Origin of the sequence: Paenibacillus nasutitermitis, assembly GCF_014641075.1 — a bacterium.
Lineage (GTDB): Bacteria > Bacillota > Bacilli > Paenibacillales > Paenibacillaceae > Paenibacillus_Z > Paenibacillus_Z nasutitermitis.
Genome location: NZ_BMHP01000003.1, coordinates 980414 through 1333274, shown reverse-complemented (window position 1 = coordinate 1333274; position 352861 = coordinate 980414). Strand labels below are relative to the sequence as shown.

281 protein-coding genes and 7 pseudogenes (1 of these 288 only partly in view) are annotated in these 352861 nt (G+C 49.1%); 206 read left to right on the top strand and 82 right to left on the bottom strand.

Annotated features, from left to right (window positions below; translation table 11 throughout):
• Positions 1 to 1662: LamG-like jellyroll fold domain-containing protein (locus tag IEY46_RS24605; RefSeq protein WP_188996020.1), on the top strand; the 1662-nt coding region annotated here is incomplete at its 5' end.
• A gap of 215 nt (positions 1663 to 1877) precedes the next feature.
• Here the strand turns inward: IEY46_RS24605 and IEY46_RS24600 are convergent.
• Entirely contained in the window at positions 1878 to 2759 is an 882-nt protein-coding gene (locus IEY46_RS24600; protein WP_188996017.1) for a helix-turn-helix transcriptional regulator, read from the bottom strand.
• A gap of 147 nt (positions 2760 to 2906) precedes the next feature.
• Between IEY46_RS24600 and IEY46_RS24595 the strand changes: the two genes are divergently transcribed.
• From IEY46_RS24595 to IEY46_RS24580, 4 genes are all read left to right on the top strand, one after another.
• Positions 2907 to 3755: a phytanoyl-CoA dioxygenase family protein gene (locus IEY46_RS24595; protein WP_188996015.1), complete on the top strand. Its 849-nt coding sequence runs from the start codon at positions 2907 to 2909 to the stop codon at positions 3753 to 3755.
• Between the two features lie 395 nt (positions 3756 to 4150).
• Entirely contained in the window at positions 4151 to 5446 is a 1296-nt protein-coding gene (locus IEY46_RS24590; RefSeq protein ID WP_188996013.1) for an ABC transporter substrate-binding protein, read from the top strand.
• Between the two features lie 70 nt (positions 5447 to 5516).
• Positions 5517 to 6416 (top strand): carbohydrate ABC transporter permease, encoded by a 900-nt coding sequence (locus IEY46_RS24585; protein ID WP_229750506.1) that lies wholly within the window; start codon positions 5517 to 5519, stop codon positions 6414 to 6416.
• Positions 6417 to 6440: 24 nt separating this feature from the next.
• Entirely contained in the window at positions 6441 to 7280 is an 840-nt protein-coding gene (locus IEY46_RS24580) for a carbohydrate ABC transporter permease (protein WP_229750505.1), read from the top strand.
• A 17-nt stretch (positions 7281 to 7297) separates the two neighbouring features.
• Here the strand turns inward: IEY46_RS24580 and IEY46_RS24575 are convergent, their stop codons facing one another.
• Entirely contained in the window at positions 7298 to 8149 is an 852-nt protein-coding gene (locus tag IEY46_RS24575) for an AraC family transcriptional regulator (RefSeq protein WP_188996011.1), read from the bottom strand.
• A gap of 91 nt (positions 8150 to 8240) precedes the next feature.
• On the opposite strand from IEY46_RS24575, the gene IEY46_RS24570 reads away from it, so the two are divergent.
• From IEY46_RS24570 to IEY46_RS24485, 18 genes are all read left to right on the top strand, one after another.
• Complete coding sequence (locus tag IEY46_RS24570) at positions 8241 to 9506, top strand: hypothetical protein (RefSeq protein ID WP_188996009.1); 1266 nt, start codon at positions 8241 to 8243, stop codon at positions 9504 to 9506.
• Positions 9507 to 9518: 12 nt separating this feature from the next.
• Entirely contained in the window at positions 9519 to 9710 is a 192-nt protein-coding gene (locus IEY46_RS37110) for a hypothetical protein (RefSeq protein ID WP_188996176.1), read from the top strand.
• 250 nt (positions 9711 to 9960) lie between these two features.
• Positions 9961 to 10452: a signal peptidase II gene (lspA, locus tag IEY46_RS24560; RefSeq protein ID WP_373288874.1), complete on the top strand. Its 492-nt coding sequence runs from the start codon at positions 9961 to 9963 to the stop codon at positions 10450 to 10452.
• Between the two features lie 214 nt (positions 10453 to 10666).
• On the top strand, positions 10667 to 11023 hold the full coding sequence (locus IEY46_RS24555) for a DUF3221 domain-containing protein (protein WP_188996005.1): 357 nt from the start codon (positions 10667 to 10669) through the stop codon (positions 11021 to 11023).
• A gap of 205 nt (positions 11024 to 11228) precedes the next feature.
• Positions 11229 to 13010 carry a sensor histidine kinase gene (locus tag IEY46_RS24550; protein WP_188996003.1) on the top strand — a complete coding sequence of 594 codons (1782 nt, stop codon included), beginning with the start codon at positions 11229 to 11231 and terminating at the stop codon, positions 13008 to 13010.
• Between the two features lie 4 nt (positions 13011 to 13014).
• A complete protein-coding gene (locus IEY46_RS24545) occupies positions 13015 to 14634 on the top strand; it encodes a response regulator (protein WP_188996001.1) in 1620 nt (539 codons plus the stop codon).
• Positions 14635 to 14766: 132 nt separating this feature from the next.
• On the top strand, positions 14767 to 16455 hold the full coding sequence (locus tag IEY46_RS24540; protein WP_188995999.1) for an extracellular solute-binding protein: 1689 nt from the start codon (positions 14767 to 14769) through the stop codon (positions 16453 to 16455).
• 70 nt (positions 16456 to 16525) lie between these two features.
• The gene (locus IEY46_RS24535; RefSeq protein WP_188995997.1) at positions 16526 to 17425 is read left to right on the top strand and encodes an ABC transporter permease; all 900 of its coding nucleotides are present in this window, start codon (positions 16526 to 16528) and stop codon (positions 17423 to 17425) included.
• A 1-nt stretch (position 17426) separates the two neighbouring features.
• On the top strand, positions 17427 to 18326 hold the full coding sequence (locus IEY46_RS24530; protein ID WP_229750504.1) for a carbohydrate ABC transporter permease: 900 nt from the start codon (positions 17427 to 17429) through the stop codon (positions 18324 to 18326).
• A gap of 320 nt (positions 18327 to 18646) precedes the next feature.
• On the top strand, positions 18647 to 20362 hold the full coding sequence (locus IEY46_RS24525; protein ID WP_229750522.1) for a sensor histidine kinase: 1716 nt from the start codon (positions 18647 to 18649) through the stop codon (positions 20360 to 20362).
• Between the two features lie 100 nt (positions 20363 to 20462).
• Positions 20463 to 21761 (top strand): response regulator transcription factor, encoded by a 1299-nt coding sequence (locus IEY46_RS24520; RefSeq protein ID WP_188995993.1) that lies wholly within the window; start codon positions 20463 to 20465, stop codon positions 21759 to 21761.
• Between the two features lie 106 nt (positions 21762 to 21867).
• Positions 21868 to 23577 (top strand): extracellular solute-binding protein, encoded by a 1710-nt coding sequence (locus IEY46_RS24515; RefSeq protein WP_188995991.1) that lies wholly within the window; start codon positions 21868 to 21870, stop codon positions 23575 to 23577.
• 171 nt (positions 23578 to 23748) lie between these two features.
• Complete coding sequence (locus IEY46_RS24510) at positions 23749 to 24615, top strand: ABC transporter permease (protein WP_229750521.1); 867 nt, start codon at positions 23749 to 23751, stop codon at positions 24613 to 24615.
• Between the two features lie 16 nt (positions 24616 to 24631).
• Positions 24632 to 25522, top strand: a complete 891-nt coding sequence (locus IEY46_RS24505; protein WP_188995987.1) for a carbohydrate ABC transporter permease — start codon at positions 24632 to 24634, stop codon at positions 25520 to 25522.
• Positions 25523 to 25724: 202 nt separating this feature from the next.
• Positions 25725 to 26420: a response regulator transcription factor gene (locus IEY46_RS24500; RefSeq protein WP_188995985.1), complete on the top strand. Its 696-nt coding sequence runs from the start codon at positions 25725 to 25727 to the stop codon at positions 26418 to 26420.
• Positions 26413 to 27417 (top strand): sensor histidine kinase, encoded by a 1005-nt coding sequence (locus tag IEY46_RS24495; protein WP_188995983.1) that lies wholly within the window; start codon positions 26413 to 26415, stop codon positions 27415 to 27417. The genes IEY46_RS24500 and IEY46_RS24495 overlap by 8 nt, the downstream gene beginning before the upstream one ends.
• 103 nt (positions 27418 to 27520) lie before the next feature.
• Positions 27521 to 28282 (top strand): ABC transporter ATP-binding protein, encoded by a 762-nt coding sequence (locus tag IEY46_RS24490; RefSeq protein ID WP_188995981.1) that lies wholly within the window; start codon positions 27521 to 27523, stop codon positions 28280 to 28282.
• The gene (locus IEY46_RS24485; protein ID WP_188995979.1) at positions 28272 to 30215 is read left to right on the top strand and encodes an FtsX-like permease family protein; all 1944 of its coding nucleotides are present in this window, start codon (positions 28272 to 28274) and stop codon (positions 30213 to 30215) included. Before IEY46_RS24490 ends, IEY46_RS24485 begins: the two co-directional genes overlap by 11 nt.
• 134 nt (positions 30216 to 30349) lie before the next feature.
• On the opposite strand, the gene IEY46_RS36505 is transcribed toward IEY46_RS24485, so the two are convergent.
• The 4 genes from IEY46_RS36505 to IEY46_RS24470 all read right to left on the bottom strand — a co-directional run bounded on the left by IEY46_RS36505 (position 30350) and on the right by IEY46_RS24470 (position 32785).
• Positions 30350 to 30535, bottom strand: a complete 186-nt coding sequence (locus tag IEY46_RS36505; protein ID WP_229750526.1) for a hypothetical protein — start codon at positions 30533 to 30535, stop codon at positions 30350 to 30352.
• Positions 30472 to 30699, bottom strand: coding sequence for a TMEM175 family protein (locus IEY46_RS36500; RefSeq protein ID WP_229750520.1), 228 nt, complete (start codon positions 30697 to 30699; stop codon positions 30472 to 30474). The genes IEY46_RS36505 and IEY46_RS36500 overlap by 64 nt, the downstream gene beginning before the upstream one ends.
• Positions 30700 to 30819: 120 nt before the next feature.
• Complete coding sequence (locus tag IEY46_RS24475; RefSeq protein WP_229750503.1) at positions 30820 to 31641, bottom strand: acetyltransferase; 822 nt, start codon at positions 31639 to 31641, stop codon at positions 30820 to 30822.
• 97 nt (positions 31642 to 31738) lie between these two features.
• Positions 31739 to 32785: a phosphotransferase enzyme family protein gene (locus IEY46_RS24470; RefSeq protein WP_188995977.1), complete on the bottom strand. Its 1047-nt coding sequence runs from the start codon at positions 32783 to 32785 to the stop codon at positions 31739 to 31741.
• Between the two features lie 94 nt (positions 32786 to 32879).
• Between IEY46_RS24470 and IEY46_RS24465 the strand changes: the two genes are divergently transcribed.
• Positions 32880 to 33443 carry a 5' nucleotidase, NT5C type gene (locus tag IEY46_RS24465; protein ID WP_188995975.1) on the top strand — a complete coding sequence of 188 codons (564 nt, stop codon included), beginning with the start codon at positions 32880 to 32882 and terminating at the stop codon, positions 33441 to 33443.
• A gap of 30 nt (positions 33444 to 33473) precedes the next feature.
• Positions 33474 to 33914 carry an NUDIX hydrolase gene (locus IEY46_RS24460; RefSeq protein WP_188995973.1) on the top strand — a complete coding sequence of 147 codons (441 nt, stop codon included), beginning with the start codon at positions 33474 to 33476 and terminating at the stop codon, positions 33912 to 33914.
• A 65-nt stretch (positions 33915 to 33979) separates the two neighbouring features.
• Here the strand turns inward: IEY46_RS24460 and IEY46_RS24455 are convergent, their stop codons facing one another.
• On the bottom strand, positions 33980 to 34651 hold the full coding sequence (locus IEY46_RS24455; protein ID WP_229750502.1) for an ankyrin repeat domain-containing protein: 672 nt from the start codon (positions 34649 to 34651) through the stop codon (positions 33980 to 33982).
• 322 nt (positions 34652 to 34973) lie between these two features.
• Between IEY46_RS24455 and IEY46_RS24450 the strand changes: the two genes are divergently transcribed.
• Positions 34974 to 35999 (top strand): stalk domain-containing protein, encoded by a 1026-nt coding sequence (locus IEY46_RS24450; RefSeq protein WP_188995970.1) that lies wholly within the window; start codon positions 34974 to 34976, stop codon positions 35997 to 35999.
• 84 nt (positions 36000 to 36083) lie between these two features.
• On the opposite strand, the gene IEY46_RS24445 is transcribed toward IEY46_RS24450, so the two are convergent.
• Positions 36084 to 36515, bottom strand: a complete 432-nt coding sequence (locus IEY46_RS24445; protein WP_188995967.1) for an NUDIX hydrolase — start codon at positions 36513 to 36515, stop codon at positions 36084 to 36086.
• Between the two features lie 321 nt (positions 36516 to 36836).
• On the opposite strand from IEY46_RS24445, the gene IEY46_RS24440 reads away from it, so the two are divergent.
• Entirely contained in the window at positions 36837 to 37202 is a 366-nt protein-coding gene (locus tag IEY46_RS24440; protein WP_188995966.1) for a hypothetical protein, read from the top strand.
• A 156-nt stretch (positions 37203 to 37358) separates the two neighbouring features.
• Here IEY46_RS24440 and IEY46_RS24435 read toward each other — a convergent pair whose 3' ends face one another.
• Positions 37359 to 38834: an MDR family MFS transporter gene (locus IEY46_RS24435; RefSeq protein ID WP_188995964.1), complete on the bottom strand. Its 1476-nt coding sequence runs from the start codon at positions 38832 to 38834 to the stop codon at positions 37359 to 37361.
• 65 nt (positions 38835 to 38899) lie between these two features.
• A complete protein-coding gene (locus IEY46_RS24430; protein ID WP_188995962.1) occupies positions 38900 to 39139 on the bottom strand; it encodes a hypothetical protein in 240 nt (79 codons plus the stop codon).
• A gap of 729 nt (positions 39140 to 39868) precedes the next feature.
• Here IEY46_RS24430 and IEY46_RS24425 point away from each other — a divergent pair.
• Positions 39869 to 40615 carry an ABC transporter ATP-binding protein gene (locus tag IEY46_RS24425; RefSeq protein ID WP_188995960.1) on the top strand — a complete coding sequence of 249 codons (747 nt, stop codon included), beginning with the start codon at positions 39869 to 39871 and terminating at the stop codon, positions 40613 to 40615.
• On the top strand, positions 40612 to 42576 hold the full coding sequence (locus IEY46_RS24420; protein WP_188995958.1) for an ABC transporter permease: 1965 nt from the start codon (positions 40612 to 40614) through the stop codon (positions 42574 to 42576). The genes IEY46_RS24425 and IEY46_RS24420 overlap by 4 nt, the downstream gene beginning before the upstream one ends.
• 34 nt (positions 42577 to 42610) lie before the next feature.
• Here IEY46_RS24420 and IEY46_RS24415 read toward each other — a convergent pair whose 3' ends face one another.
• Both IEY46_RS24415 and IEY46_RS24410 read right to left on the bottom strand, forming a co-directional pair.
• Positions 42611 to 43615: a sensor histidine kinase gene (locus IEY46_RS24415; protein ID WP_188995956.1), complete on the bottom strand. Its 1005-nt coding sequence runs from the start codon at positions 43613 to 43615 to the stop codon at positions 42611 to 42613.
• Positions 43612 to 44271, bottom strand: a complete 660-nt coding sequence (locus tag IEY46_RS24410; protein WP_373288879.1) for a response regulator transcription factor — start codon at positions 44269 to 44271, stop codon at positions 43612 to 43614. The genes IEY46_RS24415 and IEY46_RS24410 overlap by 4 nt, the downstream gene beginning before the upstream one ends.
• A 279-nt stretch (positions 44272 to 44550) precedes the next feature.
• Here IEY46_RS24410 and IEY46_RS24405 point away from each other — a divergent pair, with 279 nt between their 5' ends.
• The 3 genes from IEY46_RS24405 (at position 44551) to IEY46_RS24395 (ending at position 47111) form a co-directional block, all read left to right on the top strand.
• A complete protein-coding gene (locus tag IEY46_RS24405; RefSeq protein WP_188995952.1) occupies positions 44551 to 44694 on the top strand; it encodes a hypothetical protein in 144 nt (47 codons plus the stop codon).
• A gap of 504 nt (positions 44695 to 45198) precedes the next feature.
• A complete protein-coding gene (locus IEY46_RS24400; protein WP_188995950.1) occupies positions 45199 to 46035 on the top strand; it encodes a response regulator transcription factor in 837 nt (278 codons plus the stop codon).
• A gap of 80 nt (positions 46036 to 46115) precedes the next feature.
• Positions 46116 to 47111, top strand: a complete 996-nt coding sequence (locus IEY46_RS24395; RefSeq protein ID WP_229750501.1) for an alpha/beta hydrolase — start codon at positions 46116 to 46118, stop codon at positions 47109 to 47111.
• 524 nt (positions 47112 to 47635) lie between these two features.
• On the opposite strand, the gene IEY46_RS24390 is transcribed toward IEY46_RS24395, so the two are convergent.
• Positions 47636 to 50764, bottom strand: coding sequence for an ATP-binding protein (locus tag IEY46_RS24390; RefSeq protein WP_229750500.1), 3129 nt, complete (start codon positions 50762 to 50764; stop codon positions 47636 to 47638).
• 682 nt (positions 50765 to 51446) lie between these two features.
• Entirely contained in the window at positions 51447 to 52652 is a 1206-nt protein-coding gene (locus IEY46_RS24385; protein WP_229750499.1) for an MFS transporter, read from the bottom strand.
• A 118-nt stretch (positions 52653 to 52770) separates the two neighbouring features.
• On the opposite strand from IEY46_RS24385, the pseudogene IEY46_RS24380 reads away from it, so the two are divergent.
• The 4 genes and pseudogenes from IEY46_RS24380 to IEY46_RS24365 all read left to right on the top strand — a co-directional run.
• Positions 52771 to 52953: pseudogene (locus IEY46_RS24380) on the top strand (IS110 family transposase); the annotation flags it as partial.
• Between the two features lie 156 nt (positions 52954 to 53109).
• On the top strand, positions 53110 to 53742 hold the full coding sequence (locus IEY46_RS24375) for a TetR/AcrR family transcriptional regulator (protein ID WP_188995944.1): 633 nt from the start codon (positions 53110 to 53112) through the stop codon (positions 53740 to 53742).
• Positions 53743 to 53755: 13 nt separating this feature from the next.
• Positions 53756 to 54145, top strand: coding sequence for a hypothetical protein (locus IEY46_RS24370; protein ID WP_188995942.1), 390 nt, complete (start codon positions 53756 to 53758; stop codon positions 54143 to 54145).
• Between the two features lie 73 nt (positions 54146 to 54218).
• On the top strand, positions 54219 to 55475 hold the full coding sequence (locus IEY46_RS24365) for a TerD family protein (RefSeq protein WP_188995940.1): 1257 nt from the start codon (positions 54219 to 54221) through the stop codon (positions 55473 to 55475).
• Positions 55476 to 55626: 151 nt separating this feature from the next.
• Here the strand turns inward: IEY46_RS24365 and IEY46_RS24360 are convergent, their stop codons facing one another.
• The 7 genes from IEY46_RS24360 to IEY46_RS24330 all read right to left on the bottom strand — a co-directional run bounded on the left by IEY46_RS24360 (position 55627) and on the right by IEY46_RS24330 (position 64453).
• Complete coding sequence (locus IEY46_RS24360; RefSeq protein WP_188995937.1) at positions 55627 to 56652, bottom strand: DUF6528 family protein; 1026 nt, start codon at positions 56650 to 56652, stop codon at positions 55627 to 55629.
• Between the two features lie 37 nt (positions 56653 to 56689).
• Complete coding sequence (locus tag IEY46_RS24355; RefSeq protein ID WP_188995935.1) at positions 56690 to 57682, bottom strand: DUF6528 family protein; 993 nt, start codon at positions 57680 to 57682, stop codon at positions 56690 to 56692.
• A gap of 4 nt (positions 57683 to 57686) precedes the next feature.
• Positions 57687 to 58493, bottom strand: a complete 807-nt coding sequence (locus IEY46_RS24350; RefSeq protein WP_188995933.1) for a sugar phosphate isomerase/epimerase family protein — start codon at positions 58491 to 58493, stop codon at positions 57687 to 57689.
• Positions 58494 to 58515: 22 nt separating this feature from the next.
• On the bottom strand, positions 58516 to 60096 hold the full coding sequence (locus IEY46_RS24345) for a type 2 periplasmic-binding domain-containing protein (RefSeq protein WP_188995931.1): 1581 nt from the start codon (positions 60094 to 60096) through the stop codon (positions 58516 to 58518).
• Positions 60097 to 60142: 46 nt separating this feature from the next.
• On the bottom strand, positions 60143 to 61018 hold the full coding sequence (locus tag IEY46_RS24340) for a carbohydrate ABC transporter permease (protein WP_188995929.1): 876 nt from the start codon (positions 61016 to 61018) through the stop codon (positions 60143 to 60145).
• A 40-nt stretch (positions 61019 to 61058) separates the two neighbouring features.
• Positions 61059 to 61877 carry an ABC transporter permease gene (locus tag IEY46_RS24335; RefSeq protein ID WP_188995927.1) on the bottom strand — a complete coding sequence of 273 codons (819 nt, stop codon included), beginning with the start codon at positions 61875 to 61877 and terminating at the stop codon, positions 61059 to 61061.
• Between the two features lie 314 nt (positions 61878 to 62191).
• A complete protein-coding gene (locus IEY46_RS24330; protein ID WP_188995925.1) occupies positions 62192 to 64453 on the bottom strand; it encodes a helix-turn-helix domain-containing protein in 2262 nt (753 codons plus the stop codon).
• Positions 64454 to 65016: 563 nt separating this feature from the next.
• Here IEY46_RS24330 and IEY46_RS24325 point away from each other — a divergent pair.
• From IEY46_RS24325 to IEY46_RS24245, 17 genes are all read left to right on the top strand, one after another.
• Entirely contained in the window at positions 65017 to 68358 is a 3342-nt protein-coding gene (locus IEY46_RS24325) for an S-layer homology domain-containing protein (protein WP_229750498.1), read from the top strand.
• A gap of 64 nt (positions 68359 to 68422) precedes the next feature.
• Positions 68423 to 69196 (top strand): carbohydrate ABC transporter permease, encoded by a 774-nt coding sequence (locus IEY46_RS24320; RefSeq protein ID WP_188995921.1) that lies wholly within the window; start codon positions 68423 to 68425, stop codon positions 69194 to 69196.
• A 329-nt stretch (positions 69197 to 69525) separates the two neighbouring features.
• Entirely contained in the window at positions 69526 to 71307 is a 1782-nt protein-coding gene (locus IEY46_RS24315) for an extracellular solute-binding protein (protein WP_188995919.1), read from the top strand.
• A 73-nt stretch (positions 71308 to 71380) separates the two neighbouring features.
• Positions 71381 to 72304 (top strand): ABC transporter permease, encoded by a 924-nt coding sequence (locus IEY46_RS24310; RefSeq protein WP_188995917.1) that lies wholly within the window; start codon positions 71381 to 71383, stop codon positions 72302 to 72304.
• Positions 72305 to 72315: 11 nt separating this feature from the next.
• The gene (locus IEY46_RS24305; RefSeq protein ID WP_229750497.1) at positions 72316 to 73209 is read left to right on the top strand and encodes a carbohydrate ABC transporter permease; all 894 of its coding nucleotides are present in this window, start codon (positions 72316 to 72318) and stop codon (positions 73207 to 73209) included.
• Positions 73210 to 73216: 7 nt separating this feature from the next.
• The gene (locus tag IEY46_RS24300) at positions 73217 to 75175 is read left to right on the top strand and encodes a glycoside hydrolase family 36 protein (RefSeq protein ID WP_188995915.1); all 1959 of its coding nucleotides are present in this window, start codon (positions 73217 to 73219) and stop codon (positions 75173 to 75175) included.
• Positions 75176 to 75206: 31 nt separating this feature from the next.
• Positions 75207 to 77546: an apiosidase-like domain-containing protein gene (locus tag IEY46_RS24295; RefSeq protein ID WP_188995913.1), complete on the top strand. Its 2340-nt coding sequence runs from the start codon at positions 75207 to 75209 to the stop codon at positions 77544 to 77546.
• 230 nt (positions 77547 to 77776) lie between these two features.
• Positions 77777 to 80212 carry a GH116 family glycosyl hydrolase gene (locus IEY46_RS24290; RefSeq protein ID WP_188995910.1) on the top strand — a complete coding sequence of 812 codons (2436 nt, stop codon included), beginning with the start codon at positions 77777 to 77779 and terminating at the stop codon, positions 80210 to 80212.
• 146 nt (positions 80213 to 80358) lie between these two features.
• Positions 80359 to 82152, top strand: coding sequence for a sensor histidine kinase (locus tag IEY46_RS24285; protein WP_188995908.1), 1794 nt, complete (start codon positions 80359 to 80361; stop codon positions 82150 to 82152).
• Between the two features lie 36 nt (positions 82153 to 82188).
• Positions 82189 to 83859, top strand: coding sequence for a response regulator (locus IEY46_RS24280; RefSeq protein WP_229750519.1), 1671 nt, complete (start codon positions 82189 to 82191; stop codon positions 83857 to 83859).
• A gap of 120 nt (positions 83860 to 83979) precedes the next feature.
• Positions 83980 to 85866, top strand: coding sequence for a hypothetical protein (locus tag IEY46_RS24275; protein ID WP_188995904.1), 1887 nt, complete (start codon positions 83980 to 83982; stop codon positions 85864 to 85866).
• A gap of 325 nt (positions 85867 to 86191) precedes the next feature.
• Positions 86192 to 87106 carry an ABC transporter permease gene (locus IEY46_RS24270; protein ID WP_188995902.1) on the top strand — a complete coding sequence of 305 codons (915 nt, stop codon included), beginning with the start codon at positions 86192 to 86194 and terminating at the stop codon, positions 87104 to 87106.
• A gap of 26 nt (positions 87107 to 87132) precedes the next feature.
• Positions 87133 to 88011 (top strand): carbohydrate ABC transporter permease, encoded by an 879-nt coding sequence (locus tag IEY46_RS24265; protein WP_188995900.1) that lies wholly within the window; start codon positions 87133 to 87135, stop codon positions 88009 to 88011.
• Between the two features lie 66 nt (positions 88012 to 88077).
• On the top strand, positions 88078 to 89640 hold the full coding sequence (locus tag IEY46_RS24260; RefSeq protein ID WP_188995898.1) for an extracellular solute-binding protein: 1563 nt from the start codon (positions 88078 to 88080) through the stop codon (positions 89638 to 89640).
• A 61-nt stretch (positions 89641 to 89701) separates the two neighbouring features.
• Positions 89702 to 95320: a discoidin domain-containing protein gene (locus IEY46_RS24255; RefSeq protein WP_188995896.1), complete on the top strand. Its 5619-nt coding sequence runs from the start codon at positions 89702 to 89704 to the stop codon at positions 95318 to 95320.
• 154 nt (positions 95321 to 95474) lie between these two features.
• Entirely contained in the window at positions 95475 to 97790 is a 2316-nt protein-coding gene (locus tag IEY46_RS24250; protein WP_188995894.1) for a helix-turn-helix domain-containing protein, read from the top strand.
• Between the two features lie 279 nt (positions 97791 to 98069).
• On the top strand, positions 98070 to 101828 hold the full coding sequence (locus tag IEY46_RS24245) for an S-layer homology domain-containing protein (protein ID WP_188995892.1): 3759 nt from the start codon (positions 98070 to 98072) through the stop codon (positions 101826 to 101828).
• Between the two features lie 98 nt (positions 101829 to 101926).
• Here IEY46_RS24245 and IEY46_RS24240 read toward each other — a convergent pair whose 3' ends face one another.
• Positions 101927 to 102805: a LysR family transcriptional regulator gene (locus IEY46_RS24240; protein WP_188995890.1), complete on the bottom strand. Its 879-nt coding sequence runs from the start codon at positions 102803 to 102805 to the stop codon at positions 101927 to 101929.
• 131 nt (positions 102806 to 102936) lie between these two features.
• Here IEY46_RS24240 and IEY46_RS24235 point away from each other — a divergent pair, with 131 nt between their 5' ends.
• The gene (locus IEY46_RS24235) at positions 102937 to 104517 is read left to right on the top strand and encodes an MFS transporter (RefSeq protein WP_188995888.1); all 1581 of its coding nucleotides are present in this window, start codon (positions 102937 to 102939) and stop codon (positions 104515 to 104517) included.
• Between the two features lie 83 nt (positions 104518 to 104600).
• On the opposite strand, the gene IEY46_RS24230 is transcribed toward IEY46_RS24235, so the two are convergent.
• Together IEY46_RS24230 and aac(2')-IIb are read right to left on the bottom strand one after the other, a co-directional pair.
• The gene (locus IEY46_RS24230; RefSeq protein WP_229750496.1) at positions 104601 to 105623 is read right to left on the bottom strand and encodes a hypothetical protein; all 1023 of its coding nucleotides are present in this window, start codon (positions 105621 to 105623) and stop codon (positions 104601 to 104603) included.
• 54 nt (positions 105624 to 105677) lie between these two features.
• Entirely contained in the window at positions 105678 to 106397 is a 720-nt protein-coding gene (aac(2')-IIb, locus tag IEY46_RS24225) for a kasugamycin N-acetyltransferase AAC(2')-IIb (protein ID WP_188995883.1), read from the bottom strand.
• A gap of 239 nt (positions 106398 to 106636) precedes the next feature.
• Between aac(2')-IIb and IEY46_RS24220 the strand changes: the two genes are divergently transcribed.
• Positions 106637 to 106987 carry a VOC family protein gene (locus IEY46_RS24220; protein WP_188995881.1) on the top strand — a complete coding sequence of 117 codons (351 nt, stop codon included), beginning with the start codon at positions 106637 to 106639 and terminating at the stop codon, positions 106985 to 106987.
• 38 nt (positions 106988 to 107025) lie between these two features.
• Positions 107026 to 107562 carry a GNAT family N-acetyltransferase gene (locus tag IEY46_RS24215; protein WP_188995879.1) on the top strand — a complete coding sequence of 179 codons (537 nt, stop codon included), beginning with the start codon at positions 107026 to 107028 and terminating at the stop codon, positions 107560 to 107562.
• 146 nt (positions 107563 to 107708) lie between these two features.
• Here IEY46_RS24215 and IEY46_RS24210 read toward each other — a convergent pair whose 3' ends face one another.
• Positions 107709 to 108569, bottom strand: a complete 861-nt coding sequence (locus tag IEY46_RS24210; protein ID WP_188995877.1) for an aldo/keto reductase — start codon at positions 108567 to 108569, stop codon at positions 107709 to 107711.
• A gap of 167 nt (positions 108570 to 108736) precedes the next feature.
• Between IEY46_RS24210 and IEY46_RS24205 the strand changes: the two genes are divergently transcribed.
• The gene (locus IEY46_RS24205) at positions 108737 to 110032 is read left to right on the top strand and encodes an ATP-binding protein (protein ID WP_188995875.1); all 1296 of its coding nucleotides are present in this window, start codon (positions 108737 to 108739) and stop codon (positions 110030 to 110032) included.
• Positions 110033 to 110048: 16 nt separating this feature from the next.
• On the opposite strand, the gene IEY46_RS24200 is transcribed toward IEY46_RS24205, so the two are convergent.
• Entirely contained in the window at positions 110049 to 110930 is an 882-nt protein-coding gene (locus IEY46_RS24200) for an AraC family transcriptional regulator (RefSeq protein WP_188995873.1), read from the bottom strand.
• A 199-nt stretch (positions 110931 to 111129) separates the two neighbouring features.
• On the opposite strand from IEY46_RS24200, the gene IEY46_RS24195 reads away from it, so the two are divergent.
• Positions 111130 to 112524: a sialate O-acetylesterase gene (locus IEY46_RS24195; RefSeq protein ID WP_188995871.1), complete on the top strand. Its 1395-nt coding sequence runs from the start codon at positions 111130 to 111132 to the stop codon at positions 112522 to 112524.
• A gap of 396 nt (positions 112525 to 112920) precedes the next feature.
• Here the strand turns inward: IEY46_RS24195 and IEY46_RS24190 are convergent, their stop codons facing one another.
• Complete coding sequence (locus tag IEY46_RS24190; RefSeq protein WP_229750495.1) at positions 112921 to 113562, bottom strand: hypothetical protein; 642 nt, start codon at positions 113560 to 113562, stop codon at positions 112921 to 112923.
• Positions 113563 to 114041: 479 nt separating this feature from the next.
• Here IEY46_RS24190 and IEY46_RS24185 point away from each other — a divergent pair, with 479 nt between their 5' ends.
• The 5 genes and pseudogenes from IEY46_RS24185 to IEY46_RS24165 all read left to right on the top strand — a co-directional run bounded on the left by IEY46_RS24185 (position 114042) and on the right by IEY46_RS24165 (position 118399).
• The gene (locus tag IEY46_RS24185) at positions 114042 to 115094 is read left to right on the top strand and encodes an SPFH domain-containing protein (RefSeq protein ID WP_188995867.1); all 1053 of its coding nucleotides are present in this window, start codon (positions 114042 to 114044) and stop codon (positions 115092 to 115094) included.
• Positions 115091 to 116037 (top strand): annotated as a pseudogene (locus tag IEY46_RS24180) (NAD(+)/NADH kinase). Before IEY46_RS24185 ends, IEY46_RS24180 begins: the two are co-directional and overlap by 4 nt.
• Positions 116038 to 116259: 222 nt before the next feature.
• Entirely contained in the window at positions 116260 to 117111 is an 852-nt protein-coding gene (locus IEY46_RS24175) for an NAD-dependent epimerase/dehydratase family protein (protein ID WP_188995865.1), read from the top strand.
• 52 nt (positions 117112 to 117163) lie between these two features.
• The gene (locus IEY46_RS24170) at positions 117164 to 117571 is read left to right on the top strand and encodes a VOC family protein (protein WP_229750494.1); all 408 of its coding nucleotides are present in this window, start codon (positions 117164 to 117166) and stop codon (positions 117569 to 117571) included.
• Between the two features lie 57 nt (positions 117572 to 117628).
• On the top strand, positions 117629 to 118399 hold the full coding sequence (locus IEY46_RS24165) for an aminoglycoside adenylyltransferase domain-containing protein (protein ID WP_229750518.1): 771 nt from the start codon (positions 117629 to 117631) through the stop codon (positions 118397 to 118399).
• A gap of 50 nt (positions 118400 to 118449) precedes the next feature.
• On the opposite strand, the gene IEY46_RS24160 is transcribed toward IEY46_RS24165, so the two are convergent.
• Positions 118450 to 119064: a M15 family metallopeptidase gene (locus tag IEY46_RS24160; RefSeq protein WP_373288878.1), complete on the bottom strand. Its 615-nt coding sequence runs from the start codon at positions 119062 to 119064 to the stop codon at positions 118450 to 118452.
• A gap of 128 nt (positions 119065 to 119192) precedes the next feature.
• Between IEY46_RS24160 and IEY46_RS24155 the strand changes: the two genes are divergently transcribed.
• From IEY46_RS24155 to IEY46_RS24130, 6 genes are all read left to right on the top strand, one after another.
• Positions 119193 to 119624, top strand: coding sequence for a universal stress protein (locus tag IEY46_RS24155; RefSeq protein WP_188995858.1), 432 nt, complete (start codon positions 119193 to 119195; stop codon positions 119622 to 119624).
• Positions 119625 to 120133: 509 nt separating this feature from the next.
• Entirely contained in the window at positions 120134 to 121525 is a 1392-nt protein-coding gene (locus IEY46_RS24150; protein ID WP_188995856.1) for a cytochrome ubiquinol oxidase subunit I, read from the top strand.
• 36 nt (positions 121526 to 121561) lie between these two features.
• Positions 121562 to 122572 carry a cytochrome d ubiquinol oxidase subunit II gene (gene cydB, locus IEY46_RS24145; RefSeq protein WP_229750492.1) on the top strand — a complete coding sequence of 337 codons (1011 nt, stop codon included), beginning with the start codon at positions 121562 to 121564 and terminating at the stop codon, positions 122570 to 122572.
• 1 nt (position 122573) lies between these two features.
• Positions 122574 to 126428 (top strand): thiol reductant ABC exporter subunit CydD, encoded by a 3855-nt coding sequence (gene cydD / locus IEY46_RS24140; protein ID WP_188995854.1) that lies wholly within the window; start codon positions 122574 to 122576, stop codon positions 126426 to 126428.
• A gap of 251 nt (positions 126429 to 126679) precedes the next feature.
• Positions 126680 to 127171, top strand: a complete 492-nt coding sequence (locus IEY46_RS24135; RefSeq protein ID WP_188995852.1) for an NUDIX hydrolase — start codon at positions 126680 to 126682, stop codon at positions 127169 to 127171.
• 154 nt (positions 127172 to 127325) lie between these two features.
• Positions 127326 to 128426 carry an AbrB family transcriptional regulator gene (locus IEY46_RS24130; RefSeq protein WP_188995850.1) on the top strand — a complete coding sequence of 367 codons (1101 nt, stop codon included), beginning with the start codon at positions 127326 to 127328 and terminating at the stop codon, positions 128424 to 128426.
• Between the two features lie 151 nt (positions 128427 to 128577).
• Here IEY46_RS24130 and IEY46_RS24125 read toward each other — a convergent pair whose 3' ends face one another.
• Complete coding sequence (locus IEY46_RS24125) at positions 128578 to 129459, bottom strand: tetratricopeptide repeat protein (protein ID WP_188995848.1); 882 nt, start codon at positions 129457 to 129459, stop codon at positions 128578 to 128580.
• A gap of 17 nt (positions 129460 to 129476) precedes the next feature.
• Positions 129477 to 130427: an ATP-binding protein gene (locus IEY46_RS24120; RefSeq protein WP_188995846.1), complete on the bottom strand. Its 951-nt coding sequence runs from the start codon at positions 130425 to 130427 to the stop codon at positions 129477 to 129479.
• A gap of 249 nt (positions 130428 to 130676) precedes the next feature.
• On the opposite strand from IEY46_RS24120, the gene IEY46_RS36930 reads away from it, so the two are divergent.
• Positions 130677 to 131303 (top strand): DUF1801 domain-containing protein, encoded by a 627-nt coding sequence (locus IEY46_RS36930; protein ID WP_308422833.1) that lies wholly within the window; start codon positions 130677 to 130679, stop codon positions 131301 to 131303.
• Between the two features lie 63 nt (positions 131304 to 131366).
• Here IEY46_RS36930 and IEY46_RS24105 read toward each other — a convergent pair whose 3' ends face one another.
• Genes IEY46_RS24105 through IEY46_RS24090 form a run of 4 tightly spaced genes read right to left on the bottom strand, consistent with a single transcriptional unit; the run spans position 131367 to position 133844 of the window.
• Entirely contained in the window at positions 131367 to 132158 is a 792-nt protein-coding gene (locus IEY46_RS24105) for an ABC transporter permease (protein ID WP_188995844.1), read from the bottom strand.
• 3 nt (positions 132159 to 132161) lie between these two features.
• On the bottom strand, positions 132162 to 133061 hold the full coding sequence (locus tag IEY46_RS24100; protein WP_188995842.1) for an ABC transporter ATP-binding protein: 900 nt from the start codon (positions 133059 to 133061) through the stop codon (positions 132162 to 132164).
• 1 nt (position 133062) lies between these two features.
• Entirely contained in the window at positions 133063 to 133284 is a 222-nt protein-coding gene (locus IEY46_RS24095) for a PLD nuclease N-terminal domain-containing protein (RefSeq protein WP_188995840.1), read from the bottom strand.
• Positions 133285 to 133316: 32 nt separating this feature from the next.
• Positions 133317 to 133844, bottom strand: coding sequence for a helix-turn-helix domain-containing protein (locus IEY46_RS24090; RefSeq protein WP_229750491.1), 528 nt, complete (start codon positions 133842 to 133844; stop codon positions 133317 to 133319).
• Positions 133845 to 134019: 175 nt separating this feature from the next.
• On the opposite strand from IEY46_RS24090, the gene IEY46_RS24085 reads away from it, so the two are divergent.
• The 8 genes from IEY46_RS24085 to IEY46_RS24050 all read left to right on the top strand — a co-directional run bounded on the left by IEY46_RS24085 (position 134020) and on the right by IEY46_RS24050 (position 142876).
• Complete coding sequence (locus tag IEY46_RS24085) at positions 134020 to 134448, top strand: VOC family protein (RefSeq protein ID WP_188995836.1); 429 nt, start codon at positions 134020 to 134022, stop codon at positions 134446 to 134448.
• A gap of 256 nt (positions 134449 to 134704) precedes the next feature.
• Positions 134705 to 136912, top strand: a complete 2208-nt coding sequence (locus tag IEY46_RS24080) for a helix-turn-helix domain-containing protein (RefSeq protein ID WP_188995834.1) — start codon at positions 134705 to 134707, stop codon at positions 136910 to 136912.
• Between the two features lie 227 nt (positions 136913 to 137139).
• Positions 137140 to 138513: an ABC transporter substrate-binding protein gene (locus tag IEY46_RS24075; protein ID WP_188995832.1), complete on the top strand. Its 1374-nt coding sequence runs from the start codon at positions 137140 to 137142 to the stop codon at positions 138511 to 138513.
• A 64-nt stretch (positions 138514 to 138577) separates the two neighbouring features.
• Entirely contained in the window at positions 138578 to 139525 is a 948-nt protein-coding gene (locus IEY46_RS24070; protein ID WP_188995830.1) for a carbohydrate ABC transporter permease, read from the top strand.
• On the top strand, positions 139522 to 140358 hold the full coding sequence (locus IEY46_RS24065; RefSeq protein ID WP_188995828.1) for a carbohydrate ABC transporter permease: 837 nt from the start codon (positions 139522 to 139524) through the stop codon (positions 140356 to 140358). Before IEY46_RS24070 ends, IEY46_RS24065 begins: the two co-directional genes overlap by 4 nt.
• A gap of 128 nt (positions 140359 to 140486) precedes the next feature.
• Positions 140487 to 140756 (top strand): hypothetical protein, encoded by a 270-nt coding sequence (locus IEY46_RS24060; RefSeq protein WP_188995825.1) that lies wholly within the window; start codon positions 140487 to 140489, stop codon positions 140754 to 140756.
• Positions 140753 to 141754 (top strand): Gfo/Idh/MocA family protein, encoded by a 1002-nt coding sequence (locus IEY46_RS24055; RefSeq protein WP_188995823.1) that lies wholly within the window; start codon positions 140753 to 140755, stop codon positions 141752 to 141754. Before IEY46_RS24060 ends, IEY46_RS24055 begins: the two co-directional genes overlap by 4 nt.
• Positions 141755 to 141877: 123 nt before the next feature.
• Positions 141878 to 142876, top strand: coding sequence for an aldose 1-epimerase (locus IEY46_RS24050; protein ID WP_188995821.1), 999 nt, complete (start codon positions 141878 to 141880; stop codon positions 142874 to 142876).
• A 254-nt stretch (positions 142877 to 143130) separates the two neighbouring features.
• On the opposite strand, the gene IEY46_RS24045 is transcribed toward IEY46_RS24050, so the two are convergent.
• Positions 143131 to 143964, bottom strand: coding sequence for an AraC family transcriptional regulator (locus tag IEY46_RS24045; RefSeq protein ID WP_188995819.1), 834 nt, complete (start codon positions 143962 to 143964; stop codon positions 143131 to 143133).
• A gap of 136 nt (positions 143965 to 144100) precedes the next feature.
• Here IEY46_RS24045 and IEY46_RS24040 point away from each other — a divergent pair, with 136 nt between their 5' ends.
• Together IEY46_RS24040 and IEY46_RS24035 are read left to right on the top strand one after the other, a co-directional pair.
• Positions 144101 to 144388 carry a hypothetical protein gene (locus IEY46_RS24040; protein WP_188995817.1) on the top strand — a complete coding sequence of 96 codons (288 nt, stop codon included), beginning with the start codon at positions 144101 to 144103 and terminating at the stop codon, positions 144386 to 144388.
• Entirely contained in the window at positions 144385 to 145179 is a 795-nt protein-coding gene (locus tag IEY46_RS24035) for a phytanoyl-CoA dioxygenase family protein (RefSeq protein ID WP_188995815.1), read from the top strand. The genes IEY46_RS24040 and IEY46_RS24035 overlap by 4 nt, the downstream gene beginning before the upstream one ends.
• Positions 145180 to 145375: 196 nt before the next feature.
• On the opposite strand, the gene IEY46_RS24030 is transcribed toward IEY46_RS24035, so the two are convergent.
• Together IEY46_RS24030 and IEY46_RS24025 are read right to left on the bottom strand one after the other, a co-directional pair.
• Complete coding sequence (locus tag IEY46_RS24030; RefSeq protein ID WP_188995813.1) at positions 145376 to 147781, bottom strand: putative bifunctional diguanylate cyclase/phosphodiesterase; 2406 nt, start codon at positions 147779 to 147781, stop codon at positions 145376 to 145378.
• Positions 147782 to 148037: 256 nt separating this feature from the next.
• Positions 148038 to 148937 carry a helix-turn-helix domain-containing protein gene (locus IEY46_RS24025; RefSeq protein ID WP_188995811.1) on the bottom strand — a complete coding sequence of 300 codons (900 nt, stop codon included), beginning with the start codon at positions 148935 to 148937 and terminating at the stop codon, positions 148038 to 148040.
• A gap of 209 nt (positions 148938 to 149146) precedes the next feature.
• Here IEY46_RS24025 and IEY46_RS24020 point away from each other — a divergent pair, with 209 nt between their 5' ends.
• From IEY46_RS24020 to IEY46_RS23950, 15 genes are all read left to right on the top strand, one after another.
• Positions 149147 to 150754 carry an alpha-amylase family protein gene (locus tag IEY46_RS24020; protein WP_188995809.1) on the top strand — a complete coding sequence of 536 codons (1608 nt, stop codon included), beginning with the start codon at positions 149147 to 149149 and terminating at the stop codon, positions 150752 to 150754.
• 74 nt (positions 150755 to 150828) lie between these two features.
• Positions 150829 to 152313, top strand: coding sequence for an amidase family protein (locus IEY46_RS24015; RefSeq protein ID WP_188995807.1), 1485 nt, complete (start codon positions 150829 to 150831; stop codon positions 152311 to 152313).
• Between the two features lie 124 nt (positions 152314 to 152437).
• A complete protein-coding gene (locus IEY46_RS36495; protein ID WP_268239539.1) occupies positions 152438 to 152905 on the top strand; it encodes a substrate-binding domain-containing protein in 468 nt (155 codons plus the stop codon).
• The gene (locus tag IEY46_RS36820) at positions 152896 to 153045 is read left to right on the top strand and encodes a hypothetical protein (protein WP_268239538.1); all 150 of its coding nucleotides are present in this window, start codon (positions 152896 to 152898) and stop codon (positions 153043 to 153045) included. The genes IEY46_RS36495 and IEY46_RS36820 overlap by 10 nt, the downstream gene beginning before the upstream one ends.
• A gap of 240 nt (positions 153046 to 153285) precedes the next feature.
• Positions 153286 to 154740 (top strand): MDR family MFS transporter, encoded by a 1455-nt coding sequence (locus tag IEY46_RS24000; protein ID WP_188996159.1) that lies wholly within the window; start codon positions 153286 to 153288, stop codon positions 154738 to 154740.
• Between the two features lie 373 nt (positions 154741 to 155113).
• Positions 155114 to 156238 (top strand): GntR family transcriptional regulator, encoded by a 1125-nt coding sequence (locus IEY46_RS23995; RefSeq protein WP_188995802.1) that lies wholly within the window; start codon positions 155114 to 155116, stop codon positions 156236 to 156238.
• A gap of 318 nt (positions 156239 to 156556) precedes the next feature.
• The gene (locus tag IEY46_RS23990; RefSeq protein WP_188995800.1) at positions 156557 to 158206 is read left to right on the top strand and encodes an ABC transporter substrate-binding protein; all 1650 of its coding nucleotides are present in this window, start codon (positions 156557 to 156559) and stop codon (positions 158204 to 158206) included.
• A 76-nt stretch (positions 158207 to 158282) separates the two neighbouring features.
• A complete protein-coding gene (locus tag IEY46_RS23985) occupies positions 158283 to 160256 on the top strand; it encodes an ABC transporter permease subunit (RefSeq protein ID WP_188995798.1) in 1974 nt (657 codons plus the stop codon).
• Positions 160257 to 160272: 16 nt separating this feature from the next.
• Positions 160273 to 161103 carry a carbohydrate ABC transporter permease gene (locus tag IEY46_RS23980; protein ID WP_188995796.1) on the top strand — a complete coding sequence of 277 codons (831 nt, stop codon included), beginning with the start codon at positions 160273 to 160275 and terminating at the stop codon, positions 161101 to 161103.
• 103 nt (positions 161104 to 161206) lie between these two features.
• Entirely contained in the window at positions 161207 to 163300 is a 2094-nt protein-coding gene (locus IEY46_RS23975; RefSeq protein WP_229750490.1) for a hypothetical protein, read from the top strand.
• Between the two features lie 276 nt (positions 163301 to 163576).
• Entirely contained in the window at positions 163577 to 165910 is a 2334-nt protein-coding gene (locus IEY46_RS23970) for an alpha-L-rhamnosidase-related protein (protein ID WP_188995791.1), read from the top strand.
• A 361-nt stretch (positions 165911 to 166271) separates the two neighbouring features.
• Entirely contained in the window at positions 166272 to 168452 is a 2181-nt protein-coding gene (locus IEY46_RS23965; RefSeq protein WP_188995789.1) for a DUF1430 domain-containing protein, read from the top strand.
• Positions 168449 to 169066 (top strand): ABC transporter ATP-binding protein, encoded by a 618-nt coding sequence (locus IEY46_RS23960; protein ID WP_188995787.1) that lies wholly within the window; start codon positions 168449 to 168451, stop codon positions 169064 to 169066. The genes IEY46_RS23965 and IEY46_RS23960 overlap by 4 nt, the downstream gene beginning before the upstream one ends.
• Positions 169067 to 169105: 39 nt before the next feature.
• Positions 169106 to 169297, top strand: a complete 192-nt coding sequence (locus tag IEY46_RS37105) for a bacteriocin-like WGxF protein (protein ID WP_188995785.1) — start codon at positions 169106 to 169108, stop codon at positions 169295 to 169297.
• A gap of 274 nt (positions 169298 to 169571) precedes the next feature.
• The gene (locus IEY46_RS23950) at positions 169572 to 170450 is read left to right on the top strand and encodes an ROK family protein (protein WP_188996157.1); all 879 of its coding nucleotides are present in this window, start codon (positions 169572 to 169574) and stop codon (positions 170448 to 170450) included.
• Between the two features lie 151 nt (positions 170451 to 170601).
• On the opposite strand, the gene IEY46_RS23945 is transcribed toward IEY46_RS23950, so the two are convergent.
• Complete coding sequence (locus IEY46_RS23945; RefSeq protein ID WP_188995783.1) at positions 170602 to 171147, bottom strand: superoxide dismutase family protein; 546 nt, start codon at positions 171145 to 171147, stop codon at positions 170602 to 170604.
• Positions 171148 to 171339: 192 nt separating this feature from the next.
• Here IEY46_RS23945 and IEY46_RS23940 point away from each other — a divergent pair, with 192 nt between their 5' ends.
• The 5 genes from IEY46_RS23940 (at position 171340) to IEY46_RS23920 (ending at position 175587) form a co-directional block, all read left to right on the top strand.
• Positions 171340 to 172170, top strand: a complete 831-nt coding sequence (locus IEY46_RS23940) for a sugar phosphate isomerase/epimerase family protein (RefSeq protein WP_188995781.1) — start codon at positions 171340 to 171342, stop codon at positions 172168 to 172170.
• The gene (locus IEY46_RS23935; RefSeq protein WP_188995779.1) at positions 172171 to 172875 is read left to right on the top strand and encodes a response regulator transcription factor; all 705 of its coding nucleotides are present in this window, start codon (positions 172171 to 172173) and stop codon (positions 172873 to 172875) included.
• Between the two features lie 104 nt (positions 172876 to 172979).
• Complete coding sequence (locus IEY46_RS23930) at positions 172980 to 173897, top strand: ABC transporter ATP-binding protein (RefSeq protein ID WP_188995777.1); 918 nt, start codon at positions 172980 to 172982, stop codon at positions 173895 to 173897.
• Positions 173897 to 174658, top strand: a complete 762-nt coding sequence (locus IEY46_RS23925; protein WP_188995774.1) for an ABC transporter permease — start codon at positions 173897 to 173899, stop codon at positions 174656 to 174658. The genes IEY46_RS23930 and IEY46_RS23925 overlap by 1 nt, the downstream gene beginning before the upstream one ends.
• Before the next feature lie 26 nt (positions 174659 to 174684).
• Complete coding sequence (locus IEY46_RS23920; protein ID WP_188995772.1) at positions 174685 to 175587, top strand: sensor histidine kinase; 903 nt, start codon at positions 174685 to 174687, stop codon at positions 175585 to 175587.
• 109 nt (positions 175588 to 175696) lie between these two features.
• On the opposite strand, the gene IEY46_RS23915 is transcribed toward IEY46_RS23920, so the two are convergent.
• From IEY46_RS23915 to IEY46_RS23905, 3 genes are all read right to left on the bottom strand, one after another.
• Complete coding sequence (locus IEY46_RS23915) at positions 175697 to 176077, bottom strand: ArsR/SmtB family transcription factor (RefSeq protein WP_188995770.1); 381 nt, start codon at positions 176075 to 176077, stop codon at positions 175697 to 175699.
• Positions 176064 to 176489 (bottom strand): SRPBCC family protein, encoded by a 426-nt coding sequence (locus IEY46_RS23910; RefSeq protein WP_188995768.1) that lies wholly within the window; start codon positions 176487 to 176489, stop codon positions 176064 to 176066. Before IEY46_RS23910 ends, IEY46_RS23915 begins: the two co-directional genes overlap by 14 nt.
• A gap of 288 nt (positions 176490 to 176777) precedes the next feature.
• The gene (locus tag IEY46_RS23905) at positions 176778 to 178091 is read right to left on the bottom strand and encodes a hemolysin family protein (RefSeq protein WP_188995766.1); all 1314 of its coding nucleotides are present in this window, start codon (positions 178089 to 178091) and stop codon (positions 176778 to 176780) included.
• A 226-nt stretch (positions 178092 to 178317) separates the two neighbouring features.
• Between IEY46_RS23905 and IEY46_RS23900 the strand changes: the two genes are divergently transcribed.
• The 3 genes from IEY46_RS23900 to dgoD all read left to right on the top strand — a co-directional run bounded on the left by IEY46_RS23900 (position 178318) and on the right by dgoD (position 181079).
• A complete protein-coding gene (locus tag IEY46_RS23900) occupies positions 178318 to 179079 on the top strand; it encodes a DUF1836 domain-containing protein (RefSeq protein WP_188995764.1) in 762 nt (253 codons plus the stop codon).
• A gap of 53 nt (positions 179080 to 179132) precedes the next feature.
• Complete coding sequence (locus tag IEY46_RS23895; RefSeq protein WP_188995762.1) at positions 179133 to 179798, top strand: FadR/GntR family transcriptional regulator; 666 nt, start codon at positions 179133 to 179135, stop codon at positions 179796 to 179798.
• Between the two features lie 132 nt (positions 179799 to 179930).
• Positions 179931 to 181079 (top strand): galactonate dehydratase, encoded by a 1149-nt coding sequence (dgoD, locus tag IEY46_RS23890; protein ID WP_188995759.1) that lies wholly within the window; start codon positions 179931 to 179933, stop codon positions 181077 to 181079.
• A gap of 88 nt (positions 181080 to 181167) precedes the next feature.
• Here the strand turns inward: dgoD and IEY46_RS23885 are convergent, their stop codons facing one another.
• The 3 genes from IEY46_RS23885 to IEY46_RS23875 all read right to left on the bottom strand — a co-directional run bounded on the left by IEY46_RS23885 (position 181168) and on the right by IEY46_RS23875 (position 184609).
• Positions 181168 to 182355, bottom strand: coding sequence for an MFS transporter (locus IEY46_RS23885; protein WP_188995757.1), 1188 nt, complete (start codon positions 182353 to 182355; stop codon positions 181168 to 181170).
• Between the two features lie 266 nt (positions 182356 to 182621).
• Positions 182622 to 184004: an S-layer homology domain-containing protein gene (locus IEY46_RS23880; protein WP_188995755.1), complete on the bottom strand. Its 1383-nt coding sequence runs from the start codon at positions 184002 to 184004 to the stop codon at positions 182622 to 182624.
• A 182-nt stretch (positions 184005 to 184186) separates the two neighbouring features.
• A complete protein-coding gene (locus IEY46_RS23875; protein ID WP_188995753.1) occupies positions 184187 to 184609 on the bottom strand; it encodes an Rrf2 family transcriptional regulator in 423 nt (140 codons plus the stop codon).
• Positions 184610 to 184775: 166 nt separating this feature from the next.
• Here IEY46_RS23875 and IEY46_RS23870 point away from each other — a divergent pair, with 166 nt between their 5' ends.
• The 4 genes from IEY46_RS23870 (at position 184776) to IEY46_RS23855 (ending at position 187529) form a co-directional block, all read left to right on the top strand.
• Entirely contained in the window at positions 184776 to 185414 is a 639-nt protein-coding gene (locus tag IEY46_RS23870; RefSeq protein ID WP_188995751.1) for an NAD(P)-dependent oxidoreductase, read from the top strand.
• 37 nt (positions 185415 to 185451) lie between these two features.
• Positions 185452 to 186318: a VOC family protein gene (locus IEY46_RS23865; protein ID WP_188995748.1), complete on the top strand. Its 867-nt coding sequence runs from the start codon at positions 185452 to 185454 to the stop codon at positions 186316 to 186318.
• 209 nt (positions 186319 to 186527) lie between these two features.
• Positions 186528 to 186941 (top strand): hypothetical protein, encoded by a 414-nt coding sequence (locus IEY46_RS23860; protein ID WP_188995746.1) that lies wholly within the window; start codon positions 186528 to 186530, stop codon positions 186939 to 186941.
• A 114-nt stretch (positions 186942 to 187055) separates the two neighbouring features.
• A complete protein-coding gene (locus IEY46_RS23855) occupies positions 187056 to 187529 on the top strand; it encodes a hypothetical protein (RefSeq protein WP_188995744.1) in 474 nt (157 codons plus the stop codon).
• Between the two features lie 71 nt (positions 187530 to 187600).
• On the opposite strand, the gene IEY46_RS23850 is transcribed toward IEY46_RS23855, so the two are convergent.
• The 3 genes from IEY46_RS23850 to IEY46_RS23840 all read right to left on the bottom strand — a co-directional run bounded on the left by IEY46_RS23850 (position 187601) and on the right by IEY46_RS23840 (position 190419).
• Positions 187601 to 188365 (bottom strand): MerR family transcriptional regulator, encoded by a 765-nt coding sequence (locus IEY46_RS23850; RefSeq protein ID WP_188995742.1) that lies wholly within the window; start codon positions 188363 to 188365, stop codon positions 187601 to 187603.
• A gap of 95 nt (positions 188366 to 188460) precedes the next feature.
• Positions 188461 to 189576, bottom strand: a complete 1116-nt coding sequence (locus IEY46_RS23845) for a nucleotidyltransferase domain-containing protein (RefSeq protein ID WP_188995740.1) — start codon at positions 189574 to 189576, stop codon at positions 188461 to 188463.
• Positions 189577 to 189618: 42 nt separating this feature from the next.
• On the bottom strand, positions 189619 to 190419 hold the full coding sequence (locus IEY46_RS23840; RefSeq protein ID WP_188995738.1) for a class I SAM-dependent methyltransferase: 801 nt from the start codon (positions 190417 to 190419) through the stop codon (positions 189619 to 189621).
• 178 nt (positions 190420 to 190597) lie between these two features.
• Between IEY46_RS23840 and IEY46_RS23835 the strand changes: the two genes are divergently transcribed.
• The 8 genes from IEY46_RS23835 (at position 190598) to abc-f (ending at position 200452) form a co-directional block, all read left to right on the top strand.
• Positions 190598 to 191071: a GNAT family N-acetyltransferase gene (locus tag IEY46_RS23835; RefSeq protein WP_188995736.1), complete on the top strand. Its 474-nt coding sequence runs from the start codon at positions 190598 to 190600 to the stop codon at positions 191069 to 191071.
• 40 nt (positions 191072 to 191111) lie between these two features.
• Positions 191112 to 191504 (top strand): ribosomal maturation YjgA family protein, encoded by a 393-nt coding sequence (locus IEY46_RS23830; protein ID WP_188996155.1) that lies wholly within the window; start codon positions 191112 to 191114, stop codon positions 191502 to 191504.
• Complete coding sequence (locus IEY46_RS23825; protein ID WP_188995734.1) at positions 191501 to 192760, top strand: serine hydrolase domain-containing protein; 1260 nt, start codon at positions 191501 to 191503, stop codon at positions 192758 to 192760. Before IEY46_RS23830 ends, IEY46_RS23825 begins: the two co-directional genes overlap by 4 nt.
• 65 nt (positions 192761 to 192825) lie before the next feature.
• Entirely contained in the window at positions 192826 to 193296 is a 471-nt protein-coding gene (gene lspA / locus IEY46_RS23820) for a signal peptidase II (RefSeq protein ID WP_229750489.1), read from the top strand.
• Between the two features lie 44 nt (positions 193297 to 193340).
• Complete coding sequence (locus IEY46_RS23815) at positions 193341 to 194159, top strand: MBL fold metallo-hydrolase (RefSeq protein WP_188995731.1); 819 nt, start codon at positions 193341 to 193343, stop codon at positions 194157 to 194159.
• A 200-nt stretch (positions 194160 to 194359) separates the two neighbouring features.
• A complete protein-coding gene (locus tag IEY46_RS23810) occupies positions 194360 to 196645 on the top strand; it encodes a glycoside hydrolase family protein (protein WP_188995729.1) in 2286 nt (761 codons plus the stop codon).
• Between the two features lie 127 nt (positions 196646 to 196772).
• Entirely contained in the window at positions 196773 to 198059 is a 1287-nt protein-coding gene (locus tag IEY46_RS23805; RefSeq protein ID WP_188995727.1) for a diguanylate cyclase domain-containing protein, read from the top strand.
• Between the two features lie 530 nt (positions 198060 to 198589).
• A complete protein-coding gene (gene abc-f / locus IEY46_RS23800) occupies positions 198590 to 200452 on the top strand; it encodes a ribosomal protection-like ABC-F family protein (RefSeq protein ID WP_188995720.1) in 1863 nt (620 codons plus the stop codon).
• 136 nt (positions 200453 to 200588) lie between these two features.
• On the opposite strand, the gene IEY46_RS23795 is transcribed toward abc-f, so the two are convergent.
• The gene (locus tag IEY46_RS23795; RefSeq protein ID WP_188995719.1) at positions 200589 to 202577 is read right to left on the bottom strand and encodes an alpha-amylase family protein; all 1989 of its coding nucleotides are present in this window, start codon (positions 202575 to 202577) and stop codon (positions 200589 to 200591) included.
• 169 nt (positions 202578 to 202746) lie between these two features.
• On the opposite strand from IEY46_RS23795, the gene IEY46_RS23790 reads away from it, so the two are divergent.
• The gene (locus IEY46_RS23790) at positions 202747 to 203622 is read left to right on the top strand and encodes a helix-turn-helix domain-containing protein (protein ID WP_188995716.1); all 876 of its coding nucleotides are present in this window, start codon (positions 202747 to 202749) and stop codon (positions 203620 to 203622) included.
• Here IEY46_RS23790 and IEY46_RS23785 read toward each other — a convergent pair.
• Complete coding sequence (locus IEY46_RS23785; RefSeq protein ID WP_229750488.1) at positions 203619 to 204455, bottom strand: helix-turn-helix domain-containing protein; 837 nt, start codon at positions 204453 to 204455, stop codon at positions 203619 to 203621. The two genes, IEY46_RS23790 and IEY46_RS23785, sit on opposite strands and share 4 nt — an antisense overlap.
• 215 nt (positions 204456 to 204670) lie before the next feature.
• On the opposite strand from IEY46_RS23785, the gene IEY46_RS23780 reads away from it, so the two are divergent.
• The 5 genes from IEY46_RS23780 to IEY46_RS23760 all read left to right on the top strand — a co-directional run bounded on the left by IEY46_RS23780 (position 204671) and on the right by IEY46_RS23760 (position 211315).
• Positions 204671 to 205960, top strand: coding sequence for a Gfo/Idh/MocA family oxidoreductase (locus tag IEY46_RS23780; RefSeq protein WP_188995711.1), 1290 nt, complete (start codon positions 204671 to 204673; stop codon positions 205958 to 205960).
• 25 nt (positions 205961 to 205985) lie between these two features.
• The gene (gene uxaC, locus IEY46_RS23775; RefSeq protein ID WP_188995709.1) at positions 205986 to 207410 is read left to right on the top strand and encodes a glucuronate isomerase; all 1425 of its coding nucleotides are present in this window, start codon (positions 205986 to 205988) and stop codon (positions 207408 to 207410) included.
• Between the two features lie 75 nt (positions 207411 to 207485).
• Complete coding sequence (locus tag IEY46_RS23770) at positions 207486 to 208112, top strand: SGNH/GDSL hydrolase family protein (RefSeq protein ID WP_188995707.1); 627 nt, start codon at positions 207486 to 207488, stop codon at positions 208110 to 208112.
• A gap of 400 nt (positions 208113 to 208512) precedes the next feature.
• Positions 208513 to 210273, top strand: coding sequence for a sensor histidine kinase (locus tag IEY46_RS23765; RefSeq protein WP_188995705.1), 1761 nt, complete (start codon positions 208513 to 208515; stop codon positions 210271 to 210273).
• On the top strand, positions 210266 to 211315 hold the full coding sequence (locus IEY46_RS23760) for a response regulator transcription factor (RefSeq protein WP_188995703.1): 1050 nt from the start codon (positions 210266 to 210268) through the stop codon (positions 211313 to 211315). Before IEY46_RS23765 ends, IEY46_RS23760 begins: the two co-directional genes overlap by 8 nt.
• Positions 211316 to 211891: 576 nt before the next feature.
• On the opposite strand, the pseudogene IEY46_RS23755 reads toward IEY46_RS23760, so the two are convergent.
• Positions 211892 to 212394 (bottom strand): annotated as a pseudogene (locus IEY46_RS23755) (IS1595 family transposase); the annotation flags it as partial.
• 373 nt (positions 212395 to 212767) lie between these two features.
• Between IEY46_RS23755 and IEY46_RS23750 the strand changes: the two are divergent.
• From IEY46_RS23750 to IEY46_RS23695, 11 genes are all read left to right on the top strand, one after another.
• A complete protein-coding gene (locus tag IEY46_RS23750; RefSeq protein WP_188995701.1) occupies positions 212768 to 213052 on the top strand; it encodes a hypothetical protein in 285 nt (94 codons plus the stop codon).
• 671 nt (positions 213053 to 213723) lie between these two features.
• Positions 213724 to 214671 carry an ABC transporter permease gene (locus IEY46_RS23740; protein ID WP_188995698.1) on the top strand — a complete coding sequence of 316 codons (948 nt, stop codon included), beginning with the start codon at positions 213724 to 213726 and terminating at the stop codon, positions 214669 to 214671.
• 13 nt (positions 214672 to 214684) lie between these two features.
• Complete coding sequence (locus tag IEY46_RS23735; protein WP_188995696.1) at positions 214685 to 215554, top strand: carbohydrate ABC transporter permease; 870 nt, start codon at positions 214685 to 214687, stop codon at positions 215552 to 215554.
• 66 nt (positions 215555 to 215620) lie between these two features.
• Positions 215621 to 217207 carry an extracellular solute-binding protein gene (locus IEY46_RS23730; RefSeq protein WP_188995694.1) on the top strand — a complete coding sequence of 529 codons (1587 nt, stop codon included), beginning with the start codon at positions 215621 to 215623 and terminating at the stop codon, positions 217205 to 217207.
• Between the two features lie 76 nt (positions 217208 to 217283).
• Positions 217284 to 219023 (top strand): sensor histidine kinase, encoded by a 1740-nt coding sequence (locus IEY46_RS23725; protein ID WP_188995692.1) that lies wholly within the window; start codon positions 217284 to 217286, stop codon positions 219021 to 219023.
• 2 nt (positions 219024 to 219025) lie between these two features.
• Positions 219026 to 220645, top strand: coding sequence for a response regulator transcription factor (locus IEY46_RS23720; protein ID WP_188995690.1), 1620 nt, complete (start codon positions 219026 to 219028; stop codon positions 220643 to 220645).
• Between the two features lie 98 nt (positions 220646 to 220743).
• A complete protein-coding gene (locus IEY46_RS23715) occupies positions 220744 to 222969 on the top strand; it encodes an FAD-dependent oxidoreductase (RefSeq protein ID WP_188995688.1) in 2226 nt (741 codons plus the stop codon).
• A 7-nt stretch (positions 222970 to 222976) separates the two neighbouring features.
• On the top strand, positions 222977 to 224185 hold the full coding sequence (locus IEY46_RS23710) for an SGNH/GDSL hydrolase family protein (RefSeq protein ID WP_188995685.1): 1209 nt from the start codon (positions 222977 to 222979) through the stop codon (positions 224183 to 224185).
• 187 nt (positions 224186 to 224372) lie between these two features.
• Positions 224373 to 224816: a cell wall hydrolase gene (locus IEY46_RS23705; protein ID WP_188995683.1), complete on the top strand. Its 444-nt coding sequence runs from the start codon at positions 224373 to 224375 to the stop codon at positions 224814 to 224816.
• A gap of 440 nt (positions 224817 to 225256) precedes the next feature.
• Entirely contained in the window at positions 225257 to 225583 is a 327-nt protein-coding gene (locus IEY46_RS23700) for a hypothetical protein (protein WP_188995681.1), read from the top strand.
• Between the two features lie 546 nt (positions 225584 to 226129).
• A complete protein-coding gene (locus tag IEY46_RS23695) occupies positions 226130 to 227608 on the top strand; it encodes a DHA2 family efflux MFS transporter permease subunit (protein ID WP_188995679.1) in 1479 nt (492 codons plus the stop codon).
• 170 nt (positions 227609 to 227778) lie between these two features.
• Here IEY46_RS23695 and IEY46_RS23690 read toward each other — a convergent pair whose 3' ends face one another.
• The 3 genes from IEY46_RS23690 to IEY46_RS23680 form a co-directional block, all read right to left on the bottom strand.
• Positions 227779 to 228165, bottom strand: coding sequence for a hypothetical protein (locus IEY46_RS23690; RefSeq protein WP_188995677.1), 387 nt, complete (start codon positions 228163 to 228165; stop codon positions 227779 to 227781).
• Positions 228166 to 228549: 384 nt separating this feature from the next.
• Positions 228550 to 228936 carry a RidA family protein gene (locus tag IEY46_RS23685; RefSeq protein WP_188995675.1) on the bottom strand — a complete coding sequence of 129 codons (387 nt, stop codon included), beginning with the start codon at positions 228934 to 228936 and terminating at the stop codon, positions 228550 to 228552.
• A 39-nt stretch (positions 228937 to 228975) separates the two neighbouring features.
• Positions 228976 to 230067 (bottom strand): oxidoreductase, encoded by a 1092-nt coding sequence (locus tag IEY46_RS23680; RefSeq protein WP_188995673.1) that lies wholly within the window; start codon positions 230065 to 230067, stop codon positions 228976 to 228978.
• 145 nt (positions 230068 to 230212) lie between these two features.
• Between IEY46_RS23680 and IEY46_RS23675 the strand changes: the two genes are divergently transcribed.
• The 4 genes from IEY46_RS23675 (at position 230213) to IEY46_RS23660 (ending at position 235909) form a co-directional block, all read left to right on the top strand.
• Positions 230213 to 231079: a LysR family transcriptional regulator gene (locus IEY46_RS23675; RefSeq protein WP_188995671.1), complete on the top strand. Its 867-nt coding sequence runs from the start codon at positions 230213 to 230215 to the stop codon at positions 231077 to 231079.
• Between the two features lie 274 nt (positions 231080 to 231353).
• Positions 231354 to 233819 carry an O-antigen ligase family protein gene (locus IEY46_RS23670; protein WP_188995669.1) on the top strand — a complete coding sequence of 822 codons (2466 nt, stop codon included), beginning with the start codon at positions 231354 to 231356 and terminating at the stop codon, positions 233817 to 233819.
• A gap of 248 nt (positions 233820 to 234067) precedes the next feature.
• Positions 234068 to 235291 (top strand): copper amine oxidase N-terminal domain-containing protein, encoded by a 1224-nt coding sequence (locus IEY46_RS23665; RefSeq protein ID WP_188995667.1) that lies wholly within the window; start codon positions 234068 to 234070, stop codon positions 235289 to 235291.
• Positions 235292 to 235543: 252 nt separating this feature from the next.
• Complete coding sequence (locus IEY46_RS23660) at positions 235544 to 235909, top strand: MerR family transcriptional regulator (protein ID WP_188995665.1); 366 nt, start codon at positions 235544 to 235546, stop codon at positions 235907 to 235909.
• Positions 235910 to 235959: 50 nt separating this feature from the next.
• On the opposite strand, the gene IEY46_RS37100 is transcribed toward IEY46_RS23660, so the two are convergent.
• Positions 235960 to 236112 (bottom strand): imine reductase family protein, encoded by a 153-nt coding sequence (locus IEY46_RS37100; protein WP_373288868.1) that lies wholly within the window; start codon positions 236110 to 236112, stop codon positions 235960 to 235962.
• A 35-nt stretch (positions 236113 to 236147) separates the two neighbouring features.
• Here IEY46_RS37100 and IEY46_RS23655 point away from each other — a divergent pair, with 35 nt between their 5' ends.
• From IEY46_RS23655 to IEY46_RS23645, 3 genes are all read left to right on the top strand, one after another.
• Complete coding sequence (locus IEY46_RS23655) at positions 236148 to 237005, top strand: alpha/beta fold hydrolase (RefSeq protein WP_373288867.1); 858 nt, start codon at positions 236148 to 236150, stop codon at positions 237003 to 237005.
• A 516-nt stretch (positions 237006 to 237521) separates the two neighbouring features.
• Positions 237522 to 238769 (top strand): DUF4153 domain-containing protein, encoded by a 1248-nt coding sequence (locus IEY46_RS23650; RefSeq protein ID WP_188995663.1) that lies wholly within the window; start codon positions 237522 to 237524, stop codon positions 238767 to 238769.
• A gap of 1056 nt (positions 238770 to 239825) precedes the next feature.
• Positions 239826 to 240362 carry a dihydrofolate reductase family protein gene (locus tag IEY46_RS23645; protein ID WP_188995661.1) on the top strand — a complete coding sequence of 179 codons (537 nt, stop codon included), beginning with the start codon at positions 239826 to 239828 and terminating at the stop codon, positions 240360 to 240362.
• A 267-nt stretch (positions 240363 to 240629) separates the two neighbouring features.
• Here IEY46_RS23645 and IEY46_RS37235 read toward each other — a convergent pair.
• A pseudogene (locus IEY46_RS37235) lies at positions 240630 to 241635 on the bottom strand (IS110 family RNA-guided transposase); the annotation flags it as partial.
• Between the two features lie 339 nt (positions 241636 to 241974).
• Between IEY46_RS37235 and IEY46_RS23635 the strand changes: the two are divergent.
• The 3 genes from IEY46_RS23635 (at position 241975) to IEY46_RS23625 (ending at position 243319) form a co-directional block, all read left to right on the top strand.
• The gene (locus IEY46_RS23635; protein ID WP_188995659.1) at positions 241975 to 242295 is read left to right on the top strand and encodes an ArsR/SmtB family transcription factor; all 321 of its coding nucleotides are present in this window, start codon (positions 241975 to 241977) and stop codon (positions 242293 to 242295) included.
• A complete protein-coding gene (locus tag IEY46_RS23630) occupies positions 242288 to 242704 on the top strand; it encodes an SRPBCC family protein (protein ID WP_091177033.1) in 417 nt (138 codons plus the stop codon). Before IEY46_RS23635 ends, IEY46_RS23630 begins: the two co-directional genes overlap by 8 nt.
• A 162-nt stretch (positions 242705 to 242866) precedes the next feature.
• Positions 242867 to 243319 carry a cupin domain-containing protein gene (locus tag IEY46_RS23625; RefSeq protein WP_373288866.1) on the top strand — a complete coding sequence of 151 codons (453 nt, stop codon included), beginning with the start codon at positions 242867 to 242869 and terminating at the stop codon, positions 243317 to 243319.
• Between the two features lie 286 nt (positions 243320 to 243605).
• On the opposite strand, the gene IEY46_RS23620 is transcribed toward IEY46_RS23625, so the two are convergent.
• The 3 genes from IEY46_RS23620 to IEY46_RS23605 all read right to left on the bottom strand — a co-directional run bounded on the left by IEY46_RS23620 (position 243606) and on the right by IEY46_RS23605 (position 246063).
• Positions 243606 to 244271, bottom strand: a complete 666-nt coding sequence (locus tag IEY46_RS23620) for a DUF998 domain-containing protein (protein WP_188996147.1) — start codon at positions 244269 to 244271, stop codon at positions 243606 to 243608.
• Positions 244264 to 245622 (bottom strand): alpha/beta fold hydrolase, encoded by a 1359-nt coding sequence (locus tag IEY46_RS36485; protein ID WP_229750486.1) that lies wholly within the window; start codon positions 245620 to 245622, stop codon positions 244264 to 244266. Before IEY46_RS36485 ends, IEY46_RS23620 begins: the two co-directional genes overlap by 8 nt.
• 105 nt (positions 245623 to 245727) lie before the next feature.
• Entirely contained in the window at positions 245728 to 246063 is a 336-nt protein-coding gene (locus IEY46_RS23605; protein WP_188995657.1) for an ArsR/SmtB family transcription factor, read from the bottom strand.
• A 227-nt stretch (positions 246064 to 246290) separates the two neighbouring features.
• On the opposite strand from IEY46_RS23605, the gene IEY46_RS23600 reads away from it, so the two are divergent.
• On the top strand, positions 246291 to 246974 hold the full coding sequence (locus IEY46_RS23600) for a hypothetical protein (RefSeq protein WP_188995655.1): 684 nt from the start codon (positions 246291 to 246293) through the stop codon (positions 246972 to 246974).
• 272 nt (positions 246975 to 247246) lie between these two features.
• Here IEY46_RS23600 and IEY46_RS23595 read toward each other — a convergent pair whose 3' ends face one another.
• Together IEY46_RS23595 and IEY46_RS23590 are read right to left on the bottom strand one after the other, a co-directional pair.
• On the bottom strand, positions 247247 to 247906 hold the full coding sequence (locus IEY46_RS23595; RefSeq protein WP_229750485.1) for a peroxiredoxin-like family protein: 660 nt from the start codon (positions 247904 to 247906) through the stop codon (positions 247247 to 247249).
• A gap of 130 nt (positions 247907 to 248036) precedes the next feature.
• On the bottom strand, positions 248037 to 249002 hold the full coding sequence (locus tag IEY46_RS23590; RefSeq protein ID WP_188995650.1) for a helix-turn-helix transcriptional regulator: 966 nt from the start codon (positions 249000 to 249002) through the stop codon (positions 248037 to 248039).
• A gap of 251 nt (positions 249003 to 249253) precedes the next feature.
• Here IEY46_RS23590 and IEY46_RS23585 point away from each other — a divergent pair, with 251 nt between their 5' ends.
• From IEY46_RS23585 to IEY46_RS23560, 6 genes are all read left to right on the top strand, one after another.
• Entirely contained in the window at positions 249254 to 250186 is a 933-nt protein-coding gene (locus tag IEY46_RS23585; protein WP_188995648.1) for an ABC transporter permease, read from the top strand.
• A gap of 19 nt (positions 250187 to 250205) precedes the next feature.
• Positions 250206 to 251087, top strand: coding sequence for a carbohydrate ABC transporter permease (locus tag IEY46_RS23580; RefSeq protein ID WP_188995646.1), 882 nt, complete (start codon positions 250206 to 250208; stop codon positions 251085 to 251087).
• Positions 251088 to 251147: 60 nt separating this feature from the next.
• Positions 251148 to 252878 carry a DUF3502 domain-containing protein gene (locus IEY46_RS23575; RefSeq protein ID WP_188995644.1) on the top strand — a complete coding sequence of 577 codons (1731 nt, stop codon included), beginning with the start codon at positions 251148 to 251150 and terminating at the stop codon, positions 252876 to 252878.
• A 145-nt stretch (positions 252879 to 253023) separates the two neighbouring features.
• Positions 253024 to 253458 (top strand): hypothetical protein, encoded by a 435-nt coding sequence (locus IEY46_RS23570; RefSeq protein WP_188995634.1) that lies wholly within the window; start codon positions 253024 to 253026, stop codon positions 253456 to 253458.
• 27 nt (positions 253459 to 253485) lie between these two features.
• Positions 253486 to 254436 carry a DUF1861 family protein gene (locus IEY46_RS23565; protein WP_188995632.1) on the top strand — a complete coding sequence of 317 codons (951 nt, stop codon included), beginning with the start codon at positions 253486 to 253488 and terminating at the stop codon, positions 254434 to 254436.
• Between the two features lie 149 nt (positions 254437 to 254585).
• A complete protein-coding gene (locus IEY46_RS23560) occupies positions 254586 to 255488 on the top strand; it encodes an aldo/keto reductase (protein ID WP_188995630.1) in 903 nt (300 codons plus the stop codon).
• Between the two features lie 319 nt (positions 255489 to 255807).
• Here IEY46_RS23560 and IEY46_RS23555 read toward each other — a convergent pair whose 3' ends face one another.
• The 6 genes from IEY46_RS23555 to IEY46_RS23530 all read right to left on the bottom strand — a co-directional run bounded on the left by IEY46_RS23555 (position 255808) and on the right by IEY46_RS23530 (position 261911).
• Entirely contained in the window at positions 255808 to 256374 is a 567-nt protein-coding gene (locus tag IEY46_RS23555) for a nitroreductase family protein (RefSeq protein WP_188995627.1), read from the bottom strand.
• Between the two features lie 18 nt (positions 256375 to 256392).
• A complete protein-coding gene (locus IEY46_RS23550; RefSeq protein WP_188995625.1) occupies positions 256393 to 257415 on the bottom strand; it encodes a siderophore ABC transporter substrate-binding protein in 1023 nt (340 codons plus the stop codon).
• A 105-nt stretch (positions 257416 to 257520) separates the two neighbouring features.
• Positions 257521 to 258279 (bottom strand): iron ABC transporter ATP-binding protein, encoded by a 759-nt coding sequence (locus IEY46_RS23545; protein ID WP_188995623.1) that lies wholly within the window; start codon positions 258277 to 258279, stop codon positions 257521 to 257523.
• Complete coding sequence (locus tag IEY46_RS23540) at positions 258276 to 259223, bottom strand: iron chelate uptake ABC transporter family permease subunit (RefSeq protein ID WP_188995621.1); 948 nt, start codon at positions 259221 to 259223, stop codon at positions 258276 to 258278. Before IEY46_RS23540 ends, IEY46_RS23545 begins: the two co-directional genes overlap by 4 nt.
• A complete protein-coding gene (locus tag IEY46_RS23535) occupies positions 259213 to 260166 on the bottom strand; it encodes an ABC transporter permease (RefSeq protein WP_188995619.1) in 954 nt (317 codons plus the stop codon). Before IEY46_RS23535 ends, IEY46_RS23540 begins: the two co-directional genes overlap by 11 nt.
• A 173-nt stretch (positions 260167 to 260339) precedes the next feature.
• Positions 260340 to 261911, bottom strand: coding sequence for a helix-turn-helix domain-containing protein (locus IEY46_RS23530; RefSeq protein WP_188995617.1), 1572 nt, complete (start codon positions 261909 to 261911; stop codon positions 260340 to 260342).
• Positions 261912 to 262113: 202 nt separating this feature from the next.
• On the opposite strand from IEY46_RS23530, the gene IEY46_RS23525 reads away from it, so the two are divergent.
• Positions 262114 to 262788 carry a PadR family transcriptional regulator gene (locus IEY46_RS23525; RefSeq protein WP_188995615.1) on the top strand — a complete coding sequence of 225 codons (675 nt, stop codon included), beginning with the start codon at positions 262114 to 262116 and terminating at the stop codon, positions 262786 to 262788.
• 3 nt (positions 262789 to 262791) lie between these two features.
• The gene (locus IEY46_RS23520; protein WP_229750484.1) at positions 262792 to 264633 is read left to right on the top strand and encodes an ABC transporter ATP-binding protein; all 1842 of its coding nucleotides are present in this window, start codon (positions 262792 to 262794) and stop codon (positions 264631 to 264633) included.
• A gap of 199 nt (positions 264634 to 264832) precedes the next feature.
• Here IEY46_RS23520 and IEY46_RS23515 read toward each other — a convergent pair whose 3' ends face one another.
• Positions 264833 to 265696 (bottom strand): AraC family transcriptional regulator, encoded by an 864-nt coding sequence (locus IEY46_RS23515; RefSeq protein ID WP_188995611.1) that lies wholly within the window; start codon positions 265694 to 265696, stop codon positions 264833 to 264835.
• A 138-nt stretch (positions 265697 to 265834) separates the two neighbouring features.
• Here IEY46_RS23515 and IEY46_RS23510 point away from each other — a divergent pair, with 138 nt between their 5' ends.
• From IEY46_RS23510 to IEY46_RS23430, 16 genes and pseudogenes are all read left to right on the top strand, one after another.
• Positions 265835 to 266659, top strand: coding sequence for a phytanoyl-CoA dioxygenase family protein (locus IEY46_RS23510; RefSeq protein ID WP_188995609.1), 825 nt, complete (start codon positions 265835 to 265837; stop codon positions 266657 to 266659).
• Between the two features lie 808 nt (positions 266660 to 267467).
• Positions 267468 to 267710 (top strand): CAP domain-containing protein, encoded by a 243-nt coding sequence (locus IEY46_RS36480; protein ID WP_308422836.1) that lies wholly within the window; start codon positions 267468 to 267470, stop codon positions 267708 to 267710.
• A 134-nt stretch (positions 267711 to 267844) separates the two neighbouring features.
• Positions 267845 to 269593: a sensor histidine kinase gene (locus IEY46_RS23500; RefSeq protein ID WP_188995607.1), complete on the top strand. Its 1749-nt coding sequence runs from the start codon at positions 267845 to 267847 to the stop codon at positions 269591 to 269593.
• A gap of 2 nt (positions 269594 to 269595) precedes the next feature.
• Positions 269596 to 271278, top strand: a complete 1683-nt coding sequence (locus IEY46_RS23495) for a response regulator (RefSeq protein WP_188995605.1) — start codon at positions 269596 to 269598, stop codon at positions 271276 to 271278.
• 103 nt (positions 271279 to 271381) lie between these two features.
• The gene (locus tag IEY46_RS23490) at positions 271382 to 273070 is read left to right on the top strand and encodes an extracellular solute-binding protein (protein ID WP_188995603.1); all 1689 of its coding nucleotides are present in this window, start codon (positions 271382 to 271384) and stop codon (positions 273068 to 273070) included.
• Between the two features lie 95 nt (positions 273071 to 273165).
• On the top strand, positions 273166 to 274212 hold the full coding sequence (locus tag IEY46_RS23485) for a phosphotriesterase family protein (protein ID WP_188995601.1): 1047 nt from the start codon (positions 273166 to 273168) through the stop codon (positions 274210 to 274212).
• Between the two features lie 89 nt (positions 274213 to 274301).
• Positions 274302 to 275498: a M24 family metallopeptidase gene (locus tag IEY46_RS23480; protein ID WP_188995599.1), complete on the top strand. Its 1197-nt coding sequence runs from the start codon at positions 274302 to 274304 to the stop codon at positions 275496 to 275498.
• 12 nt (positions 275499 to 275510) lie between these two features.
• Positions 275511 to 275888 carry a sensory rhodopsin transducer gene (locus tag IEY46_RS23475; protein WP_188995597.1) on the top strand — a complete coding sequence of 126 codons (378 nt, stop codon included), beginning with the start codon at positions 275511 to 275513 and terminating at the stop codon, positions 275886 to 275888.
• 13 nt (positions 275889 to 275901) lie between these two features.
• On the top strand, positions 275902 to 276801 hold the full coding sequence (locus tag IEY46_RS23470; protein WP_188995595.1) for an ABC transporter permease: 900 nt from the start codon (positions 275902 to 275904) through the stop codon (positions 276799 to 276801).
• Positions 276802 to 276818: 17 nt separating this feature from the next.
• On the top strand, positions 276819 to 277703 hold the full coding sequence (locus IEY46_RS23465; RefSeq protein WP_188995593.1) for a carbohydrate ABC transporter permease: 885 nt from the start codon (positions 276819 to 276821) through the stop codon (positions 277701 to 277703).
• Between the two features lie 27 nt (positions 277704 to 277730).
• The gene (locus IEY46_RS23460) at positions 277731 to 279770 is read left to right on the top strand and encodes a hypothetical protein (RefSeq protein WP_188995591.1); all 2040 of its coding nucleotides are present in this window, start codon (positions 277731 to 277733) and stop codon (positions 279768 to 279770) included.
• A gap of 387 nt (positions 279771 to 280157) precedes the next feature.
• Positions 280158 to 285155 (top strand): DUF4838 domain-containing protein, encoded by a 4998-nt coding sequence (locus tag IEY46_RS23455; RefSeq protein WP_229750483.1) that lies wholly within the window; start codon positions 280158 to 280160, stop codon positions 285153 to 285155.
• Positions 285156 to 285692: 537 nt separating this feature from the next.
• Positions 285693 to 286082, top strand: a complete 390-nt coding sequence (locus IEY46_RS23450; RefSeq protein ID WP_188995587.1) for a hypothetical protein — start codon at positions 285693 to 285695, stop codon at positions 286080 to 286082.
• A 295-nt stretch (positions 286083 to 286377) separates the two neighbouring features.
• Positions 286378 to 286761: pseudogene (locus IEY46_RS23440) on the top strand (DUF1572 family protein); the annotation flags it as partial.
• Positions 286762 to 286950: 189 nt separating this feature from the next.
• Positions 286951 to 287433 (top strand): DUF2975 domain-containing protein, encoded by a 483-nt coding sequence (locus IEY46_RS23435; RefSeq protein ID WP_188995573.1) that lies wholly within the window; start codon positions 286951 to 286953, stop codon positions 287431 to 287433.
• Between the two features lie 10 nt (positions 287434 to 287443).
• Positions 287444 to 287662 carry a helix-turn-helix domain-containing protein gene (locus IEY46_RS23430; RefSeq protein WP_188995571.1) on the top strand — a complete coding sequence of 73 codons (219 nt, stop codon included), beginning with the start codon at positions 287444 to 287446 and terminating at the stop codon, positions 287660 to 287662.
• Positions 287663 to 287820: 158 nt separating this feature from the next.
• Here the strand turns inward: IEY46_RS23430 and IEY46_RS23425 are convergent, their stop codons facing one another.
• The 4 genes from IEY46_RS23425 to IEY46_RS23410 are packed head-to-tail and all read right to left on the bottom strand — an operon-like array spanning position 287821 to position 290468.
• On the bottom strand, positions 287821 to 288477 hold the full coding sequence (locus IEY46_RS23425; protein WP_188995569.1) for a thioredoxin family protein: 657 nt from the start codon (positions 288475 to 288477) through the stop codon (positions 287821 to 287823).
• Between the two features lie 23 nt (positions 288478 to 288500).
• Positions 288501 to 289058, bottom strand: a complete 558-nt coding sequence (locus tag IEY46_RS23420; protein ID WP_188995567.1) for a TlpA family protein disulfide reductase — start codon at positions 289056 to 289058, stop codon at positions 288501 to 288503.
• Between the two features lie 13 nt (positions 289059 to 289071).
• Complete coding sequence (locus IEY46_RS23415; protein ID WP_188995566.1) at positions 289072 to 289788, bottom strand: cytochrome c biogenesis CcdA family protein; 717 nt, start codon at positions 289786 to 289788, stop codon at positions 289072 to 289074.
• Positions 289788 to 290468, bottom strand: a complete 681-nt coding sequence (locus IEY46_RS23410) for a hypothetical protein (protein ID WP_188995564.1) — start codon at positions 290466 to 290468, stop codon at positions 289788 to 289790. The genes IEY46_RS23415 and IEY46_RS23410 overlap by 1 nt, the downstream gene beginning before the upstream one ends.
• Before the next feature lie 217 nt (positions 290469 to 290685).
• On the opposite strand from IEY46_RS23410, the gene IEY46_RS23405 reads away from it, so the two are divergent.
• Complete coding sequence (locus IEY46_RS23405; protein WP_188995562.1) at positions 290686 to 291621, top strand: bifunctional metallophosphatase/5'-nucleotidase; 936 nt, start codon at positions 290686 to 290688, stop codon at positions 291619 to 291621.
• Positions 291622 to 291647: 26 nt separating this feature from the next.
• Here the strand turns inward: IEY46_RS23405 and IEY46_RS23400 are convergent, their stop codons facing one another.
• From IEY46_RS23400 to IEY46_RS23390, 3 genes are read right to left on the bottom strand one after another with little or no spacing between them, the layout of a single operon-like run.
• Positions 291648 to 292745, bottom strand: a complete 1098-nt coding sequence (locus IEY46_RS23400) for a sensor histidine kinase (RefSeq protein WP_188995560.1) — start codon at positions 292743 to 292745, stop codon at positions 291648 to 291650.
• Complete coding sequence (locus IEY46_RS23395; RefSeq protein ID WP_188995558.1) at positions 292732 to 293424, bottom strand: response regulator transcription factor; 693 nt, start codon at positions 293422 to 293424, stop codon at positions 292732 to 292734. Before IEY46_RS23395 ends, IEY46_RS23400 begins: the two co-directional genes overlap by 14 nt.
• Positions 293425 to 293449: 25 nt before the next feature.
• Positions 293450 to 294022 carry a peroxiredoxin family protein gene (locus IEY46_RS23390; RefSeq protein ID WP_188995556.1) on the bottom strand — a complete coding sequence of 191 codons (573 nt, stop codon included), beginning with the start codon at positions 294020 to 294022 and terminating at the stop codon, positions 293450 to 293452.
• A 607-nt stretch (positions 294023 to 294629) separates the two neighbouring features.
• Between IEY46_RS23390 and IEY46_RS23385 the strand changes: the two genes are divergently transcribed.
• The 4 genes and pseudogenes from IEY46_RS23385 to IEY46_RS23370 all read left to right on the top strand — a co-directional run bounded on the left by IEY46_RS23385 (position 294630) and on the right by IEY46_RS23370 (position 301167).
• Positions 294630 to 296894, top strand: a complete 2265-nt coding sequence (locus IEY46_RS23385) for an Ig-like domain-containing protein (protein WP_229750482.1) — start codon at positions 294630 to 294632, stop codon at positions 296892 to 296894.
• A gap of 14 nt (positions 296895 to 296908) precedes the next feature.
• Positions 296909 to 298444 (top strand): CBM96 family carbohydrate-binding protein, encoded by a 1536-nt coding sequence (locus IEY46_RS23380; protein ID WP_188995554.1) that lies wholly within the window; start codon positions 296909 to 296911, stop codon positions 298442 to 298444.
• A gap of 478 nt (positions 298445 to 298922) precedes the next feature.
• Positions 298923 to 299174 (top strand): annotated as a pseudogene (locus IEY46_RS37230) (IS110 family RNA-guided transposase); the annotation flags it as partial.
• A gap of 799 nt (positions 299175 to 299973) precedes the next feature.
• Complete coding sequence (locus tag IEY46_RS23370; RefSeq protein WP_188995550.1) at positions 299974 to 301167, top strand: epoxide hydrolase family protein; 1194 nt, start codon at positions 299974 to 299976, stop codon at positions 301165 to 301167.
• A 487-nt stretch (positions 301168 to 301654) separates the two neighbouring features.
• On the opposite strand, the pseudogene IEY46_RS23365 reads toward IEY46_RS23370, so the two are convergent.
• A pseudogene (locus tag IEY46_RS23365) lies at positions 301655 to 302903 on the bottom strand (IS110 family RNA-guided transposase).
• Between the two features lie 415 nt (positions 302904 to 303318).
• Between IEY46_RS23365 and IEY46_RS37095 the strand changes: the two are divergent.
• From IEY46_RS37095 to IEY46_RS23350, 3 genes are all read left to right on the top strand, one after another.
• On the top strand, positions 303319 to 303903 hold the full coding sequence (locus tag IEY46_RS37095) for a helix-turn-helix domain-containing protein (protein WP_188995548.1): 585 nt from the start codon (positions 303319 to 303321) through the stop codon (positions 303901 to 303903).
• A 24-nt stretch (positions 303904 to 303927) separates the two neighbouring features.
• On the top strand, positions 303928 to 304230 hold the full coding sequence (locus tag IEY46_RS37090; protein ID WP_188995545.1) for a VOC family protein: 303 nt from the start codon (positions 303928 to 303930) through the stop codon (positions 304228 to 304230).
• A gap of 241 nt (positions 304231 to 304471) precedes the next feature.
• Complete coding sequence (locus IEY46_RS23350; protein ID WP_188995543.1) at positions 304472 to 304696, top strand: hypothetical protein; 225 nt, start codon at positions 304472 to 304474, stop codon at positions 304694 to 304696.
• Between the two features lie 470 nt (positions 304697 to 305166).
• Here the strand turns inward: IEY46_RS23350 and IEY46_RS23345 are convergent, their stop codons facing one another.
• Both IEY46_RS23345 and IEY46_RS23340 read right to left on the bottom strand, forming a co-directional pair.
• Complete coding sequence (locus tag IEY46_RS23345) at positions 305167 to 306198, bottom strand: SGNH/GDSL hydrolase family protein (protein WP_188995541.1); 1032 nt, start codon at positions 306196 to 306198, stop codon at positions 305167 to 305169.
• A 46-nt stretch (positions 306199 to 306244) separates the two neighbouring features.
• Entirely contained in the window at positions 306245 to 307357 is a 1113-nt protein-coding gene (locus IEY46_RS23340; protein ID WP_188995538.1) for a sialidase family protein, read from the bottom strand.
• Positions 307358 to 307530: 173 nt separating this feature from the next.
• On the opposite strand from IEY46_RS23340, the gene IEY46_RS23335 reads away from it, so the two are divergent.
• The 4 genes from IEY46_RS23335 to IEY46_RS23320 all read left to right on the top strand — a co-directional run bounded on the left by IEY46_RS23335 (position 307531) and on the right by IEY46_RS23320 (position 310825).
• Complete coding sequence (locus tag IEY46_RS23335) at positions 307531 to 308490, top strand: AraC family transcriptional regulator (RefSeq protein WP_188995536.1); 960 nt, start codon at positions 307531 to 307533, stop codon at positions 308488 to 308490.
• 467 nt (positions 308491 to 308957) lie between these two features.
• Positions 308958 to 309416 carry an NUDIX domain-containing protein gene (locus IEY46_RS23330; RefSeq protein ID WP_188995534.1) on the top strand — a complete coding sequence of 153 codons (459 nt, stop codon included), beginning with the start codon at positions 308958 to 308960 and terminating at the stop codon, positions 309414 to 309416.
• Positions 309417 to 309643: 227 nt separating this feature from the next.
• On the top strand, positions 309644 to 310477 hold the full coding sequence (locus IEY46_RS23325; RefSeq protein WP_188995532.1) for a nucleotidyltransferase domain-containing protein: 834 nt from the start codon (positions 309644 to 309646) through the stop codon (positions 310475 to 310477).
• A gap of 39 nt (positions 310478 to 310516) precedes the next feature.
• The gene (locus tag IEY46_RS23320; RefSeq protein ID WP_188995530.1) at positions 310517 to 310825 is read left to right on the top strand and encodes a hypothetical protein; all 309 of its coding nucleotides are present in this window, start codon (positions 310517 to 310519) and stop codon (positions 310823 to 310825) included.
• Positions 310826 to 310967: 142 nt separating this feature from the next.
• Here the strand turns inward: IEY46_RS23320 and IEY46_RS23315 are convergent, their stop codons facing one another.
• Together IEY46_RS23315 and IEY46_RS23310 are read right to left on the bottom strand one after the other, a co-directional pair.
• A complete protein-coding gene (locus IEY46_RS23315; RefSeq protein WP_188995528.1) occupies positions 310968 to 311384 on the bottom strand; it encodes an organic hydroperoxide resistance protein in 417 nt (138 codons plus the stop codon).
• A 90-nt stretch (positions 311385 to 311474) separates the two neighbouring features.
• Entirely contained in the window at positions 311475 to 312152 is a 678-nt protein-coding gene (locus IEY46_RS23310; protein ID WP_188996142.1) for a fumarylacetoacetate hydrolase family protein, read from the bottom strand.
• 199 nt (positions 312153 to 312351) lie between these two features.
• Between IEY46_RS23310 and IEY46_RS23305 the strand changes: the two genes are divergently transcribed.
• The 7 genes from IEY46_RS23305 (at position 312352) to IEY46_RS23275 (ending at position 321807) form a co-directional block, all read left to right on the top strand.
• Positions 312352 to 313938 carry an FAD-dependent oxidoreductase gene (locus IEY46_RS23305; RefSeq protein ID WP_188995526.1) on the top strand — a complete coding sequence of 529 codons (1587 nt, stop codon included), beginning with the start codon at positions 312352 to 312354 and terminating at the stop codon, positions 313936 to 313938.
• A gap of 249 nt (positions 313939 to 314187) precedes the next feature.
• On the top strand, positions 314188 to 315138 hold the full coding sequence (locus tag IEY46_RS23300; RefSeq protein ID WP_188995524.1) for an ABC transporter permease: 951 nt from the start codon (positions 314188 to 314190) through the stop codon (positions 315136 to 315138).
• An 11-nt stretch (positions 315139 to 315149) separates the two neighbouring features.
• The gene (locus IEY46_RS23295; RefSeq protein ID WP_188995522.1) at positions 315150 to 316076 is read left to right on the top strand and encodes a carbohydrate ABC transporter permease; all 927 of its coding nucleotides are present in this window, start codon (positions 315150 to 315152) and stop codon (positions 316074 to 316076) included.
• Positions 316077 to 316166: 90 nt separating this feature from the next.
• On the top strand, positions 316167 to 317672 hold the full coding sequence (locus tag IEY46_RS23290; protein WP_188995520.1) for an ABC transporter substrate-binding protein: 1506 nt from the start codon (positions 316167 to 316169) through the stop codon (positions 317670 to 317672).
• A gap of 190 nt (positions 317673 to 317862) precedes the next feature.
• Positions 317863 to 319518 (top strand): sensor histidine kinase, encoded by a 1656-nt coding sequence (locus IEY46_RS23285; protein ID WP_229750481.1) that lies wholly within the window; start codon positions 317863 to 317865, stop codon positions 319516 to 319518.
• Positions 319496 to 320257: a response regulator transcription factor gene (locus IEY46_RS23280; protein ID WP_188995516.1), complete on the top strand. Its 762-nt coding sequence runs from the start codon at positions 319496 to 319498 to the stop codon at positions 320255 to 320257. Before IEY46_RS23285 ends, IEY46_RS23280 begins: the two co-directional genes overlap by 23 nt.
• Positions 320258 to 320298: 41 nt before the next feature.
• Positions 320299 to 321807 (top strand): ABC transporter substrate-binding protein, encoded by a 1509-nt coding sequence (locus IEY46_RS23275; RefSeq protein WP_188995514.1) that lies wholly within the window; start codon positions 320299 to 320301, stop codon positions 321805 to 321807.
• A 10-nt stretch (positions 321808 to 321817) separates the two neighbouring features.
• Here the strand turns inward: IEY46_RS23275 and IEY46_RS23270 are convergent, their stop codons facing one another.
• Positions 321818 to 322681, bottom strand: coding sequence for an AraC family transcriptional regulator (locus IEY46_RS23270; RefSeq protein WP_188995512.1), 864 nt, complete (start codon positions 322679 to 322681; stop codon positions 321818 to 321820).
• A gap of 85 nt (positions 322682 to 322766) precedes the next feature.
• Here IEY46_RS23270 and IEY46_RS23265 point away from each other — a divergent pair, with 85 nt between their 5' ends.
• The 17 genes from IEY46_RS23265 to IEY46_RS23185 all read left to right on the top strand — a co-directional run bounded on the left by IEY46_RS23265 (position 322767) and on the right by IEY46_RS23185 (position 347103).
• A complete protein-coding gene (locus IEY46_RS23265) occupies positions 322767 to 324125 on the top strand; it encodes a sulfatase family protein (protein WP_188995510.1) in 1359 nt (452 codons plus the stop codon).
• Positions 324126 to 324233: 108 nt separating this feature from the next.
• On the top strand, positions 324234 to 325256 hold the full coding sequence (locus IEY46_RS23260) for a response regulator transcription factor (protein WP_188995508.1): 1023 nt from the start codon (positions 324234 to 324236) through the stop codon (positions 325254 to 325256).
• A 797-nt stretch (positions 325257 to 326053) separates the two neighbouring features.
• Positions 326054 to 327091: a LacI family DNA-binding transcriptional regulator gene (locus IEY46_RS23255; RefSeq protein ID WP_188995506.1), complete on the top strand. Its 1038-nt coding sequence runs from the start codon at positions 326054 to 326056 to the stop codon at positions 327089 to 327091.
• 143 nt (positions 327092 to 327234) lie between these two features.
• Positions 327235 to 329802: a glycoside hydrolase family 2 protein gene (locus IEY46_RS23250; RefSeq protein ID WP_229750480.1), complete on the top strand. Its 2568-nt coding sequence runs from the start codon at positions 327235 to 327237 to the stop codon at positions 329800 to 329802.
• Positions 329803 to 329882: 80 nt separating this feature from the next.
• Complete coding sequence (locus IEY46_RS23245) at positions 329883 to 331238, top strand: ABC transporter substrate-binding protein (RefSeq protein ID WP_188995502.1); 1356 nt, start codon at positions 329883 to 329885, stop codon at positions 331236 to 331238.
• A 59-nt stretch (positions 331239 to 331297) separates the two neighbouring features.
• The gene (locus IEY46_RS23240; protein ID WP_188995499.1) at positions 331298 to 332197 is read left to right on the top strand and encodes a carbohydrate ABC transporter permease; all 900 of its coding nucleotides are present in this window, start codon (positions 331298 to 331300) and stop codon (positions 332195 to 332197) included.
• Positions 332190 to 333026 (top strand): carbohydrate ABC transporter permease, encoded by an 837-nt coding sequence (locus IEY46_RS23235; protein ID WP_188995497.1) that lies wholly within the window; start codon positions 332190 to 332192, stop codon positions 333024 to 333026. The genes IEY46_RS23240 and IEY46_RS23235 overlap by 8 nt, the downstream gene beginning before the upstream one ends.
• 6 nt (positions 333027 to 333032) lie before the next feature.
• Positions 333033 to 333731: an SGNH/GDSL hydrolase family protein gene (locus tag IEY46_RS23230; protein ID WP_188995495.1), complete on the top strand. Its 699-nt coding sequence runs from the start codon at positions 333033 to 333035 to the stop codon at positions 333729 to 333731.
• Complete coding sequence (locus IEY46_RS23225; protein WP_188995493.1) at positions 333709 to 335289, top strand: FAD-dependent oxidoreductase; 1581 nt, start codon at positions 333709 to 333711, stop codon at positions 335287 to 335289. The genes IEY46_RS23230 and IEY46_RS23225 overlap by 23 nt, the downstream gene beginning before the upstream one ends.
• A 31-nt stretch (positions 335290 to 335320) precedes the next feature.
• Positions 335321 to 336439, top strand: a complete 1119-nt coding sequence (locus tag IEY46_RS23220) for a Gfo/Idh/MocA family protein (RefSeq protein WP_188995491.1) — start codon at positions 335321 to 335323, stop codon at positions 336437 to 336439.
• A 42-nt stretch (positions 336440 to 336481) separates the two neighbouring features.
• Positions 336482 to 341725, top strand: coding sequence for a CBM96 family carbohydrate-binding protein (locus IEY46_RS23215; protein ID WP_188995489.1), 5244 nt, complete (start codon positions 336482 to 336484; stop codon positions 341723 to 341725).
• Between the two features lie 16 nt (positions 341726 to 341741).
• A complete protein-coding gene (locus tag IEY46_RS23210; protein ID WP_188995487.1) occupies positions 341742 to 342857 on the top strand; it encodes a glycoside hydrolase family 88 protein in 1116 nt (371 codons plus the stop codon).
• Positions 342858 to 342930: 73 nt separating this feature from the next.
• Positions 342931 to 343923, top strand: a complete 993-nt coding sequence (locus IEY46_RS23205) for a Gfo/Idh/MocA family protein (protein ID WP_188995485.1) — start codon at positions 342931 to 342933, stop codon at positions 343921 to 343923.
• A gap of 96 nt (positions 343924 to 344019) precedes the next feature.
• Entirely contained in the window at positions 344020 to 344991 is a 972-nt protein-coding gene (locus tag IEY46_RS23200) for an aldo/keto reductase (protein ID WP_188995483.1), read from the top strand.
• Positions 344992 to 345694: 703 nt separating this feature from the next.
• Entirely contained in the window at positions 345695 to 345931 is a 237-nt protein-coding gene (locus tag IEY46_RS23195) for a hypothetical protein (RefSeq protein ID WP_188995481.1), read from the top strand.
• Positions 345932 to 346083: 152 nt separating this feature from the next.
• Positions 346084 to 346845: a sugar phosphate isomerase/epimerase family protein gene (locus tag IEY46_RS23190; RefSeq protein ID WP_188995478.1), complete on the top strand. Its 762-nt coding sequence runs from the start codon at positions 346084 to 346086 to the stop codon at positions 346843 to 346845.
• A 33-nt stretch (positions 346846 to 346878) separates the two neighbouring features.
• A complete protein-coding gene (locus tag IEY46_RS23185; protein WP_188995476.1) occupies positions 346879 to 347103 on the top strand; it encodes a hypothetical protein in 225 nt (74 codons plus the stop codon).
• A 318-nt stretch (positions 347104 to 347421) separates the two neighbouring features.
• On the opposite strand, the gene IEY46_RS23180 is transcribed toward IEY46_RS23185, so the two are convergent.
• On the bottom strand, positions 347422 to 347949 hold the full coding sequence (locus IEY46_RS23180) for a hypothetical protein (protein ID WP_188995474.1): 528 nt from the start codon (positions 347947 to 347949) through the stop codon (positions 347422 to 347424).
• On the opposite strand from IEY46_RS23180, the gene IEY46_RS23175 reads away from it, so the two are divergent.
• Positions 347938 to 349548 carry an extracellular solute-binding protein gene (locus IEY46_RS23175; RefSeq protein ID WP_229750479.1) on the top strand — a complete coding sequence of 537 codons (1611 nt, stop codon included), beginning with the start codon at positions 347938 to 347940 and terminating at the stop codon, positions 349546 to 349548. The genes IEY46_RS23180 and IEY46_RS23175 overlap by 12 nt on opposite strands.
• 125 nt (positions 349549 to 349673) lie before the next feature.
• Here IEY46_RS23175 and IEY46_RS23170 read toward each other — a convergent pair whose 3' ends face one another.
• Positions 349674 to 350846 (bottom strand): XylR family transcriptional regulator, encoded by a 1173-nt coding sequence (locus IEY46_RS23170; protein ID WP_188995470.1) that lies wholly within the window; start codon positions 350844 to 350846, stop codon positions 349674 to 349676.
• Between the two features lie 165 nt (positions 350847 to 351011).
• Between IEY46_RS23170 and IEY46_RS23165 the strand changes: the two genes are divergently transcribed.
• Positions 351012 to 352133, top strand: coding sequence for a Gfo/Idh/MocA family protein (locus IEY46_RS23165; RefSeq protein WP_188995468.1), 1122 nt, complete (start codon positions 351012 to 351014; stop codon positions 352131 to 352133).
• Positions 352130 to 352861 carry the 5' portion of a DUF6807 domain-containing protein gene (locus IEY46_RS23160; protein ID WP_188995466.1) on the top strand. Its footprint extends 162 nt past the window's final position, so only the first 732 of its 894 coding nucleotides appear in the window; its start codon is at positions 352130 to 352132; its stop codon lies off the right edge, out of view. Before IEY46_RS23165 ends, IEY46_RS23160 begins: the two co-directional genes overlap by 4 nt.

Here is a 352861-nt window from a genome sequence, read left to right as displayed (position 1 = left end):
ATTCAATCCGGCAGCCTGGGCTTTGGATATGGAGCACAGGGCATTTGGAACGATCTTTACACCGAGGACGATTACGGGGTGAAGTACGGCGAATGGTTAGGGTGGTATGATGGATTGAACTTGCCCGGCGGTGCGCAAATGGGCTATATGAAGCGGTTCTATACCGCTCTGGATTGGTGGAAGCTCGGCCCCAGATTCGGTGACACCGCATGGGCGGATTTTGTTAAACCGGGGAAAACATCGCTTAAATCAGACGGCAACGAGAGTTATGTTGTTTATTTCTACGACAACGACCGGAAGACTGGAAGGCTGAAGCAAATGGATGATGATTCCGTTTATCAGGCGCAATGGTTCGATCCGCTGACAGGGCTCTACTATCCGCTGAACGAACCGGTTACGTCTTCCTCCGGAGCCTGGTGTATCCCCTTAAAACCGAACGCGGCGGACTGGGTGCTGCTCGTCGAAAAGGAGAAGCCAGGCCACCGCAAAACGGAGCCAAGCAACCCTGCGGATCTCGATCCAGCCATACAACAAGCGATAACAGAATCCGCAAGCGGTAGCTGTTATGAGCTGCCGGACGACTCTGGTAACGTAGAACTGCCTTCACCCGTCGGCGAATGGAGCTTTGAGGAGAAGTCGGGCAATTCCATTATCGATTTATCGGGTAACGGCAATTCGGCAACACTTGTCCAAGGAGCAGATATAGGGAACGGCGATGTCAACGGTCATGCGCTTATTTTGGATGGCGTAGACGATTATGCCACCATTGCCGATCATCCGTTGCTGGACGGCATGGATCAATTCAGTATTTCGTTATGGGTGAATCTGTCCAGCCTTCCGATGCAAAACTATTCCATCATTGGGAAAGAAGCCATAACGGGCGCCATGAGCAGTAATTCGTACCGAATCATCGTCACGCCGAGCGGAAAAGGTCATTTTGTAATGAGTACGGCGAGCGCGGGGTGGTATAGTACGAGGGCTGATTTTACGGTGCCGCTGCAACCCGGACTATGGTACCATCTCGTAGCTGTTTACGACGGCCAAAACGCGCGCATTTACATTGACGGAAACGAAGAGGGCGTGAGCAACGACATATCCGGCTCGCTGCTGGATACGAATGAACCGATCCGAATCGGTTATAAATCGGCCAACAATGTCGATTATACGAAAGCGATGATGGATGAAATCCAAATTTACAATAAGGCGCTCACGCCGCAACAAATTTTAAAGCTACTCGTTACGTCTTCCCTGGTGAATTTCGCGAAGGGCGCGACGGCTTCAGCTTCAAACACAGACACGGCGAACGGCTATGCCGTCGAGAAAGTCAATGACGGAGCCGCGACGACGAATTGGAGCGGGTGGGCTACCGACGGTACCGCGCTGCCGCAATGGGTGCAGCTGGATTTCGGCTCGGCGAAGACGTTCAGCCGGGTTGAGCTGTACACGACGTCGGGTTATGCCATCAAGGATTACCGGGTTCAATATTGGAACGGCTCGGCCTGGGCGGATTGCCTGCCCGCGATCACGGGCAACGCGTTCAATCATCGGACTCACACGTTCCCAGCAGTCACCGGCTCGAAGGTCAGGATTCTCGGTACTAGCGGTCCCGTTATCCAGCCGCAATATATCCGAGTTAACGAGATTGAAGTGTACAGCGAATAACGATGCAGTGATTTGGACGAAATCAAAAGCAATTCAACCCTATGTATTGAATTACCTGTAATTAATGGTTATACGGTGTCCTATCAAGAATTAAGCCCCTAGGACGCGAGATGATTTATTTTTAGAGGGGTGGATAAGAACGGCAATTGGAGGAGCTTGCTACGTGGAAGCTCCTCTTTTCCATTGAAGTAATGGGCAGGATAATGGAATATTCATTAGATCAATCGATATTGACGGCGGAAGACCGTCGGAGCTACGCCTTCCATCTTTTGAAACAATTTGGTAAAGGCGTGAACCGATGAAAAACCATAACGTTCGGCGATCACCGTTACCGTATCGTTCGTACTTAGCAGGTCGTTCCTGGCTTTGTTGATGCGGCACCGATTCCAATACCATTTGGGCGTAAAGCCGGTATGCGTCCGGAAAAGCGCATGGAAGTGGCTGCGGCTCAATCCAAGCTTCTCCGCCCAACCTTCGACGTCTTCGTATTCACCGCCTGCCAGCTGTTCCATCGACGCTATCAGTTTGGTGATACGCGGATCTGTGATATCGGATTGACGCCTAGCCAACCGGTAGACTTGGTGAAGCAGCAAGTGGAAATGACCAGTGATGGCTAACGAATTCGGATAACCCTCGTGATCGAGAACCGATAAATCGGGAGATACCGCCTCGAACTCAGACGTTACCGTCTCGAACAATCCTTTCCATACGCTGATCGAATCCACGACTAGCGAGTAAGGAATCCCATAGTCGAGCTGCACGTCCAACAAACGGTCATCTGATTTCTTGGAACATTGACACAATAAATCATTTGGAATCCGTACCCCCGTCTTCAGTCGATAGGACCATTCGAAGAATACACAACGAAACGTGAGTGGACTATCCACATCCACCTCCCAAGTGTGGGATACGCCAGGCTGGATAAATAACAAAGTCCCTGGCTGCAATCGTATATTCGGACGGTCATCGTAGATGATGCTGCCACAGCCGGACTCGATGAGATACAGGGAGGGGACATAACAGATCCGAGGACCATGCCGATCGCCCGCGAGCAGAGGGACACGGATCGCAAATCGTACAAATGGACAAACGATCATAGGATTAAAAGTAACCACCAACCTTTATTATCATAATATCATACAATCGGATAAAATGAATATTTTCAGACAAAGACAGATTGTCCCGAATCAAGTCATAATGATGGTATAAGCGATAGTGAACTCGCGACGAGAGGATGAGCTGAAGTGCCAAATGCAAATGGAATACCGACGCAAGATGACGTTAAATTTTTCAAAGAAAATGGCTACTGGGTGTCTCCGAAAATTATCGACGATGAAAGGCTGTCCAGGCTGCGCGAAAGAATGGAGAGAGTTTACCGGAACGAATTCGAAACGGGAACGCCTCCCGAAGCCATCTGGAGCTACGAAAAAGGTCACCCGAAAACGCTTCGCAAAACAGATATGGCGAGCTATGCCGACTTAACGATCCGTGCACTCACCCACGATCCGGTGATCGGCGAGATTGCCGCTGCTTTGACGGAGGCGGATACAATCCGTTTCTGGGCCGATCAGCTGTTGCATAAACCTGAACAATCCGGAGGACACGCTTCAAACGTGGGTTGGCATCAGGACTATACGTATTGGAAGTGCTTTCAGAACCCAGAGACGCTGCTTACGGCATGGGTGGCTTACGATGACGTTGACGAAGAGAATGGCTGCATGATGATGGTGCCGGGCAGCAACCAATGGGGGCTTCTGAATGGTAGTGACTTTTACGAACAAAATTTAGACAATCAAAAGAATGGAATGAACGTACCTGAGGGACGAGTGTTTCGAACTATGCCGATCGTCATGAAAGCGGGTCAAGTCAGCTTCCATCACAGCTTGACAATACACGGAAGCGGGCCTAACATTTCGGACCGGGTACGCCGCTCGTCGGCGCTTCACTTAATGACCGGCGAAACGCGCTTTCGGTACGATGAGCGACACCAATACTTGTCGACCAAACAATTCATGGCTTCAGGTGGTAAAGATGGCGATATCGTTCAGGGAGACATGTACCCGGTCATATACAAAAAAGGCGTAACGGCATAATGCCGTTACGTCTTTTTTAATGACAATACTTTATTGTAAATGGCGTTCAGCGATTTTTGGCTAGTTGAAGCAATTAGAACAACACTTTATTGTAATGAATCAACTGGAGTTTGGTAATTAAGTTGTGTAATGAATGAAAAAGTTGTGCTCTATTCGGTATTATAGTTATGTTCTAAGTGTCTGTTCTATAAACGAAACCCGACAGACGATCGAATGATCGATCAGCTGTCGTTTTTTTTGTAGATGAATGAGCACCAGTGTTCGAACAAAGAACTGATAGTATAGTCCATCTAGTTTGTCAGACGATCCATGTTCTCTCCTTCATGGAGTCATTATACTTATTCATGAGCTCCGTTTGGTGGAGCCAAATAAACATTAGGGGGATCATCATCCGTATGAAAAAGCTTCTACTATCTTGCCTCATCAGCATGTTAACCATCACTTCAGCAGCATGTTCGTCAGCACCATCGGAAGGTAATGATTCGAAATCAGAGGGTTCGACGGATAGTGGCACCAAGTCCGGCACAATGGTACAACTCAAGTTTTCTAGCTACCAATCCGGCGATGTCTCGAAAGATTGGGAAACAATACAGTTTCCCGCATATAAGAAAGAAACAGGCGTTGATGTAGAGCATGTGTTCATTAAGCATGAGGATACCATTTCGACCCTTATGATGTGGAACGCGGCAAATACGATGCCCGATGCAGGTATGTTGAGTGCCGATTATGAAAACGCTCTCGCTGCCAAAGGAATGCTCGTTAATCTGTCCGAGTTGATTAAAGAAAAAGATCCAAACTATGATTTGGGACGGTTTTTCCCGAAATTACTGGATGCCTATAAATACAAAGATGAATTGTATGCGTTACCAAGCGATCTGGATTTGGGACTGTTGTGGTACAACAAAGATATGTTTGATGCAGCAGGTATTGCTTATCCGGATGAAAATTGGACGTGGGATGATTATTTAAGTGCGGCGACGAAGCTAACTTCGGGTGACGGTCCGGCCAAAATATATGGGACCAAATTGCCTTCTCCACAAACGTTTTTATGGCAGAATAATGCCGATATCATTAGTGCGGATGGCAAAAATGTGACCATTGACAGTCCGGAAGGATTAGAGGCGATTACGTTTATATCTGATCTGGTCAACAAATACAAAGTTGCTCCAAAGTCGGGAGCGAATGATGAAGATAAATTTCAGACCGGTAGAGCAGCGATGTCACTCGGCGAAGGACCATGGTACGCCCACTATGGTCTCAAAGATGTGAAGTTCAACTGGGGTATCGCACCAATGCCTAAAGGCAAACAAAAGGCGACAACCGCATATGGCTCTACGTTCGCCATTTTCTCATCCTCGAAACATCAAGATGAGGCCTGGGAATTTATTAAATGGTTCTTGTCGGATGAGCAGCAGTTTATTCGGGCGAAGCAGTTCTCGTGGTTCCCGCCATCCAGCTCCGTACTATCCATGCCTGATTTCGTCGATGAGTCTGTTCTGCAAATGAGCAAGGATCAGAAAGAATTGGTCATGAAGGAAGCGGAATATGGCAGAGCACCGGTTGTTGTCGAGAAACAAAATGAGGCCAACCAAATCATCAATCGGGAGTTAAAGCTCGTATGGTCTGGTGAGAAAAAACCGGAAGATGCTCTGAATACGATCAAGACACAAGTCCAGCCACTGTTAAAATAAATTGGCAGTCAATGCTGGGTCTGCGCTTTGCTGCAGATCCGGCCCATTGATTTCTATAGAGGTGTGTGTAATGAGGAGACTCGAAAAATCCAAGCTATTAAATATGCAATCCAGATATGCGTATTTGTTTATCGCGCCTGCCTTTATTCTGATGATCGTATTTATGATCTTTCCGATCTTCTCTGGCTTGGTCATCAGCTTTACGGATTGGGACGGCATTCATGATAAAACATTTGTCGGGTTCGGCAATTATTCTGAAATCTTTCAAGATAAATATTTTTATACATCCTTAATCAATACAATCTACTTTGTGGTTGGCTCCGTTCCTCCCATAATGCTGTTATCACTCGTATTTGCGGTCATGCTGAATGCAGGAATTCGAGGAATAGTTTTTTTTAGAGGTATTTATTTTTTACCGACGATCACTTCAGGTGTTGCGATTGCTGTCATCTGGAAATGGATCTATAACTCGGACTCTGGGCTGCTGAACAGCATTTTATATTCTCTCGGACTCCCGACACCGGATTGGCTGAACAACAGCAAATATGCAATGGTGGCTATTATTGCTATGAGTGTGTGGAAGTCGTTAGGTACGAATATTGTCATTATTTTGTCCGGGTTGCAATCGATCTCTGGAACTTTGTATGAAGCAGCAAGCATTGATGGTGCCAATGGACTGAAAAGATTTTGGTATATCACGGTTCCGATGCTTTCTCCTACACTCTTTTTTATTTCGATTATTACGATCATTGGATCGTTCCAGGTATTCGAGCAAGTGCTGGTTTTAACGCAAGGCGGTCCAGGGGACTCAACTCTTGTACTGGTGTACTATATTTACAGGCAAGCCTTTGAAAACTTCCACATCGGCTATGCATCGGCGTTAGCTTACACGATGTTTCTGGTTATTCTTGTGATCACCATTATTCAGTGGGCTGTACGCAAATATTGGGTGCATTCCGAAGTGGAGTAATGGATAAAGGAGTGAGTTGAAACGGTGGAATCGAAAGCTAGTTCGAAGGCTCAATCCGCTAAATTATTCGCATATGCTATATTGTCTGTATGCGGTGTGGTGATGATTGTTCCATTTATATGGATGATATCAACATCGCTAAAGGAAAACCATCTTGTCATGTCCTACCCTCCGGTGTGGATACCGAATCCGATAAAATGGAGTAATTATATCGAGGCGCTGACTGCGTTTCCTTTCTTTCGATATTTCTGGAATACATCTTACATTACGGTTCTAACGATTGTTGGGGTCGTCTTCACCTCATCATTGGCGGGATACGCCTTCGCAAGGATGAACTTTGCCTTTCGCAATGCATCTTTCATGATTGTGTTATCCACCATGATGATTCCAGGACAAGTTATCATGATTCCGATTTTTCTGCTCGTTCGTGATTTGGGGTGGATGGACTCACATTTATCTTTAATCGTTCCGGGCATAATGTCACCATTTGGAATTTTTCTGATGAGGCAGTTTTATCTGTCCATTCCGAAGGAACTTGAAGACGCTGCTTATATCGATGGTTGCAATCCGTTACGCACCTTTTTCTCGATATTCCTGCCATTGTCCAAACCGGCTATAGCAACTCTGACAGTATTTACATTCATGGGTACGTGGAATTCCTTCCTATGGCCGCTCATATTGATCAGTACAAAATCAAAGCAGATGTTAACGGTGGGGTTACTCCAATTTCAAAATATGTACACGACGCAGTTCAACTTGCTCATGGCAGCAACGGTCCTTGTGCTATTGCCCGTGTTTATCGTTTATATGCTGGCACAGCGATATTTTGTAGAAGGTATTGCTGCAACAGGGATTAAAGGATAAAGCCCCGGATCGGGGCTTTACATATTTTCGCGGAAGACGCTTGGTGATTTGCCGGTAATTTTCTTGAACAATCGAGAGAAGTAGAAGGTATCTTCGTAACCAAGCTTTAATGCTATTTCTTTTACCTGCTGATCGGTGCTAAGAAGAAGCTTTTTCGCTTCCAAGATTTTGGATCGATGGACGTATTCGTGCAAGGAATATCCGGTATGTTTGCTGACAAGTCGACGCAAGGTGGAAACAGCAATATGATGTTGCTCTGCAAAGACTGTGGCATCGAATGACCCGTATGGAGAATTTGTAATGTCGTCCAAGACGGAGAAAACCGATTCGGATTTATTTGTTTCCTTCTGCGGTAGGCTGAGCTGATAAAATTCGTATATTAACGTTTCAAGAAGCAATGCAGCACGGTCTGCGTTAGCAGGTAAGCCGCTGTCCATTAGTGTGAACATGGTTTCGATTTTGTTGACGAGATAGTCATGAACGCCTAATTGAAGTACTACCTCATGTTGGAACCAGTTGGAAATCCATTCTTCTACACGGGATCCTTCCATGCGAACGTAGTATTCGTCCCAAGTATTATCCAAGGTAGGCCCGTAGTTGAATTTGGCTCCTGAATATACGAAGAATAAGCTGCCTGGACTTATGGCTTGAATCGGTCCATCGTTAATTTGAAACGTTCCCTGGCCTTTAACGACGTAGCCAAACGCCCATTTAGGAAATTCGGCTTTACGCTGTTGATACGTTCTGCCAGGCAGGTGACCGATCTCTGATATCGCTAATGAAGGGATCGCCAGTTTCGATGGATCGGTTTTGAGATTGACGATGCGTATTGGAAGAGAACTGATCGTATAGTCCATGAATTTGCTCATGTGGTATATGTTACCCTCCATCAAATGTTGTTATTATAAGAATAAATTATATCGAATCGTATTCCGAAAATAAAGAGGAGTTGATCATCAGATGCATGAAAATACAAAAATCGTATCTCGAAGTGTTCTCCGGGATGTGGAATCAGCGAGTCAAATGATGAGAAGATTTTTTCGTGTGACGAAAGAAACAATGCGGGCGATGGCGGGGTATTTGCCAACGATGCGGATATGGTGGGCGAAGAAAATGTTAGCGCGTCATATTTGGCTTGATGCGATGCACGCCGATATGTTGCGTTCCCGAGCCTTGGATTTGCGTTATCCGCGCATTGATGTAGACGAAAACATTGATGTTCACTTGATCCATGTGCTGGAAAAATTGCCTGTCGTCACTTCGGATGAGCAGTTTATTATCCGGGTTTACCGTGTAATTAAACCGGCGATGCTTCAATCGTTCGAGAAGTATATGGCGACGAGTGATCCACTGGATGATGCGCCTAGCCACGTATATTTGCAGCGAATGATCAATGAGCTGAAGCAAGAGTTGGAGGAGTTCGATGAGGCGTGCACTCGAAACGGATCAAGTGGAGGATTCGACTGTGTGTCATTAGAGCAGGAATTCAAGGCAATCATGGAAAGCTGCGGGGGTACGGAAGGGCCGGATCAAGAGCCGGGCGCGGAATTCGGTGATTATTTGAATCAGCCGGAGTATGTTATCCCGCTTGAGGGTGGCCGAGATACTTCTTGGGAGCCCGCCGTTATGCAAGTGCCGCCGCGAGCACCACGGAATATCAAAGAAAAGCTCGTTTGGGTAGCTATTGACCATGCCAATGAGGTGTGGGCGGCTGAAACGCCAGCGGCGCTCATCTGGCAATATAAAAAAGCGCCGTGGCCGATGATTCTCGATGCATCCCGCTGGTGTTATGACGAGATGCGCCATGCGATGATGGGTGTCGAGCGACTGGAGGCTCTTGGATTGCAAGCCGGCATTGATACGCCGATGGTACCTGATCATTGGCGGGCGTTCAGCGAACGCGGTATAGAATCGCTGCTATTGCTGCTGCATGGGCTGGAGCAAAGTGGTCCGCGTCACAAGATGAACTTAAGAAAAACACTTTCTGAAGTGAACGATTTCGACGGTGCACAAGACTGCGATTACGATTGGGCAGATGAGTCAGGTCATATTTCGTTCGGCTTGGCCTGGATCAAACTAGTGTTCCCGAATTGGTCGAAAGAGCAGATTATGAGCGAGACGAGAAAGATTTGCGAAGAGTGGAGCGAGTGGATTCAGCGCCGTCACCGCGAAGGCACCCACGGCTACGAGAAGTTTATGGAAAGAATTGAAGACAAATGTAGCTGAAAAGTATAAAAAATCCGGCGTAATCATGACGAGAGATGGGGTTGCCCAAACGACGGCACGTACGTTTGTTCGTGGGGCGGCAAAGGATCGGAGCCAGGTCAACTGGACTGCCCGCATGGCATCTGCGTCGATTCTCATGGCGATGTTTATGTTGCGGAATGGATCAACTACGGCCGTGTTACAAAACTGATTCGCAATCGCTAGTAGATACGTAGTATAAGACGATCATATACGAAGCCTCCGAAACCGAGAGCGGGAAAGCCGCTCGGGTAACGGAGGCTTATTTATTGTAGTTGCTTGGAGAAATATATGATAGGTCTGTCAAAAAGCTATCCTGCAGGATTTCAAGAGCTTTTGGTTGTCATCGTGGTTGTAAGTCAGGAAGTACAAAAAGGGATTGGTGTATTTTATCGGGACAGTGTTATGATAGTGACAAAAATAAAGAAAGCAGGATATGAATATGATCTATTTTGGTTATTATGTAATTGCCGCTATCTTCTTTGGTATCGACCAATGGACAAAAAGGCTTGTTGTTCAAAAGATGGAGCTGGGGGAAAGCATACCGGTAATCGAAAATTTCCTCTATATTACGTCTCACCGAAACCGTGGAGCGGCATGGGGCATTTTGGAAGGGCAGATGTGGTTTTTTTATATCATCACAGCCCTTTTTGGAATAGGCGTGATTTATTATATTCAAAAGCATACGAAGGATAAAAAACTGATGGGTATTGGGCTCGGCATTCTATTAGGCGGCATGCTTGGGAATTTCTATGATCGCTTGATTCATAAAGAAGTGGTTGATTTTATCGATACCTATATATTCGGCTATGACTTCCCGATATTTAACGTAGCGGATTCTTCGCTTTGGATCGGAATTGGTTTTGTGTTTATTCATATGATGTTCTTTGAGAAGAATCAAAAGGATGAGCGGTCACAAGCTGAATAACCATCCTCATCTTCAGAATCTCTATAAAAATTATAATCCAGGCAAAATAAAAGGCGTGGGACCATTAATAATGGTCTTCCCGTCTTTTTTTGCTAAGCGGAACGTTTACGCTCTACAGAAATGCCAAGGGCAGTTCATGCAACAAATTCTACCCCGGTCCGTCTAATAAAATGGGTAAGTCTAAGACTTTTTGTTTGCGAGAGGAGTAGAAATATTGAGAAAGTCAGTTCTGGGAGCAGCCCTGGCACTTGCCATATGTATGCTTAGCGGTTGCAGTGCTTCATCCGAAGCCGAGAAGGGGAATTATATTATTTCCAAAGAAGATCAAAGAATCTTAGTGGCGAAGAATATTTCCCGGAAGGACTCTGAGAATAAGACCTTTGCTGCCCTCAAAGAAAATAACGTCGAATTAATCAATTATATTGTTGAAGATTCTAAGCTTTACAACGATCTTAAAGTAGGAGAAAAGGTTCATGTAACTCCCAAAACAAGCGACAAAGGCGAATATATTGTGATGCAATCTGATCCTCCTCAAATTATAGCCGGCGAGATAGAAAGAGATAAGGATTGACGCGTCTCTACCCCAACTCCCCGCATCCCCATGTTATCCTCAACCCTTCATAAACGGACTTTAGGGCTTGTGCAATCTTCCATTCTTCCTGTAAGATAGGTGCAAATTAAAGGGGAGATTACCCGCATCGTCATACCACACTCGGACTTCATCGTCCATTACCGTGATGATGCGGTCTCTTTCTGATGTCCGGGAGGAACGCTTCATGAAACCATTCAGCTTGTTTCGGCGCATGACCATCTACCCCAAACTCATTATCGCTTTTCTCATTGCCATCGTTCCGATCGTTGTGGTTAGCCTTCAGATGAACCAGATGGGAGCGGATACAATTCGGGAGAAGCTGCTGGCATCGATGAATTCCCATGTGTTATCCGGCATGAAGGAACTTGAAGCGGAGTTCGACCGCATTATCCGTCTTCATCAGCAATTCGTGCTGGATGGCGATGTCTCCAACCTGAGCACGCTATCGACCATCTGGTCCCAATATGATGTGTATGTGATGCAGAACCGGGTCCAGAAGAAGCTCTGGCTAACGAAAAACTTTAATCCCTATGTGAAGATAGCCCGGGCGCATATTCCGCTTATCGGGAAGACGCTCCTCCCCGAATCTGAAGAGAATGTCATGCCTGATGCCGATATCGCCGCCTTCCAAGATGCGCAAACCAAACAAACCTCGCCCGTCGTTTACTGGAACAACAAACTGCTGATCAACACGCTGTATCCGTCTCCGCCAAGTCCTGGCAAACCGCCTTTGTATATTATTCAATCCGAGATCGACCCCAGCCGGCTCACCGGTTTCCTTCGGCAGATCGAACAGAATATGTCCGGTACAAGCGCACTGCTGGTGAACGGTAAACAAACCTGGAAAGCTTCCGGCAGGCTGGAGCAACCGGATGATCAGCTGCTGGCCATGATCAGACAATTCGTCGAACAACGGAAGGATAACGATTTGAGCGGGCAAGGAACGTTGCTTTTCAACCATACCAAGTATAACGTGACCTTTGCTCATTCCACACTCCTGAATATGGAGCTGGTCATCTACAGTACGGAGCGTATGGTGCTGGGGCCGCTCAATGAATATCAAAGCTGGCTCCGGTTTTTGTTCGGCGTTTCCCTTGTCGTCGTGTTTGGATTCTCCTATTGGATTTTCCGCCAAATTCATACCCCACTGGGAAAAATGGTTCGCGCCTTCCGCAAGGTGGAAAAAGGAGACCTGACGATCGCGATCGGGCATCCCAATGACGATGAGTTTAAATTTCTCTACGGACAGTTCAACAGCATGGTGCGTCAGCTTCAACATTCTGTGCAGGAGGTTTACGAGTCGAGGATTACAACGCAGCAAGCCGAGCTGAAGCAGCTTCAGTCCCAGATTAATCCCCACTTTCTGTACAACACTTATTTCATGGTTCATCGGATGGCCGAAGCGCATGACTTGGATAATGTGGTGAAGGCAACAAAATATCTGGGTGAGTATTTTCAATACATCACACGAAATGCGGGCAAGGAAGCTACGCTTGCGGAAGAGTGGAATCATACGCTGGCGTATCTGGAGCTTCAGCAGATGAGGTTTCACAATCGGATCGAAGCGCGGATTATTGAGGAACCCTCCCCATCAATGGACATCAGACTTCCGAGGCTGATTCTGCAACCCCTGGTTGAGAATGTTTTCCAGCACGGACTTCGTTCCGTCAAGGCTGGAGGTATTATCGGAATGGCCCAGCTCGCGCTGCCTGATGGGGGGATTCTTATTCGCGTTGAAGACAATGGACAGGATTTGAGCCGTGAAGATCTGGATAATCTGATCCGCAGACTCCGGCATAAGCCTGCCCCCGAGGCGGAGAGAACCGGATTAATGAATGTGCATAGAAGGCTGCAGCTCATGCGTGGAGGGAACGAAGGGCTGCGGCTGTCGCGGAGTCCGCTCGGCGGACTGAGGATAGAGATTGAATGGCCGGGTAGTACCGGTCAATCCGGAGAGGAGAGGTAGAGATATGCGTCGATTGCTGCTTGTGGACGACGAACCTTTTATTGTGAATGGGATGGCTGCTCTGATCAAGGAGTGCGAATTTCTGCAGCTTGAGGTGTATAAATCCTATTCAGCCGATGAAGCGCTGGAGTGGCTGCAGCGGACGGCCATGGATATTGTGCTTACGGATATTTCCATGCCGGGGATGGACGGTCTTGAGCTCCAGCGGCATGTCTTGCATAATTGGCCGCGATGCAAGGTTATTTTCCTGACCGGTTATGATGAGTTCAGCTACGTGAAGGAAGCCGTTCACAACCGGGCGGCTGACTACATCCTCAAAACAGAAGGCGACCAGGCTATTCTGGCTGCGGTGGAGCGGGCAGTGATGGAGATCGACAAGGAGCTGGCAGACAGTCTTCAGCTGGCACAGACACGAGCGCGCCTGCAGGTTGCCCTGCCCTCCCTGCAGAAGGAGTGGGTTCAACAGCTGCTCCTGGAAGAAACAGCTGCTTCCTCCAGGTCTATGCAAGAGCAGCTCGATGAGCTTGATCTGGGACTGATCAGCGATCAGCCCGTATTCCTGGTAATGGCCAAGGTGGACCTGCATAACGACCTTCCGAATCCGGATAAAGCACTGCTTCTGTACGCATTGCAGAATATTGCGGATGAATATTGGCAGAGCTACGTGAGGCAGTGCTCCTTTGCTTTGGATCAATCGAGAGTAATCTGGTTGATTCAGGATGGGGATGACAGCGGTGGCCGCAGCCTTGTGAGATTTGTTCACGAGGTTGTAGAACGCATTCAACAGACGAGCCGGGAGCTGTTGAAGCTGGACGTATCCTTCGCGTTGTCAGCCGAAATGTGCGATTGGAAAATGATAGCCAGCCAATATGAAAGACTGCAGCGATTGCTCAGAAGCAGCCTGGGAATTGGCCAGGAACTGCTGCTTGAAGGATCCGAAGATTCAGCCGGTGACGGCGTACAGCACGCTGCCCTGCAGCATATGGTAAGGTTGGTAGCCCGATTGGAACGCCATCTGGAGCACAGCGAAAGGCTTGAATGGCTCGCCGGTATGGATGAACTGATAGGCGATAAGACTCTGATGCCGCTGCCCGATATTCGTCAAATCGCCTCCTATCGGCTTGTTGCCGTCCTGATGACCTATGCCATGAACGAGGATATGCAGCATGTGCTGCTTGAGGAGAGAATGGAGCAGTTGACCCATTCCGCCACATACGCGGAATGGCAGGATACGATGCGCAGTATGGCGAAGACGGGCGATATCCTGTGCAGCTACAAAGAGAATCGGGCGGATCAGCATGGCCGGAATCTGGTGCTGCGAATCCGGCAGTATATTGATGCTCATTTGGCCGGCGACTTGTCGTTGACCCGGATTGGGGAAGAAGTCGCATATAACCCCTATTATTTGTCCAAGCTTTACAAACAATTGACAGGCGAGAATCTGTCCGATGCCATCATGACGATCCGGCTGAACGAAGCGAAACGGATGCTGAAGGATACCGACGATAAGATACAGAATATCGCTGCCGGCGTGGGTTTCGATTCAGCGGCGTATTTCACGCGGTTTTTCAAAAAGACGACCGACCGTACCCCTTTGGAATATAGGGAAAGCTCACGTAAATGACAAAAAAACGTGATATATCCAAATAAGTCAAGCGAAATCTAAATTGTCTCATTTCGCGATAACGTTTCCAAGGCTAAAATCAAATCTGAAAGTGCGCGCGCACTCTCCAGAAATGAATCAGGGGGATTAGGAATGAAAACAACCAGATCAATAGCGATTGTTGTTTTATTGTCTATCATGATCATGAGCTTGCTCTCCGCTTGCAGCGGGAATGGCGACAACAAGCCCGGCTCATCTGACACTCCGCAAGCAAATGAAGGAGAATCCGGCTCTAAGGACGCTCAGGTAGCGGATCCGCTTGGCAAATTCGACCCGCCGATTGAAGTGACCGTTATCCGTCCATACGATGAGAACACCAAGTTCGTGGAGGGCGATTCGGCGGAGGATAACGAATGGACGCGGGCCTATGCTGAAAGGCTGGGCATTAACGTTAAATTCAAGTGGACGCTTCAGGGGGGCGGCTATACAGAGAAGTTGAACGTATCGATTGCCAGTGACGATCTCGCGGATATTATGGTCGTTAACAGCTCTCAATTAAATCAAATGGCCGAAGCCGGACAACTGGCTGACCTGAAAGAATCATTCGATCTGCAAGCAACGGAATTTGTAAAAGAACAGTTTAATGCAGATGGCGGTATTTCCTTAAAATCGGCTACCTTCGACGGCAAGCTGCTGGGCATCCCCCGAATCGGGTCGGACATCGACGAGGTCCCTCTCCTGTGGGTCCGCATGGACTGGCTAAAGAAGCTGAATCTTCCGGAGCCCAAGACGATTGCTGATGTATTGGCCATTTCCAAAGCCTTTACAAATAACGATCCGGACGGAAACAACAAGGCGGATACTTACGGAATGGCCCTCTCGAAGGATCTGAACGGTGGATTTCCGGGTTTTGAAGGTTTCCTGAACGGCTATCATGCCCAGTTCAATATGTGGATCAAGGATGAGTCAGGCCAGATTGTGAACAGCAACATCCAGCCGGAAATGAAGACAGCCCTGGCCGAGCTTCAGCGGATGTATAAGGACAAGGAAATTGACAGAGAATTCGGCACCAAGGATGGAAACAAGGTTGCCGAACAGGTGACAAGCGGAAAAATCGGCATGTATTATGGCTTGATGTGGACACCGCTATGGCCTTTGCAAGGAGGCAAAGACCTTGATCCCGGTATGGAATGGAAATCCTTTCCCCTTCCTTCTATTGATGGCACACAAGCCAAAGCGCAAATTCCATTCCCGGTCGGACAATATTACGTCGTTCGTAAAGATGCGGCACACCCGGAAGCCGCAGTCAAAATGCTGAATCTGTTCTTCGATACCAGCTTTGACAAAGGTACGGAATTGGATACGTATGGAACGACACCTGATGGAATTGAAGCGTTTAAGCATGCGATAATCGCCGGCGCGCCGATGACGAGCAATATGGATAAGTACAAGCAGATTTCTTATGCTTTGGACAATAATAACGACCTCTCGCAGATGAAAGATTACATCAAAACCGATTTCGCTGCGGTGAAATCCTATCTGGATGGCGATCCCAAGGGATGGGGCATGTACAATGTGTTTGGTAAAGGCAGCTCCTTCTCCGTTATCGAGAAATATGTCGCCGAGGATGTGCTGCTCAGATCGGAATTCTTCGGAGCTCCTACTCCAACTATGGTGGAGAAGAATAGCACGCTGGAATCGCTGCTTAAGGAAACATTCACCAAAATCATTATGGGCGGAGCCTCGATTGATGAATTTGATAAATTCACTAAAAATTGGAAAAAACTAGGTGGGGACCAAATTACGAAAGAAGTCAATGAATGGTACGCCAAGCAAGATTGAGCCAGCAGGGGGTGCGCATCATGCTCCCCCTTTTTCCTGAAATACTATCCTGGGGGAAAGGACGGATGAGATGAGGTTAAGACACTGGAGAAAAGAAGCACCGCTTCATCTAATGATCCTTCCGGGCCTTCTGCTCGTTGTTGTGTTCAGTTATGTTCCGCTGTTCGGGTTGACAATGGCATTTCAGAAATTTCTGCCGGGCCGGCCCTTCTTTGATAATCAATGGGTAGGGTTCGATAACTTTAAGTTTATGTGGGATATGCCAGATTCGAGAAGGGTTCTGTGGAATACGGTATACATTGCCTGCCTTAAGATTGTAGCGGGTCAAATCGTTCCGATCCTGATTGCGTTGTTGTTGAATGAGGTGCGCAAAATATGGCTGAAAAGAAGCGTTCAGACCTTGATCTACTTGCCCCATTTTCTCTCATGGATTATTCTGGGTGGCATTCTCGTCGATATCCTGTCTCCATCGCAAGGGATCGTTAACCAGGTAATGGGCGTGTTCGGCATAGACCCCATCTATTTTCTGGGCGACAACCGCTGGTTTCCGTTCACCCTTGTTACAACCGATTTGTGGAAGGAATTCGGCTTCAATACGATTGTTTATTTGGCTGCTTTGACAGGGATTAATCCCGCTCTGTACGAAGCGTCTCTCATTGATGGAGCGAACCGTTGGAAACAAACGCTGAACATCACGCTTCCCGGTATTATGCCGATCGTGATTCTGCTGGCAACGCTGAGTCTGGGCAATGTGCTTAATGCGGGGTTCGACCAGGTTTTTAATCTGTACAGTCCTTCTGTTTACGAGAGCGGAGATATTGTGGATACGCTAGTATACAGAGTCGGATTAGGTCAGGCGCAATACAGTCTGGCGACTGCGATCGGCCTGCTCAAGTCTGTCGTGTCTTTTATTATGATTTCTATCTCCTACATTCTGGCCTACCGGCTGGCTAACTACAGAATTTTCTAGAATGGGGTTGATCCGTCTCATGCGCAGCGCAGGCATAGGATATCGTGTGTTCAACGGGTTTAATATCGCCTTCCTTGTTGCACTGTCCCTTTTGTGCATCCTGCCACTTGTCCATGTTTTGGCTCTTTCCTTCAGCAGCAGCAGTGCAGCGGGAGCCGGAATGGTGAAGCTGTGGCCCGTAGGTTTTACCACAAGCTCCTATGAATTCATTCTCAAAAAACCGGAGTTTCTGAATTCGATAAGCGTTACGGTGCAGAGGGTACTGCTGGGTACGGCCATTAACATGGTCCTGACTTTATTGGTGGCCTACCCGTTGTCGAAGGAAACGCAAGCCTTTCGGCTCCGGACGGTCTATGCATGGATTTTCGTGTTTACGATTCTTTTTAATGGCGGCCTTATACCCTGGTACATGACCATTAAATGGGTGGGCCTTCTGGATTCGATGTGGGCGCTGATTCTGCCGGGTGCCGTGCCGATATTCAACGTGATTCTGCTGTTGAACTTCTTCAGAGGACTGCCCAAGGAAATGGAGGAGGCGGCATCCATCGACGGTGCCAGCCACTGGGTCATTTTATTTAAGATTTACACACCGCTTTCTCTGCCGGCTCTTGCTACCATAGGCCTGTTTGCGATGGTCAACCATTGGAATTCCTGGTTCGACGGACTGATCCTTATGCAATCCCAGGACAAATACCCATTGTCCACGTATCTGCAGAGCATGCTGGCGCATATTGACCTGACCTCCATGTCGGGAAGAGATATGAAGGATTTGGCGGAGGTATCGGACCGAACGGCCAAAGCCGCCCAGATTTTCCTTGGGGCATTGCCGATCCTGCTTGTGTATCCGTTCCTGCAGAAGTTTTTTGTCAAGGGCATTGTACTTGGCAGTGTAAAATCGTGAGGCCATGCCGGGCGATCGTAAGCGGCTTTAAAGGAAGGGGGCGATAGCCCCTTTTTCGCATTTCCCACAAATCAGAACGTAAAACGGGGCGCACCGTGCAGAAAAACGAAGGCGCTGCCCGCAGTATGTAATAGTTTTCAGTTGAAGCATGTGTATGTGCCGGTAGCACCTTAGGTGGCATTCTGCTCTGAAGGTAGAGCGGGACATCAGGGTGCTTCTTTTTTTTGTGTGAGGAGCATACAGGTGTGTTTTTCCGTGACTTATGGCTTAATAAGGGAAGGGTACATATTTCGTATAGGAAGGGGGATGCGGGTTTGAAGGTGGTCGGCTTTTGGCGCAGATCGATATTTATGCGGCTTGTTCTTACCTTTCTGATCATTATGGTGCCGCTTTATGGCATCGGGATCAGCATGTACAAGTGGGGCGTAACCGCGATCAAAAGAGAAATTCTCAATACAAAGGCAGCCCAGATGTCCTACTATCTGGATAAACTCGAGAAGGAGATTCAGGGGCTGAAGCTGGTGCAATCCGATACGCTGTACAATGACGATATTAACCGGCTCGCCAATAACGTTCCTTTTATGGACAATTACGAACGCGGCTATTATTTAAACAAACTGCAGCAGAGGCTGAGCGCGATCAAAAACGGAAGTAATTACATTGAAAATGTAATCGCCTACATTCCCTCCATCGGGCGGTTGATTCCGGCACAAGGGAGTATAGGGGAGCTGCAGGAATCGGATATGAAACGGATGGCCTTCTTCGACGACTCGACCCCTTCGCAGTTGATTTATCAAGATGAGCTGCTGCTTCTGAACGCTTATTTTCCTCCAAACTATATCAAGAAAAGCCCTCAGCCCTTATATGCCGTCCAGATCAAGCTATCCCTCTCTCGGCTCAAGGAATCTCTGAAGCAATTCAACCTGAACGAGAATAGCGGTTCCTTCCTTATGGATGCCCATAAGCGTTTACTGATTTCGGACAATACGGCATCGCCGACACAGGAAAGTATCCGCGTGCTGGTAGGCATATCTGACAGCGGCAGTGGTTCGATGAGTATGAAAGGAAAGCCTTATCTTTATATTTACCGCGCTTCTTCTTATCTGGGTCTTACTTTGGTCAGCTATATTCCGGAAAGCGCACTGTTTGCGGGGCTTGGAAAATACAAATTTTCGTTCTGGCTCCTTTCCATTGCTGTCCTGCTGATCATCATTCTTTTTTCGCTGGCGATTCTCCGCTTTATCCGGATGCCGCTGCATACGCTGATCAGAGGGTTTAAGCGGCTTGAGAACGGGGACATGGATTTCACGATCGGCCATCGGTTCGAAGATGAGTTTGGTTTTCTCTATGACCGATTCAATTCTATGCTTGGGCGGCTGCGTTCCCTGATCGACCAGAATTATAAGCAGACCATTATGGTGCAGCGGGCGGAGCTCAAACAGCTCCAAACTCAAATTAATCCCCATTTCCTCTATAACAGCTTTTTTATCCTTTACACAATGACCAAGCGGGGCGAATATGAGCATCTAATGAAATTCCAGCTTCAGCTGGGCGAGTATTTTCAATACGTAACCCGCAATGCCTCGGATGAGGTTACGTTGGAGCGGGAAGTGAATCATGCGCGAGCGTATTGCGACATCCAGTCCATGCGGTTCTCCAGCAGAATTCGGGTAGAGTTCGATGAGTTGCCGCCGGAATATGCAAACACCATTGTACCGCGTTTAATTCTGCAGCCTATTCTTGAAAATGCTTTCGAGCACGGTCTGGAGAAGCTGGAAGAGAATGGACGGCTACAGATACGGTTTCTTTCGGAGAAAGACGGATTATGCATTGAAGTCGCGAATAACGGAGCGCCGATGACAGATGAACAGCTCCGCAAGTTCGAATCCGAAATCGAATCAAACGAACATGCGGAAGTGACGGGCTTGATTAATATACACCGGCGGATCAGGCTGCTTCTCGGAAGCGGGTACGGTCTTCGCATTGCCAGCGGCAAGCTCGGTGTCACGGTAACCATCCGGCTGGCAGTTATCTGAGCATATGAAGCTCCACAAAACGTTAACAACGATGGCTGCTGAACCTGAAATCTTACGATTTCAGATTCAAACCAACCATCCCTTTAAGGAGAGGTTCCCGATGTATACGCTTTTGATTGTCGATGATGAACCGATTATCGCCGACGGATTATATGAAGATTTCAAAGATTACGGTAAAAGGGAAATGGATGTGCACCGCGTCTATTCCGGGAAGGGAGCGCTTGAACTATTGGGCCGGATGAAAGTCGATATTATCCTTTCGGACATTCGTATGCCCGGCCTGGATGGGATCGGCTTGCTCCATCATGTGAAGAGCAGTTGGCCCTCCTGCCGCGTGATTTTTTTAACCGGCTATAAGGAGTTTGACTATGCGCACCGTGCTATGGAGGACGGCGCAGTCCGGTATATTCTGAAAACAGAAGGCTATGGAAAGGTACTGGAAGCCGTCGAGCAGACCATAGACAAGATTGAAAGTTCGCTTCGCGCCGAAGCATTGATAGCCGAGGCGGAAGAAAGGCTCCAGGTGTTGAATGAGATGATGCTGCAGGATGTGCTCGCTGCCGCACTCTGCGGCGAGATGGAGGCCGGCCCCGGCATTGCGGAAGAATTGCAGCGGCTCGGCATGTCCCTCAATCCCCATGAACCGGTCTGGATGGCAATCTGCCGATTTGACACGCCATTTCCGCCGGTTCCGTCCGGATATATGGCCCGGAAAGCATCGGCAGAAACGATCAGGCTGATTGCCGAGCAGTATTTTTCTCCGCTTGTGCAAAGTATCATGACCGCTTCCGGTTCAAACCTGATGGCATGGCTTCTGCAGGCGAAACATACAAGCAGCGGGCCGGAGGTCTCCAGGCATCGGGAAGAGCAAACCGGACTGTTCATCCGTGAAACGCTGGAGACGATCCAAAGGGCAGTGAAGGAAACGATCGGGCGGACGGTTTCGTTTGCGGTTTGTACCGGGACATTGGAATGGGAAAGGATCGCAGAAGCACACCAATCGCTCGCGATCCTTCTTGATTACCGGCTTGGCACAGGTACAGAGATGCTTCGAACCGATAAGCAGGAGGCCCGATCCCAGGATATCGTGACCAAAGTCAAAGTCTATATCGACGCGCATCTTCACGAGGATATATCTCTTGTGAGGCTTGCGGATCTGGTCCATTTCAATCCAACCTATCTGTCCCGCTTCTTTAAACAACAAACCGGACTTAACCTTTCCGAATTCATCCAGAATGTCCGTTTGGACCGGGCCAAGCTGCTGCTGGCCGATACAGGGAACCGCATTCATGACATAGCCGCAGAGCTCGGATATGGTTCCGCTTCGAACTTTGCCCGTTCCTTCAAGAAGCTGACGGGCTTCGCTCCGCAAGAATTCAGAGATGCATTCTGCAGGTAAACAAATGAATGGCCCGTAAAGAAATGATGATATGAAAACGCTTTAATTCTTTCTATAATGAAAACAAACAGTGGCCACTGTAAATAATGACTAAAGGGGAACAGGCATGAAAAAGACCAAAATCCTCCTTATCGCTATGCTGACATTTGCCATTCTGGTTCTTGCGGCCTGCGGAAATAATACGGCAACGAATAGCGGCAACACGCCGCAGCCAAGCAACACTTCGGACGATAATACAGGGGACAACGACGCCGCCGCTAAAGGGGAAGATGCGAAGGGCAAATACGACCCTCCGATTACCATTACATCGGTGAAAGGCCTAAGCGATCAGGTGCAGAAAGCTGTCGCGCTCAAGCCGGATGTAGTGAATGACAACATATGGACCCGCGGCTATGAGAAGGATTTGGGTATCAAAATTAACTATCTCTGGACGGTACCAGGGGCACAAATGGAGCAAAAAATGAACGTGGCCATTTCTGCAAACGATTTGCCGGACATTATCCCTGCCACCGCGCGTCAATTTAAGATGCTGGTTGATTCTGGCGTGGCCATGGATATCACGAAGCTGTTTGATCAGTACGCCTCCGACTTCACCAAGGAGATGATGGAAGCCGACAAGAGCATCGGTTTGAATCAGGCGACTGTGGATGGCAAACTGATGGGCCTCCCTAATGTGAATGGGGCCATTGATGGCGGTTCGATGATTTGGATCCGGGCGGATTGGCTGAAAAATCTCGGTCTTGAGCCACCAAAGACCATGGACGATGTCATGAAAATCGCTGAGGCTTTCACCAAAAATGACCCGGACCAGAACGGAGTGAGCGACACTTACGGACTTGGGCTCTTGAAGGACCTATTGGGCGGTTTTGCCGTGCTTGACGGATTCTTCGAAGGCTATCACGGATACGTAAACGGGTGGATAGACGATGGCTCGGGCAATCTTGTTTTTGGAGGCATACAGCCTCAAATCAAGAGCGCGCTCGCCAAGGTGGCGGAAATGTACAAGAACGGATATATCGACAAAGAATTTTCTGTCAAAGACACCGCAAAGGTCGCCGAGTCGCTAACGGCTGGTAAAGTCGGCATGCTGTTTGGCCAGCATTGGAATCCATTCTACCCGCTGCAAGATTCGAAGAACAAGGATCCGAAAGCGGATTGGCAGGCATTCCCGATCGTCTCGGCAGACAGTGAGCCTGCCAAGCCGATGATTAATGGCTCTGCCGGTACATTCTATGTCGTCAATAAGAATATGAAAAACCCGGAAGCGGCGATCAAGCTTTACAACTATTTCTATGCCAAAGACCCGGCGATCAGCCCGGATTTCGATCCCGCTTATCATGGCAAGAACGGCGAGCAGGAAATAGCGCCGGATCAAAGCTTTGAATTGGCCGCTATGATATCGTTCTACCCGCAGCAGAACCTGTTTATCCATCAGAGTGTAAATAAGTATTTCAACGATAAGGACCAATCGGTTTTGGAGAATTATTGGGTCAAGGATAACGCGGAGCAGATCGAGAAGCACAAAGCTGGCGATAATAAGCTCTGGAGCGCCTACGCTTGGTCAGGTCCCGATAACAGCGCGTTCACCGTGATCGATTACTACGACAAGAATAATCTGTTCCTGCAAAATGGCTACATCAAAACCGATACGGAGTCGGCTACCCAAAAGGGAGCGACACTCAACCAGATGCGCGACGAGACGTTCACGAAAATCATTATGGGATCGGCGCCCATCGACGAGTTCGACGCTTACGTGGCGAAATGGAAGAAGCTTGGCGGGGACGACATTACCAAAGAAGTCAACGCAGCCAAGTAAAGAATACAGCAAGGCAGCCGGTTGGAGGGATGAAATGCATGCTCCAACCGGCTGCCCGCTATTAATAGAACAAGGAGTGTAGAGGCAATGGCGAGTAGACAAACCGTGGCGCCACCTGGCGGTTATACCAAACGTGCGCGTGCCATAGCGAAATTCAGGCAGCAGATTCCCATGCATCTTATGCTGCTCCCATGTATTCTGCTGGTTGCGGTCTTCAGCTATTATCCAATGGCGGGCATATTGATCGCCTTTCAGAACTACAATCCGACAAAAGGATTCTTCAACTCGAAGTTCGTCGGCCTTGAGAACTTTGATTATGTTTATGCCATGCCGGAAACGATGCAGGTGCTCTGGAATACGGTCTTGATCGCGCTGCTCAAGATCATTTTCGGGCTAATCGTGCCCGTCCTCTTTGCGATATTGCTTGATATGGTTCGCCGCAGCTTCGTGAAACGATCCATCCAGACGCTGATTTATATTCCGCACTTTTTATCCTGGGTCATTTTGTCGGGCATTCTGGTCGATATTTTGTCCCCGACCGACGGCATTATCAATTTCATGCTGAAAGGTATTGGAATCGAACCGATCTTTTTTCTCGCAAATGAGAAAATATTCCCATATATCCTGGTCGTTACCGATGTTTGGAAGGAGTTCGGCTACGGGACGATTATTTATCTGGCGGCGATCACCTCGATTAACATGTCGCTTTACGAGGCTGCTGTCATGGACGGAGCCAGCCGTTTCCGCCAAGTCCTGCATATTACCATCCCAGGCATTATGCCCATCGTTATACTGATGGCGACACTCAGTCTCGGCAATGTGCTGAATGCAGGCTTCGAGCAGGTTTTCAACCTGTACAGCCCTGTCGTCTACAAGACCGGCGATATCCTGGATACATTCGTTTACCGGATCGGTTTGCTGAACAGCCAATATGGCGTGGCTACCGCGGTCGGGCTGTTTAAATCAGTCGTATCGTTTGTTTTCATCGTCACGGGTTACAGGCTTGCCTCCAAATTCGCAGGCTATCGAATTTTCTGACAAAGGGGCGGGTTTCATGCATCACCAAACGTTCGGCGGCAAAGTATACGAAGGGTTAAATTATCTATTGCTATCCATCAGTGCTCTGCTGTGTATTTTCCCGATTATCCACGTGCTTGCCGTATCCTTCAGTGGCAGTACGGCTGCTTCTGCCGGGCAGGTAACGCTTTGGCCAGTCGACTTTACCCTAAGCTCCTATAAATATGCGCTGAACAATAAGCAGTTTCTCACCTCCTTTCTTGTTACGTTGGAGCGTGTAGCACTCGGCGTTGGGATCAATATGGTGTTAACCATTTTAGCGGCCTATCCGTTGTCCAAGGAACGCGGTGACTTGTATGGGCGTAATATTTATTCGTGGTACCTGTTTATCACCATCATTTTCAGCGGGGGACTTATTCCCTGGTACATGACCATTAAGCAGCTTGGCCTGCTGGACTCGGTGTGGGCGCTGGTTCTGCCGGGTGCGGTGCCGGTATTCAACGTCATCATTCTGCTTAACTTCTTCCGCCAGCTCCCGAAGGAGATCGGCGAATCGGCCTTCATCGACGGAGCGGGCCATTGGACCATTCTAAGCCGCATTTATTTGCCGCTCTCCAAGCCGGCTCTGGCGACACTCGTGCTCTTTACCTGTGTAGGGCACTGGAACTCCTGGTTCGACGGGCTGATTCTGATGAGCTCGCCGCAGAACTATCCTCTGCAAACTTATCTGCAGACCATCATCGTCAATCGCGATATGTCCCTGTTCACAACAGCCACGCAGGAAGAGCTCAAAATGTTGTCCCAGGTATCCGACCGCACATTGAAATCGGCGCAGATTTTCATTGCTGCCGCTCCGATTCTGGCCGTATACCCGTTCCTCCAGAAGTATTTTATGAAAGGAATTGTACTCGGCAGCGTGAAGGGCTGACTTCAGTTTTGCACGGAAGAATCGAACTTCGCCGCCAGAGGACGGCGTCAGCCGTTTCTTCTTAATTTAGGACGTTTATCCAATGGCTTTGCCCCTTGCGATCAGGAGGGCGAAGCCATTTTACGTTTTGGTGCAAATAGCACACAAAAAGATTTTATTATACAATGACTTCAGATGACTTGAAAAGGTATGGTGGAATCCTTTGTTTAAACTCTTGTTAATTGAAGATGACACGACGCTGTTCCATGAGATCAAGGATCGGTTGGCACAATGGTCGTATGATGTTTACGGGATTAATGACTTCAGTACAGTCCTTCAAGAGTTCACAGCGATTAAGCCTGATTTGGTCATTATTGATATTCAATTGCCCAAATTCGATGGCTTCCATTGGTGCAGAATGATTCGTGCCCACTCTAACATTCCGATTATATTCTTATCCTCTCGCGATCACCCGACGGATATGGTCATGTCCATGCAGCTTGGAGCGGATGATTATATCCAGAAACCCTTTCATTTTGATGTGCTCATTGCCAAAGTCCAAGCGATTCTCAGGCGTGTATACAATTACAGCACGAACACAATCGAGCTCAAAACATGGTGCGGCGCAACGGTGGATTATGAGCGAAATACAGTAATCAATGATAAAGGAGCGATTGAGCTTACCAAGAATGAACTGTATATATTGAAGCTGCTTATTGAGCAGAAGAATAAGATCGTAACCCGCGAGGAGCTGATCAACGGACTGTGGGATGATAAACGATTCATAAGCGATAACACGCTTACCGTCAATGTGAACCGTTTGCGAAAAAGTCTCGATGAGCTAGACTTGGGACGTTTTATTGAAACGAAGGTCGGACAAGGTTATATGGCTGTTGAAGAGGCGAATGCATATGATTAAGTCATATCTCGTTGAAAGACGCAGCTGGATCCTTCTTTTCATACTCCTGCAGCTCTTCGTATTGTTTGTTGCTTTCCTTGATGCGGCCATTCCGCTTGCGTCCCTTCTCTATCTTGTCTTCTTGTCGATGATTATTTTTTCGGTCTTCTTAATCATTCGCTACAAGAAGGAAACCAGATTTTACAAAAGCTTGGAAGAGAGTGACAACAATCTTGTCTTAACAAGTATCGCGATACCTGAGAGTCCCTTCGAACATATCATTGAGAAAAGCATGGCCAGCCAGGCCGCACTCCTGAAGCAGTCTGCATCCCAGAACCGAACGGCTTTGGAACAGGAGAAAGATGAGCTGCTGGCTTGGATTCATGAGGTGAAGACGCCACTGACAGCCATGCATCTCATGATTGACCGCGTAGAGGACGAAACAATGAAAACACATCTGACTTATGAGTGGCTGCGAATTCATCTCCTGCTCGACCAACAGCTCCATCAAAGGCGGATACTGTTTATAGAAAATGACTTGTATATCGAACAGACCGGGTTGGAAACGATCCTCTTTACTGAAATTAAAACCTTGCAATCCTGGTGTATCCAGAAGAGGATCGGCTTTGATATCCAATTAGAAGTGCCGGAAGTGCTAAGTGATGCCAAGTGGCTGGCTTTTATCCTCAGACAGCTCTTAACAAACGCAGTGAAATACAGTGATGCAGCCGATATTACGATCCGCAGCTACCGGCTGGCTGATCAAACGGTCCTTGAAGTAGCCGATTCCGGACGCGGCATCGACCCCAGGGATCTACCGCGTATATTCGATAGAGGCTTTACCTCCACCACCATCCACCAGGACAATGCCGCAACAGGCATGGGACTGTATCTGGCCAAGAAAGCTGCAGATTCATTGCTCATCCAGATCGATATCCATTCAAAGCCAGGAGCCGGAACGACGGTCACCTTAACCTTCCCGCAAAAAAATGAATTCGTTCGCATCACAAGCATGTGACAATAATGTCACATGCTTCTATGTATTGTTCGCTCAATCGAAGGATAAGAATGCCGGGCCCTTTTATAATAAGGTTATTGAGAAAAGGGAGTGTATCGATAATATGGCCATTTTAGAAGCAACTAAAATTCATAAGAGCTATGGTAATAAATTTAATAAACAAGAAGTATTGAAGGGGCTGGATATTAGCATTGAAAAGGCTGAATTCGTCAGTATCATGGGCGCATCAGGTTCAGGGAAAACGACATTGCTCAATGTTCTTTCCTCCATCGATAAGATTAGCAATGGCACGATCAAGATTGAAGGAACCGAAATCTCCGGCATGAAAGAAAAGCAATTAGCTGAATTTCGGAAGAACCACTTGGGCTTTATTTTTCAAGAGTATAACTTATTAGACACGCTGACAGTGAAGGAAAATATTCTTCTGCCGTTATCCATTACGAAGACGCCAAAAAAAGAAGCGGATCAAAGGTTTGAAGCGGTAGCGACGGAGCTTGGGATCTACGAGATGAGGAATAAATACCCCAATGAAATTTCTGGTGGCCAAAAGCAGCGCACCTCCGCGGCAAGAGCCTTTATTCATGAGCCGAGTATTATATTCGCGGACGAGCCTACGGGAGCGCTTGATTCCAAATCCGCATCGGATTTACTGAATAAAATGAGCGAATTAAACCGTAAACGAAGCTCTACGATTGTTATGGTTACGCATGATCCTGTAGCCGCCAGTTACTGCAGCCGGGTCATCTTTATTAAAGATGGTCAACTTTACACCCAATTAAATAAAGGAGAAGAAACCAGACAAGCCTTCTTCAAAGACATTATGAAAACACAGGGTGTACTAGGCGGGGTGCACAATGAGCATTAATCATCTCATGCTTCGCAATCTCAAAAAGAACCTGAAAAATTATTATCTCTATGTGTTCGCCTTAGTCTTTAGCGCTGCTCTGTATTTCGCATTCGTCACGCTGCAATATGACCCCTCTATGGATGCAACGGAAGGTTCCGTTAAAGGAGCCGCATCCATTAAGGCCGCATCCGTCTTGCTTGTCGCGATTGTTTCCATCTTTCTCTTATATGCCAATATCATCTTTATTAAGCGGCGCAGTAAAGAAATCGGGTTATTCCAATTAATCGGGATGACCAAAAACAAAATATTCCGCATCCTTACGGCGGAGAATTTTATCCTTTATTTTGGTTCATTAATGCTTGGAATCTTTGTAGGATTTGCCTTCTCGAAGTTAATCATCATGATCTTATTCAAGATTATCGGTGTCGAGGCGATCGCTTCTCTTCAATTTTCCTACCAAGCCCTCATCCAGACGCTGATTGTATTCTTCGTTATCTATCTCTGCATCATGCTAATGAATTATATCTTTATCAAGAGACAGAGTATTCTATCCTTGTTTAGGGTACGATCCAGCTCAGAAGGAAAAATAAAGAAAGTGTCCTTCATTGAAATGTTTACCGGGATTGCGGGGATGATATTGATCATTCTGGGCTATTACATTTCATCGAAGCTGTTTAGCGGTGATTTCTCAACGATAATGGAGCTTTTTCTAGCGATGTTAGTGATTCTGGCATCTGTCATTATCGGAACCTATCTCTTCTATAAAGGATCGGTCCGTTTTATTTTCAATATCATTCGAAAAAGGAAAAATGGCTACTTAACGATTAATGAGGTGCTTTCCCTCTCCTCCATCATGTTTCGTATGAAAACAAACGCTGTATTATTAACGATCATTACGACCGTGTCTGCACTTGCGATCGGTTTATTATCTTTAAGCTACATCGCTTATTATTCTTCGGAGGAATCAGCCAGGAAGTCGGTACCGGCAGATTTTGCAATGACGAGTGTTCAAGATGCAGAGAAATTTAAAGATGCCTTATCCGCGCGTAAGATCAAGTATACGCAAACCACGATTGAGGTTCTCCAGGCAAATTTCAATGTGAAGAACATTATGAGTACAAGTCTGGATGCTTTGAATGTGGATCCGGCTAGTATGACTCTTCCTGTTATTAGTGAGAAGGCAGTTGAAGGTATCGACCTTGCTCCAGGCGAAACCATTTTTGCAGGCTATAATGATATGTTACAGAAAGTTATGGCTTTCAAAAGCTCAGGACAAATCGAGCTGAAAAGTCAACATGAAGTCATTCCGCACCAATATCAAGGGCTGCAGAAAGACAGCGTCGTATCCTGGTATTTCACCTATGGCGGCTTGCCCGTTGCTATCGTAGATGAGGCGGTATTCGAGCGCTTGAAGAAGGATTTAGACCCGAAGATTCAAAAACAATACTCGTTGTATATTGGAATTGATATTGCAGATCATGCACAAGTTCAAGCAGCCAATGACATTTTTCAAAAGATGAGCTTTAAAAATCATGCCAATGACTCCCAGCTTGAAACGAGCACCACCCAGAAAGAAAATATGGGGCTTATCATGTTTATCGTTGGTTTTCTGGGACTTACCTTCCTGATCACATCGGGATGTATTCTTTACTTCAAACAAATGGATGAGAGTGAGGATGAAAAAGCGAGCTATACGATTCTACGGAAGCTTGGCTTCACGCAGGGAGATTTGATAAAAGGGATTCAAATCAAACAAGTCTTTAATTTCGGGATTCCATTAGTCGTTGGTTTATTCCACAGCTATTTTGCCGTCCAGTCGGGATGGTTTATGTTTGGCACAGAGCTTTGGACGCCCATGTTTATGGTTATGGCCCTCTACACGGCTTTGTACTCGATTTTCGGGATATTATCCGTGTTCCATTACAAAAAGGTCATTAAAGAAGCCCTTTAATAGTGGGTCACATTTCAATAGCCCAGCCAGTCTTCCACGAATATTTTTTGGTCGGCTCATGGCCGCTATGCTACATTGTTGGATCTGAGTCGACCGATCCTGCTCTCACATGTTGCAGGAACGTATAATATAACTTAGGAGGACCGGCTCCTTAATACACGCTCGATCCGCTGATCAGGCACAAACCAAATGATAGCGACGAGCACAAAGCAGAAGCATGACAACCATGAATTGAGATAGGCCACTACAATAGCAATCAGCAGCACGATACCATACAACGCCGTAGGCGTAGGAGAGAAAGCAACAACATATTCAGCCACATTAGTTTTCCATGTAAGCTGCGAACCGTTTGGAGAAGATGATAATGGTTGTTCCAATATATTACGACATAAACAAAGCTGACCGCGTAGCTGAGGAACTTGGGAACCAGGGCGCCCAAGGAACTCCAATCGTGGCCATTGGGGATTTTGAATTCAAGCACCATGATGGTAATGATGATGGCAAGCACGCCGTCGCTGAACGCTTCCATTCGAGTCACTTTCAACGCATTCCATCCTCCCGGGTTCAAATTATTTGGCCGTGCGACGTATCAACTTATTTTCAGTTAATCGCCAGGCATCTCTTTCCAAAGGGATTTGGTGTATGCGATTCGTAATCCCAAACGTTCCATATTACCCTGGCTAATTGAACCGAATCTCGCTTGACCTATAACGAAGTCACAATGGAGCTCTTCTGATTCTTTTATTCTTGCGGCCAACAAGGCTGCATGGCACCCCTTGCCTTGAAACATCGGAAGGGTCGCTGCTGCTGCAAGAGAGCCAACGCCATCTTGAACGTTTAATACGGCAATGGCAGCAGGAAGGTTTTGATAGCTGGCAAGATAAAAGTGCCAACCGGGTATATCTTTAAGAATGTAGTTGTTTCGGGTAACGGAAGGGGCTAAAAACTCAGGCATTTTAAACGCTTTTGTGTAGATTTCACCAAAAAGGCTGAACTCGCTTTCGTGCAATTTCCTGATGCTGAGCCCATCATCCATATTGCGCGGCACAGGCAGTTCTTTTTTAGGCAAGCCATACAAAGAAGAATGGAATCCATACTGATAATATCCCCGTTCGGCTAGCTTCAACATTAAATCAGCATTAACTAAGGGGGCGATATCGAATCTGCAAGGCATGTTATGGTCACGATAAAACGCGATCATGTCATCCAGTAGATCGATATCTTCACTTGTTAACCCTCTTACAGAATTGAAATACGGGTCAGGAATCCCCTTTACGATAAAAGCCGTGGCATTTCCAAAAGGTTTTATATAAACCTGCTCTGGATTGCCCTCCAGATTTTTAATGGCATTTAAACGGGAGAAAAGCGTGCTGGTTTCAGCCGACTCCACTCTTCTGGCTATTGACTGCTGGACCTCCATACTCATGACTTGCCCCCCTTATAACGATATGATCCGTTAGTTAAATGAGTTAATATTTTTGTACAGCCCAGGTTTCAACATCTCTCTTAAATAAAATCTGCTATTAGAACACAGGGTTTAATTCCAACCATTTTTTAAGCATAATAATATCTTCGTCAACATTTCTTATAACAGCAGAGTCTCCCCATGTATTAGGAAGAAAAGAAACGTATAGCGTACCCATATTAAAAATTCTTCTGAATGGAATAAAGAGGGCAATAGAATTCACTTCATTTTCGCTCATTGCTCTAACTTTGTTGTAGCCATTTAAAAATTGATTCTTACGACGCTCTCGTTTTTTCAGTTTTGTTACATCACTTCCCATGCCGAAAGGGAAAGCGTACATTGATATATCATATGCTCGCCAACCATTCCCACAGAAATCAAAATCAAATAAGATAGGGTTGTTGTTAGCATCAACCCGTATATTTCCACTATAAAGGTCACCATGACATACGCCATATTGTGGTTTTTCGATCGTTAAATAGGCTAATTTCTTTTTTACATTTTCCGCAACTTCCTCTAGGAAATTGATGTCAAAATCATAAATAGTTGAGAATTGTCTTATGGCGTTCATAGAACGATCTATAAATGAATGGGAGTCTAAATCCCATCGGTTAATTCCAAAATCGCTTGTATCCCAAGCATTATGGATGGAAGCCATATAACTCCCTAATTTTTCGTTTAATTCAGTGGTTTCCTCGACTTGATTAAACTCATATATTCCAACTGACGTGTATAATACGCCATATCTTATGCCGTTTATAGTATTAAATTCTGAAATGAATGTTCCATTCCGATTCATAACGGGAAGTGTAACTTCAATACCTGAGCATTTAAGATGATTAAGCAAATCAACTTCTGCTTGAATTTCTTCCATGCTTCTCATACCTTGACGGTATACCTTAAAGAAATATTCTTTATTGGCTGCAATAATCTTATATATGTCATGCAAACCTCTATAGTATAACCGACATTTTAAATTTCGAGAAAAATATTCTCGTGAAATATAATCACATAGTGCATCTGAAGATAATACAGATACCTCCAATGGGAAAAAATTATGCAATATAAAAAGCTCCCTTCTTCTTGATTCAACTTTAATTTCCATGTACCTTCCATGCACGAAATTCAATTTACATGGCTAGCCATGATGTGGTATGATCGCTAGAAATTTATGGGAATTGATTAAAGGGGGATAACATTTGCATATTGGAGTAGATTTAGATAACACGGTTCTTGATGCAACCTCTGCTTTCTTGCACTATTACAATATTGCCTCCGGATTTTCGTTAACACATGAGGATGTCAATGATTTTTACTTATACCGCTTGTATGGTTGGAATGAGACAGAGCGTGACGTGGTTTATCATAAATATGGATCTGATATTCATTGGAACTCATCTCCATTACCGATGGCAGTAGAAGTACTGCAACAATTATTTTCGAAGCATCAAATAACAATTATTACTGCTCGACCTTTACTCTTTCGTGATGTTACCGTTGAATGGCTTAAACACCATAAGATAAATTATCACAATATAACACTAATCGAAAACAAGCTTCAAGAATGTATGGACTCTAATATTGATGTTTTGATTGATGACGGTCCTCATTATGCAGAGGAGTTTGCTCTTATGAATAAGCCGGTTATTTTATTTGAGCAGCCCTATAATTTGTCCGTTACTAGTGACTCCGTGTATCGTGCTTCAAGCTGGATTGAGGTAAACAAACATATTGAATACTTGGAAGCAAAATTAATCGATTAAACATAATACCTTGGGAGTGGAGGTGGAAGTATGTTGACATTCATTTCAGAAATACCTACTGACCAAAACATTAGCGGTGTTCATTGCATACCTATCTTAGAAAACGGAGATATCCTTTTGACTTGGGATAGAGATGAAAAGGTATTAACAACGATTGGAGGTAGACTGGATAAAAATGAGTCCATAAATGATGGTTTGGATCGTGAATCTATGGAAGAGGCGGGTATTGTATTAACCGATGAAAGAATTCCATTTGCTTGTTGGTTTTGGGAAGAATTCGACTCGTGTAGAATTTACTTTTTAACTAAGGTCAAGAAATTTACTGAAATGCCAAAAGGATATGAAACAACAGGGTATGTAATTACTAATTTTAAAACGGCAATAGAAATGATACAGAAAATAGAAGGTCGTGAAGAACGTATTGCTGTAATAAAAAGAGCAGGAGTATTGTCTGGTTGGCTTACTGAATAGTTAGATGACCGTCAATATTAGACACTTCATCCAGCAGCGTTTCATTGATAACGTTTTGTGGGTGTTCAACCCCGCTCCGACGATTGAGCGCCCTCGCTTGTAAGCCAGGCAGCCAAGGTATCCCTCCGAGTTTCGAGACTGCGTGCCGCGTCGAGCGGTGTTTGCTCCGTGTAACCAGGAGACCCGTTGATGTCGGCTCCTTGGGAAAGGAGGTACTGTGCCACACGGCGTTGGCCTCCATGGCACGCTTGCCAGAAAGCTTCGGTAATGTCGACTGCCGTCGGAGAATGATTGACTAGAAGCTCCTCTACACGAGACATCATCCCCAGAGCCGCTGCCTGCCAAAGCCTGTCAACACGAGCGCCCCGCTGTACCAATAGGCGAGCAACGTTCCAGCATCCATAACCCACTGCATTGTCCAAGGGAGTGCCGCCACCAATTGAGCCACCCAGCACTTCAATGTCGGCACCCCCATCGATCAGTGCAACCGCAACATCCACATCGTCACTGCTGGCCGCCCAGTGCAAGGGTGTCTCCGAGTACTGCCCTCCAATCATTGTTGCGTTTGGATCTGCTCCAGCTGCAATTAGTATCTTTACAATTATGGGGGCGTTTGGGAAATATCCAGGCCAGTCGGTAACAATATGCAGTACAGTGCGAGCAATGCCTTTGCTGTCTAATCCTCTTTTTGTGGCCAGGCCGGGCATTTCCTGCAGGAGAAGGCGCAATGCGTCCACATCGCCCTCCTGAACCGCGTGCATGAACGACATGGGCATTGGATCGTTATGTTGGATAAGCTCCATTTTATCCACTCCTTAGGCATTATTTATGAGGCATTCTCCAAAGTGGCATATCCTCAGGCTAAGTTCGTACGTCTTGTTAACCATTAATCCGATCATAATCAAGTGCTTTGTTAATAGCAACAATATCATTTTGCCTCTATTCCATCCGTTATGGCGTTGACTTTCCCATCTGTTGCAATTTCCATTATTTACATCGTAACCAATTGCTGGTTAACCGCGTCCCAATAAGGATAACGGTTTACGAGAGGATGATTGGATGCGAAGATTCAGCAAAGCCGGATCAACCGCGCTGCTTGCTATTCTGGTGACAGGAGCAGTGTCTACGGACACGGCGATGGCGGCAAGCAGCGTCTACTTGGATGGCAAGCCGCTGGCGTTCACAGCGGAGCCTGTTGAGCTGGGAGGAACAACCCTGGTTCCGATGCGCTCGATAATGGAGGCACAAGGAGCCAAGGTAACCTGGGACAGCCGGAAAGAGACGGTCACGGCGACCAAGGGCGACAAGACGCTTGTCTACAAGATTGGGGAAACAACGGCCTATGATAATCAAACCCCTGTAACACTCGCCAAGCCGGGTGCGATCATAAAGGGTGTCACCATGGTCCCCTTGCGATTCATCAGCGAAACATTAGGCAATGTGGTGCAGTGGCATTCTTACGCGGACAGCATCACGATTTCCTCTGCAGCCCGCTTTGAGAATACGGTGCGTTATGGCGTTAATCTTCGTACAGCCCCAAACACCCAGCCGGATGTTCCGGTCTACCGGATGCTGCCCAAAGGGGAGAATATTCACGTCATTAAAGAAATGGACGGCAATTGGCTGGAGGTGCAGACGCAGGATAAACGGATCGGGTTTATTTCGGCCAAGCCGCTGTATACCAATTACACCAGCCCTCAGCTGGCAGAGAATCAGGCGGACCAGCTCATTGCGTACGGCTCACAATTTCTGGGCACTCCGTATGAATTTGGGGCATCTTCGGATCAAACGGCTACGTTCGACTGTTCCTCTTTTGTCCGGCGTGTGTTTAACGAGGTATTGTCCGTGGAGCTTCCGCGCGTATCTTACGATCAGGCAGAGAAGGGCCGCGAGGTCGGCATAAATGAGCTGCGCAAAGGCGATCTGCTGTTCTTCAGCGCCCGTGGGCTGGATATTGGCCATGTCGGCATTTATGCAGGCAATAATACCATTTTACATACCTTTTCAAAGGATAAGGGCGTTCATTTTATGGAGCTGGATGAAAAATGGATGAAGCGCCTTGTCAAAGCACGCAGGATATTATGATACCCTTTCACGGTTTGACCAAGCAGGCATAGATATGTAGTCATCCTCGCCCTCCAGGGCGGGGATTTTTTTAATATGGCTCTTTTATAAAAACCCTTGAACATCTAAATCGAATGAATGATATTTCAATTCTCTATTTTGAATCCAAGTTTCCAACGGTATTACCCACGGGAGAAATTTTATAAAATTGCGTAAATCCTTAATATTTACAAACTGCATCTCAATTATATCATCGTCACGTTCTTCAATTTCATTTTGTTCTGAAGGCAAGCTGCCCGTATAATAAACTTGGAGATACAGTCCATATTTTTTCGAAGTATATTCCGTAACAAAAGCAACATCTCCAGCGACTATTTTAAGCCCTGTCTCCTCGTGTGCTTCTCTTTCCGCAGCTTGGGAGAATGTTTCACCCATTTCGGTTGAGCCTTTCGGCAAACCCCAGCCATATTTATCCTTTACTAATAGAACCGCATCGTCTTTTAAGACCACTATTCCAGCCGCGAGATTATGAGCCAAAGTTTCACACCCCATCTATATGAAAGTGCTTTCTTACTAATTATCTCATGGAATTGGGTGACAATCTACAAACAAGAACCAAGCCAAATAATTATCAAGGTATTTAGGAGCAAGGCCTTTGGAAACTTATTTAAACCTCATCCTTGTAGAAAAACATTAAAGTACGTAGTCTAAACTTTATTTTAATAGATACTGCGAAATCAAAGGGATAGGATGGTCGTACCTTAGCACTTGCTTAAATGTTGTAGAATTAAATGTGACGCATGAAAGGGAGTTCTTATAAGGAGAAAAGTTCAGAAACGAAGAAAGGACATGACTACCATGGAAGACGTATCGAATGTAGATAAATTGGAATCCATAAAGTCTTTACAGTCGACAATCAGTAAACTCGAGAATGCCTTGTCCCAGATGACTCAAAATGGCGCAAATACTACCCTGGTAAAGAAACGACTCAAAGCTGTTTACATCGGCTTAGCCGTGCTGGAAAACATTTGGAATCAGAAACCCCATCCTTACACCCGGGAAGAGTTGGCAGAAGCTCGCAATGTTATTACTGGTTTATCTCCAACAATTGAAAACAGTTATGCGAAGTCAAAGACTGGTAGTCCCCAAAGAACGCTTTTAGAAAGAAGAATGAAAGCGTTGGAATTAACCATTCAAGCGATTGATGACCTTTCCACTAAATAACTCGTTCACCTTTATGAACAAGAACTAACTGAAGCCATTATTAGTTATGAGTTGCAAAGTCACCCAACTAACAAGACACGTAATTTTTTCGTCTTGACCGACTATTCGGTATAGTCGGCGAGATTCTCCTGCATGACCGGTTATGCCTTAGAGAGGCTAACGTGCCCCGTTGCTTCTGCTCTCATGGTTTTTGGGTTCTTTCTTTTGAGAAAAATCGGGACAAAGACGGCCATTTATAAACCAGCCCAGTACCAAAACAATTATTGCGAGAATAAATTCAATCCCAAACACCGTTTGCAAACCGGCAACGATACTTTGTGTTTTATTTTGAAACGCAGTGGGATCGAGCGAATGGTGAAGATAACGATTGGCTCCGGACGACATGATGCCGACGAACAAAGCGATGCCAATTCCCCCAGCAATCTGTTGGAGCGTATTGTATATGGCTGTGCCATGGGGGACCAGGTGACGCGGAAGTTGATTCATTCCTGCCGTCTGAGCCGGCATGACGACAAACGATATGCCTAAGAATAAGAGGACATGATTGAACAGAACGGAGCCTCGGGTTGTATCGCTGTCGATACCGTCAAACAGCCACAGTGATAGGGCGATCATGACCAGTCCGGGCATTATGACGAATCTCGGTCCGAATTTATCGAATAATTTTCCCGTCACAGGCATCATTATTGCGTTTAAAATGCAGCCTGGCATCAGAAGTAAGCCTGTCGCGAATGCTGTCAACTGCATCACATCCTGCATATAGATCGGCAGCAATGTCGTGGTGGCGAATAAAACCATCATCAGCACTACTATCAATACCGCTACCAAAGAAAAAGCGGGATACCGGAATACGGAAAGATCAATCAGAGGCTCTTTAATCTTGAGCTGCCGCCAAATAAGCAAGAGCAAGAAGAGGCCGCCTATGGCAAACAAACTGTAACTCCCAGGACCAGCCCAGACAGCAGTCTGGCTGAAACCGTAGGTGACACAACCAAACCCGACGGTTGACATAACAATGGATAAAAGATCGACCCTTGGCTTGGTTATTTCTGTAACATTTTTTAAATAAATGAATGCATAAATAATCGAAAACAATGCGACAGGAATCACCATGTAGAACAGCCATCGCCAGTGTAAGGTATCGATAACCAACCCCGACAAAGCTGGCCCGATGACAGGGGCGACCATGATGACAAGCCCCATGAGACCCATGGCAGCCCCCCTGCGTTCCGGAGGATAGAGGGCAAGAATCGTATTTATCATCAACGGGACCAATAATCCTGTCCCGCAAGCTTGAACGACCCTGCCCATCAGCAAAATTTCGAATCCCGGGGATCCTGCACACAAGCAGGTGCCGGCTAAAAATAGCGCCATCGAAGACATAAACATCTGGCGAGTCGTGAACCACTGCTGCAGCAATGCGGTCACCGGCACCAGTACGCCGATCACGAGCATATAACCCGTCGATAACCATTGTATAGTCGAAGCAGAAACGTTGAATTCCCGCATCAATCCAGGGAACGCATTGGTAAGTAAATTTTCGCTAAGAAAAGCAACAAATGCGCCTATGAGCAGCGCGGCTAACATCGGCCCTCTCTTCAATCCAATTGCTTCGCGAACCTGCTCGTTCATCTTCTACCTCCCGAACGCTCTTTTCGTTCTGTCCTTGACACCCAATGGCCGACCTGTCGTGCAAGTCATCCTACACCATCGCTTTCTAACAAGGAATAAAAATGATCGCGGTCTTCGTCATCGAATTTGCCAAGTGTCCGTACCCTGACGAATTCATGTCCGCCATACATGTCTATTTCCTCGCCATACCTATTGTAGAGCGCAATCATATTGCCATCCCGATTCAACTCCATGTACCCGTAGCATTCTGCTTCGGGCGCTTTACCGTAAAGGAGCATAAATCTGATTATGTCCACTCTGTTCATGCAGACCCTCCTTTTCTGTCTATCCTCTTCGATTGACCTCAAGAGAAATTTTACGTGAAACTGGATGAATTGGAAAAAACGAAATTGCTTCTCATTCTCGGAAATTCATTCCTATTTCGAAACCAGTAGTGGGGTCCCCCCGCTTTTTCGATCATTCACACATTATCTCTTGACAGGATGAAGCTTGGGGATTATGATAACGTGCCGGTTAACTCAATACGGAAAATCAATAAAAAGGCCGACTTTTTTCGCCGATAGACCCGTTAAATTATTTACTCGTGATCATAAGGTAATCCCATATAACTACAAGGTATTTACAACGGTGTTTGTTGTTAAACATATGATTAATGACAATACATATTGGTACAGACGGGTTGAGAGACTAAGAACGCATATAGATGAGTATACCGAAGTAGACAAAGCAATGATTGGATTTCCAGAGAACTGGTATTATTTATTGAAGGTGTAGAGCGCTTGCCTTTTAGGTGGCGCTCTTATTCTGTTCATGTTTAACAAAATTCGTTGTTAGAATGATACGGATAACCGTATCACAAGTAGGGGCAAGTTTTGCGGTCGGATTGAGATGAGAAGTGGTGGGTTGCTTCAGGATATTGTTATGGAATTGCTGTACTGTTAGTGACAAAAACGTCACGTTACCTTGTGTTACTTCTATGGATGTTGTTGCAAAATGTGGCTATAGTGAGTAACAGGAAGGGGAGGACAAAGAGTATGGGAAACGTCATTCAAACCAAAAATTTATCCAAAAATTATGGAACGACAGCAGTACTCAAAAATATCGATGTGGTAATTGAGACCGGAGAACTTACAGCGGTTATGGGGCCTTCGGGGTCAGGGAAATCCACGCTGATGAATGTGTTATCTACGATTGATCAATTTACCGGCGGTGAGGTGTGGCTGGAGGGGAAGCCGCTGCTGGATATGAATAGAAGCTCGCTACGGCAATTTCGGCAGGAGCGTATGGGATTTATTTTTCAAGATTATAACTTGTTGGATACATTAACGGTGAAAGAAAATATTTTGCTGCCGCTCTCGTTGCGCAAGTTCAAGTCCGAGGAGATGGAAGCAAGGTTGATGCACATTCTGCAGGCGCTCAATATTGAGGAAATCTTGCATAAGTATCCGAATGAAATTTCAGGCGGGCAAAAACAGCGGGCAGCCTCGGCACGGGCTATCATTACGAAACCGGCAATTGTATTCGCGGATGAGCCGACAGGAGCGCTTGATTCACGATCTGCGACTCAATTGCTGGAGCAGCTGGTAGGCCTAAATGAAGCTTTTGGCACGACGATTATGATGGTTACTCATGATATCTATGCCGCGAGCTATTGCAAAAGAGTCATTTTTCTGCGCGATGGGGGCATTGTAAATGAGCTGTATGCCGGTGATCAGACCCAGAAGGCATTCTACGATCGTATTTTGGAAACCCAAAGTCTTATGGGGGGCAACCCGCGATGAGTCTGCTCGATTTAACGATCCGGAACGTAAAGCGTAATTTTCGTCTCTATACCCTTTATTTATTCTCAATGATCATGGGTGTCATCATTCAATTCACGTTCTCGTCTCTCATGTATAACGAAGATATTATGGATGCGCTGCAAAACCGCAAAAACTTCCAAACGGGTGTAGCCATTGCGTCAGTAGTCGTCTTTATATTCATCATTTTCTTCATTCTGTATGCCAACTCGTTCTTTATGAGGCAGCGTAAAAAAGAGTTCGGAATGTATCTGCTGTACGGCTTAAGTGAACGTCAAATTACGGTGATGGTATTCTATGAAACGCTGTTTATAAGCTCGATTTCTCTGGTCACAGGGGTACTGCTGGGAGGTTTGCTGTCTAAGCTTTTCGGGATGCTGCTAATGAACCTCATGCAGTATGATCAGGTCATTTCGTTATCATTCCCTATACAAGCCATACTTTCCACAGTAGGATTGTTTTTCTTACTGGCCCTCGTCATCAGCGTACAAAGCTATATGATGGTGAACCGAGTGCAGCTTACGGAATTGTTTCATGCCAAGCAGAGGTCAGAGAAGCCCGTGCGGGTCTCCGCTGTTATGGCGCTGCTCTCTTTACTTCTACTCGGCGTAGCTTTCGCTTTGATCAGCAGCGGAAAGGGATCCGTTTTCTGGCAGGATTACGCAACTTCGAGTATGATTGCCGTGACTATTGGAGTTATTGGCGGAACGTACTTATTTTTCCGTCAATTCGCAGGGTGGCTGCTTCGGGCGTTAAGCCGTCGCAAGAGCTATCATGAAGGCAATACCGTATTGTGGACCTCTTCACTGCGTTTTCAAATCAGGGGCAACACCTTGAATCTAACGTTTATTTCCTTATTCAGTGCAGCAATCATGATGTTAATGTGCTTCATGACCGTCAACTATAAGGTACAGTTTGACGCGGTGGAGATGAATCTGCCGAACGATATAGCATTTCAGTCAATGGAAAAAGAAACGAATGCTAAAATCGATGACTTGATCAAAAGCTCAAAGCACAAGATTACCTTTCATCTGACGCATGAGGGTTTAGTGGCCTCACCGGTAACTGATATGAATATGGCTGTGGACAATCCAGAATATTACACATCCGATATCCTGCTTGTATCCCAGCGGACCTACAACGAACTGATCGAGAAGCGGGGCCATAAACAAAGCGTAAAGCTGCAAGGGAATGAAGCGGTATCTCTTTCGCAAGGATCGGACTTTCCAACACGGTATACACCGGGAGAGCAGCCCAGCTTCACAGTCAAGACGGATACGGAAACGACATTCAAGTTGACCGAGAAAAAAGATTATGCGTATCTCGGATGGGCTTCGGACCCAGTGCTTTCAATGATCAATAAGCCAGCAGTGTTCGTGATTTCCGATGCAGCGTATCAAGACTTGTCCGCTCATGCGGACACCCGGTCATTTGAAATCTACGGGATTGGCGACGTCAAAAACGCGGAGGAGCTCTCGAAGCAAGTACACGTCATAGTCATACAGACGTCGGGAGCTTATTACTCCTCGTTCGCGGATGTGTATTCCAAGCAGATCGAAGGCTCATCCTTGATGCTGTTCGCCAGCGGGTTCCTAGCGCTTATTGCGATCTTCGCGCTAGCCAGTGTCATTTATTTCAAGCAATTGCGCGAAGCGACCGATGAAAAGCTGCAGTACGCGATTCTGCGGAAAATGGGCGTTGATAACCGGCAAATGAAAAGCGTGATCCGCAAGCAGTTGCTGTTCGTATTTTTGCCGCCAATTGTGCTTGGCGTATTGCATAGCTGGTTTATAATCAATTATTACATTCTTGATTCCGTGCAGGATTTCCCCGGACTTACAGGCGTGGTCTGGGGCATCATGGGCGTCTACTTCTTAATTTATTTGCTGTTCTATGTCTCATCCACGAATATCTATTATAAAATCGTAAGTGATAAATATTAGCAGAAAACGAAAAAACGCAATTAACCTCTGCGGGTCATTGCGTTTTTTCGTTGTCCTTTTGCAGAATGTTCAGGTAAGGATCATGGTTCTTCGGGAAGTGGATCGTGAGTTCGGTGAAGCTGTCAACCTCGGCTTCACATGTGATGTAGTGTCCCAGCTTCTTCGACAGCTCCTGGGCCAGGTATAAACCCATGCCTGTCGATTTCATTAACGCACGCCCGTTGGTTCCCGTAAACCCCCGGTTGAATATCCTCGGCAGGTCTTTACGGTCAATGCCAATGCCATTGTCGCGGATGATGAGCAGCTTCTCTTGCTGCGTGACCTGTGTGGAGATCGAGATTTGTCCCTGATCAGGGGTATATTTCAAGCTATTCGTGATCAACTGATTGACGATAAAAAGCAACCACTTCGAATCGCTCTGCACGAAGGAGGATTGTACGTCCAATTGGATGCTTATTTTTTTGGAAATGAACGTTTTGGAGTGGTTTTTAACAACCTGCTTGGACAGCAGCTCCAAATTACAGTTCACAATCACATAATCCTGGTTGAAGCTGTCGAGCTTGGCATAATACAAGGCTTGATCCACATAGTGTTCGATTCGTGATACCTCTTCCTCCAAGCTTTTGGGATCGATTTCCGTTTGCTGCATCAACCGCAGAATGGAGATGGGCGTCTTTATTTCGTGAAACCATGAGACTATGAAGTCATAATATTCTTTTTGCTTATCCTGCACCTCATTCAGGGTGCGAATATGCTTGATCTCCAACTGCTGCGCGGCCTCGCGGTGAGCTTCCGCTTCCAGAGACAGCGGCTCGGTGTCGTCATCGCGCATATGGTGGATGGCCTGCACAGTCTTCAGGTAGCGATGGAGCAGGAAGCCGGCCAGACAGAACAAGCTCAGTACCAGCACATAAAAGAAACTGTGCCAGCGCCATGTAACTTGCGGATCCGTCGCAAACAAGGCAATTGTTAGGAAGACGCCTATGGCATACAGATAGATATACGGCCTTTCATACTTAATAAACCGCCAGAATCTCATTCGATGAGATACCCCATTCCTTTGCGTGTAACGATGAAATCCTCGATCCCTAGAAGCGCAATCTTACGTCGCAAACGGTTCACGTTGACGGTTAGCGTATTGTCGTCCACAAATTGCTCATCATTCCATAACACTTGCATCAATTCGTCCCGGGGGACGATCTTGCCAATATTTCGCATCAGGGTTTGCAGAATAATAAATTCGTTCCGCGACAGCTCTTCTGTCTGCTCCCTGTACTGAATGGAGGAATTGGACAAGTGAAAAATAAGCTGACGATGGGAGATTTGCATGCTCCCATCCTGGTAGGTGTAATTGCGCCTTAGCAATGCGCTCACTTTCGCCACGAGAATACTGAGGTCGAACGGCTTCTGCACGTAGTCATCCGCACCCATATTAATCGCCATGATGACGTCCATATTCTGACTGCGTGAGGAAAGGAAAATAATAGGCACCTTGGAGACGGAGCGAATTTGCTGACACCAGTAAAACCCGTCATACATCGGTAAATTCACATCCAGCAGCACCAAATGCGGCTGTCCCTTCACAAATTCGTCCAATATCCGTTCAAAAGAGGACACCTCAATGACCTCGTATTGCCATTTGCGCAGTGTGTCAGCTACAATTCGTCTGACTTTCTCGTCGTCTTCTACGATCATGATTTGAAACAAAGGAATTCCTCCAACTCACAATGAAATAATGTTAACTTAATTATATCATTTCCCCCTTGACGTTGATGTTCCGAAAGCAAAGTCCATCAATTTACCGGATGGACTTCTTTTCAACAGCTTCACCATCCGCAGCTAAACATCTATGGAATGCATTCATGACGCATGAGTGTTCAAGCGGAGACTTGAGGTATTGGTAAATATCAGTGATCTTTTAACGCTATTAGCACAATTTGCTATAAATTGTTGAAGAGTAAGGTGGCGAGGATATTGGATGATAAATTTGTTTGGGGAATCTTTGTAGTGGATAGTTCAAAACCATTCCCTAACTTCTCTCCGGTTGGACGAAAGTTAGTTGGCATGAATGGTATTCATCACGAACATTTTCATTTCAGAGATGAATCAAGTAGCTAATCACTAAGGTGGATGTTGATGGGGTGATTGGCCGCCGCTTATTTAGGGCGGTTTTCTTTGCATTCGACGGAGAAATCATCAATTATATTACTGAATAGGTACCAATGCCTGAAAAATCATTCCAAGTCGTAGCACCTCTAGTTAGCGAAGCTGACAACTACATTCTGCGTCTCCTATACAACAAATTTAATTTTAATTATTTATCTCGTTTTCCAATTTTAGAGTAAATACTTGCTTTTTCGACAGAGAGACTTCTTGTCTTCCACACTATCGCATGTAATACGGGATCAACGTCCCAACCAGCCTAACCATGGTTGAACAAGTAGGAGGATGAACAGAATAGCTCTCGGGATCCAAGTCTCACGGGCAGAATAGCGCAATAAGCAAACGAACAAGAACTATAGCAAAAACAGCGTAAAAAGGACACTTTTCTGATAAAATAGATTTATTGAACCATCCATATTTTTGCATCCAAAGTGTCATATCAGTGAGGTCGAATTCGCTATGAGTACTTTCAATTTCACGGTTTTACCGCCGCCGGAGTCACTAAAACGCGATATCGAATGCTTTCGCATTACGACGTATCAGGGATACGAATCGCTGGACGTAAAAGTCTGTCCAAAAGGATTTCCCGGCATTGTATACCAGATTGCTGTCGACGGTTCTTCAGCCATCGAGAGTATTTCGGTTCGCACTTCCCGGATTTCCAATATTCCCACATTTTTTCTGCATGGACAAGGCTCTGAACCAAGTATCATGCGTTTCAAGAACAAACCGTTTTCATCCATACAGGTTGTGTTAAAGCCGCACGCTCTTTATTCTTTGTTCGGCTGGGAAGCTACTTCCCTTAATCAAGGCTTCCTGCTTTCCAGTCAATTCGGTGCAAGTGAACTCGAAAAGCAGTTGAAATCAGTATTGACGGACGAAGAGCGGACTACCTATCTTTGTTCGTTCTTAACGAAAAAAATGGAAGAAACCGATAACCGGGATGAATTGATAGAACAGACGTTGGATTTTATTAGAGACCGGATTGCTTCCATATCGGTGAAAAATATCGTGGCAGCTTTTCATATCTCGGAGCGGCAGTTGCAGAAGCGATTTGCCCGTGTTGTAGGTATGTCGCCTCAACTATATATCAGGATTGTGCGCGTGAATGAGGCGCTGAAGTTCATGAAGTCGGGGTGCTATGAGCGATTTGTGGATATAGCCTGCGCGCTTAATTATTTCGACCAGTCGCATTTTATCCGTGACATCAAAGCGTTTTCCTGGGTAAGTCCCAAGAGTATCATGATGAAGGTAAGCGAATTCCATAGCGACGAAGCAGGCGCTTCTTATTTATAGCATAATGACGGTTTAATACAATGTTTTGCAGCTCTGATCGCTTATGATTGGGAAAGATCATAAGGAGAGGAGTTTTTTTATTGGAAGTTATGCAGTTCCAAGTTGATCGTCCTGTACGTCCAAAATGGACACAGAAATTCAAGATCAAGTTGTTGATTCGTATTGCGATTATCGCCGTTATTTTACTCGCCGCGATGATGAGCTTGGGCTTATGGTTTTCAAGCAATATGTTACTTTCGCCATCGTTCAAAGGAGTAACGAAAGATTTTAGTCGCTGCCTCCCGGAGACAGAACGATATTTCGGCAAATCTTGCGGCAACCTGCGCCAAACCAAGGAATATTCCTTTCAGGAAGTCAAGTTCTTTTCTGTGAATGGCTATGACCTGCCGGGTTGGTTAATAACGACTGCAGATAATGGCGGTACACCTTCAAAGCGTGCAATAATGCTTGTACATGCCGGCGGAAGTGACAGGCGTGAAGAAACGAAATATATCGGTATGTACCATAGGCTGGGGATGGATGTACTTACCTTCGATTTAAGCTGCCATGGAGAAGCGCCTTGCATAACGAGAGGTCTGTCATTCGGAGAACGCGAATCCGCTGATGTTTTGTCGGCCTACCATTATTTGAAAGATAAATATGAAAAGGTATATGCAATGGGTTCATCTGTGGGTGCAGCTTCCATTTTGATCGCTTTGCCCGGAATGCCTGATCTTGCAAGTGTGATTGCCGAAAATCCATATACCAGCTTCGAACGGCTGATAAAGGATGCACCAGAGTCCAAATCCCTTCCCGAATGGGCAGTGAACAATTTGATTCAACTTACAAAAATACGCGGCAAATTTGATGGGCACCGCAGCCCCGAAAACTCACTGAAACTCTCAAGTTCCGTTCCGATCTTCTTTATCCACAGCAAGGCAGATCAAAACACGCCCTATACACAGACAGAGTACTTAGCCGGCGTCTATACCGGACCAAAGACTTTGTGGGAGCCTGAACAAGGTGAACATGCTGCCATCTGGGATACAAATCGAACGGAATATGAAAAGCGGATCGAAGATTATTTGAAACGATAAGTTCATCTTAATGGTTTAGAAAGAATGGACGGCATTTTACAAGTATAAGCAGTGGACATAGAAGTACAATGTGCCCCTGCGCAGTTGAAGGTAGTTGCCGAAGAATTGACGCAAATGAAAAAAATCGTATTCTCCAAAAATCTAAAGGAAGCGAGATGTGACATTATCGATCAAGAATATTCGATGATAGGCGTACCAAAAATATCGAAAATGTTTGTTCCTTGATCTATAAGGGGTTTGAGTGAGTGAATAAAGGAGTGGGGACTAATTGAGGACGTAATTTAATTTTACGTCCTTCATTTCGTTGTGGAATCGATTAGGGCTTCACGCGGAATTGGTAATTGGTGCATGTAGTTTCAATCTCCCGATTCAAACTTGTCTGCTGCGGATTGATCGGCTGATCGTAGAGCGTGTCCAAAAACGTTCATCGTGGTATTAACGTCGCAATGTCCTAGTCATGGAGAAATAAGCTTTGCATGAACATCTTGGTTGATTAGGTGTTTTCACTTATGTATGAGTGAAAATTAAAACATTTGCCTGTTGTCTTTGATCTCGAGCATATGAATGATGATCGTTGTCCCTTTGCCCACTTCACTGTTCATTTGAAAACGAGCTCCTTTAATAAGCGAAAGCTTTCTAAATGGATTTGTGAAGCCCAATCGCTCATTTCGACCACGCATTAGCTCTTGCTGCTTTTCTAGAGGAATCCCGACACCGTTATCCTCTATCGTGATTTTGATATGCTGCTGTTCCCGCTCGATAGTAAGACGCAGCGTTCCACCTTTTTTACTTTTGACTATCCCGTGAGTAACAGCATTTTCCACTAGCGGCTGCAGTGTCATTGCTGGGATATAGGTTTGAATCGTTTCGTCGATATTATATTCGATATGAAGCCTTTCTTCGAAGCGCAATTGTTCTATCGCTAAGTAAGCCATCACTAATTGTATTTCTTCCTCCAAAGGGACGAGTGAGCACTGCTTCTGGTAATCCAGCTTTCCTCGGAAATAGGTAGAAAGATGTTCTAATGCAGTTCGGGTTTTCTTCTGGTCAGACCAACTTAGCGCAATAATCGAATTGAGTGTGTTGTATAAAAAATGCGGTGTAATCTGAGCGTAAAAGTAGCTGAGTTCATGCTCCACAGCATCCTGCGCTGACTTTTTCATTAATAATAAGGACTCGATTCGCATCTCTAATTCCTTTAGATTAACAGGCTTTTGCAAGTAATCATTGGTTCCTAATTGGAAGGATACAACTAAGTCAGACAATTGTCCTGCTGCTGTTAATATGATAACAGGCAAATCTACTAAGTCTTGCTTCTGTCTGATCGTTTTGCAAACCTCATATCCCGTCATATGGGGCATCATTAAATCTAAAATTAATAGATCCACCTTTTCCGTTTCAATTATGTCGAGTGCTTCCTGCCCGCTGCCTACTGCAATTACGCTATAATGAAGCGAATGAAGCATATTAATAAGCACCTTTAAGTTGGCAGGCTCGTCATCTACAACTAATATCGTATACGGTTTTGGTCCTTTCACTTTTGTTGGCAGGATAACCTGCGACTGCTTCATCTCCCGATTTTTCATTTGGGTAGACGTAACTTGTTCGTTCATTTCGTGATTGTTTATTTCATTATGCTTTAATAGCTGCTGATTAGTAGCCAGTGGGATCGTGAAGGTGAAGCATGAGCCTTTACCTATTTCAGAAGTTACCCAAATACGTCCGCCTGCACTCTCCACAATTTTCTTGGTAATGCTTAATCCCAAACCAAGTCCTTCTGATTTCCTGGTCCGGCTGCTTTCAACTTGATAAAAGGTAGTAAATATGAGGTCTTGGTAATCTGAAGCAATACCTGGACCCGTATCCTCAACCGATATGTGCATCTGTTCCTCTATGATTTGAGCTGAGATCGTGATCGTTCCCTGCTTGGTGAATTTAATCGCATTGTAGATCAGATTGAAGAAAACTTGCTTTAGCTTTTGCTCATCGGTGTAGACAAGCGGCAAATTTTCTGGGATCGTATTGATCAATTGAACAGGCAGAGTGGGCGGCATAACATAGGCAATCTCAGCGAGCACTTCCCCAATAATTCGAAGTTCGATCGGTCTGGATGTAAAAGACATCTCACCCTGCTTTATTCTAGAAATAAATAAAAGATCATTAACCAAACCTGCCAATCTTCTACTAACGGAGTGTATCAAAATAACACTTTCTTGCTGTTTTCTTTTTAAAGACCCCTCTACACCTTCCAGCAGCGATTGAGAAAGATTCATAATGCCGTGGAGCGGAGTCCCGAGCTCGTGTGATGTTTTGACTAGAAAATCATCCTTCATTCGGTCGAATTCAAGCAATTCATTAGACAGTTCCTCGACTTTATTATATGCCTGCTGTGAACGGTGACTCATTAGTAGCGCCAAGCTTATCACCATAATTAAAAACAAAAGAAGTGACGGCACTTCGATATCCACATCAAATAGCAGGACAATTGCAAGTAGAATACCATAAACAGCAAAAGCAAAAACAACGATCAGCACATAGTCGGACTCATCCGTTTTTTTCTTATAGGCTTTTAGCAGCATAATAAAAATATACACATAACTAATAGCGGTAGTCCCTGAAACAATGAGTTGAATGAGCGGAAATGGAACCTTTACCATTAGATCAATGGTTATGTTTAACACACACACTGCCAAGGCTTGAAATCCTAAGATTGCACTTAATGCAGTGACGATCCTTTTGCTGGCAGACATGTTGAAGAAATGATAAACAAATAGTAGGAAAAACAATACGAAAAGTGTAAGTGAAATGGCTTGAATTCCTAGTTGTGAGGCTGGGCTGAGCTCCGGAAATAGTAAGTAGATCCATCTTTCATTTATCGTAGATATATGTACAGCTTGCGCTAAACTGAATAGACTGAAATAGAGCTCATACCGGAATTTCCGTTTGTGTTGTAAATATGTCGTAAAGTATATAAATGAAAACAGAAAATAGCCGGAAATGAGAAAGGCTTCAATGAATTTTTCACGGCCTTGCTTTGCTAATATTTGATCGGCTAGACCGAATTGGAGTGAACTGACAATCCCGCCAACAGCATAGTCATAATTGGCAACTAGTATAACAAGTTCTATTTGTTTATTCCTACTATTTCCCAGAACGACATATTTTTTGTAATCGAAGTGATATTCTTCGGTGCTTTTTGAAGGAACACCTGCTGAGCCAAGCTCCTCCCCGTTTAAATACACTTTATTGGCATTTCGAATCGTATTCAGCTTCACACCGTAAAGGTCATCCTCCGGAACTTGAATAAGCAAGCGATATGTGCCTGTCCCATAAGGAGTAGCGCTCTCAGCTCTATAGCGATCCCACGCTGTAGGTACTAGAATGGATTGGTGTTTATAACGTTCAAAGACATCCTCATCCGGGCTTGGCACAATTAATTCATCTGGATAGAAGTCCCATTCTCCATCAAGCGCAATAGTTTTTTCATTCTGCCAATCCCAATGCTGCAATGAAAGAACACCATTTTTCGCCATGAATGTATTGGAGTCGAATACACGAAATGAGTGAAGGACAAAGTACGTTGTTAAGAGAGTGACTGCGATCATAATTAGAGTGAGCGTCTTTCTATTTTTCACATAGCCAATTCCTTTCACTATGAGAGCTTCACCCATTATGGTACTTACTTGTGACCAATCAATTAGGTGGCAGCGCATTTTGTTCTAGTATATTTTACTAGCACCATCGCGTTTAATCCTTGATATAGAGGTGATGATGGGGGGGAACTGCGGTTTGTCGAATATTTGAATAGTTTACCATAAATTTATTAGAACTGTTAACGAGGAATTAGTCGCGCTACTTCTGCGAGACAAAACAGATGGCGGGAAGAGAACTTCTAGGCTAATGTTAATTGATGTAAAAAATGCTTGCCGTTGGACGTTTAACGAATTGCTCAATGGTAGGCATGCCACACATGTGGAGTGCTGTGTGTCGGTTGTGAGAAAGTAGAATTATGGAGCCGCATTTACCCGAATGCATTCAGCGCTCGGGTTTCTATATTTATGGAAGTCTTGTGTATCGAGTGGAAGAACTGGAGGCGTTGCGTTGCAACAGCACACTTCGGAAGAAAAAAAATGGTAGAAATGATCCGTGTCCGAAAGTTTTATGGTTGTGAAAATGACCATCCTTGGTAGAGCGCATCGCTGGCAGCGACAAGGTCAGGAGTGAGGGTCCCCCTAGGCTCCACTAAAATAACCCATTTAAGTCTACGAATGATTTTGTGAACCTTTTTTATTTGGTGGATAGCCTAGGGAGGAGAACCCTTAAGGGTTGCGAAATCTAATTTTTTCTGGGAAAACCATGTATCTTCGCACTCCACGTTATAATCAACGCAATAAGCAGCAAAATCAACAGCACGCCCGGGAACGACTGGACTCCAACAAGCTCCAGTAAGGTACCACCCGCAATACCCCCACCAGCGATAGCCAGATTCCAAACAGTGGTATTAATCGGCATCACGATATCCACCCCTTCTTCACCGCTTGCTTCGGCAAGCGCTGTTTGTAATAGTGTGGCAGCACCACCGAAGGTAAGTCCCCACAACGCTATCGCCGTATAAACGAAGGCTGCCGATGTGGCGCCCGTCCATAGTGCTGCGGACACGAGTAGGAAGCCGAGCAAACTAATCAATACTAGCAGGCGTAGGTGACGGTCTATCAGCAGACCAACGATCCAGATGGATAAAAGAGCCATTATACCAAAGACCAGCAAGATAAGGCCAACATGTCCTCCGAGTCCCAAATGATCAAGAAACGGAGCAATATACGTATATAAAATATTGTGTGCCAGCATCCATGTCAGCACTACCAAGAGAATTGGACGGATACCGGGTAAAACAAAGACCTGACCGACGGTCATTCTTTGACCGGCAGGCTGCCCTGGATAATCCGGTACCTTCCACAGTACCCATGCAATTAACACAAGAGTCAGAAGAGACATAAGTCCGAAAACGAGACGCCAACCGGTCAAGTCACCGAGCACGGTTCCAATCGGCACACCGAATGTAAGTGCGATCGGAGTTCCCACCATCGCTACAGCCAAGGCTCGTCCTCTTAAGATATCTGGTACCATACGTCGCGCATAACCGGCAACCATCCCCCATGCAGCACCGGCAGCTACACCGGCGAAAAACCGGGCGATCAGAGTTAATACATAGCTGCTTGACAATGCGGTCACAGAATTGAAAATGAGAAAACCTACTATGATGGCGAGTAGAAGCGGACGACGCCTGAACCCGCCAGTAGATATGGCAAATGGAATAGCCGCCACGATGGAACCAATTGCATAAGAGGTTACGAGTTGACCAGCCATTCCTTTACTAATGTTCAACCCTTCGGCTATATGCGGTAGTAAACCAGCCGGGATGGTTTCTGTAAAGATACAAATAAAACCTGTCATCGCAAGAGCGAGCAGTGCAAGCCAGGGTAATCTGGCAGGGATGTTGTCCGATTGAGCTACACCCGTTGATGATGATAATTGAGACAACGTAATTCCTCCTTTAAGTAAATATATTTGTGGATCGATCATTCCATATGTTATATTCAATGATAATCCTTGTCAAGGACTTTTGGATCGATTAGTATATAAGTGATAAAGGAGCCATTCCTGGATGAAAGAGCTCAAGCAATCTTACAACAAGACGGATATCCTTTTTGGTATCGAGCCTACCGGACACTACTGGTTTCCCCTAGCTGCTTACTTGCAGAATGAAGGAATCAATTTGGTCCTCGTCAATCCTCACCATGTGAACAAAAGCAAGGAACTCGAGGACAACGCACAAATGAAAACGAAGAACTACACACCATAAGGGCTCGACCCCGTAAAGGAGCAAGAATCGGCATCCACCCCTTGAGAGGTAGAACGAAGGAATGTAAGGGGTTGTAATACTGAGAATAAGCGAGATAACGGGAGTAAAATTAACTTTATAGTGGGAGGTTATTTCATGCCACGTACAGGACGCCCTCGCGCTTTTAAACGTGACGAGGCAGTTGTTGCCGCGATGCTATTGTTTTGGGAACACGGCTTTGAATCCACTTCACTTGCTCAACTTCGCGTTGCGATGGGAAATATATCAGCAGCGAGTTTTTACGCGGCGTTCGAATCTAAGGAAGCACTGTTCCGAGAAGCAGTAGATTTGTATATCGCAACTTATGGACAGGTTTCAGAAAGCTTCAGGGATAGCAGTCTGACACCGAGAGCAGCCATCGAGCAGGGATTACGGAGATCAGCACGGATGCAGACAGAAAGCTCCCACCCTCTCGGCTGCCTGCTGGTTTTATCTGCTGCAACCTGTTCTCTAGAGCTAAAACACATCCAAGAGTTGCTCTCCAAGGAACGCCAAAAGGTCCGCAGCTGGCAGAAAGATTGTATAGAACGAGCCATAAAAGATGGTGAGTTGCCCGATTCTACGGATATCTCTATGCTGGTTACCATGTTTGACACCTTTCTTCGAGGGATTTCTTCACAAGCCAGAGACGGTGTTCCGATTGAGGCAATTGATGCTGCCATATCGCAGCTAATGAGCATATGGGATACGTTGTCTATAAAGACGCTGGATGGAGGCGTGACGAACTGAACTTGAAAAAGATTTGAACATACAGCGGACTAGCTTAAGGAAGCTTTTAGAGAAGCAAAAAAAGCAGGATGCTGATTATTATGCGAGCGAGATTAAAGCTTCACTTTATAGCCGTTTATCAGAAACGGTTGAAGCCGAAATTGAAGAGAGCAGTAAAGTAATTACCCATATGGAGCGAGAAATAGAAAAATTACAATCCACAGTAGTCATTAATAAGGAAGTTATTATTGAGGCTTTGAATAACTTTGACAGCTTGTTCGAAGAAGCGACCAATGAAGAAAAGAGAACTTTGCTGAGGGCGCTGGTTAAGGCAATTCATATGGAAGCTGACAACTATATTCTGCGTCTCTCGTTTGCCAATTTTAGAGAAAATACTTGCTTTTTCGACAAAGACTTCTTTTAATTCCTAATTTCGGCTGATACAATATGCGTGCTATTACTGAATTTATATTTGTTATACAAGGGGAGTGGTTTAAATGGATCAATTTCTTCAGATGGGAGCAAATACGGCATTAAGCTCCACAAAAGGTAATGTTACTGTCAGCTATGAAATTTCTACTTCGATCGATATTTCTTTAACAGCATTCCTTTTAACGGACTCGGACAAGGTACAAGGAGATAGCGGGATCATATTTTATAATCAACCAACAAGTCCTTCCGGTGTAGCTGCCCTTATACCATCTGAGAAAGTAGGCCATACAAACGTACATAGACTTAATTTTGACATGAGCAAGGTCCCTGCAGGGATTACTAAAATAGCGATCACTCTTACAGAGGATAATAGTACGGGATTTTCAAATGTAAAAAATTTAAAGGCAGAGATCTGTACCGACAAATCTATTGTCCAGTTAATTCCATCTAGTTTCACGAATGAAAATGGAATCGTCGTATTAGAATTATATCTAAGGAATGGTCAGACAAAGGTAAAATCAATCTGGCGTGGATTCGATTCTGGGCTTGAAGGGTTATGTAAAAATTACGGTGTTGAGACTGAATCTGATGAGCAACAGAAACTTTCCGAACCTAAGACGATTCAAAAGAATATACCAAAAGGTCCTGATTTGACTGTAACTGCTCCTGAAAATAAAAACAGTCAAAACACGTTATCATCGTTAAACCTCGAAAAGGTAAAGGGAAAGGTAAATCTGGATAAAGGCCAAAAGCCAGTTATCATGGATAAAACACCAGAAATTACAGCCACTGTAACTTGGGATACCGGGACAGATTATGATATATATGCTTTAGTCTATACAAAGGATGGCAGGCAGATCGATGTAGCTATGTTTGGAGCGGAAGGAACACCTCCCCTCAGTAGTTTTGGCAACGGAGCAGTGGAACATATGGGGGATGTCAGGGGAAGCAGCAGCCAATCAACGAAGACGGAAGTGATTAAAATAAGGTTCAACGATGATATTCTCGCGGTTGTTCCTGTGGTTTATTCTGCCCAGTCAAATGGAACGGGCTCATTCTACAGATACAAGGTGTCCATGAGTATAGATAATCATAATGGCACCTCCGTTACCATCGTCGCCAACAATGCAAATAATAATGATACCATTTATTCTTGTGTGCCCGGAATACTTCATAATAGGCCGGATGGAGTTATTATAAGCCCCTTGGAGCTTTACAGTACACCGGACTCCGAATCCAGACCCAAGCTTAGAATGGGGTCTTCCAATATGGTAGAAGTTATGATGGATCAAGGCCCCGAGAATGATTTCAAAAAAGTGTAAGAGAATCCAGTATCATAAGTGACAGCTGAAAATCTTGGTTTTGAAAAGGAGAAAGGACATCGCCCCAAGCTCGGAAACGGTCGCTCGGCAAGCCGGGGTTTCCCGAGAGAAGGCGATGTCCCTTTTCTGCTCCATCTGCTTCGAATAAGATTTACTGATACGCCGGATTCATGACGCGAACCTTGTAGAAGGCGGCGTCCGTGCGCGTCCGGGTGTAGGCCGGATTGAAGAAATCGGTGCTGTCCATGCACCAGCCGTTGAAGACGCAGGCACCGACCGGCGTTTTCGCATAGTCCGGTTGCGTGGAGACGATCTGGCCGGACAGCTGGTTGCTCACGCTTTTGGTCGCTTCCCGGTCGGCGCCGGCGCTGCCCGGATACGACGAGTCGAACGTGTTTGTGGACTTGACGTATTGGTACACGTGTTTGGCGGTCGTTATCCACAGCCTGTCGGAATCGCCGTAGACGGGCTGCAGCTCGTGTCCCCCGGGATTCTCAAGCGGGTCGCCGTTGCCGCGGTATTGCTGCGGCAGATCGACCTTCAGCACCTCGCGGATCGTCGGAGCGGCATCTGTACCGTTAACGCTTAGCGCAACCAAGTGGTAGTCGCCGAGCGCCCACAGCAGCGAGCGCTGAGGGTCCCACACCACGCCGTGCGCGCCGGTCAGATCGTATTGGGCGTAGACCGCCGAGTCTGGGCCCTGCGACGCCGTGTAGATCCGGACCCAATGGCCGTGGCTGGCTGCCACCGCGACGTTGCCGTTGGGCAGCAACTCGGCGGCATGCGGATTGCCTCCCACGTTCAAGCCCCATTTCCGGCTGTTGCCGGCCGGATACGGTACGACTGCGGCCAGTCCCTTGGAATCGGCGACGACGAGCCACTGGCCTCCGTATACGCAGTTGTCGCGAAGGCGGACGTCGCTCGGATCGCCGAACGCGCCGGTCAGACCGCTGAAGCCGTTGGCAGCCGTAGGGGTCCATTGCCATACGATCGAAGAAGCAGCGTTCCAGTCCGTGGCGTTCGGGTCAAAAAACACGATTTTATCGTTCTTCTGGTCGGTGCCCCCGAGCGGGAAGTCGGTGGCGACCGCGGTCGCCGGTTCGTGGCGCAGGATGACGAGTCCGAGCGTTAACGCGAGTACGATCGTCATAGATATCGTAAACCACCTGATTTTCATGAATATAGGCTCCTCTCTGGTATGCAAGCCGCTCTTGCTACTGGTACTCGGGATTCAAAAAGTGAGCCTTGTAGATCGCTCCTCCGGTGAGGGTACGGGTCGTGCCGGGTGCGAAGAAGTCGACCGTGTCAGTGCACCAGGAGGACGAACAGCCAGCCTTAGGCACCGTCTGAATGGCTTGACCGGTTTCGAGGTCGCTGCCGGTCCCCCGCACGTTGGCCCGGTTCATCTGGGCGGCTCCCGCGTACGTCGTACTGAAAGCGTTTGCCGATTTGCTGTACTGATAGACGGCCGAGTTGGTCGGCACCCACAGCTTGTCGACGTCGCCGTATACGGGTTGGACGTCGCGTCCGCCGACCGTCGGCAGGGTTACTTTCAAGTATTCGGTCAGAACCGGAGCGATCCGCGAGCCGTCGACCAGCAAGGCGACCAGATGATTGTCTCCCACGGCCCAAAGCACGTTGCCTCGGGGGTCCCACAGCACGCCCCGCGCACCCGGAAGAGCGTAAGTCGCATAGGTGCTGGATGAGGAATGCAGAGTCGACGTATATACGCGAACCCAGTTCCCTTGGCTGGCGGCGATGGCGATATTCCCGTTCGGGAGCAGCTCGGCGGATTGTGGGTTGCCGCCGACGTTCAGACCCCATTTCTTGCTGTTTCCGGCAGGATAGGGTACGATCGCGGCCAGTCCCGCCGAATCGGTGACGATCGCAAAGCGGCCTCCGAATACGCAGTTGTCGCGAATTTTCAGATCGGTGGGCAAGTCCCAGGCGGCGGTCAGATCCCCGAAACCGTTGGCGGCCGTCGGATACCAGGACCAGAGAACGGCTTGACTGCTGTTCCAATCGGTCATGTCGGCGTCCATAACCATGACGCGATGCCCGTTTTGCTCGGTAATGCCGACGCATTTCGGGTCGAACGCCAACGCATGGCTGCGGGCGTTAGCGTCCCAGACGAGCGAGAAGACGATTGCCGCAATGACGATGAGGCTGATCCACAGGCGGCGTTTCGAAGTAGCGTGGACGGACATAAGATCATTCAACCTCCTTAGAATGGAGAAGCGAGTTCCAGTTGGCACGAACCCGATCCGGCGTATGGCCACGGACTTCGTACATCGCGGGGCCGTCGTAGCAGACTTCTTCCAGCGCGCGCAGGACGTCAGGCCAATCGATGATGCCGTCTCCCGGGTACCTGTGTTCCTCGTCGATGCCGCCGTTATCAGAAAGGTGCGTCGTGGCCAGCCGGCTACCGATTGCGCGGATGAATGCGGCGGGCGATTCGCGGAACAGATGGTTGACGTCGACGCATACCCACAGCTCCGGATTGTCGTGGAGCAAGGCGAGCATCTCGGCGGCCGAATGGGCCAAGCACGTTCGGGGCAGGCATTCCGCGGCCAGCCGAACGCCCCGCCCGGCGGCATGCCGGGCGAGTGCGCCGAGGGAGCGGGAAGCAAGACGAAGTCTGGCCTCCCGCGCTTCCGGCGCGATCGGTTCAAAGCTCGGATGAATGACCGTCGTCCGAACGTTGCGATCGCAAGCGAAGTCGATCAGGCGGGTCAAGCCGGCGACGGCGGATTCCCGGACAGAATCGTCCGGCGATGAAGGATCCCATTCGTCGCCGTAGGGAAGATGCAGCGACCAGACGCGGATGCCGTGGCGTTCCGCGTCGCAGATGACGCGATCGCACTCCGCCAGCGCCGCGCCCGACAGCGTATCCGGCGCGCGCCAGGTCACCTCGATACAGTCGATGCCGTCATCGGCCAGCTGCCTCAGATTCGGGGGCATGGCCGCGTTGACGGACATGCCGAGCGGCCAACGGGAGCGAAGCGTGTTTGCTTGCATGCGTATGATCCCCTTTCCTTGCTTACGAGTTCATTTGATTGACTTCGTCGATGATTTCCTGACCGTGGTTCTTGTAGAAGTAATCGACCCACTTGTCGAAAACGTCGATCGGTTCAGCGCCGGTCAGAATCTTCATCTTCATCTCGTCGAAATACGTGATCAGATCGGGCAGATATTGCGACGCCACCGAACCGGCTATCTTCATTCCGTTGTAAACGCCGTAGTCCACTTGCGCTTTGACGTCTTCATAGAAGCCCGGTTTGACCGTATCGGACAGCTTGCTGTACTCGATCCGCTCCTGGTCCGGTAGCATGTGGGACGAGGAGAACATCAGACGGTAGCTGAACCGGTACTTGTCGGCGAGCGCCTCCGGGGTCAACTGCGAATCTGGAATCTCCTCCAGGTATTTGCCGCCGAGCAGTGTGCTGTGGACGTTCAATTCGCCCATGTTGATTAGGTCGCCCATCGTGCTGGTGTATTCGGTCTCCGGATTGGGCTCCATGAACCAGTTCAGCAGCTCCGCGATCGCTTTAGCCTGCTCGGGCGTCGTGCCTTGCGTGACCGCCCAGTACGTGTTGATGTTGTCGCCGCGAGGCAAGCCTTGCCGTCCGTCGGCACCTTTGAGCGGAGGAAGCAGGACGAGCTCCGCGTTCAGATCGGCTTTCTTGATGTTGGCGGCAATCCGGCCACGCATGGCGTTGGACAAGAAGCTGGCCGCGCCGTACTTGCCGCTCGTGATCTTCTCTTCGAGCTTGCCGTAGTCAAGAACCATCGATTCCTTGTCGTAGACGCCCGTAGCGTACATCTCGCGGAAGTAGGCCAGCGCTTGCTTGGCTCCCGGCGTAACGAAGTCGGGGAGCAGCTTGCCGTCGACCCGCTGCCACTGGATCGTGTTGGCCTGAGTATCCAGGTTGACCCCGAACGGGTAACCGAGCGTATTGTCCATGAAGACAAGGCTCTTCTGGCTGGCGAAACCGTATGTGTCCTTCTTGCCGTTTCCGTCCGGATCTTGTTCCGTAAACGCCTTCATGACGTTCATGAACTGTTCCGGCGTCTCCGGCATCGGGAGCTGCAGCTTATCCAGCCAGTCCTTGCGAATATAGGTGACACTCGGATTTTGCAAGCTGGAGACGGGCCCGGGGATCAAATATTTCTTGCCCATGTACGTAACGTTGAGCATGTCTTCCTCGCTCAGGTAACGCTTCAGGTTCGGCACGTACTGCTCGATCAGGTCGTCGACCGGAAGGATCATGCCGTTGTTGGCCCAGTTGATCATGTCGGTTTTCGTAGCGAGAACGAGGTTCGGAAAATCGCCTGCACCCATCAGCATCTGTTTCTTCTGCCCGAACTGGGCGGCGTCCCGGGGTGCGAGTATCCATTCGATATCCACGTTCGGAAACGCCTCCTTGAAGATGTCGGTCCATTTGTTGTCGTTCGGATCGACGCCGGCCGGCATATCCCACAGCCCGTTCAGAATCGAGATTTTCACTTTCTCTTCGCTCGACGGCGGAGAGGCTGCGGACGGTTTGTCGCCGGAACAGGCGGCCAGCAGCCCGGCTGCCAGGCTTAGGGTAAGGATGAGCGCGCTTGCTCTTTTTTTCATATTGACCCTCTCCTTGAATGATTGATGAGTGGATGGCGGTTACCGATCAGGCCTTTACGGCTCCAAGCGTAATGCCTTTAACGAAATGCTTCTGCAGAAAAGGGTAGACGATGACGATCGGCAGCGTCGACACGACGATGACCGCCATCTTCAGCGTTTCCGTCCCCAGCGTTCCTTGAAGGTCCAGCTCGGCCATGTTTTGCATGTCCATCGAGGTTTGCGTGGAGATTATCATCTGCACGAGCACTTGCAGCGGATACAGCGTCGGCGTCTGGATGAACATGACGCCGGGCGTGAAAGTGTTCCAGTAATGAACGGCGGCGAACAACCCGATCGTAGCCAGAATCGGCTTGGAGATCGGCAGGTACACATAAGCGAGCGTCTGAATGTCGTTGCTGCCGTCTATCGAGGCCGATTCCTCCAGCTCCGAAGGAAGCTGCTCGAAGAAGCTTTTCACGAGAATCATATAGTACACGCTCATCATGCCGGGCAGAATGAGCGCCCAGATCGTATCATACAGACCCAAATTCCGAATGTTCAAGAAGTTGGGGATGATCCCCGCATGAAAGAACATCGTGATCAGAAAGTACAGCATGACGGCTCGCCTGGCCAGAAGCCGTTTTCTGGACAGCGCGTATCCGGTCGTGACGACCGTGAACAGCGTGCAGAAGGTACCGGCCACAGTGACGAACACGGTGACTTGCATAGAGGTCAGAAACAACGGATTGCGAAACACTTCCCGGTACGCGTGAACGTTGAACTCACGAGGGAAGAAGCCGACTTCGCCGGCCATAACCATGGCGTTGCTGCTGAACGATTTGGCGATGACGTTGACGAATGGAAGCAGCATCGCCACGCCGATGATCAGCATGAAAACGATAATCAGTTTATTGAACCACTTTTCACTTGTTGTGAGCAGCACGTGCCACCTCCCGCTGGTTTGCGATGCGCGTCGGGTCTATCTACCATAAGGCGCCCCCGGCTTTCCGGCTCATTCGGTTGGCCATCACGATAAGTACGAAGCCGATGACCGACTGGAACAGTCCCACGGCGGTCGTATAGCTGTACTTGCTCTGAAAGAGCCCGAGCCGGAAGACATAGGTGGATAACACGTCGCCAACCTCGTATACGTTAGGCGAATACAGGACATAGATCTGCTCGAAATCGCTGCCCATCATGTTCCCGATTCTAAGGACGAGCAGGACGACGATCGTTGGCATAATCGCCGGCAGGGTCACGTGAATCGCTTGCTTGAAGCGGCCGGCTCCGTCGATCACCGCCGCGTCGTAATAATCGGGATTCACCCCGGTAATGGCGGCCAGGTAAATAATCGCTCCCCAGCCCATGCTTTTCCATAGCTCCGTGACGATCAGAATCGTCCGGAAGGCTTGCGGATCGGTCAGCAGAAATTCGCTGTACTTCTCACCGCCGAGCCAAGCGGTTACCGTGGCCAGCACGCCCGTATTCGGGGACAGCAGCGCCACGGTGAAGCCGCCGACGACGACCCAAGAGAGAAAATGCGGGAAATACGTGACCGTTTGCATCCAGCGCTTGAATACGACATTGCGCAGTTCGTTCAGCAATAAAGCGAAAAGGATGGGAACGGGAAAAGCAAACAGGATTTGATACGCGTTAAGCACGATCGTGTTCTTAAAGGCCCGCCAGAAGAAGGCCGTGTCGAACAGTTCTTGAAAGTTTTGCAGCCCGACCCACTTGCTGCCCCAGATCCCGTGCATCGGATTGAATTGTTTAAACGCGATCAATATTCCGTACATGGGCATGTACTGGAACGCAAACGTCGCGGCGATGCCCGGGAGCAGCAGAAGCCATAAATACTTTTGCCTGGCCAGCTCCCGAAATACGCGAGAGCCTTTCTTGGCGGAAACTGCCGTGGTACGAATACTCGTTCACCTCCTTGTTGCCGTTCGTGGATTTCGGATCGCGACGACGAAACATGTAATCGCTTCCGAAATCCACGATAGCAGAGCCCGGAGGCACCGCGACAGAGTACGTATTCGAGATGAACGTTGAGTTTTTTAGGTTTGGCGGACGATCATTTTTTTGACTTGGGCATCACTTTTTTGGATTTCGCCGTTTACCGCACGTGTCCCGCTTGCTGGCGGAATTGCCCCGGCGTGCAGCCTTCGTATTTTTTGAAGAAACGGGTGAAGCTTTGCGTATTGTTGTAGCCGACGCGTTGGGCGATTACATCCAGGGAAAGGCCGGGCTGGTCCAGCATCAGGGATTTGCCGATGCCGATCCGGATTTTGTTGACGTATTCGATGAAATTGGAGCCGGACTCGTCCTTGAACAGCTTGCTCAAATAGGCGGGATTCAGTCCGACCCGATCGGCGACGTTCTCCAAGGTGAGCTCGCTGCCATAATGCTCCTGAACGATGTGCATCACCTGACGTATTTTGTGATGTGTCTCTTTGCCTTCCGCCGTTGCGTTCAGCCGGTCGATCGTTTCCCCGAGCAGCCGGATCAACCACTCGCGGAGAGCGGGGAGATCATCCAGTGTAGAGAGTTGATGGAACGCCGCGCGTTGCATGAATTCCTGGTACGCGGCCAGATTCATTTCTTCCAGCTTGTTCGCTACGGCCGAGAGCAGCTTTAATCCGATATTGACGACCTGCGGCCAAGAAAGCGAGGAGCCCTCACCCAGCCGGTCGAATAGGCCTTGGATTGCCTCCACGGCGGCGGTTTTGTCCTTAGCGGCCAACGCGTGGCCGATTTTTTTCTCGTATAGCGATGTCGGGTCGGCCGAATATTCCGGAGAGACCGCGGCGCTGCCGGACTGGCAGGCCAATTCGTAGCGCGCTTTGCGGTACGATTCGTAGAGCCGGCCAAGCCCTTCGACCGTCTCACCGGTTCCGATCCGCAGCGAAGCGCCGGGCAGTTCCGGATACGGGGGAGCGGCGGCGCGGAGAAAGGCGGCGAGATCTTCCGGATCGCTCGAGTCCGTGTTGAGAACGATGGCGATCGATTCCATATTCAGTTCGAAAGCAACGCCCGTCATCGCATGCTCGGCCAGCCACTGCTCCGCCTTGTCCAGGAGCGTCAGCTGGGCGATCGCGCTGTTCCGGTAGGAAATCTTGTCCTGGGCAAGAGAGGGGAGGCCTTCGATCATTACGACCGTAAAAAAACGGCAGGGCAAACGGATATCCAGAAAGTTCAGCTTGTCGAGAATCCTTTCCGGGTCCATTTCCTGTCCGGTCAGAACCTGGTGCAGCAGCTTGCTGACCATTAATCTCCGGTTGCTGGCAACGAACCGCTCCAGATCGGTTTTGCTGTGCAGGACATGCTGGTAAGCCTCGTCGATGAGCAGAAATTCGTTGTCGCCGCGACTCGCGCCTTTCTCCGACTGGGAGAGGATGCGCTTGAGCAGCATGCGCAGCGGACGGTATAAGTATCGACCGTACACGATCGAGAAGGCTATGGCTACCGAGATCATGGCTAGGAGGATGAGCAGGGCCAGGTGGGTGGCGACGCTCAGCTTGCCGGTCAACCGCTCCATCGGCAGGATGCTGATGAACTGCCATTGACTGATGGAGGAATGGCTATCGGACACGGCCAGCTTCTGGCCGTTCCGTTCGATGATCGAGTAATCGGCGCTGGAGGAATTCGCCTTGTCCGAGGGGAGCTGCGTTAAGCCGCATTCGGCACCCTCGCACCATAAGCGGTTTCCGTCGGCGTCCAGGATCAAGGTCGTATCCAGTTCGGACAAGCGCAGAGGATCGAAGATCGCCCCGAACCGATGGCCGTCGATCACCACCGCGATGGAACCGATCGTCTGGTAGGCGGAGCTCTGGACCGGACGGATCATGACCAGATCGCGCCGTCCGTCCCTGTCCTGCATGAAGAAGCGGGGTTGATGCATGCGTCCTGGCTGGTTGAACAAGGCCTGTTCGGCGCCGCTCATCTGGGCGAATTTCCGGAAGAACGAGCTTTCGCTCCCGTCCGAGCCGATCATGTACTCGAATCGGTTGAAATAGAGATAGATTCCGGAGAGGTAGCGGCTCTCGCCGCGCAGATTGTCCAGCTTAATCATCAGATCGTTGAACGTCTTCGCGTCGTTCGCGTATTCGTTATGCATAAAGGTGGACAGATGGGGGTTGTTGAGCAGTGTGGCCGCCGCGTGGATCATCTCGTTGACCATCATATCGCCGTTCATCCTGGCCTGCTCCAGCAGCCTTTTGTTGGCGGCCCCGACTTCCTCCATCATGCCGTTCGCGTAATGACGGTGCAGGACGTATACAGCGGTGGTCGTTGGGAGGATCGCCACTAGCAGCATGCCGATGATCAGCTTGTAAAAAAAATTGAGATTGTCGGGTCTGAATACGAATAATTTGCGCAAGTCAATCTGCACCGCCTGTCGGGAAGGTTAGGGATATACCACAAATTCAGGGAATCGAAAGCGATTTCAAGATAAATTCCATTTTACCAAAGGATGGTTTCTTTTGGATACTTTAATTGGGATTTCCTGAAAGTATGGTGGCAATCGAACTCGAACTCTGCGTTCTCTAAATTCGGAATGATATATCTTCAATTCGGCTTCATTTGTCCAACTGACAGGCGGGATAGTTCCAATACGTGGGATTGTAAATCAGGTGATCCTGGGAAGCTCGGTTCAGTAAATGAGATTTACGATATGGCTTAAGGCCGAATTCCGTATCAACACAAAGTTTTATGAAAGTGAACAATTCATATGTCTATTAATGTAATAAAAAAATTGTTACTATGTACTAAAGTCCCGTTTTTTTGCAAGTTTCATAGTCTAACTAGTCTGGGTTGGGAGGTGTGATAGGAAGAAAGGACCCTATCGGTTATAGTTCCACAAGGCAGAAAGCCATAAGCTGCCGATCATGAGCAAGGCCATTCATACCCTGAAAGAATTAGAATAAGGAGAGAAGAGAGAAAATGTATATGAGGAGATGCAGCTCTGCTAATACTAGAGCGGTTGCCGTACTAATGAGCTTTTTGTTGGTCGTTCTTTCGCTGGTGCCATTTGTTGCGGACGGAAGCAAGGCATTTGCCAGAGGATCCTACGAACCAATTGATGAGGTAACACCCGCTTATACGGGACCTTTGAGCTGGAATCACTATTCCCCTCCGAGGAACAACAATATAGTCCCAATTCCAGATACTTACAATTATACTCTGATGGCGTTGGATATTGACGGCAATGACGACATCTATACGGTAGGTCAAAAAAATTCTATAGGTATAGTCTCTATGACCGGTGTGGTAGAGAAAATATCCGACAACGGCCAGACGGTCACCGACATTACCCACAACGCCGGTCTGATTAATCCGCGGGGGATCGCGGTAGATAAAGACGGAAACGTTTACGTTACCGATAATAGCACCCTCGGCTCAGACAATGTTGGCAGAATCCTAAAGCTGCCTCATGGAACAACTTCATGGGAGCCCATTACCGGCACACAAACGTTCAGATTTGCGCTAGGCATTGCGGCAGATAACCAAGGCAATGTATTTGTCACGGAATACAGTGGAACCAACAACCCATTATCAACTACTGGGAATGTTTTTATGCTGCCTAGCGGCGGGAGTTCATGGGTTAATATTAATGGAGAGGATACGTCGTTCTATGTTCCGTGGGACATTGCGGCCGACGGCGAAGGGAATGTATTTGTAAGTGATTCTTCGCCTGTGAATGGCTTCTCTGTCGTTCAAAAGCGTCCTCCTGGTCCTCCCGCTCCTCTTGAAGGTAACATTTGGACGAATGTCGCGCCTCCAGCAGGACAAGCCAACTCGTTCACTGCTACCGGCATCAGTGTCGATAAATTCGATAATGTATATACAATAGGCATAGTTGGCGGTGTAAACAAACTGAGATACAATGGCGGCCAGAACGATTGGACAACGATTGCGATTGCACCCGGTTCTATATTTAGCCCCGCATTTGATGTGGCCGCAGACAGCTCCGGTTACTTTTACACCACAAATCTCGTTCACGGCAACGTTACCAAGCTGATGGCGTCTGTTAGCTATAATGCCAATGGCGGAAACGGAACCGCACCAATTGACCCTGTCGGTTACGAGCCGTACGAATCGGCTATCGTAGCAGACAACTCAGGCAATCTAGTGAGATTAGGCTATCTGTTTAATGGCTGGGCCACCACTCCAAATGCGACTGTTCCTGAATATGTGCCTGGAGATACGATCACTTTGACGCAAAACGTGACCTTATATGCCGTATGGTCTCCGCCGTTAACGATCACGTACGACGGCAACGGCAATACGGGCGGAAGCGTGCCGGTTGATAGTGGAGCCTACGGACAAGGCGTAACAGCTACGGTCGGTGGCAATACCGGCAATCTCGTGAAAACCTATCACACCTTCGATGGATGGACCACAGGGTCTGGCGGCACAGAAGATACTTATGCCCCTGGAGATACATTCACTATTATGGGTAATGTCACTTTTTATGCGAAGTGGATTCAGACCCCTCAGTATCTCGTTACCTACCAGGCTGGAATTGGAGGAAGCCTGAGCGGCTCGGTCACCGAATCGGTTTACAGTGGAAGCTTCCCTGTTTCAGTGCCGACAGCAACTCCTGAGATAGGAAATACATTCCTTGGCTGGAGCAAAGATGGAGGAGCAACTCTCCTGACAAGTGACCAACTGGCATCTACTGCTGTAACCGGAGATAATACGTATGTGGCTTACTTCAAGCCACCTGTAACCTTAGCAAGCCTTACGCTGGACAGCACAGGCTATACATTGGAGCGGGGTTCTACACACCAAACCGTAACGACTGCAGTCTATTCAAACAATAGCACGTTCACGCTCTCCTCAGGCGTTACGTATTCCTCGAGCAATGCGACTGTTGCTTCGGTGAACAGCACCGGTCTGGTTACTGCCCTCGACGACGGACAGACAGTCATTACCGCCGTGTATGGAGACAAGCAGGCTCAAGCGACTGTAACGGTCGATACGCACGAATCCCCCGGCGGCGGTGACGGCGGCTCAACGCCAACTAACCCTGGTTTTCAAATCATCGTCGACGGTGTGATACAGGGACAGCTGGCGACCGCTCAACAAACGACAGTGAACGGTCGGAGCGTGACAACGATTACGCTGGACAGCAAGAGAATAATAGACAAGCTGGAGAAAGAAAACAACAAGCTGATTACCATTCCGGTAAGCGGTGACAGCGATGTTGTGGTTGGCCAATTGAACGGTAGCTTGGTTAAATCCCTGCAATCGAAGGATGCGCAAATCCAGATTGTAACCGACAAAGCGATTTACACGCTGCCGGCATCGCAAATCAATTTCGACAGCATCTCTTCTCAGATAGGATCCGACGTGAAGTTGGAAGACATCACGATCAGCATCCAAATCTCCGCAACGCCCAAAGACAAGGCGACCCAAGTAGAGGGAGCGGCTAAGCAAAATCAGTACACGCTCGTCGGAGCACCGGTTGACTTCGAGGTTACTGCTTCCTACGGTACCCAGACGGTTCTGGTGAACAACTTTAACAGCTATGTAGAACGGAAGATTATCCTTCCTGACGGAACCGATGCAAGTGATGTGACTACAGGCGTAGTATGGACGGAAGACCGCAAGCTTGGTCATGTGCCGACCGTTGTTGTTAGAGAGAACGGCAAGACATACGCCATTATCAATAGCTTGACCAACAGCACATATTCCGTCGTTTACAGCCCACGCGAAATGAATGACGTAAAGGGACACTGGGCGCAAGCCGATGTCAACGACATGAGCTCCCGCCTTATCGTAAATGGCGTGACGGCAACGAAATTCCGTCCTGACGCATCGATTACGAGAGCGGAATTTGTGGCAATCGTCACACGAGGTCTTGGCATCCAAGACGCTGCATATGACGGTTCCTTTAAAGATGTTAAGATCAATAGCTGGTATGCGCGAACGGTACAAGCCGCTATCAACTACAAGCTGATTGACGGTTACGAGGACGGCACATTCCGTCCGGATCAGAACGTCAGCCGACAAGAAGCAACGGCTGTGTTGGTACGCGCTGCAAGTATCGCAAAGCTGAAATCGGAACTGCCTGCTGCAGAGGTTACTCGCGTATTGTCAGCATTTAAGGACGGCAGCGAAATAGCGAGCTGGGCACGGACGAACGTCGCCGCTGCCATCAGCCTTAACCTTATGAACGGACGAGGCGAAAAGCTGGAAGTTGACGCTAATCTGACTCGTGCCGAAACGGCTGCTCTTGTACACCGCCTGCTGCAAGCTGCAAAACTGATAAATCCATAAAGCTTTCCCGATTCCCTGGCAGCATCTATGATCGGGTCGGTAATGGCTTAAGAAATTACGCGAAATGGGTTATATACTGGTTTTATCTTCCATCGGGGACAATTCAGATCCGGCGATGATGGTGGGTCACTCATCGCCGGACCCGCTCCGATTCACATGTATTGAAATAACCTTGGCCGTTAGTCGGCCAAGGTTATTTGTTGCTGATTATTTTAGACACTGCAGTACCAGTGTATTTTTTGTTTTTTTTGCTGTTGTCAGTCAAACCTTGCTTTCATCCATGACGGCATTCGTTCTGGCCAGAAGATCTGATCGGTGGAGCCGGCTTGTCTTATCCTTAATCCTGTTTGGCCTTATACCCGGAGGGTTTCTGATCCCGACCATCCTCGTGATGGATTGGGTTCACTTATATGGTACGCGGCTTGGATTCATTCTGCTTGGTATTGCCGGAGGGTCGCCCGTGCTGGTATTTCTCTTCTCGGGTTTTATCAAGACGGTGCCCAAAGAAATTGATGAATCGGCGATGATTGAAGGGTGCGGAGTATTTCGGCTGTTTTTCCAAGTCATTTTGTCGCAGTTAAAGCCGATTATTGCTACGGGGGCTATTCTGACCTTTATGGGAACGTGGAACGATTTCATCGGTCCGCTGATCTATTTGCCGGAGTCCTCACAGCAGACACTCCCCATGACGATTTATCATTTTAATTCCATGTACGGAACGCAATGGGAACTTCTTTTCGCGGATCTGATTATTTGCGCGCTTCCTGTCCTTATCTTCTACATGTTCGCTCAGAAGCATCTGATCGCGGGAATGACTGCAGGGGCAGTTAAAGGTTAATCTTTTTGAACTACACGATCCATTCTCCTTATGAGCGTACCGCTTATAGGGAGAGATGGATTTTTTTATAGGAAATCATGGTAAGCGCCGCTTCACGGTTCTTCGAGCATAAAGTCTGCATCTGGATATTCAGCTGCGGGCTATTTGGCATGTTGGCGGCAATTTTTTAACCGGTGTAAAAACAAGCGGTCGCAGCCTTCGAGGTAAAAAAACTATAAGCAGGTAAAAAGGTTATGCGTTTGCAGAACGCGCCGGATGAATCATAATGAAGCCATATAGAGCGCTTACAAGACAAAAGGGGGCTCTAACTACATCGATGGAGGAGAAATATGAACAAGAGAATACGGATAAAGACAGTGGGTCTGGCTGCGATGGCGTTCATGCTCGTAATGATGCTTGCGGCATGCAGCGGTTCGAATGGGGAAGGCGGCCAAGCGCCAAACAAACAGAAGAACGAAAGCGGCGTAAACGAAACGGCTGGTTCAACCAAGGAGGGAGCGGAGTCGGGGCCGCGTGACCCGCTCGCCAAGTTCGATCCGCCGATTCAGGTGACGACGGTCAAGTCGCTTGATGACGGAGCGATGAAATTTCCGGCAGGCGAGTCGATCGACAACAATCTGTGGACGCAAGGGCTTGATCAGGAATTAGGCGTCAAGCTGAAGGTGGATTGGCTCGTTCCGGACAATCAGTATGAACAGAAATTGAACGTGACGATTGCTTCGGACGATCTGCCCGATATTACGCTCGTCAATGCGGTTCAGCTCAAGCAGTTGGTCGACAACGAGATGGTCGAGGATCTGACGGACGTCTATGAGTCTTACAAGTCCGACTTAACGAATCAGATCATGACGGCGGATGGCGGCATCGGGTTGAAACAGGCAACGTTCGACGGCAAGCTGCTGGCAATCCCGGCGATGAACGGCGCACTCGACTCTGCGCCCGTGCTGTGGGTGCGTAAGGATTGGCTCGACAAGGCGGGATTGCAGCCGCCTAAGACTATGGACGATCTGATGAACGTGGCCAAGGCGTTCACAGAGAACGATCCTGACGGCAACGGACAGAAGGATACGTACGGCCTTGGTCTGCAGAAAGAGCTGTTCGGCGGCCAATACGTACTGAACGGATATTTCAACGGCTACCATGTCGTGACTGGCATGCCCGGCAATCTGCTATGGAACAAGGACAGCAGCGGGAAGCTGATTCTGGGCTACGTCCAAGCCGAAGCGAAGACCGCCCTGGGGAAACTGGCGGAGATGTACAAAGCAGGCTATATCGAGAAGGATTTTGCCGTGAAGGATGGCGGGAAAGTGAGCGAGTCGGTCGTCTCCGAGAAGATCGGCATGTTCTACGGCCAGCACTGGAACGCATTCTCGCCGCTGCCGGATGCGGTTAAGAAGAATCCGCAGGCCGACTGGAGGCCTTATGCGATCCCTTCCATCGACGATAAGATTACGGCGGAGAACGTTCTGGGCGTCAGCAACTTCTATGTCGTCCGTAAAGGCGCGAAGAATCCCGAAGCTGCGGTTAAAATCCTGAACTATTTCCTGAACAAGCAAAATCCGATGAGCGAGAATTATGACCCGAGGTATCACAATGGACCGAACTATCCGGAAGAATCTCACAGCGAATATAAGTACTCGCCGATTACGGTATTCCACCCGCAGCAAAACATATTGATCCACAACGGAATCGTTGAATTCGGCAAAACGAAGGATGCCAAAAGCTTAAGCGCCTGGAACCAGGGCAACGATAACGATCTCAAGCAGTTTACAGAAAACTTTGCCGGCGAAGGCGGCGAAGGCAAAGCCGGCGGTGTGAAAACAGAAAACTTTCCGGGGTGGGTCTGGGTCGGACCGTTCGGCGCTTACAGCGTAATCAACGAATATGTCGAGAAAGGACAAATCGTTCAACCGGCTTTCTACGGCGCGCCTACGCCGACGATGACAGCCAAGCAATCGACATTGGAGAAGTTGGTGCTGGAGAATTATACGAAATTCATTATGGGGGTTACCCCCATCGAGCAATTCGATAAGTTCGTGCAGAATTGGAACTCGCTCGGCGGTGCGGATATTACGGAAGAAGTCAATGGCTGGGCAGCCGACCAGAAGTAAGCACAGATAAGCGAGGGGGAGGCTGCACGCGTGCTTCTCCTTCGCTACTTAGAATCAAAGGGTGATGACAGTAATGATTGGAGCTTCTTCTTCCTCATCGAAACGAAAGAGACATGCGAAAGAATGGCCGCTGCACCTGATGCTGCTGCCGGCCGTTATTATCGTCCTGCTTTTCAGCTACATGCCCATGGCCGGAATATTGATTGCCTTCGAGCGGTTTAATCCGAGCAAGGGTTTCTTCGGTTCTCCGTTCGTCGGGTGGGATAACTTCCAATATGTCATGAACATGCCGGGTTTTGGGCAGGTCATGTGGAATACGGTTTATATTTCGTTAATGAAGATCGTTGCCGGTCTGGTCGCCCCCATCACGTTCGCGCTGCTGCTGAACGAAATCCTGGGGAGCAAGGTCAAACGAACGATCCAGACGCTTATTTATCTTCCGCATTTCATGTCCTGGGTGATCCTGGGGGGGATTATGATCGATATTTTGTCGCCTTCCGGGGGACTGCTGAACAGCCTGCTTGGAGTGGCCGGCATCGAACCGGTATTTTTTCTCGGCAATGAACGCTTGTTCCCTTATATGCTCGTCGCGTCGGATGTCTGGAAAGAGTTCGGCTTCGGCACCATTATCTATCTGGCCGCTATTACTTCGATTAATCCTGCCTTGTACGAGGCTGCCGTCTGCGACGGCGCGACCCGGCTAAAGCAGACGCTGCATATTACGCTGCCCGGCATGGCGCCGATCATCGTACTCATGATGACGCTCAGTCTCGGCAATGTACTGAATGCCGGCTTCGACCAGGTGTTTAATTTATACAGTCCGGTCGTCTACCGGACAGGGGACATTCTTGACACGCTTGTGTACAGACTCGGCCTTCTCGATGCGCAATATGGTGTGGCCACTGCAGTAGGGCTGTTCAAGTCGATTGTCTCGACCTGTTTTATTGTCATTTCCTACCTGTGCGCTTACCGGTTTGCTAATTATCGCATTTTTTGAAGAAGGGGGCCGTGATCGTGTTTCGGAGCAAAACGGAGTCGGTATTTAATGTTTTTAATACCTTTTTTTTGATTGCGGCAGCCCTGGTTTGCGTGGCGCCGATCGTCAATGTGCTGGCGGTGTCGCTCAGCGAGAGCGCCGATGCGGCGGCTGGCGCCGTGAAGCTGTGGCCGGTGAATTTTACGCTGCGATCCTATCAGTTTGCTTTCGAAGACAAGCTGCTGCTTTCTTCTTATTGGGTTTCTATCCAGCGGGTCGTGCTCGGCTCGCTGATCAATATGTTTCTGACGATTCTGGTCGCGTATCCGCTCTCCAAGGAAGTCAGGGAATTCCGGTTCCGTACCTGGTACGCGTGGTTTCTGTTCTTCACCATGCTGTTCAGCGGAGGGCTGATTCCATGGTACCTGACGATCCGCGAGCTTCATCTGATGGATACGATCTGGGCGCTGGTGCTGCCGGGAGCAGTACCGGTTTTCAACTGTATCCTGCTGTTGAACTTCTTCCGCCAGCTGCCGAAGGAGCTTCAGGAATCGGCCTTCGTAGACGGCGCCGGACATTGGACGATCATGTGGCGCATCCTTGTCCCTTTGTCCAAACCCGCGCTGGCCACGATCCTGTTGTTCACCTGCGTCGGCCACTGGAACTCGTGGTTCGACGGCTTGATTCTGATGAAGAGGCCGGAACATTATCCGCTGCAGACTTATTTGCAGACGAAAGTGGTCAGCTTCGACGCCAGTGCGCTATCCCACGCAAGCAAGGAGGAATTGGCCAACCTGATGGCGGTTTCCGACCGGACGCTCAAGGCGGCGCAAATTTTTCTGGCGGCGTTTCCCATTATGTGTTTGTATCCATTCTTGCAGAAATATTTCGTCAAGGGCATTGTCCTTGGCAGCGTGAAGGAATGAGGCGGCTATGGACGTAAAGGTGAAGGTTCACGATGATGGAAGTTTTGATATCTTGGCCGGGGACATGAAGCTGCTCGACTGTTACCCGGGGATAGACGGTCGGCCCTTGCGCCCGGTGCAGGTGGGGGTGACACGCGGCAAGGATTATTGCGAAGCCGTATATACGCTGGATAGCCGGGAGCTTGGGAGGTCTGGGGATCCCAGGCAGGTTGTGGTCCGGATTGCGGACCGTTCAGACGAAGCGGGTGGCTCCGGGATTGCAATTGCAACCGAATTACGGGGATTTACAGCCGCACCGCACAGCTTCTATCCTTTCTTCCAGGCCAGGGCGGAGTCGCTCCCGTCCGTATATCGTCAAGGCTTCGGCATAGGAGCAGCAACCGGACTGATTGCCGCCAGTCAGCTGGCGCAGCAGCCGCTTGGCAAGGCGGAGAGCTACGGACTCGCCGTTCTGGGCGGGGGAGGACAATATTTGAGCTGCTGGGCCGACAAGCAGGACACCTACATCCACCGGTACGATATTCAGACTCTTGGCGGAGAGGAAGGGGGGATCGTCATTTCGGCCGGTTTCCGGATGGAACGGACAGCGGCGGGGGGAGCGGCAGTCTGCTTGCCACCGATTCAATTAAGTGGGTTCACCGATTTGGAACAAGCGCTATCAGCGGCAGCAAGCTCGATCGGCGCCGCCATGGAAGCGAGGACGCACCGGGCGCCGGCCTATCACTGGTGCTCCTGGTATTATTGGTACCACCGTTTCTCCCATCAGCTGCTGCGCGAATATTTGCCTGCATTCTCCAAGCTGCAGCCTGCTGTTCCGCTCCAGTCCATTCAGATCGACGCCGGATATTTCCCTTCCGCAGGGGACTGGCTGGAGTCGAATGAGCTTTGGCCGGAAGGGCTGGGCCCGGCATTCGCCGATATCGCGGACAGCGGGTACACCCCCGGCATCTGGATCGCTCCGTTTATGGTCGGCAGCCGCAGCAGCCTTTATCGGGACCATCCGGAGTGGGTCCTGCATGATTTGTCCGGACACCCGGTTATCGAATGGCGCTGCTACAATGAGCCGAAGGCGTGGGGTTATGCCGATGACGAATATTACGTGCTCGATACGAGCCATCCGGAGGCGATGAACTACATTCGAGGCGTCTTCCGCACCTTTCGCAGCCAGGGGGCGCAATTATTCAAAACCGATTTCATGCTGTGGGGCATTCAGGACAGCACGAAGGTCAGCCGGCATACGCCCGGGCTCACTTCCGTGCAATACTTTCGCCAGCTGCTCGAAGCGATTCGCGAGGAAATCGGCGAAGAAAGCTATTGGATCGGCTGCATCGCTCCGTTCATGCCCTTCATCGGCTATGCCGATGCCATGCGGATCGGCGACGACATCGGAGCGGAGTGGAACGACAGGCAGTTTGGTCCGGAAAATATGATCCGGCAAATCTCCGGCTGCAGCTATATGAATGGGCTGTTCTGGCAGAACGATCCCGATGCGGTGCTGCTCCGCGATTTCCACATCCATATGAGCGGGGCGGAGCTGGAGTCGCTGGCTCTGCTGCAAGCTGTGTCAGGCGGAACCATCTATACGTCCGATCCGCTGCATGAGCTTCCTCCGGAGAGGATCGATCTGTTTCGGATGATCGTGCCCGGGGAGAGGGTTGTCCGGGCACGCCAGCCTTTGCTTCATGAAGGGCGCAAGGAACTGGTTCTCACGCATGTGTGGCCGGAGGAAGGCCGGGCGCTCCTGCTGTTCTTTAATCCGACCTCGGAGCCGCTTACAGAGCAGTACGATCTGGAGCAGCTTACAGGTGTGAAGGCATGGCATGTCAAGCTGTGGAAGACGAAATGGGATAGGGATGTCCGGGTCGAGCAATTGATCGTCAAACTTCCCCCTCACGGCAGCCGGTTATACCTGGCAACACTCAGTAATACCACAGTCGATGATAATAGCAACCTATGGGCTTGGTGATCACAATACACTGCAGAAGGAGTGAGTTGAGATGACAGAAAATCGGAAGGCTTCACTATTTGCAAGGATACCGGCTATGGGGCGGAAAGGGGTTCTCGCAGGCCTGCTGCTCTCCCTGGCGATATTGGCCATGCTGGGGTTTGCTCAAGAAGGTCATGCCGAGGAGCTTGCCACGGAAGAATGGAAAATGGTCGAAATTTCGTTGACGGCCGGTGGAATGTACGCCAATCCCTACAAGGATGTGGATATCGAAGCGACTTTTACAGCGCCCGATCAGACCACGATGACGATGCCCGGCTTCTGGGACGGCGGTTCGGTGTGGAAGATCCGTTTTGCCCCGAATCAGGTTGGGGAATGGACGTATTCAACGTCCGCGACGAATCCGGCCGATACGGGTCTTCACGGACAGACGGGAAGTATCACGGTAACGGCCTACAGCGGGACGCTGGAAAGCTACAAGCGCGGTTGGGCGCTTAAGCCGAGCGCCAATGGCCGCTATATCACCTATTCGGACGGAACGCCTTTCTATTGGCTTGGCTATACCCGCTGGGGAATATTCAAGGGCGAGCGTTATGACGAGTCGAACGATGCGAGATTCGACTCACAGTTCAAGGGCATAACCGACCGGAATGTGGCTAACGGTTATAACGTCATACAGACCTCGCCGTTTGCGCAAATTCCTGCGGGATGGTGTTTCTCCGGAGAAGCCTGTCCGTGGAAAGATGATTATTTCACCGACATGAATCTGGATTACTGGCGTGACGGTGACCGCAAAATGGATTATCTTGCCCAAAGCGGCCTGATCGTGTCCTTCAATAATCCCGGCTTCAGCAGCGGGTATTACGATATCGCAAAGTTGGACGACGACAAGCGGATCACGAGATATATATTAGCCCGTTACGGGGCTTATCCGGTCAATTGGCTCTCCGGCACCGAGGTATTATGGACAGGTGAATACAGCGGCAACGTTGCGGCCAAAACCATATTTCAGGAAGTCGGATCGTACTTGCATCAGCTAGACCCTTACGAGCGGCTGGACAGCAATATGGATTTTTGGACCGGCAGCCCGTATGGGGGCACGTATCCCTTCTTCACTGAAAGCTGGTTCCGTTACATTAATAACGAGATCGGCCACGGTGCTCCCGTTAATGCGGATGCCTGGGCCAACCTGTACAACAGAGCATCCAAACCTATCATCGAGACGGAAGCAAACTTCGAGAAGATCGGCGACAATCCGGACTGGTATACGCGGCATGCGGCTTGGCAGTCCCAAATGGGCGGCAGCGCAGGATTTGCAACCAGCGCCCAGGGCATCTGGTATCCTTGCTGGACGAATACCGACACGCATCCGAATTGCATTTATTCGGGGACGGAATACGCTTGGAACGAGGCGCTCGATTTTGCGGTTACCGACAAGCAGCTGTCCTATATGAAGCAATTCATGACGGCGCTGGATTGGTTTGCGCTGGAGCCTAAACCGGACGCAATCGCATGGACGGGCGCTCCGACCGGCACGGATGCTTACAAGCCCGGCCACAAATCAAACGCTGACCGGTCGCTAGTTGTCGCTTATCTGCCCAAGCGAACGGCCATGTATACGGGCATGCTCCAGCATCTTGTTCCCGGGGCCGCTTACAGCCGGCAATGGTTCAACCCGCAGAGCGGCGTCTATACCGACTTGCCCGTTATGCAGGCGGACGCAAGCGGAACGGTTCCTGTTCCGGCGCCGCCATCGCTGGAGGATTGGGTGCTGCTGGTCCGGAAAACCGCAGGGGAAGATTCCGCAGCGGCCGGAGCGCCGGGAACGCCGGTGCTGTCGGATGACAACGGGCACGACACGGGAATCAAGGACGGTTCCTACAAGGTCACCATGAATATGTGGTGGGGGAATAACGGCACGGTCTATAAGCTTTATGAGAATGATACGCTCATCGATACGCAGGTGCTGACTGCCCGTTCGCCGCAGGCTCAGACGGTCTCGACGGTGATTAGCGGCAAAAGCAATGGCAATTATCGTTATTATGCCGAATTGACCAATATGCACGGTACGACGAGAAGCCAGGTTCTTGAGGTGCCCGTTACGCAGGCGACGCCTTCCCAGCCTGTACTGTCTCACAACAATTGGGATGGCGGCGGCAATTTCCAGGTGAGCATGAATATGTGGTGGGGCACAAGCGGCACAACTTACCGCTTGTACGAGAACGGTGTACTTATTGATACGCAAACGCTAACCGTCCGCACGCCCAATGCGCAATCGGCCGTTACTGCGGTTGCCGGAAGAAAGCCTGGCGTCTATGAATACCGGTGCGAGCTGGCGAACGAGGCCGGAGGGACGACGAGCCGGACCATCAAGGTCACCGTAACGCGGTAACTGTAATGCGCTAACCATAACGTGCTTATTGTAATGCACTACTGTAAGGCACTTACAGTAACGTGCTGGCTGGCGCGAAGTTGATGAAGATAAAGTCTGCTGATCGTACGCGTTGTTTGGAATACGATAAACGGGTCAGCGAATGCTCTTCTAATGAAAACGCGCTGCCGGTTGGTATTTTCAGTCTTTACTATAACTTGGAGCCTTAAAGGCAAAATGGAGAAGAAGCTATGAAAACATTTAACGGCGTATACACGGATGGCCGACAGGATCGGATTGTCTACCCATTGGGGGGAATCGGGGCGGGCATGATCGGTCTGGAAGGGACGGGAGCGTTGTCTCATGTATCCTTGCGGGGCAAGCCGGAATTGCAGCACCTGCCCTTGTTGTTCTCCACCATGACGGTGCTTGGCGAGAACCCGGAAGCCAGAATATTGGAAGGGCCCGTACCCTCCTGGAAAGTGTTTGACACCAGAAGCGGGCCTAACGGCGGAGCTGCCGGCGGGCAAAATGGCCGTCATTACGGCCTGCCCAGGATGAAGGAATGCTCCTTCACATCGCGGTTTCCGTTTGGAGACATTCAATTAAAGGATGAGACTCTTCCAGTCAGCGTGAGCCTGACAGGCTGGAGCCCGTTCATTCCGTCCGATACCGACCATTCGAGCCTTCCGGTGGCGGGATTGGAATACACGTTCAGGAATGAGTCGGAGCAGCAGGTCGATCTTGTGTACGCGTTCCATGCGTACAATTTTATGTCACTGGGATCGGGCGGGGCCGGGGTCAGACAAACGGAGGGTGGGTTCGTCCTCTCGCAGTCCCCAGTCGAGGACCAGCCTTGGAGCGGGGGCGCCTTCAGCGCTGTTACCGACCGGCCTGGCACAACCGTTCATACGAAATGGTTCCAAGGACCGATCTGGTTCGATGCATTGACGATGCTGTGGAAGACCATTGAAAAGGGAGGCAGTCTTCCGTATTCCGAACCTGAAGCAAGCGGCGGCAGGACGGGGCCTGGCGGGAGCCTGTACGTACCGCTGCAATTGCAACCGGGTGAAGAGAAGCGGATTTGCCTTCGGCTATGCTGGCATGTCCCGGTCACGGATCAAAGGCACGGCGCCGCAAGCCCGGAAGTGGAAGGCTTCGGAGATATGACGCATCGGCCGTGGTATGCCGGCAAGTTCGCCGAAATCGGTGAAGTAGAGGCCTATTGGCGCGAGAGCTATGACGTGCTCCGCAGCCGGACGGCAGTCTTCACTGACACCTTCTACCGATCCGACGTTCCGGATGAAATACTTGAGGCCGTATCGGCTAATCTGACTATCCTGAAGTCGCCGACAGTGATGCGGCAGCCGGACGGCAAGCTGTGGGCATGGGAAGGCTCCTTCGATACGGAGGGGAGCTGCTATGGTACATGTACGCATGTCTGGAATTATGCGCAGGGACTGCCGCATTTGTTCTCCGACCTGGAGCGCGGAATGCGGGAAAGCGAGCTTGCGGAGGGGCTGGACGAGACCGGTCATCAGGCATTCCGGCTTCCGCTGCCGATCGTCCCTGCCGTGCATGACTATTATGCGGCGGCAGACGGACAGCTTGGCGGCATCATGAAGGTGTACCGCGAATGGCGGATCGCGGGCGATCTGGAGTGGCTGCGCTCACGATGGGAACCGTTGAAGAAAAGTCTTCATTATTGTATGGATACCTGGGACCCGGACCGGCTTGGCGTTCTGGTGGAGCCGCATCACAATACGTATGATATCGAGTTTTGGGGGCCGGACCCGATGTGCTCTTCCATCTACATCGGAGCCTTGAAGGCTGCCAGTCTCATGAGCGTGGCGCTCGGAGAAGACGGCTCGGTCTATGCGGATCTCTATGCGAAGGGCAAGGCGTACATGGAGTGCGAGTTATTCAACGGCGAATACTACGAGCAGCGTACGACGTGGGAAGGTTTGCGGGCGGAGCTCCCGACGCTTGGCATGGATGCGGGAAACGTTCAGTATTCCGAGGAAGCATACGAAATTTTCAAGCGGGAAGGTCCCAAATATCAATACGGCCGGGGCTGTCTCGCGGACGGTCTGCTTGGGGCGTGGCTTGCCGCGGTATGCGGGCTGGGGGACATTCTCGATCCGGCACAAGTGAAGAGCCATCTGCTCAGCGTATACAAATACAATTTCAAGGCGGATTTGTCCGGGCACGCCAATCCGCAGCGTCCCGGTTTTGCGCTCGGCCGCGAAGGCGGCTTGCTGCTCTGCACCTGGCCCCGCGGCGGGGAACCCCTGCTGCCGCTGCAATACAGTCATGAGACGTGGACCGGCATCGAATATCAGGTCGCTTCGCACTTGATGCTCGCGGGCCACCGCGATGAAGCGCTGGAGATCGTGCGCGCTTGCCGCAGCCGGTATGACGGACGCGTTCGCAACCCGTTTGCGGAATACGAGTGCGGCCTCTGGTACGGCCGGGCGATGGCCTCTTATGCCCTGATCGGCGCCTATTATGGCATCCGCTATGACGCCGTCGAACGAAAGCTGCATATGCGGCATGATGCGCCGGACAATTTCCGCTGTTTCATCGCGACTGCCACAGGCTTCGGCATAGTAGGCCGCAAGGAGGGCGTTCCATTCATTGAGGCGGCGGAGGGAGTCATCGACGCAGCATTCATGGAAAGGAGCTAGCAGCAGCCCGCTGAAAGGGGAACGCCGAACCTTCCAATAAGGAGGGTTCGACCGTTCCTTTTGCGCATTCCGGTTGATTGCACCGGAGAACCAGGCGTATAACGTTCCACAAAGGATATGCGAATTCAGGAGACGCTTTTGTTATAATGTACGGGTACCGGCAGGCGCCGGCAACTTTAGTCGGAACAAAAGGGGACAACATTTTGGAGAGCGCTCTCATCTTTTGGCGAAAGTCGATTTTCACACGGCTTATGCTTACCTTTCTGCTCATTGTATCTCCTCTCTACCTGGTCGCGTTTTTAATTTATAACTGGGGGATCGGCAGCGTTAAGGAGGAACTGGAGCGGACGATGAAATCGCAGGTGGCTTTTTTCACCAGCAACCTCAACACCGAGGTTCAGCGCATTAATTCGCTGCTGTACAACACTCTGTACGATAGCAACCTCACCGATCTGGCTGACACGGTAACCAAAATGTCGGATTACGAAATCTACCGCTCCATCAACAACCTGCAGCAGCGTCTGTTAGTGCTGAAGAACAGCAATTTATATGTCAAAGATGTAACCGCGTACATCCCTTCTGCTGAAATGTTCGTCACGTCCAATGAGGGGGTGGGGAATGTCGACCCGGATGCGTTGGCTTTTTTCAATCGCGCGTCGACCAATTCCAAATCGCAGCTGCTGCAGTACCGCGGCGACTTTTATTTGCGCGCTTTACTGCCGCTGGATATGCGCTACCGCATGGAGAAGAAAGTCCATCTGCTGACGGCTACGTTGTCCATCGACCGGATCCGCGCCTCGCTGGGGCAGTTGGATACACGCCCCGGTGGAGGGACGGCGCTGCTGCTGCCAGACCGGAGCCTGGTCGGATTGCCCGGGGCGGACGAACAGCTTGCCGCCGCGCTCGGCGCTGCGCTGCAAGCTCTCCCCGACTTGTCCGGAAGCGGGAGTCTGACGTTTGCACAGGACGGCCAGAACTACTTCGCCGTTTATGAAACGTCCTCTTATCTCGGCGCGACGCTGGCCGTTTACGTGCATCAGGAAGCGCTCACGGAAAAAGCGGACCGCTTCAAGGGGCTGTTTCTGGTTTACTCCATGGCGGCCGTCTTGATCGTATTTGTCTATATGCTGTCTGCGTTCAAGTTCGTCCAGCAGCCGATGCTCAAGCTTATTCGCGCGCTCAGGCAGATGGAGAAGGGAAATCTGAACGTGGAGATCACCCATCGGAGCGAAGACGAATATGGTTTCGTGTTCACACGGTTCAACGGCATGGTGCGCAATCTGAATCAATTGATCGACCAGGTATACAAGCAGCAAATTTTGACCCAGCAAGCCGAGCTCAAGCAGCTGCAATCGCAGATTAATCCGCACTTTTTATATAATACCTATTTTGTTCTCTATAACATGGCGATGAGCGAGGATTACGATAACGTGAAGCAATTTACCCGTCAACTGGGTACCTACTTTCAGTTTATTACCCGCAATGCGGCGGACGACGTACCCCTTAAGATGGAGGTGGAGCATGCGCGGACGTATTGCGAGATTCAGAGCCTGCGTTTCTGGAACCGCCTTGCCGTCGATTTCGGGGAGCTGCCTGCAAGCTGCTCGGATACACTTGTCCCGCGGCTTATTTTGCAGCCGATACTTGAGAATGTATTCGAGCACGGATTGGCCGACAAGAAGGCTGACGGACTGCTGACGGTCGCGTTCGATGTTTCGGCGGCCGGGCTTGAAATCGTCGTGGAGGATAACGGGCCGCTCTTGCCTGATTCCGTTATCGTGCAATTGAACGAGAAAATGCTGCCGGGAGCATCTTCTTCCGAAACGACCGCGATCGTGAACATTAACCGCAGATTGCGCTTAAAGTTTGGCGACGGAAGCGGTCTGGTATTCCGGCATGGTGCGGAAGGCGGGCTGCAGGTACGCATTGTCATCGCATAATCCAAAGCGGAAAGGAGGATTCAGAGCGTGAAACGAATGCTGATCGTGGATGATGAACCTTTTATCGTCAGCGGGTTATACGAATTCATGATGCTGGGTTCAGGGCTTGAGCTTGACGTATATAAGGCGTATTCCGCAGATGAGGCGATAGACTGGCTGCAGCGAACGAAAATGGACATCGTCATTACGGATATTCAAATGCCCGGCATGTCCGGACTGCAGCTGCTGACCCTGATCAAGGAACGGTGGCCGCATTGCAAGGTGATTTTGCTCACAGGGTATAATGCCTTCGAATACGTCTATGAAGCGATACGCCATGACGGCGTGCGCTACTTGCTGAAGACGGAAGGACATGATGCCATTCTGGAACTTGTCCGGGCGGCAATTTCCGAAATTGAAGAGGCGCGCCAGACGGCCGATTTAATCGAGACAGCCAACCGTCAAATGCAGCTCGCTCTGCCGGTGCTGCAGAAAGATATGCTGTATGGGCTCCTGAGAGGCGAGCGGCTGCCGGCCGAGCGGCGCAGCAGGCGTTTCAGACAGCTGAATTTCCCCCTGCAGGCGGAACGGGATGTCCGCTTGATGCTGGCCCGTCTGGAATATTCAGGCGAAGCGGCTGACGGGGATAACCGCGACGAGAATGCGTTCCGCGTTAATCTCGCAATCAATCGCTATATCGGGGTCAAATACGAGAAGGCTTTTTTGATAGGGGAGGACGGTACGCTGGTATGGCTGCTCCAGCGGGCTGCATCCCTGGAGGAAGACATGAATGGGGACAGCGAGAGCTACCAGTTGAAGGGCAATTTGGAGCTTGTACTTGAGATGTGCGAGGAAATGACCGGCATGTCCGTCCACTTTCTGCTTGATGACAGGCGCGTAGCCTGGGATGAAGCCGCTGACAGGCTGGCAGCGCTAAGAAAGGAGATCTTCAGCTTGCCCGCGGTTGGCGGCAAGGGGAGCATAGCCGGGTACACCAACGGGTCCTCCCCGATGCCGAAGGCTCAGGCGCATGATGCGGCGCTGCTGCAAGTGAAAAAACTCGATTTGCTGGGCAGTTATCTGGAGACGGGGCAGAAGCGCGAGTTTTCCGATCTGCTGGAGGAAATGCGGCACAGTGCGGAGCGTGCAATCGCAGCCGACCTGCCGCAGGCCGCTCTTGGCATCTATTATCCGCTGTCGCTCATGCTGTTTGCCCATGTGCATGGGTGGAAAATGGAGGAACAGCTGCATGCGCTTCAAGAGCCGGATTTGCGCATTGCGTACAATCCGGCTTTAGCTCCCGACCGTGCAGGAGAGGTTTTCAGCAGGATTGCGGAATTGTTGTTTGAATGGAGGCGGAACGAACAGGATAACCGGGTCAATTCTGTCATCCTGTCCCTGCAGTCGTATGTACGGGACCATCTGGAGCAGGACCTGTCGCTCGTTCGGCTGGCGGAGGTGAGCCGGCTGAATCCCTCATATCTGTCCCGGCTGTTCAAGAAGGTAACCGGGATCAATCTGAACGCATATATTCAGGAGACGCGGCTTGGCAAGGCGGCGGAGCTGCTGCGCGAATCGGAATACAAGATATATGAGATTTCCAAAATGTCCGGATACGATTACCCGCCGTATTTTACGAAAATATTCCGCAAGTCGCTGGGGATGAGTCCGCAGCAATACCGGGACTTTCATGCCGGGAATCTTCCCGGTACCGGCGCCAGGGCCTAAAGTGGCTCAATTCAACACTTGAACAAGGATTGCAAGGTCTATTAATCCCGTTAACCGTTAACGCGGCTGGACATCATTTGATTATAGTGGAGCTGTTGTTAAATGAGGATTTGGAACAGCATGAACAGAAACGATGAAGGAGCGATTCATTGCCTAGGCAACGGGGAGCTGGCGGTTTACGAACAAGGCCCGAATATTATCCAGGTTTTCGGGCCCCCTTACAGTTCTCCGTCCTTCATGAAGCTGATGATCGATGAGACGGAAGAGATCGAGGTTCATTCCATAAGGGAAAAGGGAACGGCGATCTGGAGGCATATCCTCTTGAGACATCATCAGCCCATAGGCGAAATGGTGGATAGCGTTGATTGCGTTAATCCTTGCCTGATAAGAAAGATCACCTTAAGCGAACCGTTGAAGTTCAAGCTGGTCACGGAAAGCATGATTAAAGTCGTTAATCATTCGTGCCGTTATTCCGAATCGGCCCCAACATTTGCGCTGTTGGCCTTCGCCAAAGCGGGGAGTTTCATCTACGGCAATTACCCCACCAGGCATGAGAGGGTGCAGCAGGTTGTGGCAACGGGCTGCCTGGACCATATGGATCAACGGGAGAGCGAAGAGGGACATGTGCATGAATTGCGGTTCAAACCGGGAGAAAGCTGCATCTATATTATCGGTGGTCCAACGTATCCGGAATGTGTGATGAATACGGACAAGGCTCTGAAGCGGGATTACGCGGAAATGCTCTCCGAAACAAGAGAATATTGGCACAATTATGGTCGCCAGCGTATCGGGCTCGAGGGAAGGTTTCCGGAGAACGATCCTTTCTATCCGCTGCTGATGCAAACCATAGACGATTACGCCATTCTTGTGAAGACGCAGCAAGGCAGGGAAGGGGGAATTCTGGCCGGCCATAATTATCATCTCGGGTACATCCGGGATCAATATGGGGCTTTCAGATGCTTATTGAAGCTGGGACATGATCAAGAGGCCAAGCAGGTGCTGGAATTCTATTGGAATATTTGGTGCAGATACGGTTATTTAAAAAATGCGCAGGGGATCGGCCAGGAAGGGATATTCCATGTTCATGAAAACGACGATGTCGAAATTACGGCCTATCTGATTATTCAATCCTTCGACTATCTGAACAGCACGGGTGACGCTGCCCTCCTGCAAGAGATTTTCCCGATGCTGGAATGGGCTTGGCACGCCCAGTGCCGGCATTTGGTTAGGCATATGCTTCCCTTTAATGGGGATGAGACCTACATTGCCTGCGGGGTTCTCCCCCGGAATGTCATCGATGACGGATCGGCGGAAGCCACCATGCTTTTCATTCAGGCCGGCAGCATGCTGCTTGAATGGATTGCCGGCCATAAGCTGTGGGAAAACCCGAAGCTGGCAGAGAACAAGGAAATATTGAGGCTAACCAGGGAAAACTACCGCAGCAATTTCTGGAAAGATGGCAAGCTGATGACCAATAACCCGGACAGGAAATCCGGCTTGGAGCTTCCAGGATTCAGGCATGGAGTATGCGAGGGCTGCACCGGATTCGGATGGACGCAGAACAATGGTAAAGACCGCTACGTCTGTCCTTCCTGTCTGGCAAGCCAACCTCTCGAGCGCAGCGCAGACACCATCCATTATTTGCAATCCGTCAGCCTGATGCATTTCTATATGAACGCTTCTATATTCTCCGAATCGGAGTTGTCCGCGATGCTGGAGGAAGTGGTTGTCCAATACAAGCAGGACGGCAAATTACCCTCAAAGCCTGATAGTACCACAACATTGGGATATGACTATGGCCTCTTCCTTTACGCATTAACGAAAATGCAGCATCCGCTGGCCAGAGAGGTTTTCGAAAAAACGCTTTCCATACTGGATCCGGTAGGGGCATGGGCGGAATATTACGTGAACGGACAGCCACAGGGTACGCGTTATCGGCCTTGGGAGGGAGGAATGAACCTCGAAGCGGCAATGGCATATATGAGCGGCACAAGGAGAAACGGCTAACGCCTTCCTTTTTCGGCGGAGCAAGTTTCTTCTCTTAGACATATAAGCCTGGTACAGGTGAAAGCTTATAAAAAAATAAGCCAGCACAGCCGGTTTCCTTTCATTAAAGGGAGCCGGTTTTCTTATTGTACAGGCATGGCAGGGCTTGCTGAGCAGCCCGAATCGAAAGATTTTGATATCAAATGAACACTTCAAACATGGGTTTCTTAATTAATTTATATCATCTTAACAAACTGAAATTTCAATTTGCGGCCGTACCCGTTATGATTTGTGAGGTGACAACGCTTACACAACAAACGTAATTTACGAGGAGCGATTCAATGGTATGAACGGCATGTTCGAAGAACTGCGAAGAAACAAATGGTATTACCTCATGGCGCTGCCGGGTCTGACATTCTTCCTGGTATTCTGCTATTTGCCGCTGCCGGGTATTCTGATTGCATTCAAAGACTACAACTTTGCCGACGGCATATTCGGGAGCAAGTGGGTCGGGCTGCAGAACTTCGCGTTCTACTTTCAAGGCGATTATGCGTGGAGGACAACGTTCAATACGTTATTCATCAACGCCAACTACATTGTATTCGGCACGATCGTAGCTGTGGCATTCGCCATTTTATTGAATGAAATCAGAAGAAGTTTTTTTCGCCGAATGTATCAAAGTCTGATGTTCCTGCCGTATTTCTTCTCGGCGATCGTTGCAGGTAATTTCGTCTACTTAATATTCAGCACAAAATATGGCCTGTTTAACCAGCTCCTGCAGACGATGAATCAAGCCGCGGTTGACTGGTATTCCGCAGCCGGCTATTGGGTGAGCATTCTCGTCGGTGTTTTTATATGGAAAAATACGGGGTATGCCGTTATTCTTTATTTGGCCACAATCGTGGGCATCGACGATGAATTATATGAAGCGGCAGCATTGGATGGCGCAAACGGATGGCAGAAAATCCGCTTCATTACGCTTCCGCTGCTTGTGCCAACCGTCATTATCGTGACCCTGCTCGCCGCCGGCAAAATATTTTACGGCGATTTCCAGACCATCTACTCGATTGTGGGCGATAATGGACTGTTGTTTGAAACGACGGACGTGATCGATACCTACGTGTTCCGCGCGGTCAAGAACGTCGGCGACATCAGCATGCCGGCAGCCGTCGGATTATACCAGTCCTTGTGCGGCTTCCTCTTCGTGCTCGGCTGTAACTGGGCGGTCAAGAAGGTCAATAACGACAACGCGCTGTTCTAATCAATTCTTTTATAGTGGAGGGTACGATGACGGCATCAAAAAAAAGATTTTCCATCTCGCAGGCGATCTTTCATACGATTTTTATCGCATTCTGCACGTTCACGACGATACCGTTTCTTCTTACTATCATGGTATCGATTTCAGGGGAGTCCTCGGTATTCAAGAATGGTTATTCACTCTTGCCCGAGACATTCTCCTTGGATGCGTACCGGCTCTTGTTCGCCGGTGACGAGATCTGGAACGGCTACCTGATTTCCATTATCGTAACGCTGTCGGGAACCGTGCTCGGGTTATTTCTGAGCGCTATGCTGGCTAATGCCATGGCGATGCCCAAAGTGAAATACCGCAACGTCATTGCCCTGATTATTTTTATCACGATGATCTTTAATGCAGGGCTGGTCCCATGGTATATCTTCGTAACCAAATACCTGCATCTGAAAGATACGATATTCGCTTTGATTTTGCCGATGCTGATTAATCCGTTCAATGTGTTTCTGATCCGGAATTACTTTAAATCCTTGCCGCCAGCCTTGCTGGAATCGGCTGAGATCGAGGGTGCGGGCCCATTCTACAGCTTCACGAGAATACTGCTCCCGCTTTCGGGGCCGATTATCGCTACCGTTGCTTTGTTCATTTCCCTTGCTTATTGGAATGAGTGGGGACTCGCCCTGTGGCTGATCGACAGCCGGGAATTGTATCCGCTGCAGTTCATGCTGTTCAAAGTCCAGTCCATGATCAACTTTATGAGCTCACAGGGGAATACGATATCCGGCAGCCAGACGCTGCCCTCGGAAACGGCGAAAATGGCGATGGTGCTCGTTACGATTGGTCCGATTATGCTGGTATATCCCTTCATTCAGAAATATTTCGTGAAGGGTATTATGATCGGCGCGGTCAAAGGATAGGTTGTCTCCGTCTTACCGGGCGGTTCAACATACAAGCTTTACCATCATAAGGGAGGTTTATGATCAGTGAAAAGAAAGACATGGATTTCGGTTCTAGTAATGGCTCTTCTATTAACCGGGCTGCTCTCGGCATGCTCAAGCAAAGAGAACAACAGCGGGGATAAGAAGAATAATACGCAGAAAGAAGAGGGCAATGGGAATTCTGCAGAAGCGAATACAGGCAATTCTGCAGAAAAAGAAAAGAAGGCTAGCGGAACCGTCAAGGTGGTTCTACCCGGCGATGCGCCAAAGGATCTGAAGAATGTAAAGAAAGCCATCGAAGACAAGATGCATGCGGATGGCCTGGATCTTACTCTTGAATTCACTTACTTTCCATGGGATCAATACAACAACAAGCTCAATCTGATCGCGGCCTCGGGAGAAAATTACGATCTGGCCTGGACGCATGTCAGCTGGCTCTCCCAAATCGTCTCGAAGCATGTGGTTGCTCCGCTGGATGAGTGGCTGGAGAAGAGCGGCCAGGATCTGAAGGAAAACATTCCGTCTGCCAACTGGCTCAGCTCCTCGATCGATAATAAAATTTATGGCATTCCGACGCTTGTTCCGACAGCCGAGAATAATAATTTCTTCGCGATACGCGGGGACCTGCGGAAGAAGTACAATCTGCCGGAGATCAAGACATTAGCTGATTTCGAAGCTTATCTGGACGCCATTAAGAAGAACGAGCAGGGCATGGTACCGGTCGCGAACGACGGGACCCGGGCGCTTCTTCGGGAATTCGGCAACGTTTACCTGCCGCTTGGCGACGTGGGAGCAGGGCCGGGATATATCGATCCGGCTGATCCGGAGCTGAAGGTTCATAATTTCTATGAATCTGACATTTTCAAAAACATCGTGAATACAAAAAGAAAATGGTATACGAACGGTTGGATGCCAAAGGATGCCCAGGAGATCAAAGATCCCGAAGCCGCATTGAACAATGGCAAGCTTGGAGCCATCTGGTCCAACGTGTTGAAGACGACTGAACGTATTGATGCCTTCAAGAAAACGCTCCCGGACGGAGAGCTCGAAGATGTGTTCCTGAATCCGGAGAAGCCGAAGTATGTTTTTGATGCGGCATCGAACCTGCTGTCCGTCTTTGCAACCAGCAAGAATCCTGAAGGCGCCGTTGCATTTGTCAACTGGTTCCGCAGCAACCAGGAGAATTATGATCTGTTCTCCTACGGAGTTAAGGACGTCAATTATGTCATGGACGACAGCGCGATCTCGATCGAGGGCATTGGCGAACAGCAATCCTATAATCAGGTTTATTGGGCATGGGACGATATCCGGTTGAAGTACTTCAGCAAACACATCAGTCCGGACTTTGCAGGGACGCTGCAGAAGTGGGATGAGGGAGCAACCGAAGCGCCGACTCTGGGATTCCGCTTCAATGCCGATCCTGTCAAAGCCGAAATTGCCCAAATCAGCGCTGTTGAGAAGGAGTATGTGGATTCGGCTTATGCGGGATTCTCGGATTACGATCAGTTCTTCCCTAAATTCCAGAGCAAGCTGAAGTCGGCAGGCATTGACAAGGTCATTACCGAGATGCAGAAGCAGCTGGATGCCTTTCTGGCAGCAAAAAAATAAACGAAGCGGGGTTATAAAACAAGAAAGTTAAAAAATTGAAACTCAGGGAGGGATCTAAAGTATGCGCAAGATCAAGTCGGTCATACTTCTCGTGGTTTGCATGGTTGTATTGATCAGCCAAATGGCGTTCATGCCCCTTAAGGTCAATACGGCATATGGCGAAGAAGGAGCGGGTACAGCGGCGACAAATGGAGCTGCAGTGCTGCCTATGGAGGAACTGCCGGAAGTGGAAGTGGCGCCGGCAGGCGAACAGGTAATCGAAGGTGAGGGACTACCGGCAAGCGGACAGGTGGCCGAAGGTGAAGGGACGCCGTCTGGCGAACCGATAACCGAAGGTAATGAGCCGGTTGCGGGCTCCGACTCGGGAGCTCTGGCTGCGGCTGATGCATCCTCGAATCTGGCACTGGGCAAGCCGGTTACGGCAAGCAGCTCGCTGCCTCAGCATCCGGCTTCGTATTTGACCGACGGTCAGCTTAACCGGATGTGGTCGACCAGCGATACCGGCTGGCAGAGCAGTCCGGTCACCAATGAATGGGCGATGGTCGATCTTGGCGCCGCCCAGACCATCAAGCGCTGGACGCTTTACCATGGGGCAACCGGAACATGGGCGACCAAGGATTTTACATTGGAATACAGCACCGGTGACGACAGCGGGCCTTGGGAAACGGCGGATACGGTCGTCGGCAACACGGAGACCATTACGGACCGCATTCTGGAAAGCGGGATCCAGGCCAGGTATGTCCGGGTGCATGTCACGAAGAAAACGGCTGAAGGGGTGGACTGGCCGGCGGTCAGGATCAGTGAATTGGAGCTGTTCCCGCAAGCTGAAATTATCCCGGTTCTGACAGCTTCGCCAGGCTCGGGAACCGTAATGCCGGGTACGCAAGTAACACTTGGCAGTTCGCCCGGGACCTCTACGATTTATTATACGAAGGATGGTTCCGATCCGGTAACGTCAACGACCCGGATCAAGTATGCCGGGCCGATCGTGATCGATTCCGATTCGGAAATCAAGGCCGTTGCAGTCGATGAACGGGGAGGCGGCGTGAGCGAAGTGGGTACATATGCGTACCGGCTGCCGCAGGAGGACTTCTCCGACTATCCGAATCTGGCTCTGGGCGCAACGGCGACAATGACCGCAGCAGCAGGCTGGGGTAATGTAGCCGGACGCGCGATCGATGGCAATGCCGGGACTTACGCGCAGCCGGAGCAGAATGTATTATGGGATTTGATCGTTGATCTGGGGTCCAGTCAGCCGGTCAACTATGCCGTCCTTCGGAAAAATCCGGATCATGTCAATTACATGACCCGGTTTACGATCGACGTCTCGGATGATAAGCAGAACTGGACTACGGTAGCCGAGGAAAATGCCAATGATGACCTGAAGGATCAGGTATACAGCTTCACGCCGGCTAAAGCCCGTTATGTGAGAATTCATCAGCTGGAGAAGGTCGGGGGAGCTACGGCTATCTGGGAGTTCGAGCTGTACAATTCCGCTGTGGCGCTTCCGGTAGACGCCAGCGTGCAGCCGGGAACGGTGCTTGATGGTACGGCTGTGGATTTATTCGGCGAACAGCCGGGAGCTGCGATCTACTACACGACCGACGGCTCCGATCCGGTTACGTCGGTGACGAAGGCTACTTATGAAGGTCCTATCGTCCTTCATAGCATCGCGATTGGAACTGAAGTGAAGCTGCAGGCCTATGCCGAACTGGAGGGCAAAGAGAATAGCGAGGTCCGGTCGTTCGTCTACAAGATTGTTCCGCTGTCGGCCACGCCTCCAGGCGGCGATGTCGAGCAGGGAACTGCCGTGACGCTAGCCAGCAGCATGCAGGGCGCTGCTATAGCCTATACGCTTGACGGAACCGATCCGCAAACATCGCCGGGCAAGCTTCCGTATACGGATCCAATTATAATTGCGGAGGACACCGAGATTCGGGCTTATGTTTCTGATGGGACAAAGGCGAGTGAAACCATGACGATCCCATACTTCATCCTTCGCGATGAGACGAATGTGGCGTTGAATAAAACGGCTGCCGCCTCTTCCTCGGAAGCTTCCAAACCGCCTGCAAATGCGGTTGACGGAGAGACATCCAGCGCATGGGTAGCAGGCAATGCAGAAGCAGGCAATTGGCTGCAGATTGACCTGGGAGGCGACTATGAACTAACCGGAACCCAGATCACCTGGAATGAAGCCAAGAATTACAAGTACAAAGTGGAAGTGTCCTCCGATGCTCTTCACTGGTATTTGGCAGCGGACCGGACCGACGCTGTAGGGCGTCAACAGGTAAGAAGAGACAGGTTTCTTGAGACGGCAAGACGTTATGTGCGCGTCACCGTTACAGGAATGGAGCCTGGCACCAAAGCAGGTATAAGCGAGCTTAACATCTGGGGGGCTCCGAACGAGCCGATGCCGGCCGTGCCGGTCGGTCCGGAAACGAACGGCTGGCCCAGACCCGTTATTGTACCGCTTCCTTCCACGGTGAAAGGCGTATCCGAACCGATCGTCAGCCTGGACGGAACGTGGAAGTTTAAACAAAGTCCGGAGCAAGGCTTCTGGAAAGAAGGCTTGAATACGAATTCCTGGTCTGACGTCATTGTCCCTGCCAATCTTGAGGTGCTCGGATTTGATATCCGCGGGCCGCAAGGGGGAGACTGGTTCCCGGACCGCAATATCGAGAATGCCTACCAGAAATCGTTTCTCGTTCCGGCAGCCTTTGACGGCAATAAAGTCATGCTCCGTTTCGAAGCGGCCTTCAGCTACACCAGAGTTTGGGTGAACGGTCATTTGGTGCGTCAGCATCGAGGAGGTTTTACCACTTTCGATGCCGATATCACGGATTATGTGGTGCCGGGCGAAACAGCCGTCATCACGGTCGGTCTGACCGCCGAGACGGGATTTGTGGAATATCAGCATGTGCGGGGCTTGGTTGGACAGGTGAAGCTGTTCGCACTGCCAAACGAGCATGTGACCCGGCTGCATACGAATACCGAGTTCGATGCGACCTATACGGATGCGACATTGAGCGTGACGGTCGGTATGGAGCTCGGCGAAGCGAATCAGGCCGATGTGGAGCTTACGCTCACCGACCCCGATGGCAAACCGGTTTCTATCCAGCCTTCCGTGATCTCCTTGTCAAAGGGAACCCCTGAAGTGGCGGTTAACATTCCGGTAATCAAGCCCGCAAAATGGGATGCCGAGCATCCGCGGCTGTATACGCTTAAGGCGACGACGAAGGTTAATGGAGCTGCCGGAGAGACCGTCGTGAGGAAGGTTGGTTTCCGCTCGATAAAGATTGAAGGGAATAAAATGCTCGTCAACGGGAAGGAAGTCAAGCTGCGCGGCGTAAACTGGCATCAATCCTCGCCGTTGATCGGGATAGCAGCCGATCCGCAGCATGACCGCGAATCGCTGATCAAGCTCAAAGAAGCCAACGTGAACTATATCCGCGCTGCCCATTGGCCGCAATATGAATATGTGCTGGATATCGCGGATGAGCTGGGCTTCTATGTCGAACAAGAGAATTCCGTCATGTTCGTAAGCGACTCCCGCGCCAGTGACCCCAAATATTTAAACAACTATATGGGGCAATTATCGGAGACGATTGAGAAGGACCGCAGTCACCCTAGCATCGCCATCTGGTCAATTGGCAACGAAAGCGCTTGGGGCAGCAATCTGACGGCCAGCCATGATTATGTCAAGGCGATTGATCCGACAAGACCGGTCAAGTTCAGCTGGGGATTCAATGCGCCGGCTGGTTATACGGATGTGTTCAGCACCCATTACACGCCATACGGCCATACATTCGGCACCCATGACAAGCCTGAGCTGTATGACGAATATGCGCATGATTACACCTATTACGGTGATTGGATGGATGTTGATCCCGCCTACAGAGATTTCTATGGCGTAGCAATCAACCGTTTATGGAATGACTTGTACGAAACGCCGGGTGTATTGGGCGGAGCCATCTGGCATTCCCGGGATTTGCGCTTCTACGGTCCGGACGGCATCTGGCAGGGCTTCGTAGTCAGCTGGGGGATCATTGACGAATGGAACCGGGAGAAACCGGAATACTGGAACGTCAAGAAAGGTTATTCCCCTGTCCGAATCTATGCCGAAGCACTGCCGAACCCGGGTTCCAACAAGCCGCTGACGATCCCGATCGAGAACCGCTACAATCACACGAATCTAAACGAAGTCACCATTGAATGGAGCGTCGGCAAAGAAAAGGGAACAATCAAAGGCCCTTCCGTCCAGCCGATGAGCAAAGGTCAATTCACGCTCCCATCGAGAAAATGGAAAGATGGGGATTCCATTCGATTGAAGATTAAACGCAATGACGGTACGGTTGCGAATCCCTTAGTGGACGAATATGTGTTGACAATCGGACAGAAAACAGTGGAAGCTTGGGAAGTTAAAGGAACAGCGCCCAAGGTGGATGACCAGGGAAATGAAATTAAAGTATCGGGCAAAGATTTCAACCTTATCTTCAACAAGACCACAGGCATGATCCGCAAAGGAGACTTTGAAGGGAAAACCGTCATCACCGGCGGGCCTTATCTGGATATGGGATACACCTCGAAGCTTGATCCATGGGTATTGTCCGCAATCAGCCATACCCGGACGGATCAAGAGGCCGTGATAACCATCTCCGGGAAATACGGTCAAACAGGCGTTACCTTCAAGGTAAGCGTAGATGGAAAAGGACTCATTACGACGACGTATACCATCACGAATCCGCCGTCCGTATACGATGCTGTTGGTGTCTCCTATGACGCTGCAGCAGGCGCGGACCGCATCACCTGGGACCGGGATGGAACCTGGTCGTATTACCCGGATAATCAGCTGGGCAGAAACACCGGAACAGCTTACAAGAATCGTGCCGGCGGCGTAGACGAGTATGGGGTGAAGCCGGCATGGTCCTGGATCGAGGATGAGCGAAGCGGCTTGGGAACGACCGATTTCCGCTCCTCCAAGACGAATTTCTACTACGCATCGCTCATTAACGGAACGACAGGCAACCGGATTACTGCACAAGGAGATGGTACAGGATCGGTCAAGGCCTCTTTGAATGCAGACGGTTCGGTACGTTTCAGCATCCGCAGCAATTGGTCCCATCCTGCAGGATTTCCGGGGTGGGTGGAAGCGAATCCCGTTCAGAAGCCGATCGTAGTCAGCTCGGGCTATACGGGTACGGTTCGTATGAAAATGACGGACCGCGATTCCTTCGATTTCAAGTACGCCGACGCCCCTGTATACGTGAGCGATCTGGAATGGTCGAGCGCAACAACAGGCTGGGGCAGGGTGAAGAAAGACTTAAGCGTGGGCGGCAATGTGCTGACCGTGTTTGACGGAAAGGGCAGTCTTTCCTATGATAAAGGAATCGGTACCCATGCCCAATCTGAAATCAGCTACGCGATAGGCGGGAAAGGGTTCAAACGGTTCACAGCGACTGTTGGCGTCGATCAGGAGAACAGCGGCGGAAGCGTCATCTTCCAAGTCTGGGCGGATGGCGTCAAGCTGTTCGACAGCGGGGTCATGAACAACCGGACACCGGCTAAGCCTGTGGAGGTCAACCTGTCGGGGAGAAGCCAGCTGAAGCTGGTCGCTCTGGATGCCGGAGATGGTCAGGATGACGATCATGCCGATTGGGCGGACGCAAAACTCCTGAAATAAGGAATAGAAATGTGTTGCAGCTTGTCATGCCCGGTCTTCTTCTTCAGAGGAGGACCGGGCCTTATTTACCGTAACCGTATCATGGCAGGGAAAGGGAATTTACGGATCGATGTCAACTTAAAAGAGACTCGATGACCAAGGAGGTGAAGGTTAGTTGAAAATATGGAAGCTGAAGCCTTCATTGCCAAGAGGCAGTTACTTGTTTCGTTTCATTGCGGCGAATACGGTTGTTTTTGTATTGTGTTTGTTCATACTGGCCGCGGTCAATTATACATTTACGAACATGATCAGCGAGAAGCAGATATCGGAAGCGCATCAGCGGCTTCTCCATCAGACCGATGCCAGTATCGATAACTTGTATGAGCGCGTATTTCAGATCGGGGAACAGCTGCTAAGCGACAAGGATGTGATCAAGGGGCTGTATTCTACAGGGCTTGACCCCGGTGATTCCCTCTCGCTGGACCGCAAGCTTCGCGATGTAATCAATGCGAATGACTTCGTTAATTCCGTCTACCTTTATAACGGTACGACCAAACGGTTCATTCATTCCCTGCAGCAGGATGTTGACATCGCCTCAATCGATCCGGAGGCCAGCGGCTTGGTACAGGCACGCAACAATTTGGGCAAAATGATCTTTCTTCCTCATAAACAAGAGTATACCTACAATGGCAAGCGTTATGAGAACCGGATTCTATCGCTTATTTTCACTGAAACCGACGCCAAATCGGATTATGCGATCTTTATCAATTTAAAATTGACATCTCTGCAGGAATTATTTGATGAAATGGGTCAATCATCGGACTCGAGCTTTATGATCGCCGATAAGAACGGGGTCGTGATTGCCCGCAGCGACCAGCCGGATGCGTTTCTGGATTCCTCGGCCAGCCAATCCTTTGTGGAGAAGGTCATTCAATCCGGGACATTATCGGACAGCTTCGTCGATGCTACGAATGGATCGAAGTCGCTGCTCACCTACATCTATAACGATAAGCTGGAATGGTATTTGGCGAATGCGACCCGTTATGCCTATTTAACCAAAGACAGCTTTATTCTTCAGCGGAATATTGTTGTAGTGTCCCTGCTTGTGCTGCTCGTTTGTTTAATTGCCACCTTTTTTATGAACAGAAAAATTTACGGACCGATCAGCAATGTCATCCGGATGGTAAAAGGGGCAGCTCCGGTTCAAAGTCCACCTGACAATGCGGACGACGCCGAATATTTGAGCGGCGTATTCAAGAGCTTAATCGGCAAAGTCAGCTCCCTTGAGGATACGTCGTCCGAAGACCGCAAGCGATTGAAGGAAGGCCTGCTGAAGGATCTGCTCATGGGGCAAGGAACAATGGAGGACCGCCATGACTTTCCGCAATTGCTCGAACGGCACGGTATCCGCTTCGGCACTCATCCTCTTCGGGTATTTGCGCTGGTGCTGGAAGGAAGCGACCGGAGTGCGGAAGAACAAGGCGAGCGGTTGAAGCTGGTCAGGGAAGCAGTGTTCGAGCTGGCTCTGCGGGTATTCCATGAATTCGAAGCCATCGAGAAGGTGGATACCGGCTACCATTCATTCGTACTCATTATGAGCGACCTGCCGGAACATGCGCCAGGCGCAATCATGAATACCTTCATGCAGCAGGTGGAACGCATGTTGGGAATCCATATGAAGATCGGAATCGGCTGCCGGGCGGAGACTCTCCAAGGGCTGCCGGGCTCAATGGCTTCAGCGAAGGAAGCTCTCTCCTATGAATTCATCTGGCCTGATCTGTGTCTCTATGACTATGACACCATCAACAACAGGAATAATCCCCAACCCTTCCGTTACCCGGCGAGACTGGAACGGACGCTCTTTGATGCCATCAAGCTCAATGACGAGACTTCGGTGCGCCGGATCCTGCGCGATTGGTTTGAGGAGCTTGCGAACAATTCGGTAGCCGATATTCGCGGTGCGCTGCTTCAATCCGCTTTTCGAATCGAGAACGAGTTCAGGGGCTTGGCCGACTTCACGACGCTTCTTGCAAGTTACGACAAGCACACGCTGGAAGATGTCGTGAGCATATTTCCGCGGCTGGATGAGGTCGAGTCGTTCTATGGTGAGCTTGTCAATCACATCATTGCAGAGCTGCGGAATGACCGTCACAGGGACGCTAGCGGATTGGTGAACCAAGCCTGCGATTATATTGGCCAGCATTACACGCAGAGTGATTTGTCCGCCGATTCGGTTGCCGCGCATCTGGGAATCACGGCCCCTTACTTCAGCAAGCTGTTTAATGAGAATTTAGGTGTATCGTTCACTCATTATGTAACAGGTCTGCGTATGAAGGAAGCGGAGAATCTCCTGCTTGCAACGAATCTCAATGTCAAGGAAATCGGTGAGCGGATCGGTTTTGTCAACAGCTCTTATTTTATAACGGTTTTCAAGAAAAACTGCGGTTCGTCTCCCAATCAATACCGGCAGATGAAGAGGAAATCATCGTAAAGGCAAGCTGGCTTTGGCTGTCCATCCGAGGGGCAAGTGGGGCATATGCGCATGAAATGCAGGACAGGGCCGCCAGCCGCTTTGAGCAGCGGTAAATAGCGGTATTGCGCGTACAATATGATCATCTTCCGGAGGGAGATGGTTTTTTTGTGTTCAACGTCCTTGTTCCCTAAAAAAATGAAGGAAATAAAGGTATTTTTACTTTTTTTGTCGAATATGCAGGACATAACTTTTGCTCGAAATGAGCGGTTGTCAATCAACTGAAGGACGGGTGCAATCATGAAGAAGATAGAATTGACAAAAAAGGTAGTCAGCCTCGCAGTAGCGGGCTCGCTATCGTTATCCATGCTGGGAGCGGTAAATGTCGCGGCCGGAACGACAGACGCGGCAACGGATATCAGCGGCCATTGGGCGGAGCAGAATATCCAGCAATGGATCTCACAAGGATTGATCGAAGGTTATGCGGACGGGAGCTTCCAGCCGAATAAATCCGTATCAAGAGCGGAATTTATGGCGCTCGTGAACCGCGCGTTTGGTTTTGCGGAGACCGGCGGCGTCTCGTTCAAGGATTTGAAAGAAACTGATTGGAGCTACAGCGACATCCAAAAAGCCGTCAAGGCGGGATACATTGCGGGATTTCAGGATGGAACGATTCATCCCAATGCGCCGATTACCCGTCAGGAGATCGCGCTGATTATCGAACGTTTGCTGGATCTTACCCCTTCGGCTGCCGATGCGGACGTCTTCAAAGATGCATCGGTGATTCCTTCCTGGAGCAAAGGGGCGATCGGAGCCGTCCAGGCTGGCGGAATCATGGAAGGTTATGCAGACAATTCATTCAAACCGGCGAACAAGGCCACCCGTGCAGAGGCAGTCGTTATTTTGGAGCATTCACTTAAAGTGAAACCCGCACCCGTCATCTTCGACAAGGCAGGCACCTTTGGCCCCGAAACAGGCAGTGAGACGATAAAAGGGGATGTGGCCATCAGCGTGCCGGGCGTGACGCTGCAGAACACCATTATTGAAGGCAACCTGACGTTTACGGATGGAATCGGCGAGGGCGATGCGGTGCTTAACCATGTGACCGTGAAAGGCACAACGTTTGTGCAAGGCGGAGGCGCGAACAGCATTCACTTCGCGGACTCTGTGCTGCTGACGATTATCGTCGATAAAGCTGCAGGAACCGTGCGGATTGTTGCTGAAGGTACGACCACCGTAACATCGGTTCTGATGAAAACCGGGGCAACGCTGGAGGAAAGCCAATTAACAGGAGCAGGATTTACCGATGTACTGGTGAGCGATCTGCTCCCCGGGGACGCGGTTGTATCGCTTCTTGGCACCTTTAACGAGGTTGGCGTTTCCAGCACCAAAGCACGCATCGATATTCTAAGCGGTGATATTAAACAAGTTAACATTCAGGAGCATGCAGGTGAAAATACAATCCATCTCGGCAATGAGGCTAAAATTGTAAATATCATCCTCAATGCTGCGATCAAAGTTATCGGCGGCGGATCCATCGAAACAGTCGAAACGAGCAAAGAAGCCTTGGCAAACTCCACTTTTGAAACACAACCGGGCAAGACGGTGGATAAGCAAGGTGCTGCTGTTACTCCACCGGTTCCCCAACAACCGACTTACAGCGGCCCCACTCAAGAGCAGGTTGACCAACAAGCGGCAGACCTTGTAACGGCAATGATAGCCGCGCTTCCTACTAAAGCAGATTTGAAAATCGCGGACGAAGCGGCTATCGGGGCTGCCAACACCGCTTTCAACGCACTGAGCGCTGCGCAGAAAGCGCTGGTATCGGCCGATAATCAGAACAAATTAACGAATGCGGCAGCCCGCATTGTCGAGCTCCAGGCCGACAAGTCTGCTGCGGACGCTGTGATGGCTCTCATAACGGCCCTGCCCGATTCAACTGCGGTGACGCTGGACGAGCAAGCATCCGTAACAGCGGCGAAGAATGCATGGGATGCACTCACCGCTTCGCAGAAGGCTTTGGTTGTGAACCAGGACAAGCTCACCCAGGCGCTTGCCAAGATCGACGCGCTCCATACAGCAGTTAACGATGTTAAAGAGCTGATTGCCGCTCTGCCAGCTCCTGCTGTAATCACGCTGGACAATCAAGCGGCGGTAACAGCAGCCAAGAACGCGCTGGACGCGCTGTCTGCTGCGCAGAAGGCGCTTGTCACCAACCAGGACAAGCTGACGCAGGCGATTGCCAAAGTCGACGCGCTGACCGCAGTGGCGAACGATGTTACAGCACTGATCGCGGCCCTGCCGGAACCATCTGCCGTGACACTCGACGATCAAGCGGCTGTAAAAGCGGCGAAGAATGCGTTGGACACACTCGCAGCTTCACAGAAAGCACTGGTGACGAACCAGGACAAGCTGACCCAGGCGATTGCCAAAGTAGAAGCGCTGATCGTAGCGGCGAACGATGTTACAGCTCTGATCGCGGCCCTGCCGGCTCCTGCTGTAATCACGCTGGACAATCAACCTGCGGTAACAGCAGCCAAGAACGCATTGGACGCGCTGTCTGCTGCGCAGAAGGCATTGGTGACGAACCAGGACAAGCTGACGCAGGCGATTGCCAAAGTCGACGCGCTGACCGCAGTGGCGAACGATGTTACAGCACTGATCGCGGCCCTGCCAGAACCGGCCAACCTCACCCTCGCCCATAAGAATACGGTAAATGACGCAAACAGCGCATACGAAGCATTGTCTGCATCCCAGAAGACGCTAGTCACAAATTGGAGCAAATTAACGAATGCTTTGGCGCGGATCGTGGGGCTGGAGAATCAGCAGGCGGCAGATGCGGTTATCGCTCTGATTGGAGGGCTTCCAGTCCCTTCGAACTTAACCTTGTCCGATGAGCCAAGCGTCACAGTGGCGAACAATGCCTTTAACGCATTAACGGCGACCCAGAAAGCACTGGTTGCCAATCAAGACAAGCTCAATGATGCAATCGCCCGGCTTGCCGAGCTGAAGGCGGGCAAAGCGGCTGCAGACATCGTTACAGCTTTAATTGCGGCGCTGCCCTCTCCACCGAGCCTGTCCGATGAACCAAGCGTTACAGCGGCGGACAATGCTTATAATGAGTTAACGACAGCCCAGCAGGCACTCGTTACAAATCATGGCAAGCTCACTGTCGCTATCGACAAGATTGCTGAGCTGAAGGCGGACAAAGCGGCTGCAGATATCGTTGCTGCTCAAATTGCAGCATTGCCGGAAGTAGAAGCAATCATATTAGCCGATGAAGCGGCCGTCACAGCGGCACGGAGTGCGTATAACAATCTCACATCCGCCCAGCAGGTACTGGTCACGAATCTGGGCAAGCTTGTTCAATCGGAAGCCAGAATCACGCAGCTTCATTTGCCGCAATCATTAACGAGCAAGGAAATCGCCGATTTGAATTTCGAGGATATTTATGCGACGCAAGCAAGAGGCGAAAGCTACACCATTGCAGATACGAATTTCCAATCCCATCCGGTCAGCTTCACTGTCAGCGATGGCAATGTTGTCATTAATGTCAATCTTAACTGGGATATTCCGTTGAACGGTTTCACAAAAGGGCAGGTTGTAGGCTCAGCGGTAGAAAGCTTTATTCAGCAATATTACAATGATCACCATCTCGATCTGGGAACACGCACGCTTGCAGCTATGGGATTTGGGGATACCTTCTATATCATGACATTCGCTACAGGAACGCAGGCAACCGTTACGCTGGGTGGCGGATATTCCGCATTGTTTGCATCCAATACGTTCTCGGGTATGAACGATGTAATCAAGTCTCGTTCCTTTACGGTCAGCGATGGCACTCAAACGGTAACTATTTATCAAGACCGAATCTATGCCACTATGGACGCTCTTGTACTAGACATCAATGGGCAGCTTGAGGATTCCTCTTTAGGGGTTGTTGCCGAGAAGGTGGACGCGAGCCATTTCAGACTCAAGCCAAGCGCTTCCAACGGTCCTGTTCTCACTATTGGTGGAGAGGATAAAGAACTGTTCTTCAGTGAATTTCAAATGAACTAATACCGAATACAATAGATACTCAAAAAGCACCGGGCCTTTGCCCGGTGCTTTTTGTAAACTTTTTCATGCAGGGACATGGGTCACCTGCAGAATAATGGTCAATTCGTTGCCTTATCCCGGGCATAGTCCAGGAACCGTTTCGTTGCCGGCGACAGATAACGTTCCCTTTTGCGCACAAGTCCAATCTCGCAGAGCACGCCTTCGTCATCAATGGGCAGCCACGCCAATCCATCAAGCATGAGTCCATTTGTTTTGGGCAAAACCGATACACCAAGCCCGGCAGCGACAAAGCCCGCCACGGTAGTCAGATCCTCTGCTTCATAGGCTGTGGCAGGTGTAAACTTGATCTGGTAGAAGCAGGCGTCAACGGTTGCATTCAACCCGCAGTTGCTTTTGAGATTTACGTAGGGCTCACCGCTCAAATCCTGCAAGCTTATGGCTTCTCTGTCTGCCAGCCGATGAGTAAGAGGCACGACTGCATATAAAGGAATAGTGCGCATGTGAATCCATTCGTATGCGGATGATTCCGGGATCGTTGACGTGATGATCAGATCACATGCACCGGCTTCCAGTTGACTGCTAATTAACAAGTGGTTGCCCTGTATGAGATCGAACCGGATCTGCGGGAAAAGCTGATGAAATCCCCGGATGAGTACCGGAACAAACTCGGCGCCCAGTATATTGAGATAAGCCATGCCTACCATGCCGCTCGTAGAATCGGACCATTCCTCGATTTCCTGTTTTCCTTTGGTTATCTCCTGCATTGCACGCTCAACGCGTTCGGCGAACATCCGGCCGTATCGATTGACTTGCACGTTGCGTCCGCTCCGATCGAACAGAGGTACGCCTAGCTCGGCTTCCAGCTTGGAAATAGAATGGCTAAGAGCAGGCTGGGTAATGGATAATTCCTCAGATGCTCTTGTGACATGTTGAAGACGTGCTACCGTAAGAAAGTATTCAAGTTGGGTTAACTCCATTCTTTCACCCCTTTTCCATAAATTTAATGCATGTATTTACTAAAAATAATAAATTAGACGCATTATATCGTCAAGAGTAGACTCTTCTTATAGAGCAGCATAGACAGTCTGCTAATCGAGGGGGGACGGATATGGCGACAGCACAGCAATCGCAGGCAACGGTTCCGGTGACGCAAACAGGTTTAAAATCTGCACCGGATGCCAAACGGAAAGGACTCGTATTTTTATTAATTTGTTTTGGAATATTTATGGTATATCTTGATTCCACAATTGTTAATGTGGCGCTGCCTCATATGGGCGAATATTTTGCCGCGAATCTTAGTGGTATGCAGTGGATCGTCAATGTCTATACGTTAACGTTCGCCTGCTTCTTACTAACGGCAGGCAGTCTGGGTGATCGATGGGGACATCATAAGCTGTTTCTTGCCGGGATGGTTGGTTTCACGATTTGTTCGATCTTGTGCGCCTTATCGCAAAATTATGAGCTGCTGTTGGCGGGCAGGGCGCTTCAGGGATTGTTCGGATCATTCCTTGTACCGATGTCATTGGCACTCATCCGGCATTTATTCCATGAACCTGCAGCAAGAGCGAAGGCGATAGGCTTGTGGTCCGCTATCGGCGGCCTTGCATTGGCGGCAGGTCCGCTGCTCGGCGGAGTTCTGGTGGAAAATTACGGCTGGCAGAGTATCTTCTGGATTAATCTTCCGGTAGGTATTATCGTTCTCATCATGTTGGCGCCAATGATTCCCCATACAGCTGTTCAGACAGGAAAAAGCATCGATTGGATCGGTCAAATATTGATGATCCTATCGCTTGCCGCTTTGACCTATGCCTTAATTGAAGGTGGCTCCAGGGGATGGGGTTCAGCAATCATTCTGTTGCTGTTCGCGGCGGCAGCCATCCTTCTGCTTGTTTTCTTGGCTTGGGAAGCGAGCAGGAGAGAATCCTTGCTGCCAATGTCACTATTTCGCATTCCCATCTTTGTCGTGACGTGCATCGTCAACTTTCTCGGATTTTTCGGCCTGTATGGCGTTATCTTTCTAATGACGCTGTACTATCAAATGGTTCATGGTTACTCTGCCACAGAAACGGGCGTACGCTTCCTGGCGTTAACGGTGAGCATCATGCTCGCATCTGTTTCTGGCAGTTTATTATCGCAACGATTCCATCCCCGCTCATTAATTCTGATCGGATTGGCTCTGGTTGCAGCCGCACTCTTCGCTTTAACGACCATCCATGCGGACAGCGGATACGGAACTTACTGGTGGTGGCTTTCGCTGCTGGGCATAGGAATTTCCATCGCAGGGGCAGCGGGAACAGTGGCGATGATGGGTTCTGTCCCGCCGGAGCTTGCGGGAACCGCTTCGGGTGTCATGAACACCTTCAGACAAATAAGCGCTGTTTTCGGAGTAGCAGTATCGGGAGTGCTCGTTACCAGCAGGCTTCGGGAAGGCGTAACGGAGGTCCTTCAGCAGGCTCCTCTGGGAGAAGAAGCCCGAAGCGGGCTTTACGTTCATCTCAGCGGCGGAGAGTTGTCGGCAGCCGCCACAGCACCTTTGTCCGCAGAATGGAAACTGCGGATAACGGAAATTGCAGGCCGGATGTTCATAGAAGGCATGCATAACACTTTTATCGCGTCGGGTGTGGCCGGGCTGGTCGCCGGGGCTTTGGCGCTTCTGCTGCTTCCTGGGCAGCGTAAAAATCTGAAGTAATAACCTAAGATGAAACACCCCCGTAAAAGAAATACGGGGGTGAGTCCGTTTAATAATAGTAATCTTGTAACCACGGCTTATTCCTAACGCTCCGCCTCAACAGGCTGAAAATAACTGATGGCAAGGCCCGTCAAGCCGGATAAAACAATCCCTCCTGTCCAGAATTCCACATTCCAGGCGACCCCCAGCCAAATTTCAAGAACGAGATAATATCCGCTGGCAAGCAGCAGTGGGATCAAGACAAAGAAGCTGCGTCGTTTCCAGCCCCGATCTGCGTATAGATTCCAGCTCCGATACAAGGCATCGGCAGCCAAACCCGTTATGAGGCCTACGGCAATCATTGAGAGGGATGGATACAGAACATACATCAAGCAGAATGGAATCAGGAAATAGAGGGCGATGGAGCCGAAGGGAAGACGCCGATAGGAGAGCAGCCACAGCAAGGGCAGCAGCAGAAGAATGATGGTTAGCAGCAGACTGCTTATTCCGTCAGTCAGCACCAGATCGCTTGAGGTGAACTGGGAGGGGGAATCCTGGCCGAAGACCCAGAAGCCCATTCCGAAAAAAGCGGCGAAGCTCACGCCGAGGGCAAGTGAGATCACGGGAATAATCATCGATCCTAAAGAAGGCGACTGCGGTAAGGTGTACTTTAACGCACGGAAAGGCGAAGTGACAATAAGTGTGCCGCCTGCAAACAGCAGCAGATGTGTGGGACTGTAGAGGGCTTCAATGCCTACCTCGATGCCGAAAATAATATGCCAGGTCATATCTCCGATTCCGCCGGCGCCGAATATCAACACACCCAGTATCCCTGATCGATAGCCGAGGGGTACGGTGTTCATCCAGCTGAGGCCCAGCTTTCTCCCCCGCGCAACCAGCCAGCCCAGCCAGACGGCACAAGCTAAATAGCCGGTATATAAAATACCATGCCAGGGGGTAAAGAAGGTTTCGAGCGAGCTGTCCAGATTGGTGTGCGCCCAGCCGTCCACAAAAACACCGATAATGAGCCAAAAACCAAAAAGCATGGTAAACAGATGTCCTTTGGTGCCGATCCCGGTATTATTGCGCGTGATATTCACGTTAGGCTGAGTAACTGGATGCCCCATCAAGAAACAGCTCCGTTTCTATTCTGATTTGGGATTGCTCAGGCCAGCATACGGTCAAATAACGGTGAAATTGACCCCATAGAAGGACAAGTCTAATTTTCCTGCCACACGCAAGGAAGCAAGGTTCTCCCTTGAGGTGCTGTATAACGGAATGCTCCCCATCTCGCGAACCGCCACAGCCCACCCGGCGACAACGGTGGCTGCATAACCTTTTCCGCGAAACATATCCAAGGTTTCAAGACCAGCTTCATGAGCGCTGGATGTAATGCGGACGCTGCGGCAAATCGAGACAAGCCGGTGTTCGTGGACGAGCGCTATACAGGGCTGCCCGTAATCGATTTCTGAAGCCAGCCATTCAAAGCCATCTAGCTGAAAATCCGTAATATTGCTGCGTGTGATGCTGACAATTTGCATGTTTGGGACGGTTCCATCAGGAATAAGATAACAAGGTCCCATCGTGGAGCGTTCACTTTGCAGGAGCTTCATATAAGTCTCGAAATGTTTCGGCATCGTCTGGAAATCACGGATGGCCGGTTCGTCAGCGCATAATCCCTCCAATTGCCCGATAAGGTTCTCCGGGACATCATACCGGAACCGGCAGAGCGTCTCTCCCTCCATCGTCCGTCCGAGGAAAAACCGCGGAGCAGGGTCCTCTCCCGGCCAGGGCTCGTTTATCGTTCGAAGCCGCATCTCCGGATCGTGGGTAAACATCGCCTCTACGTGGAGCTCCATTAGCTCACGGGTGGTTGGTGAGAGGAACTTCTGATTGCTCATAATTCCATTCCTCCAATCCGTTGGAATTTCGTTCCTTACACCTCTCTATCATAACAACGATATCCAAAGTTTACCAGATATTGTTTGTATTATAGCGGTGATTCAGATCCCTGGCGGAAGCGCCCGTGATATGCTATATATTAAGGAATGGACGCTTCCCTATTATGGAAGCGCAAAATAAGCGGCGCTCAGAAGGTGCCGCTGCTTTTTACGAAAATATGGATAAGGAGAGGGTTGCAATGAAGGTTAAACGAATCGTCGCCAACATCGATACACAGGATATTGCGGAAGCCAAACGATTTTACCAGGATGTGCTCGGTCTTGATTTAATGATGGATCATGGTTGGATCGCAACGTATGGTTCGGGGGAGGAGATGGGGGTTCAAGTCAGCTTCGCTTCACAGGGCGGCTCCAACACGCCAACGCCGGATCTGTCGATTGAAGTGGATGATGTCGATGATGCCCTGGAATGTATGAAGAAAGCCGGATTCCCGATTGAATACGGACCGGCGGATGAGCCTTGGGGCGTTAGGCGATTTTATGTCCGCGATCCTTTTGGCAAGCTGGTCAACATTTTGGCCCATGTTTAAGGGGACACCCCCTTGGGGGAATAAGGGAGGCTTATCCGATGATTCTGGAAACGCAAAGGTTAATCTTACGGGAATTTACGGTTCATGATTTGGAGGATATCCATGTCTATGCGTCAAATCCGATGGTCGTCAAGCATATGATGTGGGGGCCAAACACCAAAGAGGATACACAGGATTATATGGACCGGGTATTGAGCATGCAGAAACAGGAACCCCGTCAGGAATTTGAATTAGCGGCAGTCATAAAGGATACGAAACAATTGGTCGGCGGCTGCGGCATTTATAGGAGCAAGCCCTCCCAGGGAGAGATCGGCTATTGTTTTCATTCCGCTTTCTGGGGAAAGGGTTTTGCATCGGAGGCTGCAGACAGGCTGCTTGAATTTGGTTTCAGCGAGCTGGGACTTCACCGGATCTTTGCGACCTGCCGTCCGGGCAACCTCGGATCCGCTAAAGTGATGCAGAAAATAGGGATGAAATACGAGGGGCATATCAGGGAACATATGTGGCATAAAGGGAGCTGGCACGATTCCTTTCAATATTCAATCCTGGAGAATGAACATCGGATTAAAGCCTGAGGGAGCGCGCTGGACAGAGAGGTCCGTCGACCGTCGATTTCATAGTGTGGCTGCGGCACCTATTAACAATGCGGCGGCCGCTTGCCGGTAGAAATACCGGAAGCGGCCGCCGTATTTGGGTTGAAGGACGTGATTCCGATTTACCGTTAAACAGCGTCTGATAAGGCATTAAATTGCTCATCGGTCAGCTGGATTTCGGCGGCTGCGACATTCTCTTCCAAATGAGAGAGCGTTGAAGTTCCCGGGATCGGCAGCATAACCGGCGAACGTTTCAGCAGCCAGGCCAGAGCAAGCTGGGACGGCTTGGCGTTATGCTCTTTGGCGATCGCATCGAGCGGGCCGCCTTCTCTGGCCAATGCGCCGGTTGCCAGAGGGAACCAGGGGATGAAGGCGATGTTGTTGGCTTCCGCATATTGCAGGACCGGCTCGGCATCGCGTTTAGCCAGATTGTACAAGTTTTGCACGGAAACGATTTTGGCGATTTCATTTGCCGCTTTTAACTGATCGACCGTCACTTCGCTTAGTCCGATATGCCGGATTTTGCCTTCCTTCTGGAGCAGCGCCAGTTCCCCGATCTGTTCCTCCAGCGGAACCTTGGCGTCAATGCGGTGGAGCTGGAACAAATCAATCCGCTCCAGACCCAGATGGCGCAGGCTCAGTTCAGCTTGCTGACGCAAATATTCGGGGCGGCCGACCGGGCGCCAGTCATCAGGGCCGGAACGTGTAAGGCCCGCTTTAGTCGCGATGACAAGATCATTCTTATAAGGATGGAGAGCTTTCTTAATGAGAAGCTCCGAAACGAAAGGTCCATAGGAATCGGCCGTATCAATGAAATTCACGCCAAGCTCCACGGCTCGGCGGAGAACGCGCAGCGCTCCCTCGGGATCCTTTGGCTCGCCCCAGACGCCCGGTCCGGTAATTTGCATAGCCCCGTAGCCCAGACGGTTGATCGGCAGATCGCCACCAATCGAGAAAGTTCCAGATGCAGCAGCTGGTTGATTAGACATGATATAACCTCCTAATATTATCAAATAGATAGTACCTATACATCGTATAGCTTATACACGGCATATTGCAAATTTTTTTCAAAAAAGGCCATCCCGCGTTAAATAAGATCAGGACAGAATGGAGCCGCTTTTATGATACACTAGGGGATAGAAGGGAGTTGAAAGCTGTGGTAAAAATTCAAATCACATCCAGAGGCATTAAAAAAACGCTGAGGAAATTTGACTATTTGCAAGCAATCGCGGAGTATATCTGGAATGGTTTTGATGCGAAGGCAACGGTTGTCGCATTTAAAGTAGATTGGAATGCTTTAGGCGGTATCGAGAGAATCATCATATCCGATAATGGTTATGGCATCGATCGCAAAGTACTGGAGCGCAAATTCACTCCCTTTTATGAATCGGAGAAGCAGATCGATCCGGCGAACCGCGTGCGGATGAGCTCGGCGATGCATGGCAAGAATGGGATTGGCCGGCTGACCTTTCATAGCTTTTGCTCTCAGGCCGTATGGACCACAACGTACAAAGAAGATGGTCTTGAGAACCGGACCTATTCCATTCACATCGCTTCCGAGAGCCTGGACACCTATAACGTGTCGGACGTACCGGCAGCCCACGATAGAACCGGCACCACCGTCACCTTCGACCATATTCACGAGGACATTGATTTAGCGGAATTAAGGCAATTCCTAAGCCGAGAGTTCGGGTGGTTTCTGGAGCTTCATAGCGGCAGGAAATTTACTGTCCTCATGGAAGACGGGAAGCCGCTGGACTATTCCGGCATTATTGGAGACCGGGAAATGCGGGAGCTGGAGCATCCGGGGACCAAAACCCGGTTTGCCGTGAAGTTCATCCGTTGGCGGGAGAGAATCAACCATGAATACTCCAGGCTTTATTTTCTGGATTCCAGGATGAAGGAAAAATACAAGCAGCCCACAAGCTTCAACAATAAAGGCGATTCCTTTTACCATAGCGTCTACATCCAGAGCAGACTGTTCGACGACTTCGATTTTATGAGCGAAGAACAGTATGGGCAGCAGGAGATGGCGTTCGGTTTAAGCCGGAAAAACGAAGCCTTTCAATATTTGCTCGAGGAAGTCAACCAGCTGATCAGCGGAAAAAGAAAGCCGTTTCTCAAAAGCTACTCCGATATGGTACTTACCGATCTGGCAGCAGCCGATGCGTTTCCTTTCTTCGGGGATACGCCGGAGGGCCGCGGACGCCGGGAAGAGCTGGAGTATCTGATTCAGGAGCTGTACCGGATCGAACCCCGGATCTTCGCCCGTTTGAACCCGGAACAGAAGAAAGTTCTTGTACATCTGCTGGATTTGAGCATGCAGACCGCCGACCGCAAGCGTTTGTTTGAAGTGCTGAGCGGCGTAATCAGGCCGGAGGGCCCGGAGCGTCAGGAACTGGCCGGATTGCTGGAATCGGGGGAAGCGGCATTGTCCGCCGGATTGGACTAATCCGATCTACCCGGGATTATCCCTTCAACTTGTTCCTGTATTCCGTAGGCGACAAACCGATCATTTTTTTGAACAGGCGCGAGAAATAGTAGGGATCCTGGAAGCCGAGGGAGAGACTGATATCCTTCATGCTTCTGTCAGTCAGGTCCAGTAGCTGCCCGGCACGCTGAATTTTCATACGCAAATAATAATCGATCGGCGCAAAGCCGGTCGATTGTTTGAACAGGTGGTTCAAATGCTGCCTGGATATCCGGGTGTGGGCAGCGAGCTTTTCGAGTGTCAGATTGGATTCCAACTGCTCCTGCATGAATTGGATAGCCTGTTCGATATGCCGCTCCGATCTATCCCCGCCTGCCCCCGCATTCATCAATCCGGCAAAGCTGAGCCAGTAACGCATGATCTGCGAGACATGCACCTGATGATCCATCGAATAAGGCTTGGCTGATAAAATATCATAACACTGCTCGAATAAATCCAGCAGCTTGACGGAATGGCTGAGCGTCATACGCAGCTGCCCGGCCTCCGTATTCAGGCTGCCGAAGAAAGCGGCGGCATCTTCACCCATCAGATGAAACCAGTAGATGCTCCATGGATTGTTCTCATCTGCACCGTACGAGTGCGGCATGCCGGCCGGAATGACAGTGAGGGTCTGAGCGGTCACCCGCACGGACGGCTGCGAACCTCTGGTAATCCATCCTTCTCCGCCTGCACAGTAGATAAGAATATGCATCTCACAGCCTAAGGGCCTATCCCTGTAATGATGGCGCGCCTTCGGAAAGTATCCGATATCTGTAATGTACAGCTGCCGGATCAGGGGGTGAGCAACCATATCCTTTAGAATATAGGGAGGCAGCACGATGATTTTCTCCGCTTCAAAGCCATCCGCTTTCCTCTCCATCCTTCCGCCTCCTTGAATGAGCTTGTCTTTGCATTCTACCGAAAATAATCCATCATGTACAGCTGATTCATGCTTCTTGTTTACATTGGAAGGATTACCCGCGACGATGGGGAATATATGTCTTTAACAGCCTGAGTAATTAACACCCTAAGAGTTATTGCCAATAATCGAACATTAAAGACGGGAAGAGGAGATAAGGATGGCGTATCAGTTGGAGTTATCGGGCCCGGCTGCCCACCGGGTATATCAGCGTGACGAGCGGGACCGGGCGGATATCGCGTTCTCGGTCATTGTACCGCAGCAAGCAAGCGGCAGGGCAGAGGGCCGGATATCGGCCGGAGCTTGGAGAAATCTGGGTCTGAGCGGTGGGGGCGGGGAGTCCTTCACAGGGAGAATTGAAGGCGTGCCAGTTGGCGAGCATGAACTCCTTGTCCGCATTGTCTCTGTGGATACAGGGGAGGTCCTGGCCGAAGGCGGTATCGGCCCGGTCTATGTCGGCGACTTGTGGGTAATGGGCGGCCAATCGAATATGGAAGGCTGCGGGAAACTGATTGAAGTGGAAGAGCCGCAGCCTGGAGTCAGCTGTATGTATATGGGGGATCATTGGGGCTTGGCTGAGGAGCCGCTCTGTTGGTTGATGGAATCGCCCGATCCGGCGCATTGGCAGTTCCTCCCGGAAGGAATGGACGTGACGGAAGAGAAGCGCGGCGAATACATCCGGGCAGCCCGGAGAGATCGCGTGCAGGGAAGTGGACTTGGATTGCCCTTCGGCAAAGTGCTGCTGCGCCACACCGGCATTCCCGTCGGTCTCCTCATGGTGGCGCATGGCGGCACGTCGATGAGTCAATGGGATGCGGAACTCGCGGGCGAAGGTGGACGGTCGCTTTATGGAGCCATGCTGCGGGTTATCCGCGAAGCAGGCGGCAAAGTGAAGGGCTTCCTCTGGTATCAGGGCGAAAGTGATGCCGATGAAACGGCTTCGGAGCTCTATTACGACCGGATGATTCATTGGACGGCCAGCTTAAGACGCGATCTCGGCGACCCGGAGCTGCCCTTCATCTATGCGCAGTTGTCCGTTGTGACCAATTGGCCGTTCGAAGGCCCCTGGAATAAAGTTCAGGATGATCAGGTCCGCCTTGAAGAGGCGCTGGGCCATGCTGCCGTTGTTCCGACCATTGATGCCTCCTTGGCCGATTCCATCCATCCCGATACGGATTCCCTCCGCGATATCGGGCACCGTATGGCCTGGGCTGCGCTTCGGCTGGTGCACGGCCTGAACCTGGCCGAGCCTGGCCCCCGCTATGCTTCAGCCGAGTGGAATGCGGAGCGTACGGAGCTGGCTGTATCGTTCAGCGGAATCAACGGCCGGCTCGTACCGGTCAAACGTGTTTTTTCCTTCCAGCTGACAAGCGGCGGTGAGCGTCTGCCGCTGGAAGCGCGCCTGGATGAGTCGGGGGAGCGTGTGATCCTCCGGCTGGACCAGCCTGCGCCGGAGTCCTGCCAATTATGGCATGGGCGCGGCCTCAATCCGATTGTGAATGTACGGGATGAGCGTGGAATCCCGCTGCTAGTTTTTGGACCGCAGTCCGTTTAGTGTTAAGCCTCCCGTTTCCGGGCCTGGCGAGTACCTTCAAGTGAATTAGAAGACGTCCTGTTTCCGGGGCGTCTTTTTTTGTGTTCAACAGCGGACGTCCTTATAGGGGTACTGCCAATAAAACGCAGGGAGTTCGACGTTAAGCTGCTCTTCCTTAAAAAGAAATACGCTTGGTTAGCGAACTCCGTCTTGAAGTTTTTAAAGGTTGCCTCTGCAACGGCATTATCGTAGGGAGAGCCTTTTCGGCTAAGCGAACGTGTAACGTTAAAAATTGTCAACGCTTCAAAAAACGGGATTATTATCTAATTCTACCAGGATCGGTATGAAACATTTGAATGCGATCTAACCTCGCCGAGATGCTTGCTACGCCTTCTTCTTTGAAGGTTCCTGTTTGTTTTACTTAAAAAAATGCATAATCTCGTCTGGCAATTTGCTCTCTGAATGAGCTATACCTAAGTGCCCATCCTTTTCATATATCCCATAATTATGGCCTAACGAGTCATCCCCAATGAACAGAACTGTGTATTCGGGTCCATTTTCTGATGGAAACTTAGATCCTTCTTGGTTAAATAGAACAAGAAATGAATGTACATCTTCTCCTTTTAATTCCTGCAGTAACGTACTACCATTATAAATTTTGATCTGTTTTATTTGTTGATCGTCTATTTTTGGATAGTGGGCTCTTCCATCTTCACCGTTCAATACATAGACGAGAAAACCAGAAAAATTCGTTAGTACGCCTGAATTTTTATCGGATTTAACTGCAATCACATATTGTTCAGGGTAGCCGGCAATTTTATAAACAGGAGTGCCTTCTGGTATTACTGATCCACTTTCCACTTTACCAATTTCTGAAATTTGCGAATTGTTAGCCACTGCTAATTCCCAAGCGTGAATGTAATGTTTCCCCCCGACATTGACGTAGTCGGCGAGCTCTGTTTCTGTTTCCATTTCAGGCCCTGGTGCAGGATTCGGTTTTAATTGTGAACAACCAGTTATCAAGGTAACAAAAAGAAGGATATAAGAAATTCTCCTCATCAAATCACCTCGATTTCTAGACGATTACTCATTCTAAAGGGTTGCAGGGCAACTACACTATTCTACCCGTGGTTCTTCTTAATCATCGCTTGTCTACATAAAAGGGAAATAAGATACCCTTGTCCATTTTGGACTAGGGTATCTTATTTCATATGTCGTTTACTTCTCCATCAGGTAAATGCAACTGTTTCAATCCTTTTTCCTTGTTTTTCTTGTCAATCTCCTGTAGTTCTACTTCAACATTTTCGACAGAAAATTTCTTCCCGATCAGGGTTGTTGAATCATTGATGGCATACTTATAATCGTTTTAAAATTGTCATCTTGATAATATCAAAATGATGTGTTATTATTTTGATATTGTCGAAATGATAATATAAACTCATGAAAAAAATGAAGCCGTAATTGGAAGTTCTTGTCCTGGCTTTGCCGCTCTGGCGGTCTGCCAGAAACTCCAGCAAGAAGAAAGCGAGGTTTTCGTTATGTTCGGATTTCGTTTTGTGAAATTTCAACCCAGTGAATATGTCATGAAGATCCGGGATGGCAAGGTAGTCCGGGAGGGGATTGGCCTTTCCTTCTATTATTATGCCCCCACCACATCGGTTGTTGTGCTTCCGGTCTCGTCGATTGACGTGCCGTTTATGTTTGAAGAGATGACCAGCGATTACCAGACGGTAACGGTTCAAGGCCAGCTGACATACCGTATTGCGGATTACCACCAAACGATGGGGATTCTTAATTACACCTATAATCTCAGGAAAAGAAGCTATATCTCCGATGATCCCGCCAAGCTGGCCCAGCGTGTCATAAATATCGCGAAGGTGCTGACGAAGAAACATCTGGAACGGATGCAGCTGCGCGAAGCGATTCAATCGAGCGAACGGCTGGCTCAGAGCATTACGGGGGAAATCGACGGGAATGCGGAGATCGGAAAGCTTGGCATCGAGTTGATGGGACTGTCGGTATTGGCCATTCTCCCCAACAAGGAGACCATGCGGGCTTTGGAGGCGCAGGCGCGGGAAGACATTCTCCGTAATGCGGATGACGCGCTTTATGAACGTCGTAATGCTTCGATTGAGCAGGAGAGACGGGTCAAGGAAAACGAGCTAAGTACGGAAATCGCCGTGGAGACGAAGAAAAAGCAAATCCGCGAGACGCAGCTGGGCGCCGAACGTACCGTGAAGCAGAAGCAAAATGAAATGAAAAAAGAACAGCTCCAGTTCGATACCGCGCTGGAGGAAAGCAAGCGGGAATGGGTTGAGCTGGCCGCTGCCAATAAGCGGGCCGAAGCGGATGCCAAGGCATATGAGTTAGCCACGGTGATGAAATCGCTGCAGGGTATTGAGCCTAATGTGCTGCAGTCGCTCACCAATATGGGCATGCAGCCGGATAAGCTGATTGCGATTGCTTTTCAGGAATTGGCGGAGAATGCCGATAAGATTGGACAGCTCAATATTACGCCGGATCTGCTGCAGGGCCTGATATCGGGTTCTACTGGAGGCGGAGTGGCTGCCAGGGGGGCGAATACGCGATGAACGACCGCGCGACAGAACATAAAATCATTTTGGTGAAACGCAAAACCCGGCTGGAAGAGCTGGTCGTCCGCTACAATACCGTTCAGCAGGCGAAGTTTACCATCGAAAGGCTGGGGGCTGATTTCAGCGATTACCTGGCGGAGGATGGGCATTACCATAAGGCCGCCGGCGAGACGCTTGCCGAACTGGCGGCATTTGGCCGGGTCCAGGTGATCGAGCGGGAATATCTGCCGAACTTTATTTTCGGGGCGGACGATATCATTGTGGTGCTGGGGCAGGACGGCCTGGTGGCCAATACGTTGAAATATGTCACGGAGCAGCCGGTTATCGGCGTGAACCCGGACCCTTTGCGGTGGGACGGAATCCTGCTGCCTTTTACCGTAAAGGACCTGCGTCTGATTCTGCCGGAGGTGCTGCATCGGCGGCGCAGCATTAAGGAAGTGACATTGGCGAAGGCCGAGCTTAACGATGGTCAAACCCTTTACGGGGTGAACGATTTGTTCATAGGCCGCAAAACGCATGTCTCTGCCCGTTATCAGCTAACGCTGGACCACCGGACGGAGCAGCAATCCTCGAGCGGCGTTATTGTCTCCACCGGCATGGGCGCGACCGGCTGGTTCAAGAGCATTCTCGCGGGCGCCTCCGGCATTGTCAGCGGCGCCACGAAACAGCAGGTTGCAATAGACCCGGAGCGGAACGGGCTATGGCCTGGGACGCGCCATATTTGCATTTCACAGTCAGAGAGCCATTCCCCAGCAGAACGACCTCCGCCGGGCTTGTGTTCGGACAGATCGGGACTGACCGCCCGCTGCGCATCACATCACAGATGCCGGAGAACGGCGTTATTTTCAGCGACGGCGTGGAAAGCGACTTTCTGGAATTCAACTCCGGCGTCGAGGCGGTAATCGGTCTGGCGGCGAAAAGGGGCCATCTGGTCGTATAAACGTGGTGTCCTGGAACGTTGGGGTCAGATTCCTCTTCATCCTTCTACGATGCCAGTGAGGATTATGGCCGGTTGGCAGGCGACCTTCATCTTGTCGTCCATAAAGGGAATGGTTGCTGTTTTGTTGAATATGTCACAAAAGCATCTTGTTAATTGTCTTCTATTCTAAAGAGGAAGGCTTACGTCCCTCCAAAACTGTAAAACAAACAGGGAGGTAAATGGATGAGAATTTTCGTAGCAGGAGGATCCGGGGCAGTCGGCAGGCTGCTGCTTCCAAAGCTGCTGCAGGCCGGTCATGAGGTCGTAGCTATAACCCGCAGCGAGCAAAACGCCCATGTTATGACAAGTGTGGGCGTCCGTGTACTCGTTGCCGATATATACGACCGGGAGGCCATTATTGCGGCTGTGTCCGAAGCACGGCCAGATGTAGTTATCCATCAGCTCACTTCTTTGAGCGCCATGGATTTTGCCGAGAATTCCAGAATCCGAAAGGAAGGAACCCGGAATCTGGTCGATGCCGCTCTGGCGGCAGGGGTTAAGCGCATCGTCGCGCAAAGCATTTCGTGGGCATACGAACCGGGCGAGGGGCCTGCCTCGGAGGATGCACCTCTGGATGTGAACGCGCCCGAACCGCGGAATAGTATGGTGGGCGGAGTCGCAGCATTGGAACGAGCCGTTGCGAAAATGCCGGAGTACGTGATTCTGCGGTACGGCAAGTTCTATGGACCGGGAACTTGGTATGAGCGCAATGGGCATATAGCAAGGCAGGTGCTGGGCAAGGAAGTGCCTGCAACTGATGGGGTCAGCTCCTTCATTCATGTGGAAGATGCGGCCAACGCGGCTTTACTTGCGCTGGGTTGGCCTTCTGGCCCGGTTAATATCGTGGACGACGAGCCTGCCGCTATGGCGGAATGGCTTCCCGTCTATGCCAGTGCAATGGGCGCGCCAAAGCCCGACTATAAACCGGGCAGGGAACGAGGAGAGTGTGGCGCGAAGAATGCCAAGGCCCGAATAGAATATGGCTGGGAGCCGATTTATCCGACATGGCGTTCGGGGTTCGCACGAAGCCTGTAGCCGATTCTTCGGGTATGATAAGATAGAAATAGATAAGCGATTGGGGGGATGAATGATGGAGAAGCGGAGCTTCCGGATTGAAGGGATACACCATGTAAGTTTGATTGTAACCGATCTTGAGCGGGCCAAAAGATTCTATGAGAACATCATCGGCTTGACGGAAATACAGCGGCCTGCCTTTGATTTTCCCGGGGCGTGGTATGCGGTCGGCGGAAGCGGGCAACAGCTCCACCTCATTGTCCACGAAGGAGAAACGCTGCGGACGCGGGGCATCGATACGCGCGACGGCCATTTTGCCATTCGGGTGAATGATTACAAGGAGACCCTGGAATGGCTGAAGCACAATCAAATCGAGCATAAAGCCAATCCGGACAGCATCACGGGCTTTGCCCAGATTTTCCTGCTGGATCCGGACAGGAATATCATAGAGTTAAACGCTGAGCATCAGCCTGACGTATGATCGGGCATCCGGGCGCGATGCTTCAAATTTTTGGCCGGGGAGGGATGGAATGTGGACATGTCGCATGATCTGGATCAGATCACAGCGTTGTTCCAGGAAGAGCTGTGTGGCAACCTGATCGGGGTCTACCTGCATGGATCGCTGGCCATGGGCTGTTTTAATCCGAAGCGCAGCGATATCGATGTGCTGGTGGTTGCCAGGGAGAAACTGGGCATGGATAACAAAAAAGCCATCATCCGGAGGATTCTGTCCCTCCAGGAAGGATTGCCCTGTAAAGGCGGCATTGAGCTGAGCGTTGTTCAGGAAACGCAGCTGAAGGACTTTGTTTATCCTACGCCCGTTGAGCTTCATTATTCGAATGCCCACCGGGAGAAATATCAGGCCGATGAGAACTACTGCTGCGGCGATTACGGGGATTATGACCTGGCGTCGCAATATGCCGTTGCCTACCACAGAGGGAAGGTTCTTTACGGCCAGCCGCTTCAGGCGATGTATGAGCCGGTCGGCCGGCGGCTGTACCTGTCCTCCATTCTGCATGACAGTGCGAGCGCTTCTGAGGACATTGCGGACAATCCCGTCTATGTGGTGCTGAATCTCTGCAGAGTGCTGTATTTTCTGAAAGAAGGCGTTATATCCTCCAAAAAAGAGGGCGGAGACTGGGCAGTGAAGCTGCTGCCGGGTGCATACAGCCAGTTGGTTCAACAATGCATGTCGGTTTATGAAGGACACAAGGACAAGATCGGAGCCGATCATCCGCAATTAATGGCGTTTGCGGTATATATGGAGCATGAAATCAGACAACAGCTTGATGCAGAGGAAACGGTATGACGTATAACATGCCCAGCGGGTAACATGACCTGCCAGGGTCAAGCACAAATTTATTTCAGGGGCGGCCTTTCGCCCCTTTTTAATTGATGGATGGAATAGCCGAAATCCATTTGCAGATGAGGATAATCCGGGAAATCCTCCCAATCCCCGCCCCAAGTGAAGCCCAGCTTCTTGGCGATTGCCACAACCTCCATCCAGTCGGATTTTCCGTTTCCGTTTCCGTCGTATTCCAGATCCCAGATGACATCGTTATCGCTGGTGCGCAGGGCAAAATCAATGGCGAGGCCGTAATTGTGATAAGATCCCCCGCCCTTTACAGTGGTAACGACCTGTCCGCTATCGCCACGGCCCTGACGGTAGAGCGCATCCTGCTCAGAATGGGTACGCAGGCCGTCGGTTATGAGAATGACAATTCCTTTCTTGGCTGCCGCCGCGACCAGGTCCGCCTGCTTGGCCGCGACAACGGGATGCATCTCGGTTACATCCGGAGCGGATGGCGGCATCGCCCGCTCCAGAACTTCGGGTCCCTTCCACACGATGACGGCTATCGCCACAATCAGAAGCCACATCATTTTGCGGCTTCGTTTAGGTTTTCTTCCGGCTCTTACAGCCGTATTGCGCCGATTCGCCGGCTGGCGGTTTCGCGCCAGGTCATTATGCTGCATCATGCGATAATTCTCCTATCCCCAGGCTATCCACCTATTGTACCATATCGGATGAGTGACATTCCTCACATCCGCCCCCGCCGTTCGATGGTATAATGGGCTTATCGATAAAGGAGAGGTGAGCAAACATGCTATATAACAAAATATTGGTTGCATACGATGGTTCCGCGATATCGGAGAAAGCGCTGGATTCCGCGATCCGGATGGCGAAGCTTAACCATTACTCCAAACTGGAAGTTATTCATGTGTTTAATGTCCCGACTTATTTCGTGGGTTCGGCGTTTTATATTCCACCGGCATCGGTGCAGAGCGATTATTTTGAATACGCGGAAGAAGTGATTGCGAAGGTGAAAGAGAAAATAGCTGATTTCACCAACACCCATGTCGAGGTAAGACAAGGATCGATAGCCAAAACCATTATGGATTACGCCAATGAGACCGACACGGATCTGATTGTCATCGGCAGCCGCGGTCTTAGTAGCGTCGGCGAATTTGTACTGGGCAGCGTCAGCCACAATGTTGTGCAGCATGCCAAACAGCCCGTGCTTGTGGTGAAGTAAACAGGCAGGCAAGAGCTCGAACTGGGCAAATACAGACGGTAAAGCAAGTAGGAAGCTGGCCAGCAATCAGGGGAAGCAATCATACAAGCGGGCAAAAGTAATCAGGGAAAACGAGCATACAAGCGAGGAAATACCCAAAAGCGGCCGGATTCGGCTGCTTTCTTTTTTTTGGCTATGTTCTACCCTAATGTTGATTCTGTTTTAAAAATTTTTCTAAGAAAGTTCTTCTCTAATAGATGCCCTCCGTTTCAATACATTTTCAATTGCATTCTTTTCACCTGCAGCATACACATCGCTTACCGTCATGCCCCATTTTCCCAACACCTCACTCTTTCTGAAAAGCGGGTCGTTCTTTTGCTCCACACGCTATAAATATGCCATCTTCCATTATTGAATCGATCAAGAAAAATACCCGTTCTCTGAATTGCCATCTCGATTGTGATTTTCATCACATGCTTGCCAGGGGATTATTTTTATAATGAAGACCTCAGATGAAGGGGGGCTTTACGATGGATGTAGTGGAATGGAGCAGGTGGCAGTTTGGAATAACGACGGTGTATCACTTTTTATTCGTACCGTTGTCAATCGGTCTTTCCTATATGATTGCATTTATGCAGACGTTGTATGTGGTCAAGAAGGATGATAAATACAAGACGATGGCCAAGTTCTGGGGCAAGCTGTTTTTGCTGAATTTTGCCGTAGGCGTGGTGACGGGGATAATGCAAGAATTCCAGTTCGGTATGAACTGGGCGGATTATTCGCGTTTTGTGGGCGCTATCTTCGGCGGGCCGCTCGCGGTTGAAGCGCTGGTTTCCTTCTTCCTGGAATCGACGTTTCTGGGGCTGTGGATTTTCGGCTGGGACCGGTTGTCCAAGAAGGTGCATCTTGCTTCGATCTGGCTAGTGGCTGTCGGAGCAACGCTGTCGGCCTTTTGGATTCTGAGCGCCAACTCGTTCATGCAGGAACCGGTGGGCTATGTGATTCAAAATGGCCGGGCAGAGATGACCAGTTTCTTCGCCCTGCTTGGCAATCCCCAGCTGTGGGTGGAATTCCCGCATGTCATCTATGGGGCGCTGGCGACAGGCTCGCTGTTCGTTACCGGAATCAGCGCATATAAGCTGGTGCGCAAGCAGCAGACGGAGTTGTTCAAGCCAGCGTTCTCGATCGGTATTGTCGTCGCGCTGATCGCCAGCTTCCTGACTGCTGTCGCAGGTCACGGTCAGGCGCAGCATTTGATGGAGTCGCAGCCGATGAAGATGGCCGCCTCTGAAGGGCTGTGGGAGACGACAGGGGACAGCGCGCCCTGGACTGTTTTTGCCTGGATTGATCCCAAGACGCAGCAAAATAAATTTCAACTGGAAATTCCGTTTGCGCTGAGCATTCTCTCTTATAACAAGCTGCACGGCAGCGTGCCGGGGATGAATCAGCTGCAGGCGGAATATGTGGACAAATACGGGGAAGGAGATTATATCCCACCTGTCCGTACGACCTTCTGGAGCTTTCGAATTATGATTCTGGCCGGCGTTCTGATGATCCTGCTCAGCATGTACGGTACCTATGCGGTCATCCGCGGTCGTCTGGAAAAGTCTCTGCGTTATCTGAAATGGATGACGCCCGCACTGGCACTGCCTTTTATCGCCAACTCGGCGGGCTGGATTATGACAGAGACGGGCAGGCAGCCGTGGATCGTGTTCGGCCTGCAGAAGACGGAGGAGGGTGTGTCTCCGCTCGTTTCCAGCGGAATGGTCGCTACCTCGCTAATCGGCTTTACCCTCATCTATGGACTGTTGGCGGCGGCTTTTGTTTTCCTCGTGGTCCGTTTTGTACGCAAAGGAGCCGAAGAGGAAGCGGATGGAACGCATAACGGTGATTTGACACAAGGCACCGTTTCGCCGCTGTAACGGATGGAAACCTATTAAGAGAGGTGGGAATATATCATGCTGGAAACCATATGGTTTGTTCTGATTACGGTACTGTTCGTCGGATTTTTCTTTCTGGAAGGATTTGATTTCGGTGTGGGCATGCTGATGCCTTTCCTGGGCAAAACCGACCGGGAGCGGCGCGTGATCATTAATACGATTGGCCCTGTTTGGGATGGCAACGAGGTGTGGCTGATTACTGCAGGAGGCGCGATGTTCGCCGCATTCCCGGGCTGGTATGCTTCCTTGTTCAGCGGCTTCTACATGGCGCTGTTCCTCATGCTGGTGGCGCTGATCGGAAGAGGCGTTTCCTTCGAATTTCGCAGCAAGCTTGACAATCCCAGGTGGCGCCAGCTGTGGGATATGGTGATCCTTTTCGGAAGCCTGCTTCCCCCGCTGCTCTGGGGTGTAGCGCTGGCCAATCTGATGAGAGGGGTCCCCATCGATGCGGATACGAATTATGTCGGCTCATTCTGGGATTTGATCTCGATTTATTCCGTTACGGCGGGCGTGAGCATCGTGCTTCTGTTCCTGCTGCACGGAGCCCTTTACCTTTCCTTGAAGACGGAAGGGGAGCTGCGGGAGCGGGCCCGCACCACGGCGAGAAGACTGGGCGCCTGGGCCAGTGCGCTGCTGCTATTATTCGTCGTATTGAGCTATTTCGAGACGGATATGTTTACACGCAATGGCATTATTCCGGGCACGGTGCCGCTGATGGCGGGCATGGCGCTGCTCTCCGTATTGTTCTTCCTGCGGGCGGGACGTGACGGCTGGGGGTTCATCATGAGCGGCCTGACGATCACTCTGTCGACGATTACGGTATTCATGTCCCTGTTCCCGAGGGTGATGATTTCGTCGCTTAACCCGGAATGGACGCTGACGATTTACAATACAGCCTCCAATGCCTACACCCTTAAAGTGATGACCATCATTGCGCTTACTGCCGTTCCCATCGTAGTTGCCTATCAGGCCTGGACGTACTGGGTCTTCCGCAAACGGGTCAGCCTGAAGGATCATCTGGACTACTGATATGATGAAAAAGCTGCTTGTTCACGTGCCGGGGACGCGTAAGCTGGTTGTTCTATGTGTTGGGCTTGGTTTGGCAGGGGGGATGTGCATTATTCTGGAGGCGGCGGGTCTGGCCCGTATTGTGAACGGCGCTTTTCTGGGAGGGCTTGGCCTCTCGTCCCTGCTTCCATTGTTCGGTCTGCTGCTTGGCGTCATTGTGCTGCGTGTGGCGGTCCAGACCGTGAGCGATTATGCGTCAGGGAAAGCGGCGCTGCGGATCAAAAGCGAGCTTCGCCTGCGGCTGCTCCATAAGCTCGGGGAGCTCGGACCGAATTACGCCAAAAGCGAGCGGAGCGGAGAACTGGTCGGGACCCTGTACGAAGGGGTGGAGCAGCTTGAAGCTTATCTGGCCCGTTATTTGCCCCAGATGGCCTTGTCCATGCTGATCCCGGCTGCCGTCTTCTGCGTGGTCATGGATCTGGACGGCTTGTCGGCGGTCATTCTCGCGGTTACGTTCCCGCTCTTGATCATATTCATGATTCTTGTGGGCATGGCGGCCAAGTCGAAAGCGGAGCGGCAGTTCAAGACGCTGGGGCGGCTTGGCGGGCATTTTCTCGATGTGCTGCGTGGCTTGTCCACGCTGAAAATGTTCAACCGCAGCCGGGCTCAAATTGCCATTATTGCCCGGATCAGCGAGGATTACCGCAAGACGACGATGGGCACCTTGCGGCTGGCCTTTCTGTCCGCTTTTGTGATGGAGCTGTTCGCTACCTTGAGCACCGCCATCGTTGCCGTGTTTCTGGGACTGCGGCTGATCGAAGGGGAAATCGGATTCCAGCACGCTTTTCTGGTGCTGCTGCTCACACCTGAATTCTATCTGCCGGTGCGGGCGCTCGGTACGCAGTTTCACGCCAGCACCAATGGCATGGCGGCTGCCGCCCGTATTATGGACATATTGGAAACCGAGCCTCCGGGGTGGATGGAGCGGGAGGATGCGGTTAACCCGCCTGATGTCAGCCCGCACGGGTGCCGGATTGAATTCCAGGGGGTCAGCTTGCGCTACCCGGGGCATACGGAGCTTGCCTTGTCCGATATTAATCTGGTCCTTGAACCGGGAGAGCGCGCTGCACTCATCGGGCCGACGGGAGCAGGCAAAAGCTCCCTGCTTGACCTGCTGCAGGGCTTCGTCAAGCCGACTTCCGGGCGTATTCTCCTGGATGGCGTCGATATGGCCGACTTATCCATGAACTGGTGGAGACGGCAGTTCTCGGCCGTGACCCAGAATCCGCGGCTCTATCACGGGACGCTGCGGGAGAATGTGACCATGGGCGTTGAAGCAGCGGGGGAAGCGAAGCTGGCTGCCGCCTTGCAAACAGCGGGAGTGGACTTTCTGGATGGATTGCCGCAGGGCGTGGATACACCGATCGGGGAGTCGGTACGGCTGTCGGGCGGTCAGATCCAGCGGCTTGCGATCGCGCGTTCGCTGCTGAAGGAAACGCCGCTGCTGCTGCTGGATGAGCCGACATCCGGGCTTGATCTGATTCATGAAGCAGCGCTTATGGAGGGGCTTGATGCTCTGCTGCGCGGCCGGATGTCCATCACGGTGGCGCACCGGCTGGAAACGGTGCGCCATGCCGACCGGATTATTGTCATTGACGGCGGGCGTGTGATCGAGACGGGCAGCCATGTGGAGCTGATGCAAGCGGACGGTCTATATGCGCGCATGACCAGAGTGAACGAAGTGGCAGCCGGCGAGTTCGGAGGAACTCTGTCGTCGGGAGCTGCCGATGTTGACAGAGAAGTGGGACAACAGCAGACTGCCGTGGCCAGGGAGCAAGCTTCGGGCATGGCAGACGGCCGGGCAAATGCAGTGCAAATGGGGACCAAATGGATAGATGAGAGCCAGGCGGTTGACAATCTGAACGAAGCAGGTCAAGCGGGTAACAATCCAATGGATGCAGGCCAGATGGCAAGCGGACGGGCGGATGCTACTCAGGCGGACGGTGGCTCGCGGGGATCTATTTTCCGCAGGGTACTGGAGTTTGTCCGTCCCTACAAGGGGAGAGCCGCGCTGGCGGTTCTGCTGGGCTTCCTGACGGTTGCCGCTAATGTGGGGCTGATGGGAACGTCGGGGTATTTAATTGCGCGGGCGGCGCTGAGGCCGGATACGGTGCTGCTGCTGTGGATTCCTATCGTAGGTGTCCGGTTCTTCGGTATTGCCCGCGGCGTGATGCGTTATTTGGAGCGATTGGTGGCACATGATGTTACGTTCCGGATTTTGCAGCGGGTACGGGTCTGGCTGTATGAGCGGCTGGAGCGCAATGGAACGGCGATTCTGGAGAGCAGACGGAGCGGAGATGTGCTTCATGCCATTATGAATGATGTGGAACAGCTGCAGAATCTGTATCTTCGCGTGCTTGCACCCCCTATGGTGGCCCTACTCACCGGCGCGCTCGGTCTGGTGCTGCTGGGTGTCCATCATGCGGAGCTGGCTGTCATACTTGCCGTGATGATGGCTGTCTCGGGGATCGGTCTGCCCTGGCTGGGCCTTTATCTCGGCAGAAAGCATGGAGAAGGCATCATCGCCGCCCGGGCGGGTATTTACGAGGAAACAGTGGATCTGATTGCAGGAGTCAGAGAGCTGACCGTATTCAACCGGCTGGCGGATCGGCTGGCCCGGATTCAAAGCATTCAAGACACCTCGAACAGCTTCCAGAAGCGGCATATCCGGCTGGATGCCGGCATTAACGGCGGCATCCTGGCTTCTGCCCATCTGACGATGTGGCTGGTGCTGCTCGCTTCCGTTTATCTTGCGGCCAGCGGCCGGATCGAAGCCGTTGCGATACCGGCTCTGGCGATGATTACGCTGGCCTGCTTCGAAGCGATAATGCCGCTTCCGGCAGCATTTCAGCAGATGAATCAGACGATGGCATCGGCTGAGCGATTATTCCGGCTTGCCGATGAGAAGCCGGCAGCGGAAATGGATGGCGTGGGGCCAGGAGCGGTGAAGGCTGAACCGGGCACTGGGACCACTGCCGCAAATAGGGCTGAACCGGTTGACGATGGGGGCTGCGGTGCGGTTGGGAGGCCTCTGCCAGAGACCGGTCCATGGCGGGCCGAGATTCAGGACTTGTCCTTCCGGTACGGACCGGATGAGCCCTATGCGATCCGTGATCTGTCCATAACGCTTGCGCCAGGAAAGAGAATCGCCATTGTCGGCGAAAGCGGGGCAGGGAAAAGCAGCCTGATTCAGGTGCTGCTGAAGCTGCGGCCGTATACGGCGGGATCCGTTACCATCAGAGGCCGGGAGCTGCGCCAGCTGACCGATGAGGCGGCGCGATCTGAGTTTGCAGTCGTATCCCAAACGACGCAATTATTCAACGCATCGGCTGCGGCTAACATCCGGCTAGGCTGTCCAGACGCAACCGATGAAGAGCTCCGCACGGCGGCACGGCTTGCGCTGATCGATGATACGTTGATGAATCTCCCCGAAGGCTACAACACGGAGGTAGGCGAGTGGGGAAGCAAGCTGTCCGGAGGAGAGCGGCAGCGCCTGGCTTTGGCCCGGGCCTTGCTGGTGGATGCCCCGGCCATCCTGTTTGACGAACCGGCGACAGGTCTTGACCCGCTTACCGAGCAAGCCTTCCGAATGAGCATGGAGACACAGCTGAAGGACAAAGCGGTGCTGTGGATTACCCATAAGCTGGCAGGTCTTGCGGGCATGGATGAAATCATTGTGATGCAGGGCGGTATGGTGCGCGAGCGCGGAACACATCTGGAGCTCCTTCGCCGAAGAGGCTACTACGCGCGGCTGTGGCAGCTTGAGAGGGAGCAGGATTGGCGGGAGGCTCTAGCTCACCATCGGGAAGGCGCCTGAACAGTTAGCCTCCTGGGGAGCAAGGGCATTTTAGTAATTCAATTATGGGCTGTCCCAGAAGTATTCGTACAAATGGGAACAACCAATTATTAAGCGATAAGGACCACACGACTCACTGTTAAGTGGGAAGAGGTCCTTTTTCCTGATTCACAAAGCAATATTCAATCAAAGAAATCAATCTCCTTCGTGTTAATGGAAATGGATTGACATTGCATTTGAATACAGTACAGTTATCAATTGGGAGGGATAATATGGAAGAGATTTGGCATAGACATTTGGGTGTATATGGAATTTGTATTCATGAAGGAAAAATCTTGTTAATTAATAAAAACGGCGGTCCTTATATGAATCGGTATGATCTGCCAGGTGGGACAGTTGAACCCAATGAGTCATTGGTAAATGCACTTCGAAGGGAACTTAAAGAAGAGACAGGAATAAGTTTTAACATTATCGGAAATCTCGGTGTGCTCGATTATGTTATTCCCTATAAGTTAGAAAAACGTGGCACAACGCATATTCACCACATTGCAATATACTACGAAATTGAATATTTAAGTGGAGAACTGATATATTGTACGGATATGCAAAACAATGATTCCATTGGATCCGAGTGGGTAGATATTAACATTTTATCTCCTGAAAATAGTTCTCCTTTAGTCATGCAAGCCCTGACTTGGCTAAAAAACAAAAGCAACCCTACCCTTGAATTAGCAAGATTAGATAATTGGGAAGTTAAACAATAAGTCGAAAGGGCAGCGGTCTTCGCTGTCTTCTTTGATATGCCGACCAATATCGCGGAGATTTATCGTATACTTATTGATGATGTATCCCGCATGGATACATGAACTCATTCCGTAGATTACACGGAGCGAATATCCCAACAGAAGAGGTACATACATGAATAAAGGGAACAGCTCAAAGATTACAATCGCATTGGTCACGGCTATTGCCGGCGGGATGCTATTCGAGCTGCTGCATACGCCGATACCCTGGCTGCTTGGCCCGATGATTGCCGTCCTGATTGGTTCCAATCTGCTGAAGGACCGCTATGAGTGGCCAGGTCTGTTCCGGAATACGGGAATGGTCATTGTCGGCTATACCATCGGCTTGTCCTTGACGGCTGCCGCCCTGCGCGAAATGTCGCGGCAGCTGCCGACTATGCTGCTGATGACGGTGCTCCTGCTGGCGCTGTGCGCAGGCATTGCTTACCTCGTATGCAAGCTGTCCGGCATTGATTACCAAACAGCGCTGCTTGCTTGTATTCCAGGCGGACTGACGCAGGTCATCGCTTTGGCGGAGGAGACCAAAGGGGTCAATATCACCATTGTTACCGTCACGCAGGTCATCCGGTTAATGATGATCGTCCTGTGTATTCCTGTCATCATCTTCAGCTCCGTCATCGGTCAGACCCATACCGCTGATTCGGGGCCGCTATCTGCCGAATCGGCAAGCTGGAGCGGGGTGTTTCCGGATGTGCTTCTATTTGCAGCCGTAAGCGTGATCTGCGCGGTTGCAGGAAATAAAATCAAATTTCCGACGGCTGTTCTCCTGGGGCCAGCTATAGGAACGGCGCTCATTCAGTTGACCGGCCTGCATGGGCCGGCGCTTCCATCGCTGCTGATCAATGCCGCACAGCTGCTGATTGGAACGTATGTCGGTCTGCTGCTGAGGCCATCTCAATTGCCGCGGATGATGCGTACACTGTCTCTGGCTATCGGAGGCGGGGGCCTGCTGCTGGCCGGAACTTGCCTGCTCAGCTATCTGCTGACCTGGCTTCAGCCGGTCTCCATCTCGACAGGATTATTGAGCCTGGCTCCGGGCGGAATGGATCAGATGGGCATTATCGCCCATGAGATCAACGCCGACCTTTCGATGGTAGCCGGGTATCAATTGTTCCGTACCTTTTTTATCTTTTTCGCGGTGCCTCCGCTGATTCGGCTGCTTTTTCGTTACAGCGCAAAGAAACGAATAACGGAAAAAGTGGAAACGAATAACTGAAACGAAGCAGAATTGATCAGCCCCTTGCCCGGGAGCTGGCAGCAAAAGCGGGAAAGTCCCGGCTGTTCAATTTAAAGAGAGCAAATAAAATACCCCGTTACTCACCAGAGGATGATACCGCTGACGGGCGACGGGGTATTCGAGCGGAAGACTATTTCCCGCGCTTCGGAGGAGCCCGGTGGAAGCCAAATACTTTGATATGTACCAGCCATTTACTTGTCCAGTAGGACATCACATGAAGCAGGATGAACAGCAGCAACAGCGGCCTGAACAGAATAAAGGCGGCCACCCAAATAAGCAGCACCTGCCATCTGCGCATTCGGCTGATAAACCGCGGCAGCAGCAGAACCCGGTAGAACCAATAGGATTTCTGCAGCATTTTCAAATATTCCTCGCGCGATTGCTTGTTGGTGGGGTCAAGGCGGACAGCGGCATTCATCCGCTCCACGGCTGCTTTATACTCGCCGCGGCGGTCCGCCGCCCAGCCCGTATACAGGAGGACCTCAACATTCTCGGGTTCCTCCCGTAGCGCAGTCGCCTCCGAAGCCCGGGAGGCATCATGCTTGCCCGTTAATGCAAGCGCATAGGCATGTACGGCATAATTAATTGCCGAATAATTCAACTTTACCGCCTGCTCCGTTAAGAGACGGGCATCTTCGAACTTGCCTTGAATAAGCATATACTGCGCTTTAAGCCGGTAAATATAATCCTGCTCCGGAAACATGCGCAGCATTTCTGAACAAAGGGTTATAAATTCCTTCCAATCCTTGCGTTCATAGGCAAAGGCGAGCATAATCCGCCAGGGAAGCTCTAATTCAGGATCGCGCTTTAAGGCTTCGCCGCACCAGTAAAGCGCCTTATCCGCATCAGAAAACTGATAAACAAACGCCAGCGCGCCCAGGGCTACGGAATCGTCGGGAGAATGCCGGACCCAATCCTCGGCTTCAGCCAGTGCTTCCTTGTAGCGTTCCCATGAGACCAGCTGATAGATTTTCTGCAGGGTCCGGGATCGTATTTCTTCAGCCAGCATCATGTCCGCACCACCTCCTGTCAGCGAAGCCGGTGCTGCTTCATATAATCCAGGACAACCTGATAATCTTTATTGGAATCGCTGAAGGTGGCGTAATTTTTGGCCGTTTGGAACCACTCCAGCGTGGTCGGTTTGCGGTTTTTGAGACTTTGCGTCAAATCCTCGTTGGTAATAGGCTGTATACTGCCGGCTTTCAGAGACCGGTGCAGCGCTAGCTGCGTAGCTTCGTCGACCAGTTGGTTCAGGTCCGCCCCGGAGAAATGAGAGGTCGCGCCCGCAATCTTGCGGATGTCGAGATCCTGCTGCGGTTTACCGGCTGTCTTCAGCTGTAGAATGGTGGCGCGTTCCTCAGCGCCCGGCGGTGAAACAAAGGAGAGCTGATTGAAGCGGCCAGGGCGGCGGAGGGCCGTGTCCAAATACCAGGGCGTATTGGTCGCTCCGATAACGAACACCTGATCATTAAAGGATTCCAATCCGTCCAGCTCCAGGAGCAGCTGATTGACCAGCATCCGCTCATGATGCTGACGCATCTGGTGCCGGCTCCCGCCGAGAGCGTCAAGCTCATCGATGAACAGCACGCAAGGCTTTTCCTCCCGGGCTTTCTCAAACAGGTCATGCAGATTATGCTCGCTTTCGCCTATATACATCGATAGAATGGCTTGCAGCTCCAGATGAATGAAGTTCGCATTGATCTCGCCGGCAACCGCGCGCGCCAGGAAGGTTTTGCCGCAGCCGGGAGGTCCGTACAGCAGCAGGCTTCCTCCGGCCTGTTTGCCGAAGGCTTCGAACATCTCGGGCTGCTGCAGCGGAAGCACGAAATTCATCCGGATATTCTGCTTGACCTCTTCAAGTCCGCCTACATCGTCAAAGGTTAATTGGGGTTGTTCGGTCTCGACTAGCGATTGCTGGTCTTTATCGAAATGGATGACTTTCAGTTTGGGCCGTTCTCGACGTTTATCGTCCTCAGACATCAGTATCGCTCCTCTTTCGGTAATAAGAAATAATTATTATTTTAGCTTATTTCACCTCTTAATTACAGCCGCAGCGTTGATTGTGAAACGTTGCGCCGGAAAACCGCAGTCCGCCAAAGCGGCCCAGTCCTGTTGGCAGCCCTATTTATTTGCTGACCGTCACTGTCATTTTGCGCAATCCATAATAAACTGTCATCTATACTTCATGTTATGATGAAAGAAACTCTGCTTAGTAAAGGAGAATGTTCAATGGCAGCAGACGCTTCAATTGAAATGGAGAGCGATCTTCCAGGCGGGATCAGCAAACCGGCAAGACGAGCCCTCATAGGCGCGGGTTATGGACGGTTGGAGCTGCTCGCGAAGGCGAGCGAACAGGAGGTTTTGAAGCTGCATGGCATGGGTCCAAAAGCAATGGATCCACTGCGCAGCGCTCTAATGGCCAAAGGATTGTCGTTCGCAGCAGGTGAGGCAAAGCCAAAGAGGCAGCCGGTGCGGCCGCAGGTGGAAGAGTTTATGAATAAGCTCGAGCATCCCCTCAAGAAAGAAATAGAGGAAGTCCGTCACATTATATTGGCATCCAGTAAAGAGCTTACGGAGCATATCAAATGGAATGCTCCCAGCTACTGTATCCATAATGAGGATCGAGTGACATTTAATTTGCACGGCAAAGGATTTTTCCGGCTGATCTTTCATTGCGGGCCCAAGGTACGGGAGGGCACCGGGAAGGAGCCTTTGTTTGATGACGCCACCGGTCTGCTGGAGTGGCTGGACCGCGACAGGGCATTCATACCATTCACCGATATGCAGGATGTGAGAGCGAAGAAAGAAAAGCTTGAACAGGTCCTGGCAAAATGGATCGAAGTGACCGCATCATAATCCAGCTTCCGGCGATGAGACCGCATCTAACATTTATTAAGCCTGCGATTCATTTGCGACAACTCACATGGAAGGCAGTTCTTTTCGTGATAAATAAGAGAAGGAACAAAATAGGAGAACCAGGATGAGAACTAAAGCTGCCGCCGCGGTTATCAGCAGGTGAGGAAGCGCATCACCGGTTGTAATGATGCTGACCGCCTGATTGGTCAGATAAGCCGGATTGAACATTTGAAATTCTGTCTGGAAAGCGGTGGAGGCTCTCATAAGAATCAGAATTACAATCCCTAATACGGCCACAGCAGAGGATCTGGAAAAGACGGCGCCGAGCATAAGGGTCAACGTCAAGATAAACAGGAACCAAACATAATAAACGCCCAGTCCGGCCGCAATCCGGCCCCATGATACGAAGCCATACAGGTAAGTAGTATAGAAACAGGCTACGATGAAGCCGGAAACGATTGCCGCCGCGACTATAACGGCTTGACTGATCCATTTGCTCATCAAGTACTCGGCAAGTGTGGTGTTGCGTGTCAGAATAAACGTCAGCATCCCGTTGTTTTTATCCGATACGATGAGTCCCATCATACCGATCACCATAATGATCAAGCCCATTTGGTCAAATTGGCTGGTCAAGGTGGAAGACAATACCTCCGCTGCCGTATACGAAGGGAGGGTGAGGTTCATACCTTCAGGCAGACCGCCGGCGATTTGCAAAATCTGCGGCAAATAATAAGTGGTAAGAGGCTGCATCATGCCCAATAAGACAAATACGACCGGCAGCCACAGTAATTTATAGCTTCTATTGGCTTCCAGCCATTCCTTTTTTAATAAAACGGACCATCGCCGCATGCTCATTTCTCATTTCACCATCCTCATGAAAATGTCTTCCAGACTTTCCTGCACCAGCTCGAATTTTTGGATGGGCAGCTTCAGGCGGTGAATAGTGTCCAATAACCAGCTTCTTCCCTGATCGATATGGTTCACCCGCACTTTGACCAGATTCTCGTTTTGCGTAATCGACTCGACAACCGCAGGGTTAACAAGCTGGGGAGCCCATTCATTCGCGTGGGGAGCTTGAATAATAAAAATAGGCTGCTGATTTTGAAGCAGGATTTGATCAATAGAGCCATTAACCAGCAATTGACCCTGATTCAAAATAAATATTTTATTGCAAAGCTCTTCTGCGTCATGCAGAATGTGCGTCGAAAACAGGATCGTCGTTTGTTTTTTTATCATTTTAAGCAGTTCCAGCATATCTCTGCGGCCCAACGGGTCGAGAGCGGAAACCGGCTCATCCATAATGAGCAATTTGGGCTCATGGATAAGGGCCTGGGCGATGCCTAATCTTTGTTTCATCCCGCCGGAATAAGTAACGATCCGTTTGTCTCCATCCTTGCTGAGCCCCACCAATTCGAGCATTTCGCTCATTCGATGACTCAAGGCTGGCTTGTCTATACCTGAGAGGCCGCCCATGAAAGCAAGCAATTCCTTTCCCGTCATCCACGGATAGAAGGTGGGATGCTGCGGCAAATACCCGATAAAATGACGTATTTTATCCTGACGATGTCCCTCAAACAGAATTTCGCCGCCTGATGGTTTTGTAATGCCTAACAGCATTTTGATAATGGTTGTTTTACCCGCCCCGTTAGGACCCAGGAGCGCAGCGCATTCGTCTTGGTTTATTTGAAAATCAATGTCTTTAATGACTTCTTTGTCCGCATACTGTTTACGAAGATGATTCACTTGAAGCATGATCATATTATTGTCCCCTCCTCCCGATGACGAAATATAAAACGGGCCCGAAAAGCGATACGCAAACAATAACAAATGCCCAGATCCATTTAGTTTCCTTGCTATGATTGCTTCTTAATAAATCCCGCATAGCTACAGCTATGAGGATCAGCTGCAGGATCAGCAGTGGCAAAAGCAGCGGCAGCCAGTCCTTTAACTCGTTAAATCCGATGTTGTAACCGATATGCATAGGAAGTTTCCCCCATTTCTGTCTTGGTGCCGTTATTTTTGCGGAATAAACATGCCGGAGAACATTCTGGTGGTGCGCTCGGATGTTTTTTGGTGCTGAAAAGCTTTCTCCATCGACTCGTTAATGGATCGAACAAGTTCCTGGAATTCCTCGTCCGTCAGATGCAGCGGGGTTTGCCAGTAGGCAAAACCATCCTGCTTGTACTGCTGGGGCGATGTTTCCATGAGATACGATGTCGCCTGTTGGAGCAGATTGGTATGAAAGACCGAGAAATGCCGGACATTGTCCTCCTGTGAAGTGGCCTCCACCTCGTTCTCGGGAATCAGCAGGGATTCCTTCTTGATTGAAAATATGCGTTCCGCCGTCCCGGAAACTTTGTTGGTATCGACGACCTCCACATGATCCCCATCAAGCAGAATTTTCATATGACGGTATAAGGTGGCTTGGGGAATATCGCCAAGCGTCTCAGCAAGCTGCGCAATCGTCATTGGTTTGCCCAGCAGCAATTTCTGGATAATCCGCATTCGAATGGGATGAAAAAGCAAATCCATTTTTGTCATGATCATGATCCTCTCTAATCACCATTATCATTATATGAAATGATAATACAAGATTTTGCCCAAAGATACAAGTGATCGGCTGCCATTCATTTCAGGGATGCAGGGTTGATTGATGGCGATATGTGAAATGATGTAGAATGGAAAGAAATAAGCCTAAAACAGGGGAGTGAACCCAATGTCTGTTGATGTTTATCTGAATTTTAATGGAAATTGCCGCGAAGCCGTACAATTTTATGCACAGGTTTTTGGATTGGAAGAACCCAAAATCATGACCTTTGGAGAAACGCCGCCCAGTCCTGAATATCCTCTCCCCGAGGAAGCGAAAAACATGATCATGCATGCGCGGCTTAATATTTATGGGAGCCGGGTGATGTTTTCGGATGTTTTCCCCGGCATGCCGTTTGTTCTGGGCAACAATATAAGCCTTGCCGTAGTGATTGAGAGCAAGGAAGAATTGCAATCCGCATTTGATAAGCTGCAAGTAAGCGGCACAGTAGGAATGGAACTTCAAGAAACATTCTGGAGCAAATGTTATGGCAGCCTGACGGACAAGTTTGGCGTCCAATGGCAGTTCAACCTGGACTCCGGTGAAGGAGAGTTTTAACCCGTAATCAGAGGCAGCTATGCAGTGCGCAGAGCTGCTTTTTTTTTTGACCGTTTTCAAAGCCCGGCGTTACGGCGTTGGAGCTAAATAGGAAAGGCGGCCATTGGCCGTCTCTATTTCATGGTTTGGTTTGGTCCGCATCCAACAGTTAGTGTGATATAATGTAACACTATATAAACCTTTCATATCCTTAATAACGGGATCCTTAATCACCTAAGTTATCGCACAGCCCACGCCACAGAAATGAGGATCAGATATGAATCGATCGTGGTTCTACCGGATGTTATTCTCCTATATCCCCGTGTTTTTTATTGTCACGGCTTTTTTGTTCTTTATTTTTATTCAAACCCTCAACAGGCAGAACCGCATGGAGACGGAAAAAGCCAATGATTTCATAGCACAGCAGGCGCTCATTCTGATGGACAGCTCGCTCAAGAGCATCGACGAGAAAACGACCTTTGAAATCATGCGCAATCCGAGTTTAAAGGGGTTCTTCTCCACTTCGCCCAGCACGGACCTGTACTCGGAAGTGCAGGTCATGAATGCCATTCATGATTTATCCATTACGAATCCGCTTATTTCATCCGTCTATCTGGTTCGTTTCAACGATGAGATGGTGCTCAGCCAAAGCACCTCCTATAATCTGAAGCAATTTATGGACCACTCCTTCATCCAGAGCAACCGCAGCATACGCAACAGCGTCTGGACGGACCGGCGGGGTTTCCGCGAGTTTCCTTCCGAGAAGGAGGCAAGCGTTGTCACCCTGATTCGGAGGTACCCGGTATTCGCGCAGGATAAAGGGATGATTGTAATCAATGTCAAAATCGATGCCCTTAAGGCGATGATCAGCAGGCTGTATAACCCGAAAATCACCTTCATGATGGTGACCGACCGGCAAGGGGTCAGTCTGCTGGATGATCAGGGAGAAGCAGCCGATGGCAAAGCCGAAGTTCTGGCCCGTTACCAATCCGATTATACGGGATGGAAATATGAGACAGGCATTAACCAGGGCGGAGCCGCCGGTTTTATTATGAGTCTGTATAATATCTGGTTTACCTTGGGCATCCTCGCCGTCATTGGTGCCATTGCCTGGATGATTTACATTACGCGCAAAAACTATCGGCCGATCGAATTGATTGTTTCGCGTCTGCAGCTTGTTGCCAGTCACCGCTTAAGCACGGATAAAGGCCATCGCAATGAATTCGCTTTTATTGATTCTGCGCTGGAGAACATGATCCAGCAGTCCCATAATCTCGAACGCCAATTTGCCGAGGATCTAAGCGTGAAGAAGAAATATTTCCTTTACGAGCTGCTGGAAGGAACCCGGCAGGTCAGGCTTGACGAATGGGCGGCCCAGGTGGAGAAATTCGGGATCTCCCCTCTGTTCGGGGTGCAGGCGGTTTTTATTATCGAAATCGACAAGTATGATCAATTTGCCAAGGCTTACAGCCCGCGCGATCAAGACATTTTTAAATTCGTGCTCAGCAACGTGATCCATGAAACAGTGGGACTGGATTCAGGGAGCATCTGGAATTTGTGGACGGCTTCCAATCAATTGACGGGGATCGTGAACTTTCAGCAGGCCGAGATCGACGGGGCGTCTGTTCCTGTGTCCACCTTCGAGAAAATAAGGAGCTGGGTGGCGGAAAATCTCAATTTCACCGTTACAATCGGGGTTGGCGATGTGGTGGAACATCCGGACAACCTGCGTGACTCCTATAAGGAGGCGCTTGAGGCACTCCAGTTCAAGACCGTCCACGGCGCAAACCGGACGATCTATCATAATCAGCTGCAGTCCAAAGGCAATCTGCATGATCATATGCAGGTTGTTCAATCCATTTCGTCCTTGTATCTGTCGCAGGGCGAGTGGAGCAGTCAGCTGTCAGATCTATTCCGGGCGGTCGCCGAAAGCCATCTGCCCAAAGCGGATATTATCAATTTATTGAATTCCCTGCTGTTCTACCTGAACCGGAATATCAGCGCAATGGGAACGGAGTACCAGGATCTCTGGAAAGCGGAAGTAATGCCAGGGCTGCATGAGGGACTGCAGTCCTTCGAGACGCTGGAGGAAATTCAGACGCTCTGGTCCGGCCGGCTGGAGCAGTTCGCGCTGAGAATCGAAACATTGCGGGAATCCAGCAGCCAGCATCATCTGGTGAAAGAAGTCCGGGCCTATCTTGAGAACCATTTCCATAATCCGGATTTATCACTCGACTTCCTGAGCCATACTTTTGGGATGAACGGCAAATATTTGAGTAAACTATTCAAAGAAGAATTTGGCGTCAAATTTGTCGATTTTCTGATCGATCTGCGCATCCGGCATGCCAGGCAGTTGCTTACCGAAACCTCCCATTCGGTCCAGGAAATTGCCGAGAAGGTCGGGTATACGAGCTCGATCTCCTTCATTCGTTCCTTCAAGAAACTGACCGGCATGCCGCCGGGAGACTACCGAAAAGAGAAATAGTTTATTTGCGAAAGATGTTTATTGCCAAAAACCGGACATGAAATGCTGCTATTCCTTGCGGAAGAGGCATTGAATCCGGTTTTTTTGACTTTATGGATATCGAAAAAGACAATTCGTTTATGCGTGAAAACTGTTAATTGAACAAGGGTAAATGACTGTGCTAAAAATAGTCACATGGCCACCATACATGTGGATCACACAAAATCAAGAGGGGTAGTGAGCAGCTAATGAGCAAGAGATTCAAAAAGAGCTTTTCCGGAATTTTTGCAACGGTTATTCTCACAAGTTTGGTTTTATCGGGCTGCGGAGGCTCCAATGATGGAGATGCAAAAGGCAGTTCAGGTGAAGGACAGGTGACCTTGTCGTTTGAAACCTCATTGTATGCGGAAGCGCCGCACAAGAAAGCAATCGATGCACTCATCAGTACGTTTAATGAGAAAAACCCCAATATCAAAATCACTGTGCACGGGACCGATTATGAGAATTTCTGGGACAAATTGACGACGGAGGTCATTGCCGGTACGGAAGGCGACATCGTTCAGGTGTACCCCGAGAATATTTCCACCTATCATTCACTGATCTCCGGGGGAGCATTTGTCAACCTGGATCCTTATATCAAAGGAAAAGATTTCGAAACCCAATTGGTCGGCCAGGATCTGAGCAAGGTTGGTGATTCCTATTATGCCATCTCCAACTATGCATGGGGTACGACAGGCATTTTCTACCGCAAGTCCTTATTCGAAAAAGCGGGCATTGATCCTGCAAGCGTCAAAACGCTGGAGGATTTCAAAAATGCCGCGATCAAGCTGGGCGTGGATACGAATAATGACGGCAAGCTGGACCAATATGGTTTTGCCAGCGTAGTCGGCTCGCATCCTTTCGTTTCCTCTGAATGGGCGCGTTTGGTGGCGCGGCCGGTATCGGGCGGGATTTTCTTCCCCAATGGCGAAGCCGCGCCTTATGACGCCGATCATATCAACGTGAACTCGGCTGCTAATATCTGGGCCGCCACCTGGTGGCAGGATTTCATCAAGAACGAGAAGGCTACGCCTCCAGGAACGCGCGACAAGAAGGTCGGCCGCGAAATGTTCTGGAACGGTCAGGCCGCCATGAACATGGACGGTCCGTGGTTTATCGGAATGACAGCGGAAACCGATGCGAAGCTGATGGACGATCTGGGTCTGCTGGCGCAGCCCGTTATTACGTATGAAGGCAAGGAGTACAAGCCGAACCCGACCATGTATCCATCGGTGGCGATGATCTCCAAGGGCAGCAAACATCCGGAAGAAGCCTGGAAATTCCTTGAATTCATGACGACGCCGGAAGCGCAGAAGATTATCAGCGGATCCGGTATGATTCCGAGCAACAAGGAATTTGTGGCGACCGAGGAATACCAGAAGGAAAACCCGCTTGCCGTGAAATTCTTCGAGTTCCAGGATACCCTGTACGCTCCTGCAGTTATGGACCCGCCTATTCCGGAGCAGGGCGCATTATCGCAAATCATGGTGGATGCGGCGCAGGATATATTCCTTGGCAAGAAGGACGCCAAAGCGGCGCTGGATGTAGCGGCAGACAAGATGAAAGAGTCATTCAACAAATAATTCGATTGCCCGGCGGCCATCCCCGCCGGGCGATCACAAGTATAAACGAAATACAGGAGGGCCTATGAAACCAACCGCAGCGGAGCCGCGCTACTCGCAACCTTCCTTGCTCAAGCGGGAACTGAAAAAACTGAAAGACAACCGGATCGCTTATCTGTTTATTGCGCCGCTGATTTTGTCGGTGGCATTGGTCTTGTTATATCCCATTTTCAAGGCGGCTCTGATGAGCTTTCAATACTGGATCGTCAATAAACCGATTGCTGGAGGGGCACATCCCTTTCAGGGGCTTGATAATTATAAGCGGGTGCTGGAATCCGACAACTTCCTCAATTCGCTGGGCGTCACGTTTCTGTATATTTTCGTTACGGTCGTTCTCCGATATGCGCTCGGGCTTGCTGCAGCCGTGCTGCTCAATATCAAATTCAAAGGCAGAGCTTTTGTACGCGCTTTGATTATTATTCCATGGGCGGTGCCCGAGGTGGTTGCCTGCCTGGTCTTTATTCTGATGTATGATTACCGCTATGGTGTGATTAACGATGTTCTGCTCAAAATGAATATGATCTCCAATCCGGTTGCGTTTCTGGGAGATTCCAATACGGCCCTTGGGGCAGCAATGTTTGTGAATGTATGGAAAGGGTTTCCTTTTGCCGCCATTATGTTGCTTGCGGGACTGCAGAGCATTCCGAAGGATCTCTATGAAGCGGCCACGGTGGATGGGGCCAGCTTATTTCAGCAATTCCGCAAAATTACTGTTCCGATGCTGAAGCCGGTGTCGGTTGTCGTTTTCCTGCTTCTGGTCGTCTGGACGATCAAGGATTTCGGAATCGTGTACGTCCTGACAGGCGGCGGTCCGAGCCGGGCTACGGAATTATTGAGTATCTTTATTTACAAAACAGGCTTCAAAACGTTTGACTTCGGTATGGCGGCAGCGGGTGGCATGATTCTGCTGTTCATCTCCGTTATTTTCACGGTGCTGTACATGCGCGCCACGAAAGCGGGTGAGAACGGATGAAATCGCTCAAACAGCCAATCGTTTATCTATGTGCGATCCTGATTTCCCTATTTGCCGTATCGCCATTTCTGTGGATGATTCTCACCTCGCTGAAGACGCAGGGCGATATTTACAGCAGCCCCCTGAATTATCTGCCGACGAAGTGGAATACGGGCGGCTACAAAGCTATGCTGAATGTACATGCGGACAGCAATCTTAATTTCATGAACTGGTTCTGGAATACAACGATTGTATCGGTGCTGACGACGGTGTTCTCGATGATTATCTCCGCCTTGGGCGGCTATTCGATGTCGCGTTTCCGGTATCGCGGAAGAATGACGATCGGTTATCTGATTCTGCTAACGCAGATGCTGCCGGGATCGCTGCTTATTATTCCGCTGTACATCATCATGAAGGATTATCACTTGCTGAACACGCATATCGGCCTTGTCATCGCTTATGCGACGGTTGCGATTCCGTTCTGTACCTGGATGCTGAAAGGGTATTTCGACAGTATTTCGCTGTCGATCGATGAGGCTGCCATGATGGACGGGGCCGGACGCTGGATGACCTTCCTGCGGATTATTTTGCCGCTGACGCTTCCCGGCCTTGTCGTTACGGCGATCTTCTCGTTTCTTACGAGCTGGAACGAGTTCCTGTTCGCGCAAACGTTCCTGAGCGATTACGACAAATGGACGCTGTCCGTCGGGATCTCCAGCTTCCAGGGCCAATATGTGGTCAATTGGGATTATCTGATGGCCGGCTCGGTTATTACGACGGTTCCGATTGTCATAGCTTTCTGGCTGCTGCAGAAGTATCTGGTAAGCGGAATGACGGCGGGCGCTGTCAAATAAGGCGCTGCGCTTGCCGGATTCCAGAATGGATACCGCCCGCTTCGCTGGTTTTGGCGGGGAAAGATGCTGCGCGTGCGGATCATTCTTACGATCGCTGTTGTCCCCGGAATTCTTTGATTATGTGAAACATGAATCGGATGAATTCCAGAGACAAAGGCGACCACTGTCGTTTCTCCAGAACGATTCCGCCCGCTCCGCTGGTTTTGGTGCATCTAGGCGCTGCGCTTGCCGGATTCCAGAATGGATACCGCTCGCTTCGCTGGCTTTTGGCGGGGAAAGATGCTGCGCGTGCGGATTCCAAAACGGATTCCGCCGGCTTCGCTGGTGGCGGGGAAGGGCGCTGCGCTTATGGATTATTTATCAATTATAAATTAGCGAGAAGGAGTGCGTGGACATGATTAAATTTGGAGTTGTAGGTATGGGAATTCGGGGGAGCCTGTTCACCGATACGATCGGTCAGAACCCTTATGCGGAGCTTGCTGCAGTAGCGGATGCCTACGAAGCGACCTTGACGAAAAGCAAGGAAAAGTATGGCGTTCCCGGTTATCTGGACGTGGAGGACATGATCAATCAGGAGCAGCTTGACGCCATTGTGATCGCAACTCCGGATTTTCTGCATAAGGCACCGGTGATGCTGGCCGCCCGCAAAGGCATTCATATTATGGTGGAGAAACCTTTCTCCACGATTGTGGAAGAAGCGGAAGAGATGCTGGAGGCGGTCAAGGCTGCAGGCGTGAAATGCCTGGTTGCCTTCGAGAACCGCTGGAATTCTCCTTTCGTAGCTGTCAAAGAAGCCGTCGATAACGGAGAAATTGGAAAAATCATTACCGTTAACGCCCGGTTAAATGATACGATCTATGTACCGACCAAAATGCTTAAATGGTCCCAAGGCTCCACGCCGGGCTGGTTCCTGCTGCCGCATGCGACAGATATCGCATTGTGGCTCAAGGATAGCACGCCGGTCAAGGTTTATGCCGTGGGCACCAAGAAGAAGCTTGTCTCCATGGGCCTGGATATCTATGATTCCATTCAAGCGGTGGTTACCTTTGACGACGAGACGCACGCCACCTTCACGACAAGCTGGATTTTGCCCGAATCGATGCCGCTCATTTATGATTTCAAATATGAAATCATCGGCGAGGACGGCGCCTTGTATGTCGATCTCGCGGATCAAATGGTGCGCAAAGCGGTCACGGATTACAAGCATGTCCATACGCTTGGAACGCCGATCAACGGCCAGTTTACTTCCGCGCCGAGCTATATGCTCAATTCCTTTATCGACAATATCCGCCTGGATACGCAGCCAACCTCGGATGCCGCAGCGGGCCTGCTGAATACAAGGCTGGTCTCCGCTATCCACCGTTCCATGGAAACAGGGCATGTGGAGAATATCTAGCAGGGTTTGAAGGGAAGACCGGCATGTGTTCTCTGGAGCGGGTGACAACGGGCAGTCCCGCTTGCAGCAGCGCATGGAGGGTCGGATGCCTAGATGAGTGTACTCGCAGAAAGGGGGAAGGATATGAGCGGAGCATTAACCGGCACAATCGATTTTTTGGGCCATACCGCTTATCGCCTGGAAAATGAATTTTTGGAGCTGATCGTCGTTCCCGCTTTGGGAAGCCGCGCGGTTTCACTCCGCAGCAAGCTGGCGCAGACGGATCTTCTTCGCGTGCCGCCTTCCCTGGCGGCTTATGAGAAGAATCCGATGCTGTTCGGTATCCCGGTCCTGTTCCCGCCCAACCGTATCGAAGACGGCACATTCACTTTCGGGGGCGAGTCCTACCAGTTTGCGGTCAATGAACCCAAGCATCATAACCATCTCCATGGGCTGGTGCATAGGGAAGCCTGGCAGATGACGGGAGTGCGGGAGCATGCCGGCGGCATTTGCCTGGAAACAGTATTCGACTCATCGGATAAACCGCATGTGCTGGAGCAGTTCCCGCATCCCTTCCGTATTGTAATGCGATTTATTCTGGATGGCCATTCCTTCGTGCAGGAAGCCGATATTATCAACGACAGCGGTACCGCCATCCCTTGGGGGTTAGGCTATCATACCAGCTTTCGTTTTCCGTTTGGGGAGCAGTCAAATCCGGAATCCTGTTTGTTTAGCGCTCCTGCCGGACAGCTCTGGGAATTGAACGATCGGGTGATGCCGACCGGCCGTCTGCTTGACGATCCCCGAAGCGCTTCGCTTCAGGCCGGCATGCCGATGGCAGATGTCGCCTTTGACGATGTGTTCCTTGCAGCGGATCATGTCACCAATGAGGCTGTGCTTACGGATCGGGCAGCGGGGATCAGCGTGACCTACAGCGCAGACGAGAGCTTCCGCCAGTGGGTACTTCACACCGGAGCCGCCGGAAGTGGGTACATCTGTCCCGAGCCGTATACCTGCGTGACGAATGCTTTCAATCTGCCGCTCGACCGCAAGCTGACCGGACTGCAGGTGCTGGAGCCCGGAGAGCAGCGGACCGTTTCCTGCGCGATTAAGGTGGAGGTTGCCGCCCCTGTCAGCGGCTAATACCGGATGGACATTCTTCTTGGCTCCTGTTGTTTGAAGGGGCGCCGGAAGCGAAAGCTTATTCCTTCCGGATATCAGGGGGAACGGACTGATTTTTCTACTATCGGGAATTCAAACAGCCTCTTGACCACGGTGAAGTCTACCCTGACAAGAGGCTGTTTTTGATTTATCCGGATACTGAGACAGTGTGCCTTATTATCTCTAATCTGGTGGTGTTTGCTTCTTTCGTCTCCGATATCTCGGCTGAATCCCGTCTACAGCTCAAAGAACTGCCGGTATGCAGTCGGGGAATAGCCGGTCTGTTCCTTGAACAGCCGGGAGAAATAATAAGGGGTCATTCCGACCTCTTCGGCAATAACGGAAATGGGCTCACGCGTCAGCTGCAGTCGCTGCCGGGCGTGCTCAATCCGTTTGGCATTCAAGTATTGAATCGGGGATTGGCCCGTTAACTGTTTAAATACCTCAATAAAATAATTGGGATGATAATGCACCAGCGCCGCAAGCTCTTCTACGGTTACCTTATTGGCCAGCCGCTCTTCCATATAAGTAACGATCCGGTTGAGCTTGTCGATGTTTGAATCATTTTGCAGGATTTTCACTTCGCTGCCGGAGAGCTCGATGTAGGCGGCAAGCATTTCCGCTACAATAGCCCCGACTCTCAGGCCGGCAGCGAGATCCGGGCTGTTCCATTGCGTGATCAGACGTTGAAATAACGATCTCCAATGCTGCCGCTGCTCTTGTCCAAGCTTCAGACAGACTGGCGCCTCCAGCCAATGAAACATCGAATGCAGCGTGCCGATTTCAGCCTGAAAATGGCACCAGTATTTTCCGTAGGTCTGCTCGCTAATAACGGAATAACTTTGATTGCCTCCTGCCGGGATAAGCAGCAGATTGCCTTCGACCGGGTAATATTCCCGGTTATCGAACCGTATAAACCCTTCACCCTCTTCGATCAGGTAGAAACGGTTGAAGGAGGGAACAAGATTCATGTCGCGCCAGTTAAGCGGTACCTTGGTGTAGGCAGCCTGCGAAACCTGCACTTGAACCCTCCCCAGTAGATCTCTCCAGAAACGCGGATTTGCCGGCATTCGTTCATGCCTCCCGGGCCGCTTGCTGCGGTCATCTGAGAATAGTATAAGCGAAACTTAGTATACACCATTTTGATTGAATGTGTAGCCGCTTACAATAAAATCAGGAAAACATAAGGGAGGCTTCGCGATCAACATGTCCAATCTCCGTCAGCAAATTCTTATTCTTCATTCCTTTTTGCCCGATCTGGAATCCGAAATCGTAGCCTGGGCGCTTTATGATGCAGCCCTGCCCGAGGACCAGCAGCAGATGAATACCGGAGACCAGAATCAGCCTCCGTACCGCAGCGTGCTTGGCGCCATGCGTGATGGATGGTTTGTCATCCAGACGGCCGCTCTGCCGGTCTACCTCAGGGGACAAGAACATGAATCCGGTCATCTGCCGTATGAATATGTATTGGAGAGGAGAGTGTCCGTCTCATGACCACATGGGCCAAGGAACATCTGTTGACCGCCAAACAAATGGCGCAATTCGTTACGGACGGATATTTGCTGGTCGAGGATCTGGTACCTCGGGAGCTGAACGAGAAGGTTGAAGCCGAGCAGCGGGAGGAACGGATCGCCAGTCACCGTTATTGGCGGGATTCAAGCTATATCCAGCAGGTCTTCGAGCTGCCGAAGGTAAAGGGAATAATCCGCAGCCTGGTTGGCGACAAGCCCGGTTATGATCATTCCTTCCTCCATGTCGTGAAGCCTAAAGTAGGGAAAGCGCAGGAATGGCATGCCGATTCCATTATTGATACACGGGCCTATGCCTTCGATATCCAGGCTTTTTACTTCTCCCATGATGCACCGGAAGAAATGGGGCCGACGCTTATTCTGCCGGGATCCCATCTGCGGCGGGTCAATACGTTCAGTATCGGCCGCTACAAAAATATTACGGGACAGAAGAAAATGGCCTCCCGGGCCGGTACGATGTTCTTTGTTCACCAAGGCATCTGGCACTGCGCGCAGCCGAATCAGACGGATAATACGCGTTATGTCTTCAAGCTGCGGCTGCGTCCCGGTCAAGCGCAGCGGGGATTGTTCAATACGGATGGCTACGACGATCCGGAAGTAACGGATATTCTGGACAACGGGTACAAGAAATGGCAGGGGAATGAAGGACGGTTGGATCATGTGATGCGTGCACAGCTGTGGCGTTATGTGACGGGCGACGATACAATTGACACCTCGTTCGAACGGGCCTTGACGCGGATGCAAATTACCATGTAACGCAAGGGAAACCAAAAAAAACAAGGCGCACAGGCCGTTCCCGCGGGTGCGCCTTGTTTGATTTCAACGTGTAAAGGGAGAAAGCATCAACGGCAGCAGACGATAGATGCCGAAACTGAAATCTTACGATTTCAGATTCAATCCAGCCATCGAGGTTAAGGAAGGATATTTTAGGATTTTCAACCAAACGGCTGGATCAGGCTGTCCAAACCCCGCGGTCAAGAATGGCCTCTTCAGCGGAAACGGGCTTGCTGTAATAGAAGCCCTGAACATTGTAGCATTGCAGCTCCCGCAGGAGAGCGACCTGCTCCTTTGTTTCCACGCCTTCCGCAACAATTGTCAGTCCCAGCTGTCTGGCCATGGAGATAATCATTTCGGCGATCGCCCTGCTGTCGGTATCCGTCGTGATTTTCCGGATAAAGGAACGGTCAATCTTCAGACAGCAAATGGGCAGGCTCTGGAGATAGCTAAGCGAGCTATAGCCAGTGCCAAAATCGTCCATAGACACCGATATGCCTGCCTGTTTCAGCTTTTCCAGAATTTCGATCACATGGTCTTCCTTATGCATCATCGCGCTCTCTGTGATTTCCAGCTCCAGCAGACTTGCATCCAGCTCGAGCTCTGTAATGAGGCTGATAATGTTCTCAAATATATCCGGCTGCATCAAATGAATCTGCGAGATGTTAACGGCCACTGGAACCGCCGGGATCCCCTCTTCCTGCCACTTCTTCACCTGCAAGCAGGCATTTCGCAAAACCCAATGCTCAATAGGAACAATAATGCCTGTTTTCTCCGCCAGCGGAATAAATTTAAGCGGCTGGACAACACCCAGAATCGGGTGATGCCAGCGGACAAGCGCTTCAAATCCGATGACATCGCCTGTGCGGATATCGATCTTCGGCTGATAGACCAGTCGCAGCTGATCGTTATCGACGGCCGCTTCCAGATCATCCTCCAGAATCATTTGCTCCAGGCTGCTCTGATCCCTGACCGAGTCATAGAACTGATACTGGGAACTGCCGTTTTCTTTGGCTGTATACATAGCGCTATCCGCGTGCCTCATGAGCGTATCGGCATCGGGGCCGTCATCCGGAAACCGCGCAATGCCAACGGAAGCGGACAGCTTGACCGTTTGTTTGCCGACCTGAAAGGGAGAGGAGAACTCGGACACGACGGCGGCAGCCAGCAATTGAATCTCTTCTGCGTCACGCTCATGAGGAATGAGCACCGTAAATTCATCGCCGCCCATCCGCGCGATCGTGCAGGTATCCGGCAGGCATTGCTTGAGCTTATGAGCAGCCTGCGAGATCACCCGGTCGCCGAACGCATGGCCGAACAGATCGTTAATTCGCTTAAAGCGGTCAAGGTCAATGAACAACATAGAGAAATATGGAGTCAGGCCGCTGCTTGGAGCCGTCAGGTGCTCCAGCGAATCCTTGAAGGCGCGGCGGTTAGGCAGGCCTGTCAGCTCATCATGATAAGCCAGATGGCGAATCGTTGCCTGGTCCTGTTTGGCTTTGGATATATTCTTGGCGATGCTGTAAGCCCCGACCAGCTTTCGTTCGACGACAATAGGCAGGGAGGTGAGCAGTACCGTCATGACAGAGCCATCCACGCAGCTCAGATCAAGCTCGATGGAGTCGGAGTTTCCTTCGAGCACCTGTGCGAAATGCGCCAAGGCCTGCTGCTGCTGCTCGCCTTGCAGCAAATCCGAGAACCGGGTCCCGATCAGCTCGTAGCCAAGCTGGGCGGCCATCTGCTCCGCTTCGTGATTCATGCTGGTAATGACGCCGGTCTCGTCGAAGGCCAGCACGCCATCGGGATTATGCTTGTACAAGGACATATAATGCTGTTCGGTCTCAATCATTTTTTTGGTTTGGCGCATCTGGCGGTGCTCGCTGAAATAATCAGGAATCGCATAAAGGCCTGCGGATATGAACAGCATCACGATATAAGGAATCAGATATACATAACTCATTGCGCCAGGTGGCTCAATGGGCAGCACCGAGAAGGTGCAGAGCACCGGAATTCCGAATAAAGCCGCCCCGGACAGAAACATGCCTGGAAAGCTCAGCCAGGAATTCAGGTTCTGCTCCATATTGCGTTTCAACTGGGTCAGGATCCGCAGGACAGAGAAGCAGATGCAGAGGACCGTCGCGATCGTCAACAGTACCAGCTCAGGCTTCCACACCAGATGTTCCCGGAACAGAAATAACGTATTGGCATAATCGAAGATCAGAATCGTAAAGGCAACAATAAAGCTGGTTTTCAGGAACTGAAGCGTATTGTACCAAGGGAGGCTGGAAAACCATAAACCGAAATAGGTCGCAACATAACAGCCTGCGAGTGTAAAAAAGAGATGATAGCCGTAATAGTCCGAAGCGACCGGAAACCCGACGGACAGAGGAACCAGACAATGGGAGACGCTGAAACAAGCGGCGCCTGCGACAGCAAGCAGCATCCTTTGTTTTCTTTTATCCAGCAGACTACCCCACAAGGACGCAAACATCGCGGGGCCGTAGGATATGATGGCGCTACCCGCAAGCCCTGCCAGCAGCGCGAGAGATAAATACAATCCGTTTAATTCAAAGATAGGTGTCATAGTCAGCGTTGCGCCCCTTATATGTAGTTTATGCATGAATGAATATGGTTCAAAAGTTTTATGTGAAAAGTAATCCTTTTAACATAGATTTAAACATGAAACTAGGTCTTAAAACTCATTTTTTAGAAAAAATTTATAATAATTATTAAAAATTAGCAGATTTATATTTTCCCGTCACCTGTCGGAATGCCTGCAAGCAAAAAAGCAGTTCTGATAACCTTTGCTGCACGGTTATCAGAACTGCTTTTTTGACGATTCATTGGACCTCCAGCGGGGTCAAATAGATGGAATCATTTTTGCGTTTCCTGCGGAAATCTCCAGGGGTCAAGCCTGTCCACTTGGCGAATTGGCGGATGAAGCTCTGCGCATTATCGTACCCTACCCGCAGGGCAATCTGCTCGATCGAATCCGGCGTATTCAGCAATAGCTGCATGGCCTCCTGCTGGCGGAGAATGGAGAAATAATTACGCGGCGACATCCCGTACATCTGCTGGAATACGCGATAGCAATGCTTGCGGGTGAAGCCCAGCCTGGAGGCGATCTCCTCCAGCCAATTTGCCGACCAGGCAGGCTCCTCTTCGCGCGGAGCCGCAATCAGGGTTTCAATTTCCCTGGCGATCAGAAGAGGGAGGTTGTTTCCCCGCTTCGCCCCCTGACCGGCCGGAAGAACGGTGAAGGATTCCTCCAGCAGCTCCAGCAAGGTATAGAGCCGGTGAAAAACAGAGATTCTGGAGGCTCCGGCAAGCAGCAGCTGCAGAATGGCCTGTACTTCCGGCAGCAGACGTTTATTCAGCGCACTGCACACGGGAAGATAGATCTCGCCGGAGCTGCCGAGCTGCTGCAGAAATACAGGATCGTCCATTTGCACATGCATGACAAAATATTGCAGCGGTGCGGGTTCATCCGCGCTAAAGGCATGCAGCTGCATGGGCGGAATGATCAGCATATCCCCGCCGCGCTGCCTGTATTCCTCGTTTCCGATGCGGGCTGTCTGGCAGCCCTCCAGCACAAGATTGATCTCCACCATCCTGTGGTGGAGATGCCGCTGACAGTACCACGATTTCTGTACTTTTCCCGTGTGTGCGCCATACAGGTAAATTTCCGATTTCCGGTTGGGGAAGGCATGCGTGAAGATCTGTTCTGTCGGTTGGTTCATAACGCACCCCCATTGAAAATGTCACAATTGGTTAACTATCTGTCTTCCGAGAGGAGACTTTTCGCTATTACTTCCTTATGGAAAGAATTCTATACTATTTAGGATGACAGTTCAAAAGTCCGCAAACCACCGTTCGATTTTTGCAAAAAAACCGAACACCGGGACTGTGGCTTTCAAAGAAAAGCAGGAAAATAGGGGAGATGGATGCTATGGCATTAGCGATAGGAAATGAGCCGGATCATGTTCTGGTTGAAACGGATAACGGCTGGCAAACGGCCAGCCGAAGCGGCGAGGGAGTCTGGAGCTGCACAGGAGTTGAATTGACGCTTCTTGGCGCGGGCGGATCATGTGCGGTCATTCTTGCGGCGCCGCAGCTTGCGGTGAAGACTGTCCGGCTGTATTGGAAACAAAATGTGGACGGGAGGATATCCGTTCTGGGCGACCATTGGGAACGGGCTTACGGGGATTTGGAATGGCGCGGTATTGTGCCGGAACGGGTAATGCCGTGGTATTTTCTAACCCATGACGGCATCGTGACACGCGGTTACGGGGTCAAGACGGGGACAGCCTCCCTCTGCCACTGGCAGTTTGATCAGGATGGAATCACGTTGACTCTGGATGTCCGCTGCGGCAGTGAAGGCGTCCAATTAGGCGGACGCAAGCTTGTGGCGGCGGAGATAGTCGGCTATGAGGGGACCGCGGGAGAAAGCGCGTTTGCCGCGGCAAACCGTTTCTGCTCAGTGATGTGCGAGAACCCCGTAATGCCTTCGCAACCGGTCTATGGAGGGAATAACTGGTATTACGCTTATGGGAACAGCTCCCACGGCGAGATTCTGGAGGATTCCAAATTTATGGCTTCGCTGTCGTCTTCTACGGTCAACCGTCCCTACATGGTCATCGATGACGGCTGGCAGCTGGTAAGCGGAGGCGGTGCCTGCAACGGAGGTCCGTGGAGAGGCAATTCCCGTTTTCCTGAAATGGACCGGCTGGCAAGCGAGATGAAGGACACTGGCGTCAAGCCGGGTATCTGGTTCCGTCCGCTGCTGACTAGTAGGACGGTTCCGGATGAGTGGCTCCGATACAGCGGAAAAAAGGGGAATGTTCTGGACCCCAGCGTGCCGGATGTGCTGAACTATATTGGAGAGTCGGTTTCTGAGATGGTATCCTGGGGCTATGAGCTGATCAAGCATGATTTCTCCACCTTTGATCTACTGGGCCAGTGGGGCTTCGAAATGAAGTCGAAGACAAATGCCTTACCGCATCCTTTTAAGGACCGCTCCAAAACAACAGCCGAGATTATACTGGAGCTGTACCGCGTGCTGGCGAAAGCTTCCGGAGGCAGCGTCGTGATCGGCTGCAATACGATCAGCCATTTGTCGGCCGGTCTGTTTGAAGTGCAGCGGACGGGCGACGATACCAGCGGAAAGCTATGGGAGCGGACGCGTTATATGGGCATTAACACGCTGGCCTTCCGGATGCCGCAGCATGGAACCTTCTACAGCCATGACGCGGATTGCATTGGTATAACTGACCAGGTGCCGTGGGAGCTGAACCGGCAATGGCTGGAGCTGCTGGCGGGCAGCGGAACGCCGCTGTTCGTGTCGACAGCGCCAGCTGTCGTCACCCGGGAGCAGCAGCTTGCACTCCGCTCGGCTTTTGAATTGGCAGCAGCGCCGATTGCACCCGGGGAACCCCTGGATTGGATGGAGACGACCTGTCCGCGCCGCTGGCTGCTTAACGGTCAGGAAACCCGGTTCCGTTGGAATGAAGTATCAGCGGAGCCGCAGGCGGATGCTGATAACATCTGGTGGAAATAGAAGGATATAAAGGAATTTGCAGGGCCAGGATGGAACTCCTATAGGTAATCATAAATAATAGGGGTGTTATAGATATGGAAAATAAATGGGCGGAGTGGATTGTAGAAGCGGATATTCCCCGCATGCAGCAAGCGATGGAGAACGGTTCCCTGTCTTCGGAGGAACTGGTCCAGGCTTATATGGACCGGATCAGAAAGGTGGATGGACTTCTCCGCTCCATCCTGGAGCTGAATCCGGATGCTCCGGGAATCGCCAAAGCATTGGACAAGGAGCGGAGGGAGCAGGGAAGCCGGGGAACGCTTCACGGTATTCCGGTCTTGCTGAAGGATAATATCGGCACCGCCGACAGCCTGCATACGAGCGCAGGCTCCATTGCCCTGGCGGACCATTATGCCGTGGAGGATTCCTTCGTCGCCGCGAAGCTGCGCAGGGCAGGTGCGGTCCTGCTGGGCAAAACAAATATGACCGAATGGGCCAACGCCATGTCCTCCTCCATGTGGGCAGGCTACAGCTCAAGAGGGGGGCTAACGTTGAACCCCTACGGCCCGGGCGAATTTTTCGTCGGCGGCTCCAGCTCGGGCTCGGCTGTGGCGATTGCCGCGAACCTCGCTGCTGCGGCGGTCGGCACGGAAACCGCAGGATCGATCGTATGCCCGGCCAGCCAGAATTTCATTGTCGGCCTGAAGCCGACCGTGGGGTTGGTCAGCCGGTCCGGCATCATTCCTTTTGCCCGCAGTCAGGATACGGCAGGGCCGATGACAAGAACGGTAACCGATGCAGCCATCCTGCTCGGGGCGCTTGCAGGTGAAGACGAGCGGGATGAGGCAACAATGGCAGACGGCAGGCGGGCTCTTGCGGATTATTCGCCTTTTCTCGATCGCAGTTTTCTAAAGACAGCCCGAATCGGCGTTCCGCGGTTCTATTATCAGGAACTGGAGGGCGATGAAGAGCGGCTGGCCATCATCGAACAGGCGATTGCGACTCTGCGGGAGGCCGGAGCGACGGTTATCGATCCGGTATCTCTTCCTTGCGAGCAGCAGGAATGGGGCAATGTGATGGGGTACGAGCTGAAGAGCCATCTCAATGATTATTTGTCGGGCCTGGATGAATCGCTCCCGGTCCATTCCTTGAAGGATGTGATTGCCTTCAACGAGGCGCATGCGGAGCAGGCCTTGAAATATGGGCAGGATGGGCTGATCCGATGCGAAGCGACAAGCGGAACGCTTACCGAACAGAACTACCTGGATGCCAAAGCGCAAAATAAAGAGCATGCCCGCAGCCAAGGGATCGATTATGTGCTGAAGGAGCACTCCCTGGATGCCCTGCTGCTGCCCGGCTGCTGGGATGGATCGGATATTGCAGGCAAAGCGGGATATCCCCTCATTGCCGTTCCGGCGGGCTATTCCCGCGAGGGGGCAACCTCGCCCGGAGGGTATCCCACCAAAGGACCGTTTGGCGTTATTTTCTCAGGAGCCGCTTACAGCGAGCCGGCGCTGATTGCAATCGCCTTCGGCTTTGAACAAGCGTCGAGGCACCGGTTTCCGCCTGCTCTGGATTAAAGCAGAGTCCTCTCAGGATGCCAAATGTCGCGAACTTTTATTGCAGTTTTATTTTCTGTGCTGGAATGTACGCATACAAAGACATGCAAACAGCCGTTGGTTCTCCATCCGAGAACTCCGCAGCATGCAGGACAAGCAAATCCCATTTGTGATGATCGGCAGCAGTCTGTCCCACAGCGTTTTTTCCATTCATAATGATAATATGCGCGACAGCTACATGGCGACCAAATATATGCTGGATAACGGCTACCGGCGAATCCTCCTGCTGACGCCCAATGTGAAGCAGGATGTAATGTACGACCGGATTCACGGCTATCAGCGCGCCATCGACGAGATGGGTCTTGATCTTTCTTCTACGCATATCGTCTACTGCGGCGATGGGGAGGCGGAGATCTCTGCAGCGCTGGACAAGATAACGAGCGACGGGATTGCCTTCGATTCCATCATTACAATGGACAGCATCATGTCCCTAAGCGCTTTAAAGTACTGCCAGAGCAAGGGGATGAAGGTGCCTGGGGAAGTGGGATTCTCTGTTTTAACAACGCTGCGTATTTGGACAAAATCTCGCTGGCAATCAGCTGCGTGCATTTGAATCCGACCCTCCTGGGCGCAGAAGCCTTCAAGCTGCTGATGGATGTTATCGACCATAAGCCCCAGTTGTCCGTGAAGAAAAGCGTAACCCTCCCTGCGGAAATCATTGAACGCGAGTCAACAAAACGCCAGAACCGTTAGTAGGTTAATTGTACGCGCCACTGCACAGGATCCGATGGCATTGGGACACTAATGTTCCTTATGTCAGGGTCTTGGGCGGTGTTTTTTTATATTTCATGGCATCTGCAACCGAATTATCCAGAAAATTTTTAAGAAAATCATTCCCGGGACCAGTTGTTGAACAATAAATGGAAAGGTTATAATAAACAGGTTAAAGGAGTGTATATAGAAAGAGGAGGAACGATATTGAATTCGGCAAGTATGGACTCAAAACCCGCTTCCGTGGATTTAAGCGGAATCAAGCGGGGACCGATAATAACGGCCCTTATTATTGGTGCGTTTGTGGCGATTTTGAACGAGACGCTGCTCAGTAATGCACTTCCCGATCTGATGCGGGAATTTGGCATCGAGCTGTCAACGATCCAGTGGCTTTCTACGGCGTATATGCTGGTGATCGGGGTGCTGGTCCCCGTGACGGCACTGCTGCAGCAATGGTTTACGACAAGACAGATGTTTCTCTCGGCCATGATTTTATTTCTGGTCGGTACCCTGGTATGCGCATTATCCCCTACTTTCGGGATGCTTCTGGTCGGCCGGATTATTCAGGCGATGGGAACGGGCCTTCTGCTTCCCATTATGATGAATACGATTCTGGCTATCTATCCCCCGGAGAAAAGGGGAGGAGCTATGGGCCTTATGGGGCTGGTAATCATGTCCGCACCAGCGATCGGACCGACATTGTCAGGGGTGATTATCGACTCGCTCGATTGGCGCTGGCTGTTCTACCTTGTTCTTCCTTTGTCGGCTTTTTCCATCTATTTTGCTGCCGTATATTTGAAAAATGTATCAGACCTTACCCGGCCGAAGGTGGATATTCTGTCCATTCTCATTTCCACCATCGGCTTCGGCGGCATCGTTTACGGTTTCAGTAAAGCCGGCGGCGGATCCTGGTCCGACCCGGAGGTCTACTGGACCATTATTATCGGGAGCGTATCGCTTGTATTGTTCGTCTGGCGGCAGCTGAAGATGGAAGAGCCGCTGCTGGACCTGAGAGCATTCAAATTCCCGATGTTTACCTTAGTAGTCATCCTGCTGCTCGTGCTGATGATGACGATGTTCTCTACCCTGACGCTGCTGCCGCAGTTCCTGCAGAGCGTGCTGCTTATGACCGCCTTGAAATCGGGCCTTGTCATGATGCCGGGAAGTATCCTCAATGGTATTATGGCACCGGTCTCCGGCGTATTGTTCGATAAATTTGGACCAAGGGTCCTTGTCGTGCCGGGCCTTGTGCTTGTAGTAGGAGCGCTGGGCATGTTCATGGGCATTGATACGGATACCTCAACGAGTTATATTATTACGAGCCATATTATCATGCTGGTCGGCATATCGCTTGTCATGATGCCTGCCCAGACAACGGGGCTTAATCAGCTGCCGCGCCATCTCTATCCTCACGGAACGGCGATTCTCAACACGCTGCAGCAGGTTGCGGGCGCAGTAGGCACAGCGCTGTTCATCAGCATTATGGCATCCGGAACGAAGAAATACTTAAGCGAATCCAGCGATCCGACAGCACCGGCAGAGGCGGCCAACGGTCTGGTTGCCGGTCTGCAGAGTGCTTTCCTGGTCGGCTTTATTGTCGCCCTTATCGCATTGGTGCTCGGATTCTTCCTCAAGCGCACAAAAGCGCCCGATGAAGAAGAAAAGCAGGCGGCTTAACGAACCTGGGGCAATGCACTCCTACAGGTGTGCAAACCCCGCAGCTGTACACAATAAGAAAAAGCGCTCCTGCACTCCGGAGCGCTTTTTCTTATTGCTGGCGGAGGCTTGTCTCCCAAGGTGCCCCACCCCCCAACCTCATCAGCGGCAGGAAAAGCAGCAAATCAAGCACCCAACCCAAAAATCCGTGATCGCACCATGCTCAGCTCCCGATGGGCAGTGTGGCGTTGCATGACGGCGGTCGACCTCATGGCAATAAGCTTATAATCTCCAGGTATTCCCGCAAATCCTGACATAATATGCGATTAATCTTAAAAAAGAGTAGCCATAGCCACCTTTAGTTAGTATACTAACCACAAAAGGGGTTGATATCATGGTTACCAAACAAGCTAAATATCAGATCATCGTGGATGATATCAGAGATAGCATTACCAGTGGCAAATGGCAGCCTGACCGGCTCATACCTTCACAGAGTGAGCTCGCCAGTCTGTATCATACAAGTGAAATTACATCGCGGCGGGCGCTGGCCGAGCTTGTGAATGAAGGACTGATTTACCGCATACGCGGGAAAGGCTCTTATGTGAAAAGCAGTTCCGGAGCAGCCGAGGCTGCCGCGCTGGACTCCGCCGAGCCGCCAGCGAAGATCCTGGAAAGGATCTATTTGGTGCATAATACGGGAGGGAATATTTTTCTTCTGGAGCACCGTTTTTACGGGGAAATGTTCAGGGGTATACTGGCTGAAGCCGAGCGGAGGGGATTGGAGTTTCTCTTCTGGGATTATTCGCTGGAGAAGCAGCTGCCAAGCGATGACCGCGCCTGTTTTATCATCACATCCATGGGGAGCAACGACTTCTCCCAGGAGATGCTTCGCGAGTGGGTGGAGGAGGAGCGGCAAATTGTTACGGTTCATTCCTATTTTCCCCAGCTGTCTGTCCCCTACGTCATTATCGACAATATGACCGGTGGCTACCTCGCGACGGAGCATCTGCTTAGCTTGGGTCACACCCGGATCGGTATTCTGCTCACGGGACCTTCTGTCCTGGAATTGAATCAGGAATTTTCTTTGCGGCTGCAGGGGTATCGTCTGGCGCTCAATTTGCAGCACATCCCGTTTGATCCGCAGCTGGTGTGCGTGATCGATGTGGAATCGGAACATCAGAAACAGGGTGAGCAGGGCTTTGACTACTTCTCCGGTCTGGCAGATCCCCCTACCGCCATATTTGCGACCAGTGACATTAAAGCTTATGGTTTGATGAGGGCAGCGAGGCTGGCCGGCTGTTCAGTGCCGGGGGATCTCAGCATTGTCGGCTATGACAATATGGATTTCGGACTCTATCTGGGACTTACGACAGTTGATCAGAACTCGCACGTCATGGGCAGGAAAGCGGTGGAGATCCTGAGCTCCGATAAGCTTCCGAAGGAGCGGATGGCTTCGCTCAAGGATGAAATTGTACCTGAGCTGGTGGTGAGAAAGTCAACCGCTGCCTTAATTAAGTAACGACGGATTTTTTAAAATATCAGAATGGTTAATAGTGTGGCCGATTCTTTTCTGATATTTCTGCAGGGAGAGACTTATTGCGCCACTAAAGACAGCGTCTGCCGCTTTTATTTGATTGCATGAATAGTATACTACGTAAAATACCAACTGCATAAAACAGTTGGTATTTTATTGTTTACAACTTATAATCGATATGTTAGTATTCTAACTAGGAGAAAAGACAGCGCTTACAAACAACCAAGAATACTAAGATGATGTGACGTTGTTTTTTCGCCAAGGTTCACACGGCAGGATCAATTTTTAAAGGGGGAAGGTACATTGAAGAAGGCATCGCGGGCGGTAATCCTACTCATGGTGGTTTGCACGCTTATATTTGCAGCGGCCTGCTCGAACAATGCAGGCAGCAATACCGGCAGCAATAACGGCGGCGCCACTACGCCGGATAATGGACAAAATGCGGGATCCGGCGAAAACAACACTAATGATCCGCAGACAGAACCGGCGAAGGAATTTTCCGGTGAAATCAATATTAACGTACAGAGCGAGAACAAGGAAGGCTGGGAGGCTGTTGCCAAAGCCTACACAGAGAAACATCCCAAGGTCAAAATCAATGTGGATGTTAAACCGGGCGAAGGTTACGCAGACTGGCTGAGAGCCCAGTTGTCGGCAGGCACGCCGGCAGCGGATATCGTGAACGGCAATGTGGTAGCCGGACTCGAAAACAGCTTCATCGATTATTTGCCGCTGATGGAGAAGACCAACCCCTATACCAATGCGCCGTGGAAAGAAGGCTTCACGGATTTTAATACGCAGGTCCTTGATATGAAGGGATCACTCACCAAACTCAATCTGGAGACCGTTCAGGTTCTCTGGTTCTACAACAAGAAAGCGTTTGAGAAAGCGGGCATCGCAAGTCCTCCTGAGACTTGGGATCAATTGATTGAGATTTCACAGAAGCTTAAAGATGCCGGATATACGCCTCTGGCGATTGGGGGAGATTACAACTCCTTCTGGTCAGGCAGTACAGGCTGGCTGATGAGGATTTATGCCGATTCCTTCCTCCGCTCTTCGTTTGAGAAGGTCCGTTCGCAGGAAGGCGATTACAACTACGATCCGGAGCTCGACGGAACCTGGAAGCTTGACATCAACGATTCGCATAATGACGATGATGCACTTGTTCACAAGAACAATCTTCGTCAATGGCTGGCCATCAAGAATCATGAGCTGACCGTTAACAACGATCAATACAAAACCATGTACACCAATTTCAAGAAGCTGATCCCTGGCATGGTGGAAGATGGTTATTTCGGAACGTCGGATTTGAATGCCTATTCCCTGTTCCTTACCCAGAAAGCCGCGATGCGTCTGGATACAGCGGGACTTCTGAGCACTTTTGACAAAGATATTACCGATTCCGAGAAAACGGGCGGCGCGAATGCGGAAGCTTTCGAGCTGGGCACGTTCAACATGCCGCGAATGAGCGAAAGCGAAGCGCCGGTCAGAACGATCGAAGTTCCTATCGGATTCCTCTCGATGGTAAACAAGGACCAGGAGCATAACGACATGGTTATCGACTTCATGCAGTTCTACAGCAGCTCCACAGGCTACGGCATTTATCTGCAGGCCACGATGGATGCAGGCCGCGGCATTGCGGGTCCGCCGATTGTGAAGGATGTAACGCTCAGCGATGAGCTGAACAAGAAATTCTCCAACCTGAAGCTGATCGGCAACTCCGAGAAAGGCAACGCTATGGGCGCTCTGTCGAGGGGCGTCAGCGACTACCAGCCTAGCGTCCGCGAGTGGGTCAATCTGGCACAAGCTTATTTCCTTGGAAAATCGAATGTCGATGATTTCCTGAATAAATATCAAGCGTCCATCGACAAAAATTTCGAAGCGGCCCTGAAGTCCCAGAAGCTGGAGCTTTCCGATCTGGAAACACCTGAGAAGCAGCCGCCGGATCGTCCATAACGACGAAAGCTTTAAAATCCGAAGGGATGTCTGTACATGACATCCCTTCGCTCTATTCGCGATAAGGGAGGTCCCTATGAGTCTACAAACCTATCCGTCCCGCCGTGTTCGCAGGTTGTCGGTCGTTGTGTCTGCGTTGCTTGCCGTTCTTCTCGTCGTATCTTTTATCGCGTCGGGCTCAATCAAGGGTGGCGCTTCATCCAATCCCCAACTGTGGTCGGTATCGGGAAGCAATTATGAGAGCGTGATCGCCTTGCCTGATCAGGGCGGTATGATTATCGGAACAAAGGATAACAAAATTACCCGCCTGGATGCTTCGGGCAAAACCGTCTGGACGTTGCCTACGACAGGCACGCCCAAGGGTATCGACCTGTCTCCTGACGGCAAGCAGCTCACTGCCGTAACCGAGAGCAGGGAACTGCTCATTCTGGATACGGAAAGCGGAAAGCAGGCCGGTTCCTTTAAAATTTCGTACCCCGGCATTGCCGTGAATTGGGGGGGAGCCGGCATTGCCATTTCCCAGGGAGCTGGAACAAACCAGCGTGTCGGCCTGTTTGATTTATCAGGCAAGAAGCTGTGGGAGAATAAGCTATTCATTATTACGAGAACACTTGCCTTTGCCGCTGATGGTCAGACTCTCTTCGCTGGTAACGATTCCTCGCAGATAAGCGCATTCGATGCTTCAGGCAAGCGCCTGTGGCTCCGTGAAGGCAGCTACCCTATCTACAGTCTGGCCATCAACGGGGAACAGCTCGTCTATGCAGACAAGGGAGGATACGTCGGTGCAATCGGCGCTGCAGGCAAGCTGCTCTGGTCCAATAAACTGGCTGCTGCGATCAGTTCAGTAACGGCAATAAATGAGGAATTGTTTGCTGCCGTAAACGGAAATAAACTGTTTCTGGTAAATGAGGCAGGCAAGCTGGCAGGCTCCATCCAGCTGAAGTCGTCCTTCATGCGCCTGTCCTCCGAGCCCTCGGGAGAAAGGCTTGCTGTAGTCGGCACGCAGGCCGCTTATCTGGATGCGGGTCTGCTTGCCAGCTTCCAGAAGAACGAGAAGCTGGCGGCGAATTTACAGATCATTGCTATCATCATCGCAGTTTTGCTGGTCGCAGCTCTGATTGCCATGGCTGCCGCTTTCTCAGCCAAAGTACGAACCCGGGCGAGCTCGCTTGGCAAGCGCATCTGGAGAGGCAAAATCGCCTATCTGCTGCTGCTGCCGACGATCAGCTCGCTGGCCCTGTTCAACTATTACCCGACCCTGTCTGCATTCTTCCATTCCTTTACGAACTGGAAGCCCGGTCTGCCGCTTAAATTTGTGGGCTGGAGCAATTACAAGCAGGTTTTTCACAGTCATTTTTTCTGGACAGGAATTGAGAATCTGATCGCTTTGCTGGTTACGGGCGTCATCAAGCTCGGTGCGCCGCTGCTGGTGGCGGTCATTATCTTCCATCTGCCCTCGGAGAGGATGAAATACTGGTTCCGGACGCTGTTTGTCGCACCGATTGTGGTGCCGGGAATCGTCATTACGCTCGTCTGGAGTTTCTTCTATGATCCCAACTACGGGCTGCTGAACTCTACGCTGCGCGAGCTGGGCCTGGATAACTGGACGCATACCTGGCTCGGGGAACCGGGAATTGCAATGAAATCGATTATATTCATCGGTTTCCCCTGGATCGCACCTTTTGCGTTTCTTGTATTCTACGGGGGGTTAATCGGAATTCCGGGAGATATTTATGAAGCTGCCAAGCTTGAAGGGATCGGCCGGATCAACCGTTTCCTGAAGCTCGAGCTGCCGCTGCTGGTGGGGCAAATCCGCCTGCTGCTGGTATTGACGTTTATCGGGACGATGCAGGACTTCGCGCTCATCTATCTGACCACTCAGGGAGGACCGCTTGACAGCACGTACGTGCCGGCGCTGGAGCTTTATTACTCAGCCTCCAAGTTCGGTGATTACGGATATGCATCAGCTATCGGGGTTGTGCTGTTTGGCGTCATTCTAGTCGGGACCATCTTCCAGATGCGCTTGCGCTCATCTGTCGAATACAGTTAAAGAAGGAGAGAAACCGATGATAAAAAAGAAACTCAATTCGATTTCGCTCTCATCCTGGGTGTTTCTGATCCTGCTCGTTGTACTTGCATATATACCGATCGTCATGATGATCAATATTTCTTTTCGCAGCAACGGGCAAATTTACACGAGCTTCTGGGCATTGCCCAGCCCCTGGATCTGGGAGAATTATACCAAAGCCTTTAATGAAATCGCGATTAACATTTTTAACAGCGTGGTCGTATGCTCCATCGCCACCATCGGCGTGACCCTGCTCTCCTCGCTGAGCGGGTTCGTCTTCTCGCGGCTTATTTTTCCGGGCAAGGAAATCATTTATTATCTGATTCTTTCGCTCATGATGATTCCTGCGATCCTGACGTTGATTCCACTGTTTATCCAGGTTTCTTCCTACGGACTGCTAAACAACTGGCTGGCCCTCCTGCTGCCATGGATATCCGGCGGGCAGGTATTTGGAATCATCCTGTGCCGGACGTTTCTCAGCGCCCTGCCCAATGAGCTGTTTGAATGTGCGCGAATCGACGGGGCGTCCGAGTTCCGGATTTATCTGCGCCTCGTGCTTCCGCTCTTGATGCCGGTTCTGATCACGCTTGCCGTCGTCAATCTGGTCGGCAATTATAATGATTTTGTATGGCCGCTCCTGGCGATTAACAATCATTCCAGTCAAATGGTCACCGTGGCTCTCAGTCAGCTTGGCGTCGAGAACGGTACCACAAATTACGGTACCCGGATGGCGGGTTATGTGCTCTCGACCATACCGCTCATTCTCGTATTTATATTCGGCATGAAATACTACATCAGCGGAATCACATCGGGTGCAGTGAAAGGGTAGACAGGTAATTCGGGTAGCAATGGGGAGGAGGCGATTTAATTAAGGGATACCAGGCTGGAGTGGTATAGAAGTTTACAATCATAAAGGAGGCAAGAATAAAAACATGAAGAAAAGCCGTATGATGAGGCCTGTTTGGATGCTGACCTTAATCACTGCATGTTTTCCTCTAATGATGTATTCACCAATGAAAGTGGAGGCCATCGCCCCTGAAGGCCAACTTGATATTACCAACAAGAGCAATCTGGTTTCCATTAATTACTCGCTGTGGTTTGATCCCGTGGTGCCCCAGCAGGGCGGGACGTTCTATGACATCGGGGAGATTTTCAAAACGTCGGGATTGAACAAGACGGCTCCGGTGTGGGGCCCTCTCCACAACTTCCATTACTGGTCGAAGCCGGCGCTCGGCTATTACCGATCAGACAATACCAGCGTAATCCGGACCCATATGACCCAACTGGAGAATGCCGGCATTGATTTTATTATTTTGGACAATACCAACGCTTCCAGCACGATGGATGCCAATTATTATCAGGATTTATTTGTACAGCCGGCTACAGTGCTTCTCGACACGATGCTGCAGATGCGCAATGAGGGACTGAGCACGCCGCATGTCGTTTTCTGGAATGGCTCCGCGGCGAGCGACCCTAATCCGGCATTTGTGGGAAATGACGTGTATAACCGTTTTTATGCCAGCGGCACCTACAATTCCTTATTTGTCACCTATAGCGGCAAACCGCTTATGCTGATGACCGATACGCAGCCTTCATCGCTGGCGACCCTTTTCACGCTCCGCAAAATGTGGGGGCTGCAGGGTTCGCTTGCCGATAAGGAATGGTCGTTCCTGCAGCCGCATCCGCAAAATATCGGGATGAACGGCACGCAGAAGGAACAGTTGTCCGTATCGGTCGCGTATCAGGCGAATTATATTTCCGATCCCGATTCGGCCACGCCGCGCCGTGGCGGGATTACCTTCGCCGCGCAGTGGAAGAAAGCATTCCAGGAGAAGCCGAAGGTAGTTACGCTTACCTGGTGGAACGAGTGGATTGCCCAGCGGTTCGAGGACAGTGCCGGCAAGACGCGATTTGTCGATAATTTCACGGATGAGTACAGCCGCGACATCGAACCTCAACTGGGTGGCCACGGCGACCGGTATTATCAATATATGAAGCGTTATATCGCCGATTACAAAGCGAATAAACCTTTTCCGCTGGGACTTGTGGACGACAGCGTTAATCTGGGCAATTTTGAGACGGGTACGGAAGGCTGGAAAGCGGGCAGCAACGTCAGCAGCACCTTCTCGAATTTCTCCACGACCGGCGCCTCGGTACCAGCCGCATACGAACAGTATAAGCTGCTGCAGAATGAGAGCGCGGCCGTCAACGGTGACTTGTGGCATACCGTTTACCGCCAATTTGAGCGTCCGGTCGATTTCAGTGAATATGAGAAGCTGAGCTTCGCGTTGAATCATTGGGGAGGCGCTCCCGGAGCCACCTCCTATATGGCGAATGTTAAGCTTACGAGCACAGGCGGGCAGACGATAACCAAAGAGGTGGCAACCTCCGGAGCATGGCAGCAGATCGAGATGGACTTCCGCTCATGGCCATACCGCAATGAAGTGAAACGCATCGATATCGGATTCCGGGCGGTCGGCGGGAATCAGCCGTGGGCAGGGAAGTTCTTTATCGACAAGGTGCAGCTGACGAGTGGGAAATACAATCTGGGCGACTTTGAATACGGCACAGAAGGATGGACGGCTTCGTCCAATGTCACATCTGCCACCGCCACAGCCGGCGGAGGAACCAATACGCCTGCGGCCTATAACGGTGCACAGCTGCTTAATATTCAAGGAGCGCCCGTCAACGGCTCTCTGCTGCGAAGCGTGAAGAAGGAATTCGCTTCCCCGCAAAACTGGTCATCGTTTAAGAATTTCAAAATTGCCGTCAGCGGCTGGGGCGGCGCTCCGGGAGCAACAAGCTATACGGCCCGTGTCAAGCTTACCTCCGGTACCGGAGCTGTGAAGACCACGGACTATCCGCTTGCCAATCCTTCCGGTTGGCAAGAGCTCTCGCTTGACTTCAGCGCCTGGGCGCAGAAATACGAAGTAAAATCCATTGAAGTCGGTTATATCGCCGTCGGCGGCAATCAGGCGTGGGCCGGCAAGTTCTTCCTGGATGGCGCGCGTCTGACCAAAACGTGAAAAGTTGACTGGCTCTCCCGGGAAGAACGGCTTGAGACGGTCCGTCAGTCAAGCCGCTGTCCAACTGCAGCGCTTGTTGGCCACGCGGTTATGATGTCAAGATTTCCATCCCCATCACCCGACAACTTAAATCTGACGCTTCTGCAGAGTGATGGGCTTGGGCGGCTCCGGCGCCTTGTTCTATTCAACGGAATTTATTCTTAATGATAATAAATATACATGATGCAGCCGCTCTCTAAGAGATAGCGTTGCAAACAGCAAAAGGGGCTATAAACCATGATCAATAACAAGCCAAGCAATTGGGAAGCAAAATGGATCTGGCCGGCGGGCGATGTCAATAAGCCGGACCGCTATGCGGAATTTCGCGGAACGATTCAGGTGCCGGAGGGGATGAGCGAGCGCAGCGTCCTCCTTCATGTGTCCGCCCGTACCGAATATATGCTTTATGTGAACGGTATGTATATCGGGCGCGGTCCTTCGCCTTGCGACAGCAGATGGCAGTATTACGACACGTATGAAATTGCCGATGAGCTGCTCCAAAGCGGAGAACTGACGATTGCCGCGGTTGTGTACCATTTCGGCACCGACAGTATTGTGACTCATCAGATGCAGGGCAGCAGCGGATTTCTCCTCCAGCTGGAGGTTGAAGGCGGACTCTTGTTAGCGACGGACGAAAGCTGGAAATGCCGGATTTCCAACAGATGGGGCAAACAGGCGGCGCGTTCTCATCAGTGGGGCGGCTATAACGAGGTGTACCGGGCGGTAGAGGAAGATGATTGGCAGCTCCCCGGTTATGACGATTCGGCATGGGGGCAGGCTCAAATTGTGGCCAATGCCTGCGAAGCGGATGGACCGTGGCCGCGTCTGATAGCCAGAGAAATTCCTTTTCTGCATACGGAAACCGTATTTCCGGAATCTGTTGTACGGACCGAGCATAATTTTGGGGTCATCAAAGGGGAAGCATCGCTGCTGGGAGGTTCCTACCATAATGGCGGCCAGGCAGATGCATGGGTCGATGCTTCCGTGCCGGGCTCGATGCCGGGCATCGTGTACGACTTCGGCCGGGAGGTTGTAGGCCGGCCGAAGTTTCATCTGCAGGCTCCGGCGGGAGGTGTGCTGCGGATCGCCTATGGCGAGTCGCTGGAGCTTCAGTATCTGGATACGTATATCCTCAAGCCCGGAATAAACCGGCTGTCACCCTTTGGCAGGCGTGCAGCCCGATTTATTCAATTGACCTTCATGGCAGCGCCCGAGCCGGTTAGCATACAAGAATTTTCTTTTGAGTTGTCGCATTATCCATTTACCCAGACAGGTTATTTCCGGTCCAGCGATAAAACCTTGGACCGGATCTGGGATGTCAGCCGCTACACAACACTGATGAACAGTCACGATCATCTGGAGGACTGCCCGTGGCGGGAGAAAGCCTTATGGGTGGTCGATGCCGTTGTCATGGGCAAAATCATCTACAGCACATTCGGTGACACTGCTCTGCTTCGTAAATGTCTGCTTCAGGGCGCAAGAATTCAGAATGAGGACGGCTCGATTCCCGGAACAGGGCCTGAGAGCAATCCGTTCCTGCTGCCTGACTTCTGCGCCTACTGGCTGCTTGGCGTGCAGGATTACTGGAAATACAGCGGGGATCTGGCCCTGGTCGAGGAGCTGTGGCCGCATTTGGTGCGCCTGATCGATTGGTTCGGGGCTCAACGGGACGAAACAGGTCTGTTTGCCCGTGCCGACCGCGAAGGCTGGTGGTGCTTCATCGATTGGACAGAGGATGTCGATAAGCGCGATAAAGTGGCGGGCATTTCCATGCTGCATTACAAGTCGCTTGGTGCGATGTCCGCTATGGCGGAGGCGCTTGGCCACTCGCGTGAAGCCGAAGACTGGGCACAGCAGGCAAGTGAACTCCGCCAGGCGATCCGCTCGCAGCTGCGCGACAGCAGGACCGGGTTGTTCGCGGATTGCATCGCCGGTGATGAGCTCTCGACTAGCTTCACCCTGCAGACCAATTTCCTTGCCGCCTGGTCCGGAGTTACAGAACCGGAGGAGACGAAGCGGTTTCTGGCAGATTATTACGCGCCGGGCCGCCTGCCCGCAATCAAGGGAGCTTTCTTTCAGCATATTGTGCTGGAGGTGCTGAGCGGAGCGGGACATTCCTCGGAAGGGCTGCGCTTGATTGAGTCCTTCTGGGGGGATATGCTGAGCCGGGGGGCGACCACATGGTGGGAAACCTTCGACCAGGCAAGCCCGGTTTCCACCATCCCAAGCACGTATCAGGGCAATACCCCCACTTATTTGTGGGAAGGCGTCCCCGTCAGTCTCTGCCATGCCTGGAGCGCATCGCCGGCCTATATGCTGCCCCGCATCATGATGGGAATCGATCTCGCCGATCTGGGGAGCGGCTATATTCAGGCCCATCCTCCGCTAGCCGAAGCGGACTGGGCGGAAGCGGAGTATCCAACGCCACTTGGTCCCATTCGCGTACGCTGGGAAAAAGAAGGGGATGAGCTGTCGGGATGGCTTGAAGCTCCTGAAGGAATTGAAGTTCGTACAGCGGATTCTTACCCGCTGCAGGTGAGAGGGACTCAATCACAGCACTCGTTTGGTTAGAAAATCCCGACGAAAATGCTTTCACCGAGCAACAGGCGACACCTCCCTTATCAGGAATGGTCGCCAGCCGCTTATTTTCCGGCCAGGCACAGCAGGCGCTTATAGCTGTCTGATCACCCTGCGTATGGAGGACATACCGGTAATATCAGAACCCCCATCATCCGATTTTGCAGCGGATGATGGGGGTTCTTTGTCTGGGAACTATTCTACCAGGAGTCGGGAACAATTTACACTGTTTACACTGCCGAAAATTCGATGATATACTGGGAAAGCTAATGGTTATGGATGAAAAAGGAAAAGATTCAAATTATATGATGTTTTATTTTGGCTGTGGAGCAAATAATGGGGAAGGAGTCCATGTATGAAAACGAATTATGTTTTTTTCTCCTTTTTTGTGCTGGTCTTGACCATATTCAGCTTTCATTTCATTTTAAATCAAAAAGCAGCCAACCTTTTGACCAAAGACCATTTGATTATGAAAATCGATTTTAATAACACTAATCTACGCAATGAACTTGATCTCATCCGCCTTTTAAAGGATTTTTCTGTAAAGGAAGGCGTGAATATATCGCAGTACAATTTTCTTGATGAGCATACATTAAATATTTACTCTTCAAATATAGAAAAAGATCCTAACCTGCACTTGGAAAGTGGTTCCTGGCCCAGATCGGATGATTTCATATCTAATTACAATGATCCGACTGCTAAACAAGTTGGCCGTGTTTCCTTTCCGGTTTCCATGTGGAAAGTACGTTATTATAATTTTGACCAAATTAGTAATGTGGGAATAGGAAATACTTATTATATATCTTCCATAGAACCTCATGTAGCAAAAAATGCTTCTGAAGCCTTTTCAACTTTTGGAGAAGTGAGTTTCCAAAAAATAGTCCTTCATCCGATTGTTTTTGTGGATAGAACCTTATTTTATTTAATAGCTTTTTCTGTATTGAGCCTCTTTATCCATATCTTTTTTCAGATGTATAAGAATCGAAAACAGCTATATTTGAATAAACTATGGGGCTATTCTTTCATTCAATCGTATGTCTCTCTATTAAAGGGAATGCTCAGACCCTATCTCTTCGTTATTTCTGGTCACGGTTTGCTCATCGCAATCGCAGTTTTTCTTTTTCATCAAACTCATTTTTGGATTAATATTGTCATTACTTTTGCTGCTATAGCTTCTATTTCATTCATCTTAACTGCGGCGATGGTTTTATGCTCTGTACTATTTATTGATCGGTCATTTTTTGGCAACGTTGCTCTAAAAGGAAAACCTCCTTTTGAAAACTATCAGCTTGCATCAATCATTATTAAATGTTGTACAATCGTATCGCTTTTATTCATCATTGAATTGTCATTATCCAGTGCAACAAATTTGAAACAAAACTTGGAAAATAAATCCTACTGGAGTAAGACAAAAAACCTTTATCGTCTCAACATCCATCTTCCCGATACAAATGGAGACTTAGGTAAAGAGAAAGTTGTAAATGATAAAATTGCTGACCTCTATCAATTATTGAAAACGGAAAAGAATGCATTTGTTATCAATGCGATGTTATTTCTAAATATGGGAACACGTGCGGATAAAAGTCCGGTTTTTACCTATCAAATTAACACTCAGGGTGAAAAGCAAATTTATGGTTCTTCTGGTCGAAAAGTTGAAATAAATGAAAACTATTTACTTTTACATCCTATTGAAACTTCTAATGGCAAGAATATATTTAAAGAAATTAACCCGGATGCTAATGTGCTGAATATATTGGTGCCAGAACAATTCAGGAATTACGAAAGTTTAATCCGGTCAAATTACAAAGAATATTTTTATTTTCAAAAAGTCGAAATAGCTAATATATACAATAAGGCCATGCATAAACCTTTGGATCATTCTTCTATTGAAGAATTGGATGTGAATATCATTTATACGAAAAGGAATCAACTGTTCTTTAGTTATAACAGCAGATTAGGGTTGGCAAGAGATCATCATTACATTAAGGACCCCATAGCACTAATCATTAATAATAGCTTTGATTCCTCAACCATGATGGCGAATTCAACTTCGAGTTTGTTTTTTGAAGACCATTCACAGGGAGAAGCTTATAACAACATTATTCCATTATTAAAGCAGTCTGGTACACAGGAACTTGTGCATTCAGTAAGGTCAGTATTTCAAGAACAAGGTGAATTGATCGCAAATTTATGGCAGAGGTTTATTCAGCAGATCATCTCTATTATAGTGATGGCAATATTCTCAATGGTATTCTTAGTTATATTTATATGGAGTTACTATATGAGCAACATGGATGAGCTTAATATCAAATATTTATTTGGATATTCTTACTGGGCGAGAAACAAATTTTTGATTCTGACTACGCTGTTTATTTATATTTTTAGTGGAATCCTCACCTTTCTTTGGTTTAAAAGTGTTTCAATTATTTACATTTCCCTGGCACTTATTTTTGTCGAGACTTGTTTATTATATTTAATTTCTAGATTCTTCAATATTAAAAATACTTCTATGATTATTAAAGGGGAGCATGCATGATTCAACTTGAGAATGTCAGCAAATCGTTTGATGGAAAGATGATCTTAACGGATTTTTCCGTATCCATCTCCAATAATGAATTTGTTACCGTAATGGGGAAGAGTGGATCTGGAAAAACGACATTATTGAATCTTATGGGTTTGTTGGATGTGCCAGACAAGGGGAATATAAAAATAATGAATGTTTTAAATCCGAGGACAAAAGACATAGAGAAGTTAAGAAGATACCATTTTGGTTATATATTTCAAAATTATGTTCTTATAGAAAATAAGACGGTACAAGAAAATCTGCTTCTCTCGGCTAAGTTCCGCCCCAATATGAGTCGAAACGAATTAATAAACGCTCTAAGTCGTGTTAAGTTAGATGAAAGTTTTCTGGAGAAAAAAGTATATCAATTAAGCGGAGGGGAGCAACAGAGATTAGCTGTTGCAAGAATCATCATAAAGCCATGTGACATTATTTTTGCAGATGAACCGACGGGGAACTTAGATGAGCATAACAAAAGAATGATCCTCTCCTTATTTCAAGAGTTACGTGAAGAAGGCAAAACTATTATATGCGTGACTCATGATCGTGAGATTGCCGAGCATTCGAGTAGAACTATAAATTTATAGTTCATTCATAATCCAACTGCTGTTAGGAGGATATTTATTATGATAAGAGCTTTAGGGTTTTCGATTGTGAACTGTTTATTATTTATTGTAGCTGGTATAATTCACCGAATCATGGTTCGGTATTTCGGTCTACCCATAAAGGATGTTCTTGTTTATTGGGGAGCTTTTGCAGGGATATTTTTCCTGGTATCATTTATTGCCTTATTAATCTTCAATCCTAAACGGTCATAAAATCGAGAATCTTGGCGGTTAAATATGTTAAGCAGCCTTAATCCGGTACTGAACCGGGTTAAGGTTGTTTATTTTCTGAAACGTCTGTGATTTAATACTTCATATATATATGGACGGGCTTAATCCATTGCTCCTCTGTTTCGAAGAGGAACATCCCGCTTGAATAGGAGCCAAAAAACCTCCCTGCATTGTCAAAGGGTTACCAGTCCTTTATTATGGTAGGTGGTAATTAAACTTATGAACGAATCAATACCCTATAATGGAGGACATTGAAATGCGCATCGGAGCAATAGAAGCAGGCGGAACGAAATTTGTATGCGGAATCGGCAATGAGCATGGGGACGTTGAGGAACGGGTCAGCTTTCCGACGGAAACGCCGGAGGTAACGCTTGCTAATGTCATTAATTATTTTCGTGATAAAAAGGTTGAGGCGATTGGCATCGGCACATTCGGGCCGATCGATATTGATCCTGCGAGCGCGACTTACGGGCATGTAACGACTACGCCGAAGCCGGGCTGGGGCGGATATGATTTTCTGGGTACGCTGAAGAAGGAGTTCGATGTTCCGTTCGGCTGGGACACGGATGTGAATGCGGCAGCGCTTGGAGAAGCCACATGGGGAGCAGCCAAAGGGCTCAGCAGCTGCGTGTATTATACGATCGGCACCGGTGTCGGCGTTGGCGTATACTCGGAAGGACGGCTGGTGCACGGCCTTGTCCATCCCGAGGGCGGACATGTACTGGTGCGCCGCCATCCAGAGGATACCTATGAGGGCTTCTGCCCGTATCACGGGGATTGTCTGGAAGGGATGGCCGCAGGTCCGGCTATTGAGAAACGCTGGAAAGTGAAAGCAAGCGAGCTTCCGGTGGATCATCCCGCATGGGCGATGGAAGCTTTCTATATCGCGCAAGCGATAGCTGGCACCATTCTCCTGCTGTCGCCTAAGAAAGTCATTCTTGGCGGCGGCGTCATGCATCAATTGCAGCTGTTCCCGCTGATTCATGAGCAAGTTCAGCGCAATCTGAATGGATATGTGAATCATCCCAGCGTCAAGGAAGGCATTGCGGATTATATCGTATCGCCCGGCCTTGGCGACAATGCCGGATTATGCGGTTCCGTGGCATTGGGGCTGGAAGCGCTCAAGCGCAGCTAGATCTTACACAGCTCTCCTGGACAAAGAAGCTGTCCCCAAGTCTTATAGAGTGGGAGTAATTCCATCCATAAGCGAAAGGACCTCATTACCCACAGATGGCGGGGGTGAGGTCCTTTTTTTTACATACATATAAAACTCCATCGGCCGGGTATTACTGGATGGCACCGCAAGCAATCCGGCCGCCGGAATTACCCGACGGGTCCGTAACATAATCATCGGCTTTCTCGTGAATGACGAGCGCTGTCCCGCCGGCTTTCAGCAGGGAATTGGCCGCATTTTTAGCCAGTGTAACGTTCTTGCTTTCCATATCGGCCTTCACTGTACCATCAGGTCCCACTTGGATATTCAGCAGGTCCCCGTCATGGAACCCTTTGGGGTTGTTGAATCCATGCTGCTTGTGAGTGGGATTCAGATGGGCGCCTGCTGAGGCGAAGTCAGGGGCTTCGCATTTGCCTGTTTCATGGAAGTGGATGCCGTGAATGCCGGGCGGGAGATTCTTCGCTTCGACATGCAGCAGAACGCCGTTATCTTTCGGGGTAATCAGTGCGGTCCCGATGGCTTCTCCCTTGCTGTTTATGATTTCTACGGTCACTTTGTCTTCCTTGGAGCTGGCATCAGCTGTCGGGTTGAGGAACATGGATCCGAGCAGAAAGAAGCCAAGCGCAGCCAGGCAGACGGACACGGCGGTTTTTTTCATTTGCATATAGTCCTCCTATTGGGTGTTTGTGATGATGATAGCATTTCCTATTTTCTTACAAACAAAACATGGAGGGATGTATTTTGTCGAATCCAGTCGCTATAACCTTACCGCCCATTGAACAAGGATATCCTTTTTAGCCGTGTTTATCTTATAATAGGAAGATCAGAAATATCCGAGGAGGTAGTGAATATGTTTCCATTTAAAACATCCTTAAACGCTTCCACGCTGTTTCCCTTTAATCTGTCCCTGCCGGATCAGATTCGGACGGCTGCGGAGGCGGGATATGAAGGAGTCGAGCTGTGGGTAGGCGAGATTGAAGCTTATTTGGAAGAGGGGGGGACAACGGCTGAGCTGAAGGCGCTGCTCGTAGATTCGGGCGTTTCCTTCGTCAACGCAATTGCCTTCTTCAAATGGGCTGATCAGGATCCGGGTGTGCGGGAAGCGGCCTTTGTGCAGGCAGAGCGGGAAATTCGCATGTTGGCCGAGCTTGGCTGCCAGGCGGTAGCTGCCCCTCCTTTTGGAGATGTGAAGGATGTTTCTCTCCATGACATGGCCGGATATTATGCCAGGCTGGTGAAGCTGGGACGAAGCCTGGGAGTCGAGCCCATTCTGGAGTTCTGGGGACGGGCGGACAAGCTCTCGCAGCTTGGTGAAGCACAGTCCATCATGGAGGCGAGCGGGTACACCGACGTTAAGGTGCTGTTGGATCCATTTCATATGTATACCGGAGGAAGCAGTGTGGATGGTCTGGCGAAGCTGGAAGGCGAGCAAATCGGCATCTTCCATGCCAATGATTATCCTGCTGTTCCGCCGCGCGAGACGATTGCCGACGCAGACCGGGTCTTCCCGGGGGAAGGCATCGCGCCAAGCAAGGAAATAGCCCGTATCCTCTATGCCAGCGGTTACCGCGGTTACGTTTCCTTGGAACTTTTCATAACGGATTTCGGGGATTTGAGCGCATTGGATGTTGCCAGGAAAGGCCTCATGGCCTTGAAAGATACGTATCAGGTAGAGGATTAAATGGTGCTTACAGATAAAAAAATTCATATTCTGGTCGTGGAAGATGATAACGATATTAATCAGCTCTTATGCAATATTATTAGGAGAAACGGTTATTTGCCGCAGCCTGCCTATTCCGGAACGGAAGCCGTGCTGTATCTGGACAAGCAGGAATGGGATATGGTGCTGTTGGACATGATGCTTCCGGGCCTTGGCGGCGAGGAGCTGCTGGACCGCATCCAGATGACTGGCCCAATTCCAGTGATCGTGATTTCGGCCAAGGAGGAATCGCGGACCAAGGTTGCGATGCTGCGGCGAGGTGCGGATGACTACATTACGAAGCCCTTCGACATTGACGAAGTGTCCGCAAGGATCGATTCCCACCTGCGCAGGTACAGACGCGGAACTCCGGCTGAGGGCAAAGAGCAGCTTCTGCAATTCAAGTCAATCCGACTGGATCAAGAGGCGAAGTCCGTTTCGCTGGGCGATACGGTCTTGACTCTGACGGCCAGGGAATATGAGATATTGGCTCTCTTGATGTCCTCTCCGAAGAAAGTGTTTACCAAGGCGAACGTATATGAAAGCGTATGGGGAGAAGAGTTTTTTGGTGATGACAATACGATTAACGTCCATATAAGCAATTTGCGCAGCAAGCTTGCCAAAGCAAGTCCCGACGAGGAATTTATCGAGACCTTGTGGGGAATGGGCTATCGTCTCAAGCCATAATCGGCCCTTGGCGGCATCTTAAGCTTTTCTTAAGGATTGTCTTTAACTCCTCTTATGTTTTCGCTTCTATATTTAACTTATGACCTAAGAGGAGGCCACGAGAAATGAGTGAATATGTGCTCCAAACCCATAATTTGACCAAAAGCTTCAAGGGCAGCAAAGCGCTGGACAATGTAAACCTGACGATCAGGAAAGGATCCATATATGGCTTTATCGGCCAAAATGGAGCGGGAAAATCGACACTCATCCGTATTGCGGCAGGACTTGCTTTTCCGACTGCCGGTACGGTTGAATTGTTCGGGGAAACCGGAGGAACCGGCCTTGTTGCCGCGCGCAAACGGATCGGATCGATTATTGAAAGCCCGGCATTGTTTCCTCAAATGACGGCGTACGAGAATGTGGAGGCGAACCGGCTTCTGCGCGGGATTCCGGGAAAGGATAGCGTGCGCAAGGTGCTTGAAATCGTCGGGCTTGAGGGGACCGGCAGAAAAAAGGCGAAGAACTTCTCGCTCGGGATGAAACAGCGGCTGGGTCTGGCGATTTCGCTTCTGGGCGATCCGGAATTTCTGATTCTTGACGAACCGACCAACGGGCTGGATCCCATGGGCGTCGTTGAAATGAGAGAGCTGCTCAAACGGCTCAACAGCGAAAGAGGCATTACAATTCTCATATCCAGCCATATTCTGAGCGAGCTGTACCTGCTGGCCAGCCATTACGGGATTATTCATCATGGAGAGCTGCTGGAGCAGCTGACGGTCAAGGAACTCAATGAGAAATGCCAGCAATATGTGCACATCAAGGTGGATGAGCCGGCCAAGGCGGCCTCGGTCATCCAGAACAAGCTGGATACAACCGATTTTGAAGTAATGCCAGGCGGAGTCATCCGGTTGTATGCGCACCTCGGGCATCCCGGCAAGGTCTCGACAACGCTTGCCGCTTCGGGGCTTGAAATTCAGGAGTTTATGCCGATGGGCGAAGACCTGGAAAGCTTCTTCACGAAGCGGATCGGGGGTGCATGGTAATGAGCAATCTCATTCTGGCGGAATTGTACAAGCTCCGGAAAGACCGTTCATTCCGGATGTTGATTTACCTGGTGCTCCTGATAGCGGCAGCTTATCCGATTATTAATTATATCGATAATCAGTACGATGGAGACGCGGCCGTAAGCGGTGCGGAATTTTTCCTGAGCAGCGTGGATGCGAATGTTTATATTATTAAATTCGGATTGTCCATCCTGGCAGGGTTCTTCATCTCCAGCGAATATTCGACCGGTGTCATGAAGACCATTGCATCTTCAGGCAGCAGCAGAAGCCGGATTTTCTCGGCCAAGCTCATTGGTTTTACGGCGGGGTCCATGATCCTTTCCCTGGTCTTCCCCGTTGTCAGTACGCTGGTAGCTTCCTTGCTCTCCAGCTTCGGCGAGCTGCCTGTAGACAACGCTGCCGGTTTTCTCTTGCGCACATTGGGCTTGACGCTTCTCTATGCAGCGGGCTTTGCAGCTATAGCCGCTTTCTTCTCCACGATTTTTACAGACAGCGGCAAGACGATTGGTTTCCTCCTCATATTTTTTATTATGATTGATTCCATTCTGGTTGGCCTGGGCAGTTTTATGCCATTCTTTATGGATGTATATGACCATTCGGTGTTCAAGCTGATGCTAGATATCGTCAAACCGCAGCTGGAGGGCAGAGAGCTTGTAAACATTCTGCTGACTCCCGTGCTGACGATGATTGTGATGGGGATTCTCGGTGTTCTGGTTTACCGGAGAAAAGAAATTAAATAGTCAGGCGGAAAGGCGGATGGGGAAACATGCTATTTATAACGATACTTTCAGTTATAACGGCGGCGTTTCTTCTGATCCGCCTTTTGCTTGTGACCAGAGAGCTGAAACGGATGGCAAGCCAGCTCCGGCAATACAACAACGGCGGGACAGCGAAGAAAATAGACCTGACCTACTTTGACCGGCAGATCGAATCGCTTGCAGCAGAAGTCAACCGCCAGTCGGATCTGGTGGTGGAGGCCCAAGCACAACAAAGGCGCACCGAGAATGAGCTCAGACAGGCCGTCGCTAACATTTCCCATGATATCCGAACGCCGCTCACGTCGATTTTCGGTTATATTCAGCTCCTAGAATCCGATGAATTAACCCTTGAAGAGAAACAGACCTATGTCCTTGTCGTAAAAAACCGCACCAAGCGGCTCCAAGGGCTGCTGAATGATTTTTTTGAGCTGTCGGTCATTGAGTCACCCGATTACCCGATGAAGACAGAAAGGCTGCGATTGAATAACTTGCTTCCGGACATTGTCATGGGATTGTTCGACCGGTTTGAGGAACAGCGCATCACACCGCTGCTTCAACTGCCCGAGTCTGAGGTTGTTATCTATGCGGATGAATCGGCAGTGAGGCGGGTGGCGGAAAATTTGCTCTTGAATACAATCAAGCATACGAGCGGCGAAGTGCGGATCAGCCTTAGCAAAAGACCGGATACGGTCATGTTAACCATCGCCAATGAAGCGAAGGATTTGGCGGGGAACGATCTGAATAGGCTGTTCGACCGTTTCTATACGGCGGATCAGACAAGATCAGGCGAAGGAACGGGACTTGGGCTATCCATAGCCCGCAGTTTGATGATGAAGATGAACGGGAGCCTGAGCGCCGAGCTGCAAGGACAAGAGCTGGTCATGATCTGCAAATGGAAACTAAACAAATAGCGACATCCCTGCCACGTCTTCACCAGATGGGGGGCTGGCTGCCTGGGCGAAAAGAAGAACCTTGCCCGTTATCTGTCAAACGGAGCAAGGTTCTTTATCCTACCGGTTGTTATTTTTCTTCTGATTTCCCCAAAAGCGGAAGGTCGCCTGGCGAATGGTCTTCCTCCACATAACGCCGGAGCGCGGACATTTTGTTGTCCCAGTACCGCTCGTAATAAGCGAGCCATCGCTTCAGCTCCAGCAGCGGTTCGGGATCAAGCCGGTAGCGGGTCTCCCGGCCGACCTTGCGCTCGCGCAGCAGACCGGCATCCGTCAGAATGCGAAGATGCTTGGATACCGCTGTCCGGGTCATGGGATAATGGCCGGTGATGCTGTTGACGGGAAGCTCCTTGCCGTCCAGAAGCATCAGCATACTGCGGCGGGTGGGATCGGCTATCGCCTGGAAAACATCGTGCTTCGGTTCGGATGCGGCCGCATCACGCTTCGACATATTTGCCCAAAGCGACAGTAAGGCCGGCCCAGCCTTGAGCCATATTCTCGCGAATTTGCGTATGGGATTGGCCGAATTCGGTAACCTTGTCCGCATCCCAGCCGGAATGAATGAGCGTGATTTCCGTCTTGCCTGCCAGATCTGTTAGCTCGAAGGTCAGCGACCAGTCCTTGCCCCAGTTGAAGGACAGACGGTTTGGCGGATCGATTTCCGTCACCTTGCAGGGGGATTGGCCAAAGGGACCGGCTTCCAGATGAAATTCATAGCCTGCCTCCGGTTTGAAATTATTGGGCATAAACCAGGCGGCGATTCCTTCCGATGTGGCGACGGCGTCCCAAACCTTCTGAATAGGTGCGTTAAATACATGTGTCTGCCGGATATCCGGCAGCGTGTCTGGCGTGTTATTATCCATGATTAGCCTCCGATTATATGATTTGGGCAAGCTGCTTTGCTTATAGTGTGCTCCCTGTTTGTATTTGTTTAGGAAACCAAATGGTTTCCTAATTGATATTATAGGACACCATTTCGTTTCTTGTCAACCAAGATGTGAACTTGGAGCAAGCCGTGGACTGAAGTGATACCCGGAATAGCTTGCCTACGGCACCGGATGAAATGCGTGATCCAACGGCTGCAAGCGCAAAAAAAGACAACCGCCGCAGCGTTATCCCTGCAGGTGGTTGTCTTACGCATTTTCGTTCTTTTATAGGGATGCTCCTTCAACGAGCTGCGAACCGGCCAAGTGATGAATTTCGATTCTCAAAATCCGTTGTTTGACTTTCTCGCGGATAATAAAGCTCAGATCCTCGAATCGCCATTCTATATTTTCCTTGAGTTCAGGCTGCCTGCTGTACAGCCAGCCTCCGATGGAATCGACATCGTCATGCTCAAGATCGGTTCCCAGAAGCCGGTTGATCTCTGTTATGAGTACAACGCCCTCCACCAAATACCGGTTTTCACCAAGGGGTTCAATTTCTTTCTTCTCGTCGCTGTCGAATTCATCGCGAATTTCGCCGACAATTTCCTCAATGATATCCTCAATCGTAATTAGCCCTGAGGTACCTCCATATTCATCGACCAGAAGGGCGATATGGACGCGTTCCTTTTGCATTTTTTTAAGGAGGCTGTCTACGGGCATGACCTCGGGAATCGTCATCACCGGCTGCAGCAGCGTACTGAAGTCAAAGGAAGGATTATTGTCATACTTCAGGAAGAACTGTTTTGTATTAATAGTTCCGATAATCTGATCTTTATTATCCATAGCGACAGGGAAACGGGTATATTGTTCTTTTTTGATAATGGCAAGATTCTCGGAAAGGGATTTGTTTGCATATAAACACACCATATCGGTACGCGGAATCATAATTTCCCGGGCGAGCAGGTCATCAAAGGCGAAGATCCGGTTTACATAACCATATTCCGCTTTGTTGATTTTGCCGCTCTGATAGCTGTCCGAGAGAATAATGCGGATTTCTTCTTCTGAATGCGCCTCTTCATGCTCGCTGGCGGGTTTCATTCCGAACAGACGGACAAGTCCGTTGGCCGAGCCGTTCAACAGCCAGATGAAAGGGTACATGATTTTATAGAAAATAATAATCAGAGGAGCTACGATCACTGTAATCTGCTCTGCTTTTTGGATGGCTAACGTTTTAGGCGCCAGTTCACCGATGACTACATGAAGGTAAGTCATAACGGCAAGCGCAATAATCATGGAGAGGATATGGCTCAAGCTGTCTCCAATTGCCAATTGGCTAAATACGGGATGAAGCAGCTTCTCCACCGTTGGTTCACCGAGCCAGCCGAGACCCAGAGCGGTAATGGTAATACCAAGCTGACAAGCGGACAAGTAGGCATCCAGGTGGGTGGTAACTTTTTGTACGGCCAAAGCATTTTTCTTGCCCTCCAGCACCATCTGATCGACACGGCTTCCGCGCAGCTTGATAATGGCGAATTCGGTGGCAACGAAGAATGCCGTGAGAATAATCAGCAAAGCGATTAAAACAAAATTTAGAGCCATAACGACCTTCCCTCTTTTGAGTAATTCTTATTAGTGGTTCTTAAGAACTTATTCTACAGGGATTTTACATAAACTACAAAGTCATGAATCGCCCATTTTAGCGGATATAGGTCTGATTTCGATGGCTTATCAGGCAAAAGAAGGTCCGCACCTTGACTTTAACGCTTTGACACATCCGCAAGTCAGTTTTATGATAAGTTCATAAGAACGATTCGAGGTGTGAGGCATGCAAACATTAACGTTTACCCGCAAGGAGATGGCTGAGCTCCTTCTTTCTATAAATAAACAATCCGCGCGGTCGCCGCTTTCCATCATCCAGGAAACCTGGAGATCGCATATCCAAAGAGAAAAAGACCAGGGGATTTCCATGTCCGCTTTTGTTTCTACTGCCCTGCCCCCCGTGATGGAGCGGATGATCAAGTCCGATATGAACCCGGCATTATCCCTACATGATATCGTATCCTTGGGATCGCAAATTGAGTACACCCATTTTTCCGCAACATCGGTACAGAACTGGGTAAAACGGGATTTTAAAGATTTTATCGGCTTGGCTGAAGAAGGGAAAAAATATTCCCTGCAGCAGGCATCGCTGTTTTTTATTATTGAGGATTTGCGGTCGGCACTGGATTACGAGGCCATCCGCAAGCTGTTCGAAATCGTGTTTCCCGTCACCGGCACTGATGGCAGGCATCCGCAGCTGCTATGCCCGTTGAACTTTTATGCCGCTTATGCCGAGCTGTTTGAGGAGCTTGATGGGCATTACCGGGCTTATGAAGGAGAGCGGAACGACCTGATTTCCAAATGGGATCAAATGATCGGCAAGCTGACCGGCGAGTTCGTAGCCGGCCTGCCGGGCTTTGCAGAAGAACAAAGGGATGCGCTGCAAAATGCGCTCCATGTCGCGCTCATTTCCGTGCATACGTCTTGCTTTCATTCGCTTGCGAGGCGTTACCTGAATGGCATGGTCTTTATGAATACATTGAAATGAAATAGCGGACAGCAGTTGAAAAAAAGGAATTTTGCGGGTGGAGAGCGTGAAGCATGAAGAAGAAGCTGATCTATGAAGTAGTTTATGATGAAATCAAACGGCGGATCGAGCAGGAAATCTGGAAGCCCGGCGATCGTTTGCCGACGCTTGCGGAAATCTCGGAGGAGCTTCAGGTAGGCATCTCATCCGTCCGGGAAGCCGTAAGGATACTCGGCAAGCAGAAGATTCTGACGGTCGAGCAGGGAAGAGGCACGTTCATCAGCAATCAGATTTCGGACAATCCGAACGGTTATCTGGCCGCGATGGAGCGGGCTTCCTGGATGCAGCTGACCGAGGCGCGTCTGGTTATGGAGCCGGAGCTTGCGGCTCTGGCGGCGGAGAAAGCCTCCATGGCAGACAAGGAGGCCATCTTGAAAAGCGCCGAAGCGATGCAGCGCAAGGTGAAGGCCGGCAAGCCTTTTCTCAAGGAGGATATTGAGTTTCACGAGCTGATTGCCAAAGCCTCGAACAACGACATTCTGATTCATATGATAAATATGGTCGGCGACGTGCTGCTGGACAGCAGGCGCCATACGATGCGGATTCCGGGCATGAACGAGAAAGCCTCGTCTTACCATTATTTGATCGCGCAGGCGATTATGCAGAGCCACCCACAGCAGGCCCGGGAGCTGATGAGACTGCATCTGATCGATATGCGCGATGAATGGACGGCTGAATAACGGATCGTCACGGGCTCATTTCCCACGAGGAAATGAGTTTTTTTTAATACCCGATTATAGGTATACAACCATTATTCATATGATGTATATTATAAATATGATAATTCATCCTATGATATGGGGGCTGATCTAATGAAAATTCATTCTATGGAACTGTTCAAAGTACCGCCGCGGTGGCTGTTTCTCAAAATCACAACCGATGACGGCATTACCGGTTGGGGAGAGCCGATCGTGGAAGGGCGCGCGGAAACGGTGCGTGCGGCGGTAGAGGAATTGAGCGAATACTTGATCGGCAAGGAAGCGGGCAATATTGAAGATTTATGGCAGGTCATGTACCGCGGCGGATTCTACCGGGGCGGTCCGATTCTGACCAGCGCGATGTCGGGAATCGAGCAGGCCTTATGGGACATTAAAGGCAAGCGGCTTGGCGTGCCTGTCTACGAGCTGCTTGGCGGCGCGGTGCGCGAGAAGATGAAGGTGTATGCCTGGATCGGAGGCGACCGGCCGGCTGATACGGCGTTGGACGCTCGCGCCAAGCTGGAAGAGGGTTATACCGCCATCAAGATGAACGGAACGTCGGATATGGAATGGATCGACTCCTATGACAAGGTGGAAGAGGCGGTAGCGCGCATTGCTGCGATTCGCGATGCGGTCGGCTACAAACTGGGGGTGGGTATCGATTTTCACGGCAGGGTGCATAAGGGGATGGCCAAAATTCTGGTCAAGGAGCTTGAGCCCTTTAAGCCGATGTTTATTGAAGAGCCCGTGCTGCCGGAGAACAACGAAGCGCTGGCGGAAATCGCCAGATACAGCACCATTCCGATTGCCACGGGAGAGCGGATGTATACGCGCTGGGGCTTCAAGCAGCTGCTGTCCTCCGGCGGCGTTGATATCATTCAGCCGGATCTGAGTCACGCCGGAGGCATATGGGAGACACGCAAGATCGCAGCGATGGCAGAAGCCTACGATGTGGCGGTGGCGCCGCATTGCCCGCTTGGGCCCATTGCGCTGGCGGCCTCGCTGCAGCTGGATTTCTGCACGCCTAACGCGTTTATCCAGGAACAGAGTCTCGGCATCCATTATAACGAAGGCTCCGATCTGCTTGATTATTTGGCAGATCCGGGTGTTTTTGAATATAAGGACGGTTATGTGGCCCGGCTGGATCAGCCCGGGCTTGGCATTGAAGTCAATGAGGAGAAGGTCAGGGAAATGGCCAAGATCGGCCATAACTGGAAGAATCCCGTCTGGCGCAGCGCCGACGGCGTAATCGCGGAATGGTAAGCGGATTATCTTAAACAAGAAGAGAGCGCCCTTTGGCATTTATGCCAGGCGCTCTCTTCTTTCTTGGTACCGGTTGTTGGTCGGTGCGTCAAACCGTATTTCCAAGCGCCGATTTGGACTGCATCCGGTGATGAAGGACATAATAGACGACACCCGAGAGAATAACCAGCAAGCCGGCGATGCGGTACATCATATTATAATGGGTATGCTGGGCAATTACGCCAAGCACGTACGAGCCGATGCCGTAGCCCAGATCGAACATCAGGAAGAAGGTGCCTGTCGCAAGTCCGGTGCGGCCGACGGGAGCTGCGCGGAGCGCCAGGGTCTGGAAGCAGGGAATAATTGCGCCGTGGCCGAGTCCGATAATGGCCCCCGAGATCAGGAAGACGACTGGAGAATGAGCGCTGGCGAGAACGAGCATGCCGATAATGAACAGGGCAATCCCGGGATAAGCCAGCACATGCTCGCCGTAACGGTCGAATATTTTCCCGATAAGTGGACGGGGCAGCACAATCATAACGGCAAAGCAAATAAAGAAATAGCTGGCCACCTCGGTGAGATTGATTTCTTTGGCATAAACGGAAATAAAAGAGGTCAGCGAGCTGTATGAAAACGCGAGCACGAATCCGGCAAGAGAGACCGGGAGCGCCTTGACTTCAACGATCATGGACCAGCTTAATCCGCCAGCCGGCTTGTTATTAACTGCCGCCTCCTTGGGTGCTTCCTTTGCCAGAAAACCGAAGAGCAGGGAAAAGGCGGTCAAAACGCTGCAGACGATAAAAAGCATCGTATAGCTGGTCTGATGGATCAGAGTGAGCCCGAGGAAAGGTCCAATAACCATAGCCAGGCTCATGAACATGCTGAAGTATCCGATTCCTTCCCCTTTGCGCTCAGCGGGTATGAGCTCGGAAGCCATAGCTCCGGTCATCGTGGAGGACATTCCGTAGCTACCGCCGTGAATAGCTCGGAGCACGAGCAGCAGAAGCAGACTGTGAATGGCGGGGTACAGCAGCGTGCTGGCAAAAAATAAAGCGAGCGCCAGAACGGTTGCTTTCTTGCCATAGCGGTCAACCCATTGCCCGGCAAAGGGACGCATGATCACAGCTGCAAGGACATAGATGGTAATGACAAGTCCCATCTGCTGGCCGCTGGCGGACAAACGTTCCGACACATATTGGGGAAGCGTAGTGGCAAGCATGTAGAAATTAATAAAAATAAAAAAACTGCTGAGACAGATGGCCACGAAATCCCGTGTCCAAATTTTATGATGGTTCATGTTGTGTGACTCCCTTTCAAGCTTATTCAAGCCTATACGGCATATCCGCTCTAAGAAATCCGCAGGTGAGACTGGACCTGTCCTGGCAGCAAATCTTATAGTTGGATTTATACAATCAACCTATTATGAAAGCTTACGCTGAATATGCAATGATGAAATTGATTCAATGTTAACATAATTTCGGTTTGCGCTGGCTGCTTATGTTATACAACAAACATCCCGCCAGCTGCCAAGACAGGCAGCCGGCGGGATGGAATGAGAGGTGCTTATTTGAAATCCTCGCCGCTCAAATAGCTGAAGAACGGACGGTCCACCCAGAACGTTGACGTTGTAATGTCGATCGCCGGAGCAATCGACTTGAACCCATTGACGATCTCCCCGGATTGGCTGTTCAGCGAGAAAGACTGCGCATAATAGTAGCCGCTGCCGAAAATCTTGTTATTGGTAATGACGTCGTAATGATCGAGCTCGGTTTGGGAATAATATAGCGGCTGCCACCAGGAACCGGCAATCAGCCCGGACTGGTTCTCGCTGTCTTTCTTGGCATATGCGAGCACGATGGGCTGGAATCTTTCTTTGTCGGCGGCGGAGTTGAACTCAAAAGAAATATCATATTCCTTCGCGGAAGCGATATAGTTGCCGTTATCCAGCTTTTTGTAATGATTGTCCAGGTCCGGCTCAGGCTCGCCCCACTCCAGCAAATGAACAAAAGCGGAGGTTTTTGGCTCGAACTGTACCTTCGCCTGCAAGCCTTCGCTGCGCAGCAAGCCGGTCAGTTGGACTGCATGCTTGATATCGGAATGTCCGTAAGTGATCGTAAGCGAATCGATGAAATTCGGGTTATAACGGGCATCTTTCAGGTTATAGCCTGTAACGAGTCCTTGCTCCAGGGCTCCGTTCACAACCGACTCCAATTCCGGGGCTTCGATTACATCCGAGGCGTTATAGGCGTCAATCAGTTTCATATAAATATCCGGATCATTTACCCGTCCAATGTAGTGCTCATAGAGACCTTTCGTTGCCAACACCTGTCCGAGCAGTTCTTCAAGGAACGTCTTTGACGCGGCAGTACCCGGCTTCAACTGATTATACAGGGAAGGCGGTACAAGGCCGGAATCCACGGCAGCAGCGACTTCCTGCGCGGCGGAAAGCGACTGGAACGCATCTATTGTCAAATGAAGCTTGTCCAGAGCGGCAGCGGTCTTGGCTTCGGGGTATGTATACGCCAGTTCCTTCAAATCCGCTGCTTTCAAGGCGATAAATACGGCCTGAAAAACACTTAAGGGTTGATCAGGATGAATGTCGGAGCCGGTTAAAATCCCTCTCTGACTCAATGCAGCAGCTGCATCGTAATATGGGCTCGCTTCTTCTACGTCACTGAATGTGACGGCATCAGCAGTCGGCTGATATTGAAGAACAAGAGCAAGGTCATTAATGAATTGCCCCTTTGTGGTAGAAGCAGCAAGGGTCAGGCCGAATTTCTCCTGCAGGAACAAGGGGTAGTGGTTGGAGGAACCGATGATTACGGCTGGTTCTCCTGCTGCCGGAACCGCTTCGGCTGCTGCGGAGACGAGTGGTACGGCTGCGAATAAGGACAAGGATAATGCGGCAGCAGACAACCATTTCGGAAAAGAAACCTGTTTGAACATATAGACGCCTCCTAAAGTTTTCAATTTCATATAACTTATAATTCCGAGCGATTTATAGGGAATATTTTATCGATTCTATCATTAGAAAAAAACGATTGTCAATATAAAAACAGCATAAGCGCAGAAAAAACGGATGCACCCGTCTGGGAGCGAACCGTTTCTTCTTCGTAAAGGATAGAAATTCAGAGCTTTTGCACATTCGCGGCGATATCCGCAATGGTCACCGCCGCCAGCTCCGCTTTCATCGCATTTTGGGCTCTTGTGAAGGAATCCTCAAGCGCAGTTTGAATATTCTTGCCGACGAAGCATTGGGGATTGGTATTCTCATGAAAAGAGAACAGTCCCTCCTGATTGGAAAGCTCCACCGCGCAATAGACATCGGCCAATGTAATATCCGATGCCGGCCTTAACAGGCTTGCGCCGGGGATCCCCGGTGTTGTGGCGATAATGCCCGCTTTATTTAATAATCCCATGAGGCGCCTGACCACAACGGGATTGGTATTGACGCTGCCCGCGATGTAATCGGAAGTGATTCTTTTTCCTTCATGGGTCTCAATTAATACGAGTATGTGGACAGCTACAGCCAGCCGGCTGCTAATCGCCATGGAAAACACCTCATTTCTTCTTCCTCATCGTCTAACATCGCACTTGAATTGTCAACGGAAGATAAGCAGACAATAAAAGTAATTGACATCCTAACCTGTAACAACTATAGTTACAACTATACCAATGATTCATAAAATCATCAACCATAGATGGAGGAGATTGACCATGAAGATAGCCATAATCGGAGCTGGCGGCAAAGCCGGCAATGCGATTCTGCAGGAAGCACTGGAGCGGGGGCACGAAGTTACCGCGATCGTAAGAAATCCTTTCAAAATAACCGACGAGCGCGTATCTGTCGTACAGAAGGATCTATTTGATCTCACCCGCGGGGATTTGACTGGCCATGATGTTGTCGTCAATGCTTATGCGGCTCCGGCCGGTGAGGAGCATCTTCATGTAGATGCTGGTAATGTTCTGATTGCGGCGCTTAAAGGAGCTGCGCAGACCCGGCTGATTGTAGTCGGGGGAGCTGGCAGCCTGTATGTGGATGAAGCGAAAACGGCGCGTGTCATGGATACCCCCGGTTTCCCGCCGGAATATTTCCCTACCGCTTCAAATCAAGGGAAGAATCTAGACATTCTGAAGAAGACGGAGCAGCTTCATTGGACATTTGTCAGTCCTTCCGCTATGTTTGCTCTGGGCCGCAGAACCGGCTCTTACCAATCGGGCAAGGATCAGCTGCTTGTCAACTCCTCCGGCGAAAGCTATATCAGCTATGAAGATTACGCCGTTGCCATCTTGGACGAAATCGAACATCCACAACACCGGAACGAACGCTTTACCGTTGTGTCCGAATCCAAATAAACCATGTCGTTAACTAAATTTTGCAGGGGTGATTATAATGCCGAATGCCATTAATCGGGAAACGGGGATCGGGCTTGTCAAACTAAGAGTAAGCGATCTGAAGCGGTCAATTACGTTTTATGAGGACGTGGTCGGCCTCAAGCTGATTCAGGAAAGCAACGGATCGGCGGAGCTGTCGGTAGAGGGCGCTGGCCCCTTGCTGATATTGGAGGAAATGAAAGGGGCTGTTCTGCGCCCACGCAGGTCTGGAGCAGGTTTATACCATTTTGCCATTCTGCTGCCTGACCGCAAATCGCTGGGTTTATCTCTGCGCAATCTGGTCCGCACGGGCATTCATATCGGCCAGGCCGATCATCTTGTGAGCGAGGCGCTCTATATAGCGGACCCGGATAATAACGGTATTGAAATCTACCGCGACCGTCCGCGGGGAGAATGGCAGCGCGACGCTGAAGGCCAATATATTATGGCGGTTGATCCGATCGATTGGGACGGACTGCTTACCGAGGCTGGCGATGAACCCTGGAGCGGTTTGCCAGCAGGGACTATAATCGGGCATATTCATTTGCATGTGTCGGATTTGACGGCGACACGCCGTTTCTACCACGACGTACTGGGATTTGATATCACCTCGCGTATGGGCGATGCGGCTATGTTCGTATCGGCGGGCGGCTACCATCATCATATCGGACTGAATACATGGGCTGGCGCCGGCGCTCCGCTTACCCCCAAGGACGCGGCTGGTTTGTCTTATTATGTGATCGAGCTTCCGGATCAAGCTGCCCTTCAAGAGGTCCTGGACCGCTTGAAGGCGGAAGGATATCCAGCGGAACCGGTCGAAGCCGGCACTTTTGCTGTGCTTGATCCAAGCGGTATTGAAATTCATTTAGCAGCATTTCATAATTAGGGAAAATCAATTAAATGATGAGATGGATTCGGTTAAAAAATAAATCCTATTAAGAATGAGGAGCTACCTGCAGGCATTGCCACTGCATGGAGCTCTTTTTTATCCCTGACCGGGAATGAAATCTAGTATCATTTGGAAGTTCTTCTGGTTATCAGTTACTATAAAAGCAGAGCTGAACCGAAAGATTTATTTCTAAAGGGGGAGTGGGGATGAAGAAGATTGTTCTGACGCTGTTCATGGTTCTGGTTCTTGCAGCGGGATGCACAACCGAACCGGATATTAATCTCAATGACATCAGCACGGTTATCGCAGATAAAGGCGTAGAGCTGCTGGAAGAGAATGAGGAAATGAACCGTTTTGTCCTGGAAGGCTTGAAGGCTACCACTTACATGCTCGACAACGGCGAAGCGATCTCCATCTACCTCTTCCGCTCCGTGAAGAAACGCGAGCAGGGACTTGCGGATTTCAACAAACAAAAAGAAAAATACGATATGCAGATCCCGGCAATATTTGAAGTGAAGAATGCCCTTATTTTTTACTGGTACAAAGGTCCGTCAACGCAACCGGGGCAGTATGACGCCAATATTAAGGAAGCCGTCCAGGCTCTGTACGTTTCCGGCTAACGATCCTGCATAAATTTACATAATGCCTGATGTCCGTAAAAAGCGACCAAAAAAGATAAACAGATACGAATGATATGGACTAAAGGGCTTTAAACTGATAAGGGAAGTGGTACAATGCTGGAACGGTCTTTAGTCACATTGGAAGAAATGATTCTGGAAGCGGAGCTGTTTCAATCCGTTTACCCGGATTTAATAGGGGAAATCGACCGGGGCGAGGTAGCGCATGGCAAGTTGAATGAATTTCAGCTGATGCAGGCGGTGGCTCATGCGAAGAATGGGTTGGGTGTTCTCAGCTTTGAGCGGCGGCAGGTCATCAATGCTGTTTTTGACACGTTCATATCCATTTACCGCAAGGATGGAAGAGGAATAGCGGAGCGCTGGGCAAAACAGTCCTTCGGCTGCTACAGCAGCAGCGAGATGATGAAGTCGGAGGATATGTCGGATATTGTATCGAAAATCGATGAACTGTCCCGGATTATTCAGGGCAAGGAATCCGAGCTGCTCCAGCTTTACCGGGAGCTCAACATGCTGCAGAGATACCTGGCGCAGGAGCAGGGGCTCCAGCCGAATTCTTCGTTGGACGTTTAACCGTATAGATGGATAACCGTAAACGGGCCATACCCGCCGTCCCTTCAGGGACGGCGGGTATGGCCCGTTATTTAGGGTTTCATGCCGGTGTAGATGAGGACAGCATCTCTCAGGAATTCTGCCGTTCCCGGTTTTTCGGCATCATAATAGGCTTTGAACCGCTCATCGTCCACATACATTTGCGCAATCCCCGCATGGGCTTCCTTGCTGTACTGGCTCGAATGATAAGACAGCCACTGCTTGTGCAGGTCCGCTGCTTTCTGGGCGGATTCACTGGCCGGATCGCCATCCTTGAACGCTTCGGCGAGCGCTGCCTTTACCTCGCCTTCAAGGCGCGTCACTTCATCATACTGCTCCTGGGTCATGCCCATAAGCTTACGGTTGGATTGATCCATTGCATCGTCTCCGAATTTTTGCCGGATTTCTTCCCCGTACTGTTTTTCGTTGTCGTTCACCAACTGCTGCTTGAAGCCTTCGAATTTCTGCTGGTTGGTCATTGTTGTTCTCCCTTCTGCCGCGGCTATTGTATGCTCGACGTTCGTTATGAGCACGTCAAGCTGCTTGCGTCTGTCAAGGAGCTGCGCATAATGGGACCTCAGAGCCCGGGCGCTGTCAAAAGAAGGAGCGGTCACGATTTCTCCAATTTTATCCAGCGGGAAACCAAGCTCGCGGAAGAACAGGATTTGCTGCAGCAGGTCCACCTCCTCCTGGCCGTAGATCCGGTAGCCGGACGAGTTGATCCGCGCTGGCTTCAGGATCCCGATCTCGTCATAATAACGGAGCGTTCTCGTGCTGATGCCCGCAAGCTTTCCCAGCTTCTGTACGGTATATTCCATGGTTTCGCCTCCTGACAGTTATAACGATACAGCTTTACGCAGCGTCAATGTCAAACGTTTTTTTGTGGAGAAACCACATATAATTTAAGCAAACTCTACTCCTGCCGGTTTCTCAAATATTCCTCAAATTGAGTCAGATTTTCAAAAGAATGAATCACGACTCCCTGTTCCAGGAGGTGGCGTTTGAGAAGCGCGTCAAGTCGCTCCACGGCTTCCTGAAGCGGAATCAGATTGCCGGGGTCAAGAAGGGGAAGCAGATTCGGGAAACCCGCCTGATAATAAATGGCCTGATAGGCAAGGCTTGGATCCAACGTGACGGGCCAGCAGCCTTTTTCCGCGTAATAAAGAAAACGGGCAATTTCGTCCTGCGCGCCTGCAGCCCAAAAAAAGGCGGAGGGATAATCGTTTTTTTCACTCGCTGTTACGATTTTGTCCAGAATGCCCTTTACCTCTTCATAGAAACCTTTCATTCTGTCCGGATAGGAAGGGGCGCTGGCATACGCTTCTTTTTGCTTCATCAATAATTCAAGTGTATCCGCTGTAAGCTGCTCGCATGCTTCCCGAATTTCCTGACCTGCTTGAGCGTACATGATGGTGTTCAAAAGCGTTTCCAGACGAGCCGGCTTTAGCTGGAAATTCAAGATCTGTTCCGTATTTTTGCCCCAACCTTTTGTGAAATACGTCCGGTTGAGCAGCGCGAGGGCATAAAGCACCTTCGTCAATACGCCATGCGCTTCAGTCCGGAAGAACGTGATATCCTCCAGGTTACCGGTGCGGTTCATTTTATATAAATGGACGTAGGCCTCCCGCAGCTGCGCCTCCGACCGCTCCGCCAGTGTCAGTCCCTGCCGGGGCATGTCGGCGATGGTATCGCGCAGCTTGAGAAACCGTGCCCGGTCCTCATCCGAGCGGACATACAGAAGAATGCAATCGGCGATAATCGAGACGTTCTGCTCTTGAAATGCCGCCATCCGTTCCGCCCGTTCCCAGCTGATGGGCCAAAAATCAAAGCTGATGCCGTTTAGCACAAACTGAATGCTCGCGTTATACCCCTTGGGTGTGGCTGGAATGAAAAAGAAGTCCAGGTCCGACCGGCTTGTAGCCGTCCCTTGGGCGTATGAGCCGTAATAAGCGACTAAAGCGATATCTTCTGAGTATCGGGCTCGAACATGATCCACCAGCGAATGGGCAACATCGAGTATGTTTTTCATTTAGGATCCCCCTTGTGGAACACGACCGTGCAATTCCCCTCATTATTTAACCGCATGAATCGATAACCATTGCGGAAGAGCCGCCAGAGGGTTTGATTGCCAATTGCAAAGCTCATCAAGCTCTTGTTTGGAGAGTGAAGCTCCGTCCTCTTTGGATTCATCCACCCAAAATGAGCCATCCTCAGCGTACATTTCTTCCATATGCGATACGCATAGAGACGAGGAAGTTATTGCATTCATAATATCCTGTATACGCCATTTGAAGGTCGGTACTTCGCCGAAAGGTCCTGTTGAGTCGTAGGGCTTCACGACATTTATTTTCTCAGCTGCTTGGATTCCAAACGGCCGCATAAATGGATGAATGTCAAACATGATGTAGGATCCATTGTTTTTAAGTATCCGGTAGATATTTTGATACATGGCATGTAAATCATTAATCCATACATGAACACCGTTTGAAGTATAAACAAAATCAAATGCATCACTTTTAATGCTGTCCAACTTCATGGTGTCAGCGCATATGAACTCAATATTCCAGCCCTGCTTTTGCGCGATGACCGAGCTGTTTTCCAATTGTTTCTCTGAAATGTCGCATGAGGTCACGTTTGCGCCCATTAAATGAAAAGCGAATACGGCGTGGTTGTCGCCGCTTGAAGGAACACATACCCGTTTGCCGTGCAAATCCGGGAAGGCGTTTTTAATCATTGCAAACACAGCAGGATGAAAAGCGGATTCAGGCCGATTGATTATTTTTGAAATGGCTTCATCTGTTCTATATCTGCGGTACCATGTTTCAGACCACTGATTCCAATTGTGTTTGATGATATCGGAATAATTGTCCATTGTCTTACAGCCCCCTCTACTAAAGATCCATGGCGGACACCATAATTGTATCATTAAAGTTTATCCGCGCTGCATAATCGATTATGATAAGAATAGATATTCGTAGGAACAGGAGGCGATTAGGATCGGAAATGGGACAAAACTGGTTGCACCCTCACTGGACTACCGTGATGAGTACATGGCATTTTATGAGGACTGGCTTGCAAGCGGCGAAGATATGGTGCCTTGGGTCATAGAGAAGGAACCTTATGATTTTGAGGCGATGATCGAATTCCTGTATGCACAGGACAGCGAAGACAAGCCGATCCCTGCAGGGCGGGTGCCTCACTCGACATATTGGCTAATGAACGAGGAGCAGAAGCTTGTCGGTGCCGTCAATATCCGCCATCGGCTGAACGGGAAGCTGCTCAGCAGCGGCGGGCATATCGGTTACGGCATCCGCCCTTCGGAAAGGCGCAAAGGTTATGCGGGAGCCATCCTGACGGAAGCGCTGAACATAACGAGAGCGCTTGGCTTAAGCAAAGTGCTGGTGGTTTGCGATCAGGGCAATATCGGCTCGGAGAAAACCATCATCAAGTATGGCGGACAGCTGGAATCCGAATTTACGGAAGACAATGGCAATGTGGTCCGGCGATTCTGGATTGAGCTGTAGATTGCAAGCAAGTGATTCATGAGAATAGTTGGTGCAAGCTATGATGACAAGGATGTATTACCTGGTAACGGTTCTGATCGTGATGATACTGGGCATCAGCTCCAGATCGTTTGCCGAATCGCTGCCTGTGTTTGTCTCCAGCCATTTTGGCGATGCTTTATGGGCCGGCATGATTTATTTCGGCTTCCGTTTCCTGTGGGTGCATGCAAGCTTGCGGCGGGCTCTCGCGTTGAGTCTGATTTTCTGCTTCGCCATTGAGTTCAGCCAGCTGTATCAGGCGGGTTGGATCAATGATATCCGCAGCACGCTGCTAGGCGGCTTGATCCTGGGAAAAGGATTTCTGGCCGTGGATTTAATCCGATATAGCGCCGGCATTCTGATTTCGTACGGGGCAGACTGGTATGTTCGGATGAAGGGGAGCGATCCAATATGAATTTGTGTGCGATTGTGCAAAATTATATGAACGCTTATATGGAGTTGTGGCCGTTCTCCGGGTCCATTCTTGTCGTAAAGAACGGCGAGATTGTTGCAGATGAAGCGTACGGCCAGGCATGTATTGAATGGCAGGTGCCCAATCAGCCGGGCACGCGTTATGGTTTGGCATCGGTATCCAAGCAATTTACCGCTTTCGCGATTATGCAGCTGGCGGACCAGGGAAGGATTGACCTGGACCATGCTGTCAATCATTATCTCCCTGATGAGCTCAAGCTTGATGACCGGATTACAGCGCATCATCTCCTGTCGCATACTTCCGGACTACCCGTCTTTCATGGTCTTCACGAGACCTTCTACGGAAAAGACGACAAAACAAATTATGACCGAAGCCAATATATGCGTTTATTCCAGGACCGGCCGCTGCGGTTTGCGCCGGGGACGAGCTATGAATATAGCAATGCCGGATACAGCATGCTGGCTTATTTGGTCGAGGAGGTCAGCGGCCGCGGATTTAAGGAATACCTTGATCAAGCTATATTTCAGCCGCTCGGCATGCTGGATACGGTTCTGGATGACGGGATGGAGCTGCTGAAGAACAAAGCCTTCGGCTACTGCATGAACGGGGAGCGGATTGTGCGCGGGGAATACCACGATCTGGCTTACAGTATGGGAGCGGGCGGCCTGGTCTCTAATACTGCGGACCTTTACCGCTGGCATCAAGGATTGAAGAACCGCGCCTTGCTCGGCGGGGACATGTATGACCGCTTTTTTCAGGAAAACCGCAGCGGGTATTGCTACGGATTATTTAAAGACCACTTCCTGGGAAAATCAAGATTTCAGCATGATGGCGCTTATCTGGGAATAGGTGCTTATATGCAAAATTTTTTTGAAGAGGACAGCTGTGTAATCGTCCTTTGCAATTATGATTTTGTGAATGTTTTTCAAGTGGGCAATGCCCTGAGCAGGCTGATCCTCGGCGGAGAAGCGGATATTCCCCGCATGCCTGCGGAAATCGTTCTCGATGAAGAGCTGGCGCGGAAATACGAAGGGGTATATATTAAAGACCGGGTCGAGCTGAGAAGAGTGGAAGGCCGCTGGGAATTTGTTTATTTGGGCCGGTTTCGCAGACCGCTTTATCCTACCGGCAGCCACCAGTTCCATAGCACCTGGCTGGATCACGGCTACACGTTGACGGTATGCGAGGATGGCGGGTTCACGTTTCTGGGCTATCGGAAGGAAGAGGATAACCTGTAACGGATCTGCAGCCGCCCCGCACAGGATACTGCAGCGGGCTTCCAGCCTCACGCTAAGAAATGGAGATGAACAAATTGCTGTTCTATATGCTTGCAGCATTGGTTATTGCAGCCGATCAGCTGTCCAAAATAGTCGTTCGCGCAGTTATGGAGCTCGGTCAGACGATTCCGGTCTCACGGGGCCTTCTGCAATTCACGTATTACGAAAATAGCGGTGCAGCCTTCAGTTCCTTCCAGGGGCTTGGCCGATATTTTGTCCTTGTTGCTTTGGGGCTGGCCCTCGCTGTACTTTATTACCGCCGCAAAGGGGAGCTGCGCGGAACGGCAATGGATGTCATTACCGGTTTGCTGGTGGGCGGGGCGCTGGGAAATGCCATCGACCGTGTCATCTTCAATCAGGTAACGGATTTTATTGTACTCGGCAAAGGGGGAGGCAGCATGAATGTGGCGGATATCGCCATCACGCTAAGTGCCTTGCTCATTGCGATCCGGCTCGTTTTCCAGAAAATAACCCCACGGTCGCTGAATCGGGGATAATCTGATATTCTGTACGTGATATCAAGATATTGGAGGAGTGGCACATGAACATTCATGTATTGGGAACTGCGGCTTTCGAAGGTATTCCTGCTCTGTTCTGCGGCTGTGAAACGTGCAAGCAAGCCATCGAATCAGGCGGCCGCAATATTCGGACCCGGACATCGATTATGATTGATGGGGAGTTGAAGATTGATTTTCCGCCAGACACTTATTTGCATATGCTTCGCGATGGGCTTGATCTGGATAAAGTCAAGGATCTGCTGTTTACCCACTCCCATTCGGATCATTTGTATGCCGAGGATCTGGTTGCCAGGCTGAACGGTTATGCGCAATCGGGCGACGAACCCATCCATGTATACGGCCATGATAATGTACTTGCGAAATGTATGCAGGTTCTGGCATTAGAGGGCGGTCCGAAAAATAAATTTGAATTCCATCGCGTGCAGCCGTTCGAACGCTGTCAGATGCAGACAGCGTCCATACTGCCACTTCCGGCAGGACATGCCGCACTGGAAACCTGTCTCGTCTACGTTATCGAGAAGAATGGCAAGACGATCTTCCACGGCCATGACAGCGGCTGGTTCCCGGATTCCACCTGGGAGAAGTTGAAGGAACAGAAGCTGGATTTCGTTATTCTGGAATGTACAACGGGCCGTTCGCCTAATCGATATGGGCATATGAATGTCGACGCGGTATTGGAGACCAGACAGTGGATGGAAGAGAACGGCGTACTGAACCCCGGTGCGCAAATGATCGTTACCCATTTTTCACATAATGCCCATCTGCTGCATGAAGATTTGGTCGCCATATTCGAGCCCCACGGCATTCAGGTTGCTTATGACGGCATGATCGTTGAGTTATAGATAATGCACCGGGACGGTGGAGAAAAAGCGCGCCAAGGGGTATAACTTTGCCGATTGCGGCTGTTTTTTTGTCCCCGCAGCCATAAGCCAAAAAAACCGTCGTATCCTAATCATTCCGCATGTACCGGGATCTGGTCCTGTCCGTCTATAGTGAAGTTAAAAGCAGCTTCATTCAGACACAAGGGAGGATATCCATCAATATGCAGCAATCGGTGATGCGGCAGTATGCGGTAAAAGGCGAGCAATTCAAGATGGTTTTCGATTGGCTGGAAGACAAGGGCGGCTACGGCTATTCCCTTCACATTCTGGACCGGAACGGGGAATGGGTAGTGGTGTCCGCCATGGGCAACCCGCTGGTAAGAGGGAAGAGCTTCGATTTGTATCCAACGGAAATTATGGCGTTGGAAACGGGCGGGAGCTGGCTGCTGAAGGGCAGTTCCCAGGCGCGGAGCCGGGACGGCCTGTCGTTTGCCTACCCCTGGGAAGCGGCAATTGTGTATGACAGAAGCAATGACTGGCTTCAAGTGAAAGTGGAAATCCATAACGAACAGGACATTCAGCTTCAGATGGTGGAAGGCGTCGAGCCGGAAATTACCGTTGATATGGGGCTGCTCCCGCCATACGACCGGGGTGACCATGTGTGGTTCAAGACAAGCATCAACAACCCGACCAAATGGAATGATGAAGCCCACGGCAATGATTGCCCGGCGATGTATTATTATGATTCGTATTATCATTTTGATCTGATGATGTACTTCGACATGACGGATATGACCTGGATGTCCCGCGATAATATCGCCCGGTTCCTGAATTACCGCTGCGGCTTCCGGCGGCGTTACAAGCCGGCCCCGGCTTATGAGCTTGGCCTGTATGCGGACGGGTTCTCCGGAACGGCGTTCCCCGCGGGCACGCAGCGGTTTACCTATTATGTCAAAGCCAGACAGCGCCTGTCCGTGCCGACGGAAACGACAGCGCTGAAGGAACTGATAGATCATTGTCTGCAGCTTGTTCCGGCCGAGTCGCAATGGCCGGAGAAAGCGACGGACTGGGAGGACTTTACGCAGCGCTGCACCCAGGATCTGCTGGATCCGCAATGCTGGGGAGCAAACGACATCTACGACGATTATATACTGAACTATGTCAATGGCTACTCGCCCGCCTGGGAGGAAGCCTTCGAGTCGAAGAATCTGACCATTGATTTCAAAGCCAGCCCCTGCATCGACTCCGCGGCTTTCATCGGCTATCCGCTATCGGTCGTGAATGCGCTGAAATCCGGCGGCCCATATTCGGAGCTGCTGGAGCGGATATTGAATTTCACCCGCGTGTATATCCGTCATAAAACGGAGAAGAACCGGGCGCGAGTTGACTCCGGCAATGCCACGTTTCTAGAAGGGGTGGCCGGTACCTGGCAGTTTGTCTATATTCTCGAGCAGATCTGGCAGATCGCCCACCTGCATCATGATCAGGAGCTGCTGGATTATGTCCATCACGAAGTGGATGAGATTCTCATTCCGCTCAGCCGCAATGTGAATTATTTGTATCCGCTCAGCTTTGATCTGGCGACCCTGCGCCGGCACGGCAACGGTGATGCTTATATGGTCGCGGGGATTTATGCTTATTTTATGCTGAATGTATACAAGGCAACTGGCCAGCCCCGTTACCTGGAAGAAGCGCAGCGTTCCATCCGGCCGCTGCTGGCGCTGCCCGTTAATTCGCTCTCCCAGGAGGTATTCATGTTCGGCTTGGGGATTCAAGCTGCTTCAGAGCTGTATAAGCTGACAGGGGAAGCGGAGTACAAGGAGATTTACGATTATCTGCTTGCCCAGAACCTGCGGATGATGTATTGGTTCGATGACAACACCAAGGAGGAATACCGGGACTACAACACCTTCGCGATGTTCCAGGCCTGTACGCCGATCATTTATCCCGCTTTCTTCGAGAATATCGAATGTCTGGCGCGGATTGCCTCGACTCTGGACACGAATGAAGCGGGTGTCGGACTGCTCCGGGTTCTGAACCATGCCCGCAAAAACAATCTGTATCTGTTCCCGCAATGCCTGCCCGAGAACCGTCACAGCTCCAATCTGATGTATATCCCGTTTGAGAATCTCGGCGTCCTTGAGGATGAGAAAACCGGCTGGATCGGACAGGAAATCTATGGCTGCGGACAAGTCTATCAGGCTTATCTAATGTGGGAGGCTTTCGGCAAATCCAGCGACCGGGATGTGATGGTGCTGAACCTGGACAATTACAAGATCGCAGATCTGGAGGGGGTCAGAAATCTGGAGGTGTCCTTCATCGTCTATAATCCGGAAGCGGTGGAGAAAACCTTCGATATTACGCTGTCCGAGCATCTGAGCGCTGCACATGCTCGGATCGGCATGAATACTGAATCGCTTGACCGCACAATCCAGGCCGCCGACGGCAAGGTAACGCTGACTCTTAGGCCGGATGAATATGTGTATATGAAGATCGCCAAATCCTAGCAAACTGGGAACGGCAGACGGGCCCGTCCAACCTTTTAAGAGGAGGACGGGTTTTTTTTGTCGATTAATGGCTGGTTATGTAGTATTTTAAAGGAGGCTTTCTTATTTCCAGAAATGAGGGATTTTTTTGATACTGCAGTTATTAATACCTGCCGGACGTTTCGGGAGACAGATTTACAACACGGTGCTTATTTCGGCAGGTGTCTTTATTTTATTCGTTTGCGCCAGCTTCATCATGGTCAATCATGCCTTTGAAAAAAGCCAGTCCGCTGCAGTGCGGTTCGATACTCTGGAGGGACAGCTGAATTTGCTGCACCAGTCGCTTGTGGACCAGGAAACCGGGCAGCGCGGTTACGATTTGACGGGGAAGGAGCTGTTTCTGGAGCCTTATGAGAGTGGAACCCGTCTATATATGGAGACAGCGGAAAAGATTCGCGCCAATCCCGATTTGCATGAAAGAATGAGACAAGCTGCGGATCTCGCCATTGAAAAAGGTCTGGTCTGGCATGATCACTACGGCAGCGTGCAGGTCGTAAGCAAGAAGAGGGGAGCAACGGTGACGGAAGTGGATTTGCTGGACGGAAAAAGCTCATTCGATGCTTTCCGGTTCGCGGTCAAGGATGCGCTCAGGGTGCTCCGGCTGGAAAAGGAAGAATCGACCAGGTCGCTTTATTATGATGTTATCCAAATTTTTGCGGTGGTCAGCTCGATCATGCTGGCTTCTATTGCTGCTTATGTCATCTATTTATCCGGCAATATCCGCAAAGTCTCCAGCACGATGCATTCGCTCTCCGAAGCCGTCCAATCGTATGCCGAAAAGAAGTTTGATGTGCCTGTCCCCAATCACAGCAACAATGATGAGCTCAGACAACTGATCAACGGAATCGACGCCATGCGGATGGAGCTGAATGAGAAATTCATCCATATTGAAACGATGGCGGATACGGACGGCCTGACAGGCATCCCCAATCGGCGTTATCTGGACGAGAAGCTGCAGCAAGCGCTGGCCAAGGCGCAGGAGGAAGGGCAGCAGATGGCATTCATTTTATGCGACGTCGATAAATTCAAAATGTTTAACGATACGTACGGACATCTGGAGGGAGACCGGGTGCTCAAGCATGTAGCCCGGCTGCTGGCTTCGCATATGGGACCTGTCGGGCTCGTAGCCCGCTATGGGGGAGAAGAGTTCAGTGTCCTGCTGCCGTCCGAGGGTCTGCAATCCGCTGTACAATATGCGGAGCATCTTAAGAATGCGCTGCATCATTTTCCTCTGCCGCCCTACCAGGTTACCATGAGCTTTGGCGTCTCCGAATACCGCGATGGCGACACGGCCAGCAGTTTGATCGAGCGTGCGGACAAAGCGATGTACCAAGCGAAATCAAGCGGACGGGACTGTGTGCGGACGGAAGAATAACCCTGCCAGGACTTCAGGATTATAGAGGCAGTTAAGGCTGTAATCCGCAGTAAAGCTTGAATACGGGGCGTAAATGGGTATATAATGAAAAAGTTCCACTATACCAAAGAATGTACGGAGGACCCACGCCGATGAAGTAATCACATGCATCCCGGGATAACTTGTTAATAAGCAAGCAGCGTTCGTCTGTCATGGCGGACAGGTCTGGGATACGTGTGTCATCGCGAGGGGACTCTTTTTTATATCAGCACTGATCGTTATGCGGGGAGAAAGCGGTTCTGCCACCGGAGCATCGTTTAAGTTCTGCCAGGCTCGTTTCTTTCCCTTCTAAGCTTAAGTATGAATGCATCGCAGGCGCACGGGCACACTGTTGTACGTTATTTTCAGCGGGTCTTGCCGTCGGCCGCACAGCCCTGCTTGCATTCCCGCTGCTATATTGCTTTCCCTCACTGCACATGTTGAGACCGCTGGCTGCTGGCTGCGGTTTTTTGTGTTTTCCACCATCGGAGAGGATTAAGGGGGAATGACAGATGCATATCCTGAAGGCTTCTGGACTGAAGCATGAATACGGCGGAGAACCGCTGTTTGAAGACATTGATATGGAGATCAGAACCGGCGAGCGGGTCGCTCTGTTCGGGACTAACGGAATCGGGAAAACGACGCTGCTCCAAGGCCTGCTTGGAAGAATCCAGCTGACTCACGGCTCCATTCAACGGATGATTCCGCTCGCTGACTGGGGGTCCTTAGACCAGCAGGTTGAAGAAGGCGGCGAGCTGTCTGTTCTGGAATTTGTCAAGCATGGATCGGTTGAGCTTTATCAGCTGTCATCTAAGCTGAAGGAGCTGCAGACACGCTTAAGCACAGCGGCTGCGGAATCCGCGGGTGTTATGGAGGATTACAGCCAAGCTTATGACCGATTTATGCAGTTGGATGGCTACGGCTGGGAAGTGAGGGTGGAGAAATGTCTCCAACAGCTGAAGCTGGAACCGGCTCTATGGCCGCAGCCCTTCCGCCAGCTGAGCGGAGGGCAGAAGACGAGGGCGCAACTGGCCGCTTTAATGGTCCGGGAGCCCGAATTTATTGTGTTGGATGAGCCGACCAATCATTTGGATGCGCAGATGCTGAATTGGCTGGAGGAATGGGTATGCGCCTACCCCGGAACCGTGTTGTATGTATCCCATGACCGCACATTCATCGACCGGACGGCAACCGTTGTGATGGAACTGTCGCGCCATGATTGCCGCCGGTATCCCGGCGGCTACAAGGATTACTGTGGACAGAAGGAATTGGAGCGGCGGACGCAGGAGACGCTTTATGCCAGGCAGGAACAGGAGAAAGAGAAGCTTCTGGAGAGTATCCGACGTTATTCGCAATGGTTCCAGCAATCACATAAGGCCGCTGGGCAAAATGATTTTTACCGGTCGAAAGCAAAAAAGAATGTTTCCCGCATGCATGCCAAAGGGTCGGCGCTGGAGAAGCTGGAGCGGGAACGGGTGCAGAAGCCGCGCGATGCGGCGCGGTTGAACATGCGGCTGGAGGATGAAGGTTTTGCCGCTTCAACGCTGCTGCGTATGGAGCAAGCGGCCTTTGCCTATTCGGGCAAACCCGCTTTGCTCCGCGACTTCGGGCTGACGGTGAACCGGGGCGACCGGCTTGCGATTCTGGGTCCCAACGGTGCGGGCAAATCCACGCTGCTGAAGCTGGCAGGAGGCCTTCTTTCGCCGATCAGCGGGAGCGTGCAGCTTCATCCGCAGACGAGAATCGGTTATTTTGCCCAGGAGCTCGGCAATCTCGACGAGGAGGAAACCCTTCTGGGCAGCCTGCTTTCCCTCCCGGAAATGACGGAATCGCAAGCCAGGACTATTCTCGGCTGCTTTATGTTCAAGCGGGATGAGGTTTTCAGGAAAATCGCCGATCTGAGCATGGGCGAGAAATGCCGGGTCGCATTTCTGAAGCTGTATTTTGGCCGCTTCAATCTGTTGGTGCTTGATGAGCCGACCAACTACCTGGATATCGATACCCGGGAGCGTGTGGAAGAAGCGCTCCAGCAATATCCAGGAGCGCTTCTGCTGGTTACGCATGACCGCTATTTGATCCGCAGAACGGCCAATCGGCTTATCGTGCTGGACAAAAAGGAGCCGCCGCAGCTGTTCCCCGGAACCTATGAGGAATACGAGGCCCGGGGCCGGAGCCGTCCGCTTGACGCGGTGGAGCAGGAACAGGCCAACGAATGCGGGAAGCTTGAGCTTCGCCTCGCCCGGCTCATGCAGGAAGCCGAGCCGGAGACCGACCTGCAGAAGCAGGTGCTCCTGCAGGAAATGAAAGGACTCCAGCAGCAGATTGCGCAATTGAAAGGAAGGCAGGACCTTGTCAAACGAACCCATCCCCTCTGAACGTTACCGTCACTCCCGTCCCTTCAGGAGACGGACACATTGGGAGCTTATATTTTCCGGCTAATGGATCCCGATAGATAATAACAAGCAGGCAAGCCGCATAGCGGCTTGCCTGCTGTTGTTCATCGCTTATCTATTAGGTCTCAATAACGACCATTTGATGGCATTCCAGATAGGGAACCGTATATTCAATGACGGTTCCATTCTGCCTGTAAGGAAGTTCTGTTCCCTGCGGAGCAAGATAGACGCGTTTAGCGGCTTCCGGCAGATCTAGAGCGACCTCAATATCACGAAGCGGGACGATATCTTCGATGACTTCGATGCCATTCCCACGTTTCACCGGGGAAGCGTAGAGCAGATGATTGACATAACGTGCCTGCTGTGGCTGGCGCTGGAGCGTGACCACGCCCTGCGCCGGAAGATTGGTGCGCAGCGTGATGTCCGGAAGCAGCCGGCGCAAAGCCCACATTATCGATTCCTTGAGGATCAGGCTGCCCTTGGTGGCATAATCCTCGAACACATTCCAGGCGATATAGATACCGTTTGCGCTTTCCGTCATGCCGGGACCCGCATTGTTGCCGCTGGTCGGCGTATGCTGGTGGGAGCAGAAGGTGAATATATCACGGTTGAAATATGGGTCCTCGCGGTGTCCCAGCTCTGTGCCGCCGCTGCTGAGCCTGATTTTCTGACCCTGCGAATAGAAAATATAAGCGGCGCTTCCGAGTGCGGGAAGCTCGAAATGCGGGCGGAAATAATCCGGCCGGTATGGATTTTCGCCCAGCCATTCCGCTCCCAAATCAATCGCAAAACCTTCCTGCCCCTGTCCCCCGGTGCCTTCTGCTGCCCGCAGAGCGCTCTCGCCGGTTGCCAGAAGCTTGCCTCCCTGCGCGAGATAGTTTTCAAGCTTAACCGTCAAGGCATCGCCGTCTGTCAGACGAATATGGTCAGGAAGAATGATGACCCGGTAGGCCCCAAATTCAGCCTCCTTGTCAATGACGTCAAACAGCATCTTGCCTTCCAGGAGCATGCGCACGGCTCCAACGTCGGAGTTGTTGTTCCGGTCCTGATGCGCCGTGCCGGCGGCTTCCTCCGAAAGAAGGGCGATATCGGCAACAGCTTCAGCGTCAACGCACCAAGCTTCCTTGGCCTCTGCTTCCGAATAAGCGGCACCGATCAGAGAGTAGGTGGCCTCATCCATCAAGCCTTCGGGATGAAGCTGGTCACCGATGGAGCAGCGTGCCCCGTTGGCGAGGTTGAGCGCGACTTCATAGCGCAGTGCGTTGGGATGCTTATAGCCGCCGAACTCTCCCCAGGAGGTGTGGAATTTCCCGGTCATCCCCAGATAAGGCATGCCCAGCGTCTGGGCGTACCGTGCCGAGAGCGGGAAATGGTCGTAGCCCCATCCGCCTGTAGGCAGGGACTCCAGCTCCAGATGCGAGTTCATCTGCGCCAAATCCCGCCGGCCGCGCTGGATATGTCCGCCATTATGGAAGATCGGCATATCCGGCTTGATGGCGTGAATCGCCTCTTCGACGGACTTGGTGTAGTTTGCATAGATCTTCTCGCCTTGCGCCGCAATGACGTTCTCATCCCGGGGATCGAGTCCCTGGGCGCGGATGTCGGCGATGCAATATTGACAATAACATTTGCGCACGCCCACAATATCCAGGAAAATGCCGTCGGCATCGTACCGGCTGGTTACTTCCTCAATCTGCTTCAACAGCACCTGCAGATAAGGCGTGTTCATGCAGAACTCATGATAACCGGGCGCCATGAAGCCTTTGACCCACTGGGTCTGATCGTCCTTATTGCGGACCAGCCATTCCGGATGTCTTCGCGTAAGCTTCTCATCCAGTCCGGCCGAGATATAGACCGGAGTTTTGACGTCGATTTCGTGGGCCGCCTCAATCATGGTGCCAAGCAGATCGAAGTCCAGGCCGGGATGGATTTCATTAGCTTCGGAAGGATGGTATGCCCAGCCATGATGGCATTTGGAGAAAATGGTGATGGAATCGACATGCCCTTTCCGGAGCATATGTTGAAATTGCTGTTTGTCAAAGGATTTGCCGATGCCGTCAATCATTTCAGAAGTGTGGAAATCAAGATGGACCTGTCTGAATCGCATATTGCAAACAACCCCTTAGCGTATAATCGTGGTAAAATGGAAAGAGATGCGTGGACTGCTGGATTACAGGATATCTCCCAGCTATAATCTATCGCAACCGACCTGTTCCGTATAGGCACGTAAGCGATTTCAATAGGACGATATCGACTTTTTGGAGGAGGGTATAGGGATGGATTGCCTGCAGCTGTCAATACCGCCAATCCCGCAGTTTATGACCGTCGGGCATTCGGTCTGGAAGCCCGGGGATTGTCATTTTGAGCGGACCTTTCAGGTTTACGATATGCTGATCGTGACCAGAGGGACGATGTATATGGCGGAAGACGGGGAGCCGTATGCCATTGAAGCAGGGGGAATGCTGGTGCTGGAAGCGGGCAGGACACATGCCGGATACCGGGCCTGCGAGGAGGATACGGAGATTTACTGGCTTCATTTTGTCCATCGGGGACCGGCGCTACGGGTGAAGGCCGATCATATTCCATGGTCCTCGATCCGCAGCAGGAACACCGATATGGATACCGAGCCGGCGGAGCATTATATGTTCATTCCCAAATTCGCGAGCGGCCTGGACCTTGCGCCGCTTATTCCCACCCTCCAGGCCATGCTAGACTTGCACCGCAGCCTACAGCTTTTCGGCGCGCTTCAGCTGCATTCGTATCTGGCCAGGCTGTTCACCCAACTGCAGTCGATCGTGGCGGCCGAGCAGCAGCCGTCCAAGTCGCTGCAGATCAGCAGGGAGGCGGAGAAATTTCTGCGCCGCAGCATGGAGCAGCCTTTCTCCTCCGGTGCTCTTGAAGCGGCGCTGTCGTATCATTTCGACTATATAACCCGCTGCCTGAAGAAGCATACGGGAATGAGTCCCATGAAATACCTGCAATATATGCGGATTGAAGAGGCCAAGAAGCTGCTTGTCCAGACCCGGGATTCCGTACCGGTCATCGCCGGGAAGGTCGGCATCCCGGATTATAATTATTTTATCCGCGTTTTCCGCAGGCAGGCTGGACAGGCTCCGGGTGCGTACCGCCGCGAGCGTCAAGGTTTTGTTTAGCTTTCCTGCCCGCCGGTAAGGAGCGGCCGGTTGGCGCTGCGGTAGGCGCGCGGCGGGAGCCCGGCCATTTTCTTGAAGGCTTTGCCGAAGTGGGAGAAATTATCGAAGCCGGTTCGGAGCGCGATTTCGGTAATTTGAAGCCCGCTCTCGCGCAGCAGCCGCTGGGCTTCCTTCAGGCGTAGCAAGTTCATATACTCTGTGAATGCAAACCCTGTCGCAGATTTGAAGATGCGGCTTAAATAATAGGAGCTGATGTCAAATTGCTGCGCTACGCCCGTCAGGGACAGCGGCTCCGCGTAATGGTCGTTCAGATATTGAACGACCTTAATCATTCGTACATGCATAGGGGAATCTTCTTCGCCCGTGACCGCTGGCCCTTCGTCATTCCGGCCAGGAGCGCGCGCTGCCATCAACAGAAGCTCGACCATGGCATGACGAAGGCGGACCGCATAGCCCGCTTCCTGTTCCCGCATTTCCTTCATGATCCCGCTGATGATCCGCTTTAGCTCGGGAAACTGCCTAGCCGGAAGGGAAACAACCGGACATTCGCGCGTGAAAGGCTCCGTCAACAGCGCCGTTTCCCCAGGATAGGCCCGCTCCAGCCATTCATGCCGCAGACTGATGACGATCCGTTCATGATCGGGTATTCCGGTATCCGAGGTTTTGTGCAGCACCTGCCTGCCGATAAACACCAGATCGCCCGCTTTGACCCGGTATGAACGGTCCTTCACAAAATACATCCGCTCGCCCTCGCACAAATAATACACCTCGTAATGAGGATGGAAGTGGTTCGCCGTCATTGAGAAATGACCTTTGCGTTTCACGTAATCCATGTCCCAGTCTCCAGAAGGCTCATAATAGCTATTTCTAACCAAGGTACCCATTCGATTCCTTCACACCCCATGACATTCGCTTGTTTTATGTAGATTATAGCAATATAAGCGGGGTTTGGGGCATTTCAAGCATAATCTGCGGTGAAAAATCGTTTTATTTGCGCTAAAGTTAAGCGTAACAAACGAATTTAATTCTGGATGAAAGTGGTGGCATAATGGCACAACGCAAAAAATATGTATTGATCGGTACGGGCGGAAGGGCGGAATTTTTCTACGGGGCACTCGCCTTGCATTACCGGGAAACCTCCGAGCTGACTGCCTTCTGTGATATCAACGGGACCCGTATGGCTTATGCGAACAAGCTGCTAAAGGACAAATATAATCATCCCGAGGTGCGTACCTACCGTGCGGATCAATTTGAGGAGATGATCCGGGAGGAAAGGCCGGATGCCGTGATCATCACAACGGTGGACCGCACGCATCATCGTTATATGATCCAGGCCATGGAGCTTGGCTGTGATGTCGTGACGGAGAAGCCGATGACGGTCGACGAAAACAAGCTCCAGGAAATTCTCGATGCGGTGAAGCGCACAGGACGCAAGGTGAGAGTTACCTTCAACTACCGCTACGCGCCCCATCATACGAAAGCGCGCGAGCTGATTATGGACGGGGCGATCGGCCGCGTCAATTCGATCCATTTTGAATGGCTGTTGAACACGCAACATGGCGCGGATTATTTCCGCCGCTGGCACCGGGACAAACGCAACAGCGGCGGGCTGCTGGTGCATAAATCGACCCATCATTTCGATCTGGTCAATTTCTGGATTGGTTCCGAGCCCAAGTCCGTATTTGCTTACGGCGACCTGATGTTCTATGGCCGTGAGAATGCAGAGAGCCGCGGTGTAACGGAATTCTATGAGCGTGCCACGGGCAATCCGCTGGCGAAGGACGATCCGTTCGCCCTGCATCTGGATGATAACGAGCATCTGAAGGCGATGTATCTGGATGCCGAACACGAGGACGGCTACCGCCGGGACCAAAGCGTATTCGGCGACGGCATTTCCATTGAGGACACGATGGGTGTGCTTGTGAAATATAAGAGCGGAGCCATTCTGACGTATTCCTTGAATGCTTATCTTCCTTGGGAAGGCTACCGGATCGCGTTTAATGGAACCAAAGGGCGGCTGGAGATGACGATTGTGGAGAAATCCTACGTTAATTCCGGCGGCGACAAAGCGCAGGAGGGCGCAGTGGAAGGCATCTCGATAACCATTTATCCGATGTTCGACGCTCCTTATACGGTGAAAGTCGAAGAAGGGGAAGGCGGTCATGGCGGCGGCGATCCTGTACTGCTCAACGATGTATTCGGCGAGCCGGTGCCGGATAAATTCAACCGTGCCGCCGATCATCGCGATGGCGCGATGTCGATCCTGACGGGGATTGCCGCCAACCGCTCCATACGTACCGGATTGCCCGTTCAAGTCAGCGATCTTGTGAAGTTCTAGAATATCCGAAAGGGAGTGGCTGGATATGAAACCATTTATGGATGACAACTTTCTGCTGAACAATCAGACGGCTATTGACCTGTATCACAGCTTTGCCAAGGACATGCCGATCATTGATTACCACTGCCATTTAAGTCCGCAGGAAATATACGAGAACAAGTCGTTCCGCAACCTGACCGATGTCTGGCTGTCCGGGGACCACTACAAATGGCGCGCATTAAGAAGCAATGGGGTCGAGGAGCAGCTCATAACCGGGGATGCCCCCGACCGGAACAAGTTCGATGCCTGGGCCGCTACCGTCCCGGTAACACTGGGTAATCCTTTGTATCACTGGTCTCATCTGGAGCTCAAACGATTCTTCGGCATTGACGAACTCATTAATCTCAAGAATGCGGGTGTCATCTGGGAAAAGGTGAATACGCTGCTGGCCGGCGGGGGATACGGCGCACGGGATTTAATTACCCGTTCCAGGGTCAAGGTCATCTGTACAACGGATGATCCGGCCGATTCGCTGGAATACCATATCAAGCTGAAGGAAGACGCTGGCTTTGACACCATGGTTCTGCCCTCGTTCCGTCCGGACAAAGGCCTGGAGATTAACCGCGCCACCTTCAGACCCTGGATCGACCGTTTGGGCGAAGCCGTCGGACAGCCGATCGCAAGCTACGGGGAGCTGCTTTCTGCCCTCGAAGCGCGTATACGATTCTTCGATTCCATCGGGTGCCGGGTATCGGACCATGCACTGGATTATGTTCCGTATGCGGCGGCAACAGAGGAAGAGGCCGCTGCAATATTCGCGAAAGCGTTGCAGGGGGCGGAAGTGAGCCACCTCGAAGAACAGCAATACAAGACCTGGACCTTGCTGTTTCTGGGTCGGCAGTACAATAAGCTTGGCTGGGCCATGCAGCTTCATATTAACGCATCCCGGAACAATAACAGCCGGATGTTTGCAAGGCTCGGTCCTGACACGGGTTATGATTCCATTAACGACAGCCAGGTTGCTTATCCGCTCACCAGACTGCTGGATGCGCTGGAGACGGAGAACGCGCTGCCCAAGACGATTCTGTATTCCCTCGATCCGGTCAACTACCCGATTCTGGCTACCGTGATGGGCAGCTTTCAGGGAGGCGGCGTTGCGGGCAAAATGCAGCTGGGCTCCGCCTGGTGGTTCAATGACACGAAGGATGGCATGCTGGTACAGATGAATACGCTGGCGAACATCGGACTGCTCAGCCGTTTTGTCGGCATGCTGACGGACTCGCGCAGCTTCCTGTCCTATACGCGCCATGAATATTTCCGCAGGCTGCTCTGCGATATGCTTGGCGATTGGGTGGAGAAAGGCGAAGCCCCCCATGACCGCGAGCTGCTGGGTACAATGGTACAGGATATTTGTTATCATAATGCACAGCGGTATTTTGGATTTCGGCAGCAGGATCGCCGCAAGGCATGACCCCTTTTTCAAGAAAATACTCATCTACCCACTCTATAGAGGCACGTGTATAATAATGTACCGGAGGTGTTTATCATGACCATAATCGATGATAACGCAATAGTATTATTTCAAGGAGACAGTATTACCGATGCTGGACGCAACCGGGAAGACGGGAACAGCCTGGGCAGTGGATATGCCAATCTTGCGACCGCACTGTTCACCAGCAAATATCCGCAGAAGCAGGTCCGCTTCCTTAATCGGGGAATCGGCGGGGACCGGGTGGTGGATCTGGAGCGCAGATGGCAGCAGGATTGCCTTGATCTGAAGCCGACCTGGCTGTCGGTCTATATTGGAATCAACGACACATGGCGCCGTTATGACAGGGGCATTCCGATGAGCACGGAGGAATACATAACCACTTACCGCAAGCTGATCACACAGGCGAAGGATCAGTTGAATGTCAATCTGATTCTGGTCGAACCATTTGTGCTTCCCGTAAACGACGCCCAGAAGAGCTGGAGGGAAGATCTGGATCCGAAGATTCAGGCGGTCCGCGAGCTTGCCGGCGAGTTCAAAGCCCTGTACGTGCCGCTTGACGGCTTGTTTGCCCAGGCGAGCACACAGACGGGACCGGCCTATTGGGCTCCGGATGGCGTTCATCCTTCCCCGGCAGGCAGCGCTCTGATCGCCCAGGCATGGCTGAATGCAGTGAAAGCATAAACCCGCATTATTGAAATTTAATGAGCCGGTATCTGTACACGATGCAGATACCGGCTTTTTCATTGCCGCAAAGACTGTTGTGGAGCGGGAAGATCCCGTGCACCTCCAGGCGGGGGTTTTTTTTGTTCCAATCACCGCAGTAATTTGTTCCTGCTTTTCCCCTAGTGGAAGAAAACAACCCTATGAAAGCAAAGGGAAGCGTTTGGAACCCGCCGGCCTACAGGTACAATAAGGATATCAAGTTGCGAAGAGCAAGGCGGCAGCGGGTTCGGGAAAGCAGCGAATACGGGCAGACAACCGGTCTGCTCGTATTTTGATATATCCGCTTGCGAAGCATAGGCGAAGCGGGGAATGTGTTTTATACTGGGAACAGAATCATTGCAGCAGGGAGGACCGCGTCATGGAGCGTGCCGGCAAAACACCGTGGAACCATATCCTGTGGCCGGGTACATTAAAAGGCAGATTGAGCATTCTGCTGGTCATCGTTACCATTACGCCGATTGTGCTGATTGGCTTCACTTCCTATTATTGGATGTATAAAGTCCAGTTGGAGAAAATCAGCGCAAACTATCAGTCCATCGTCAACAATGAGCAGGAAGCGGTCCAGAAGGTTTTCACCAACCTCAGCAGCGTCTCGCAATTGCTGGTCGTCGAAGGAGGGCTTGGCGCCGATGTCATCGATTATTTAACGACTAACGATCCTCTCGACAAAACAAATCTGTTTCTGAATATCGATAAGTCCCTGACTAATATTATTTTTTCGAATCCCAATGTGAATGCGCTGTTCTTCTATTTGCCGGATTACACCCCCCGTATCCAATTCGAATCGGCTCCGCTCAAAACCGAATATACATTGGGGGATTTTGGGAAAGTGTCGTTTGAACCGTTGTTTGGCGCCAATCAGCTGACCTTCCATGCCCCCCATCCATCGGCCCTCGCCGGGCATGACGAGCTGGTTGTTTCGCTGACGCGGACGATCAAATACCGGTCGGACAATATCTATTACGTGTATCTGGAAACGAAATTCGACGAACTGATCCACTCTCTCTCGGACGGAATCATTGGCGCTGCGCCTTCACAGGTGCTCGTCGATGCCGAAGGTACGGTGATGTACAGCGATATCCCGGAAACTGTGCATACAGGCATCCCGTTTGCGGAGCAATCCGCGGCGATTAAACCCTACAAGCTGTTCACTTCTTCCAATCCCAGCGGCTGGGCGCTGCATTCGCTTGTTTCCCTTCATGATTACCAGAAGGAAATCAAACAATGGCAGTGGCAATTCATGCTGATGGCTGCTTTGTCGCTGCTGGTCACCATTGCCGCCGCATCGTATATTTGGAGGATGGTGTACCGGCCTCTTCAACGGATCAACCGGGAGATCAAGCGGTTCAGCCATAATCAGAGCGAGCGGATGGGCTTGCAGACGCATCTGCAGGAATTCGATATGCTGTTCAGCAGCTTCAAGGATATGCGGGAGAAAATCGTTGACCTTATCATGGAGGTGGAGCAGAAGGAGAAACGCCGCGGGGAGCTCGAGGTCGAGAAGCTGATGTCGCAGATCAATCCCCATTTTCTGCACAACTCGTTGAATACCATTCAATGGCTGGCGCGGGCGAACGGACAGACGGAGATTTTTAACCTCGTTAAGGTGTTCACCCGTGTGCTTCATTATAATCTGGGGAAAAGCAGCATGATTGTCACGATCTCCGAGGAGATCGGCGCTCTGCATGATTATATTGAGCTGCAGAACATTCGTTACGATCATCGTTTTAGCGTTCAGGTGGATGCGGAGTCCGGCCTGGCGGATGTGCCGATTCCGCGTTTTGTGCTTCAGCCGCTCGTCGAGAACGCGCTCTATCATGGATTGCTTAGCGAGCAGGGGGATATTCGTGTGGTCATCAGCAGAGCCGACGCGGGGTTCGTCTCCATTACCGTTGCGGACAATGGCAAAGGAATTCCCCCGGAGAAAATCCGCCAGCTGCTGGAGGGAGAAGGCAGTAGGAAAACGGGGCTTGGCATCGGGCTGAATTATGTCCGGAAAATGCTGGGTGTCTACTATGATCAACAGGCGGAGATGACAATTGAAAGCGTGGTTAATGAGGGAACCCGCATCGCAATCGTGATGCCGGACCGTGTGAAGGGAGAGGATTACCGTGATTAAGGCGCTGCTGGTGGAGGATGAGCCGCTTGTCCGTAGAGGCATTCGCAGCATGATGCCCTTCGAGCAGTTCGGCATGAGGCTTGTAGGGGAAGCTTCCTCGGGGGAAGAAGCGCTGGAAGCGCTTGGCCGGGGAGAGGTGGATCTGCTGTTCACAGATATTTCCATGCCGGGCATGGACGGTCTGGAATTCATCGGTATCGTCCGGGACAAATACCCGCATATCCGCTGCGTGGTGCTGACCTGTCACCAGGAATTCGACTTCCTTCAGCGGGCCATGCGGCTGGGAGCCATTGACTATATTGTGAAAACGCAGCTGGATGACGATTCTGTTAGGGAGCTTCTGCAGCGGGTGTCCGCGCAGTTTGAGCAGCCTTCCGACAAGCAGGGCGCCGAGGGGCCCGGGCTGGAGGCATCGGCTGACCAGGCCGATCTGGAGCAGGTATGGAGGTCGATCGGCTGGCTGCTCGATCATGCAGCTCTGGAAGATATGCTGGCTGCGACCGTCAAGTCGCTTCAGGCGGCGGAGTGGAAGCAGCTGCTGGGGCGGGTGCTGGACAATTGGCTGGTTACATGTCCGGTGTTGGAAACGCTTCGGTCCATGGAGTCAGCGCTCGCCGCTGCGGAGACGATAAACGCCTTGAAGGAGTGGGTCAGGCAGTTCCGGCATGAAGCCCTGAGCCTGCTGCGCAACACGATGTATTCGGAGGAGGTCATTCATGCCATTCTCCGGTCGGTGGATCTGCTCAACAAACACGCGGGCGAGAAAATCAACCAGGCGGAAATTTGCAAGGAAATCAATATGAGCATCAGTTACTTCAGCAAATGCTTCAAGGAGATTGTCGGCATCTCTTTTGTCGCTTATGCCCAGGACATGAATATCAGGCTGGCCCAGCATTTGCTGCAAACGACCAATCACCCGATTTACCAGATCGCGGAGCAGTCCGGCTTTCAGGATGAGAAATATTTCGGCAAGATCTTCCGGCAGAAGTCGGGGAAATCGCCGAGCGAGTATCGGATGCAATATCGGGGAAACGGGATATGACGGGATATGAGGGGCATGTCCTCCCCAAAATTTAAAGGGAGCCTTCTGTTTAAAGAAGGCTCCCTTTTTTTCTGGAAATATGGTTATGTTAAACTTCAATGTTGATAATCGACCAAAAGAAAACCGCCCAATGAAAAGGCGGTTCTCTGAACTATGTTCTCATATTAATCGGATTCCTTATTATCGTCTCTTAGTCGAATTACATTGATAAAGCTGAATATTAGGATAAATATTGAACCCCAAAAAATATATGGTCCTATGCTGAATAGTCCAAGCACGGAAAATGCTGTACAAAGAAAACCGATTAGTAAGGACATTTTCCAATATTGTTTATTCATCATCCACAATGTAACAAGAAAAATCAGACTGAACACCGAACCATACTTTACGAACAACAGCCCATTATGGTACTCACTAGTTTCAGAGCCAAAAGTACTAACATCATGCATTCCAATTATTGCGAGCCAGATGGAGCCAAAAAGCCCTACGATTATTCCTAATAGACTAACAAGTTTCATTTTTCGCCCCCTCTTGCGTTTTAATAGTTCGCTCTTGGAATAAGCTAAACTGCCCAGTTCAGCAGGAAAATACATTATGCCGAAGTTTAGTATTCGTGTCGGTCACAGTAAACAGGCACGATTTGACCAACATATTTTTCTTATTCGATGCGGTATTCTCATATTCCTTGCTGTCTAAGTAACGAAACCAAGCTAAATAATTCTGCAAATACTTTGTTGCAACACCATTAAAGCGATCCATCCATTTCTTTAAGCGTGCATGATAGCTTTTTACGTTTTGGATATGGTACACACCTTTGACACGTTGTTTACCATCGGATTTGAATCGGTAATGAGCCAAGCCTTTTACATTCGCATATGAACTGAATGCCCTCCACGAATCCGTGCATAGCACGTTTGAGTCAGATAGATGACCACCAATCGCTTCGTCCAATTTTATAGTTCGAATACGTCCACGCCCAAGAACGCCAGAGTACGTCATTTTCTGACGGTCACGGGTAACCAGTACGCACACTTGTTCGTGGCTAATACCACGATATTAGCTTTGCCGCCACGTTTCTTCTTGATCGAACGTGATTTAATGAAGAAGCGATGCTGTGTAACATCAAAAAAACCATGCTCTTGAATGATTTGATGAATGTTATACAGCTTTGCAGCATACAGGTTCCATCTTTTATATTCCTCATTTAGCGGAACTCCAAGCGTCTCATTTATTTCCCGACAATCAAGCTCACCTGACTGCAGAGTGAGAAAGATCCCGTCTTGTGCCATAACCCGCGTTACTTCCTCTGAAGATTGGACACAACTATTTATTCAGGACGCGAAATTCCATAGGTACTGATTGGCTCCAGTCTATGCATATTTTTCCGGGTATTTTACAAAGCTAAGATGTAGAATAACATTACCTGAATTAGCAGGAAAGGAAGAAGCTTAATTGGCTAAACACTCAGATACAAGTTGGAAAGAGGATCATCCAAGCACTTTGTTAAGCAATTCTGTCCAAAAGGCAGATCATGCGGTAAAGCAAGCAATGTCACACCCCGAGGAGGAATTGTTTGGGCAAGCTTACAATACAATATCTCATGCAGAAAATGCGCTCGTTAGTGCAGAGCAGCAACATGAACATATGGACATCGTCCAGCAAAATAAAGAACAGTTAGATCTGATGAAACAGCAATTGCATGAAGCTGAAGCTCAAGAAAATATGGAAGATCAGTAATATTAGTCAATAACCCCCACTCGTCTTATAAAACGCAGGGGGTTATTTTGCATTTCTGCCTGCAATGCCGAAAATTGTGGACCACGAACAAAATAGAAAGCTGATCGCCGAATCGGCATGGAGCATTATTGAAGCAAAGGGGATCGAGCACGCGTCAATCCGCGCCGTCGCCGCTGCGGCAGGGTTGTCACCCGGCGCCTGTAAACAGCACGACGAGGCTGACCGGCATGATAGGTTAGCTTCGTCATGTCACCGGACAGAATAGTTTAACTACAAATGGGCATAAGTCCTGTGTTCCTGATATTGCTCCATTTAATGAAGACCATATAATTTAACGCGCGCTTACTAAGGCCATCCTGTAACGGATGGCCTTAAAACTTGCGGTTATAGACCGCGCGGAATACCGAGAGGATCGACGCGATAGCGAATAACGAAATTGTATTGCTTGGGGCTACATTAGCACCGTTGGAGGCGTGGCTGCTTACTCGTGGACTGAAAGTGAAAGCGCCCAGAAACGGTTGCGCTCAATCTGTCCGATTTTTTTGCCTATTGTATTGGAATTATCCAGGGCTGTACTTACTTAATATCTTATAAGAAATTCTTGAAATTACAGAAATTTATCTGATAGGGGGATGCTAATATACAAGTATAAATAAAGACGAGGTGATCATATGCAAGCGAAATTGGCAGCGGACGCCGTTCCCCTCTCCAAAAAGCGGAATTCGTGGATACTCTCCATACGAAAGTATAAAGTGATGTATGTTCTTTTAATTCCGGCATTAGTTTATTTTGCCGTCTTCAAATACATTCCATTGGCGGGAATCATTATTGCTTTTAAAAACTACAATCTGGCTTTGGGGTTATGGGATAGCCCTTGGGTGGGATTGAAAAATTTTAAAGATTTTATTAACGGCGTTTATTTCTGGGACATCATGAGAAATACGATTATTATATCGCTGTATAAGCTATTGTTCGGTTTCTCCGCTCCCATTGCACTTGCTTTGCTTCTTAATGAAGTTCATACCCAATGGTTTAAGAAAATCGTGCAAACCATTACTTATTTACCCCATTTTCTATCTTGGGTCATTGTTTACGGATTGATGGTCGCATTATTAGCCCCGGGAGATGGCCTTTTTAATATGATTTTGAAGGAAAACGGTGTTGGGCCCATCTCCTTTCTAACGGAGCCTGCTTGGGGAAGGCTGCTGGTCATCTCATCTGAAATATGGAAGGACATTGGATGGGGAGCGATCCTGTACCTTGCCGCATTAGCAGGGATTGATCCAAGCCTATACGAAGCGGCTCGAATTGATGGCGCTTCCAAATGGAGACAGCTCTGGCATGTAACCTTACCCGGCATTCGAGGAGTCATTATTCTGATGCTGATTCTTAAATTGAGCCATATTCTGGACGCTGGTTTTGATCAAATCTTCATGTTTGCCAACAGTTTTAACCAGGAGAAGATCGATATTATCGACACATGGGTATACCGCGAGGGGCTGGAGCGTCTTAAGATTGGTTTGGCTACGGCTGTGGGATTGTTTAAAGCTGTCATCGGATTTATTTTAGTGTTGGCTGCGAACAAGCTCGCCAAAAAATTCGATGGGCAAATTTGGTGAGGTGGTAGGAGCTATGGTTAAGCTGACGATCGGGGAAAAGATATGGCAAGCAGCCGTTTATTTTATTCTTATTATATTATCTCTGCTTTGCTTACTTCCCTTTTTATATGTGGTCGCTGTTTCGGTAACACCAGAATCGGAAGTGTTAAGAAGAGGGATTGTTATTATACCGGAATCCTTTACCTTTATAGCCTATAAAGAAGTATTCATTTCCAATGGTATAGGGCAGGCGTATAAAATAACGCTGTTTCGAACGATTGTAGGCACTGCGTTAAATGTGTTCTTTACGGTAATCGCGGCGTACCCGCTATCCAAAAAATATTTGCCGGGACGCAGCCCGTTTTTAATATTCATTGTGTTTACCATGATGTTTAGCGGGGGGTTAATTCCGACTTATTTGTTAATCCGCTCATTGGGGTTGCTAAATAGTCCATGGGTATTGATTATTCCGAATCTCATTAGTGCATTTAATCTGGTGATTATTAAAGGCTTTTTCGAACAATTGCCTGCCGAAATCGAGGAATCGGCGAGAGTGGACGGCGCAAGCGAACTTCAGTCGTTATGGAAAATCATTTTACCCCTGTCCTTGCCTGTCCTCGCCACGATTTCCCTATTTTACGCAGTGGGACATTGGAACAGTTATTTCGATGCGATCGTGTATATCAATGATTCGAATTTAATGCCGCTTCAAGTTGTCTTGCGCAACATTTTGCTTAACGTCGCAACACAAAGCGCCGATTCGATTGCCAATTCCGGAACGGTTAGCCAGTTCGCTGTTCAGATGGCTGCTGTCGTCGTGTCTACGGTCCCGATTCTGATCGTTTATCCGTTTATGCAAAAGCATTTTACTAAGGGTATGCTCATGGGATCCATTAAAGGCTAAAAAGCCATTCTTATCTAGGTTGTTACGGGGAAACCGTGATAATATACAAGCAAAGGAGAGGTCAATATGCAAAGAACAAAGATTTCATTTGCTATTCTGGCTGCTATTGTAGGGCTGGGAACGCTATTGTCGGGATGTGGGGAGCAAGAAGAGGTTAAGCCGGCAGCTTCGAACAGCTCACCGTCCACGGATAACGCGTTTGCGAAAAAAATGAAAATCACGATGTTTAACCAAGGCACTTTCAACGCTGCCGCTCCGATTCCTCCACGCGATGAAGACATTCAACGGCAAATGCTGGAGAAGGCAATGAACATCGACTTGGATATGATGATTCCTCAGGCTGGGCAATCAACTACCAAACTAAATACGCTTATTGCAGGCGGGGATATCCCGGATTTGATCTTCTTGAAGAGTCGGTCCGATCTCGCGCAATATTATGACCAAGGCGTTCTTGCGGATTTGACACCGTATCTGGATCAATTTCCTGAATTGCAGAAACGTTTTAGCAGCGACTCCTGGGAGGCGATGTCCTATCAAGGGAAAACCATTGGCGTTCCAGGTTATGATAATGTAAACGGTATCAGCCGAAGCTTCTTCATCCGCAACGATTGGTTGAAAAAGCTGAAAATGGAAGTGCCAACGACACCTGACGAGCTGTTTGAAGTTATGAAAGCCTTCACAGAGAAAGACCCGGACGGAAACGGCAAAAACGATACGTACGGATTCATCGGCGGCATGAATAAAGAGGGCAATTTGCAAACCTACGGCTTCGATAGCTTGATGTGGATGTTTGGCGTCAATCCTCCCTCGGCCATTGAAGTGAAAGATAATGAACCGGTATTCCTATTTATCGATCCCAAAATGAAAGAAGCGCTTGCTTACATCAATAAAATGATGGCAGCCAAGGTGGTAGACCCCGATTGGGTGACGATGACCTCGCCTGATTTGTTGGACCAAAAGCTATTTAAGGGGAAAGTCGGCTTCATGATCAGGGATGCGCGCAGGCTGGAGCCGGATTATCAGCAGAAAATGAAGGAAATCAGCGGAGAGGTGCCGGAATGGATCGTGATTCCTCCAATGAAAGGTCCTTACGGCGATCAAATCGTAGAGAGAAAGTCGTTCCAAGGCAATTCATGGGCCATCTCCAAGAAGGCGGATAAGGACAAAATTATTCGGATCTTGTCCATGCTGAATTACCTCTTTACGGACGAAGAAGCCTATCCGAACTTTGCATACGGAATCAAAGGAATTCATTGGGATGTGGTGGACGGCAAGATCAAAAATAAAACCTCCGAATTATCGAAGGAAATGAAAGAAAAGTACCTATGGGTCGATCATTACAGAATGCCGCGCCGTGGTGACGATGCCGAGTACTTCAGCTTCCAGAATCCTAAGACGGCAGAAGCTTTCGTGAACAATCAGAAATATGTGGGGCCAACGCTGCCTGGAAACTTATTGACCGCAGACCCTAGCGATACCTTGGCCACTGACCGTTCGCGTTTCATTAATGAAAGCTTAGTCAAATTTATGACAGGCAAAGACCCGCTATCCAATTGGGACAATTTCCTCCAAACGTTGGATACCAAGTTTGATATGCAGAAATATAAGGAAACAGCAATCAAGCAATTTAAAGAAGCAGGCTTAATCAAGTAAATGAACGAAGAGAGTGGCTATTCGCAGCCCCTCTCTTTATTGTCATTTTAATACGGACTTAAAAGGAAGATGAGCAATGCGAAGAAGAATCAGCTTGCCTTTAAAATTATTTTTTATCGTGTTTGCGTTTGTATTAGGCTGCATAATCTTGATAAGCCAATTGTCCTATCGTTATGTCCAAAAGGAAATAAGAACCAATGACATCTACTACACCAACCAAATACTTGACAAGGTCGATCAGTATTTCACCGTTAATTTTTCCTCCTTCCAGACGATCCTGTTCTCGGTCGAAACATCGGTGAAAGCCAACCTTGACAATACGGAAGTAATCAAAAAGCAATTAAGAGAGCTATATGAACTCAACAGTAATTACGTCAGTAATATTTATTTGATCAAAAGCGATTTATCCATTATAGGCGGAAGCACGCCTACCCGCATATTCGATGAATCTTTACCGGAAAGAGAGCCTTTATTTGATGCGGCCGACAAGAACAGAAGGACGACCTTCGTCAGCGATCCTTATAAATCCAAGTATTCCGGCTGGACAGTTACGATGGTTCGATATCTGAACGGGGCTCCGTTTCCGATGGCCATTGCGGTAGATTTGGATCTGAATGCCATTGAAGAAACCTTGTTCAAGATTAATAAACAAGAACAAATGAATTTGGCTCTGATCACCGCATCGGGTAAGATCATTGCCGGATTTTCGGAGAATAGAGGACCGCTGAATATTCAGGATCATACGTTTTCAATCGGGGAAACGTCAGCGGAACATATTCTGGATACGGCAGAAACAAGCCTTCAACTGCACACCAAGGATGGTTTGCCGGTCTCCCTTCTGAAAAAACCGACGGAGAAATTCAATTGGACCATCATCTCAATTAACGATGAATCACGCTTGAAAGCGGCGCTGTCCAGGCTGGAAACCTATTATATCGAGCTTCTAGCCGCAGGTCTTCTCTTAAGTTTGTTCATTTCCTTTTTAATTGCCAAGTATATAAGAAATCCGCTCTATTTGCTCAAAACTAAAATGAAACGGGTGGAACAAGGTATCCTCACAACGACAATAACGATTAACCGAAACGATGAGTTCGGAGATCTCTCCCGCGCTTTCGACCGTATGCTGCAGCAAATTGTGGAACTGATTCGGCGAGCGGAGCTTCATAATGAGCTTGAGCGAAAGCTGGAGATTCAAGTGCTGCAGTCGCAAATCAACCCTCATTTTTTGTATAACACGCTTGGTTCCATCAGCAATGTTATACGTCTCGGACAAATAGAGAAAGTAGATGTGGTGATCGGGTCGCTCATTTCATTATTGGAATACGGGATAGATGACGCTTCAGAGAAAGTTTCCTTGCGTCAGGAACTACGAAACGTAGCGGACTATATCGAGATCCAGAACATCCGGTACAACAGAAACTTCCAATTGATCGAAAATATCGAAGCGGGGTTAATGGATTTTCCGGTTTTTCGAATGCTGCTTCAGCCCCTTGTGGAGAATAGCATCTTTCATGGCTATAACGGAGGGGGGATCGAAGGCCCGATCACGATTCATGCTTACACGGAGGGCGGAATCGTCATCATAGAAGTCATTGATCTAGGCGAGGGAATCCCAGCCGATAAAATAAAGCATATTTTAATTTCTGCACCAAGTGACGTGGAAGTAAAGAGAAAAAGAATCGGGTTAAATAATATTCATGGCCGAATAAGGCTTCACTACGGAGAACAATTCGGGCTTCAAATTATTAGCATACCTAAGGAAATAACCCGTGTACGCGCTTTATTCCCGGCAGACTTGCTAAAAGGAGATGCATAACGGTGAGAGACTATACCTGCTTCATTGTTGACGATGAAGATCTAATCATTCAAAGATTGGAATTGTTTTTTAACGAGCTCTCCCATAGGGATAAGCGATTTGTTCTAGTGGGAAAAGCGAATAATGGGCTGAATGGGATCGAGGAGATTTTAAAGCTTAAGCCGGATATCGTCATATCTGATATCGTTATGCCGCGAATGGATGGAATCTCCATGATTGAGCAGCTAAAGCCGGAGCTTCCCCATAGCCAATACATTCTTTTGACCGCGTATTCATCCTTTGAATACGCCCAGAGAGCTATTCAAGCCAACGTATTGGAGTACATTGTTAAGGTTCCGCTCAAGGAAGCGGATTTGGATCGGGCTTTAGATAAGGCAGCCGGGATTTTAAATGAGGTTAAGAAAAAAGAAGCGGCATTTCAATCGTTAAACGTATCCGTGCTTGAAAATAAATATAGAGTCCGCAAGCAATTTTTTAACGAGCTTATCCGAGGCGAAATTCCTTCTCATCGGGCATCGGATTTTGCCAATCGCATGCAGTTCCATTTCTTTCAGGCCAACTATTGCTGCTTCATTGTTGAAATGGATACATATGAAAGTTTTCGGAACGAATACTCAGCGGCTGATCAAAACATTTTGAAATATGCGATTACGAATATAATCGAAGAAACGGTGATGAATGGTGGCAGTGGCATAGCTGCGGATCTGTCCGATAATCGCTTCATTGGTTTTCTTTCCTGGGAAAATAACCGCAGTGATATGGAAACGGAATATGCTTGCCAATCATTGGGAGGGCAGATCGTCTCTCATTTGCATCAATATTTGAATCAAAGGGTATCCGTCGCTTTTGGAGGTCCGCACCGAGGCTGGGAATCGATCAAACAAGCGTACACGGAAGCTGAAAATGTGAGTGAGGATTTCTATTATCATTCAGAGAAAGTCGTAAAAACACCCATGCATCGGTTCCAATACCATAATGACAAAAAAGCAGACTTTCAGCAGAAGCTGGCTGATTTTCTTATAGGGGTGAAAAGGAAGGTTTCCAAGGAAGAGCTGGAGAATGCATTCGCTGATCTGAACCAATTTGTTACGGACCATAAAATCCATAAGTCCATCATGGCGCCGATGCTTAGAGACTTGTACAGAGACATTACCGTGAAGTTTAAATCGGGGAACAAGCTGGTTGCGGAAGCAGAAGAATTCCCCTTGGAATTTTTGGCATTTCAGGAGCAGCTTGCCTATATTGGCGACTTCACATTCGAATACGTACACACCGGCCAACTATTACATCGTGCAGAAATCATGAGCGCTATGCATTTTATAGAGAAAAATCTGAAACAGCGATTAACGTTGGAGGCTATTGCCGAGGAAGTGAATTTAGCTCCATCGTATTTTAGCAGCTTATTCAAAAAAACAATGAACGAAGGCGTGATCAGCTACATCAACCGTAAAAAAATTCAATTAGCTCTCGAGCTGTTAAATGTTCAGGATTATTCTTTATTGGAATTGTGCGAGGAAGTGGGAATCGTCAATGAAGGTTATTTTTGCAAATTATTTAAAGAATATGCGGGTGATACTCCTAAGCAATATCGGATAAAAATGAAACGGTATGAATCCAGATAAGGTTGAAAAAAATGTATGAATTTTTCGCGAAATCATGTAAAAAAAAAGGGGTCAAAAGGATTACCATGATAGAAGCATTTAATCATGGAGGTATCAAAATGGAGCTTATTAAAGCAGATGTAACCGTCGTAGGCGGAGGTATTGCTGGGATATGCGCTGCCATTGCTGCCGCACGCCAAGGGCTGCAGGTTTCACTTATTAATGATCGACCGGTTCTTGGAGGAAATGCGAGCAGCGAGGTAAGGGTTCATATCAACGGGTCGGCATATCTCGGAAACAGTCCATCCTATTATGCACGCGAGGGCGGGTTGGTGGAAGAACTCAAGCTGAAGATTTTTCATTATAATCCGTTATACAACAAGAAGCTTATGCTTTCGCTTTCGGATACGGTCATGTTGGACATGGTTTATGATGAGCCTAACATTTCTCTATTTCTGAATACATGCGTGCATGAAACGGGCATGGAGAACGGCAGAATTAAATGGGTGGAGGGCCTTCAATTGGCTTCCGAAAGAAAATTTCGTTTTGAAAGCCGAACCTACATCGATTGCTCCGGAGATGGAGTTGTCGGATATCAAGCAGGTGCTCTCTTCCGATGGGGGAGAGAAGCGAAGCATGAATACAAGGAGGAATTGGCTCCTGAAGTAGCGGACCATTACACGATGGGCGATACGATCCTGTTTCAAGCCCGTGACGTAGAATATTCCGTTCCCTACAAAAGGCCTGGCTTTGCGTATGATATTACGAAGTTGGCCTTTTTCGATAGTATCAGAAAAGGCTTAAACCATCGGGCTTTTCCAAGGAAAATCAACGGGCTTGGCGGATTGTGGTGGCTGGAATACGGTGGACATATGGATATTATCAAGAATAATGAAGACATCGCATTGGAACTGCGGAAATTGGTGTACGGGATTTGGGATTATATCAAAAATAGCGGGGAATTTGATGATGTTGACAATCTCATCTTGGATTATGTATGCCCGATTCCGGGAAAGCGGGAATCGAGGCGGTTTATAGGGGAACACATGTTGTCTCAGAACGATCTTACAGCAAAGCCGCATTTCGAAGATGCTGTATCCGTCGGAGGATGGTATATGGATTTACATGCTAATAAGGGCATCTACGATGAGGGGCCGGCTACAGCATGGAATTTCGTGCCTGGATTGTACAATATCCCTTTCCGCAGTTTATATTCGCGAAATATTCCTAATCTCATGTTCGCTGGCCGCAATATAAGTGCTACCCATGTGGCTTTCGGATCTACAAGGGTCATGGCAACCTGCGGTTGTATGGGGCAGGCGGTTGGAACGGCTGCTTCGTTATGCTTGAAATATGAGGTAGACCCCGCGGCCATAGTCGAAGCTCATATGGGGGAGCTGCAGGCGCTGCTGCTTCGAGACGGGCAAACGATTGTAGGGCTTCAAGAGGAATTGGATCCTTACTTCGCCGACGGATTAACTATTCGCGCTTCGTCTCAGCGCAGCTATGACAATCTTCATCCAACCGAAGAGATTTCCTTGGAGAAAGGGATATGTTTGGTCTTGCCGATTCAGACATCCGTGGCTGAAAGCGTACGGATCAAAGTTAAAAATAGGTCCGGGCATTCGGAAACTCTGCATGTGAAGGTGTTTGGCGGGGAACGGAAGGAAAACTACATTCCCGCAAGTGGGTTGAAAGACTACCGCGTGGTTATTGCAGCCGGTCATGACGACTGGATTACGCTGGACCTCAGCTGCAAGAAACCGGCTGACGACAAAATCTACATTGTATTGGAAGGTACGGCGAGCCTTGCCGTATATGGCAATGAAGAGAAAATGACAGGAGCGGTCAGCTTCCAATATAGGCCGGAAGAGCCGTCCAGGCTGAAGAAATTCAATAAGTGCATTTGCTTCAAGGATCTGCTGCCATCCCAGAATATGTATAATCCCGAGAATGTCGTCAACGGCTTCTCCAGACCTTATGGTCTGCCGAACGGCTGGATTTCTGAACGCACGGAAGGACAGGAATGGTTGGAATTCTGTTTTGCAAGCCCCAAAAATGTAGACGAAATCCATCTTGTTTTCAATTCACAGCTGAATTTGGAGCATTTCGACGATCCTATCGAGCCGCTTATCCAAGATTATGATATGACCTTGACCTTAGAAGACGGAACCGAGAGTGAAATTAAAATCCGCGGGAATTATCTTACGTTGAATAAACATAAGGTGGATGCGAAACGTGTAACCCGAACCCGGATTAATTTCTGCGCAACTTATGGTTCTCCTTATTATGAAGTGTTTGCCGTAAAATGGTTTGCTCCTAAAACGATAAGTGAGGTCAGGTGAAGTCGCGATGAAGGAATTATTCCCTCGAAGAGGGCTCCCTAATGTAATTCATAAGTTGGAAAATGGGGATACAGTAACAATCGTCTATTTTGGCGGCAGTAATACGCGTTCTGAGGGATACAGGGTCATGACGGCGGATTGGCTTCGGGGGCAATATCCCAATGCGGATATCCGCTCTGTGAATGCAGGCATTTCCGGGACAGGATCGGACTTGGGCTGCGCCCGTTTGGAGACAGATGTGCTACGTCATCAGCCTGATCTGGTGTTTGTTGAATTTGTTGGTAACGATGGCGGAGTTCCCGAATCCCAGGCGCGGATCGAAGGAATTGTCCGTCAGATCCGCAAGCGGAGCCGGTTTACCGATATCCTGTTCGTTTATACGCTGAAGGAGCGGGATGTGGTCGGATTTCAGTCTGGAGAATACCAGAAAGGGGCTCTAATGCAAGAGGAAGTGGCCGATTATTACGGTATTCCTTCGATTCATCTGGGCGTAGTGGTCGGTCATTTGGTGTCCGAGGGAAAGCTTATTTTCACCTCAAGGGCAGACCAGTCCAATCCCGAAGCCGTTATTTTTACGCATGATTCGATCCATCCGACAATTCCCGAAGGACACCAGATTTACACGGATACGATCACCCGGTCATTTGTGGAAATTAGCAAGCTCCGAGATCACCTCGGAAGGTTGGAACATCACTTGCCTCAGAATCCTTTGGTCCCGGCTAATCCTTGGGAGTATGCGACCATGCTGCCACTGGATAGTCTTACTCATTTTTCCGCAGGATGGTCTTACATGACTCCTGATGGTTTTGCTTTAGTGCGCGAGTACAATTGGTTGTTTCCTGGCCTATGGCGAGCAGTCGATCCTGGAGAGGCTATCACGGTGCAGTTCGAGGGAACCCATATCGGGTTATTCGATATCGGGGGGCCTGATTCTGGCAGATTGAAGGTGTCGGTGGATGGTGGAGAACACTTTCTTGTCGATCGATTCACACCACACAACGATCATAATCGAAATCAGTATGTATTCTTGCCGGAGCTCCCAAATGGGAAACATACGGTTCGCTTCGAAATCGATACCGAGAAGACAGACAAAGCGGCCGTGTTTGAGGCATGCGGCAATGAACGAAGCAGAGAGCATGTTCGGCAGCATCCAGATTGGTATGATCAAACGGTGATCCAGCTTGGGAAGTTGTTATTGGTGCAGCCGCCATTATGATTGATCATTAAGCTTTGTCCAATTGGAAAGGGCGATAAATGCCATATACGAAGTCATCGAACTATGTGAAGAGGATGTTATAGGTGAGCGTATAGGCAGACTGAACTTTTTAGAAATTATTTGGCCAGAGTAACACTTCCGCTTCGCCTACAATATGATAGGTCTAGAAACCTAAAGAGGTGAGCCAATGGCAGTCGTAAAAGCCAGGGAACAGGATATTAATATGTTGGCACGGTTACTTCGAGCTGAAGCTGAGACCGAAGGTGAAATGGGCATGCTCCTTGTTGGAAATGTTGGCATTAACCGAATAAGAGCGAATTGTTCCGATTTTAAAGAAATCCGGACAATTCCCCAAATGATCAACCAGCCGCATGCGTTCGAAGCATTGCAACATGGTATGTACTATCAAAACGCAAGAGAGAGGGAACGCCGTCTGGCGCAGCGGGCTGTGAATGGGGAGCGGAATTGGCCAGGCAAATTCTCCCTATGGTATTTCCGTCCAGGATCATTCGAAAATCCCGGGCCATGTCCGCCAACATGGTATAACCAGCCGCTCGTAGGACGATGGAAGAAGCACTGTTTTTATGAACCGACCGCGGAAGAATGTGAAAATGTATATAATACGTTTTAATTGTATAAACGAAAAGAGCTCAGGATCTCTTAACCTGACGTGTCACAGCCATGTGTCGGTTGGCAAGAACTTATTTCATTAAATGCCGCGTAAATCGTGGCTTCTTTCAGGTTAGTGGAATAAAGTTATTGTCACGGTCATTATTCGGAAGCTATACCCACATGACAGGCCATCCAATGTGGGATGACAAGAGCATTAGCCGAATGATTGCCGACGAGCATTGGAGAAAAAATTGTTGTCGGGTTAGAGAGTGAACGAACAGGACAATAAAGTTCAATAACAAAACGAAGGGCTGCCATGTGGTAGCCCTTCGTTTTGTTAATGTGGGATAGTGGAGCTAGCGTTTATCGGACCTCCACCTAAAGTGATTCTCCATAGAGAGGATAGTTAAAAACTACAATGAAGAATATGGTAATATATAGGTTCAGGAGGTGATCGTTTTGTTAAATATGATGAGTATTTCACTTACTGTTATTTACTTGGCTTTGTTTCTATTTGGACTGATACAATGTAGAAAATATTCTTTTATTGCAGGTTTTTATTTCTTCCTCATCTTAATTGTCCATCAGATATCCCCTTATGTTTATTCCCCGTTTATTCGGAACTACATGGATTCATTGATTGAAAGCAATACTCCCCCACCATTCGGTATGACTCTTGGCGAATTAGTAGCCGGCTTTAGCCTGCTTCCCAGAATTATAGAAATAATTGCTTTTAGCTTTTTAATTGTTGGACTATATCGAATGTGGAAATCGAATACTTTGTGAAGTCGTTATCATCACCGCTAACGGCAGGATAGTGCTTCTATATCAGAGAATGCAGCTTTATTTCGATTGCAGAAATTCGAACACGGCGCTTAGGAATTGGGCCTGAAACTCCACATTCGGCAGGTGAACGGCAGGCAGCATGACGAGCTTCGCGTTTGGCACCGTCTTGAGCACATAGCTGCCTGTTCCCGGTGTTTACCAGACCGCAGAACAGAATAACAACAAACAGAACGGGGCGTTATTGCAATATTTTGAAGGAGAGACCTTACGCCCAACGCTTTTGAAATTGAATCGGGGATAGAGGTCTTCTTTGAAGGATACGGCATGAAGATTTTAAGTGAACTGGACCATACATATTTTAAGGATGGACTTTATGAATTTTTCTAATGCGGAATGCCCCTGCACGGTTTTTCGGATTGTTCTATGAAAATCCCACCCGACATTGCTTTCCGTTCATAATGAGTTCATAAATCGGTGATAAGTTGATACGAGACTTGGGCCGATAGAGATTACCAATGTCGATTAAGGATTGAGGGAGTGGAAATAATGTCAACAAGTACGACAAATGCCGCCGAACAACCGTTTTCCATCAAAACGATTATCGGTCCGCTGCTTGCAGTGATCGTCGGCATGATTATGGTTATTCTGGACAGCACGGTAGTCAACGTCGCTTTGCCGACATTGGTTGACTACTTTCACACGGACGTGAATACGATGCAATGGTCCATCACGGCGTACACGCTGGCTCTGTCCGCCGTTATTCCGCTGGCGGGCTGGCTGACGGACCGGTTCGGAGCGAAAAGGGTGTTCCTGATCACCATCGCCCTGTTCACGATTGGATCGGGCCTATGCGCCTTGGCGACGACGCCCAGCCAATTGATTATTTACCGCGTGCTTCAGGGGCTTGGCGGCGGGATGGTAGCGCCGATCGGGATGGCGATGGTGTTCCGGCTGGCGCCTCCGGGCAAGACTGGCGCCGTAATGGGGATGCTCGGCATACCGATGATGCTTGGTCCCGCGCTTGGTCCTGTACTGTCCGGCTGGCTGGTGGAATATGCCACCTGGCAATGGGTGTTCCTGATCAACCTGCCGATCGGAATCATTGCGATTCTGGTAGGAATGAAGTTTCTGCCGAATATTGAGCGCAAATCGGTTCCCCAATTGGATTTCCTGGGCATACTGCTCGCGCCGGTCGCCTTCGCCATGCTGGCGTTCGGCGTAAGCGAAGGCGGCAAGGACTGGGGTTCGGCTTCCACGCTTACGGGCCTCATTGTCGGCGGAGTAGCGCTGATTCTCTTTATTATCGTGGAATTGCTTCATAAACAGCCGCTGCTTGAGCTCCGCGTGTTCGGTTCCTCCGATTTCACGCGCGGCATCCTGGTCAGCTGGTTGTCGCAAATCGCACTGTTCGGCTCCTTCGTACTCGTTCCTTTCTTCCTCCAGAGAGTGATGGGGTACAGTCCGCTGGAAGCAGGCTTGTTCTCACTGCCGCAAGTGCTCGCAACCGCCGTTATGATGCCGCTTGGCGGCCGCCTGTTCGACAAGATCGGGGCAAGGCCGCTTGCGATGACGGGACTTGCTTTCGTCTCGGTTGCTCTGTTCATGCTGTCGCAAGTCGGTATCGACACGAGCAAGGGATATATTATCTGGACCTTGATATTGGTGGGAGCGGGTATGGGGCTGTCCATGATGCCGATCAACACGCATGTACTGCAGGCCGCGCCGCGCCGGCTCGTGGGCCGCGTTACGCCGCTTACGACAGCTGCACAGCAAGTTATGGTGTCCTTCTCCGTAGCGGGACTTACGGGATATCTGTCCTCGCAGGTTACGCACTATATGCCGACATCGGAAAATCCGTTGACAGCGCTCGTGTCCGCATTCGGGGATACTTATTTCCTGACCGCGTGGGTAGCCGTGGGAGGCGTTGCACTTGCGCTGATTCTCCGCAAATCAAAGCCGAAAGCCGAAGAAGAAGGCGAAGCGATGGGCGGGGAAGCCAAGGCAGCGATGATGTCTGGACATTGATTGATACGTGAAGCACACGCCGCCGGCTCCAATTGTTAGAGCTGGCGGCGTTTTATTTTAAAATGATGAATGGCCAAGCGAAGTGAGACACCTCGTCCATGAAGGCTTCGTGTTGAAGCCAACGATTATGAAAGGGCTTGAGATACGCCCCTCCAGTTTTATACCTAAGTTTATGGCTGCATTTCCATAGTGAGAGCGGTAATCCAAAAACATATAGCTGCTGCAATTGAAAGAGGCGTAGCAAAATATTTCTCTTTTTTGCTAGTTGATAAGAAGTTCATCACGGTATTTAAGGACAAAAACACAGCAAAGAAAATACATATGTACGTTGTGACTTTTTCAGAAAACCACAGCGTTAATAATCCACCCGCTTGCAAAATAATGATAATCGCAAATAGTTGAATTGCAAAAGAAATCACAGCCATAAATCTTAGTTTTTTAGGGAGAACCTTATGTTTCCCGCCCATTGTGAATTCTCCCAAAGGTAAGCCACAAGCCACAAGAATGGTCATAATAGCGACAAGCGCAAACAAGAAAGCACCTAAAATTGCTGCCATTAACAGATCACCTAATTCTTATGAAATATAGAATACGAAGAGCTCGCTGGAACAGAAGGAGAAAAAAGACATTTTTCCTTAACTTCTTATCTATGATATCTTAAAGTATTCATATGTTGCTTTAATGAGTACTATACGCCCAATTGTTTTGTACAACAATCGTACGTTATGCGTAGCTTCCCGCCAACCAAATGACGTAAAACGTTAATACAGTGTATACCAAAAGGAAAGGTCCTACGGCGCTATTTTAGGCAATGACCGCTGAGCTTGTCATTCTTTATTGACCTGAGGTTGCTTTTTGAGCATAGAGCCTTTTCTTTTGTCATTGTTACAGAACTAGCGTAATCGAACCAATATGGGGCGCTCCGCGCACATCAATTGAACTCAGTTGGCAAGAGCGATGGCGTCGATCTCGATCATCGCATCGGATGAATAGAGTGAGGACACCTCGACGAGTGTATCCGCCGGGTAGGGCTGCGACCACCACTTGCGCCGTAATTCGACTATTTTTTCGAAGTGCGACATTGAAGTCAGATAGATCGTCACTTTAACGACGCGGTCGAGGCCTGATCCGGCGGCCTTGAGCACACGTTCCAAATTCTGGAAGGCTTGTTCAGCCTGCTTGTCAAAATCACCGACTCCAACGAGTTGGCCGTCATCGCCGATCGCGGCTTGACCCGACACGAAAATCATGCCATTCGCCTTGATCCCCTGGGATATAAGAAACGGAGCATAAGGATCTGGTTGGGTGTGTACCTGTTCGAATTTCATAGAAACTTCCTCCTTTGATTTTCATCGCTTAATCAACTCTCAGATCACAAGTTCATCTTCCCTAAGTGTTGCGATAGGGTGTAGAAAATAATGGTCAAAAAGCTTTAACTCTTTGCCTTCCTTCACTTTGTTTGCCCAGTCCGGATTAACCAATGCGCTCGTACCGATGGATACAAGATCGGCATCTCCTGTTTCCAATAGCTGCGCTGCTCGTTCCGGTTCACCCAGATTGCCATTGGCGATGACAGGCAGGTTGCTATATCGTTTGGCCAGTTCGGCCAGCGTCGGTCCGTCCTCCGCGAAAGCGGGGGCATACGCCCTGTATTCAGTCGTATGAATGTAGTTTGGAGAAGCGGCAGCCAACTGCTCAAAGATGATTTTGGCGTCCGCTTCACCCTTTGCCCATTTGTGATGAAAATCGTTTACTTTGCCTTGCGAGATGCGCACACCTACCGTATAATCCGGACCGACGGCAGCGCGAATGGCTTTCAGCACTTCCACGACAAGGCGGAGGCGACGCTCCGTTGACCCACCATATTCATCCGTTCTATGGTTCGTATAATCGGTAATGAATTGATCAAGCAGATAACCATTTGCCGCATGGACTTCGACTCCGTCGAAGCCGACTTGCTTAGCGCGTAAAGCAGCTAGAGCGAAGCTGTCAATCGAATTGCGGATCTCCTCTTGGGTCATCGCTCTCGGAACGGCGAACTCTCCGCTTCCGCCGTGATCCTCAAGCATCGTTCCTACAGGCTTCACAGCGGATGGGGCGACTGGTTCAAATCCGTTATGCTGGACAAGCGCGCCCGCATGCATCAGTTGCGCAACTATTTTTCCTCTTTCACGGTGTACGGCTTGAATAACAGGCCTCCACGACTCGGCTTGCGCCTCATTGGCTAAACCGGGTTGGTTCTCGTAGCTTCGACTGTTCGTCGCATCCGGATAGATACCTTCCGTAATGATGAGACCGAACCCGCCTTTCGCAAACCGAGTATAATAACGGACCATATGATCGTTGGCTAGCCCTGATGCTTCTGCACTCGTGCGGGTCATCGGCGATAGTACCGCTCGGTTTGATAATTTCAAGGAACCAGCCTGGAATGGGGAAAAAAGATTGGAATAAACAGTCATATCGAACTCCTCCTTAGATGTACCGCGTTTTCCTTTGCACGGTTAGCTTTCTTGTAATGATTGTAATTCACTAGTTGTATATAGTAAAATGATCAATACTGATGACCCCATCAAAAATTTTGATGTTTGATGAAGGAGGTTTCAAATGGATCTAACCGATCTGAAAGTGTTTCTAGCCATCGTCGAGGAGGGTAGCTTAACCCGCGCAGCTCAGAAGCTGGACTACGTTCAGTCGAACGTCACAACACGGGTTCGCAAGCTGGAGATGGAGCTTGGTGCCCAGCTATTCCATAGAAATCCGAAGGGTGTAAAACCAACCGAGAGAGGGCTAGTCTTCCGCAACTATGCCGTTGACATTCTGCATATGGTCGAAGAGGCTATCATGGCTGTAAAAGAACCGGACTATCCATGTGGACCGCTCGTCATCGGGGTCGTCGAAACAATTGCTTCCTCCCAGCCCTTTATTCGAGCATTATCTGATTTTCAAAAAACATATCCCGAAGTTGCATTATCGCTGATCACCGGTACATCGCCGCAGAACTACGAGAAAGTGTTGAACCATCAACTGGATGGAGCGTTCTGCACGGGTGAATTCGATCTATCATCGTTGCATACTGCCCATGAGATTCGGGAAGAGGTCTTCCTCCTGACAGCCGCCGACGGAACAGACACTCTCGCTTCACCTGACGTTGCGAATGCGGCCTGGGTCGTGTTTCCGAAGGGTTGCCCATTTCGGGCAGCCATTGAAGATTGGTTGGGGAGCGAAGGTGCGTCACCAGCGAACATTATCGAAATCAGCACGATGGAGACGATGTTGAACTGCGTGCGCGCAGGAATCGGGTACGCACTTTTAACCGAATCAGCCGTTACTGTGGCAGATGATCGAGTTCGCGTCCATCCGGTTCCGGAACGATACCGATTCGCAACAACTCGACTGGTTTCCCGGAATGAGAGGTTCCACAACAAAGCGTTCGCCGCATTCGCTAACTGTATCAGAGCGGCGGTAATATAATTGATTATAAATTTGCAGCTTTCGTCCAACCACCTATAATCTAATGACACAAAAGTGTCTACATTTATCATTTAAGAAAAGCTTGATTTATCAGGCTTTTTTATATTTTATATGGATAAATTTGTGTCCAAAAAAGTTTTACTTGCTCATGTTTCAGGACTTTGAATTTTAATCAATAAATACTAATTATATGAAAATATGGTATTCTAATTACATATTCAGTTTCTTATCTTAATCATTTGCCAGATTAATAATCCAAAGGAGATTTGCGAATTTGAACAAGATCAAGAACAAGAAGACTCTTCTTCAAGAAAAAGATTCCACCAATACGTCTCTCATCCAATGGGCAATCGTTGCAGCCATTGTGCTGTTTTTAATTATTTTCCCGTTTAAATACGCTTTATTTAATGGAGCCCAATTAGGATTTGAAGGGAATCTCCTTTCCTTCATGCTGTATACGTCCATCCTTTTTCTTCTGGTGGGCATTCGCTTCCTCTATAGCTGGAGACCGGACGATTACAAATTTCTGCTGTCCCTTGGCGTGCTGCTGCTCCCTATGATGTATGTGATCTCTTCCATCCAGGCGGTTTCCGTACACCTTGCCAGACTGCAGATTCAGCTGGAATTTATGGTCTCGGCTTTCTTCATCATCGGTCTGTATATAGCAGAAAACAAGCTGCACCGGCGAATTGTGGAATTAGCGGTCCAACTATCAGGATACACGATTGTTATCTATGGATTGATGAACCTATTCGGACAGGTGTATTATCCCCAGGCGCTGTGGTTGGCTGACAACGGTTATCGCCTGACCTCGGTATTCCAATACTCCAACTCCTATGCAGCGTTTCTTGTCGCACTTTTCCTGGGCGGTCTGTTCTCGGCCATGGATGCCAGGCAGTGGTACTTGCGGGCACTACACAGCTTTATGCTGGTCCCGATTTGGTTGTCGCTGATGCTGACTTATTCGCGGGCAGCGCTTGTGCTGCTGCCTGTGATCATCTTATTGATTTTACCGTTTCTGAAAATAGGCCGGCAGCTGCTGTATTTAATCTATATGATGCTGGCTGTACTCGTTTCTTTTCTGATCCTGAACGTTGTAACGACAACGGCCGATAAAATCGCCGCTATCCTGGAGCCCGCCTCCGAGCAGGGGAAGACTCTATCCTTCTGGAATGACCTTCCATTGAGCGGATGGGGGATCGTTCTGGGTGCCGCGGCCGCAGTTGCAGCATTGATTGTGTTTCTTCATCCCGGGTTGTCACGGATTCTGGACGCCAAAACGGCCAAACTGGCGGAGTCCAGGCTGTCCATCGCTGCTGTGCCCGTTCTCTTCCTTATAGTGGGGACATTAACGGCCATTCTCGTACTTTCCAGCAGCGGAGTCAGAAGCCTGCTTCCGGCCAGTATTGCCGACCGTTTGGAGAATATCAACCTGGAGCAGCACAGCGTTCTGGAGCGTGAAACCTTCTACCAGGATTCATTCAAAATGATCGCAGACTATCCTATTATAGGAAGCGGAGGAGGAGCCTGGGCAGGATTGTATCAGAAATATCAGAACAATCCGTACGGCAGCGAGCAGACACACAGCTATTTTCTGCAAGTTATGGTTGAAACCGGCGGGCTGGGCATCGTTGTTTTGCTGGGTTTCCTGATTGCGGTTTACGGCCTGTTTATCCGTTCCTATATCCGAAATCCGGAGCTTCGCGGGAGCGGGATGTATTTCTTCATCCTGTCCTTGTCCATTCTGGTGCACAGCTCCATCGACTTCGACATGAGCTATATGTATCTGTCCGCTCTGGTATTTCTATGTTTGGGCGCTATGCTTGCCCCGTATCACAAGACTTTTGGTATTCCTGCCTGGCAGAAAAAAGTTCAAGATGACAAAAGACGCCTCATATTCCCGATATCGATTTCTTTATTGGCATTAATCTTATTTTTCTGGGTATACCGGGGATATGATGCCCGCGCCAATTTTAATCAGGCCATTCATATGGCCGTCGCCGAGAAGAAGCCGCTTGATCAACTGCTGCCGCATATCGATCGCGCCATTGCGATTTCTCCGGATCATCCAGACTACTCGCTCATGAAGATAGAGTGGATGAAACAGGCGTTCAAATCCACCGGGGACGAGCAGTACCGGAAGGAGCAGGGCAGACTGATCCGGCAATTGAAGTCCTATTCCCCGTATCATTTTCCGTTGTTAATAGAGGAATATCATTATGACAAGAGTGTAGGTGATAATGACAAGGTACTGCGAACGATCGACGAAGGGCTGGAGAAGTTCCCGTGGAAGATGGAATTTTATGAAGCGGGCATGATGGAATATTATTTGTACGGGGAGAATGAGCGGCAGAAGGACGAGCAGGCGGCGGAGGCCAAATGGGATCATGCTCTTGACCTGTATCAAGAGGTGCTGGAGCGCATCGAACATCTGAAGACGCTCCCCGCCGGACAGCTTCCGGGCCGCGAGTTTTCGGTTTCCCCGTTAATGAGGCTTGCGGTCGGTCAAATTTATGTCCATCGCCAGCAGTATGAACAAGCGATAGACTTGCTGAAGGAAGATATGAACAGCGAGTTCACGAATAACATCATCCGTTCTGAGGTTCAAGTGTATTTATCCGCTCTTGTGGCCACGGGCCAGCAGGATGAGGCATTGCGGGTTAAGTTAGCCGAAGCGGAGGAGAAAGCGAAGCAGGAGGAGCTGGAGCGACAGCAGAAAGCATCCGCCACTGGCCTTTGAAGGCTAAATCCGTTCGAATCTGTATGCGGTCCTTCGGCCAGGCTATATCTTGACCCTATTATTAATTTATCAGCCTAAGGATTTTAAGGAACTTTTTCGTTTTCTTTAAAACATCAGAAAGTATATATTTTTTCGCTTATCCTTTTCTGATATTTCTGAGGGAAGAAACTTACTTTGCCGCTTAAAGACGGCGAAGCCGTTCTTCTTGCGTCAAAAAATATATCAAACATCCTGACGGGAGGAAGAAGATGAGAAAGCGCGATCATAATAGAAAATCCATAGCATGGGGAAAGATCTTCGCCTGCAGGGCAGGTGCTCTGCTGCTTTCTGCAAGTCTGCTGCTTACGCTGGCCTTGCCTGCCGCTTCCGCCTCCACCGATCCACAACTGCCTGCTTCGCCCTCAGATTCTTTTGCCCGGTTGGCGGCTTCTTGCAGCTCGGAAACGCTGACTCATGTATCCATCGCCGGTGGAGATATGCTATATGACACCCTGTACGGTGCCCGCAAGGAAGATCGTCCCCGGCTGGACAAGGTCTGTGGCATCGTCAAGAAGTTTGCGGCCGCAGGCAAGCCGGTAAAACCATTTGACCCCACGCCAAATACCTTCTTTCACGGGCTGGGAGTGACCTTCGTCGGAGACAACAGTGGTTCTGTCTTCCAATATATGAATGCGATCTATTGGGAGAGCGGGGACCAGTTTCTAAAGCTGACGGACAGTAAGGCCATACAGGAGTACAATTCCTTTTTTATACGAACAGAATTCCTATCCATAGCTCCCGAGTCACCTCGATTCGGCGAACGTGTGCACCTGAAGGGCCATCAACCACTCTTCTGGTCAGAATCCGTCTATGTTTTCTGGATTCCTAAGAGTGCGTCGCACACGTCGTCTTCTTCCACGTCATCGGGGAGGCCTTCATACCCTTCCGACTCGGCTTTGCTTTTGTATGAGGGCAAGCAGCAATTCGGTTATTACGACTTGAAGTTCCTCTTGCCCGCCCTTGGCAAGGCCGCCGACGGCAGCCTGAAGTCCTTGGGGAGCGAAGGAAGTTTCACCGTGATAAGCGGCTCAGGCCAAGGAGGCAGCCACTCGGACGGAATCTTAAAGCTGCTGCCGTCGAGCAAGCCTTTCCTGTCGGTGAACGGCGTGCCATCCGAAAGCGTGGATTTGAGGCCCTTGCTGAGGGAAGGCCGTGCGATGCTTCCTCTGCGTTCGGCAGCGAAGCTCGCGGGTCAGTCCGTCGCCTGGGACTCCTCCTCGTGGAGCGTTTTGATCCGCTCCAAACCGCCTCAGAAATCGGATTCCTCGTATCTGCGGCCGCAGCTTTGGATCGACGGCAAGCAAGCCCCGCCGGAGCTTCAGCCCATTCTGCTCGGTGGCGTGACCTACGTGCCAATACGCACACTTACTGCTGCTTTCGGTATCTCCGTAGCGTGGGATAGTGTCAGCCGAAGCGTGCTTATCGAGTCGTAGAGGGTGAGCAGTTTGCAGTAAAGGGTTCGGTTCTATTTGTAGCCGGCCAAGACCGGTAGCTGTAGGTGCATTGCGTTAACGGACAGGACAGTTCAATCTATGGTAGGATAAGGAAGGATAATTCTTTTTGGTAGTTAGGAGCGGAGGAATCCATGTCTTCGTCTGAACTGGCGTTAATCAGTAAAATGAACAAGTAAATGTGAGATTACCGTTACAGCGTTGGAAATATTTGGATCAAGGAGGACTTTTTCATTGAAAATAAGTGAATTGTCCAAAAGAACCGGAGCAAGTACCCGGTCCATTCGACATTATGAGCAGAAAAATTTAATTACTGCATTTCGCCTTGAAAATGATTATCGGGAGTTCGATGAATCTGTCGTCGAACGTATCAGAACCATTCAATTCTATCTGGGTCTGGGACTGACAACCGATCAAATAGCGGACGTATTGGAATGTAATGATACCGGTCCCGAACAATATCAATTTTGCGATGATGTGCTTAAAGCCTATCAAGAAAAGTCGGATACGTTCGCTAGACAAATTCATTCATTGGAAATTGTAAAGCGCCGATTGGATGAACACATTGTGCAAATGACGGAAATGATAGAAAAACAGTGAAATAAAAGGGAAGAGACCCCGTCCGTATAAGACTGGGGTTCTCCTGGAGACTAGACGGTTGGATTCCTGAGCAACTCGGTTATACGTGAGACTGCATCGGATCTGTAGCCCTTGTCGATTTCACGCTGGGCAACGGCTTTGACTAAACTGAGAAAGCTGACGTCGATACCATGGTGCTCAGCCGCGTTAATGATGTTCTCCATACCAGAGACTGCTGAGGAGATTGAAGGGTGATCACTTGCAACGAAAAATTAGTATGATAAATTGCGGAGCGAGTATGCTGGAATATTCCGTCACCGGTAAGGGAATCCCTATATTATTGTTTCATGGCGGGCATTCAGGCTGTCTGGAGGAATTTGGTTTTCAGAGGTTGGTAGAGTCAGGTTATTCCATTATAACTCCTTCCCGATCCGGATACAGCAGCACATCTCCAATTAAGGATTTGAAACAAGCATGCGTTAATTACAAGTTGTTGTTAGATCATCTCGCAATTAAAAAAGTCCATGTGATTGCTGTTTCCGCAGGAGGTCCTACCGGAATCGTATTTTGCTCTTTGTTTCCCGATAGAGTTTTAAGTTTCACGCTTCAGTCTGCGGTTACGAAGCCATGGCTTACACCCGATGATAAAGTATACAAAATGGCAAAGCGAATGTTTAGGCCAAAAACTGAAAAAAGGACATGGAAAATGCTTGCGGCGATGAATAACTTACTGCCTAAGTTAACGTTCAGAATGATGGCACAGTCCTTTTCAAAACTACCATTTTCGGAAGTTCGTAAACGGCTTGACAGTCAATCGATTGAAATGTTTCGGAAAATGAATAATCGTCAGCGTTCCTACTCGGGATTCTATATCGATTTGGAGCAAACCCAACAAGATTATTCCAAGGAGCTAGGGGATATCCAAGCGCCAACGTTGATTATGCACAGCCAAAATGATAGTTCTGTATCCCTAAGTCATCCCAACCACGCGAAGACACTACTAAGCAAGTCTGAAATGTGTATTCTTGATTCGTGGGGCCACCTTATTTGGATTGGAAAGCACGCTGCCGAGTTTGATGCTGCCCTTATTTCATTTATATCTCGATATCATAACTAAGTTGCTGTTTCACAGCATTCCCTCCTTAATCATCTTATCCCCCATACTGACCGAACTCCGAATAAAATGGACCCTCAGCGCGCATCAGTGGACGTTAAAAAGGATGACTCCTGACGAATTCAGAAGTCATCTCTTGACGGCTTAGAGCTATAGGGTTTTTTTCAAACATTGTCCCTAAATCGGGTTACAGTTCAGTTCAGGAACCCCCGGTTCTTTTTATGCTGCCCTAATAGAACATTTAAAAGCGTGGCCTTATCCATATCTTCCAGCTCGATGCGAAAAGCCCAACTTCGATCCCTCCCTTATTCTATTTTCTGATGCAATCCCTATAAGAAAAGCAGGATGCCGGCCAGCGTCGGATCCAAATAAAACGAACAAAAATATAATCCTATTCGATAATTATTTATTGTAAAACAATAAATTACGTGTTAATATCGTTTTAAAGATGGTTGTTTTTCTTATTGGAATTCAGGTTCTTGCATGGTACAACAGTCAAGGATAAGAGGAGGTATAATCATGGACAATAACAATCGGATTATTGAAAATATGGCTAATCCCCATGAGCTGGAGAGCATGTTTAGAAAAGAACCCGAAGCTTTTAAAAAGTCATTCTCAGACGCCTGGGAACAATACCCGGAATCGCAGGTTCTTGCCGCTTGGTATGAAAGATTGCATTTCAAAGAGACAGCAAATACAGAAAAAGCTTCCTTGCTTCAAAAAGATTTCTTATCCATGGGCCTATTAGCCATTCTGGCTGGGATAAGCTCCAGGGTCATTTTTCATTTTACTGAACAGCAAATAATAGCCCCTATTAATCTTGTTTTTGGTATACTTCCCTTTATTGCAGCCTATTTTGTATCCAATAATACCCCCAAGAAAAATGTTCTTTACACCCTTGCTTCGTTATTCCTTATCTCTGGCGTTTATCTCAACATGCTGCCACTAGAGCATAAAGACAGTGTAATTCTGGCTTATATACACCTTCCCATTTTCTTGTGGGTCGTATTAGGGCTTGCATTTACAGGAAATGAATATGGCAAAGGGAGAACAAGATTAGCCTATCTTAAATTTAATGGGGAATTTTGCATACTCTACGCCAGCATGGCAATTAGCGGAATGCTGCTAACAGTATTAACCATGCAGTTATTCAGATTTGTTGGCATGGATATCTCTGAATTTTATTTTAAAAATGTCGTTTTATTCGGTGCTGCCGCTCTCGCTATTGTAGCTACATACCTGATATCAAGGAACCTTAAACTTTCTAAACATATTGCACCCTATATAGCCCGCATTTTTAGTCCTCTTGTATTGACCACATTGTTGGTCTACCTTGTAACGGTTATTTGGGTGGGGAAAAATCCTTTCTTGGACCGTAATTTCCTCCTATCCTTCAACGGAATACTCCTTAGTGTATTGGCTGTCACCATATTCTCCATAACCGAAAGCGGGACAGACGAGAAAAAGAACATTTCTGATTATATAAATTTTGCCTTGATTGTTCTTGCTCTTATCATTGACAGTGTGGCTTTATCTGCCATCGTGTTCAGGCTTTCTTCTTATGGAATTACGCCTAACCGGGTTGCTGTATTAGGCGTAAACCTGCTTATCTGGGCCAATCTAATTTGGATTATGCTCTCCTATATGCGTTTTCTACAAAACAAAACCGGACCTTCAACCATCCAAGATGCCGTTACTACGTATTTGCCGGTCTACGGACTCTGGGCAGCTTTCGTTACATTTACTTTTCCTTTAGTTTTTAATTAGACTAGAGGAAGCTCATCAAAAAGAAAGTAGAATATGGGAATTTAGAGCTATGGCGGAGATTCAGTAATTCGACTCCCCGTCGTTTATGGTCTTCAAATTCCTCTTTGTAGTACAACTCACATAATCGGAAGATCGTTTAATATTAGGCGTTTCCTTCGGAGAGGTGTAAATGATATTGTGATCGCCGCTTTTAACTTCCCGTCAAATGCAAACAGAAGCGTAAATAATTCAGCTGGTGTCCTTGCACGTATCGAAATTGTACTAGAATCCGGTAGTAGCTCAAAGACACCTAACGAAGGGGTGTCTTTTCTTTATAAGTTCAATCGGTTGCGAACGCTATAACGTTGCCGACGTCGTAATCATCGCCATGTTCGACTTTAATTCGCCGCAACCGGCATGTTGAACATAAAAGATAGGAGTAGACGGATATTTGTGATAACCGAGTTTTTTCAAACGGTGTGCTCGTCATGGTCGTAAATACCTCATTCGTTATCAGTGCTTCATGTGACAACCGAACGAAGAGAAAAGCATCAATGACAAGAATAAGCGAAATTAGATCAACTCCTTGATATCCCTCGATTCAATGTTGTAGATACGGCAGCATAACGAAACAGTACCTTCTTAGGGTTCGAACCAGAGCAATGAGATACAGACAACTGAAGCACGGATGAGTCAGAACGAAACTATCATACGGACGAAGATCCTGCCTTCGCAGCATATCTGACCTCCACCTCATGGACAGGTTGAATGAAGGAATGTGGGAGCGTAGACTCTGTGAGACTTGGGAGGGTTGACCTCCAATATATCGAATATCTAAGAATAAGTGAGCTTTCAAGAGTAAAGTGATTCCTCATAGAGGGAGAATTGTTGTTTAATTTACCATCCTTCGTTAAATTAAATTTGTATTCGGTCAGGCCAGGACTGTGCACATTAGCAATCCATGAGAAACCGGACATGCTGTTGGATGATAAAATGTAGACATAAAAGAAGGCTGCATATGGAACGTGTAATCTTGATGATGAATGTGCGAGAAAACCAGGGAGGAGAGTCAGTCGCATGGCAAAGATCGTTTTCGCATTGAACCAGTCTCTGGACGGATTCGTCGACCATGACCACGCGGCATTTCAGCCCGACCCCGTGCTATTCCGTCATTTCATCGATGACGTGCGCGGTCTGGCGGGCAGCCTGTACGGGCGCCGCATGTACGAGACCATGCGGTATTGGGACGGAGACCATTTTGAATGGGATGCACCGGAACGGGAATACGCAGCGGCGTGGCAAAGCAAACCGAAGTGGGTGGTGTCGAGGACGTTAAAGTCCGTCGGTCCGAACGCTTCTCTGATCGAGGGCGACCTCGCAGCGGCCATACGTGGGCTGAAGGCTCAGCATGAAGGGGAGATTGAAGTTGCCGGGCCGGAGTTGGCCCACAGTCTAACGGAGCTCGGTCTCGTTGATGAGTATCGACTCTATCTCCATCCAGTCGTGCTGGGTCACGGCAAGCCGTTCTTCGCCGGTCCGCGGCCGCCGCTGCGCCTCGTGGCAAGCGATCGAATTGGCGAGAAGGTGATCAGGTTGACCTACGTTCCAGCTTAGTTGTACAGTTGACCCAGGGGCCTAAAGGGCACGTTACTTTAATAGGGATCCTCCGACTGTAGCGACAGTCAGAGGATCCCTTATTCTTTAAAATTTGTTCAGTTATGCGAACTGAGATAGATGACAGTTCACCAACTAAATGGTATTCAGGAATGAAAGCACGTTTAAGTCCTCCAACAATAATTATCAAATGTATTAAGAAATAAGCTAACGGTTTAAACGCCATGAGCATTATACTATCGGGATACTATAGCACAACAATCAACAGGCTGCACGTTTAGTAATTCGATTTCGTGTTGCAGTAAACTTGCCTGAGGCGAACACACTCGGGTCAATACCTGCAAAAGCCTCTAGTTTCTTAGGATGATCAAAACGGTCGACTTCTCCAATTTCCGATAAAATTGTTGCCGCAATTTTATGGCCAATACCGGGAATCGACTGGATTAAATCATATTCTTGAATTTCTTCAGCTAGGGCATCTATGTTTGCTTCCAATCCAGCTAGATGCTCCTGGTACTGAAGAATGAGTGCTATCAAAACCCTCAGATTAACCAAGTGGCTTGAGTACATGGTTTGCTGAAAGGGATTTTGTTTTGCCGCATCCAGTAGCCGTTGAACTCTTGCGCTGACCCAATCCTCTGAACGCCCTCGTCTTGAGGTAAGCAGTTCCTTAATTTTAGAATTTAGCGTCTCTTCATCCGTTTGAGTACCAAATATGAGGTCGGAAACTCATTTAGGAATCGAAGTGAAATGCTAGAATACATAGCTCCGAAAACACCTTTGTAAGCAGGGAAAACTTGATCCAGAACAGCTTGGAACTGTAATTTAGTCTGCACACATTTTGGAAAGAGACTCGTACTGTCGAGTGAGATAGCGCAGATTAAGTAGTTGCACCCCCCTTTTTTTGAAAGGCTCAAACTCTTCTTTGTAATATAACTCACCCAGAAGATAAATCAGCAGCATCCGTCTTTACCTTACGAAGATTGGTCTTCCTAAGTCGATTCGAAATGAGAGGATTAATGACAATGTACAGATAGTGATGCTCCTCCAAGAATTGAACAACGGAGCTTTGGTAATGCCCAGTTGCTTCTAGAATAAGCATAGGGCGTTGACAAGACGCGTGCTCGACGTCTTGAACAACTTGAAGTAGCTTCGCTAACCCTTCCCGAGTATGCTCGAAATGGAACGTTCCTCTGTACGGTTTTCCACGCTCTAAGAAGGCTTGTCCATGACTTTCTTCTTTTGAGATATCTAGACCAATAACAGAATTCATACAATCTCTCCTTGATATAGATTTACCGGCAACCCTATGTGTTCATCTTGTCGCTCCATAGCATCGCTTGTTATACGGGATCTCAAGTCCCAACCAGCCTCAATCATGGTCATGACAAGTAGGGGTGAACATTATAGCGCTCGGGATCAAGTCCCACGGGCAGGTACGTTCGACCGGCTACCTTAATCCTCAAAGCAAATGAAAAAAGGATCAACCAGTAAAAACTGGTTGACCCCATAATGCTAACGGGCAGGATAATGTAATAAACTGTATGGATATGCTACAGGTTTTTTTCAGTTGAGCTTGACATGCAACTAACTAGTTGCATATAATAGGGGCATGGACAAAGTATTTAAAGCACTTGCCGATGGAACTCGCAGACATTTACTCGACCTCTTGTTCGCAAATAATGGACAATCCTTAGGAGAACTTTGTAAACAAATGGCTATGACTCGTCAAGCTGTTACGAAGCACCTTCAGTTGCTGGAAGAGGCAAACCTTATAACTGTTGTTTGGCAAGGCCGTGAGAAGCTGCATTATCTTAATCCGATACCTATCGGGGAAATTTATCAACGCTGGATCGGCAAGTTTGAGCGTCACCGGATTGAAGCATTAAACACACTAAAGCAAGCCTTAGAGGAGGATTCTAATCATGAATAAAACTTCATTCGTTTATACGACTTACATCGCAACTACACCCGAGAAGCTTTGGCAAGCCCTAACTAACAGTGAATTCACCAAGCAGTATTTTTTCGGTCGTGAAATCATCTCAGATTGGCAAGTTGGCTCCAGCTTTAAATTGATGGATAAAGATAAGGTTGATCATCATGGTGAAGTTCTTGTATGTGAGCCCTATCGTTTACTCACAGTTACCTGGAGCGTCAGAGACGTTGAAGGGGAGCGATTCTCCAAAGTTACATACGAATTAACACCTATGAACTCTACTGTAAAATTGACTCTCAGTCACGATGATATATTAGAGAAGGATGGATTTAATAATGGCTGGCCTTCCATTCTCAGCAATTTAAAGAGCCTGCTCGAAACAGGCAAAACCCTGCCAGCCTTTTAGTTTAGCATTGGTTTAGACTAAACCTTTGGAAGTCCCGGCTTGACGAGAGTAATCGTAGTAATAACCACGGCTGACAACGTCTGCAATGACGAGGGCGTCTTTGGGGGCGCTCTTCGAAGGGCAGTTATCATTCTATTAATGGAACAATTAATCTAAGGTGAGGTGAGCAAATTGGAGTCGAATCAAGCGAATTACTCTGTTAACCATGCAGGTGCGTTTTCGAATTTTGGAAACGTCACGGAAGGAATGCTAAAAGGAAAAATTTTCCTAAAAGATTTCTTAAAACTTACGAGCATGGAAGTTTCACTCAATAATCTGCCCCCCAAGGCGGAAATCCCCTTCTATCACAAACACCAAGAAAATGAGGAACTCTACATCTTTCTTAAAGGACAAGGTCAATTTCAAGTGGACGGAAATGATTTAGATGTGTTCGAAGGAACTTCAGTTCGAATCGCTCCTGACGGAGTAAGAGCGTTGCGGAATACGTCCGCTTCGGAAGACCTGTATTTTATCGTTATTCAAGCCAAAGAGAACAGCCTAACCCAATGGGTGGAGACAGACGGGGTAATCCTGGAACAACCCGTCGAATGGGGGAAGAGCGTTGAGTTCAGCTAACGGAAACGATAGCGTAATAACAAAAAAGGACGAGGCTGTGTCATTGAGCGACAGTTTCGTTTCGGCTAACGATAATTGGGAAGATTTTTATCTTTCAAAAATCGAGAGAGTTGAAGAACGCTGAACGGATAGCCGAGGATTAAAGGGTTCATCCATTAAACTCCCTCGGGCAGCCAGGCCAGTTGACCTCGAGTAAGACAACAGAGAAAAGCACCCTTGAAAGGTGCTTAAGCTCATACTATTTTAGCGTTCTTCCTGCTGTAGTTGTTCTTTAATGCGTTCGTTATTATTCGCTCAGCTTGCGAAGTTTGATCACGTGAAACCCTACACTCAAGAACCACCCCAGGTAGGACACAACCAAGAATCGTCCGAACAAACCTGCAAGCACATCTGGATTGAACTGACCGTCGCCCGGAATTTGCAGGATGAATAACGCCATGAGGACAATCATAATACCGCTGGTGACAAACAATCGTCCCCGAATGGGTCTCCAGGCTTCATTGCGTGCCAGTGCAAAGCTGATCAAGAGGGCGGCGACAGGCGTATAGTCGAGCGTGGCGCCAATTGAATGCATCTTACCGCTGAAAGTTGCAGCATCCGGACTCACCGATATGGGGTCAGTCACAAAGACGGCTGCTATTAATACACCTGTGGCACTTAGTCCAAAGATAACAAGCCCGATGTATCCTGCAAGGGTACGAACTTGCGAGAAGATAGCAACCCCGGCACTTACCAAACTCACGGCGAGCAATACGAATGCAAGATGCATCATCCAGCCGAAGCTGCCTAGAGCGTATTCGCTGATAAAGCGCCATGTCGGATCGAATTCCGGCTCCAGCAGGTGGAGGGTGCCAAGGACAATAACGAAGAACGCTATCGAGAAGACGGACAATCGTGCGGCATTTGATGCAATCGCCGAAATTGGTTTTGCAGTCAATAATGGTTTAGCCAATTTCGGATCCTCGAATGGCGTTAACCTCGTCATTGGCATTTTCTTCTAGAGCGATGTCATAATCGATAATCGTCTTCGCTATGATGTCCGGAGCCATCACGACTGCCGAATGGTCCTGCCCGGTCAGAGTGCGGGTTTCAACCAGAGGCAGCAGCCCGGTAAGTGCTTTGGCTGTGTCGTGGAAGAGCGGTTCGCTGTTCTCGCCTGTCATGATCAACGTGGGAACGTTCACTTTCCATCGGCCGGCAGGAAGCGGTTTGCCGGATTGCGTATCGCCCATAAGCATGCCGTCATAAACGAGTGTGTGCGACATGCTTTCCATCGCTTCCCAGGAAGGATCGGCTTTCATATAGCCGATGTATTCCGCCGGAATACCGAGAGCTTCAGACATAAAGTATTCGACCGCTTCGCTTCTTCTGCCGGCTTGGTTGAGCATGTTTAAATGTTGAACGTATTCTGTCGGCACGGGTTTGCGGCTGTCATTGATAATGAACGGTGGTTCGTACAAATACAGCTTCGTTACCTGTTCTCCTAATCGGCTTGCCGCTTCAAGGGCTAACACAGCGCCGGATGAGCTTCCGAACAGGCAAGCGTGGCCGCCGGCCTTTTGGATGAGAGCCTCAATATCCTCGACTTCGCGTTGGACAGCATACGGCGTGGCATCAGAGCTTTGGCCGCGGCCTCTGCGATCATAGTTGTAGACGGTGAAATGAGTGGAGAGCTGCTCGGCGAACCCGGCTGCATCGCGATGGTCAGCAACTGCCGATGATATGAGAATAACGGCGGGTCCATCTCCTTGCTTTTCATAAGCGATTTTTGTTCCATCCTTTGAAGTAACTGTGTCCATATGTCCTCCCGTTAACGTTTCTAAGTATATTTCAAGCCGGTCACATGCATCGGTGAAGCCTTCAACCATACCCATTGCTTCGGCATTGTCCAATTCTTCGGCACTGGCGAATCGCGTAACGATGCTAAGCTTCGTGCCACTTGCTGCTTCTTTGAATAGAACGGTTGTCAGCATCTCGCTGTTCTCTACGACATTCCAGTCTTTATCGGTAAACGAGTCAGTGTATACCAGTGTATAGGGTTCATGAACCTCTTGATAAACGGCCTTGCAGAAAGCCTCTTCCCCGCTAGTGTCATCCGATTTCAAACTATAACGCCAAACACCGCCGGGTTTTACATCCATTTCATATACAGTGGCGCTCCATAATTTGGGGCCCCACCAATGCGCAATGTGTTCCGGCTTTGTCCAACCTTCCCAAGCAAGCTTGGGAGGCAGGGCTACGATCCGTTCCACAGTAAGCTCACGAGAATCGCGATTTTTAAGAATCCTTGTTTTTGATTTCATCTTCATTCATCCTTTTTAGATTATTTTCAAGCGCATTCAACCGCTCATTCCAAATGGCTTGGTAGTTCCGGATGTTGCTGCGATAAAGCTTGAGATAGAAGGCTATCATACGTCCTCCTTTCTTTTGTAGTCGAGCATATAATCCTCGAAATGATCCAGACGCTCTTCCCAAAGGATACTAAATGAATCAAACCATTCATCCAGATCCTGAAACGGCTGGGCTTCGAGGCTATATATTCGCTGTTGTGCCTTGCTGCGGGCGCGCACCAACCCGGCCTCGCTCAAAATGCGCAGATGGCGAGACACTTGCGGCTGACCGATGTTGAGGGCCTGAACGATTTCGCTCACCGATCGCGGCGCTTTTTTTAAAAGCTCAACAATATTGAAGCGATTCGGCTCGGCAAGTGTGAGTAACGTTAATTGCATGGTTGTTGTATTCATACATGCAATATACACCAAAGTGTATATATACGTCAACGTATATAATAAAATGTTAAAGAACTCACACATTGAATAACCGCTATTTACGGTTGATAAGTTGTGAGTTGTGGAATAAATCAATCGCTTTAATTTAATGATGTCAAAGTGACAACTGGAAAAACAGACTGTTTTATCCAAAAAACATATGTTAAACTCTTGCCTGAATAGAGGTAAGGGAGATGATGCTCTTGTCAGAAGGGTATGAAGCTACAAAGGAGCTTAGGGATTCTTTATCCCATGTACTGTGGATAGGCGGTGCTTCGGATTCGGGCAAGAGCACTGTTACGCGTATGCTCGCAGAACGGCATCGCTGGCAAATATACCCTTGCGATTTCCATGAGCATAACCATTTCATCGCTCGTGCCGATCCTGCGTTACATCCCGCGATGTACAAAGGGTCAGGTAAGACGATCGACGACAATTGGGTATATACCACACCCGAGGCCATGTTTCGTGATATCCTCACCACCAACGACGAGCGATTTCCCATGATCTGCGAGGATCTTCAGGCCATGCCTAAGTGGCCCAAAATTTTGGTGGAGGGCCCTCGACTCTTTCCAAAACTAGTTCAACCGCTACTCTCGGATATCCATCAGGCAATTTGGCTATTGCCGACCGAGAAGTTTGCCCTAGAGTCTGCCGCCAAGAGGGACAAACCACAATTGAGAATTAGATCGAGCGATCCGGTACGATTTCAGAGCAACTTTTTTGGTCGAGAAGCTCTTTTGAGGGATTATCTCCGTCAAGAGGTCATATCATGTGGATTACCCTATGTCGAAGTGGATGGCTCAGATTCTGTAGATCAGGTGGCGAGAAGGGTAGAGGTGCACTTTGAGACCTGTCTGACATCCGGTGAAGCTACGGAGAAGTAAGTTGGCAGCTTGCAAAATGTTGCAAATATTGTTCAACAAACGGGAAACGTTAGCTCAACCAAACAGCGGCAGTCCAGGACTATTTTTCCGGTCCAAACTGCCGCTGTTTTCAAATATGTACTGGTACCTCAGGTGATATAACTAATATAGTACAGCCTTGATAATCCAATCGAATTCGAGCATCACGACAAAGGTAGAGCCTGCAGCTATTGCGTGGCCTCCATTAAAAGGAATGATGTCTCTGCAAGGTGTTGGATGAAAATAAAGTCCCCTCATAACGAATGGAGAAAACGCAGTACCTCATCGGGCTCCGCCCGTGTCCGGTAATCCGGATTCACGCTTGCAAAACGGATAATACCATTCTTGTCGATGATATAAGTAGCTGGCACGGGAAGTTCCCAGGAATCGTCACCATTATATTCCTCCAGTGCAAAGCCGAGCGAGCGGTAGATTTCCCGCAATTCTTCGGGGAGTGAAAATTTAAGCTGGTACCGTTCCGCCACCTGATTGTCCGAATCGCTCAGGACATGAAATTCGAGCTTGTGTTTCTCGCGAAGGGTCAGCGAATGGTCCGGAGTAAGGGGACTTACCGCGAGCAGTTGAGCTCCCACCTCTTGAATGCCGGCCAGAATGTGCTGATACGCTTTAAGCTCCAAGTTGCAGAACGGACACCATGACCCTCGGTAAAACGTGAGAATTACCGGTCCCTTTGCGGATTCCGCCGATAAGCTGACGTTGCTGCCCGTCTGATTGCTCAGAGTGAAATCGGGTGCCGCCGCTCCGACCGATAATCCCTTGGCGGAACCGGAATCCCGAAGCTGGCTGATCGATTGCTCGAAGGCGCCGATCACCTCCTCCGGAAGCACCTCCATTCCGTGTTTCCATACTGCTTCCAGTTCTTTTTGCAAGCTTGAATGATGCGTGGTTGCCATATCCATCTCTCCTTCCCCGATATCCGAAATCATACCATCGTACAGGGAACGCCTTCTACCTCTGGACGGAGCCGGACGGCGGTTTGGGGGATTATCCGCAACTTCATGATCCGAATATCAAGGGAGCGGCTTAATTCCGGCGAATGAACGCGCCGGGATTTATGCCGAATTTATTGCGGAAGGCTTCTGCAAAGTAACCGGGATTCGAGTAGCCGACGGCGAGCGCCGCCTCGATTACGCTTGTGCCGCTATTCTGCAGCAGGTGGTAAGCTGTTTCCAGACGCTGCTCCTTGAGGTAGCCGAACAGCGTTGTTCCGTACATTTCCTTGAAACCGAATTTCAATTTATTATCATTCAGGCCAATGAAACGGGACAGCTCCAGGAGCGAAGGAGGATCCGTCATCCGCGCCAGCATGATCTCCCTCGCCTCTGCTATCTTGGCCATATCGGACCGGGACAGTCTGGTAGAAGCCGGCCTGCCGCTTGGATGGAAGGAGCGGAAGGCTCTGGACATCAGTTCCAGTATTTTGTATTCCACTTCAAGGTTCCGCATGCCGGCTTCTGCATTCATCATCTGCAGCAGCAGTATATGGGATGCCGGATCTATTGTCTCCCGGAACATCCGGAAAGACTGTCTCCCAATGATCCGATTGAAATCGACAGATCGCGTCCCGCCAACCTCTTCCATGAAGCGGTGGAAGGTCGGGACCGGGATGCCGATGCTTATCATTCGAAAGGACTGCCCCCCCGAAAAATGCATGTCGGCTTCGGCCGAATCGACGAACTGTACTGCGAAGCTGCCGGGAGGCACGACCTCGTGTTTTGCGCCGGACACCTGAATTTCTCTGGCTCCTTCCAGGCAGTAACTCAGCTCCACCATAGCCGTCGTGGTCTGAAGACGGATTACGCGGTCGCCGTGCAGCCTGAACTCTGCAATAGCGGCTCCCAGATCGGCACGAGGCACTATCCTTCGGATGGAGCCCTCCCCCATCTGCGGCTCCAGCTTCATCCATTCCGTCCGGTTATCCGTCTGTCTACGCATATGAAGACCGTCAAAGAAAAAATTGAAGTTGCTATGAATGTCCGGTAAGCCCATCCTTATGCCTCCTTAAGCCAATGAAATCTGATTATTCTTTCATTGATAATATTTCTTAACTACAATATTGTCGATAGCTAAGCAGAGAAAAATTTCGCCCAAACGGGCGATTTTTTTTGTTTCTGCAGCACAATCCGGGCAAAAAAATCATCCTATCCCGATAAATGGGATGGTAACGCCCTGTGGCAGGGGAAGGTTACAATGAGACTATAGGAGCAAGCGGGCAAGCGCAAAACGAAAGGAGAGCCAATATGAAAGCGGCATCAATACGAAATAAGGGCTTGCGGGACTTGATCAATAACCGTTATTTATATTTGCTCGCCATACCGGCCGTGTTATTCAGCATCATCTTTGCCTATTTGCCGATGGTTGGCGTTCTTATCGCTTTTCAGGATTTTAATCCCATTAAAGGTTTATGGCATAGCGAATGGATCGGGCTGGACAACTTCAAATTTTTCTTCCGCGGTCAGGAATGGATGACGATCACCTATAACACGGTGTTCTTCAATATCATGTTCATTATTACAGGCACCATTCTGTCGCTCGCCTTGGCGGTAATGCTGACCGAGCTTGGCAAAAGCATCGTGGTGCGGGTGATGCAGTCCGTCATGATTCTGCCGAATTTTATTTCCTGGCCGATTGTAGGGTTGTTCTCGGTCGCTTTCTTCACGGCGGATACGGGCGTGATCAACCAGTTTCTCTCCACCATCGGAGCCAGCACCATCGATTTTTATACGAATGAGAGCATATGGCCGCCCATTCTCGTTGTGCTGAACCTGTGGAAAACAGCCGGGTTTGGAGCCATCGTCTACATGGCGGCGATTGTGGGCATCGACAAGGAAATGTATGAAGCGGCCCGCATGGATGGAGCATCCCGGCTGCAGTGCATCTTCCGGATTACGCTGCCGATGCTCAAGAGCACAATTGTGATGCTGTTCCTGCTGAGTCTGGGCAATATTTTCGGCGGCAATCTGGATATGATTTATTCGCTTGTGGGCGATAACACGTTCCTTACCGACCGTACGGATACGATCGATATTTATGTATTCCGGGCGCTGCGCACCTCCGGATCGCTTGGCATGACGCAGGCCATCGCTTTGTACCAATCCGTGATTGGCTTCATTCTCGTCATTACAGCAAACAAAATTGCCGGCAAGCTGGACAAAGAATCCGCATTATTCTAGCACACAGGAGGTTGCAGCTATGACAAACGCAAGTCATGAACGATGGATGAGCGTCGTCTTCTATATTTTTTCCGCGATCTTCGCGATTGCCTGTCTGTACCCGTTCGTGCTGGTGGTAGCCAGCTCATTCACCGATGAATCGGCCCTGCTGCGGGACGGGTACCGCTTATGGCCCAATGAATTTTCGGCATCCGCCTACAAGGCCATATTCTCCACCAGCACCATACCGCGGGCTTATCTCGTTACCATCTTCGTTACGGTCGTGGGAACAGGACTCAGCCTGCTGGTAACCAGTATGGCCGCTTATGCCTTATCCGGCAGAAGACTCTATTTTGCCTCCCATATTGCGCTGTTCTTCTACTTTACGATGCTGTTCAGCGGCGGGATGGTCTCCAGCTACATTCTGACGACCAAATATCTGCATTTGCAAAATTCAATCTGGGTGTATATCCTGCCCGCGCTGCTCTCGCCGTGGAACCTGTTCCTGATGCGCAACTTCTTCAACGATATCCCGAAAGAACTGTTCGAATCGGCAAAGCTTGAAGGCGCCGGGGAAACCCGGGTGCTGCGCTCGATCGTGCTTCCCCTCTCCCTGCCTGCGCTGGCGACGATCGGCCTGTTCTATGCACTCGCCTACTGGTCCTCCTGGGCTCCGGCGATGCTGTATATCGACAACCCGAACCTGTTCTCGCTGCAGTACATCATTATGCAGATTATCCGCAATGTGGATATGGCACAGAACATTGCAGTAGCCGGCGCTCAATCCACGCAGGCGGTTGCCCCGGCCTATACGGTCAGGCTGGCGACAGCGATGGTTACGGTGGGGCCGATTATTTTCCTCTATCCGTTCCTGCAGCGTTATTTTGTAGGAGGCTTGAAGGTAGGCGCAATTAAAGGCTAAACTCGGTTAATAGCCGATTGGCATAGAGAGTTATTACATTCATCTTCGGGAGGGTTATACATGAAAAAGAAAGCTGCAAAAACAGTCTCGCTTATGCTCTCGGTCATGATGGTCACATCCATGCTTGCGGCATGCAGCAGCAACAACAACAGCAGCAACAGCAATGACGGCAAGAAAAACAACACCGGAAGTACAGCGGCCAATACGCCGGATAAAGAAACCGCCACGGATGAAGGAACCAAGACACCCGATCCGGTCACCCTCAATATTATGCTGTGGGGCGACAAGCCCAAGCAGTTCGACGATGTGATTGCGGAATTTGAGAAACAGACGAAGGATACGCTCAATCTGAAGCTGAACTTCACGTTTACCCCGCAGGCGGATTATGTGAACAAGCTGAAGCTGAAGCTCTCGGCCGGCGAACAGGTCGATATTGCCTTTGACGCGCCATGGATGAATATGAATACCTTCATCGCCCAGGACAACTATACGAACCTGGACAGCTATTTCAACAGCGACCAGTATCCGGGCCTGAAGAAGTCATTTGGCGATGGTTATCTGAATAACAATAAATTTACCGGTGTGGACGGCGCTCTTCATACGTATGGCGTCCCCTTGGGCCAATACCTGGGCGAGCTGAGCGCGGTATTCTACCGCAAGGATCTGGCAACGAAATATGGCATGTCCGATATAACCAGCTATGAGGAACTGCAGAAATTTTATGACAATGTGCTCAAGAACGACAAGAACGTCACACCGCTGATTATCAAGAACGATGGAAATTACGGCGCCGCAGCCGTTATTGAAGGCAACAAAGAATTACCCGATAAATCAGGCGCAGGCCTGTGGGATCTTGTTCTTGGGCCGAATGTCACCGCAACGACCATGATCAAAGACAACCAGGTAACCGATGTCCTTATAAATGGAGGCAAGACGGCGGATATGGCCAATCTTCCCGCCCCGTTTAATACCAAAGATTATTCCACTTACGAGACGATCCGCCAGTGGCATGACAAGGGGTATATCGAGAAAGAGCCGATTGTCCGCAAGGATGCGGGCGGCACGTTTGCCGCAGGCAAAGCCGCTTCCATGCTCGAGGTGCTTTCGAATTTCGATTCTATCCAGGCGCAGCTCAAAGCAGCCGTTCCTACAGGTGAACTGGGGATATTCCTGGCCCAGCAGAAAGCACGCGACAAGGTGCAGCCGAACCCGTATTATGTGAGCGATTTCCGGATCTGGAACTTCCTTTGTATTCCGAAAACCTCCGCCAACGCGGACCGTGCCATGTCCTTTATCAACTGGATTTTCGAGAGCCAGGACAATCATGATCTGTTCGAGCTCGGCATCAAAGGAAAGAACTGGGAGCCGGTCGGCGACGACAAATATAAATATCCCGATGGCGTGGATGTAGCGTCCAACTATAATTTCCCTGGGTATATGCTGACCTGGAATCCGAACTACATTCGACTTTCCGCCAATGTGCCGGATAATATGGTTGAATATTACCGTTATATCGCCGATGAGAAAACATTCGTGAAATCGGCGCTGGCCGGATTTGCTTTCAATCAGGAGCCGGTGAAAAATCAGCTGGCCAATCCCGATTTTGTAAAAGTGTTTAACGATGAGCTGGCCTACAAGCTGGGCATGGTCGCAAATCCCGCAGCAGGCATGGCGAAGCTGCAGCAGAAATGGGAGGGCAACGACCGTCTCCAGGAGGACATTGAGAAAATAAAAGCAGAAGTGAAGAAGCAGCTTCAGGCTTTCCTCGATCAGCAGGGAGCAGCGAAATAAATCTGCTTGAACGTAATCGTACGCCCGGATGAAGCAGCAGAGCGATTTGCTGCTCATCCTTTTTTGATGAAGGAAATGATTCTTGCACCGGCTGCACGTTACAAGAGACAAGCTCATTTCATGCCAGAAAAGGAGCGGATACCCCATGATTCGGAAGGTTCAGCAAACGGCTGATATCCCGGGGCCCAATAAGATGCGCGACAGCCGTGATTGGGTCGGAATGCTGATGGCTTATCGTCATATTGTCATTGGCGCTGCGGAGGCGGAAGGCATTCTGCGCCTGGATTGTCAGGGCACCGACTATGATCGCGAGGGAGCGTTTCCGGCATATCTGTGTTACAATCCGCACCAGCAGAAGCTCAAATGCCGGATGGAGACCGGAACGACGGAGCCTATTCGCGTATATGATGCAGTATCGCATACTTTTCTGACAGAACGTATGACCGGGCCGGTGGAGCTTGCGCTTCCGGCTACAGCCGTAATCCTTGCGATTGTCGTACCGGCAGACGAGGACGTGATTGAAGAAGGCAGACAACGGTTCGTTAATGGCATCATCATCGATTATAACATCACGGTTTAATGGCAAACCGTTACGGAGGGACTGTATATGCTGCTGCAAACGACCTTGGTTCAGACCTGCGCAGATATGCTGCGGGAATTTGAGAAGAATGAGCCTGTAACAGGCGGGGAACGGATTATTTTCGAAGGGGTAGACAGCCGGGATGTGTACAACATATCGGCTGCTTTTGCCGACCGGGGCAGCCTGGTGATCGCCGGACGCGCAGAAGGACGCAGCACGGAATTTTCAGAGGCGGTTTTCTTTCGCCAGGAAGGCGAGGTGTGGAGGCCTCACCCGGATTATCCGGTCTATGAGCTGCAGGATCCTTTCATTACGCGCATTAAAGGCGAATTGATCTTCGGCGGGGTGCGGGTGATTGCCGATCCGCTGCATCCGCACCGGATTGTGGCCTGGGTGACGGAGTTTTACCGCGGGGCGGATATCGCCGGGCTGCGGCATTTTCTGAGCGGACCGTATAATATGAAGGATATCCGGCTGATTGAGCTTGCCAGCGGAGAAATCGGCGTATTAACACGTCCGCAAGGCTATGTGGGCGGAAGAGGGCAGATCGGATTCTTCAAGGTCGACCGGCTTGAAGATGTAACCGCTTATCTGATCGGCGAAGCGCCTGTATTCAAGGATCAGTTCACCGCTACCCAGTGGGGCGGAGCCAATGAGGCGCATCTGCTGGCGAACGGCCTCGTCGGTGTGTTGGGACATGTCGCCTCCTTCGACGAACTGGACGGCAGCCGTCATTATTATGCGATGACCTTTGCGATCAACCCGGATACACTGGAGAAGACGCCAATGAAAATAATCGCCCGGCGCGAAAGCTTCCCGCAAGGACCGGCCAAGCGTCCCGATCTGGTGGATGTGATCTTCAGCGGCGGTCTGGTGCGCAAGAGCGGCGGACGGGCGGATCTGTATGTGGGCGCCGGCGACTCCGCCGCGTACAGGGCAGATATTCCTGATCCTTTCCTGGAATATGAGCAGCTTTAAGGGAATACAAGATCGTTTGGGCACGCCCCTTTTTCTCTGGAGAAAGGGGCTCTTTCTCCTAATGTCCGGGACTGGATTGTTCATGGCTGCCGACGAAGCGTATAATGGAAGGGTATTCATGGATCCGAATTAAAGGAGGAATACTGAAAATGGAAAAGGCATTGCTGGGCCGCACTGGCCTTCAGGTGACGAAGCTGGGCTTCGGAGCGATGGAGATTCGCGGTCCCCGGGTATGGAACGGCCGGCCTGTCGCCGATGAGGATTCGGAGCGTATTCTGAATGCTGTTCTGGACGCAGGCATCAACTTCATCGATACCGCATACGACTATGGCAGAAGCGAAGAGCTGATCGGAAAGTATATCAGCCATCGCAGGAATGAATATTTTTTGGCGACCAAGTGCGGGTGCACGCTGGTCGACAAGGGCGATCACGATGATACGCCCCATGTATGGACGCGCGACAACCTTCTACATAATATCGATACGAGCCTGCGTCGGATGAAAACGGACTATGTCGATCTGCTCCAGCTCCATGGACCGACGGTCGAGCAGACGGAGGAAGGCGGGCTGATTGACGTGCTGAGGGAGATTCAGGCTTCGGGCAAAGTCCGCTGGATCGGAATCTCGTCGTATTTGCCTCATCTTCCGGCTTACATGGATACAGGTGCGTTCGACACCTTCCAGATTCCTTATTCCGCCCTGGAGCGGGAGCATGAGAATCTGATCGCCAAGGCGGGTAAAGGCGGGGCGGGAATCATCATCCGCGGCGGAGTTGGACAAGGCGAGCCGGGAGCCGGGCGCGGAGCGGAGGACCGTTGGTCCGTATGGGAAGCGGCCAAGCTGGACGAGCTGCTGGAAGAGGGAGAGAGCCGGACCGGTTTCCTGCTGCGCTTCACCTTATCCCACCCGCAGCTGTCAACAACGATCGTAGGGACGAAGAACCCTGAGCATCTGAATGAGAATTTACGTTTTGCCGGCAAAGGCGCGCTTGCTCCGGATGTGTACGAGGAAGCGAAGAGACGCCTCGATCAGGCAGGCCGGAAACCGCTTTGATCAAAGCGGCGGAGGAAACGCGGCCAGCCCCCTGACAGAGGGGGCATCGGCAGGGCAACAACAAAATACGGCCGGCCCTGGCACAGGGGGCATCGGCAGGGCAACAACAAAATACGGCTAGCCCTGACACAGAGGGCATCAGCATGGCCAACAACACAAAAACCAATCCCCGCCATCAGGCAGGAGGGATTGGTTTTTTGTGTTGAACACGTCCAGGGGATGAAATGACCCCCCGCCGCAAGGGAGGCCGCAATTCATTCTTTTTGTATCATCGGCCTCTACGAAGACGGATCATGGTTTGCCCGGTAAGCCGGCCAGGTCAGGTTTCGCTGATCACCGTCGTCAGCTGCGAAGCGGGAATACGGGCCTGCGCCGCAGGAACGCGCTCCGGATATCCCAGATGCAGACTGCCCACAACCTTCTCGCCCGGACAAGCTCCGACAGCTTCCCGGTAGCCGGTGTCATGCATAAAGCCATAGCTTTCCCATACCATGCCAATCCCCTGCTCCCACAGCAGCAGGCTCAGATTATGAATGATGCAGCTGGTGGAGGCATAATCTTCTTCACGCACGCCAAGGACGGGGTGCTCTTTCATCAATACCACGACATACATCGGTACGCCCATCATCTTGTTATGGAATTTCTGGGCCATCTCCGCCACTTTAGCGGGATCCTTCTCGAAGCCGCCTTTACCGCGCGGATTCAATGCGCCAAGGCGTTTACGGCCATCGCCGTAGATGATCACGAAGCGCCAGGGCTGCGTCATCCGGTGATTGGGCACCCAGACTGCCGTTTCCAGCAGCTCCTGCACCGTCTCCAGCGGCACCTCGCGGTCTTCAAATACATGCACGGAGCGTCTTTCCTTAAGCAATTTGGCCAGTTCCATGGCATCCTTCACTCCTCATTACTTCAGGCTTGCGTCTACTTCCTTCACCATTTCTTCGACCGAGATCAGCCCGCCGCCGGAGAGGTACCAGAAATCAGCGTTCAGGTAAACAATGTTCCCGTTCTTGTAGGCGTTTGTTTTCTTGACCAGATCATTCTCAAGCGATGATTTGGAAGTTGATTGGCCATCTACCACCGTACCGCGGTCAACGACATACAGGTAATCCGGATTTTTCTCGGCAATATATTCATAGGAAATGGTTTGCCCGTGAGTAGAAACTTCGATATTGGGGTCAACAGGCGTAAACCCGAACACATCATGAATAATGCCGAAACGCGAGCCTTGTCCATACGCGCTGATTGCGCCTTCGTTGGCCAAAATTACAAGCGCTTTTTTACCGTTTGCCGTGACTTTCTCATGAAGCGCGGCAATCGATGCTTCAACCTTGGCCAGCTCGTCCTGCACTTGTGTTTCTTTGCCGAAAATCCGGCCAATCGTTTCTGCATTCTGCTTGTACGAATCCATATATTTGGCCGTATCTACACCAAGAAAAATGGTTGGGCCGATTTTGCTCAGTTCATCGTAAGCATCGGACTGCCTGCCGGAGATAATAATCAGATCGGGACCGATCGCATTGATTTTCTCGAAATCAGGCTCTTTCAAGCCGCCTGCATTCGCATATTTGGAATCCTCATACTTGGACAAATACGAAGGGATGTTAGCCTGTGGAAGGCCGGCAACTTCAACGCCCAGCTTATCCAGCGTATCCAGCACGCCGAAGTCGAACACGACGACCTTCTGCGGATTTTTCTTCACAACGGTCGAGCCCAGCTTATGCTCAATCGTCAGCTCCATTTCTTCTGTGGGAGCCGGTTCTGCGTTCCCGCCGCCATTGCCTTCCGCCCCGGTATCCGCTGAAGTATTGACAGCGCCGCCTGCTCCTGATGATGTATTCGTGTTGCCTTCCTTGTTTGTTGAACCGCATGCCGCCATCACAATTGCCATCATGAATACCAGAATGAATAGACTTGCCTTCTTCAAAACAATCACCTCTACCCTTTATTTGTACAATCGGTTGCTTGTCATGTTGTGCCAAGTATTTCCCTGATTCCCCCCTTATCCCGAATACACTGCTAATGGAAAGCTTCAGGCAAAATAGACGCAGATCTTGTTCCCGCCGACCTGCTGGACAGGAATGTCCATATCATAAATGTCGCGGAGCACGTCGGTGTCGATGATCAGCTCGGTCGGACCTTCCCTGACCACGCGCCCGTTCTTGAGCGCCACGATGTGGTCCGAATAGCAGGAGGCAAAATTAATGTCATGAATGACGAGGATGATCGTTTTGCCACGCTCATCTACCAGTCTGCGCAGCACCTTCATAATCTGAACGGAATGTTTCATATCCAGATTGTTCAGCGGCTCGTCAAGCAGAATATATTCGGTATTCTGGGCGATCACCATGGCGATAAAGGCCCGCTGGTTCTGGCCGCCGCTAAGCTGGTCGAGGTATTTATGCTGCATGTCCTCCAGATCCATATAGTGAATCGCTTCCTCCACATGCTGCCAGTCTTCCTTGGACAATCTTCCCTGTGAGTAGGGGAAGCGGCCGAAGCTGACAAGCTCGCGGACGGTTAAGCGGACATTAATGTGGTTGGACTGCTTGAGAATGGATATTTTTTTCGCCAGCTCATTGCTTTTATGCCGGGAAATCTCTTGATTCTCGATGAATACCTCTCCGCGATCCTGCTTAAGCAAACGGCTGATGACGGACAGCAAGGTGCTTTTTCCTGCACCGTTTGGACCGATGAAGGAGGTGATGCGCCCTTTGGCGATGCTCAGCGATACATCCTCGATGACCGCTTTTCCGCTATAGGTCTTGGTAACATGCTTAACTTCAATCATGACTTGTTCTCCCTTAACAGCAGATAAAGAAAATAAACGCCGCCGATGAAATTAATAATGACGCTCAGCGTCGTAGAGAAGGTGAAGACGCGCTCGACAATCAGTTGGCCGCCGACCAGCGCGATGATGCTGATGAGCATGGAGCCGCTGATCAGCCATTTGTGGCGGTAGGTGCGGAGGAACTCATGCGCCAGATTGGCGACCAGCAGCCCAAGGAACGTAATAGGCCCTACCAAAGCCGTCGAGATGGAGATCAGAATGGCGACGACGATAAGCAGCCGCTTCACGACGGAATCATAAGGGACCCCCAGATTCAGCGCATGGTCCCGGCCGAGCGACATCACATCGAAATATTTGTAGTAGCGGATACAGTATGCGCCTACCAGCAGCACGGCGATAAATGCGACCGTCAGCACATCGGTGTTCACATTGTTGAAGCTGGCGAACATCCGGTCCTGAACGATCTGAAATTCATTAGGGTCGATCAGCACCTGCATGAAGGTAGACATGCTCCCGAACAAGGTGCCGAAGACGATGCCGACCAGCAGCAGGAAATAAACATTGCGCCCTTCCCGGCGGAACAGGAAGCGGAAGAGTATGCTGACGAACAGCATCATCAGCGTAATCGACAGCAGAAAATTGAAGTTTTTGTTCACGATGGGCAGGCTCATAGAGCCGAAAACATAAACAACCAGCGTCTGAATGAACATATAGAGGGCATCAAGTCCAATAATGCTTGGCGTCAGGATGCGGTTGTTAGTTATGGTCTGGAACACCATCGTTGCGAAGGCGATGGAGATGCCCGTCAGCACAATGGCGGCGATCTTGATCAGCCGTTTGGGGAGCACATAATCCCAGTGGCCGCCGACATTAATCGTGACGAAAATGGTTATGACCAGCAAAGAGATAACGCCCAGCGAAGCGAGTTTGAATCTATACGTCATATGCCTTTCTCCTCATCAGCAAATAAAGAAAAATACCGCTTCCGATGACGCCAACCGTGAGGCCGATCGGAATTTCATAGGGATAAATCAGGACGCGGCCGAGAATATCGCACAGCAGAATAAAAACAGCGCCGAGCAGTGCGGTATGCGACAGGCTTTTGCGCAGATTGTCGCCCTGATAGAGGGTCACGATATTCGGGATAATGAGCCCGAGGAACGGAATGGTGCCCACGGTCAGAATGACAACGGCTGATACAAGCGCCACAATGACCAGCCCGATGTTAACGACCTGCTTATGGTTCAAGCCCAGATTCGTAGAGAATTCCTCACCCATTCCCGCTATCGTGAATTTATCCGCATAGAGATAGGCAATCGCCACAAGCGGTACGCTGATATACAGCATTTCGTACCTGCCGCTGATAATGGTGGAGAAATCGCCCTGCAGCCAGGCGGATATATTTTGGATCAGATTATTCTTATAGGCAAAAAAAGTCGTTGTCGAACTGATAATATTGCCGAACATCAGTCCTACCAATGGGATGAAGATCACATCCCTGTATTTGACCTTGTCGAGAATTTTCATGAATACGAATGTCCCGGCCAGGGCAAAAGCAAAGGCCACCAGCATCTTGGTCATCGTACCGGCCGTTCCGAATACCATAAGGGATACAAGGATGCCCAGTCTGGCGGAATCATCGGTTCCCGCCGTAGTCGGCGAGACGAATTTATTGCGGCTGAGCTGCTGCATAATCAAGCCGACGACACTCATGCTCACACCGGCAATAATAATGCTTACAAGCCGCGGTACCCGGCTGATCCAGAAAATTTGCGCCTGATCCTCGCTTAACTGGAACAGGTCAAGGGGAGAGATATCCTTGACGCCTATGAATAAAGAGGCGAAGGAGAGAATCACCAGGGCGGTCCAAAGGGTTAGTTTGTTCATCGGCTTCCTTTTCCTTGACACCGTGGCGCAGCTTAAGCGCAGGTGACCATAAATAATAATAATTATCATTCTCAATGAGAATGATACAGAAAACCCACGTCCGCGAGAATGGACTTTTCTGCGGGAAAGATGGATTTTTCTGCTTTTATGCCTCCATGGCTGAAGTGAAAAGCCTATCTGCCTGCAAGCATATGATGTACGGTGTGGTCCACCAGGCTCTCATGCACCGAAGCATTGTAATGCTGTTCGCTGTCATGCTTAATGAAATAACAGCGTTTCCTGATGCTTCGCGGCTCCGCGCCGCGCCATTGCCGTTCAAGCTCCCTGCATGTTGTGGCCGTGGCGGAAGGTGGCAGCAGAAACATGACGTTATCGCAATCCATCGCTTCGATTTCCGCAACGGAAGCCACTTCAATGAAACTGGTCTGCTCCATCGTGGCAGGAGGCTTGACCTGCAGATCGTCATAGAATACATCTTTCATCTTCTTCCATTTCATCCCGTAGACCCTGCAGCAATTCCGGCCGACCTCGACCAGAAGGACAGGCTCGTTGCCCAGGTGATTCTTAACATGGATCCGGGCATTCTCCACCTTGAGATCATAGCCGGCGAGCCAGCGCTCGGCTACAGAGGTTAGTCCAAGCCTCTCGCCGATATCCAGCAGCCGCTCTTTCCACGAATATTTCTTCCAGTGCAGCATCACAACCGGGGCGATCTGCGACAGTTCGCCATGAAGCTCCGGGGACACCGGGCCTGTAAGGATCAGCTCCGGCTTGCTGGCGGCCAGCTCGCGCAGAACTGGTGCGGGGTTATCCTGCCAGCCGCGTTGAAAGCTCAGGCAGGGCGTAATGCCCAGAGCGGCAAGATCGCCGTCGAAGACTGTGGTCATCGTGGCGATTCTTTTCCGGGCGCAGCTGGCATATTCAGTCGGCGAGAGGCCCATTTGTTTCTTGAACAGACGGCTGAAATAATATTCATCCGGATATCCGACGGAATGAGCAATACCGACAATGGAGGATGATGTATGGGCCAGAAGGCGCAGCGCGGCATCCAGCCGGATTTTGGTTATATATTTGTGCGGACTCAGCCCCGTCTGCCAGCGGAAAGACTGATAGAAACGGCTTGCGCTGGTACCCGATGAGCGGGCAAGTTCTTCGATATCCACATGGACAGAATAATGCTCCATCATGAACTGCTGTACATATCCGACATAATTCAGCAGATGGGATTCAGGCTGGGCCGGCTTGCCAATATGCTGAACAAGACCCGATGCGATGGCGTATACATGCGACTGTTGCAGATAGAATAAGGAAGGGTCGCTTCCATCCGATTGAAGCCCGGCTTGGAAATCTTCCGCCCAGCTTCTGAGTTGCGGCATCCGGAAGGACAAGAACTCCTGACGGGCATACCAATATTCCTCTGACGGTATATCAGAGGTTGAATAAGGCGTACCCGGATGATCGGCAGCCTTAAAATAGATCAGAGTCAGCGGCAGCTCCTGTTTGGCCAGATTCACCAGCATACAGGAGCTGCCTGCGGGAATGAGAAAACATTCACCGCTGAGCGCCTTGCCTGAGCTGTGCAGACCTGTCCGGGAAGAACTGAGCGTGATTGCGGCCCGTTGATGGCTGATAATTGCGAAACAGGGGTTCTCCTGCTCCTCTATATGGAATTGTTGACCTCCAGCTATCGTTTGACGCGCCGTACTGCAATAGGTTATCGCTGCCTGCGCGGGCTGCATCGACATGTTCAGGGCACATCCTTATAGAAAATGATCGGAAAGGTTTATAAACTATCTGCATTGTAATGAAAGTGATTATCATTGTCAACTTGAAGAGATTGGATACAGGCCTCCGGTAAAGGCTGGAAAAGGAGGTTGACACAATACGATATATCGTATACTTTTATATTACGATATATCGTATTCTAACAATCAGGAGTGATTCTAGATGGGTACAATCCGTATTAATCCTTTTATTGAACATCGTGGACGTCGAGCAGAAGAGTTTGAAGGCCGGGGCGGCAGGCATCATGATGAAGGCCGGAGCGGCAGGCATCACGCTCAGGGCCGGGGCAGAGGCGACGGTCCCAGGCGCTATTTCGGCAGAGGCGGCGTAAAGTATGCCCTGCTTCAACTGCTCGCGAAGGAGCCGATGCATGGCTATCAGATGATGAAGGCGCTGGAGGAGCAGTCAGGCGGATTGTATATTCCGAGCGCGGGAACCATTTACCCGACGCTGCAGATGCTGGAGGACCGGGAGCTGATCATCGCCGCGGAAGATGGCGGCAAGAAGGTCTATCGCATTACAGAGGCAGGACGCACGATGCTCAGCGAGATCCCCGAGCCGGAATCTGGAAAGTACAGCAGCGGCCGGGGAGGCGGTCGGGGAGAATGGCGCAGGGGCGAAGAAGAGGAGCACCGGCATGAGAGATTCCGCCGCAAGCTGGGCCTGGGTATCGAATCGTATCAGGTACTACGGCAGCTCATCCAGGCGGAGCGCTCCGCTGCCGGCAGCGAGGCGGAGGAGCAGAATCTGGCCCGGGTGGTGGCAGATATCAACCAGCAGCTATCGGCTTACCTGAACAGGGCCAAAGCAGAAATGAAGCCTGTCGATTCGGAGTGATGAATGATGGACGGATCGCCTAGACGCATGCGGATGGAACCGGCCCACCCAAAGCCGGGCAGTATCTGGAGCATGTACAAACGGATGTTTTTTCATATTAAAGGGCAGTGGGGACTGATTATTGCAGCCGTCATTTCCATTCTGGCGGTTTCCCTGCTGGAATTCGGCATACCCCAGATCACCCAATACACAATTGACCATCTGATTCCGGGCAAACATTATTATGCGCTGGTCTGGGTTGCGCTTGGCATATTGGGCACCGCTATTCTGCTCGGCTTATTTAATTATATCAGCAGCATTGCGATGGCTTCTATCGGCCAGAGAGCCGTCTTCGAACTCCGCAACCAGCTCTACCGGCACTTGCAGTCGCTGGATATCGGCTTCTTCGACCGCAGCCGTACCGGGGATCTGATGTCCCGCGTGACCAGCGATGTGGGGATGCTGCAGCAGCTTGTATCATCCGGCATGATGTCGATCGTCACGGATCTGTTCACCTTCGTAGCGGTGGTCATTTATATGCTATGGGTAGATTGGCAGCTGACCGTAATCATTCTGATCACCTTCCCGCTCATGATTCTGACGACGCGATTCTTCTCCACGCGTATCCGCCGCTCCTTCAAGCGGATCCAGGAGTCGGTGGCCGAGGTGACGAATCATCTGCAGGACACCTTATCCTCCATCAGGCTGATGAAGGCTTTCTCCACGGAAGATTATGAGTCGGAGCGGTTTGCCGTGCGCAGTCAGGCGAACATGGGGGCCAATCTGGCTGCCGTGAAGCTGCGCTCTGTCTACGAGCCGATCATTGATCTGATTAATTTTGTCGGAATGGCTGCTGTATTGATCTACGGAGCCAAACAAACGATGGATGGCGCTTTAACGGTCGGGAGCATTGTCGCCTTCCTGGCGTATTTGCGGCTGCTGCAGAATCCTGTCCGACGCTTCAGCAGAACGTTGAACACGGTACAGCAATCGGCGGCGGCTTACGAGCGGATCGTGGAAATCCTGGAAACCAAATCCGCGGTGGTGGAGATCGAGCATCCCCGCGAGCTGGAAAATGTTCAGGGACATGTTGTTTTCAAGGATGTCAGCTTTGCTTATCATACAGGAACGCCGGTGCTGGAGCATTTCGATTTTGAGCTTCTGCCTGGGAAAATAACCGCGATTGTCGGGTCTTCGGGAGCGGGGAAATCGACGATCACCCATCTGATCACCCGTTTCTATGATCCACAGCAGGGAAGCATTACAATGGACGGCCACCCGCTGACAGAGCTCAGTCTCTCTTCGCTGCGGGGACAGATGGGTATTGTTTCGCAGGATATCGTCCTGCTGAACGGGACGATTCGCGACAATATGGTGTACGGGAAGCGGGGGGCGACCGATGCCGAGATCGAAGCGGCTGCCCGCGCCGCCAATGCGCATGACTTCATCACAGCGTTCCCGCAGGGGTACGATTCGCAGATCGGAGAGCGCGGCGTAAAGCTCTCCGGCGGCCAGAAGCAGCGGCTGTCCATCGCCCGGGCGATTCTGAAGGACCCGCAGCTCATTATTCTCGATGAAGCGACCTCGTCGCTGGATTCCGAATCGGAGAAAGCGATTCAGGATGCGCTTGAGCATTTGCTGAAGAACCGTACCTCGCTTGTGATTGCGCATCGATTATCCACCATTCAGCGGGCAGACCGCATCTATGTTCTGGATAAAGGCAAGATCATTGAGGAAGGTACGCATCAATCGCTGCTGGAGCATGAGGGAAGATACAAGCAGCTTTATGAGCTGCAGTTTCCACAGAAGCCGCAGGAACCGCAGGTAACATCAGGTGAACGGGGCGAGAACCCTTCCCGGCGTTGATGGTGGGGCCGGATAGGGAGAAGCATTTCTTCTTAAAAAAAAGAGCTGTATCCCGGCGGATGAATTTCCGCTTGGATACAGCTTTTTTTCATGACTACACTACAATACGAGACTGCTGGTATAAAGGCAGCATCCTTGAGCTAAAGGGCAGCATAGTTTATTTACGCACTGCTTTTTTGGAGTACTTATTAAACTGAAATCACCTTCGCCACTGCGAAGGTGACAGACCCATATACTTTTTGAATACAGTGGCAAAATGCTGACTAGTCTTATAACCTAAATCCATTGCAACTGTTGTGATGCTGATTTCTTTCTGAAGGAGTATCTGACAGGCAAGTTCAATTCGTAGCCGATCCATATAATTAGCAGGTGACTGTCCATACATAAGGTGAAACAATCGATAGAAATGGGATTCACTTACGCCGATTTGATTAGCCAGGTCTTTATTAGTCCATCTCTTTTCTGGCGCTGCCTGAATGGTTTCGGTCAAAGTAAACATAGCCTTTTGGAGATCAAATGAGATTTGACGGTTAGAGGATGGGTTCAGCATTTGCAAAATGATATCGAGTACATAATGACGAATTCGGCAGGAGGCGAGTGGCTCGTAATGCTCAATGATGTCTCTTAGCTTGGTGAAGAGTTCACGAACACGGATATCTACAGGTATGATTCTCGGTAACTTTTGTAGTTGGTTATGAATCTCCATACGTTCTTCATCTGGTAAGTTTAGCCAGCCGACATGCTCTGAGGGATCCAATAGTATCATCCACCAAATTCTGCAGGGTTCGATGAAATTAAGACGTGCACGATGCCATTCGCCAGGTCGGGTGTGAAAGATCTGCCCGGTGTGGGAAGTAATTAATTGACCGTCTACCTCCCATGTGACTTTTCCGCTGTCCACGAATACATACTCGTACGATCGTTCATGCTGGTGAATGACGAGGGGAGAGGCTTCTTGAAAGTGGTCATATCCCAGCATTATTAATTCAGGCAGATGGGCAAGCTGATTTGACTCTGAAAACTCATACACCCATCGTGCTGTTTCCGTCTGTATTTTTACCATAGTCACGGTCCTTCTCGTTTCTAATGATCTCCTATGTTTCTAATCCTATTTGATAGGCTTTGGGAAGTCAATGCTCATCTTGTGGTTTACAATAAAAGAAGTAAGCCACTTTGACTAAGAAAAGATGAGGTGTCCATCATGGGAGTTATTCCTTATACCATCACGGCAGCTGATAAAGAGAGATTTGATCAAGACGGTTATTGGATCAGCCCGAAATTACTGGATGACGAGACAATCGAGCAACTTCGCGGAGCGCATGAGCGCATATGGAAGAAAGATTATGATGGGGCTGGGATGCCACTGCATGTCTTCAAACTTTCTGAGAATCCGCATGCTCTTCGTAAATTCGATAATGGCTGGTGGATTAACGATGAAGTTCGGAGTGTTGTCACTGATCCGAATTTAGGAGAAATGGCTGCGAAGCTGCTGAACGAGGACGAGATTCGTCTATGGCATGATCAAGTGATCTACAAGCCAGGTACTTCAGGGCAAGAAACAGCAGCTGGAAATGTGGGATGGCATCAAGATTACGGCTATTGGCGATCAAGCAGCACAACGAATATGGTGACCGTTTGGATTGCATTGCAGGATACAGATCTGAATAATGGCGGCATGATGACGATCTTGGGTTCACATAAGTGGGGCGCAGTCGAGGGAAGTGATACATTCTTCGAACAGGATATGGTAAAGCTGAAGCAGCGTTTTGCAACGCGTGATTGGATCGAGGAGCCTTGTATACTAAAAGCTGGACAAGCGAGCTTCCACCACGCGCTAACCTTCCATGGATCGTCAACAAATTTTACAGATCAGCCTCGGTTATCGGTTGTTGCTCATCTAATGCCTGGAGATACCTTTTACAAAGAGGGCAGAGCACGGCATGATAATGTTCGATTGCTCGGGCCACGTCCGCAATTTGGACAGAAGTTCGATAATGAGTTTTTCCCGTTACTGTATTCCAAATAAGCAATAGACAGTGAGTGTGTAAAGTTTCTGAATGATTTTCAAAGTATACAAACTTTACTAACATATAATTCGTTGAGGGACGGTGAACGTTTGTTCAACGACAGAAGGAGCAGTTTGCCGCGGCAGCTGTTCCACTAGCAGGGATAGGCGTATTCCTGCTCATTGTCGTCGCATTTCTATTTCGGACAGCAACCCGGAACGTAGTATCTCCCCGGCAAGTGCTCGTTTTGCCATTATCCATTTTTTATGGGTAATTGACAGCGCTCTTCTGCTCGGGGTTAGCGGATCCATCACAACGATCGGCATATGGGCGATTATTCTGGTCGCTGCGGTCGTTGGCAATTAAGGGATAAGGCTCCATTCCCTTGCGAATAAGATTGAACTTATATAAACCCATCGCCTGCAGCAACCTATGCTCCGGGAGCAACCCGCACTCCTGCGACCGTAACAAGAGCATCGTCAACGGCCTTCCCGCCGCATAAGATGCCTGTCCGAATCAAACAACAATTATTCAAACCTTTAGTTGGTACCAGATCTGTTCCGGCCCCAGTCCCGGTTCCGGGTGTTTCGGTACCGGTTGTTCCAGGAACGATTACGCAGGTACCAGGTACCCAAGCGCCGAACACTCAGGCACCGGGTACTCAAGCGCCAAGTACCCAAGCACCGGGTACCAAGACCCCGAATACAAAGGCCCCTTCGTCAGCAACCAAACCATCGGAGCAGCCGTCGTCGTCCCACCTCGAGGATCAGGTTCTACAATTGGTTAAAAAAGAACGGAGCAAAGCCGGGTTGAGCGAGCTGACCATGGATAGGGAATTGTCCAAGGTACAACAACAACTATTTCGACCATAACTCGCCGACCTATGGGTCTCCATTCGACATGCTGAAGCAAAACGGCATCTCCTTCAGCTCCGCCGGGGAGAACATCGCGAACGGGCAAACGAGCGCTGAGCAAGTGATGAACGATTGGATGAACAGCGAGGGACACCGGGCTAATATTCTGAATGGCAGCTATACCAAAATCGGCATCGCTCAATTCAACGGAGAATAGGTTCAAGAATTTGTCGGTTAGTCAGTCCATCCGAGTCCGAGCCATTACGGTTCGGGCTTTTTGCGTTTTTAGCTTGGATAATAACAACAAGCTATCGTATACTATGTGGAAAAAAGGAGGACGGATCATCTTTGATGTGGATGAAGCAAAAGATCGGCAATATTTCTATTTTCCCCAAGCTTATTATTACTTTTCTGGTTATCACGATGCCTTTATTCACGTTAAGCCTTGTATTGAATGAACTGGGCAAGCAGGAAGTGAAGCACCAGATATCCAACTCGATTACGACGACCATCCATTATTATTTCCTGTCGCTCGAGAAGGAACTGGAGCGGATTATCCGGACGCAGCAGGAATTTATTAATGACGAAGATCTCATGGAATTGAGCAATACCTTTACGATCATGTCCAATTACAAGCGAACGAAAGCGATCAACGATTTGAAACTTAAGTTAACGACATTGAAAGATTCGAGCAGCTATATTAAAGACATCAGCGTCTATATGCAGTCGATCAACGGCACTGTCTCAACCTCCAATGAAGTGGACACTCCAAGCACCAGAGAGGAGGCGGAGGCCATTGCCAGGGCGACGTATACAAGTGGAATTCCGATAACGGTGTGGCAGGATCGGCTATATTTGAATTTAACGTATCCGCTCAACTTGATGAACCGGGACAAGAACGCCCAATTCCCGCTATTTATCCAAAACATCGAACTCTCTATGGAAGCGCTAACAAATGCGTTGAATTCGTTCCCACAGGACGGAGGGGCGATATTATTCAACGAAAACTGGACCATTGCCAACAATAAATATCCGCAGCCACTGGCCGAAATCAGAGAAAAATTAGCTTCAACCGTCCAGCAATCGCCAGCTTTTACGAAGCAAATCGAAGTTGGCAAAGAGAAATATATGGTAGTTTACGAGAAGTCCATGTTCCTCGGAGCCTCACTCCTCTTTTACTTCCCCGAGAATGTCATTGTAGGCCAGTTGAAAACGTACGGCATCTGGTTCTGGCTGCTTGTAGGCAGCTCTCTGGTTATCGTTATTCTGTTCTCATATGGGATCTTTCTATTGATTCACCGTCCGCTTCAGACGCTGATCAGACGATTCAGAAGTGTGGAAGGGGGCAACTTCAATGCGGTTCTCCCTTCGACACGGCAGGATGAGTTCGGATATATCTTTAACCGTTTTGAGAGAACCGTGCTGAATCTGAAGACGCTGATCGATGAACTATATGTGCAGAAAATCAGACTGCAGCAGTCGGAGCTAAAGCAGCTGCAGATGCAGATCACACCCCATTTCCTGTACAATAGCTTCTTTATTCTTCACCGGCTGATCAAGAACGATGAGAATGAAACGGCGGAATTGGTGTCCAAAAATCTCGGCGATTATTTTCACTATATTACGCGAAACGGGCTGGAGGAGGTTCCCTTCGAGCATGAAGTCAGCCATGTCCGGTCCTATGTGGAAATTCAAAATATCCGGTTTTCCAATCGCATATTCGTAGATTTCGAGCCGCTTCCCGGGTACTTTCAAGGCGTTATGATCCCGCGCCTGATTCTGCAGCCGCTTGTAGAGAACACCTACGAGCACGGGCTCGGCGATATTGTGACAGACGGAAGATTGCAAATTGGATTTGCAGCTGAAGCGGACCGGTTATATTTTTCCGTTGAGGATAACGGTATTGGTCTGACGGAAGCGCAAATGGCAGCAATGACCGGAAAGCTGACTTCAGAGGATGAAGGAGAGACGACGGGGCTGATTAATATTCAGCGCCGCCTGAAATTGAAATATGGTGAACGGGGCGGGCTGGAGATTATGCCTGGTACTATGGGAGGCTTGCTGGTTCGGATCTATATCCCAAATGACAAAGGAGAATGAAGATGTATCGAATACTGATCGTCGATGACGAACCGCTTATTGTAAACAGCATGTACCGGATGCTTCGCGAAGCCGCCCACTTGGAGCTTGAGGCTCATCGGGCTTATAACGTCTATGAAGCATTGGATTGCCTGAAACAAATTCGGATTGATGTCGTGATTTCGGATATCCGCATGCCGGGAATGAGCGGGATTGAGCTACATAAGCAAATCATCGAAAGCTGGCCGCGATGTAAACTGATCTTCCTTACGGGATATAACGACTTCGATTACACCCGCCATGCAATCCGTACAGGCGGTGTAGTCGATTATGTGTTGAAGAATGAAGATGACCATATTATTCTGGCCGCCGTGGAAAAAGCGTTTGCGGAACTGGATAAGGTTGAAGATGGCGCCGACTATATGCGGAATGCGAGAAAAAAGCTGCAGTTGGCAATCCCTGCACTGCAGAAAAATACGCTGTTTGATCTGATGCGCAATCCCTCGCCGCCTCCGAAAGAATTAGAGAAAAGATTGGCAGAGTCGGAAATTCCCTTATTGCTCGATAAAGGGGTGTTTCTTGTAACCGGGAGAGCGGACGGGTGGATGGAGGATGCAACCGAATTGGACCGCATGCTCCTTATCTATGCCTGTCAGAACATTGCGGAGGAATATTTGGCCCCGACGGTTGTGAATGTTTCCGTCGTGTTTGAGTCTAATAAGCTGGTGTGGTTCATGCAGCCCAGAGAATTTCTGGCGAGAGATAGCTGGGATGAGGAGCAGGAGAAGCAGGCATGGCAGCATTTGAAAACAAGAGTATACGGCATTATGGAGGCTGTTCAACGGACGTGCAGGCAGCTGCTGAAATTATCGGTATCGCTCGTTATGGGGCGCGGACCTGTCGAATGGGACAATCTTGGCACTCAATTTTACTACTTGAAGGCTCTGCTCGGTCAGAGTTCCAATAACGGACACGAATTACTCATCCAGGATTCGGATAAGTTCGGCTCCCATTCGGAGCAGGGGCGGCGCTACCGCCTATCTGAATCGCAGCATAATAAGAAGCAGCTCGAGCTGCTGGAACAATATTTAATCAGCGGTCAAAGGGAGCAATTTCACGAATTGTATGCCGATATGATGAATGCCGACGGTGTATCCGGGTATAAGTTCCAACTGGAGCTTTTCTATGCGGTGTCGCTCCACTTGATTTCCTTCGCGATTCGGGCAGGGCTGTTCGATGAACTGTTCATGAAGCTGGATCTTGGAAAAACGACGCAGTACGATGCGCATGAAACATGGACCGACGCCGCTGCTTATTTGGCCAAGGTTGCCGATTATCTTCTCGGGCAATACGAATCTGTTCCCGAAGATCAAAGCGAGCGGCTGATTGCTTCCATCCATCAGTATGTGCAAACCCATCTCGGCGGGGATCTTTCTTTGACGAAGCTGTCCGCATTGGTTCATCACAGTCCGACCTATCTATCCCGTTTGTATAAGCGGATGACTGGAACGATGCTGTCCGACTATATCACCGAAGAGCGGATGAAGAAAGCCCAGAAACAATTGGCGGAGACGTCTATGAAAATCCAGGAGATTGCTTCCAATGTGGGTTATGAGGCGGCCCCCCAATTTAACCGCTCGTTTAAGAAAATGTTCAAAATGACGCCACAGGAGTACAGAGAGTTGTTTCTTGCGACGAATGAATAGAAGAGCGCAACAGATGTCAAGGAAAGCAAGAATGGCAAATAGCTTCGATTTTTTTGATCTTTTATACTTATGGAGCAGGTAAAAATAATTAGGGGGATAAGGCATGAAGAGTAAGTCCGCAAAATGGATTGCGTTAACCGTATTGGCGTGTATGCTTGTTCTTACTTCGGCTTGCACAAAGAAAAGCGAAGGGAATAATACGCAACCATCCAATAAACAGGAAAACGGTACGCAAGAGAGTGCCCCGAATGGCAAAGGCGAAACCGCGATTGATCCGATGGGAAAGATCGATCCGCCAATCGAAGTGACGGCAATAAGGACATTAGATCCGACGACGAAGTTTGAAAACGGAGAAACGATCGACAATAATGCTTGGACGAAATTATATGAAAACGAATTCGGCATTAAGCTCAAGTATTTATGGGTCTCCGATCCAACGCAATACGAGCAGAAGTTCAATATTGCCATGGCATCCAATCAATTAGCTGATATTATGCCCGTCAACGGCATTCAACTCAACCAACTGGTCGAAGCCGATCAACTGGTCGATTTAACCGAAGTGCTTGAAAAGTACGGTACGCCCCTCGCGAAAGAGATGTTGAAGAAGGATGGCGGAGTCGGTCTTGCATCGGCTACTTTCAATGGAAAATTGTTTGGTCTTCCGGTAAACCCGGGCTCATTCGACACCGCTTCCTTGCTCTGGGTTCGTGCCGACTGGCTGGAAAAGCTCAATCTGCCCGAGCCCAAAACGATGGAGGATGTATTCAAGATTGCGGAAGCGTTCGTCAATCAGGATCCGGATGGTAACAACAAGAAGGATACTCAGGGATTGGGAGCTGCCAAAGACTTTTATGGTTTGGAGCCGGGCTTGGACGGATTTTTCAACGGCTATCATGCCTATCCGAAAAGCTGGGTTGCGGATGCATCCGGTAAGCTCGTGTACGGAAGTATTCAACCGGAAATGAAGCAAGCGTTAGAAAAGCTGCAGATGATGTATAAAGACGGGTATATCGATCGCGAGTTCGGAGTGAAAGACAAGGAGAAATTCATCCAAACCGTCAATGCAGGCAAGCTGGGGATGTTCTATGGCGCCGATTGGTCTCCGTTGCTGTTCCTGGATGGAAAAACGCTGGATGAAAAAATGGAGTGGAAGCCGTTCCTGCTGCCATCGATCGATGGCCAGAAGGCTAAGGCGCAAACGGCCTACAATGTAAATCAATATTACGTCGTTCGCAAAGGGATGAAGAATCCGGAAGCTGTAGTGAAGCTGCTTAATGCTGCGAGCCATCAATGGGACAGGAGCAAGTATCCCCTCACGGATATGAATCAGGACGGGGATATCGGCAAATGGCAGTATGCTCTGGTACAAGCTTCCAATCCTATTCAGAACGTTGAACTATACGAGGATGTGAAGAATGCGCTGGAAAAGCAGGATGAATCCCTTTTGAATGTAGCCAGCAATCCGGGTCAAGCGAACTTCTATAAAGGCATTAACGATTTTAACAAAGGCGATAAGTCTGGATGGGGATATACCCGATTCTACGATGCTATTTCATTATTATATGACTATCATAAGCATGATGGATTTCAGCTGACCGAATTTATTTCCGGTCCTACGCCGACGATGGTTGAGAAACAAGCGACGTTACTGAAAATGGAATTGGAAGCATTTACGAAAATCGTGATGGGAGAGTCTTCCATCGATGCCTTCGATGAATTCGTGGCGAATTGGAAGAAGCTTGGCGGAGATACCATTACGGAAGAAGTAGCGAAATGGAAAGCTAGCAAATAATAATCCAACACTCGAGAAGCCCATATTGCGTAAGATTCACGGGATATGCGGCTTCCCGGCATGTATGAAGCATAAGCGAGCAGGAGGCGAAAGCGATGTCCGTTATGACCGTAACGGGGAAGTGCCGATCGGATAGCCTGGGGTGGGTATTACCCCATGAGCATGCTTTTATCGATTTGAGAAACCTGGTGCCCGCTGTCAGCGAAATTTCGCGTAAGAAATTGGCTCAGGAACGAGTGGGAATTACGAATATCGGAAGATTAATGCGTAACCCCTATGCTGTTCTGGACAATGCGGTAATTGATGATGAGCAGGTCGTAAGGGATGAGCTGCTGAAGTTTAAGAAAGCAGGAGGAACGACTTTTGTTGATCTTACACTGCGGGACATAGGCAGGGATCCTGTTCTGCTAGCCGGGTTATCCAGAGAATTGGACATTAAAATTGTAGCAGGCTGCGGATACTATATTAACAAATCTCACCCTAGCGATATGGATAGCCGAACAGTAGATCATATTGCAGAAGAAATCTTTAATGAGATCTATGTTGGTATGGATGGAACGGATATTAAAGCAGGTGTTATAGGCGAGATTGGAACAAGCGAGATCATTTACCCGAATGAAAAAAAGACGCTAATCGCATCGGCGATCGTTCAGAAGGAAACCGGCCTTGGGTTGCATGTGCATACAGATCTGTATACAACGAACGGCTATGAAGTGGTGAGTATCCTTACTGAGCATGGTGCTGCTGCTGAAAAAATATGTATTAATCACATTGACGTTGATATCAAGATGGATTATATAAAGGACCTTCTCAACTTGGGAGTTTACGTGGAGTTTGATAATTTCGGCAAAGAGTTCTATGCCGATAAGAAGGACAGAAGTGTCTTAAGAGGTCTTTTTGCCAGAGACATCGAGAGAGTAAGAGCCATTAAGCAACTCATTGATTGGGGTTTTCTTTCGAAAATATTAATATCCAACGACGTATGCCTGAAAACCTGTCTTCACAACTACGGAGGCTGGGGTTATGACCATGTCATAACGAATATAGTCCCTATGATGGAAGATGCAGGAATAACCTCCGAACAGATCAGAACCTTAATGTGCAGCAACCCCGCCGAATTTTTAGATGATGGGAATCATTGATCTGTAAATCAAGATAAACTTCGACATTTATTATGAGAATATTCTTATAAAAATTGTTTGAATAACTAGGAAGTGTGGGGAGATTCATCATGATTAAAATTCCTAAAGAAGAATTTACCGCAAGAGTCGAAAAGTTAAAAGAGTTAATGAGAGAAAAAGAAATGCAAGCTTGTTTAATCTATGGGGATGAGTACAGGAAAGAGAACTTGCGCTATATGAGCAACTATTGGCCATTATTCGAGAGGGGAGCCGTCATGGTTCCTCTGACAAGCGAGCCTTTTGTCATTGCCGCACCGGAAGGAGAAATGTTTTGCCGCGAAATGAGCGCATGGCCTGATGTGCGGCTGCTTCCCGAATTCGCATGCGTGACGGTACCGGACAAAATCGAATATCCTCAGGCGTACTATACAAGCTTGACCGAGATCTGCAAAGGGATACAAGAAAACGAACCGTTGCGAAGATTAGGGATCGTAGGCATCGATGCGATGCCGGAACCTTTAATGAAGGTCATCGGAGACAGCTTCGCGGGAATCGAAATCGTCGACGCAGGCGATTTGCTATTCCAGCTCAGAATGACCAAGACGGCTAATGAAGTTGCCTGTCTGCAAGAAGCGGCGAGGATTGCCGATGCGGGCTACAAGTTAATGATTGAACAAGTGAAGCCGGGCATGACGGAGCTTGAGCTGGCCTCGCTGGCTTATGGGGAATGCACGAAACAAGGCGCGGAAAATATCCCGTTCTGTCTCTTAACAAGCGGCGCAAGAGTCAATACGATCATTGGAAGAGCATCCGGAAAGGTGATTGAAGACGGGGATATGATTATGGCTGCTATGGCGGTTCAAGTCGAAGGATATGTGGCTACTATAAATTTTCCTTTCGTCGCTGGTGATATGAGTGAGGAACAGAAAGCGTTTATCGATATTCTGGTCGAAGCCGAGGATGCTGCGTTAAGCCAGATAAAAGCAGGAGCGAACCAGAACGAAGTTGTACGCGCGGTTAAAGCGTACTTCAAAGAGAAGAACGTCACCGAATATGACCTTTATCCGCCATTACACGGTTGCGGTTTAGCGGAAGCTGAATCTCCTTATCCTGACGAGCATTCTGAAGCGAAATTTGTAGCGGGAATGACGGTGAATACGGACGTGAGTCTATTTGGACACCCTCATGGTTCAAACCGGATCGAGGAAAGCTTGCTTGTAACCGAAACCGGATATGAATCGATGTCGAAGCTGGTCAGGCATTTAAGCAGGACTTGGAAAGAAACAGCGACGATATCGGTCAATTAAGGAGGACAACGCGTGAGAAAAGAAGGCGCTAAAAACTGGTATATCGTCGATGGTTATTTACCTTACAAGGGGAAAGTAGAAGGTGATATTTTCGAAGGCCATGAAGCGGTAATGATACTGAATTGTCAGAATGAAGATGCAGAGATCTTCATGGATATCTATTACGAGGATCGGGATCCGGACGAGAATATCAGGATTACCGCACAGGCGAAGCGAGTAAAATGCATCCGCATGGATCATCCGGATGAAATCGGCGGCATCCGGTTGGAGCGGCAGCTTCAGTATTCGCTGCGGTTCAGAAGCAATATTGAAGTGATTATCCAATACGGCAGGATGGATATTGCTCAACCCAATCTAGCTTATATCGGGATGATGGGATACTCAGAGTAAGGGAATGAACAGGATGAATATAAAGAAGACAAGGCGCGAGCTTCCTTTGCATTTAATGCTTGTACCCGGGATTATTATACTTCTTATTTATTGCTACTATCCGATGATAGGATTTGGTATCGCCTTTCAGAAATTTATTCCCACCAATGGCTTGTTCGGTTCTGATTGGATCGGTTTAGGTAATTTCCGGTATGTTCTGCAGATGCCTGATATATGGCAGGTACTTGGTAATACGGTATTTATCGCAACTATGAAGATATTGCTGGGCTTAGTGGTTCCCATCTTCGTTGCTGTACTTATCAATGAATTGAAGCATTTGCTCATTAAACGAGGAGTTCAGACACTCATTTATTTACCGCATTTTCTGTCCTGGGTTATTCTCGGTGGAGTGCTTGTTGATATTTTGTCGCCTTCGGAGGGGATTGTTAACCAGCTTCTGAACTTTGTTGGGTTGGATTCGGTTTTTTTCCTGGGCAGCAATCAATGGTTTCCTTCAGTGCTTATCCTCTCTGATGTTTGGAAGGAATTCGGCTTCAGCACGATCGTATTTTTGGCCGCAATTACCGGAATTAATCCTGCACTGTACGAAGCGGCTATTGTGGATGGGGCTAATCATACGAGACAAATGTGGCATATTACATTGCCGGGAATGGTGCCGGTTATCGTGCTCATGGCTACGTTGAGCTTGGGCAATGTGCTGAACGCCGGCTTCGATCAAGTATTCAATCTGTACAGCCCGAGCGTATATGAAAGCGGAGATATTCTGGATACATTAATCTACCGGATCGGTTTGCTTGATGCGCAATTCGGGGTTGCGACTGCGATCGGATTGTTCAAATCGGTGGTTTCCTTTATTCTTATTACCATTTCCTATTTCTTGGCATATCGATTGGTCAATTATCGCATTTTTTAACGAGAGGAATGTTTCACATGCAGCAACGGGTGTCTGTAAGCCGAAAAGTTTTCGTTGTCGGTAACTACACTTTTCTCATTTTGCTTTCCTTGCTTTGCCTGCTTCCGCTTTTTCAGGTGCTGTCTATTTCCTTCAGCTCCAGCGCAGCAGCATCAGCCGGCTTGGTTAAGCTGTTGCCTGTAAATTTCACGTTTGCCTCCTATTCGTATATTTTGCAGAAGCAGGAGTTCATAAGCTCATTTGGCATCACGTTCCAGAGACTTGTTATCGGTTTTATTATTAACATGGGACTGTCGCTGCTGTGCGCGTATCCGCTGTCCAAGGAGAGCAAGGATCTGAGAATTCGCAGCTGGTATGCCTGGTTTTTTGTATTCACCATTTTGTTCAATGGCGGCCTTATTCCTACGTATATGGTTGTCAGTATGACAGGCTTGATTGATACGATATGGGCGCTGATCATTCCGAGTGCGGTGTCCGTATTTAATGTTATTTTATTGATGAATTTTTTCCGGGGATTACCCAGAGAGATTGAAGAGTCGGCTTTCATCGATGGAGCGGGACATTGGCTCGTATTGTGGAAAATGTATGTACCGATGTCTTATCCGGTCTTGGCTACAATATCCTTGTTCACGATGGTCTTTCATTGGAACTCGTGGTTCGACGGGCTGATCTATATGAATTTTCCGAAGAACTACCCGTTATCTACGTATTTGCAGCTATTGGTCATTAACAGCAATCCGATGAAGATGGATCCACGGAATCTGGCCGGGATTCTGGAAATATCCGAACGGACGACAAGGGCGGCACAGATTTTCTTGGGTGCGTTGCCGATTCTCATCGTCTACCCCTTTCTGCAGAAGTTTTTTGTGAAGGGAATCGTGCTTGGGAGCGTAAAGGGATGAAATTATTCAATAATGAAGAGGTGCAGAATGAAAGCTGCAAGCTATGAAAGATGGATATGGATTGAATTAATCGGGTTCGATAATCGGGAGAGTGACTTCGGTGTCGCTGCATATTTGGACACAGTGGGGTTCATTCCGGAGAGTATCTTCTTCCTTTTGTATACTCCAGATTTCGTTCACGCCCATAAGGGCATGGAAAGCGAGTGGCAGTTGCCGATGGAAGTATGTTCATACGGTGCACGTCCATACGGCAAGCTCCACGATAGGCAAGAATGGACCAACTTTCAGTTGCGAAGTTTGGTAGAGGAATTGCAGAAGCATGGCATCGACATCTATTGCAGCTTTTTTGATATTTATCAATTTCACGACGGAGATACGCTACGCGAAAGCACATGGTGTGCCGCTCATCCAGAGCTCTATGAGATGAGGAAGACGGGAAAAGCATTTCCGGCGATTAATCCGCTTAAACGCTTTAAGGATGGAAGCTGGTATGAAGACTTGTTCGTCCAAGATTTAATGAGAGTTATGCGTGACTACGGTTTTGATGGTTATCATGGCGCAGACGGATATACAAGTCCAAGGCTAAGCCTCGAAGTAACAGATTATTCCGATGATATGGTCGAGCAATTCATAACCGCGACCGCAGTAGAAATAGAAGCAGGATTCGCGGCTCCTTGCGATGACAATCCGCTTGAGATGGAGCAGCGGGCTGATTGGATCTGGAATCACAGGCGTCTGGAATGGATTCGGTTTCATAGTGAACGATGGGGACAGTTGTGGGATAAAATAATGTCGGCCATTCGTCAGGAAGGGAAAAAAGCCTTCCTTAATACAGCATGGACCAGAGATCCGTTCGAAGCTTTATACCGATACGGTGTCGACTATCGCCGGCTTGCGGATTCCGGAATAGACGGCTTTGTCGTCGAAACGGTTGGAGCATCCCTTTCAGTAGGTGCTGGGGAAACGGAATATGAGCCGGATTCGGAATTCATGGCGATGTTGCTGACCATTAAGGCCTACGTGCCGGACACGATGCTGATATGCCTGAATGCGATCCAAGATACGAATGAGCAGTGGGATGCGCTAAGTCATGCGCCTACAGCGCTCGAGAGGGATATCTACTCTTTGTCCAATTTGTATTTGCAGGATTCGTCAGGGATAAGCCGTTGTTCAGGAGGTTTCATGGCTTGCCTCGGAGATGGGATTAGCCGAGATGGATGGAATTGGATATCCAAGAGGTGGGATGGGGGGTTCGATGAGGAGCCCCAGCGAATCATTGGCATCCCTATGGTATGGTCCGATCAACTTCTTCATCATTCATTGGAGGACTATTCTGTTTCCCGTCAATGGCCTGTTCACAAATATATGACTGAATTGATCTCCCTCGGGGCACCCTTGCACTCAATCGTTAATGTGAAAGATATTCCACAATCCGATGGACCGATTCTCGTTACTTTACTGCACTTGTTACCTGATGATGAATTGCAAAGCATACTGGATTATAGGAATGGCTCGTCAGTTCTAATCGGCATGATGACGGAGCGTATTTCCCGGATCCCGGCCATCGCCGAATGGCGGATAGACTGTGAAGTAAACGAGCTATTTTGCGTAATAAGGGATCACTATGGTGCAGTGGCGAAAGCCTTTACGATGGAGCGCAATGCAGATCGTGTACACCTAGAGGTACATCAGTCTACCCCTACCTGGATCAAAGAGGGAATAAACTGGCTTGAGAGCCTTCATTTTAATCCAGTAAGTGAAGAGTTCTTGACCAGTTGCGTTGAGGGAATTATTGAGCAGACGAATGTGCCGAAAGTATTGAGAAATGAGACATTTATTCGTACAGCTGTGCTGGAGATGGCTCCTAATCGCCTGCGGATCCTTATCTCCAATCTGCATATCAATTACAAATCGGCGCATCTTGATGTAGGACATCCCATCGAGCGCATAACGGTCTTAACCGATTTCCCTGGAGTCCCAGTTACCCCACGAGGCTCGGAATTCAGCTTATATGTCCCTGGTCGAGGTATCGTAATGGTCGAGCTGACATTGCAGGAGGTATTCTGAGGAGATAACCGACGGCGGGGATGTTCATCAGGTGCATCATTCCGCTTCTCCACCAGACGATGGATTGTCGGGTATGCCAAATCATGGAAGCCTCTTGTTGAATAGACGGGAGGCTATTTATTTTATCGTTCTAATGATGAGAGAGTACGGATTAGATGATGATAGAACACCGCAACAGATGTCAAGGAAAGCAAGATTGGCAAATAGTTTAGTGTATTCGGCTGACTTATAATATTAATGTAAGCGGTTTATATTATTGGGGTTAAGGGGGGCAATTTGGGATAGATCGAACCATATATAAGTCCACGATTCATTAAGTAGTGGAGCGATGGATGGCTATGGTTTCTTTGTTATGCGCAAAATTCTATTTTTGGAGGAGCTGGTCTTGTGGTAAGGTTTCGTACTAAACGTATATTATCTTTAATGCTAATCGTGAGTTTGCTTGTGACGATGCTGTTGCCAACTCAAGCTATCGCGGCTAATGAGACGGCTATTACCAATCAGAGTGATGGAACGATTTCGAATCAGAGTAAGACAACGATTTCAAATCACTGGGCGGAAGAGGTCTTAAACAAATGGATAGGGCTCGGTTTGCTCAAGGGGGATAAAGATCAAAACTACCATCCGGATAGTCCGATCACCCGGGCTGAATTCGCTGCATTGATTAATAGGGTGTTTAACTTGCCTGAAACTCTGGCTAGCACAAATCCGTTCACGGATGTAGGCGATAAATCCTGGTATTCGCAAGATGTAATCAAGCTGCATTCCGCCGGAATAATTAAGGGAGCAGGTGACAATAAGTTTGAACCAAACAAGCAGATTACTCGCCAGGATGCCGCGGTTATTGTAGCCCGTGCGTTTAAGGTGAAATCAGATTCGAAAACTAGTGAAGGTTTTACAGATTCATCGTCCATTTCTTCCTATGCGGTAGCGGACGTGTTGGCATTGAAGGTCAAAGGTTACGTTAAAGGGAAAGGAAATAATCAGTTTAAGCCCAAAGAGACTACGACACGATCTGAAGTTATTCAGATGATAGACAATGTGATGGGAACTCTAGTAAAGGAGAAGGGCAGTTACGAGTCCGATGTTAACGGAAATCTAGTCGTTAATACGGACGAAGTCGCACTGAAAAATATGGTCGTATCGGGCGACTTGTTCATCACGCAAGGTGTCGGAGAGGGAGAAATCTTACTTAATGGTGTTACGGTTAAAGGATCGACGTACATTCTAGGTGGCGGAAAAAACAGCATCATTATTCGCGATTCCAACCTGACAGGTACTTTAATAGTTGATAAATGGAACTCTCAGATTCGAATCGTAGCTGAAGGAACTACGGTGATCCAAGAAGTTGAAATGCTTTCGGGAGGAATTCTGAAAGAAGAGAATTTGAAGGGGAATGGATTCGTGAAAGTAATCATTCTCGTTCCGAATGATCAAACAAACCCTGCAATCGTTCTTGATGGAGAATTCGATGAAGTCCAGCATGTGACCGGAGCGGTAAGCTTCGAGCTAAGTAAAGATACCAAGGTTCTGGTCATGATATTTAATGCTTCAGCGAGCGTAACCGGCGACGGGGTTATTCAGACTGCCACGCTTAGCGTAAGTGGCGTTAAGTTCAGCAAGTGGCCCAACAAGGTGAATTTTTCAATAAATGTAACGGCTACGATCGGGAAGGAGCTTGTTTCGTCGGATCATCGGAATACAAATCAAGGAGGTAGCGGAGGGGGATTACTGCAGCCAACACCGACTCCGGAGCCAACACCGACTCCGGAGCCAACACCGACTCCGGAGCCAACACCGACTCCGGAGCCAACACCGACTCCGGAGCCAACACCAACTCCGGAGCCAACACCAACTCCAGAGCCAACCGCGATGATTGTTGATTCCGGAATTGCCAACGCCGACATTTTCGTTGATTCCTCAGCGAACGATATGATGGCTCTTGCCGCCAAAGAGCTTCAAGATACGATTAAGATGGTGAGTGGTGCTGAACTTCCAGTCTATAGGTGGAATTCGGAAGCATCTGTAAGCGCGGTGTTATCGGCCGATGAATTGATGATTAAGAAAATTGGACAGTATCCGATTCAGATTCATCTCGTAAATAATGAAGAGACTTCGGTTACCGTTCATTTGCAGTCCAATGATAACGACTCGATAACAGTTAATTTGCCGGAAGAAGTTGAGCTGGGAAGTAATGAGGAGAAAATTGTTAATGGTTTTGTTGAAATTTCGGCAGCTGCGTTGAGCGGCGAATATAAATTAGTTGTTCAAGCAAGCGTATCGGGAGCCCCTCTGAATCCGATGACAATGACTATTCAATATGAACCGAACCTGATCTTGAATTCCGGTTTTGAGCTTACAAATGGAGGTGTTCCGAGCGGATGGTTCTCACCCTCAGCGACAAGTGACGCCGGAGTATCGTTTAGCGGTAACTATTCCATGAGAGTGGATTTAGGAAACTCAGCTTATATGTTTGCACAATCGATTCAAAACCTTATTCTGGAACCTGGCAAGCAGTATAAATTAAGAGCTTTGGTTAAGGGTACCGGAGCGGGAATGATGAATATGGAAATTCATGAGATGTTGTCAAACGGCGGCAGCAATCCCGTCACTAATCGGACGGAAATCACCCTAAGCGACCAATGGAGACTTGTGGAATTGGTCTATACGCCGGCTGCGAATGCGATATACGATTATAATTCGATTTTCTTCTTCATGTCAGGTACGGAATCGTTGTGGATTGATGATGTTTCTCTTATTGAGGTCGTAGAGGAATCTCCCAATCTGATTACGAATTCCGGATTCGAAGTACCTAATCTGGCTGGTTGGTGGGGATTTTCCGGCTATGTTTTCGATGACGAAGAAGTATCGCATAGTGGAGCGCATTCGATGCGCATAGAATTAAACGGTGAAAGCTATATGTTTGCCCAACAAGACTTAATGCTTCAACCAGGTAAGCGGTACAAAGTAAGTGCACGGGTTAAAGCGGAATCGGAAGGCAAGTTGAGTATGTCGATTCATGAATTACAGTCCGGCGGTGGGTCTAACACTGCTGCCAATGTTGATGCTGTTGTAGGTGCTGCTGCTGGAGAAGAGTGGCAGCTAGTGGAAATGGAGTATGCACCGGCTGATGATGCGCAATATGATTCTAATCGCCTTTACATTTTCATGTCAGAAACCGATGTAGTATGGGTCGATGACGTGACGTTAACTGAGATCGTCGAGGCTGTCGACCCGGGTGACAACAACGAGATAAATAATAACAGCGTGCGCATTATTCTGGCGACACCTGATTCACACCCCGGATTGGCAACGCTTTTTGCGGATGATATTGCTTATTTACAGCAATCCGATGGCTTTGCAATCCGACAAGTTGGAGAACTGATTTATATTATCGGAACAGAACCAAAGGGTGTGCTCAATGGCGTATATGATTTTATGGAGAAAAACGCAGGTGTACTGTGGACACGCTCCAATGAAATCGGTACATTATATGATCCACAGCCAACTATCCAGGCACTGCATGTGAATTATAGGGAGAAGTCTCCGTTTCAACTGCGCGGGTGGCATCTTACAGGCTCCGGGGCTCAGGGGCAGTTTCACTCGGATCCTGCTTCGGAAGTGATGATATCACGCAATAAATTGAATGCCAAGCTTGCAGAATTCGGGAATATACATCTTTGGGATTACCACGAAAGTCTGGGAGTGAAGGCTTTTAATATCGGGCATGACCTTGTATACTGGTTGCCAAGTGAAGAGTATTTCGCTACGCATCCGGACTATTTCAATACGGACGCAGAGGGGAATTACATTCCGGGGACGATCGATACTCAAATTAACTTCTATCACCCAGACGTACCGGGAGTGATAGCCGGTCGGGTGAAGGAATACTTAAAAAACAACCCAAGAGAATACGTGGGAATGGGCATTAACGACACTCATTATTGGATGCAAGGCGAATTAAGCAGTTTGCCTTTTGAATTACCGGATGGTACTAAGATTTATCCAGATGAAGCGGATTATAAATCAACCGTATTCTATTCGTTCCTGAATAAGATTGCTGCAGAAGTGAAAAAGACCTATCCGGATGTAAAAATTAATACGTTTGCTTACTTTTTTGCAGAAGTCCCCCCTCGAGTGGAACTGGAGGATAATATTGTCATTGTCTTAGCTCCGATTTCCGGGGATGACCGTTTACCTATTAATACGGACAAGGTAAGTGCCAACAATCAATATGTGCAGAAATTGCAAGGCTGGTTGAAGAAAACAAACAACATCGTCATGTATAACTACTATGGCTCTTTCCCTTCAGCTACCTACGAAAGGCCGATTGCTGAGAAAGTCCAGGCGGATATGAAGTATTACAGAGATTTGGGACTTATGGGTATTCTTCCTGAAAATATTGTGGATGGGTCGGCTCCAAACTGGGGAGTTAATGCCTTGCAGTTCTGGCTGATGCAGAAGCTTTTCTGGAATCCGGACGCTGATCTTGCAACTTTAAAAAACAATTTTATTGAAAAAGCATATGGAGCCGCGGCGGAGCCGATGAGACGGTATTATGATCTGATCGAGCAAGGCTGGGAAAATGATCAGCAGCCAGTAAATTACCTTGTCAGTTCAAAAACGTATATTCGATCGTACGTTATTGAGGCTGGAATTAAGGATGAAGCGCAGACGGCGTTGAATGAGGCTTGGTCATTAGCGGATGAGAAAGCAAAACAGAGAATCGAACCGATAAAGACAACCTTCGAGAATATGATATTACAGTATGGCGAACTGTCTAATTTAAGTGCAAAAGCAATCAAAACAACGGCTAGCAAAGAGGAAATCCTTAGTGGACTGGATTTTAGTCAAGGACCATGGGCAGATGCTGAGCCAGCAACAGATTTCTTCAATATGGGAACGACAGATAGGGCTCCCGTGGAGACCAAAGTACGTCTGCTTTGGGATGAGGAAAATCTCTATGTCGGCTACGAGAATTTTGACGATGACGTATCGAAGATTGTGGCAAGCGATACGGCCCCTGGTGATTGGTGGGCAAGCGGCGGAGATGATGATGTAGAGACATATCTTACCGGAGATTTGACCGGAAACTCTTATTATGTGTTCTTCGCCAACCCTAAGGCTGTCAAGTTCGAATACAGTGGTCCTGTTCAAAACAGCGGCTTTAGTACGCAATGGGAGGTCTATACCAAGGTTGAAGATGACCGTTGGAAAGCGATTAAAGTCATTCCATTTGCTAGTATCAATGTGGATCCAAGTGTGAGCAAAACTCTGAAAGCCTTATTTTTTCGGGAGTATCACGGCAAGGAAGGATTTTTCAGCTGGGGAGGCGGAAGCGTATGGAGCTGGGCCGACTTCAAACCGGTTACTCTCGAGGAATAAAATTGATTCGAGTGAAGATGAGTGAATTTAGCTGATTTGTGATCGATTCAGTTCGAAACGAGTGGTAAGTTAAAAACAATGCACTAAAGTTTCTAGATCAATCCAATAGCGCATCTCTCTTGCTGATATCAAGGGGGATGCGCTATTTTTTGGTAACCATTCGATAATTGAGCAACAAATATCAAGGAAAGCAAAATTGGCGAATATCTTTGCCATTCTGGAGATCTTACAATAAAAGCGATTAAAGATTGATCAAAAATTGATCAATACTTTAACACAAAAAGGAGTGATTTACGATGAAGAATAAGTATAAAATCGTTTCGCTTATCTTTTCGTTAACCTTGCTGCTAATTTTTTAAATCCCCTCAAACGGTATCAGCCTCATCCTCAGGTTCAACTAGCGATGGAACGCTCACCGTCGACGGACAGCCCATTTTCCCATTCGGTTTTTATGAAGTTGCCTGGGGTCAAATCCCTTGGCATACAAATGACTACACGGTTGAGTCGGATGTGGCGAGCTTTGCGAGAGTTACCAATATGAAAGGCGTTAGGTTAAAAATACTTGAAGCGAATATGGCTCAGAATTATTTTGGCATTGTTGAACTAGAGGTGAATGACGGATCAGGACCGAACCAGGCTACATCTGCTGCCGCAAGCGCGACAAGCTTGAATTCCGACCCGAATCACTCTTCTGCAGATGGGGTAACGGGCTGGACGAAAGTGGCAAGCTCATACAAGATGCCGGCGGGTAAGCTTTCCGCGGATATGAACCAACTAGCTGCAGATGGCTTTAACGTTATGCACCCTTCAGCTGCCTCAGGGAATGGCTTCGACACGAGCTTCGTCGATGATGCTGGCGTAAAAGGAATTAAGCTTATACCGGAAAATATAGCTACACTTGTTAATTTAATTTTATTTCACAATTGAAAAATAAGCCTGCTATTCTAGGTTGGAGCATTTGCGACGATTGCGATCCTTATAACGATCCTTCAACAGTTCAAAGCTATCAAGACGCGGTTAGGGCTATTGATTCTAACCATATTACTTATGGAGCCGGCGCTCATTATACGTATGAGCCGGGATACAACGTTGGAACTTATGTGAATACTCTCGATTCGATGGGGTGGGAGATGTATCCGATCGGTACCAGCATACTTATGAATACCGTATACGCTGCGATGAAGGATACGGCTGATGCCTTTAGAGCCGCGGGGAAACCTGAAGTGGAAATATGGTTTCAAGGTGGACTGACTTTTTAACAACAGACGGAGAGAAGGAATATAGAAATCGTGACGAAGAATTTTTAGATGATGGTATATCTTCAAGGTCAGAGCTCACAATTGTTTGGGAAAAGGGCTGGCAAACCCTAATTGATACATTAACTGGTTTAAGTGAGAAAGATTTATTAAAAAAAATATATATTCGTGGAGAAGGTCATTTGGTAATAGAGGCTATTGAGAGGTAAATGGCACATTATTCTTATCATGTGGGACAAATTGTTTATATTGGTAAACAAGTAAAAAATAATAAATGGGAAAGCCTCAGTATACCAAAGGGAAAATCTGAAGAGTATTTAAAACAAATGCTTGATAATCACCGAGAGTAAACAATCAAAAAAGAGGGGGCTGTCAAATCGTAGTTTTGTTGAATGAGTTATAAATTTTACATTTTAAAGTAAGAGCATTTCTTTTAATGAGAAATGCTTTTTTTCTTATTAAAACAATATTAATTTATTGTTTAACGATAAATAATGTGGTAAAGTTAAAACTGTCATTACATAAGTGAGGTGCAGTTTATGATAAGAGGAAAAACACTCTTTTTGAAGATAGCTGTTATTCTTATTGGAATCCCAATTCTCGCTTTGTGCATATTTTTAGTGCCTAAGATCGGGAATTTTGCTGGTGAATTGTATCCAGAAACGGCTTATATGAAATCTCTCGTTTTAATCGATATGTACGCAGCAGCGATTCCTTTTTACATTGCTCTGTATCAAGCTTTTAAACTTTTAAGCTATATTGATAAGAATCAAGCGTTCTCGGAATTATCGGTAAAAGCATTAAAGAATATAAAATACTGTGCCTTCACAATCAGTACCTTGTATCTGCTAGGTATGCCACTCTACTATCTCATGGGGAAGAGAGTTGACCCTCCAAGTTTTATCCCAATGGGATTGGTCATTATTTTAGCCTCTATGGTGATCGCCGTTTTTGCTGCTGTTCTCCAAAGACTTTTACAAGAAGCTATTAATATAAAATCAGAAAATGAATTAACGGTCTGAGGTGGAGCACATGGCAATTATTATTAATATTGATGTGATGCTAGCAAAACGAAAAATGAGCGTAACGGAGCTTTCGGAGAGGGTTGGAATTACTATGGCGAATCTTTCCATTCTGAAAAATGGGAAAGCAAAAGCGGTTCGTTTTTCAACATTAGAAGCGATATGTAAGACTTTGGATTGTCAGCCAGGTGATGTTTTGGAGTACAAAAGCGACGAAGACACTCATTAAAAACAGAGAGAATTTCCCCTGGCTGCCAGGAAAAAACACTATGTGACCGCCAGAAGAGTGAGCGATTAAGAAATAGATTTTGGTAAAAAGTACATCCGGACTTTATCATCGGCCGGGTGAGGTTTCATTCAAGAACCTGTCCAGTTTTTGTTTACATGCTATTGATGACCATGATTGGAGATCGTGATTTCAACATCCTTTATTCCAAAATGGGACAAGGTCTTAGTTAAAGCACATTTCATTTTATTCCTCGTTGCCGGATCAACCTGATCCGCATCTACATAAATCATGGCATCTCCGTGATGTTGATCAAAGTTTACATATCCTAGTTTGGAAGACAAAGGAAACGGGTTTTCATAACCGTTTATTTGGGCATCTAACAACAGACTGATAACAGTAATTCGAGGTGCTTTCACTGATGTTTTATTATGATAATGTATTTCCAGGGGCATGATTTCTTTATTCTTATACAAATAAATCGTGTAGGTTTCAATCGTTTCTTGGTTACTCTCGAACTTCTCGGTCAATTGCAGAACGTTATGGTGTAACTTTTCGATCATTTCCACCATTTCTCCTGTCTCAACAAATCCTTCCATGCGGTATAACTCATTTGCTTCCTGATCTAAAAAAAGTGTCGTAGGATTTTTCTTGATTCTATAATAATTGGTGATGTCGGTCATGATTTCAACATAGATCGTTTCAATTTTAATCTGTGGATATCTGTTCTGGATTTCACTCAACACCGTCCCCATCGATCTTCCCATTGGGCATGCACTCAAAGTAAATAACATCATTTTTTGAACCCTACTCCCCATTTCCATTCCTCATTTCTTTTTTATTAATTTATTTTCGACATTGTTTTTTTCATCATGTCATAATTAATAGCACCTTGAAAGATCTCCTGAATGATGCCTTCTGAATCAATCATATAAGACGTTGGGTAAGCAAAAATTTGGTACATGCTGGCTTTATTTCCCTCTGCATCCATCACAATTGGAAACGTAAGAGCGAAATCTTCAACAAAAGCCGTTACATCACTTCGTTTCTTTTCCGTATTGGTTAAATTCACGGCCAGTACAACAACATCTTTCTCATTATCCTTATAAAATTTTTCCATGTGCGGCATTTCTGCCCTGCAAGGAGGGCACCAAGTCGCCCAAAAGTTTAAAATCAATTTCTTACCTAAGAAATCTGAAAGTTTTACAGGACTCCCACTTAAATGTAGCAACTCAAAATCAGGTGCTTTGTTTCCTTTTTTTATTCCCACCTCCGCATCTGCCTTATTCTGTTGCTGATTCATGGTTTCTGCTTGTTTTGAATTTTTTGTTGTGTAATCATAAGTTCCCCAAATGACTAAAACCAGTACAGCTATGATCGCTACCACATTTTTTCGCATAAGGCACCTCCACTTAATAAGTAAATGTCGAAAACTGCGCCAACCAAGCGCTCATTTTTTGTAATTGTCCCGTAAATAGCAATAGCCCCATCCCAACTAGGATCCACCCATTAATGACGGAGAGAACAGGTAACCATCGATTGATTTTTTTTAAAATTCCCAATGAATAAGTAAGCATCAAGGATAAAATAAGAAAGGGAATTCCTAAACCAATGGAATAAAAAAATAATAAGAACATGCCTCTATACAGGGTTTCTGACGATCCGGCAAGCAGTAAGATGGAGGATAATGCCAACCCCACACAAGGAGTCCATCCGGAACCAAAGGCCAGCCCTAGAATAAAAGAACTTACATTTCCCTTTTTTGAAGTATTGGTATTGATGAAATTCTTGTTGAACATAAGAAAGCGCAAAGTCAGCACCCCTGCCATCTGTAGACCAAAGACAATGATGAGCAAGCCGCTTATTTTTTCAACCAAGTTTCTGTTACCGGCAAAAAATTGACCGATGAAGCTGGCAGAAGCGCCCATAGCCACGAATACCACACTGAATCCTAGAATAAAGCTAATGGATCTGATCAATAGCAATCTTTTCTCCACATTTATTTTATTTTCTTGTACGAAGGATCCGGTTAAATGGGATACATAGGCCGGAATGAGCGGAAATACACAAGGAGAAAGGAAAGAAAGAATACCAGCTATAAGAGCTACGAATATCGTTGGACTATCCATCAATGAACCTCCTTCACTTTTTGCTTGCTCAAAACGAGATCTATACCTAAAGTAATGATAAAAACGATGAAAAGGATCATCTGTTCCTTGGTGAATCCCAAAACAAAAAATGTTCTCTCTTGCTGGGCGAAGAAGATACCGATCAACCCTAAGCTATACCAGATCAAACATTGGTTTAAAACGATCGGATTGCCGACAGCTTCTTTTTTTGAATGCAACAACAAAGCGAATGTCATATTTAATAAAGCGTACAGGATATGGATCATGGGATGGGCGCTTTCGATTGTCAAAAGTAAAAGATGATAGATGCTGCTGCCAGCTAGCCATCCTACGCCCATCACATCCAGGTTCACCATGATGGAAGTGCCGTCTTTCCGTGTGCGAATCCCCAGAAATAGGATCGAGATGGATATGGCTATAGCGATTCCCCGATCCCCGCCGTTAAAATAAAGAAGAGACATCGGATATTGAATAACGGAAACGGGATCAAAAATGATTAGACTGAGTTTCCATGTGAAAAAGCCAAGGATGAATGCATGAAAAAATTTATCGCTGGTATTTCCCTCTACACTTGCCTTACTCAAACGGTATTTCAATGCCAAATAACCTGTAAATGCTGACAATATAAAAATAAGTAGTTCGAAATTCAGAAGTAATGGCCCTAATTGTATGACATTCAAAACTCTACCTCCCGTTCTCCCTTCTGAACAAATCGTATCAATCCATTGTTAAGATTCGTTAAAGCTGAAATTCAATCGCAGTAGGATGAGAATCAAAGTCCGGTTTTCAACCGATAATGATGAACGGCGGGAGGCTTTGCACGAATCGCCAATTACGTTCGAACGGTCAGACGACAAAAGAAGAATGTCCTGTTTGTGGATGGGGGTGACATATTTCATGGAACGTCGTCTGCCTTCGATGATAGAGAAATTACGGGGAGAAGAACGTGTTGATCTTGTCATTGTAGTAAGTCATATGGGGCTGCCCCTAGATGTAAAGTTAGCCTCTCTCATTAATGGAATAGACGTCATATTAAGTGGCCACAGTCACGACCGCATCACAAGACCTATTCTTCAGAGCGGATGCATTATCATTCAATCCGGGGCTAGCGGTTCATTCTTGGGCAGACTCGATCTTACTGTGGAAGGGGGACGTATCACGGACTTTAAACATCAATTGGTGTTTTTATCTACCGAGGAATACGAAGAGGATCAGGAAGTGGCACAATTGGCCGTAGAATTGCTAAACCCTTTTCGTCAGCAACTGGATCCCGTCGTTGGAGAAATCTCCACTCCCCTGCATAGGATGACCTTGAACGAATCACCGATGGATCGACAGATCACGGACGCATACCTTCATCACATGGATGCCGATATTGCCCTTTCTCATGGATGGCGATATGGCGCTCCGATTCTTCCGGGTCCCGTAACGGTGAAGGATTTATATCAAATCATCCCGACTAATCCGGAATTGTTCACATTGGAACTGGACGGACTGTCCATATTGGAAGCATTAGAGAACAATTTGGAACAGGTTTATGCTAACGACCCGTTCCAACAAAAAGGAGGTTATGTACTCCGTTCTTCTAATATTGCAATGGCTTATAAGCCATATAATCCAAAAGGGTATCGCATTCAACATATTGAAGTAAAAGGGGAAAACCTGCAACTCGATAAAATATATCGACTAGTCGCAGCCGGTCAGCAAATTTTAAAGCCATACGCGACAAAACATAAACCAATAGGGGTCCATTCGCATGACGTATTATCGGAATACTTCTCTGCCTCCAGCAAAGTTAATGTGGATAATCGTCCTCATATTTTTACCATCTAATTGAAACGAACCTGCTTCGCCAAGAGTCAATCCTGTGATGCATGGGAGGATGGAATCGTAAACCAAAAGGAATGCTCATGACCATTAGAAACTAAACCAATCTCCCCACCATGCTGCTGCACAATCTCTTTGGCTATGGCTAATCCCAATCCAGATCCTCCCGTATCGCGATGCCGAGAAGGATCGATCCGGTAGAAGCGATCAAAGATATGGTTTGCTTTTTCCGATGGGATCTGTTGTCCCTTATTCGTAATGGTCGTACGGTATTCGTTTTTTACAGTCTCTCCTGTCATGCGAATCAACCCGCCACGATCATATTGGATCGCGTTTTTCAACAAATTGGTCATCACCTGTCTTAATCCGAATGCATCTCCCAGTACCTTTCCTGGTTCCAAGTTGATTTCACATTGAATATTTTTGTTGTTCAGTTCAAGTTCGAAACCCTGAAAACTGGATTGTACGATTTTGTCCAAATCGATCAAATGCCACTGAGGTTTGTTCAGTCTCTTTGTTTCCCAAATGGCAAGTTGATGCAACTGATCCACAAGCCGGGTTAAATGTATGGATTCATCATGTAAAGAACGGTAAAGTTCCGGTTCGCCTTGAATCACACCCGAGCTTAACGCTTCCAAGTAGCCGTTAAGATTACTCAGTGGTGTACGCAATTCGTGTGAAATATCACTTAACATCTGTTTTCTGCTCTCTTCCGTTTGCCTTAAAGTCGATATCATTTGATTAAAATGACGACTTAATTGACCGGTTTCATCTTTAGAAGTGACTTGAATCGGATCCGGGTATTCCCCTTTCGTCATTAATCGAGTCGATTTCAATAGGTTTTGAAGAGGAATGAGGATTCTCCGCATTAATAAGTAATAGATCAATGCAGCCACGATGACTGCGATCAGACTGGCACGTAATAAATAAAAATGCATCGTACTGTTGAAAAAGTTTTGCTTCTCCTCGCCAATGAATTGATACTGGCCCACTAGCAGGCAGGCAAAATCCTTCACAGAAACACCTACCAGCCAAATCACGATCCCGACCACCATTCCGTTAATAATCATGATCTTCCATATAATGCTCTTTTCCCAAAAGAAAAACCATTCTTTCTTAAAATGAGACAAAACGATACCCCATTCCTCTGACCGTTTCTATAAACTCGGGTATTCCCTCGAATTTTTTGAGTTTCTCCCGGAGTTTACTCACATGGACATCCACAGTACGTTCAATAACAAATTTCTCATCATTCGGATATAATTCCTCAAGGATCTGTTCTCGAGTTACGATTTGATTGGGATGCTTCATTAAATAATACAACAAACGAAATTCGTGCTGGGTCAAAGAAATAAGTTCACCACGATACTTTGCTTCGCCACGTATCGGTTTCACCGTTAATCCCTTATAACTAATCTTACTGCATCGATGGGCTGTACGTCTTAATACCGTTTCCACTCGCACCACTAATTCTTGCGGGCTAAACGGTTTTGTGACATAATCATCCGCACCTAGTAGTAGTCCTTTAATCCGTTCTTGTTCATCTACTTTCGCGGTAAGAATAATCAGGGGTACATCGCTTTTCATTTCCCCACGGATCCATTGACACAAAGCTTCTCCGCTTTGTCCAGGCAGCATCAGATCCATGATGACAAAACAAGGATCATACCTTTCAAACATTTGCTGTCCTACGACTCCGTCCTCAGCCTCCCACACTTCAAAACCGGCCTTTTCAAGGTAAATTTTAATTAATTGCCGAATTTTGCGATCATCTTCGACAATCAGGATCGTTTTTCCCTTTGACTTCACACCTAACCAACTCCAGTTTCTCCACTTATTCCACCTGTTTCATGATTTCATCCATCATATCATACGTCATCGGACCTACAATTTTTTGTTCAATCCTTCCTTTCGAATCCAAAATATAGGTTGTAGGAATAGTGGTTACCTGATACAGATCAGCCACTTGAGATTTTTCATCCAGCACAACCGGAAACGTTAACTCATAGTCCGCAATAAATCCAGGTATATCTTTTCTATTTTTCTCTGCCTGTGTTAAGTTTATTGCAAAAACTGCAACTCCCTCAGTTTTGTGATCTTTATAGAAGGACTGCAAGTGCGGCATTTCTGCTATACAAGGCGGACACCAGGTCGCCCACATATTTAGTATGACCTTTTTTCCCCGATAATCGGAAAGTTTCAGGTTTTCACCTTCAAGCGTTGGTAAAGTAAAGTCTGGAGCTATGTTTCCTTTTTCCAATCCAACGGTCTCATTGCTTTCCATTTCTTCTGTCCCCGATTGTTCCGTTTCCGCATGATTTAATGGTTTGATATTATTCTTGTTTATATCGTATACGCCCCAAATAACCAGGCCAAGCAACATAAGAATTACAATTGTTTTTTTCATGTTTGAATCCCCTTTTCGCTTTTCGTTTATCGTACCTGCGAAATGTTAAGATTCGTTAAAGCGGGGGTAAGACCCCAAGCATTGATCACCTTCGAGCTTGATTAAGCTATACCAAAATTATTATTTAGGCTCTTCGGATTTCCTTTAAGCTCCTTGCCATATTGATCATAGTACTTTGAAATTCTTTACCTACTGGATAATAGAACATTAAATACTTTGGTCCCACTTCGTGGACGCCGCCATCCTACGCGAACCCGAAGAGATTTGTTGAGCGTGACGTCACGGTCGGCTCCGAAAATCATCTCAACGAGGTCAACGACAAAACCTGTCATTTTGTCTCCCGTCTCTGATCGCTCACAAACGGCTTAATAACTCTCGTTTAAGGCCTGCATGATCTCTCATTATAGAAAGCCACATGATCTCTTTGTGTTATGAAGTGTTTGATCACCAAAAAGAAAAGTGCTGCCTTTGTGTTTTTTTGTTAAGCTTGTCAATTCATGCTGTAAGTCTCTTTTGTATGCCTTTAACGCATTGACGTGTAAAAAATAGAATGAAATACTAGGGTTACCCTTGAAAAAGGAATAAACAGGAAGAGGTGAGTGATGCAGTGCGTCGATTCAATCTTCACAGCTTGTTTATTTGTATGACGGCCACCTGCCTACTTGTAAGCGGTTTATGGTTTAGCCCGGTTCGAGTTGCGGCGGCATCCAGTATTTCGCTGAATTCGCATCAAGATGGTAGCCCCGTTCAAGATAGGATAGTGCGCCTTGAAGGGTCGTATACTTCGGTATATGATCTGTCTATCGTCATTAACGGGAACCTGATCGATCGGGTACACACACTCGATACAGGAATGGAGTCTGGCAAATGGTACTACGATCTGGAAGCATTAAACTATGATGGTCCGATTGAAGTCGTCGTCATCGGCTCGGATTCTGCAACGCGCTATGGCGTCTGGTCTCCGATGATTACACTCGACGCGGACTATTCCAAGGTGAGCAAGCCACAAGTCGAAATCATTAACCCCAAAGATAAGGAAATAGTTAATGCTGACACTACAGTTCAAATACAAGCCCTAGGTAAAAATGACATTAAAAAAGTTGAAGTAAGAATCAATGGCGGCGCCTGGAAGACAGCGGCGGGTGAAGGGAAGCTCTATGAAATGAAGTGGAATACACGTCCGCTTGGTGAACGGGTTAGCAGCATCGAGGCACGAGCAACGGATGTGTATGGAAATGTTGGTAGGAGCTTAACGACTTACGTCTCGACACAAGGCACAGAAAAACCAGCGCAATCAGTCCAAAAGCAGGATAGGGCGATGTGGATATGGGAATCGGAATCCTATCCGCTTGTTATGAATCCAAGATCTCGAACAGTCCTCCATGCGATGGCGACAGATACGTCTACGTTCGGACAAGATCCGATCACAACCTTATACCTTGGCGTGGATAAGTTTGAAGGGACAGATATGTTGGAGGACGAACGAGGAAAGGTTAGGGACTTCGTAAAATGGGCACATAAAGAGGGCTTTCGGGTACAGGCACTGATCGCCGGAGGAACGAGACCCCCTTATTTCGGAGCATACGAGAGGTACAGGGAACCGGCGCTTCGAGAATTCGAGAAGGTGCTTAATTATAATCTTTCCTCCGATCCCAAGGAACGATTTGACGGCGTAAACGTTGATGTGGAACCGTACATCGCGGCAGATTTTAAGACGGACACGCCATCAGTGCAGATTCAATACTTGGATTATTTGGAGACCATTCTTGAACGAAGGGATGCTTCGGGATTGGATCTGCCCGTTGGTCCGGCGATCCCCCGCTGGTACGATACCTCGGACAACACAAAAGCCATTCCGTGGAAGGGCGTAACAAAGCCGCTTAGCCAGCATATCCAGGATATCGCGGATTACATTGCTATTATGGATTACCGGGATCAGGCGGAAGGTTCAGTCGGCATCATCGATCAGGCAAGGGATGAGCTGGAGTATGCCAACGCGATCGAAAAAAACAACTCAGTTGTAATTGGCGTAGAGACTAAAGATATAGCAGACGGCGGAGATCCTGAGATGATTTCGTTTCAAGAAGAAGGCAGGACTTTTATGGAAGCCGAGCTCGATAAGGTGTACGCTGCCTTCGAAGAAAACCCGGCCTTTGCCGGTATAGCACTACATCACTATGAAGATTTGCAGAAGTTGCCGACCGAATGGGGACCGGAAGCAGTAAGCTGGCAGGCGCCGGCAGACCAAATACCTCCTGGCGCTGTAAAGGGAACTCCTCAAGCATCCGCATTCAATTTCCAAACGGTTGATCTATCCTACGGACCTGCAACGGATAATCGGGAGGTCGACGAATACCGCATTTATCGTGGCACCGAGCCAGATTTCCCAGCAGACGAGGCGCATTTGGCCGGAACATCGCGAGGGCTATCCTATACGGATAAGGGGCTACTTCCCGAGACAACGTATTATTATAAGGTTGCCGCCGTAGACAGTAGTGGCAATATCGGAAAAGCATCGAAGACGACGTCCGCGACGACGGGGATAACGACTCTTAAACCGCTGGTCATTGATAAGATGGAAATTGTATATGAGCAGTCCCGGGCAAAGGCGACGCTGTTAGCCTCGTATTGGAATACGGGGGAGACGGTTGCCGTAACTGTACACGGCCGATTCACCTTTAAGGGCGGAAAATATGTAGACGTTGCTACAGACGAAAGCGGTGTGGCAACTGCGCTCTCCGAAGGCCTCGCTTACGAGTCGGGGAAGGTTGGGTTCCTCCCTAAGCGGCTGACGGCAGAAGGTTATTATTGGGCTTCCGCTTACGACCGAGTAAAGGCGGCAGAGACGGAATGGAGCTCGAGTAATGAATAGAAAGGGGAAGTCAATTGCGTCGTAATCGAAAGATAATCGTAAAGGTGCTCAGTCTGCTTTTCATTTCCTCTCTTCTTTTACCGACTGCTTCCGCGAACCCCAGTTGGTGGGCGGACGGACAAGATGCAGCCTCGGATGCCCGTGCGGTATGGGTCTATTTCTCCAATGAGTATAGTGCCTTGTTTAATACGGAAGAGAAGACGGTTGCGGAAGTACAGGAAATGAAGGACAAAAATATCGATATCATCATCGCTTCATTGACGGCTGCCGATATGGACGGGCTTTTAAACCAGAGCGCTGAAAGGACGAAACGGCTACAGCAGCTTATCAATGCGGCTGCATTCTACGGGATAACGGTTTATGCTGGGTACTGGGAGGATCGTTTCAACGGTTCGGAAGATCAAATGGGTAAGTACACGAAAGTGGATTCCGTTCTTGCCTTTAACGAACAAAACGGCTCCGGCAATGCTGATTTTGTGGGGGTCGTCACCGACTACGAAATGCACGGTACCGACCGGACCAAGGAGCGGTTCGAACAGTGGCGGCAGTTTCACCTCAATCTTCGAGACCGTATTGGCTCTAGTCCCCTTAAGTTGTTGCCGACAATCAGCGAGCCGGACGATATGATCGCTAAATGTACGAATTGTGATTCGAGTTGGAAGCAGAGTAACGGTATCACAGGAACTAACCCATATACTGGTGACGTGAAGTTCTTCTCCTCCTTCAATGGGGAAACTTATGCTGACGGATTGATTGGGATGTACTATTACGGGAGCCCGGCAACGATTCTCGCGAGGGCCGAGGATGATATCGGTGAAGCGAACGCCATGTCCTTACCCGTGCCGATAATCGTAGGAATAAGCGCTGGAACGAATTCTATCGACCCCACGCTTTTGACGCATCGAGATATCAATGATGCGGTGGCTAGGGTCGAAGCGAAGCGAGTTCAATTTCCTGATGGCGTCCTTGGAACGATGTTTTGGAAGTGGGATCAACCTGGTGACAGCGATGACGAGTACAAGGGCGTCATGTCCAATAATTATGACGTGACGGAGGACGCCTTTGTTCGAAGCGGCTCTTTTGCGGGAACAAATTACGGCTCTTCCTCCGTAGTTGAAGTAAAAGATGCCCCAAGTGGCACCGCCGGTGCCGATTATGACCGCATTGGCTACCTGAAATTTAATTTTGACGCTTACAGCGGTTCGTCCGTGTCGACAGCTACCTTATACTTTTATGTAAAAAACGATGTAACCGACCCGCAGGTTAGCAATGTACCTGTTACGGTTCAAGGATTGGTGGACGATAACTGGTCCGAGAAGACAGTGACTTGGGATAGCAGACCGGGAAGTACCGGTGGCTCCGTGCTCGGTTCCGTCTCCGTTGCTTCAGCTGGTTGGTACAGTATTGACGTGACGGACTATATAAACAATGGGATGACGGATCGAACAGTAACCTTCCGAATATCCGATGATGCTACGCTCGATAGGCTGGTTTCCATTGAAGCAAAAAATGGCGCAGCAAATGGAGCCTATCTGAAATTGACCCCATAAGTAGAAAAAAGAACCGCTTGGCGCGGTTCTCAGGCTGTCGAGAAACCTCGACAGCCATTTTTACATTTATGTAATTTAATCAATTACCGCGTTATATAACAATTACGGATGGTGTTGATCGCGTTACGTACTCCTAAAGCTAAACAAACTGCCTTTGAATTAAAGCCTTGCCCGCAGATGGATCACTCCACCATTAGTTGGAGCCGCCGGAAACGATAGCATTCCTGTAGAGCGTTAAATTTCCGCTTTGCAAAAAAACGAGCGCCTCGGTACGATGGGAGTACGCAACGGGTCATAGCCCTTTAAATCCCATCATCCAGGAGGACGCTCTACTATGAAGTTTAAATCGCAGGACAAACAAAATCAACTCATTGAAAAATTACCGCCCAGCATCTGGTCGTCGGGATCGACATCGCCCAGCAAACGCACGTCGCTCGCGGGGCTACATTTAGGCGAAGATAGTTCCGGCAAGCATAAGGGTCAGGTTCGGATTACCAAACGAGGGCGCTCCGGTCTTCGAAAGTTCTTGTACTTAGCTGTAGTGCACTTAGTTGTAAACAATGAAGAATTTCGAACGCTCCACCATTACTACACTCGAACTAAAAAGATGAAAAAGGTACATTCTATCATAAAACTATGTGGGAAGCTGGCACGAATTCTGGTAGGCATTGTTCGTCAAGAACAAACTTACATTCCTGAGAAAGTTGTTACTGCTACAACTGCAGCTTGAGTAGAATGCGCTTAATAATAACGCAAATTGGCTTGTTCGCAGGATTTCAGACAAAGAAAGCACCCGAGTACTGAATTCTCATTCCTTAAGGGCACAGACCCGTGAACGAAGCAGATCAGCCTCCATCCCTTGGATAGGTGTAACGATGGAATGACAGGGTACAATGACCCGTTGAGTCATGGGAGGGAGAACCACCGAGGGCAGCATGGAGCAGTGTGCAGGATATGGAACGATATGGGAATTGATGGATATCCCTCTGTTCCCGCATGCCCTCATGTTTCTAGGGGACTCCCACCACTATCTGATTCTTTCGTTCACCACTTCTATGAGATGTGAAATCCTGCGAACAAGCGAGCATACGTAAGAAAATCTCATCATTCTGAGGGAGGAATGAAAGGGCATAGACCCGTTGAGACATGGGAGTGAAAACCTCCAGGGGCGGCGTGGAGAATACGTGCAGTAAATGGAAGGAAATGGGGTTTCCAACCTCCCGCTCTATTTCCTCACGCCTTCATGTTGTCTAGGTCTATTACGTGGTCATTCTTACTATCTTTCTATATTTCATACAAGGGTGAAATCCTGCAAATAAGCGAGCATTCGTGAGAAAACCGAATCGTACTGAGGGAGTTCAATAAAAGAAAGAAGCAGCCGATTAACGTGGATCGGCTGTTTTTGTTCAACTAACGAGCAGGATAATAATAAAAATTCAACTCTTAAAGACTGACATACAGTTGTCAGTATCTCACATCTATAATAAAGCTTAGAATTACATGAATTGATTAGAAGGAGGCTTTCATAAATGGCTCAATCCAAACAACAACTGGAAAGTAAAGAAACTACGCCCAGCGAGATCCGGCCGTTCCGCATCGAAATTCCTCAGGCAGACCTTGAAGACCTGCGAGAACGACTTGTCCGTACCCGTTGGCCTGCCCAATTGCCCGGGGCCGGGTGGAACCGTGGGATACCGGTTACTTATCTTAAAAATCTTTCTGAGTACTGGCAGTCCGATTATAACTGGCGTCAAAACGAAGCCAAGCTCAATGAATTTCCACAATTCATTACGGAGATCGATGGCCAGACTATCCACTTCCTACATGTAAGGTCGCCCGAACCTAACGCTCTTCCATTGATTATCACGCACAGCTGGCCGAACTCAGTCGTCGAATTCATGAAAATAATAGGTCCACTGACTAATCCAAGGGCACACGGTGGAGATCCGGACAAAGCTTTCCATGTGGTTGCGCCTTCTATCCCCGGATTTGCCTTTTCGCAGTTTTCCGAGCCAGCTGACGAAACACCATGGAATATCGCGCGAGTCGCCAGAACCTGGGCAGAACTGATGCGGAGACTAGGATACGATCGCTATGGCGCTCACGGCAATGACGCGGGTGCATTGATCTCCCCGAAACTTGCAGTCATGGATTCTGAGCATATGATCGGTGTTCACATTACCGGAGGGCTAGGCATCCCCACAGGCGATCCCGACGAACTGGAGGATCTGACAGAGGAGGACCGTGTAGAATTAGAACAAATGGCAGAACTTTTCGCCGGAGGAAGTGGCTATGCCTCGTATCTTACCCATCGGCCACAAACGCTCAGTTACGGGTTTAATGATTCTCCAGTCGCTCAACTAGCCTACCTTGTAGAAAGGTTCAAAGAGTTCGATGGTTGGCCGGGTGCCGGATTTGAACCGCCTAGTGAACCTATCGACAAAGATCAACTGCTCACGAATGCAACATTATACTGGCTGACAAGGACAGCAGGGTCCTCGTCTTGGACTTATTATGAAGGTGCTGCAGGCATGCCAACTGATCAAACCAAAGTGCCGACTGGAGTTTCCCATGGAGGAGGTCCTGTATTCCGTCGCCTGGCCGAACGAAAGAACAAAATCGTTCACTGGTCGGATAAAAAAAGCGGCAGCCATATGGTTGCTATGGCAGTACCGGAATCACTCGTTGATGATATCAGGGAGTTCTTTAGTAAGCTACGCTAGTTCAAAGGGTTTTAAGGATATGGAAGATCGGATCAATAATTCAGGAATAAATAGTGCTTTTCCTATAAAGTGTTGCATTAAGTTATATAAATTGTCGAATTACTCAATTTACTTTATTAAGCTCCCTCGAAATGATTCAGTTTCCTCACTCGGATTCATGAATTCGCAGGATTTCATCCTTTAGTTAAAGTGAAGAAGAGGATGATGAAGAAGGCTGTGGCTGGGGGATGGAGAATTAGGCGTGGGGAAATAAAAGGTGAGTAGGAATCACCCATATTGTTCCATAATTCGCACGTCTCCACTTCGCTCTAGCGATTCACGCTCCCATGTCTCAACGGGTCATAGCCTTTCATTCCTTTGTCACATCTTAACTAAGGGGTGGAGGTCGGTCTTTCTAACGGAACGGGTCCGAGCCCTTTGCGTAACATCTCCCGATACTCCGTGCATCTTGTTATCCTGCGAATGCATGAGCCGATGAGGATTGATTTTATGCTGCTTGCGGGAATACCTTAATAGGTTCGTAAGCGAGACTGCTTTTAGCCAAAGCGACTAGCATTCGCGCTACTTTACCAATTAATTTCATAATGGATTTCATCTTTTTCATTTTCTTTTCCTCTACATTGTAACGATGTAACGCTCGAATTTCTGGATTTGTCATGACCATACTCATCGTCATGAGATAAAGAAAATGACGCAAACATGACCTTCCTCGTTTGCTGAGCACCATCTTTCCTCGCCATTTTCCAGAGCTGGCTTCAGCTAGATTTAACCCAGCATGACGAAGTAAAGCATTTCCGTGTGTATATCCACTTCGATCACCAGCCTCACCGAGTACACCAGCTCGATTCGTAACATAGATACCTCGTATTTCAAGAAGCTTTTGTGCATAAGGAACACGTTCAAGAATGAGGTGGAGCTCATGCTCAATTTGTTCAAGCTGGCGCTGGGCCAGGTCATATTCTTCGAGCAACTGCCCAAGATGGAGCTTGTATGCGTGGAGTGCCTGAGTGGCACCCACACTGGATTTGGCAAGTGAAAGGAGTAACTCAGCACGTTTAACTCCAGCATGACGCTTTACATATTGCTTCCAACCGCTTATGACCTGTTCCGTATTTAACAGACGGATTTCTTTTGGCAAGGGAAAGAGTCTGAGTGTGGCGATTGCACGGGTGCAGGTAAGGATTTTAAAGACCTGACGAAGTTCAGGAAAGACAATATCTACCCAACGATGAATCTGATTAACCGCAGCATTGAGGCGCTTGGTAACCGTTTCTCGGTTAGCCATTAGAATACGCAGTTCCTCGTAAGTTTCGGGGTGAAAACGAACAGGGAGTAGTACCCGTTTTTGACCATGTCTGCAATGACAAGTGCATCTTTATGGTCACTTTTAGACGGTGTATGATCTCGGTTTTCCTTGTTCTTTTTGACGAGATGAGGATTAACCAGAACGGGCTCCATGCCTTGATCGAGGAGCCAATGTGCCAGGCCAAACCAGTAGTGGCCAGTGGGTTCCATACCTACGATGACGCTGCTAAGCTTGTAAGATTTGAGTAGATCTTGGATCCAGCGTCCGAACAAATTGAACCCTTCACGATGGTTACCAAACTCGAGTGGAGCTCCCAGAGCAATCCCACGAAAGCTCACAGCGCGTGCTACATGGACTTGCCTATAACCAAGTGGTTAACGGTAATATTTTCAATGAGTTGATTTTGCTTATCTTGTGCCTTAAACTTCATAGTAGAGCGACCTCCTGATGGGCTTTTTGAGGCTTTTGACCTCGTGCCGTAACCCCATCATACCGAGGCGCTCCTTTTTGTTCAAACGCCTAATTATTCGTATTACAGGAATTCTAACGGGCAGGATAGCGTAGAAAAATTTACATAAAGAGGATATTACTGTCCTTTACATTAGGAGATGAAGCTAAATATATAAGTTGGTTTTTCCCGTTGCTGCTCGTTGATGTTGTCACCGCTCAAATAGCTCGATTTAGAATTAAACTGGGGAGAAACAGAAAAAACGTCGATTTTTCACAATACTCCTGATGTTGTTCTATGTTACGATCCCTCTAAGAACTTCCAAAAGTGAAGCACTATATACAAGTGAAACATTGGTGCGAGAAGCTCTTTAACATACAAAGAGGTGAGTTACACGATGGAAAGAACCGGTACAGTTCATCAAAAACAGATGTCATCGCTTGATCAGAAATCTATGCCGCTCACTGTCCCACGTGATGGAATCTGGCTCCGCCTTGCCCTCACATTGGAGGGAACGGTACGCCGCAGTTCTTATGCCAGGCAAATCCTTTGCTCGCAGCAATTTAACGCCGCGCGAACGTGCTGGACTCTTGCCGATTTGAATTTTCTGCGATCTGCACTACAGCTGCTTTACAATACACAAGGTCAAATCCGTATGAGTGCACTTGCCACAGAGTGCGTTCTCTCATTGCGTCAATTTGAACGACGATTTAAGCAGCGCATAGGCGTATCACCCAAAGTGTTCGCACGTCTCCTCCGTTTCGAGGCATTGCTTACCTCATTGATACAAAAGCCAGCGTGTTCTCTCGCTGAGGTCTCTTCCCATCTTGGCTATCATGATCAAGCCCATGTCATTCATGAATTCAAGACATGGGCGGGATGCACGCCAACGGCATTTCTCGCACGAGCCAAACAGCGGGAGATGCGAGGGTCTATCGTTCCCGACCCTCGATATGTATCTGTGCCCTTATATATTATCTAAGAAAAGAAAAGGAGCAGAAAAAGTATGTCTCACACAGAGCAATCATTTCAACTCCCCTGGAATGGTATTCACCACATTGCCTTGAATACAGCGGATCTAGATGCGACTATTCGCTTCTACCGGGACGTGTTGGGGATGCATACCAGTGTTATCGGCCCGTCCCAAGAGGGACGTGGCAGGCATTGTCTCATTTTCTTCAAACCAAAAGACGGCAACGAATGCGGCTTCCATTTCTTTGAACGCCCGATAGAAAAAAACAACGCTCGGCGCTTCAGACACTCACCCACAGAGTTTCGTCCCTCATGTTGCCCTGCGGCTCCCAGATGAAACGACCACACACGCCTTACGCGAGCGTTTGAGCAATGCTCGTATCTCCATTACAGATATTCCTGAGCTTGGATCATTTGTGTTTTTTGATAACAATCATTTGTGCTTAGAAGTCATCTGGCCCAAAGGTGAAAGTGTCTCTTAGAAAGTGTAGTCAGAACTACTCTAGGTCCTTGAGGAAGTTCTCCACCCTTAAGCTGATTGAACCTGCTTGGTGGTTAAATGGTGTGACTGATCTGGAATGGCCAGGGTAGAGCATGTCGGTCCCGAGCCATTTAAAGGTTTGAAGTTTGCGCAAGATTATTTCAGGTTTATCCTGAAAAAGTCAATAGAACAAGATAACTATGAGTTATTTGGATTGCATTGGCTGGTCAACTCTTTATTTCTAGCACCAAGTGAACTTTTTATTTCACAGAAGGTGATCTTCCTGCTCGCAGACGGTTCTGCTGAAGGAAAAAACTGTTAGACGAACTAACCGGGGAATCAGATAAACCGATTGAGGAACTGTTGGAGCAAGAAGTCCCTTCCTTCAAACGAGCGTCATTTGCTTCCATGAATTAACTCATACCATTTTATTAAATTTTGAATCGGCAGAAACCCGTATAAGGCCAATACTGACATAACGTTGTCAGTATTGGCTGTTTTATATAGCAATTGAAACAAATATTAATTATGGTGGAGGCCACTTTTCAGGTGAGTTCACTACTACAGCAAGTAAATTCAAGAGTACTTGAGGACACGGAAGGCAATATAGTAAATATTATCGGAGACATGTAATAATTGATTCCTTGGCGAGGGGGAGCAACTTAGCTGACGTATATCTGATCATGGACATTCATGTGATTGTTACTTGAATGACAACAGCGGCTGACACGAAAAAAGCCGCCCATCGGGCGACTTTATGCGGGAGCCGATATGCCGCGGCATGCTGGGCGGCTACGGAATTCGAAGCGCCTGCCGAAGGATCGGCTGAAGTCGATCGGCCATCTGCCGGAAGCCGATGTCGTTCGGATGAAGGCCGTCCACGTAGCCGCCCTCGTCTCCCGGGCCGATCAGGCTGCAACCGTCGACGGTATACACATACCGGTCTCCCTGAGCGACCGCTTCCTCATACGCGCTCCTTATGATTGTTCTCATTCCTCCGTATTTAGCCTGCGTTTGCTTGTCATACCGTTCGCTGCTGGAATAGAGCGGTGAAACCATAAGGATCGGCGTTTCCGGCCGAAGCGATCGCAGCTGTCGGTAAAAAGGAGCGTACACAGCCTCCAGCTCCGCTGCGGTCGGGAGATTGACATGGAAATCGAGCACGTAACAAGCCGCATCAATTTCAGCCATCAGCGAGCAGACGGACGGCTCCCCTTTGCCGCTGCCGTTGAAGCCTAGGTTCACCACATCAACGTTCATTTCCCGGGACAAAACCGGCACGTAGCCGTTGCCCGGCCTGCTTGCGCACCCGCCTTGCGTAATCGAGCTGCCGTAGAAAACAACCGGCTTGTCTAAAGCATACGGCGCCCGCGCTGCGAATGAAGCCTCTTCGTCAAGTCCGATTTCCAGCATGTCCAAATCATTGTACGTGGGCAGGTAAAGCGTGAACTCCCTCATTTCTGCCCGAAGCCCGTGGAAGTAAGTATGCTCGTACGTTTCTCCCCCGAACTGCGGGGTTGATGTTCCCCAGTAGCTCATCTCGCCCGGAGGACCCGCATACAGGTCCAACCCGCTATGGCCGAGCGACGACATATCGATCATCCGCGGCTCGGAGCCGTGGGAAGCCCGAATCGAGAAAGCTCCCGAATCGCTCGAGAACCGGATGCGCCCTCCGCTCGTCATGCGGGATAATGACCATACATTGCCGGGAACGCTTCCTTGCGCCCTATCGGGAAAACGAGCGAGCCGCCCTCCGTTTTCGTCGAGCCATGGTAAGCCGTTCACGGAAAACCGTCCGTCGGCTGCCGGAATCCACTTCAACATGGGACATCCTCCTTTTGCCCAACTGCTAATGCGGGTCCGGCTATGGTCAGCCGACTCGCAGCTTTAGCCAGCGAATATTGCTCACTCCGTCTTCGACGGCCCAGAACGAAACGTAAATGGTTCCGTCGGCCAACCGGCACAGACTCGGGGCGCCGAATTTCAGCACAGCGAAATTGTCGGCCATGTTCTCGTTCTGCGACGTCAATCCGCTCGTGCGCTGACCCCACAGTGGAAACTGCTCTTCGTTCACCCACTCGTTTCCGCTCATCTGCGATATGTTCGCCCATAAACCAGGCTCGTCGATGCGGCGGTATACGCTCAAAATGCTGCCGTCGTCCAGCTGCATTATATTCAGCGTTTGCCCCAGCAACCCGGTAGAACGGGGAGCGCTGAAAGGCCCCTCCACGCCTCCGCTTATGGCATACTGATTAGGCAAATCCTTGCTTTCCCGCTCGTCATAAGCCCAAGCGGCCGCAAGCAGCCTTCCGTCATCCAACTCTACGATTTTGGATTCCCAGTAAATGACGCTGTCGCTTTCGTCCGCCATAACGTCCAGATACGACGGCCACGACTTCCCTTGATCGGCGGAGGCGAACGCAACCATTCTCATTCCGTTAGGGCAGCAGCCGTCCCATCCCCGCCAGGTGGAAGTCAGCAGCAGCCATCTGCCCTCGCGTAGCGGCACGATCGGCGACGTCATTTCGAAACTCGGACCCGTTAGCGGCGGCTCGATCGTTTCAGGCTCGGACCATGTCCGCCCCGCATCTTTGGAGCGGAACAACAGAAGCTCCACCTCGACGAAGCCCAAATTTTCCGGATTGGCCAAGCCTTCGTTGATACGCTTTCGGTCATGGCGGATGACGAAGGCGACAATCTCTCCGTTCTCGCCGTGCGAGAGGCGGCACGCATCTGACGTGATTCTGTCTGGCGTTCCCGGATACAGCTTTCTCTCTAGCGTCCAAGTTTCCCCTTGATCGGTCGAACGCGCGATATGCGTATACAGATCTGGAGCCTCGAACGCCTGGCCGATGCCGAACGACGCAACCATCTCCCCTCCTTCAAGCTGCAGAACGGACGGAAAATACGCATGCTTGCTGTACACATGAGGAATCGGATTTCGATAAATAATGCCTGAGCGAATACATTCGATTGTGGACATGCTCTGTTATCTTCTCCTTCTCGTTAATCCTAGTTTACGCTTGGCTTTCCATCCATTATGATGAAGAAAATACGAGTTACCGGCCGAAAAACTCCGGCTTTCTTGCTACTAATCCGGGATTTGGCATACGTCTTTGCATGGACACCGAAGTGAAGCACATGGGAGCTGATACCTTGAACGAACAGAACACGAGCGGAAATCCCAACCATTTGAAGCTTGCCGTTGAAGCCGGAGGACTTCTCTTCGACATCGATCTTGACGTCGGATTCTTCAGCCCGTCTGCATACAAGTGGGGGCAGGAATTCAGCCATAACCACGCCGCCTATGAAATCCATCTTGTTCAAGAAGGCCGTTGCATCATGTATGTTGAGAATACCTATGCGGAGCTGGAGGCAGGCAGCTATTGCGTGATCCCGCCCGGAACGTATCATTCGCAATTATCCGTCATGCAGGGCGACGTCGTAAAAATATGCTTCCGCTTCAGTTATCGGACAGCTTCGGGCGACAAGCCGCCTAGCGCTGGCAGTGAAGCTAAAGAGCTTCTCCGCGTGCTGGACGCCATGACCTTTTATAAGCAAAAGGACGAGGGCAAGCTGTCCCTTCTCGTTAGCGCCGTTCAGGACGAGCTGCGCGTGCAGCCGCTCGGTTATTTGGCGAAAGTCCGGAGCCTGTTCGCCCAGATGATGATCGACATCATCCGATCGGCTCCGTCGGCCTCCGCGACTGTATGCGGCTTCCCGGAACAGACGCCGGACGATCTGCGAACGAACGTCATCGACGCGTTTTTCGCCTCGCACTATAACGGCGATATTAAGGAAGAAGATCTGGCGAAACAGCTCAACGTCAGTACAAGGCAGCTCAACCGCATTTTGAACGAACGGTATTGCGCTTCCTTCCGGCGAAAGCTGCTGGAAACCAGGATGAAGGTCGCCATGGATCTGCTCAAAAATACGGATATGCCGATATCACATATTGCCGAACACGTCGGCTACCAGACGCCCGGAAGCTTTCAAACCGCCTTCAAAACGAATGTCGGCATCACTCCCTCGCTTTTAGACAAGGATAAACGCCTACCGGCGTCTTTGACGCTGGCGTTTACCGAGATAGAGCCACTTCTACGATATGCTTGCTGATCAATCAAGGATAAACGGCTGCGCCGACCTGTAAGGGCAGGCGCATTTACCTACCCAAAGGCTTATTCTCCTTTTGGTTTCATTATAGTTAGGGATATGCAACCGCAACAATGCGCCGACAAGACGTCATCTCTGCAAAAACGGCTTGATCTCAAACGTCTGTACATTGGAGTCAAACGGCATGAAGCCAAGCTTTAATAAGGATATTGTTAATTACTATAATGGGGAAAATTACCGCGACCAACATGATAACATGGAGGTTTTTTTGCTTGTCTACTCGAAGTGGATAATACCAAAATATCCGCTGGGGGATACAGTTGTTTTTTCACGACTACGGCTGCCGTCATTTACCGGCAGCCTGTTCAGCAATCGGGAGTTTTACTTAACAACCACTCACTTCCTGAAAGGACTTTTCCCGAAAAACCACGAATACTTGAGAAATGACTTACAAGAAGGAGTTACTGCATATGAGGGATGTTGTAACTGGCGGAGCAATAATAAGAGATGATCAGGGAAGAATTTTATTGCAGCAGAGATCTGATTACGGAGATTGGGGATTGCCAGGTGGAGGCATGAATCCCGGCGAATCTATTGAAGAGACAATGATCCGAGAAGTTTTTGAGGAAACAGGTTTATCAGTTAAGGAATATGAGTTGTACGCAGTATATAGTGGATCCAGGATGGAATACACCTATCCTGATGGTAACAAGGTTGTTTTCGTCATGTTTCTCTTTAATGCTTCGACTGATTACAGTGAGCACTTATCAGAAGATGGAGATACGATACGATATCAGGATGATCTTTGCGAATCGTTGAAATTACAGTTCTGCAGCATAGATGATATTTCACTGGATCAAATAAACAAAGTCCAACGGCCAGTCTTTGAAGATTTGCTCAACGGGAAGACAAATATTCTTAGATCTTGAAAACATGCCTCGTTGATGGTAAACGTAGATCAATCCAATAATTATAACGAAGCTGCTGGCACGATAACCTGCATCAAAATAATGAAATTAGAAAAAAAGATTTAGGAAATGTTCTCTTTTTAGAATAATATAATACGTATATCATATGCTGGGTAAGTTCCTTATTTTTTCCTATAACGATTCTCAAGCAAACAACCATAATAATATTAAGAAGGTAGGGTATCAGAATGGCTACAATAATACCAGAAGTTGTTGATAAATCTATGCGAAAATTATGTGAATCACTACAATCCCGCATCCCGGATACCGTCGTATCTGTTTATGTTTATGGCTCGACTGCTCTAAATGCTTTTATTGAAGGCTCAAGCGATATTGATTTTCTCGTATTTGTTAATCGAACGTTAACTCCGTCTGACATCCGATTGATTTCGGAAGCGCACAAGGATGTTGAACAAACGTTTTCTGGATTAGATATTATGGGAGCCTATATCCGACAAGAGGATGTGGGAAAGTCCGTCGGAGAAATCCCGCCCGTTCCCACCTATTTCGATAAAAAAATGCAAGCTGATGGAGACGGCGATTTAAATCCGGTCACATGGTGGATCCTTAAGAGACACGGCATCTGTGTGTATGGCCAGCCATTGTCCTTCAATTATGAGATATCATCTAACGAACTTACCAAATACGTTATAAATAATATGAATTCTTATTGGACCGGATGGATTGACCGCTTGGAAAAAAACCTTAATTCGACAGGTATGACGGAGCATTCAGTGCCATTGGAACAATTAGACTTTGCAGTTGAATGGTGCACTCTGGGCATGTTGCGGCAATTTTATACTATTCGAGAACATGAAGTGACCAGTAAAATTGGCGCCGGAGAGTATGGCCTTACACAATTACCCGAACGTTGGCATGGACTTATTCGCGAGGCAATCGCGATCAAACGTCGAGAGAAATCAAGAGAATATACTTCACAATTGAAGCGGTTGAGTGACCTGGTTGAACTACTTCGCTTGATTCATACGGAGAGTAATTTGTTTCTACAAAAACAAAACTAAGTTTCTTTTGTTGTTGAAGACAATATTGGAGGCATATCAATGAGTCAACGCTATCGAATTACAAGATCATTTCAGGAAGATACAAATTCGGCGCAAACCATATCTTTGGAAGAATGCAAACAGTATTTCTCGTTCAAACCTGACTTTTACTATACAGACGTATTTACGGTGACAGGCGCTACCAGCATGTCCATTGAGGGAGATTTTTTCATATGGAGCTACGGTGATATGAAGATCCCATTCAGGCATTATGAGGGAGATCTATACGTATCCGGCACGAATAAAGCCGTGATCCCCATCATGATTGAGATTGCGGGGGAATTAAGAGCGGATGTGCTGGGAGAGTAATTTTTTACGACAAAGCCGCGGTCGGAAGATTGTAACCTGGCGGCGGCCGTTACGTTTAACGGGCCGTATTCCTATAATAAGTTTGAGAAACAAGACCCCGGCTGCGATCTGCAGCCGGGGTCTTGTTTCTCAAATGCTGAAATTACGCTCGCTGTGCCGAGCCGACCTTCAGCTCCACATCGATATTGCCGCGGGTAGCTTTGGAATACGGACACATCTGATGAGCGGCTTCCGCCAGCTCCATCGTCTGCTTCTCATCCAGACCCGGCACGCTCACCTCTAGGACAACGGAAAGCTTGAAGCCGTCATCGTCTTTATGCAGCTGGACGGATGCGGTTACCTCCGATTTTTCGGCATCTATATTTTTGCTTTTGGCAATGCTTTTCAAAGCGCTGTGATAGCAGGCCGAGTAGCCTGCAGCAAACAGCTGTTCGGGGTTTGTTCCTTCAGCGCCTTCTTTTGGCGCAGTGGTTTTCAAATTCAAATGCCCGTCGGAGGAGCGGACGACACCCTCGCGGCCTCCGCGTGAAGTGACATGTGCAGTGTAAATAACTCCCATGTTGATTCCTCTCCTTTCAATATATGTAGTCAGGCTTTCGATCCTTCTTATATTACCCTGTTTGTCCGTCGACCAAACGCAAGAGGCTGTTTATGAATTTGAAAAGACCACCTCAAGACGGCCGACTGTGATTTCACCGCGGGTGCTGGCTGCGCCGGGATCAGCAGGTCTCTCAGGCAGGCCGGCGAGCTTCAGCTCAAGCATATCCCCATGATTAACAGCTCCGACACCTGCTGGAGTTCCCGTATAAATGATGTCGCCCGCTCCAAGCCCGAAGTTGTTGCCGATATACGCAATCAGCTGTTCAATGGAGAAGATCATGTCCTTCGGGGAGCCGGATTGAACGGTTTGCCCGTTGACCTTGAGACTGAAGACCAGTTCAGCGATTTGTTCGAGGCTTGAGATATCCCGGAATTCGGACAGGATGGCCGAGCCTTGAAACCCTTTGGCGAGCAGCCAGGGATGGCGGTTGGCCTTCAGGCGGGTCTGGATATCCCGCGCCGTCCAGTCTATGCCCAGGGCAATGCCGTCTATAAGTTCCGCTGCAGGTTTACCGGGTTCATATGTGGATGATATGCGGACCACCAGCTCAAGCTCATAGTCGATCGAACCCAGATGGCCAGGCAGCAGAGCGGTTCCTTGCGCGGGGCGGAGGGCATGCGTCGGCTTGGAGAATATAATCGGTTCCTGGGGCACTTCATTGCCCAGTTCCTTGGCGTGAAGGGAATAATTGCGTCCTACGCAATAGATGTTGCGAATCCAGTCCAATTCAGACAAAGTCGTCACTCTCCTTATACGTATCCATGTCGCAGCGCACGCTGGGAACGCTGCGATAAGATTCTCTTTCTATCGTACCGCTACGTTAAGTGCTTCGCAACAATCGCTATGTTTACATAATTCAGGTTAATTTTGTAAATCCTATCCGCAAGCAATACATATGGCTAACCATAGAGCGGAGTGAGAAGAGATGTTGAACAATAAACAGCCGGCGGTGGAGCTGCCCCAGCTCCCCGAATCGTATTGGCGCGACTCCACCAAAATTCCCGCATACCCCAAGCTGGCTGAAGATACTGCCGCCGATGTTGTGATTGTCGGCGGAGGAATCGTGGGGATTACGACCGCATACCGGTTAGCGGAGGCTGGCCGCAAAGTGGTGCTGCTTGAGGCAGATACCGTTATGGGCGGTACCACCGGACATACAACCGCCAAGCTGACAGCCCAGCATGATCTGATCTATGCCCAATTGATCAAGGATCTGGGAGAGGATAATGCGAGGCTGTATTATGAAGCGAACAGGGACGCCCTTGAATTTGTAAACCGGACCATCACGTCGCTGGGCATTGATTGCGGCTACTCCGGGCAGGACGCTTATTTGTACGCACAGACCGTTGATACCCTGACCAAGCTGCAGGATGAAGCGGAAGCCTATGCGAAGCTTGGCATCCCCGGCGGTTTTGTCGAGAAGATTCCACTGGATGTTCCAATCCACGGGGCGGTCGTGATGCATCATCAGGCCCAGTTTCATCCGCTGCAATATTTGAGCGGACTGCTTCCCCGCATTACGGAAGCGGGAGGAAGCATATATGAGCATACAACCGCCGTCGATGTGGAGGAAGGTGAGCAACCCGTCGTGATAACCAAAGACGGACATCGGGTTCAAGGGGACCATGTGGTGGTTTGCTCGCATTATCCGTTCATTGACCGACATGGGTTTTATTTTGCCCGGCTGCATGCCCAGCGTTCTTATGTGCTGGGGGTCAAAATTGCGGAAGGAGAGCATTTCCCGGAAGGGATGTACCTCAGCGCCGATGATCCGAAGCGTTCCGTCCGTACGGCGGCAACGCTAAACGGGGAGAAGCTGGTGCTGGTCGGCGGCGAGAACCATAAGACGGGACAAGGGCTGTGCACGATCCAGTATTATGAGGCGCTGCGGGATTATGCCGTTCGGCATTTTAATGTGGACTCGATTCCATACCGCTGGTCTGCCCAGGATTTGCTGACCCTCGATAAAGTGCCTTATGTCGGTGCCGTCACATCAGGCATGCCGAATGTTCATCTGGCCAGCGGCTTTGGCAAATGGGGAATGAGCGGCGGAACGGCCGCGGCGATGCTGCTGAGCGACAGCATAACTGGGAGAGACAACCCTTATCTGAAGCTGTACACGCCCCAGCGTTTTCATGTGGGCGCCAGCATCAAGAACGTGATATCCGAGAATGCCAATGTAGCCAAATATCTGATTGCTGGCAAGCTGGAGATGGTGCATAAGCATGTGGAGGATCTTCAGCTTGGCGAAGGCGGAGTCGTCTCGTTCAACGGTAAACGTGCTGGCGCCTATAAGGAGCGGGATGGAGTGGTCCACCTGGTAGATACAACCTGCACCCATATGGGCTGCGAGCTGGACTGGAACAATGGCGACCGGACCTGGGATTGCCCTTGCCATGGTTCGCGTTTCTCTTATGATGGTGAGGTTATTGAAGGACCGGCGACTAAAGCACTTAAAAAACTTTCCCCAAATAATGAGGAACCCGAAGATCTGGACACGCCGATCGTGTAATGTTCTCCTATCCCCAAAAACGCTGCGGACTAAAAGCCAGTCATTCTCATAAAGAATGTGCTGGCTTTATTTAAATGATAAGAAAGGTTACCTTTTCACCTATGCCAAGCTTATATGTCTAAGGGAATTTCTGAAATCTAACGTTTCTTGACTAAGAAATTAAGTTTGTTAACTAGAAGATCATTCGTTTCCTTTATACAATGTAGTAAGCGGTTTCAGACAAGGCAAAAAATGAAGGAGTTAATAACGATGAGCGCAAAATCAGAGCAGTCCAAAAAATCAAAGCGCTTTCAGTGGAGAAAGCAAGATATTGAGTTAACTCTCCTGGCCATACCCACAACCATTTGGTATATCTTATTCTGTTTCTTACCGATGTTCGGTATTATTATCGCTTTTAAAAATTTTAAAATCAGCGGGGGCTTCCTTAGTAATGTGTTTAACAGCCCATGGGTTGGTTTTAAAAATTTCGAATTTTTATTCAAATCCAATGATGCCTGGATTATAATCCGCAATACAATCGGCTACAACATCATCTTTATTATTTCCGGCATTGTGCTGCCCGTGATGTTCGCCATTATGATTGGACTCCTTCATAATCGCAAGGCCGGGAAAGTATACCAAACGATGATGTTTCTCCCTTACTTTCTGTCATGGGTCGTCGTCTCCGCGGTAGGCTGGGCATTCTTCAGCTTCGACAAAGGGATTCTTAATCAGTTTTTGGGCAACTTCGGAGCCGAATCAATAAACTGGTATATGCAGCCACAATATTGGCCCTATATTCTTATTCTATTGAATATTTGGAAGGGTATCGGTTATGGCATGATTATTTATCTGGCAACCATAACAGGGATCGACAGTACCTACTACGAAGCTGCTGTAATTGATGGCGCTTCGATCTGGCAGCAAATCCGTTTCATTACGATCCCATTGCTTAAGCTTGTCATCGTCATGATGTTCATCCTGTCCGTAGGGCGCATATTCTACACCGACTTCGGGCTATTTTATCAGGTCACCCGTGATTCAAACTCCTTGTTTGAGGTGGCCACAACGATTGACGTATTAGTATACAAACAATTAAAAACAGCTACAGTAGGAATGGCCTCTGCTGCTGCATTTGTCCAATCTGTACTTGGTTGTATTACCATTCTAACGGCCAATTGGATTGTCAAAAAAATTGACTCTGATAGTGCAATGATTTAGGAGGCATGCAAATGGCTGCACGAAACTATGAATCCGGACTTGATAAATTCAATCGAACGAGTGCCGGCGTCAATATTGTGATTAACCTGATTTTCATTATTGTAGCACTGGTCTGCGTTATCCCCGTGGTTGTCGTATTATCCATATCACTGACGCATGAATCTTACATTCGAGAAACGGGCTATAGTATGTTTCCAGCTATTTTATCGCTGGATGCCTACGCTTTTATTGCCAAGCAAGGCACGATCATTATGCGTGCTCTGGGTGTATCCGTGCTCGTAACAGGTGTTGGAACTGCAATTGGTGTCCTTCTAACGACCACGATGGGTTATGTGATCTCACGTCCAGCTTACAGGCTTAAAAATTTTCTGACCTGGCTCGTTTTTATTCCGATGATTTTCAACGGCGGTCTCGTTTCCAGCTACTTTATTAATACCAATTTATTAGGATTAAAAGATAGTATATGGTCACTTATTTTACCGATCGCAGTTTCATCCTTTAATGTGATCATTTGCAAGACTTTTTTCAGAAGTACAATTCCCGATGGTTTGATTGAATCAGCTGAAATTGATGGAGCGAGTCAATTCCGAATCTTCTTCTCTATCATTCTGCCCATTTCATTGCCCGTTCTTGCGACAATTGGATTATTCCTGTGCTTCAACTACTGGAATGACTGGTTCCAATCTATGCTGTATATCAACAACCCGGATCTCTTCTCCTTGCAGGCATTGCTTAACAACTTAATGACCAATGCCGACGCACTGGCGAGAAATGCTTCAACCATAGGGGTTAGCGCCGCAGAACTTGTAGCCACGATGCCGAAGGAATCTGCTCGTATGGCCGTAGCTATTCTCATCGTCCTGCCAGTTGCTTGTGCTTATCCATTCTTCCAGAGATATTTTATTTCCGGACTTACGATCGGTGCAGTCAAAGGCTAATTACGAAGTAAGCCAGATCCAGCCTGGTTTATGATAGATCCTTGCACAGCTTGCAGGGACGCAAAACAAACGACTATAGGGGGAATCTAGATGAACAGATCGTTCAAGCTTTTATCAGCACTGTGCATTATTGCATTAATGGCATCCGTATTGGCAGCCTGCGGCGGATCCAACTCGCCAAAGAACAACGGTTCCACTAACACGGGTTCGAAACCAGACACAACGAACACAGATAAACCAGCTAACAAAGACGTTCCAACATTGGTATGGTGGCTAATCGGTGGTACTCCACTCCCGGCAAACTTTGATAAGGCTATCGACAAGATGAATGAATATACCGCAGAAAAAATCGGTGTGAAAATTGATATCAAAGTTGCAAGCTGGGGCGAATGGGATACAAAAATAAACACGATTGTCAACACAGGCGAACCGTTCGACATCATGTTCACGAATAATGGGAAATACAGCAAGCAGGTATCTATGGGCGCTTTTGCCGATATTACCGATTTGATTCAAACGGAAGCACCTGAATTGTACAAATTAATTCCTGAAGAAGTATGGAACGGTACCAAGATTGATGGTAAGTTCTACTCCGTTCCAACTTACAAAGACTCTTCTCTTTCGCAGTACTGGGTTTATGATGATAAGCTCGTACAGAAGTATAACATCGACTTCACGAACATTAAGACTCTTCAAGACTTGGACAAACCGTTTCGTGATATGAAAGCTGGCGAAGGTAAGAGCTTCTATCCTTTACAACTTACTCAGGCCGAAGGCCTCAATGGTATGTTCAACGACTACGATGATATGACATTAGGCTTCCAACCAATTGGTGTTAAAACAGATGATCCTTCACGTAAGGTTGTTTCTATTTTCGAACAGCCAGAAGTTATGGAAATGTTAAAAACATTGCACACATGGTATAAGGACGGTATCATTAACCCGGATGCTCCAACTAAAGCCGAAGCTGAGAAATACAGACCATTTTTTGCCGCGCAAGCTTTCCCAGGCGCTGAGGTCGGAATGCAAATCAATGCCGGCGTAGAGAAATATGTGATGGAAAAAACATTGGGACCACTCTATACGACAAGTACCATTCAAGGTTCATTGAACGCGATCTCTGCAAACTCGAAATACAAAAAAGAAGCATTGCAATATCTGCAATTGCTGAACACGGATTCAAAATTACGCAACATGCTTGCATTTGGCGAGCCGGATGTGGACTTCAAAAGCGTTGATGGCGACAAAGTTATTGAGCGTGTAACGGATACATGGCCTTTGGCTGCCTATTCGCAAGGTACATTCTTCAATATGGCAGTTACGAAAGGCGCACCTGAAGATCAATGGGAGCAAGTTAAGAAATTGAATGAAGAAGCTACTGCTTCAACTATTCTCGGCTTCGCCCTTGACGTTTCCGATCTCCAAACAGAAATTGCCAACGCTAGTGCTGTATATGACAAATACAAATATGAATTGATTACAGGCGCCTCTGACCCTGAAAAGGTTGTACCAAAATTGATTTCTGAATTGAAAAACGCAGGTATGGATACAATTATACAAAAGGCACAGGAACAAATTGACAATTACTTCAAATAGGCCTAACGAAGCAAAAGTATATGGTATAGTTTAATAAACTAAACCATATACTTTTTGCACATTATATACCATTATTTACTATCTAGATGTGTTGAGGTGCCGAATGACTACTTTTTTGCGCATAATCATTTATCGTAATAAGTTTTTGGCATATTTAATTTTCATTGTGTTAATTGGATTAACGCTACATGTGTTGACGAGTGCAATTGTAATCAATCAATCGCTGGGCAACGCCCGAATTGAAGCCGCGAATGCTTTTTCCAGCATAGAGAGTGACTTCCAAAACGATACGGATCGCATAGAAGCTTATATACAGCGCATTTACTCCAATCAGGCTCTAATGAAAGATACGCAATATTTTATGAGTCCAACCATTGATCAATATCTGACTAAAAAACTGTTGAACAACCCTTACTCGGAACAGGAGCTTCTATCCTTTCCGGAAGATGTTAAGACCTACCTGTATAACTGGGCACAGGGAGATATTATGCAAATTAGCGTACATTCAAAGCATGGCGGCAATGTTATGCTGTTTGACAACAAGGGCATCCCGAGCTATCAATTTGGTAAATCAAATGATGACGAAATATTCCAGGAAAGCATTCAGAAGGGTTTCGTTTATCGAAAGAAATTGTTTCACACCTCAGAAGGAACAGGCGAAATTCGCTTTCTGGTCAGCAGCGAGCGAATATTCAGCCGTGTGAGCAATTATCAGCTCGGTAAAGCAGCCGCCGTTAATGCTGCTGGGGATGTATATCTCATCGGCAATGGCAATATGAAGATTGTTCAACAAGCGATAGCCAGGAAGGATACCCACGGATTTGTATTTGACAATTTGCTTTCACCGACCTTCTACGTCACTTTTTCATCTTCGAAGTTTAATTATAAGCTTGTAAGCACAATAGATTTGGGTACATTGATCCGTAAGGAAAGCTCCGTGCTGTTCATGTTATTCTTCGTCATTCTAACGGCTATAGTCAGCGTATTGCTGCTCGTTGTTTATAATCTTCGGGACGATGCTCGTTTCCTGCACCGTATCATTCAATCCATTAACCGAGTGAAAACCGCCGATTTCACCCCGAATAAGCCTGCACGCTATCGCCGTAATGAATATGGCATGATTGCGCGTGAAGTCGACGATATGATCCGCCAGCTTGACAGACATATTCACAATGAATTTGTACTCAAGCTGAAACAGCAGGAAGCAGAAATGAAAGCGCTGCAGCATCAGATTAACCCGCATTTTCTCTATAATACATTAGAGGTTATTCGATCGACAGCGCTGGTGAATCAGGATGCGCATACAGCAGATGCCATTGCCACTTTGGGTGCCTTATATCGTGAGATTGTTCAGAAGGACAATATCATTACCATCGGAAGCGAACTGGAACTGCTGCAAAAATACCTGAAAATTATGGAGTTCAAATACCCGGATCTCTTTTATTATCAAATCGACGTATCGGAATCCATTCTGGAGCTTCCTACCATTAAGTTCTGGATGCAAACGTTAGCTGAGAACTTTTTCGTTCACGGTTTTTCGATGGAGAAAGAATTTAATCTGTTTATCGTCACAGGCCGGGAAGACAACGATTTTTATAAATTGGAGTTTATTGATAACGGAATCAGCATTGAGGAAGTGCGGCTGGCTGATATTCGAAAGGCCTTATCGAGCAACTACGGTGCAAACACGAAAAGTATCGGCTTATATAATGTCTGCACTCGGCTAAAATATTTTTATAGGGATGGCCTTTCCATAAGCGTTGATAACAATATCGAAGCAGGCGTTAAAATTTCTGTACAGATTTCTAAAGAGGTGATTAGTGATGTACAAGCTGTTAATCGTTGATGATGAGCCGCAAATTCTGGAAGGAATGAAACGAATTCTGGATTGGAAAAGCTATGGGTTCGAACATATTGAAACTTGTAATTCCACAGATGCGGCCGTATCCAGAGCCATACAGCTAGTCCCTGATATCGCCATTTTTGATGTATGCATTGGAAAAAGCCGTGGATACGATGCGATTCAAAGACTCAATGAAGCCAACCTTCCAACAAAATATATCATTATGAGCGGTTATAGCGATTTCCACTTCGCTCAGCAAGCGATTCGCTGCGGGGTCAAGGATTATTTGCTAAAGCCCGTAGAACGTGAAAAGCTGCAGCAGCTCGTCGAGAATATTATTGTTAAGGAACTTCACGGGACAATAGGAAATCAACCTGCAAATTCACTCCGCATGGACCCTGTACTCGGTGTACCCTATGATACGCTGTCCAAATTAGTACGACGTATTCTGCTCATGGTTACGACAGAATATGCCCAGAACATCACACTTAAATCGGTCGCAGAACGTTTACAAATGAATAGCACCTACCTTGGGCAATTATTTATCAAAGAAACGCAGATGAAGTTATCCGAGTATTTAATGATTTATCGTATGCAGCGGGCCAAAGAGTTCATTTTGTCCACAAATGAGAAGATTCAATGGATTGCCGGTACGGTAGGCTATAATAACTTGAATTATTTTTACACCCATTTTCAAAGTTATTTTGGACAATCGCCCTCTGATTTACGCGAAAAAAGTTAACCGGCTTAAATAAAGATAAATATGTCGGGGAGGTTAATGTCATGAATAAATATAGTTGCTATTTCGTTGGCCTTGTCCTGCTGCTCGTTGTACAACTCACCGGATGCACGAACCAGAATTCGGATGCACCCGATTCACGCGACCAATCCCCTGTAAACCTCATTTATTATACAATTGGCGATCCGGATAAGGATCTTCATCTTGTCAATGACAAGGTCAATGAGCTTCTTCTGCAGAAGATCGGAATTACAATCACCTATATTAAGATTGGCTGGGAAGAGTACGAGAATCGCTTGAACACCATGATCTCATCGGACACCTCATTTGATATCGCCTTTGCTCCTAATTTTATAACGAACGCAAGACGCGGTGCATGGCTGAAGCTGAATGATTATTTAACGAATCAAGGCAAAGAGATGGTTGATGCGATTGACCCCGTCTTCTGGGAGGGCGCGAAGCTTAACGATGGAAGTATTTACGGCATTCCAACGAACAAGGAGCTGGCCGTGCTTGAAAATTGGATCTATCCGGAAGCTTTAATAAATAAATATAACATCGATATCTCAAAATATAACACATTGGAGTCGCTGGAGCCTCTATTACAGACGATACAAAAGAATGAACCGGATTACATTCCTATGGAGCTGAACAAGGACTCTCACGATTTCTTCGCTATGTACGGATATGAATATCTTACAAATAATAAAATACCTTTAATGATCCAATCGCTGGATCCAGCCTCATCCGTCGTCAATATCTTCGAAACCGCTGAAGCCAAGCAAATATTACAAACACTCCGTCACTACTATCAGCTTGGCTTTATTAATCAGGATGCTGCATTGCGTGAACCGGGAGCGCTGCGGCGGGATTCTAAGGTGTTCTGGAAATCCGCTAGCGGCGGACCGTTATCGGAGAGCATCTGGAGTAAAGATCTGGGATACAAGGTTGTAGCGAACCCTGTTACTCCTGAAGTAGCGACGAATGTTTCCGTGCTTGGGGGGATGATGGCCGTTAACGCAAAAACGAAACATCCGAATGAATGTATCGCATTTTTAAATTTGCTGAATACCGATCCGGAGCTGCGCAATTTATTCAACTATGGTATTGAAGGGGTTCATTACAACTTGGATCATAAGGGTCAGGTTGTTCTTATTCCGCCGAAGGATGCTCAGGGGAATCGAATAACGAACGAAGCCCCCAAATATACGGGTGTTCAATACACACAAGGAAATTGGTTCATCTTACGAACACTGGGCGGTGATTTCCCCGATCCGCCGGATAAATGGGAGCAATTCCGGACATATAATGCCAAAGTCGTAAAATCTAAAGTACTTGGGTTTAACCCTGACCTCTCCATGATGAATGAGGAATTTGAGAAAATCGAAAAGGTATGGCATAAATACTATCCTCTACTCATGACCGGCAGTGTCGATATCGACACCTTCCTGCCCAAATTCAATGATGAACTGCATAAAGCCGGACTTGAGAAGGTACGTGCAGAGGTGCAAAAACATCTCGATGCATGGCGCCAGGAGCATAATAAATCGTAAAAGGGATTTCTCATCGCTGAAGGGGCTTTCGCAGCATCCTCGAAGGCGCCGCGCCAGTACAGGTCTTGTACTGCTTCGAGAAAACAAAAGGATCGGGATAACCGAGATGGAAGGAGATTTCCTTGACGGATTGATCCGTATGCTCCAGCAAATAACGGGCGTATTCAATTCGAATTTTGATTTGGTACTCTTTGATGGTTGTACCGAACAGCTGCTGGAACAACTGCGAGCAGTATTTGGGGGAAAGTCCGGAACGCGCAGCCAGCTCTTTTACCGAAGTCCGGTCGGCCGGATTCATATCGATGTGGTTCTTGATCTGCAGAACAGCATGATGGACCGGCCTGCCTTGTTCGATATTTTCCAGCTCGTGTGACATCTCGGCCAGCGTCAGGCAGATTGACGCATGGCACAGCGCATCCCTTCTTACGGAAGGAGGAAGACAATAATGACGGTGGATCGTCTCAAACAACAAGCGGAATTTTTGCGCATCCCGCGGCAGGAATGAGAAATAGCAGGGGCCCGACGTGAAGGTCCGCCCATGTTTGCTCCCGTAGCGGTTTATTTTAAAGCGGATTGGGATGATGCTGAGCGGCTCTTTCAAGTCGCGATATGCCGAATGCGCCATGCCGTCGGACAGAAATAGAAGATGGCCTGCGGCAAGCTTCACGGGATCCTCGTTAACCTGATACGTAACATTGCCGCTTTTGACATACAGAATGTGAATTTCATCCAATACGCGTTCCTCGATACTCCATGAGGGAGGGACCGTCACATTAAAGCAGGTTTGGATATGAAACCTTTGCGTGTCGAGCGTCAAGCGGAGAAGGGAGTCCAGGAAGCGGGAGGCGTCGTGGGAATTTAGACTTTTTGACATGCTATTCATCCTTTTTGCCATGTGGATTACAGATCATGATGACTATAATTAAAACCATTATGACATGGAATTCAAGGAGGACCTTATGGCTGTGCGACCTAATGTAATCTTCATCATTGCTGACGACCACAGGTATAATGCGATCGGCGCCGCAGGCGACCGGACGGTGCAAACGCCGGTGCTGGATGCGTTAGCCCAAGCGGGAACCATGATGGCCCGGACACATATCAACGGAGGGGTTGACGGTGCCGTTTGCGTTCCCAGCAGAGCGTGTGTGAATACGGGGACACATATTTTTCAGGCAACGGAAAGCCAGCAAATCGGAGATCATGCGAGAACGAATGTGATTCGTCCGGGAGCGGCAACGATGCCGTCGTGGTTCCGGTCGCATGGCTACCATACGCACGCAATCGGCAAATGGCACAACGATACGGCCAGCTTCAATGCCGGCTTTTGCAGCGGAAATTCCCTGTTTTTCGGAGGGATGAGCGAGCATTGTCAAGTGCCCGTATTCGATTACAACGCTGACGGACTATATCCTCCTGAATCACGAAGGATTGAAACGAAATTTTCGACAGAGCTGTTTACCGATTCGGCGATCGAATTTATTGAACAATACGCCAATGAGGATCCCTTTTTCCTGTATTTGGCTTATACCTCCCCGCATGATCCGAGAACAGCGCCGGAGCCTTACGCCAGCATGTACGATCCGGAGCAAATTCAACTGCCGCCCAGCTATATGGACGAGCATCCATTCGACAACGGGGAGCTCGATATACGTGACGAGAAGTTGGCCGCCTATCCGCGCAAGCAAGAGGAAGTGCGCCGGCATATCGCCGATTATTATGCGATGATCTCCCATATGGACCATCACATCGGCAGTGTACTGCAAGCTTTGAACGCCAGCGGACAAGCGGATAATACGCTTATCGTCTATACGGCGGATCACGGCCTTGCTGTCGGACAGCATGGTCTGCTGGGTAAACAGAATATGTATGACCACAGCATTCGTGTCCCTTGGCTGATCAAAGGTCCGGGGGTTCCTGCGGGGCGGCATATCGATGCGCTTGTTTATCAATTCGATATATTCCCGACTTTGTGTGATCTGGCTGGCATTGGAGCACCTGACGATATCGAGGGGAAAAGCATGAACGCGTTAATCAAAAGAAAAATGGACAGCGGCAGAGAGACGGTATATTCCTTATATAAAGATATTCAGCGTATGGTGAAAAACGGCCGCTGGAAAATGATCCTTTACCGCCATTCGGCAGAAACCGGAAAGGGAACTGATTTCGTGCAGCTGTTCGACCTCATGAACGACCCCTGGGAGCTCCACAACCTGGCTTCCGATCCCATATATCGGCCCCAATTAATAGGGCTTAAGCAGGACTTGACGGACTGGATGGAGCATGCCGGGGATCCATACGCCGATTTATTCCTGTGAGTGATTAACAGGGCAGATGTCTTTTATGCTACGCTCACGTATATTGACGGCGCCTGATCGTTGTCAATATACGTGAGCTTTTATTATGGAGAAAGAGGTGCCTTTTCCGTGCAGCGAATTCTTGTTGTAGACGACGAACCGATGATCCGCAGAGGGTTATTAAAATTGATCAAGGAGTATGATGATGCCCTGGAAGTATGCTCCTCCAGCAATGGGCATGATGCTCTTCAACTGATGCTGCATTTTTCGCCGGACATTGTCCTAACCGATATCCGAATGCCCAAGATGGATGGATTGGAGCTTTGTAAAACCATCTCCGAAACGAAGACGAATATCAACGTCGTCATCATATCCGGTTACGATGATTTCAACTATGCAAAGCAATGCATTTCTTATGGGGTCAAAGAGTATTTATTGAAACCGCTTACGGAGGTGGAGCTTTACCCTGTTTTGGATAAGCTTTGTGCGCAGCAGAAACAGGCGTCGATTTCTTTATCCGTGTATGAAGAGTGGCTGAAGGAGGCGGAGGAAGCGATTTGGGCATTGGACGATTGCCGGCTGGCGGAGCTGGTGGAACTCTTTGAGGCCGCTTATGCGGGAACAGGGGTCCATGAAGACCAATATCAGCGGCTTGTTTGCGATGGGCTGGATATTTTACAAAAAAGGCTTCAAGTCCGCGGGTTTACAGCGGCTTTGCCGCGTCATGCGCTATCCGAAATAAAAGTCTGGAAGACAACAGAATATTTTCGGAGCATGATCTATGAAATTGCTAAGCAAATTGCCCATTACAGGGGCGGAAACCAAAAGAAATTATTCGATGAAGCCATCCAGTTTATTGATTTGCATATTAAAGAAGAGCTCAGTCTGGAGTTTATTGCGGAGAAGGTCGGGCTGACACCCGCCTATTTCAGTTATTATTTCAAAAAGATGGCGAAAGAATCGTTTGTGCAATACCGCATGCGTAAACGTATCGAGCTCTCGAAAAGGCTGCTGGAGATGCCGCAGTACAAAATAGTGGATGCCGGCCTTGAAGCGGGTTTTTCCAATTACACGTATTTTCATCTCTCTGCCTACTCAAATACAAAGTATTTCAAGATCAACAGCCTTCCAACAGTTTCAATTACATCCTAAACCAACGGACAGAACATCCTGACAATACGCTTAATTTTACATGGACCTACAGTGACATCAATGGACGAGCCCAGAGTGCTTTTCGGGTGCAAGGATCAAAGGATAATTGGGCAACCATTGTCTATGATTCGAACATTTTGTCGGGGCAGCCGGCTCGCACCTCCAAATGGCCAATGGAGTTTTCGAATTAGCGCGTTCGACGGCATGGAATGGTCAACTTGGCAATATCGCAATTTAGTCTTACCCAAAAGTTTCGAGCCTAATGATAGCAGTGCCACCGCATTCCCGATTCAATACAGCACAAATTACGCCACGTTATTGTCAAGTGCTACGGACGTAGACTGGATTGTGTATACTCCAGTGAAAACCGGCGTAGATCAGTTGTATCTAATGGTTCCTTCAACTTTGAATTATGATAAGGACATGAAGTTGGTGGAGGATGGAAGAAAGGGTACGGGGCAGAGGGAACAACCACGTTAAACCTTGAATCCCGAGAGAATCCTCTTGTTTTCCACAGTTAATCGACAGCCTCGTTTAAGTCCATTAGATGGGCTGATCGCCAGAAAATGGCGTTTAAGTTGCCGTGGTGTCCGTTAGAAGTCGTCCCCCCTTCACAACCAGTGCCAGGGCCAATTACCCAAATCATTGGGTCCAACTGACAACTCGTTTATTGCGGGCTCAGACTGTTCATTTCACTGAACTAATTTCATGGGAAATTCAACTTTATATTGAAGATGAATAAAGTTTCCATTATTATTAAAGAAGTTGATACCTAATTAGAGAGAAGTTGATACAAAATGAAATTGAAAAAAGTAACAATGGAAGATATTGCCGCAGAATTAGGCATTTCGAAGTCATTGGTTTCCAAAGCGTTAAGCGGATCACATGGAATCAGTGAAGATACGAAAGATAAGGTCAGAGCTACAGCCATTCGAATGGGCTATCGTTTCAAAAAAGGCGTTCCTCAAGAAGCGACAGATAAGACGGGCAATGTGGCTGTACTACTTCCTCGTGAGGACGTAGGCGATTTTGATTATTGGGGAGTCATATTAAAGAGCATAGAAGTAGAAATGAGCCGTAATGGCTACAGTGTCATGTTTTCGGGAATTGATACTCAAGCCGAGAAAGGCGCATCGTTGCCGCTAAGCATAACCGAGCATAAAGTGGATGGAGTTATCATACTTGGACGGATACCCAGGCCGATCATCTTGTCCGTTATTGCTGCAGGGTTGCCTATTGTATTGATTGATTCGGACTATCATGATCTGAATGTAGATCTTGTATATGCAGATAATTATGGGGGCGGCTTCGAAGCAGCACGTCATATGATAACGCATGGTCACCGAAGTCTCGGTTTTGTCGGAAATCTGGGGTACTCGTGGACTTTCAGAGAGCGCTATAGAGGTTTTGCCGCTGCTGTCGATCAATACAGGAGCGAAACGGGAGAAGAGATAAAGCTGTCCGTTTTCTCTGGTGATGTAGATTTCAACAATATTCCTATCGCATACGAAGAGATCAATAATTGTCTAGATGCCGAAGAACGCCCGGATGCGCTTTTCTGTGCAAACGACCCGGTCGCCTTTGTTGTTTTGCAGGCCATGGATAAGCTTGGCATTACATGTCCAGACGGAATGTCGATTATGGGATTCGACAATGTAAGCAAATGCGAGATGAGCGTAACGCCGCTTACTTCTATTGAGCCGCACAAAAGTCTCATGGGGGAGAGAGCTAGTCAGATGCTGCTTCGCAGAATGGAATATGATAATGGAGTTTCAGAAAAACAGCAGCTTGTCGTAAAAATAGTTGAAAGAAAAACAATCAAAAAAGTTGAATGAATAACACGATAAGATTCAATAAGTTTATTAAACATATTGAAATATTGTTTGACAAACAACTGTTTTTCAGATTATAGTTTGATTATCAAATAGATTTACAAGAAAAAATTAAGAAAACTATGACTAACAGGAGGTTCCTGCATTTGAGGTTTCTGAAACTTTTTGAATGGAAGTTGAAGGGTTTCTATCCTTATGTACCATTCCTCGGCAATAGCATGGAGACGCAACAGGAGCTGATGGGTATGACGGATTGGCTTCCTGCTGAGGTGCCCGGCTGTGTACAGAATGATTTATGGAAAGCCGGCTGGATTGACGATCCTTATAAGGATATGAACAGCTTGAAATGCGAATGGGTTGAAAATCGGTGGTGGATGTATCGGACTAATTTTTCGATTTCTGTTGCACCGGATGAAAGCATCCTTCTCATTTTCAAAGGAATCGATTATAAAGCGCATTTTTATTTCAATGGTCATTTCCTCGCTACGCATGAAGGCATGTTTGAACCGGTTGAGTTAACCATTGACTCTGACCTTTGCCAAAATGAAAACGAGTTGACGGTTTTGTTCGAGCACGTACCCGATGAGATGGGACAAATCGGATACACGTCAGAAACGCACACGCAGAAGAGCCGATTTAATTATAAATGGGATTTCTCCACCAGATTGGTTCCGATCGGACTATGGGATGATGTTTATGTGAAAGTGATCAAATCCGCTTATTGGGGAGAGGTTCAATTAACAACCTCATTCGATGAACAAACTGGCAACATTCGTTGGCACGGAGCATTAAAGGGCCCGGCTTCCACCTCCGTTCATCCGTCCGATGATTTGGCGGCAATTGCCGAAGTTGTACATAATGGTGAAAGTTTGGGCAAGTGGAAGTCCGCCGTGCTGCAATCCGGCAGCTTTGAGATCGATATGGCCCTTTCGAATATATCGCTTTGGTATCCTAACGGCTTGGGGGAGCAACCGCTGTATCAGGTTAAAGTCGGTCTTTATCATGATGGAGAGTTGCTCGACGAGTGGACGGGAAGAACGGGATTTCGTTGCTTGGAATGGATAACGAATGAGGAGGCTCCAACAGATGCTTTTCCTTATTCCGTAAACATGAATTCGTCGCGTATGTACATTAAGGGAATGAATCTAACTCCGCTAGATATGATGTATGGCACAGCGACGAAAAAACGATATGAGGATGTCGTTCTAAAGCTGAAGAAGGCAAACGTCAATCTCGTTCGCGTATGGGGCGGCGGCTTAATCGAAAAGGATGTTTTTTATGAGTTGTGTGATGAGCACGGTATTCTAATCTGGCAAGAATTTATTCAATCCAGCTCAGGAATTGACAACATTCCATCTCAAAAACCTGAATTTCTGCGATTGCTGGAGCGTGCAGCCTATTCGGCATTAACAAGAAAGCGCAATCATATCTCTTTGGCCTGTTGGAGTGGCGGGAATGAACTGCGAGACGAGCTCGGCATTCCTTCTACGGCTGAGGATCGGAACATTGCCTTGCTTCAAACCATGGTGCATGGGCTGGATCCACACAGACACTTCTTTCCTACATCGGCGTCAGGGCCTAACGAATTTCTATCCCTTGATACTCCGGGCGAAAATTACGATGTGCATGGTCCGTGGAAATATGCCGGTCCCGTGGAACAATATCGGCTTTATAATAGTTCCGATAGTCTGCTTCAGAGTGAATTTGGCGTCGATGGACTTGCCTCGTATGCTTCCATGCTGCGTTTTATCAATAAAACGGAACTTAAAGTGCAAACAATGCAAGAAAACGATGTTTGGAGACATCACGGCGAATGGTGGTGCACCAAAGATCGTGAGGATGAGATGTTCGGCGATATCAATGACCTGCAGGAATTTGTCGTAGCGAGTCAATGGACGCAAGCCGAAGGACTCCGTTATGCATTGGAGGCAAATCGACGCCGAAAGTACCGGAATAGCGGAAGTATCGTATGGCAATTTAATGAACCCTTCCCGAACGTATCTTGTACAAGTGTGATCGATTATTATCACCAACCCAAAATGGCTTATTATTGGGTCCGCAAAGCATTTGCAAATCGGCATCTATCTTTGAAATACGATCAGTTGATCATCGATCCGAATGTACCTTTCTACCCGGAGTTGTATTTCCATAATAGCCTTGATGAAGGCGAGCTGAACTGGACGATAGAATGCATAAGTCCGCAAGGAGAGTTGTTTCACATCCAGAAGGGCCGTCATTCTATACACAGTAATACCTCGACTAAATTAGAAACACTTGATTGGAATGTTTCCACAATGTCCGAGCGAATTGTCATTGTTCGATTATCAGGTTCCTTCATAGGAGAAAGCTATAAAAGCAATACTTCTTACAATCTGGAAGCGAATACCTATTTATTCTCTACAAAACAAAGTCATTATTTCTCTGATTGGTTAAGAGCTCCATCAGCAGATTTAAGCTGGAGCCATGTAAGAAATAGCGGATACGACGCAATTGAAATATATGAGGTTGTTAACACGGGGCCAATACCTGCCTTATACATTGTAGCCGCCCACAGGGAGGGAGAGGTCGAAAAAATTTTATTTAGCGAGCAAAATTATTCGGTATTGTTTGCTGGCGAGAAGCTTCAATTCGAAGTGGAAAGACACTCTTGGGGCAATGACGCAGTTGATCCGTCCTCGATTTATTTCAAGACGTTACACTCTGCCGGGAGGTGAGATATCTACAACAGTCGTTCTGATGAGTGATTTAAAGCAATAAATGATTTGGTGAACAAACTAAAAAGGGAGGCAGTTCAATGGTTAAAAAATCTTATTCTCTTGTGTTCGTAATATTATTAGCAGTAGTAATGCTTGTTGGTTGTACGTCCAATAGTGGCGGCAATAAGTCTAACGCGGGTGGCAAAAACCCCAGTCCTTCCAGTAATTCGAAAAAAACCCCAGCTACCGGGAAGGACCCGGTTGAGATCGAGCTGGTCCATTATCAAACCGGACAAGAGGGAGCTATCAAACAACTGTTGGATGAATACTTCGAATTGACCGGGGTAAAGGTGAAACAAACGCTCATTGATGCTAAAAATAATCAGCAGTATTTGATTACAAGAGCCCAGGAAAAAAAGTTTCCCGATATTTATGCGGGCTCACTGGAAGGCGAATTGTTGGCCAATCTCGTAAATGCAGGTTTGGTCGAAAATTTGCTGCCCGAATGGGAGTCATGGGGCTATGATTGGCTTGGCGAAGAGAAAAGCTTCAAGGGAGATTTGGCTGAAGGCAACCCATGGGGCGCTGAAGCCGGTAAATACGGAATTCCTTATATGATAGCTACCTCAGGTTATTATTACAATAAAAAGATGCTGGATAAAGCAGGATTCGATCATGCTCCAACGACTTGGGACGAGTTCCTGGATTTCAGCGAGAAAGTACAGGCCACTGGGATTTCGTCAATTGCCTATGACTTCGGAGATAATTGGGGATCTATGAATGCGGTTGTATTCCCGATTGCCAGTAATATATTTGGCGGAGAGGAAAACCTGACAGCGGCTTTAAATGGCGATGGACTGGCAGATCCAAAATGGCTCGAAGTATTCGGGAAAATCGCGGAGCTTCGCGACAAAAAGTATTTGGCCGAGGGTACGGCCGTGCTTATTATGTCGGATGTGGAAAAGAAGTTTATCAATGAAGAGGTTGCCGTTATTTCCAACGGTTCGTGGTTCGTGCCTGTGCTTATGTCTGACGCTCCTGACTTGGACTGGATTGTAGCCCTGCCACCTGCTGTCAATGCAAGTCATGATGTAAACATTGATGGCGGCGTTTCGATTAGCTTTACAGTTTCAAAAAACAATAAAAACATGAAAGAAACAAAAGACTTTCTAAAATGGTTTGTTGATGGACCACAGCAAATAAAAATGACTGAGTTAAGCGGGATCTTGCCGGCCAACAGCAAAGCATTAGCAGAGGCTGATTTGGATGCTAACATTAAAGTGATTGCTGGGCTGGGCGATAAGCTGACAAAAAAAAGATTGCATGCATTAGTAACAGAAGCCAACATTTATGAGGAGTTCTGGAAAGGACTTCAAGCATTGGTCGAGGGTAAACAATCACCCGAGCAGCTTCAACAGGAATTGATGAAAGTGTATGCCGAAAAAAATAAGTAAGGTATAACAAGTAGTGCCTTTGACAGAATTGCGTTACTTGACAAGGGGAGGCAAATGGTTTGAAAACGTTTTCTAAATGGAAGGATTATTTCACAAGCTATTTGTTTGTGATTCCCGGCTTATCTCTATTCGCTGTGTTTTATTTGCTGCCCTTCTATCAGAGCTATCGTCTTAGCTTTTATGAATGGACAGGATATACACCGATGTCTCAAGCCAAATTCGCTGGGTTAAGCAACTATAAGAAGGCATTCGAGGATGAGGTTTTCTGGGAATCCGTCATTCGAGTTTTAAAAATATCGATTGGCATTATCGGACTCGAGATTCCTTTGGCCTTATTGCTTGCGATTCTGGTCAATCATGTGATTCGAGCCGGCGCCTATCGCATCATCTATTTTATTCCTACCATTCTTTCTCCAATTGCCGTAGGGATGATCTGGAAATGGATGTACGAGCCAAAGTTCGGCATTATTAATCAAACGCTGGATGCTTTAGGGTTGTCTTCACTCAAGCATGCTTGGTTAGCCGAGAGTGGTACAGCTATGGGTGCGGTTGGAGTAACCTTTATTTGGGAAAATTTCGGAACCTTTTTCCTGTTATTTCTCGTAGGTCTCACGGGGATTGATAAACAACTTTATGAGGCTGCGAGCATTGAAGGAGCATCGAGCTTTCAAACGTTCAAATCAGTCACTTTGCCGCTCATGGTTCCTACGATCATCCTTGTCATGATTTTGTTAGTATTGGGTTCTATGCAAATCTTCGGTCAGGTTGTCATCATGACCAACGGGGGACCCGGTTATGCGACAGAGGTTCCGTCCATGCGCATTTATAAGGAAGCTTTCGAGAACAGCAACATGGGTTATTCCACTACCCTATCCGTTCTATTTGGTTTCATCCTTATTGTGTTCTCCGTTATTCAATTAACGATTTCAAGAAGGTATGGTGCAAAGCTATATGAATAAAAAAACAAAATCAATTAGTCTCCATACCTTTCTGATCGCCGTTGCCATTACATGTATTTATCCGTTTGCATGGATTTTCGCCAATACATTCAAGCCAAATAGCGAAATTTTGAAAAACGAAAATTTGCTGGCGACCCTTATCCCTAATCACCCGTCTTGGACCAACTACTACAAGGTCATCGTTGAATTTGGTTTTTCCCGGTACGTTTGGAATAGTTTCTTTTACACCGTAACCTCTGTATCGATTGCGATTGTTGTAGGTATTAGCATTTCGTATGTCGTGGCGTTCTACCGTTTTCCCCTTAAAAACCTAATTTTCGGAGTCATCATCGTTACGATGATGATTCCGATGCCAGGCATCTTTATTCCGAAATATATTGTAATAGCCGAGCTCGGGCTGCTCAATAATCGGCTGGGACTTATTCTACCGTTTGCGACAGTGCTAATACCGCTAACCGTGTTTATCGTCAAAAATTTTATGGACTCCATCCCCAAGGAGATGATGGAAGCCGCTACTGTAGATGGCTGCAATAAATGGACCAAGCTATGGTTTATTGTAGTACCGTTAGTCAGACCGGCAATTGCAACCGTGACTATCTTTCATGTAAGAAGCATTTGGAATGAATGGCTACTGCCTTCACTTGTTATTACCGAAAAAAATCTTCATCCCATCCAATCTGGATTAATGCGATTTCAGGGCGAACATTTCATCGATTATTCCTTGACAATGACAGGATTAGTAGTGGCGACGATCCCGTTGCTGGTTATCTTCTTTATACTTCAAAAGCATATTATTAACGGAATTACTAGTGGAGCTCTGAAAGGATAAGTGGCGATGGAGCGATATGATTCGAAATTACGGTTAATTATCGGGTTTGGCGATAGCATTACGGCCGGAGTTCATTTGTCTCCTCAGGATACTTATCTTTATAAGTTAGGGGCAGCATTTGGGTGCGATACCTATAATGCGGGTGTCCCAGGGCAAACAACGGCAGATGCGTTATTACGCCATCACGAAGAAGTGTTAATGAATAAACCCGATCTTTGTATTCTGCAATTCGGAATGAATGATCATGTTATGGAAGCCCCTAATAGGAATAAGGTGCCGGGGACCAACTTTCAAGCCAATCTGATAAAGATGATCGAGGAGCAGAAGACACATCACATTTCAGTTCTATTATGCACCATTCATCCCATCATTGAAGGAGATACGGATACCTATTATTACAATAGGCATCCGCAGCAATGGTATGGGACGAAGGGCGCCAATCAATGGATTTCAGAATACAATCAGTTGATACGAGATATCGCTGGTCATTATGGCTGCATGGTAGCAGATGTTGAGGTTTATTGGAAATTGAAGATTGCCTCCACCCATCGTTTAGAATCATTTATTCGAACGATTGAGAATGCGGGAATGGATGATGGCGTTCATCCAACCTCGCTCGGACAGCAGCTTTATTATGAATGTTTAAGGGAAACTATCGTGAATGGATGCGGGGGAGAAGGTTATGCTGCTAGAAATGAAGAGTGATATTGTCATTATTGGCGGAGGGATTGGGGGCTGCGCCGCAGCTCTGTCAGCTTGCCGTACGGGGAAACAGGTCATTATGACGGAGGAAACGGATTGGATCGGCGGGCAATTCACGAGCCAGGCGGTCCCTCCCGACGAACATCCCTGGATCGAACAGTTTGGTTGTACCAGAAGCTACAGGCAATATCGCAATCTCGTCCGCGACTACTACCGCAATCATTTCCCGCTTACCCCGGAGGCAAGAGCCCAGGATCGGTTAAATCCCGGCAATGGCGTAGTAAGTCGGCTTTGTCATGAGCCCAGAGCGTCGTTGGCCGTATTTCATCAAATGCTGGCTCCTTATATCCATAGCGGTAAGCTGAAAATTTTGTATCACTATCAACCTGAATCGGTTGAACTAGACCAAGATGAAATTATAGCTGTTACGGTTCGCAATCGCTTATTGAATCAACAAATCGTATTAAAGGCGTCCTACTTCCTGGATGCCACGGAATGCGGCGATTTATTGCCGCTTGCTTCCGCCGAATATGTAACAGGCTCGGAGTCGCGGGCTCAGACCGGCGAGCCGCATGCCCTGGAGGGCTCGGCGGACCCGATGGATATGCAGCCGATTACGTATTGTTACGCCATTACCTACCATGAGGGCGAAGACCATACGATCGAGAAGCCGGAGCAATACGACTTTTGGAGAGACTACTCCAACACGGAATTTTGGACGGGCAAGCTGCTCAGCTGGCAAGTTCCGCATTATATCACTTTAGAGCCGACGGAATACCCTTTTTTCCCAATAGAAGGGGGGCCGACATCGAGATGGACTTATCGCCGAATCATTGACAAAAACAACTTTATGCCCGGCACCTACGATAGCGATATCGTCATCGTGAATTGGCCGCAGAACGACTACTGGCTCGGCTCCATTATCGACGTAAGCGAAGAAGAGAAACAGCGTCATCTGGAAGGCGCCAAGCAGTTAAGTCTTTCGTTGTTGTATTGGATGCAGACGGAAGCGCCGCGACCCGACGGGAAACAAGGTTATCCCGGCATTAAGCTGTGCAAGGATGCCGTGGGCACGGAGGATGGACTGGCCAAATATCCTTATATTCGAGAATCCAGAAGAATTCAGGCGGAATTTACGGTCGTTGAGCAAATGGTTAGCGCTGATATTAGAGGGGCCTCCGGGGCCGAGCGATTCGATGATACCGTCGGCATCGGGGCTTACCGAATTGACCTGCACCCTAGCTTGGGGGGAAGACCTTATATTGATTTATCCAGCTATCCGTTCCAAATCCCGCTGGGCAGCTTGATTCCCGTACGCATTCGAAATCTGGTAGCCGCCTCCAAAAATATAGGGGTCACCCACCTTACGAATGGCTGTTATCGTCTGCATCCCGTGGAATGGAACGTTGGAGAGGCCGCCGGGGCGATTGTTTCCTATTGCTTGGATCACAAAGCAACGCCAAGCCAGGTAAGGAATAACAAGGTGCTGCTGCAAGATTTCCAGGCAGTGCTTGAAAGAGCGGGCATTGAGCTGCACTGGCCAACCATAGGAGCGCTGTAGTTGGAATTTCCATAAACGGGGGGAGTCAAGCTTGAGACTAGGTGTTATCGGATACGGGCTTCGAATTAAAGAGGTTATTAGACATATAAAGCTGCAGGATCCCGCTGTTCGCATAGCAGGGATAGTAGATGTACTCGAATTCCCGGATCTTGCGGATGAGGACGGTCTGCCTATTCCGAATTTCTCTACGGTATCCGAAATGTTGGCGGCGCTTAAGCTCGACGGCATTCTGATCGGTACGCGCTGCTCCGAGCATACAGCATATACGTTAGAGGTATTGCCGTATGGCATACCGCTTTATTTGGAAAAGCCCGTATCCACAACGACGGGGCAGTGGAAGGAGCTTCACCGGGCAGCGGCGATCTACAGTCATACGCCTGTCGTCGTATCACATCCGCTTCGTTTAACCTCTATCGTGCAGAAGGTCAAAGCCATAGTAGCATCGGGTGAAATCGGCGAAATAGCCCATGTGCAAGCGACCAATAACGTACCTTACGGCGGCGTTTATTTTCACGCTTGGTATCGCGATGAATCCATAACGGGCGGTATGTTTCTGCAGAAGGCTACCCATGACTTCGATTATTTAACGCATATTATTGGCGCAAGGCCTGCAAGAGTATGCGCGGTTACCTCGAAGCAGGTTTTCAAAGGACATAAGCCTGCCGGTCTGCGATGCAAGGACTGCGAGGACAATCGGACTTGCGAGGAGAGCACTGTCGGCACGATCGAGGAACAGAATTGGCCATACTGCTGTTTTGCCGAGGATACGGGTAATGAAGATTCGGGCAGCGCGCTTATCGAATACGAGAACGGAGTTCATCTCAGTTATACACAAAACTTTATCGTTAGGCGCGAAGCGGGTACTCGCGGAGCCAGAGTAGTCGGCTATAAGGGCACCGTTGATTTCGATTTTATAACAGGCGCCGTAACCGTCATTCATCATCATAAAGAACAAGTTGACCGCTATACATTCGGCGAAGGAGACGGACATTTTGGAGGAGATGCGCAATTAGCTGCCAATTTTATTGATGTGATGAAAGGAAAGGAAGCCTCGATAAGCACCTTGCAAGAAGGTTTGCGCAGTGCCCTCCTATGCTTGAAAGCCAAGGAATCGGCTGCAACCAGTACCTATCAAGAGATTGCTGAATAATAGCTTCTACAACAATTCCAAAAATGGCAGGAGTGAGTTGAAGTGAAAAAATTGCGCAAGTGGGCGTTGCTGTTGCTGGCCATGCTTTGTGTGAGTTCTCATCTTACGTTATATCCTACCGCATCCAACGTGGCAGCCGCATTTCCCCTCAATGAGGATGATGGCGGGTTAATTCTTCAAGACGAATATAATGATTTGACTAAGCTTTATTCTTATTCGGATATTGCCGTCAGAGATGTATCCGATCCTGGGGCCGGTTATGTGGAAGCCGACGCCTCGTTTGTGTCCGACAACGGCGCAAATCCCCAGATGATCTATCAAGCAAATGATATAAGATCATTGATAGTTGTCGCATATGTTGATCCTTCCCAGGCATTGCCTTCCATAAACTTTCAAATTTCCGAGGATCAGATCAACTATACCGCCGTTAGTCCATCCCTTGTCAATGAAGGGGTTCGGGATGGCTCTTGGAATCGTCTCGTATTCGAGCTGCAAGGGCTGCAGAACGCCAACTATTTGAAGATGAGCTGGACGGCCGGTTCTTCTCCCGTGTATATAAGCAAGCTTCGCCTTGCTTACACGGGCGGCGCAAGCTTTATGGATACGGGCTTTGAAACGACATTGGACACGGATCTTGCAACGGCCGGTGGTTGGGAGGTTAAGTACGCCAAGACGGATGTTTCGGCCGACCCCAACTTTACGGTTACGGTAGAAGAGGAGGGGGGAGTGCCTGGGCATTTCCTGAAAATAACCGGGACGGCCGCCTCCAAAGGAGCCGTGCTGCTGGGACAACGGCTAACGCTGCCTTCCTTCTTCACCGGACCCTCCGATTTGATCGCGACGGCAGACTTTCAGCTATTCAACTCATTGTCTGCACAGAGCAATGTGCTGAGGCTTGTCATTCTCCCTGAGTCGGAATGGGACAGCCTGTCCTCGAGCGCTGGTGGCGCAGGCATGTATACGGCAACCGAGCTTTCGAACCACACCTGGCATGATGGCGGCATCGATCCGGATTCGGTTACGGAATGGGAGCTAGGCACCTCGGAAGGGACGGATCTCGTAAGCGCTATTAGTGGCTCCACAGGAAGCAATGTCGTTATTGCTTTATATGTAGAGCTTCATTCGCCATTAGGGATCGATGAAGCCTACATCGATAACTTTGAGCTGAATGTAGGGGAGCTGTCGAATACCCGCCCTCATTTTATTCACGTGAAGTCGATTAAAGATACCATATTCGGATATCGCTGGGCCGAGGATGTCGTGAATAGCTACAAATCGAGATACAATGGCTGGTTGACCAGGGATATAGAGCTCATCCCGGATTCGGACTATATTTGGGAGAATCGATTCACCGATCCCATTAATAATGTAGCTTTGACCTTTGAATACAAGTCTTACCAGGATATTCTCGCAATGGGGTATGACTATGACACGTATTATCTGGTCGCAGAGTTCAAATCGCCCGGCATAGATCCGAGCGACCCTTCGGATGATTTGATTATCAGCTTAGCCAACGAGACCGCGACCGAAAGCCAGATGGAAGCTATTACAAAAGGCTGGTATTCGAAGTGGATTCAATACCATACGGATGCTGCCATGTATTTGTCCTACTTGTACGTGTTGACAGGCGAAACCGCTTATGCGGAGAAAGCGGGGGAGATCGTCAAAGAGTTTGCTGATAAATACCCGCAATACGCGCTGCATGACGTCGTTTCTCCCATTAGGCCAATCGCCTCCAGGGTGTTCTACTCCGTACTGAGTGAAGGGGCTTATTTTGTTACGCCTATGGTGTATGCAGTGGATAATTTGTATAACTCCGGCGTGTTTGACACCGCATATAAGAAAGCTATTCGAGAGGACATGCTGTATCCTTCGGCCGATGTTATGAAACGCAGCTTCAGCACAAATAATTTCCAGGTGATTCAAGACGCGGCGCTTGGCTTGGTTGGTTATTTGTATGATGACGCGGACTTGATAACAGAAGCCAAAGAAGGCTACACGCCGACCGCGCAAGCGGGAGAGGCCATGGGGATGTTTAATGAATTGCTGGATTACGGTGTAGGCGAGGACGGTTTCTGGTTCGAGGGTACGCCGAGCTATCACGGCTTTGTTCTTAAGGAATATATTTTCCTCGCGGATGCCGCGCAACGTTTCGGAAGCAATGTAGGTGAGAACCTGTATACGGGGAACAACAAGCTGAAATCGATGTTTGATGCGATGTTGAATTTGCCGTATCCTGATTTAACGATGCAAGCGAATAACGATTCTCCTTATAAACCGAATCTCATAACCCCCATTTATATATGGATGATGGAAACGGCAGACAGAGAATTTCAAGCTGCTTCATCTCAGTACAGATCATTCCTTAACCAGGCCTATATGACAGTCGAGAGAAGCGATGCCGACCTGTACTCCTTGTTGACCGGCTTTCGCCATGTTCCGAACTCAACGGAGCCCTTCCTTCTTAACGATGCCAACATGAGCGCGATTGGAACCGTGCTTACCCGCAACTATTACAATGGACAAACTTATATGAGTACGATGGATTACGGCATGTTTACCGGCTCTCACGATCATTACGACAAGCTGAATATTACGACATACGGCAATGATCGGGTATGGCTCGATGATCTGGGGATTGGTCCATATGGCACGGATTCAGCGGAAAATTATTATCGAATGTCTGCCGCCCATAATACGGTTGTCGTTCCGGATGCGAATCAGGCTGGAATCAGCGGTTCGTTCCTGGCCTTGGGCCACACCAATTCCATGCATTACAGCGCGGCGGCAGCCGACGGCATCTTCGCCGATGTTCAGCAATATCGCCGAGCGTTAATAAGCGTCGATGATTGGATGCTGGATGTATTTAAATTGCGTACGTATGACGAAGTAACCTTTGATTGGTTCGCTCGGGTGCCGGATAGCACGATGGAGCTTAGTCTTGCTACAAGTCCTCAAACGGGGAATCTGGGAACGGCTAACGGCTACCAGTATACCGAACTGCTCGGTCAAGGAACGACGACGGGGAACTGGTCGGCTGATTTCACTGATGACACGGATATTAACAAATCCTATCGAATCACGATGCTGAATGACCAGCAGATGGATGTATTCGAGGCACGATCCTATGGCACTGCGAATAAGCAGAATGTGAAAATCCCCGTGCTCGCTGCCCGCCAGACTGTTGAAGGGGATGGGGAATTTGTCGCTATCCATGAATATGATCCCGAGGCGGCCAATGGAATTGCCCAAATGCTGAATACTCCTGATGGCATTCGCGTTACGAAGGATGATGGCGAAGAAGTCATTATCCAATATGATATTAGCCATGCGACCGAGGAAGCTGGCTTTATGCTTCTTAGGCGGAACGCGAATCAGGATATGATGAACCTCGAGATTAGCAACGACAATCGCTTGATGATCGATCATAAGCTGTATGCTCATAGCGACGAGGTTTTGCGCGGCTTATCCATTGCTTATGACACGGGCATCATTAACATCGAGAATGAGGTTAATGATTCGACACCATATCGAATGACGACGTTGACCTTCAATGCGGGAGACGAAGTTTTCACCCAAGTTAACGTCGATGGCGTTGCTTATCCCTTCACAAGGGACGGGGAATACATCACGATAGTAGCACCGCTCAAAGCTGCTCCGACATTAAGCAACCAAGCTTACAAAATCAATGCGTCAGAGGATGCCTATGCGAAGGAGCAAGAACCGAATCGGGTTCTTGGCGAATATACGACGATTGGAGTCCGCAATACGGGAGCGGCCGGCGGAGATATGGTATCCTATGTGAAATTTGATTTAATTAACTATTCGGGCAATCATGTGTCGGAATCGACATTCCGATTCTATGCTTACGATAATGCCGCGCCGTACAATCCCGTGGAATTATCGATCTATGGCATTGTGGACAACAGCTGGGATGAGGATTCCTTAACCTGGTTGAACGCGCCTAATATTGCGAGTGACGGATCCGGCAAAACGACGATTACGGGAGTAGGCACGACCGCCTATCTCATCGATACGATCAGCCTTGAAGATGCCAATTATGCGTGGCATGAGGTGGATGTGACCGATTTTGTCCAGACTCACGGGCTTGCCAACAAATATGTCAGCTTTATGATTGTAGCGGATCATAATACGAATGACTGGATCTTTATTCCGAGCAAAGAAAGCGGCTCAAGACCGCCGCAGCTGACGATCAAAGAAAGTATTGACATTGTAGCCGAGGATACGGCTTATGTCCGTGGCGGAACATATAGCGCTTCGCCTCAGACGGGAACTGCCGAGATGCAATTGATGGATGCTCCCGATGCGGCAGATGATCGAATCTCTTATTTGAAATTTGACCTTGGCGACTATGCTTCCGCCGACTTGGGCAAGGGTATTCTGCGTTTCCGGGCTTCGTCTAGCAGTCCGAATGCGAGTACGCCCATCAGCGTCTACGGAATTATGGATGATAGCTGGACGGAAGCCGGCTTAACCTGGAGCAATTCTTCAAATCATGAATCGGGCGATACAACGATTACAGATCTTCCCGATGCCGCGGTTCCGATCGCCACCGTTCTGGCTTCCGGGACGAATAGAGATTATTCTGTAGATGTAAGCAAGTTTCTGCGAGGCAGGCCGCTCGGTGGAACGGCAAGCTTTATTCTAGTGGATGAATCCGACGGGAATGTGTTGCTAACGGTTGACGGACGGTTAGGTAACCAGCCGGCAACATTATCCATGTATCGGCCGATTGTTCAACAGATCAATCAGTCTGCCTTTATTTGGGGAGGGACATATGCCAACAGCAATCTGGAGTACTCCACCCATCTCGTAGTGAAAAATGCAAGCGGGACGGGCGCTGACCGAAAATCCTACTTAAAAATTGATTTGGAATCGATTCAAACGAACCGCGTTAATGAGGCCGTGTTGCGGATGTATGGAAAAAACACGACATCGCTGGAGGAAGTTCCGATTACGGTTTATGGGATTATCGATAATAGCTGGACTTCAACCGCCATTACTTTCAATAATGCCCCTAACCATAACCCAACCACCGGCGACGTAACAGGTGTAGGGATCTCTGCTTTCAAGCTGGATGCGATTCCGGTTGGACCAACGGCAGCGGTGTATGAATGGGATATAAGCGACTTTATTTACGCCGCGATGCGTTCGGGAGGAGAGGCAAGTCTGGTTGTCGTTATGGAGGATGTCAGTACTACAAGCTATATGGATTTTAACAGCAGCAATGGAATGATTAAACCCGGCTTCATATTATCCTATTAGAATCGGAGGGCTTGGCGTGTATCAAGCAGCTTTGGATCGTGCAGTAGAGAAAACGTTGAAAAATTTGAAGATTTACGTGGAGCAATTCCCTCATGTGGGAGAGGAGAAGGGCGGTTTCGCCTTGTACGGGAATACGACCTGGACGAACGGATTCTGGACCGGGGTGCTGTGGCTGCTGTTCGAATATTCGGGTGATAGCCGGTTTGCCGAGGTTGCAGAGGGCTTGCTGCCAAGCTTCCGCGAAAGACTGGATCAAAATGTGAATATTGATCACGATATCGGCTTTTTGTACACGTTATCGGCTCAGGCCCAGTGGATGATCCGCAAGGATGAGTCCGCCCGGGAACTTGCGATCGAGGCGGCCCGGAAGCTGGCTGATCGCTGGAATGAGGAAGGGCAGTATATCCAAGCGTGGGGGGATAAAGGGGATACGACTCATAGTGGCAGAATCATTATCGATTGTTTGTTGAATCTACCTATTCTATATTGGACAGCTGGCGAAACAGGCGATGACCGTTTATTGACAATTGCCCGGAAACAAGCCGAGAAGAGCAGAAAATTTCTTGTGCGAGGCGATGATTCATCCTATCATACGTTTGTATTTGATCCGGCGAACGGCCAGCCCGTCGGGGGCGCTACACATCAAGGGCTGCATCATGGATCGACTTGGTCCAGAGGGCAGTCCTGGGGGGTGTACGGCTTCCCTTTATCCTATCGATATACGAAGAACAAAGCATTTCTCGAAACAGGCATTCGCATGGCCAAATACTTTATTGAGCAACTCCCCGCCGATCTAATTTCACATTGGGATTTCGAAGCAGAGCGTAATGACGATACCCCGAGAGACAGCTCTGCTACGGCGATAGCCTTATGCGGCATCCTTGAAATATTGGAGCATTTGGAGAAAGATTCTTCCGACTTCGTGTATTTTTCGAAGGCAGCCGGAGAAATCATGGATGCCTTGATTCGCGAAACATCAACGATGGACGAACCGGATTTGCAGGGGCTGATCAAGCATGGCGCCTATCATGTAAGCAATAATTATGTGCCGGACGGATTTCTTATATTCGGAGATTATTATTATCTGGAGGCTTTGATGCGCATGACCAATAAATCCAAAGGCTATTGGTAGGCGCAAGTGATAGAAGGAAACGGGCAAGGATGCTGATTCAATCGTTATGGGTGAAGGAGGGAGTGGATACATCATGGCGAAAGCCGAGCTGACGGTTGCCGTTATTGGAGCCGGTGCGATTACAGGCCATCATTTTAGTGCGGTTGCAGCGGTGGAGGGTTTACGGGCATGTGCCGTTGCGGATCTGAACAAGGAACGAGTGGAAGCGGCAGCGGCTCAATACGGAATCTCGGCGTATCTGGACTATCGGGAGATGATTCGACGGGAACGTCCGGATATCGTTGCGATCGCATTGCCTCATTACTTGCATAAGGAAGCAGCGCTCTTCGCTGCCTCGCATGGTTGTCATATGATGCTGGAAAAGCCGATGGCACTATCCGTCGCCGAGTGCGACGAAATCATACAAGCAGCACAGCTCGGGAAATCTCGCATATTGGTAGGCCATACACAGCATTACATGGCGGAGAACATACAGGCCAAGTTCATGATCGATAGCGGACTCATCGGCGATTTGGTTATGATTCACGATATCCGTCACACCTATTATTTTCAAAACTCCAGGCCGGATTGGTTTCTGGAGAAGATGAGGTCGGGCGGAGGTATTTTAGCCAATCTGGGGACGCATTCCATCGACAAAATCCAGTGGTTGACAGGGAGCCGGGTACGCAAGGTGAGCACGTCTATCAGCCATTACGGCAGCAGAGGAGATGTGGAAGGAAGCGGCTTGCTTTATCTGGAGTTGGAGAACGGAATGCCTGCCGCGATCGTACAGGGCGGATATGTCGGGGCGGCGCGCAATGAGACGGAGATTATCGGCACGAAGGGGATGTTAATGCTGAAAACGGGGGACAGTCTGTGGCTAAGCACGGGCGGCCCCTACGTGCGAGTGGAAGTTCCTCACTCAGCGTCGCCCTTTGAATTGCAGTACAAGGATTTGCTGCAGGCTATCTCAAGCGGTGGAGAGACTGGTTGCCCGCCATCGTACGGCAGAGACATTATCGCGATTCTCGAGAAGGTCTATGCGTCAGCTGTTTCAGGCAAGGAGCAATACGTTGAACGGGCATGAGACGATATCGGATTGATCAGCTCGACTCTTCCACATTCGACTGTTCCAACTCCAGCAGTATCAACGTTGCCAATATCATAGAGAGTGGGCGTTTATATGCAAAGGCTCGTTTTGCCTCAAACGGATTTAAATGCTTCAGTGCTGGTGCTTGGTACAGCTTTGTTCGGCAGCAGCATCGATGAAGCTGGATCCTTCCGTCTGTTAGATCGTTATTATGAAGTACACGGAAATTTCCTTGACACTTCATTAAATTATGCGGATTGGCAGTGGCCTGTTAAAGGTATAAGCGAGAAAACGCTGGGGAAATGGCTGAAACTGCGAGGCCACCGCCAAGACATCATCATTGGTACCAAAGGAGCGTGCCCACGCTTGAACAATGGCGCCTTCTTTCGACTGCAACGAGAAGATATTGTGTCGGATTTGCACCAAAGCCTGCATAATCTTCAGACGGATACGATCGATTTGTATTATTTGCACAGAGATGATCCATCAAAACCGGCTGCAGAGATAATTGAAACTCTGGAGGATCAAGTGAAAGCCGGGAATATTCGTTATTACGCGTGCTCGAACTGGTCACTTCCGCGGATACAGGAAGCGTGCCGATATGCCAAAGAAAGTGGCAAGCGGGGGTTTGTCGCCAACCAGATGATGTGGAGCCTGGCAAATGTAAATCGGCATCGTTTGTCAGATCCGACCTTGGTATCCATGGATGCCTGGATGACACAATATCACGAGGAAGGCGGCTTGTCTGCCATACCCTACAGTTCTCAGGCAAATGGTTTCTTTAGTGGGAAATATGCCCCGGGTGATGGTCAATCAGATTCATTGGCTGGGCGCCACTACTACAATGAAATCAACTTTGCCCGTCTGGAACGAGTCCAGCATATGGCGCGTGATTTAGACTTATCTTGTTCGGTTATAGCGCTTGCCTATATGCTCTCACCGGCGCACGCCTTTCCTGTCTACCCGGTTATTGGTCCGAAAAATATGGAGCAATTGGATGATAGTCTTGCAGCCGTTGAAGTGCAGCTTGATTTGAATTCAATTCGCATGTTGGAGGCTCATTGAAATAACAATCCCGTATTTCACGGAAAAAAAGCTCAAGATCCAGGGCTGAATCAGCCTCGGGTCTTGAGCCCTGTTGTTGGTAAACCCGAACCGGTAATGGTAGCCATTGAAATCCTCCAAATTACTTGTGATAGTAATGGACGCCAAGAACCTCGGTATCGGGACCGGTTCTGCCCAGGAGTCATGCGCAGATACAGCTTGAACAACTTGTTATAGTGGCTCAGGTCGTGAATAACCTACCAGGCCGGAATTATGAATGATGTTGTCGTCGATATCGTGAAGGTCCTTCAACGAAGCCTGAATCCGCACCTCGTTTCGGTATTGAACAAACGTTTTACCGACTCTGACAGACATGTTCGGAAATTCGAATATCGATAACAAGGAACCCATTGGCAAAAATCGGGCTAAGGCCGTATTCGCTTATAATCCTATCCTTGATATTGCTTTTCACAGTATGAAATCGTTGCGCGCTGTAATAGATCCGCTAATTGCCAATTTCCAAAATGGCGATCTGAGGAGACATCGGGTTGATAGCGCCGGCATTTCGTACTTAAATCATGCGCTTCTGCTGCTATCGACAGCAACTGAGGAAAGGGAGTAAAATTGCTACAAAGGCAACGGTCACATTTTGCCTTTTTTCTTGTTGCAGAATTCGCATATAAGCATTCTGCGCACGGGGATAAATTTCTATGGGAACAATCGGATGATCGTTGAACTAGATGAACGAGACTCGCTGGAAAACGCTGCGGATTGGGAGGGGAGAGTTGCTCTTGTCCATGCGCCTAAGTATGAAGAACCATCCTCCTACGTTTTGCGCAATGTTAGCATTATTGAACGAACACTTCGTTTTGACTCGGAGATGACGTTCCTGGTGCTGGATGAAGGCCAGCGAAGCGGCACGGACAAGAAGGGGGCACAGGATTGGCAGGAAATTTGCTGATCGAACTGGAAGGTCAAAGTGTTCGAGTTGATGTGAAGAGTGGCGATTGCTTCTCGTTTCCACACCGTCTCTGAGTTGACCTGCGACATAAGAGGCGAGGGGGGCTGACTTCAGAGCTCCATTTACAACCATTATAGGAGGAGTGGGCGGGTATGTTACACACTGGAATGTTGTCGGTTACGTTTCGTAATTTGCAGCCTGAAGAAATCATTAGGCTGACGGTCCAGGCTGGACTGGATGCAATCGAATGGGGAGGGGACATCCATGTGCCTCATGGCAATGTGGAAGTCGCAAAACGGGTAAAACGTTTAACGGAAGAAGCAGGACTAATCATCGCCTCCTACGGTTCTTATTACAAGGCTGGCGTGTATGATTCGGATGTACCATATTTCGAGGACGTTCTGTCCAGTGCGATTGCCTTGGGCGCTCCAGCGATACGTATTTGGGCGGGCAACAAGGGAAGTGAGAAGGTGGAGTTGGGCTGGCGCGATCAGGTAATCGCTGACATCATCCGCGTTGCCAATCAAGCGCAGCAGGAGAATATCCGCATTCATTTAGAGTACCATGCGAATACTTTGACGGATACCCTTGAGTCTACCCTTGCATTGCTTGAGGCTGTGGGTCATCCCAATGTTGGGACTAACTGGCAGCCTCCAACACTGCTGACATTCGGGGAGCAACTGGAATCCTTGGACGGCGTGCTGCCGTTTCTGGCAGATGTTCATGTGTATTATTTGCAGCTTGGCGAACGGTATCCACTCTCCAGCGGATCGGAGGAGTGGGGAGAGTTTTTCCATCGCATTTCTTCATCAGCGGGGAACAGTCGATTTGCACTGCTTGAATTTGTCCGCGGCAACGATCCAAAGCAGTTCTTGGAGGACGCCGGCGAGCTGCGCCGATTGCTTAAATCGTAGCAAAACGTTGGTGGATGAAATCAAGGTGCGACGATGGATCAGATAATTGATCTCCATTATGTTGCAGTTAAACTTGGCTTTTACGATGCTGCTGACGCAATTAAAACAACCTTCATTAACAAAATCGATGAGCAAGCCAAAGATACCGTCATGGGGCGAATTAAGGGTTCGCTGACCAATCCTATATCAGCCGGGGCGTATAGGGCTGGGATTCTGGATGCTATAGTAGCCATGGGGCTAAAAAAGACGTTGAAATGAAAAGTACGACGTTAATCGAGTAACAACTGGATATTTGATAGGCATGGTTCCACCATAAAATCCGGATACCTATTTTAAAAGCGATTCTATTAGTTTCAGTATGGTGTCCTGATCGACTCACCGCAGTGCGCGGCTACCGCCAAAGCATGCGTGCTCAGGGAGATTACCCCAAAGGCTATGGAGAAATGTTTTGGAAGAACGCTGCCTGCCGGTAGTCTTCAAATCACTGGCAAAAACATATCCAGCGGTTGGCCAGCTCAAAAAAAGATGAAGCAGTCCGCTTCCTTAATGGAAGCGGACTGCGCGATGGATACCTCATTATTTGCTCAAGTCAAGGCTGGTGACCTGCAGCGAATTGGTGTTCTGATAGTTGTTAAAACCCCAAAACCGAACCACACCACCGGTCATCGTGGTTCCAGCGCCACTTTCAAGGTAGCGAGGTGTCAGTTTAAATGCCGTAGTGGAGAGTAGCTTAAAGTTCTCATCAAACGTTAGGATTGAAGATGTCTTGTCTGATTGAGTCCTGTAGAATTTGCCGTTAGCATAGAACGAGGAACCAGGGTATATTTTTGCCTGGCCCTTTTCGTCGTAGCTTATGTCCTTTTTCACTAAGTTAAACATGGTTGTCCCTAACCAGTTGCTAAACACCAGACGATCGCGTTTGGTAGTAAGTACTGTGGATAGAGATGAATTAATATAAAACTTAATTACATCTTTTGGATCTGCTATTGTGAGTGGCTTCGAAAGTTCACCTGCCAGATAGATCGTGTATTTCCCTTCACCGTTTAAATACATAACGCCTGAACGGTCGTTTGTTTTAATTGGGTAGATATAATGGGACGCCAAAAGACTCTTCTCCCATATTTGAAGCGTTTTTTCGCTTTAAGCGCCTGCTCGCAGAAGGAAGAAAAGTCCGGGAAGGAGAACGAGACAGCAAGTGTAACGGAAGCAGGCACTATGCCAATCACGCAAACCAAAACGACCCTTAAAGTTCTGATGTACGGCAGCAGCCTGGTGGAAAATTTCGCAACTAATGAATTTATCAAGTGGCTGGAGGACCAGACCAATATTCATATCGAATGGGAAGTAGCGCCAGAAAAATCGGCACAGGAAAAATTGAATATTACGCTGGCAGGCGGCGATTACCCCGATGTCATTATGGGCTTCAATGTAACGCCGGTGCAAATGTCCCTGTACGGGAAGGACGGTGTCTTCATGCCGTTAAGTAATCTGATCGATAAATACGGCGTGGAAACCAAAAAAATGTTCGACGCTGTCCCTTATGCGAAGGATACCATAACAGCGCCTGACGGGAACATGTACGGCTTGCCTCAAGTCAACGAATGTTATCACTGCACCATGTCTCAGAAAATGTGGATCAATCAAGAGTGGCTCACCAAGCTCGGACTTCAGATGCCGGCCACGACGGAAGAATTCTATCAAGTGTTCAAAGCTTTTAAAGAAAACGATCCCAATGGCAATGGCAAGAAGGATGAAATTGCGCTCGCAGGCTATGTGAATTCAGGTCCTGAAATGTTCCTGATGTCCGCGTTTGTGGAAAAAGATATGAACGATATGATCGTGAACAACGGGAAAGTTGACGTTGCATTCACCCAGCCGGGTTGGAAAGACGGGCTCGCGTATTTGCATAAACTGTATGCGGAAGGCCTGATTGCTCCGGAGACGTTTACTCAGGATGTCAATGGTATCAAGAAAATGTCAGGCCAAACAGAAATGATCCTGGGCGCGGTGCCCGCTAACTATTCCGGCGTTATTCTGCCAAGCGCCGATCGTGTCAAAGACTATGCGGCCGTTCCTCCTCTGCAAGGACCGGGCGGACTGAAGTCCGTGTCCTTGAATCCGTACGGGCTTTCCCAGGGGGTCTATATTATTACGGACAAGGCCAAAAATCCCGAAGCGGCTTTCCGCATGGCGGATTTCCTGTACAGTGAAGAAGCTACGATGAGAGCTATTTTTGGCCGCCCCGATCAAGAATGGACGAAAAACACGGCCGATGATACGTCGATTGCCGGAGAACCGGCCAAATGGAAACGATTAGTCACGTTAACGGGCTTGCAAAATTTCGGATGGGCGCAAACAGGCCCCTCGCTGCGCACCAGCGCGTTCCGGCTAAGCGAAGCGGGAACTCCCGGCACGCAGGAAACGATTCTGTATCAAGAGACCAAAGAAAAATATGAACCCGCGAAGATTGACAGCAATAAAGTCGTTCCGCCCTTGTTCTTTACCAAAGATCAGTCGGAGGAGCTAGCTAATTTGACCAAGACCATCACCGATTACAAGAAAGAATTTCTGGCCAGAACAGTATCTGGCGATATCGATCTCGAGAAGGAATGGAATACCTATTTGAAAAACCTCGACAACATGAACCTCAAACGTTATTTGCAGATTTATCAGGAAGCCTACGATGCGAACAGCAAGAAATAAGCAAGTCTAATAAAGCCCGGCAAGCTCTTGCAAACAATTGAGCGAGACTCTAATTTAGTAGCCCGCTTCCATAAAAAATAGGGATGCCCCAAGCAGCTGTTCTGCAGAGGGCATCCCTATTTGCATTATTTCAGGGGCAGGTTCAGCCGGTCCCGGTAGGCGCCCGGAGAGATCCCGGCATATTTCTTGAACACCGTGCTCATATACTCGGCATATTTGAAGCCGATTCGTTCTGCAATAGCCTGCAGCGTCATATCGGTTTCGGCAAGCAGGCGTGTGAGCAGCTTCATTTTGATCAGGATGATCTCCTCGTGAGTGGTGCGTCCCAGTGCTTTCACAAAACGGCTGTCCAGAGAGCGCCTTGAAAGGGGGATCCTGCGCAGCACATCCTCGACGTTGATATCCTCATAGGCATGCTGCCGGATGAACTGCACCGCATCCGAAACGTATTTATCCTCAACGGCGATGGCATCGGTAGACATGCGGGTGATCGTTTCCAGAGGATCGATGCTGTGAATGCCGGCCTCTACCGGTCTGCCGGCCATCATCTCATCGAGCAAATGGGCTGCCCGGTATCCGGTTTGCAGCGTATCGGGGCGGATGCTCGACAGCGGGGGATCAGACAGATTGCACAGCAATTCGTCATTGTCGACTCCAATGACGGCGGCTTCCTCCGGAACGGACACACCCGCGAGCCGGCATGCCTCCAGCAGCTTGAGGGCGGTAATATCGTAGCATGCCATAATTCCGGTCGGTTTGGGCAGCTTCTCCACCCATTCCGCCATTCCCAACCGTTCCGACAAAGTGGAGCTCCTGCCTGCCAGATGAAGATGGGTGCAGGAATAGCCAGCTTCCGCAATCCGCTGCCCAAAGTACTGCCCCCGCTGGACAGACCAGGCGAACTGGTTGTCGCCGCAATAAGCGAAATGCTTGTATCCCCGTTCCAGCAAATGGTCCGCCGCCCACCTGCCGATTGTCCGGTTGTTGGTTTCCACACAGGGAAGCTCGGGAAGCAGCCGGGAAGCGCTCAAATCGACTGTCGGAACGCCAAGCTCCCGGATGTAACTCGCCGTTTCCTCATTCTCGATGCGGGCGATTATCCCGTCGCCCCTCCAGTCCTTCAGCCAGGACAAGTCGGTATCGAGCCGGCTGTGCTCGCCCAGATAGATGGACCATGGCCGATGCCTGCGGATATAGGATTTGACCCCGCTCAGCAGACCGCGCGCATAGGCGTTGGATGTTTCGATCAGCAGCGCAACATGCTTCTGCGGCTGCTCAACGGGTGTGAAATGATTCATGCCATGACCTCCAGCCATCTTGGAGTGGTGTAAAGATGCAGCTAATATATACCGCTCATGGCCATTCGTCAATGTAAAATATTATAGACCACGATCCAATAACCTCATTTACGAAAGCGCTTCAATCCACTACGATGAAGATACATTGATCAAAGGAGACGTGAGATGGGAAAAAAAATCAAGGTGGCAATCGTCGGTCTCGGGTTTGGAGCGGAATTCATTCCGATCTATCAGAATCATCCCAATGCAGAAATGTACGCTATCGTTCAACGTTCGGCGGAGAACCTGGCTAAGTTGGGGGAACACTTTGATATCCCGGTCCGCTATGGGGATTTTGAGGAAATGCTGAGAGACCCTCAGATAGATGCCGTTCATATCAATACGCCGATTCCGAATCATGCGGCGCAGAGCATTGCGGCACTAAACGCAGGCAAGCATGTAGCCTGCACCGTACCAATGGCTACTTCCCTGGAAGACTGCCGGCGAATAGTGGAAGCGCAGCAGCAATCGGGAAAAAACTATATGATGATGGAAACCGCCGTGTATACGCGGGAGTATCTATATGTTAAGGAATTGCGGGACAGCGGCAAACTGGGCCGCATCCAATTTCTCCGCGGGGCGCATCAGCAGGAGATGGCTGGCTGGCCGGGATACTGGGAAGGCCTGCCGCCCATGCATTATGCGACCCATGCTGTAAGCCCGCTGCTTGCCTTGGCAGGCAAAGAGGCCGAATCCGTGAACTGCCTTGGATCCGGGAGAATCGGGGAGCAGCTCGCGTCCCGTTACGGCTCGCCATTTGCCGTGGAATCCGCTTTGTTCCGATTGAGGGATTCGGAGCTCGCGATGGAAGTGACGCGTTCCCTGTTTGAAACGGCCCGGGAATATGTTGAGAGCTTTGACATCTATGGCGACAAAATGAGCTTTGAATGGCAGCAGCTGGAGAGGGAAGCGCCCGTCCTGTTTGCAGGCGAACAGGCACAGCGTGTTGAAGTTCCCGACTATGCGCATTTGCTTCCTGAAGGAATCCGCCCCTACACGACCCAGGGGGTCTATGATTCCGATGACAACCGGCATCTGTCGTTTACACAGGGCAGCGGTCATGGAGGCTCGCATCCGCATATGGCCCATGAATTCATCATGAGCATCGTGGAGGGAAGGCCCGCCTTTCCGGACGTGTATACTTCCGCGAACTGGACCAGTGCCGGAATCTGCGCGCATGAGTCGGCCATGAATAATGGCGCGCAAGTCCGGCTGCCAGACTATAAGCAAACCAGCAGGCCGCAATGAGCAATAGCCTGAAAGGGGATTCCCCATTGTCCGACTCTATTCAACCAACCGGTCTGCGCGCCGTAAGTTCCGCATATGAAATCCGCATTTATCGTCAAGACGGATCCTCTCCGATCCTGGTTCAACAAGCCGAAGCCGGCAAGCGTCCTTTCATTCATCCTATCGCAGCGCCCGACGGCGCCGGTATTCTGACCGAGGACGCGCCGCCGCATCATCCTTGGCAGCATGGGCTCTACGTAGGTTTGAACGACGTCAATGGTTCCGGCTTCTGGAAAGAAAAGCTGGGAGGCAACAGGGAGCATGACGGAACGTTCCATCCGCGGCTGCTTGAAGAAGCCGCTGTGGAAGGCAGCAGGGCATCCTGGACGGTGACGACGGATTGGAGAGACAGAAGCGGTCAACCCCTGCTGGTAGAGCAGCAGTGCTGGACTTTACACGATTTGGGAGACCGGTACGAGCTCGACATGGAGTGGACGCTGCGGGCGGAAACGGACATTACATTTGGACAATATGCTTATGGAGGACTTTTTCTGCGCATGCCTTACCGGGAGGAAACCGGCGGGTCCGCTCTGAACAGCGAAGGCCTGAACGCAGCGGAAGCGGAAGGCAAGCGGGCGCGGTGGGTCGCCGTGCAAATGCCCATTGCAGGCCGGTTGAATGACGCGGGCATCGCGTTCATGGATCATCCTGGGAATGTTGAGCACCCGGTGCCTTGGCGGGTGGATCAT

Excerpts from the sequence above, each read along its gene's own strand:
- IEY46_RS24130 (WP_188995850.1), top strand. The coding sequence starts at position 127,326 with ATGAATAAAGGGAACAGCTCAAAGATTACAATCGCATTGGTCACGGCT.
- IEY46_RS24150 (WP_188995856.1), top strand. The coding sequence starts at position 120,134 with ATGGATGTAGTGGAATGGAGCAGGTGGCAGTTTGGAATAACGACGGTG.
- IEY46_RS23695 (WP_188995679.1), top strand. The coding sequence starts at position 226,130 with ATGTCAACAAGTACGACAAATGCCGCCGAACAACCGTTTTCCATCAAA.
- IEY46_RS37095 (WP_188995548.1), top strand. The coding sequence starts at position 303,319 with ATGGAAAGAACCGGTACAGTTCATCAAAAACAGATGTCATCGCTTGAT.
- IEY46_RS23270 (WP_188995512.1), bottom strand. The coding sequence starts at position 322,681 with ATGTCAAAAAGTCTAAATTCCCACGACGCCTCCCGCTTCCTGGACTCC.
- IEY46_RS23525 (WP_188995615.1), top strand. The coding sequence starts at position 262,114 with ATGGGTACAATCCGTATTAATCCTTTTATTGAACATCGTGGACGTCGA.
- IEY46_RS24485 (WP_188995979.1), top strand. The coding sequence starts at position 28,272 with ATGAGCATTAATCATCTCATGCTTCGCAATCTCAAAAAGAACCTGAAA.
- IEY46_RS23290 (WP_188995520.1), top strand. The coding sequence starts at position 316,167 with ATGAACAGATCGTTCAAGCTTTTATCAGCACTGTGCATTATTGCATTA.
- IEY46_RS24400 (WP_188995950.1), top strand. The coding sequence starts at position 45,199 with ATGAGTACTTTCAATTTCACGGTTTTACCGCCGCCGGAGTCACTAAAA.
- IEY46_RS23225 (WP_188995493.1), top strand. The coding sequence starts at position 333,709 with ATGCTGCTAGAAATGAAGAGTGATATTGTCATTATTGGCGGAGGGATT.
- lspA (WP_373288874.1), top strand. The coding sequence starts at position 9,961 with ATGAATATGATCTATTTTGGTTATTATGTAATTGCCGCTATCTTCTTT.
- IEY46_RS24215 (WP_188995879.1), top strand. The coding sequence starts at position 107,026 with ATGATTCTGGAAACGCAAAGGTTAATCTTACGGGAATTTACGGTTCAT.
- IEY46_RS24440 (WP_188995966.1), top strand. The coding sequence starts at position 36,837 with ATGGAAGACGTATCGAATGTAGATAAATTGGAATCCATAAAGTCTTTA.
- IEY46_RS24535 (WP_188995997.1), top strand. The coding sequence starts at position 16,526 with ATGAGGTTAAGACACTGGAGAAAAGAAGCACCGCTTCATCTAATGATC.
- IEY46_RS23520 (WP_229750484.1), top strand. The coding sequence starts at position 262,792 with ATGATGGACGGATCGCCTAGACGCATGCGGATGGAACCGGCCCACCCA.
- IEY46_RS23510 (WP_188995609.1), top strand. The coding sequence starts at position 265,835 with ATGGGAGTTATTCCTTATACCATCACGGCAGCTGATAAAGAGAGATTT.
- IEY46_RS24030 (WP_188995813.1), bottom strand. The coding sequence starts at position 147,781 with ATGACACCTATCTTTGAATTAAACGGATTGTATTTATCTCTCGCGCTG.
- IEY46_RS24265 (WP_188995900.1), top strand. The coding sequence starts at position 87,133 with ATGACGGCATCAAAAAAAAGATTTTCCATCTCGCAGGCGATCTTTCAT.
- IEY46_RS24575 (WP_188996011.1), bottom strand. The coding sequence starts at position 8,149 with ATGAGCAAATTCATGGACTATACGATCAGTTCTCTTCCAATACGCATC.
- IEY46_RS23995 (WP_188995802.1), top strand. The coding sequence starts at position 155,114 with ATGGTTACCAAACAAGCTAAATATCAGATCATCGTGGATGATATCAGA.
- IEY46_RS23500 (WP_188995607.1), top strand. The coding sequence starts at position 267,845 with ATGTGGATGAAGCAAAAGATCGGCAATATTTCTATTTTCCCCAAGCTT.
- IEY46_RS23885 (WP_188995757.1), bottom strand. The coding sequence starts at position 182,355 with ATGAACCATCATAAAATTTGGACACGGGATTTCGTGGCCATCTGTCTC.
- IEY46_RS23705 (WP_188995683.1), top strand. The coding sequence starts at position 224,373 with ATGGCAGTCGTAAAAGCCAGGGAACAGGATATTAATATGTTGGCACGG.
- IEY46_RS24160 (WP_373288878.1), bottom strand. The coding sequence starts at position 119,064 with ATGCAGCATAATGACCTGGCGCGAAACCGCCAGCCGGCGAATCGGCGC.
- IEY46_RS24430 (WP_188995962.1), bottom strand. The coding sequence starts at position 39,139 with ATGAACAGAGTGGACATAATCAGATTTATGCTCCTTTACGGTAAAGCG.
- IEY46_RS23465 (WP_188995593.1), top strand. The coding sequence starts at position 276,819 with ATGCAGCAACGGGTGTCTGTAAGCCGAAAAGTTTTCGTTGTCGGTAAC.
- IEY46_RS24590 (WP_188996013.1), top strand. The coding sequence starts at position 4,151 with ATGAAAAAGCTTCTACTATCTTGCCTCATCAGCATGTTAACCATCACT.
- cydD (WP_188995854.1), top strand. The coding sequence starts at position 122,574 with ATGATGAAAAAGCTGCTTGTTCACGTGCCGGGGACGCGTAAGCTGGTT.
- IEY46_RS24530 (WP_229750504.1), top strand. The coding sequence starts at position 17,427 with ATGGGGTTGATCCGTCTCATGCGCAGCGCAGGCATAGGATATCGTGTG.
- IEY46_RS24210 (WP_188995877.1), bottom strand. The coding sequence starts at position 108,569 with ATGTCTAATCAACCAGCTGCTGCATCTGGAACTTTCTCGATTGGTGGC.
- IEY46_RS23950 (WP_188996157.1), top strand. The coding sequence starts at position 169,572 with ATGCGCATCGGAGCAATAGAAGCAGGCGGAACGAAATTTGTATGCGGA.
- IEY46_RS23515 (WP_188995611.1), bottom strand. The coding sequence starts at position 265,696 with ATGGTAAAAATACAGACGGAAACAGCACGATGGGTGTATGAGTTTTCA.
- IEY46_RS24245 (WP_188995892.1), top strand. The coding sequence starts at position 98,070 with ATGAAGAAGATAGAATTGACAAAAAAGGTAGTCAGCCTCGCAGTAGCG.
- IEY46_RS23975 (WP_229750490.1), top strand. The coding sequence starts at position 161,207 with ATGAAGAAAAGCCGTATGATGAGGCCTGTTTGGATGCTGACCTTAATC.
- IEY46_RS24550 (WP_188996003.1), top strand. The coding sequence starts at position 11,229 with ATGAAACCATTCAGCTTGTTTCGGCGCATGACCATCTACCCCAAACTC.
- IEY46_RS24125 (WP_188995848.1), bottom strand. The coding sequence starts at position 129,459 with ATGATGCTGGCTGAAGAAATACGATCCCGGACCCTGCAGAAAATCTAT.
- IEY46_RS23795 (WP_188995719.1), bottom strand. The coding sequence starts at position 202,577 with ATGCGATTCAGACAGGTCCATCTTGATTTCCACACTTCTGAAATGATT.
- IEY46_RS36930 (WP_308422833.1), top strand. The coding sequence starts at position 130,677 with ATGGCAGCAGACGCTTCAATTGAAATGGAGAGCGATCTTCCAGGCGGG.
- IEY46_RS23895 (WP_188995762.1), top strand. The coding sequence starts at position 179,133 with ATGAAGAAGAAGCTGATCTATGAAGTAGTTTATGATGAAATCAAACGG.
- IEY46_RS23870 (WP_188995751.1), top strand. The coding sequence starts at position 184,776 with ATGAAGATAGCCATAATCGGAGCTGGCGGCAAAGCCGGCAATGCGATT.
- IEY46_RS24055 (WP_188995823.1), top strand. The coding sequence starts at position 140,753 with ATGATTAAATTTGGAGTTGTAGGTATGGGAATTCGGGGGAGCCTGTTC.
- IEY46_RS23495 (WP_188995605.1), top strand. The coding sequence starts at position 269,596 with ATGTATCGAATACTGATCGTCGATGACGAACCGCTTATTGTAAACAGC.
- IEY46_RS24075 (WP_188995832.1), top strand. The coding sequence starts at position 137,140 with ATGAGCAAGAGATTCAAAAAGAGCTTTTCCGGAATTTTTGCAACGGTT.
- IEY46_RS23680 (WP_188995673.1), bottom strand. The coding sequence starts at position 230,067 with ATGACTGTTTATTCCAATCTTTTTTCCCCATTCCAGGCTGGTTCCTTG.
- IEY46_RS24475 (WP_229750503.1), bottom strand. The coding sequence starts at position 31,641 with ATGAGTATGGAGGTCCAGCAGTCAATAGCCAGAAGAGTGGAGTCGGCT.
- IEY46_RS24285 (WP_188995908.1), top strand. The coding sequence starts at position 80,359 with ATGTACGGGTACCGGCAGGCGCCGGCAACTTTAGTCGGAACAAAAGGG.
- IEY46_RS23200 (WP_188995483.1), top strand. The coding sequence starts at position 344,020 with ATGCAAAGGCTCGTTTTGCCTCAAACGGATTTAAATGCTTCAGTGCTG.
- IEY46_RS23905 (WP_188995766.1), bottom strand. The coding sequence starts at position 178,091 with ATGGCTCTAAATTTTGTTTTAATCGCTTTGCTGATTATTCTCACGGCA.
- IEY46_RS23565 (WP_188995632.1), top strand. The coding sequence starts at position 253,486 with ATGCTGCTGCAAACGACCTTGGTTCAGACCTGCGCAGATATGCTGCGG.
- IEY46_RS24060 (WP_188995825.1), top strand. The coding sequence starts at position 140,487 with ATGAATCGGATGAATTCCAGAGACAAAGGCGACCACTGTCGTTTCTCC.
- IEY46_RS23430 (WP_188995571.1), top strand. The coding sequence starts at position 287,444 with ATGGCAATTATTATTAATATTGATGTGATGCTAGCAAAACGAAAAATG.
- IEY46_RS24045 (WP_188995819.1), bottom strand. The coding sequence starts at position 143,964 with ATGCCGGCAAATCCGCGTTTCTGGAGAGATCTACTGGGGAGGGTTCAA.
- IEY46_RS24540 (WP_188995999.1), top strand. The coding sequence starts at position 14,767 with ATGAAAACAACCAGATCAATAGCGATTGTTGTTTTATTGTCTATCATG.
- IEY46_RS24280 (WP_229750519.1), top strand. The coding sequence starts at position 82,189 with ATGCTGATCGTGGATGATGAACCTTTTATCGTCAGCGGGTTATACGAA.
- IEY46_RS24585 (WP_229750506.1), top strand. The coding sequence starts at position 5,517 with ATGAGGAGACTCGAAAAATCCAAGCTATTAAATATGCAATCCAGATAT.
- IEY46_RS23860 (WP_188995746.1), top strand. The coding sequence starts at position 186,528 with ATGAAGAAGATTGTTCTGACGCTGTTCATGGTTCTGGTTCTTGCAGCG.
- IEY46_RS24105 (WP_188995844.1), bottom strand. The coding sequence starts at position 132,158 with ATGAGCATGCGGCGATGGTCCGTTTTATTAAAAAAGGAATGGCTGGAA.
- IEY46_RS24505 (WP_188995987.1), top strand. The coding sequence starts at position 24,632 with ATGCATCACCAAACGTTCGGCGGCAAAGTATACGAAGGGTTAAATTAT.
- IEY46_RS24235 (WP_188995888.1), top strand. The coding sequence starts at position 102,937 with ATGGCGACAGCACAGCAATCGCAGGCAACGGTTCCGGTGACGCAAACA.
- IEY46_RS23675 (WP_188995671.1), top strand. The coding sequence starts at position 230,213 with ATGGATCTAACCGATCTGAAAGTGTTTCTAGCCATCGTCGAGGAGGGT.
- IEY46_RS23370 (WP_188995550.1), top strand. The coding sequence starts at position 299,974 with ATGGCTCAATCCAAACAACAACTGGAAAGTAAAGAAACTACGCCCAGC.
- IEY46_RS23850 (WP_188995742.1), bottom strand. The coding sequence starts at position 188,365 with ATGGAATATACCGTACAGAAGCTGGGAAAGCTTGCGGGCATCAGCACG.
- IEY46_RS23665 (WP_188995667.1), top strand. The coding sequence starts at position 234,068 with ATGAGAAAGCGCGATCATAATAGAAAATCCATAGCATGGGGAAAGATC.
- IEY46_RS24000 (WP_188996159.1), top strand. The coding sequence starts at position 153,286 with ATGGACTCAAAACCCGCTTCCGTGGATTTAAGCGGAATCAAGCGGGGA.
- IEY46_RS24300 (WP_188995915.1), top strand. The coding sequence starts at position 73,217 with ATGGACGTAAAGGTGAAGGTTCACGATGATGGAAGTTTTGATATCTTG.
- IEY46_RS24435 (WP_188995964.1), bottom strand. The coding sequence starts at position 38,834 with ATGAACGAGCAGGTTCGCGAAGCAATTGGATTGAAGAGAGGGCCGATG.
- IEY46_RS23185 (WP_188995476.1), top strand. The coding sequence starts at position 346,879 with ATGGATCAGATAATTGATCTCCATTATGTTGCAGTTAAACTTGGCTTT.
- IEY46_RS24070 (WP_188995830.1), top strand. The coding sequence starts at position 138,578 with ATGAAACCAACCGCAGCGGAGCCGCGCTACTCGCAACCTTCCTTGCTC.
- IEY46_RS23985 (WP_188995798.1), top strand. The coding sequence starts at position 158,283 with ATGAGTCTACAAACCTATCCGTCCCGCCGTGTTCGCAGGTTGTCGGTC.
- IEY46_RS23320 (WP_188995530.1), top strand. The coding sequence starts at position 310,517 with ATGAGTCAACGCTATCGAATTACAAGATCATTTCAGGAAGATACAAAT.
- IEY46_RS23325 (WP_188995532.1), top strand. The coding sequence starts at position 309,644 with ATGGCTACAATAATACCAGAAGTTGTTGATAAATCTATGCGAAAATTA.
- IEY46_RS24320 (WP_188995921.1), top strand. The coding sequence starts at position 68,423 with ATGGGTTATATACTGGTTTTATCTTCCATCGGGGACAATTCAGATCCG.
- IEY46_RS23900 (WP_188995764.1), top strand. The coding sequence starts at position 178,318 with ATGCAAACATTAACGTTTACCCGCAAGGAGATGGCTGAGCTCCTTCTT.
- IEY46_RS24220 (WP_188995881.1), top strand. The coding sequence starts at position 106,637 with ATGAAGGTTAAACGAATCGTCGCCAACATCGATACACAGGATATTGCG.
- IEY46_RS24185 (WP_188995867.1), top strand. The coding sequence starts at position 114,042 with ATGTTCGGATTTCGTTTTGTGAAATTTCAACCCAGTGAATATGTCATG.
- IEY46_RS24335 (WP_188995927.1), bottom strand. The coding sequence starts at position 61,877 with ATGCCCATGTACGGAATATTGATCGCGTTTAAACAATTCAATCCGATG.
- IEY46_RS23915 (WP_188995770.1), bottom strand. The coding sequence starts at position 176,077 with ATGTCGAAGCGTGATGCGGCCGCATCCGAACCGAAGCACGATGTTTTC.
- dgoD (WP_188995759.1), top strand. The coding sequence starts at position 179,931 with ATGAAAATTCATTCTATGGAACTGTTCAAAGTACCGCCGCGGTGGCTG.
- IEY46_RS23945 (WP_188995783.1), bottom strand. The coding sequence starts at position 171,147 with ATGAAAAAAACCGCCGTGTCCGTCTGCCTGGCTGCGCTTGGCTTCTTT.
- IEY46_RS24350 (WP_188995933.1), bottom strand. The coding sequence starts at position 58,493 with ATGCAAGCAAACACGCTTCGCTCCCGTTGGCCGCTCGGCATGTCCGTC.
- IEY46_RS23570 (WP_188995634.1), top strand. The coding sequence starts at position 253,024 with ATGATTCGGAAGGTTCAGCAAACGGCTGATATCCCGGGGCCCAATAAG.
- IEY46_RS24275 (WP_188995904.1), top strand. The coding sequence starts at position 83,980 with ATGAACAGAAACGATGAAGGAGCGATTCATTGCCTAGGCAACGGGGAG.
- IEY46_RS23715 (WP_188995688.1), top strand. The coding sequence starts at position 220,744 with ATGGAGCTTATTAAAGCAGATGTAACCGTCGTAGGCGGAGGTATTGCT.
- IEY46_RS24240 (WP_188995890.1), bottom strand. The coding sequence starts at position 102,805 with ATGGAGTTAACCCAACTTGAATACTTTCTTACGGTAGCACGTCTTCAA.
- IEY46_RS23230 (WP_188995495.1), top strand. The coding sequence starts at position 333,033 with ATGGAGCGATATGATTCGAAATTACGGTTAATTATCGGGTTTGGCGAT.
- IEY46_RS23235 (WP_188995497.1), top strand. The coding sequence starts at position 332,190 with ATGAATAAAAAAACAAAATCAATTAGTCTCCATACCTTTCTGATCGCC.
- IEY46_RS24090 (WP_229750491.1), bottom strand. The coding sequence starts at position 133,844 with ATGACAAAAATGGATTTGCTTTTTCATCCCATTCGAATGCGGATTATC.
- IEY46_RS23730 (WP_188995694.1), top strand. The coding sequence starts at position 215,621 with ATGCAAAGAACAAAGATTTCATTTGCTATTCTGGCTGCTATTGTAGGG.
- IEY46_RS23740 (WP_188995698.1), top strand. The coding sequence starts at position 213,724 with ATGCAAGCGAAATTGGCAGCGGACGCCGTTCCCCTCTCCAAAAAGCGG.
- IEY46_RS23560 (WP_188995630.1), top strand. The coding sequence starts at position 254,586 with ATGGAAAAGGCATTGCTGGGCCGCACTGGCCTTCAGGTGACGAAGCTG.
- IEY46_RS23645 (WP_188995661.1), top strand. The coding sequence starts at position 239,826 with ATGGCAAAGATCGTTTTCGCATTGAACCAGTCTCTGGACGGATTCGTC.
- lspA (WP_229750489.1), top strand. The coding sequence starts at position 192,826 with ATGAACAAATTGCTGTTCTATATGCTTGCAGCATTGGTTATTGCAGCC.
- IEY46_RS24375 (WP_188995944.1), top strand. The coding sequence starts at position 53,110 with ATGCCACGTACAGGACGCCCTCGCGCTTTTAAACGTGACGAGGCAGTT.
- IEY46_RS24410 (WP_373288879.1), bottom strand. The coding sequence starts at position 44,271 with ATGATCGTAGAAGACGACGAGAAAGTCAGACGAATTGTAGCTGACACA.
- IEY46_RS23650 (WP_188995663.1), top strand. The coding sequence starts at position 237,522 with ATGGACAATAACAATCGGATTATTGAAAATATGGCTAATCCCCATGAG.
- IEY46_RS24080 (WP_188995834.1), top strand. The coding sequence starts at position 134,705 with ATGAATCGATCGTGGTTCTACCGGATGTTATTCTCCTATATCCCCGTG.
- IEY46_RS23575 (WP_188995644.1), top strand. The coding sequence starts at position 251,148 with ATGAAAAAGAAAGCTGCAAAAACAGTCTCGCTTATGCTCTCGGTCATG.
- IEY46_RS23405 (WP_188995562.1), top strand. The coding sequence starts at position 290,686 with ATGGAACGTCGTCTGCCTTCGATGATAGAGAAATTACGGGGAGAAGAA.
- IEY46_RS24425 (WP_188995960.1), top strand. The coding sequence starts at position 39,869 with ATGGGAAACGTCATTCAAACCAAAAATTTATCCAAAAATTATGGAACG.
- IEY46_RS23420 (WP_188995567.1), bottom strand. The coding sequence starts at position 289,058 with ATGCGAAAAAATGTGGTAGCGATCATAGCTGTACTGGTTTTAGTCATT.
- IEY46_RS23780 (WP_188995711.1), top strand. The coding sequence starts at position 204,671 with ATGGCACAACGCAAAAAATATGTATTGATCGGTACGGGCGGAAGGGCG.
- IEY46_RS24315 (WP_188995919.1), top strand. The coding sequence starts at position 69,526 with ATGAACAAGAGAATACGGATAAAGACAGTGGGTCTGGCTGCGATGGCG.
- IEY46_RS23970 (WP_188995791.1), top strand. The coding sequence starts at position 163,577 with ATGATCAATAACAAGCCAAGCAATTGGGAAGCAAAATGGATCTGGCCG.
- IEY46_RS23840 (WP_188995738.1), bottom strand. The coding sequence starts at position 190,419 with ATGGACAATTATTCCGATATCATCAAACACAATTGGAATCAGTGGTCT.
- IEY46_RS23175 (WP_229750479.1), top strand. The coding sequence starts at position 347,938 with ATGGGACGCCAAAAGACTCTTCTCCCATATTTGAAGCGTTTTTTCGCT.
- IEY46_RS23535 (WP_188995619.1), bottom strand. The coding sequence starts at position 260,166 with ATGAACAAACTAACCCTTTGGACCGCCCTGGTGATTCTCTCCTTCGCC.
- IEY46_RS24460 (WP_188995973.1), top strand. The coding sequence starts at position 33,474 with ATGTTGACATTCATTTCAGAAATACCTACTGACCAAAACATTAGCGGT.
- IEY46_RS23245 (WP_188995502.1), top strand. The coding sequence starts at position 329,883 with ATGGTTAAAAAATCTTATTCTCTTGTGTTCGTAATATTATTAGCAGTA.
- IEY46_RS24295 (WP_188995913.1), top strand. The coding sequence starts at position 75,207 with ATGACAGAAAATCGGAAGGCTTCACTATTTGCAAGGATACCGGCTATG.
- IEY46_RS24095 (WP_188995840.1), bottom strand. The coding sequence starts at position 133,284 with ATGCATATCGGTTACAACATCGGATTTAACGAGTTAAAGGACTGGCTG.
- IEY46_RS23255 (WP_188995506.1), top strand. The coding sequence starts at position 326,054 with ATGAAATTGAAAAAAGTAACAATGGAAGATATTGCCGCAGAATTAGGC.
- IEY46_RS36495 (WP_268239539.1), top strand. The coding sequence starts at position 152,438 with ATGCAGGACAAGCAAATCCCATTTGTGATGATCGGCAGCAGTCTGTCC.
- IEY46_RS24600 (WP_188996017.1), bottom strand. The coding sequence starts at position 2,759 with ATGATCGTTTGTCCATTTGTACGATTTGCGATCCGTGTCCCTCTGCTC.
- IEY46_RS23930 (WP_188995777.1), top strand. The coding sequence starts at position 172,980 with ATGAGTGAATATGTGCTCCAAACCCATAATTTGACCAAAAGCTTCAAG.
- IEY46_RS36500 (WP_229750520.1), bottom strand. The coding sequence starts at position 30,699 with ATGGTGCTTGAATTCAAAATCCCCAATGGCCACGATTGGAGTTCCTTG.
- IEY46_RS24025 (WP_188995811.1), bottom strand. The coding sequence starts at position 148,937 with ATGAACCAACCGACAGAACAGATCTTCACGCATGCCTTCCCCAACCGG.
- IEY46_RS24135 (WP_188995852.1), top strand. The coding sequence starts at position 126,680 with ATGGAAGAGATTTGGCATAGACATTTGGGTGTATATGGAATTTGTATT.
- IEY46_RS24450 (WP_188995970.1), top strand. The coding sequence starts at position 34,974 with ATGCGAAGATTCAGCAAAGCCGGATCAACCGCGCTGCTTGCTATTCTG.
- IEY46_RS24050 (WP_188995821.1), top strand. The coding sequence starts at position 141,878 with ATGAGCGGAGCATTAACCGGCACAATCGATTTTTTGGGCCATACCGCT.
- IEY46_RS24515 (WP_188995991.1), top strand. The coding sequence starts at position 21,868 with ATGAAAAAGACCAAAATCCTCCTTATCGCTATGCTGACATTTGCCATT.
- IEY46_RS23345 (WP_188995541.1), bottom strand. The coding sequence starts at position 306,198 with ATGTTGAAGTGGATTCCGGCAGCCGACGGACGGTTTTCCGTGAACGGC.
- IEY46_RS23725 (WP_188995692.1), top strand. The coding sequence starts at position 217,284 with ATGCGAAGAAGAATCAGCTTGCCTTTAAAATTATTTTTTATCGTGTTT.
- IEY46_RS24545 (WP_188996001.1), top strand. The coding sequence starts at position 13,015 with ATGCGTCGATTGCTGCTTGTGGACGACGAACCTTTTATTGTGAATGGG.
- IEY46_RS23960 (WP_188995787.1), top strand. The coding sequence starts at position 168,449 with ATGATTCAACTTGAGAATGTCAGCAAATCGTTTGATGGAAAGATGATC.
- IEY46_RS23205 (WP_188995485.1), top strand. The coding sequence starts at position 342,931 with ATGGCGAAAGCCGAGCTGACGGTTGCCGTTATTGGAGCCGGTGCGATT.
- IEY46_RS23340 (WP_188995538.1), bottom strand. The coding sequence starts at position 307,357 with ATGTCCACAATCGAATGTATTCGCTCAGGCATTATTTATCGAAATCCG.
- IEY46_RS24155 (WP_188995858.1), top strand. The coding sequence starts at position 119,193 with ATGCTATATAACAAAATATTGGTTGCATACGATGGTTCCGCGATATCG.
- IEY46_RS23965 (WP_188995789.1), top strand. The coding sequence starts at position 166,272 with ATGAAAACGAATTATGTTTTTTTCTCCTTTTTTGTGCTGGTCTTGACC.
- IEY46_RS23460 (WP_188995591.1), top strand. The coding sequence starts at position 277,731 with ATGAAAGCTGCAAGCTATGAAAGATGGATATGGATTGAATTAATCGGG.
- IEY46_RS23635 (WP_188995659.1), top strand. The coding sequence starts at position 241,975 with ATGGACAAAGTATTTAAAGCACTTGCCGATGGAACTCGCAGACATTTA.
- IEY46_RS23305 (WP_188995526.1), top strand. The coding sequence starts at position 312,352 with ATGTTGAACAATAAACAGCCGGCGGTGGAGCTGCCCCAGCTCCCCGAA.
- IEY46_RS24365 (WP_188995940.1), top strand. The coding sequence starts at position 54,219 with ATGGATCAATTTCTTCAGATGGGAGCAAATACGGCATTAAGCTCCACA.
- IEY46_RS24035 (WP_188995815.1), top strand. The coding sequence starts at position 144,385 with ATGACCACATGGGCCAAGGAACATCTGTTGACCGCCAAACAAATGGCG.
- IEY46_RS37105 (WP_188995785.1), top strand. The coding sequence starts at position 169,106 with ATGATAAGAGCTTTAGGGTTTTCGATTGTGAACTGTTTATTATTTATT.
- IEY46_RS23425 (WP_188995569.1), bottom strand. The coding sequence starts at position 288,477 with ATGGGGAGTAGGGTTCAAAAAATGATGTTATTTACTTTGAGTGCATGC.
- cydB (WP_229750492.1), top strand. The coding sequence starts at position 121,562 with ATGCTGGAAACCATATGGTTTGTTCTGATTACGGTACTGTTCGTCGGA.
- IEY46_RS24345 (WP_188995931.1), bottom strand. The coding sequence starts at position 60,096 with ATGAAAAAAAGAGCAAGCGCGCTCATCCTTACCCTAAGCCTGGCAGCC.
- IEY46_RS24470 (WP_188995977.1), bottom strand. The coding sequence starts at position 32,785 with ATGGAAATTAAAGTTGAATCAAGAAGAAGGGAGCTTTTTATATTGCAT.
- IEY46_RS23480 (WP_188995599.1), top strand. The coding sequence starts at position 274,302 with ATGATTAAAATTCCTAAAGAAGAATTTACCGCAAGAGTCGAAAAGTTA.
- IEY46_RS23880 (WP_188995755.1), bottom strand. The coding sequence starts at position 184,004 with ATGTTCAAACAGGTTTCTTTTCCGAAATGGTTGTCTGCTGCCGCATTA.
- IEY46_RS23815 (WP_188995731.1), top strand. The coding sequence starts at position 193,341 with ATGAACATTCATGTATTGGGAACTGCGGCTTTCGAAGGTATTCCTGCT.
- IEY46_RS23490 (WP_188995603.1), top strand. The coding sequence starts at position 271,382 with ATGAAGAGTAAGTCCGCAAAATGGATTGCGTTAACCGTATTGGCGTGT.
- IEY46_RS23435 (WP_188995573.1), top strand. The coding sequence starts at position 286,951 with ATGATAAGAGGAAAAACACTCTTTTTGAAGATAGCTGTTATTCTTATT.
- IEY46_RS23595 (WP_229750485.1), bottom strand. The coding sequence starts at position 247,906 with ATGGCAACCACGCATCATTCAAGCTTGCAAAAAGAACTGGAAGCAGTA.
- IEY46_RS23875 (WP_188995753.1), bottom strand. The coding sequence starts at position 184,609 with ATGGCGATTAGCAGCCGGCTGGCTGTAGCTGTCCACATACTCGTATTA.
- IEY46_RS23910 (WP_188995768.1), bottom strand. The coding sequence starts at position 176,489 with ATGGATAATAACACGCCAGACACGCTGCCGGATATCCGGCAGACACAT.
- IEY46_RS23810 (WP_188995729.1), top strand. The coding sequence starts at position 194,360 with ATGCAGCAATCGGTGATGCGGCAGTATGCGGTAAAAGGCGAGCAATTC.
- IEY46_RS23690 (WP_188995677.1), bottom strand. The coding sequence starts at position 228,165 with ATGGCAGCAATTTTAGGTGCTTTCTTGTTTGCGCTTGTCGCTATTATG.
- IEY46_RS23540 (WP_188995621.1), bottom strand. The coding sequence starts at position 259,223 with ATGACGTATAGATTCAAACTCGCTTCGCTGGGCGTTATCTCTTTGCTG.
- IEY46_RS23920 (WP_188995772.1), top strand. The coding sequence starts at position 174,685 with ATGCTATTTATAACGATACTTTCAGTTATAACGGCGGCGTTTCTTCTG.
- IEY46_RS24100 (WP_188995842.1), bottom strand. The coding sequence starts at position 133,061 with ATGATCATGCTTCAAGTGAATCATCTTCGTAAACAGTATGCGGACAAA.
- IEY46_RS23770 (WP_188995707.1), top strand. The coding sequence starts at position 207,486 with ATGACCATAATCGATGATAACGCAATAGTATTATTTCAAGGAGACAGT.
- IEY46_RS23330 (WP_188995534.1), top strand. The coding sequence starts at position 308,958 with ATGAGGGATGTTGTAACTGGCGGAGCAATAATAAGAGATGATCAGGGA.
- IEY46_RS24490 (WP_188995981.1), top strand. The coding sequence starts at position 27,521 with ATGGCCATTTTAGAAGCAACTAAAATTCATAAGAGCTATGGTAATAAA.
- IEY46_RS23585 (WP_188995648.1), top strand. The coding sequence starts at position 249,254 with ATGAAAGCGGCATCAATACGAAATAAGGGCTTGCGGGACTTGATCAAT.
- IEY46_RS37090 (WP_188995545.1), top strand. The coding sequence starts at position 303,928 with ATGTCTCACACAGAGCAATCATTTCAACTCCCCTGGAATGGTATTCAC.
- abc-f (WP_188995720.1), top strand. The coding sequence starts at position 198,590 with ATGCATATCCTGAAGGCTTCTGGACTGAAGCATGAATACGGCGGAGAA.
- IEY46_RS23450 (WP_188995587.1), top strand. The coding sequence starts at position 285,693 with ATGAAAGGCGTTAGGTTAAAAATACTTGAAGCGAATATGGCTCAGAAT.
- IEY46_RS24120 (WP_188995846.1), bottom strand. The coding sequence starts at position 130,427 with ATGTCTGAGGACGATAAACGTCGAGAACGGCCCAAACTGAAAGTCATC.
- IEY46_RS23790 (WP_188995716.1), top strand. The coding sequence starts at position 202,747 with ATGGATTGCCTGCAGCTGTCAATACCGCCAATCCCGCAGTTTATGACC.
- IEY46_RS24520 (WP_188995993.1), top strand. The coding sequence starts at position 20,463 with ATGTATACGCTTTTGATTGTCGATGATGAACCGATTATCGCCGACGGA.
- IEY46_RS23845 (WP_188995740.1), bottom strand. The coding sequence starts at position 189,576 with ATGAAAAACATACTCGATGTTGCCCATTCGCTGGTGGATCATGTTCGA.
- IEY46_RS23195 (WP_188995481.1), top strand. The coding sequence starts at position 345,695 with ATGATCGTTGAACTAGATGAACGAGACTCGCTGGAAAACGCTGCGGAT.
- IEY46_RS24015 (WP_188995807.1), top strand. The coding sequence starts at position 150,829 with ATGGAAAATAAATGGGCGGAGTGGATTGTAGAAGCGGATATTCCCCGC.
- IEY46_RS23485 (WP_188995601.1), top strand. The coding sequence starts at position 273,166 with ATGTCCGTTATGACCGTAACGGGGAAGTGCCGATCGGATAGCCTGGGG.
- IEY46_RS23350 (WP_188995543.1), top strand. The coding sequence starts at position 304,472 with ATGGCCAGGGTAGAGCATGTCGGTCCCGAGCCATTTAAAGGTTTGAAG.
- IEY46_RS23605 (WP_188995657.1), bottom strand. The coding sequence starts at position 246,063 with ATGAATACAACAACCATGCAATTAACGTTACTCACACTTGCCGAGCCG.
- IEY46_RS24175 (WP_188995865.1), top strand. The coding sequence starts at position 116,260 with ATGAGAATTTTCGTAGCAGGAGGATCCGGGGCAGTCGGCAGGCTGCTG.
- IEY46_RS23390 (WP_188995556.1), bottom strand. The coding sequence starts at position 294,022 with ATGAAAAAAACAATTGTAATTCTTATGTTGCTTGGCCTGGTTATTTGG.
- IEY46_RS23555 (WP_188995627.1), bottom strand. The coding sequence starts at position 256,374 with ATGGAACTGGCCAAATTGCTTAAGGAAAGACGCTCCGTGCATGTATTT.
- IEY46_RS23855 (WP_188995744.1), top strand. The coding sequence starts at position 187,056 with ATGCTGGAACGGTCTTTAGTCACATTGGAAGAAATGATTCTGGAAGCG.
- IEY46_RS24190 (WP_229750495.1), bottom strand. The coding sequence starts at position 113,562 with ATGAGGAGAATTTCTTATATCCTTCTTTTTGTTACCTTGATAACTGGT.
- IEY46_RS24085 (WP_188995836.1), top strand. The coding sequence starts at position 134,020 with ATGTCTGTTGATGTTTATCTGAATTTTAATGGAAATTGCCGCGAAGCC.
- IEY46_RS23265 (WP_188995510.1), top strand. The coding sequence starts at position 322,767 with ATGGCTGTGCGACCTAATGTAATCTTCATCATTGCTGACGACCACAGG.
- IEY46_RS23735 (WP_188995696.1), top strand. The coding sequence starts at position 214,685 with ATGGTTAAGCTGACGATCGGGGAAAAGATATGGCAAGCAGCCGTTTAT.
- IEY46_RS24310 (WP_188995917.1), top strand. The coding sequence starts at position 71,381 with ATGATTGGAGCTTCTTCTTCCTCATCGAAACGAAAGAGACATGCGAAA.
- IEY46_RS23415 (WP_188995566.1), bottom strand. The coding sequence starts at position 289,788 with ATGGATAGTCCAACGATATTCGTAGCTCTTATAGCTGGTATTCTTTCT.
- IEY46_RS23170 (WP_188995470.1), bottom strand. The coding sequence starts at position 350,846 with ATGAATCATTTCACACCCGTTGAGCAGCCGCAGAAGCATGTTGCGCTG.
- IEY46_RS24570 (WP_188996009.1), top strand. The coding sequence starts at position 8,241 with ATGCATGAAAATACAAAAATCGTATCTCGAAGTGTTCTCCGGGATGTG.
- IEY46_RS23785 (WP_229750488.1), bottom strand. The coding sequence starts at position 204,455 with ATGGATTACGTGAAACGCAAAGGTCATTTCTCAATGACGGCGAACCAC.
- IEY46_RS24325 (WP_229750498.1), top strand. The coding sequence starts at position 65,017 with ATGTATATGAGGAGATGCAGCTCTGCTAATACTAGAGCGGTTGCCGTA.
- IEY46_RS23935 (WP_188995779.1), top strand. The coding sequence starts at position 172,171 with ATGGTGCTTACAGATAAAAAAATTCATATTCTGGTCGTGGAAGATGAT.
- IEY46_RS23830 (WP_188996155.1), top strand. The coding sequence starts at position 191,112 with ATGATGACAAGGATGTATTACCTGGTAACGGTTCTGATCGTGATGATA.
- IEY46_RS23940 (WP_188995781.1), top strand. The coding sequence starts at position 171,340 with ATGTTTCCATTTAAAACATCCTTAAACGCTTCCACGCTGTTTCCCTTT.
- IEY46_RS23545 (WP_188995623.1), bottom strand. The coding sequence starts at position 258,279 with ATGATTGAAGTTAAGCATGTTACCAAGACCTATAGCGGAAAAGCGGTC.
- IEY46_RS24510 (WP_229750521.1), top strand. The coding sequence starts at position 23,749 with ATGCATCTTATGCTGCTCCCATGTATTCTGCTGGTTGCGGTCTTCAGC.
- IEY46_RS23865 (WP_188995748.1), top strand. The coding sequence starts at position 185,452 with ATGCCGAATGCCATTAATCGGGAAACGGGGATCGGGCTTGTCAAACTA.
- IEY46_RS23765 (WP_188995705.1), top strand. The coding sequence starts at position 208,513 with ATGGAGCGTGCCGGCAAAACACCGTGGAACCATATCCTGTGGCCGGGT.
- IEY46_RS23710 (WP_188995685.1), top strand. The coding sequence starts at position 222,977 with ATGAAGGAATTATTCCCTCGAAGAGGGCTCCCTAATGTAATTCATAAG.
- IEY46_RS24290 (WP_188995910.1), top strand. The coding sequence starts at position 77,777 with ATGAAAACATTTAACGGCGTATACACGGATGGCCGACAGGATCGGATT.
- IEY46_RS24200 (WP_188995873.1), bottom strand. The coding sequence starts at position 110,930 with ATGGAGAGGAAAGCGGATGGCTTTGAAGCGGAGAAAATCATCGTGCTG.
- IEY46_RS24270 (WP_188995902.1), top strand. The coding sequence starts at position 86,192 with ATGAACGGCATGTTCGAAGAACTGCGAAGAAACAAATGGTATTACCTC.
- uxaC (WP_188995709.1), top strand. The coding sequence starts at position 205,986 with ATGAAACCATTTATGGATGACAACTTTCTGCTGAACAATCAGACGGCT.
- IEY46_RS24255 (WP_188995896.1), top strand. The coding sequence starts at position 89,702 with ATGCGCAAGATCAAGTCGGTCATACTTCTCGTGGTTTGCATGGTTGTA.
- IEY46_RS23280 (WP_188995516.1), top strand. The coding sequence starts at position 319,496 with ATGTACAAGCTGTTAATCGTTGATGATGAGCCGCAAATTCTGGAAGGA.
- IEY46_RS23630 (WP_091177033.1), top strand. The coding sequence starts at position 242,288 with ATGAATAAAACTTCATTCGTTTATACGACTTACATCGCAACTACACCC.
- IEY46_RS23925 (WP_188995774.1), top strand. The coding sequence starts at position 173,897 with ATGAGCAATCTCATTCTGGCGGAATTGTACAAGCTCCGGAAAGACCGT.
- IEY46_RS24360 (WP_188995937.1), bottom strand. The coding sequence starts at position 56,652 with ATGAAAATCAGGTGGTTTACGATATCTATGACGATCGTACTCGCGTTA.
- IEY46_RS23315 (WP_188995528.1), bottom strand. The coding sequence starts at position 311,384 with ATGGGAGTTATTTACACTGCACATGTCACTTCACGCGGAGGCCGCGAG.
- IEY46_RS24020 (WP_188995809.1), top strand. The coding sequence starts at position 149,147 with ATGGCATTAGCGATAGGAAATGAGCCGGATCATGTTCTGGTTGAAACG.
- IEY46_RS23835 (WP_188995736.1), top strand. The coding sequence starts at position 190,598 with ATGGCATTTTATGAGGACTGGCTTGCAAGCGGCGAAGATATGGTGCCT.
- IEY46_RS23190 (WP_188995478.1), top strand. The coding sequence starts at position 346,084 with ATGTTACACACTGGAATGTTGTCGGTTACGTTTCGTAATTTGCAGCCT.
- IEY46_RS23825 (WP_188995734.1), top strand. The coding sequence starts at position 191,501 with ATGAATTTGTGTGCGATTGTGCAAAATTATATGAACGCTTATATGGAG.
- IEY46_RS24040 (WP_188995817.1), top strand. The coding sequence starts at position 144,101 with ATGTCCAATCTCCGTCAGCAAATTCTTATTCTTCATTCCTTTTTGCCC.
- IEY46_RS23980 (WP_188995796.1), top strand. The coding sequence starts at position 160,273 with ATGATAAAAAAGAAACTCAATTCGATTTCGCTCTCATCCTGGGTGTTT.
- IEY46_RS37100 (WP_373288868.1), bottom strand. The coding sequence starts at position 236,112 with ATGGAGAACATCATTAACGCGGCTGAGCACCATGGTATCGACGTCAGC.
- IEY46_RS23530 (WP_188995617.1), bottom strand. The coding sequence starts at position 261,911 with ATGTCGATGCAGCCCGCGCAGGCAGCGATAACCTATTGCAGTACGGCG.
- IEY46_RS36485 (WP_229750486.1), bottom strand. The coding sequence starts at position 245,622 with ATGAAATCAAAAACAAGGATTCTTAAAAATCGCGATTCTCGTGAGCTT.
- IEY46_RS23300 (WP_188995524.1), top strand. The coding sequence starts at position 314,188 with ATGAGCGCAAAATCAGAGCAGTCCAAAAAATCAAAGCGCTTTCAGTGG.
- IEY46_RS23685 (WP_188995675.1), bottom strand. The coding sequence starts at position 228,936 with ATGAAATTCGAACAGGTACACACCCAACCAGATCCTTATGCTCCGTTT.
- IEY46_RS23580 (WP_188995646.1), top strand. The coding sequence starts at position 250,206 with ATGACAAACGCAAGTCATGAACGATGGATGAGCGTCGTCTTCTATATT.
- IEY46_RS24170 (WP_229750494.1), top strand. The coding sequence starts at position 117,164 with ATGATGGAGAAGCGGAGCTTCCGGATTGAAGGGATACACCATGTAAGT.
- IEY46_RS24415 (WP_188995956.1), bottom strand. The coding sequence starts at position 43,615 with ATGAGATTCTGGCGGTTTATTAAGTATGAAAGGCCGTATATCTATCTG.
- IEY46_RS24355 (WP_188995935.1), bottom strand. The coding sequence starts at position 57,682 with ATGTCCGTCCACGCTACTTCGAAACGCCGCCTGTGGATCAGCCTCATC.
- IEY46_RS24065 (WP_188995828.1), top strand. The coding sequence starts at position 139,522 with ATGAAATCGCTCAAACAGCCAATCGTTTATCTATGTGCGATCCTGATT.
- IEY46_RS23470 (WP_188995595.1), top strand. The coding sequence starts at position 275,902 with ATGAATATAAAGAAGACAAGGCGCGAGCTTCCTTTGCATTTAATGCTT.
- IEY46_RS24195 (WP_188995871.1), top strand. The coding sequence starts at position 111,130 with ATGGCGTATCAGTTGGAGTTATCGGGCCCGGCTGCCCACCGGGTATAT.
- IEY46_RS24230 (WP_229750496.1), bottom strand. The coding sequence starts at position 105,623 with ATGGGGCATCCAGTTACTCAGCCTAACGTGAATATCACGCGCAATAAT.
- IEY46_RS24420 (WP_188995958.1), top strand. The coding sequence starts at position 40,612 with ATGAGTCTGCTCGATTTAACGATCCGGAACGTAAAGCGTAATTTTCGT.
- IEY46_RS23295 (WP_188995522.1), top strand. The coding sequence starts at position 315,150 with ATGGCTGCACGAAACTATGAATCCGGACTTGATAAATTCAATCGAACG.
- IEY46_RS24495 (WP_188995983.1), top strand. The coding sequence starts at position 26,413 with ATGATTAAGTCATATCTCGTTGAAAGACGCAGCTGGATCCTTCTTTTC.
- IEY46_RS23275 (WP_188995514.1), top strand. The coding sequence starts at position 320,299 with ATGAATAAATATAGTTGCTATTTCGTTGGCCTTGTCCTGCTGCTCGTT.
- IEY46_RS23590 (WP_188995650.1), bottom strand. The coding sequence starts at position 249,002 with ATGGGCTTACCGGACATTCATAGCAACTTCAATTTTTTCTTTGACGGT.
- IEY46_RS23165 (WP_188995468.1), top strand. The coding sequence starts at position 351,012 with ATGGGAAAAAAAATCAAGGTGGCAATCGTCGGTCTCGGGTTTGGAGCG.
- IEY46_RS24165 (WP_229750518.1), top strand. The coding sequence starts at position 117,629 with ATGTCGCATGATCTGGATCAGATCACAGCGTTGTTCCAGGAAGAGCTG.